General features: G+C 60.3%; 325 protein-coding genes, 9 pseudogenes and 1 riboswitch. Of the genes and pseudogenes, 139 read left to right on the top strand and 195 right to left on the bottom strand.

The window, feature by feature from the left end; all coding sequences use genetic code 11:
- A pseudogene (locus tag QTL94_RS22060) lies at positions 1-1,568 on the bottom strand (autotransporter outer membrane beta-barrel domain-containing protein); the annotation flags it as partial.
- Between the two features lie 569 nt (positions 1,569-2,137).
- On the opposite strand from QTL94_RS22060, the pseudogene QTL94_RS22055 reads away from it, so the two are divergent.
- A pseudogene (locus QTL94_RS22055) lies at positions 2,138-2,425 on the top strand (response regulator transcription factor); the annotation flags it as partial.
- Positions 2,426-2,516: 91 nt separating this feature from the next.
- Here the strand turns inward: QTL94_RS22055 and QTL94_RS22050 are convergent.
- Entirely contained in the window at positions 2,517-3,617 is a 1,101-nt protein-coding gene (locus QTL94_RS22050) for a helix-turn-helix transcriptional regulator (protein WP_065691900.1), read from the bottom strand.
- 528 nt (positions 3,618-4,145) lie between these two features.
- Here QTL94_RS22050 and QTL94_RS22045 point away from each other — a divergent pair.
- Together QTL94_RS22045 and QTL94_RS22040 are read left to right on the top strand one after the other, a co-directional pair.
- Positions 4,146-5,910 (top strand): annotated as a pseudogene (locus QTL94_RS22045) (tetratricopeptide repeat protein).
- Between the two features lie 517 nt (positions 5,911-6,427).
- Complete coding sequence (locus tag QTL94_RS22040) at positions 6,428-6,721, top strand: hypothetical protein (RefSeq protein ID WP_065691901.1); 294 nt, start codon at positions 6,428-6,430, stop codon at positions 6,719-6,721.
- Positions 6,722-6,841: 120 nt separating this feature from the next.
- Here the strand turns inward: QTL94_RS22040 and QTL94_RS22035 are convergent, their stop codons facing one another.
- The 3 genes from QTL94_RS22035 to QTL94_RS22025 form a co-directional block, all read right to left on the bottom strand.
- On the bottom strand, positions 6,842-6,997 hold the full coding sequence (locus QTL94_RS22035; RefSeq protein WP_065691902.1) for an entericidin domain-containing protein: 156 nt from the start codon (positions 6,995-6,997) through the stop codon (positions 6,842-6,844).
- Between the two features lie 17 nt (positions 6,998-7,014).
- Positions 7,015-7,260, bottom strand: coding sequence for a hypothetical protein (locus QTL94_RS22030; protein WP_065691903.1), 246 nt, complete (start codon positions 7,258-7,260; stop codon positions 7,015-7,017).
- A gap of 288 nt (positions 7,261-7,548) precedes the next feature.
- Positions 7,549-8,457, bottom strand: coding sequence for a LysR family transcriptional regulator (locus tag QTL94_RS22025; RefSeq protein ID WP_244499493.1), 909 nt, complete (start codon positions 8,455-8,457; stop codon positions 7,549-7,551).
- A 149-nt stretch (positions 8,458-8,606) separates the two neighbouring features.
- Here QTL94_RS22025 and QTL94_RS22020 point away from each other — a divergent pair, with 149 nt between their 5' ends.
- Complete coding sequence (locus QTL94_RS22020; protein WP_065691905.1) at positions 8,607-9,434, top strand: oxidoreductase; 828 nt, start codon at positions 8,607-8,609, stop codon at positions 9,432-9,434.
- A 157-nt stretch (positions 9,435-9,591) separates the two neighbouring features.
- Here the strand turns inward: QTL94_RS22020 and QTL94_RS22015 are convergent.
- A pseudogene (locus tag QTL94_RS22015) lies at positions 9,592-9,742 on the bottom strand (cold-shock protein).
- A 91-nt stretch (positions 9,743-9,833) separates the two neighbouring features.
- The gene (locus QTL94_RS22010) at positions 9,834-10,118 is read right to left on the bottom strand and encodes an acylphosphatase (RefSeq protein WP_065691906.1); all 285 of its coding nucleotides are present in this window, start codon (positions 10,116-10,118) and stop codon (positions 9,834-9,836) included.
- Between the two features lie 644 nt (positions 10,119-10,762).
- On the opposite strand from QTL94_RS22010, the gene QTL94_RS22005 reads away from it, so the two are divergent.
- On the top strand, positions 10,763-11,290 hold the full coding sequence (locus tag QTL94_RS22005) for a hypothetical protein (protein ID WP_198928705.1): 528 nt from the start codon (positions 10,763-10,765) through the stop codon (positions 11,288-11,290).
- 76 nt (positions 11,291-11,366) lie between these two features.
- The gene (locus QTL94_RS22000; protein ID WP_065691908.1) at positions 11,367-11,528 is read left to right on the top strand and encodes a DUF1328 domain-containing protein; all 162 of its coding nucleotides are present in this window, start codon (positions 11,367-11,369) and stop codon (positions 11,526-11,528) included.
- Between the two features lie 190 nt (positions 11,529-11,718).
- Here QTL94_RS22000 and aspT read toward each other — a convergent pair whose 3' ends face one another.
- The 7 genes from aspT to QTL94_RS21965 form a co-directional block, all read right to left on the bottom strand.
- Positions 11,719-13,401, bottom strand: a complete 1,683-nt coding sequence (gene aspT, locus QTL94_RS21995) for an aspartate-alanine antiporter (protein ID WP_065692223.1) — start codon at positions 13,399-13,401, stop codon at positions 11,719-11,721.
- Positions 13,402-13,469: 68 nt separating this feature from the next.
- Positions 13,470-13,859, bottom strand: a complete 390-nt coding sequence (locus QTL94_RS21990; RefSeq protein ID WP_289803098.1) for a hypothetical protein — start codon at positions 13,857-13,859, stop codon at positions 13,470-13,472.
- A complete protein-coding gene (locus QTL94_RS21985; protein WP_289803097.1) occupies positions 13,856-14,689 on the bottom strand; it encodes a hypothetical protein in 834 nt (277 codons plus the stop codon). Before QTL94_RS21985 ends, QTL94_RS21990 begins: the two co-directional genes overlap by 4 nt.
- Positions 14,690-14,691: 2 nt before the next feature.
- Positions 14,692-15,633 carry a DUF2950 family protein gene (locus QTL94_RS21980; RefSeq protein ID WP_065691910.1) on the bottom strand — a complete coding sequence of 314 codons (942 nt, stop codon included), beginning with the start codon at positions 15,631-15,633 and terminating at the stop codon, positions 14,692-14,694.
- Positions 15,634-15,656: 23 nt separating this feature from the next.
- A complete protein-coding gene (locus QTL94_RS21975; protein ID WP_065691911.1) occupies positions 15,657-17,066 on the bottom strand; it encodes a DUF3300 domain-containing protein in 1,410 nt (469 codons plus the stop codon).
- A gap of 180 nt (positions 17,067-17,246) precedes the next feature.
- Complete coding sequence (locus tag QTL94_RS21970) at positions 17,247-18,056, bottom strand: bestrophin-like domain (RefSeq protein ID WP_065691912.1); 810 nt, start codon at positions 18,054-18,056, stop codon at positions 17,247-17,249.
- Between the two features lie 298 nt (positions 18,057-18,354).
- Positions 18,355-19,521, bottom strand: coding sequence for a transporter substrate-binding domain-containing protein (locus tag QTL94_RS21965; RefSeq protein ID WP_502944166.1), 1,167 nt, complete (start codon positions 19,519-19,521; stop codon positions 18,355-18,357).
- Between the two features lie 633 nt (positions 19,522-20,154).
- Here QTL94_RS21965 and QTL94_RS21960 point away from each other — a divergent pair.
- Positions 20,155-20,448 carry a hypothetical protein gene (locus QTL94_RS21960; protein ID WP_065691913.1) on the top strand — a complete coding sequence of 98 codons (294 nt, stop codon included), beginning with the start codon at positions 20,155-20,157 and terminating at the stop codon, positions 20,446-20,448.
- Between the two features lie 131 nt (positions 20,449-20,579).
- Complete coding sequence (locus tag QTL94_RS21955) at positions 20,580-22,268, top strand: tetratricopeptide repeat protein (RefSeq protein ID WP_289803096.1); 1,689 nt, start codon at positions 20,580-20,582, stop codon at positions 22,266-22,268.
- A gap of 542 nt (positions 22,269-22,810) precedes the next feature.
- Here QTL94_RS21955 and QTL94_RS21950 read toward each other — a convergent pair.
- From QTL94_RS21950 to QTL94_RS21925, 6 genes are all read right to left on the bottom strand, one after another.
- Positions 22,811-23,419, bottom strand: a complete 609-nt coding sequence (locus QTL94_RS21950; protein WP_244499494.1) for a nucleoside 2-deoxyribosyltransferase — start codon at positions 23,417-23,419, stop codon at positions 22,811-22,813.
- The gene (locus tag QTL94_RS21945; RefSeq protein WP_289803095.1) at positions 23,416-23,997 is read right to left on the bottom strand and encodes an AAA family ATPase; all 582 of its coding nucleotides are present in this window, start codon (positions 23,995-23,997) and stop codon (positions 23,416-23,418) included. The genes QTL94_RS21950 and QTL94_RS21945 overlap by 4 nt, the downstream gene beginning before the upstream one ends.
- A gap of 32 nt (positions 23,998-24,029) precedes the next feature.
- The gene (locus QTL94_RS21940; protein WP_065691916.1) at positions 24,030-24,800 is read right to left on the bottom strand and encodes an ABC transporter permease; all 771 of its coding nucleotides are present in this window, start codon (positions 24,798-24,800) and stop codon (positions 24,030-24,032) included.
- Positions 24,797-25,558 (bottom strand): ABC transporter permease, encoded by a 762-nt coding sequence (locus QTL94_RS21935; protein WP_065691917.1) that lies wholly within the window; start codon positions 25,556-25,558, stop codon positions 24,797-24,799. Before QTL94_RS21935 ends, QTL94_RS21940 begins: the two co-directional genes overlap by 4 nt.
- Positions 25,555-26,334 (bottom strand): ABC transporter ATP-binding protein, encoded by a 780-nt coding sequence (locus QTL94_RS21930; RefSeq protein WP_065691918.1) that lies wholly within the window; start codon positions 26,332-26,334, stop codon positions 25,555-25,557. Before QTL94_RS21930 ends, QTL94_RS21935 begins: the two co-directional genes overlap by 4 nt.
- A 77-nt stretch (positions 26,335-26,411) precedes the next feature.
- Entirely contained in the window at positions 26,412-27,443 is a 1,032-nt protein-coding gene (locus tag QTL94_RS21925) for an ABC transporter substrate-binding protein (protein WP_065691919.1), read from the bottom strand.
- A 146-nt stretch (positions 27,444-27,589) separates the two neighbouring features.
- Here QTL94_RS21925 and QTL94_RS21920 point away from each other — a divergent pair, with 146 nt between their 5' ends.
- Positions 27,590-28,486 carry a MurR/RpiR family transcriptional regulator gene (locus tag QTL94_RS21920; protein WP_065691920.1) on the top strand — a complete coding sequence of 299 codons (897 nt, stop codon included), beginning with the start codon at positions 27,590-27,592 and terminating at the stop codon, positions 28,484-28,486.
- Positions 28,487-28,667: 181 nt separating this feature from the next.
- Here QTL94_RS21920 and QTL94_RS21915 read toward each other — a convergent pair whose 3' ends face one another.
- The 20 genes from QTL94_RS21915 to QTL94_RS21820 form a co-directional block, all read right to left on the bottom strand.
- Complete coding sequence (locus QTL94_RS21915; protein WP_065691921.1) at positions 28,668-28,964, bottom strand: type II toxin-antitoxin system RelE/ParE family toxin; 297 nt, start codon at positions 28,962-28,964, stop codon at positions 28,668-28,670.
- A 2-nt stretch (positions 28,965-28,966) separates the two neighbouring features.
- Positions 28,967-29,227 carry a type II toxin-antitoxin system ParD family antitoxin gene (locus tag QTL94_RS21910; RefSeq protein ID WP_289803094.1) on the bottom strand — a complete coding sequence of 87 codons (261 nt, stop codon included), beginning with the start codon at positions 29,225-29,227 and terminating at the stop codon, positions 28,967-28,969.
- 168 nt (positions 29,228-29,395) lie between these two features.
- Positions 29,396-30,229, bottom strand: coding sequence for an ABC transporter ATP-binding protein (locus QTL94_RS21905; protein ID WP_065691923.1), 834 nt, complete (start codon positions 30,227-30,229; stop codon positions 29,396-29,398).
- Positions 30,226-31,161 carry a FecCD family ABC transporter permease gene (locus tag QTL94_RS21900; RefSeq protein ID WP_289803099.1) on the bottom strand — a complete coding sequence of 312 codons (936 nt, stop codon included), beginning with the start codon at positions 31,159-31,161 and terminating at the stop codon, positions 30,226-30,228. The genes QTL94_RS21905 and QTL94_RS21900 overlap by 4 nt, the downstream gene beginning before the upstream one ends.
- 104 nt (positions 31,162-31,265) lie before the next feature.
- The gene (locus tag QTL94_RS21895; RefSeq protein ID WP_065691924.1) at positions 31,266-32,300 is read right to left on the bottom strand and encodes a FecCD family ABC transporter permease; all 1,035 of its coding nucleotides are present in this window, start codon (positions 32,298-32,300) and stop codon (positions 31,266-31,268) included.
- Positions 32,297-33,010 (bottom strand): siderophore-interacting protein, encoded by a 714-nt coding sequence (locus QTL94_RS21890; protein ID WP_158007274.1) that lies wholly within the window; start codon positions 33,008-33,010, stop codon positions 32,297-32,299. The genes QTL94_RS21895 and QTL94_RS21890 overlap by 4 nt, the downstream gene beginning before the upstream one ends.
- 1 nt (position 33,011) lies before the next feature.
- Positions 33,012-33,947, bottom strand: a complete 936-nt coding sequence (locus QTL94_RS21885; protein ID WP_289803093.1) for an iron-siderophore ABC transporter substrate-binding protein — start codon at positions 33,945-33,947, stop codon at positions 33,012-33,014.
- Between the two features lie 111 nt (positions 33,948-34,058).
- On the bottom strand, positions 34,059-36,497 hold the full coding sequence (locus tag QTL94_RS21880) for a TonB-dependent siderophore receptor (protein ID WP_289803092.1): 2,439 nt from the start codon (positions 36,495-36,497) through the stop codon (positions 34,059-34,061).
- A gap of 139 nt (positions 36,498-36,636) precedes the next feature.
- A complete protein-coding gene (locus tag QTL94_RS21875; protein ID WP_065692227.1) occupies positions 36,637-37,608 on the bottom strand; it encodes a FecR family protein in 972 nt (323 codons plus the stop codon).
- 75 nt (positions 37,609-37,683) lie between these two features.
- The gene (locus tag QTL94_RS21870) at positions 37,684-38,199 is read right to left on the bottom strand and encodes a sigma-70 family RNA polymerase sigma factor (protein ID WP_065691928.1); all 516 of its coding nucleotides are present in this window, start codon (positions 38,197-38,199) and stop codon (positions 37,684-37,686) included.
- 763 nt (positions 38,200-38,962) lie between these two features.
- Positions 38,963-40,027: an amino acid ABC transporter permease gene (locus QTL94_RS21865; protein WP_065691929.1), complete on the bottom strand. Its 1,065-nt coding sequence runs from the start codon at positions 40,025-40,027 to the stop codon at positions 38,963-38,965.
- Positions 40,024-41,181, bottom strand: coding sequence for an amino acid ABC transporter permease (locus QTL94_RS21860; protein WP_065691930.1), 1,158 nt, complete (start codon positions 41,179-41,181; stop codon positions 40,024-40,026). The genes QTL94_RS21865 and QTL94_RS21860 overlap by 4 nt, the downstream gene beginning before the upstream one ends.
- Positions 41,182-41,227: 46 nt before the next feature.
- Entirely contained in the window at positions 41,228-42,271 is a 1,044-nt protein-coding gene (locus QTL94_RS21855) for an amino acid ABC transporter substrate-binding protein (RefSeq protein ID WP_065691931.1), read from the bottom strand.
- A 201-nt stretch (positions 42,272-42,472) separates the two neighbouring features.
- A complete protein-coding gene (locus QTL94_RS21850; RefSeq protein ID WP_065691932.1) occupies positions 42,473-43,837 on the bottom strand; it encodes an O-acetylhomoserine aminocarboxypropyltransferase/cysteine synthase family protein in 1,365 nt (454 codons plus the stop codon).
- A gap of 101 nt (positions 43,838-43,938) precedes the next feature.
- Positions 43,939-44,979: an isopenicillin N synthase family dioxygenase gene (locus tag QTL94_RS21845; RefSeq protein WP_065691933.1), complete on the bottom strand. Its 1,041-nt coding sequence runs from the start codon at positions 44,977-44,979 to the stop codon at positions 43,939-43,941.
- A 21-nt stretch (positions 44,980-45,000) separates the two neighbouring features.
- Positions 45,001-45,297, bottom strand: coding sequence for a hypothetical protein (locus tag QTL94_RS21840; RefSeq protein ID WP_065691934.1), 297 nt, complete (start codon positions 45,295-45,297; stop codon positions 45,001-45,003).
- Positions 45,287-46,078 carry an ABC transporter ATP-binding protein gene (locus QTL94_RS21835; RefSeq protein WP_065691935.1) on the bottom strand — a complete coding sequence of 264 codons (792 nt, stop codon included), beginning with the start codon at positions 46,076-46,078 and terminating at the stop codon, positions 45,287-45,289. Before QTL94_RS21835 ends, QTL94_RS21840 begins: the two co-directional genes overlap by 11 nt.
- Entirely contained in the window at positions 46,078-47,076 is a 999-nt protein-coding gene (locus QTL94_RS21830; RefSeq protein ID WP_065691936.1) for an ABC transporter permease, read from the bottom strand. Before QTL94_RS21830 ends, QTL94_RS21835 begins: the two co-directional genes overlap by 1 nt.
- A 10-nt stretch (positions 47,077-47,086) precedes the next feature.
- Positions 47,087-48,112, bottom strand: coding sequence for an ABC transporter substrate-binding protein (locus QTL94_RS21825; RefSeq protein ID WP_065691937.1), 1,026 nt, complete (start codon positions 48,110-48,112; stop codon positions 47,087-47,089).
- A gap of 1,083 nt (positions 48,113-49,195) precedes the next feature.
- Entirely contained in the window at positions 49,196-50,392 is a 1,197-nt protein-coding gene (locus QTL94_RS21820; protein ID WP_289803091.1) for a succinylglutamate desuccinylase/aspartoacylase family protein, read from the bottom strand.
- A gap of 277 nt (positions 50,393-50,669) precedes the next feature.
- On the opposite strand from QTL94_RS21820, the pseudogene QTL94_RS21815 reads away from it, so the two are divergent.
- A pseudogene (locus tag QTL94_RS21815) lies at positions 50,670-51,148 on the top strand (acyl-CoA dehydrogenase); the annotation flags it as partial.
- A 178-nt stretch (positions 51,149-51,326) separates the two neighbouring features.
- On the opposite strand, the gene QTL94_RS21810 reads toward QTL94_RS21815, so the two are convergent.
- Positions 51,327-52,235, bottom strand: a complete 909-nt coding sequence (locus tag QTL94_RS21810) for a LysR family transcriptional regulator (RefSeq protein ID WP_289803090.1) — start codon at positions 52,233-52,235, stop codon at positions 51,327-51,329.
- Between the two features lie 93 nt (positions 52,236-52,328).
- Here QTL94_RS21810 and QTL94_RS21805 point away from each other — a divergent pair, with 93 nt between their 5' ends.
- The 5 genes from QTL94_RS21805 (at position 52,329) to QTL94_RS21785 (ending at position 57,745) form a co-directional block, all read left to right on the top strand.
- Positions 52,329-53,660, top strand: coding sequence for an aspartate aminotransferase family protein (locus tag QTL94_RS21805; protein WP_198928708.1), 1,332 nt, complete (start codon positions 52,329-52,331; stop codon positions 53,658-53,660).
- A gap of 131 nt (positions 53,661-53,791) precedes the next feature.
- Complete coding sequence (locus QTL94_RS21800) at positions 53,792-54,928, top strand: ABC transporter substrate-binding protein (RefSeq protein WP_289803089.1); 1,137 nt, start codon at positions 53,792-53,794, stop codon at positions 54,926-54,928.
- A 78-nt stretch (positions 54,929-55,006) separates the two neighbouring features.
- Positions 55,007-56,083: an ABC transporter ATP-binding protein gene (locus tag QTL94_RS21795; RefSeq protein ID WP_065691942.1), complete on the top strand. Its 1,077-nt coding sequence runs from the start codon at positions 55,007-55,009 to the stop codon at positions 56,081-56,083.
- Positions 56,083-56,946 (top strand): ABC transporter permease, encoded by an 864-nt coding sequence (locus QTL94_RS21790; RefSeq protein ID WP_289803088.1) that lies wholly within the window; start codon positions 56,083-56,085, stop codon positions 56,944-56,946. The genes QTL94_RS21795 and QTL94_RS21790 overlap by 1 nt, the downstream gene beginning before the upstream one ends.
- Position 56,947: 1 nt before the next feature.
- A complete protein-coding gene (locus QTL94_RS21785) occupies positions 56,948-57,745 on the top strand; it encodes an ABC transporter permease (protein ID WP_065691944.1) in 798 nt (265 codons plus the stop codon).
- 98 nt (positions 57,746-57,843) lie between these two features.
- Here QTL94_RS21785 and QTL94_RS21780 read toward each other — a convergent pair whose 3' ends face one another.
- Positions 57,844-58,089: a hypothetical protein gene (locus tag QTL94_RS21780; protein ID WP_065691945.1), complete on the bottom strand. Its 246-nt coding sequence runs from the start codon at positions 58,087-58,089 to the stop codon at positions 57,844-57,846.
- A 485-nt stretch (positions 58,090-58,574) separates the two neighbouring features.
- Between QTL94_RS21780 and QTL94_RS21775 the strand changes: the two genes are divergently transcribed.
- The 3 genes and pseudogenes from QTL94_RS21775 to QTL94_RS21765 form a co-directional block, all read left to right on the top strand.
- Positions 58,575-58,721, top strand: coding sequence for a hypothetical protein (locus tag QTL94_RS21775; protein WP_158007275.1), 147 nt, complete (start codon positions 58,575-58,577; stop codon positions 58,719-58,721).
- 133 nt (positions 58,722-58,854) lie between these two features.
- Positions 58,855-60,570 carry a beta/gamma crystallin family protein gene (locus QTL94_RS21770; RefSeq protein ID WP_065691946.1) on the top strand — a complete coding sequence of 572 codons (1,716 nt, stop codon included), beginning with the start codon at positions 58,855-58,857 and terminating at the stop codon, positions 60,568-60,570.
- A gap of 127 nt (positions 60,571-60,697) precedes the next feature.
- Positions 60,698-60,904 (top strand): annotated as a pseudogene (locus QTL94_RS21765) (IS110 family transposase); the annotation flags it as partial.
- Between the two features lie 132 nt (positions 60,905-61,036).
- On the opposite strand, the gene zwf reads toward QTL94_RS21765, so the two are convergent.
- Both zwf and QTL94_RS21755 read right to left on the bottom strand, forming a co-directional pair.
- Positions 61,037-62,506, bottom strand: coding sequence for a glucose-6-phosphate dehydrogenase (zwf, locus tag QTL94_RS21760; protein ID WP_289803087.1), 1,470 nt, complete (start codon positions 62,504-62,506; stop codon positions 61,037-61,039).
- Between the two features lie 357 nt (positions 62,507-62,863).
- Positions 62,864-64,969, bottom strand: a complete 2,106-nt coding sequence (locus tag QTL94_RS21755; RefSeq protein WP_244499497.1) for a bifunctional diguanylate cyclase/phosphodiesterase — start codon at positions 64,967-64,969, stop codon at positions 62,864-62,866.
- A gap of 352 nt (positions 64,970-65,321) precedes the next feature.
- Between QTL94_RS21755 and QTL94_RS21750 the strand changes: the two genes are divergently transcribed.
- Together QTL94_RS21750 and QTL94_RS21745 are read left to right on the top strand one after the other, a co-directional pair.
- Complete coding sequence (locus QTL94_RS21750) at positions 65,322-65,705, top strand: DUF1214 domain-containing protein (protein ID WP_065691950.1); 384 nt, start codon at positions 65,322-65,324, stop codon at positions 65,703-65,705.
- A 69-nt stretch (positions 65,706-65,774) separates the two neighbouring features.
- The gene (locus tag QTL94_RS21745) at positions 65,775-65,900 is read left to right on the top strand and encodes a hypothetical protein (RefSeq protein ID WP_275078407.1); all 126 of its coding nucleotides are present in this window, start codon (positions 65,775-65,777) and stop codon (positions 65,898-65,900) included.
- 60 nt (positions 65,901-65,960) lie between these two features.
- Here the strand turns inward: QTL94_RS21745 and fhuB are convergent, their stop codons facing one another.
- The 7 genes from fhuB to QTL94_RS21710 form a co-directional block, all read right to left on the bottom strand.
- The gene (fhuB, locus tag QTL94_RS21740) at positions 65,961-67,928 is read right to left on the bottom strand and encodes a Fe(3+)-hydroxamate ABC transporter permease FhuB (protein WP_065691951.1); all 1,968 of its coding nucleotides are present in this window, start codon (positions 67,926-67,928) and stop codon (positions 65,961-65,963) included.
- Positions 67,925-68,806, bottom strand: coding sequence for an ABC transporter substrate-binding protein (locus QTL94_RS21735; protein ID WP_065691952.1), 882 nt, complete (start codon positions 68,804-68,806; stop codon positions 67,925-67,927). The genes fhuB and QTL94_RS21735 overlap by 4 nt, the downstream gene beginning before the upstream one ends.
- A gap of 13 nt (positions 68,807-68,819) precedes the next feature.
- Positions 68,820-69,605 carry an ABC transporter ATP-binding protein gene (locus QTL94_RS21730; protein ID WP_065691953.1) on the bottom strand — a complete coding sequence of 262 codons (786 nt, stop codon included), beginning with the start codon at positions 69,603-69,605 and terminating at the stop codon, positions 68,820-68,822.
- Between the two features lie 73 nt (positions 69,606-69,678).
- Positions 69,679-70,557, bottom strand: a complete 879-nt coding sequence (locus QTL94_RS21725) for an alpha/beta hydrolase (RefSeq protein WP_065691954.1) — start codon at positions 70,555-70,557, stop codon at positions 69,679-69,681.
- A 41-nt stretch (positions 70,558-70,598) separates the two neighbouring features.
- A complete protein-coding gene (locus tag QTL94_RS21720; protein ID WP_065691955.1) occupies positions 70,599-72,719 on the bottom strand; it encodes a TonB-dependent siderophore receptor in 2,121 nt (706 codons plus the stop codon).
- 438 nt (positions 72,720-73,157) lie between these two features.
- Positions 73,158-74,156, bottom strand: coding sequence for an ABC transporter permease (locus QTL94_RS21715; protein WP_065691956.1), 999 nt, complete (start codon positions 74,154-74,156; stop codon positions 73,158-73,160).
- A 34-nt stretch (positions 74,157-74,190) separates the two neighbouring features.
- Complete coding sequence (locus QTL94_RS21710) at positions 74,191-75,015, bottom strand: ATP-binding cassette domain-containing protein (protein WP_244499498.1); 825 nt, start codon at positions 75,013-75,015, stop codon at positions 74,191-74,193.
- 131 nt (positions 75,016-75,146) lie between these two features.
- On the opposite strand from QTL94_RS21710, the gene QTL94_RS21705 reads away from it, so the two are divergent.
- Together QTL94_RS21705 and QTL94_RS21700 are read left to right on the top strand one after the other, a co-directional pair.
- Positions 75,147-76,127, top strand: a complete 981-nt coding sequence (locus QTL94_RS21705; protein ID WP_289803086.1) for an NAD-dependent epimerase/dehydratase family protein — start codon at positions 75,147-75,149, stop codon at positions 76,125-76,127.
- A 47-nt stretch (positions 76,128-76,174) separates the two neighbouring features.
- A complete protein-coding gene (locus QTL94_RS21700; RefSeq protein WP_065692230.1) occupies positions 76,175-77,164 on the top strand; it encodes a substrate-binding domain-containing protein in 990 nt (329 codons plus the stop codon).
- A 184-nt stretch (positions 77,165-77,348) separates the two neighbouring features.
- Here QTL94_RS21700 and QTL94_RS21695 read toward each other — a convergent pair whose 3' ends face one another.
- The 4 genes from QTL94_RS21695 to QTL94_RS21680 form a co-directional block, all read right to left on the bottom strand.
- Positions 77,349-77,807, bottom strand: a complete 459-nt coding sequence (locus QTL94_RS21695) for a DUF6634 family protein (RefSeq protein ID WP_141683953.1) — start codon at positions 77,805-77,807, stop codon at positions 77,349-77,351.
- A 490-nt stretch (positions 77,808-78,297) separates the two neighbouring features.
- Entirely contained in the window at positions 78,298-80,070 is a 1,773-nt protein-coding gene (locus QTL94_RS21690) for an adenylate/guanylate cyclase domain-containing protein (protein ID WP_065691959.1), read from the bottom strand.
- Positions 80,071-81,065: 995 nt separating this feature from the next.
- Positions 81,066-81,392, bottom strand: a complete 327-nt coding sequence (locus QTL94_RS21685) for a hypothetical protein (RefSeq protein ID WP_065691962.1) — start codon at positions 81,390-81,392, stop codon at positions 81,066-81,068.
- 641 nt (positions 81,393-82,033) lie between these two features.
- Positions 82,034-83,053: a LacI family DNA-binding transcriptional regulator gene (locus QTL94_RS21680; RefSeq protein WP_244499511.1), complete on the bottom strand. Its 1,020-nt coding sequence runs from the start codon at positions 83,051-83,053 to the stop codon at positions 82,034-82,036.
- Positions 83,054-83,487: 434 nt separating this feature from the next.
- Here QTL94_RS21680 and QTL94_RS21675 point away from each other — a divergent pair, with 434 nt between their 5' ends.
- The 3 genes from QTL94_RS21675 to QTL94_RS21665 all read left to right on the top strand — a co-directional run bounded on the left by QTL94_RS21675 (position 83,488) and on the right by QTL94_RS21665 (position 87,129).
- The gene (locus QTL94_RS21675) at positions 83,488-84,450 is read left to right on the top strand and encodes a sugar-binding protein (RefSeq protein ID WP_065691964.1); all 963 of its coding nucleotides are present in this window, start codon (positions 83,488-83,490) and stop codon (positions 84,448-84,450) included.
- 79 nt (positions 84,451-84,529) lie between these two features.
- Positions 84,530-86,074, top strand: coding sequence for a sugar ABC transporter ATP-binding protein (locus QTL94_RS21670; RefSeq protein WP_065691965.1), 1,545 nt, complete (start codon positions 84,530-84,532; stop codon positions 86,072-86,074).
- 41 nt (positions 86,075-86,115) lie between these two features.
- Positions 86,116-87,129, top strand: a complete 1,014-nt coding sequence (locus tag QTL94_RS21665) for an ABC transporter permease (protein ID WP_065691966.1) — start codon at positions 86,116-86,118, stop codon at positions 87,127-87,129.
- 282 nt (positions 87,130-87,411) lie between these two features.
- Here the strand turns inward: QTL94_RS21665 and QTL94_RS21660 are convergent, their stop codons facing one another.
- The 9 genes from QTL94_RS21660 to QTL94_RS21620 form a co-directional block, all read right to left on the bottom strand.
- Complete coding sequence (locus QTL94_RS21660) at positions 87,412-87,909, bottom strand: histidine kinase (protein WP_065691967.1); 498 nt, start codon at positions 87,907-87,909, stop codon at positions 87,412-87,414.
- Between the two features lie 462 nt (positions 87,910-88,371).
- Positions 88,372-89,922 (bottom strand): GMC family oxidoreductase, encoded by a 1,551-nt coding sequence (locus tag QTL94_RS21655; RefSeq protein WP_065691969.1) that lies wholly within the window; start codon positions 89,920-89,922, stop codon positions 88,372-88,374.
- 4 nt (positions 89,923-89,926) lie between these two features.
- Positions 89,927-90,970, bottom strand: a complete 1,044-nt coding sequence (locus tag QTL94_RS21650; RefSeq protein WP_065691970.1) for a 2,5-dihydroxypyridine 5,6-dioxygenase NicX family protein — start codon at positions 90,968-90,970, stop codon at positions 89,927-89,929.
- 144 nt (positions 90,971-91,114) lie between these two features.
- Positions 91,115-91,630, bottom strand: a complete 516-nt coding sequence (locus tag QTL94_RS21645) for a flavin reductase family protein (protein ID WP_065691971.1) — start codon at positions 91,628-91,630, stop codon at positions 91,115-91,117.
- Entirely contained in the window at positions 91,627-92,925 is a 1,299-nt protein-coding gene (locus tag QTL94_RS21640; RefSeq protein WP_065691972.1) for an amidase, read from the bottom strand. The genes QTL94_RS21645 and QTL94_RS21640 overlap by 4 nt, the downstream gene beginning before the upstream one ends.
- Before the next feature lie 10 nt (positions 92,926-92,935).
- On the bottom strand, positions 92,936-94,354 hold the full coding sequence (locus QTL94_RS21635; RefSeq protein WP_065691973.1) for an amidase: 1,419 nt from the start codon (positions 94,352-94,354) through the stop codon (positions 92,936-92,938).
- Between the two features lie 4 nt (positions 94,355-94,358).
- Complete coding sequence (locus QTL94_RS21630) at positions 94,359-94,748, bottom strand: nuclear transport factor 2 family protein (RefSeq protein ID WP_065691974.1); 390 nt, start codon at positions 94,746-94,748, stop codon at positions 94,359-94,361.
- A gap of 64 nt (positions 94,749-94,812) precedes the next feature.
- Positions 94,813-96,300 (bottom strand): 4-hydroxyphenylacetate 3-hydroxylase N-terminal domain-containing protein, encoded by a 1,488-nt coding sequence (locus QTL94_RS21625; RefSeq protein WP_244499499.1) that lies wholly within the window; start codon positions 96,298-96,300, stop codon positions 94,813-94,815.
- A 69-nt stretch (positions 96,301-96,369) separates the two neighbouring features.
- Entirely contained in the window at positions 96,370-96,780 is a 411-nt protein-coding gene (locus QTL94_RS21620) for a carboxymuconolactone decarboxylase family protein (RefSeq protein WP_065691975.1), read from the bottom strand.
- A 183-nt stretch (positions 96,781-96,963) separates the two neighbouring features.
- Between QTL94_RS21620 and QTL94_RS21615 the strand changes: the two genes are divergently transcribed.
- From QTL94_RS21615 to QTL94_RS21590, 6 genes are all read left to right on the top strand, one after another.
- The gene (locus tag QTL94_RS21615; RefSeq protein WP_065691976.1) at positions 96,964-97,812 is read left to right on the top strand and encodes an N-acyl homoserine lactonase family protein; all 849 of its coding nucleotides are present in this window, start codon (positions 96,964-96,966) and stop codon (positions 97,810-97,812) included.
- A complete protein-coding gene (locus QTL94_RS21610; RefSeq protein WP_083199393.1) occupies positions 97,809-98,591 on the top strand; it encodes an SDR family NAD(P)-dependent oxidoreductase in 783 nt (260 codons plus the stop codon). Before QTL94_RS21615 ends, QTL94_RS21610 begins: the two co-directional genes overlap by 4 nt.
- A gap of 32 nt (positions 98,592-98,623) precedes the next feature.
- On the top strand, positions 98,624-99,520 hold the full coding sequence (locus QTL94_RS21605) for an NAD(P)-dependent oxidoreductase (protein ID WP_065691977.1): 897 nt from the start codon (positions 98,624-98,626) through the stop codon (positions 99,518-99,520).
- 1 nt (position 99,521) lies between these two features.
- On the top strand, positions 99,522-100,874 hold the full coding sequence (locus QTL94_RS21600; RefSeq protein ID WP_065691978.1) for an MmgE/PrpD family protein: 1,353 nt from the start codon (positions 99,522-99,524) through the stop codon (positions 100,872-100,874).
- Positions 100,875-100,893: 19 nt separating this feature from the next.
- Positions 100,894-102,078 (top strand): pyridoxamine--pyruvate transaminase, encoded by a 1,185-nt coding sequence (ppaT, locus tag QTL94_RS21595; RefSeq protein WP_065691979.1) that lies wholly within the window; start codon positions 100,894-100,896, stop codon positions 102,076-102,078.
- A gap of 123 nt (positions 102,079-102,201) precedes the next feature.
- Positions 102,202-102,906 (top strand): GntR family transcriptional regulator, encoded by a 705-nt coding sequence (locus tag QTL94_RS21590; protein ID WP_065691980.1) that lies wholly within the window; start codon positions 102,202-102,204, stop codon positions 102,904-102,906.
- 15 nt (positions 102,907-102,921) lie between these two features.
- Here the strand turns inward: QTL94_RS21590 and QTL94_RS21585 are convergent, their stop codons facing one another.
- Entirely contained in the window at positions 102,922-103,689 is a 768-nt protein-coding gene (locus tag QTL94_RS21585; protein WP_198928710.1) for an SDR family oxidoreductase, read from the bottom strand.
- Positions 103,690-103,960: 271 nt separating this feature from the next.
- Positions 103,961-104,365: a hypothetical protein gene (locus QTL94_RS21580; protein WP_065691982.1), complete on the bottom strand. Its 405-nt coding sequence runs from the start codon at positions 104,363-104,365 to the stop codon at positions 103,961-103,963.
- A 169-nt stretch (positions 104,366-104,534) separates the two neighbouring features.
- On the opposite strand from QTL94_RS21580, the gene QTL94_RS21575 reads away from it, so the two are divergent.
- The 5 genes and pseudogenes from QTL94_RS21575 to QTL94_RS21555 all read left to right on the top strand — a co-directional run.
- Positions 104,535-105,500, top strand: coding sequence for a putative B6 ABC transporter substrate-binding protein (locus tag QTL94_RS21575; protein ID WP_244499500.1), 966 nt, complete (start codon positions 104,535-104,537; stop codon positions 105,498-105,500).
- 74 nt (positions 105,501-105,574) lie between these two features.
- A complete protein-coding gene (locus QTL94_RS21570) occupies positions 105,575-107,146 on the top strand; it encodes a putative B6 ABC transporter ATP-binding protein (protein WP_065691984.1) in 1,572 nt (523 codons plus the stop codon).
- A complete protein-coding gene (locus QTL94_RS21565) occupies positions 107,143-108,234 on the top strand; it encodes a putative B6 ABC transporter permease subunit 2 (protein WP_065691985.1) in 1,092 nt (363 codons plus the stop codon). Before QTL94_RS21570 ends, QTL94_RS21565 begins: the two co-directional genes overlap by 4 nt.
- A gap of 16 nt (positions 108,235-108,250) precedes the next feature.
- Positions 108,251-109,183: a putative B6 ABC transporter permease subunit 1 gene (locus QTL94_RS21560; protein ID WP_065691986.1), complete on the top strand. Its 933-nt coding sequence runs from the start codon at positions 108,251-108,253 to the stop codon at positions 109,181-109,183.
- A gap of 167 nt (positions 109,184-109,350) precedes the next feature.
- Positions 109,351-109,437 (top strand): annotated as a pseudogene (locus QTL94_RS21555) (short-chain dehydrogenase); the annotation flags it as partial.
- Positions 109,438-109,546: 109 nt separating this feature from the next.
- On the opposite strand, the gene QTL94_RS21550 reads toward QTL94_RS21555, so the two are convergent.
- The 6 genes from QTL94_RS21550 to QTL94_RS21525 all read right to left on the bottom strand — a co-directional run bounded on the left by QTL94_RS21550 (position 109,547) and on the right by QTL94_RS21525 (position 115,476).
- On the bottom strand, positions 109,547-110,437 hold the full coding sequence (locus QTL94_RS21550; protein WP_065691987.1) for a LysR family transcriptional regulator: 891 nt from the start codon (positions 110,435-110,437) through the stop codon (positions 109,547-109,549).
- 88 nt (positions 110,438-110,525) lie between these two features.
- The gene (locus QTL94_RS21545; protein ID WP_065691988.1) at positions 110,526-110,840 is read right to left on the bottom strand and encodes a hypothetical protein; all 315 of its coding nucleotides are present in this window, start codon (positions 110,838-110,840) and stop codon (positions 110,526-110,528) included.
- A gap of 17 nt (positions 110,841-110,857) precedes the next feature.
- Positions 110,858-111,322 carry a nuclear transport factor 2 family protein gene (locus QTL94_RS21540; RefSeq protein ID WP_289803085.1) on the bottom strand — a complete coding sequence of 155 codons (465 nt, stop codon included), beginning with the start codon at positions 111,320-111,322 and terminating at the stop codon, positions 110,858-110,860.
- 66 nt (positions 111,323-111,388) lie between these two features.
- Positions 111,389-113,452, bottom strand: coding sequence for a 2Fe-2S iron-sulfur cluster-binding protein (locus QTL94_RS21535; protein ID WP_083199397.1), 2,064 nt, complete (start codon positions 113,450-113,452; stop codon positions 111,389-111,391).
- A 53-nt stretch (positions 113,453-113,505) separates the two neighbouring features.
- A complete protein-coding gene (locus QTL94_RS21530) occupies positions 113,506-114,120 on the bottom strand; it encodes a glutathione S-transferase family protein (RefSeq protein ID WP_065691991.1) in 615 nt (204 codons plus the stop codon).
- A gap of 360 nt (positions 114,121-114,480) precedes the next feature.
- Positions 114,481-115,476, bottom strand: coding sequence for a LacI family DNA-binding transcriptional regulator (locus tag QTL94_RS21525; RefSeq protein ID WP_065691992.1), 996 nt, complete (start codon positions 115,474-115,476; stop codon positions 114,481-114,483).
- 178 nt (positions 115,477-115,654) lie between these two features.
- On the opposite strand from QTL94_RS21525, the gene QTL94_RS21520 reads away from it, so the two are divergent.
- From QTL94_RS21520 to QTL94_RS21500, 5 genes are all read left to right on the top strand, one after another.
- Positions 115,655-116,899 (top strand): ABC transporter substrate-binding protein, encoded by a 1,245-nt coding sequence (locus tag QTL94_RS21520; protein WP_065691993.1) that lies wholly within the window; start codon positions 115,655-115,657, stop codon positions 116,897-116,899.
- Between the two features lie 103 nt (positions 116,900-117,002).
- Positions 117,003-117,899, top strand: coding sequence for a carbohydrate ABC transporter permease (locus tag QTL94_RS21515; RefSeq protein WP_502944165.1), 897 nt, complete (start codon positions 117,003-117,005; stop codon positions 117,897-117,899).
- On the top strand, positions 117,899-118,768 hold the full coding sequence (locus tag QTL94_RS21510) for a carbohydrate ABC transporter permease (RefSeq protein WP_065691995.1): 870 nt from the start codon (positions 117,899-117,901) through the stop codon (positions 118,766-118,768). The genes QTL94_RS21515 and QTL94_RS21510 overlap by 1 nt, the downstream gene beginning before the upstream one ends.
- 29 nt (positions 118,769-118,797) lie before the next feature.
- A complete protein-coding gene (locus QTL94_RS21505) occupies positions 118,798-120,729 on the top strand; it encodes a glycoside hydrolase family 127 protein (RefSeq protein WP_065691996.1) in 1,932 nt (643 codons plus the stop codon).
- 9 nt (positions 120,730-120,738) lie between these two features.
- Entirely contained in the window at positions 120,739-121,836 is a 1,098-nt protein-coding gene (locus tag QTL94_RS21500) for an ABC transporter ATP-binding protein (RefSeq protein WP_065691997.1), read from the top strand.
- Between the two features lie 72 nt (positions 121,837-121,908).
- On the opposite strand, the gene QTL94_RS21495 is transcribed toward QTL94_RS21500, so the two are convergent.
- Positions 121,909-123,207: an alpha/beta fold hydrolase gene (locus QTL94_RS21495; protein WP_065691998.1), complete on the bottom strand. Its 1,299-nt coding sequence runs from the start codon at positions 123,205-123,207 to the stop codon at positions 121,909-121,911.
- A gap of 802 nt (positions 123,208-124,009) precedes the next feature.
- Between QTL94_RS21495 and QTL94_RS21490 the strand changes: the two genes are divergently transcribed.
- The 4 genes from QTL94_RS21490 to QTL94_RS21475 all read left to right on the top strand — a co-directional run bounded on the left by QTL94_RS21490 (position 124,010) and on the right by QTL94_RS21475 (position 129,667).
- The gene (locus tag QTL94_RS21490) at positions 124,010-125,758 is read left to right on the top strand and encodes a type I secretion system permease/ATPase (RefSeq protein WP_141683965.1); all 1,749 of its coding nucleotides are present in this window, start codon (positions 124,010-124,012) and stop codon (positions 125,756-125,758) included.
- Positions 125,755-127,065: an HlyD family type I secretion periplasmic adaptor subunit gene (locus QTL94_RS21485; protein ID WP_065692000.1), complete on the top strand. Its 1,311-nt coding sequence runs from the start codon at positions 125,755-125,757 to the stop codon at positions 127,063-127,065. The genes QTL94_RS21490 and QTL94_RS21485 overlap by 4 nt, the downstream gene beginning before the upstream one ends.
- 156 nt (positions 127,066-127,221) lie before the next feature.
- Positions 127,222-128,415, top strand: a complete 1,194-nt coding sequence (locus QTL94_RS21480) for a calcium-binding protein (RefSeq protein ID WP_289803084.1) — start codon at positions 127,222-127,224, stop codon at positions 128,413-128,415.
- 37 nt (positions 128,416-128,452) lie between these two features.
- On the top strand, positions 128,453-129,667 hold the full coding sequence (locus QTL94_RS21475) for a family 16 glycosylhydrolase (protein WP_244499512.1): 1,215 nt from the start codon (positions 128,453-128,455) through the stop codon (positions 129,665-129,667).
- A gap of 90 nt (positions 129,668-129,757) precedes the next feature.
- On the opposite strand, the gene QTL94_RS21470 is transcribed toward QTL94_RS21475, so the two are convergent.
- Positions 129,758-130,801: a helix-turn-helix transcriptional regulator gene (locus tag QTL94_RS21470; RefSeq protein WP_065692003.1), complete on the bottom strand. Its 1,044-nt coding sequence runs from the start codon at positions 130,799-130,801 to the stop codon at positions 129,758-129,760.
- 188 nt (positions 130,802-130,989) lie between these two features.
- Between QTL94_RS21470 and QTL94_RS21465 the strand changes: the two genes are divergently transcribed.
- The 5 genes from QTL94_RS21465 (at position 130,990) to QTL94_RS21445 (ending at position 137,567) form a co-directional block, all read left to right on the top strand.
- Positions 130,990-133,356 (top strand): beta-glucosidase family protein, encoded by a 2,367-nt coding sequence (locus QTL94_RS21465; RefSeq protein ID WP_065692004.1) that lies wholly within the window; start codon positions 130,990-130,992, stop codon positions 133,354-133,356.
- A gap of 60 nt (positions 133,357-133,416) precedes the next feature.
- Positions 133,417-134,649, top strand: coding sequence for an ABC transporter substrate-binding protein (locus QTL94_RS21460; RefSeq protein WP_065692005.1), 1,233 nt, complete (start codon positions 133,417-133,419; stop codon positions 134,647-134,649).
- Between the two features lie 94 nt (positions 134,650-134,743).
- Positions 134,744-135,619 carry a carbohydrate ABC transporter permease gene (locus QTL94_RS21455; protein WP_083199403.1) on the top strand — a complete coding sequence of 292 codons (876 nt, stop codon included), beginning with the start codon at positions 134,744-134,746 and terminating at the stop codon, positions 135,617-135,619.
- A complete protein-coding gene (locus QTL94_RS21450) occupies positions 135,616-136,494 on the top strand; it encodes a carbohydrate ABC transporter permease (RefSeq protein ID WP_065692006.1) in 879 nt (292 codons plus the stop codon). Before QTL94_RS21455 ends, QTL94_RS21450 begins: the two co-directional genes overlap by 4 nt.
- A gap of 2 nt (positions 136,495-136,496) precedes the next feature.
- A complete protein-coding gene (locus QTL94_RS21445) occupies positions 136,497-137,567 on the top strand; it encodes an ABC transporter ATP-binding protein (RefSeq protein ID WP_065692007.1) in 1,071 nt (356 codons plus the stop codon).
- A gap of 264 nt (positions 137,568-137,831) precedes the next feature.
- Here QTL94_RS21445 and QTL94_RS21440 read toward each other — a convergent pair whose 3' ends face one another.
- The 13 genes from QTL94_RS21440 to QTL94_RS21380 all read right to left on the bottom strand — a co-directional run bounded on the left by QTL94_RS21440 (position 137,832) and on the right by QTL94_RS21380 (position 154,406).
- The gene (locus QTL94_RS21440) at positions 137,832-139,487 is read right to left on the bottom strand and encodes a GMC family oxidoreductase (RefSeq protein ID WP_065692008.1); all 1,656 of its coding nucleotides are present in this window, start codon (positions 139,485-139,487) and stop codon (positions 137,832-137,834) included.
- The gene (locus QTL94_RS21435; protein WP_065692009.1) at positions 139,487-141,133 is read right to left on the bottom strand and encodes an amidohydrolase; all 1,647 of its coding nucleotides are present in this window, start codon (positions 141,131-141,133) and stop codon (positions 139,487-139,489) included. The genes QTL94_RS21440 and QTL94_RS21435 overlap by 1 nt, the downstream gene beginning before the upstream one ends.
- 53 nt (positions 141,134-141,186) lie before the next feature.
- The gene (locus tag QTL94_RS21430) at positions 141,187-142,203 is read right to left on the bottom strand and encodes an extracellular solute-binding protein (RefSeq protein WP_065692010.1); all 1,017 of its coding nucleotides are present in this window, start codon (positions 142,201-142,203) and stop codon (positions 141,187-141,189) included.
- Between the two features lie 24 nt (positions 142,204-142,227).
- Positions 142,228-143,031, bottom strand: a complete 804-nt coding sequence (locus QTL94_RS21425; RefSeq protein ID WP_065692011.1) for an ABC transporter permease — start codon at positions 143,029-143,031, stop codon at positions 142,228-142,230.
- Positions 143,028-143,960 carry an ABC transporter permease gene (locus QTL94_RS21420; RefSeq protein ID WP_083199405.1) on the bottom strand — a complete coding sequence of 311 codons (933 nt, stop codon included), beginning with the start codon at positions 143,958-143,960 and terminating at the stop codon, positions 143,028-143,030. The genes QTL94_RS21425 and QTL94_RS21420 overlap by 4 nt, the downstream gene beginning before the upstream one ends.
- Entirely contained in the window at positions 143,957-145,030 is a 1,074-nt protein-coding gene (locus QTL94_RS21415) for an ABC transporter ATP-binding protein (protein ID WP_065692012.1), read from the bottom strand. Before QTL94_RS21415 ends, QTL94_RS21420 begins: the two co-directional genes overlap by 4 nt.
- A 621-nt stretch (positions 145,031-145,651) precedes the next feature.
- Complete coding sequence (gene argE, locus QTL94_RS21410) at positions 145,652-146,815, bottom strand: acetylornithine deacetylase (RefSeq protein ID WP_065692013.1); 1,164 nt, start codon at positions 146,813-146,815, stop codon at positions 145,652-145,654.
- 54 nt (positions 146,816-146,869) lie between these two features.
- A complete protein-coding gene (locus tag QTL94_RS21405) occupies positions 146,870-147,547 on the bottom strand; it encodes a DUF1028 domain-containing protein (protein ID WP_065692014.1) in 678 nt (225 codons plus the stop codon).
- A 63-nt stretch (positions 147,548-147,610) separates the two neighbouring features.
- Complete coding sequence (locus QTL94_RS21400) at positions 147,611-148,027, bottom strand: RidA family protein (RefSeq protein ID WP_065692015.1); 417 nt, start codon at positions 148,025-148,027, stop codon at positions 147,611-147,613.
- Between the two features lie 225 nt (positions 148,028-148,252).
- Entirely contained in the window at positions 148,253-150,334 is a 2,082-nt protein-coding gene (locus QTL94_RS21395) for an oxidoreductase (RefSeq protein ID WP_065692016.1), read from the bottom strand.
- Between the two features lie 224 nt (positions 150,335-150,558).
- On the bottom strand, positions 150,559-152,043 hold the full coding sequence (locus QTL94_RS21390) for an aldehyde dehydrogenase (protein WP_065692017.1): 1,485 nt from the start codon (positions 152,041-152,043) through the stop codon (positions 150,559-150,561).
- Entirely contained in the window at positions 152,040-153,002 is a 963-nt protein-coding gene (locus tag QTL94_RS21385) for a LysR family transcriptional regulator (protein WP_065692018.1), read from the bottom strand. The genes QTL94_RS21390 and QTL94_RS21385 overlap by 4 nt, the downstream gene beginning before the upstream one ends.
- 150 nt (positions 153,003-153,152) lie before the next feature.
- Positions 153,153-154,406 carry a flavin-containing monooxygenase gene (locus QTL94_RS21380; RefSeq protein ID WP_065692019.1) on the bottom strand — a complete coding sequence of 418 codons (1,254 nt, stop codon included), beginning with the start codon at positions 154,404-154,406 and terminating at the stop codon, positions 153,153-153,155.
- A 383-nt stretch (positions 154,407-154,789) separates the two neighbouring features.
- On the opposite strand from QTL94_RS21380, the gene QTL94_RS21375 reads away from it, so the two are divergent.
- The 6 genes from QTL94_RS21375 to QTL94_RS21350 all read left to right on the top strand — a co-directional run bounded on the left by QTL94_RS21375 (position 154,790) and on the right by QTL94_RS21350 (position 161,668).
- Positions 154,790-155,173, top strand: a complete 384-nt coding sequence (locus tag QTL94_RS21375) for a cupin domain-containing protein (RefSeq protein ID WP_065692020.1) — start codon at positions 154,790-154,792, stop codon at positions 155,171-155,173.
- Positions 155,173-156,573: an aspartate ammonia-lyase gene (locus tag QTL94_RS21370; RefSeq protein ID WP_065692021.1), complete on the top strand. Its 1,401-nt coding sequence runs from the start codon at positions 155,173-155,175 to the stop codon at positions 156,571-156,573. Before QTL94_RS21375 ends, QTL94_RS21370 begins: the two co-directional genes overlap by 1 nt.
- Before the next feature lie 63 nt (positions 156,574-156,636).
- Positions 156,637-157,386 carry an electron transfer flavoprotein subunit beta/FixA family protein gene (locus QTL94_RS21365; RefSeq protein WP_065692022.1) on the top strand — a complete coding sequence of 250 codons (750 nt, stop codon included), beginning with the start codon at positions 156,637-156,639 and terminating at the stop codon, positions 157,384-157,386.
- Positions 157,387-157,407: 21 nt separating this feature from the next.
- Entirely contained in the window at positions 157,408-158,349 is a 942-nt protein-coding gene (locus QTL94_RS21360; RefSeq protein ID WP_065692023.1) for an electron transfer flavoprotein subunit alpha/FixB family protein, read from the top strand.
- 154 nt (positions 158,350-158,503) lie between these two features.
- Positions 158,504-160,132, top strand: a complete 1,629-nt coding sequence (locus tag QTL94_RS21355) for an electron transfer flavoprotein-ubiquinone oxidoreductase (protein ID WP_065692235.1) — start codon at positions 158,504-158,506, stop codon at positions 160,130-160,132.
- A 366-nt stretch (positions 160,133-160,498) separates the two neighbouring features.
- Positions 160,499-161,668, top strand: a complete 1,170-nt coding sequence (locus QTL94_RS21350) for a serine hydrolase domain-containing protein (RefSeq protein WP_289803083.1) — start codon at positions 160,499-160,501, stop codon at positions 161,666-161,668.
- A gap of 180 nt (positions 161,669-161,848) precedes the next feature.
- Here QTL94_RS21350 and atzF read toward each other — a convergent pair whose 3' ends face one another.
- The 7 genes from atzF to QTL94_RS21315 all read right to left on the bottom strand — a co-directional run bounded on the left by atzF (position 161,849) and on the right by QTL94_RS21315 (position 169,324).
- Positions 161,849-163,681 carry an allophanate hydrolase gene (gene atzF / locus QTL94_RS21345; RefSeq protein ID WP_065692024.1) on the bottom strand — a complete coding sequence of 611 codons (1,833 nt, stop codon included), beginning with the start codon at positions 163,679-163,681 and terminating at the stop codon, positions 161,849-161,851.
- Positions 163,682-163,690: 9 nt separating this feature from the next.
- Positions 163,691-164,326 carry an isochorismatase family protein gene (locus QTL94_RS21340; RefSeq protein WP_065692025.1) on the bottom strand — a complete coding sequence of 212 codons (636 nt, stop codon included), beginning with the start codon at positions 164,324-164,326 and terminating at the stop codon, positions 163,691-163,693.
- Positions 164,319-165,005 carry a cysteine hydrolase family protein gene (locus QTL94_RS21335; protein WP_065692026.1) on the bottom strand — a complete coding sequence of 229 codons (687 nt, stop codon included), beginning with the start codon at positions 165,003-165,005 and terminating at the stop codon, positions 164,319-164,321. Before QTL94_RS21335 ends, QTL94_RS21340 begins: the two co-directional genes overlap by 8 nt.
- Complete coding sequence (locus QTL94_RS21330) at positions 165,002-166,150, bottom strand: ABC transporter ATP-binding protein (protein WP_065692027.1); 1,149 nt, start codon at positions 166,148-166,150, stop codon at positions 165,002-165,004. The genes QTL94_RS21335 and QTL94_RS21330 overlap by 4 nt, the downstream gene beginning before the upstream one ends.
- A gap of 10 nt (positions 166,151-166,160) precedes the next feature.
- Complete coding sequence (locus QTL94_RS21325; protein WP_065692028.1) at positions 166,161-166,982, bottom strand: carbohydrate ABC transporter permease; 822 nt, start codon at positions 166,980-166,982, stop codon at positions 166,161-166,163.
- 4 nt (positions 166,983-166,986) lie between these two features.
- Positions 166,987-167,886: a carbohydrate ABC transporter permease gene (locus QTL94_RS21320; protein ID WP_065692237.1), complete on the bottom strand. Its 900-nt coding sequence runs from the start codon at positions 167,884-167,886 to the stop codon at positions 166,987-166,989.
- A gap of 139 nt (positions 167,887-168,025) precedes the next feature.
- Positions 168,026-169,324 (bottom strand): extracellular solute-binding protein, encoded by a 1,299-nt coding sequence (locus QTL94_RS21315; RefSeq protein WP_065692029.1) that lies wholly within the window; start codon positions 169,322-169,324, stop codon positions 168,026-168,028.
- A gap of 394 nt (positions 169,325-169,718) precedes the next feature.
- Between QTL94_RS21315 and QTL94_RS21310 the strand changes: the two genes are divergently transcribed.
- Positions 169,719-171,194 (top strand): FAD-dependent oxidoreductase, encoded by a 1,476-nt coding sequence (locus QTL94_RS21310; protein ID WP_244499501.1) that lies wholly within the window; start codon positions 169,719-169,721, stop codon positions 171,192-171,194.
- Between the two features lie 11 nt (positions 171,195-171,205).
- Here QTL94_RS21310 and QTL94_RS21305 read toward each other — a convergent pair whose 3' ends face one another.
- The 5 genes from QTL94_RS21305 to QTL94_RS21285 form a co-directional block, all read right to left on the bottom strand.
- Positions 171,206-172,279, bottom strand: coding sequence for a questin oxidase family protein (locus QTL94_RS21305; RefSeq protein WP_065692031.1), 1,074 nt, complete (start codon positions 172,277-172,279; stop codon positions 171,206-171,208).
- Between the two features lie 256 nt (positions 172,280-172,535).
- A complete protein-coding gene (locus tag QTL94_RS21300) occupies positions 172,536-173,369 on the bottom strand; it encodes a DeoR/GlpR family DNA-binding transcription regulator (protein WP_065692032.1) in 834 nt (277 codons plus the stop codon).
- Positions 173,370-173,509: 140 nt separating this feature from the next.
- Complete coding sequence (locus QTL94_RS21295) at positions 173,510-174,196, bottom strand: HAD family hydrolase (protein WP_065692033.1); 687 nt, start codon at positions 174,194-174,196, stop codon at positions 173,510-173,512.
- Complete coding sequence (locus QTL94_RS21290) at positions 174,196-175,701, bottom strand: FGGY-family carbohydrate kinase (protein ID WP_065692034.1); 1,506 nt, start codon at positions 175,699-175,701, stop codon at positions 174,196-174,198. Before QTL94_RS21290 ends, QTL94_RS21295 begins: the two co-directional genes overlap by 1 nt.
- A 14-nt stretch (positions 175,702-175,715) precedes the next feature.
- A complete protein-coding gene (locus QTL94_RS21285) occupies positions 175,716-176,516 on the bottom strand; it encodes a BtpA/SgcQ family protein (protein ID WP_065692238.1) in 801 nt (266 codons plus the stop codon).
- Between the two features lie 240 nt (positions 176,517-176,756).
- Here QTL94_RS21285 and QTL94_RS21280 point away from each other — a divergent pair, with 240 nt between their 5' ends.
- The 8 genes from QTL94_RS21280 (at position 176,757) to QTL94_RS21245 (ending at position 186,980) form a co-directional block, all read left to right on the top strand.
- Positions 176,757-177,542, top strand: coding sequence for an SDR family NAD(P)-dependent oxidoreductase (locus QTL94_RS21280; protein ID WP_065692035.1), 786 nt, complete (start codon positions 176,757-176,759; stop codon positions 177,540-177,542).
- Positions 177,543-177,606: 64 nt separating this feature from the next.
- Positions 177,607-178,746 carry an ABC transporter ATP-binding protein gene (locus tag QTL94_RS21275; protein ID WP_065692036.1) on the top strand — a complete coding sequence of 380 codons (1,140 nt, stop codon included), beginning with the start codon at positions 177,607-177,609 and terminating at the stop codon, positions 178,744-178,746.
- Entirely contained in the window at positions 178,743-179,567 is an 825-nt protein-coding gene (locus QTL94_RS21270) for a carbohydrate ABC transporter permease (RefSeq protein WP_141683956.1), read from the top strand. Before QTL94_RS21275 ends, QTL94_RS21270 begins: the two co-directional genes overlap by 4 nt.
- 66 nt (positions 179,568-179,633) lie before the next feature.
- Complete coding sequence (locus tag QTL94_RS21265) at positions 179,634-180,926, top strand: ABC transporter substrate-binding protein (RefSeq protein WP_289803082.1); 1,293 nt, start codon at positions 179,634-179,636, stop codon at positions 180,924-180,926.
- A 58-nt stretch (positions 180,927-180,984) separates the two neighbouring features.
- Positions 180,985-181,884, top strand: a complete 900-nt coding sequence (locus QTL94_RS21260; RefSeq protein WP_065692038.1) for a carbohydrate ABC transporter permease — start codon at positions 180,985-180,987, stop codon at positions 181,882-181,884.
- 166 nt (positions 181,885-182,050) lie between these two features.
- Positions 182,051-183,874, top strand: coding sequence for a sigma-54-dependent Fis family transcriptional regulator (locus QTL94_RS21255; protein WP_065692240.1), 1,824 nt, complete (start codon positions 182,051-182,053; stop codon positions 183,872-183,874).
- Positions 183,875-184,038: 164 nt separating this feature from the next.
- The gene (locus QTL94_RS21250) at positions 184,039-185,112 is read left to right on the top strand and encodes a 2,3-butanediol dehydrogenase (protein WP_065692039.1); all 1,074 of its coding nucleotides are present in this window, start codon (positions 184,039-184,041) and stop codon (positions 185,110-185,112) included.
- A gap of 68 nt (positions 185,113-185,180) precedes the next feature.
- The gene (locus QTL94_RS21245) at positions 185,181-186,980 is read left to right on the top strand and encodes an NAD(P)/FAD-dependent oxidoreductase (protein WP_065692040.1); all 1,800 of its coding nucleotides are present in this window, start codon (positions 185,181-185,183) and stop codon (positions 186,978-186,980) included.
- Between the two features lie 45 nt (positions 186,981-187,025).
- Here the strand turns inward: QTL94_RS21245 and QTL94_RS21240 are convergent, their stop codons facing one another.
- Entirely contained in the window at positions 187,026-187,961 is a 936-nt protein-coding gene (locus QTL94_RS21240) for a helix-turn-helix domain-containing protein (protein ID WP_289803081.1), read from the bottom strand.
- Between the two features lie 80 nt (positions 187,962-188,041).
- Between QTL94_RS21240 and QTL94_RS21235 the strand changes: the two genes are divergently transcribed.
- Both QTL94_RS21235 and aroE read left to right on the top strand, forming a co-directional pair.
- On the top strand, positions 188,042-189,568 hold the full coding sequence (locus tag QTL94_RS21235; RefSeq protein ID WP_065692041.1) for an FAD-dependent oxidoreductase: 1,527 nt from the start codon (positions 188,042-188,044) through the stop codon (positions 189,566-189,568).
- A 17-nt stretch (positions 189,569-189,585) separates the two neighbouring features.
- The gene (aroE, locus tag QTL94_RS21230) at positions 189,586-190,434 is read left to right on the top strand and encodes a shikimate dehydrogenase (protein WP_065692042.1); all 849 of its coding nucleotides are present in this window, start codon (positions 189,586-189,588) and stop codon (positions 190,432-190,434) included.
- A 42-nt stretch (positions 190,435-190,476) separates the two neighbouring features.
- Here the strand turns inward: aroE and QTL94_RS21225 are convergent, their stop codons facing one another.
- From QTL94_RS21225 to QTL94_RS21200, 6 genes are all read right to left on the bottom strand, one after another.
- A complete protein-coding gene (locus tag QTL94_RS21225; protein WP_289803080.1) occupies positions 190,477-192,135 on the bottom strand; it encodes a GMC oxidoreductase in 1,659 nt (552 codons plus the stop codon).
- A 66-nt stretch (positions 192,136-192,201) separates the two neighbouring features.
- The gene (locus QTL94_RS21220) at positions 192,202-193,281 is read right to left on the bottom strand and encodes an ABC transporter ATP-binding protein (protein WP_065692043.1); all 1,080 of its coding nucleotides are present in this window, start codon (positions 193,279-193,281) and stop codon (positions 192,202-192,204) included.
- A 6-nt stretch (positions 193,282-193,287) separates the two neighbouring features.
- Positions 193,288-194,169: a carbohydrate ABC transporter permease gene (locus QTL94_RS21215; RefSeq protein WP_065692044.1), complete on the bottom strand. Its 882-nt coding sequence runs from the start codon at positions 194,167-194,169 to the stop codon at positions 193,288-193,290.
- Positions 194,166-195,056 (bottom strand): carbohydrate ABC transporter permease, encoded by an 891-nt coding sequence (locus QTL94_RS21210; RefSeq protein ID WP_065692045.1) that lies wholly within the window; start codon positions 195,054-195,056, stop codon positions 194,166-194,168. The genes QTL94_RS21215 and QTL94_RS21210 overlap by 4 nt, the downstream gene beginning before the upstream one ends.
- A gap of 73 nt (positions 195,057-195,129) precedes the next feature.
- Complete coding sequence (locus QTL94_RS21205) at positions 195,130-196,359, bottom strand: ABC transporter substrate-binding protein (protein ID WP_065692046.1); 1,230 nt, start codon at positions 196,357-196,359, stop codon at positions 195,130-195,132.
- Between the two features lie 52 nt (positions 196,360-196,411).
- Complete coding sequence (locus QTL94_RS21200; RefSeq protein ID WP_065692047.1) at positions 196,412-197,365, bottom strand: sugar phosphate isomerase/epimerase family protein; 954 nt, start codon at positions 197,363-197,365, stop codon at positions 196,412-196,414.
- Positions 197,366-197,599: 234 nt separating this feature from the next.
- Between QTL94_RS21200 and QTL94_RS21195 the strand changes: the two genes are divergently transcribed.
- Complete coding sequence (locus QTL94_RS21195) at positions 197,600-198,724, top strand: LacI family DNA-binding transcriptional regulator (protein ID WP_065692048.1); 1,125 nt, start codon at positions 197,600-197,602, stop codon at positions 198,722-198,724.
- Between the two features lie 74 nt (positions 198,725-198,798).
- On the opposite strand, the gene QTL94_RS21190 is transcribed toward QTL94_RS21195, so the two are convergent.
- On the bottom strand, positions 198,799-200,484 hold the full coding sequence (locus QTL94_RS21190; RefSeq protein WP_065692049.1) for an adenylate/guanylate cyclase domain-containing protein: 1,686 nt from the start codon (positions 200,482-200,484) through the stop codon (positions 198,799-198,801).
- Positions 200,485-200,758: 274 nt separating this feature from the next.
- On the opposite strand from QTL94_RS21190, the gene QTL94_RS21185 reads away from it, so the two are divergent.
- The 7 genes from QTL94_RS21185 to QTL94_RS21155 all read left to right on the top strand — a co-directional run bounded on the left by QTL94_RS21185 (position 200,759) and on the right by QTL94_RS21155 (position 213,017).
- On the top strand, positions 200,759-202,906 hold the full coding sequence (locus tag QTL94_RS21185) for a type I secretion system permease/ATPase (RefSeq protein WP_065692050.1): 2,148 nt from the start codon (positions 200,759-200,761) through the stop codon (positions 202,904-202,906).
- On the top strand, positions 202,903-204,360 hold the full coding sequence (locus QTL94_RS21180) for an HlyD family type I secretion periplasmic adaptor subunit (RefSeq protein WP_065692051.1): 1,458 nt from the start codon (positions 202,903-202,905) through the stop codon (positions 204,358-204,360). Before QTL94_RS21185 ends, QTL94_RS21180 begins: the two co-directional genes overlap by 4 nt.
- Positions 204,361-204,424: 64 nt before the next feature.
- On the top strand, positions 204,425-209,110 hold the full coding sequence (locus QTL94_RS21175; protein ID WP_065692052.1) for a M10 family metallopeptidase C-terminal domain-containing protein: 4,686 nt from the start codon (positions 204,425-204,427) through the stop codon (positions 209,108-209,110).
- A 122-nt stretch (positions 209,111-209,232) separates the two neighbouring features.
- Complete coding sequence (locus QTL94_RS21170) at positions 209,233-210,219, top strand: aldo/keto reductase (protein ID WP_065692053.1); 987 nt, start codon at positions 209,233-209,235, stop codon at positions 210,217-210,219.
- Positions 210,220-210,278: 59 nt separating this feature from the next.
- Positions 210,279-211,526, top strand: coding sequence for a multidrug effflux MFS transporter (locus QTL94_RS21165; RefSeq protein ID WP_083199414.1), 1,248 nt, complete (start codon positions 210,279-210,281; stop codon positions 211,524-211,526).
- Between the two features lie 61 nt (positions 211,527-211,587).
- Complete coding sequence (locus QTL94_RS21160) at positions 211,588-212,481, top strand: LysR family transcriptional regulator (RefSeq protein ID WP_065692054.1); 894 nt, start codon at positions 211,588-211,590, stop codon at positions 212,479-212,481.
- 26 nt (positions 212,482-212,507) lie between these two features.
- Positions 212,508-213,017, top strand: coding sequence for a GNAT family N-acetyltransferase (locus QTL94_RS21155; protein ID WP_083199416.1), 510 nt, complete (start codon positions 212,508-212,510; stop codon positions 213,015-213,017).
- A gap of 67 nt (positions 213,018-213,084) precedes the next feature.
- On the opposite strand, the gene QTL94_RS21150 is transcribed toward QTL94_RS21155, so the two are convergent.
- From QTL94_RS21150 to QTL94_RS21140, 3 genes are all read right to left on the bottom strand, one after another.
- Entirely contained in the window at positions 213,085-214,281 is a 1,197-nt protein-coding gene (locus QTL94_RS21150) for a (R)-mandelonitrile lyase (protein WP_065692055.1), read from the bottom strand.
- A 66-nt stretch (positions 214,282-214,347) separates the two neighbouring features.
- Positions 214,348-215,364 (bottom strand): zinc-dependent alcohol dehydrogenase family protein, encoded by a 1,017-nt coding sequence (locus QTL94_RS21145; protein ID WP_065692056.1) that lies wholly within the window; start codon positions 215,362-215,364, stop codon positions 214,348-214,350.
- Positions 215,365-215,471: 107 nt separating this feature from the next.
- On the bottom strand, positions 215,472-216,263 hold the full coding sequence (locus tag QTL94_RS21140) for an SDR family oxidoreductase (protein ID WP_065692057.1): 792 nt from the start codon (positions 216,261-216,263) through the stop codon (positions 215,472-215,474).
- 213 nt (positions 216,264-216,476) lie between these two features.
- Between QTL94_RS21140 and QTL94_RS21135 the strand changes: the two genes are divergently transcribed.
- The gene (locus QTL94_RS21135; RefSeq protein WP_158007277.1) at positions 216,477-216,653 is read left to right on the top strand and encodes a hypothetical protein; all 177 of its coding nucleotides are present in this window, start codon (positions 216,477-216,479) and stop codon (positions 216,651-216,653) included.
- A gap of 73 nt (positions 216,654-216,726) precedes the next feature.
- On the opposite strand, the gene QTL94_RS21130 is transcribed toward QTL94_RS21135, so the two are convergent.
- The 8 genes from QTL94_RS21130 to QTL94_RS21095 form a co-directional block, all read right to left on the bottom strand.
- Positions 216,727-217,548 (bottom strand): carbohydrate ABC transporter permease, encoded by an 822-nt coding sequence (locus tag QTL94_RS21130; protein ID WP_065692058.1) that lies wholly within the window; start codon positions 217,546-217,548, stop codon positions 216,727-216,729.
- Positions 217,545-218,417: a carbohydrate ABC transporter permease gene (locus QTL94_RS21125; protein ID WP_065692059.1), complete on the bottom strand. Its 873-nt coding sequence runs from the start codon at positions 218,415-218,417 to the stop codon at positions 217,545-217,547. Before QTL94_RS21125 ends, QTL94_RS21130 begins: the two co-directional genes overlap by 4 nt.
- Positions 218,418-218,470: 53 nt before the next feature.
- Positions 218,471-219,796: an extracellular solute-binding protein gene (locus tag QTL94_RS21120; protein ID WP_065692060.1), complete on the bottom strand. Its 1,326-nt coding sequence runs from the start codon at positions 219,794-219,796 to the stop codon at positions 218,471-218,473.
- 42 nt (positions 219,797-219,838) lie between these two features.
- Positions 219,839-221,374 carry a putative N-acetylmannosamine-6-phosphate 2-epimerase gene (locus QTL94_RS21115; RefSeq protein ID WP_065692061.1) on the bottom strand — a complete coding sequence of 512 codons (1,536 nt, stop codon included), beginning with the start codon at positions 221,372-221,374 and terminating at the stop codon, positions 219,839-219,841.
- A 55-nt stretch (positions 221,375-221,429) separates the two neighbouring features.
- Complete coding sequence (locus QTL94_RS21110; protein WP_065692062.1) at positions 221,430-222,179, bottom strand: GntR family transcriptional regulator; 750 nt, start codon at positions 222,177-222,179, stop codon at positions 221,430-221,432.
- Positions 222,180-222,252: 73 nt separating this feature from the next.
- Complete coding sequence (locus tag QTL94_RS21105) at positions 222,253-223,572, bottom strand: glucoamylase family protein (RefSeq protein WP_065692245.1); 1,320 nt, start codon at positions 223,570-223,572, stop codon at positions 222,253-222,255.
- Positions 223,573-223,694: 122 nt separating this feature from the next.
- The gene (locus QTL94_RS21100; RefSeq protein WP_083199418.1) at positions 223,695-226,160 is read right to left on the bottom strand and encodes a phosphoketolase family protein; all 2,466 of its coding nucleotides are present in this window, start codon (positions 226,158-226,160) and stop codon (positions 223,695-223,697) included.
- Positions 226,161-226,403: 243 nt separating this feature from the next.
- Positions 226,404-228,092, bottom strand: a complete 1,689-nt coding sequence (locus tag QTL94_RS21095) for an ABC transporter ATP-binding protein/permease (RefSeq protein WP_065692063.1) — start codon at positions 228,090-228,092, stop codon at positions 226,404-226,406.
- A gap of 462 nt (positions 228,093-228,554) precedes the next feature.
- On the opposite strand from QTL94_RS21095, the gene QTL94_RS21090 reads away from it, so the two are divergent.
- A complete protein-coding gene (locus tag QTL94_RS21090) occupies positions 228,555-230,648 on the top strand; it encodes a carboxy terminal-processing peptidase (protein ID WP_065692064.1) in 2,094 nt (697 codons plus the stop codon).
- A 55-nt stretch (positions 230,649-230,703) separates the two neighbouring features.
- Here the strand turns inward: QTL94_RS21090 and QTL94_RS21085 are convergent, their stop codons facing one another.
- Together QTL94_RS21085 and QTL94_RS21080 are read right to left on the bottom strand one after the other, a co-directional pair.
- Positions 230,704-232,212: a L,D-transpeptidase family protein gene (locus tag QTL94_RS21085; RefSeq protein WP_065692065.1), complete on the bottom strand. Its 1,509-nt coding sequence runs from the start codon at positions 232,210-232,212 to the stop codon at positions 230,704-230,706.
- 143 nt (positions 232,213-232,355) lie between these two features.
- Positions 232,356-232,787 (bottom strand): Lrp/AsnC family transcriptional regulator, encoded by a 432-nt coding sequence (locus tag QTL94_RS21080; RefSeq protein ID WP_065692066.1) that lies wholly within the window; start codon positions 232,785-232,787, stop codon positions 232,356-232,358.
- A gap of 137 nt (positions 232,788-232,924) precedes the next feature.
- On the opposite strand from QTL94_RS21080, the gene QTL94_RS21075 reads away from it, so the two are divergent.
- Positions 232,925-234,028, top strand: a complete 1,104-nt coding sequence (locus QTL94_RS21075) for a saccharopine dehydrogenase family protein (RefSeq protein ID WP_065692067.1) — start codon at positions 232,925-232,927, stop codon at positions 234,026-234,028.
- A 62-nt stretch (positions 234,029-234,090) separates the two neighbouring features.
- Here the strand turns inward: QTL94_RS21075 and ydiJ are convergent, their stop codons facing one another.
- From ydiJ to hglS, 4 genes are read right to left on the bottom strand one after another with little or no spacing between them, the layout of a single operon-like run.
- Complete coding sequence (gene ydiJ / locus QTL94_RS21070) at positions 234,091-237,123, bottom strand: D-2-hydroxyglutarate dehydrogenase YdiJ (protein WP_065692068.1); 3,033 nt, start codon at positions 237,121-237,123, stop codon at positions 234,091-234,093.
- A gap of 25 nt (positions 237,124-237,148) precedes the next feature.
- The gene (locus QTL94_RS21065) at positions 237,149-238,384 is read right to left on the bottom strand and encodes a pyridoxal phosphate-dependent aminotransferase (RefSeq protein ID WP_065692069.1); all 1,236 of its coding nucleotides are present in this window, start codon (positions 238,382-238,384) and stop codon (positions 237,149-237,151) included.
- Between the two features lie 10 nt (positions 238,385-238,394).
- Entirely contained in the window at positions 238,395-239,927 is a 1,533-nt protein-coding gene (gene amaB, locus QTL94_RS21060) for an L-piperidine-6-carboxylate dehydrogenase (RefSeq protein WP_065692070.1), read from the bottom strand.
- 53 nt (positions 239,928-239,980) lie between these two features.
- On the bottom strand, positions 239,981-241,372 hold the full coding sequence (hglS, locus tag QTL94_RS21055; protein WP_065692071.1) for a 2-oxoadipate dioxygenase/decarboxylase HglS: 1,392 nt from the start codon (positions 241,370-241,372) through the stop codon (positions 239,981-239,983).
- A 106-nt stretch (positions 241,373-241,478) separates the two neighbouring features.
- On the opposite strand from hglS, the gene QTL94_RS21050 reads away from it, so the two are divergent.
- Positions 241,479-242,387: a LysR family transcriptional regulator gene (locus QTL94_RS21050; protein WP_198928716.1), complete on the top strand. Its 909-nt coding sequence runs from the start codon at positions 241,479-241,481 to the stop codon at positions 242,385-242,387.
- A 59-nt stretch (positions 242,388-242,446) separates the two neighbouring features.
- On the opposite strand, the gene aptA is transcribed toward QTL94_RS21050, so the two are convergent.
- Positions 242,447-243,781, bottom strand: a complete 1,335-nt coding sequence (aptA, locus tag QTL94_RS21045; protein ID WP_065692247.1) for an omega-aminotransferase AptA — start codon at positions 243,779-243,781, stop codon at positions 242,447-242,449.
- Positions 243,782-243,923: 142 nt separating this feature from the next.
- On the opposite strand from aptA, the gene QTL94_RS21040 reads away from it, so the two are divergent.
- On the top strand, positions 243,924-244,472 hold the full coding sequence (locus tag QTL94_RS21040; protein WP_065692073.1) for a cupin domain-containing protein: 549 nt from the start codon (positions 243,924-243,926) through the stop codon (positions 244,470-244,472).
- On the opposite strand, the gene QTL94_RS21035 is transcribed toward QTL94_RS21040, so the two are convergent.
- The 9 genes from QTL94_RS21035 to ocd form a co-directional block, all read right to left on the bottom strand.
- Entirely contained in the window at positions 244,469-245,254 is a 786-nt protein-coding gene (locus QTL94_RS21035; protein ID WP_065692074.1) for a pyrroline-5-carboxylate reductase, read from the bottom strand. The two genes, QTL94_RS21040 and QTL94_RS21035, sit on opposite strands and share 4 nt — an antisense overlap.
- Before the next feature lie 164 nt (positions 245,255-245,418).
- Entirely contained in the window at positions 245,419-246,567 is a 1,149-nt protein-coding gene (locus QTL94_RS21030) for a M20 aminoacylase family protein (RefSeq protein WP_083199420.1), read from the bottom strand.
- A gap of 8 nt (positions 246,568-246,575) precedes the next feature.
- Positions 246,576-247,340 (bottom strand): ABC transporter ATP-binding protein, encoded by a 765-nt coding sequence (locus tag QTL94_RS21025; RefSeq protein ID WP_065692076.1) that lies wholly within the window; start codon positions 247,338-247,340, stop codon positions 246,576-246,578.
- A gap of 24 nt (positions 247,341-247,364) precedes the next feature.
- Complete coding sequence (locus tag QTL94_RS21020; protein WP_065692077.1) at positions 247,365-248,066, bottom strand: ABC transporter permease; 702 nt, start codon at positions 248,064-248,066, stop codon at positions 247,365-247,367.
- A complete protein-coding gene (locus QTL94_RS21015) occupies positions 248,066-248,779 on the bottom strand; it encodes an ABC transporter permease (RefSeq protein ID WP_083199423.1) in 714 nt (237 codons plus the stop codon). The genes QTL94_RS21020 and QTL94_RS21015 overlap by 1 nt, the downstream gene beginning before the upstream one ends.
- Positions 248,780-248,948: 169 nt before the next feature.
- Positions 248,949-249,749 carry a transporter substrate-binding domain-containing protein gene (locus QTL94_RS21010; protein WP_065692079.1) on the bottom strand — a complete coding sequence of 267 codons (801 nt, stop codon included), beginning with the start codon at positions 249,747-249,749 and terminating at the stop codon, positions 248,949-248,951.
- A 27-nt stretch (positions 249,750-249,776) separates the two neighbouring features.
- Positions 249,777-250,580 (bottom strand): dimethylarginine dimethylaminohydrolase family protein, encoded by an 804-nt coding sequence (locus QTL94_RS21005; protein WP_065692080.1) that lies wholly within the window; start codon positions 250,578-250,580, stop codon positions 249,777-249,779.
- Positions 250,581-250,621: 41 nt separating this feature from the next.
- Complete coding sequence (gene ctlX / locus QTL94_RS21000) at positions 250,622-251,584, bottom strand: citrulline utilization hydrolase CtlX (protein ID WP_065692081.1); 963 nt, start codon at positions 251,582-251,584, stop codon at positions 250,622-250,624.
- 1 nt (position 251,585) lies between these two features.
- Entirely contained in the window at positions 251,586-252,647 is a 1,062-nt protein-coding gene (ocd, locus tag QTL94_RS20995) for an ornithine cyclodeaminase (protein WP_065692082.1), read from the bottom strand.
- A 110-nt stretch (positions 252,648-252,757) separates the two neighbouring features.
- On the opposite strand from ocd, the gene QTL94_RS20990 reads away from it, so the two are divergent.
- Positions 252,758-253,183, top strand: coding sequence for an Lrp/AsnC family transcriptional regulator (locus tag QTL94_RS20990; protein WP_065692083.1), 426 nt, complete (start codon positions 252,758-252,760; stop codon positions 253,181-253,183).
- Positions 253,184-253,192: 9 nt separating this feature from the next.
- On the opposite strand, the gene QTL94_RS20985 is transcribed toward QTL94_RS20990, so the two are convergent.
- A complete protein-coding gene (locus QTL94_RS20985; protein WP_065692084.1) occupies positions 253,193-253,918 on the bottom strand; it encodes a GntR family transcriptional regulator in 726 nt (241 codons plus the stop codon).
- Positions 253,919-253,978: 60 nt separating this feature from the next.
- On the bottom strand, positions 253,979-255,286 hold the full coding sequence (locus QTL94_RS20980) for an MFS transporter (RefSeq protein WP_065692085.1): 1,308 nt from the start codon (positions 255,284-255,286) through the stop codon (positions 253,979-253,981).
- A 177-nt stretch (positions 255,287-255,463) separates the two neighbouring features.
- Here QTL94_RS20980 and QTL94_RS20975 point away from each other — a divergent pair, with 177 nt between their 5' ends.
- From QTL94_RS20975 to QTL94_RS20965, 3 genes are read left to right on the top strand one after another with little or no spacing between them, the layout of a single operon-like run.
- Positions 255,464-256,231 carry an SDR family NAD(P)-dependent oxidoreductase gene (locus QTL94_RS20975; protein WP_065692086.1) on the top strand — a complete coding sequence of 256 codons (768 nt, stop codon included), beginning with the start codon at positions 255,464-255,466 and terminating at the stop codon, positions 256,229-256,231.
- Between the two features lie 14 nt (positions 256,232-256,245).
- Positions 256,246-257,124, top strand: coding sequence for an isocitrate lyase/PEP mutase family protein (locus QTL94_RS20970; protein ID WP_065692087.1), 879 nt, complete (start codon positions 256,246-256,248; stop codon positions 257,122-257,124).
- A 24-nt stretch (positions 257,125-257,148) separates the two neighbouring features.
- On the top strand, positions 257,149-259,044 hold the full coding sequence (locus QTL94_RS20965; protein WP_065692088.1) for a bifunctional sugar phosphate isomerase/epimerase/4-hydroxyphenylpyruvate dioxygenase family protein: 1,896 nt from the start codon (positions 257,149-257,151) through the stop codon (positions 259,042-259,044).
- A 56-nt stretch (positions 259,045-259,100) separates the two neighbouring features.
- Here the strand turns inward: QTL94_RS20965 and QTL94_RS20960 are convergent, their stop codons facing one another.
- Entirely contained in the window at positions 259,101-260,015 is a 915-nt protein-coding gene (locus QTL94_RS20960; RefSeq protein ID WP_065692089.1) for a hypothetical protein, read from the bottom strand.
- A 278-nt stretch (positions 260,016-260,293) separates the two neighbouring features.
- On the bottom strand, positions 260,294-261,208 hold the full coding sequence (locus QTL94_RS20955; protein WP_065692090.1) for a glycosyltransferase family 92 protein: 915 nt from the start codon (positions 261,206-261,208) through the stop codon (positions 260,294-260,296).
- A 243-nt stretch (positions 261,209-261,451) separates the two neighbouring features.
- Between QTL94_RS20955 and QTL94_RS20950 the strand changes: the two genes are divergently transcribed.
- A complete protein-coding gene (locus tag QTL94_RS20950) occupies positions 261,452-262,156 on the top strand; it encodes a class I SAM-dependent methyltransferase (RefSeq protein WP_065692091.1) in 705 nt (234 codons plus the stop codon).
- A gap of 72 nt (positions 262,157-262,228) precedes the next feature.
- Here QTL94_RS20950 and QTL94_RS20945 read toward each other — a convergent pair whose 3' ends face one another.
- Together QTL94_RS20945 and QTL94_RS20940 are read right to left on the bottom strand one after the other, a co-directional pair.
- Positions 262,229-263,143, bottom strand: a complete 915-nt coding sequence (locus QTL94_RS20945) for a hypothetical protein (RefSeq protein WP_141683959.1) — start codon at positions 263,141-263,143, stop codon at positions 262,229-262,231.
- 9 nt (positions 263,144-263,152) lie between these two features.
- The gene (locus tag QTL94_RS20940; protein WP_065692093.1) at positions 263,153-264,622 is read right to left on the bottom strand and encodes an MBOAT family O-acyltransferase; all 1,470 of its coding nucleotides are present in this window, start codon (positions 264,620-264,622) and stop codon (positions 263,153-263,155) included.
- 84 nt (positions 264,623-264,706) lie between these two features.
- On the opposite strand from QTL94_RS20940, the gene QTL94_RS20935 reads away from it, so the two are divergent.
- Together QTL94_RS20935 and QTL94_RS20930 are read left to right on the top strand one after the other, a co-directional pair.
- The gene (locus tag QTL94_RS20935; protein ID WP_065692094.1) at positions 264,707-265,414 is read left to right on the top strand and encodes a membrane-anchored protein; all 708 of its coding nucleotides are present in this window, start codon (positions 264,707-264,709) and stop codon (positions 265,412-265,414) included.
- A 13-nt stretch (positions 265,415-265,427) separates the two neighbouring features.
- Positions 265,428-266,129 (top strand): glycosyltransferase, encoded by a 702-nt coding sequence (locus QTL94_RS20930; RefSeq protein WP_065692248.1) that lies wholly within the window; start codon positions 265,428-265,430, stop codon positions 266,127-266,129.
- A gap of 121 nt (positions 266,130-266,250) precedes the next feature.
- Here QTL94_RS20930 and QTL94_RS20925 read toward each other — a convergent pair whose 3' ends face one another.
- Entirely contained in the window at positions 266,251-266,979 is a 729-nt protein-coding gene (locus QTL94_RS20925; RefSeq protein WP_065692095.1) for a membrane-anchored protein, read from the bottom strand.
- A gap of 197 nt (positions 266,980-267,176) precedes the next feature.
- Here QTL94_RS20925 and QTL94_RS20920 point away from each other — a divergent pair, with 197 nt between their 5' ends.
- The 3 genes from QTL94_RS20920 to QTL94_RS20910 all read left to right on the top strand — a co-directional run bounded on the left by QTL94_RS20920 (position 267,177) and on the right by QTL94_RS20910 (position 269,559).
- Positions 267,177-267,971 carry a DeoR/GlpR family DNA-binding transcription regulator gene (locus QTL94_RS20920; protein WP_065692096.1) on the top strand — a complete coding sequence of 265 codons (795 nt, stop codon included), beginning with the start codon at positions 267,177-267,179 and terminating at the stop codon, positions 267,969-267,971.
- Between the two features lie 45 nt (positions 267,972-268,016).
- On the top strand, positions 268,017-268,475 hold the full coding sequence (locus QTL94_RS20915; protein WP_065692097.1) for a YbaK/EbsC family protein: 459 nt from the start codon (positions 268,017-268,019) through the stop codon (positions 268,473-268,475).
- Between the two features lie 88 nt (positions 268,476-268,563).
- The gene (locus tag QTL94_RS20910) at positions 268,564-269,559 is read left to right on the top strand and encodes a Tim44 domain-containing protein (protein WP_065692098.1); all 996 of its coding nucleotides are present in this window, start codon (positions 268,564-268,566) and stop codon (positions 269,557-269,559) included.
- A 16-nt stretch (positions 269,560-269,575) separates the two neighbouring features.
- Here the strand turns inward: QTL94_RS20910 and QTL94_RS20905 are convergent, their stop codons facing one another.
- Entirely contained in the window at positions 269,576-270,244 is a 669-nt protein-coding gene (locus tag QTL94_RS20905; RefSeq protein ID WP_065692249.1) for a J domain-containing protein, read from the bottom strand.
- Positions 270,245-270,582: 338 nt separating this feature from the next.
- Between QTL94_RS20905 and panC the strand changes: the two genes are divergently transcribed.
- Both panC and panB read left to right on the top strand, forming a co-directional pair.
- Positions 270,583-271,458 (top strand): pantoate--beta-alanine ligase, encoded by an 876-nt coding sequence (panC, locus tag QTL94_RS20900; RefSeq protein WP_065692099.1) that lies wholly within the window; start codon positions 270,583-270,585, stop codon positions 271,456-271,458.
- Positions 271,458-272,279 carry a 3-methyl-2-oxobutanoate hydroxymethyltransferase gene (gene panB / locus QTL94_RS20895; RefSeq protein ID WP_065692100.1) on the top strand — a complete coding sequence of 274 codons (822 nt, stop codon included), beginning with the start codon at positions 271,458-271,460 and terminating at the stop codon, positions 272,277-272,279. Before panC ends, panB begins: the two co-directional genes overlap by 1 nt.
- A gap of 2 nt (positions 272,280-272,281) precedes the next feature.
- Here the strand turns inward: panB and QTL94_RS20890 are convergent, their stop codons facing one another.
- Together QTL94_RS20890 and QTL94_RS20885 are read right to left on the bottom strand one after the other, a co-directional pair.
- On the bottom strand, positions 272,282-273,508 hold the full coding sequence (locus tag QTL94_RS20890; protein WP_065692101.1) for a TIGR03862 family flavoprotein: 1,227 nt from the start codon (positions 273,506-273,508) through the stop codon (positions 272,282-272,284).
- 294 nt (positions 273,509-273,802) lie between these two features.
- On the bottom strand, positions 273,803-274,006 hold the full coding sequence (locus QTL94_RS20885; RefSeq protein WP_065692102.1) for a DUF2735 domain-containing protein: 204 nt from the start codon (positions 274,004-274,006) through the stop codon (positions 273,803-273,805).
- Positions 274,007-274,500: 494 nt separating this feature from the next.
- Between QTL94_RS20885 and QTL94_RS20880 the strand changes: the two genes are divergently transcribed.
- The 6 genes from QTL94_RS20880 to QTL94_RS20855 all read left to right on the top strand — a co-directional run bounded on the left by QTL94_RS20880 (position 274,501) and on the right by QTL94_RS20855 (position 280,322).
- Complete coding sequence (locus tag QTL94_RS20880; protein ID WP_065692103.1) at positions 274,501-275,541, top strand: glutamine synthetase beta-grasp domain-containing protein; 1,041 nt, start codon at positions 274,501-274,503, stop codon at positions 275,539-275,541.
- A gap of 260 nt (positions 275,542-275,801) precedes the next feature.
- Entirely contained in the window at positions 275,802-277,715 is a 1,914-nt protein-coding gene (locus QTL94_RS20875) for an AfsR/SARP family transcriptional regulator (RefSeq protein ID WP_083199430.1), read from the top strand.
- Positions 277,716-277,838: 123 nt separating this feature from the next.
- Positions 277,839-277,976: a hypothetical protein gene (locus QTL94_RS20870; RefSeq protein ID WP_198928712.1), complete on the top strand. Its 138-nt coding sequence runs from the start codon at positions 277,839-277,841 to the stop codon at positions 277,974-277,976.
- 11 nt (positions 277,977-277,987) lie between these two features.
- On the top strand, positions 277,988-279,247 hold the full coding sequence (locus QTL94_RS20865; RefSeq protein WP_065692105.1) for a YcaO-like family protein: 1,260 nt from the start codon (positions 277,988-277,990) through the stop codon (positions 279,245-279,247).
- Positions 279,244-279,990 (top strand): TfuA-like protein, encoded by a 747-nt coding sequence (locus QTL94_RS20860; RefSeq protein WP_065692106.1) that lies wholly within the window; start codon positions 279,244-279,246, stop codon positions 279,988-279,990. Before QTL94_RS20865 ends, QTL94_RS20860 begins: the two co-directional genes overlap by 4 nt.
- A gap of 62 nt (positions 279,991-280,052) precedes the next feature.
- Positions 280,053-280,322, top strand: a complete 270-nt coding sequence (locus QTL94_RS20855) for a hypothetical protein (RefSeq protein ID WP_065692250.1) — start codon at positions 280,053-280,055, stop codon at positions 280,320-280,322.
- Positions 280,323-280,355: 33 nt separating this feature from the next.
- Here QTL94_RS20855 and QTL94_RS20850 read toward each other — a convergent pair whose 3' ends face one another.
- Positions 280,356-280,763 carry a helix-turn-helix domain-containing protein gene (locus QTL94_RS20850; protein ID WP_065692107.1) on the bottom strand — a complete coding sequence of 136 codons (408 nt, stop codon included), beginning with the start codon at positions 280,761-280,763 and terminating at the stop codon, positions 280,356-280,358.
- 226 nt (positions 280,764-280,989) lie between these two features.
- Between QTL94_RS20850 and QTL94_RS20845 the strand changes: the two genes are divergently transcribed.
- From QTL94_RS20845 to QTL94_RS20810, 8 genes are all read left to right on the top strand, one after another.
- Complete coding sequence (locus QTL94_RS20845) at positions 280,990-282,054, top strand: HlyD family secretion protein (RefSeq protein WP_065692108.1); 1,065 nt, start codon at positions 280,990-280,992, stop codon at positions 282,052-282,054.
- Positions 282,051-284,816: a ribosome-associated ATPase/putative transporter RbbA gene (rbbA, locus tag QTL94_RS20840; RefSeq protein ID WP_065692109.1), complete on the top strand. Its 2,766-nt coding sequence runs from the start codon at positions 282,051-282,053 to the stop codon at positions 284,814-284,816. The genes QTL94_RS20845 and rbbA overlap by 4 nt, the downstream gene beginning before the upstream one ends.
- A gap of 2 nt (positions 284,817-284,818) precedes the next feature.
- Complete coding sequence (locus QTL94_RS20835) at positions 284,819-285,931, top strand: ABC transporter permease (RefSeq protein ID WP_065692110.1); 1,113 nt, start codon at positions 284,819-284,821, stop codon at positions 285,929-285,931.
- Positions 285,932-286,041: 110 nt separating this feature from the next.
- Complete coding sequence (locus tag QTL94_RS20830; protein ID WP_065692111.1) at positions 286,042-286,944, top strand: NUDIX hydrolase; 903 nt, start codon at positions 286,042-286,044, stop codon at positions 286,942-286,944.
- Positions 286,945-287,013: 69 nt separating this feature from the next.
- Positions 287,014-287,985, top strand: a complete 972-nt coding sequence (gene nadA, locus QTL94_RS20825) for a quinolinate synthase NadA (RefSeq protein ID WP_065692112.1) — start codon at positions 287,014-287,016, stop codon at positions 287,983-287,985.
- The gene (locus QTL94_RS20820) at positions 287,982-289,526 is read left to right on the top strand and encodes an L-aspartate oxidase (RefSeq protein ID WP_289803078.1); all 1,545 of its coding nucleotides are present in this window, start codon (positions 287,982-287,984) and stop codon (positions 289,524-289,526) included. Before nadA ends, QTL94_RS20820 begins: the two co-directional genes overlap by 4 nt.
- A gap of 1 nt (position 289,527) precedes the next feature.
- A complete protein-coding gene (gene nadC, locus QTL94_RS20815; RefSeq protein ID WP_198928713.1) occupies positions 289,528-290,382 on the top strand; it encodes a carboxylating nicotinate-nucleotide diphosphorylase in 855 nt (284 codons plus the stop codon).
- Positions 290,383-290,445: 63 nt separating this feature from the next.
- Entirely contained in the window at positions 290,446-291,255 is an 810-nt protein-coding gene (locus QTL94_RS20810) for a phosphate/phosphite/phosphonate ABC transporter substrate-binding protein (protein ID WP_289803077.1), read from the top strand.
- A gap of 43 nt (positions 291,256-291,298) precedes the next feature.
- On the opposite strand, the gene hutC is transcribed toward QTL94_RS20810, so the two are convergent.
- Positions 291,299-292,054, bottom strand: coding sequence for a histidine utilization transcriptional repressor HutC (gene hutC, locus QTL94_RS20805; RefSeq protein ID WP_065692115.1), 756 nt, complete (start codon positions 292,052-292,054; stop codon positions 291,299-291,301).
- A 198-nt stretch (positions 292,055-292,252) separates the two neighbouring features.
- Here hutC and QTL94_RS20800 point away from each other — a divergent pair, with 198 nt between their 5' ends.
- The 6 genes from QTL94_RS20800 to solA all read left to right on the top strand — a co-directional run bounded on the left by QTL94_RS20800 (position 292,253) and on the right by solA (position 298,103).
- Entirely contained in the window at positions 292,253-293,092 is an 840-nt protein-coding gene (locus QTL94_RS20800; RefSeq protein WP_065692116.1) for a transporter substrate-binding domain-containing protein, read from the top strand.
- 104 nt (positions 293,093-293,196) lie between these two features.
- Positions 293,197-293,922, top strand: coding sequence for an ABC transporter permease (locus QTL94_RS20795; protein ID WP_065692117.1), 726 nt, complete (start codon positions 293,197-293,199; stop codon positions 293,920-293,922).
- A gap of 10 nt (positions 293,923-293,932) precedes the next feature.
- Positions 293,933-294,637 (top strand): ABC transporter permease, encoded by a 705-nt coding sequence (locus tag QTL94_RS20790; protein WP_065692118.1) that lies wholly within the window; start codon positions 293,933-293,935, stop codon positions 294,635-294,637.
- A gap of 28 nt (positions 294,638-294,665) precedes the next feature.
- Positions 294,666-295,442, top strand: a complete 777-nt coding sequence (locus QTL94_RS20785; protein WP_065692119.1) for an ABC transporter ATP-binding protein — start codon at positions 294,666-294,668, stop codon at positions 295,440-295,442.
- Positions 295,439-296,932, top strand: a complete 1,494-nt coding sequence (locus QTL94_RS20780; protein WP_065692120.1) for an HAL/PAL/TAL family ammonia-lyase — start codon at positions 295,439-295,441, stop codon at positions 296,930-296,932. Before QTL94_RS20785 ends, QTL94_RS20780 begins: the two co-directional genes overlap by 4 nt.
- Positions 296,933-296,942: 10 nt before the next feature.
- On the top strand, positions 296,943-298,103 hold the full coding sequence (solA, locus tag QTL94_RS20775; protein WP_065692121.1) for an N-methyl-L-tryptophan oxidase: 1,161 nt from the start codon (positions 296,943-296,945) through the stop codon (positions 298,101-298,103).
- A 6-nt stretch (positions 298,104-298,109) separates the two neighbouring features.
- On the opposite strand, the gene QTL94_RS20770 is transcribed toward solA, so the two are convergent.
- From QTL94_RS20770 to QTL94_RS20745, 6 genes are all read right to left on the bottom strand, one after another.
- Positions 298,110-299,180: an ABC transporter ATP-binding protein gene (locus tag QTL94_RS20770; protein WP_065692122.1), complete on the bottom strand. Its 1,071-nt coding sequence runs from the start codon at positions 299,178-299,180 to the stop codon at positions 298,110-298,112.
- Positions 299,180-300,106, bottom strand: coding sequence for a PfkB family carbohydrate kinase (locus QTL94_RS20765; protein WP_065692123.1), 927 nt, complete (start codon positions 300,104-300,106; stop codon positions 299,180-299,182). Before QTL94_RS20765 ends, QTL94_RS20770 begins: the two co-directional genes overlap by 1 nt.
- Positions 300,107-301,129, bottom strand: a complete 1,023-nt coding sequence (locus tag QTL94_RS20760; protein ID WP_289803076.1) for an SIS domain-containing protein — start codon at positions 301,127-301,129, stop codon at positions 300,107-300,109.
- Entirely contained in the window at positions 301,126-301,971 is an 846-nt protein-coding gene (locus tag QTL94_RS20755) for a carbohydrate ABC transporter permease (protein ID WP_065692125.1), read from the bottom strand. Before QTL94_RS20755 ends, QTL94_RS20760 begins: the two co-directional genes overlap by 4 nt.
- Positions 301,971-302,855 carry a carbohydrate ABC transporter permease gene (locus QTL94_RS20750; RefSeq protein ID WP_065692126.1) on the bottom strand — a complete coding sequence of 295 codons (885 nt, stop codon included), beginning with the start codon at positions 302,853-302,855 and terminating at the stop codon, positions 301,971-301,973. The genes QTL94_RS20755 and QTL94_RS20750 overlap by 1 nt, the downstream gene beginning before the upstream one ends.
- 73 nt (positions 302,856-302,928) lie before the next feature.
- Positions 302,929-304,167, bottom strand: coding sequence for an extracellular solute-binding protein (locus QTL94_RS20745; RefSeq protein ID WP_065692127.1), 1,239 nt, complete (start codon positions 304,165-304,167; stop codon positions 302,929-302,931).
- A 218-nt stretch (positions 304,168-304,385) separates the two neighbouring features.
- On the opposite strand from QTL94_RS20745, the gene QTL94_RS20740 reads away from it, so the two are divergent.
- A complete protein-coding gene (locus QTL94_RS20740) occupies positions 304,386-305,591 on the top strand; it encodes an ROK family transcriptional regulator (protein ID WP_065692128.1) in 1,206 nt (401 codons plus the stop codon).
- A gap of 9 nt (positions 305,592-305,600) precedes the next feature.
- Here QTL94_RS20740 and QTL94_RS20735 read toward each other — a convergent pair.
- From QTL94_RS20735 to QTL94_RS20680, 12 genes and pseudogenes are all read right to left on the bottom strand, one after another.
- Positions 305,601-306,084, bottom strand: a pseudogene (locus QTL94_RS20735) (cupin domain-containing protein).
- A gap of 70 nt (positions 306,085-306,154) precedes the next feature.
- On the bottom strand, positions 306,155-306,487 hold the full coding sequence (locus QTL94_RS20730; RefSeq protein WP_065692129.1) for a chaperone modulator CbpM: 333 nt from the start codon (positions 306,485-306,487) through the stop codon (positions 306,155-306,157).
- Positions 306,484-307,407: a DnaJ C-terminal domain-containing protein gene (locus QTL94_RS20725; RefSeq protein WP_065692130.1), complete on the bottom strand. Its 924-nt coding sequence runs from the start codon at positions 307,405-307,407 to the stop codon at positions 306,484-306,486. The genes QTL94_RS20730 and QTL94_RS20725 overlap by 4 nt, the downstream gene beginning before the upstream one ends.
- Before the next feature lie 99 nt (positions 307,408-307,506).
- Positions 307,507-308,022, bottom strand: coding sequence for a hypothetical protein (locus QTL94_RS20720; RefSeq protein WP_244499503.1), 516 nt, complete (start codon positions 308,020-308,022; stop codon positions 307,507-307,509).
- 78 nt (positions 308,023-308,100) lie between these two features.
- Positions 308,101-308,868: a fumarylacetoacetate hydrolase family protein gene (locus tag QTL94_RS20715; RefSeq protein WP_065692131.1), complete on the bottom strand. Its 768-nt coding sequence runs from the start codon at positions 308,866-308,868 to the stop codon at positions 308,101-308,103.
- A gap of 81 nt (positions 308,869-308,949) precedes the next feature.
- On the bottom strand, positions 308,950-310,332 hold the full coding sequence (locus QTL94_RS20710) for an FGGY-family carbohydrate kinase (RefSeq protein ID WP_289803075.1): 1,383 nt from the start codon (positions 310,330-310,332) through the stop codon (positions 308,950-308,952).
- Positions 310,329-310,649: an L-rhamnose mutarotase gene (gene rhaM, locus QTL94_RS20705; RefSeq protein WP_065692133.1), complete on the bottom strand. Its 321-nt coding sequence runs from the start codon at positions 310,647-310,649 to the stop codon at positions 310,329-310,331. The genes QTL94_RS20710 and rhaM overlap by 4 nt, the downstream gene beginning before the upstream one ends.
- On the bottom strand, positions 310,646-311,659 hold the full coding sequence (locus tag QTL94_RS20700) for an ABC transporter permease (RefSeq protein ID WP_065692134.1): 1,014 nt from the start codon (positions 311,657-311,659) through the stop codon (positions 310,646-310,648). The genes rhaM and QTL94_RS20700 overlap by 4 nt, the downstream gene beginning before the upstream one ends.
- A complete protein-coding gene (locus tag QTL94_RS20695) occupies positions 311,656-312,657 on the bottom strand; it encodes an ABC transporter permease (protein WP_065692135.1) in 1,002 nt (333 codons plus the stop codon). Before QTL94_RS20695 ends, QTL94_RS20700 begins: the two co-directional genes overlap by 4 nt.
- A 10-nt stretch (positions 312,658-312,667) precedes the next feature.
- Positions 312,668-314,203, bottom strand: a complete 1,536-nt coding sequence (locus tag QTL94_RS20690) for a sugar ABC transporter ATP-binding protein (RefSeq protein WP_065692136.1) — start codon at positions 314,201-314,203, stop codon at positions 312,668-312,670.
- A gap of 72 nt (positions 314,204-314,275) precedes the next feature.
- Complete coding sequence (gene rhaS / locus QTL94_RS20685) at positions 314,276-315,271, bottom strand: rhamnose ABC transporter substrate-binding protein (protein ID WP_056813430.1); 996 nt, start codon at positions 315,269-315,271, stop codon at positions 314,276-314,278.
- 50 nt (positions 315,272-315,321) lie between these two features.
- On the bottom strand, positions 315,322-316,131 hold the full coding sequence (locus QTL94_RS20680) for a DeoR/GlpR family DNA-binding transcription regulator (RefSeq protein ID WP_065692137.1): 810 nt from the start codon (positions 316,129-316,131) through the stop codon (positions 315,322-315,324).
- 199 nt (positions 316,132-316,330) lie between these two features.
- Between QTL94_RS20680 and QTL94_RS20675 the strand changes: the two genes are divergently transcribed.
- Together QTL94_RS20675 and rhaI are read left to right on the top strand one after the other, a co-directional pair.
- Positions 316,331-318,427 carry a bifunctional rhamnulose-1-phosphate aldolase/short-chain dehydrogenase gene (locus QTL94_RS20675; RefSeq protein WP_065692138.1) on the top strand — a complete coding sequence of 699 codons (2,097 nt, stop codon included), beginning with the start codon at positions 316,331-316,333 and terminating at the stop codon, positions 318,425-318,427.
- Between the two features lie 63 nt (positions 318,428-318,490).
- Positions 318,491-319,783, top strand: coding sequence for an L-rhamnose catabolism isomerase (gene rhaI / locus QTL94_RS20670; protein WP_065692139.1), 1,293 nt, complete (start codon positions 318,491-318,493; stop codon positions 319,781-319,783).
- 122 nt (positions 319,784-319,905) lie between these two features.
- Here the strand turns inward: rhaI and QTL94_RS20665 are convergent, their stop codons facing one another.
- Positions 319,906-320,685, bottom strand: a complete 780-nt coding sequence (locus QTL94_RS20665; RefSeq protein WP_065692140.1) for an ABC transporter ATP-binding protein — start codon at positions 320,683-320,685, stop codon at positions 319,906-319,908.
- A 162-nt stretch (positions 320,686-320,847) separates the two neighbouring features.
- The gene (locus QTL94_RS20660; protein ID WP_289803074.1) at positions 320,848-322,353 is read right to left on the bottom strand and encodes an aminotransferase class V-fold PLP-dependent enzyme; all 1,506 of its coding nucleotides are present in this window, start codon (positions 322,351-322,353) and stop codon (positions 320,848-320,850) included.
- A 102-nt stretch (positions 322,354-322,455) separates the two neighbouring features.
- Between QTL94_RS20660 and QTL94_RS20655 the strand changes: the two genes are divergently transcribed.
- Entirely contained in the window at positions 322,456-322,938 is a 483-nt protein-coding gene (locus QTL94_RS20655; RefSeq protein WP_065692141.1) for an Lrp/AsnC family transcriptional regulator, read from the top strand.
- A 24-nt stretch (positions 322,939-322,962) separates the two neighbouring features.
- Here QTL94_RS20655 and QTL94_RS20650 read toward each other — a convergent pair whose 3' ends face one another.
- Positions 322,963-323,862 (bottom strand): LysR family transcriptional regulator, encoded by a 900-nt coding sequence (locus QTL94_RS20650; RefSeq protein ID WP_065692142.1) that lies wholly within the window; start codon positions 323,860-323,862, stop codon positions 322,963-322,965.
- Positions 323,863-323,975: 113 nt separating this feature from the next.
- Here QTL94_RS20650 and QTL94_RS20645 point away from each other — a divergent pair, with 113 nt between their 5' ends.
- The 6 genes from QTL94_RS20645 to QTL94_RS20620 all read left to right on the top strand — a co-directional run bounded on the left by QTL94_RS20645 (position 323,976) and on the right by QTL94_RS20620 (position 330,038).
- A complete protein-coding gene (locus tag QTL94_RS20645) occupies positions 323,976-324,908 on the top strand; it encodes a VOC family protein (protein WP_065692143.1) in 933 nt (310 codons plus the stop codon).
- Between the two features lie 140 nt (positions 324,909-325,048).
- Positions 325,049-325,738, top strand: coding sequence for a hydrolase (locus tag QTL94_RS20640; protein ID WP_065692144.1), 690 nt, complete (start codon positions 325,049-325,051; stop codon positions 325,736-325,738).
- A 70-nt stretch (positions 325,739-325,808) separates the two neighbouring features.
- Positions 325,809-326,096, top strand: coding sequence for a XapX domain-containing protein (locus QTL94_RS20635; protein WP_065692145.1), 288 nt, complete (start codon positions 325,809-325,811; stop codon positions 326,094-326,096).
- 90 nt (positions 326,097-326,186) lie between these two features.
- Positions 326,187-328,064, top strand: a complete 1,878-nt coding sequence (locus tag QTL94_RS20630; RefSeq protein ID WP_289803073.1) for an amidohydrolase — start codon at positions 326,187-326,189, stop codon at positions 328,062-328,064.
- Positions 328,065-328,445: 381 nt separating this feature from the next.
- Positions 328,446-329,282 (top strand): alpha/beta fold hydrolase, encoded by an 837-nt coding sequence (locus QTL94_RS20625; protein ID WP_502944168.1) that lies wholly within the window; start codon positions 328,446-328,448, stop codon positions 329,280-329,282.
- Positions 329,283-329,360: 78 nt separating this feature from the next.
- The gene (locus QTL94_RS20620; RefSeq protein WP_065692147.1) at positions 329,361-330,038 is read left to right on the top strand and encodes a YoaK family protein; all 678 of its coding nucleotides are present in this window, start codon (positions 329,361-329,363) and stop codon (positions 330,036-330,038) included.
- Positions 330,039-330,052: 14 nt separating this feature from the next.
- Here QTL94_RS20620 and QTL94_RS20615 read toward each other — a convergent pair whose 3' ends face one another.
- From QTL94_RS20615 to QTL94_RS20605, 3 genes are all read right to left on the bottom strand, one after another.
- A complete protein-coding gene (locus tag QTL94_RS20615; RefSeq protein WP_065692148.1) occupies positions 330,053-330,454 on the bottom strand; it encodes a DUF1398 domain-containing protein in 402 nt (133 codons plus the stop codon).
- A 44-nt stretch (positions 330,455-330,498) separates the two neighbouring features.
- Positions 330,499-330,948 (bottom strand): MarR family winged helix-turn-helix transcriptional regulator, encoded by a 450-nt coding sequence (locus tag QTL94_RS20610; RefSeq protein WP_342587896.1) that lies wholly within the window; start codon positions 330,946-330,948, stop codon positions 330,499-330,501.
- A gap of 191 nt (positions 330,949-331,139) precedes the next feature.
- Positions 331,140-331,349, bottom strand: coding sequence for a hypothetical protein (locus QTL94_RS20605; protein ID WP_065692150.1), 210 nt, complete (start codon positions 331,347-331,349; stop codon positions 331,140-331,142).
- A 130-nt stretch (positions 331,350-331,479) separates the two neighbouring features.
- Here QTL94_RS20605 and QTL94_RS20600 point away from each other — a divergent pair, with 130 nt between their 5' ends.
- Positions 331,480-332,103 (top strand): TetR/AcrR family transcriptional regulator, encoded by a 624-nt coding sequence (locus QTL94_RS20600; RefSeq protein WP_065692151.1) that lies wholly within the window; start codon positions 331,480-331,482, stop codon positions 332,101-332,103.
- A gap of 78 nt (positions 332,104-332,181) precedes the next feature.
- A complete protein-coding gene (locus tag QTL94_RS20595) occupies positions 332,182-332,370 on the top strand; it encodes a hypothetical protein (RefSeq protein ID WP_065692152.1) in 189 nt (62 codons plus the stop codon).
- On the opposite strand, the gene QTL94_RS20590 is transcribed toward QTL94_RS20595, so the two are convergent.
- Both QTL94_RS20590 and QTL94_RS20585 read right to left on the bottom strand, forming a co-directional pair.
- On the bottom strand, positions 332,367-332,804 hold the full coding sequence (locus QTL94_RS20590) for a DUF1810 domain-containing protein (protein WP_065692153.1): 438 nt from the start codon (positions 332,802-332,804) through the stop codon (positions 332,367-332,369). The genes QTL94_RS20595 and QTL94_RS20590 overlap by 4 nt on opposite strands.
- Before the next feature lie 64 nt (positions 332,805-332,868).
- Positions 332,869-333,186 (bottom strand): hypothetical protein, encoded by a 318-nt coding sequence (locus QTL94_RS20585; protein ID WP_065692154.1) that lies wholly within the window; start codon positions 333,184-333,186, stop codon positions 332,869-332,871.
- 223 nt (positions 333,187-333,409) lie between these two features.
- Between QTL94_RS20585 and QTL94_RS20580 the strand changes: the two genes are divergently transcribed.
- Genes QTL94_RS20580 through QTL94_RS20570 form a run of 3 tightly spaced genes read left to right on the top strand, consistent with a single transcriptional unit; the run spans position 333,410 to position 336,509 of the window.
- Positions 333,410-334,780, top strand: a complete 1,371-nt coding sequence (locus tag QTL94_RS20580; protein WP_289803071.1) for an amidase — start codon at positions 333,410-333,412, stop codon at positions 334,778-334,780.
- Positions 334,781-334,830: 50 nt separating this feature from the next.
- Positions 334,831-335,691, top strand: a complete 861-nt coding sequence (locus QTL94_RS20575) for a sugar phosphate isomerase/epimerase family protein (protein WP_289803070.1) — start codon at positions 334,831-334,833, stop codon at positions 335,689-335,691.
- A gap of 20 nt (positions 335,692-335,711) precedes the next feature.
- Positions 335,712-336,509 (top strand): HpcH/HpaI aldolase family protein, encoded by a 798-nt coding sequence (locus QTL94_RS20570; protein WP_289803069.1) that lies wholly within the window; start codon positions 335,712-335,714, stop codon positions 336,507-336,509.
- Between the two features lies 1 nt (position 336,510).
- Here the strand turns inward: QTL94_RS20570 and QTL94_RS20565 are convergent, their stop codons facing one another.
- The 5 genes from QTL94_RS20565 to QTL94_RS20545 all read right to left on the bottom strand — a co-directional run bounded on the left by QTL94_RS20565 (position 336,511) and on the right by QTL94_RS20545 (position 340,649).
- Positions 336,511-337,182, bottom strand: coding sequence for a spermidine synthase (locus QTL94_RS20565; protein ID WP_065692254.1), 672 nt, complete (start codon positions 337,180-337,182; stop codon positions 336,511-336,513).
- A gap of 96 nt (positions 337,183-337,278) precedes the next feature.
- Complete coding sequence (locus QTL94_RS20560) at positions 337,279-337,560, bottom strand: hypothetical protein (protein ID WP_065692158.1); 282 nt, start codon at positions 337,558-337,560, stop codon at positions 337,279-337,281.
- Positions 337,561-337,653: 93 nt separating this feature from the next.
- Positions 337,654-338,295: a ThuA domain-containing protein gene (locus QTL94_RS20555; protein ID WP_289803068.1), complete on the bottom strand. Its 642-nt coding sequence runs from the start codon at positions 338,293-338,295 to the stop codon at positions 337,654-337,656.
- Between the two features lie 18 nt (positions 338,296-338,313).
- Positions 338,314-339,414 (bottom strand): Gfo/Idh/MocA family protein, encoded by a 1,101-nt coding sequence (locus tag QTL94_RS20550; protein ID WP_065692160.1) that lies wholly within the window; start codon positions 339,412-339,414, stop codon positions 338,314-338,316.
- Between the two features lie 35 nt (positions 339,415-339,449).
- Positions 339,450-340,649 (bottom strand): ROK family transcriptional regulator, encoded by a 1,200-nt coding sequence (locus tag QTL94_RS20545; protein ID WP_065692161.1) that lies wholly within the window; start codon positions 340,647-340,649, stop codon positions 339,450-339,452.
- Between the two features lie 210 nt (positions 340,650-340,859).
- Between QTL94_RS20545 and QTL94_RS20540 the strand changes: the two genes are divergently transcribed.
- The 3 genes from QTL94_RS20540 to QTL94_RS20530 all read left to right on the top strand — a co-directional run bounded on the left by QTL94_RS20540 (position 340,860) and on the right by QTL94_RS20530 (position 344,019).
- Entirely contained in the window at positions 340,860-342,170 is a 1,311-nt protein-coding gene (locus tag QTL94_RS20540; protein WP_065692162.1) for an ABC transporter substrate-binding protein, read from the top strand.
- 66 nt (positions 342,171-342,236) lie between these two features.
- Entirely contained in the window at positions 342,237-343,178 is a 942-nt protein-coding gene (locus QTL94_RS20535; protein WP_065692163.1) for a carbohydrate ABC transporter permease, read from the top strand.
- A complete protein-coding gene (locus QTL94_RS20530) occupies positions 343,171-344,019 on the top strand; it encodes a carbohydrate ABC transporter permease (RefSeq protein WP_289803067.1) in 849 nt (282 codons plus the stop codon). The genes QTL94_RS20535 and QTL94_RS20530 overlap by 8 nt, the downstream gene beginning before the upstream one ends.
- A 21-nt stretch (positions 344,020-344,040) precedes the next feature.
- Here QTL94_RS20530 and QTL94_RS20525 read toward each other — a convergent pair whose 3' ends face one another.
- From QTL94_RS20525 to QTL94_RS20505, 5 genes are all read right to left on the bottom strand, one after another.
- Complete coding sequence (locus QTL94_RS20525; RefSeq protein WP_289803066.1) at positions 344,041-344,805, bottom strand: 3-oxoacyl-ACP reductase; 765 nt, start codon at positions 344,803-344,805, stop codon at positions 344,041-344,043.
- On the bottom strand, positions 344,802-345,623 hold the full coding sequence (thiD, locus tag QTL94_RS20520) for a bifunctional hydroxymethylpyrimidine kinase/phosphomethylpyrimidine kinase (protein WP_065692166.1): 822 nt from the start codon (positions 345,621-345,623) through the stop codon (positions 344,802-344,804). The genes QTL94_RS20525 and thiD overlap by 4 nt, the downstream gene beginning before the upstream one ends.
- Positions 345,620-346,255, bottom strand: coding sequence for a thiamine phosphate synthase (gene thiE / locus QTL94_RS20515; RefSeq protein ID WP_065692167.1), 636 nt, complete (start codon positions 346,253-346,255; stop codon positions 345,620-345,622). The genes thiD and thiE overlap by 4 nt, the downstream gene beginning before the upstream one ends.
- Positions 346,252-347,055, bottom strand: a complete 804-nt coding sequence (thiM, locus tag QTL94_RS20510; protein WP_065692168.1) for a hydroxyethylthiazole kinase — start codon at positions 347,053-347,055, stop codon at positions 346,252-346,254. The genes thiE and thiM overlap by 4 nt, the downstream gene beginning before the upstream one ends.
- A 51-nt stretch (positions 347,056-347,106) precedes the next feature.
- Positions 347,107-347,203, bottom strand: a riboswitch (TPP riboswitch).
- A 97-nt stretch (positions 347,204-347,300) separates the two neighbouring features.
- On the bottom strand, positions 347,301-348,701 hold the full coding sequence (locus tag QTL94_RS20505) for an MFS transporter (protein ID WP_065692169.1): 1,401 nt from the start codon (positions 348,699-348,701) through the stop codon (positions 347,301-347,303).
- Between the two features lie 117 nt (positions 348,702-348,818).
- Here QTL94_RS20505 and QTL94_RS20500 point away from each other — a divergent pair, with 117 nt between their 5' ends.
- Positions 348,819-349,778: a LysR family transcriptional regulator gene (locus QTL94_RS20500; RefSeq protein WP_065692170.1), complete on the top strand. Its 960-nt coding sequence runs from the start codon at positions 348,819-348,821 to the stop codon at positions 349,776-349,778.
- Positions 349,779-349,790: 12 nt separating this feature from the next.
- Here the strand turns inward: QTL94_RS20500 and QTL94_RS20495 are convergent, their stop codons facing one another.
- Entirely contained in the window at positions 349,791-350,261 is a 471-nt protein-coding gene (locus tag QTL94_RS20495) for an Lrp/AsnC family transcriptional regulator (RefSeq protein ID WP_065692171.1), read from the bottom strand.
- Between the two features lie 80 nt (positions 350,262-350,341).
- On the opposite strand from QTL94_RS20495, the gene putA reads away from it, so the two are divergent.
- The 4 genes from putA (at position 350,342) to QTL94_RS20475 (ending at position 358,891) form a co-directional block, all read left to right on the top strand.
- Positions 350,342-354,091 carry a trifunctional transcriptional regulator/proline dehydrogenase/L-glutamate gamma-semialdehyde dehydrogenase gene (gene putA, locus QTL94_RS20490; protein WP_502944167.1) on the top strand — a complete coding sequence of 1,250 codons (3,750 nt, stop codon included), beginning with the start codon at positions 350,342-350,344 and terminating at the stop codon, positions 354,089-354,091.
- Positions 354,092-354,445: 354 nt separating this feature from the next.
- Positions 354,446-355,366, top strand: coding sequence for a helix-turn-helix domain-containing protein (locus QTL94_RS20485; RefSeq protein ID WP_289803065.1), 921 nt, complete (start codon positions 354,446-354,448; stop codon positions 355,364-355,366).
- 114 nt (positions 355,367-355,480) lie between these two features.
- Positions 355,481-356,887, top strand: coding sequence for an aldehyde dehydrogenase family protein (locus tag QTL94_RS20480; RefSeq protein WP_065692255.1), 1,407 nt, complete (start codon positions 355,481-355,483; stop codon positions 356,885-356,887).
- A 36-nt stretch (positions 356,888-356,923) separates the two neighbouring features.
- Positions 356,924-358,891: a copper amine oxidase gene (locus QTL94_RS20475; RefSeq protein ID WP_065692256.1), complete on the top strand. Its 1,968-nt coding sequence runs from the start codon at positions 356,924-356,926 to the stop codon at positions 358,889-358,891.
- A gap of 66 nt (positions 358,892-358,957) precedes the next feature.
- Here QTL94_RS20475 and QTL94_RS20470 read toward each other — a convergent pair whose 3' ends face one another.
- Positions 358,958-360,031 carry a LacI family transcriptional regulator gene (locus QTL94_RS20470; protein WP_065692174.1) on the bottom strand — a complete coding sequence of 358 codons (1,074 nt, stop codon included), beginning with the start codon at positions 360,029-360,031 and terminating at the stop codon, positions 358,958-358,960.
- Positions 360,032-360,345: 314 nt separating this feature from the next.
- Between QTL94_RS20470 and QTL94_RS20465 the strand changes: the two genes are divergently transcribed.
- The 4 genes from QTL94_RS20465 to QTL94_RS20450 all read left to right on the top strand — a co-directional run bounded on the left by QTL94_RS20465 (position 360,346) and on the right by QTL94_RS20450 (position 364,702).
- Positions 360,346-361,605, top strand: a complete 1,260-nt coding sequence (locus QTL94_RS20465; RefSeq protein WP_065692175.1) for an ABC transporter substrate-binding protein — start codon at positions 360,346-360,348, stop codon at positions 361,603-361,605.
- A gap of 86 nt (positions 361,606-361,691) precedes the next feature.
- Complete coding sequence (locus tag QTL94_RS20460) at positions 361,692-362,645, top strand: carbohydrate ABC transporter permease (RefSeq protein WP_065692176.1); 954 nt, start codon at positions 361,692-361,694, stop codon at positions 362,643-362,645.
- A complete protein-coding gene (locus QTL94_RS20455; RefSeq protein WP_065692177.1) occupies positions 362,642-363,586 on the top strand; it encodes a carbohydrate ABC transporter permease in 945 nt (314 codons plus the stop codon). The genes QTL94_RS20460 and QTL94_RS20455 overlap by 4 nt, the downstream gene beginning before the upstream one ends.
- 3 nt (positions 363,587-363,589) lie before the next feature.
- Positions 363,590-364,702 (top strand): ABC transporter ATP-binding protein, encoded by a 1,113-nt coding sequence (locus QTL94_RS20450; RefSeq protein WP_065692178.1) that lies wholly within the window; start codon positions 363,590-363,592, stop codon positions 364,700-364,702.
- Positions 364,703-364,726: 24 nt separating this feature from the next.
- Here QTL94_RS20450 and QTL94_RS20445 read toward each other — a convergent pair whose 3' ends face one another.
- The 11 genes and pseudogenes from QTL94_RS20445 to QTL94_RS20395 all read right to left on the bottom strand — a co-directional run bounded on the left by QTL94_RS20445 (position 364,727) and on the right by QTL94_RS20395 (position 378,268).
- Positions 364,727-365,038: a TylF/MycF/NovP-related O-methyltransferase gene (locus QTL94_RS20445; protein ID WP_289803064.1), complete on the bottom strand. Its 312-nt coding sequence runs from the start codon at positions 365,036-365,038 to the stop codon at positions 364,727-364,729.
- Between the two features lie 133 nt (positions 365,039-365,171).
- A pseudogene (locus QTL94_RS20440) lies at positions 365,172-365,300 on the bottom strand (TylF/MycF/NovP-related O-methyltransferase); the annotation flags it as partial.
- A 521-nt stretch (positions 365,301-365,821) separates the two neighbouring features.
- Positions 365,822-367,255 (bottom strand): endo-1,3-1,4-beta-glycanase EglC, encoded by a 1,434-nt coding sequence (gene eglC, locus QTL94_RS20435; protein WP_289803063.1) that lies wholly within the window; start codon positions 367,253-367,255, stop codon positions 365,822-365,824.
- A 185-nt stretch (positions 367,256-367,440) separates the two neighbouring features.
- On the bottom strand, positions 367,441-368,745 hold the full coding sequence (locus QTL94_RS20430) for an HlyD family type I secretion periplasmic adaptor subunit (protein ID WP_065692181.1): 1,305 nt from the start codon (positions 368,743-368,745) through the stop codon (positions 367,441-367,443).
- The gene (locus tag QTL94_RS20425; RefSeq protein ID WP_289803062.1) at positions 368,742-370,502 is read right to left on the bottom strand and encodes a type I secretion system permease/ATPase; all 1,761 of its coding nucleotides are present in this window, start codon (positions 370,500-370,502) and stop codon (positions 368,742-368,744) included. The genes QTL94_RS20430 and QTL94_RS20425 overlap by 4 nt, the downstream gene beginning before the upstream one ends.
- Positions 370,503-370,764: 262 nt before the next feature.
- Complete coding sequence (locus QTL94_RS20420) at positions 370,765-371,679, bottom strand: homocysteine S-methyltransferase family protein (RefSeq protein ID WP_065692183.1); 915 nt, start codon at positions 371,677-371,679, stop codon at positions 370,765-370,767.
- A gap of 47 nt (positions 371,680-371,726) precedes the next feature.
- Positions 371,727-373,334, bottom strand: a complete 1,608-nt coding sequence (locus tag QTL94_RS20415; RefSeq protein WP_065692184.1) for an ABC transporter ATP-binding protein — start codon at positions 373,332-373,334, stop codon at positions 371,727-371,729.
- Positions 373,327-374,157, bottom strand: a complete 831-nt coding sequence (locus tag QTL94_RS20410; protein ID WP_065692185.1) for an ABC transporter permease — start codon at positions 374,155-374,157, stop codon at positions 373,327-373,329. Before QTL94_RS20410 ends, QTL94_RS20415 begins: the two co-directional genes overlap by 8 nt.
- Positions 374,154-375,185, bottom strand: a complete 1,032-nt coding sequence (locus QTL94_RS20405; RefSeq protein ID WP_083199435.1) for an ABC transporter permease — start codon at positions 375,183-375,185, stop codon at positions 374,154-374,156. The genes QTL94_RS20410 and QTL94_RS20405 overlap by 4 nt, the downstream gene beginning before the upstream one ends.
- 125 nt (positions 375,186-375,310) lie before the next feature.
- Positions 375,311-376,894 carry an ABC transporter substrate-binding protein gene (locus QTL94_RS20400; protein ID WP_065692186.1) on the bottom strand — a complete coding sequence of 528 codons (1,584 nt, stop codon included), beginning with the start codon at positions 376,892-376,894 and terminating at the stop codon, positions 375,311-375,313.
- 189 nt (positions 376,895-377,083) lie between these two features.
- Positions 377,084-378,268, bottom strand: a complete 1,185-nt coding sequence (locus tag QTL94_RS20395) for a M20 metallopeptidase family protein (RefSeq protein WP_065692187.1) — start codon at positions 378,266-378,268, stop codon at positions 377,084-377,086.
- Positions 378,269-378,538: the final 270 nt, after the last annotated feature.

Genomic DNA, 378,538 nt, shown 5'->3' with positions numbered 1-378,538 from the left:
GGCCGAATGTTCGGAATCGGCGGTGGTGGTGGAGATGGAGGTGGTGGCGGCGGAGGAGGGGGTGGTGGAGGTGGAGGAGGAGGCGGAGGGGGCGGAGGGGGCGGTGGTGGTGGAGGCGGTGAGATCGTATTCCGCAGGAACCAGTCATTGTCAGTGTCGGTCGATTGGCTGACGCCGCCTCGATAGAGAAAGTATTCGAACGGTCCGGCAGCAACTGGGCCTCCGAGCGTAAAGGCACCTGTCGTTGTCGTCCCACCGTTTATGGCATCAACGACGAGGATTCCGTCTCCATTTGTGAGGGCTCCCGGTCCGTCGACATTGGTGACGAGAATGCTGGTCGAGCCGCTCGCCTGTCCCGTATCAATTATCAGCTTGTCCGAAGGGGAGTTGTCGGTGTCGAGGTAGGTATGAAGCCAGAGCTGGCCGTTCTGGCCGACATAGTTGCCAAGGATCCTGAAGGTGTCGTGCAGTGACGTTCCTGCGCCCGGTACGTCGTTTGTCAGGTCGATTATACCGGCATTGTTCACTGTCACCAGAAGCGAGGTGTCATATGGCACGATGGCGTAGCCATAGGAATTTCCGGCCTCGATCCGGCTAGTGGCGTCGATCGAGATCGTCCCGGTCCCGGTCACCGCGTCCCCAAGCGTGAGAACGCTTGTCGTATAGATGAACGTCAGCTTGGACTGGTTTATGATGTTAATGGTTTCCCAATTAATCAGGCTGGATGGCGCGTCGCCGCCCTGGTTTCCGTCATCATTGGTGGTCCGTTCCCAGTTCAAGGTGTCGTTGCCAAGCCCCCCGTCGATTATCTTGCCGGCGGTCAGGTTCGCCTGCGATAAGAAGCCGAAGTTCGCAACATCATCGCCGTTGCCCATCTGGACTGTGGCTGCAACGTTTCCGACTAACCACGTGAATGTGTCGTTACCGTCGCCCATGTCGACGGATGTCTGCACCGTGCCGGCGATGAGCGCTAAGATGTCATCCCCCGCACCGAGATTGATCGCTCCCGCGAAGTAGCCATTGTTGATGACGGTATCATTCGATGTGCCTGTACTTGTCACGCCGTTCTGAACAGTCCCTGCGCCCAGGTTCAGGATGATGTTGGTACCGGTTCCCTGCAGCAAGATATTGCCGCTGATGACGCCCTGGTTATTGAGCGTGAAGCGATCGTTGTCCGTTGCGACGAGACCGTTCGTCAACGTCCCGTTGTTGTTAAGCGCACTGGTGCCTGGTCCCGTCACCACCACGTCGCTGGTAAAGCTTGCACTCGAGTCAGCATTGATTGTCACCGAACTGCCCGTTGATGTCGGGCCGGGACCAGACCCGGAGCAGTCGATGATACCGGGTGTGTTTTCGACACATGCTGCTTCGGCCCGTGTTCCCGCCATGGCCAGAAGTGCAATAGAGGCAACGGATGAGTGAAGGAGCAGGTTCACGAGCGGTCTCGCGACCGCTGCCTTGCAGCGGCAGTTCGGCGTTCCGACCCGGTCAATTCGGCAGTCGTCAATCGCCGAGCGTTCGCTTCGCAACAGGTCGCGGACGTGGTGTGCATTACCCGGATTAATCATCGATTACCCCCTGGCAGTCATCCCTAACGCAAGTGTCGGTTGAGTTTTCTGAACTGTCAATTGATTAGTGATAATTGATGATCAACTTGCGTCGAGGAGTGTGATCGGCATGCAACACATCCTAGCAAGGTGTAAATTCAGATAGTTGGATGTGTTGCGCAATGATACGGCGATCATTCTCCCTGATCGCACTGGCTATCCAGCGGGAAATCTGCCAGCGCTCGCGCCAGCAAATCACTACCATAGCGTGACCATATCGTCGGCCTTGGGCGCTGTTCGCACCATGTTCGTTGCAAGGAGGACTCAACCCATGGTCTGGGCCCATGCGTGGCCAAACTGGATGTAGAAAATCGTGCTGTCCGGCGGGCGGCATCAAGCCCGACATCGATTCCGAGCTTGCGCGCCAGGCGGTAGCGTACAGCACCGCCAAACTTCCAGATGCCGCTCTCGGCCCGATAGAGCTTCGACGAGTTGATGAAGTGCAACCTCGTCCAAGCGGTCAGCTTTTTGCTTGCGATGGTGGTGGAACCAATGCGCTTGACGCATCTGAACGGCTACTCAATGCATAGGGGTTCCCGGCGACGGAGTATTCGTCGGCAGAGGCATTTCTTGGTCGCGATCCGGAGATCCCGATCGGCTGTCTCGTGTTGGACATCGACCTCGATGGTATGTCCGGCATCGAATTGCAGCGTTGCCTGCAGGAGATCAGATCGAAACTCCCAGTGATCTTCATCACCGCGCTAGAAGACCCTCGCCTGAAACACCAGGCAGAAAAGGCGGGCTGTATCGCTTATCTGCGGAAGCCCTTCGCAGGGGCCGCACTAGTCGGCGCAGTCAAGAAGACCCTAGGATTATGAGTTCTAATCGACGTTCAGGCGTTCGATTAGGGCCGATCCCTGACGGTCGCTGCGCTCGTACAACTTGGCCAGCGGTGCTGCTCGTTTTAACTCAGTCATCCGAACCCGTCTGCGGCATAGGAGTGCCGGAAAGTAGCCGGACGAGTTGAGCCTTGTGGCTTGTACCCGTTTTGACGAAAATGGATTTCAAGTGGCTTTTTAGAGTGTTCTTAGAAATCCTGGCTAGGGCGCAGATCTCGTCGGTCGGGTTGCCTAGCGCCAGCAACCGCGCGACGTTTGCCTCTGCCGCGGTCAGGTCGAACAGCCCGCGTAACAGTGAGGCATCGGGGATCGTTGACGTAGCGAGGTTGCTGACTGCGAGGACGAATATGCCTTGCGGCATCAGATCGCGGCCATCTCCGCGGATTGGCAGCAAGTGAACGACACAGGCGTCATGGTCTTCGGTGGCGGCAACCGGAATTGACATCACCTCGCTCCATCCGTCCCGTCTGGGATCGCGCGAGAGGATCGGCTGGAGAAGGGTGTCAGCGCCGGGATTCCTCAGAGTTATACGCTCCCGGCTGTCCACCACGACAGCCGGGATCAGGGGGTGCATGAGTGCATTGGCCGACAGCATCTTGCCGGCGGCGTTGACGACACAGGCGGGTAGACCGAACGTACCCAACGCATCCGACACCTTTGCGGCCGTCGCTATGTGTATTCGAGCCATCATGCTCAGTGACCGGGCGAGGTGAGGCCGGATTCCATCGAGCCAGTCGACCTTCTGCCGAGAGATAGGCCCGTCCGCGTATTTGCCATCAAAGCTCGCGGCGAGCATGTCCCCGTTCGGAGCGGCTATATGGGTTCCAACCGACCAGCCAAGGCCGAGTGGGTAGAGGAAGTCTCGGTAGAGCGGGTCGATCGCGAGCTCATTTATATCGAACACATCGAGATCGCACAGGAAGCCGGCGTGCTCGCGCTTGTTGGCCCGCTCCATCCGGCTGTTGCGCTTATCCCAGCCGCCTTCAACAAATTTCTGGAATATTTCCTCGGCACCGGGCGTGGCAATGACCGCGCGCCCGATATCGGATTGCGTGAAGATCAGTCCGCCGAAGGTGCCAACTTGGCTGTTGATCGCCGTCAGCGTGGCATCCCATTTTTCCGGTATGAGGGCCGCCTCGTAAAGGCTGTCGACAATGTCATTCATGTACATTCACAAGACTTCGCTTTCTCGCACATTCATCACCGGCCCAAGATTCTGGACCAACGGAGCATTCTGCGAATTCAAAATCAAGCTGGACTGTAAATCATTCGAATGTTGGCGAGGGCCGCTGTGCCTGTATTAGTGATGTCAGGCTGTTAAGGCCGTCGGCGTTTTTCACTGCTCCACGCGCGGACCCACGTGCAACGCGAGATATGCGCTCGATTGTACCGAAGACTAGTCCCACCATTGGACCCTACATGCCAAGCACATAGCTACTGCGGCTTAGCAGTCTGCGGTTCGATTCCACTGACGGCGAAGCCCAGGGCCAAGGACCTTAGTCAGTGACCTAACGGGCTCTCGCGGCAACACCACCCAGTCACGTTCCGCAAAGGGCAAACAAGGTCCGACCGCATGCCGAGCTTGAAAAGGCCTCCTCGGTCGAAGATTCCGCCGCGGCGGGTGGCGCTTCTATCGAATTCGGTGAAAGTGTGAGAATATCCAGCTTCGCGATGACATCTTGCCGGAGCGACTACTCCATTGGATCGAAAGCTTGCAGCTATCCTCTCCACAGACGTTGCCGGGTTTAGCCGCCTTGCCGCGCTGGACGAGGAAGGCACGATTCGCGCTCTCCGTTTATGCCACGATCGGATCGCTGTGCTGGTCCGCGACCACGCCGGCCGAATTTTCGGTAGCGCTGGTGACGGCCTTGTCGCTGAATTCCCGAGTGCCGTTCAAGCCGTTCGTTGTGCGGTTGAAATCCAACGGCAACTTACCGGCTTCTCAGCAGAGTTGCCACCAGATCGCCGCCTTGAATTCCGGATTGGTGTCAATCTCGGCGATGTGGTGGTATCGGGTGATGACTTGCTGGGCGATGGCGTCAACGTTGCGGCGCGCTTGCAGCAGATGGCCGACCCTATGGGCATCTGTATTTCAGGATCGGTACGCGAGCATCTGGATGGGAAGGTGCCATTTGCCTTGACCTGCCTTGGGGAGCGAACGTTCAAGAACATCCCCCGGCCAATCTGGGTGTTCCAAGTCGACTGGTCGCACGATGCACCTGGCGATATCGGTGAACGGCTCACTCCCCTGGTTGGCACACGTTTGGACAAAGACCAGCCGTCGATCGTGGTAATGCCCTTTGACAACCTCAGCGGTGGTGAGGACGAATACTTCGTCGATGGTGTGGTGGAAGAGATTACCGCAGCCTTGTCTCGGGTTCGGGATTTCTTCGTCATCGCGCGGCAACAGCGTTTACCTACAAGGGTCATTTCGTCGATGTGCGCAGCGTGGGTAGGGAACTCGGTGTCGCCTATGTTGTCGAAGGGACAGTACGGCGGGGTGGGGATCGCTTGCGCATTTCCGTCCAATTGGTCGACGCTGAGCGGCGCACACAGCTTTGGTCTGAGCGCTACGAGGGCGCCACCAGCGATCTCTTCGAGGTTCAGGACAGGATCGCCGCGCAGGTTGCGGGGGCAATCAATCCAGCGGTCCGCAACGCGGAAATCGAGCTATCCAGACGCAAGCCGCCAAGCAGTCTTCGCGCCTACGATCTCGTCATGCGTGCCTATCCGTACCTTTGGGGCCACAACAAGGAAGCCATCAGGCTGGCAATTCCCTTGCTTCAAAACGCCACTGACATTGACCCAGCCTACGGCCGAGCCCATGCGCTCCTAGCGTGGTGCCACGCCCAGAACGTCGGCTACATCTGGACCGACGAGCCGGAACGTGACTTGGAATTGACATTGAGCGCCCTCATGCCGCAGCCCCTTCAATTGACGACGATCCAACGGCGCTGACCGCGGTCGGTGGGGCTTTGAGCCACTGCGGCGATCAGGAGCGGGCCGCGGCCTTCCTCGAGAGAGCGCTGTCACTCGATCCGAATAGCTCATGGGCATGGGCTAGGTTTGGATGGGTTGCGAGCTACAGAGGCGAACCTGATCGTGCCAAGCAACGGTTCGAGCGGGCGATGACCCTCAGTCCGGCGGACCCGCTCGCCTTCAATATGAGGATGGGATACGCGCTTTCGTTGGCGCTGGCAGGTTCCCTGGCTCAGGCAGTCTCCATTGCGCGAGAGGTGGTCAGCAGACATCCGGAGGTGACCTGGCCCTATCGGATGATGGCAGCCTGGTCTGCCATGGCCGGCGATCGCGAAACGGCTCGATGGGCTGCGGGGAGACTGTTGGCAGCTGAACCGGACTTTACGATCGAGCGTTATATGACCCGGCCCGTGTTTCGAGATATACCGCAATGGGCCGACGAGATGGCCGAAGGCCTGCGCCAAGCAGGATTGCCCGAGCGCTGATCACAAAACCATCGGCTATCGAAGTCATTTGGAAGCGGTCGCCCTAAGTGCTTGGCTTCCTTCTACGGTTCGTGAAGGCGAGGAACCAGGCGGTTACCGAATTTCATTCCACATCTGCCCAGCATGCCACCGGCTGGTACGTGAGCTATAGGGCCCGATACTAGCGAAGACATCCGCGACATCGGCGCAATAAAAAAGGCCGGGGCGAGAGCGCACCGACCTTTCCAACATCGCTCTTCACACCAGTGCCAGTACATCCGTGGTCAAAAGCGGAGAAACGACTTCGGCAATCGCGAACGCTCTCGTGGAGCACTCACCAGCAACGCCGATGAGATATAGATAGCGATTCATTGTGTTCGTTTCAAGTCGCCCGGGCCACACCATCGGGTCTAACGCATGCGCCGCGCGGGGCAGCCATGACTTGCATCGTTGTCAGACCATCGCCACCTACAAATCATCATCGAGAGCAATGTGAACTTCAAAAGACGCCGCGACCGAAGTCGCGTGAGGAGCCGTCATGCAAGCCATAGCCAAGACGTTGACAAAAATGACCTTGGTCAAAGGTTCGAGCCTGCTCGAGACCGTGGCCGACGTGTTGGACGCGACCGATGACGAGGCCCACGAAGAAGGCGACCCGAGATTCGCCACGAATTCGATGTGCGTCGCCAACACGATCCGCGGATTGTGTGGCAATCTAGGAGAGCGCGATCTCTTGGCCGCAGAACTTCTTCTGGAACAAGGCATCATGTCTGTGCACCAGTATTCTAACCGAAAGAGCGCATTAGCGTTCACTGAGATTGCGGGCTCTTAACCGGCATCGTTGAGCGGGTTGCACTTCACATGCGTTCGCAACTTGCTCTACTGGTCCCGGAGAGCCTTGAGACGAATAACCGCCGACAGCTAAGGTCGGTGCTCTGTTTTGATTGTTGCTTTAGTGGCCCATGGCGTTGCCAACGCGGTTTCCTGCATTCTGCGTGGCATTGACGGTATTGGCCGTATCGCGCCCGACGCCCTTGATTGTGTTTGCGCAAGAGGCGAGGCACATCACAGCGGCAAATGCGATTGCCGAAATGGACACGATTTTCATTTGTTTGCTCCTTTATTCTAGCGCCAATAGCGATATTCATTGGCACCCGCCGATCTTCCCATGATGTAACCCAGCCCGAACGCAACAGCCCCGATCGTCAAGGCAATTGTGGTTGCCGTGTGCGGGTGATCGGTAGCGCCAGCGGCGACCGCCCCCGATTCACGTATGACTGCGTCTGTGGCAGTTTTGGCGACCCTTCTCAAACCAGTCGGCTCTTCAGTTGGCGTGCCGGTAAAACCTGCGTTCAGATTGTCTTTGGCCATAACTGGTCTCCTCGTGATTCAAGGAGGAACCGCTTTAGACCGAACAAGTTCCACGCTGCTTAAATGCCCGGTGCGGAGGGCCCGGCTTCAGCCGACCAGCGCACGATGTTTGGGGGCACTTCCTGCGCTCTGGTTCCGAGAAGTCCGCAGAAACCATTTGCTGATGACTATTCATTGTCGTGCTGGAGGAGGGCAAGGTAGACGATGATCGGAGACGGTTTCAAACGCAAAAATCATGCAGCGCCATCGAGCTGATTGTTCATCGGCTGCGATTAGCTGTCGCTTTGCTCACCCGACAGCTTTTTGCTTTTCTTTTGAACAATCATCGGGACCACCGGACCTGATGGCATCAATGAATGCTCGCAGGGCAGGAGCCATCTGTCGCTGGTACGGGTAGCAAACAAACCAACCTGGGAACGGAGCAGACCAAGATCGGAGGCAACTCTCCAGGCGTCCTTGCGCGAGATATCCGGCGACTGTGTCCTCCACGGCAAATCCTATTCCCGTCCCCTGAAGAACGGCATCGACCGCCGTCTCCTTGTCGCTCAAGATCAGCGGACCGCTGACAGTGACGTTGAACCACGCGCCGTTTTCGAAGAATTCCCAGGCATAGGGCGCGTGATGTCCAGGCCAGCGCCACCGAACGCATCGGTGATGAACGAGATCGCGCGGATGCTTGGGACGACCATGCTGGTTGAAATACTCCGGTGTCGCGATGGCTACTTGGCGCAATTCGGGTCCCAAACGGACGGCGACCATATCTCGTTCAATGACCTCGCCGATCCTCAGAGCGACATCATAGCCTCCAGCCACGATATCCACCGCCTCATCATCGATCGTGATGTCTAGCACGATGTCGGGATATCGCTCGGCAAAGCTCTTGAAGATTGGCTGGATATGCTTCTGTGCCGCCGAACGGAACGCGTGCACGCGAACGGTGCCAGCCGGGCGCTCGCCGGCAATCCTTGTCTGAGTGAGGGCGTCCCCAAGTTCGAAGGCTGCGGGTCGTATCCGTCGGAAGAGATTGTCTCCAACTTCCGTCAACGACACGTTGCGGGTCGTTCGATGAAGAAGGCGCATTCCCACCCGCTCTTCGAAGCTGCGAATCGTCTGGCTCAGTGCCGACGGCGATACGCCCAAGACCTCAGCGGCACGGCTGAAGCTCAAGAATTCCGCGACGGCGATGAAGGCGCGCATTTGATTATAGTCGTTTCCCGCCGGGAGTTTGTCCGCTAACGCGTCCTGCATTGTTAAGTCCAGCTAACAAGGGTGTTAATTTCTCTGCGGATTATACAGCTTGATGCGAAGTGGCAAGTTCCTTCTTGTCGAAAACGAAGGAGCATTTCATGACCACTTGGTTCATTACCGGCATTTCACGCGGGCTTGGGAAAGCGCTGGCCGAGGCGGCGCTGGCAAGGGGCGATACCGTTATTGGCACGGTCCGAGCGACTGATCGACCGGTAGAGCAAGGTTCAGGCCGGTTGCACATTCTTTCAGTCGATCTTAGCGACAGCGAGGCTGCGGAGAAGGCAACCCATCAGGCGTTTGATATCGCGGGTGAGATCGACATCGTCGTCAATAACGCCGGTTACGGTCTGCTTGGCGCACTCGAGATGGCCACCAACGAGGATGTCGCAAGACTTTTTTCCGTCGACGTCTTCGCGCCGTTTCGCATCATCAAGTCCACCCTGCCCTATTTGAGAGCTCAGGGCCGCGGCCACATCATCAATATAACGTCCGTCGCGGGCCGTGCGCCCGGCGTCGGAACCGCGATGTACTCCGCCGCCAAAGCGGCCCTTGAGGGCATGTCCGCAGCTCTAGCATCTGAGGTCAAGCCTTTTGGCATCAAGGTGACGGCAGTCGCTCCAGGCGCCTTTCGGACAGATTTCCTCTCGGCCCATTCAATCCGCAAGAGCGATGCCGCGGGTGAAGCTTATGCCGAAACAATCGGGAAAAGTTCGGCTGCCTTTGACGCTGCCGATGGCCGGCAGGCTGGCGATCCGGTTTTGGCCGCGCAGGCAATCCTTGATCTGGTGAACTCAGACAATCCTCCTCTTCATCTCCTGCTGGGAAGCGATGCTCTGCGTCGCGCGCGTAGCAAAATCGACCAGGTCGTCGAGGAGATCGACGCGTGGGAGGCCATTACGCGAAGCACTGATTTCGCAGAGGCATAGGACAGGCTGGGTTGTTCCAGTCCCGGATTTCATCAAGCTCGCTTCTCACCACGGCTCTACCGATTGCGCGAATGCAAATAGCTGGAGGTGAGAAGCGGTAGTCGCACGAGCGAAGGGCCGCGGGATTTCGCGCCGGCCCCGCTATGATCGATCGCGATCAGGCCGGACGGACGTTCTCGGCCTTGGACTTCCCGGTCTTGCGATCTTGACCCAGGTCATAGCTGACATTCTGGCCGTCCCCCATTGTCCGGCGTGATGAAGCCGGAGCCCTTGTCCTGATTGAAAAACTTTACAGTGCCATTCGCCACGAACTTCTCCCGATGTCACCTCTTGGAGTGGAGTCATAGACCGACGGGCGGGCCGAGCAAGCAACTCCGGCCGCTGGCATCCGCATTCCCGTTAGCGGGTGATGACGAAATGGTCTGGAGCACGATCCAATGCGGTCGCCTGCGGATCAACAGCGCTGACGTTGGAACCGGTTGGCCCGTCCCAGAAGCGCTCCAGCATTGCCAACGTTGACTTCGATGTTCCAACAATAAGGGCGGACACAGACCCATCGCTTTCGTTCCTGACCCAGCCCGTCAATCCGAGCTGGGCCGCCTGATCGCGCGACCAGACACGATAACCCACGCCTTGTACCTTCCCGGTTATCCTGACGTGAAAAGCAAGCAGATCGGAACTCATGAGGGCTCCTATTGAACGCTCGATCTAGGGTGAAATGTAGCTCGGCATGGACATGGCAAGCGCATGTAACGACAGGAGGATGCTCGCTGGCGATCTATGGACGTTTCGATTTATTAGTGGTTCCAAATATAATCGCACGCACAAAAGAAGCGTACGCTCGCCGTCAACCAACCCCTTTGCGACGGATCAAATTGCAGCCCTCGTTCTCCTGCGAGGCTTTCTTTTGAGCGGCAGCCGCTTACTGGGAGATAGGTCGGGACACTCTTGCGGCCTACCACAAGGCCAGCATCCGCCAGCCGCTGTGTGATGCCCGCAATCGCAGGCAAAGCCGCCGCGACGTCTTCAACTAGGAAATTCCTTGAAACAGGTCTTCAGTCTGGCTCACCGACACAAGCCCTCCGAGCGGTTTTTTGCTGATGCAGGTATTGCGCAAATACGGCATGGCATCAAGCAAGACCACCGTCTTGTTGAATGCGAGGGCTGGCGTTCGATTGCCGCCTCTCGCACCGCTTCGGGCTGTCATCGACGCGAGACACCCATGGGGTTGATGTTAACCCCTCCGATTGTAGCAGAACCATCGACTACGCCACGTTCATGCCGGATTTCTGATATTGGTAGCCGCGGTGGCGAGCGAAGGGCACGGTATGGAATTCATCAATCGTTTTGTCGATCAACCGATGCTTCAGGGGGCTTCGTGGATCCTTCAAGTCTGGCATCGGCGTAGCGGCCGTTCTCCGGACGCGCTGAGCCCCGTATGGAACCTCGTGGTTATCTCATTCCTGCTAGGAGTGAATTGGCGCTTCATGATCGGAACACCCGGCCTGCTCACCTTTGGTGCTCTTGTCATGCTCTCGTTGCCTTCCGTATTGACGCTTTTGTCGAAGCGTGATTGCGGTCAATACGATGCCCGCAGCTACCGGGCGATGGCCACAGTTGCGATCAGGAAGCGGGAAACCGAATGGGTCGTGCGTGTGCTCGTACTCTTGATTTCTGCCTGCCTGCCGATGCTTGCGGGAGGCGGTGATGAAGTCGGCAAGGTGTTTGTGCTGGGCGCAGGTCTGTGGTTCGCCTTAACTGTTCCGGCGAGCGCTTATCTGGCTGCTGCCGAGCCCCCGAAACCAAACGACGGGGACAGTGTCTATTTAGGACGCCGTGTCGTGGAGGCGGCCTGATTACTGCTTCGCGCTGAGCTTTCGGAACCAATCAGCCGTCTCTCCGTTTTCCTGTCGTCAGATAACGGAGGTCGAAATGCTCTACTACGCTCTCGTATTCTTGGTAGTCGCACTTATCGCCGGCCTACTCGGCTTTGGCGGTATCGCTGGCGCATCGGCGTCAATAGCTCAAGTACTGTTCTTCATTTTCCTCGTTCTCTTCGTGGTGTCGTTGGCAATGCGCGTCATCAGGCGCTGACGCATGACACTGTATGGATCGGAGCCGGCTTCTTTGGGAAGTGGTGACCTTAAGAAGGTGGCCTCCCGGATGGGGTGTTAGTTGTGAGTTAGACTGCGGCTGGACAGGCGCCGTAAATAGACGCGAGCGAGACGCTCGATCCGCGCCAGGCCAATCGCACCGAGCAGATGAGGCCGGACAGTCAGTGACCTTAGCCGAGCGCAGTCACTAGAACCGCACCCCAGAGAGCAAGGAGCACGTTGCCAATTGCATACCCAAGCCCATAGCCCAAAGCTGGTACGCTGCTTTTCGCGACGTCCTGAACGGCGGCCAGGGCAGGGGCAGAGGTGCCCGCTCCACAACAGGTTCCGAGAAGTACGCCTTCGTTCATCTTGAAAATCCGAGTGCCGACCAGGACCGCAAGCCCATGCGAGGCAACTACAACCACGATCGTGATCAATACCAGCGCAGGACCCGATGCAAGAAGGCCACTCACAAAGCTTGGACCCGCTGAGATGCCGACACACGCGATGAAGGCGGAAAGCCCCACGGAATCAAAGAGCCATAGCGTGGCCGCTGGAACGAAGCCGAATGTGCGCCTGCGAGCGCGGAGCCAGCCGGCTACCAACCCGCCGAGGAGCGTCCCAACGGCCACGCCGAGCCCCAATTCCAAGGCGCCAATCCGCAGGGCTGGAATACCGATCACTCCACCGAAGAAGATGAACATGGCGACATAAACCATGTCTGTCGCCGTCGTGGGCCGGTCGGCGTAACCTACGGCAGCGGCGGCTTCTTCGACGTGCTTGCGGCTGCCGACGATGGTCATTACGTCGCCCCTTTCGATTCTCAACCCGCCGTACGCAGGAAGTTCCTCGCCCAGCCTAGTGATCTTGCGCAGGAAGATGGTTCGCGCTTCAGGTTCCCGCCTGAGTTCAAAGATTGTCTTGCCTATCACCGATTTTTTGGTGACGACAACATCGAGTGTTTCGGTTGGTATATCAAGCAATTCCGCGTCATCGATTTCCCTGCCGATTCCGGCGCCTTTGTCCACCAGCAGACCACGCAGTCCGGCCACCGCGACAACGTCGCCGGTTTCAAACCTGAAATCGGGATAGGCCGCGACAACGTCGCTGCCCCGTCGAATTTGCTCGACGTAAGCCTTGGCCCCGGCAGGCACCTGCGCTTCAGCTTCGGAGACACTCATTCCAACCCATCGTGGATCAATGACGAAAGCGCGAGCTTCGATAGCACGCCTGGCAGACTCTCCGGTCGTTCGCCCTTCCGATGGCGCGTTGAGTTTTGCTTCCATCTCGGCGCAGGCTTCCCGGAGTGGCCGCGCCAGCAGTCGCGGCAGGAGTTGCGACAGCACAAGGATCGTTGCGATTACGCCGACGAGATAGGAAACAGCGAATGCGGTCGCGACGTCGGCCTCGAAGGCCCGCTGCACTGCCTCCTGGGCCCCCGTTTTTCGGAAGGTGTCGATCGCCACGCCAACGGTTGCCGACTCGGTCATCGCGCCCGCAAGAAGGCCAGCGGCGCTCCCAACGTTCAGGCCCAGCAGTGCGGCCAGCGCCCAAACGACAGCAAGTCCTACGACACAGACCAGTACCGTGATGGCGATCTGAGGCAGCGCCTCGCGATTGAGGCTCCGGAAGAATTGCGGCCCGGTGCGGTAACCAATCGCAAAGAGAAATAGCAGGAAGAACGCCTGTTTGACATCGTTGGCGACCTCCACGCCGGTTTGACCGATCAGCACGCCTGCGATCAAGCAACCGGCCACCGATCCCAGCGTGAAACTGCCGACCCTGAATTTTCCGACGGCATAGCCAATGGCGAGCGTGAGGAAGAGCGCAAGCTCCGGATGGTCGTTCAGTATTCCGGATAGGGTTTGCATTTGCACCACCGAGATCGTTGTCAACATCAGGCACGACAGACCTAAGGAGCATCACCGAACCGGTGACCTCAAATAAGCAGCAGCTTTTTCAGGACCGAGAAGACCTCTTTATATGGCAGCTTGGTTGCCCCTGCGATTGCGAACGGTACCAGTGCGGCTGCAGCCACTGGAAGCAACGTGCTGCGATTGACGAGCATCGACGACAGCTTCCGCGTCTGTTCGTATGGTTTCGTGAGATCGACGGGATCGATTGCCTGCTCGGCTTCCTTTGCGTCAGGTGCGGCGACGTTTGTTCCGATCCACTTACGCTCAACCGCGCGCTGCTGGATTGTGGCGCGAGCCGAGAGCGTGAGCAACGTCCTGTCTTTCAGCTGAGTGAGCGGTTTCGAGAAGGCGGACAGCGGATAGGCGAAGAAGGCGAGGACGACCACCAGCCAGCCCGCCATGATGGTGGTCAAGGTCGCCGCAGAAATCCCCGCCTGCATCTGGTGCCTGGACACCGCCGCGCCATGCCGCAACTGATGCCAAAGACGAAGAGAAGATAGGCATTCGGGTACTCACCGAGGAACGCGAGGCCACCCTTGCCGTCGGGATGCGTCGACACCAGTCGTAATTTGATACGGGCGACGCTTCGCAGCAGTTCGGCCCAAACCAAATGCCGCCAGATGCCGCGGGTGAACAGAAAGATGAACAAGGGAATGCTGACGAGGGCGCACCACCATCCGGCAATGGTCAACCGTGGGCCTTCGGCAGTCACCGTGGCAGCCCAACTGGTAGCCGGAAGCTGGTTGAAGGTGGCAAAGGCAAGCGCTGCCGAGATGGCGGCGAGCACGAGGCAGCCGAGTTCCGCGAATGCCGAGTCCCGTCGGCGCAGCGCCTTGCGTAAGGCGACACCAGCCTGGTCTTGCGATTCTGGCGGGATCATGGGCGCGCGCAGGAACTGGCCGAGCTTTCGTCGCAGGCCGGTTTCGACAGCCTGCTCGGCTGCCACGAAAGCGGCGATGCCGACAAGGAAACGCGACCATGGTCCCGGGTCGGAAAGATAGGCCCAAAAAGTGGGTGAATCCGAGCCCAGGGTCGGTAGCGTCAGCAGCAGCGGAACAACCCAGGCAATGGTGACGAAGAGCAAGATGCGACGGCCCGTACATAGGCTCTTTTCATGAAGCAGATTGAGCCGTCGCTGAAGCTCGAAGAACGGACCGCCGTGCGCCGCAAGAAACTCCAGGCGATCGGAGCCGTCGGCATTTCCTTCTCCCAGGGTAGAAGGCGCGGGGTCCGTCTTCTCCATTCTCAGTCCTCGGTCACGGACCATCGGTCGCCTGGATTGAACTGCTTCATGGCGCGCGCGATCTTGTCTGTGTCCGCGCCGAGATCGGCCTGGTAGACGATGCCATTGCGGTTCACCACGAAGGTGTTTACCCCCGTTTCGCCATACTTGGCCGGCCATGCAACCAGGGCGAAACCGGCGATCATGTGACCGTTGATCACATAGTCATAGGCGCCGCCGGCGATATTGCCGCCCTGCCGGGTCAAGATCTTGTAGCGATAGCCGAAATATCCGTCGTTCTTCGCCTTGTCGAATTGGACGTAGTCGAGATAGGGCGCCGCCGGGCTTTCACCCAAACTGTCGCTCTTGGGCCAGTAGAGACCATCGGCACGACCGGGGCTGCTGACGAGCTTCTGCGCATATTCGAGTACACCATCTCCGTTGTGGTCGGCGCTCGCGTATTCCTCCTGGGCATCGACATATCCCCGGACGGTTTCGATCGTCTGGATCTCATTCTCACCGATGCGACGATTGATGATCTCCTCGATGCCCACCACCGGGTCGAAGGCGAACTTGCCGGTCGCGGCCTTGACGATCGGGAAGGGGAAGGGCCACATCACTTCGCCGACGTCGATGATGTTATGGCCGTTGGTCTCCTCGAGGGCGATGCGTTTTCCGATCCCGTCCTTGATGGCAGCCAGCGTTTCAGAGACGCCGTCGGTCATTTTGAGGTGAGCCGCGTCCACGCCCAGGATGGCGGCCAGCTTGTCGAGGTCGGAGGCGTTCACCGCATCCTTGAACGCGGACATGGCTGCGTCCGCGTTGTCATACTCGATCGGCGGCTGTTTTGCGACCAGATCGACAAGATCCTTCGTCGCGGCATGCGCGCCCGCAGTCGATAGCAGGACCGCCAAGGCGGCTGTGGCAAGCAAACGAAATCCAATGCGACTGTTATGAACACTCATGGCAGTAACTCCGTTTGATCGATTTAGCGATGACGTCCACCGTGGGGTCTGCGAGCGTGGCCACCGCCACCTCCGTGGCCACCACCACCGCTGAAATGAGGCCCTCCGCCGCCAGCGCCACCTCCGCCATGATGGGAGAACTCCGGACGGTTGGCATGGTGCCCGCCGCCCATCGCCTGCCCGCCGCGCTGCGAGTGAAGATTTGCGGCACCGCGGGGTCGGACTTCGCCAAGCCCCGAGGGCCGGTTCGGACGGACGTCGCGCTTGCCGGCCATGGCGTGATGGCCGATATCGCGATTGCCGATTTCGCCGCGCCGGTCGCCGGATGGGCCGTTGCCCACACGATCACGGAGTTCGCCGCCGCCGCCGGCACCGGGGCGATTGCCGCCAGCGATCTTGTTGGTCCTGACGTCCTTGATCGCCGCCGGCGTCACTCTGGCGTGGTCGGCTTTTGCTGCGTTCGCCTTGACGGACTTCGCCCTGGCGCGAATATCGTTGTTGCCGCCCGCTTCCAACCGGTTGCGGATATTGGTCTTGTCGATGTTCGCAAACTGACTGTGGTCGAACTTGATCTTGCTGCGATCAACGTTTTTCCAGTCGACATCGTTGAAATTGACCTTCCCGTTTCGATCGAAATTGTTGAAGCAGTGATCGCAGTCGATATCGATGTCGTTCCCATCAAAATGGCCGCCCCAGACACCCCACCTGTCCCAGTCGACAACGGCGCCGAAAACCGCCCCTGTGACGAAGCCGGCGAAGTAGGTGGCGGTGGGGTAATAATAGTTCGGGTAGGGATCCGGATAGTAGCCGATCGGCGCCGGGGCGTAGCCGTCGTCATAGAGCATCTGAGGTTCGTACTGCGGTACGTATATTTTCTCGGGATTGGCGGCCTGGATGACCACGTTGTCGTTCTGCTGGACGACCTTCACCTTGTCGTCCGACTTGATGATCCCATCAGCGACCGCCTTGTCACGCAGCGTCTGAATGGCGATTAAGAGATCCTTTTGCTGGTCGGCGACGGCATCGCCGAGGTCCTGTGTCCAATCGAGATCGCCGCTCATCATCTTGACGATATCGGGATAGTTGAGCAACGACACGACACTGCCGTCCCAATCGTCCTTTGGCTTCAGCGAGGAATTCCCTTTTGCCTGATCCAGAAACCGTGCGGCTTCGACGATCTGCAGCGGATAGAGCGAAGCCGCGGTTATCAGCGCGACCAGCTCATCGGGGTAGAGCGCAATGCGCGCGACGAGCACCTGCATGTCCTCATCGCTCAATTCGGTTGAGTCCGCGGTCCCTGTCGTTGCGGATGCTTGTGGAGTGGCTGTCTGTTCCTGGGCGTGGGCCAGGCCTGCGCCTAAGCCGATGAACGTCGCCGCCGCGAGAAGGATCGCTGAGCGTCTTGCGTAGGCGTTTAAGAAGCGAAATGCCATCGACACGTCTCCTACAAGAGTTGCCGGGCTGCTTCACCGGGTGGGCAAGCCGTCGGGCAAACCATCTAACTTCAGGGAGGCAGCCGAACAGAATTCGTGCAGCTGCAAAAGTACTTTACGGTAAATTTGAACGTAACAAGGAGGTCGAGCAACGTTCGATCACAGGTCAAGCAACGCGATTTACTGAACTGGCGCGGGAGGCGGGGCCGATCCGCCAAGTCCTTGCCTGGTCCACTCGTAGACCCGAACGTCAGTTCGGAAACTGCCGAGGCGAGCCGTGGCCAGATCGAGGATATCGATCACGACAGCCGTCCAGACCAGAGTCAGAAGGAGGACAAGGAAGCGCACGGGCCGCCCCCTGAGCCCGAACTGGTATCCGAGGGATGCCATGCTCAACAGCATGACGCCAACGAGCAGCCAGAAAATCTGCGCGGGCAGACGGGTATCGAGCGCAAACCTTTCGGAGGTGCTGGCATCAAAGGTTTCGTTGACTGCACTCATCAGAGCGGCCGCCACAGCGTCCGGGCGCTGGCGAATGATCGCAGTGACGCGGTTCCAGATCTGCTGCTGCAGTGCGGAGGTTTGCTGGTTCGCCGTCTCGAGCGCCTGCGGGTCGCGCCCAGCACGAACGAACCCTTCGCGCACGTCCAGATATTCGACGAGCAGCTTCGCGACATCCTGGGCCTCGGGTGAGCCGACGGCTTGTGCGCGTAGTGAAGCCGTGCCGATGGCGTTTGCCTCGGCAAGCGCGTCCTGACGCCGCTCGTTGAAGCGGGCACTGGAGTAGGACAGCGTCAATGCCAGCACGAAGGCCAGGAGCCCAAGCATGCCGCCGACGACCACACCGACGTTTTCCGGTTGGGCGGTGCCTTGCGACCTGGCGCGGCTGCCAACCCGGTAGCCAACTTCATGGCCCGCCATTTGAAGGCAAAGCAGGACGAAACCTATTCCCCAGATGCTGATCTCGGCGATCGCGATGATGAAGTTCATGCAAGCCTCGTCACATTTGGCCCAGGGGCGCTACGTCGAGAAAGAGAAGCGATCTAGCTGTCACGCGACTTCCGTGCAGACGAGATTGCTAAACGCGCCGACGGGGTTGAGGAGGTCATCACGTGCTCCAATGTTCAGGTTTCGGCTTAGGTCGGGGCGGAGCCTAGACGCGGAGTGAATATTGGGAAGTACGTTACGGTAAACGCTGGCGTTACGGAGCGTGAAGACACAATCCGCTTTTCCTCCCGGCAAGTCATTGAGCCCGAGGCACTCCGGAGTTCAATCGGGGCACATGGCCTCATCTCTCCTCGCCCAGATATCGGAACAGTGTCTGCTTCCATTTGTCGTCGTGGATCGTCTCCAGAATGGCGATGTCGACGGCTTCGCGATATCGGCTCCGCGTGGGTACTGCCATGCCGTAATTCTGCGGATCAAACACCGTGTCGAGTACCCGTACACTTGAAGAGAAATGCTGTTCCGCAGTCCAGGCGAGCAACGGTTTGTCATAAATAAAGGCGTCGATTTTCCCGGCCACCAAGGCCTGGAAGCCATCTTGTACGTTGTTGAAATCCTGGTGCCTGATCCGCTCGCCATCAAGGAACCCCACCGTCGCCGATCCAGCGACGGCGCCCGCGCGCACGGTCGGCAAGTCCTCGAGGCCGTTGACGATGCCGCGCATCTGACGGGTCGTCAGAGCGGATGTTACGCTGGCCGTAAAAACCGCAATGGTGATGATCGAAACCACCATCCAGATGATGGCAAGAATCCTTCCAGCGAGTGTCTTCGGACCACGATGACCGGTGCTGGCCTGCGTCATGGCTTCCGCCGACCACCAGATGCTGGCACCTAGTCCTTTTGCCGCTCCGCCGCCGAAATCCTCGTTGTGGCGGTGCTCGAACAGCCAGATCAACGCGCCTACCGCAAGTGAGATGCCAATAAGCGCGCCGGCAGCCTGCATAAAGCCAAACGATATCATCGTACGGAGAATCTCGTGCCAGACCGAAACGCTGTTCGTCGGTACCGCTATGCCAAGACCCGTGTCGTAGAAAGGTTGTGAGAAGTCGAGGCTGCGCTCTCGCTCAGCCGTGATGGTGATAGCCGCCACAGATAGATCGCAATCGCCACGTGCGGTCATGTCAATAAGCTGCTGTACCGACGGTTCTTCCACGAAGCGAAACTTGACTACGAGTTTGCCGGCGATTTCGCGCCAGAGATCGATCGAAATGCCAGTCCAATTCCCGTCGGCGTCCTTCATCGCGAAGGGTGGGGCTTCCTTGGTGCAGACCACAAGCTCCCGATCAGGGAAGCCTGCCATCGCCGGCGGTAGATGTTGCCCGACCGCATGGTCTAAGGACGCGGCCAGCGTAAAGCAGACGCCCAGAGAGTAGAACGCCATGCGGATAGAACGCATTCCGATCATAGCAGCCACGAAGCCGGACCGTCCAAACGCATTGACTTTTTCCATCATCCTCAACCAACACGGCAGGGTTGGCTTCCAGGACTCCTGAGATGGAGCGCTCGCCGGATTAGGGAAGACCGCACCGGCGTTTGAACAATGTCAGCCGGAAGACCGAGCATGTCTGGTTTGCGCAAGCACGTTCAGGACGACAAACGGAATATTTGATGCACGGGGATCATCTGCGAAACAGCAAGTCAGTCCTACGCGAAAGCTCAGTCTTCGGGCCGGTTTTCGGCGCGCCTGCCGAGCAACACGCACCTGCGACGATGTTAACTTGCTGTTCGTTCAGCGAGAATGCCCACGGGTCGGATGTGCGCAGGAAACGAACGGAAAGTCGAGCTGACATCGGCTCGATCGTTCGGACCGGCGAAGGAGCAGAGGTAGTTGGCGAGTAGGCCATAGGTCCAAGGGCCGTCGTGCTTCAGCACGACACCGGTGGGGCGACACCCCGTTTGTTGGGGTCATGCTGATCGTCCGTGCCTGTCGGGATGAGGAACGCCTGGCCAAAGCCCAGACGACCGCTGCCCGCCCCGGCTGCTTCGGCTCACGTATGCAACGAATGTTACAGTAACGTACTTCTCAAGTTTTCCGTTTCGCGCATCATACGGTCCACCTTATGGGGGAGGCGTGGTTGATCCGATGGGCGATACCCGAGGCTTCGCGAGAAACGGTTCGAAGGAGGCGCAGCGTGGCCTCTGGCGACTGCTGCTGAAGCTGCCTTCCATTCGCGGTCGCCTGCAGATCATTGCCGCCCGGTCGAGCCACCTCAACGAACTCTTCGAAGCCTATGAAGAGGCGAACGTAGCTTTGGGGCGCTTTCAGAAAGAGCGAGATCGGGAGAGCTGCCCGCTGATCGAAGAGTATGAGGCGCTGTGCGCCGAGATCGAAAGCGACGTGCTCAGGCTCGTCCTTGAAGACAAGGATTCCCTCTAGCCGTCCTCCTTTCACTGACTGTTGAGCACCTCCTTTGAATTACATTAGAGATTTCGGTTGCAACTTTATGTCATCGAGTCAATAAAACCCCTGCGCAGATTTCAGCTTGGACGATTGCTCTGGGGACGACCATGAGTGCTGGAGTTCATGACAGACGCGAACAGGATCTGGACTGCGAACAGGCGCGGAGCGCCCTTGATCGGCTTCTCGCCGACCCAAGACTACGAGTTCCAGAGCGCCAGAAATCCATCCTCCTCTATCTGGTCGAACGACATTTCGAGCATGAAAGTGTGAAGGCCTATGCGATTGCGATTGACGTCCTGGGGCGGCCGAGCAATTTCGACCCCGGCACCGATCCGATTGTCCGCATTGAAATGAGCCGCCTTCGCTCCTCGCTTGAGGCTTACTATCTGGCGTTTGGCGATGAGCACGACGTCTGGATCAGCATCAAGAAGGGGAAGTATGTCGTCTGCTTCACCGAGAGGGCAGTGGCTTCAACGGCGCATGTCGCAGATGTCGAGGCATATCACGAGCCGGATCATTTCGCCCAAAATCGTGCGTTTCCCGGACCGGTAGAGAAGCCATATCAGAAACGGGCGAGGCGACTTGCGCTGCCCTCGATTGTGGCCGTGGCGGCAATCGCGCTGGGCGCTTACGCCTACACCTCTAGGCCGACCATATCCGAAAAACCCACTGTTTACGTATCTGTCGAGGCTGCCAGCCCTGACCGTACCGCAGAGGCAAATCAGATGCGAGACAGCCTGCTGACGGCCCTGACGCAGTTCCAGACGCTGAATGTCGCGCAGCCGGCCTATGCCTCCGTGCGGTCCAACGGGTCTGATCGACGCTATGAGATCCAACTCAAATATTATGGCGACGGCGATGATCGAAGCGTGTGGTGGCAGGTCGTCGAAAACGTCACAGGCCGGCTGCTGACGTCCGGCCTTGAACGTGTCGACACGACAGGAAAGAATGACACCGCTGTACAGGATGAGATCGTCAAGACGCTGGCGCAGCGGATCGCGGCAAATCGAGGCATCATCAATAGTATCGAACTGCAAGCCGATGGTTCGTCCCTCGGCAACGGATGCGTGATAAGGGCCGAGTACGCGCTCGATATTAGGGGCGATCTTGGCGCAGCGACGGAGTGCCTGCAACAGACCCTTCGGCTGAGGCCCGACGATTCCGATGCCAGTGCATTGCTGGCGCGGGTCCTCGTCACCCCGCAGGGAAGGGCGACAGCGCCCGAAATCGCTGATCGCGCGCTCGGTCTCGCAACGAAAGCAGCAGGCACCGCGCCGATGTCCGACCGAGCGCAAATGGCAGTGATGGCGGCGCAGGCCGCAAAAGGCAGGCCGGAGGCCGCGATCGAAGCCGGCAACCGGGCGATTTCTCTCAACCCGAACAATCCGGATGCGGCGGCCGCGTTGGGCGGCGTGCTCTATTTCGCCGGATACAGGCAAGCGGGCGTATCAATGGCGCTGGACGCCAGCAAGGAAACACCCGTGGTGCCCCGATGCGCGATGGTTGTACTGGCGCTGGATGCATTTCGCAACGCCCGATACTCGGAAGCCCTGCTGTGGGCCGAGCAGATAAATGGCAGCAGCCCTCTCACGAACGTGATCCGTTCGGCATCGCTCGGAGAGCTCGGCTCGGACCAGGCGAAGGCGAGTGTCGACAACGCAGGCGTTAGCGGCTCTATGTTCCGAATGACAATGGACGCAACCGGTTTGCAATCCGACCTGGCTTCAATGCTCGAGCGGGGCCTGATAAAGGCCGGTGCTGATTTCGAACCCGTAGGGAGCATTCGCATTGACTGAAGGAAGTGGTCAGCAGCACTTCAATAGACGTCGCTGTCAGTACCCGCGTCGCTGACCTTGGACGAAGCGGGAATCTTAGCTGTTGCCTAGGGCTGCCAATCTCGGGTGTCATCGCCGCACTGCTTCTCTCTGTCGGTCATAGCGCGATATGCATGACAGCCGGAAGTGAACTTGGGGTGGCCGGTTTCCCGCGTCACAACGTAGCAACCGAAGAAAACGCCGTTGTGTTCGAAAACTGGACTACGAGCCAGAGTGAGCCCTTTATCAGATGCGTGCCAGCTTCGATGGTTGGCGACAGTTCGCATCCTTTCAAGGCTGCGTCCACCACCTTTCGCGCCAGACTGTCTGGCATCTGGGTGAGGTGGTGATTTCGATCGCCGGCTGAAACCACTGCTTTGGCATGCTGTAATCAAGGCGGCCATGATCTCTCGAGGCTGCCCGCGACAAAGACCGCTCAAGGTTCGACAACGTGACAACTCCATTTACGCTCCTGCCACACCGGAGTTGGCAGGAGCGTAGATCCCAAAGCAGACGTGCTCGAGCTATGCCAGCAGAGTCTTGTTTTGTGTTTGCTCGAAAAGTCGGCGCGCTGAAGCCAGGCAGTCTACGTAGGCGGACAAATCCTCGTAGACGGCATCAGCCGGCACGTCACGACGCAGCAGGAGCCCGCCACTGACATCGATGGCACCGTCAATCATCAGATTGTCGACCATCATGTGGTTTTCGACCATCATTCCATCGGGGCCCCTGACATAGCCATCTGACTGCCGCTCGCAGCGGCCGCCATAGTAGTCTTCCGTCAATCGCTCGAAATAGCCGCGCACGACGTTGGTGTAGCCAAACACCGGCTTGCCCAGCGCACGCATGAAACCGACCTCGAAGGCGGTGCCCACATCGGCTGCGATGCCGCGAAACGGCGTCAGATTGGCGATGGCGACATCGGAATCGCGCATCATCCGCTCGTTGGCGGCGCTGATGCGGCAGCCGAACTCGAACGGAGTAAGCCCCGTGGGATCGAGTTCCGTCTCCGCCATGACACTTGGTGCGAAACCGTAGTCGAGCGCCAGTTCGCCCTTGCGTCGCATCAGTTCCTCGCCGTTGCGGAAGAAGACTTCCGGCCCGGCGATGTAAAGCTTCGGTCTGATCGTCACGACAACCGCCCTTCTGCCAATGCCTTCATGATCCAGTCGCGATAGCGCTGATCCTTGTCTTCGATTTCCGGGATGACCTTCGAGGCTTCCGACATGAAGAAGTAGTAGTCGCGGCCCATCGCCTGTCCGCGCTGCGTGTGCATATCGAGCGCCACGTCAGGTATCTCAGGGAGAAGATCACCCAGGCCGACAGCATGCTTGGCCCAGTTCACCATGTCATCGCTCGTGCGGTCCTTCTTGCTGGAGCAGAGCAGACGCACGGCGTGCGCCGCAAACAGGAAGCGATCGCCGGCAGGCCGCGGGTAGCGCTGGTGCTGCTGGTAGAGCGTTTCCACCAGGATCGGCGCCTGCACATTACCGAAGCCGATGTCTTCGACCGCGATTACGCAAAGGCGCGACCACATCATTTCTTCCATTTCCGGACTTGTGAGAAACATTTCCCACGCGAGCAGGAGAACATTGTCCGTGAGACCGCGGCGGATGCACTTCTGAAAGGCCGAAATGACCTCGTCGGCAGCAAAGCCGTGTTCTGTTGTCGTGCGCTGCCAGGGATCCGGCGGTTGTTGTACTTTTACCAAGTCAGAACTCCTTCATTGAGATCATTGAATGGTTATTTCCAGCGACGCGCCACGGCGCGTTCGGCGGCGAGCGCCAAGCCGAAACAGGTCACGGAGATGATGGTCGCGATGATCGAGGTGCCGAAGGCGCGGTCCATGGCGAACCGGCTCGACGCCTCGCGGAACAGGAAGCCAAGTCCGGATGTTCCCATCAGGAGTTCGGCAAGGATCGCGGCCAGCACCGCTTCCGGGGCGATCAATCGGATGGCGATCATGATGTTGGGCACGGCCGATGGCAGCACCAGCCGCAGGAACGTCTGCCATCGGCTCGCGCCCATCACCCGAAACAGGTCGGAACTACCCGCCGGCAGTGACTGAAGACCGGACCCCGCGAAGATGAATGTGGGAAAGAAGGCCGATATTGCGACGATAGCGATGACGGTGCTGATGTCGTAACCCAAAAGCCGCGCAATGATGGGAATGAGAGCAACAACAGGAATGGACGAGAAGACGAGACCCAGCGGCGTAAGCAGCCCATTCAGGATGCGCGACGCCCAGGCCGCTATCGCGATAAGCACGCCGGCGACAAAGCCCGCAATGAGGCCAGCCACCGCGACAAGAAATGTCTCCGCGCCATTTCTGACATAGAGGCCGGGATTGAAGAAGATGTCGGCTGCCACAGCCACGGGGCCTGGGACCACGACAGCGTTCAACTCTCCGAGCGACACCCAAAGCTGCCACGCCAGGATGAGGGCTATTGCACCCCAGTATTTGGAGAGAAATATCGAAATTCGGGTGCCACCTGTCTGTTTCGGGTCGTTCATCTGAAACGCTCCTCCACGAACCGTTCGGCAACTCCCATCAATGCGAACAGGATGAGCGAGGTCGCGGTGGTGATGAGAACCGCGCTCCAGAGCAGCGGTATCTGGAAATTCTGCATTCCGCTGACCATCAGCAGGCCGAGACCCCGCGAGGCACCAAACCACTCGCCGACAATCTCGCCCATGAACGCAACAGGGATGGCAAGCTTCAATCCCGAGATCAGGGAGGGCAGCGCCGAAGGAAGATAGAGCCGCAACACCGTGGCGAAAGGACCAGCGCCGAGTGTCTGGAACAGGCTGCGATGAGCCTCCGAGGTGGCACCGAATCCCGACGTTGCCGCGATATAGATCAAGTAGAAGACGCCAAGCGCACACAGTGCCACAGGCGTCGCGTCTCTTGAGGACAGGGTCATGAACACGGGAGCGAGTGCAATTGGCGGTACCGCGTGGATCAGCGCAACCAGACGATCAAGACCTGGCTTTACCGAGGCCAGAATGAGGCTCACTGCCGCAAGGATCAAACCGATCAGCACACCGAGACTATAACCGATCGCGACCGACGAGAAGCTTGCCGTGGTCGCTCGCAGCAGGAGCGGCCTGCGGGCCGGATCGGCGATGAAGGACAACACCGACGTCAGCGTCGGCCAGGTCATACCCGCCAGCTTGTATGTCCCGATCAGTTGCCAAAGGCCGAAAAACAGGAGGATACCGATCAGGCCCAGCAGAAAGCGCGTGGGGGATTGATTGCGACTGGCTGTCATTGGCTGCCGGACCCCGACGGTTCCAGCGCGAGCGTCAGCTCATCAGTCAGCGCATGAAAGGCGGGATCACGCATCACGGATGGTAGACGTGGGCGGGCGAATGGAACCGTGATATCGCGAATGATGCGGCCTGGGCGCCCGCTCATCACAATGATGCGGTCGGCAAGAAAAAGGGCTTCGTCGACCGAATGTGTCACCAGCAAGGTGGTAATGCCTTCGGCCTGCCAGATGCTCTGCAGCTCGATATTCATCTGTCGGCGCGTCACTGCATCCAATGCGCCAAAAGGTTCGTCGAGCAGCAGGACATCGGGATGAAGCGCCAGAGCGCGAGCAATGGAGGCGCGCTGGCGCATGCCGCCCGAAAGCTCACGTGTGCGGGCTTTCTCGAAGCCACCAAGGCCGACCAGTGACAGCAGATTTGCAATTCGTGTCCGGTCGGCCGGCTTTCCCGCGACCTGGAAAGGCAAGGCGATATTCTCGAAAATGTTCAGCCACGGCAGCAGCGCATGATCCTGAAACGCAACACCCAATCTATGGGCACTGCTGAGCTCCTTTGGCGATGCGCCATTGATGGTCACGCGACCTTTCGACGGCGCATCAAGGGCAGCCACCAGCCTCAGGATCGTGCTTTTGCCGCAGCCGGAAGGGCCAAGCACCGCCACGAACTCGCCTTTGGCGATGCTGAGATCAATCGTATCAAGCGCGCGTAGCGGCTGTCCGCTATCAAGGCTGAATGTCTTGTCGACATGGTCCAGGCGGATTGCAGGGTTATGCATTCGTCAATTCTTCGTTTCATGATGGGGGCGTGAGCACGGCCTGCCGGCGGCACTCTCGCCTTCCAAGAGGAGATCAATCAGAGAGCGGCAATCGCGTCCTGAAGCGGTCCGAGATCCACGATTTTTTCGGTCGGAGGGATTGTTTGGTGGCCCGCTGCCTGAGCAATCTTGGCAATCGTTGTCTGCACCACGGCCGGGTCGAACCAGAATGGTCCAGGTGTGCCCGGTGCCTGGATCAATGGTGTGCCGAGTTCGTTCTGCCTGATCTGTTGGGCAAGTTCGAGCCCGTAGTCCGACCCGTACTTATTGACGATCGCCTCGGCTGCGACCTTCGGGTCCTTGGCGTTCTCTTTCCAGCCGCGAATCAAGGCCTTGAGGTAGCCGACGACGAGCGGCCGGTTCTCGGCGACGTAGGACTTCTTGGCAACGATGATGCCGGCCGGCGTCGAATAGCCGAGCTTGTCCATCAGTGTGACGTGGAAGTCGGTCCCCTCTTTCATGCCCATGTTTTCGAGCGTGATCGGCTGGTTGGTCGCGAATGCGAAGTAGGCGTCACCATCGCCTGCCAGCAGCGGTTCGGGCGAAAAGCCGGTGGGCACGAGCGTATACTCGAGCGGGAGACCTGCTTTCGTCAGGATGTAATCGACAGTGTTCTTATCCGCCGGCATCTGGCTGAGGATACGGGCGCCGACGAGATCCTTCGGTTCGAGGATCGGTCGCTTGGCGAGCGACAGGATCGCGGCCGGGCTCGTTGGGTAGGAGGCGCCAAGAATGACGAAGTCGTTGCCCTTTTCGACCGTCTCCAGAAACGGGATCCAATCCGAGCCTGCGTAATCCGCCTTGCCCGCGGCAAGCTGCACCAGGACGCCGGGAGCATTCGGGCCGCCAGGCGTATATTTGATGTCGATCCCTTCTTGGGCGAAGTAACCGTTCTCCATGGCAATCCACAGGCCGGCATATTCGGCATTGGGGATCCATCCCAAGGCGGTGGTGACAGGCTTTAGGTCAGCTGCAAGCGATGGACCGGCAAAAGCCAAGCTGAATGCTGCGCCTGCAGCACCCTTCAGAACCTGGCGCCGACTTGGAGACAAAGTGGCGGATAACGGCATATTTCGATAGCTCCGAAGCTGCGTTGAGGGCAAGCTTCCTCCCCGAGAGAGAGCGGATTATTATTTTTATTACATTCAACGTAAAACGATGTAATAAATATTTCAAGAGCCGCGGGAACGAAATTTTGGAGACGAATGGCGGACGCATGACAGGCGGACTTCCCTCGCAGACTTTGGTCGCGGAGCGCATTGAAAAACACTATCCGGAACTGTCCAGTGCGCTGCGGCAGTTCGCGGATTTCGTGCTGGCGGAACCGCTTCGCCTTGCGCGCATGAGTATTCACGATGCCGTCGCAACCGTCGGCGTATCGGTCGCGACGGCGAACCGCTTTGCAACAGCCATAGGCTTCTCCGGCTATGCTGAGTTTCGTGCCGAACTGATCCGGGGATTCGAGACCCTCTTTGCTCCGGTCGAGCGCCTGAAGCAGAAGGTTGCCGAAGGCAATCCGACCTATGAAGTGATGGTTGCCTCGATGCGCGAGGACATCGCCAATCTCGAGGCTACGATCCGCAATCTGACAAGCACGCGCGCCGAAGAAGCCGTGGACATGATCTGCAAGGCAAAGCGGATATTCGTGGCGGGATTCGAGAACGCCGCGCATCTGTCGGGCATCCTGGCATGTGGATTGGAACTGACCGGAGCGAATGTTCGTGTGATCGAAAACGGCGGAGGGGCGGTGGGTGCAGCCCGGCAATTGTTCAAGTTCGGGCCCGACGACCTGGTGATCGCGATCGCCTTTTCGCTCTACATGCGCGATACCGTCGTTGTCGCGCGTCATGCAAAGCGCCATGGCATTCCATTGCTTGCCATCACCGACACGCTGAAATCTCCGCTTGCGAAGGTTGCCGACGTTTCGCTTTTTGTCGAAGCCTACCACGAATACAATCCGCCATCCGACACTGCGATCCTGGGGCTTATCGAGGCGCTGATTGCCGGCGTGGCGAGCAAGACGCCCGATGCGGCTGAGATCGCAGAGCGTTTCGCGGCCTATTCATATCCATGGATGCTGAGTGCCGATGCAGACTGGTCCTCGTCGAAATAATCCGATTGACAACCAGTTGGCGGCGGGTTTCCAGCTCAGGCGCGAACTGGCGCCGCTTAGTTTCCCATCAAATGCAAGAACGGTTGCGGATGGCTGATCTGCACGATGACGTAGAGATGCACAGAGTAGCCGCTTCAGCTTTGCTTTAATGCACGAGATAACCCAGATCGATATGTTCGCTTCATTCGTCGAACAGGGCGGCCCCATAGTCGGTGGCGCCATGTAAGATATGGATGATGACCACCGTTCCGGTTTCGACGCGGTAGGAGATCAGATAGTTGCCATAAACGCGACGACGAATACCATGGTGCTCGTAGCGGGGGACGAGGGCGAAGCCGTTCGGACTATCGACCAGTTCCTCACGCTTGCTCTGCAACTCCCGAATTAACAATATCGCGCGCAGTGGATTATGCTCAGCGATATAATCGGCGATCTGCTCAAGGTCGTTTTCCGCCTCGCTGGAGAACTCAAGGATCATGCTTATTTTTCGGCCTTGTCAGCCATCGCACGATATTTGGCGTCGAGACGGTCGAAGACATCGCTCGCCGGTTTCGTTCGGCCGGCCTCCGCATCGGCAATGCCGCGCCTGATGGAAGCATTCAGCGCGGTGAGACGGGTCTCGCGATCCTGGACCAGTCGCACACCTTCACGCAGGACCTCGCTTTTCGAACCATAGCGACCGGTATCGACGAGTTGCTGGATATAGCTTTCGAGCTGTTTTCCCAAATCGGCACTGATCATGCGGTCCTCCATCTAATGTGATGGAGAAAAGATCGGCCCTTTATCAACTATTATCAAGAATGTTGATCCGGTCTCCCGAAACGTTTTACGCGATCGAGTGACCGCGCGCGCCTATCAACAACACCCATGCCTCGTTGAGTTTCAGATCAGGTGGGGAAATACGACCGATCAGCCTTCCGACGCAATTTCGCAGGGGCACGCCGAACTGTTAGGTCGACGGCTCGGCACGACAAGAGGCGATCCAGTGACCGGATCTGGGAAGACTACGCTATCCAGATCGAAGACGGATTTGATCATTTCCGGCGTCACGATTGCTGCGGGAGCGCCTTCCGCGACGATCGTCCCCTCCCTCATTGCGACGAGATGTGAGGCGTAGCGGGAGGCCTGGTTGAGATCGTGAAGCACGGCAACAATCGTCCGGCCTTTCCGGTTCAGCGCCTCGAAGAGATCGAGAAGCTCGATCTGGTGGGCGATATCCAGGAATGTCGTGGGTTCATCGAGAAGGAGCAGCGATGTTTCCTGTGCGAGTGCCATTGCGACCCAAGCCCGTTGGCGCTGACCTCCCGAAAGTGTATCGACCGGTTGATTGGCAAGGCCCGCAATGTCGGTATCCGTCATGGCGGCATGTACGGCCTCTTCGTCCGCCGCCGACCATTGCCGGAGAAAGGATTGATGCGGATAACGGCCTCGCCCGACGAGTTCGGAAACGGTGATGCCATCAGGGGCGGCAAAGGATTGCGGCAGCAGCCCGAGGCGACGGGCGACGCTCTTCGTCGGCAGGCGAGCGATGTCCTGTCCATCGAGAAGAACGCTGCCCTCGGCAGGCACAAGCAGACGTGCGAGCGCGCGCAGCAGGGTGGACTTTCCGCAGGCATTCGGGCCGATGATCACCGTGAACGAACCCGGCTGCACGGCAAGCGACAGATCACGACAGATCGTTTTTTCCTTGTAGCCGAGGGTTATGGATTGCGCGGCAAGATGCGGTGCTTGTTCTATCGTCATCGCCGTCCCTCGCGGATGAGAAGCCATAGGAAATAGAAGCCGCCGACACTCACCGTCATGACCCCGACGGGGAGTTGGAGTCCAAAGGCGTGCTGTGCCGCGGCATCCGCGGCGGTGAGGAGCACCGCGCCCATCAGTCCCGAGAGCAGCAGCGACGTGCCGGAAGATAGTGCAAGGCGGTGGGCGATCTGCGGGGCAGCCAGCGCAACAAACGAGATCGGCCCTGCGACCGCGGTCACGATGGCGGTGAGCGCGACGCCGCACAAGGTGAGCCCAAGGCGGCTTTTCGTGGTTGCAATGCCGGAGGCAAGCGCGACATCCTCACCCAGTTCCATTTGTCGCATAGGCCGGGCCAGCGCGATGATGGGTATTGCCAATAACGCCAGAAGAATGGCTGCGGGTACAAGCTGCTCGAAGCCCAGACCGTTCAGGGATCCTGCGGACCACAATGCGGCTCCCATGGCGACATCGAGATCGGCCCTGCGGATCATCCATGCGTTCAAAGCGGAGAGCATGGCGGACGTGCCTATCCCGATCACGATCAGGCGGAAACCGTGATTGCCGCCGGCTCCGGCAAAGACATAGACGAGCGTTGCAGTGGCTAACCCGCCAGCAATGGCTCCTGCCGCAGTCAGGTAATAGCCGCCTGCAAACAGCAGGATGACCAATAGCGCACCGGTATGAGCACCGGCTGCAAAGCCCATGATATCGGGCGAGCCGAGCGGGTTACGCGTCAAGGATTGAAAGATCGCACCGCTCAAACCGAGAGCCGCGCCGAGAAGACCAGCGAGCAGGAGGCGAGGCAAGCGCCACTCGACGACGATCATTCTGGTCCTCTCCGCACCGCGCCCGGACAGGGCGTCCACAACATCCATCATGCCGACGTTGAATCGGCCTGCGGTCAAAGTGAAAAGACCAACAGCGATGAGCACGAAAAGAAGGCCGAGCGAAGCCCAAACTGTTCGTGCCGGGGTACGGAAGGAAAGCCGGGAACCGGCATTTGAACCTCGTCTTGGCAGGCGGCAGGTCAGCGTTTTCAAAGCGCGGTCGTCCTTGCGCTGCGGGCAAGCGCGATGAGAACCGGTGCGCCAAGGAATGCCACCACGATCCCGGCTTCCAGCTCATCGGGAAAAATGACGAGCCTGCCGGCAATATCGGAGGCGAGCAGGAGCATGGCCGAACCGAGCATAGTGAGTGGAACGATCCGTCTCTGGTCTGGCCCCGCCAGCCAGCGCACCGCATGGGGAACCATGAGACCGATAAAGGTGATGGGGCCGACGGCCGCGGTTGCCGCACCGGCAAGCAAGGTCACGGCGACCACCACGGCAACGCGCAGTCTGATCAGATTTAGCCCCAGAGCTCGGGCGGCATCGTCGCCGAGGATGGCGGCGTTCAGCGCAGGTGTGACGGCGAGCGCAAGGCCAAGGCCGAGTACGATGAACGGCGCAACGGTGACGGCAACATTCATGTTGCGTCCGCCGACCGTTCCAACCTGCCAATGACGCATGCTGTCGAAGGCTTGCGGATCGAGCAGGATTATCGAGGAGCCGATACCACCCAGTACGGCCGACAGGGCGACACCTGTGAGGAGCAGGCGAACCGGGGTCGCGCCGCCGGCGGACGTGCCGATCACATAGACGACTAATCCGGCGATGGCCGCTCCGGTGAGCGCGAACCAGACAAAGGCTTCGATCGATGCTAGCGAAAATATACCGACGGCCAGAATGACCGCGAAAGCTGCGCCAGCATTGACGCCGAGAATGCCGGGATCGGCAAGTGGGTTGCGGGTTACCGCCTGGATCAGAGCGCCGGCGGTCCCGAAGGCCGCGCCACACAGGATACAAAGGACCGTTCGCGGCAAACGATAATCGCGCACGATGATCTGTTCGGTCACATCGGGATCATAGTGCAGGAGGGCGGCGTTGAGTACGGGAAGCGAGACAGGCCGCGCGCCCAGCATCAGGCTTGCGATCGAGAGCAGCAGGAGCAGCAGGGCAAGGACGGCCACCGCTGGAAGCAGTGTCCGCGCAGGACGAGCGGCCAACCGGCTGGACGGAGCGCTCATGATCATGATCGGGCCTGCCCGTGGATCCAGTAACCGATCGAGGTCAGCCGCTCCCGCGGGAGTCCCAGCGTGTCACGAAAATGCCGACGGCAGGCGGCAACTTCGCTGGCCTCGCCGGCAACCCAGACGTAGCCGGGCCCCTGTGGGAGTTCCAGTTCCACGGCGATCTCGGAGAGCCTGCTCGCTCGCCCGTCATGGTTGAAGCTTGGATGCCAATGGCAATGATATCCATCGGCTGAAAAATCCTGGCGATCTTCGATGCTGTTGATCTCGACATGTGCGATGACTGGGACCGCGGATGGGCGCTCTTCGATGATGCGCCCAACGGCCGGCAACCCCGTCGCGTCGGCGAGTAGAACGACCCAACAGGAATCGGCCGGCGGGACGTAGCGGAAGCGCGGCTTGAGTACACCCAGCCGATCTCCGGGTTCGGCAAGGCGTGCCCATGTGGAGGCGATACCGCCCTCGTGGGACACAAAGTCGACTGTCATCCTACCTGCTGCGCCGTCCCAATGGCGGACGGTGTAATAGCGGCCCGGCGCATCGGCGAGCGGCGCATCTCCTTGCGGAAAACTAAGCCATGCGAATTCATCCAGCCCGCCGCAACTCGCGAAGCTGCGCAGACCATCTCCACCGAGCACCACGCGGATCATGGATGGGCTAATGTGTCTCTTCGAATGAACGGTGGCGACGTGAAATTCCGGCTCTTCGACCATGTCATTGCCCTTTCGTGGCCGCAGCGGCAATACGCTCGACAAAGTTCGGGAAGGCATAAGGAATGGACAAAACACTGACGGCGGATGTTGCCCAGACGGAAACGGGATCATCGAGCGCGATGTAGGCGCCTCGCCGCACAGGCCCGAAAGCCTTGAACAGCGGCTGGCCTTCCGCGTCAGCGCGCGCACCGGGGCCATACCAGACGATCAACACATCGGCGTCGATGCGATCGAGTTCCTCCAGGCTCACGCCGGTACCGTTGGCATCGGGCTCTGTTGCCATCAAAGCCTCAATGCCCGGTGCCAGTCGAAGTCCCATGGCGACAAGTTCGCGGACACGCGGATCGCGGGCGAAATAGACGCCGAGCGTGCCTTCACCCGGGAAATAGCTGCCAAAGATGAAGGTCTTGCCTTTCAGGTCAGGGTGGGTTGCGGCAAGGTCACGAAGTTGTTTTTCCGTGCCTTCAATCAGATCGCGGGCTTTTTGCGGTTCGCCCAGCGCCAGTCCCGTCATGACCATCTGCTCGCGCCAGTCTGCTTTCCATGGAGCCGAAGCGTAGACAACGGTTGGCGCAATACTGGACAGCCGCTGCCATTCGATTTCGTTGATACCGGTCTTGATGGCCAGGATCACATCCGGTTCGAGCGCGGCGATCGCTTCGTAGTCAAGTATGCCCGATTGCAGAAGCTCGGGTGTCTGGCCCCTGAGATAGGCTTCGTTCCAGGGAAGGATACCACGCTCGAACAGGCCGTATCGGTGCATGCCGACAGGCACACGACCAAGCGCCAGCACGGCATCCTCGCCATTCCAGCCAAGGGTGACGATACGTTTTGGCTCCGCGTTAATTCGGGTCGTTCCAAGCGCGTGGTGGATGTCGATCGGAAACGGTTTCTCTCCCGTTGCGAAAACGAGAGAGGGGGTTCCTGTCGAAAGCAATCCCGAATAGCCTATCAGTGCCGTCAGAAATTGCCGCCTGCTTGGGTCGTGTCGTAGGGTCATGGCAACAAAAGGCCGGCTACCGAATTTTAGCGGTAGCCGGCATCTTCCTCAGAACTTGTAACTAAGTGACAGCGTCGCATTCAACGGATCGCCATATACGTTGCTGTAGATGTTGGTGCTGGCGTAGTACTTCTTGTCGAAGAGGTTGTGGATGTTGAGTTTTGCGGCCACGTTCTCGGTGAAGTCGTACTTGGCCATCAGGTCGACCACGAAGAAGGCATCCTGCTTCGTCGTCACGCCATCCGGAAACGTGCCGTTCTTCTGGGTGAAGCTGCTGGAGCTTTCCCAGCGGACACCACCGCCGACGGTGAGCTTTTCCCATTCGCCCGACAGGCGATAGGAGGTGAAGAGCTTCATCGAATTCTGGGGAACGCCAACGCTGATATTGAAGCCATCCGGCAGGTGAGTGCTGGCATGGGTGAAGCTCGCCTGTACCTGCCAGTCGGGCAGGATCTCGCCGGAGAGTTCGAGTTCGATGCCACGAATGACAGCGCCATTCGCTGCGACATAAGCGTCATCACCGGTGGGAGTGAGATTGCCGTCGGCGACAGCGTAGTTGTCCTGTTTGGTACGGAAAAGAGCGACGCTGGCGTTCAATCGTTCGTCGAACAGTGCGGCCTTCATGCCGATTTCATAGGTATCGCCAGTGACCGGCTGCAGCGTTTGCCCGCTTACGTCCATCACGGACTGCGGCTGGAAGATGCTGGTGTAGCTGGCGTAGGCCGGGAGGCTGTCTGTAAGATCGTAGACAACGCCGGCATAGGGAACCCAGACGCCGCTCTCCTTGATGGCATCCGGGTAGGGGCCCCAGGCGATATAGTCGTAGGTCGAGTCCTGATCGTACCAATTGATGCGTGAACCGAGGATAACGGAGAGATCGTCTGTCGGCTTGAGACGAGCGGCGCCGTAAGCAGAGTATTGCGTCAGCGTATAGTAGCGCGTGCCGGTCGTCGTCCATTCCGGCTCAGGGAAGTCGCCGTTCCAGTTAAAGATATTCGGGATCGAGGCGTCGAAACCGGGCACTGTCCAAAGCGGATACATGGCATAATCGGCGCGCGTGCGGGATGCATTCACACCGAAGACGAGATCGTGTTCGCGGCCAAACATTTCCACGGGACCTTCGACTCTGCCATCGAAACTCGCCTGCTTCGTTGGGATAGGCCATTTGGCAACCCAAAGGCTCGATCCCGCGCCGGTATCCTTGTCCGCGTAGCCGTTGCGGCTGAACCAGCCATAGGTACGGTCGTTGTTTTCATAGATGTAGGTGCCGGTTGCGGTGAGCTTCCAGTCGTTTTCAAACTCGTGCTCGAACTCGACGAACCCGCTGTAGCGCGTGCGGTCCTGGCGGCTCCAGTTCGCGGCCGAGTTGAAGGACCGGTCGAATACTGCGGGCGTGCCGTCAGAAAAATAGGCCGGTGCGCCGAAGTAGCCGCAAGCCCTGCATTCCTTGTTCTGGTATTCGCCGCCAAAGGTCAGCATCGAACGGTCATCAATATCGGCTTCCAGAACACCGTATAGTGCCTGCGATTTCTGCGTCAGCCGGTCGATGTAGCTATTGCCCTCTTGAAATGCGCCGACGCCGCGACCCCTAAGGCCGCCATCTTCCGAGATCGGGCCGCTAACATCGAAGGTTCCGCGGTGGGTGTTCCAGGACCCGATTGTGCCTTCGACGGACGCTTGAAAATCGGATGTCGGGCGTTTGCGTATCAGATCTACGGTCGCCGAAGGGCTGCCGGCACCGCTGAGCAAGCCGTTTGCGCCGCGGACGATCTCGATATGGTCATAGATCTCGGTGTCGAGACTGAGCGAATTGAGGTTTTTGTTGACGTTGACGCCATCGACCTGAAAGTTCTCGATCTCAAGGCCACGGGCAAACAGGCCCTTGTCATTGTCGTCGGCGATGCCCTTCTTCTTGAAGATGACACCAGGGCTGTTCACGACCACGTCTTCGACGCTGCGCAGGTCCTGGTCCTCAATCCTCTGACGGGTAATAACCGAAACGGATTGCGGGGTCTCGCGAATGGAAAGCGGCAGGCCGGTTGCGGTTGCCATTTGGCCTGTTGTGTAGGACCCGGTCCCTTCGGTTGTCCCGGGATCGCCGGCAATCACGAGCGTTTCGAGAGCGGTTGCGCCATCCGTATTGATGCGGCCTGCGTCCGTCTGGCGTGGATCGAAGACTGTTACCGCGTTGTCGCCGGTAAAACTGTAGGAAAGTCCGCTACCGGACAGGATCTGCTTCAAGGCATCGGTACGGGTGTAGGGCCCGACGGCGGCACTGGAGGTTTTGCCCTGCGTAATGGAGGCAGGATAGGCGATCTTCAATCCGCTGGTGCGCGCGAAACTGGCGAGCGCGCTGCTCAAGGGCTGTGCTGGAATATTATAGGATCCCGGCTGTGTCCTGCCCGTGGTGGATTGTTGTGCCAAGGCCGGCTGGCTCGACAATAGTGAAAGCGCGGCCACCGAGGCGACGAGCGCAGTTGCAAGCAATTTGTTTCGTCCCGAAAATCTCAACACAATACCCCTTCATGCGGATCGACGACGAAACCCCCGTTCGTCCCGTCATGTGTTGAGACCCGAAAGCTGAGTAAAATCCTCAATGATTAGGTGGAAAAATTTTCGCCTTTTGTTAGGTCGCTGAAATCACTGTAAAATAATTCGAGACATGGCGTACCCTGAGGGGCAATCCGCCCTGCAGCGCGTCGAGGGACCCGTTTGCGTCACGCAGATCGAGCACTGCATTGATTTTCAGTTGCTTGAGCTTCGCATCGGTGATCACGATGAAGCCCCGGTGCCATGCCGAAAGGGCGGCAACGACTTCCTCCAGCGAGCGCCTCTCGGCGATATATTGCCCATCACGCCAGGCAGCGAACGTCGAAACATCCGATTTGGTCGCCTGTCCGATATGGCCTTGCCTGTCGACGCGCAGGATCTCTCCCTCCTGCACATCCAAAGTCTCGCCAAGACTGCTACGAACCCTGACGCTGTGGTGTGTGACAGAAAGCTCGGCTCTTGCTTCGGGCAGATCCCTCGCAATGTCGAAGGCCGTGCCTAGCGCACGGAAGGACGTATCGTCGACCATGACCTCGAAGGGGCGGGCAGCATTCGACGTCACTTCGAAATAGGCCTGTCCGGCCAGCAGCCGCACGCGTCTCATTTGCTCGGTGAAATCGACATCAAGGGCGGAGCGGGCGTTCATATAGACACGCGAACCATCCGGAAGCGTAATCAGTTCCGGGCTGGCCGTTTCCGTGGTGTAGTCCGCGGTCAGGCGGCCAAGCACCCCCGAGCTCCAGAGAGCTCCCGAAGTGCCTATAGCCCCGAGACACAGCAGCAGGGAAAGTGCGCCGCGACGGCTAATCCCGGACGCCGGCGGCGGTGCGGCCAAAACCCGCCCGCTGTTGCGATCAACGAAGAGCTTGCCCATCACTGACCAGAGTTGCTCTGCCTCGCGGGCAGCATCGGCATGCGCAGTGCTTTCCTGCTGCCACGCCTCGTATTCTGTAACATCGCCATCACGAGCTGTGCCGGAATGCAGCCGAACGATCCAATGGAGGGCCTGTTCGGCAAGATCCGGTTTCTCGTTCTGCGACTCGGTCATCATTGTGTCCAGGTTTGGAGTGCCGTTCATCTGGTTAGACCGGAAAAGCGAGGAAAATCCACAATACGCGCCATCTCAAAATTCCTCGTCGCGGCGCAGGAACTCACGGCAGTGCAGCAGGGCGCGCACGATATGCTTTTCCACCATGCTGACGGAGACGCCGAGAGTAGCAGCGATTTCCGGATGGCTGTAGCCCTGCAGCTTGTTCATGACGAATGCCTGCCGGCAGGATGCGGGGAGCGCATTGAGATAGACGGCGAGCTTGGCGAGATCGCGCTGCATGTCCATGCGCTCGGCCGAATTGTCCGCAAGACTGGCCTCGTCGAGGCTCTCGAAATCCACTCGACGCTGCCATTCGCGCCGCTGGCGATCGGTAAAGTCGATCGCTGCATGACGTGTCGCCGTGAACAGATAGCTCCTTGGATGTTCGACGGGTGTCGTCGATTGGCGCCCTGCGAGCTTCAGATAGGCATCCTGAACCACTTCCTCGCCGCTGTCCCTATTGCCGACAAGTCGTGAGGCAAAGCGCACGGCATCACGATGATGGAGCTTAAATAGCTGATAGAGCCATGCGTTGAATGTTCGTGCCATCGGTTCGCGTATCTATGGGGACAAAACCTAACGGGAACCGCTGGCCAGCTTTCGTGCTGGCTCACATATAAAACAGGACAAAAACAGTCATAAGCTTGTGGCCGAAAAATTGGGAGGATCTACCATGTGGCTGACCCGACCGGCCAGGGTTTCGAATGGGCGGCCCGGACGATTTACCCCAACTACGCCACGTTAGTCGCGGTCCACTATTACTCACAAAATGAAAGGCTTAGCCACTGTTGGATCTGACGGCTCGATCTGGTTTAAGAGCAGCGGCTAACAAACAGCCGCGGTGGAAGCATCACATCACGCTAGACTTCTGGGCGTCGACCGCAGCATCCCGGTGACTTCCATCAGTCGCCTTCGCAGTCGCGTTGAGCTTAGCCTCAAGCATTGCGGTACCGTGGACGCTCTAGCTCATCGGGATCGCCGCTATCAATATCCTGGTCTTTCATTTCGGGATCTATCGCAGCGTCTCCCATTGGAATGTCGACGTCAGCAATTTGGCGCGGTGTATCCGCAACAAATCCGGCCGGAACGTGATTGATCCTCAAGTTATGCCACCCCCGGGAGTAGCGTTACGCGCTCATCCGAGCAGCGCAAAGCAAGAATAGATCACGTAAAGGTAGGACCCACGGGTGGGGCAAAGCCTGAGGGAGCATAGAATTTAGCATCTTGAAGATGCCGACATTCTCGCCGCCGTCGAGCGCGGCAAAAATTCCCGGGTTGATGGTGACCGTTATTGCCTATGTCTTGCTGCTCGTCAGCGTCTAGCCCGCAGACGGGTTTCCAGCCAGCCACTGTAGCGTGACGCGCTAAAGCTAATGGCGAAGTACACGCAAGCCGCAAAAATGAAGGTCTCGGTATAAAAGCCGAGCCAGTTCGGGTCGGCCGCCGCCGTCTTTGCTGCATTCAACAGGTCGGAGATGCCTATGACCGCAAGCAACGATGTATTCAGCAGGATGCCGATCGACAGATTGACAATGGCGGGAATGACGGCCCGCAGCGCCTGCGGGAGCACGACCAGCTGGGCGGTACGCCAATAGCCGAGCCCGAGCGAGTACGCAGCTTCTGTCTGACCTGCCGGAATGGATTGAAGACCGGCGCGAATGACTTCTGCGAGATAGGCCGAGACAAAGAGGGTGATGCCGACTTGCGCTCGCAGCAACTTGTCCAGCAGCGCATCCGCCGGCAGGGCCATCGGGACGATCAGCATGGCCACATAGAGGACCGCGATGAGGGGAACCCCACGCAGGCATTCGATGAAGCCGACTGCGAGGAGGCGCAGGATCGCCATGTTGGACCGGCGTGCGAGTGCCAGCAAAAGCGCGATGGGAAATGCCGCGGCAAGACCGACCAGCGATACGAGGATGGTGATCGGGAGCCCGCCCCATTGGTTGGTAGGAACCGCTGGCCCGACCAGCTGCCCGGCCATCACCAGCCAGGCGAGGGGAATTGCGAGAAACCATAGCAAGATGAGCCGGTTGCTCCAGAACCGCGGCTTGGCCGACACGAAAAGTAGCAGCACGATCCCGAGGATGACGAGAGCAGGGCGCCACTGCAGATCGGGCGGATAAAAGCCAAAGACTATGAAACGGAACTTGACGCCGACAAAGGCCCAGCAAGCGCCCGCTCCGTCTGCGGCGCAGTCCTGCGCCAGACCTCGCCAGACAGCATCTGTGATGGCCCAGCGCCAGAGCGGCACCAGAAGCCACATGACAACCGCAAGGCACAACAGGGTGATGACGCCGTTGGATTTGCTGTCGAAGAGGCCAGTTGGTATAGCGGGGCGGCGGACCTTCGGGAGGCTGATCTGGAGTTCGCTCATTTCCGCCGGGCGTCCTTCCGCGTGATGCGACGGTTGTAGATATTCATCAGCAAGGAGACGCCCAGATTGAGCGCCAGATAAGCGATCGCGATGATTGCAATCGCTTCCAGGACCTGCCCGGTGGTATTGGCGGTCGTATTGGCAACGCTGACGAGGTCAGGAAAGCCAATCGCAACCGCAAGGCTCGAGTTCTTCGTCAGGTCGAGATAACTCGATGTCATGAGTGGTGTGATGACCCGCAGCGCTTGCGGCAACACGATCAACCGCATGATATGGCCTGGCCGCAATCCCAGCGCTCGCGCCGCCTCCCATTGACCGCTTCCGACCGACTGGATGCCGCTTCGCACGATTTCGGCGATGGTGGCGGCTGCGTTGAACACCAGACCTGTCAGAAGCCCGGCAAATTCCGGCGTCAGCGACAGGCCGCCGCTGATGTTGAAGCCGCCCCGCGCAGGCAGTTCGCTGGAGACGGAAACACCTGCCGCCCAGCAGACGGCCACAAAGACCGCGACGGAGATCATAACGATGCGGGTTGCGTAAAAGCGGTGCCCAACGAGTAGACGTCGCATCGAAAAGATGGTGATGCCGGTGGCAGCCAAGGCGAGCGGCAACCAGACGAATGGAGATGGTCCTTCGATGATGAACCGCGGAATGAAGACACCGCGGTTGGTCAGGAAGATGCTCTGCGAAACCTCGATTGCCCGCCGCGGGGACGGCAGGCTGTGGAAGATCGCACTCCAAAGAAAAAGCTGCAACAGAAGCGGCGTGTTACGAAATACCTCAACGTAGGCGCGCACGAGGGATGACAGCACAAGATTGCCGGAGAGGCGGGCGATGCCGAGCACGACACCGAAGGCGGTTGCGATCAGGCAGCCGAAGAAAGCGACATTGATGGTATTGAGCAATCCCACCACCAGTGCGCGGCCGTAGGTGTCCGAGGAGGAATAGCTGATCAGGCTCTCGCCGATCTCGAAATTGGCGCGCTGGCCGAGGAAGGCAAAGCCGGGCTTGAGCCCCAGCCTTTGCATCGTTTCAACGACATTGCTGCCGAGATAGAAAATGCCCGCGATGATGAGGATCAGGATCATCGCTTGTGTGAGCGGCGAGGGGCCCACCCACGCCCGGATGGAGGCCAAGAAACCGGGCTTCGACAAGCCCGGTTCGGATCGATGACGTGATGTCAAGCGCAACAGCACTGGCTCACCGGAACGGAGGCGAATAGATCAGGCCGCCCTTGGTCCAGAGTTGGTTCAGGCCGCGATCGAAATTGAGCGGTGTGCCCTTGCCGACGTTGCGCTCGAAGATTTCGCCGTAATTGCCGACAGCCTTGATGATGTTGTAGGCAAACTTCGGATCCAGGCCGATCGCTTCACCAAGCGACGTGTCGACCCCGAGGAAGCGCTTGATTGCCGGATCCTCGCTGGTCAGGAAGGTATCGACATTGTCCTTGGTGATACCGAATTCCTCAGCCTGAATGGTGGCGAACACCGTCCAGTTGACAATCTCGAGCCACTGATCATCTCCAGCGCGGACGGCGGGGGCGAGAGGCTCCTTCGACAGACGCTCCGGCAGCAGGATATAGTCATCCGGCGCCTTGAGCTGCGTGCGCTTGGCGGCGAGATCGGTCGAATCCTGCGTCAGGGCATCGACGCGGCCGCTATCAAGTGCCTTGGTGAACTCGCTCGTTTCCTCGATGGTCACGGGCGTGAACTTCTTTCCGGTCTTGCGGAAGAAATCGGCAATATTCAGCTCGCCTGTCGTTCCGCTCTGCACGCCGATCGTTGCACCGTCGAGATCCTCGCCCTTGGTGACGCCAAGGTCCTTGCGAACGAGGAGGCCCTGGCCGTCATAGAAGACGACGGGACCAAAATGGAAGCCGAGCTTGAAGGCGCGAGTGATGGTTTCGGTTACGCCCGAAAGCAGGATATCGAACTCGCCCGCCTGCAATGCCGGCAGACGCTGCTGCGGCGAGGAATTCGTGAACTCGACCTTGTCAGGATTGTTAAAGACCGTGACCGCGAGCGCACGACCGAAATCGACGAAAAAGCCCTGCCAGCGGCCGTTGCTGTCCGGTGTGAAGAAGCCGGGCGTCGTTCCGACGCCGACCTTGATCACGCCACGTTCCTTGATCTTGTCTAGCGTCTGGCCTGCCTCGGCTGCGATAGGCAGCAAGGCTGCGGCGGTGACGATGGCGGCCCCGGCCACACCCTTCAAATGCCGCTGGATGGCGGAAATTGCTTGCATGAAATACTCCTAAAAATGATGTCCCCAACCGCAGGCGGATCGGACTTGGGAGGATCAGAACCCGCCTGCGCCATCCAGAATAAGGAGAAATAGTCTATAAAATAGATAGATTATTATAAAGCGCTGCCTGTTTGTGAAACGGTTTGCTCATTTTTCAGGCGTTCCGATAGGGGCGGGATGCCGGGCATCCCACCCCTGATCTCAGGCGAGTTCGAGTGCCTGCGCAATATCGGCAATGATATCGTCGGCATGTTCTATGCCGATCGACAGGCGAACGTAGCCGGGCGTAACCCCTGCGGCCAACTGATCCTCTGGTGTAAGCTGCGAATGCGTGGTGGTCGACGGATGGATCGCCAGTGAGCGAGCATCACCGATGTTGGCAACGTGATAGAGAAGCTGAAGCGAGTCGATGAAGCGGCGACCGGCATCCCGGCCAGCTTTCAATTCAAAGCCGACGAGTGCTCCGAACGAGCCATTCCGAAGGTATTTGCTGGCCCGTTCAGCGGCAACGCCTGTTTGAAACTTCGGGAAGATGACCTTCGAAACCTTCGGGTGCGTCTTCAGGAATTCGGCGATCTTGATGGCGTTCTCATTGTGCTGGCGCAACCGCAGCGGCAGGGTTTCCAACCCCTGGATAAACAGGAAGGCATTCTGCGGACTGACGGGTGCCCCGATATCGCGCAGCAGCACGGCGCGGATGCGCAGGATATATGGATGAAAATCGATCAGCGCTGCTTTTTCGATCCAGCTCTTGTTTTGGTAGCTCGGGTCGGGCTCATGCAGGGTCGGCAGCCGTTCCGCTTGCTCGCTCCAGGGGAAGTTACCGCCATCGACGATCGCGCCGCCGATCGCCGTCCCATGTCCGCCGATATACTTTGTCGTCGAATAGACGACGACTGCCGCACCATGGTCGAGTGGCCGGATAGTCTGCGGTGCGGCCGTATTGTCGACGATGAGGGGAATGCCGAAGCGACGGCCGATGTCTGCAACTTCGGCAATCGGGAAGACCTCGAGTTTGGGGTTCGGCAGCGATTCGGCGTAGTAGGCGCGGGTTCTGCCGTCGGTTGCCCGGGCAAAGGCCTCCGGATCGGCGGCATCGACGAAACGCGTTTCGATCCCGAAGCTCTTCAGCGTCGCCGCGAACAACGCCCATGTACCGCCATAAAGTCCTGCGGCGCTGACGATATTGTCGCCGGCGCGCGCAAGATTGAGCACCGCGAAGGCGGACGCCGCCTGCCCGGAGCCGAGCGCGAGCGCTGCCGCCCCGCCTTCGAGTTCCGCCAGTCGCTGCTCGAATGCGTCCTGCGTTGGATTCGACACACGCGTGTAGAGATGGCCGGCGGCCTCAAGCGCAAAAAGCTTGTCCGCACCTTCCGTGCCAGGCAGTTGAAACGATGTCGTCTGGTAGATCGGAACAGCGATCGCGCCGGTGGTCGGATCGAAGCGGAAACTGCCGCCATGAAGGGCGATTGTCTCCGGGTGCCGGCGCAGGCTGCGAGGGCCGGACGCTCCGGCAGGCGACGCCACAACTTCGGGAGCCGGGGTAGTCGGGGTGCGAATCGTCATGCTGGTTGCCTTTCTCTGTTTCGTTGCTGCCGATTGGACACAAAAACCCGTCGGCCGACTGAGTGCCGCGGGGTGGATCGATTTCACTGAGACGCTACCGCTCAGGCGGCCGTCGTTTCCCTTTCCTGTTCCTCGAGCAGGTCGGCGTGATGTTCGCGCGCGACATCCGGATGGGAGCGCAGCCGCGACTTCAGCACGTTGCGTCCAACCTCGCGAAACAACGGGTTGAGCGGATCCTGGGTGACGCCGCGCACTTCCGCCGCCAGGGCTGGGGGCAAATCGAGCACCGGAATGCTGGCTGCCAGATTGGCACCAAGGAAAAACGGGATCGAGAGACGATCGCCGCCAGCCGCCGGCGTGACGACGCGATGGATATTTGCCTTCAGATATCCATTGGAGGCGAGCTCGAGCAACTCCCCAACGTTGATGACGAAGGTGCCGCGGATCGGCGGTGCGTCGATCCATCCGCCCTCGCCGTCGTCCACCTGCAGGCCGCCGACGACATCCTGAAGCAGAATGGTGACAAAGCCACCGTCCTTGTGCGCACCGACGCCCTGATCGCTTTCGGTCTGGTCGCGGCCGGGATAGCGCACGATCTTCAGAAGCTGGTTCGGACCATTGCTATAGATCGGCGCAAAAACGTCGGGCTTCTGGCCGAGCGCTTCGGAAAAGGCCTGCAGCACCTTCAGACCGACAGCGGTGACGTCGTCGATCCATTTGAGCACCGAGGGGCGCAATTCCGGCAGTGCCGAGGGAAATTGGTTCGGGCCGATCAGGCGCTGCCAGGCCGGATCGCGTTTCCCGATTGCCAGCTTTTCGCGCTCCGGTCCGAAGTCGACCTGCTCGCGCCAATCCTGCGTGCCCCGGGTATATTCGAGACCGGCGCGATTATAGCCGCGAAAATGCGGCGACTTGCGCATTTCGATCTCCAGCTTTTTCTCTTCTGGAAGCGAGAAGAAGCGTCTGGCCAGCGCCGTCAGGTCGTCGATCTCCCCTTGAGGAATTCCATGCCCAGTCAGATAGAAGAAGCCGAGTGTTCGGGTGACATCGCGCAATTCAGCCAGTGCCTCATCCCGTTCCGGATGATCCGTTGCGAAGCGCTTGAGGTCCAGTATCGGAAGTGTCTTCGGCGTAGCCGTCATGTTTCTATCCTTCTTTTGTATTCAGGCCGGGCGGCGCGATGAGCGGAGGACAAGTCCAAGGCTCGAGGTTGCGATCCCTGCCCAGAAAACCACCGAGGAATATTTGCTTATGCCGAGCCAGTGGTTCGTCTTGCATAGCGCCTGCGCCAGGGTGCAAAGGTCGGTGGCGCTGCCGATGCAGGTCGCGGCTTGGCTGTAGCTGATGTAGTCGTTGGCGATGACCTCGCGGAACACCAGCCACCACCATGCAAGGCCTAGGATCAGGATGACGGCGCCGAGCGCGGTCACAAAGGCGGAGAGGCGGGGATCAGACGTCATGAGATACCCCAAGCTTTTCAAGGAGGGTCTGGCGCAGGGCGATCAGCGCTGGATCATCCCGGCGGCGGGGATGCGGCTTGTCCACCCTGACGTCGGCAATGATGCTCGCCGGTCGGTCGCCAAAGACGATGACGCGATCGGCCAACAGGAGGGCCTCCTCCACGTCGTGGGTCACGAGAAGTGCGGTAAAGCCCGATCTTTGCCACAGCTGAAGCAGTTCGTTCTGCATCTTCAGTCGGGTAAGAGAGTCCAGCTTGCCGAAAGGTTCGTCGAGCAGCAGCAATTTCGGGTCGTTGACCAGCGCACGCGCGATCGCGACGCGCTGCGCCATGCCGCCGGACAGCTGATGCGGATAGGCCTCAGAGAAGGCATCCAGCTTTACGAGCTTCAGTATGTCGTCGACGCGATATTCGTGATCCTTCAGGATGCCGCGCGCATCGAGACCCGTCGCCACATTTCGCCAGACCGTCAGCCAGGGAAAAAGGGTGGCGTCCTGGAACACCAGGATACGGGAGGGATCGGGATGGGTGATCTCGCTATCGTCCTCGAGCAAACGGCCTTTCGTCGGCGCTTCAAGTCCAGCCGCCAGCCGCAGCAAGGTCGACTTCCCGCAGCCAGACGGGCCAAGCAGCGCGACGAATTCGCCCGCTTCGATATTGATCGTGATGTTCGAGAGAACCGGCAGGCGTGTCTCTCCGAGGTCGAATTCGTGGCTGACATTGTCGATGTCGAGACGAACGCTCTGCGTGGCAGGCACCTCTTGTCGGAAGGCGACAGTCATCAGAGAATTCCTTTCTGCCAGCCGAGCAGTCGTTCGCGAACGATGAACAGCAGCCGCACCAGTCCGGCGCAGATAAGCGCCATGACAATGAGGGCGGCATAAACGTTGGCATAGGCCGAATAGGCAGTGTTGAACTGAAGATACCAACCGAGCCCATACTTGGCGCCCAGCATCTCGGCGACGACGAGCACGGCGAATGAATAATAGAGCCCCATGAACAGGCCGACGAAGACGTTCGGCAAGGACGCCGGGATCGCCACCTTGAACACCAGGTAGCGGTTGTTCGCACCAAGCGTGCGGGCAACGTCATAAAGCGACCGGTTGACCTGTCCGACGCCCGCAGCCGTCAGGATCGCGACGGGAATTCCCGAAGCGAGTGCCACGAGAAAGATGCTGGCCTGGAAGGTCGAGGGGAAGATGAAGAAGGTGCAGGGGATCCATGCGCTGGCAGGCACCGGCCCGATCAGCTTCAGCACTGGCATTCCCCAATAGGCGAATCGCTTGGACCAGCCGAGTGCAACCCCGGCCACGAAGCCGGTGGCAACGCCGGAGGCAAAACCCAGTATCCAGAGCCGTCCGGTGTAGGCAATGCAGATCAGTAGCCGGCTCCAGTCGGTCAGGTAGACATGCAGAAGCCCCTGAGGTGGTGAGAAAAACGGCTTGGGGAGCCAGCCCAGCTTGGCGGTGACCAGTTCCCAGGCCGCCAACCATATTCCGATAACGATGAACCACGGTCCGTAATAGGTAAGCGTTCGTGTCGAATCCGCCGCATGCGGCACGACGAGTGCAAGCAGCAGGAACAAGCCGCCGCCCGCTGCCGCGAGGATCGCGAACGCTTCCGTATCACCCCAGACGATGGCATCGGGCAGGAACCAAGTGATCGCTGCAGCCGAGAACCAGGTGACGGCGGCAAGCAGGCCGTCCCGCCAAAAGAAGCTGGACAGACCGGCATGCCGCTCACCCAGCGCCGCCGCATTGTTGTGGACGACATCCGTCATCGGTCAGGCCTCACGCAAAGATATCGAGCGTGACGCGGTTGGCGATTTCATCGGGGTCGGTGCTCTGATCGATGACGCCGGTGAGCTTCAGGTTCGCATAGCCCTCGCGAACCTCCGCAACCAGATCCTTGCCGAACCAGTTCTTGTGATAGGTGAGCGACGCCAGGACCTCAGTCAGATCCTCGAGCGGCAGTCCGGGCTTCAGCGTGTCGAAATACCACTTCGCGACTTCGTCAGGATGCTCGGCCGTGTACTGGTGAATTTCGAGGTTGGCGGCGGCCACGCGGCGGATGACGTCCTTGTTGCTCTCATAGTAATCGCCGTTGACGCCGAGCACGCAGCAGACGCGGTCCTCGAAGATGCCCGTCTGGGTATCGTAGATCTTCAGGAAATCGTGCTGCTTTTCGTAGGAATAGGCCCAGGGATCCATATGAGCGACCGCATCCGCTTCGCCACGCTCGACGCCTTCGGCGACGAGATCGAAGGGGAAGACCTTCCATGTCACATCGTGCTCGGGGTCGATGCCGGCTTTTGCCAGCGCCACGGAAAATGCGACGCGTGAGGGCGAACCGGCGTCGAAGGTGCCGATCGTCTTGCCCTTGAGATCGGCAAGCGACTTGATGCCGGAGTCCTTCTTGACCAGCAGGCGCTGGCAACCGCCATGCGAACCGTGGAAGAGCTTGACGTCGAAGCCCTGTTCGATCGGCTTCAGCCAATCATAAAGCAGGCCCGGGCCGGCTTCCGCCTTGTGGGTCGCGAGCGACTGGATCAGCGTTTGACCGCTGGCGCCCTGGTAGAACAGTTCGACGTCGAGGCCGTGCTTGGTGTAGATGCCCTTGGAGAGGCCGAAACCAACCGGCGAATGGCAGGCCGCCACTTCCGTCCATTCGAGCTTGATCTTGTCGAGGTTGCCGGCAATGGCGTATCCGCCTCGACCGGCGAAGGCGCCGATCGAGGCGACCGCACCGACCGTCCCCACGGCCTTCAGCACGGTGCGGCGAGATAAAAGATTTGTCTCAGGAATGATATCGCTCATTGTCAGGCCCCCTATGAAGATGACAGAGGCTATCAAATTCCGGTATTGTCTACAGAATTTATAGACTATTTAGGCGATGATCACTGAAATTTCTTTACGCAATTCGGCGGCAAGGCGCAGGGATCGCTCTAATCATCCGCCATACTAAGCACCCCAGTACTCTGAGATCTGCGGTTCCGGCCAGGCGGCCATTGTCCATCATTGCCGTCAGTTTTACGAGGAACGGATTCGCGTCGAGGACCGCCTTACCAAATCGGGAATAAGAGATTGGCCGTCCAGCCGCGTCCGAAAAAATCAAGTTGCCTCGGGAAACGGCGGCGCTGGCGATCTCGAGGAACCGTTCGGGATCTTCGAGCACCGCCGCGACGATCGCGCCCATCTCTTCGAGATCATCTATTAATGGGTCATGAAGAAATCGAAGTGACCCGTCTGATGGGCAGGAAGATTTTAGCTGCCGACAGGCAGAGGATGAGTTTGCGCTCAGGCGTAAAGCCGATCCGCGGGACAAGCCCAAACTGTTGGCCTGCGAGAAGTGGCTGCGTCATCTTCATGTCGATCAGGTGAAGGCTCGGAGTTTCTGTTGATTTTCCGTTCGTATGCTACTGGTCGAAGGTTCGAATTGGTTGGACACTACGACACTGATTTTCTTTCGGCGTGACGCTCAACCGCTGGTGCATGGAGACGGCGCGGCGCGGCCGACGCCCCACGATAATCGTCCCTGCACGATGGCCAGCGTCCACCTGCCGTTCGAATAAGTCGTTTCTTCTGTCCCCACGGCGGGCAGATCAAGCGCAGGCGCTCCGTTGACGGATACCGAAGCGCGGTCGCCGAACAGGCGCACAGCCAAATGCGTGCCGTCCTGACACGTGTAGTCGCTAACGGGGTGAGGGTTGCCCACGCCAATCGACGTGCTGGGCTCTGCATGCCCAGTGCATGCAAGCAGCAGGAGGCTAATTACCGCGATCGATAGTTTTCTCAACATTATCGCACTCCAAATTGGGGCATTGGCAAGAAGGCAAGGGCCGGCGTGTCGCACGCCGCCGAACTGACAGCGGCTTGCGGGTTGTCGCCTGTACGTGCTGACTATTCCTGATAGGTGTCCTCGCCGTTCGGAACCGGCTTATCGAACAGAATAAACGCCAAGTTGTCGCCGGGTTCGGACATCACGTCGGTGCGCAGGCCCGAAATCTCGCCGGTCACGCTGCTCGTATATTCCGCGACCACTTCACCGAAGCTGTTGCGTTGGATGGCGATCTTCTGGCCGGCCTCGACCTTGTCGTTGAGCTCGACCAGATGCTCAAGGAACCCGCCCTCGGTTGCGACAATCGGGACTGCGCCACGACCGATAAAGACGCGCACGTCCTTGCCTGTGCGTCCCATTGGACCGACAATGATCCCGTGCTGCTTGAGCACGTTCATTGTCCCCTCTACGAACTGCGCGATCATCGGAAGGTCCAAAGCGCGCGCGGCGCCGACCTCCGGGCAGATCGCCGGAACGCCCGCCGCAAGAAGCGCGTTATGCAGGGTTGTGGGAAAGGCATGTTGCGGCATATCGAGGATCTGGCTTACCGGATAGAGATCGGCCATCGCCTTAACCTCTGGCACATCCATGTCGGCAATATTAAATGCACTGACCTCGAAGCCTGTCGTCCCGGTATGGAAGTCGATCGCGGCGTCCGCGTTCGGCCGCAGGAGCCGGTTGAATACCAGTGCGGCGTGCCGGTCGGGCGCAGTGCCGCTCTCGTTCCCCGGCCACACCCTGTTCATATCGATCAGATCTATGCTCCTGCTCGAGTTCGGCCATTTGCGCTGGATGGCCAACATGGCCGGGCGCGAAATATCGGTGACTGCCATCACCGTCCCCGACATCTGTGCCGGATTGAGTTGGTTCATCACGGTCATGACCGTATGGACCGAACTCATTTCGTCGCCGTGCACGCCGCTGGTTAGGACGACGCGTTTTCCCGGATTTGCGCCTCTGGCGGCGATTACGGACACGTACCAGTGCTCTCCGGTACGCATTTGCACGCCCTGAAAGTACAGCTGGTGCCTCCGGCCGGGCTCCAAGTCGTTGACGTCGAGCGCGCTGACGACTTTCTTTCCCTGGATTGTTTCTCCGGTATATACCGTTCCCTTTCCGGACGCGGCCTCGGTGGAGGACGAGGTTTGCGCAGCCACTGGGATGGTGTTGGCCGAAAGCGCCGTTGCTGCCCCGACCGTAGTTATAGAGGCCTTGATCAGATCGCGACGCTTGATGCCTTTTTGGGGTTTATCTGCCATGCACGGAGCCCTTCTCGTTGTAAGGATGACTTTCGTCGGTACGCGGTGCCGACGGCAAGACCCTGCCCGACTTCAAAATTACGAAGAGGCGGCGGAACTGCTGACTTTCTCCGCGGATCAGCAATGGAAGAGGGTAGGGGAAAATTCGTCGTCCCTTCTTCCGGCGGATTGGCAGGTTGTATAACAGGAAACGCAGGCACTGCGTGGAATTCCTATTGAAGACGTCACGATACGGACAAAGCAGCGCGCCGATCGCTATAGAGCTACCGGTAGGGGCCTTCTCGCCCATCTCGTGCCGATCGTCGCGCTGGATGATGAAGGTCGCGCCCGGTACGCGATTGCCGAGCGGGACGCACCCGGATTGACCGTCATCGACGACTGGTCATCATTGGGCCAGCGTACAACGCTGTCGGGCACGGTAATCCTGAACAACGTCAAGGTGCCGAAGACGCACCTCGTTCCTGGCTATAAGGGGTTATGCGGAAACGACGGCCGACGGGGCGATCTTCCAGATCATCCAGGTCGCGGTCGATACGGGTTTTGCCCAGGCGGCGATCGACGAGACCGTTTCCTTCGTGCGCACCAAGAGCCGCGCCTGGGTGGACAGCGGCGTCGACAACGCCTGGGACGATCCCTACACGATCCAGGCCGTCGGTGACCTGACGCTCCCGTCTGCACGCCGCGCAAGCTTTGCTTGAAAAACCCGGCTACGCCATCGACAGCGCCATCCAGAACCCGAGTGCTGAAACGGTCGCGTAGGCGCGTGGCAGAATCGCGTGGAACTTCGGGCGTTTGAAAAGGCGTTCTTGGCAGACGTTTAACACCACATCCTGAAGCAGTTTTACATGTTCAGCGAGCCATCGCGCTGACCAAGCCCATGAGGTAGCGGAGGTGCAATTGGCTGAAGTTTTCGGTCCTCGCTTGTGCAGCAGGACTATAATCCAATACGCGGCTTGCCGTCGTGACGACTGGCCACTGCAGTTGCCACCTCGATGAAATCCCGCACCAGAGGCGTGATCTGTCCCATGTAGCCGATAGCGATTGTACAGTCGTCCATGTCCGAAATGGTCCGGAAGGTGACGCCCGGGCGCGCATAAAAGCGAGCGGTGCTCTCCGCCGTGATGCTTATGCCTTTTCGCAAGGCTACCGCCTGGAGTTCGGAATCAACCGTCGCCGCTTCGAACACAACGCGGGCCCGCTCGCCTTGGCGATACTGGTTGGCCAGCCAGTAGTCGCGCCAAACGCCCGAGCCCGGTGCAGCGATGAATGGCTCGTCCAACAGGTCTTCGACCTTCACGGTTTCGTTGGCACTCAGCGGATGTCCATTGTGCATGCACGCGACGCACTTTTCTCGCGCGATTTCCACGATTTGAATTCCGGGAGTATCGACCGGGGGCCGAAAAATGCTGCAGTCCACCGTCCCGCTAGCCAGTCCGCCGTCCGGGTTGTGAAAGTCATATTCGATGAATTCAAGCTGTGCGTGAGGGCGCCGCCTTTCGAACTCCTCGGTTATATCGGGGATGAAGTCGACAGCGGTGCCGATCAGATAGCCGACGCGAAGGGAATTTCGAGCAGACAGCTGGAGTGATTTCGCCTCCCTGTAGAAGAGATCCAGCGCCCGATCGAGCTTTTGCACGTAGGCGTAGAGTGCCTCGCCGTTCTCCGTCAGGGTCACACTTCGTGTCGTTCGCTGGAAGACATCGAATCCCAGAGTGGCCTCTAGCTGAATGATGGTTTGCGAGAGGGCAGGCTGAGAAACGGCCAGCTTTTCCGCCGCGCGCGCAAAGCTCTTCTCCCTTGCAACAGCAAGCAGACAGCGAATGTGGCGGAGCTGGATATTCATAAGTGACATGAATTAATCCTTTCGCCAATCGTCCTTGTTGTCAACGCCCCGCTGCTGCTTAATCGGCCTACTCGAACGACGAGAGGGAAATCGATGAGTGTCATGCAAAGCGCTGTAAAAACAGATGAATATCGGGTCGAGGAGGGGAAGCGCTCCCTCATTCACGATCCTGTCGAGGGTGACAATACGAAGATTACGCTTGTGCGCGCACGAGGATCCTACGTCTGGGATGACAAGGGCAATCGCTATCTGGATTGCACTTCCCAGGCATGGTCAAACAATCTCGGCGCCAACGACCCTCGTGTCGTCGAGGCTGCCATCGCGCAACTCCGGGAGATTACTCATGCCCGGCCGAACTTCAACACGAACGCGTTGCTGACACTGACCTCAAAACTACGCAACATCACCCCTGGTGACCTGAACCGTATCGGTTACGCGCTGCATGGCAGCCTAGCGGTCGAGATGGCGATCAAGCTCGCCTACAAGAACCGTCCTGGTGCTCAAAACATCATCGTGCTGCAAGATGCCTATCATGGCCGCTCGATCACGACCATGGCAGCCAGCTGGCCCCATCCGAACAATCCGTTTCTGGCGATCCAGCCGCGGTTCACCCGCGTGCCACATCCAGATCCCTATCGTCCACGTCTTGGCTTTGATATTGAGACTGACGTGCAGCTCTGCCTGCAACTGCTGGAAGATACGATAGACCGCGGCGTGGATGGTGGTGTTGCTGCGATCATGCTGGAGCCGATCATGGGCAATGGCGGTCACATCGTTCTGCCGCTCTCCTACCTCAAGGGTATCAGGGAGATCTGCGATCGGCGCGGTATCATTTTGATCTGGGACGAGATCCAGAGCTGCTTTGGTCGAACCGGGAAAATGTTTGCCGCTGACCTCTACGGTATCGTTCCAGACATCATGACCTTTGGCAAAGGTATCGGCGGGGGGTTCCCGCTGGCAGGCATCTTCGCGAGCGAAAAGCTGCAGAAGTTCGACTCCGGCGAGGATGCCTTGACGTTCGGTTCCTTCCCCGTTGCGATGGCTGCAGCCGTTGCCACCGTAGACGCGATTATCGAGGACAATCTCTGCGCGAAGGCCCGGCAGCTCGGCGAGTACGCCACGAAGCGCCTCAACGAGATCGCAACGCGTCGCAAACTGCTCGGGCATGTCCGCGGACCGGGGCTGTTTGTCTCAATTGAACTCGTCAAAGACCGTAAGAGCAAGGAGCCTGCCCGCCAGGCGGCAGCTGAGGTCTATCGACGCGGCGTCGACCGCGGTGTGCTATTTGGCGAAAGCCGCTATGCAGGTTTGGGCAATCTCATAAAGATCAAGCCTCCGCTAGACTGCTCCATGGAGGATATGGCGCACGCGTTGGATGTGCTCGATGAGGTGCTGGGTTCGATCGAGGCGGATGGCATCGCCTGAGGTTCAGGGCCACGTGCTTAGGCTTCCGGCGACCACCGCCGGAAGCATTTGAATTTAAAAGACGTGCTCAAGCACGCGAAAGACACAAAACAAGACCGACAAAGGGGACCATAACAATGTTTGACAGAAAAATGACTCGCAGATCCGTTCTGGCTGCCGGCACAACGGCAGCACTTGCGATACCATTCGTGCGCCCATCCTGGGCTGCTCCTGAAAAGATACGCGCGCTGATGTGGGAGGCCTATCTGCTTCCCGATCGGGTCACAGCGTTTGAAGATACCCACAAGGTGAAATTCGTCCCGAGCTTCTTCGACGGCAATTCGGAAGCATACAACAAGCTGCGTGTCGGTGGGTCGAAGGAGTTCGATCTTGTGCAGGCCGACGGGTTCTGGCCGCAACTCTATTACCGGGAGAAGCTGCTACGCGATGTGGATTATTCAAAGGTTCCGAACGCGGCCGGCTATTTGCCTGAGTTCGCAGCCGGGACCTTCAAGGTTCTGTCTGACCCGGGCACGGGCAAGAAGATCGGCTTTCCCTTTTGCTGGGGCGCCTATGGAATAACCTATGATGCAGCCAAGGTTGCGCCCGACGAGACCGAGACACTGACATGCATGTTCAATTCGCAGTTTTCCGGCATGCTTTCCACGAGCTCCCGCTTCGAGGAGAATATTGCGCTTGCCGCCCTGCTCGTGACCGACCGGATGGGCAGTCGAGCACAGCCGCGTCCCGATGGTAAGCCGTTCAACCCCTATGTCCTCACCGACGAGGAACTGACAGAGGTGGAAAAGCTCCTGATCCAGCAGAAGGGGCTGTTGCTAACACGTTATCAGGACAATCCGACACTGTTCCAGCTTCTGCAGAGCGGTGCGGTCGTCGCCGCGACGGAATTCGCGCAGGTCTTCCGTCAGTTGTTGACGGCTGAAGCGCAGGGTGCTGCTCCGGTTGATTTCCGTCATTCCCTGAAGATGAAGGAAGGTGGCCTCGGATGGGTCGATACCTGGCTGGTCACCTCAGGTGTTGAAGACGGCAAGAAGTTTGACCTCTGCAACAGCTTCATCGACATGATGATCTCTCCGGAGGTGATGAAGAAGATTGGCGAGGTGGCGGGTTGCTCGACCACGGTTGACCTTCGCGCGATCTCGAGCGAGTCGGAGCGAAAACTCTTCCTGATGGACCGCTCGAACGAAATAGCCGGCCTGTTCATGTTTGATCAGCCGTCGTCCCCTGAAAAGTGGGAACGCGTCTGGTCCAACGTACAGGCAGCTTGATCGATTGTTCGTCCTCTAAGGGTAGGGGCGGCGCGAGGCACTCACGTGCCTCAACCGCCCATTAAACGGGTTTGTCTCATGAGCCATAATGGTTCTTATATTCGTATCGATAACGTTTCGCGGCGTTACAATACATTCAAGGCGCTCGACAGTGTGAGCGTCGACATTGCCAAGGAGGAGTTCATTGCGATCCTTGGCCCGAGCGGTTCAGGCAAAAGCACGCTGCTGCGTCTGATCGCTGGACTAGACCGTCCAACCGAAGGCCGTATTCATTTCGAGGGAAAGGACGTAACGGAACTTGCCCCCCACAAGCGCGGTATCGGCATGGTGTTTCAGGAGTTCCTTCTCTTTCCGCACCGAACCGTGCGCGAGAACCTCGCCTTTCCCCTCAGAATGCGCAAGGAGCCCAAAGCGGTCATCGAGGAACGGGTCGAGTGGGTGGCGGGCGTTCTCTCGCTGACCACGATGCTCGACCGCTATCCGAGCCAGCTCTCAGGCGGACAGCAACAACGCGTCGCGCTGGGGCGTGGTCTGGTGGCGAAACCGACCTTGTTATTGCTTGATGAACCGCTGGCCAATCTCGACCGGGAGCTTCGCCAGGAAATGGAGATCGAGATCCGGCGCTACCAGAAGCAGCTCGGCATCCCTTTCATTTATGTCACGCATAATCAGGAAGAGGCACTCTCGATGAGCGACCGGATTGCCGTGATAAACAACGGTCGGCTCGAAGCGCTTGGTGAGCGACAGGCGATCTATGATCGTCCCCAAACGCCATTCGTGGCCCGCTTCGTCGGCAAGTCCAGCAAGTTCCAGGGGATCGTCGGGTCCAGCGGCGACACGGTGCGACTTGCCCGCTATGACCACGAATTCACGCTTCCCGCAGGCAATGGATTGAAGGCGAAAGACGCGGTCGACATCTTCGTCAAGAACGAGCGCTTTGATCTCACACGCAAGGCCGATGGTGGCGAAGGTATCGCCTGCAGGGTTATGGATGTCGTCTTGCGCGGGCCCTTCCTCGAATACGTGCTGGAGACGGACAGGGGCGACACCGTGATTGCGGTTAAGCCAAAGCGCAATGATCCGTTGCCAACTCAGGAGCGCGTGCTGCTATCCTGGAGCCCGGCTGATTGCCATGTCTTCAAGGCGGGGAATTGATGATGCGCTCAGATCTCCAACGCCGTCTCATTCTGGATGTGCCGACAGGCTTCCTACTGCTCTTTTTCGTCATGCCGTTGACGGCACTTGTTGTCCTGAGCTTCTGGCAGACCGAGAACTACAAGATCGTCCACGAATGGACACTGATGAACTATGGCACGCTTTCGACAGAAGGCGCTTACATCACTTTCTTCCTCAGGTCGCTTGCGATGGCGATTGGCGTCTCGGTAACGCTTGTCGCCATGTCCTGGCCGATCGCCTACTTCATCGTCCGCTATGGCGGGCGTTATCGCATCATCTTTTCACTGCTCCTCGTCATCCCGTTCCTCTCCGGCGAAGTCCTGCGTCTGATTGCGCTTCAAGGCATGTTGGGACCAACTGGGCTGGTCAATGGTGCCTTGCTGCGGATGGGAGCCGCGCCGCTCAGGATGATCATGTATTCCAACACAGCATCGTTCATCGCCTTCATCTATCTCTACCTGCCGCTGGTGGTCACGACGGTATATCTGTCGCTAATCAACTTCGACTTCCGGCTTGCCCATGCTGCAAGCGCCTGCGGCGCAAACCGGTTCCGCATCTTCGCCGAAGTGGTTTGGCCACTCAATCTTTCGGGTACGATCGTCGGCTTCATGCTTGCTTTCATCCCGACGCTTTCCGCTTCCCTTGTTCCCCGTTTCCTCGGAGGTCCGAATGGCACGCTTTACGGCATGTCCATGGCGCAGCAATTTGGCGAGTCGGGCACCTGGGCGCTGGGAGCTGCCATGGGTGTTGTGCTCTTCCTGTTTTCTGCAATCGCGCTCGCGATTTTGAGCTTTGGGGTAGATCTCCGCCGCACAGGCTTTACAGGATTGGGGAGGCAGTAGGATGCGACCGCATTTTTCCGACGCAATCATCAAATGGATGTTGGCGACATTCCTCATCGTCGTCTTCGCCTTCCTTTACATGCCGATCGTGCACATCCTCTTCGCCTCGCTTTCGACGCGGCCCAACTTCCCGTATCCACCGGAATTCAACGTGGCGAGCTACGTTCGCCTATCGACGAACACGGTCTATCAGAGCGCCTTCGCCAACAGCTTGATCCTCGCTTCCTGTACGGCTGTGCTTTCGACCGTGCTTGGATTTCTTGCAACCATTGGAGTGCTACGGTTCGGCGGCAGGCGAGCCCTGGTCTACGCGATCTTTTTCGCAGCGCCGCTTTTTGTCTCGGAGATCCTGCTCGGCATCTCGAGCATGGCCCTCTACTATCTCCTGTTCGAATTGCAGGGGAACATGCTGACTGCCATTGTCGCCAACACGGTACACTGCTTCAGCTTCTGCTTCCTGATCATGGCGGCGATGCTCTACAAATATGATTGGCGCATGAATGAGGCTGCCATTGTCTGTGGTGCCACGCCTTTGCGGTCGTTTGTAGAAGTCATGCTCCCGATAACTTGGCCGGGCATCATGGGCAGCTTGATCACGGCCTTCGTGCTCTCGCTCAATGGTCTCGACGTATCCTTTTATCTCCTGGGCGCGACGCCAACCATGCCATCGGTTGCCTGGGGCGCACTTCGATACGGGGTCAAACCGGAGCTTTACGCTCTCTCCACCCTCATAAACCTCATCGTATTCCTGTTGATCATCGGCTTGCTGATATCAATCAAGGTGAAAAGGAAGGCATGATAGCTGGAAGGAAAATGGCAAGTCGATAAGGTCTGTTCCCATCGCAGGCTCGTGAACCCGCTCCGGCTGTTCGAGAGAAAGCATGCTCAACTGCGGTCCTACGCCAGCGGGGCAAGGATCGCTCCAATCGCAACGAAACCGCCGCCGATCGACGAGTTCGGTGGCGCCCGCTGCGTAACCAGCAGACCATCGCCTGTCAGCAGCAGAGGCAGGTATCCTCGACGGCCTTCTCGCCTCGTGCCTTCCCCTTGGGTACTGATCCGGTGCCCATTTGCACTGATCGTGCAATTATCGCAGGATCCGCCGCCGCTGATCGACTCCACGGCGGCGGTGGCATTGTACATCGGACAGCTCCAATTGACTGACTAGCCTCGGTCCGCTCTCGCCGCCCAATGCGCCGAGGGCCACCACGGCAAAGACAAGAATTAGTGCCGTGCCACAAAGGGCCGACGGGCGGTCCCCCAGCTACCTCTAATTTCCCACCTACGCTGATCTCTGACGACGTCATCCAACTTCTCAGATGCTTAGAGAAGCGGATGTTGACCTAGAATATAGCTCTTAATTCAATAGTAACTAATAAAGTGAACTTCCGATCAATGCCTCGATACATTGAAATTATTCTCGCTCCCTGCGATGTTTTCCGGTAATATAGCTCCAAAGGCGACAGGCGTTCGAAAGAACTCATGAATTAGCGCCGTGGCGCTCGGTACGATTCAAATTTCCCCATGACATGTCTTCCGCCACCGCAAGGTGGTGTCGCTACCGCATGTGTGGCCGCTGTTTTGCACGTCAACGGTCCAGCAGGTCCTGAAGCAACGGGAGAAAGAAGATGGATTTCATTGAACAATGGTTCGGGATTTCCCCAGACGGTGGTGACGGCACGATTGAACTCCTCTTTTTCGCGATCGTCATGGTCCTCCTTACTGTCGTCGTTTGGCGTCGCTGGATAGCGCGTCGCTATTCCCGCAAGTTCTGAGGGTCACAATGGCCGTCGGGTCTGGCGGAGCGGGACATGGCATCACAACGATGCTTCGTTCTTGGGCAACCGTCGGCGAGGCAAGTTGCGACGGCGGTGTATGGACGCGCTATTCTTGCGTGGAGGCACACATATGACCACGGATGTTGTCACAATTTATGAGGACACGGTTTTTGGGGGACGAAGCAAAGCGCTCGCTCCGGGTGGCTACCGCTTTTTCACGCCCGACGATTTCAATGACGTCGTGTCTTCCATCAGGATTCCAGCAGGGCTCGGGGCCCAACTCTTCGAGCATGCGGATGATGGCGGCGGCTACGGCATTTCCATCGACTTGCTGGAGGATTGTCCGGATCTGTCGGTGTATGGCTTCGATGACAAGATCTCTTACGTGAACGTGTTTTCGATCGTTGACCGTCCGGGTTTTGTCTGGGCACGGAGCCGCATGGAAAACGGCCAGTTCATCCCGGGCCACTGGGAGCGCCAACGAGCCAATGGAGCCCTGCCAGACAACTCCACGGCGGTGGTGTCGCCACCCTATGCGCCACATCCCTCCACCGCGGCAACGGTGATGCATGTTGACGGCGCCCAAACAATCATCACGTTTCTGGGCGGCCAGAACAGCTCGGACGCAGCAATGTGGGAACATGCGGTTGCCGACCAGATGGGGATCATCGGCAGCGACTTCAGAGGTCCCGAAGAGATCGGCTCGGCCGCTTTCGAACGGGCATCAAACAATATAGCAATTCCGGACAACTTGAACTTCTGGTATCCGCAGAAGCAGCCGCGTGACCACCGATCCGTCGTCTATTTCAAGCGGACGCTGGTCGGCAAAGTGAACAGTGTCCATATCGCAGATATTAACGGTACCTACGAAGACCATGACGTCAACATAGATGTCATTCCCAATGAAAAGTACCAGTACCTTATCACCGATGGGCATCCGCGCGAGTACACCGACATCATGAGCGCTCAGTGGAATCTGAGTCTTCACCAGTTGGGCAAGCCCAATTGCGACGACAGCGAGAGTGTCGCCGAGGCCGCCCTCGTCGAAGCGGAAATACAGCCTGACGGCGATGTTCACTCCGGAACGGCGCAGACATTGAATGACTTGATTCTGGCACGGGGGCCTCAGGATATCTGCATCTACGGTGTCTGGATCTACGATAAAGGGCACTGCTGCCATTCGGAAATCCATCCCGCCGAGCAAATCTGGTGGCGGGATAATGTCGGGGTCAATCAACACAAGTATACGCTCAACGTGTTCTGCGATGCCTCCAAACGCTTCTGGTGGCGCGACCAGATGGACGACGGCACCAAACTCAAGCCTTGGGGTGCGCCTCCGATTACCGGCACGTTTGCGATCGCGTTCGAGGCTGAATTGGGAAAACCCGCCATCACATTCGAGGTATCCAACATTAATGACTACAACGTCGCGGCCATTCCCAATGGCAACCAAGTCTACAACCTCGTCTACCAGAACAACATTCTCGTCTCGTTCATTCCACACAACGACGCGTTCAAGGTAACTTATGAGAACGTTGGATTGACCCGCGACAATAAGGTCAGGGGATTCCTCGTCATCCAGACAACGGTCGGAACTGTAACCCAGACGACAAACCGGCTGCTCATTCCCAATTCCAATCCGCGATTAGCGCCGATCATTGCGGATATTCCGCCGGGCACCGACGTCAATACGATAGACCAGCGGTTCGAACGTGAAGCCTTCAAGAAAGTTGAAGGGCGCTATATGTTCAGCGTGATGCAGACTGATCCGCTGCCGAACCTTGTACATGGTGTGTGGAATTCCGATTTCCTGCGACACCGGCTGCACGTCGCATCGACTCCTTGAGCCATAGCCGCTTTAGCTTTAAGGCAAGAGCGTATGTCCGTCTTCGTGGCTGAGGTGGCTCGCCCTACCGGTCTTCCGAGGGTTGATCGGATGGGCCGAGCCGATCCTCGTCACAGGGGGACGAGCCATGGCAGATTATAGAGAAGTGTTCGTTGGAATCGATGTTGCCAAGCGGAAGAATGCGATCGCTGTCGCCGAATTCGGCCGGGAGGAAGAAATTCGCTTCTGGGGCGAGGTTGATGCATCGGGTGCAAGCATGCGCCGCATCATCCAGCGGATAGCTGCAAAGTTTGACTGCGTTCATTTCTGCTACGAGGCGGGCCCGACCGGATATCGTAAGAGCCTCGGCCTGAGCATTTAAAACAGTCCAAGTTTTTATCCGCACCCCCTTATGCGCCTAACCGGCTCAGTTCTGCGTGGAAACCAACATATCGCGCGACAAAGCGAAAAAGACTCCCATTGGTCGTCAATCACCCTTTGCGGCATCCCGCCATGCCCGCTCAAACGGTAGACGCCAAGCGTGGGGCGCAATAAGTTGGTGAATGGACTTCGGCCCCCAGCCGGCCTGATCGTAGAGGCGCACCGGTGGCGGGTTGTCGAGAAGAGGCTGGGACACCTCCCAGAGGCGCTCGATGCCCTCGGCTGTCGTGAACAGCGTATGGTCGCCGCGCATGGCATCGAGGATCAGACGCTCATAGGCCTCCAGAACTTCGCCGATAAGGCCGGTTTCACTCATGGCGAACTGCAGTGAAAGCTTGTCGAGCCGGAAGCCCGGGCCTGGTCGCTTTCCATAGAAGGAAAGCGAGACCTTGGACGCATCAGCGAGATCGAACGTCAGGTGATCAGGCCCCTGGGCCCCCACGCCGGAGCCTGGGGGAAACATCGATTTCGGCGGCTCACGGAATGCTATTGAGATAATGCGCTGCCCCTCGGCCATGCGCTTGCCAGTGCGCAGGAAGAAAGGCACGCCGGCCCAGCGCCAATTGTCGATGGCGCATTTGAGGGCGATAAAAGTATCTGTGTCGCTTTCGGGATCGACGCCAGGCTCATTGCGGTAGCCGATATATTGACCGCGCACGACGTCACGCGGCTCGATCGGTAACATCGAGCGGAACACTTTGTTCTTTTCTTCCGAGATTGGCGCAGGTTCGAGAGCCGTCGGCGGTTCCATCGCCATAAACGCGAGGATCTGAAAGAGGTGGGTCACCACCATATCACGATAGGCGCCGGTGGTTTCGTAAAAGGCGGCACGAGTAGAAAGGCCGAGCGTTTCCGGGACGTCGATCTGCACATGGTCGATGAAATTGCGGTTCCAGATCGGTTCGAACAGGCCGTTGGCAAATCGGAAGGCCAGGATGTTTTGCGCCGGCTCCTTGCCGAGAAAGTGATCAATGCGAAAAATCTGCTTTTCGTCGAATACCTCGTGCAGCTTCTTATTCAGCTCAACAGCGCTCGCAAGGTCCGTGCCGAAGGGCTTCTCCATGATGATCCGCGAGCGCTCCGTCAGGCCGGCCTGAGCAAGGAGTTGTACGGCTGGAAGGGCGGCGCTTGGTGGCACGGATAAGTAGTGCACGCGCCGTGTCTCCGGTCCCAGCGCCTCTTCAGCTCTGTCGACTGCTTCCTTCAGCGCTCCGGCACCGGCAGCGAGTGGGACGTAGTCAAGCGAGGCCGCGAACGCTTGCCATTCGGGCTCCGAGAACTTGCGCGTCAAGAACTTGTCGAGCGAGTCTCGGGCTATGGAGCGGAAGCCATCAGCATCGATATCGTCGAGTGAGACGCCTATGATGCGGCAGCCCGGGATAAACCCCGCTTTGGTAAGGTGGAACAATCCCGTCAGAAGCTTGCGTCGTGAAAGGTCGCCCGTTGCGCCGACGAGCACGACGACCTGTGGATAGCCGGGACCGACCCGAGTTGAATTCTTGCGCAATCCGCCCATCCTGAAATCTTGCGTTGTGTCTCGGGGATGGGCTAGCGCGTGCCATCGCGAAGCGGCTATGCTCGATCGCGAAGTCACGATCTGGAAGCTTATCCCTCTGGGGTTAATAGAGGCATGGATTGCTCGGCTGAGCAAGAGAAAGCGAGACCCTTCCGCTGTCGTGGGGCCGCGGAGCCCCCGATCCATAAAGGCCGTTCAGGATCGGCGGTAAAGTCCGGCGGTCTTTCTCGTGTGACCCGCTGCCATGTGGCGCTAGTTAAGCAAGAAATGATGCCGGGAGGCGGCGGCACGAACGTCCGGCCAACGATGGTTACCTCTCCAATCTCTGAACCGTAATCCGTGTTTGCAGCCAAAAAACTACGCTGCCTCGCCAAACACATGCTCCGAGTTCCAACCGGCAATAAACAACGACAGCTCGCCCGCAGCAACCGGCTTGCTGAAATAGAACCCCTGGACCTCGTGGCAACCCTGTTGCCGCAGGAAGGCTGCCTGCTCGATAGTTTCGACACCTTCGGCAGTGGTTACCATGTTCAGGCTCTGCCCAAGACCAATGACGGATTTGACAATCGCTGCCGATTTTTCCGTGTTGCTCAAGTCACCAATGAAGGATTTGTCGATTTTGATCTTATCAAAGGGGAACGAGTTCAGATATCCGAGCGACGAGTATCCGGTTCCGAAATCGTCCATGGCGACTTTCACTCCTAGCGATTTCAGACCGCTGAGAATCTCCAGGGCCGCAGTCGCGTCGTTGATCAGAACGCTTTCGGTGATCTCCAATTCAAGACGCGCTGGGTCGAGCCCTGTCCTCGCAAGGATTTGACGAACTGTCTCGACGAGTTCCCGATTTCGAAACTGAACGGGAGAAAGGTTGACGGCCACCCGGAGCCGCTCCCATTCTAGCGCCTGAGAGCACGCTGTTTCGAGGACCCACTCACCGATTGCGACAATCTGGCCAGTCTCCTCGGCCAATGGGATGAAATCCGCGGGAGAAACCAAGCCCCGCACTGGATGGCGCCACCTGACAAGAGCCTCGACAGCCGCGATATTTCGCGTATCCAGCTCGATGAGCGGCTGGTAGTGCAGTTCGAGCTCCCCTTTCAGAACCGCTTGACGCAGATCGTACTCCAGCACTCGGCGTTCCTGAAGCTCGGCGTCCATCTGAGCTTCAAAAATCCGGTAAGTTGCTCGCCCCCCTTGCTTCGCGCGATAAAGTGCGATGTCCGAGCTCTTCAGCAGCCGCTCCGGGTCACTTTCGGTGTTGGCCAAGGCGATGCCGATGCTGACGCCGATGTGGAGGTTTTGACCGTCAACTATGAACGGCGTGCGAACGCTTTCGATTATCTTTTGACTGAGTTCTTCGGCGTCACGCGGTTGGTTTGTGCCGATCTGAATAACAGCAAACTCATCCCCACCCAGGCGAGCAACCGTGTCGTTGTAGTTGACGCACTTCATCAGGCGTTCGCTGACTTGTTGTAGCAACTGGTCTCCAGCTGCGTGCCCCAGGCTGTCGTTGACCTCTTTGAAGTTGTCGAGATCAAGGCAGATCACCGAGACTGCCGACGATGGTATTGCACTTGCCAAAGCAAGATCTAGCCGCTCGCGGAACAATACCCGGTTTGGGAGACCGGTAAGCGCATCATGATGAGCAAGATGAGTCACACGCGTCGCGGATGCCTCAAGAGCGATAGTCGACCTGCGGGCGTTCCTAACAACAAGAACTGAAAACGCAGCCAGAATAATGAGTGCGAATGCAAGCGGGGGAACGATAAAGTTTAGAAGTTGATCGCCGGGCTTCGGAGGTGACCAGGATATCGCCCCCAGATACATCCGGTTCTGAGTCATCAACGGAATGGACGCTTCCTTTCCGGGCTGACTATCAAGGGTAATGTTGAGATCGGTCAGCAGATAGTCGTGCCCCATCTGATCCAGAAACTTCTGATCCAGCCGCTTGGCGAAAACAAGCATTGTCAGCTCACTCGCCTTTACCGTCGCGCGATCGACTGATGGTGGAACAATGCCATTTGCGGCGACCACGTAGATATCATCGCCAGACTTGATCAGACTGGTCGTCGGATTGGGTTGTATGGACGCCACATGCAGGAGGTCGCGCAGGCCACGTGGCATCAGGGCCAAGGCATCGACCTTGGTCGGAACACCGTCGATTAGACTGTAGATGGTTCTGTCGCTCGGACCGACCACGAAGACCATCTCATAACCAAGATCGTTGTAAATATTTGCCGCGATGTTTCCATCTGTAACTGCCCAGCCCAGATCGATGCCCCCGTTGAGGTGTTCATAAACGTCCGGCCGGATTGTATAATCTCTCAGATTGCGGCCAACCTCGCGTGCCTTCACTTGGAGTGCAGTTGTCGCGAGCCTCGTCGAGGCTTCGATCTCCAACTGGTTCTGTTGCCGAGCAGATAGAGAAAGGAACCCGATAACAACGGCGATCATGACCAGCATGAGACCAGCCATCGGATATACGATGCGCCTTGTGAACTGCTGACTGGAGAAACGAGCCGAACTGGACGTAAAACTGCGCATATCATCCTCGCTAAGGTTGCGGGAAAGCTACAGTTGCAACAACAAACGACAGGTTAAATCTAACTGCGCTGTTTAAATACAGTTAATAGAAATGTTAAAACTTGTAGCTATATTTCGGACTGGCCTCCCTCCTGAAACGGCACGGTCGACATCGAGCAGTCTGACCCCGTTCCCGACGAATTCGCATCTTGCTGCCGAGCCCTACAGTCAGCTTGACGCCCGTCAGAGCTTCTTTACCGCCTAGTCTACCAGTCCCGGCATGGCGTTAAGTATGGAGAACGTCGGCGCCAAGTATCGGGAGGCCTACAAGGACGCGGACGGCGAGTATCTTTCGGGCGACGTGTCATATCGCCTCCATCTGCAGAAGGACATTCCTGCTCATATCTTGTCGGTGACGGTCTACGATCCCATCACGAGCGCGGGCCTCGACAATGGCCAGCCGTTCCCGTCGTTGAACACCATGGACAAGCCCGTGCAGAATGCGGACGGCACCACGGATATCTACGTCGGGCCGAAATCACCCGGCGCGGACAAGAACTGGCTGGCGACGATCCGGGAAAGGGCTTCTTCGCCAGCCTGCGCCTTTACGGCCTGCTTCGGCATTCTTCGAGAAGACCTGGAAACCCGACGACATCGTCAAGATCAAGTGAGGTAACGTCGTGAGATCGATATTTCTTCTTGTAGCGGGGATGGTCGCCTTTGGCGCGGCGGAGGCGGTTTCGAGATGATGACGCCGATCCCTCCGGAGATCACCACGCCAGATCGCCTCGATACCCGTATTGGCAATCTCGATTTCAACGATGGCGTGGGCCACGGCAGAAACCGCGCAGAAGGTCTGGGACCAGCTTGATTTCAGCGGTGGAATCGAGGCGTTTCTCAATGGCATCCCCGGTGCCTCGATGGAACCTGTTTAGGCCTTCTTCCGCATCATTAACATCAAAAACGGCGCGCCGATCATTGCTGAAACGAGGCCAGCCGGGATCTGATAGGGAGACACGATCGTGCGCCCCAGGAAATCGGCTGCCACCATGAGCGCTCCGCCGATCAGCGCCGCACCAACCATCTGCGGCAATGCGCGTGTCAAGCCTGCTTCCCGTGCCAGATGCGGTCCCATCAGGCCAACGAATGAAAGCGGACCGACAGTGAGCGTCGCCGCGCCGGTCAGCAGACCCGCCAATCCAAAGAGAATCAGCCTTGATTTAGCCAATGATACGCCGACAGCGGATGTCGGTGACGGCCCGAGTGGGAGGATATCGAGCCAGCGTCGGGTGGCAAAGGCAATGGCCATCAAGACTGTACCGATAGCTACTTCCATCAAGGCAGTCGGCCCGTCGACGAGATAGGTTGAGCCGCTCATCCAGCGCATGAGCAGAGCTGCCCTCGGATCTCCCGTGGAACTCAGCACACCGACGACTGCGTCGACCATCGCGCTCAGCGCAATGCCGGCAAGCAAGACGCGCTCGGGAGAAAAGCCGGATCGCCGCGAGCTTAGGAAAATGACGACAAGCACACCGACTGCACCGGTAACGGCAAAGCTAAACTGACCGAAGAAACCCGGCGCAATCGCAAACAAACCGATAGCGACACCGAATGTCGATCCCGCACTGATGCCGAGGACTTCGGGGCTCGACATCTCGTTTCCGGTGAGCCGCTGGAGGATCGAACCCGCGACCGCAAGCATTGCACCTGAGGCCAAGGCGGCAAAAATCTTCGGCGCACGAATGGCGAGGATGTCTAATGACATATCACCGGAGAGAATCGAAAGGCTGCCATCGATGCCGCGTCCGACGAAAATGCTGATCCCTACGGACAGAAGAAGTCCGACTGCGACGAAGGCGATCGATCTCGCGGCGCCCGATCGTCGTGGCCCATGCCAGACTGATGATTGTTGTATCCGATGACGGATTTTCAGTCGGGGCAGCAGCGCCAGCAGGAGGGGTGATCCGAAGATCGCGGTCACTGCCCCGGTTGGCAGGAAATCCCCAAGTCCACCAGCGACCAGTTGGAGCACAGCATCGGCGCAGAATAGAAGGCTGCCTCCGATGAGGGGAGACCAAAAGATCAGTTGTCCGGGACGCCGCGCACCCGACAGTCGCGATAGCGTTGGCGCGACAAGGCCGATAAAGCTGATGACCCCGATGGCGCTCGTGACGAAGGCAGAAAGGGCCACGGCGCAGGCGATGGCAATGAAACGCAGCCGACCCACTCTGACGCCAAGTGACGCAGAACTGTTGTCACCGAGATCGAGGAGAGACAACGGCCTTACGATCAAGGCGCAAACGACCGTCACCGCTGCCATTTTCCAGAGCAACGACAGAGGTATGACCCAGCTCTGCTGCGACAGGGACCCGCTTCCCCAGATGAACAGGCTCGCGAGATAGCGCTGGTTGAGATAGGTCAGGATGGCGGAGAGGCCGCCGCACCATAGGCTGAGCACCAGTCCGGATAGCACCAGCGAATAGGGCGAAAACCCACGCCGCGCACCAAGGCTGAGAACAATCGCCGCGGCAGCCGCGCTCCCCGCCAGGGCAACGAGATCGCGACCGGTTCCAAGCAGTCCAGGAAGAAAGAGTGACGCCACCACCAAGGCGAGGTTTGCGCCCGCTGACACGCCGAGCGTCGTCGGATCGGCAAGCGGATTGCGCAAGACCTGTTGGAACAGAGCACCCGCCAAGGCAAGCGCTGCGCCTGCGAGGATCGCTGTCGCCAGCCGCGGCAGCGTCGAATAGTAGAGTACCAGCCGTGTTGCATCGTAGCCTGCCTCTGAAGGGAACCTCAACGAGGGAGTGACAAGCAACAGCGATGCGCCGCCTCCGACGATGAGAAACATGGCGACGACCAGCGCCGGCCCGAGGACGTCTCGGCGAGAGATGATCATGCGTCGCGCTCCAGGAGATCAGTCAGAAGACCCGCAAACCGGATGGCCTCGTTCACCATTCCGAACATCAGGGCTGCGGGCAGGATCGATAAGTGTCCAGGGCGTGAAAACGGGAGCCTGTTCCAGAGAGGGCTTTCAGCAAGCTTGGGAAGAACGTCTGGCGGAACGGGATCGAAAGCCACCAGGCGCGCATTCGGGTCCGTGATCTTGGACAGATCTTCGATACCAATGGTTTCGAAACCCCAATAATTCGATTCCCTCGTCCATGCGTTGTTGACGCCAAGCCGCTCGAACACACCATGAAACAGGCCGGGATTCGAATAGATGCGGACGTGGCGTGCATCCATGAAGTTCACCAAGGCGATCGGCGGTATGTCTTTTCCCGCCAGTCGCTGGCGGCAACCATCAAAGAAGGCTTCGGATTGCTGCAGGAATTCCTCGGCTTCCTTCTCCCGTCCTATTTCTACCGATAGCTTGCGTGTTGCAGCGATTGCCGACTGAAGAAGAGGTCCACTGTCGGGCGTGAATACCTCCAGACGGACAATCCTGCCATAGGGCTTCAGCCTGGGCAGCAGCTCGTCGAGATAGGGCGTCGTCAAAATGATGTCGGGTTTCAGCTGGAGCAGGACTTCGAAGTTCACCTCGAAGGAACTGCCGATATCGACGACGGTATCGGGCATTGCCGGCTCGACCACCCACCGACCCCAGTCCGCGAGATCGGAAATGCCGACGGGCGGCAATCCGAGGGAAAGAAGCGTGGATGACAGGCCATAGTCTAGGCTGACGATTCGTTGGCCAGGCGCCTGAGCGAATAGCGGCGTGGGGATAACCGCCATTGCCGTCGCATACTGCAGAAAGGCCCTTCGCGAGACGAACATTGGCTCTCTCGGCTTAGCAGGCATAGGCGAGGGGGTGGTTCAAATTGGGCGCGGAGATAACGTTCATGTCGATCCCATAAATGTCGTGCAAAGTGTCAGGCACGAGTATTGTGGCCGGCGTGCCGCTGGCAACGACCTGACCGCGGTTCAGTGCGTGGATCCGATCGCAGAAGCGTGCCGCCATGTTGATATCGTGAAGGACGATCACCACGCTCCTGCCGCCTTCATGTGCCAACCGACGAACGAGGGAAAGCACCTCAATCTGGTGGGCGACATCGAGTGCGGCGGTGGGTTCGTCGAGTAACAGACAGCGGGCATCCTGAGCGACCAGCATCGCAATCCAGGCGCGTTGCCGCTCGCCGCCGGACAGCGTACCAACCACGCGATCCGCGAGCATTTCTATGTGTGTTGCCGCAAGGGCTGCATCGACCTTGTGCCTGTCGGTCTCGGAAAAACGACCGAGCGCGCCATGCCATGGATAGCGCCCGCAACCGACAAGTTCGCGAACCGTCATCTCCAGGCCCGTGCCGAGATCTTGTGGCAAATAGGCGACCGCTCGCGCGAAGTCGCGGTCGCCATAATCTCTGAGTTCACGGTCGCCGCAGACGACGGCTCCTGATGTGGGCGAGAGTTGGCGCGCAAGGATCTTTAACAGACTCGACTTGCCCGATCCGTTGTGGCCAACCAGGGCCACCACTTCGCCTGCCGGGAATTCGAGACTGACATTGGACAGGATCGTGTTGCCCTGGATCGAAAGCCCAACGCTGCTGACTTCAAAGGCTTTTGTCGCTTCGGACATCTCTTGCTCGGGCTTTGGCGCGGTCAAAGTGTTTCCTTTAGATTTGGACGTCGGCTATCGGGTCCGGAGGTGGTCAGCGGCCCGCGCCAGCCGTTTCAAACGCAATACCCACGGCGCGATTGACGGCTGGTCCGAGCACGGACATGTGAGTCTGTCCTGCAAAGAGCTCGAATTGCGTGCGAATGCCGGTCGCAGGATCATGCAGCCGATCTGCCATTTCCTGCGCCAATGCAACGGTGCGTTCGATCTTCCTTTTCTCGCTACGGGATGCAGCATCCTCGTTGCGATATTGGAAGGGAGCAAGCTCGTCGCCTTCATACTCGCCGGCTGACAGATGAAGAAAGACCGCGGAGCCAGTAATCGGTTGCCGGCGCGCCTCATTGTTCAGGATTTCGCTTTCCTCCCAGTAGATTGTCGGACTGGCGGCAATCCAGTTGGTGAAAAGCGCCGGGCGTTCGAAGAGAGCATAAAGCGTAAAAAGCCCGCCGAAAGAATGCCCGAACAGCGATCGGCGCGTTGGATCGATCCGCGTCATTGCGTCAAGCCGTGGAAAGAGCCGGTACTCGATAAAGTCGACGAGTTGGCCGGTCCCGCCGATGCGAACTGGAGGCCCGCCCTCGAAATAGGGCGGATAGGATTTGATCGGCGGCGGTCCAAGGTCCCAAGCCCTGCGGAAGGCATCATAGGGTTCGTCGGTGGGATAACCGATCGCGGCAACGACACCCCAGTCGACGTTGGTTCCAGTCGGATAGGGTGCTTGTGTCACGGTGCTGGCAAAAGCAAAAGGGAATGTCGCATTGCCGTCGGTCGTGACCAAAAGAGGCCAGCCGCCGGCGGGCGGCTCTCCTTTTGGTATGAAGAGCAGGATGCGATAGGGCTCACCTCCATCCATCGGTTCCAGTTCAAATTGAACTGTTCCCGGCAAGGCGCAAGCTTCTTCAGTCGTGTTCATCGCTTTTCGCCCCATCGATCGGCAAGTGGCTGCAAGGCTCGTTACCACTTGTACTTCAGCGCGCCCATGACCGTGCGACCCTGGCCGGTATAGCAATAGCCATCGGTGCAGACCTGCTCGCGCCGGTCCGCGAGGTTGGTCGCGCTTACCGAAAGCGACAGCCCCTTAAGATCGGGGGACTGGACGCCAAAATCATAGGACACGACCGCATCGAAGTAGGCGGCGCCGGGGTTCCTTGCGGTGTTCGCATCGCTGGTGAAGGAGTTGCTCATCGCGCGAATGCCGCCACCGAAGCTGAGCCCAGGTATGGCAGAGGTCTCCGGCATCTCATAGTTCACCCACAACGAGGCGACATGGCGTGGTACCGTCGAGGGCGCATTTCCGATCAATGTCGGGTCGTTATTGCCGGTGATTTCGGCATGGGCATAGGTGTAGGCGGCAATCAGGCTGATGCCGTTGTCGAACTGGGTGCGTCCTTCAAGCTCGAATCCCGTGTAGGTGTTCTCCCCTGAATTCTCGGAAAACAGGAAGCTTGAGTCATATTGGGGCTTGCCCGTTTCGACCAACCGATAGACGGCACCGGTTAGAGAATAGTTCTCACCTTCGGGCTGGTACTTCACGCCAGCTTCGATCTGGCGTCCTTTGGTCGGATCCAGAACCGAACCGTTTTCTGCAAGCGCAGTCGATGGGACGAACGAAGTACCGTAGCTGACATAAGGTGCGATGCCGTTGTCGAACAGATAGAGCAGCCCCACTTGGCCGGAAAGGACGCCATCATCCTTCACGCTGGTCGAGCCGCCGGTACCCTTTGCGGTGGATTCCTGGTGTGCCCAGTCATAGCGAAGGCCGGCAACGGCGCGCCAATTGCCAAGTTCCATCTGATCCTGGGCATAGATGCCGGTCTGGTTAAGACTGCTGCCCGTGAAGTAGGTGAGCGCGGGAACCGGAACGCTGGCGCCGGGCGTATTGGCCGCGACGCTGCTGCTACCCATGGCGAAGTCGGACGAGACCCAGGTGTAGTCAAGGCCCGTGAGCACCGTGTGGGAGACGTCGCCGGTATCGAACTCACCCTCGAGCTGGTTGTCGATCTGATAGCTGCGCATGTCCTCCGTCACTGCCGTGGTCGGCCAGCTGCCGTCTGCGTTGACGTTGACGCGGTCGAGGTAATGCGCCTTCAGATCCGATTCGCCTGCGCGGGCATTCTGGCGGAAGGTCAGGCCGTTGTCGAACTTGTGCTCCAGCTGATAGCCGAGCTGATATTGCTCGACTTTCTGGCTGTTGAAGTCCGGGTCGGTGTAGAGGAAGACGTCATCGCCCTGCAGGTAGCTCCAGGCGCTTGCAGCTGTCTCGCTCTTCTGCGCCAATCCATAGACGGTGAAGGTTGTGTTCTCGTCCGGCTTCCAGGTGGCGGACGGCTGCAGGAGATAGCGGTCGTCGGCGATGTCGTAGCTTCCTTCGCCTTCACGGGCCAACCCGACCAGACGATAGTTGATCTCGTCGTTGATCGGCCCGCCAAAATCGAAAGCAGCCTGCTTGCGGCCAATGGTGCCGTATTGCAGTTCGACCTCGTGATGTTCTTCCTCGAGCGGCATCTTTGAGATGCGGTTCACAATACCGGCGGCGCTCGCCGCACCGTACATCACCGATACCGGACCCTTCAGGACTTCGATGCGATCCAGCGTGTAGACTTCCGTCATGAACGAGCCGTAGTTCATGATCGGCTGGCGCAGACCATCGCGGAAGTCGCCGGTGGTCGTTGTCTCGATACCTCGGATGTAGATCTGGTCGAATCTCGGGTCGTAACCGAAGGCGCCGGTGGTGACGCCCGAGGCGTAGCGGGCCGCCTGGATCATGTCGGTGACGGCGCGCTCGTCCATTTCCGCGCGGGTAACAACAGATATGGCGCGCGGAATCTCGACCAGAGGCGTATCAGTCTTTGTGGCCGATACCGTGAGTCGGGGAACGACCGTTGCGTTGTCCTCGCTGATCGACTGGGGATTCGAGTTTTCGCTGCTGACGGTGATTTTCTCCAGTTCCGTGCTGTTGCTGTCCTGAGCAACGGCTGTGCCCGCGTTCAGTACGGTTGCAGCGACGGATGCAACGAGCATCGTGGAGTTTAGAAGGCCGCAATGCTTGCGAGCGTGTTTGAAAGAAAATGACATTGCGTACCCTTCCCCGGCAAGCAGAGGCGCCGGCTGTTCGCTGACGCAAGACTAAAGATTTCAGGGCAGCACGTTGCGCTGCCGAAAGGCATGTCGCCTTCGGGCGCATCAATAAAAACATTACTAAATGAGTCAAGATATTGCGCTTGCCATTGCGACATTCCTCGCTTTTGTCGCTCAAATGTCACAACCTGGTTGCGACGGGCTGGTCGGTGCTCATGGCCTCCAGACGCCTCGACTACGCGGTCTCGCGGGATTTGGAAGGCTAGAGTTACCTAGCGATCTAAGGTTCATATCCCATCAAGACTGGCTGCTGTCGTTGGCCAGACACCGGCAAACCAATCGATCGACGAGCTTGCGAGGGCAGAAAAGGCGGATCAAAATCCTCTGGTGGGACCGATTTTCGGGGTAACCAACTGACCGCCCCATAGCCCGTTACTAATCGCTGCGTCCCAGGTTTCTCAATCGGTCGAATAGAACGGCCAGAACAATCGCCGCGCCGATGAAGGTGCCTTGCCAGAAGGCGTTAATGCCGAGCAGGCCAAGGCTGTTGCGGATGACCTCGATCAAGGCGGCACCAACGATGGCACCAAACGCGGTGCCGACGCCGCCGGCCAGATTGGCGCCACCGATGACAGCTGCGGCGATAACCTGGAGCTCCATGCCGGCCCCAATGTTCGTGGTCACGGCGCCGAGCCAGCCGGTCTGGATGATGCCGGCCACGCCCGCCGAAAGCGCCGAGACCATGTAGACCACGACCTTGATCTTCCTGACGGGGACGCCCGTCAGCGTCGCGGCGTGCTCGTTTCCACCGATGGCGAAGACGTAGCGTCCAAATCGCGTCCAGCGCAGCACAAAGCCGGTCAACAGTGCCAGCGCAGCCATATACAGCACCGGATTGGCGATGCCGAAAAGCCATGCTCCGCCGCCGAGCGCCAGCAGCTTGTCGTGATCCGGTCCAAACTGGAAGACAACGGTGTTGTTCGAGGCGACCATCGCGAGGCTGCGGGCAATGGAGAGCATGCCGAGTGTGACAACGAAGGGCGGGAACCCGAGGTAGGCAATCAAAATACCGTTGAAAGCGCCCACGACCAAGGCTGTGCCGATCGATGCGGCAATGCCCGTTCCGATGCCGTATCCGGCATGCATGGTCACCGCCAGCACCATGCTGCAGAGGCAAAGCACCGAACCGACCGACAGGTCGATGCCTCCGGTGATGATGACCAGCGTCATGCCGAGGGCGATGATTGCGATGAAGGTGACGTTGCGGGTGATATTGTAAAGGTTGGTTGGGGTGGCGAAGGAACTGGTGGCGAAGGACAGGAATATGCAGGCGAGGATGACCGCAATGAGGACCCAGAAGGTCTGGCTCGCAAATACGGACGAGAACCAGCTGCGTTGCTTCTGTGCTATCGTCTGATCGAGGGTTATTGCCATGGTCGACCTTCGCTCACGTTTGGTCCCGGGTTTCTCAGACCTGTTCGATTGCGCCTGTTATGAGGCCCGTGACTTCCTCCGGCGAACTCGCGGCGATCTGCTTGTCGGCAACCTTGCGCCCGCGCCGCATGACGACTACGCGGTCAGCAACCGAGAACACATCAGGCATGCGGTGACTGATCAGAATGACGGCGATGCCGCGATCACGCAGTTGACGGATAAGGGCGAGAACCTCAGCAACCTGACGAACGGAAATGGCGGCTGTCGGCTCGTCCATGAGGACCAGCTTTGCCTCGGCCAGCATGGTGCGGGCGATTGCGACAGCCTGCCGCTGGCCGCCCGACATCTGTTTCACCAGATCGCGTGGCCGCGTCTCGGATTTCAGCTCCTTGAAGATCTCGCCCGCGCGTTTGTACATCGTCTTGTAGTCGAGAATGCGTAACGGGCCGAAACCGCGGCGGATCTCGCGGCCAAGGAATACATTGGCGGCAGCCGTAAGATTGTTGCAGAGAGCCAGGTCCTGGTGGACGATCTCGATGCCCCGCTGCCGGGCGTCCACCGGCCGGTGCATAACGAGGTCCTCACCGTCTAGCCGCATCGTTCCGTGGCTTGGGCGGAAGTTCCCTGCGATCATTTTAACGAGCGTCGATTTGCCGGCGCCGTTGTCGCCCATCAATCCGACGACCTCTCCCGGTTCAAGCGAAAACGAAACGTCATTGACCGCCTGTATGGCGCCGAAATGTTTAGAGATGTTGGCGAGCTCGAGAACTGCCACCAGGCGTCTAGCCTCCCAAAGCGGGCGACCCGTGTGAGCCGCTATTTCGCTCGCCAGTTTCCTCCCCGCGAGCGCTTCCGACATTTACCCAGAACCGTGTGAAACCGTCAATCTGATGTCTCTAATTTAGTGCGTGCGCTACAATTATTGGTTTTGTAGTACAATTTCATTGACGTGCAAAAGTGTCTGTATATTAGCTGTTCATGGAGGAGAGCATGCTGATCCTTGTCACGGGTGCAACGGGCAAGGTCGGGCAGCACTTTATTGCTAGGCTGCTCGACGATCCGCGATTTTCGAAGGCGCGCATTCGCGCGCTTTGTCATAATCGCTTGTGCTTAGAAACCGAGCGCGTCGAAGCCGTACGCGGCTCGATCAGCGATCGCGAAGCGGTGACAAAGGCGCTTGCTGGCGTCACGCATGTCGTGCATCTCGCGACATGCAAGGAAATACCTGAAGATGTCATGGACGTTACCGTCAAGGGATTGTTCTGGCTTCTCGAAGGCTTCAGGACGAGCGCCACCGCGCGACAGTTCATTCTCATCGGCGGCGATGCCGGGATCGGGCATTTTTTCTATCGTCATGAAGCGCCGATCACTGAGGCGACGCCTCACCAGGCATATCCAGGCTGCTATGCGCTGTCGAAGGTGCTGGAAGAGGTAATGCTGGAGCAGTTCCAGATTCAGTATGGCATCAATGGCTGCTGCCTGCGTGCACCCTGGATTATGGAGAAGGACGATTTCAGGTTCACCTTGTCGTTCGGTAACGATGTTTTCGGCGGCCCTGACTGGAAGACGCTCGTTCCGCAGGCGGACGCGGCGCGCTATGCGCGGGATGGGACGATCCCGTTGTTGCGTGACGCCGACGAGAGACCGCTCAAACGCAATATTGTTCACGTCGACGACCTCGTGTCCGCGATCCTGGCCGCGCTCGACAATCCGCGTGCCGAGGGCCAGTTGTTCAACATCTGCATGGACCGCCCTGTCGACTACGGCGAGGTTGCCGCTTACCTGGCGCACACGCGCGGCCTGGCGTCGGTCGACATCCCGAGCCTGTTTCATTCGAATTGGATGGACAACAGCAAGGCGAAGTACCTGCTTGGGTGGCGGCCCGTCTACGATCTGGAAATGCTAATCGACTCGGCCTGGGGGTATATGCGTTCGGAGGAGGATCCTCGCATCGTCTGGTATCCGGGTTGATCATGTGGCGGGCGATGGCGTCCGTCAATTTTCAATGGGAGGAAGCTATGAGGAAAGCATTATTGCTTACCGTTGCGGTGCTGGCGCTGACGGCCGGACAAGCGCTGGCGGCCAAGAAACAGTTGGTCATCGTCGTGAAAGGTCTCGACAACCCGTTCTTCGAGGCGATCAACCAGGGTTGCCAGAAGTGGAACAAGGAGAATCCTGATTCCGAATTCGAGTGCTTCTACACGGGTCCGGCATCGACTTCCGATGAAGCCGGCGAAGCGCAAATCGTTCAGGACGTGCTGGGCAAGGCGGAAACGGCGGCGATCGCCATTTCTCCCTCGAATGCCAAGTTGATCGCTCAGACGCTCAAGACGGCAAGCCCGAAGGTACCTGTCATGACGCTCGACGCCGACCTTGCGGCAGAAGACTCTGCACTGCGCAAGACCTATCTCGGCACCGACAACTATCTGATGGGCGCGCGCATCGGTGAGTACATCAAGAAAGCGAAGCCGAAGGGTGGCAAGATATGCACGATCGAAGGCAACCCTGGCGCCGACAACATTTTGCGTCGTGCTCAGGGGATGCGTGACACCCTGACCGGTCAGAAAGGCCTGACCGAGCTCAAAGGCGAGGGCGGGTGGACGGAAGTTGCCGGTTGCCCGGTCTTCACTAATGACGACGGCGCCAAGGGTGTTCAGGCGATGACTGACATTCTCGCGGCCAACAAGGATCTCGATGCTTTCGGGATTATGGGCGGTTGGCCGCTGTTTGGTGCGCCGCAGCCCTATCGCGATCTGTTCAAGCCGATAGCCGACAAGATCGCCAAGAACGAGTTCGTGATCGGTGCTGCCGACACGATCGGCGATGAAGTCGCGATTGCCAGGGAAGGTCTCGTAACCGCACTTGTCGGGCAGCGGCCGTTCGAAATGGGCTACAAGGCGCCATCAGTGATGATGGATCTGATCGCCGACAAGCCAGTCGACGACCCTGTTTTCACAGGGCTCGACGAGTGCACTAAGGATACCGTCGACACCTGCATCCAGAAATAGTCGAGACGACGGGAACGGTGCACGAAACGTCCGCCGTTTCCAGTCCCACTAGGGCCAAATTCTGGGCACTGAATACCAGCGAACCAGTTGCCAATCACCTGCCCTTGAATGGCGGCAACAATGGCAATAGAGCAATTCGAAGCTTTTGCTGTCGCACTTCAAGCGTCCGAACAAGCGCACTCCTCTAGGGTTGGCGCTCCTGCTCTGCGCGATAGGCACTCACCATGCGGGCAAGCTTTTGCTCGTGAAACGGTTTTTCCGATTGGATGAACGCGATCATTTCTTCGACGTCATTGCCGCCACCTGGCGCATCTCCCAATGGCATGCGGTGCCTCCGGCGCAGCTTCTGCGACCAGTAGCGGATTTCGCGTTCGGCCGGGGGATACCATGTGCCTAGACGATAGAGGCGATTTTCGGTCCTCGCCCACGTAGGGGGATTGCTCGTATCCATCGCAACCAGCGCGGAGGTATGGCCGTGATCGCCGTCCTCGATTTCGGGGTGGCCAATGAACCAACCGTACAACCACGGCTTACTGTCGGAAGGTTGCTCTAGCAGCCATCCTTCCAAGATCGGGGCACCCACCAGTTCCACCTCGGATGGAGTTTCCGTCATTTCCGTAATCCGCCCGTATCGATTGTTCATTTTGTGGCCCCGGCACGGTCAGCCAGCCAGCGGACAAAGATAGCCCAAACTGGCTCGATGACGACGCCACGCAACCGACGCTCGGGGCAGCACCGGCAGCTATGGTTTCGGTCCTTCTAGCCCGAGACGTGAGGATGGTCGACAGCAATACGTTGGGCGTCAGCTCGCCTATGCTTACCGCCGGCAAGAAGGTCGCCTTCATGGCTTGGTGGCTAATCTGGCCACCGTCGGCTCAGTTCATCGTTCAAGGTTGGTTGTAGTCGTTGCTCAGACTTAATGCCGCTCACTGCCAATTGGATCGCACCAATCATGGCTCCCACCCCGCGACGGTTAGGGCTGACCGGCGGTTACGCGCCCTCATGTGGGAGAGGAACACCTCGCATCGCCCTGAAAGCAGCCACGCCGGAGGTCATCGTTACGTCGGCACGTGCTATTGCTCGTCCAATGTGCAAATGGTGGCAACAGATTCAAGATCGGACATCAATCACCGTCATTGCACAACACCGGCCTTTCGCAACCCCTCCATGACACGATCGAAATCGGCGGGGTCCTTGAAGGGGAGGACTTTGCGACGGTATTCCAAGGAGTAGTCGGGATTGACGCGCAGCACCTCCTGCCATGTCGCGCGGGCCGCTTCGAAAAGGCCGAGGTGTCCGTAACAGGCGGCCAGAAGCGCGCGCGAGACATCGGTGACGGGGTTGCGACTCACGCGCTGCAGCAACAGTTCGACGGCCTCTTCGTACCTTGCCAGTTGAAACAGAGCCCAGGCCTGAAAGTGAAGAACGACATCCGGAAAGTACGGGTTCAGAACCCTCGCCCGATCGAAATAGGCGAGTGCCTCCTCGGCCCTGCCTGAATAGATAAGTGCCTCGCCAAGGCTGACCTGCCCTTCGGCGAAGTTCGGATTGAGGACGATCGCACGCTCGGCCTCACTGATGGCGCCATCGTGATGTCGCAAGTACAGGTTGACTACACTCAGCGACCAGTGCGCCACGGGATCGTTGTCATCCCGCGCGACCGCCAGCGTCGCAGCCTCCTCGGCTTGCTCCATCGAGCGCTGCGGCAACGCGCTCCACCGATTCAAGTAGTCGAGCCCGTGGGTGAGGGCGAGGAAGGCGTGCGCCGAGGCGAAGTTCGGTTCCAGTTCGACGGCACGTTGCAAAAGGTCGCGGGCGTCGCTGTTCGTTTGCTTCGTCAGCCGATGCCACAGCTCCCGCCCACGCAAGAAGCAGTCGTACGCCTCGGGGTGCCGGGTCTGCCCCGGCGTGAGTTTTTGCCGGTCACCCTCTGTCAGGTTGACCGCGAGCGCTCCGACGATCTGCTGCGTGACATCGTCCTGAACCGCGAATATGTCGGTAAGGTCGCGATCGAATCGTTCCGCCCATAAGTGCCCGCCGGTGATCGCGTCGATGAGTTGCGCGGTGATGCGGACCTTGTTCCCCGATTTGCGTACGCTGCCCTCCAGTACATGTCGCACGCCGAGCTTCGTGGCCACCTCCTGCACCTGGACGTTTTTGCCCTTGAAAGTGAACGACGAATTGCGAGCGATGACAAAGAGCTGCGACAGCTTTGATAGCGCCGTGATGATGTCTTCCGAGATGCCGTCGGCGAAGTATTCCTGTTCAGCGTCACCGCTCATATTGGCGAAGGGCAACACGGCGATCGAGAGCTTGGGCGACGCTGGCGTGGCCGGTTGGCCCGTCGTGATTTCCGAGGCCGCAGCTGATTTGGTCCCTGCGCTGCCAACTTGCAGCGAATACACCCGGATCGGCTCGGCAATGTTCTTGAGCTGTTTGCTGCCGAGGTCGCTGACCGAGAGGTCGAGCCTCGCCTTGACCTGGCGATAGGCATCCTCGGACAGGCAGATCGCTCCCGCCGCGGCGACGCCCTCCAATCGCGAGGCGATGTTGACGCCGTCGCCCATCAGATCGCCGTCGCTTTCCTCGACGACGTCGCCCAAATGAATACCGATCCGGAACTCAATGCGACGGTCCTGCGCGACCCCCTGATTGCGCTCCACCATAGCGTTCTGCACTTCAATGGCACAGCGCACAGCGTCCACCACGCTGCGGAATTCTACCAGCGCACCATCGCCGGTGCGCTTCACTACCCGGCCATTGTGCACGGCAATCGTCGGATCGATGAGATCGCTGCGCAGCGTGCGCAACCTCGCCAGGGTGAGTTCTTCGTCGGCGCCGGCAAGCCGACTGTACCCAACCACGTCCGCGGCCAGGATTGCAGCCAGCTTTCGGTTCTCGCTCATGGCGCTGTCTCCTAACTTCAGGATAACAGGGAGACAGAGGGCAAGAAAGAAGTTTCAGCCGCTCCTCAGAGCAACCCTGGTTGAGCTCGAGTTGACCATGGCTCATGGGGACGCAGCAGATGTTGTAGCCCTACGCAATGACTGCTCTGAGATGTTCCGGCCGTCCAACGCGGCCGCCGATGTCCACGCCTAATCGAGTCTCCTTTTGAAAATCCGCGCCTGAAATTACCGGTCCGCCTCCGGCCTCAAATCGGTCATCCCAACCAGGCAAAGCCGACGTCCGTGATCAAGAGAAGTCATGGGATATCTTCGGTCTACGCCTTGGATGGCGAACGCTGGCGACCGGTGCGCGAAGCGTTCGCATCGCACCAGCCAGCGAACGGCCAAGAGGACCAAACGGTCGAACGTACGATCGCCAAGCCATTTGCGGGTATTGATCATCATGCTGGCAAACTTCCCAGCCACGTAGCGGCTCCTGGGACGACGTGCCCTCACGGCCTTGGAAACCACGTCCGCGATTACCTGCGGCGACGAGCCGCCGCCGGCCTTTTAACTGTCCGAAGTCGCTGGAGACGTTCTTCGCCATCCGGCTGTAGGCAGTGCTCCCTGAGAACGTTATCATCGGGCCTTCGAAAACGCTGCCGAACGCGGTCTGGATAAGGACCGGCTCCACCACCACGACATTGATGCCAAACTGGTGCAGCTCCAGGCGAAGGAAGGCAGTCCGACACTCCCAGCGCATGTTTGGATGCATGATACCAAGCATGGCGGGTAGATTTTGCCGCCCATCGACGTGATATTGATGATCGTTTTGTAAGGGACCAATTCCTGGATCAAAGCGGCGGCACCGAAGAGGTTCACCTCGAACTGAGATCGGCACTCCGCGAACAATATTCAACGCCTAAGGAGAGGAAAGCCGGGTAGCTGAAGGCGGTTTTTGGTTGGGAGGCGATTGCCGTGTCGGCCTCTTGGCGCTCGATCATGCACGGTGGCGATCAATGTAGAGTTAGAGGTTCCTCCTCTACGCACTCAAAATCCACGTTTACATGCGTGGGCGAATGCACTTGTTCGAGCCGCTCGGAGACGCTGGCGACGTAGCTAATCCCTTGTTCCAACAGAATTTCGACCGCTTTGATTGTCTCGGCCGCCACTCCCGTTCCACAGCCTCGGATCGAGAGTGCCAGATAGGTGGCGTTTTGTGCCGACTGATAATCGCCGTGCACATCGGCCTCCTCGGCGACGTTTTCCAAGGCTTGTGCGACTAGCAGCATCATGTCCGATCGCTGGGCCGGCGTCATCTCGTTCAATGTTCTTGCGGTCATCGTTGCCATCCATGGTCCCGCCACAACGATGCTGTCAGCGTCGCTGGCGAGTTCTTTGTTATTGTGGAGACATTCAGGGACAGTGACTTGTCCGTGGTCATCAGATGGCAATCGAAAGTGGCGGCGACAAGGCCACACCTATGCTGGTAATACAACACAGTCCTGCGTCGAATGGGCAGCGCCGCTATCTCTGGGGATCGTAGAAAAGGTCTCTAAATCTCGCCTTCGAGAGACCTCAGTGAACGACTGTAGCGATGTGTTCGTCCGTTGGTGCTGGGACTTTATGTATTTCCGTCACAGACCAGGCAGTAACCGAAGCGGTGACGGCAATGTACATGAAAACCCCCTTGAACGGACGGGCAGTCAAGACGGAGTCCCTTGTCGCTTCCAACGACTTCAACTTCTTGGTCATTGTGCTCCTTTGTGTCTGGACGCGGCGATATAGACGATTAGCGCAATCTAAAGAACGGCAGGAATCGATTACCTGCCCTGCGGCTGGCGAGTACAGGCCAATAGTCGTGCTTCGGATGACGCCGTACGCCGATAGCGTACCCACCGGGAATGCCAAGGCTGCTGCGATCCGCGGAACAGATTTCCCGAATTCCGGACAAAGCCGTCTTGCCGGGCTGGAGCTACGCGCGTCACCGCTTGCGAGCCCGCGGTGGCGCGACGGACTGCCGTTTGACAAGTGAACATTCGAGCTTGGTGATTGGATAGCGCCGTTTCTCAGGAAGGCGTTCGGGATGGAGATGTTCGATCGCCCATTGTCCCATGGCGAGGTGCGGGAGGACCGACGTTGTCAGCGGGGGGACCAGGTGTCGCGAGATTTCTTCGTCGTCATAGCCCATGACCGACATGTCCTCGGGGATATGAAGGCCCGCATCCTTCAGGGCTTCGTAGCACCCCACTGCCGTGCGGTCGTTCTGGCAGAAAATTGCCGTCGGAGGCTCGCTCAACGCAAGGAGTTTCTTGGTGGCGGCGTAGCCTGCACTTGCGGACCAGTCTCCTTCGACGACCAGTTCCGGATCGAATGGAATATCCGCCGTCGCGAGCGCGCGTCGGTATCCGGTAAGCCGATCCTGCGCAGCCTGCATCCAGATCTCGCCTGTTATGGTCGCGACCCGACGATGCTTGTGCGCGATCAGGTGCCGGGTAGCGTTCTGACCACCAGCAATCTCACTGGGCACGACTGCGGGAAATGCGTAGTCCGCCGTGTAGCAATTGAGGAGGACCGTAGGGATGTTGAGCTCATAGATATAGGAAGGGAGTTCCACTTCCCGGGTATAGATGGTCATGTAAATGAGCGCCGATATGCCGCCGTTCGTTAATGCCCTAATGGCTCTTGGCTCCATGAAGGGATCACTCAAGGTCTGCGTAACAAGCAACACATTGCCAGTCTTCCAGGATGCCTGTCGTGCGCCTTCGATGGCAACGACGGCTTCGGGGCTGGTGGCCAGTTGGTCGACGGCGAATCCAATGATGTTGTCCGATCCGGAATAGGTCGGCCCCATCGTATAGGTCGTTCCCACATAGCCGAGGGTACGTGCCGCATCGATTACCCGGTCGCGGGTCTGCTGAGAAATGCGGGTGCCGGGCGTATTGTTAAGAACGAAGGAGACCGCAGCCTGCGAGCAACCCGCCGCAGTGGCAATGTCCATCATCGTCACGCGCTCCCCAAGCCGAGGCTTTTTCTGCTTGCGCTCGTTCTTTTGCCCGGCAGGGTCGATCAGTTCTGACGTCTTGGTTTTTATCATCTGACGACTCTGTTTAGGCTGGCTGGCAGAGCGACCGCCGGGCTTGGTTGGTAATTAATATTATCAGTGCATTCCTGCCGGGACGAAGATCGTAACCTAACTTAGGTACTGAAATAAAGCAGAGTTTTAAATACTGTTGAATAGCTCCTCACACGACTGATGAAATTATTTTCACTAGAATTGATAATACTATTTACTAATTGGAATTCTTCTATACCGTTGCGGGGCGATCGGAGCTTATGCGACCTTGTCGCCTGGCGAAGGCCCTTGGAGGGGGCCCAAGCATCTGGCCGACCGCAAGGCGATCGGGCCCTCGCAATTGCGGCCCTGGGAGGAATATGATGAAGCAGCTGAAACGCAATGCCGCCTTGTTCTTCGCCGGCTTGATGCTGAGCGCCGCGCCGATCGCGGTATCTCATGCCGCCGACAAGCCAACCCTCGCGTTCGTCGTCAATGGAGCGTCGGACTTCTGGAAAGCCGCCGAGGCGGGCGTGAAGAAGGCACAGGCCGAACTGCCCGACTATAACATGGAACTGAAATATCCCGAGCAGGCATCCGTCGCCGTCCAGCAGCGACTGATGGAAGATTTGGTCAGTGCCGGTGTCAAGGGCGTCATGGTTTCGGCCGTCGACCCGAAAACTCAGACGGACGGATTGAACAAGATCGGCTCGCAGACCGCTCTTTTTACCACCGATAGCGATGCGCCGCAGACCAACCGCGTGGCGTATATCGGTTCATCGAATATCGATGCCGGCAAGCAAGCTGCCGAAATAGCCAAGAAAGCAATGCCCGACGGCGGCAAATGCATCGGCTTTGTCGGCCTTCCCGGTGCTGACAATGCCAAGGAGCGAATCCAGGGCATGAAGGATGGCCTGAAAGGCACAAAGATCGAACTGACGGATGTCCGCGGTGATGATATCGACCAGACGCGCGCCAAGAAGAACGTCGAAGATGCGCTTGTCGCAAGCCCCGACGTCACCTGCATGGTCGGCTTCTATTCATACAATACGCCGCGGATCTACGAGGCGCTGCGTGACGCCGGCAAGCTCGGCCAAATCACCGTCGTCGGCTTCGATGACGATCCGATCACACTTGGAGGCGTCAAGGAAGGTACCATTGCGGCAACCGTCGTACAGCAGCCGTTCGAATGGGCCTACCAAGGAATGAAGCTGATGGCGTCCTACCTGAAGGGCGACAAGTCCGGGGTTCCTGCCAATGGCTTGATCATCATTCCAACCGTGATCATCGGCAAGGATGATGTTGACAAGTACGCAGCCAACCTGAAGGCCATGGCCGGAAAGTAATCGCCATCGCGGCGGCGGTATTTGCCGTCGCCGCGATGAGTGCCTTCATTCCGATAGCATCTGTAGCCATGGATAGACGATGAACCAGAGTTCGGACATTGCGTCATCGAATGCGCACGCCAAGCCCTTCCTTTCGCTCTCGGATGTTGGCAAAACCTATCCGGGCGTCGTTGCGCTGGACGGTCTTTCGATCGACATTGTGCCCGGTGAGGTGATCGGCCTAGTCGGCGAGAATGGTGCTGGAAAGTCGACACTGATGAAGATCCTCGGCGGCGTGATCGCTCCAGACCGGGGAACGATTGTGCTCGATGGTTCAGAGCTGCGTTCTCTCACGGTTGAAACAAGCATCTCGTCCGGCATCGCGTTCGTCCACCAGGAACTCAATCTGTTTGAAAACCTCGACGTGGCTGCAAACATTTTCCTGGGTCGAGAACCGCTCAAAGCGGGCCCTCTGAAGCTTGTTGATCGCGAACGGCTAAGAGACATGGTGGAGCCACTTCTCAAGCGCGTGGGGGCTCACTTTTCGCCTGACACGGCTGTTGCAACACTTTCGCTTGCCGAGCAGCAGATGGTGGAAATTGCCAAGGCACTATCCATCAACGCGCGACTGGTCATCTTTGACGAGCCCACGTCAAGTCTTCCCTTGGCAGAGACCGAACGGCTTTTAAGCATTATCAGATCGCTCAGGGCAGATGGCATAAGCGTCATTTTCATCTCGCATCGACTGCACGAGGTCGAGCGCGTCGCGGATCGAGTGATCGTATTAAGGGATGGAGCCGTCGCGGGCGCGTTGGCCAGGCAGGACGTCGACCACGACCAGATGGTCAAACTCATGATCGGCCGGACGCTTGCTGCCGCCCGCGTCGCCAAACCAAACCGTTCGCCAGGCGCGGTAGCATTGAAAGCGAGCGCCGTTCGAACGGGGGCCTATCCGAGCCGGCCCGTTGATCTCGAAATCAGATACGGCGAAATCCTCGGCCTAGCTGGCCTTGTCGGATCAGGCCGCAGCGAGCTTGCAAGGGTGCTCTTCGGAGTGGATCGGAGCTACGGCGGAACTATCTTGCAGGACGGCCGGGAAATTTCGATTCGTTGCGCGCGCGATGCCGTCGCTCATGGAATATTTCTCGCGCCCGAGGATCGCAAGCGCAGCGGCATTCTTCTTGATTTTCCGATCGCCCAAAACATAACACTTGCCAATCTTCGCAAATACGCCAGCCGCTTCCTGCTCTCGTCCGATGAAGAAGCGGCGGTAGCGGAACAGCAGCGGGTTCGTTTGGTCATCAAGGCGCCTTCCGTATCGACCCGTACCGGCACATTGTCGGGCGGCAACCAGCAAAAGGTGGTGCTTGCCAAATGGTTGTCGATGCACCCGAAAGTGATGATTTTCGACGAGCCGACACGTGGTATCGATATCGGCGCGAAGAATGAAATCTACGGACTCATGCGCGCTCTCGCCGATGCCGGCGTCGCCGTCCTCATGATCTCCAGTGACATGGAAGAGGTGATGGGGGTTTCTGATCGAATAGCCGTCATGCACGAAGGCCAGATCGCAGGAATGCTTGAGGAACCCGAGTTCAGTCAGGAAAGCGTCCTGTTACTGGCTGTCGGCAAAAGTCTGAAATAGTCGCGATGGCAAATAAATGTCTTTAGGGGAGTGGGTCGCGAATGACGAAGAAAGATTTTGGACTGCTGCTGCTGATCGTCGTCGTTGGCATCGTGGTGGCAATCATCAATCCGCGCTTTCTCCTGCCGATCAATCTGGCGAACACCGCCAACTTGATTGGGCTGTTCGGCATCCTGTCGATTGGCCAGGCCTTCGTCATCATAACCGGCGGGATAGAACTCTCCGTTGGCTCGCTCGTCGCACTCCTCGGAGTGTTGTTCGTCGATTTCATCGCAGTTCAGGAAATGTCCTGGATGCTGGCCCTTCCTCTGATCCTGCTGTTGGGAGCAATCATCGGGACTGTTCATGGCTGGCTGATTACACGACTTAACCTCCAGCCTTTCGTCGTCACTCTCTGCGGCCTGCTGATATACCGCGGAGCAGCGCGGTTTTATACCGCCGACGGGACCGCAGGCTTTGCTTTTGGTCAGAATTTCCCCGATCTGGAGTTTCTCACTGCGGGACGGTTCTATGGCATCCCCAACACATTCATCGCGCTTGTCGTTATCGCAGCGATTATGTGGGTGGTCTTGCATCGCTCCGTCTTCGGACGATATCTCTACGCGATCGGCAAGAACGAGGAAGCGGCCCGCTATTCCGGGATTCGCACCGATCGCATGATCATCTCGGCCTATGTTATCTGCGGATTTCTTACAGCACTGTCAGCGATCTATTTCGCAATGTACACGCGCTCGATCTCGCCGGCGAGCCACGGGCAGTTCTACGAGCTCTACGCGATCGCGGCAGCTGTGCTTGGCGGCTTTTCACTGCGAGGTGGAGAGGGATCGATCGTTGGCGTCGTGCTTGGCACCGTCCTTCTCCAGGAGTTGCAGAACCTCGTCAATCTGCTGGGCATTCCATCGTCGCTGAATTTCGCCGTCATGGGAGGGGTCATCCTCATTGGCGTCCTGATCGACCAGCAATGGCATGCGATCCGTGGGAAGCGTCGCGTTATTGCCGCCGCCCGCCACACCGAAACGCACGCAGCGACGGAGGGGAACTTGCAGCGGCCGTAAAGTAGGATTGGAAGGGGGCCATGCTCACGATTTGCTCGGGCTTCGCTTTCCAGTTTGATACCGCGTGCGCGCTCCCTGAACGGTTGCGGTTTTTGTGCGGATTGCCAGGGCGGAATGGTGGTCACCGATAGCCGGCTGCAAAGTGTCGGTCAGTTCAAATGGCGCGTGTAGGGGCGGGTGGCGCCGGTGGGAGAGCAGAAGAGATCCCGCTCTCCCACCGGCCGAACTGCGCGCCTGCGAAGCACATACTGCCTTATGCGCAATATGGGCTCCGGGAATAGCTCAGCTCGCGGGCTTCAGCGAGTGAACGATCTTTGCAACTTCCTCGTCGTGCTTGTCTTCATCGCCTTTGGTGCCCCAGTATGTGATGACAAGCATCTTGCCGCGCTTGGGCGATAGAAAGCCGAGACCGACGGACACAGGGCCGTCTTCGTCCTTGCCGTCCCAATCCAGCGCGGTGAACTCCATGCCGTTTATCTCAGAGTTGCCCGCGTCCTTTTGCGTCTTCTGGTCGATGGTCACGCCGTTTTTTGTCAGAAAGTCGACTGCGTCACTTATGACCTTGTCCGTGGATTTTTCGTCTGCGATGTCGATGGAGAAGTAGATAGCGTTGTCGTCAGAGGTCGCCTGGATGCCGGTTTCGGTTTCCTCCGGACCCCAACTATCCGGAATTGTTACGGACGCAATTGGTGCATCGCTTGGAAAAGAAATGCTCTCGGCGTGAGCGAGCAGGGGAAGCGCAGCCGCAAACACGGCAGAAAGAATTACAGACTTCTTCACGGGTAGTCCTCGGTTGAATTGGGATCGCGGCTTGCTTGCTGACGGATGCAAGCCGGCGCGGCGATGATGGGGCGTGAAGAGTTCGCGTCGAGCACTGCGGTTTCGGAGTACTTCGACAGGACGTGGACCTGGCTCTTGTCCGGGGTAGCGGTCGCTGACCAGCGCGAGATTCGGCCGCAAGCTGAATGTCGAATATTTCGCAGAGACCTATCCGGTCGAAGTGGTCGCCGTCGGCTACAAGCCGATCTACGACCCCGAGAACCTGAAGCCGCGCACATGATTGCGAGCTGCCCTCGCGAACTTCCCGATCAGTGTCGTCCGACTGTAGCGGACGATGGTGGTCACCCGAGTTCCGGCGACCTCATCCTCGATAACGAGCGAACGAATGCTGTCGCGCTCGAGAAGGGAGCCGCTATTGCTAAACAAGGCGGACGGTAGCGCCGCCATTCCGCGGTCATGCCGTCATTGTTGCTTTATCGTTGGGCCTACGCGCTCAAGAATGCCGACGAAGGTTTCGGCGATTGCTAGAATAGCCGCATGAATCGGACCTGCCGTCAGACTTGGCAGTACCGAGCCGTCGACAACAGAAAGATTGTCGACCCCTCTGAGGCGAAGGTCAGGATCCACTACCGAGGTTTCATCCTTGCCCATGCGGCAGGTGCCGGATGGGTGGTGGTGCGTGATCGCCGCCTTAGCGATGAAGGCATCGATATCGGCTTCCGTCTTCAACGGGCCGGGGAGGATCTCGTGATCACGCCAGCCAGCGAGTTCCTTGTGATGGCCGATTTCCCGCGCGGCAGCGAGGGCTGCGCGGAACATCTGGCGATCGTTTTCCGTCTGCAGATAGCGTGGATCGATCTTGAGAGGATCGCCACACTCGGGGCCAGTGATGCGGATCTCGCCACGGCTCGTGGGATGGGTGACGCCGAACAGAAGTGAGTAGGCACTGCCAGCTGCCGATGCGGTAAAGCACTCGGAAACAATCGGGGCGACACCGCATCCGACGACGATCTGGGGCTGGCCTTCCGCCAAAAAATCGGCGGCGCGCATGTAGGCCATGCTTTCCGAATGCTGCAGACGGGACGGGGCAACTTCTCGTCGCGCGGCGTAGAGATTGCCGGCGCCAAGCAGGTGATCCATCAGGTTGAGGCCCAGCTCCGGCGCCTTGACGCGGCAGGTCACACCCGCCTCGCGTAGAACATCTTCGCGTCCTATGCCTGAGCGCATCAGCAGCGCCGGGCTTTCCAGCGATCCGGCGGACAGAACGATCTCACCGGCACCGATCCTTGTGCTGCCGTCGTGTCCGACAATCTCGATTGCCGTAACGCGCGATTTCTCGAGTTCCAGACGTTGCGTCAGCGTGCCCGTCATGATCGTCAGGTTCGGACGCGCGCGTACCTCCGGCGTCAGCCATGCTTCGGCGACAGTGACGCGCCGCCCGTTGCGGATCATCAGCGAATTCGGCGTAACGCCAATCATCCGCCCGGTATTGTGGCCGGGAATACGGGGAAGGCCAAGTGCTGCTCCCGCCTCGATGAAGGCGCGCGCCACGGGGCTCACATCTTCGGCCGGTATGCGAACCGGCATCGGTCCGCCCTTTCCGTGGATGCCATCCCCGCCCAGAGAATGGTCCTCGATCGCCAGAAACGCCGGCAGCAGGCCTTCCCAACTCCAGCGCTGGTCTCCTGTTGCCTCTGCCCAGGCCGCAAAATCGTCGGGGTGACCGCGCATGTATCCCATCGCATGCAGCAGGCTCGATCCGCCGAGACCCTTGCCACGCGCCCATGCAAAGCTGCGGCCAGCGGTCCCTTCTTGTGGAACAGTCTTGTAGTCCCAGTCATAGCTGCGGTGCTGGATCGCCGGCCACATGGCCGGCTTCCAGATGTCGGGGTCGGTCGGCTCGCCCCCCGCCTCTATCAGCACCACCTTACGTGCCAGGTTCTCGCTGAGCCGTGCGGCAAGGAGCGCGCCGGCAGAGCCGGCGCCGATGATCGCCACGTCGTAATGGTTCATGGCCTTACTTCTGGTCTGCGGGAACTACGACGCCTTCGAGCGTCATGACTTCGCCATCCAGCGAAACCGAGCAGTTGCGCAGCGGAATGTCGAGATGGCAAGGCGTGTCGCGATCGCCGCCTGCCTCGGTATTCGGGCCCGACGACCAGAGAAAGTTGCCGGCGAAGGAACGGGCGTCCATGCCGAGCTGGGCCTCCGGATTGTAAAGGCCGAGTACGGTCCAGTTGGCGCGGTTTTCAAGGCCCCAACCGACATGGGCCATGGCGTAGGCGCGCGGATCGTTGAAGCTTTCCATGAACTTGCGCATGAACTCGGCGTCGTATCCACCCTTGATGTCGACGATAAAGCCCTTCTCGATCGTAACGGTGATCGGCGCGCGTGCATATTTCTTGAACGGCAGCAGGATATCGCCTTCGTCGATGACGATGGTGCCTTCGGCGCTGCCTTCGTCGGGCCAACGGGCGGAGAAGCAGCTCGGCCAGTGATCCCAGCGACCGGGTTCGTCGGCGAGGCCGTATTGCGTGAGTACCGGGTACTGACCGAGACGGCAGCGGAAATCCGTGCCCGCCTTGGATGTGACGTGCATTTCCTTCGCGGCGCCGATCTTCTTCGCAGCGGCGAGAACGCGCAGCTTGTCCTCGGGGCGCGGGATCTGGCGCATCATGATCGCTGGCGGTTCGACGGCGAGCAGCATGCGCGTTCCCGTCTTCAGGACCTCTTCCTGCTCCTTCGAAAACAGCAGCTGCAGCGTATCGATCACCATGTCCGACGCCTTCAGGCAGGCAAGCGCAGCCGAATTGCCGTCCAGCGGGGTCTTGCCGATATAGCCTGACTTGTCGGGCGAGATCGCCTTTTCGCTGTTGACAGGAGCAAGGTTCAATTCAGTCACGACGGCGCCGAGATCGGAGGCGGCAAGTTTGGCAATGTAGGCGATCTGCTTGTTGCTGTCGTCGCTCGTCAGGATGGTTACCTGCTCGCCGGCTTTCAGGTTGCACATCTCGAGCACCTGTCTCCAGCCCTTCAAGAACTGTGCGTCACCAATAGACATAATCCAATACCTCCTGTTGGGCGTCGCCCGTTTGATCGTTATGGCTGCAACCGAGCGCGTGCGATGCAAGTAGATCGCTAGCGCAGTCTATCTGTTTGTTCTTGCTTGATTTTGGAGGCAGCCGGTTCCCACTGTCGTTGACGCTCAGAGCGCCGTCTGATTGGCCAACGTAAAGAAATTGCGGTTGTAATGGAGCAGCGGCGAGGTCTCCGGTCCAAAGCGGATGGCTCTGACGTTGCCGATGAAAACGGAATGGCTCTCGGTTTCGGAGACCGACGCGATCTCGCAGTCGAGGTTGACCATGGCGCCGTCAAGTGCCGGCGCACCGGTGACAAGACGCGTCCAGCGATAGGGTGCGAACTTGTTATCCCCCGGCTCGCCGATCTGGCCTGCAAAGCGCATGGCGATCTCGCGCTGGCCATCGGCAAGAATATTGACACAAAAACTGCCGGCGGCGGTGATCGCCTTGTGCGCCTCGCCAAAACGGTTGACGCAGACGAGCATCGATGGCGGCGTTACAGACATCGAGCAGACAGCGGTTGCCGTCAGCCCGCGTCGCGTATCGCCTTCCCCAGCCGTGATAATGTTGACCGTCGCTGCCAGCTGGCGCATCGCCGTGCGAAAGTCTTCGGGCAGGTGATCGGTTGGATCCTGTGTCATGCCACGCCTCCATTTGCGGCGATTGCTGTTTCGAGGAAGAGTGCGGCTGAGGCGAGGCGATAATCCGCGCCTCGCGCGCCGACCAACTGCACGCCGACCGGCAAGCCTTTCGGTCCCTTTGCCGCAGGCAGGCAGATCAGCGGCACCTGCAACACACTCCAGAGTCGGTTGAAGATCGGATCTCCAGTCGGCATGCCTTCCGGCGCTTCGCCGGGGGCGGCAAGTGTCAGGAACGCATCGAAGCGCGACAAGATGGAATCCATCAGATGGCGAATTCCCGGGATCTCGGTCATGGCAGCGCGATAGCGGCGTTCGTCGACACGCCCCTGGTCCTCCATCATGGCGCGGGTGACCGGCGTCAACTCGTTCCAGTGGCGGCTGACTTCGGAAGCGAGCGATTGGGTCACCTCCCAGCCCATCACCGCCTCGTGCAGTTCGAATATGCCGTCATACCAGGCCGGTGCAGGGATGATGGTGATATCAGCACCGGCAGTCCCCGCGAGCGATGCGAGGCGATTGACTGTCTCGATGGCATAGGGCTCAGCCTTTTCGAGGCGCGTGCCGAGAAGAACACCGATGCGCGGGCGCGCGGGCGCGGCGAGTTCGGCGAGTTCGGATTTTCCGGAAAGAACCGCGGCGCAATGAGCCGCATCGCCGATGTTGCGGGCGATAATCCCAAGCGTGTCGAGACCGTGGCACAGCACCTTGATACCGACCGTGTTGATCGATCCGAATGTGGGCTTGAAGGCCGTGACGCCGCAGAAACTCGCCGGACGGATGACCGAACCGGATGTCTGCGTGCCGAAGGCGAGCGGCACCATGCCCGCCGCGACCGCCGCGCAAGAGCCAGATGACGAGCCGCCGGGCGTATGGGCGGGATTGTGCGGATTGCGCGTTTTGTTGGGGCTCGCCATGGCCAGTTCAGTGCTGACGGTCTTGCCCAGGATCAGGCCGCCGGCGTTGCGCGTGATCTGCACGGCGGGCGCATCCCACGGTGGCTGAAACGCGTCATAGATCGTCGTTCCGTAGCCGGTCGGCATGTCTGCGGTGTCGATCACGTCCTTGACGCCGATCGGGACGCCCGCGAGCGGTCCCTTGACGCTGGCGGCGTCCATTGCGCCGGCGGTTGCGCGCACCTGTTTCTCGTCGAGATGCTGCCAGGCCATCACCGGACCGTCAGTTTCGGCGATGCGTTCAAGGTGCGCTTCGGTGACGGCACGAACAGTGAGTGCGCCGGATCCGACGGCAGCAGCCATTTCGCGAGCGTTCAGGGCAAGGATGTCTGTGTTCTTCATGGGAATTTCCTCAGCCGAAAAGCGTCGGGCGCCGGTCGATCCATGGGGCGGCGCGTTCGAGTTCTGCCGCCAGCGTGAAAAGCATGGCGTCCTTTCCGAACGCAGCGCCGATATGCGATCCGATGGGAAGGCCAGTCGGGGTCATGCCAAGCGGCACCGACATTGCAGGGCAACCCGACGCATTGAAGACGGCGGTGAACGGGGAATGGGACCAGAACAGGTCGTAGAATTCATCGATGTGTTTGCCCGTGCCGGCCAGCTTGCCGAGCGGCGGGGCGGGCTCGGCCGCGGCCGGCGTCAACATGAGATCATAGCTGGAGAAAAACCGCGCCAGCGCGCGGGCGGAGGCATGCAGCTGATTGATAGCCCAGACATAGCGCGTGCCGGGCACGTTAAGCGCCTCGCGAACCCACTCCTGATTGACCGGTTCAAGTTTTGAAATGTTCGCGGAAGAGGGATCGCCACCAGAGACGCCAAGGGCTGCGTTGACACCGACGACGACGCGCCAGGCAGTCTTCAGGGCCTCCCCGTCGTAGCCAGCGTCGGCGACCTCCTCGACGTGATGGCCGAGGCCCTCCAGCAGCCGCGCCGTTTCACGCACGCTGCGGATCATCTCTGGTTCGATGTGGCTGCCTGTCGGCGAGGCAACGATCATCGCTACCTTGAGGCGGGGAGGCGTCTTGTCGAGCGATGCGAGATAGCTTCCGGGTGTGGCTGGCGAGGCCCAGGGATCGCCGAGATCGCCGCCACTGGATATGTCGAGCATGGCGGCATTGTCGCGCACCGACCAGGTGACGGCATGCGGCGTCGACATGCCGCCGATTGCTTCAGCCGCAACCGGACCGACGGGATTTACCAGTCGCGACGGCTTGAAGCCGAAGAGGCCGCAATGGCTGGCGGGGAGCCGCGTCGAGCCAGCGCCGTCCGAGCTGTTGGCGAGCGGCACCATGCCGCTTGCGACTGCAGCCGTCGAACCGCCCGACGAGCCGCCGGCCGTGCGACTGACGTCCCAGGGATTTCGGGTCGAGCCGAAGGCGTCGGGTTCGGTGGTGAAGCTGAGGGCGAATTCCGGCGTGTTGGATTTACCGACGATCACCATGCCGGCCGCCTTGTAGCGTGCGGTGATGGTGGAGTCGCGCTTGCTGACGGCGTTGCGCAGCAGTTCGGAGCCGCTCGACAAGAGCATGCCCTCGGCCTCGAAGCCGGTATTCTTCAGGAGCATGGGTACGCCGGAAAGCGGGCTTTTCGGCAGTCCGTTTGCAATCTGCTGCCGAGCGAGATCGAAGTGCTCGTGGACGACGGCATTCAGCTTCGGGTTCAATCGCCCGATCCGCGTGATTGCCGCATCAAGCGCTTCAACGGCGCTGATCTCGCCTTTGGAGATCAATCCGGCTGTCGCCATGCCGTCCAGTTTTGCCAGATCGTCCATCGTCTTAACTCATCTGCCCTTTGAAAACATCGAGGTCCCACATGTCCTTGGTCCCGATCAAGAGCCCTGCGTGGAGTTCGAAAAGATGCAGGCCGTCAAGAGCAATCCCGCGTGGGGTCGCGCCTTCTCCACGCGGTGTGAACGTTCCGGTCATGTGATAGGGGACGGCAATGGTGTTGCCCGCCCTTATATAACCTCTTCGGTCCCAGGAGACATCAGGCAGCATGCGCCAAAACCCGACCAGGCCTTCCGCCAGGGCGGTGCGCCCTTCGCGGCGTTTGCCCATGGCGACTTCCTCATGCCAGCCCTCGGGATGGTAGAGGGCGACGGCCTGTTCCGCGTCGCGCGACGCGTAGGCAAGATAAAATCGGTCGATGAGCGCGGCATGATCCATCGCAGTCTCCAGCATGTCCGAAAAGTAAACCCCGCCCGACTTTGGGTCGGACGGGGCAGCCAGCTTATTCGATCCCGGCGATCTTCTTCACTTGCGCGACATAACCATCACGCTTGACTTCGTTGTAGAGTCTTGCGCGAAGGGCAGGCGCTGGGGTGGCGTTGACGTTTTCGAACAAGGCCACGCGACCCGCGAGCGAACCCGACGTCATGTCCCAGATGAAGTTCATCAACTGCTCCTTGACCATGGCCGAAACGCCATGTCCGGGAAGGAGTTCGTGCAGGAAGTGGCCGACGTCAGGGTTGTCGAAAGCCTTCTTGCCGAAACGCATGACCAGGCCCTGGCCGCACAATTCCTGCAGGATGTGGATGATCTTCGGGTAGTTCTCGATCGAGTAGAGGCGACCGGCCGTCAGCATCCCGACATCGGGGCGCATGACGTCGCCTTCCGTCGGAACGGCAAGCGCTTCGGCAGCGGTGACGAAGGCGCGCAGCGTCTGGGCGTATTCGACGAGCTGGCCGAGCATCATCTGCACGGCCGGGATTCGGCCGGTGCCCAGATAATCGAGCACCATCTGGCCGGCGCCGACGAAGAGTTCGGCCTTCACCGCGAGGCGGGTGAGAACGTGCCAGTGCGCGAAGACGCAGACCGGACCGTAGTAGCTCATCGCAGTCGGGTCGCCGAGGTTGAACAGCCGCTCCTTTGGAACGAAGACGTTGTCGAAGACGATGAACTGGTCGGCTTCCTCACCGAGGCTGGACACCGGATGGTCGAACTTGCTCGACTGAGGCTGCGAAACCATTTCGCGGGAGATCATCTTGATGCCGGGGGTGTCGATCGGAACCGAGCCCCAGATGCAGGCGTCCGCCGGCGTTTCCTGAATGCCGCCGAGATTGGTGAAGAAGATGTCGTTGGCCTGCGCAGCGATCGAGCCGACTGTCTTCGCGCCGTAGATATAGACACCGTCCTTGGTGACCTTGCGCGCCTTGAGCAGCGAGGCTTCGGATGCTTTCGGGGAGGACCGGTCGGCTTGCGGGCCGGCGAGGCTTTCCGAGGCAGTCAGGTTGTTGTTCTGACCGAACTCCATGTAGCGCTCGATATTCTCGGCAAAATCCGGATCAATGCCTTCGATCAGCGACTTCTTCTTCTTGAAGGTCGGCAGATAGGCATAGAGGCCGACAACGATCGAAGGTGCGAGATCCGGCGGACGACCGAAGGTGCCGGCAGTCTTGAGCGAGGTGTATTCGATCATCTTGCGCCGCGCGGCGAGGTCTTCCTTGGTGCGCGGGATCTGCCAGGAACGGCTGAGGACGGCGCCGACCTTTTCGTCGTAGTAGGTGGTCGCGTCGGCATGCTCCTCGGTGAACTGATCGTCGAACATCGACGCCAGCAGATCGATGCCGCTCGCGAGTGCCGGCTCATCGTAGACCGACTTTAGCTTCTCGCCGCCGACCCATATCTGGCGGTTGTCCTTGAGGGACTCCTTGTATTCTTCCCCGGTCTTCAGCTTGTGCGGCTTACCGTTGATGGTCTCGGGCTTTCCCTTTGTCACTCAGGCCTCCTATTGCAATTGGAATCGCCGGTGTTCCCCTTTTTGTGGAGCGCTTCCGGTTGATGAGAGTTAAGCGTTAGCGGCTTTTTCTTCGCGGACCTGCCGGATCACTTCGGAGGCAACACGCATGGAATCAAGCGCGGCGGGTACGCCGCAATAGATGGCTGCCTGGAGGATGACCTCGACGATCTCCTCTTCCGTCACGCCGTTGTTAAGCGCTCCGCGGACATGGAGCTTGACCTCGTGCGGACGGTTCAGCGCGGTCAGCATGGCGAGGTTGAGAAAGCTGCGGGTCTTGCGTTCAAGTCCCGGACGTGTCCAGATTTCACCCCAGCACCATTCGGTAACAAGCTTCTGCAGGGGCGCGGTAAGGTCATCGGCGTTCGCCAGCGACGGTGCGACATATGCATCGCCGAGCACTTCGCGCCTAACCTTCAACCCTTTCTGGAATTGTTCAGTATCGAATTCGGGACGAGTCATGCATCTCTCCGTTGAGGGGCAGTCCGGCCAGTTGTCTTTCGAGTTCCCCGTGTGGCCGTTCTGATTGTCTCAAGGTTAGACATGCCGGACTTGACCTGTCAATAGATTGTATGACAAGATTACGGTCATACTGAAATGGAGCCGCGGTGCCTGCCAGGGCGTCACGCGGTGGGAGTGGGAATAATGGCAGATTCAGCAGCAGCGCCCGAGACTGAAATTGCGCCTTTCGAGCTTTATGCGCTGCGCTATGCCACCCACGGAGGACGCAAGGCCAAGGACAATTTTCTCTATGCGGATCCGCATGAGTCGGGAGCCGATCTCGACTATTTCATCTGGCTTGCCCGCCGGGGAGAAGAGGTCTTTGTCATCGATACAGGCTTCGGGCAGGAGGCTGCCGATGCGCGAGGCCGTACGCTTTTGCGGCGCCCGGTCGATGCGCTGGCCCTTCTCGGCGTCGATGCCTCCGCTGTTGCGCAGGTGGTCCTGACGCATCTTCACTATGACCATGCGGGGACGCTGTCGGACTTCCCGAAGGCTCGGTTCCACCTGCAGGTCGACGAAGCTGGGCATGCCACCGGCCCCTGCATGTGCGATGCCAAGGCGCGCGCGCCTTTCGATGTCGAAAATATCGTTGCCTACATCAGGAGCCTCTACGACGGACGAATCGAATTCCATCGGGGAGATGTCGAGCTTGCTTCCGGCCTATGGCTGCATGCCGTGCCGGGTCACAGTGCCGGCCTGCAGGCGGTTCGCGTCTTTACGGAGCGTGGCTGGGTAGTGCTCGCCTCCGATGCAACCCATTTTTATGCCAATATGGAACGGCGCAACCCCTTTCCGGTCCTCTATGACGAAGCGGCCCTCATTCGTGGCTATTCCAGGCTACTGGAGCTTGCTCCGAGCCCGAACCATATCGTGCCGGGGCATGACCCTGCGGTGATGCGCGCTTATCCCGCATCCTCGACGGCGCTGGAGGGCATCGTTGTGCGGCTGGATGCGGAGCCGCTTCCTTCCTGGGAGGTATTGGCGCGATGAGCGATGTGTCTGGACGTGGCGTCTTGATCACCGGCTCCGCCCTTGGCCTGGGTTTGGAATTGGCGCGAGCCTTCGCGAAGTCCGGCGATCGCGTCTTCCTTACGGACATCCGCCCCGAGATTGCTGATGCGGCGGCGGCCCTATCTGCCGAGATCGGACGGCCGGCCGGAGCGATTGAACTGGACCTTTCGGAGGAAGGCGCAGCCGATCGTCTCGTTGGCGCGGCAAAGCAGGACCTCGGAAAAATAGACATCCTCATCAACAACGCCGTAGTCCGTAAGATGTCGCCGGTACAGTCGCTCGCAGACGCTGACTGGGACAGGGCAATGGAAGTCAATCTTTCGGCGCCGTTTCGGTTGATCCGCGCCTGCCTGCCCGCCATGCAGGAGCAGGGCTGGGGTCGGATCGTCAACATGGCCTCGGTCTACAGCCTGATCGCGCTTGCCGGACGGGCCGATTACGTCACGACCAAGCACGCGATTGTCGGACTGACGCGCACGGTCGCGCTCGAACTCGCTGCCACCGGCATCACCTGCAACGCGATCTGCCCGGGATTGATGGCAACGGATTCGGCGCTGGACCGCATCGGCGCGCTGGCGGCTGAAAAGGCGATCAGCGTCGGGGAGGCGACAGCGCTTTTCCTCTCCAGCCGGCAGCCCGGCGGCAAATTCATCCCGATGGAGACAGTGACGGCGCTCGCGCTCTTCCTTTGCGGTTCTGCCAGCGAAGGCATCAATGGTGCGGCCATCCCCGTAGACAATGGCTGGTCCTTTGCCTGACGGCAGGACCGGCACGATAACAGGAGAGTGGAATGACTGAAGTGGGTTTTGTCGGCCTCGGCAATATGGGACGTCCGATGGCGGAGCGCATGATCGGCGCGGGCTACAAGCTCGTTGTCAACGATCGCGCCGAGGCTGCCGTCGCTGCCCTAACATCGGCGGGCGCGGATGCCGGCGGCAGCGTTGAGGAGCTGGCAGGGCGCGTCGAAACGGTGTTCCTGTCGCTGCCGACACCCGAAGTGGTGCTGGCCGTTGGGCGAGCCATCGCGGCCAATCCCGGTGTGGTGAAGCGTGTGGTCGATCTCTCGACGACGGGCCCCAAGGCGGAAATGGACCTCGCAGAGATACTCTCGGCGGCGGGCATCGCCTTGATCGATAGCCCGGTCTCCGGCGGTGTGGCCGGTGCGAAAAAGGGAACGCTGGCATTGATGGCCGCCGGTCCGTCCGCGCATTTCGCGGTGGCCGAGCCGATGCTGCTTACGCTCGGCAAGGTTATCCGCGTTGCCGAGGAGCCCGGCAAGGCGCAGGTAATGAAGCTGATCAACAACATATGCTCGGCAGCGGCTCTCGCGATCACCTCCGAGGCAATGGTCATGGGCGCGAAGGCTGGCCTCGATGCGGATGTGATGATTGAAGTGCTGAATGCCGGCTCGGGACGCACCTCGGCAAGCGTCGACAAGATTCCGCGTTTCGTGCTGCCGCGCGGTTTCGATTTCGGTTTCGCCATCAGCTTGTCGCTGAAGGATATCCGCCTTTGCCTGGAGGAGGCCGAGCGGCTGGGCGTGCCGATGATGGTCGGGAACGCAGTACGGATGCTCTTTTCGATTACAAAGGCGGATCTCGGTCCTGACGCGGACATGACGGCCATCATCCGCCCGCTTGAAAAATGGGCGGAGACTGAGGTACGCGGCAAGGCCGCCGGTGTCTGATATGGCCGATCTCAGCGCTGCTGTCGCCAGTTTCGTTCACTCTCCGCCGGATCTGCCGGATCCGGTGCGAGCAGCCGGTCGACGCTCGCTGCTGAACATGGTCGGAACGGCGATCGGCGGATCGAACGAGGCGGCGATCCAGAAGCTTGTGGCACTGCTGCCGGCCTTTTCGGGGCCCGCGACCGCGAGCCTTATCGGACGGCGGGAACGGACCGATATGCTGTGGGCTGCCTACATCAATGCGGCCTCCGCCAACATATTCGACTACGACGACACGCATATTCCAACGGTTATCCATCCATCCGCTCCGGTCGGACCTGCCGTGCTGGCATTGGCTGAGACGTTGGCCGGCGAGGGGCGCGCGGTGTCGGGCGAGGCATTGGTGGAAGCTTTCGTGCTCGGCGCCGAGATCACCTGCCGGCTGGGCAATGCACTGCACCCTGTCCACTATGCGCGCGGCTGGCATATTACGTCGACCTGCGGCACGTTCGGCGCAGCGATGGCCGCTGGGCGGCTGATGCGGCTTTCGCCGCCGCAACTCGTGGACGCGCTGGGTCATGCACTGGCTCAGGCTGCAGGTTCCGTGGAAACGCTCGGGACGATGTCGAAGAGCCTCTCCGTGGGGCAGGCCGCGCGCGCCGGGCTGATGGCGGCCAAGCTTGCGGCCGAAGGCTATACCGGGCCGGACCTGCCGCTCGAAGGCGTTCGCGGTTTCCTTGCGCTGCATTCCGACGCACCCGACTACACCGCGCTGACTGGAGAACTCGGCAGTCGCTGGGAAATATTGAAAAACACCTTCAAGCCCTATCCTTGTGGCGTGGTCCTTAACCCGGTGATCGAAGCCTGCCTGGCGGTTCATGCTGAAGGCGGTTTCGACGCGGACGATATCGTATCCGTCGAATTGGTCGGCCATCCGTTGTTGCGGCAGCGTACCGATCGGCCCGATGTTAAGACCGGTCGGCTCGCACAGGTGAGTGCGCAGCATGCTGTCGCCGTTAGCTTGCTGTGGGGCAGGGCCGATCTTCAGGCCTTTTCCGATAGCGCCGTTCTCGATCCAGCCCTGAGGACAATGGGGGCGAAAGTGACGTTCGCCGATGATCCATCCTACGTGGTGGAATCCGTTGAGGTTCGGTTGCGGCTGCGCGATGGGCGCCACATCGCACGCGAGATAGCGGGCGCCAGAGGCGGGCTCGACCAGCCCATGACCGATACTGAACTCGCAGCAAAGTTCCGGGCGCAGATTGGTTGGCGCGGTCTCGCGCTCGACGCGGATGCGCTGATCTCATCGCTTGAAGCGATCGAGACCGCGAGGGATGGAACGTCGTTTCTCGCCCTGACGAGAGACGACAACTGAGAACAAAAAGGGGAGCGATATGAACCAGACGAAAATTGCCGATCCAATCTTTACCTTGACCACGGGGCCGGTCGATGCCTATCCAGCGGTGCTGCGCGCCCTGTCCCGCCCGGTGCTCTACGACTACGATCCGGCGTTCCTTGCGTTCTACGAAGCCGTCAATGCCAAGGTACAGCGCGCCTTCCACACGAAAACCCCACCCGTGATCCTCCAGGGCGAGCCCGTGCTGGGGCTCGAAGCGGCTGCGGCTTCGCTGATCGCCAAGAAAGACGTGGTGCTTAACCTCGTTTCCGGCGTCTACGGCAAGGGGTTCGGCTTTTGGGCAGCGCGCTATGCGCGGGAGCTGGTCGAATTGGAAGTTCCCTATAACGATGTCCTGACGGCCGATGCGGTGGCCGACATGTTGAAAAAGCGTCCGGATATCGCCGTGGTCGCGCTCTGCCACCATGATACCCCGTCAGGCACCGTCAATCCCGTGGCCGAAATCGGTGCAGTGGTGAGAGCGGCGGGAAAGCTCTTCATCGTCGATTCCGTATCGGCCTTTGGCGGCATGGACGTGCTTCCGGAGACGGCTTGCGCCGATATTTTCGTAACCGGCCCCAATAAATGTCTCGGCTGCCCGCCCGGTTTGTCGCTTCTGCACGTCAGCGAGGCTGCCTGGGAGAAGATCGCCGCCAATCCCGATGCCCCGACAGCTTCGATGCTTTCGATCAGTGATTGGAAACGAGCTCACGAGGCTGGCCAACCGTTCCCGTTTACCCCCTCGGTTTCCGAAATCAACGCCCTCGACGCCGCCATGGATCTCTATCTGGAGGAAGGCGAGCAGGCAGTATGGGCGCGCCATGCGCTGACAGCCAAGGCATGCCGGGCAGGCGTGCAAGCAGCCGGCCTGAAGCTCTGGGCGGCACGGGAAGACATCGCCTCGCCAACCTGCACTGCCGTGGCAATCCCCGATGGGATCGACGAAGCAAAGCTGCGGGCGTCGATCCGTGATCGCTACGGCGTTGTCTTTTCTTCTGGCCGTGCCGAGACGCTGGGCAAGCTTACGCGCATCGGGCATATGGGCCCGACTGCACGTCCGACCTATTCACTCGTCTCGGTTGCAGCCATCGTTGGCGGGCTCAAGGCCGCCGGCGTCAAGGACCTTGATGTGGAGGCTGGAGTTGCGGCGGCAATGAAGGTCATAGACAGTGCAGAAAAGTGAAACATTGCACGAGAAACGGGCATCGGGAAAATCTGGTGCTTCCAAAAGAAGCAATTGCCGTATAGTAATACGGTAATACCGATCCTTCTCGCGGGCCAGAAGGACCAACCCAAGGCTATGTCTATGAATGGAAAAACACCGCCTTTCGACTTCAAAGTGGTCAAGGCTGCTGCGCCGGTACGTCACAGCGTTACGGAGAGCATTCGCAATTCCATTGCGCTTGGATATTTCGAGGCCGGCCAGCGCATTACGGAGCGCGATCTCTGTGAGATGACCGGCGTCAGCCGTACGGCCGTGCGCGAAGCGCTGCGCCAACTTGAAAGCGAGGGCCTCGTCGAGGTGGTGCCTCATCGCGGGCCGATCGTCGCTCGCCTGAGGCCGGACCAAGCCGAAGGCATCTACCAGGTGCGTGTCGAACTGGAAGGGCTCGCGTGTGAGCTTTTCGCCAAGAATGCTACCGATAGCGATATCGAAGCGCTGAAGGCTGCGTTCGAGGTGCTGAAACAGGGGGAGAAGATCACTGACCCCCTGGAGAGGCTGACCGCGAAGAATGCCTTCTACGACTGCTTGATTTTCGGCGCACACAACGAGGCGCTTGGCCACACGCTGTCTTCGCTGAACGCGCGCGTCATGGTGTTGCGGGCAACCTCTCTTGGTGCGCCGGGGAGAACGCGCGAAAGCCTTGAGGAACTGGACGTGGTTGTCGGTCATCTGGCCGCCCGGCGGGGCAAGGAAGCCCGCAAGGCAGCTGCTCATCACGTGATGAATGCGGGCAAGGTCGCCATAGCCATTCTTCGTGAGCGGCTGGCCGAGGAGGCCTCCGCCTGATCGGGCGGTAACCGGTCAGATCCCCGGGGTTGCGCCACCGTCGACGTTGATCACCGCGCCATGGACGTAGGTGGCAGCGGGGCTGCAGAGGAACCGGACCACATTAGCCACTTCCTCCGGCGTCCCGTAGCGCTGGATACCCTGCGCGATGCGAAGTTCCTCGCGCGCGGCGTCGAGCGAAATATTGCGTTCCGCGGCGAGAACGTCGATGCGACGGCTCAGTCGGTCCGTGAGGATGTGCCCTGGGCAAAGCGTGTTGACGCGCATGCCGCTGCTCTGCGCACGCTTGGCGATCGCCTTGGTGAAGTTGATCAGGGCGGAATTGACCGAACCACCGATGGTGAAATCCGGTTCGGGCGTGTGTGCGCCGACGCCCGATATGTTGACGATCACACCCTTGCGGTCTGACAGCGAGCTCCAGGCGGCACGGCAGAGACGGACGGTCGCGTGAAACTTCAATGCAAAACCGTCCAGAAAATCCTCGTCCGTCAGAGCCAGAAAATCACCGCGTTTCGTCGCGCCTGCATTGTTGATCAGCGCATCGATCTGCCCGGTTGCAGCCAACGTTTCGCCCACGATTTTCTCCGCCGCGCTGGCGCGCGACAGATCAGCAACGACGGTCACCACCCTCGGCGCCCCCGCGGCGCGAGCGGCATTTGCGGTTTCTTCAAGTGCTGCAGCGTCTCGCGCACAGAGGCCGAGCGCGAACCCGTCCTTTGCCAATCCGATGGCGAAAGCCTGGCCTAGCCCGCGGCTGGCGCCGGTTACAATTGCTGTGCGCATTCCCATTTCCTCTTACCCGTGCGGTATGCACTTTCACATAATACTTCATGGAATCAATACATTGCCCGACGAATCCTAAATTTCGTTCCGATCCACAGTTTCAATATTGTATTACGGTATGATCATGCTATCGTATTCTCACACTGTCAATCGAGATCGTAATTATGGGTTGCGGGGTCGTGTCGAATTTGTTGCTCTGGCATCCAGCCCTTCTTGAGTGGAAGGGCCGGAGATCGCATCGCGAACTGCGTGCGGGTCGCGTTCAAAGCGCCTACTGCGCGGTGCAGCCCGTCCGTTCGCCATCCCCCGTGCAGCGCAGATGGATCGGCGCGGGAGCCACGCCTGCTCGTCGCTCCAGTGGGATTTCGGCCCGCGTCTGCCAGTCATCGCCTTTGCGGCCGCACCAGACGCGCTGCACCGCCATTTTGTTGCCGACCGTATTCATCTGGAACACCGTGCCAGTGGCAACGTCGACGCCGAAGCTGAAGGAGAGATTCTCACCGGGGGCAACGTCGCCCAGATTTGCCGAATACCAGTGCGCAATCGACGCACTGCAGGCAAGGGTCGTCTTGCCGGTATTTTCAACCGCGAAGTCGATGGATTGCGCGGTCGCTGAGGCTGATGCGGCGTTCGCGCCGGCGAGAACCAATGAAACAAAAGCGAGGTGGAGTCTCATATAAAACCTATCGGCTTGATTTTCGTACAACCAAAAAACTGCACGAAGTCGAGTAACAGTCAATCACAAACCAAACAGTGGGAACAATAAAATGAAAATAAAAATGAAATCAATTCTTTGTAATACTGCAATTGCTGTTGTATTGAGCGGCGGTGTCGCAAACCATACTATGGCGCAAGACATAGACTCCATTGCAATACTTGCGCCTGAGATGGGAACGGATATGGGCTGGAACCAGCAGGGCGTCGCCGCCGCCAAGGCTGCAGCCGCTGCTGCCGGTATCAAGGCTGTCGTGGCCGAGAACCTCGGCTACGGCGATGTACGCCCGACCCTGCGCGAATTGGCAGAGGATGGAGCGGACCTTTTGATCGCTCATGCTTCCGGCTACAACACCGCGGCTCCTGAGATCGGCGCCGAAATGGGAATACCGGTTGCCATCGTCGATAGCCCGGACAAGCTCTCTGCCGGCAAAGTTGCCGACTATACGGCTGCAGGCGGCGACGGCGCCTATCTTGCCGGTCGCCTTGCCGCCAAAATGAGCCGCACCAAGGTTGTCGGCATCGTCGTCTCCGGTGAGCCTCCGTCGTGGAACAACATGTCGGTCGCTTTCGCGCAGGGCGTGAAGGCGGAAAACCCGGCCGTGGATGTGCGCTACGCGGTCATCGGACCGGCTGCCTACGCCGATGCTGCGGGCGGGAAACGCGTCACCGAAACGGTCATCGCTTCCGGCGCCGATATTATCTTCGGACAGGGAAACGGCTCGAGCTTCGGCATGCTGCAGGCAGTGGAGACCACGAAGGCGACCGATGGCGGAAAGGCCTACTTTATCGACGTCATCGGCGACAAGACCTCGATCGACAAGGGATTCCTGCTGTCGTCGGTCGTCTGGGACCTCACGCCTGTCTACACGGCGATGATCAAGGACCTGAAGGACGGAAAATACGGTAGCCACAACTACAATATCAAGCTCGACGATGGCAGCCTTCGTCTTCTGAAGACTGCCAATATCCCTGATCAGGTCTGGACCGAAATGCAGGCCATCCAGGCCGACGTTGCCTCCGGCAAGATCAAGGTCGAGCAGAAGTTCGATGCCGACAGCGTTCATGCGCTGGTAAAGTCGGTCGCCGCAAAGTGAGCCATCTGCTTTGAAACCTGTGTCGCCGCATTCGCACGGATGCGGCGAAAAGGAATTGCATAAAGGATGATGAAATGCAGGCGGCAAACGAGGCGGCAGCCTCTCAGTCAGATGCCTCCGGCAGACCGTTTCTCGGTTTGCGCGGCGTAACGAAACGCTTCCCCGGTGTTATCGCCAACAACAATGTCAGCATAGATATCCACCCAGGTGAGGTGCATGTCTTGCTGGGCGAAAACGGTGCAGGCAAATCCACTCTGGTCGGTATGCTTTCCGGCTTGCAGCAACCGGATGAGGGCAGCATCGAGATCGACGGTTTTCCGGTCGTGATCACGTCGCCCCGTCAGTCGCTGTCGCTTGGGATCGGCACGGTGTTTCAGCATTCCATGCTGGTTCCGAGCCTGACCGTGGTCGACAATTTCACGCTTGACGGCGTGTGGTGGCAGAGGCCGGATAGATCCGGCGTTGCCCAGCGTATTCATGAGACCGCGAACCGCGTCGGCCTGAGAGTCGATCCCTTCGCTCTCGTCTCCAGCCTTTCGCTCGGCGAGCGGCAGCAGGTCGAGATCCTGCGCGCACTGACGCGCGGTAGCCGATGCCTGATCCTTGACGAGGCGACAGCGATGTTGACCCCGCATGAGGCCGTCGCGCTTGGCGAACTGATGCGCCGGCTCGCTGGCGAGGGCCTTGCAGTCATTTTCATCACCCACAAGCTGAACGAGGCGCTGGCCTACGGTGATAGAATCTCCGTCCTGAGGCTCGGTCGCAATGCTGGCGCGATCGGCCCCGAAGAACTGCGCGCGCGTTCCGATGAAGACAACACGGCGCAAATCATTGCCTTGATGTTCGGCCAGTCGGCCGTCGGCAACGGCGAGAACCAGCCGAGGATGACGCGCGATCTCGGATCTGTCGTTCTCGATGTCGCCAACCTGAATTGCACGTCCGGTAGGGTAGCGTTGCGCGACATTTCGCTGACGTTGCGCGCTGGCGAAATCCTCGGCATCGCGGGGATCGACGGCAACGGGCAGAAAGAGCTCGCCGAAGCGCTGGCGGGGCAGGCCGTGGCTTCGGGCAGCGTCCGATTGAACGGTGCCGAGATCGGAGCCCTCACCGTCGGTGCACGTCGTGCGGCAGGACTCCGCTACGTTACCGACGACCGGCTCGGCGAAGGAACCGTGGGAAGCTTCGCCGTTGCGACCAATTTCCTCCTCAAGGACATCGGCGCGGCTCCTTTCTGGCGCAAGGGCTTGGAGCAGCCGCAGGCCATTCGTTCGCAAGCTGCCGAACACATCCGCAATTTCGATATCCGGACCCCGGACAGCCTGACGCCGGTCGGGACACTGTCGGGCGGCAACATCCAGAAGGTCCTGCTTGCGCGTGAGCTTACAGGATCTGCCGAAGCCGTGATCTTCGCCAAGCCCACCTACGGACTTGATGTCAAAAATATTCGCGCCACGCGCCAACGCATTCGCGACGCGGCGGATGCGGGCAAGGCCGTGCTGTTGATTTCGACGGATCTCGACGAGCTTCTCGAACTCGCCGACCGTATCGTCGTGATCGACAGGGGCAGACTGCTCGGAGCGATCCAGAATAATGCAGGCGCGCGCGATGCGATCGGCCGCCTGATGAGTACCGGAGAAGAACAATGAGCGATCCGCAAGCCAACGCCGTCAGCGTGGCGAGTTCCAGCAGGCGAGCTGCTTTCCCGGCGTGGGGCAGGGTGCTCGCTACCAGCGTCGCACCGCTGGTCGCAGCTCTTGTTCTGGGTGGCGTTATCCTCCTGGTCATGGGCGTTAATCCGCTGAGCTACTACGTTTACGTTGTCGACCGGGCGATCCTGTCGCCCTCCGGGCTTTCTGCTACCTTAACCCGCATGGGGCCGTTTCTTCTGATTGCGGCGAGCCTGATTGTCGCATTCCGCGCAGGCATCTGGAATCTCGGAGGCGACGGGCAGTTTCTGCTGGCTGCGGTCATGGTCGCAGCAACAACGCCGCTCATGCATGCGGCAGGCATGCCCATCTGGCTGAACCTGCTGATCGGCATGATCATCGGACTTGTGATCGGTGGTCTATGGGGCATCCTGCCGGCCGCGCTCAAAGCCTGGCATGGTATCAACGAAATCATCACGACGCTGATGATGAGCTTTCTTGGCGTGTCGCTTGCCAATGTTCTGGTCAAGCTCGCGTTTCTCGATCCGGCGACGACAACGCCGCAGACGCGCACCCTCCCGGTGGATGCACGTCTGCCGAAGCTGTTCGACACGACGATTTCCTCGGGTTTGATCGTCGGACTGGTGGTGATCGTTGCCGTGCATCTGATGATGACCCGCACCTCGTTTGGCATGAAACTGCGGCTCGTCGGCGCAAACCCGCGTGCGGCCATCCATGCCGGGCTTTCGGTGCCCAGGTTGACGATCGCGGTGTTCGCGATCTCTGCCGGTCTGGCGGGGTTGTCGGGAGCCGTGGATATTCTGGGCACCCAGGGTAACGTACGCGCCGACTGGAATCCTGCCTATAGCCTCACCGTCGTTCCACTGGTCTTCCTTGCGCGCCTCAACGGCTTTGGCGCGATTGCCTACGTGTTCCTCTTTTCCGCGCTTACCATCGGCAGCGAGAGCGCGGCGCGCCGGCTCGGGGTGCCGAGCTTCTTTTCACTGGTCATCGTGGCTTTGCTGCTGATCACGCTCGCCCTCGCCGAATATCTGGACAAGCGCCGGCAATACCGGACCAAGCTCTGAAAAGAAGGATAGAACCGTGTCGCTTTTCACAGAAAGTTTCATCATTACCCTGTTCCTCGGAGCAATCTCGGCCGGAACGCCTCTCCTCCTTGCCGGTCTTGGGGAGCAGCTCTCCGAAAAGGCCGGGGTGCTTAATATCGGCCTTGAGGGCATGCTGCTCGCAGGCGCCTATGCCGGCTTTCTTGCCGCTTGGTCGAGCGGCAGCATGGCCCTTGGTTTTGTCGGGGGCGCCGCGGCGGGTGCCTTCGTCGCGGTGTTCATGGTGCTGTTTTGCGTGCGCCTGGGTCTCAATCAGATCGTTATCGGCATTGCGCTAACCCTTGCAGTGCAGGGGCTGACCGCCCTTTTCCATTTTGTACAGTTTTCCAGCAGCTATCCCCGCCTTGACGGGATTTCGAAATGGCCAATCTGGCCGCTGTCCGAAATCCCGATCGTCGGGTCAATTTTCTTCAACCACAATCCGGTTGTCTATCTCGCGGCCATTCTTGTCGCGGTGTTCGCCTGGCTCTATCGCATGACCCATTTCGGTTCGGTCCTGCAGGCGGCCGGCGACAAGCCGGCGGCGCTCGATGCCATGGGTGTGGATGTCATCCGGACCCGCAGCATTGCGGTCCTGATGACGGGCGTTCTGGCCGGCCTCGGCGGGGCTTTCATGTCTGTTGCCGTCGCAGGCGTCTTCATTCCGTTCATGAGCCACGGAAACGGCTTCATCGCCATCGTTCTCGCGATGTTGGCTCGGGGACGGCCGCTGTGGGTACTAGGAGGAGCGCTGCTCTTCGGCGCTAGCCTTTCGCTTGCCACTGCGTTGCAGGTCGCTGGTGTTAACGTCCCGACAGATATCATCGAGATGCTGCCTTTTGCGATGGTGATGCTTGTGCTGCTCGTCGCGGGCCGCAAGGCAAGTCTGCCGCAGGCCTTGGGCGAAAGCTTCGTTCGAGGTGCCCGCTGATGAGTATAGTGTGACGAGCAGGCATCACTATCTTGCGCGCCGTGGCCAAAGCGATTGCTTGGCCACGCGCGACGATCTCGATCCATGATCGGATATTTCACGGAAAGATTCATGCTTCGCTCTGGTCGACGCCGGCATCAACCGTCGCGGAAACCTGTTCTCGCTATCCCGGGGAAGTCGCCGCACTCGTGGCATTCTTTGCTTCTGAGGAGGCGGCGTTCGTATGTGGCTCACTGGTGGAAATCACTGGAGCAGGCGGTGGCGTAGCCGCCGGTGTCGGGTGCCATTTGCGGCCGTCGGCATGCGATACCGGCGCCCCCTCAACATATTGTTGATCGAGCCGCGTCCAATCTAGCTTCAAGGTCAATTGAGAAGGCGGTTCGCCCGCAGGCGGGATACCACCATATCGACGAATGCTCGCACCTTGGCCGGAGCGTGCCGCCCCTCGGGGTGAAGCACATGGATAGGCAGGGCATCGTCTTCGTATTCACCGAGCACGATCTGGAGGTCTCCTGCGATCAGTGCGGGACCGATCTGGTAGTTCAGCACTCTCGTCAGTCCCCAACCCTCTCTCGCGGCTGTGATGGCTGCCTCGTTCGTATTGCATTGGAGGACGGCGTCGATCGTGACGCGATGCTCGCCGGCGAACCGCCATTCCGGCGACGCCCACGCGCTCGTTGGCAGTGCCATGCGATGCGCCTTGAGATCGGCTGGAACGTTAGGAACACCATGGCGCTCGAAGTAGGCCGGCGATCCGCAGACGACGCGGCGCACTGTCCCGACCTTGATGGCCGCAAGCGTGGAGTCGGCAAGGTGGCCGATGCGGATGGCGACATCGATGCCTTCGTCGACGATGTTGACCGGCCTGTCGATGAACAGCGTTCGCGCTCGCATGGCTTGATAGGTATCAAGATATTCCGTCACGACGGGAAGCACATACATCTGGCCGAACATGACCGAGGCGGTCACGGACAGCATGCCCGTCGGTACTGCGTAGCAGCCACCCGCCGCAGCCTCCGACTCGGCAATATCGGCGAGGATGCGGCGACAATCCTCAAGGTATCTTAGGCCGGCTTCCGTCATCTTGACCGAGCGGGTCGTGCGCACGAAAAGCCTGGCTCCGATTACGTCCTCGAGCGCCGCGACGGCGCGTGTCACTGCCGGGGGGCTCATGTGCATCTGACGGGCTGTGTCTGCGAAACTCTCGGTCTCGGCAACCTTCACGAATATCCGCATCGCCTGCCAACGATCCATGCTTTTCCCCGTCAGTTATCTGGATGTCGCCATAGTAGAGGCCGGCACCCAGGAGCGGCAAGGGGCTCAATGACCGACACACCAAATGTCATTGCAAGGATCGCTGGATGCGGGCGGCGAGCTTTTCTATTTCCATGCAACTGCGCTCGCAAAGTCCGGTTCGCCGTGCACACCGCCGCCGTTCCTCGGAAGGCGCCAGCGCCAATGCGACGGCCGCCGATATCTTGACATCGAAACTCGACCCGCGCCGCGCCATATCGATCTCGGCGCCTGTCATGCCGATGGCATGCGCGTCCTTGTCCTGCCTTCGTGACAGCTGCAGATCGGCGCATGACGCAGAAAGAGCGAGTTCGATCGAAAGCAGCAGCCGCGCATCGAGCCTGGGCCCCACCGTCTTTGGCATGCCTTCAACTCCTCCGCCTAGAAACCGAAGTCGCTCAGGCCAGGATGATCATCCGGGCGGCGGCCGAGAGGCCACCTGAACTTGCGGTCGGCTTCGGCAATCGGATGTTCGTTGATGCTGGCATGACGCACGCGCATCAGGCCATCCTCGGCAAATTCCCAGTTCTCGTTGCCATAGGCGCGAAACCATTGGCCACTATCGTCATGATATTCGTAGGCGTAGCGAACGGCGATACGATTGTCCCGAAACGCCCAGAGTTCCTTGATCAGGCGATAGTCCAGTTCCTTGTTCCACTTCCGGGTCAGAAACGCCTCGGCCTCAGCACGGTTCGTGACGAACTCCGCACGGTTGCGCCACCGCGTGTCGGGCGTATAGGCGAGCGCTACCTTGGCAGGATCGCGACTGTTCCAGCCATCTTCCGCAAGGCGAACTTTTTCGATGGCGGTCTGTTCGGTGAAAGGGGGAAGCGGTGGGCGTGACATTTGGGAACTCCTTGATTGCTTGTGAAAGGGTTGATGGCAAAAGCTGAAGGACTCTCTGTGAGTTCTTCAGACCGCAAGCTGGATACCTTCGCCGTCCTGGTTAGCGGGAACTGAGCAGCATAGAAGGACCTCGCCGTCGCCGACCTTCGCGGTCGGTTCCTTGATATAGGTCACTTCACCCTTGATGAGTTTCGTGCTGCAGGTTCCGCAAGTGCCCTCGCGACAACTGAAGTCGGGTTGCAGCCCGCGCGCTTCCGCAAGCTCCAGCAGAGTGCCGGCGTCGGGCGTCCAGCGCGCTTCTTTCAGCGAGTTCGTGAACACGACAGGCACGGCCTTGGTGGAAGGCGGCATCCGTTGCGGCCGCACGGACGCCACCAGAGTGCTCTCTGTTCTCTTCAGGGATGAAGGGCCAAAAGCTTCTGCGTGGATACGATCATCGGCAACATTATAGCCGCGCAGCCCGTCGTAGAGCGCCTGGGTAAACTGCGGCGGGCCGCAGAGGTAGAAATCGTAGTCGTTGAACGGCAGAAGTCGCGTCAGCAGCGCCATGTCGATCCGACCGGCTGCGTCGTAGTCGGTTCCCTCTACTGCCCCATCCGTGTCGCTCAGCACGCGGACGAATTTGACTGCTCCCTTGGCAGTGCTCACGAGCTCGGTGATCTCGGCCTCGAACGGGCGGTCGGCTTTCGATCGGACAGCGTGGACGAGGGTGACCGGACGAAGCCGCTGCTTTCGAAGTCCTTCATAGACCGCATGGCGCAGCATCGCGAGCAGCGGGGTAATCCCGACGCCGCCCGCAAGCAGTACGGCAGGACGCGTGGAGCGGGCATCCAGGGTGAAGTCGCCGGCCGGCGCCCGAGCCTCGATGACGTCGCCGACCATGATGTTGTCGTGCAGGAACTGCGATACCAGCCCATCCCGTCTCACACTGATGCGATAGAGGCCATCTGAGGGAGCGACTGATAGGGTGTATGTGCGGATGAGCGGCCTGTCGCTCCCCGGAAGTATGACCCGGATCGGCAGGTGCTGGCCGGCGACATGCGGCAGCAATCCCGCCCCATCGCGCGGCTGCAGGTGAAACGATCGGATCGTTTCGCTCTCGTCGACGATCTTCGTGACCGTCAGGGGGCGCCATGTCGTGGCGAGTTCTGCCGCGCGCATCCGCTCCGCGGTCTGTGTCCAGTTGCCCGTCATCAGCGAGTTTGGCGACCAGCCGTCCGTCTGGAACTTCCAGCGGAGCGCCAGCGCTTCGGACCGAAGTACGATACGGCGAGGCCTGAATGTCCAGAGACGTTCGGCCCCTTGAAAGGCTGCAATTTCAGGCGAGTCGAGAACGACTTCGGCGTTGCCTGTCATCTGCAGCACGTCGCCGTTCGTGAAATCAACAAAGAGAAGACCGGCCTTGCCATTCAGCAGGATATTCCCGAGCGTGGAGAAGAACAGGTTGCCGTCGAAATCCGGGATCGTCAGCGTGCCATCTTCGCTCACACGGACGAAACCTGCATTGCCGCCGCGATGCGAAACATCGACCTGCCGCCTGTCTTCGCGATCGGCGTAGGACGCGACGAAAAAAGCGTCGCTACCCTCGATCATGGACCGCGCGCGAGCGTCGAGGACGGGAAGCTCTTCGATGACGCCCGGGAACGCCTGCCCAGGTTCGCGCGCAAACTCGAAATCCCGCAACTGGATGTAACGCGGGCAATTCCCAAAGCTCTGGTCGACATCGACGCGGATGCCGCGAGCGTCAGTGAATGCGACGCCATTCATCCGGTTGCGGCGGCGTGTGTGCATCTCGATACCGAGCAGACCGACCGGCCTGCCGTCCGTCATACCTTCGCTGGCAGGGTCGCTTGGATCTGTGCGCGCAGCAATGTCCAGCACCGTCGGCGAGGGCGAGGTCATGAACCCCGGATGCCCCTCGACGAAGGTTGCCCAGGCGTCGTTCCGCGAATCGACGCTGCCGAGGACGATGAAAGGAAGCTGGGCGAAGAAATCCCGGTGCTGGTCGGGCATGAAGTCGCGGATCACGCGCTGGCCGACAACGGCCATGCGCTCGGCAACGCCCAGCTTTTCCTGCAAGAAGGTTTCGCCCTCGTGCCATACCGGCAGTTTTTTCAGGTCTTCGCCCATTTCCATCTCCTTCAATTGCAGCAAGCGTGGGTGCAAAGGCGCCGGAGCGGAGGTCAGGCCGCCGCGAGGCCAACCGGCGTTTGAACGAAATCGACAAAGCCCGGCAGGGCTTCCACGCGACGCAGAAGGGCGTTCACAGCAGGATAGCCCGACAGGTCGACGTTCCCTTCGGGCGCACGCGCCACATAGCTGTAGATGGCGACATCCGCGATCGTCGGATGGTCGGCGACAAGCCAGTCACGACCGGCTAGCTGGCTTTCGATCCTGCCAAGCAACGTATGGGCGCGACCGATGACCTCTTCAGGATTAAACTTGGCGCCGAACACGGTAATCAGCCGCGCCGCGGCTGGGCCGTAAGCGAGTTCACCCGCCGCAACCGAGAGCCAGCGCTGAACGGCAGCGGCACCCGCTGGATCTTCCGGCAGCCAATCCGTCCGCCCGGCCTTCTTTGCCGCGTAGATCAGGATCGCGTTGGAATCCGAAACGAAGATGCCTTCGTCCTCAAGCACCGGCACCTGACCGAACGGGTTCATGGCAAGGAATTCCGGCGCCTTGTGCGCACCGGAAGCGAGGTCAATTTCGACCAGATCGTGCTCTACGCCGAGCAAGGAAAGGAAAAGCCGCGCCCGATGCGCGTGGCCCGACAGCGGATGGTGATAAAGCTTCATGGTGTGCTCCCTGCGAGTGCCGGTCGGGTCCATTCCCGATCCGCATGTGCAAGGTGCTTTAGTTATAGAGCGGTTTGAACGGCTGAATTTGGCAGTTCATCATTCCGCTGGGCGTAATAATCATTGAGCCTATTGGAGTGATCGGGTGGTTATTGGGGTCATCGAAGAGCAAGCTCTCGATATGGAGGGCGTTGATCCAGACTGAAAAATGCCGAAGGAATGCGAAGGCGCGGCAAAACGGTCAATGCCACGCAAATCGATGATCTCGAGCAGCCATCGCCGACGCAATTGCGCGACTTAGAGACTTGGATGCGTTGGGGCACTAAATATATCTGGCGAGGCCAAAAGCCTTCGCGTGCGTCAAGCCGACGCCCGCGCAACAAGGCTGCAAGGCAGCCGCACGATGCCCGGCGCAAGCTTCTCGCGGCGGGAAAGCCCAAGAATAGCTAGGCCCGCTCGGTGCCCGAGCTCTTTGAGCTCCATGTCGATCGTCGTCAGCGGCGGTCGCGTCTGCTTCGAGACGACTTCCCAGTTATCGAAGCCAACGACCGCGACGTCGTCGGGGATCGAGACCCCTCGATCGCGAAGCGCATCGATGACGCCGCGGGCGATTTCGTCGCTGCCACAGAAGATTGCATCGGGTTTTGGGCCCGATTGCGAATAGACCGTATCGATTGCGGAGTGCCCCCACTCTTCAGACCACTCACCGAACATCACTTGGCCGGAGGGCCCCGCAAGTTCCCTGTAGGCGTCCGCACGGATGCGCGCGGCCAAGTAATTCTGCTCGCCGGTGACATGTAGAATGCGCGACCTGCCTAAGGTCTGGAGGTGTTGCACGGCGATGCGTGCCCCTTGGGCATCATCGGGATGGAAGCTAACGCTATCGGCCGGCCCCTGCGCGAATGCGTAGATGACAGGAATCCCAAGTTTCAGGAGCTCAGGCGGCGGCTCAAGGTCGATCCGCGTGGCGGTGAAGATGATCCCATCGACCTGGCGGTCCAGCAATGCATCGAGATGGAGCTTGGCGAGCCGCGGATCGTTGTTGGTGGCGCAGAGGAACAGCGAGACGCCGTGATCCACGAGGATTTCCGAGACCCCGGCGGCCATAGGAAGCGTTAGTCGACCATAGGTATCGTTCGTCAGCATTCCGATGGCATGACTGCGCTTTGTCAGCAACCCTCGCGCGAGTGCATTCGGTCGAAAACCAAGCTCGTCGGCGACGCGCTTGACCTTTTCGCGCGTTTCAGCGTTCGTCCGGCCGATACCGTTCAGCGCGTTTGACGCAGTTGAAATGCTGACGCCTGCCGCTTTAGCCACATCGCGGATTGTTCGCCGTTTGTCGTCCGGACTGGTCAAAGTTCGGTACTCCTAGTCTAGTTGATAAAACCTTTTAACAGAAAAAATATAGGAGATAAAAGGTTTTATCAAAAACAACGCTTCGCGACCCGTCACGCTGTCGACATAAAGTATTTTCTCATCTAACGTTGCCCTTGTCTCGAGGTCCTGGAGCCTCGCATAAGAGAAGGGGAACCGCATGTACCGTCTAAAAACTACGATTGCAGCTGTTGCACTGTTGGCGAGCACTTCTCTCGCCAGCGCTGAAGAAATCACGCTATGGGTGCGTACGTCATCGGGGGCAGTGCTCCAGGGGCTTGCTGAAAAATACAACGCCGCCCATTCCGACAAGGTCAACGTAACCCAGATCACCGCTGAACAGATGGTGCCGAAGCTCGGTGCCGCGATTGCCGGTGGCGCAGCGCCAGACGGCGCGGTCCTCGACCTCATCTATCTCCCGACCTTTGCCGCGAACGACAGCCTCGAAGACATCAGCGATTTCGTAAAGGGCCTTCCATACGCCGCGGCCCTCAGCCCCTCGCATATTCGTCTGGCCACATATGACGGCAAGGTTTACGGCGTGCCCGCTTTGCCTGATGCCTCGATCATTGCCTACAACACGGACCTCTTCAAGAAGGCGGGCCTCGACCCGGACAAGGCACCGGCTTCCCTCGAGGAGATCGCCGCCGACGCCAAGAAGATCCATGCGCTCGACAAGGAAACCTATGGCTTCTATTTCGTCGCCAATTCCGGCAGTTGGCTGATCTACGACTTCCTGCCGCATCTCTGGGCTGCTAGCGCCGACGTGCTGAGCGATGACGGCCGCACCGCGACCGTCGATACGCCGGCGTTGCGTGATACGGTCGCCGCTTATCGCGATATGTGGAAGGACGGCGCCATTCACCCGACCTCGCGCTCGGGCAACGGCAACAACGCCGTCGAGGCCTTCGCATCGGGCAAGGTCGGCATCCTCATGACCGGCTCCTATATCGTCAACTTGCTCACCAGCAAGTATCCGGATGTGAAGTTCGCGGTTGCTCCGATCCCCGGCCCGAAGGGCGGCGCGTCGAGCTTTGCCGGCGGCGATACGCTGGCGCTCATCAAGGGCCTCAGCGAGGAAAAGAAGAAGGTCGCCCTCGACTTCGTTAAATTCTACATGGAGCCCGAGCAGCAGGTCTACATCACGCAGGAATCCGGCATGCCGTCGCGCACGGACCTCGCCAAGGAAGCCTACGCGAAATTCGATCAGCGCAACCTCATTGCCTATGACATCCTGGCAAAGGCCCGCACGCCTTACACGTTCTCGTCTGATGAATTGTTCGTCAGCCGCACGGGCCCGTTCCTCAACCTGATCCAGGGCACGATCTTCGGCGATGACGTCGATGGATCGATCAAGAAGGCGCAGGACGACTTCACCAAGATTCTCGACCGTACCAATCCGTAACGGCTCCGTGCGGGGCGGTCCTCCGCCCCGCACCTACCCAATCGCTGATGCGCATTTTCGAGTTCTTCGAGGAATGATAGTGGTCGATACCCCGACAAAGGATATGAAACAGCCGATCTCCGGGGAACCGGAGCCACAGGGCTGGCTCGGACTGGCGTTCATCCTGCCCGGCTTCCTGTTCATCCTGGTTCTGTTTCTTGTTCCGCTCGCCATGACGATATGGATGAGCTTCTACAACTGGCCGCTGCTCGGCCGGAAGAAGTTCATCGGTTTTGCCAACTACGGTGAACTCCTTGGCGATATGCAGCTCTGGCACTCGCTGGGCTTCACCATGCTCTACACGGTGCTGGTAACGGCCGCGATCTTTGCTGTGGCCTTTCCCTTGGCGCTGCTTGTCGATCGCCCGCTTCGATCGGCCGGTGTCTTCCGTACGATCTTCTTCATGCCTGTTGTCATTGGCTTCGGAGCGGCATCGACGCTTTGGATGTGGCTGCTCAACCCCGATAGCGGTGTGTTTGCCCAGGTCCTGCGCGGTATCGGCCTTATCAGTGCCGCACCCCGGCCGCTTGAAAGCTTCTGGCCGGCGCTCGCCGTGATCATCCTGATGGTTGTCTGGAAGACCGCCGGCTTCACTATGGTCATTCTGCTAACAGGTCTGCAGGGTATTTCTAACGACGTGATCGAGGCTGCCAAGATCGACGGCGCCAGCGTTTTCAGTCGCTTTCGCAGGATTACGCTGCCACTGATGCGCAATTCCCTTGTGCTGGCCCTGGTCCTCAACGTCACCTCGTCGATGCTTGCATTTGACCAGTTCTTTATCATCACGCAAGGCGGCCCGGAAAACAGCACGATATCAGCGGTTTTCTCGATCTACCTCGCGTCCTTCTCGTCCTATCGGCTCGGTTACGGCTCTGCGCTTTCCTTTGCGCTGCTGATCGTTCTCGTTGCCATCAGTGCCATTCAATTCGTGCTGTTGCGCGAACGCGCGGAGGAAGGCTGATGACCTCCACACAATCCAATCCGAGCAGCAACCCGCGCGGCGGCCAGGCCGGCTATCTGCTCTTTCTGCTCGCTTCGATCCTGTTTGCTATCTTCTTCATCATGCCGCTCGTCTGGTCGCTGGCGAATTCGTTCAAGCCAGCCGCCGAAGCGCTCGCCAATCCGGCGGCGCTGTTCTCGAAGACGTTCTCGGTGGAAAACTATCGCCGCCTCGAGAATGTCGGTGCCGGATGGTACGTCTATGCCGGTAACTCCGTGCTGATCGCGGTGGGCACGGTGCTGTTGACCGTCATCGTCTCAGTGCCCGCCGGCTATGGTTTCTCCAAGTTCAAGTTCCCCGGCCAGTCGATGCTGTTCGTCTTGATCATGGCGACGATGATGATCCCGTTTCAGTCGATCCTGACGCCGCTGTTCCTGATCCTGAAGATGCTCAGCCTGCAGAACAGCCTGTTCGGCCTCGTCCTGATCTACGTCACGTTCCAGCTACCGTTTTCCGTCTTCATGATGCGCAATGCCTTTGATGCCGTGCCCAAGGCGCTGATCGAGGCGGCGCGCATCGACGGCGCTTCGCAGGCGACAATCCTGCGGCGGATCATGTTGCCGATCGCCTTGCCTGGTGTAGCGACGGTGGCGATGTTCGCCTTCCTGAATTCGTGGAACGAGTTCCTGGCCGCACTCATCTTTCTGTCGGACCAGAACAAGTTCACCCTGCCGATCATGCTGGTGAACGTGTCGTCGGGCCTCTATGGCATCATCGATTGGGGCGCACTGCAGGCCGGCATCGCCGTCACGATGATCCCCTGCATCATCCTCTTCCTTCTTCTGCAACGCTACTATGTGCGCGGCCTGACGGCCGGCGCCGTGAAATGAGAAGCGGTCCGTCCGCTCAAGGAGCCTTCATGTCTAATGCCCAGAAAGCACAGCCGCGGTTGCCGATCGACCGCTACCTTCCGGCCGACCACGCCAGCGTCACCTTCGACGGCGGTTTCTGGAAGAGCTGGACGGAAACCGTCCGTGACGTCACCATTCCGACCCAGCACATGCGGCTGGACGAGGAAGGCTTCCTGGAAGTTCTAGACTTCGACAAGCCTGCCGGTCCTCTTGCTCGCCCGATCCAGCCGAGCGGCCTGTCGATGCAACACTTCTTCGATTCCGATTTCGGTAAGTGGATCGAGGCAGCGAGCTATACGCTGAAGAACAATCCCAATCCTGATGTCGAGGCGAAGATCGATGTGATCGTCGAGAAGCTCGAGCACGGCCAGATGGCGGATGGCTATTTGAACAGCTGGTTCATCCGTCGCGAGCCGGAGAACCGTTGGACCAACCTGCGTGATCTTCACGAGATGTATTCGATGGGTCATCTCCTCGAAGGAGCCGTCGCCTATTTCGAAGCGACAGGAAAGCGCCGCTTCCTCGACGTGATGATCCGTGCCGTCGATCATATCATCGATACCTTCGGCCGCGAGCCGGGCAAGCTTCGCGGCTACGACGCGCACGAGGAGATCGAGCTGGCGCTCGTCAAGCTCTACCGCGTGACCAAGGATCCGCGCCACCTGAAGCTGGCGACCTACTTTGTCGACGAGCGCGGCCAGATGCCTTCCTATTATGATGAGGAAGCGCGCAAGCGCGGCGAGGATCCAGCGACCTACGTTTTCCAGACCTACGCCTACAGCCAGGCCCACATGCCGGTGCGGGAACAGACCCAGGTGGTCGGTCATGCGGTGCGTGCAATGTACCTGTTCTCCGCCATGGCGGATCTCGCCTTTGAGAACGACGATGAAAGCCTGAAGAGCGCCTGCGACCGGCTGTTCGACAATCTGGTCGGGCGTCAGCTCTATGTCACTGGCGGTCTCGGCCCATCGGCTTCCAACGAAGGCTTCACGCGCGAATACGATCTGCCGAACGAAACCGCTTATGCCGAGACCTGTGCGGCGGTTGCGCTCGGCTTCTTCAGCCACCGCATGGCCCAGATCGAGCTCGACAGCAAATTCACCGACAAGCTCGAGACGGTGCTCTACAATGGCGCCCTTTCCGGCATCTCGCGCGATGGCGAGCATTACTTCTACGAGAACGTGCTGGAGAGCCACGGGCAGAACCGGCGCTGGAAGTGGCACTATTGCCCGTGCTGCCCAACCAACATCGCCCGTTTCATCACGTCGCTCGGCCAGTATTTCTATTCGACGAAGGCCGATGAGGTGGCTGTCCATCTCTACGGTGAGAACACAGCCGAGCTTTCCTTGGGCAATGCCTTCCTGCGCCTGCGGCAGACGAGCCAATATCCGTGGAACGGCGACGTCGCCATCTCGCTTGGCCTCGATCAGGCGAAGCGCTTCACCTTGCGGCTTCGTATTCCCGGCTGGTGCCGCGACGCGCGTATCCTCGTCAACGGTGAGGCCGTCAAGCTCGATGTCACCAAGGGCTACGCCGCGGTCGAACGGGAGTGGAAGGACGGCGATACGGTCAGGCTGGCCTTCGACATGCCGGTCGACCGCCTCTATGCCCATCCCGCGGCGACAGAAGACAATGGCCGCTTTGCTCTTCGGCGCGGCCCGGTGATCTTCTGCGTCGAAGAAGCCGATCTTGGCACCGAACCACAACGGCTGAGACTGCCGGCGCAGGGCGAGATCGCCGTAAGCTTCGATCAGACCCTTCTTGGCGGCGCCACCGTCCTTGAAGGTGATGCACTGGAGGCAGATGCCTCCGATTGGCAGGAAACCCTTTACCGCACACAGCCGCCGGCGTTGAAGCCGACGCGCTTCAAGGCGATCCCGTACCACCTCTGGGCAAACCGAGAGCCGGGCGCGATGGCCGTCTGGCTGCACGAGAAGTAGGGGTATACGATGGCTCGCCTTGAACTTCGCAACGTGGTCAAATCTTACGGCATCTACGAAGCCGTGCGCGGCATCAACCTTACGATCGAGGATAACGAGTTTGTCGTCTTCGTCGGTCCGTCCGGCTGCGGCAAGTCGACGACGCTGCGCATGATCGCCGGTCTGGAACATATCACCGGTGGCGACATCGTCATCGGCGATCAGGTCGTCAATCGGCTGGGGCCCGGTAAGCGCGATATTGCCATGGTCTTCCAGAACTATGCGCTCTATCCGCACATGAGCGTCAGGGAGAACATCTCCTTCTGCCTGGAGCAGCAGAAGCTGCCGAAGGCGCAGATCGACGAGCGGATCACCCGCGCCGCCGAGACGCTGCATATCACCGAACTCCTGTCGCGGCGCCCCGGTCAGCTTTCTGGCGGGCAGCGTCAACGTGTGGCCATGGGACGCGCCATCGTACGCAACCCGAAAGTCTTTCTGTTCGACGAGCCACTCTCCAATCTCGACGCCAAGCTACGCGTTCAGATGCGCACCGAGATCAAGCGCCTGCATCAATTGCTTCCGACGACGACCGTCTATGTCACCCATGACCAGGTCGAGGCGATGACGATGGCCGATCGTGTTGTCGTCATGAACGGCGGCATCATCGAGCAGGCGGGGCCGCCGCAGGAACTGTACCATCGTCCGGTCAGTCAGTTCGTAGCGGGCTTCATCGGCTCGCCGTCGATGAATTTCCTGAACGCGAAGCTTGAGAGCGCTGGCGACGGATTGATTGTCGTTCTCGACGATGGCAGCCGGCTTGCCGTTCCCGCGTCCCGGACCGCCGAATACAGGCCGCATGCAGGCAAGCCTGTTGTCTTCGGTATCCGGCCCGAATCGATATCAAGCCTGACGCCAAAAGCCGGTTTTGAAACGGTCGAGGCGAGTATCGATCTCGTTGAGCCGCTGGGTCCGGAAACGATGATCTATTTCAATATCGGGTCGGTCAGCCTTTGCGCCAATGTCGATCCGGAAAGCGAGCCGCGTCCGGGTTCGCGCATGCCGCTTTCCTTCAACATGAACCGCATGCACCTTTTCGACCCAGCTGGAGGCCGTTCGCTTTCGTCCTGATGGCGTCACGGATGAACAGCTGGAAGCGTTCTGGCCGGCATAGTTGCCGACCAGAACAGGTCATTCTTGGTTTTAGCCCAGTGGGCCTCCCCGCTCGCGCACCATCTGGCGGAGGCGCGAGAAGACGGCCGAGGACTGGCGGACGCCGTCATGCTCGAACTCGTTGGTCACCCAGACCTGGACATTGCTGACATCTCTCGCAGTTTGCAGCGACAGTTCGGCATCGACATACATGTCGTCGAAGTAGACGGCTGCGGCCACGGGGATCTCGCTCGATGCCAATCGAGAAGGATCGTAAAGCGGCTCGAACTCGTCGTAGCGCGCAAGTGCCTCGACCGAGTCATGGAACGGCCGCAGCGAGCGGATTTCCTCGAACATCCACGGATACATCATTTCGCCGGTCAGGAGCAGCGGCCGGCTTCCTTCGCCAAACTCTGAGAACTCGGGCCTTACCCGTTCGGCAGCCCAACCGGTTGCACCCGAGCCCTGGCCGTAGATGCTCTCCTGCAGAGCGGCGAACATCGGGTTGCCGTCATACGAAGTGAGCGACATGACGGACGCCAGGAAAGCGTCAGAGAAGCGCGTTTCCTCGTGGTCGGAGAAGGCCTCATCGATCAGCCAGTGGATATTCTCATATCCCGGCGCCATGCCGAAGTCGATGCCGACAGTCTGCAATCGGCGGACCGTCAGCCGGTCGCCATCCGGAAGACGGATATCCTCCGCGGCAATCTTGTCTGCGATCCGACCGATGCGGTCGCGATCGCCAGGGTATCGCGTGTAGTACTCGCGGTTCTTGGCAGCCACACGCGGATAGGTGCGTCTGTAAACGTCGTCCGCGGTCGCTGAAAGTCCCGCAAGGCCGCCGGTGACATAGCAGGCCGCCAGCCCCTCGGGTGCCCGCGACAGATAGGTCAGGGTCAGGAAGCCGCCATAGCTCTGGCCGAGCGTCTCCCAACGCGCGCCACCAAACATGGTCTTCCTGAGATGCTCGCAATCGGCAACGATGCTGTCGGCGCGGAAGTGGCTGAGATAAAGAGCTCCAGCATTTCCATCGGCAAACGCCGCCATTGTGGCACTCTCGATACGGGTGCTTCTGCCGGTGCCGCGCTGGTCCAGCAGCACGACACGGTAATTCTTGAGCGCTTCGCCGAGCCACGATGGACCGCCGCCCACCGGGCGCGGCGACTTGCCGCCCGGGCCGCCCTGCAGAAACAGCAGCACAGGCAGCGTTTCCTTCTTGCGCGAGGGATCGCAGACTTCGCGTGCGAACACCTTGATCGTCGCGCCATCCGGCTTCTTCCAATCGAGCGGCACATCGACAAGGTGGTCACGGACATGGACGCCGGGGATCGTATATTCGCTGACAAGCATAATGGAATCCTGGATAATATTGTGTCTCAACGCGGTACCGCTGGGGTACGCCGGTATCAAGTCTCAATCTCCACACATGCAGCGTTTGCGGCGAAATCTCTTGCATGACGCTCGTGGACCGGGCCAGTCGCGAAAGGCAATTATTCTAGGCGAGTTCTGCGGTTTTTCGAGCAGGCCAACCAAAACTTCCCCTGGCGTGCCGTCAGGTCAAACAGTCGCGCCAGACGACTTCGCTTTTATGTCCGCGCCAGAACAATTTTGCACAAGGAGAGGCAGACGAGTGGCGATGGCGTTTCGACGAATAATACGTGAGGTCTCAAAAGTCGTATTGGGCGCAGGCCTCTGCTTCGGCTGTTGATTTCCGAGAGCCGGCACAGTTCTAACGCAGGCGAACAAGCTTGGCGATCGAAGTGTGTTTGGCTGGGATAGGGGTCCGCCTCCAATCGGCGAAAGCTTGTCAATATGCTGGTCGTGACGCACCTTGTATGGTCGGGGTACCTACAGCCTCAATGAACCAACATCAGCCGACAGCCGCCGTGTCGTGGTGGATGCGACAAGACGGGGCAGGCACCCATGCAGTCCGGTTGACAAGGGTGGTACCGGCTGTCATCGTCTTGGCCAACAGCAGACAAGTGCTGTTGTTGCAGTTCTAGCTCTTGCAGTGGCTTTGGTCTCTTTAATGATGCCTGAGCCACTTGTCATTCTAGGGACGGCAGTTTGATCACTTTCCATCCGGCCGTCGACGACCTCCATCGCGAATATGTCCGCCTAGCGGCGGCGATGAATGAAGGAGTGCAGCTGCGTGGTCGAGCCATCGAAAGAACTGCCTCGGACATTTCTGCTGGCGATGCTTGCGTCGTTGCGAAGGGTATTTTTCAGCATCGCGCTTGCCAGCGCGGTGACCAGCGTACTGGCGCTGACGGGCTCTTTCTTCATGCTGCAGGTCTACGACCGGGTCATCCCCGGTCGTAGCGTCTCGACACTGGTCGGCATAGCAATCATCGCCGCGATCCTCTTCGTCTTTCAGGGTATTCTGGAGCTGTTGCGTTCGATGTTGCTGGCACGCGTCGGCGTGTCGCTTGATGAGCGGATGAACAGCAGGATCTTCGGTTCGCTGATGCTTCAGCAGCGGGTGGCATCGGTGCCCGGTGATGGGATGCAGTCGGTTCGCGATCTTGACAAGGTCCGTTCCTTTCTTGCCAGCGCCGGTCCAATCGCATTGTTCGATCTGCCCTGGATACCGCTTTACCTCGGATTGTGTTTCCTGTTTCACTTCTGGATCGGGTTTACCGCGACCTGTGGCGCCATCGTTCTCGTGGGCCTGGCGGTTCTGGCCGAAATCCTGTCACAACGACCGGCCGCCGACGCTGCCAGGCATTCAGCCACACGCCTTGCCTTCGCCGAGGGCGTGCGAAGGAACTGGGAAGCGGTGGTCGCCATGGGTTTCGTCGGCCGCATGACAGATCGATGGGCCGATATCAATGGCGCCTACATGGCAAACCAGCTTGCAGCCGGCAATGTGATCGGCACACTGACGACCACATCCCGCATCCTGCGTCTGATGCTGCAATCCGCCGTGCTGGCGGTCGGCGCAATTCTGGTTATCCGACAGGAGGCGACCGGTGGGATCATGATTGCAAGCTCGATCCTTGTCAGTCGCGCGCTCGCGCCCGTCGAACTTGCAATCGGCCAATGGAAGGGGTTCGTCGCTGCCCGGCAAAGCTGGTTGCGGCTTGTCAGGTTGCTGGAGGTTCTTCCCGAAGAGAGCCGAAGCGTGAGCTTGCCGGCGCCGCGGTCGAAATTGACGGTGGAGAATCTGAGCGTCGCGCCTCCGGGCAGCCGTGAGCTCATCCTCCGCAACTTCTCGTTCGAGGTCTCGGCCGGGACCGTTCTCGGCGTTATTGGACCCAGCGCCTCGGGAAAGTCGTCGCTTGCTCGCGCGATCACCGGCATTTGGCCCAGCGCGATCGGCTCCATCCGCCTCGACCATGCCGCGCTCTCGCAATGGGATCCGGCGAAGCTCGGGCGCAATCTCGGCTATCTCCCGCAGGACGTCAGCCTGTTTGACGGTTCTATTGCCGACAACATCGCCCGTTTCGAAAAGGAGCCCTCATCGAAATTGGTCGTCGGCGCTGCGAAGGCGGCGGGTGTCTACGACATGATCGTAAAGCTCCCGCAGGGCTTCGACACCATGATCGGGGAGGGTGGCTCTCGGCTTTCGGCGGGACAGCGGCAGCGTATCGCACTGGCCCGCGCGCTCTATGGCGAGCCCTTTCTGGTGGTGCTCGATGAGCCCAATTCCAACCTTGATAGCGAGGGTGATGCGGCCCTGACCCAGGCGCTGCTGAACGTGCGCGCGCGGGGCGGGATCGCCGTCGTCATCGCCCATCGGCCGAGCGCTTTGGCAGCGGCCGACACACTGATGGTCATCGTCGAGGGCCGGTTGCAGGCCTTCGGGCCAAAAGACACGATTATAGGAGCCCCCGTGAGACCGCCGATCAAGCAAGGCGCGATCAGGCTGAAACTCGCCGGCGAGGACACGGGCTCATGAGCGCGGACAAGCTGTCACCGACCGAACGTTCGATGCGACGGCTTTCGGCCGTAGCGCTGGGGACGATCGCCCTGCTTGTCGGTGTGATGGGAGGCCTCGCCGCGACCACGCAGATCTCTGGCGCCGTCATCGCCCCTGGATCGCTCGTTGTCGACAGCTATGTCAAGCCGGTCCAGCATCTCAAAGGGGGAATTGTCGGCGACATTCGCGTAAAGAACGGCGACCGTGTCGCGGCCGGCCAGCTTCTGATCCATCTGGACGACACCCAGACGCTCGCCAGTCTCGCCATCATCCGGAAGCGTCTGGACGAACTCTCGGCGCGGACGGCGCGGCTCTTTGCCGAACGCGACGACGCACCGGAGATTGCCTTTCCGACAGGTTTGATGTCGCGCGCCGGTGAAGATGAGGTCGAACGCACGATTGCGGGCGAGAAGCGCCTGTTCGACGACCGATTGGCCTCAAGGCAAAGCCGCAAATCGCAGCTCAGAGAGCGGATCCAGCAGTTGAACCAGGAGGCCGATGGTCTCGCCGCGCAGGAGGGCGGCAAACGCATCGAGATCGATCTGATCAACAAGGAGCTTTCCAGCCTGCAGGGGCTGTTCGACAGGGGGATTGTCCCGGCCGCGAAGGTCTACGCATTGCAGCGCGAGAGCGCCAGCCTCACGGGGGAGCTAGGCAATCTCGTCTCGAGCATCGCTCAGGCCAAGGGCAAGGTGACCGAGACGGAATTGCAGATCACCCAGATCGATGATGATCACAGCGCGGAAGTGTCCGACCAGCTGCGCCAGGCGCAAAGCGACACCGGCCAATTCATGGAACGGCTGGTCGCCGCACAGGACGACCTTAAACGGGTCGATATAACAGCGCCGCAGGCGGGCATCGTCGACCATTTGAGTGTGCATGCACCGGGCGCGGTCATATCGCCGGGTGATACCGTCATGCAGATCGTTCCGGATCAGGACGCGCTCGTTGCCGAACTCAAGCTTTCGCCGCAGGATATCGATCAGGTGAGCGTCGGGCAGCCGGTCATGCTGCGGTTTTCCGCGTTCAATCAACAGGACACGCCCCAGCTCAACGCGCAGCTCACCAAGATCTCGGCGGAGCTCACCACTGACCAGCATTCCGGAGCGAGCTATTATGTTCTGCGCGCCAGCATATCGAAAGAGGAGTGGAACCGCCTCGGCAAGCTGACTGCGGTTGCCGGCATGCCGGTCGAGGCTTTCCTGCAAACAGGGGAAAGAACCGTTCTCGCCTATCTGACAAAGCCGATGAAGGACCAGATGGCCAGAGCCTTTCGGGAAGAATGATGCCGCACCCTGCGGATTTGGGTGTGTGAGATCAAGGTACACGGAAAAAGTTAGCCTGCGGGATCAGCCGGATAGCGGGCGAGCCCATTTTGCCTATTGATTTTAGGGGCAGTCGATCGCAGGCTAACACGTCATTTCAGCTCGAAGGAGGCCGGGATGGTTAAGCGAATTCCGATAACGGCAGGGAATTTAATCAACCATCAGATCGGCACGGATGATATCCTGGCGCCGCCGGACACGACGACGATTGCCTACGGCGATGCCGGAAAAAGCCTGCTGGACCATTCCACAGGCGGAAACGATCATCTGACGATAAGCGGATCAGGCAGCTTCTTTGGCGACGCCGTCAAGAACATAGCGGACCACGCAACAGGCGGAAACGACGCGTTCAACACGGCCGCGAGTTCCAGCAACATCACGGTTGCCATGTATGGTGACGCAGGCCAGGACATAGTTGGCTGCGGCGCGGGTGGCGATGATACCTTTAGCCTCTCTGCTTTTCAGAACACCTTCACGATCTATGGAGACGTTGGCCGCGATATGCGAGATCGCGCCATCGGCGGCAACGATACAGTCACGGATGGCAGCTCAGAGGGCTTTGTCACCTTCTACGGTGATGCTGGCCGCAATATGTACGGGCACGTCCATGGCGGCAACGACGCCCTGAACACCGGCCTGGAAGACAGCGTTACATTCTTCGGCGATGCCGGAGGCAATCTAGGTGATCGGGCTGTTGGTGGAGACGACACCTTGAACGTCGCGTCGGTCGGCGCGGTTCTGGCTTATGGTGACGCGATGACCATGTCGGGTCATTCCCGCGGCGGCAATGACAGTCTTTTCGTCCGAGCACAGCAGAATGCCGGCGATCTGATCGTGGGCGACGCGCAAACGATGTCGGGCCATGCGCGTGGAGGCGACGACGTCCTCAACGTCGATGCCGTCCGCCACCTGCAGGGAACGATCACGCTGATCGGCGATGCCCAGACCATGTCCGGCCACGCCAGGGGCGGCGACGACACCCTGATCAGCGGCAACGGCAATGACGACATGTGGGGCGACGCACAGGTCATGATTGGCCACGCCAGGGGCGGAAACGACACGTTCGTCTTCAAGCCGAACAATGGCAACGACAGAATTGAAGATTTCGGACAAGGCGGTCACGGCGTGGGAAACAATTGGGGCATCGACCACATCGACGTGTCGGCGCTAGGGATCACGGACTTCAGCGCGCTTGATTTTATCTCGGCCTTCGACCCGACAACGCATGAAAGCACCATTTCATTCGGTACCGGCGGCGTGGTCGTTCACAGCCAGCATGCTTTGATGGCGGACGATTTTCTGTTCGCATAGCGCCCGGAGCATCCGGACCAGTTCACTTGTCATGGAGGTGAAATTGTCTGCGATCGATCTTAGCAAATACCAGCTGACGTTTGACGACGAGTTCAACAGTCGCAGCATTTCTCAGACGGGAGACGGCACGACCTGGGCGGATATCCGGCCGCAATGGCGTTTTGACGCCAACTCCGATATCGGCTTTGGCCATTCGTCATTTGTCGATCCGGCCTCAGGCTATGATCCGTTCAACGTGAGCAATGGGGTGCTGACGATCACGGCCGTGCCTGACCGCACGGCGTCGGGCTTTCCGGACAGCTGGGAATCCGGCCTCATCACGACGCAGGGGCATTTTTCACAAACCTACGGCTACTTCGAGATCCGTGCAGACTTCTCGAACCTTGCCGGCGCTTGGAATGCATTCTGGCTGCTGCCCGACCATGCGATAGCTGACCCGAACAATGCCGGGCACTGGCAGGAACTGGATGTCGTCGAGAACTACGGAAGCTTTGAAAAGGGCATCTATAGCGGCATTCACACCACCGATGCGGCACCGAACGAGAACTGGCAACAGAACCTGCAGGTCTATAGCGAGCTTCCCCAGCCATCCGGCTTCCATACCTACGGACTGGATTGGAACGAGGATACGATCGGCTTCTACGTGGACGGCCAGCTCGTCGGATCAAAACCCACGCCGAGCGACATGCATGGGCCGATGTACCTGTTGGCCGATCTGGCAACACAGGCCGATCCCAACAACAATGCGGATGTCGCCAACGTGCCTATCTCATCGCAGATCGACTATATCAGGGTCTATTCCCACCTTCCTGATACCGGCACTGTGACGAATACGCCCACCAATTCCGACACTGCCGCCACGCCGCCTCCTACGACCACGACGCCGCCGACCGGCGATGGATCAACGATCGGAGCCGGTACACACAAGCTTGTCTTGTCGATCAGCCAGGATGCTTATCTTGGTGACGCGCAATACAGGGTCGAGGTCGACGGAACACAGGTCGGCGGGATCCAGACGGCTCACTCCCTGCACGGGTCCGGCCAAACGGATCAGGTGCTCGTTCAGGGAGACTGGGGCAATGGCAGCCACGATGTCGCCGTCACTTTCCTGAACGACGCCTGGGACGGGACGCCTTCGACGGATCGCAACCTCTATCTCGACGGCGCCAACTATGACGGAACGGATGTCGCAGATGCGCAGCACGCCCTGATGGGCGTCGGTGCATTCCATTTTCACATCTTTGATGCCTGAGCCGTCAGCTCCACGGCGCTCGGGCCAAATGTCTGGTGTTTGCCATGAGGGAACTCTTCCTGCGGCAAGAATCAGGAGGGAACCGCTAGACTAGCTCAAACTGGCATTGTGCGGTGCGCTCAGCACGATCTGTCGCTTGCCGCCGGCGGTCAGACCGACTGCGAGTTCTGCAGCTTTCCCGACGCCGCCTGCATGCGCTGAGAGAATCTTCTGCACCTCGCTGGAGTCCTCCTCCGTCAGGTGGCTTTGGGGCTTCAGCGCACGACGGCCGCGACGGAATTCTGCGGGACTTGAGCCAAACCGCCCGCGGAACTTGTTGTAGAATACAGCAGGATTTCCGAACCCGTTTTTCTCCATGACAACGGCAATGGTGTGGTCGGTGGTGCGCAGTTCTTCGGCTGCATTGTCCAGCCGAAGATTCTGGGAGTAATCACGATATCCGATACCGACATGCCGCTTGAACAGCCGTGAGAGGTGGCTGAGTGTCAGCCCCTCCGCATCGGCAATCTCGCTCAGGTCCTGGTTTTCGTCCTTTTCGCTAAGCGTATCCATGATCCTGAGAATACGGTGGCGGCTGTCCGAGCGGAGTTGCGCGACCGTCGCATCTGCCGCCTCATACGGAATCCAGCGATAAATGTAGCAGGCGAGAAGATTGGCGATCGTCTGCCGCGCCATCGATTCTTCGGCGTGGTTCGTCTGGTCGAGGATCAAGCGAGCCATCAGCGCCTTCAGGGGTGCGACCCGGTTCATGTAGGATTTGCTGTGCAGAAACGTTCGGCAGAGATATTGACGGGCGGCAAAAGACGGCAGCCCCATGCGCTCGAAGTGACCGACGTCAAGGTGAACGCCGCACACCAGCCCATCGCGCGAAATCGATGTGGAATTATGGGGAACGTCGCCATTGATGATGATCATGTCGTCCTGGTTCATCTCGCAGGACTGACCATCGACGACCAGCCGAAAGCTGCCGCGCAGAACGAAAAGTATCTCCATCTCCCGATGCCAGTGATACGGCACGTCGGCGTATCCATGCACGAATGCGCGGCAGTGGGCCTCGGCCGACGGGGCGTGGTTTTCGTAGCCGCAGCTGCGATTATCGAGGTTCGGATCCGGCCGCAGATAGGCAATGTTCATTCTCATCCCCTCCGTTCGGGTGGCAATAAACATCAAAAAGTGTCGTAAATCTAGAGCAAGTTTCGCGGCTAGATCGCTTCTCTTTCCCGTGTCATCAATCGGTCATTCTTTGATGCGGTCGATGGAGCCGCACAGGCGAGGAGGCCTGCAAAGGCCGACGGCGCGTCTGTCACAATGGGATGAAATTTATGACGTGGAATATTTCGGATAAGGAACTCGGACAGCTCGTCGAGCAGATGACGCTGCAGGAGAAAGTCGCGATGGTGAGCGGCTATGGCCTGTGGCGGACAGCTGCCAATTATCGCCTCAACATCCCGGAAGTGCTGATGACTGACGGCACGTATGGCGTGCGTTACTCGGTGGAGCAGATCGATGGTCCACAAGACAGCGACACCCAGCTTGCCGCCTTCCTGAGTGTGGTGAATGCCGACGCGTCAGAGAGTGTCGAGACCGCGTTCGGAACGACGCGTCCGGCAACCTGCTTCCCCAATGGATCCTCTTTTGCCTGCTCGTGGGACGTTGATCTCGCGCGTGAACTGGGTGAGGCGCTCGCGGCCGAATGCCAGGCGTTCGGTGTCAACATCCTGCTCGGCCCCGGGATCAATATCCGTCGTACTCCGCTTGCCGGTCGCAGCTACGAATACTACTCCGAGGATCCTGTCGTGACCGGCGAAATCGCCGCTGCCGTCATCAGTGGCATGCAGGACAATGGCGTCGGCGCGTCGCTCAAGCATTTTGCCTGCAACAACTCCGAAGTTCAGCGCACGACGATGAGCTCGGTGGTCGAGGAGCGGGCCCTGCGCGAGGTCTATCTCGCAGGCTTCGAGCGCGCGATCCGCAAGTCCAATCCCTGGACGGTGATGAGCTCCTACAATCGCCTGAACGATGTGCAGGCGGCAGAAAACCATTGGCTCCTGACCGAAGTGCTGCGCGACGAATGGGGTTACGATGGTGTCGTCGTGTCCGACTGGCACGGCATCAAGGATCGTCCGGCTTCGCTGAACGCCGGCAACGACCTCGACATGCCGGAAAGCGGTGCCCGCAAGCAGGAACTCCTGGAGGCCGTTGAAGCCGGCCGCGTGCCGATGGCCGTCCTCGATCGCTCCTGCCTTCGCATGCTCAAGCTGGTGCGGCTGGCTCGAAACAACATTCATCCGAATGCAACGGCAGACTATAAGAAGCATCATGCGCTGTCGCAGCGCATGGCCGCGGAATCAATCGTTCTTCTGAAGAACGAAAACAAGTTGCTGCCGCTCGATGCCGGCAAGCTTCGCAAGATCGCCGTGATCGGCGCCGCCGCTCGCGAGCCGGTCATCCAGGGGTCGGGCTGCGCGACGACCCGTCCGACGGAAATCGACGTCCCGCTCGATGAAATCCGCCAGATGGCCCCGGGCGTCCACGTCACATTCCACGCGGTTTCCGACTTCGAGGACGGCAGCGCAACCGAACAGGCAGCACTTTCAGAGATCGATGCCGCCGACGTTGTCCTGTTCTTTGGCAACACCGAGGTTGGCTATGACGGTGAAGGCTCGGATCGCACACATCTCAATCTTGATGTAGGACAGGATGCGCTGATCGAACGGCTGTCAAAGCGGAACAGCAAGTTCGCAGTCATTCTTGCTACGCCGGACGCCGTCGTCATGCCGTGGATTGACGGGGCAGCTTCGGTGCTCGCCGCGTTCTTCGGTGGCCAGGGAGCCGGCAAGGCTGTCGCCGATGTGCTGTTCGGCAAGCAGAATCCCTGCGGCAAGCTCACCGTCAGCTTCCCGATGCAGCTCGAAGACACGCCAGGCTTCCTCACCTATCCCGGCGAGAACAACCGGCATATCTATAGCGAAGGCATTCACGTCGGCTATCGCTCTTATGACAAGAGAAAGCTCGCGCCGCTCTTCCCGTTCGGCTACGGCCTCAGCTTCACGACGTTCGAATACGCGAACCTCGCCGTCGATACCTCCACGATCGACGTATCGAGCACCGTCAAGCTGTCCTTCGACGTGACCAACACCGGCACCACGGCGGGCAAGGAAATCGCCCAGGTTTATGCCCGCCCGCACAATCCGCGCCTTAGCCGCCCGATCCGTGAACTAAAGGGTTTTGCCAAGGTTGCCCTCGAGCCCGGCCAGACCAAGCGGGTGGATGTAACGATCGAGGCGCGCGACCTGCGTTACTACGATCCGGATCACCGCCAGTGGCTGCTTGACGCCGGAAAGCTGACGATGGAAGTCGGTGCGTCCTCGCGCGATTTGCTGCTCGACGTCACTCTCGACGTTCAGGCGCCGGCCTTGCCATCGAGCATTCTGAATGTTGAAAGCCAGCCGTTCCTTGTTCTCGAGCAGGAATATGCCCGGAAGCGCTTCGGCCAGTTCCTCAAGGAGCAACTGGATCTGGGCGACGACGAGGCCGAGAAGATGATCTCCTACTGCGCAGGTTCTTTCCTCGGCATCTACAACACCGTCGCGTGGGTCGCGGGCGACACGATCTCCAAGGCGGATATGGCCGCCTTCCTTGACAGTCTCAACAAGGAAATGAGCGCTGCGGTCGCAACCGCAGCCTGACAACGCATGCGCCGGCCAGCCCGGCGCATCCGGCCCTATCAAAAAAGCAAGGGGAATAACATGAAATTCAAATACGTCTCGTCAACGGTCGCGCTCGTCGGTCTGCTCGCCGCCTCGACAGCAGCGTTCGGCCAGACCGTCGATGTGCAGCAATATTGGACGAGCGCCAGCGAATCCAAGGCAATGCATGCGATCGCCGATGAGTTCAAGGCGCGCGGGGGCAAGTGGATCGACAGTCCTTCGGCCGATTTCGATGCCGCTCTTGCTGCCGCAACCAGCCGGATCGCCGGCGGCGAGCCGCCCACGGCGCTGCTGATGACGCCGAACTCGGCAATGCGCGATCTTGCCGGTGCCGGTTCGCTCCGCAAACTCGATGACCTTGCCACGGAGGGTGGCTGGCAGAAGCAGATCCCGGGGATCGTCTGGAACAAGCTCAACGTTGACGGCAACCTCGTGGCGCTGCCTGTCGGCATCCACGCCGATAACTGGCTCTACTATTCGAAGGAAGTCTTCAGCAAGTACGGCATTGAAGAGCCGAAAAGCCTCGACGAGATGTTCGCGGTTGCCGACAAGCTGAAGGCAGCCGGTGTGACCGCCTTTGCCGTCGGTGGGGAGCCCTGGCAGGAGGCGATGATCCTCTGGGACCTCATTCTCGCCGTCGGTGGACCGGAATACTACAATCAGCTGGTGGTCAAGCGCGATCCCGAGGCGATGAAGTCCCCTGTGGTCGAGCAGGCCTTCGAGATGTACCGGCGCATTTCGACCTATGTTGACCCCTCAAGCCCGGGACGGTCGTGGAACGACACTACCAACATGATCATCAACGGCAAGGCCGGCATGCAGCTCATGGGTGACTGGGCGCGCGGTGAGTTCATCGCCGCAGGCAAGAAGCCTGGTGAAGACTTTGGCTGCATGATCGTCCCCGGCAAGCTCGGCTACCAGATCCTCGTCGATGTCTTCGTCTTCCCGCAAAACACCGATGAAGAACGTGTTTCGGGCCAGACGCTTCTCGCCAAGACGATCATGGACACGAAGGTCGAAGCAAAGATTGCCGAAGTGAAGGGCTCGATCCCCTCGCGCCTCGACGTCGAGACCTCTTCGCTTGATGCGTGCGCGGCAAAGGGCGTCAAAGCCCTCGCCACGCCTGGTGTTGCGGTCTCCGATTTCATCGATGCGCTGCCGGGCGACCTGGGCGGTCGTGCAAACGATATCGCAACGCAGTTCTGGACCGACCCGTCAATGACGCCGAAGGCGGGCGCCGAGGCCCTGATATCGCTCCTGCAGAGCGAGTAATCGTCACCCGGGCCAGCGCGCGACGCTGGCCCGCAACCATTGCATGGCCGGCCAGCCCACCGGTGGGACGCCATGGCTTGTGAGGTAACTGAACATGAATACATGGCTCCGGCGGCAACGCTTCCGGCCTGATGTCACCGTGGCGGTCTTCTTCTCGATCGTAGCTCTGTTCTTCTATGGCTCGATCGGCTGGACATTCTGGATGTCCCTGACCCGATCCACGTTGATGCCAACATACGAACTGATTGGCTTCCAGCAATATGTGAAGCTCTTTTCCGATCATCGCTGGCTGGTGTCTTGCCTGAACATGGTCATCTTCGGCGTACTCTACATCGTAGGCACGCTGGCGATCGGTATGCTACTTGCCGTGTTTGCGGACCGGCGGATCAAGGCGGAGTCGTTCTTCCGCACGATCTTCCTCTATCCGCTTGCGGTTTCGCTGATCGTCACCGGCCTTTCCTGGCGATGGCTGCTTGATCCCGTGAACGGCTTCCCGGCACTCGTCAGGAGCCTCGGCTGGGAGAGTTTTACCTTCGACTGGCTGACCAGCCCGGATCGCGCGATCTACACATTGGTCTTCGCCAGCATCTGGCATTCCGCCGGCCTGATCATGGTGATCATCCTCGCCGGCCTGCGCGGTGTCGACACCGAACTGTGGAAGGCAATTCGAATGGAGGCGATCCCGCTGTGGCGGGCCTATCTCCAGGTTATCTTCCCTTCGCTTCGTCCTGTGATCGCCTCCTGTGTCGTGCTGCTCATGTCCGACGTGATCCGTGGCTATGACCTCGTGATCGCCATGACCAAGGGTGGCCCTGGCATCTCCACTGAAATGCCGGCGAAATACGCTGTCGATTTCTATTTCGCGCGCGTCAATCTCGGGCTCGCTTCGGCTGCCTCGATCATGTTGCTGCTGCTGTCGCTGCTGTTGCTGACACCCTACTTCATCACCGAATTCAGGAGGCGCACATGACGGCCACTACCCATCGGTTGGCTTCTGCTCCAACGGCGGCGCGGATCGGCCTTTATACCTTCCTGGTCGTGTCGGCTGTTTTCTTCCTGCTGCCGCTCCTCCTGGTTCTCATGAACTCACTGAAGCCGCTGGACGAGATACGCCAAGGCAATCTCCTGGCTCTTCCGATCAATCCGAACTTCGAATCCTGGGTCGCAGCATGGAAGACCGCCTGCACGGGACTTGAGTGCGGCGGGGTACGTCCGGGTCTCTGGAACTCGATCAAGATCACCGTGCCTGCTGTTGTTATCTCAACGTTGGCCGGCGCCTTGAACGGCTACGCGCTCGCCCAATGGCGCTCGCGGCATGTCCATCTGATCATGCTTCTGGTGACGATCGGACTGTTCATCCCCTACCAGGCGATGCTCTATCCGACGGTCAAGATCCTCAGTACTGTCGGGTTGTTTCGCACCTATGCCGGCATCGTCTTCGTCCATGTGATCTACGGGCTTCCGTACACCACACTCTTGTTTCGCAATTTCTACGTCGCCATTCCCGACGACATCAGCCGGGCGGCACGTATGGAGGGCGCGAGCTTCCTGCGCACATTCTGGTCGGTGATCCTGCCGATATCGACGAACAGTCTGGTCGTCGTTGCGATCCTTCAGTTCACCGGCATCTGGAACGACTATCTTCTCGGCCTCATCTTCGCAGGCAACGACAACCTGCCGATGACCGTGCAACTGACCAACATCGTCAACAATGCGCGCGGGGCTGCCACGCCGAACATCAACATGGCCGCAGCGCTGATTACCGCCATCCCGACACTCATCGTCTATTTCCTCTCCGGCCGCTATTTCGTCCGCGGCATCGCCGCCGGCGCCGTCAAGGGTTGAACATGTCCAGCATCTCTCTAAACCAGATCAAGAAATCCTTCGCCGGTCTCACGATCCTTCAGTCCGTAGACATGGACATCGAGAAGGGTGAGTTCATTGTCATCCTCGGCCCTTCCGGCTGTGGCAAGTCCACGCTCCTCAATGTCATCGCCGGATTGGATGACTGCGATTCCGGGCAGATCATCATCGACGGCAAGGACGTTAGCGGACTTGAGCCAAGCCAGCGCGGGCTTGCCATGGTGTTCCAGTCCTATGCGCTGTTTCCGGCCATGACCGTGCGCCGCAATCTCTCCTTCGGCATGGAGATTGCCGGCAAGCCGAAGCAGGAGATCAAGAACAAGGTCGCCTGGGTCGCGAAGCTGCTGCAGATCGAAGCCTTGCTGGATCGCAAACCAGGCCAGCTCTCCGGTGGACAGCGTCAACGCGTGGCGATCGGGCGTGCCCTGGTCCGCTCATCGAGTATCTGCCTGTTCGACGAACCTCTTTCCAACCTCGATGCAAAGCTGCGTGCGGAAACCCGCGTCGAACTCAAGCAGCTTCATGAAACGCTGAAGTCCACAATGGTCTACGTCACGCACGACCAGATCGAGGCAATGACCATGGCAGACCGGGTTGCCGTCATGCACAAGGGTAAGGTCGAACAGTTTGCCCATCCCCAGTCCATCTACGAGAAGCCCGCGAGCCTCTTCGTCGCCGGGTTCGTCGGCTCTCCGGCGATGAATTTCTTCCATGGCGAACTCGATGCCGCGGGCGTTTTCAAGACTGCCGATGTTGCGATCGAAACCTCCGGCTACGTCTTCGAAAGCAAGATGACGCCCGGCGCCAGCGTGCTCGGCGTGCGCTGCGAGGACATCGCGGTCGTGGACGCCGGCGCACCGGACAGCATTCCAGCGTCGCTCGCCTTTGTCGAACTCCTCGGCGCCGATGCGCTTGGTTGGTTTCATTGCCTTGGCAAGCGCCTGAGCGTGAAATTGAGCGTGGACGCCGCACGCAGCCTCGACGAGACGGTGGGCCTGCGTTTCAACATGACCAAGGCCTCGATCTTCTCTGCCGCAACCGAGCAGCGCCTCTAGACGAAATGATCCCCGGGGCCGCGATGAGCGCCTTGGGGATCACTTATATCGAGGATAGTCCCAATAGGGCCAGGAATGGTGCGGGCGAATCATTGGCCGTGGCCGCCGCCCCAGATAAAGCCGCTCCATACCGAGCCAGACCTGGAATCCGGATAGCCTGATCGGCGATGACTGAACATATCGCTAAGACGCAAGAAGACCTGCCCGCTGGAAAGCGGACAGGTCTCTTTATTTGGCAATCTTTCACGGTGGACCCGCACGATCCTATTGGTCGGTCTTTTCGGATAGTCGTTCGCCTGCCAGAACGGTAACGGTCGCGCTGGCTTGCCGGGCACCGATGGCGCGCGCGCATTTTTCGCCGATCATCATCGACGGTGCGTTGGTATTGCCGCCGATAAGCGTCGGCATGACTGAAGCGTCCGCGACGCGCAGACCTTCGATACCGTGCACCTTCATGGAAACCGGATCGACGACCGCCATCGGGTCCCGGCCCATCTTCGCTGTGCCGACAGGGTGATAGACGGTCAACGCTTCCTCCCTGAGATAGCGAAGAATATCATCGTCCGTGCGAACCTCAGGGCCGGGCAGGATCTCGCGACCTTGAAGGTCCGCCATCGGCTTGGCGGCGAAAATTGCGCGAGCGAGCTTTATACCTTCCACCAGTACTCGGGCATCCTGGTTGTCGCTGAAGAAGCGATGGTCGATCTCAGGCATCAAGCGTCCGTCCTTGCGGACAAGACGAAGCTCGCCGATCGACTTGGGACGCAGAACGCAGGTGTGGATTGCAAATCCGTGCCCCCATTCCACCAAACGCCCCCGATGGCTGCGATAGCCGGGCACGAAGTGAAACTGGACGTCAGGCAATGCGCCGGCATAGCGCGTCTTGGCAAAGCCTCCGGCCACGACATAGTTGGTCGACAGCAATCCCTTGCGCCCGGCTGCAAACGAGAACGGGGCTGCAAGCAGCTTGCCTGCATTGCCGAACGAAATCCCGAGCGTGCGCGTGGAGGGGCTGCGAACGGTAATCATGCCGTCGACATGGTCGCGCAGGTTCTGTCCGACGCCTGGGAGCTCAACGGCAACCGAAATTCCTTCCTGGCGCAAGCGGGCGCCGGGGCCGATCCCTGAGGCCCTCAGAATGACGGGCGTCCCGATCGCACCTGCCGACAGGACGATCTCGCCGCGGCAACTGACGGTGACGATCTGCCCGCCGCGCAGGATTTCGACGCCCGTCACCCTCTTTCCTTCGATCATCAGACGCAGCACTTCCGTGTCGGTCCAGATCGTCAGGTTGGAGCGACCGCGTACCGGTTCCAGGAACGCGTTATAGGCGGAAAAGCGGATGCCGTTTTTCTGCGTTACGTCATAGACGCCGAGGCCCAACTGGCTGCGACCGTTAAAGTCGGTGTTGCGAGGCAGGCCGATTGTCTCTCCGGCCGCGATGAAGTCCTGGCAAACCGGGTTGGGATCCTTCGGACGGTCGACATAGAGTTCGCCCGCTGTTCCATGCAGGGCGGGATCCTGCCCGATGCGATTCTTTTCGAGTGCCTTGAACACCGGCAGGACATCCTGCCAACTCCAGCCTTCGCAGCCGAGATCGCGCCATTCGTCGTAATCCTCCGCCGCGCCGCGGATATACAGCATCGAATTCATGGACGAGGAGCCGCCCAGCATTCGGCCCCGGTTTACCGGGATGCGACGGTTGTTGAGTTCCGGTTGCGGCGTTCCGACAAAACCGTAGTCGAAGCGTGGCCGGCCGTACATGGCGAGGATGCCTGCCGGGACCTTGACGCGGGGATCGCGATCGCTGCCGCCGTTTTCGATGACCAGAACACGCTTTGATGGATCAGCCGACAGGCGGTTGGCCACGACGCAGCCGGCCGACCCTGCGCCAATCACGATAAAGTCGAAGGTTTCCATTATGACTCCGCGTTGAAGGTGATCTTGCCGCCGCAGACGGTCAGCACGATACGAGCCGCATCGGCGCTCTCGGCGAGAGCCTCGAGCCTACCGTCGACCAAAACGAGATCTGCATCGAAGCCCGGCTCTAGCCGGCCGCTGTGGTCTTCGGCAAAATCTGCGTAGGCACCGCCTGCCGTATAGGCGAGCAGGCATTCGTCGAGGGTGAGGCGCTGGTCGGGCATATCGGCCGCCCAGGGACTGCGTGTCAGGGCGCAGTGGATGGCGTAGAGAGGCGCGATCGGAGAGACTGGCCAGTCGGTGCCAAAGGCGAGCGCCACGCCGCGATCCTGGATCATGCGCCATGGGAAGGCAGTTGCCCAGCGATCGCGTCCCATGATTGTTGTCGTCGGCTCGAGGGGAAGACCGGCCGAACCAGGCGGATGAACCGGCTGCATCGATGCGATGATGCCGAGCGGCCGCAGTCGTTCGAGATCGTCCGGCGTGATCGTGTCGATGTGTTCGATGCGATGGCGCGCGTCCCTGGCGCCATTCGCCGTGCGTGCGGCCTCATAGCCATCGATCGTGGCGCGGACCGCACCATCGCCGACTGCATGGGTTGCGACCTGAAGCCCCCGGCGATCGGCTTCGATGCACATGGCATTGAAAATGTTGGGTTCGATCAACGGTTCGGACCGGAAGCCGGGCCGGTCGGGATAGTCGGTCACCGTCAGTGCAGTCCAGGTGTCATAGACGCCGTCCATGAAGAGCTTGACGCGGCCGAACCGAAGCCAGCCCGGGACCTCGGGACCGAAGCTGTCGATTCGTGCGATGCCCTGCGGCCCATGGTGCTGCTCCAGCCGCAAGGGCAGGCTGACGCGAACGGGCATGTCGCCGGCAAGTGCCAGATCACGCATCAGCCCGGCCTGGTATGCGTTGCCGTCCATGTTGACGGCGGTCGTAATGCCGTTTTCCGCACAGTAGGAACCGGCCTTGACGATCAACCCCTTGTCATAGGTCCGGTCCTCTTCGGAAACCTCGCCGCCCTTATAGTCAAGGCTGTCGCGACCTCTGAGACGAGACAGCATCTTGACCCGGCTTATCGCTGCAAACTCCCGCAGTTCGCCGTTTGCGAGACCGTCCTCGGCCATGACGATCTCGGCGCCCGGTCCGACGTCGGCTCCGTGAAGGATGCCGGCAAGTTCAAGCGCGCGCGTGTTCGCCCAGGCGCAATGCAGGTCGGTCGACAGCAGGCATAGCGGCCGGTCGGCGATGATTGCGTCAAGCAGGTTGCGATCGGGACGACGATCCTCTCCGAAAATCACGTAGTTGACCGCATAGCCGAAAAGGATGTCCTCACCCGGATGACCGGCGGCAAACGCCTGGATGGCTTCGCGTGTCGCCTCGAAGCCGAAGGTCGGCCCGAGGTTCAGCATGGACAGCGTCGCGCCGCCCATGAAGAGGTGGAGATGGCTTTCGATGAAGCCTGGCATAAGCTCGCGTCCGCCGGCATCAATGACCTGCGTTGCGGGGCCGCTATGCGCGCGGATGCTTTCGTCCGAGCCAATGGCAAGGATCTTGCCGGCGGTAACCGCGACAGCGGTCGTTTCCGAAGGGGCGAAGAGTGAGCGCACCTTGGCGTTCACGACGATCAGGTCAGCGGGCATGGTCGGCTCCAGGCAACAGAATGAGGGGTGGGGGCCGAAGCCCCCACGACGGATTACTGGAGCAGCTGCGTCCAAACCCGGGTCACGAGATCCTGCGCGGCGGGCGAGCACGTACGCGAGAACTGGACGGGAACCTCCGGATAAAGTTCCGGCGCGTTCTCCTTCGTGTATTTCATCTTGTCCTGGATGAGCTTCATCGGAGAAGAGTGCGCGTAGTGGTTCATCTCCTCGGTCGCGTTTTCCGGCCGGGACATGAATTCGATGAACTTGACGGCGTTCTCCTTGTTCGCCGCGCCCTTCGGGATCACCATGCTGTCGAGCCAGCCGACGAGGCCTTCCTTGGTCATGGCGAGCGCAATCGGCGAGCCGCCGGTCCGCGCCTTCAGTTCCTCGCCATCCCACCAGAAATGCGTGGAGACTTCGCCGGTGTCCAGACGGCTGGCGATGTTGTCGGACGAGTAGACGGCGACCGAGGGCTTTTGGCTCTGCAGCAGGTCCAGCACCTTTTTCATTTCCGCCGGATCCTCCGTGCAGAAGGGCACTCCAAGGTAGAGCTCGGCGGCGCCGATCACCTCGTCGGGCTGGCCGAGCATGGCGATCTTGCCCTTCAGGTCACCGTCCGGCTCGAAGAAGTATTTATAGCTGTCGGTCGGTCCCTTGTACTGATTGGTGTTCACGACGAAGCCAGCCGTGCCGTAGGCGATCGGGATCGAATATTCCTGCTTTTCATCCCACCACTGATTGCGCCAGCGTGGCTCGAGGTTCTGGTAGGCTTCCAGCTTGTTGGCCTGGTAGTTCTCCAGAAGCCCCTCATCGATCATCACGCGTACGAAGTGCTGTGAGGGCGTGGCAATGTCGTAGCCCGAGGAGCCTGCCTGGAGTTTCGTCAGAAGGTCTTCGTTGGACGTATAGGCGTCGACGCTAACCTTGACGTCATATTCCTTCGAGAACTTCTCGATCAAGGACGGCGCGATGGAGTCTGCCCAAACGAAGACGTTAAGCGATCCTTCGGCATGCGCGGCCGAGGCCAGGGAGAGCGTAAGTGCTGTGGCTGCAAGTATCTTTTTCATGTGTTCCTCTCTTTCTTTATTCGTTCAGTCATTGTCACGGGCGCCTCTTGCCGCGACCAGAAGGGCAACGGTTGCAAGGACGAGCGAGGCGAGAATCAGCAGTGCAGCGATCGCGTTGAGTTCTGGCGATGTGCCGACACGGATCAGCGAGAAGATGTAGACGGGCAGCGTCGTCGTGCCGCCGGTCGCGAGCATGTTCGAGGTGATGAAGTCGTCCATCGAAATCAGGAAGGCGAGCATGGCTCCCGAAAAGACGCCGGGAAAAATCAGCGGCAGCGTCACCCGGCGGAAGGTCGTCCAGCGATTGGCGTAGAGATCGGCACTGGCTTCTTCCAGGTCTAGCGACATGCCTTGCAGTCGCGCCCGGATCGGCAGGAACGCAAAGGGGGTGCAGAAGGCGGAGTGGGCGATAACCACGCGCACCAGGCCGTTCTGGACGCCGAGCAGCGAAAACAAGATCAGCGTGGCAACGGCCAGCACGATCTCAGGCAGGACCAACGGAAGGTTGACGATTGTCTCCGAGAGCTTGCGGAAGCGAACATTCTTGCCGCGAATGATCGCGAGCGCAGCGCATAGTGCAATCGTCGTCGAGGTGACCGTGGCGATCGCTGCGACCGTAAGCGAGGTCTTCAGCGCGCTCATCAGCGCGGTGTTCTCGAGCGCGTTGCCATACCACTGCAGCGAAAATTCCGTCCAGACACCCGCGACCCGATTGGCGTTGAAGGAGTAGGTCACGACCACGGCCAGCGGTGCGTAGAGATAGACGAAGAAGAGAGCGGTGAGAGGACCAAGCCCGGGGTAGCGCTTGACGTCGTGTTTCGTGCTCATGCGGCCACCTCCCGACGCGCGGCGCGCATTGCGGTGAAGACGAGGAAGATCATCACCAAGGCCATCAGCGTCATGGCGATCGCCGCGCCGAAAGGCCAGTTGCGGGACGGCCCGAACTGCAATTGGATCAGGGAGCCCATCATCATCTGCTTTCCGCCACCCATCAGGGTCGGCTCCAATACCGCGCCAAGGGCGGGGACAAAGACGAGGATGGCGCCCGCGATGATGCCCGGAGCGGTCAGCGGCAGGATTACCCGGCGCAGCGTCGTCCAGCGGTTGCCATAAAGGTCATGCGAGGCCTCGATCAGGGTGCCGTCGAGCTTCTCGATCGACGCGAAGACCGGCAAGATCATCAGTGGCATCGTGGTGTAGACCATCGCGGTCAACGTTGCGCCGTCGTTGAACATAAAGCTCATGCCCGGCGCAAAACCCAGATGTTCGAGCAGACGCGGCAAGGTGCCGTCCTTGCCGAGGATGATCATCCAGGCATAGACGCGCAGGATCATCGAGACCCAGAACGGCAAGGTCACGAGATAGACGAGCACCGCCTTCAAGCCCGGGCGCTGGCGCGAAATGAAATAGGCGACCGGCACCGCGAAGATGAGACAGATGAGCGTGGTGGCGCCGGCGAGCAGGAAGGTGCGGGCAATGATGAAGAGATACTGGGCGGTGAACTCCAGTTCGCCCGTCCAGCCCTCGTTGAAGAGGATCTGGCGATAGCCCGCGAGGTTGAAGTCCCAGGCAAAGCCGCCATGCGCGCCGCGGGTCGCGAAAGACACGGCAGCGATGATGACGATCGGCAAGATCAGGGCAAATCCCATCAACAGCCAGGATGGCAGCAGTCCCCAGAAGGAGAGATCATGCCAGAAGCGAGGGCGATTTGCGTGTTGCACCGGTTCGACGGGAGCGTGGAGCGCAGTGTCTGTCATGCCGAAAGCACCCGCGCAGAGACCGCAACGAACCCAAGCGGAACGGTTGCGCCGAGCGGGATCGTGTCGCCCTCGCGCGAAGCGTTGCGGCGCGAGGCCCGCAACTCCGTGCCCGCCACGTCGAGCGTGTAGTGGGTAAAGCCGCCCATGTAGTTTTTGTTGACGACGCGTCCCTCGAAGGTGATCCCCTGCGCCTGGTTGCCAAGGTTGATCTTCTCCGGGCGGACGGACAGCGTCGCCCGACCTTTACTGATCGATGCCGTCGACGGAACTGTGACGGCCACGCCGAAGGGCATGCGCACGGTTGCCTGGCCACCCGCCGCTTCCAGGATCTCGACATCCAGGAAGTTCGTCTCACCGACGAAGTCGGCGACAAAGCGGTTGACCGGCTCTTCGTAGATCTGCGTCGGCGTACCGATCTGCTGAACCTCGCCACCGCCGAGGACCGCAATGCGATCCGACATGTCAAGGGCTTCTTCCTGGTCGTGCGTCACGAAGACGAAGGTAATGCCGGTATCGCGCTGCAATGTCCGCAATTCGTCGCGCATCGCCTGACGCAGCTTGAGGTCGAGCGCTGACAGCGGCTCGTCGAGCAGCAGGACTTCCGGCTCCGGCGCAAGCGCGCGGGCAAGCGCGATGCGCTGACGCTGGCCGCCGGAGAGCTGGGCAGGCTTGCGCTTGGCCATCGGGCTCATGTGCACCCGCTCCAGCATTTGCCCGACGCGCCTTTTTATGCGGGTCTGGTCCCATCCGAGGTTTTCGAGGCCGTAGGCGACATTCTGTTCGAGCGTCATGTGCGGGAAGAGCGCGTAGCTCTGGAAGACCGTGTTGACGCGCCGCTTGTGGGGCGGAATTGCGTTGACCTCAGCGCCATGGAGAAGGATTGAACCGCTGTTTGGGCTTTCGAAGCCAGCCAGCATGCGCAGCAGCGTGGTCTTGCCACAGCCGGAGGGCCCCAGCATCGTGAAGAACTCGTTGCCGCCAATGTTGAAACTGACGGACTTCAGCGCCTGATAGATCCCGAAGTTTTTCGAGACTGATCTGACTTCGATGGCCATTGATTGGCTCATGCCGCGCTCCTCGTAAGAACCTGTTGTGGGTGCGTTGGCGGGACGACGAACAACGCAGACCCGTATTCAAGGGTGCCGTTTCCGCGCATGGCGGCATGGCCGTTCCGTGCGGTCCTGGCGACGCGAAAGCTCGTTGAAAAGGCCTCTCGATCGAAGCCCTTGCGGTTGCGCATTGGCATTCCCCTTATTTTGACCCCATTGGATTTCGAGAGAGGTTTTCTGTAAATAACGCGATCTGGAAGCATGGCTTAGGCTTAGGCTAATCGTGCGTTCTCGCGCGTTTTCCTCACCTCATGGGTGAAGGTGGTAAAATCTCGGCCGAGACCTGCGATGTTGAGTAAAGTAGTTTTTTAACAATCGCTTAGGCGTAGGACCGGCGCGTGATTTCCTCGGAAGGATCAGCGGCGACGGTCTGCGATTGCACAAGTTTTGATCGCACCGGGCCGCGTTCTCAGGCAGATGCACGCTTTCCGGATGGGCGGAGATTTTGGCCGTGGTAAGTCGCAACGGCAGTGGCGAAACGGAACACGGTCCTGCGCTGGCTTGGCCGACTGCCATGCCAGAGGAAATTGGAGTGCCCGAGCGCATCGGCACTGGAGATCGCAGGTGTCGAAGCCCGCCCTACGAGCCCTGCCGAAGCTCCGCGAGCAGGCGTCCGAGCATGGCATCGCAACGGGCGAGTTGGTCCATGCTGACGAACTCATCAGGCTTATGGCCCTGGTCCATGAAACCCGGACCGCAGACCGCCGTCGACATGCCAAGGCTTTGCTCGAAGAGGCCGCCCTCTGTGCCGAAGGCGACCTTCAGCGTGGGCGCATCGTCCCCCAGGATCCGCTGTAGGAGTTGCACCACGGGCGCGCCACGATCGGAATTGAGGCCGGGATAGCCGGAGACGCGCTCGATTTCTATACAGGCCTTGGGAAACCGGTTGTGATGCGCGACGGCAATCGACCTTGCATCCGCCTCGATCCCGGCAAGAATGTCGTTGGGGTCATCTTCCGCGACATTGCGGATTTCGAAGTCGATATCGCAGCGGTTCGGCACGATGTTCAGCGCCGTGCCGCCGTGCATCATCCCTGCGTGAATGGTGGAGTAGGGGATATCGTAGTCAGGATCTCGCGCGCCGTTGACCGACAGTTCGTCCTGCCGGGCCTGCAAGGCTGTAATGAAGGCGGCACCGAGATGCAGCGCGTTCAGTGCTTTAGGGGCGAGGGCGGAATGTCCCGCTTGTCCGTGGCAACAGGCCCGCAGTGCCAGCTTGCCCTTGTGGCCGGTGGCGATGCGCATTCCCGTCGGTTCGCCGACGATACAGAGCGCCGGACGGTCGGGCCTCTGCGCCAATGCGTCGATCATCCCGCGCACCCCAAGGCATCCGATCTCCTCGTCGTAGGAGAGGGCGAGATGCAGCGGGCGTCGCAGCGGGCCGGTTGCGGCAAGCATAAGGGCGCGCAGCGCCGCCGCCACGAAACCTTTCATGTCGGCCGTGCCGCGGCCGTAGAGCCGCCCGTCCCGTTCACAGAGTAGATAAGGGTCGGTGGACCAGGCCTGGCCATCGACCGGAACCACGTCCGTGTGCCCGGACAGCACCACGCCACCCGGACCTTCCGGCCCGATACTCGCCCAAAGATTGGCGCGACTGCCGTCCGGATGCGCGAAGCGCTCGATGCGCGCGCCGGCGCCTCGCAACAGGCTCTCGGCATAATCGAGCAGCGCGAGGTTGGAGGTCCGCGAAACCGTCGGCTTGGCCACCAGACGCGTGAGGATTTCCAGGGTCGAGGGGATCATGCACTCATCCGGTCCATAGACAGAGTCGACGCCATGGACGTCGCCTCTTCGTGATCAAAGGTCGCCCGGCACGCCGTAACTCGGCGCCTCGGTCGGGTTGAGCGCCCGGGTGACATAGGCGTTCATCTCGTGGCGCCACCGCTCCCAAAGGTTGGCGCATTCCTCGATCGGGTCTCCGTCGGTCCAGTCGACGCGAAGGTCGGCGACATTCCAGGAGACCTTGTCGACCATGACCAGACCCATCGAGTGCACCGGACCTTCCTCGCCACCGGCAGCAACAGCAGCCCGCATGGACGCAATCAGGCGGTCGCCGAGCGACTGCCCCCTGGTTGCCTCGAAGGCCGCGACCATCTTTTCAGGGATCGCAGTGCTGGTCAGCATGTTACCGGCCGCGACGACGCCCTCGCCGCGTGCCGTCGCGTGAGTGCCCAGGGTCTTCGGCCCGGAATAGGCAGCCGTTCCGCCTACGGCGTCAACGAGCGCGAGCTGGCGATACTCGATATGCGGTGCCTCCGCGACGAGGCGGGCCAGTGCCGCCTCGGCGGAGAGGCCGCTCGCCATCAGATCGAGCCCTTTGGGGCCGAGACGCGGATCGGTGACATTCTGCGTCGAAACGACACCGACGCCGGCGCGGACGTGAGCGCATCGCGCGGCCACGCTCGGCGATGACGATGAGACGGCAATGCCGAACATGCCTGTGTCGGCGCAACGTCCAGAGACGGAAAATGTCATGCTTCTATCATCCCCAAAGTGGTTTCTTCGTTGCAGCTGCCGCTTGCCGGGCTGCGCGGTTGCTCAATCCGGAATCATCGCCGTGGCATCGATTTCGACCAGCCATTCAGGACGGGCGAGTGCCGTGACGACCACACCTGTCGAGACGGGGAAGACACCCTTGATGTACTCGCCCATGGTGCGGTACACGGCCTCGCGGTGGCGAACATCGGTCAGATAGACGACGACCTTGCAGACGTGTTCCATCTTGCCGCCGCTCTCCTCGACAAGCTGTCTGATGTTCTGCATGACCTTGTGGGTCTGTTCGACAGGATCATGGCTGTCGATGTTCTTGCCGCCGTCGAGTTCCTGAGGGCACTGGCCACGCAGGAAAATCATCGTGCCGCGTGCCACCACCGCCTGGCAAAGATCGTTGTCGAGCTTCTGTTCCGGATAGGTGTCCTTCGTGTTGAAGGGACGGATACGGGTGTGCACGGGCATGCTGGTCTCCTTGATGGGTGGTGCAGGAAAAGTATCGTTGCGCGGCGCGAGGGGTAAGTCGTTTTTGCCAACGCCCCGCTTCGGAAAAAACTTCGTAGGTTCTTGCGCTTGGGCGCTTGCCTCGCGGCTCGCGAAGTGGCGCCTCGAGTTCTTCGTAGACTGCTTCTCATCGAGTGGCCGACACCCAGCGTGCGGGTGTCGGCATGATCGATCAATCCTGGCGCCTCACGCCGGCTCCAGCTGCGTGACTTCGCGGCGGAACGGGAGGTCATCGCCGATATCTGGTGTGTCGAGTTCACGGGCATAGCGGTGACCGGCATAGGTGGCCCATGCGATCGGGGCGGGTGCCGCGGCATCGCCGATGATCTTCACGCTCTTGATGCCGGCATCGGCCCAATCACCCTGCCGGGCAATCAGGTCGTTGAAGAGCTGATCCTCGGACGTCCGTGACGCAACCATGAGAACCGCGTTGCAGCCGATCGCGCTTCGCTTGCCGGTATAGACGCAGTTGGTCTCGACTTCTCCAGCTCGAATCGCCGTCACGCCGCGGTTGAGGCGTATATCGACGCCGAGATCGTCAAGGCGCACATGGATTGCACCCTGCTCAAGCGTGTTTCGCGTCCAGTCGGACACATAGGCCGACGACGTCACGAGGATGACCTTGGCGCCGGCCTTGGTCATGACCTCGGCCATGACGCCACCCATGTAATAGTGGTCGTCGTCATAGACGACGATCGTCTTTCCGGACAGGTTTTCGGGATGCACCTTGGCCATGATGTCGTCGGGTGTCCACACGGTCATGGAAGGATCGATCGGCATCGGCACGACGTGCTGGCGCGCAACGCCGTCACGGCGCCAGTGACAACCGGTTGCGATCGCGACATGTTCGAACCCGAAGCCGAGCACGTCCTCTGCCGTCAACCGGCTGTCGAAGTAGGTCTCGACATTGGTGCGCTGGCTGATCTGATACTGGCGATAGTCGACGACGCGCCCCCAGGCGGAAAGACCAGGCAACAAGCGCTCACGCGCAACGCGTCCGCCAAGCGTGGTCGTGGCTTCCGCCAGCGTCACGTCGTAGCCCCGGACGGACAGGGCGCGTGTCGCTTCGAGGCCGGCCGGACCGGCGCCCACAACGAGCACGGTGCTGCTGTCACCCTTGGCGTTCATGCGCTCCGGGTGCCAGCCCTTACGCCATTCTTCCATGAAGGTCGGGTTCTGCGTGCAGCGGCTGATCGACATGGTCATGTCGCCGGTGATGCAGATGTTGCATCCGATGCATTCGCGAATGTCTTCGATGCGCCCTTCCTCGATCTTCTTCGGCAGGAACGGATCAGCGATCGATGGGCGAGCGCAGCCGATGAAGTCGAGAACACCCTGGCGCACCATGCGCGCCATCACATCGGGAGACGTGAAGCGACCGACGCCGACAACCGGTTTCGAGGACAGCTCGCGGATCCCCTTGACCAGAATCTCCTGCGCGCCTTCTTCCTTGAAGCGGGAAGGCCCGGAACAGTCTTCCCAGGTTCCCTGCGCAAGATCCCACAGATCCGGCAGGTTCGCATTCATCTCGACGAACTCCCGGACCTCGGCATTGGAGAACCCGAGCTCGCCGATCGTCTCGTCCAGGCTCACGCGCATGGTGATAGCGGTGGTGTCGCCAACCGCTTCCTTAATGTCCTCGACGACTTCGCGGGCAAAGCGCGAACGGTTCTCGAGGCTTCCGCCATACTCATCGGTGCGCTGGTTGGTCGCGCGCGACAGGAAGTGCTGGAAGATCCCGAAGCCGTGCGCGCCGTAGAGACAGATCAGATCGAAACCGGCGATCTTCGACCGCTTGGCGGCGTTGACGAACCAGCGTCTTAGATTCTTGATATCCTGCTTGTCCAATGCGCGCGCCTGCACCGGATCGTTGGTGAAGGTGCGGATCGGCAGGGCGGAAGGTGCCAGCGGAACCTCCTTGGTGTAGAAATTGGGGCCGTTGATGCCGGAGTAGGCGAGCTGGATGCCGGCAAGCGCCCCGTGGACCTTCATGGCGTCGGACATGCGCCGAAGGCCAGGGATGTCCTTGTCTTCCCACAGGCGAAGTTCGATGAAGGGCGTGATCTCCGAGGTGTGGTGCATCTCGGTCTGCTCGGTGAAGATGACACCCCACCCGCCTTCCGACTTGATCCCGCGCATGGCCGCGACCGCCGACGGGTCGCGATAGCCGCCGCCGTTGCAATGGGGCACCTGGTAGAAACGGTTCTTCGCAGTGTGTGGACCTATCCGGACGGGTTCGAAGAGAATGTCGTACTTGTTATCGCGCATGGTGTTCCTCACTGCTTGTCGCCGTGCATTGGATTTGTTGAGAGCCGGGCTGTAAATGACGCGTTCTGGAAGCGTGGATTAGGCTGAGCCTAATCAAAATGGCGTTTAGACGAAGCGGCCCCTGCATGCCGCCGATGGCGCCACTCAGAGATGCTTTCGCGCTGGTCGATCTTCGCCCGCGGCAGTCCAACCGGGCGCCGGGGCGCCCGGTTCAACGTGAATACCTAGTACTTGACCCAGACGGTCTTCAGCGCCGAATACTTGTCGAAGCTATGGATCGACAGATCTCGGCCAAAGCCGGACTGCTTCATGCCGCCGAAGGGCGTCATTGCCGACAGGGCATCGACGGTGTTGACGGAAACCGTTCCGGCATGGAGCCGATCGGAAACCGACAAGGCCCGCGACAGATCTTTCGTCCAGACCGAAGCTGCGAGGCCGTACTCGCTGTCGTTGGCGATCCGAACCGCGTCCGCTTCATCATCGAACGGCGTGATGGCGAGCAGCGGACCAAACACCTCTTCCCGCGCGATGCGGGCATCCGGCGGCACGTTGTTGAAGATCGTCGGCTGGATATAGCAATCCGATCCATTGCGCGTTTCCCGCTCGCCGCCGTGGGCGAGCCGTGCCTCGGAGCGGCCGATGTCGATGTAGCCAGCGACGCGATCGGCATGGGCCTTTTCGACAAGCGGTCCCATGCGGGTTGCAAGATCAAGCGGGTCGCCGAGCGGCCATGCGGCGGTGGCCGCGATCAGCCTCTCTGTGAATTCCTCCTGCACCGACCGATGGACGAGGAGACGGGAATTGGCCGAGCAGACCTCGCCCGAATTGAACAGGATGCCGAAAGCGGCCATTTCCGCCGCCCTCTCGATGTCGGCATCGGCAAACACCAGGTTTGGCGACTTGCCGCCGGTTTCCGGCCACACCTGTTTCATGTTGCTCTGACCGGAATAGGTCATGAAAAGCTTGCCGACCTTGGTGGAGCCGGTAAAGACAAGCGCATCGACGTCGGGATGAAGACCGAGTGCACGACCGGCATCCTCGCCAAAGCCCGGAACGACGTTGAGAACCCCATCCGGAAGGCCCGCCTCCGATGCCAGCTCGGCAAGCATCAGCGCGGAAAGCGGGGATTGTTCGGCGGGCTTCAGGACCACCGAGTTGCCGGTGGCAAGAGCGGGCGCAAGCTTCCAGGTCGCCATGTCGAGCGGAAAGTTCCACGGGACGACGGCGCCGATGACGCCGAGCGGCACGCGGCGGATCATGGCAAGGTCGCCGCGACCCGTGGGAGCGATCTCGTCATAGAGCTTGTCGATCGCTTCGGCGTGCCACTGGAAGAAGTGGGCGGATCCCGGCGCGTCGATGGTCGAGCTGTCGCCGATCGGCTTGCCCATGTCCAGCGTGTCGAGAAGGGCAAGTTCCGGTATGTTTTCACGAATGAGCGCCGCCAGGCGCAGCAGCACTTCCTTGCGCTCGGCGGGCGATTTTCCGGACCACCGACCATCGTTGAACGCCCGGCGCGCCGAGGCCACGGCGGCATCGATATCATCAGCGGTGCCGCGAGCAACCGCTGTGAGCACTTGCGCATTGGCGGGGTTCACCGTATCGAACCGGCCACCCTTGGCGGCATCGCGAAAGGCGCCATCGATGAAAAGGCCGTTGCGGAATTTCAGGCCAGCGGCGCGAGCGCGCCAGTCAGCTGTCGAAGTGGTCATGGACTGCCTTTCTCTTCGTCTAGTCGAGCGTTCGGAATTGGGAGCTGCATGCCGCTCATGGTTCGGAGCTGTTCACTGCAGAAATCGATGAAACGCCGCACCACGAGCGGCGAGCTCAGGCCACGCATGGCCAATATCCCCATGCGCATGGGGCGCAGCCCGCCGGCCAGCGGGACGAAAGCCAGCTTGTCTCCGCTCAGAGCGTGTGACGAAACGGGCCGGATATTGGCAATGGAATAGCCAAAGTGGTTGGCTACCATCGCTCGCATCACCGACATGTCGCGTGTGCGTTCGATAATGCGCGGCGCCAGGTCGGCGTCGCGAAACAGCGACAGGAAATAGGCGGAGCTATGGGGCAGGTCCAGGAGGATCATCGGCTGTGGCGCGAGTTCGCGCACATCGAGTTCAGTCCGCGACGCGAGCGGGTGGTCTTCCGGCAGGACGGCGTAGGGTGGGAGCACCGCGAGCTCGTGAAACTCCATGTCTGCTGGAACGTCCAGGTCGTAGCTCAGCGCAATGTCAAAGCGCGCCATGCGCAGCCCTTCGATGATCAGGGCGTGATCGCGCTCATACTGGAAGAACTCGACATCGGGATAAGTGTCGGCGAAGGCGCGACGCAGCGGCGGAATGACGGTCTGTGCGAATGTCACGAGGCATGCGACGTGAAGCGGACCTCTAACCTGTCCGGTCAGCTCGTTCGACAAGGCGTTGAGCTTGTTGGCTTCGGATAGAATCTGGCGTGCCTGCGCGACGAAGCTGTGGCCAGCCTGCGTCAGCGAAAGGCCATGCGCGTGGCGGCGAACGAAGAGCGTGATGCCGAACTCTCTCTCGAGCTGGGAGATAGCGGCGGAGATCGACGGCGCCGAAACGTTTACCCGTTCTGCAGCTTCCGTAACCGAGCCAAACTCGCCAACCGCGACGAGATATTCCAGCTGCCTAATCGTGAATCGCAAGATCATGTCATTATTCCTGTTACCCTCTCCATCAGGATACAGAGAGGGTCCTTGGAACGAAACGCCCGTGGCCCTGATCCCCAAGATAAAGCCGCGCCCGGGTTCTGCCCGGGCCAGGCCAAGACGATTGGCGATAAGCCAGGCAGGCGACGCCTCCTAGCGCAACCGGACGCGCTGTTCCGGCTCCTCGCGATCGGCGATCTGCTCAGCCAGATAGGCTGCGTCGTGCCAGACGCCCCAGATAAAGGACGATGCGCGGCGGGAAAGCCATGGGAGGCCGAGGAAGAACAGGCCGGGCACTCTGGAAACGCCGCGTTCGTGCACGGGGCGCCCCTTGGCGTCGAATGCGTCGAGGTGGAGCCACTTGAAATCGAACGAATAGCCGGTCGCCCAGACGATCGAAGTGATGCCGTTCTTTTTCAGATCAAGCGAAAGGATCGGATCGCTCACACAGGCGGGGTCCTTGGAAAGGGCGCGCGCGTTCGGCTCTTCCGGAAGATCGAGCCCGTGTTTCCGCGCATATTCGTCGGCTTGATCGAGCAGGTCGAGATAGTTCCTGTCGCCCAGCGTGATGTTGTCCTTGAGGTCGCCAGCGAACTGCAGCGTGCCGTTGATATAGGACTTGGCCATGCCGAGCAGTGTCATGCCGCGCTCGGCAAGCTGGCGGAAATCGACCGTTTTGCCACCGTCGGCGCCGCTGACCGCGATCGTGACGTGCTCCGTATTCGGGGCGGGGACCTTGAGATCCCAGATGCCGAGGACGCCGAGCCACCACACGAAGTCCTTGCCGCGGTAGCGCCGGGGCGGGCGATGATGAGGACCAACCGAAAGATAGACGCGCCGTCCCGAGCGCATCAGTTCCTCGGCGATCTGCGTTCCGGAAGATCCGGCGCCAACGACAAGCACCGCGCCCTCGGGAAGCTGGTCGGGGTTGCGATAGGCATGGGAATGGATCTGCTCGATCCCCTCCGTCTGCGGAACGATGGCAGGAAATACCGGCACCTGGAACGGCCCGGTTGCCGCAACGATATTGTTTGCCTCGTAAATGCCATCGGAGGTTTCGACCCGGAAACGCGGACCTTCTGAATTCCGCTTCACGGCCTTGACCTCCACACCACAGCGGATCGGCGCCGAGATCTGTTTGGCGTAGTCGACAAAGTAATCGGCGACGCGCTCTTTCGGTGCGAACGCATCGTCTCCGACATCCGAAAACGTCATCCCGGGAAACCGATCGTGCCATGCGGGACCGTTGGCAACCAGCGAGTCCCAGCGTGCGGTACGCCAGTTCTCGGCAATGCGATTGCGCTCCAGGACGACATGAGAGACGCCTTGCTTGCCGAGATGTTCGCTCATCGCAACTCCCGCTTGGCCGGCGCCAACCACAAGCGTATCCACTGTTTCAATCGACATACGGGTCCCTCTCAGGTTGTGCTCGAATTCAGGCCTTGGGGCCAACGTGTATGAATCGATAACGGAAAGGTGGGGCTGCCGACATAAGTGTTTGGTTCAGCGTTGATTAGGAAAATCCCCACATCGACCCCAGCGGGTAATTGGCGAGGAATGGAGCCCCTGATGTCGAAAGGCGGGTTTTATCCGTCGTCACGATGATTAGGCCCGGCCTAATTGCCGACGAAGAAAACTATTGTTTCTTTGGCATCTCGATCCCGACAGATTGCCCTGCGGTCCGGCAAGGCATTGCCAGGGTGGTCGTCAAGCGCGTGCCGCAAGAGATGACGTCCCCACACGCTGATGCCACGGATCACGCTGGATACACGCGGAGGGAGAGACCTGCGATGCACTCATATATAACCCAAGCTCAGCAGACGGAGTTGGCTGATTGGGGAGCACCTGAAGATATCGGCGCCGAGACCGTGTCAGGCCCTATCCAGTGCTCCGGCAGCATCGACCTTGGCTCGACCGAAGGTCCTGTGTTCGGCGGGCTATATGCCGCAACGCGCGGGGTTTATCGCGTCGTCTACCCATTCCACGAGCATGCGACGGTGATGCAGGGTGAGGTCGAACTGACTGATGAACGGACCGGCGTCAGCAATCTCTACAGGCAGGGAGACAGCTGGCTTATCAAGAAGGGAACGCCCGTTCGCTGGACCATCAAGAGCGACAGGGTTCTGAAGAGCTATCTGGCCACCACCGCCGGGCTGGAGGGTGATCGCAATTGATGACCGTTGCCCAACGCAGTGAGCATGATTTCCTCGGCGACATGACGCTTCCTGTCGACGCCCTCTATGGCATCCAGACAGCCCGTGCGGTCGAGAACTTTCCGATTACCGATGTCCGGCTTCGGGATTTCCCCGAACTCGTCGTCGCGCTGGCAATGGTCAAGAAGGCCTGCGCGCTCGCCAACATGGACTCAGGCGTACTTTCAACCCGCGCCCACGATGCGATCGTGGCGGCCTGTGACAGCATCATTGCCGGCCAGCATCACGAGCACTTCGTTGTCGACATGATCCAGGGCGGCGCCGGGACCTCCACCAACATGAACGCGAACGAGGTCATCGCAAACCTCGCGCTGATCAAACTCGGTCACAAGCCCGGCGAATACACCCACCTTCATCCTAACGATCAGGTGAACCTCTCGCAGTCCACCAATGATGTTTATCCCACAGCGATGCGGCTCGCGGTCGTCAGCCAATGCGGAAATCTCGTCGGCGCGCTGGATCGGCTTCGCCAGAGTTTCGCCTGCAAGGCGGTGGAGTTCGCCCCTATCGGCAAAGTCGGCCGTACCCAGCTGCAGGACGCCGTGCCGATGACGCTCGGCATGGAGTTCGGAGGGTTTGCCGCGACAGTCGAGGAGGATATCGACCGCATCAACCAGCTGAGCGAACTGCTCAAGGAGGTCAATCTCGGCGCCACTGCCATCGGTACGGGCATCAATTCGCCGGCCGGCTACGGTCAAAGGGCGATCGCCCATCTGTGCCAAGTGTCCGGTTACAGCTTGGTCAAGGCCAAGGACCTGATTGAGGCAACCTCGGATGTCGGCGCCTTCGTGACCTTCTCCGGCGTCCTCAAGCGGATCGCCGTGAAGCTCTCCAAGATATGCAACGATCTGCGGCTTCTCAGCAGCGGACCGCGGGCCGGCATCGGGGAGATACGTCTCCCGGCAGTTCAGCCGGGATCCTCGATCATGCCTGGAAAGGTCAATCCTGTTATCCCCGAGATGGTCAACCAGGTCGCCTATCAGGTCATAGGAAATGACCTCACTGTGACATTTGCCGCCGAAGCCGGCCAGCTTCAGTTGAATGCTATGGAACCGGTGATCATTCTCAATGTCCTCCAGTCCATTCGCATTCTGAGCCGGGCTATCAATGTTCTGGCAGAGCGCTGCGTTGATGGCATTGAAGCCGATGCTGAGCGATGCGCCGACCACGTCAACAACAGCCTTGTCGTGGTCACCGCGCTTGCCCCGCTGATCGGCTATGAAGGGGCGTCTCGCATCGCGGCTACCGCCATGAAAAGCGGCGGTACGGTTGCAGACGCCATTGTCGCGCTTGGCCTGATGCCACCTGCCGATTTCCAGCGGCTGGTCAAGAATGCATGGACCTTCGAGGCCGCGGAATGACTGGCCATGCGGACGAATTTCAGCCGACCTGTTTGAACCAGATCTCGCCGAGAGGAAGATGAATTGAAAGTACTCGTACCCGTAAAACGCGTCGTTGATTACAACGTGAAGATCCGCGTGAAGGCCGATGGCACAGGCGTTGAGCTCGCGAACGTCAAGATGTCGATGAACCCGTTCGACGAGATCTCTGTGGAAGAGGCGCTGCGGCTGAAGGAAGCCGGCAAGGCCGAGGAAGTGGTGGTTGTGTCGATCGGTCCCGCGAAGGCAGAAGAGACGCTGCGCACCGCACTCGCCATGGGCGCCGACCGCGCCATCCTGGTCGAGACCGACGATGCCGTCGAACCGCTCGCTGTCGCCAAGATCCTCAAGGGTGTCGCCGACGCCGAGCAGCCGGGTCTTGTGATCGTCGGCAAGCAGGCGATCGATGACGACTCGAACCAGACCGGCCAGATGCTGGCAGCCCTCCTCGGCTCGGCCCAGGCCACCTTCGCCTCGAAGATCGAGATTGGGGACGGCAAGGCGCAGGTGACCCGCGAAGTCGATGGCGGCTTGCAGACGATCGAGATCAAGCTTCCAGCCGTCGTCACCACCGATCTGCGTCTCAACGAGCCGCGCTACGCTTCGCTGCCGAACATCATGAAGGCGAAGAAGAAGCCGCTCGACAAGAAGAGCCCGGCTGATTTCGGCGTCTCCACCGCTCCGCGGCTGAAGGTGCTGAAGACCGAGGAGCCGTCCGGCCGCAAGGCAGGCGTCAAGGTCAAGTCGGTCGCCGAGCTCGTCGAGAAGCTCAAGTCCGAAGCCGGCGTCCTCTAAGGTTCGAAAGGAAACATCACCATGGCCATTCTTCTCCTGGCTGACCACGACAATGCCAGCCTTTCCGACCAGACCGCCAAGGCACTGACGGCCGCTTCCAAGATCGCCAAGGAAAAGGGAAGCGATGTCACCGTTCTCGTCGCCGGCAAGGGCGTCAAAGCGGCCGCCGATGCCGCCGCCAAACTGTCAGGCGTCTCCAAGGTGCTGCTCGCCGAAAGCGACGAGCTTGCCAACAATCTGGCCGAGCCGCTGGCCGATCTGATCGTCTCGCTGGCTGCCGGCTACGATACGATCATCGCCGCCGCCACCTCGACCGGCAAGAATGTGCTGCCGCGCGTCGCAGCCCTTCTCGACGTCGCGCAGATCTCGGAGATCATCGAGGTCGTCTCCGCCGACACCTTCAAGCGTCCGATCTATGCCGGCAATGCCATCCAGACGGTGCAGTCGACCGATGCCAAAAAGGTGATCACCGTGCGTACGGCGTCCTTCGCCGCAGCAGCCGACGGCGGCTCCGCTTCCGTCGAGGCGATCCCGGCCGTTTCCGATCCGGGTCTCTCCACCTTCGTCAAGGACGCGCTATCTGCCTCCGACCGTCCGGAACTGACCTCTGCCAAGATCATCATCTCCGGCGGCCGTGCGCTCGGCTCGGCCGAGAAGTTCCAGGAGGTCATCCTGCCGGTGGCCGACAAGCTCGGTGCTGCCGTCGGCGCAAGCCGTGCCGCCGTCGATGCCGGCTATGCCCCGAACGACTGGCAGGTTGGCCAGACCGGCAAGGTGGTTGCTCCCGATCTCTACATCGCCTGCGGCATCTCCGGTGCGATCCAGCATCTTGCCGGCATGAAGGATTCGAAGGTCATCGTCGCCATCAACAAGGACGAAGAGGCGCCGATCTTCCAGGTTGCCGACTACGGCCTCGTCGCCGATCTCTTCGACGTCTTGCCGGAATTGCAGAAGGCGCTGTGATCGAAAGAGCGAGAAGTTCGTTTTTTTTCAAAGCGGCGATCCGTCGCCGCCTGGACGTTTTGTCGCTCGGGCCGTCGGATCCCGGGCTGGTACGCAACCTAACGAGAGGAAAGCATAGAAATTGAGCGCGCAGGAATTGCCCGAACGCGAAAGCATGGAATTCGACGTGGTGATCGTCGGCGGCGGTCCTGCGGGTCTGTCGGCTGCGATCCGGCTGAAGCAGCTCAATCCCGAGCTGTCCGTCGTCGTGCTGGAAAAGGGTGCCGAGGTCGGTGCCCATATCCTGTCGGGTGCCGTCGTCGATCCCATCGGCATCGACCGGCTGCTGCCGGATTGGCGGCAGGAGACGGATCATCCGTTCAAGACCGAGGTCAAGGACGACCACTTCCTGCTGCTCGGCCCGGCCGGCTCTGTGCGTCTGCCGAACATGCTGATGCCGCCGCTGATGAATAATCACGGCAATTACATCGTATCGCTTGGGCTTGTCTGTCGCTGGCTGGCGGGCCATGCGGAGGCGCTCGGCGTCGAGATCTATCCGGGCTTTGCCGCAACCGAAGTGCTCTACAACGACGAAGGCGCTGTCATCGGTGTCGCCACCGGCGACATGGGTATCGAGAAGAACGGCGAGCCCGGCCCGAACTACACCCGCGGCATGGCGCTGCTCGGCAAGTACGTTTTGATCGGCGAAGGCGTGCGTGGTTCGCTCACCAAGCAGCTCATCTCGAAATTCGAACTGTCCCGGGATCGTGAGCCCCAAAAATTCGGCATCGGCATCAAGGAACTCTGGCAGGTGAAGCCGGAGAACCACAAGCAGGGTCTCGTGCAGCATTCCTTCGGCTGGCCGCTCGGTATGAAGACCGGCGGCGGTTCCTTCCTCTATCACCTGGAAGACAACCTCGTGGCCGTCGGTTTCGTGGTGCACCTGAACTACAAGAACCCCTATCTCTATCCCTTCGAGGAATTCCAGCGCTTCAAGACGCATCCGTCGATCCGGGGCACCTTCGAGGGGGCCAAGCGCCTGTCCTACGGTGCGCGTGCGATCACCGAGGGCGGCTACCAGTCGGTGCCGAAGCTCTCCTTCCCTGGTGGCGCCCTGATCGGCTGCTCGGCCGGCTTCGTCAACGTCCCACGCATCAAGGGCAGCCACAATGCGGTGCTGTCGGGGATGATGGCGGCGGACCGGATCGCCGGCGCGATTGCCGCCGGCCGCGCCAATGACGAAGTGGTCGAGATCGAGAACGACTGGCGTTCGAGCGACATCGGCAAGGACCTCAAGAAGGTCCGCAACGTCAAGCCGCTGTGGTCGAAGTTCGGCACCGCAATCGGCGTGGCGCTCGGCGGCCTCGACATGTGGACCAACCAGCTGCTCGGCTTCTCCTTCTTCGGCACGCTGAAGCACGGCAAGACCGATGCCGCCTCGCTGGAGCCGGCTTCGAAGCACAAGCCGATCGCCTATCCGAAGCCTGACGGTGTCCTCACCTTCGACCGGCTCTCGTCGGTGTTCCTGTCGAACACCAACCACGAGGAAGACCAGCCGGTGCACCTGCAGGTAAAGGACATGGCGCTGCAGGTCTCGTCCGAGCACGACATCTATGCCGGTCCCTCGACCCGCTACTGTCCGGCCGGTGTCTACGAATGGGTGGAGAAGGACGGTGAGGAAACCTACGTCATCAACGCCCAGAACTGCGTCCACTGCAAGACCTGTGACATCAAGGACCCCAACCAGAACATCAACTGGGTGCCGCCGCAGGGCGGCGAGGGGCCGGTCTATCCGAACATGTGAGGCTGCGCGAATGAGCGAGACACAGGCTGATGGTTTGAGTATTCGGCCTGCTCGCCCCGACGAACTGTCGCGACTGGCCGACATCGAGATCGACGCGTTTGCGGCCCTTGCCGACGCGCTGGGCGTTGCAAGGGATGCCAACGCCCTGCCGCAGGGCGTGCTTTGTCGATCGAGAGACAGGTTTTCGGGTCACGGGCCTTTGAATCGGGATGGGCTAGCCGCAACATACTGCGCCGCATCTTCATGCCCGACCAACCATTTGGCCTAGCTGCAGTCAAGACAACTCCGTTGTAAGCTTCGCACGCTCAAATCGAATACGCGAATTCCAGAGGGCTCGCACGCTGTGGAAACGTGGAGGTCGGCGTCGTGATAGGGATAAGGCGAAGCTTTGTACGCGTGCTGGCGCTGACTGTCTGTGTCGCTCTGCTTACGAGTGCACCCGCCATCCAGGCGTTTCGCACTGACGATATGCACAGATCGCTCGAATTTCTAGCGATCAAGGCTCCGAACGGCGTTGGACAGACGCTCGATCTATACGAAGCCATGCAGGCATTACGGATACAAACCGCGAGCATAGCCTTGATTGACGGAGGCGAAATCGCCTGGACTGAGGCCATCGGATCGGAATGCGCCGAGCCTATCTACCAGGCCGCCAGTCTGTCGAAACTCGTCACCGCTGTCGTCGCTCTCAGGCTGGTAGACAAAGGCGTACTGTCGCTGGACGCACCTGTCGATGGCATCCAGAAACGATGGACGTCAGCTCGCCCGCCGATAACGGATGGGCTCCCGGTTACATTGAGGTTGCTGTTGAGCATGCGCGCGGGGATCAATGTCCCCAGCTTCCGTGGCTATGCCATCGGTTCTTCGCTCCCGACGCTGCCGCAGATTCTGGACGGCACCCCGCCCGCCAACTCACCACCGGTGGCTGTCGTCGCTCAGCCGGGCAATCAATACGCCTATTCGGGCGGTGGCTACGAGGTCGTCGAGGCTCTCATCGAGGATGCGACGAGACGTAGGTTCGCCGACGTCGCAGCGGAACAAGTCCTTAATCCTTTGGGCATGGCGAGCAGTACCTTCAGTTACCCCTTGCCTCCGGCACTCCTGCAATGCGTGGCGCGTGGCCATACGGCCAACGGACAGGAAATTTCAGGTGGCTGGCGTGTGACGCCAGAGCTTGCAGCGGCGGGTCTTTGGTCCACACCCTCCGATCTCGCAAAGCTGCTTATCGCGATCACTGATGTCTATCAGGCGCGCTCGCGCTTTCTCAACCCCGATACGGTCGAGGCGATGCTGGAGCGAGTGGGCGATGGACCCTATGGGCTCGGCGCCGCCGTCCACGGAGCTGGCGATGATGTCGTCCTCATGAAGCGTGGGCACAACGTCGGCTATCAGTCGTACCTCCTAATGTTTCCAGCACGCGGGCAAGGCATCGTTGTCATGACGGATTCCGATCGCGGATTCGTGCTGGCAAATGCCCTGGTTCGGCGTGCCGCCGAGGTCTACTCTTGGCCGGCCGTGGGAGCCTTGGCCAATTGATTCCAAGCTAGGTCCGATGTCGCAACGGCAACGCCTTCGCGAGGACTGAGATGCTGCTCCGTAATGAAGTAGGGGCGGCGGGCTGCAATGTGCCATTTCGTCGCCGGCCACCCATCGATCTGGCCTTAACTCCAGTACCTTGGCGAGGCGTGCAAGGCGTCTCGCTTCCGATATTCACGATCAGGCGCTGAGGCTTGAGACGTAGCTGCGCCAACCGCCATAGGCGGTGATATCAGGCTGGCTTTGCGTCGCCGCTGTCTCGCACAGGAAGCCAGTCACCGTTGAACCATCGGCGAGCGACAGCTTGCCGACGCCGAGTGGCGCCGGAATACGACCGATGAAATCGCCGAAGCCGGCAACCGGCAGCGCCCATACCTCGACGGCGATTGGCCCGCCGTCATAGGCGACACGGACTAGGCCGGGTTTGGGCGGCTCGGTCCCGTCGAGCGCAAACAGGCGATAGTCGCTCGTGGTCTCTGCGGCTCGGCGGAAGAAGCCACCGCGCTCCTTGAGTTCACGGTTGAGCGGCATTCCTGAAAGATGTGCCCCGACGACGGCGATTTCGCGATAGTCCTCAGCGAGTGCCGTTTCGATAGCCTCGGGATAGGGGTTGTCGAACTTGGCGAGGTTGAGGCCGGTCGCCTTGTGGAAGGCGGCCGCGATGCCTGCGGCGCGCGCCTCTTCAAAGGCTGGCGCAAGGAAGGTCACGCCGAGCGGCAGGCCGTCGTTGCGGAAGCCATTGGGCACGGCAATGCCGCAGAGCCCCATCAGATTGACGAAGTTGGTGTAGATTCCAAGGTTGCTGTTGAGCTGGATCGGGTTCGCCGCAATTTCATCCTTCGTGTAGATCGTCGGTGTCGTCGGCACCATGAGGACGGAAATGTCATCCCAGGCCGCGCGAGTGTCACGCTTCAGTTCAGCGATGCGGTGGATCGCCGCAAAGGTATCGAGCGCCGAGAAATTTCCGGACCGCGACAGGATTTCCCGGGTGACCGGGTGAATGGCTTCGCCGTACTTGGCAAGCACGCTGTCAAGGCTGAGTGCGCGCTCGGAAATCCATGGACCTTCATAGAGAATACGCTGGGTCTCGTCGAAGGGCGTGAAGTCGACCTCGACCTTCTCGCCACCCATGGCCGTCAGACGGGCGATCGCCTCGTTGAAGAGACGTTCGGCTTCAGTATCGCCAAAGAACCGCAACGCCGCTCCCGCCGGTACGCCGAAGCGAAACTGCGGGGGCACGGCGACAGGGATGAGCGGGACCGCATCTGCATCAGGCTTGGAGAAGGGGTAGGAAGGATCGTAGCCGGCGATGAGGTCAAGGACCTTCATCCCGTCTTCGACCGTCAGCGAAAAGATCGAGAGCGTCTCGATGGTCTTGACGCAACCGCCGCCGGAAACGCAAGCGTTGCTGATAAGGCCCGGCGTTGGCTTGATGCCGACAATATTGTTGAAGCCCGCCGGAACCCGGCCGGAACCAGCCGCATCGTTGGCGATAGAGAAACTGCTCAGACCGGCTGCGACCGACACACCGGAACCGGAGCTCGAGCCGCCGGAGATAAAGCGGTCGTCGAATACGGACGAGCACGCACCATAGGGCGAGCGCATGCCGACGAGGCCAATGCCGAATTGGTCCATGTTCGTCTTGCCTATCAACAACGCGCCGGCGTCGAAGATTCGGTCGAGCGCCTGGCCACTGGAGGTCGCGATATAGGCGCCTTCCTTCAGTGCGTTTGTCGTCGGAAGACCGACAATGTCGTTGCAGTCCTTCACCGAGAAAGGAATGCCCCAGAGCGCGCGACCATCATAGCCCTGCGCTTCAAGCTCTTTTGCCGCGGCGAGCGCGGTTTCGCGGGAGACGAGATAGATCCAGACATGGTCGTCGCCACGGGCTGCGATGCGGTCGTAGATCGCGTTGATCACACGGGTTGGCGTCAGGGCGCCGCTGGCATATGCCTTCGTCAGCGTCGCGAGATCGAGACTGCCGGTGGCGTCGGTCCAAGGCATTTCGGACATGGTATGCTCCTAGAGATTCTTGAGGGCCGAATGGATGTCGGCGGAATTGGCTACGGTGCCGAACAGGCCGTTGCCGAACGTGGTGATACGAAGCTGGGCGCTGTGGCGTTGCGAAGACGTGCCTTTGCAGGCATCGGCAACCGCCATGCATTCAAAACCCATGTCGTTGGCCGCGCGCTGGGTGGCGTGCACCAAACCTTCGGTCGGAAACCCGGTGAGCAGAAGATTGCGTACCCCGCGCCTGCGCAGTTCCTCTTCAAGACCGGTGCTGAAGAACGCATTGTCGCCGGAAATATCGACGATGATGGCGTCGGTTGGGAGCGGCAAGCGCTCATCGAAGCGCCATTCGGCGCTGCCGCGCTTGGGAATGGTATCCCCAAGTGCACGCCGCCTGGCAGCAAGCGGGCTCTCCTGCGGACCGTAACCGCGTCGAACGGCAACAATGGTGATGCCAAGTGTGGAGGCGGTATTCAGCAATTCAGATGCCGCGGCCAGTTCTGTCTCGGCGGCAAGCTCTGCGACCGGCGCCCGCTGGAAACCCAGCAAAAGTAAAGCCGTATCGCCCGCCGACCAGCGTCCGTCGAAGGGCCAGGCATAAGGTTGTGACGTGATCGGTGTGAAAAGGCTGATCGTGGCTTCAGTCATCGGCCAACTCCATCATGTCATGGAACGCCACGCGGTTGGAAACGCCGCCCCAGCGACCGCCATAGGCCTTCAGGATTTCCAGCGTGGCGTCGTGGTTCGGCGTCTCGACGGCGGCCGTGCAGTCTTCCAGCAAGACGCATTCGATGCCGTGTTCGTAGCCGTCACGGATGGTCGACTGCACGCAGCAATCTGACGTGACGCCGGTGACGACCAGCCGTGTAATTCCGCGCCTTTCCAGCTCTTCGGCAAGTTCAGTGCGATGGAATGACGACTTTCCCGGTTTGTCGAGTACCAATTCGCCAGGCAGCGGTGCAAGCTCTGGAATGATCTGCCAACCGGGCTCGCCGTGGACGAGAATGCGGCCGTTCTTGCCGCGGTCTCCAATACCGAGGCCATGAACCCGGGTGCGCCACTGCTTGTTGGCATGAAGGTCGGAGAGATCCGCGACATGTCCTTCCCGCGTGTGGACGATGGTGATCCCGGCGGATCGAGCGGTTTCCAGCGCCTCGCGGATAGGCTCGATCACCGAGCGCGTGTTCGAGACATCTTCGCCAAGCTGGTCGACCCAGCCGCCAGGTTCGCAGAAATCCACCTGCATGTCGATGATGACAAGCGCAATCTGCGCCTTCAGGACCGGACCGCCGAGCGGCCAGAAATCCACGACCTCCGAAGGTTTCATAGCGCGCCTCCGGTGTGTGCATCGAAGAAGAGAATGAGGGCAGGATCCAGGGTAAAGCTGACCGCATCGTCGCGGGAAATGCGGTGGCTGCTGTCGACGACGGCCTTCAGCTTGGGTGCCGTCTTCATCAGATCGCGCTCGTCTTCCACCATATTGGCGTGGCCAATCGCGATACCGTGCCCGTCCATGTGGAGGAGGAGCGTCGCGCCGAGATCTTCGACGAAGCTGGCTCGCGCCGAGATCGTCCCCGTCGCACCTGCTTCTGCCGCGATTTTCAGATGTTCGGGCCGGATGCCGAGGATGACGGTCTTGCCGATCCTTGACGACAGGCACTCACCGGAGGCACCGAGCGGCAGCAGAAAATCACCACAGGACACCGCCGCCGCGTTCTCGTGCGAAACCACTGCCGCCTGAATGAAGTTGATCGGCGGCGAGCCGATAAAGCTCGCCACGAACATGTTGGCGGGGTTGTCGTAGAGTCGCCGGGGCGTGTCGAGTTGCTGCAACGTACCCTTGTTCATGACGGCGACGCGGTGGCCCATCGTCATGGCCTCGACCTGGTCATGCGTGACATAGACGGTGGTAACAGCTGTCATGCGCTGGAGGCGAGCGATTTCCGCGCGCATCTGGCCGCGAAGGCGGGCGTCGAGGTTCGAAAGCGGCTCGTCCATAAGGAAGGCATTTGGTGAGCGCACGAGCGCGCGGCCCATGGCCACACGCTGGCGCTGTCCTCCGGAAAGCCGGGCGGGCTTGCGGTCCATGAACTCGGTCAGTTCGAGAAGTTGCGCTGTCTCGCCCACTTTCTGGGAAATGACATCGGATTTGACGCCCCGCACCTTGAGACCGAAAGCGATGTTTTCCGCAACCGTCAGATGCGGATAGAGCGCGTAGGACTGGAAGACCATCGCGATGTCCCGGTCGCGCGGGGCGAGATCGTTGGCGACTGCATTGTTGATCTTAAGCGTGCCGCCGGAAATATCCTCGAGTCCCGCGATCATGCGCAGGGCCGTGGTCTTGCCGCAGCCCGATGGCCCGACGAGCACCAGGAACTCACCGTCATTGATATCAAGGTTGAAGTCGACCAAGGCGGCGGCCTTGCCGCCCGGATAGGTCTTCGAAACGTTCTCGAACGAAATTTGGGCCATGCTGTCAGTCCTACTGTACGCCGTTAGTCGCGCCCTGAACGAAATAGCGGTTCATGAACAGCGCCATCAGGACAATCGGGATTGTTGAAAAGTGAGCGAGAGCGCCGAGCGTGCCCCAGGTGATGTCCTTGGTGCCATAGGCGGTCAGGAGGGCGACCGAGATCGGCTTTGAATCGAGCGTGGTCAGGAACATGGCGTGCAGGAAGTCATTCCACGAGAACATCATGCAGAATAGGGCGCAGGCAATGATGCCGGAGCGCACAGCGGGCACGGCGACCTTGAGGAAAGACCCCATCTGCGTGCAGCCGTCGGTCAGTGCCGCTTCTTCCATGTCGGGCGGCAACGCCTTGAAATAGGAGAACATCATCCAGGTCACGAATGCGCAGTTGAGCATCGTGTTGAACACGATGACCGCCCACCACGTGCCGAGGAGCCCGATATCGCGCATCAAGAGATAGAAGGGGATCAGCGCGGCGACCGCGGGGATCATGCGGATCGCCAGAAAGAAATAGGCAAAACCGGCGGAGAAGCGTGACTTCGAGCGCGCGAGAGCATAGCCGGCGGGCACACCGAGAACGAGTGACAGAAGCGTGGTGCCGATACTGATGATCAGTGACGAGCGGACCAATGAGACGACATCGAAAAGTGCGAAGGCCTGGCGGAACTGATCGAGGGTTGGCTCGAACGTCAAGCGCGGCGGAACCGAGAATATCTGGTTGGACGGTTTGTAGGCGGTCGAGATCAGCCAGCAGACCGGCAGGAGAAACAGGATCGTGGCGATGAGAACGGTCGTTCTTTCGGCAACGATGCGGCGTGTGGAGACCTTTGCCATCGGCTTACTTCCCGTTGATCCGGACATCGGCGCGACGCACCACCAGCAGCAGCACGGTGGCGATCAACGCGATGAACAGGAGGGTGACATTTCCGACCGCGGAAGCGAAACCGACATTGAAGAACTGCAAGCCTTCCTTCACGCCAAGCATCATGAGCGTATTGGTGGCATCGTTGGGCCCGCCGCCGGTCGTGACGAAAACAGAATCGAATACCCGGAATGCGTCCATCGTTCTCAGTGTCAGCGCCAGGAATACTGATGGCAGCATCAAAGGTAGGATCAACATGCGGAAGCGTTGCCAGGCGGTGGCGCCATCGACACGTCCGGCCTCCAGCACGTCACCCGGAAGCGCCTTGAGGCCGGCAAGCAGGATCAGCGTCATGAGCGGCGTCCATTCCCAGCAATCGATCAGAATGAGCATCCACAATGCCGTGCTGGCGTCCGTCAGCAGGCCGGTGCGGGGACCGATGCCGGCCTCCGAAAGAAAGAAGCCGATAATGCCGTAGTCCGCGCCGAGCATTGCCTTGAAAATCAGACCGACGACCAGCGGCGTGATCGTCGAGGGAATGAGAAGGAAAGCGAGCACCATTCGGTTGAAGCGGCTGTCGCGCCACAGAAGCAGGGCAAGTGCAAAACCCAGAACAAGCTGCAACGCGACGCTGAAGAAAGTGAATTGGAAGGTGTTGAGGATCGCCCTGCGCGTCGAGGCATCGGAGAAGATGTCGATGTAGTTCTGAAAACCCACGAATTGCGTGCGGGCAGGGCGCAGAAGATTGTACTTGTAGAAGCTGTAGCCGATACCCTGTGCCAGCGGCCAGAGCCCGACGGCGGCCACATAGAGCACGGCGGGCGTTGCCATCAAAAACAGGAAGAACCTGCGGCGGTCGGAGAAGCTGTAGCGCATATCGGAATAAAGCTCATTAAAGGAAGGCCGCTCGGCCTGGCGCATCACAGGACCAGATTAAGAAGGCCTGCGGACGGACAGATCAAGGCCAATCGGCCGGATTTCGCGCGCCGCCGGGCAGGCGGCGCGCGAGATGGCATCAGAACAGCTTCTTGGCGGCTTCCTGCGCCTTGCCGAGCGCCTCTTCCGGCGTCGCAGCGCCCGCAAGCACGGAATTGACGGCGGTGCCAAGCAGGTCCTGGATCTCAGGGTATTCCGGAATGCGCGGGCGGAACTCGCCATTGCCGTGCTCATAGGTTTCGGCGATGACAGGCAGGAAATCATATTTTGCGAGCAGGTCGGGGTCGGTCATCTGGCTCTTGCGCATAAAGCCGCCAGCGCCCATCATATTGAATTCCTTGTGGATTTTCTTGCTTGTTACCCACTTGATGAAGGTCCAGGCAGCTTCCTGCTTGGCCTTGTCCACGTCCGCATTGATGGCAAGACCCCAACCGCCCACGCCGTATTGCGGCGTCATTCCGTTGGCAACCGGTGCGACCGCTATACCGACCTTGCCGACAATGTTCGACACCTTCGGATCGGAATAGGCCGCGGCACCAACCGACCAGGTCTGCATGAAGGTCGCCATGCCTTGGCGGAAGCTTTCCTCGCGGCCGCCCCAATCATATTCGATCGCGCCGGGAGGTGCAGCTTCAGTGAACAGCTCCTTGTAGACTGTCAGGCTCTTGATGTTGGCTTCGGAGTTCAACACCGGCTGGCCGTCCTTGTCGACGATCGAGCCACCGAGCTGGTTGTTGTACTGCATCCAATCCTGAGCGACTGCCGGGCCCTTCTGCCCGTTGGCGACGAAACCGTAGATCTTCTTCGACGGGTCGTTGAGCTTCTTGGCATCCGCCACCAGCTCTTCCATGCTCGCCGGCGGCTTGAGGCCGGCAGCCGCGAGCACGTCCTTGCGGTAGGCGAGGACGTTGGCGTAGGCCGCAAGCGGGAAGGCAACGTACTTGCCCTTGTACTGGCCAAGCGATTCCAGCGCGACCGGGTAGATGTCGTCGAGATCAAGTTCGGCGGCGTCGCGCTTGACCCAGTCCGTCAGATCGACCGAATACTTGTTTTCCGCAAAGGCGCCGGCCCAGACGATGTCCATGGTGACGAGGTCATAGCCCTTGGTATCGCCGATAAAATCGGCGGTCGTCTTGGTCAGAAGAGTGCCGTAGTCCATGATCTCGATCTTGAGGTCGGCGCCAGTCTCTTCCTTGAATTCCGGCGCGAGCTTGGTCAGCACGTTCGAGAAGCCGTCGTTCATCGAGGCGATGGTCAAAGTAACGCCCTCGAGCGACTTGGCCTGCGTATAGGCCGTCGTCGCCAAAAGTGCCGCGAATGCCGTGGCTACTACATGTCCTGAAGATTTCAGTGCGGATGATGAAGAAGCGTTCCCCATGGCTGCCAACCTTTCCCGTTCTGGAGTTGATGGAGAAAGGTTATCGCGACGCCTCATCAAGTCAAACAAAAAAACACAAAAATAACATTTAGATGACGCTCAAAGCATCTTTGCTCAAAGCTGCCGCAGAATGCTTAAACGGTAGTCACGTGACTGTCGATTTTTTCAGCAAAACGGTCAGTCGTTTACATCATTGATTTATTTAACTATTTTTTTTGACAATCGAGCCAGGATGGAAGACGATGAGTCGTGCTCGTTGCTGTGGTCGGTATCGCTAAGTGCCCATCGAAATCAGCACGAGTACCACCGCCCGAAGGGGTAAAACAACATATTCAAACACTTTACAACTTTTTGATGTTCGTTACGCTGCCTGAAAACGCTGGAGTGCTGCCACATGCCTCAGACACCCCCAATGGAAAGCCCACGCTCGGCTTTGTACGAGGAGCCAGCAGGCACTAGCGGGCTCGTACAGCTTGAGGCTCAGGTCCGGCGCGACCTCGAAAGCATCGAGGCGGTGCCGCGCGAATGGGTGCCGGAGCGGCGCGATCCTGCCGGCGCAGTCATCGCCGATGTCGTCATCGTTGGCGCAGGGCTTTCCGGTCTTTCGCTTGCGTTCGGATTGAAGCGGCAGGGCATAGAGCGGGTCCGAGTGATTGATGCTGCCCCGCCCGGTCTCGAAGGACCTTGGCTGACAACCGCCCGCATGCGGACACTCAGGTCTCCGAAGACACTCAGTGGCCCGGATCTCGGCGTGCCAAGCCTGACCTACCGCGCCTGGCACGAGGCCCACCAGGGCAGGGCCGACTGGGACGCACTCGACAAGATCGATCGCACCGACTGGATGGCCTATCTTGGCTGGTTCCGCTGCATTCTCGGGCTATCGATCGAGAACGGTACGCGGCTGTTATCGATCTCTCCTGAGGGCGACTATCTGCGGCTGCATGTCGACACGGACGGCAAGCGTGCCGATATCGCCTGTCGCAAAGTGGTGTTGGCGACAGGGCTGGAGGGCGCCGGGGGACTGAATGTGCCACGCCTGGTAAGCGACGCCCTGCCGCGTTCGCGGTGGACACACAGTGGCGAAGCGCTGGATGCCACTTCGCTCGCTGGAAAGTGCATCGGCGTCATAGGTGCGGCTGCGTCGAGCTTCGATTGGGCTGTGGCAGCGCTGGAAGCCGGAGCCGCCAGCGTGACCGTGCTGGCCCGTTCCCCGACACTGCCTCATACCGAAATTCTGGACTGGTCGAATTTTCCGGGCTTTCTGAACCACTTTGCCGATCTTGATGACGGTAGCCGCTATCGTTTCACCCGACGGATGTTTGCATTCAAGACACCGCCCACCAACGAGATGTTCAGTCGCGCGATGGCCTTCGCAAACTGCCGGCTGGTAACGGGCGCTGAAACGCGCTCGATCACCATGGTCGGGAACGATGTTAGGATCGAAACTGCGGTGGGCGATTTCCTTTTCGATCACCTGCTGCTTGGAACAGGTTATTGTGTTGACCTGTCGCATCGGCCCGAACTCGCTAGCCATATCGAGAAGATCGCCACCTGGGCGGACCGCTTTACCCCGCCAGATGGCGAGGAAGATGCCGATCTTCTGGCCTATCCCTATCTAGGCCCTGCCTTCGAGCTTCAGGAGAAGACGCCGGGTGCCTTGCCGATGCTCGCCAACATACACGTGTTCAATAGCGCGGCGGTGCCGAGCCTCGGTCCCATCTGCAATGGCATAACGGGGCTGAAGTCAGGCGTTCCGAAGCTGGTTTCGGGGATTTCTCGTGGCCTTTTCGCGCGTGAAGTCGAACATTTCTACCAACTGCTCGACAGCTACGACAAGGTGCACTTCCAGCCGGACGGCGCGCGGATCTGAGGCCGGCGAGCTTAATCGATCAGCCCGACCCGCCTTGCAGCAACCACCTTGTAGAGCAGATCGCCAGTGTAGCGATATTCCTCGAAGGCCGAGAAGACGAGCGAGTGATCGTGTTCGTCATCAGAAGCAACAGCAGCAGCTGCGATCTCCCGATCATCCGGCAGCGGCAGGTGGCGCCACGCGTCCATCACATCGTCGGCGGGCGGGAGCGGCATGTCGATCTTGGTGTAAAGGGCAAGAACGACCTCCCAGAAATGCATCGCAAGATGCTGCGGCTCAGCGACATGAGAACTGACCAGTCGTAGCCAGTGGCAGCCGGTCACCGCATGCAAGGCTTCGAAGCTCATCGTGCCAGCGTAGAGAGAAAGTGCTGCGGGGCGGATGCGGTCCAGAAAATCCGGACCTGCGATCATGCGCCCGAGACGATCCTGAAACGCCGGCAACCTGCCCATCGCCTCTATCCATTTCCATAGCAGATGTGTTGGGGCTTCCACCCCATGAAGACTTGGCTCATCGCGCATGGCAACCAGATGCGCCAATGGATCTGTGACGGTCCGGCCGCGATCGGCGGGAATGCCGTCATAGGCCAGATAGGTGGCGGCCCAATACCCAAGCGAGGCGGCCACTTCGGTGTCGTCTTCCCGCAGAAGCGCATAGGCAAGCCGCATCAAACCATGAGTGGCCGACGCCGCGACACCGGGTGCGAGCACCGGGAGATACTGGCGCACGGCGGCCGGGCCGCCGATCTGTCCGACGACGGCTTCGAAGAACAGCCGCAGATCGGCCTCGCGCCGACGATCACCGAGCACACCGATCCAGCCGGTTTCATCGAGCGGTGAGACCCCCGGTGGCGGGAAGGGCACGGCATGAACGCGAATATAGTGATCGGCATATTCCTCGAGCCGGGCAGTCGAGGCGCCAAGTCGCGCTATCGCCTCAAGCACCATCGGTAGATGATTTGCAAGGCTGACCGGAAATTCGCCGCTGCGCCGACCTATCTCCGCGATGAGCGTCTTCACGGGTGCGGCTACCGTTGCATCGGGATAAGGACTGTCTGGCGCCGCAGCGCTTGTCGTCTGGAGCATGGCAGGCGTCCTGTCGCGTTGATTTCCCGTTATCGGGCAATTTCTGTTTGATTGAATGGGATGCGAACAATATCAAACAGAATGAAACATCTTTCAACCTTTATTTCGGTGCGAAGGCGATTGGCCCGGTCGGCGCGGAACGTGGGCGGCCGGTGGCAATGTGACTCTTGGAAAGGTGGGAGAGACAGCCACGCTTACAGTGCTGCTGGCTGGTCCAGGCAGCCACTTGTGCTCGCAATGGAACGTCCGCCCGAGCTCAACGAGCGACGATAACCTCGACGCCGGCCTTCTTAAGCGCACTCTCAAGGTCGCCCGTCGGCGCCTCGTCGCAGATCAGAGTGGTGAATTCGGTGAGACCTGCGACAAGAACCAGCGACATGCGGTTGAATTTCGTCGAATCGCACAGCACCACGCGGCGGGAGGCGCGCGTGAGATAGACGCGCTTCATGTCGGTTTCCTCGAAGGAATAATCGAAGACCCCTTCAGGGGTCAGACCCGAGACGCCCACGAAGGCGATATCGAACCACAGCATCTCGAACTGGCCAACGGCCGACGGTCCGCTCGTCGACATCTCCTCACTGCGAATCTTGCCGCCAGCGAGATAGGTTTCCAGTCCTCTGCCCGTCAGGTGTCCGGCGGTCCGAATGCTGTTGGTGAAAATCTTGGCTTGCGGGCGCGGCGCGAGCGCTTCCGCCACGAAATAAGTCGTGGTTCCCACATCCAGTGCAATACTGCGCGCGCCGTTGGCAAGTTCGGCGGCGGTCGCCGCGATGCGCCGCTTAAGGGAGACGTTGCGTGCGAGACGGGCATCAAACGCCGGCTCTTCTCCGTCGAAGTTATCGGTGACCGGGATAGGCGGTGCGCGATCGGGCTTGACGGCTCCGCCATGGGTACGAATGAGCCTGCCATCCTTTTCGAGCTCGACCAGGTCCCGCCGGACCGTCATCTCAGAGACCGCCAACTGCTGGGCGAGTTCGCTCACGGTAACGGAGCCAACCCTGCTAATCTCGCCAACGATTGCCGCCTGGCGAACCTGTGCAAGGAACTTCGGCCGTTCACCCGTTTTCGATGCGGATTGCTCGCTCGTCATCTATCCACTGCTCGTTTCATCCTCAACGGCTTCGTGAGTATCTCGACGAAGACCGTTTCAAACATAGCATGTTCGAATCAAACATACTGTATCGATCCAGAATACGCCGCAGCAGGCGCTAATGTACAGGCGCACATTTCTCACGCCTGTGGGCAAAGCGCGCCTTTGGTCTCGAAAAGCCCCCTCACGAGCAAAAGATTGTCGATCGTGACATCCGGCAGGCTTGCTTCCTGTTGCGCCTGGCCGCCATTGTCGCCAGTGCGCAGAAAGACGGCATGAAGACCCGCAGCCTTTGCCGAGCAGATTCCGGTGCTGCTGTCCTCGACGGCGATGATCTGTGCCGGCGCACGACCGAGCCGTTGGGCGGCCATGCAGTAAGGCACAGGCGAGGGCTTGCCCTCGGTTACGTCATCCAAGCTGATCGAGAATTGGATCCAGCGACCGATTCCGAGCGCGTCGAGATTGGCATCGACGACCGCTCGGCAGGAATTGGAAACGCAGACCTGGCGTATGCCAAGTTCATGCAGCGCGCGGACGGTTTCCACCGCACCGGGGATGGCTACAAGGGTATGGCGCGCGCGGACGTAGTGGCGGTTGATGGCGCTGATCCACACCTCTTCTTCCAGCAACGGCGGCAAGCAGTGGGCGAGCCGCTTCCAGACATCGCCCATGTGAACGCCGCGAAACGCCATATCGGGCAAGTCGCGAAGATCCACTCCGAATTCCAGCGACGCCGCCACCAGCGCACGATGATGCAGCGGTTCGCTATCGACCAGCGTCCCGTCGATATCCCAGGCAACAGCGCAAAGGTGCGGCATGCCCCCCATCAGCTAGTTTTCCACTTCGGAGCAAGGCGTTGATAGAGATCGCGATAGCGGTCGTAGCCGGCGTCGTAGATACGCACATTCTGCGCTTGTGGCTCGAGCATGTCGGAGAAAGTGGTGAACCGTGTCACGCTACGCCAATCGCTTTCGAGACCGACGCCGATCGCCGCTGCCCAAGCCGCGCCGATGCATGAGCCGGGATGACCCGAAAGCCGCTGCAGGGGTGCATTCAGCACGTCGGCCACGATCTGCATCCAGACCGTGCTGTGCGAGCCGCCGTCCGAAACCAGGAAGCGTTTCGGCTCATGGCCCATGTCGACTAGCACCTCGATATGATGGCGGATCGCATAAGCGTAGGATTCGAGCAGGGCCCGCCAGAGGTGGCCGATGTCGTGGGAAAGCGTCAGCCCTTCGATGACGCCCCGCGCCGCTGGATCGTGGATCGGCGTCTTTTCCCCGAGCATATAGGGCAGGATCGTCAAGCCGTCCGCACCAGCCGGCTTTTTAGCGGCCAGCGCATCGAGATGCTGATGAATGGTGCGGCCAGCTGCGAGCGCCGCCGCCTGCTCACCGCGCGCAAAGGTGTCAACGAACCAGTTCAGCGCCGAGCCGCCTGTCGACATACACCCGTTCGGCATGTAGAGGCCGGGCACGAGGTGGTAGTCGAGGAACAGACGAGGGTCGGGCTTGACGACGTCCGTTGCCGTCAGGATATCCACCGCGCCTCCGAACTTTAGCAAGACGTCGCCGGCATCGATCACACCAGCGCCAAGGGCGGACGCGATCATGTCGGCCGCGCCTCCGACAACGGGCGTGCCAATTGCCAGGCCCGTCTCGGAGGAGCCGCGCTCGTCGACATGCCCCATGATGTCGGACGAAGCCCGCTTCGGGGGGATGGTGGCAGACTCGATATGGGCGAGACGCACCAGCTCTTCGTCAATAGCATCGGTTGCAACATTGACGAAGCCGGCTTCCAGCGCCCAATTCTGTTCCACCGCCTGCGTCCCCGTCAGACGGTAGTTGATATAGTCGTAGGAGCCGAACACGGTAGCAATCCGCGAGAACACCTCCGGCTCGTGCTTTTCAATCCAGCGCAGCTTTGCGGTCACGAGTTGCTGGTTGATGCCGTTGCCGGCTCGGGCCAGAAAATCGTCCTCGTTCCATTCGGCGCGCAACGCTTCGACCTCGGCTCCGCAACGCCCGTCGCTCTGCTGAATGCTGGGACGCAGAACTGCACCCTCCTTGTCGAGAAGGACGACGGCGGGAAGCATGCCGGTGACCCCGATTGCCGATACGGCGGATGCGGAAATGCCGGACACTTCGAGGAGTTCGGAGATGATGGCGCGCGCATTCGCCCACCAGTCGGCAGGGTTTTCTTCCGCCCAGCCGGCATGCGGCGAGGACAGGGTGACTGGCCGGGATGCCGTCGCAAGGATCGTGTTGGGCAGGCCGACGAGAATTCCAATAGTCGACGTCGTCCCGATATCCAGGCCAATGACCGCAGTCATGAGAGCTTCCCGTACTAGCGCAGCGTTTCAACGACATCCATGAACCGCTTGACGCGGCTCGCGTCAACGGCATTCCAGGTATTGCCGTCAACCTTGAAGTGGGTTCCGATCACGCAGCCTTGCGCCATGGAGAAGACGTCGCGGATGTTGTCGATATTGACGCCTGTGTTGGCAAAAACCGGAACGTCCTTGACCGCGTCGCATACGTCACGCAGGTCCGATTGGTTCGCCGGCTGCCCGGTGATCGGACCGGAGACGAGGATCGCATCGGCGAGCGAGGAGAACACGGCGCTCTTGGCGCGAAGCGCGATGGGGCGCTGGTCGAGCGAGTGTGCAAACTCGGCATTAATATTGAAGAGCATCTTCATGTCTTTGCGGCCGAGATTGGCGCGAAGGCGGGCGGCCCCCGCGCAATCGGGCTCCCACATGCCCATGTCGGATGCGAAAAGGCCGGTGAAGATTTCGCGCACGAAGCTTGCGCCGGTCACCGCGCCGATCGCAACGCTGGACAGTGGATCCCACAGATAGTTGACGCCGAAGGGTACTTTGAGTGATGGCTTGATTGCCTGCACGACGGCTGTCATCGCCGCGATGCTTTCCGGTGATCCTTTGAAAACATAAGGGCGGTCGTTTTCGTTTCCGAACATGATGGCGTCGACGCCGCCAGCCTGGAGTTTTTCGACATCGGAAGCGACGTCGTCGATCAGCTTCTGCAGGCCGCCATCCATGTTATATAGCGGCGAGCCGGGCAGGGCGCCGATATGGGCCATCGCGATTACTGCCTTCTTGCGATCTCCAAAACACTCAAAAACCATCGTCAAATCCTTCAGCGGCGCCACGTTGTGCCACCCGATGCTACGGGCGGCCTTTGTTATGCTTGTCACGTCCCTGTGGGAGCAGGGGTCGCGCACGGTACGGTCGGCGTTTTGCGTCGGGCCGAAACCATGACCTGCCTGAAACATAAACAGCGAAACGAACTTAATCAAACAAAAAAAACATTTGCGAAGTTAGATTTTGTTGGATACGGTTTTGAAAAATCACAATGAGGAGCAGCTATGTCACAGCCCATCTTTCCCGAGCTTGGCGGTCGCCGCGCATTCCTGACAGGCGGCGCGACCGGCATTGGCTTTGCCATAGCGCGGGCGCTTGCAGCGCAGGGTGTGACGGTTGCGATCGCCGATATCGACGTCGAGGCGGCAGAGCGCGCGGCCACGTCCATTGGCGGTGGTGCAGTCGCCGTTGCGATTGATGTTCGCCAGCGCGCATCCGTCGACGCGGCGTTCGCCAAGGCCGTTGAAGTGATTGGCGGCTGCGAGATCGTCATTGCCAACGCCGGAGTCTCCACAATGCAGAAGGCGCTGGAGCTGACCGACGAGGAATGGGACTTCAACTTCGACGTCAACACCCGCGGCATCTTCCTGACCAATCAGATTGCCGGACGCCACCTGGTGGCGCAAGGACATGGCTGCATCGTCAACACGGCATCGCTGGCCGCCAAGGTCGGTGCGCCGTTGCTGGCTCACTATTCCGCAAGCAAGTTCGCCGTTCTCGGCTGGACTCAGGCCTTTGCTCGTGAGCTTGCGCCCACTGGAATTCGTGTCAACGCCGTGTGCCCCGGCTTCGTCAAGACCGGCATGCAAAGCCGCGAGATCGAGTGGGAAGCCCGTCTGCGCGGCATCAGCGCCGAACAGGTTTTCAACGAATATGTCGGTCAGACCCCGCTCGGGCGCATCGAGACGCCGGAGGACGTCGCCGACGTCGTGGTCTTCCTCTGCTCCGACAGTGCCCGCTTCATGACCGGCCAGGGCATCAACGTTACCGGCGGCGTCTACATGACCTGACCGGTCGTCGGGTCCGTGGCGACCCGGCCTCGCATTCGTTACGGCATCATACGGAAATCGACGCATGGCCTCGATCGACCTTCGAAGCGTATCCAAAATTTACCCGAATGGCGCACACGGCGTCCGCGACGTCAGTCTCAAGATCGAGAATGGCGAGTTCGTCATCTTTCTTGGACCGTCGGGCTGTGGAAAGTCGACGACGCTGAGGATGATCGCCGGGCTGGAATCGATCAGCTCCGGTGACCTTGTGATCGGCGACCGGAACATGAACCGGGTAGCGCCGCGCGACCGCAACGTCGCGGTCGTATTTCAGAGTTACGCGCTCTATCCGCATATGAGTGTTCGGGCGAACATGGGATTCGGTCTCAAGATGCGTGGCGCATCGGCGCAGGAAATTGCCGCCAAGACCGAAACCGCGGCGAGCATGCTCGGCCTGTCCCATCTTCTCGATCGCAAACCTTCGGCGCTTTCGGGCGGCCAACGCCAGCGCGTCGCGCTCGGTCGCGCCATTGTTCGAGAGCCGGATGTCTTCCTGCTCGACGAGCCTTTGTCCAACCTGGATGCGCAGCTGCGCGCCGAGATGCGGCTCGAACTGGTGAAATTACACCGCAGGCTTGGCCGTACCACAATCCATGTCACCCACGACCAGGTGGAGGCAATGACGATGGGGGATCGCATCTGCATCATGCGGGACGGTCGGCTGATCCAGGCCGGCAAGCCGCTCGACGTGTACGCCGACCCCGTCAATATGTTCGTGGCGCGCTTCTTGGCAAGCCCGGCAATGAACCTGCTGCCGGTCACCCTCCGCGACCTCGACGGGACGCTCACCATCGAAGGCCATGAAGGCTTCCGCTTTCGCGTGCCCGAACGTCATCGCGCCGCCTATGCGTCGAAGACGGGTGAGAACCTCATTTTGGGTTTGCGGCCGGAAGATATCTACGAGCAGCCCAGAGGCGACGGAACGCAGCCTTTTGGACTTCGGGTCACCGCCGTGGAAGCGCTTGGGGCCGAAATCATAGTCGTCGGTACGGTTGGCGGTAGCACAACCGCAAAACCGATAGAGGTCACGGCCCGTCTTGGCCGTCACGCGCAGGTCACGGTCGGGGAGGCGGTCGTCCTCCACGCGGATCTGCTGCCCGCCCATCTGTTCGATCCGACGAGCGAAACGGTGATTGCGAGGCCAAGTGTCAGGAGGCCCGCATGACGCCGGAGGATCAAGAAACACCCTTTCTGCGGCGCTTCGGTCTTCATCTGGGACTTGTATTCGTTTGTCTTGCGGTGCTGCTGCCGCTTCTTTGGGTCTTGAGGGTAAGCCTCATTGCGCCGGAACAATCCTACAGCACGGACCTGTTTCCCGGCTTGTCGACGGAAAACTACCGCGCGCTTCTTTCCGGTCGGTTCGGCCAGTCCTATTTCAACAGCATCATTGTTTCCCTGGGCTCCGTCATCATCGCCCTGCCATTCGCGGCCATGACGGGATATGCCTTCGCCCGCTTTTCGACCGGCGGCCGCTTCGCCCGCTTTCTCATGCTCGCCACACAGATGCTGCCACCCGTTGCGCTTGTGCTGCCGAGCTTCAGCCTGCTGAGGGGACTGGCGCTGACCAACAGCCTGACGGGTCTCATCATCGTCTACGCCGCGATCAACCTGCCGTTCCTCAGCTGGATCCTGATGGGCTTCTTCAAGGCGATCCCCGTCGATCTCGAATGGGCTGCGATGACGGACGGCGCAACGGCATGGGGTGCGTTCTGGCGCATCGTCCTGCCGGTATCGCTGCCGGGGATGGCAGCGGCCGGGGTGCTCGGTTTCATCCTGTCCTGGAACGAGTTCCTCTTCGCCCTGGTGCTGAGCGGACCCGCCACGCAAACCATTCCGGTTGCCCTGGCATCGCTTCAAACCTCGAACGGCGTCCAGATCGGCAATGTCGCGGCCGGCGTCATTCTCGCCATCCTGCCGCTCGTCGTCGCCTCGCGCTTTATCCAGCGCTTCATCGTGGAAGGCCTGACCTACGGGAGCGTGAAGTAGCGCTCGGACACTCATGCATGCCCGCGCCAGCCGGCGCGTCGAAACAAAAAGAAGGAAAAGCGAATTATGAAATCTTCAGCATGGAATAGATCATCATATGCCGTCGGCCTGCTTGCTGCGACCGCCCTGAGCATGTCGACGATGGCGGCGCAAGCCGCTGACGTTACGCTGCGTGCGCTTATGGAGGACGTCCCCGAAACCCGTATCATCGAGGCGTTGCTGCCGGAGTTCACCCAACAGACGGGCATTAAGGTCGAGTTCGAGAAAATCGGTTACCCCGATATGCATGACAAGCTGGTCACCCAACTCGTCAGCGCCGAAAGCTATTACAATCTGCTCGAGGTCGATTTCCTGTGGGCAGGCGAGTTCCCGGCTGCGAACTGGCTGGTTGATCTTAAGCCGCTTGCCGAGGCGTCCAAGTTCGACCTCGAACCGTTCGTCCCCTCCATGCTCGACCTTCTCGGCCGGACGGCGGAAAAAATGCCGATCTTGCCCATGTACAATTATTCGATGGGTCTGATCTACCGGACCGACCTGCTCAAGGATGAAAAGCTGAAAGCTGCCTACAAGCAGCAGACCGGCAAGGATCTCGCCGTTCCTGAGACGATTGAGGACTACGTTGCGATATCCACGTTCATGAAGGCCAATGCCGGTGTGGAAGGCGCTGCCATGCAGGGGCAGCGCGGTGACCCCAATGCGATGGAGTTCTCGAACTACCTCTTCTCATCGGGCGGCAAGTACCTCAATGACGACCGTTCGATTGCGCTCAACAGCCCCGAGGCGGCCAAGGCGCTTGGCCTCTACATCAACAACATCAAGAGCGGAGCGCAGCAAGGCGCGCTTTCCGCAACGCTTGACGACACGTTGCGTCTGATGTGCAGCGGCAAGGCCTTCAGCATGGTCACCTACTGGTGGATGCTGCCGCAGATCGACGATGCCAAGGCGTGCCCCGAAGCGGCCGGCAAGGTGGCGCTCTCGGTGATGCCGGGCGGCCATGGCGAAAGCGGTGGCTGGGGCTGGGGTATTCCACAGAATACGCCGGCCGATCAGCAGGGAGCGGCATGGAAATTCATCCAATGGGTACAGAGCAAGGACGTATCGGTGAAGCGTGCGCTGCAAGGGCATGCACCTGTGCGCACCGACGTGTTTTCCGATCGGGCGGTATTGGCCAAATACCCTTACTACAAGACGGCGCAAGCCGTGGTTGCCAGTGGCAAGTCCTTCCCGATCTTCACCTACTCGGCTGAATACGAAAACGTAATCGGCACGCAGGTCTCCACGGCCGCCAGCGGCGGAACAACGGTGGAGGAAGCCATCAAGGCGTCGTCCGACGGGCTCAAGGAACTCATGAGCCGCTGATAGAGCGAGAAGAACGGCAGCGGCCTCGCGTCGCTGCCGAATTTCTGGAAGACAGGGAATGACGATGGCAGGATTCGACAGATTCGATCGCGAATGGCGCACTGGCTGGGCATTTGCAGCGCCCGGCCTTGCCCTGCTTGCCGTTGTCATGGGCTTCCCGCTTGCCTATTCGGTTCTGATGGCGATCTCGTCATTGACCTTGCTGAAGCCCGGCCTTTTCCCTCTGACGGGCCTGGACAATTTCGCGACCGTCCTCGGTGACAAGCTGTTCTGGAATGCGCTTTTCCTGACTGTCCGTTACTCGGCCATAACGGTCATCGGCGAGTTCGTCGTCGGCCTTGCGATCGCACTCATGCTGAAACGCACGGTGCGGATGAAGCCGATCTACTTCGGCATCCTGACCATCCCCATGGCCATGTCGCCGATCAGCGTCGCGCTAATATGGAAAATGCTCCTGCAACCCAATCTCGGTATCGTCAACCATCTCCTGGAAACGGTCGGCCTGCCGCGCATCGACTGGCTCGGCAATGCAAACCTGGCGCTGTCGACAATGGCTTTCGTCGACATCTGGCAGCAGACGTCCTTCGTTGTCCTTCTTCTTGCCGCGGGTTTGGCAGCCCTGCCGAGCGAACCCTACGAGGCGGCCGAGGTGGACGGTGCGAGCGCCTTTCAGCAATTCTTCTACATCACGCTTCCCATGCTCCGATCCGTGGCGGGCATCGCAATCATCATCCAGCTTATCAACGAGTTCAGGACTTACGATCTCCCCTATATCCTGACACGCGGTGGACCGGGCACCTCCACCGAGGTGCTCAGCTACTTCGCCTATCGCAAGGCCTTCCTCGGCCTGTCGCTGAACCAGGGGGCTGCAGCGGCTTTCTTCCTTTTGCTGATCGTCCTTGTGCTGACGGTATTCTTTTTCCTCCGGCTCGAAAAAGCCGACGCGACAGGCCGCTGAATTCGGCGCGTGCATGCGGAGTTCTCGGACGATTACAGGCCGAAGAGCCTCCTGAACTATCATGACAATTGAATTGTCGGCACGCCGCTCCTGTGCCAACATCCCGTTGGGAGGAGTGCTTGTGGACTTGACCTTATCGCACATTCGCGAGATCGAACGCGTCGGCATGGGCGCGGTCAGCCCTCGCGACACGCCCGTTGTTCAATCCTGGCTGCGCTGTCTCAACGACTACAAGCTCGACCCGACCGTTGCTCAGGAAGCCTACATCGTTCCGGAACTGAAGCTGCGCGAACACCGCGAGCAGGCCGAGGAGCTGATCAGGATCGGCCGCTCCGGGCTGGAGGCACTGTTCAACCAGATCGCCGAGCAGAATTACGTGCTGCTGTTGTCAGATGCGCGCGGCGTCACGGTCGACTTCATGGGCGATCCAACCTTCGACAATCAGCTGCGCCGGGCCGGGCTCTATCTCGGTTCCGAATGGTCGGAAAACCGGGCGGGCACCTGCGCGGTCGGAGCCTGCATCGTCTCAGGCGAGCCGGTCATCATCCATCAGGACGATCATTTCGATACCAGCCATATTGGGCTGACATGCACCGCTGCACCGGTCTTCGACACGCTTGGTGATCTGACCGCGGTGCTCGATATCTCGCAGCTCCGCTCTCCGACAGCCAAGACGAGCCAACAGCTGGCGTTGCATCTGGTGGCGTCGACCGCGCGGCGTATCGAGTTTGCAAACCTCATGACGCGCACACGCAACGACTGGGTGTTGCGTCTTGCCCGCTCGCCGGAATTCCTCGATGTCGATCCGGATGCCGCCGTCGCACTCGACGGCAGCGGTCGCATCACGGGCATGACGCATGGCGGGTTCAGCGCGCTCGCGCGCTCGATGAACCTGCGTGGTCTTTCCACTCGTGATTTTCTGGGCCAGCCCATTTCTCAGGTTTTCGATATCGACGTCGATGATCTGCCACGCTTCATGCGCGGCCGGCCGAATGGCGAGCGCTTGATCAAGGCCCGCAATGGATTGGTGTTGTTTGCCAGTGCCATCGCGCCGGCCGTCAACCTGCGTGCACCTGCTTCGCCGGAGCCGCGCCTGCCGCGGGCACTGAGAGACCTGAGCCAGGGAGATGCAGCGATGGAGCGCGTGCAGATGCGCGCGGCAAAGCTCGCCGCCCGCGACATCCCGATCCTCATCAAGGGTGAAACGGGCAGCGGCAAGGAGTTTCTGGCCCGTGCCATCCACGAGAGCTGTGAGAACCCCGGCAATTTCGTTGCCGTCAACTGCGCCGCGATCCCGGAACACCTCATCGAATCCGAGCTCTTCGGTTACGCGCCCGGCGCCTTTACCGGTGCCAGCCAGAAGGGCAAACGCGGTCTGATCGAAGAGGCGAACGGCGGTACGCTGTTTCTCGATGAAGTGGGTGACATGCCGCTGGTGCTGCAGAGCCGGCTGCTCCGCGTGCTCTCGGAAAACGAAGTGCAGCCCGTCGGCGCGCTGAAGGCACGACCGGTGCGCCTGCGTGTCCTCTCCGCCTCGCACCGCGACCTGGGCGAACTCGTATCGGAAGGCCGTTTCCGGCAGGATCTCTATTATCGCCTCAATGCCGCGACGCTCAGCCTCCCGGCGCTGCGCCAGCGGGAGGACCTCGGCTGGTTGATCGGCCAGCTTCTCGGTCGCATCGCAAAGGACAACGGTGAGGCATACCGTCTCGACAAGGCCGCACGCGCCGCTCTGCTCGCACATGACTGGCCGGGCAATCTCCGCGAACTATCAAATGCGCTCCGGTTCGCGGCCGCCCTGTGTGATGATGGCCTTATAACGCTCGACTGCCTTCCGGATCACCTTTTCGCCGGCCCTGTTCCCGTGGCAGAAGGCGGCGGCGAGCTGCGTCGCGCCCTGAGCGAATGCGGTGACAATATCTCCGCACTCGCGCGCAAGCTCGGCGTCAACCGCTCGACCATTCACCGACGGCTGAAGCGGCTCAACTGATGCAACGGCTGCAACACCTGTGGCAGCTCGCCTGTTGCGTCCTCGAATCTTCGAAAATCTCAGGCGCCCTAATGCACTGATAAAATTCAACAAACTGGCGACATAACGGTCTGGCACGACGCTTGCTGACCTTCCTGTGCAAGCACAACACAGGAGGGAATGCAATGAAAGCTCTGCGCTTTCACGCTGCCAAGGATCTGCGCATCGAACATGTCGACGCTCCACCACAGCCCGGGCCGGGACAGGTGCTGGTGGAAAACCGGTTCTGCGGCATCTGCGGGACGGACCTGCATGAATATGCCTATGGGCCGATCTTCATACCGAAGGAGCCGCACCCCTTTACCGGTGCCCATGGTCCGCAGATCCTCGGTCACGAATTCGGCGGCGTCGTCCAAGCCGTTGGCGCGGGCGTCAGCCATGTGAAGCCCGGCGACCGGGTGTCGATTCAGCCGCTCATCATGCCCCGCCACGGGGATTATTATGCCGATCGCGGGCTGTTTCACCTGAGCGCGAACCTCGCGCTTGCCGGCCTTTCCTGGCATTCGGGAGGAATGGCGGAGGTAGCCCTTCTCAATGACTACAACGTCCAGCCCATTCCCAATGCGCTGAGCGACCAGGAAGCGGCGCTGATCGAGCCGACGGCGGTTGCGGTCTATGCCTGCGATCGCGGCGGCGTTACCGCCGGCAACAGCGTGCTCGTCACCGGTGCCGGGCCGATCGGCATTCTCGTTGCCATGGCCGCGCGGGCAGCCGGAGCGTCACGGATCTTCCTATCCGATCTCAACGACACGCGCCTGTCGCTGGCGCGCGACGCGCTGGGCGATATACGCACCATCAATCCGAAGACGGAAAGGGTCGGCGACGTCATTCGCGCCGAGACGGAGGGTGGCGTCGGTTGCGACGTTGCCATCGAATGTGTCGGTAACGAACACGCTCTGAAGAACTGCGCGGATGCGGTTCGCAAGCAGGGCGTCGTCGTTCAGACGGGGCTACACCCCGGCGAAAACCCGCTGAACTGGTTCGACGTCACCTTCAAGGACATCGACATCAGGGGCTCCTGGGCCTATCCGACGCACTACTGGCCCCGCGTCGCCCGGCTGATCGCCAGCGGCCAGATCCCGGCAAGCCGGATTGTCACGAAATATGTCTCGCTCAGCGAGGCTGTTGAGGAGGGGTTCGACCAGCTGCTCGATCCCGCCGGAAAACACCTGAAGATCCTGATCGACCTTTCCCGATAGGCCGATCCGTGCATGCGGGCGCGGTTGAGGAGCCGCCCCGCTTCCCAACAGAGCTGGAGGAGAAAACAATGCTCGACAAGACACCCACCACCCGCGTCCAGGCGCTGCTCGATACGTTTGGTGCCGCCCTTCAATCCGGCCGCATCGAGGATGCAGTCAATCTCTTTGCCGAGGAGTGCTATTGGCGCGACCTCGTCGCCTTCACCTGGAACATCAAGACGGTCGAAGGGCGCGACCAGGTCCGCGATATGCTGCAGTCGCAGCTTGCCGGCACGAAGCCTTCCAACTGGCGCGTTGCCACCGGCGAAGAGGCGACAGAGGCCGATGGTGTGCTGGAAAGCTGGATCTCGTTCGAAACGGCGACCGGCCGCGGCTACGGTCTCGTGCGCTTCAAGAACGGCCTTGTCTGGACGCTGCTGACAGCGCTGGCGGAGCTCAAGGGCCACGAGGAAAAATCCGGCTTCACTCGACCGCTCGGCGCCAAACACGGCCAGAATCTCGGAGCGAGAACCTGGAAGGAAGAGCGCGAATACGAGGAGCGCACGCTCGGCTATGAGACGCAGCCCTATGTGGTGATCATCGGCGGCGGGCAGGGCGGTATCGCGCTTGGCGCGCGGCTGCGCCAGCTCGGCGTGCCCGCCATCATTCTCGAAAAGAACGACCGGCCCGGCGATAGCTGGCGCAAGCGCTACAAGTCGCTCTGCCTGCACGACCCGGTCTGGTACGATCATCTGCCCTATATCGATTTCCCGAAAAACTGGCCGGTGTTTGCTCCGAAGGACAAGATCGGCGACTGGCTGGAATTCTATACGAAGGTGATGGAGCTGAACTACTGGACCCGCTCTGCCGCCAAGTCCGCGAAATGGGATGAGGCAACCAAGGAGTGGACCATCGTCGTCGACCGGGACGGCGAAGAGGTGGTGTTGAAGCCGAAGCAGCTCGTCTTTGCGACTGGCATGTCAGGCAAGGCGAATATTCCGGACTTCAAGGGACGTGAGCGTTTCAAGGGCGAACAACACCACTCCTCGCAACATCCGGGCCCGGATGGCTACAAGGGCAGGAAGGTTGTCGTTATTGGCTCGAACAACTCGGCCCATGATATCTGCGCCGCACTCTATGAGGCGGGTGTCGACGTGACCATGATCCAGCGTTCGACCACCCATATCGTCAAATCCGATACGCTCATGGATATCGGCCTTGGCGCGCTTTACTCCGAGCAGGCGCTCGCCAATGGCGTGACAACAGGCAAGGCCGACCTAATCTTCGCCTCGCTTCCCTACAGGATCATGCACGAGTTCCAGATCCCGCTTTACGACAAGATGCGCGAACGCGACGCCGACTTCTACGCGGCGCTGGAAAAGGCCGGCTTTCAGCTGGACTGGGGCGCGGACGGCTCGGGCCTCTTCATGAAATACCTTCGCCGCGGCTCGGGCTACTACATCGATATCGGCGCCTCGCAACTCATCATCGATGGCAAGGTGAAGCTTGCGGCGGGGCAGGTCGACGAGATCACCGAGAATTCCATAAAGCTCTCCAACGGCACGGAAATCCCGGCTGACGTCATTGTCTACGCCACAGGCTATGGCTCCATGAACGGTTGGGTCGCCGACTTGATCGACCAAGCAACGGCAGACAAGGTCGGCAAGGTCTGGGGGCTTGGATCGGATACGCCAAAGGATCCCGGCCCCTGGGAAGGCGAGCAGCGTAACATGTGGAAGCCGACGCAGCAGGAGGCACTCTGGTTCCACGGCGGCAACTTGCATCAGTCACGCCACTATTCGCAGTACCTTTCGCTGCAACTGAAAGCGCGGCTCGAAGGCATCTCCACGCCGGTCTACGGCCTCCAACCGGTTCATCACCGGAAATAGACCGGCATTGCGGCGGGCACCGGCCGCTGGTGCCCGCCGCAGCGCTTAGGCCGCGGTTCGTCGCGGCCGTTCCCGATCCAAATCGGCATGTTTGAATCGTTGCCGGTAGTGGCTTGGCGGCAGCCCCTTGGCGACACGGAACTGGCGGGCAAGATGGGCTGCGTCTGAAAAGCCGCATTCCGCTGCGATGTGGCTCATGGGCAGGTCGGTTTCGACAAGCAGCCGGCAGGCTTTGCCGATGCGCAATTGCGCAACGTACTCACTGATAGACATGCGCGTGCTGCGCTTGAACACACGCTGAAGCTGGCTGTCCGTGAGGTGGGTGAGCGCGCAGAGCGGCGCAAGCCGGAGCGGCTTGTCGTAATGGGCATGCAGCCATGCCAGCACCCGACGCATCCTTTCGCGGTCGCGCGGGTTTTCGCCTGGCTGGACCTCCCCCGCTGCAAGATGTCGGCGCTCGGCATTGGCGAGCTCGAGAAGGATTGCCTGAAGCTCCAACGCTTGCCGCGCCGGAGACAGGGTGCCGATGGCCAGCATTCGCGGGCGCAGCAACCGAACGGTCTCGGCTGAGAATTGCAGACCGCGCCCAGCCTCCGCTGCAAGTGCAGCAAGCGAGCCATATTCCGGCATCAGGCTCGTCAGCCCTTCGACCCATTCGCGGGTGAACCAGCAAATGATCGCCCTGTGCAGTCCGCCTTCACCCGCAAGCGCCTCAGATTGCCACGCGTGAGGGAGATTCGGTCCGAGCAGCACGAGATCTCCGTCGTCATAACGCTCGATCTGATCGCCGACGAAACGCATGCCCCGGCTGCCGACCGTCAGCGTCAGCTCGAACTCGGGATGATAGTGCCAGTTGAAGGGGAAATCGGGCAATTGCCGATCAAACAGCAGCCATGAACGGTCGGGCGGAATTGTAACGGTTTCGAACCACGGCTGCATGGCCGGGAGCTCCTTCGGCTCGACTGTGAATGCGGTAATCATACAAAACATTGCGGCCGGAAGGAATGGCGCACGCCCTCCCTGGTTCGTAATTTGCCGCTCACAGTTGGGAGAGGGCAGCTATGGACGGTACAATAAAACCGGATGTTGTGATCGTCGGTTCAGGCGTTGGCGGTGGCGCAGTGGCCCGGCAGCTGGCGGGATCGGGTGCGAAGGTGCTGATCCTCGAGCGCGGCGATTTTCTGCCGAACGAGCCGGAGAATTCGGACGCGGAGGCGGTTTTCGTTCAAGCCCGGTACCGAACACGCGAAGAGTATCAGGACGAGTCAGGACGCCGGTATCGTCCCGGCCAATACTATTATGTCGGCGGACACACGAAGTTCTACGGCACGGCGATGTTCCGCTTTCGCGAGAGCGATTTTCGTGCTGTTGCCCATGAAGACGGAACCTCGCCTGCCTGGCCGCTCTCCTATGCCGAGCTCGAACCCTGGTATGACGCTGCCGAGCGGCTTTTCGGCGTACATGGACAGGTCGGGGAGGACCCGGCGGAGCCGCCACGTTCGGCCGAATATGCCCACGCCGCGGTTCCACACGAACCCATCATCGCCGATATGATCGACCGGCTGAAGGGCCAGGGGCTTCGGCCGTTCTCCATGCCGTCGGCTGTCGATTTCGGACCGGGCGGGAGCTGTCGCCGCTGCGGCACCTGCGATGCCTTTGCCTGTCGATATGGCGCGAAAGGCGACGGCGAGACGCGGCTGATCCGCCCGATACTTGCCCATCCCGACGTCACCTTGTGGACCAACGCGCAGGTCACGCGGCTCATTCCGGCATCGGATGGACGCATCGCCGCAGTGGAGATGGTTAGGGACGGGCAGACGCTACGCGTCGAGGCGCCGCTCTTCGTGCTGAGCGCCGGCGCCATCAATTCTGCGCTGGTGTTGCTGCGCTCGGCAAGCGGGAACCACCCCGAAGGCCTTGCCAATCGGTCGGGCGTCGTTGGCCGCTACCTGATGAACCATCATCTCACGGGTCTGATGGGGCTGATGCCGTTTCGGGTGAATGATACGAAATTCCCCAAGACGCTGACAGTGAACGATTTCTACCACGGCCTGCCTGGAGACGCTGCCGCACGGGGCAACATCCAGATGCTCGGCAACATCCAGGGGCCGATGATCCGTTCGACCTACTCGTGGATGCCGCGCACCCTGGCAAACCTTCTGGGGCGCCACAGCGTCGATTGGCTCTGCATGTCCGAAGATCTGCCACGGGCCGAAAGCCGGGTGCGGCTGCTCCAGGGCGACCGGGTCGAGATTGCCTATCATCCCGGCGATGTCGCAGCCCATGACCGGTTCGTGCGCCACGTCCGCGCACGACTTCGAAACATATTTCCGGTAGTCCTGCGCCATTCCTTCGGCATCGAGGCGCCGTCGCATCAATGCGGCACGGTGCGCATGGGCGACGACCCGGCGCGCTCCGCGCTTGATGCGCTCTGTCGGTCGCACGACCACCGCAACCTCTACGTCGTCGATGCGAGTTTCTTCCCATCGTCTGCTGCTCTCAACCCGGCGCTGACCGTTTGCGCGCAGGCGCTTCGCGTCGGCGCCCACCTGCGCGACGCCTGGCGCAACGGCACGTTCGCCGCCTGATCCTGAAGGAGAAGCTTATGGCCCATGATTTCCTGTCACCGCTCACCGGTTCCTTCGCCATGCCCGCAGCGGAAAATCCGACCGTTGCCATGATCGAGGCGGCCTATCGGCATCACGGTCTCAATTGGCGCTACCTCAATTGCGAAGTGGCCCCCGAAGGCCTGGGCGATGCCGTGCGCGGCGCGCGCGCCATGGGCTGGAGAGGCTTCAATTGCTCGATCCCGCACAAGGTTGCGGTGATCGACCATCTCGATGGCCTCGGTGAATCCGCTCGCATCATCGGTGCGGTCAACACGGTTGTTCGGCATGGCGAACGGCTGATCGGCGAAAACACCGACGGGAAGGGCTTCGTGACCGCGCTCCGTCACGTTGCCGACCCGACCGGCAAGCGCGTCGTGCTGCTTGGAGCAGGCGGTGCCGCTCGGGCGGTCGGGGTCGAGATGGCGCTTGCCGGTGCCTCCGAGATCACCGTGGTCAATCGTGACGCTGCCCGCGGCGAAGCGGTTGCCGGCATTGTCGATAGCCAGACCCCTGCCAAGGGGCGGTACCAGCGATGGGAAAGCCGGTATCGCCTGCCGGAGGGAACCGACATTGTCATCAACGCCACTTCGGTCGGGCTCTTCCCCGACGTGACGGGCATTCCCGACATTGATCTCGACAGCCTTCGACCAGACATGATCGTCGCTGACGGCATTCCCAATCCACCGCTGACACCCTTCTTGAAAGCCGCCCAGGCGAGGGGATGCCGGACAGCCGATGGTCTCGGCATGCTGGTCAACCAGGGCATCATCGCCATCCGCTATTGGACGGGCATCGACGCCGACGGCGATGTGATGCGCCGGACGCTGCTCGACCTCGGGCTTTAGGGAGACGCGTGATGCTTCAAGCATCTCCCTGATCGCCCGGTCCTACTCGGCTTCGTTGCGATAGCCGGCAGCCAGCTTGCGGCAGGCGCGTAGCGTCAGCGCCATGACGGTCAGCGTCGTGCCCGCCGTTCCGCCGCCCGGAAAAGCGCTGGCGTCGGTGACGAGAAGGTTCGGAACGTCCCAGCTCTGGTTCCAGCTGTTGAGCACGGAATTCTCGCGCGTTGTACCCATGCGCGCGCCGCCGCTCTCGTGGATGGCCGCGCCCATGACCATGGTCTTGCGAAACCATTTGCGAAACAGGAAGCGGCTCAGCGCATCGGCTTCTGGGAAGGCACCACGGCCCATTTCCTTGAGGCCGAGGGGCGAACCGATGAAGTCGAGCTTGCCGCCGGCGCCCTCGATCATGTCGATCAGCGTTTTTTCCTGCTTGCGGATCAGTTCGTTTTCCGTCTCGTGCATGACGCAGCGGATATGCGGGACCGGTATGCCCCAGGCGTCTTTGCGGCGCGCATCAAGCGTGACGCGATTGTCGGCGTGCGGCAGCATCATGCCGAAGCCGAAGAAGGCGAGGCTCGCGGCGTCATTGTTTCCCACCGGCGCGCGTCCAACGCTGCCCTGATAGGCGAAATCACCGCGCTGTGGCTTGCCGTCCACGTTTTCGAAGCGCGGCACGAAGATGCCGCCCGATGGATTGTAGAAGGGGTCCTGCGGCGCGGAATCGTCGTGCGACCAACCCTTGGCGGGCGGGTAGGTGCCGAAGGCGAGGCAAGGCAGCTGATCCATGAAATAACGGCCGAGCGTGCCGGAGCTGTTGCCGAGCCCGTTCGGGTGTTTCTCCGAAGCCGAGTTCAGGAGCAGGCGAATGCTTTCGATCGGGGAGGCGCAGAGAACGACGTTTTCGGCCCGAACCGTGTGAACGGCGCCAGAGTTGCGATCGATGATCTCGGCACCGGTCGCGCGACCGGTCTGCGGATCGGTGGTGACGCGGCGGACGATCGAGTCGTAGCGTATGGTGAGCTTGCCTGATGCCATCGCCTCGCGCAACGGGCGCGGCACGCGCTCGGCATCCGGCGCGATATAGCGCCACGAGACGACATGCCGCTCCGGCGCATCGCCCTCGACGGTCTTCTTGAAGAGTTCTTCCGCCGGTGTCAGCTTGGCGGGGCGGGAATACACGCCGTCGGGCAGTGTCGCGACGTGGTCCTCGTTGCCGTAAAGCCCCAGATGGCTTTCCGCCTCGGCGTAGAAGGGCGCGAGCTCGTCATAGGAGACGGGCCAATCGACGCCACGGCCGCTGCGGCTGTTGATCTTGAAGTCGTCGTCCGTCCAGCGCAGCAACACGCGACCGAAGCTGTGAAGACGGCCGCCGGCCTGGCGGCCGCGGATCCAGAGGAAGGGCTCGCCGCGCGGCGTCGTATAAGGGTTCTTGCGGTCGTTGACGAAGAAACGGCTGAAGCGCTCGGTGAAGAAGGCAGCGCGCGCCTGGATCGGCTGGCCCTTGATGGTGGCGCGGGCGCGCTCCCAGATGTTAATGGCGCTTGCCGGCGGCTTCTTCTTCGACGGATTGAAATCCTTCTTGCCGATCTCGGGGCCGGCCTCGAGCAGAAGAACGGAGAGGCCGTTCGCCGTCAGCTCCTTGGCGGCAAAGGACCCGGCAGCGCCGGAGCCGATCACCAGCGCGTCATACACTTTCTCAGACATGTCGTTCAAAACCTGACTTCATCAATGAAATAAAGGCGCAGCCCGTGAATGGGCCGCGAAGATGGCTCACAGACGGTTTGCGTCCTCGCCGAATAGCGATGCCTTCGAGAGATCAAGCCCAAGACCGATCTCATCGCCCGGCTGTAGATCGAGATCGCCCATCACCCGCAACGACAGCGTCGTGTCGTTCCAGCTGAGCCAGACAACCGTGTCCGAGCCCATGGGCTCGATGACCGAGACGCTGGCCGTGATCACGGCGCTTTCGCCCTTCGCCCGGATGGCGAGATGTTCGGGACGCAGGCCAAGGGTCGCCGGGCCTGGCTTGGGCTCGGAGGCAAAGGCATAGCTGGAGATATCGACCACAAGATCCGCAGCCTTGAAGAGCAGCTTGTCACCCTCGCGTTCGATGTTGCCATTTATGAAATTCATCGCAGGCGCGCCGATGAAGCCGGCGACGAAGAGGTTGGCCGGGCGGTGATAGATTTCCGCCGGCGTGCCCAATTGCTGGATCACACCCTCCTTCATGATGGCGATGCGATCGGCAAGCGTCAGCGCTTCCACCTGGTCGTGGGTGACGTAGATCATCGTGTTGCCGAGCTGCTGGTGCAGCTTCTTGATCTCGACGCGCAACTCGTTGCGCAGCTTGGCGTCGAGGTTCGACAGCGGCTCGTCGAAGAGGAAGACATCGACCTCGCGAACCAGCGCGCGGCCGATCGCGACGCGCTGGCGCTGGCCGCCGGAGAGCTCGGCCGGGCGGCGGTCGAGCAGCTTTTCCAGATGCAGCAGTGAAGCGGCGCGCTCGACGCGGCTGTCGATCTCGGCCTTCGGCAGGCCGGCGACGCGCAGGCCGAAGGAGAGGTTCTTGCGCACCGACATGCGGGGGTAAAGCGCATAGGACTGGAACACCATGCCGATGCCGCGATCCTTGGGCTCGTCCCAGGTGACGTTGTTGCCCGAAATCCAGATTTCGCCGTCGGTGATGTCGGCAAGGCCGGCGATGGCGTTGAGCAGCGTGGACTTGCCGCAGCCGGAGGGCCCGAGCAGAACCAGAAACTCCTTGGCGGCGATATCCAGCGACATCTTCTCGATCACCGTATGGTCGCCATAGGTGATCTTCAGGTCCTTGATTGATACAGCGGATTGCATTCAGCTTTACCCCTTGACGGCGCCGGCCGCGATCCCGCGGACGAACCAGCGTCCGGACAGGAAATAGATGGCAAGCGGAATGATGGCGGTGAGGATGGTGGCCGCCATGTTGACGTTGTAATTGCGCTCACCCATCGTCGTGTTGACGATGTTGTTGAGCTGTACGGTCATCGGAAGGTTGTCGCGTCCGGCGAAGACCACGCCGAGCAGGAAGTCGTTCCAGATGCCGGTGAACTGGAACATCGAGGCGACAACGATCATCGGAAGCGCCATCGGCAGCATGATCTCTACGAAGATGCGCCAGAAGCCGGCACCATCGACGCGCGCCGCCTTGAAGAGTTCTTCCGGGATCGTCACGAAGTAGTTGCGGAAGAGCAGCGTCACCAGCGGCAGGCCGAACAGCACATGCACGAGGATGATGCCACCCAGGCTGTTATAGAAGCCCATGACGGCCATGCCGCGCACCAGCGGATAGAGGAAGATCTGGTAGGGAACGAGCGCGCCGGCCATCAGCATGCCGAACATCATGCGGCCGCCCTTGGGCCGCCAGAAGGACAAGGCATAGCCGTTGATCGCGCCGAAGAAGACGGAAATGGCAACGGCCGGGACGGTGATTTTGATGGAGTTCCAGAAGCCCATGCGCACGCCGCCGCATTCGCTGCCGGCGCAGGCGCCGGACCAGGCGGTCTTCCAGGCGGTGAAATCGAGATGGAGCGGAAGCGCGAAGATCTGGCCGAGCCGGATCTCGTCCATTGTCTTCAGCGAGGTGACGATCATCACATAGAGCGGCACGGCGAAGAACAGGGCTGCGGAAATCAGGAAGGCATAGAGGCCGACGCGCGCCACGTTGAACTGTGTGGGCTTCGGGCCGCGGGGATGGGTCGTCATAGCGTACCTGCCTGGCGCCGGGCGCGGATGTGTTGGGCATAGCGGAACGGCGCGATGATGATCAGGACGGTGAGCAGCAGAACGGTGGCCGCAGCCGTCGCGAGGCCAAGGTTCTGGCGCTGGAACAGGTTGTCCATGATGAACTTCGCCGGCACCTCGGTGGCCGATCCCGGCCCGCCATTGGTGAGTGCCACGACGATATCGTAGGTCTTGATGACGCCCATCGAGAGTAGCGTGCCGGCGGCCGCAAAGGCCGGCGTCATCTGCGGCAGGATGATGGACACGTAGGTCCGCCACACCGGAATGCCGTCGATGCGCGCCGCGCGCCATTGCTCGCCGTCGATGCCGCGCATGCCGGCAAGAACGAGGATCATGACCAGGCCGGCGCCCTGCCACAGGGCCGCGATGACCACGGCATAGATCGCGAGGTCGCGGTTGATGATCCAGTCGAAGGTGAAGCTTTCCCAGCCGAGCGCACGCACGCTTGCCTGGACGCCAAGCGTCGGGTTCATCATCCACTGCCAGATCAGGCCGGTGACGACGAAGGACATGGCGTAGGGGTAGAGAAAGATCGTGCGGAAGGCGCTTTCGAAGCGCACCTTGCGATCAAGGGCTGCGGCGAGCAGGAAGCCGAGAAACAGACAGCCGAAGACGTAAAGAATGCCGAAGATGATCAGGTTCTGGAACGAGATCAGCCATTTCGCCGTCGCGAACAGCTTGGAATATTGCTCCAGGCCGACGAAGTTCCAGGACGGGAACAGCTTCGAATTGGTGAAGGATAGGGTCACCGACCAGACCATGGTGCCGAGATAGACGACGACCACCGCCGCCCAGGTTGGGATCAGGGCGATGAGCGCCGCCTTAGAGCGGTTTTGCTTCCGTTTCATCAGAGCGTCTTTGCGAAATGGCTTCGAAGACCGCCCGCGCCGGTGGTGCGACGCAGGCAGCAGCTGTCCGGTCTTATTCGAAAATCGCCGCGAACTGCGCGGCCGATGCGTCGATGTCAGCGGACGGATTTGCCCAGAACTCGCCGATGAAATCGGTCAGAGTGCCAACCTGTTCCGGTGTCGTGGTGATGGCATGCTCGGGGACGATCTTGCCGTCCGCCAGGAATGCCATGCCCTTCTGGGCGCAAACGTCGAACTTGGATTTATCGACATCTGTGCGCACGGGGATCGATCCCTTGTTGAGGGAGAAGTCGACTTGCACGGCAGGATCCATGACCACTTCGGCCAGCAGTTTTTGCGCTGCATCCTGGTTCGGATCCTTGGTCTTCATGTAGCCGAGGGCGTCGGAGATGTAGATCAGGCCAGGAGAGGCCGGCGAAATGGCGCAGCCGAAGTCCTTGTCGGCGACCTTGCCGGCGGCGGTGAATTCGCCCTTGGCCCAGTCACCCATGAACTGTACGCCGGCCTTGCCGGTGATGACCATTGCGGTCGCGTCGTTCCAGTTGCGGCCGGGGGAACCTTCGTCAACGTAGCTGCGCAGTTTGCCGAAGATCTCGAGCGACTTCTTGACGCCGTCCGACGTCAGTGCTGCCTGATCCTTGTCGGCATAGATCTTCATGAAGCCGTCCATGCCGACCTGCGACAGGAGCACCATGTTGAAGACCTTCACTTCCTGCCATGCCTGGCCGCCCCAGGCGATCGGTGTCAGGCCGGCGGCCTTCAGCTTGTCCATGTCAGCGAAGAAGGCGTCCCAATCCTTGGGCTCTTCGGTGATGCCGGCCTTGGCGAAGGCGTCCTTGGAGTAGAACATCCAGCTTTCGCCGTGAATGCCTGTCGGCGTCAGGTAAACCTTGCCGTCGTAGGAGATGTAGTCGTAGAGCGCCTTCGGAAGGACGTCCTTCCACTTGCCGGCGGCAGCCACCTCATCGATCGGGTTCATCAGGCCCTGTTCGATAAACTCTGCCGGGTCCTTACCGACGACGACCTGCTTTGCCGTCGGCGGGTCGCCGGCAACGAGGCGGTTCTGGAAGGCGGCATTGGCGTTTTCGAAGCCGGCCACGGTGGAGCTTTCCCACACGCCGCCGCGCTTTTCGAATTCCTTCTTGATCGCGTCGACGGCGCGGCCCTCGCCGCCCGAGGTCCAGGAGGTGAAGACCTCGGCCTTCAGTTTGTCATCGGCCTGCGCGAGGCCGACGGCGCCGAGCAGGATGGTGCCGGCGAGCAGGATTGTCATTCTCTTCATGGTTCCACCTCTTCATGGGCCCTCTTTGCGGGGCCGTTGGTTACAGGTTCGGTTAGCGATAGATCGGCAGTAGCGACTGCCGCACGAGGGTCAGGCCATTGGCGATATCGCCAACGGGATCAGGAGCGGCGTCGAGCTCGAGGATCGCCCAGCCGTTGAACTGGCGGTCACGCAGCAGCCGGATCCAGGCCGGCCAATCGACACGACCAAGCCCGAAGCCGCAGAAATAGGGGCGATGACGCTCGTGGATGTCTTTGCCGATCGGTGTGTCTGAAGGCATCTTGCCGATCGCGTCCTTCCAGTGCGCAATGACCATGCGCTCGTGATGGCGGTCGACGAGCTGGATCGGATCCGAGCCTTCGAGAATGATATGGGCCGTATCCGGGCACATGTGGACGTAGGTCGGGTCGGTCAACAGCATCAGCAGGTCGACGTCGCGAGCTGCAGCGAAGATCGAGTGTGCTTCCGTATGAACCGCGAGCTTGACGCCCTTTTTGTAGAGGATCGCGCCCAAGCGGTTGAGGAAATCGGCGATGATCTTGGCTTGGTCGAAATCGCGGAGGCGAACCGGTTCTGCACCCGGTGTCTGGCGCATCGGCGCGCCGATCACCATCACATCGCCGCCGCAGGCCTTGATAAAGTCGGCGTAGAGTTCAGCCTTGGCGATGATGGCGTCCTGTGCCGCCGCCTCGGTGAAGTCGCCCGATGCTTCCAGTTCCGCGAAGAAGCCGGATGCGAGCTGCAGGCCGCGCTTGGAGAGTTCGGCGGCGAAGCCTTCGACCGAGCCGTAGGTCTTGATGGCGTCCTGCCAGTTAAACGGCGAAAACGTCAGCTCGACGCCGGTGACGCCCGAAGCCTGGATACTGTCGAGGATCTTGTCCCAGAACTTGCGGGGTTCGGCCTTCGCATAGTCGACAATCGCATCATAGCTGTCGACGCCCCAGAATCCCGGGTGAAAGAAGGTCACAAGGTCTACCCCGAAACGTAAATTCTCTGTCGCAGCCACTGTCCGATCTCCTCCGGTCAAGCATGAGTCATCCGTCACGAATGTGTTTTCGCGCTGGAGTTTTATTTAACGAATTCAATATATTGGCACTTGGCAATCGATTGCCATGGCGCGATATTAGTCAGGCCGATAAAATATGCAACGGTTTTTTGCGAGTTTTTGGCAATCGTTTGCTATAACGGGATTCGGGAGAAGCGGCAGGTTTTGCCTGCGCTGGGCTAAGTGGATGGATCCATGAAGAAAATCGACGACAATCCACCTGTGGAGGGATCGTCCGCCTTGATGGCCGACGTGGCGCGTCTTGCTGGCGTCGCGACCTCGACGGTCAGTCGCGCATTGGCAAACCCCGGGCGGGTCAACGAGAAGACACGGGCAAGAATAGCCGCCGCCGCCGAGCAGCTTGGCTACACGCCCAATGCCGCGGCTCGCAATCTTCGCGTCGGCAAGTCCAACGTGATCATGATCATCTTGCCCGGCTCGCTGCACTATGGCGCCTCGCAGATCATTCCGCAGGTTCTCGATGCGGTGAACCGCACGCTCATCCGCAACGGCTATAACCTGATGATCGCCAACCTCGATCGAGACGAGAGTTCGGAGCGGCACATTCTCGATCTCGCCTTCGGCGGAACGGTGAGGGGCGCGCTCATCCTGTCATCGCAGTTACCGGTGGTTGCCAACAGATCGCTTGCGGAGGCCGGTCTGCCAATCGTGTCTTTGCTGCTCGACATGAGCGATACCGCGGTGCCGAGCATCGTCACCAATGATCGGCAGGCTGTGAGAGAGGTTGCGCGGGAGTTGCTGGCGCTCGGACACCGCCGGTTCTTCTACATTGCCGGTCCGACGGGAAATTACCATGACATCGAACGCTACGCCGGTCTGGTTGAAGCCTTGCAGGAAGCGGGCTTGTCGGAAGAGTATGTAACCCGCTCCGGCGGCGAACTATCGTTCCAGTTCGGCTTCGAAACGGGCCTGCGGGCCGCCGAGGAGTTTTCAACCCTTACGGAAAAGCCCACTGCCGTGGTCGCGACGAGCGACGACATGGCGATCTCCTTCATGAGCAGGGTCCAGAAGATGGGCTGGCGCGTGCCCAACGATCTGTCGATCGTCTCCTTCGACGGGTCGCCGGTCTGCGAATATTGCGCGCCGCCACTCTCCACGATCGAGCAGCCGATGGAAGCGCTGGGCGAGACCGCGGCAGAGCTCTTAATCCGGTGGATGGCGGACATCGAACGCCCTGAGGAAAGCCGCATCGTGATCCCCAGCCGGATCATTCGTCGCGAAAGCATCTCGCAAGCACCAAGCGCAACCGCTTTGGGGGAGGAGGCGCGCGGCCGAGCCGAGGATAAGCTCGCTCGGTAGATCTCGAGCCCAGTCGCGATGAACGGTGCGGAATACTGTGGCGGGTTCGGTCTTCAATGAACCGCCTCAAGCATCTAGGTCGCGGTTCCGAACGCGCCAAGGAGCTTTGCAAGCGCGCCTTCGTGGCGATAGGGAAATGTTCTCTGCACCAACTCCGGGCTCAGCCGAGGCTGAAGGCTGCGAGCCTCAACCTCGCATCGCCTTCGCTGTGCGTCGTCACCACGCAGTGCATGAGCGGCGGCGAGCAGAACAAGCGTCCGCCACGACTTGTCCGGAACATTCTCGAAATCGTCGATGGCAGCATCCGGACGGCCCTGCTGAAGCCGGATAATGCCCCGGACACCCCAGAACCATACAGGCGGATACTTCGACTTCCTGAAGCATTCCTCGATTTCGGCTGCGGCCTCTTCCAGATCACCGACGTAGTGAAGCAATTCGGCATGATCGGCGCGAATCTCTACATCGGTCGGAGCCAAGTCACGCGCCTTGACGTAGTGGGATTCTGCGCTGTCGTGGTTTCGCATCGACAATTGAACCAACGCCGCCGCGTAGTGGGAGAAGGCATGGTTGTTGTCGAGGCGCAAGGCAACGCGCGCGACTTCTTCGGCGCGATGAAGCCGCTCGATCACCCCTTCCGTGACGAAGCCGTAAGACAGTGCAATGGCGTACATCGCATGCGCGTCGATAAGCCCCGTATCAAGTTCCGTCGCTCTCTGGAAAAAACGTTCCGCTTCGGGCAGCCGATGCTTCGCGTCCAGCATCCTGCCATAAAGAAAATTCTCGTAGGCTGACCAGGAGGCTTGGGGCTTCGTGGCAATGGCCCCTGATGCAGTAGAGAGCACCTTGTCCACCACGAGCGACACGATTTCCGCGGCCGCCCATTCGATGGCTTCGATATCGCAATCCGCAGGAAGATCGAAAGGCCTCGACCAGAGGATGGATGTGGCCGCGGTGCGCAGGAACCGGACGTTCAAGCGAAAAGGACCCGCCCCGTGGAGGCTGATGCTGACCGTGTAGTCGAGTGGACGACTGCCTGTCTCACCCACCGGGACGGATGCGACGTCGATCCAATGCCGATCGGAAAGGAATTGTTCGAGGCTTGAGGTAATAAGCCCCATGACCTCCTGCTGATGGGGAAGGGCTGCGGACATGACCTCCACTCTGACCAGCACTTTTCCCCGATCAGACGATGTCGCCGGTTCAGCAGCGCGCGAGGGCTCCGCCTTCGCGGTTTCGGCGCAGTGCGGTTGCCAGTGCCAGACACGGACGGGTCGCTCGATATTCTTCAGACGTTTTTCTCCGCCCTCTACGAACTCGGCGCCGATCCGCGCGGCGATCTGGTGGTAGACACCCTCGGTGATGCAAAGCCCGCCAGGTGCAGCACCGGCTTCGACGCGAGAGGCGACGTTTACGCCGTCACCGAACATGTCGGAGCCATCAACCAGCACGTCGGCAAGGTTGATCCCAATTCTAAGAACCATGCGGGCGCTTTCCGGCTCGCATCGCGCCAGTTCGCCTTGGATCGCCATAGCGCATTCGACTGCCCCCGTGGCGGAATCGAAGACAGACAGGGTTCCGTCGCCTATCAGCTTGAATATCCTGCCGCCGTTGTCTTCGATGTTCGGTGCGATGATGTCGGTGTGCAATGCCTTGATCCGGGCAAGGGTCGTCTCTTCGTCACGCTCCATGAGGCGAGCATAACCAACCACATCCGTGGCCATGATTGCTGCCAGCCGTCGCTTGACAGGAACGCTCGCCATTCGCCCTCCGCGTAGTTCCCACAGATCGCATCCACGAGGCGTGGCGAGACTAGCACAGAACCGTTACCCCGTCGCGGAAGCGCCGGGGATAAATACGATGCGGGAGCGCGGCGTTGTTGCGAAACAGCCACGACCGATATGAAATACGGCGTCGGCTAATATACCCATGGCGCTCTACCTTTGAGTGCGTTAAAGCTCAGGCGAGAGTCGCGGCGACCAGTCGGTGGACGACGTAAGCGCAGCAGTCTGCAGCTTAGGAGAATAGTTTCCGCGCATGGATGGCATCGGCTCGCAGCATCACGATTCCGGTCTTCGTGCGCTCTGCGGGATCGCCGCGTTCTATCGGATCGCTGCCGATCCGGTCCGGCTACAGCACGATCTCGCGTTGAAGGGGAGGGCGGCTGAGGCGAAGGACTTACAGCGCGCAGCCGGGATCATCGGGCTCAAGGCGCGCGTCGTCGAAAAACTCAGCGAACAACGTCTGCGAACAATTCCCGTCCCTGCAATCGTCCAGGTGCGAAGCGGTTCCTTCCAGGTCCTCGGTGGGCTGAACCCATCGGGCAAATACAGGCTTGTCGATCCGATAACGCGCGTCGACCGCGAAATTGCTCCGTCAGACATTCTCGCTGAAATCAACTCAAGCGTTATCCTCGTCGGACGGCGCCTGGGCGGCGAGGGATCCGACCCGAGGGAATTCGGTTTCAAATGGTTCTGGCCGTCGATCTGGCGATATCGAAAGCCGCTTGCTCACGTGCTGCTCGCCTCCCTGTTCGTTCAGATCTTCGCACTCGTCACGCCCCTGTTCTTCCAGGTTGTGGTCGACAAGGTTCTGACGCACAAGGGTTATTCCACGCTCTTTGTGCTCGTCGCGGGCATCGCCATCATCGGGCTTTTCGATGTCGTTCTCCAATATCTGAGAACCTATGCCCTGGCGCACACGACGAACCGGATCGACGTCGAACTCGGCCAGCGACTGTTTCACCACCTCTTGCGACTGCCGCTCGGCTACTTCGAGACCAGGTCGGCGGGGCAGACCGTCGCGCGCGTTCGAGAACTGGAGACGATCCGCGCATTCCTGACCGGTCAGGGGCTGTTTTCGGCGCTCGACGTCGTCTTCGCGTTCATTTTCATCGCCGTGCTTCTTGCCTATTCCTGGAGCCTGACGCTCATCGTTATCGCCACGATCCCGATCTACATCCTGATCGGCATCATTGTCCGACCGCCGCTCCGCGAGTTGGTGAAGGAGAAATTCAATCGAGGCGCTGCAAGCCAGCAGTTTCTCGTCGAAGCGGTCGTTGGTGTTCACACCGTCAAGGCCGCCGCGGTTGAGCCGGTCATGCAGGCGCAATGGGAAGAGAAGTTGGCGGCCTACGTTCGCACGGCGTTCCAGGCCACGCTTCTCGGCGCCGGCGGCCAGAATGCAATTCAATATGTCAGCAAGCTTTCCACCGCGGCACTTCTGCTGTTCGGCGCCAAGGCTGTCATCGATGGCGAGTTGACCGTTGGTTCATTGGTGGCCTTCAACATGATAGCCGGTCAGGTCACCCAGCCGGTTCTGAGGTTGTCTCAGCTCTGGCAGGATTTCCAGCAGGTGCAGATCTCGGTAGACCGCCTGGGCGACATCTTGAACACGCCGATAGAGCAGCGGCCCGGCGCGCGCATGACGCTGCCGGCGCCACGGGGCAATATTGCATTTCGGAACACGAGCTTCCGCTATCGACCGGGTTCGCCGGTGGTCCTGAAGAACGTATCGCTCGACATCAAGGCGGGCGAGGTGATCGGCATTGTCGGCCCGTCCGGTTGCGGAAAGTCGACGCTCACCAAACTGATCCAGCGTCTTTATGTCCCCGAAGAGGGTCAGGTCCTTCTCGACGGCGCGGATCTGTCGCAACTTGATCCCGCATGGCTTCGAAGCCATATCGGCGTCGTTCTCCAGGAAAACCTGCTGTTCAACCGGACGATCCACGACAACATCGCCTTGTCGAATCCCGCGATGCAGCGGGCACAGGTTATCGCCGTTGCCAAGCTTGCCGGCGCGGACGAGTTCATAAGCCGCTTGCCGCACGGCTATGACACGATGGTTGAGGAGCGAGGCGCAAACCTGTCCGGAGGCGAACGCCAGAGGATTGCCATCGCCCGTGCGCTCGCAACCAATCCGCCGATCCTGATCTTCGACGAAGCGACCAGCGCGCTTGATTATGAGAGCGAACGCATCGTCCATGCGAACATGCACCAGATCGCCGAGGGCAGGACGGTGATCATTATCGCACACCGCCTCGCGGCTGTGCGAGGTTGCGACCGGATCGTCGGCATGATGGACGGGCGCGTCGTGGAAGTTGGCAGCCATGACGACCTGCTCGGGCGTCCAGATGGGCTCTATGCGCGGTTGTGGGCGCTGCAGAACGACAGGGGCGCCGCATGAAAGCAGCGACAGCCCAAAAGGATCGCTATGCAGGCCTTCCGCAGCGCCCGGAGAGGCGGTCTGACCACGAGTTCCTGGGGCCTGCACTCGAGATCCTGGAGACCCCGCCGTCACCCGTGCGCATGGCATTGATCCTGGTCATTTGTGCTTTTGTCACGACTGCGTTGATTTGGTCTTACATCGGCCGCATCGACATCATCGCGGCGGCACAAGGCAAGATCCAGCCGACCGGACGGGTGAAAGTCGTACAACCATTGCTGACGGGCAAGGTGAAGACGCTTCCCCCGACAAACGGCACGTCTGTCAGCGCGGGTGACATTCTCCTTGAACTCGATCCTACGGATGCCATTGCCGATGAGACGGACGCGGTAAAGAGCCTGGCCTCGGTGCGGGCCGAAGTTGCGCGTAGAAAGGCTGTCGCGGACTATGTGGGGTCAACCAAGACCGACCAGCCACCGCCAACAATCAAATGGGATGCAGAGGTGCCCGACGACCTGCGGCGGCGGGAAGACAGCATCCTCATGGGCGATATCGAACAACAGGCGGCAACGATGGCTTCCCTCGATGCCCAGAAGCATCAGAAGGAAGTCGAGCGCGATCGCCTGAGGCTGACGGTTGCAGCCCAGGCGTCTCTGGTCGAAACGCTGAAAGAGCGTGTGACGATGCGCAACACGCTCGCCTCGAAGGATGCCGGCACGATGGCGAGCGTGATCGATGCCACGGAAACGCTGAAAGAGCAGGCGACGCAGCTTGCCGTTCAGGAGGGGCAGCTTGCGGATGCCGCCGCGGGCATCGAGGTCTATGCGCGGGAGAAGGAGAAGGTGACGCGGGCCTTCCTGAGCGACCAATTCGAGCGGCTGGGCGATGCGGAACGTCGCGTCGAGGAACTGGAGCAACGGCTGGCTAAAGCGAGGAACTCTCGCGAGCAGATGTCCTTGCGCAGTCCGATAGACGGTACGGTGCAGGCATCGTCCATCACCAGCGTGGGTCAGGTGGTCACGGTTGGCCAGGACGCCATGCGTATCGTACCGAAGGGTAGCACCTTGGAACTCGAGGTTTACGCCTTGAACAAGGACATCGGCTTCATCAAGGTCGGCCAGGAGGCGGTCGTCAAGCTCGAAGCCTTTCCCTTCACCCGCTATGGAACGATCCCGGCCCGTGTCACAAAAATCGCCGCGGATGCGATTCCCGAGCCTGACGCCGCGCGCCGCGAAGGCGATGCTGCAGCGAGACAGGCGGGGACAACGTTCGGCGGTGCGGAGAGGATGCAGAATCTGGTCTTTCCGGTAACGCTGAGTCTGGAAGCCGACCAGATCTCGGCGGATGGCCGCAACATCAAGCTGAGCGCCGGCATGGCGGCGATCGCGGAAGTTAGAACGGGTGACCGCAGAATATTGGAATATGTTTTTTCGCCGCTGGTTGAAGTCGCGGAAGAGGCCATGCGGGAGAGGTAGGCTCTTCATGGCGACACTTCTCAGTCAATCGTGCGGCAGAGTGGATTAGGCGGGCAGGAACAGGATGACGGGCACCAATACCTCCACAACGTACGTGTATTTGACGGGAGACGAGAAGGTCGATGGGCTTCTCAGCGGTTACGCCTGGGATGGAACGATAACCTATGCGTTTCCGACCGCTTCTACGTCGTACACTTATAGCGGCGAGAAAAACTATGGCTTCTCCTCGATTTCCCGGCAGCAGCAATCCATGGCCCTGTTCTTTCTGGAACAGTCGTATGGAAACGCAGCAAATGACGGGTTCTCCGTAGAGGGTTTCACCAACGCCGATTTCGAGGCCGGATCTGCGAGTACCGCAACGGTCCGGTTCGCTCAGTCGTCATATCCCGATCTTTCGACGGCATGGACCTATTATCCGGGCCCGTACGACAGTTCTGGTGATGTCTGGTTCGGAACCGCATTCGCCCGCACGACGGCTGACTATCGCTATCCCGAGTTCGGAAACTATGCAGGGCAAACGATCGTGCATGAGCTCGGTCACGCCCTTGGCCTGAAGCATGGCCATGTCGCGGAGGACAACACCGTCGTGGTGCCCGACGCATACGATTCTCTTGAATATACCACCATGACCTATCGCACCTATGTCGGCGATAGCGGGACGGGCTACAAATACGAGCAGAATGGCGCGCCCCAGACCTTCATGATGCTCGACATCGCGGCCCTGCAGCAGATGTATGGTGCCGACTACACGACCAACAGCGACGATACCGTCTATCGCTGGAATCCGAACCAGGGCATTACCTATGTCAACGGCGCCGCTGCCATTACGCCAGCAGCGAACCGGATCTTCGCAACCATCTGGGATGGCGGCGGTATCGATACCTATGATCTGACTGCCTATAAGACCAGCATCAGAATAGACCTGCGAGCCGGCGGCTATTCGGTCTTTTCTCAAGGCCAGCTTGCGTATCTGGGTGGCGGTCCAAACAAGGGCTATGCCCGTGGCAATATTTTCAATGCCCTGCTGTATGAGGGAAACGTCGCTTCGCTTATCGAAAATGTGAAGGCCGGTTCGGGCAACGACACGATTATCGGCAACGAGGCGGACAACACCCTGTGGGGCAACGCCGGCAACGATACGCTTGATGGCCGCGCCGGCGCCGATACCCTGATCGGCGGTACCGGAGACGACACTTACATCGTCGATGATCTGGACGTCGTTGTCGAAGGTGCCAACGCGGGCAACGATCTGATCAAGACGGCGCTTTCCGTCTATTCGTTGACCACAATTGCCAATGTCGAGAGATTGGCCTTCATCGGCACCGGCGCATTCACCGGGACCGGAAATAGCCTCGCGAATGTCATCAGCGGCGGCGCGGGCAGCGACACGTTGGATGGTGGTGCGGGTGCCGACACGCTGATCGGCGGCGCCGGCAACGACCTCTATTTGGTCGATAGCACTGCTGACGTTATCTCCGAGGCCATCAATGGGGGTATTGACGAAATCCAGACCGCGCTTGCGACCTATTCGATCGCGGCGTTCACCAATGTTGAGAACCTGACCTACACCGGCACCGGAAAATTCTCGGGCACAGGCAACGCCGCAGCGAATAGGATCACTGGCGCGGCGGGGGATGACACATTGAATGGTGGCGCCGGTGTCGACACGCTGATCGGCGGCGCCGGAAACGACGCCTACCTCGTCGACCTTGCGACCGACGTCGTAGTCGAGAACGCCGACGAGGGCATCGACACGATCAAGACGGCGCTTTCCAGCTATTCGCTCGCTGCAATAAGCGACGTCGAGAACCTGACATATATCGGCAAGGCTGCGTTTGTCGGTATCGGGAATGATCTCGATAACGTCCTCACGGGTGGTGCTGCTGCGGATAAGCTGACGGGCGGTCTTGGCAACGACACGCTGATTGGAGGCGCAGGCTCGGACAGGATGTCTGGGGGCTTGGGCGACGACATCTATGTGGTCGACGTCGCGACCGACGTTGCGCTCGAGAACCCTGATGAGGGCGCGGATACGATCAAGACAACGCTGGGGACCTATACCCTCGGCGCGAATGTTGAGAACCTGACCTACATTGGCACGGCGACCTTCGCGGGTATTGGCAATGCCGCGACGAACTGGATTACCGGTGGAGCGGGCGCCGACACGCTCGACGGTAAGGCGGGTGACGATCGGCTGGTCGGCGGCGCTGGCAACGACACATATATCGTCGATACCTTGGATGATGCCGTGGTCGAAGAGGTTGGCGGTGGTGTCGATCTCATCAAAACTGCTCTTGCAACCTATTCGCTGGCGTCGATCGCCAATGTTGAAAACTTGACTTATGTGGGCACCGCTGACTTCGCCGGCGCCGGCAATACTCTCGACAACGTCATCACCGGTGGGGCTGGGAGTGACGCCCTCTCGGGCGATGCGGGCAACGACACGCTGAACGGCGGAGCGGGAGCAGATGCTCTAGCGGGTGGCGCTGGTGACGACACTTACATCATCGACAATGCCGGGGACACGGTCAGCGAACATGCCGACGAAGGCATCGATACCGTGCGGACGAGCCTAGCAAGCTATGCGCTCGGTGCTGACGTCGAAAACCTTACCAATATCGGCACCGCGGCCTTTAACGGTATCGGTAATGCGCTGAACAACATCATGACCGGCGGGGCGGGAGCCGACAGGTTGGCTGGTGGGGCAGGCGACGATATCTATATCGTCAGCACCCGTGACATCGTCATCGAGGATACCGACGCCGGTATCGACACGGTACGGACAAATCTGGCTTCGTATTCACTCGGCGCGAACGTCGAAAATCTGATCTTCACCGGCAGCACCACCTTCACCGGCGTCGGCAACGGGCTCGACAATGTCATCAAGGGTGGCAAGGCAGCCGACACACTGACAGGCGGCGCCGGTAATGACACATTGGATGGTGGTGCCGGCGCCGATAGATTGATTGGCGGCGCCGGCGACGACATCTTCATCGTCGACAACGCCAAAGACGTGGTGACGGAAGCCGTTGGCCAGGGCAATGACACGGTGAAAACCGGACTCGCGGCGCTGACGCTTGCGGCCAACGTCGAAGCCCTTGTCTATACCGGCGCTGGCAACTTTTCGGGCACTGGCAATGCGCTTGCAAACACGATCAGTGGCGGCTCCGGCAATGACATCCTGAACGGAGGCGCCGGTGCCGACACCCTGATCGGTGGTTTGGGCAATGACATTTACGTCGCCGATAACGCCTCCGATGTGATCGTCGAGAACGACGGAGAGGGCATAGATACGGTCCAGACGGCGTTGGCGAGCTATGCGCTCGCTGCCAATGTCGAGAACTTGACCTACATCGGCACGACTGCATTTGCGGGAACTGGCAACGCGCTAGGAAATACGATCACGGGCGGTGTGGCGGCAGATACATTGTCGGGCGGCGACGGCAACGACACGCTGAACGGTGGTAAAGGTGTCGATACGCTGATCGGCGGTTTGGGCGACGATATTTATATCGTCGACAGCGCCGCGGACGTCGTCACCGAAAATGTCGACGAGGGTATCGATACCGTCAAGACGGCACTCGCCGCCTATTCGCTCGCATCCCGAGCAAACGTCGAAAACCTGACCTATGCCGGCGCGGTTGCGTTTGTCGGCACCGGCAATGGGCTTGCCAATACGATCAGGGGCGGAGTTGGCGCCGACATCCTGGACGGCGGTGTCGGGATCGACACATTGATCGGCGGCCTTGGCAACGACACCTACATCGTCGACGATCTCGCCGATATCGTTACAGAAGCCGTCAACGCTGGCACCGATCTGATCAAGACGGCGCTTTCGGCTTACGCCCTGATCGACATCGCCAATGTCGAGAAGCTGGCCTTCACCGGCAGCGGTGATTTCGTGGGGACCGGAAACGCGTTGGCGAACGTCATCGCAGGCGGCGCCGGCAACGACACGCTGGATGGCGGCGCCGGTGCCGATACCTTGATCGGCGGTGCTGGCAACGACGTCTATATCGTCGATAGCATCTCCGATGTCGTCACTGAGGCGGCGAATGCCGGCACGGATGAAATCCGTACCTCGCTTGGATCGTATTCGATTGCCGCGCTCGTCAACGTCGAGAACCTCTCCTACACCGGTGCGGGCAATTTCTCGGGCACCGGCAACGCCTCTGCCAACTCGATCAGCGGCGGCGCGGGCAATGACACGCTGAACGGCGGTGCCGGCGCGGACAGGCTGATCGGCGGTCTCGGCAACGACACCTATGTCGTTGACAGCGCCGCAGACGTCATAACCGAAAATGCCGACGAGGGCATCGATACGGTCAAGACGGCTCTCGCCAGTTACTCACTTGCAGCCAGGGAGAATGTGGAGAACCTTACCTACACCGGCAAGACGGCGTTTGCCGGCACGGGCAATGACCTTGATAACGTCATTGTCGGCGGCAGTGGTCCGAATACGCTGACTGGCGGTGCGGGCAACGATACCCTCACGGGTGGGGCTGCGGCAGACACCTTCGTTTATCTGCCGAACTGGGGGCACGATACGATCACAAACTTTGTGGCGACAGGTACCGCGCATGACACGATCAGGATCGACCAAACCATCTTTGCCGATTGGGCCACCCTGCTTGCCGCATCCAGCCAGTCTGGTGCCGATGCACTGATCACGGCCGACTCGAATAACAGCATCACGTTGCAGAACGTGCTCGTATCCAGCCTTCAGTCGAGCGATTTCCGGTTTGCGTAATCCGGCTGATTGGATAGGACATTCATGAACTGAAATCATGACCGCATGCCGATTTAACCGTCTAATGCTTGCGGCGGCATGGGGCTATGTTGCGGCCATCCCAAACATCGGAGATGGCGATCATGAAGAAGCGACTGCTTGGACAAGGCCTGGAAGTGTCCGCCTTGGGTTTCGGCTGCATGGGGCTGAACTTCAGCTATGGGCATGCGCTGAGTAACGACGAAAGCATCAAGCTCGTGCGCGATGCCGTGGATCGGGGCGTAACGTTCTTCGACACCGCGGAAGTCTACGGTCCCTTCACGAACGAGGAGATCGTCGGCGAGGCCCTGCGGCCCGTGCGCGATCGGGTCGTCATCGCGACAAAGTTTGGCTTCAACATTCAGGACGGCAAGATGGCCGGCGTCAACAGCCGTCCGGAGCATATCAAGACGGTTGCCGAGGCTTCTTTGAAACGTCTCGGCGTCGAGGTCATCGACCTTTTCTATCAGCATCGCGTCGATCCCAATGTCCCGATCGAGGACGTGGCCGGAGCGGTCAAGGACCTTATCGCCGAGGGCAAGGTGAAGCATTTCGGGCTTTCCGAGCCGGGTGCTACGACGGTGCGCCGGGCCCACGCCGTGCAGCCGATCACCGCCCTCCAGAACGAATATTCGCTGTGGACCCGCGGGCCGGAAACCAATGGCATCCTCCAGGCATGCGAGGAACTCGGCATCGGTCTTGTGGCCTACAGTCCGCTTGGCAAGGGCTTTCTGACGGGTGCCATGGGCAAGGACAGCAAGATTGCCGAAAACGACTTCCGCAAGATCCTGCCACGCTTCACGCCGGAAGCGATGGAGAAGAACCAGGCGCTGATCGACCTGATCCGTCGCGTCGGGGATGAGAAAAAGGCAACGCCGGCACAGATCGCGCTCGCCTGGCTGCTTGCCCGGAAATCCTGGATCGTGCCGATACCAGGCACAACGAAGCTTCACCGCCTGGAAGAAAACCTGGGCGCTGCCGACATCCAGCTGGCTGCCTCGGAACTTGCGGAACTGGAAGACGCTGCCGCCAAGATACAGGTCGAAGGCGAGCGATATCCGGAACAACTGATGAAGACCACCGGTCTTTGATCTCTCTCAGGAGGCGTCCTTCGGGACGCCTTTCCTGCTTCTTCGGAAAGACAATCCTCATGTCTCAAGACATCACCGATTCCTCGGCAATCGACGTCGTATGCCCGCCTGTCGCCTCCGAGCGCAGCGAAGCGCCTCGCTGGCGGGTCCTCGGCGTGCTCAGTGCTCTCATGGGTTTCGCGTCGATCTCGACGGATCTCTATCTGCCGGCGATGCCGACCATGGGCAGGGACTTGCAGGCGGACGCCGGTTCGATGGAGCTGACGGTGTCGGGTTTCCTCGTCGGGTTCAGCGTCGGACAGCTCCTCTGGGGACCGATCGCCGACAGGTTCGGCAGGCGGATTCCGGTTGCAATCGGTTTGCTGCTCTTCGTCATTGGCTCTGCCGGTTGCGGGCTGTCGAACTCCGCCACGGAGATGATCGCATGGCGCATGGTGCAGGCCGTCGGCGCCTGCTCGGGTGTCGTCCTCGCCCGCGCGATGGTGCGTGATCTCTACGAAGGCGCGCGCGCTGCACAGATGCTGTCGACGCTTATCACCATCATGGCTGTCGCACCGCTGCTCGGGCCGATCGTTGGGGGCCAGATCCTGGCAATCGCAGGCTGGCGATCGATCTTCTGGGTGCTGGTCGGCGTCGGATTGGTGACGCTGGCGGCGCTGATGAGCATCCCGGAGACGCTTCCCCGCGAGCGGCGGCGCCACGATTCCGTGCTTGGCGCGATTTCGGGCTACGGAAAGCTGCTTACCAACCGGCGCCTCCTCGGCTTCGCGGCGTCCGGTGGATTCTTTTATGGGGGCATCTACGCCTATATCGCTGGTACGCCATTCGCCTATATCGATTACTACCACGTTCCCGCAGAATTCTACGGCATCCTGTTTGCTGTCGGAATTGTCGGGATCATGGCCGCCAACATGATCAATTCGCGCTTGGTTGTGCGCTTCGGCAGCCGCGTGTTGCTGAGGCTGGGCACGGCAGGCGCTGCGCTTTCGGGCCTCTTCCTGCTCTTTTCGGGTTGGACCGGATGGGGCGGACTGTGGGGGCTGGCGGTTCCTCTGTTCGTCTTTGTGTCGTGGTCCGGATTGATCGTCGCCAATTCCATCGGCGGCGCGCTCGAAGACCATCCGGATCGGGCCGGATCGGTGTCGGCATTGGTTGGTGCGATGCACTACGGCAGCGGCATCGTCGGTTCGGCAGCCGTCAGCGCCCTTGCGGACGGCACGCCCTGGCCGCTCGCGCTGGTCATCGCCATTGCCGGAGTTGGCAGCTTCCTGAGCCTCTCGCTCGTTTCTGCGCGGACCTCCGCTTGACGTCCGGGATTGTCGGGGCCAACTTCGACAATCATGTAGCACTCATGCCAAGGGTTCATGAATGAGGCGAGAAGACCTTGTCGATCTCAATGCGTTCATCACAGTCGCGGAAGAGCAGAATTTCACGCGTGCGGCTGCCATTCTTGGTACCTCGCAGTCTGCCCTCAGTCATACGATACGGCGCCTCGAGACAAGGCTCGGCGTCCGCCTTCTGACCCGAACGACACGCAATGTCGCTCCCACCGAAGCAGGCGAAAGATTGCTGGCGTCGCTGCGGCCCGCGATGGACAGCATAGGAACTGGCCTAGCCTCCCTGAGCGAGCTGCGCGACAGGCCGTCCGGCACCATTCGCATTACGACGTCGGAGCATGCCGCGACGTCGCTGTTGTGGCCAGTTCTACGCAGGCTCCTGCCGGATTACCCGGACATCAACGTCGAGCTCAGTATCGATTCCAGCTTCACCGACATCGTGTCCGATCGGTTCGACGCCGGTGTCCGCCTCGGGGAGGCACTTGCCAAGGACATGGTGGCTGTGCGAATCGGACCGGACCTCAGAATGGCCGTCATCGGCTCTCCTGCCTATTTTGATCGGAATCCAAAGCCAAAACTGCCGCAGGATCTGGCGTCTCACCGCTGCATCAATCTTCGGATGCTGAGCGGCGGCGGCCTTTATGCGTGGGAGCTCGAACAGGGATCCAGGGAGCTGCGCGTGCGTGTCGACGGTCAGCTCGCTTTCAACAATGTGAACATGATCGCTCGCGCGGCCGAAGATGGATTCGGGCTCGGCTTCGTCATGGAAGATCAGGTCGCCGATCGGCTTGCAGACGGACGCCTAGTCCGCGTGCTGGAAGACTGGTGTCCGCGCTTTGCCGGATATCATCTATACTATCCGAGCCGACGGCAGCCGTCGGCGGCCTTTTCAGTTCTGGTCGAGGCACTTCGATATAGAGGCTAGTGCTGCCACAAACACCCGGGGAACAGATGACAATCTTTCAGGCATCAGACACGCGCATCAGGGTGGCGACCAGCGAGGACGCCGCGGTCCTCGGGGCATATGGGGCGCAGCTGATGGCGCTGCACCATCAATGGGACCCCAAGCGGTTCATTTCATCGAACGACAAGACGCCACAGAGCTACGCGCGATACCTTTCGAGCCAGTTGGGCAAGGATGATGTTCTGGTTATCGTTGCCGAGGAGGACAATGCGATCGTGGGCTACTGCTACGGCGCCATCGAAGGCTACGACTACATGGCGCTGCGTGGCCCCGCCGGCGTGCTGCACGATCTTTTCGTTGATCCACGGAAGCGTCGATGTGGCCTCGGGCGGGCGCTGATCGAGGCAGCCGTAGATGCGTTGGCGCAACGTGGTGCAACGCAGATCGTGCTGTCCACGGCCTATCAGAACGAGGTGGGAAAGCGGCTATTTGCTGCGGCAGGATTTCAGCCGACGATGGTCGAAATGACCCGTCAGCTGGATCCTCGGACGCCTTAAGCGCATCGCCAACTGGATCTGGCGGTGGAATGACCCACCGCCATGCCACATGCGGCAATGCGAGCTTTCACTCGCCCTCACTGCCTTGGGCGTAATCTTCGTCGCTAACCTTCTCCATCCAGGATACGGAGACACCGTCCAGCGCCTCGGCTACGGCGAAATGGGTCATGGCGCTTTCAGCGGAAGCGCCGTGCCAGTGCCTGACATGGGGTGGAATCCAGACCACGTCTCCCGGCGCCACGCATACGACCGCGTCCCCTTCCTTCTGAACCCAGCCGGTTCCAGAAACGATGAACAGTGTTTGCCCAAGCGGATGGGTATGCCATGCCGTCCTTGCTCCGGCCGAGAACGAGACCGTCGCGCCGCCGATGCGGGCGGGTGCATCACCGCGATAGAAGCCTGATGTCTCGACCTTGCCGGTAAAGTACTGCTCAGGCGCGGCAGCCCGGCCGTCGCCCGCGCGTGCGATCTTTACCTCGGCGGGTGCCGCAGCAATCTTGGACGCGACATCACGGCTTTCGAAGACACGCTGCAGGACCGGGACGGCCGACATCGCCCTCGGCCAGCCGGCATAGAATGCCACATGGGTAACGACCTCCGACGCCTCGGCGCGCGTCAAGCCGTTGTCCATGGCGCGGTTTGCGTGGAAGGGAAGCTGTTCCGGCTGACCGATCGCGATCAGGGCTGCCATCGTCACGAGGCTGCGGTCCCGTGCGGACAGATCCGGACGTTGCCAGAGATCCCCAAAGAGGACGCGATTGGTAAGGTCGGCAAGTGCCGAAGCCGTTGGCGCCACATTCGCGTCAACCGTCGCGGCACGTGTCGCCTCCGCCTTGGCGTCTAGTTCGATGCGGGCGGCAGCACTGTTGGCCAAGGCTCCAATCCCGCGCTCTTCAAACACCTTCTTCGTCTCGGTGACCGCTGACATCGCATTCGGCCAACCGGAATAGAATGCAAGGTGCGTGATCAACTCACCGATCTCTTCCGGTTGCACGCCGTTGTCGAGCGCTCGACGCACATGGCTGCCGGTTTGCGCGGCCTTTCCCGTCGAGACGAGCGTGGCAACGGTGACGAGGCTGCGGTCGCGGGCGGACAGCTCCCCTCGCTCCCAAACCTCGCCGAACAAGACATCGTCCGTAAAATCGGCAAGGCCCGGTGCCGTCTCGTAGACGGCTTGCGGCGCGACGCGCTGGCGCTTTTCCTGGGCTTCGACACCCGTCGCGGCCAGGGCGGACACCGCGATCGTGGCTGCAATTTTTTTCATGAACTCGACTCCGTCGATATTGTCTTGGGGAAGGAACGAACGGGGCCACCGAAGCGGCCCCTTCGGCTAGACGCGAAGAAGCGTCTTGATGGCACGGCGCTCATCCATGGCGCGGTAGCCTTCCGCAACGTCGGCAAGCGGCACCTCGAGATCGAACACCTTTCCGGGGTTGATCTTTCGGTCGAGCACAAGATCCATCAGATAAGGCAGGTAGCGCCGGACCGGCGCAGGTCCGCCAAGCAGGCTCTTTTGCTGGAAGAACAGGTTCTGACCGTCGAACGTGACACCATGGGGAACGCCGACGAAGCCGATCTTGCCGCCCGGACGGGCGCAGTTGATTGCCTGGCCCATGGATTCCGGCGTTCCGACGCATTCGAGAACGGAATCCGCGCCGACGCCACTCGTGAGTTCCTTGATCCGCACTACGCCGTCATCGCCGCGCTCGGAGATGATATCGGTCGCTCCGAACTCGAGCGCGAGATCCTGGCGGCTCTTATGGCGGCTCATCGCGATGATCCGCGATGCGCCCATCTGCTTGGCGGCAAGAACGCCCATCAAGCCGACCGCACCGTCGCCGACCACTACTGCCGTGCCGCCTTCCTGGACACCTGCGGCATCGGCCGCATACCACCCGGTCCCCAGGACGTCGGAAACCGCGAGCAGGCTCGGAATGAGATCGTCTGCCGGAAGCTCCGCTGTGGCGACAAGCGTGCCATCGGCAAGGGGAACGCGCGCATAGGGCGCCTGTGCGCCCGTCATGAACTCGCGCTGCTCGCAAGAGGACTGGAAGCCGAACTTGCAATGGGGGCAGGTGTTGTCCGACAGGCAGAAGGAGCCGACCACGAACTGGCCGGGCTTGACCGTCTTCACCGCGCTGCCGACCTCCACGACCACGCCGCAGTATTCGTGGCCCATGGCCAGCGGCGCGGTGACTTCGTTGGCGCCGCGGAACGGCCAAAGGTCGGAACCACAGATGCAGCTTGCCGACAGCTTTATGATGGCGTCGGTAGGCTTCAGGATCTTCGGCTCGGCGACTTCTTCGCAACGGACGTCGCCCGGCCCGTAAAGCTTCGTTCCCAACATTGGTGTTGTCCTTTCATTGTGATGGTCGAGCTAGGCCCCGTCTTATTCGGGTGCCAGCTCGTCTTAGGAATATGAGGCGGTATCGCCGATGAGGAAGTCGCCGCCCGTCAAGCCGTTGCGCGATATCTATTGATCAGATCCAAGTCGCGCCGAACGCGATCGGGCTCCTGGTCCAAGGGCATGTTGTCGAGGTCGAGGACGGCATCAAGCGCGTCCTCCGGATCAGGGCGCAATGCTGCGAACAATGGGTCGAGATCGCTGGGCGCGGGCCCTGTCTCTGCTACGAGTTCGAAGGTCTTCCTGGTTGCTGCGTCGGAGGTGAGGCTTTCGACGAGCACTTCGGCAATTTGCTGTCGGGAAATGACGCCGTCGCTTGGGGTGCCGCTATGCCGCCGGTCGCCCTGCAGGAATTCCAGACGGTGCTGGTCGGCGGCGTTGTAGTCGAACCAACCGGGGCGCACGATCGTGTAAGGAAGGCCGCTCCTGCGAACGAGGCGCTCGGCCCTGCGCTTCCAGTCGTGGCCCTCATTGGTCCTGTTGTAATGGCCGTGACGTTCCGTGACGCCGATCGTCGTCATGAGCGCAATCCGCAGGCTCCGGCCACCGAGGGCGGCCAGTATGTCGAGAAACGCCCGGTAATAGACTGCTTCAGCGGCTGCCTTTCCTTGGCCGTCGGCGTTCAAGGTCAGCACGACCGCGTCCATTCCCTCAAGAGCCGGCTCCAAGGTGTCGGGCTTTGTCACGTCGCCCACGACCATTTCCGCGCCTTCCGGAAGGCGGGCGGAGGAGGCGTTGCGGACAAGCGCACGTACTTTATGGTTTCTCAGAAGCGCCTGGCTCACGACAAGGCGGCCGACACTTCCCGTAGCGCCGACGACGAGCACGTTCAGTTGGGGCATATCCGACGGTCCTTCTATCCAGAGAAGGAAGATAGCGCAGCAAGATTGATCTGATTAGACGGGATCGGCGGCATGCACCTATATCCGGCGTTCATGAATAGAGCGCATCCCCCAACGCCGCTCATCCTTGAAGCACAGGCGCTTTGACAAAGCGCAATGATCGGAGCTTTGCTTAGGTGAACAATGCACGGTGCAACGGGAAAGGAGCCAGCAATGCTAAAGATCCTTGTGACCAGCATGACCGTCGCGGTGGCTACACTTGTTGGCTACACCGTCCTAGCCAGCACCCACAAGCACAGCCAGACTGTCGATGCAAAATCACAAAAGAAGCAGCCCAAGCTGGGATATGCGGATTTGTTCATTCCGCCCACCAAGGGGAACGGCTTCTGACGTCGTCTCTTGCCGCTGGGCGAGCCGCGCGACCATGCTGGGGACGTGAGGCACCATTCCCTGCGCCTGATCGCTAGCCTTTCACCGCGCCAGCCGTCATCGAGCCGGAGATCTGGCGATACATCAGAAGCCCAAGCAGGGCGGGAGGAAGCGCGCCGAGCGCCATCACTGCGGATGCCACACCCCACTGAACGCCACCGCCGCTGGCGGCGAAGAAGAAGGAGGCGCCGACTGTCATCGGCACCGCCTTGTTGGTGGTCAGCATCAGGCCGAACAGGAACTCGTTCCATGCGGTGATAAAGCCGAAGATGAATGCCGTGATGAGCGCCGGGCGGATAACGGGCGTGATGACGCGAACCATCGCCTGGAAGGATGATGCACCGTCAATCCGCGCCGCCTCGTCGAGTTCGAGCGGTACGTCATTGATGGCGTTGACCAGCATGACGAGGGCGAGCGGGATATTGACGATCGTCAGGATCAGCCCAAGCCCGACCTGCGTGTCGAGCAGCCCGAGCCATTGGTACATCATGTAAAGCGGGATCGCGAAGATGATGAGTGGCACGGCGCGCAGGTTGATGACCAGCGGCAGCATCACCCGTCGGCCGACATCGCTTCTGGCGATGGCGTAGGCCGCAGGCAGGCAGAGCAGGATTGCAAGCCCGGTGCCGAGCACAGCAGCAATCGTGCTGTTCAGCAGGTAGGAATAGATATTGAAACGGTCCGTCTGGGTCAGCACCCGCGCATAGTTGGCAAGCGTCGGCTGGTTGATCCACAGGCCGGCATTGCTGGACAGTTCCCGTGCGCTTTTGAACGAGGTGACGAGCGTGACGATTATCGGAAAGTTCATCGCAAGCGCGGCGATCGCAAAGACGATCCAACGAAGTGCGTTGATCATGCTGCTTTCCTCCTGCGACCTGCCAACCAGTTCAACCCGTAGAGCACCGCAAGGGAGGCGACGAACAGCACGACCGAGGCCGCAACCGCCTTGCCGATCAACCCGTCCTTGAAGAAGGCCTGGTAGATATAGATGGACAGCGAGGTCGTCGAGCCGCCTGCGCCGCTGCCGGTCAGCGCATAGACGTTGTCGAACACACGGAAGCCGTCAATGAAGCGGATGAAGAAGGCGATGACCAGTGTCGGCGTCATCAGCGGCAAGTCTATCAGCCACAGGATGCGCCAGGCCGAGGCGCCGTCGAGTGAGGCCGCCTCGCGAACATCAAGGGGAATTGCCGAATAGGCGACATAGAAGAGCAGGAAGGCGAACGGCGTCCACTGCAGCGTTTCAACGACAAGGAGCGTCTTGAAGGCGTTGTTCACGTCGAGGAAGGCCGGGCTGTCGCCGAACCAGAGGAAGAGATAGTAGGGAACGGGTCCAGCGAACTCGTGCAGCACGAGCCTGTACATCAGGCCGATCATCGCCGGTGCGACCATCAGCGGCAGCATCAGCGGCGCCATCAGGACCGAGCGCTTCGCAAGCAGCGGCGCCAGGAAGATCGCCAGGAATAAGCCGATCCCGCATTCAGCGATCGCCGTAATCAGGCCGAACGTGAACGAGAAGGACGTTGCCTTCCAGAAGGAGCGATCCTGCAATACGGCGAGATAGTTGCCGAGGCCGGTGATCGTCGGGCTGCGCAGGTTCTGGAAACCGACGGTCGAGACCGAATAGATCAGGTTGACGAGGGCCGGAAAGCCCAGGAAGAGCAGCAGGAAGCCGATGAGCGGCACCAGATAAGCCCTGCCTTCTGCACGTGATACGATAGCCATTTCGGTCCGCCGGATGGAGGGATGCCGGGCTTGGCCCGGCATCCGGATCGAGGTTACTTCTTGAGGAGATCCTGCATACCGGTCTTGGTATGGGCAAGGGCGTCCTCGAGGCTCTGCTGACCCGACCAGTAGCCCGTGAACTCCTTGGCCTGCAACTCGTAGACCGAGAGCGCATTGGCGGACGTCGCGCCGTTCATGACATAGCCGTACTTGCTCGCGAATTCGCCAAGCTTGACGAGATCGGGGCGTTCCGAGGCGACCTTTGCTACGACATCGGGCATCAGGGCCGGCGAGCCGCCGCCGCGCGCGTAGGTCAGTGCCGCATCCTCGGTTGCCAGCCATTTCAGGAACTTGATGGCCCCTTCCTTGTTCTTGGCATTCTTGTTGAGGCCGAGACCGAGGCCGTGGATGTGGTCGGCGCGACCGTTCGGACCGGCCGGCGGTGCGACGATGCCCGTTACATCGGCCACGGCCGGCGACTTTTCGGCGCTGGTGAGATCGGCGGCTGCCGCATTCCACTGCAGAGCCGTAGCAGCCTGGCCGGCGGCGAAGGCGGCATTGGTTTCAGGGTATTCGTAGCTCAACGAATCCTTCGGCGAGGCGCCGGCATCGTAGAGGGTCTTGTAGAGCTGCAAGCCGGTCTTGTAGGCGTCGGAATCGACGGTGACGTTGCCGCTGTCATCCATCCAGTTTGCGCCATAGGAGCGCGGCAGTGACTGGAACACCATCATGTTGAACAGCAGGTTCTTCATCTGCAGCACGGTGCCGTAGCGAACGGGACTATCCGGATTGGCCTGCTTGGAGAAATAGAGCGCGGTCGCCGCCCAGTCATCCCAGGTCCAGCTGTCAGGATCCTTTGGCTGCAGATCCTTGCCGAGTACCTTCTTGGCAAGCTCAGAATAGGTCTTCTTCGCCGCATCGTCCTTCAGCAGGGCATCGATGAGGTCCTTGCGGTAATACATGAAATGCAGCGACAGATCCGTCGGCACGCCATACTGCTTGCCGTCGAACTGCATGGTCTTCAGAACGGAATCGCCGAAAACCTTCGCGGCGTCCGGCCCAAGATCCACCGGCTCCATGTACGGTGCGTAGCGGCCGATGGTGTAGGTGGCGACGAGATTGATGTCGAACGCGTCCGATCCGGCCGCCATGTCGGCCTGCAGCTTGTCGTAGAAGCCGTCGCGGTTGAAGAACAGAAGCTCGACCTTGTCGGCGTCGGACGCGGACTTGTTATAGGCTTCCACCGTCGCGCGAAGGGCGGTCTCTTCCGATCCGCCCGGCCAGCCGAGCACGGTGACGGTTGCATTGGCGAGGCCCGGCAGAGCCGCGCTCGAAAGAAGCGCGGCGAGAGCCGGAGCGATTATCTTTTGCAGTTTCATCAATGTTCCCTTTCTTTCTTTGGTTGCTTTTCTGATGGATTTTTAACGATGCTGCCGCGCCAGATCCGCAGCGCCGATGATGCCCGCGCGGCTGCCGAGTTCTGCCGCGACGAGGTGAGGAGTGATCCGGGTGCTGAGGCCGCCGATCTTCCCACGCACGAGGTCGAGATAGCCCGGCGCGAGGCCGATGCCGCCGCCGATGACGATGCGTTGGGGATCGAGCATCAGCTTGATGTCGCGGCAGAGGAGCGCAACTTGCGCGGCTGATTGTTCGACGATGGAGCTGGCCCATGCCGACCCGGCCGCCGCTTCGGCAAAGACCGTCACCGCATCGACGTCGTGGCCAGCGTCTCTTGCCTGCTGCGCTATCCAGAGGCCCGAAGTCATGTCCTCAAGGGGCGCGGCGCCATGCGAGGCGCTTCGGGTCAGGCCGAAATGGCCGGCGAGACCGGATCCAAGCTTGCCGTGGATGACGATACCGCCACCAATGCCCGTCGAGATCGTCAGGAAGACGATGTCCTCCCTGCGGCCAGCGCCGAACCGGTATTCGCCCCAGGCGGCCGCCTGGGCGTCGTTGACGGCGAAGGCTGGCGCGCCAAGGCGCGCGGTTGCGCGCTCGATCAGCGGATAGTTGTCGGGAATACCAAGCGTCGCCGGATTGAGAGCGGACCAGCAGCCATTTTCCACGAAACCGGTAACGGCAATCCCGGCGCGAGCGAACTGGCCGCGCCACGCGGCGGTCTCCGCTGCGATGGCATCCAGCCAGGCGTCGGGTCCTTCCTCGCGCTGCGTTCGTACAATGCGCTCGTCGATGACCTTGTCACCCTGGACCAGCGCCACCATCGTCTTCGTGCCGCCGATGTCGATGGCGAGTACGGGCTTGCCGGCGTCCTCACGCTGCGAGAACGCGGCACTGACGGCCTCGTGAAACCACGTCGTCGCGTGTTCGGTGCGTGTAATCGCCGAGCCGACGACAACGGCGAAGGCGCCGGCGGACGCCGCTTCGGCTGCCTGCTCCGGCGTGCGGATGCGGCCCTCGGCGATCACGCGGGGCGTCAGCGTCCGCATTGCCGCAATCAGGGCGATATCCGGGTCGACGGGCTCCGGCCCACCGACATAGCCGGACAGCGTGGTTCCGACGAAATCAACACCCTCCGCCAACGCTCGCTTGGCGTCCTCGAACGAGGAGCAGTCGGCCATCGTCAGCTTGCCCTTGGCCTTTGCCGCAGCGACAAGCGCGCTGAAGGCTACCGGGCGGACGCGATCGGTGGCGTCGAAGGCGATGATATCGGCACCGGCATCGGCAAGATCCTCGACATCGGCGATGAAGGGCGTGATGCGAACCGGGCTGTCATCGAGATCGCGCTTGACGATCCCGATGATCGGAACAGCCACATGCGGGCGGGCCGCCTTCACGTAAGCAACGGATTCGATACGCACCGCCGCAGCACCTGCCGCGGCGGCGGCGTTGGCGAAGCCGATGACGAACGCGGCATCATCCATCGGACCATCGGGAACCGGCTGGCAGGAAACGATGAGGGCGTTCTTCAGGTCTTCGTGCGTCACGGGATGCTCCATTTCGGGCATCACGATAATTGGAAAATACCAGATGGCAACCAGTTTATGACTGGTATTATCTTCGGAGTTCGAAGACGAAGTCGAAGACGTCGCCCTTGTATCGGGTCTCGCACAATTCGACGATCTGCCCATCTCCCAGGAAGCAGCGGCGTTCCGTCACGAGAAGCGGCGCTCCGGCTTCGCAGTGAAGATGGGTCGCATCGTCTGCCGTTGCCGGCCGCGAGCGCATGCGCTGAACCGCCCGCTCGGGCAAGAAGCCACGAGCTTGCAGCGCCTCGTAAAGCGATTGGTCGATCAGGTGCGGCGACGGCAGGAAGCGGACCGGAACCACGGAGGTCTCCACCGCAATCGGGAGCGAATTGGCAGTCCGGATGCGCTTGATCCTAACGACATTTGCGTCTCCGGCGATCCCAAGCGCCATCATTTCAGTGGAGGAGGCGCGGGTAATCTGCCTCGATATCCAAATGCACCCAGGCACTTGGCCTCGGGCGCGGATATCTTCGGAGAAGCTGGTCAGGGTCGCCAGGGACTTTTCGACGCGCGATCCGATCTCGGTCTTGAAGCCGTGGCGACGGCTGAGCAACCCTTCTTCCTCCAGCAACGACAGCGCCTTGCGGACGGTGACGCGCGATAGGGAAAGAGAAGACGCAATCACCCGCTCACCCGGCAGCACACTGCCCGACTGGAACGTCTGCGTCTGGATCGCCTTCTCGATGGCGAGCTTCAACCGCTTGTAGAGGGGGATATTCCCCGGGATCTGATCAAGTGATTTCTCGATCGCATCGATCACCTGGTTCTGAGCCATAAAGTTCGCCAATGTCCGCTAAAAAAATCGGTTGGACATATACTGGTATTATCGGTGGGTGGCAATCGGGCGTCTATAGCCAGCCGCCGGTGAAACCGGCACGGCGTAATCCGGTAACGACAGGCTGGCATCGCTTCATGATGTTCCAGAGCAAACCCGTCCGATAATTCTCGATCATCAGCACCACCGGCCCCTGGTCGATACCGAAGTGGTAGGGGCTGACCCATCCGCCGGTTGGAATATCCTGCGCAGGATATGTTTCGTTGAACGACGGCTTGAAACCGTAGAGCCTCGTCATGCCGAGGTTCTTGCGCGCAAAGTTCCTGACCGTGGGGATGACGATCTCGGGCGCGAACGGCAGGGAGGCCACGACAGCCCAGGGCGCGACCGTTCCATCGTCCGGTCCAAAGGGCGCACCGCGGGCGATATAGTCGAAGAACTCACGCTCGCGCCCGTCGACGGTCTGCTTGAACCAGCCGGGGCCGTCACTTGCGGTAAAACCCCAGCAGTGTTCGCCGTAGCCGACGAAGCCCATCGGATTGCGAATGGCGTATTCCTGCTGCACATAGGTCGCGTGGCGGGTGTTGATGAAATAGTCGCTGTCATGCCGGCGCATGAAATCGTCCCGGATGCCACGAAAGTCGATCCACATGTGCGACAGCTGGTGGGTAAACAAGGGGCCGGAATAGAGCAGTTCTCGGCCGTAAATGTTCCGCCAATCGTAGCTTTCCGTGTAGGCGGCAAAACTCTCCGGCGGCAAAGGATGGGTCGGTGATCCAAGGCCGATGATGTAGAGCAGCAGACCTTCGTCATAGCCTCGCCATCGATGCGGGATGAAGCCCGTCTCCGGGCGCCACCCGTGCGTCAGCGTCGCGCCGCCGTCGCGGGCCCAGTTCCAGTCGGCCCGTTCATACAATGCCGTTGCGAGCCGCCTGATCTCCGCCTCATCGGCGGTGTCGCCGTCAAAATAGGTGGCGACGGTCAGCGCCCCGGCGAAGAGGAAGGCGGAATCGATCGTCGACAGCTCGCAATCCCAAACGCGGCGTCCTGTTTCGATATCCAGAAAATGATAGAAGAAGCCCTTGTAGCCGGAGGCATCCGGTTCGGGTCCTTGCGGGCAGTTGATCAGATATCGCAGGCGGCTGCGCGTAATCTTGGCAGCAAACTCGCGGATCAGCACGCCATGCTCAACCACGACGGGGATTGTCGCGAGCGCCATGCCGATTGCTGCAATGCTGGCCGGCGTATTCGGCGCCGTCTTGTCGCGCACGAGGCCGTTATCGGGATTCGTGCATTGCAGATAATAGAGCACCGTCGTGAACTGCAGCCGAGCAAGGTCCTGCTCGGTTGGCATTCGGTCAAGATCGGCATCGGTCGAAAGCGTTTCAGGCATGGGCACCAACCAGTGCACGCAAGGATCGATAGGCTTCTTCTTCCTGCTATTTCATTCCTCGGGGTCTGCCGGCATGATCGTCGGCAGACCTCCTATTGCATCGGCCGCTCTCGTCGGCCGGATCAGGCGTTGTCTCCCTCGGTCGAGGTTCGTGCGGAAGTCACCGCTTTTCCCTTTGCGCCCCATCTCCAACCACTGATCTCGGGCATGTCGTCGCCATGCTTCTCGATATACTGCCTGTGTTCGATCAGCTTCTCGTGAATGGCTTGCTTGAAATAGGCAGCGCGAGCACCGAGCTGCGGCAGCCGGTCGATCACGTCCTCCACCAGATGGAAGCGGTCCATCTCGTTCAGCACAACCATGTCGAACGGCGTCGTCGTCGTTCCTTCTTCCTTGTAGCCGCGGACGTGCATGTTGTCATGGTTCGTACGGCGGTAGGTGAGCCGATGGATCAGCCAGGGATAGCCGTGGAAGGCGAAGATGATCGGCTTGTCCTTGGTGAACAACGCATCGAAATCAGCATCCGACAGGCCATGCGGATGTTCCTTTGTCGGTTGCAGTTTCATCAGGTTGACCACGTTGATGACGCGAACCTTTAGTTCCGGCAGATGCTCCCGGATTAGTTCGACGGCGGCCAATGTCTCCAGCGTTGGAACGTCGCCGCAGCATGCCATCACGACGTCGGGCTCGCTTCCCCTGTCGTTGCTCGCCCACTCCCAGATGCCGATGCCTTCGCTGCAATGCTTGATGGCTTGGTCCATCGTCAGCCATTGCGGTGCAGGCTGCTTGCCGGCGACGACCACGTTGACGTAATTGCGGCTGCGCAGGCAGTGATCGGTGACCGACAGAAGCGTATTGGCATCCGGCGGCAGATAGATGCGGACGACATCCGCCTTCTTGTTGGCCACGTGGTCGAGGAAGCCCGGATCCTGGTGGCTGAAACCATTGTGGTCCTGGCGCCAGACGTGGGAACTCAGGAAGTAGTTCAGCGATGGGATCGGCCGGCGCCACGGGATTTCATTGCAGACCTTCAGCCATTTGGCATGCTGGTTGAACATCGAGTCGATGATGTGGATGAAGGCCTCGTAGCACGAAAAGAAGCCATGCCGACCGGTGAGCAGGTACCCTTCCAGCCATCCCTGGCATTGATGCTCGCTCAGCACCTCCATGACCCGACCGTCGGGTGAAAGATGATCGTCCTCGGGGTAGATCTCCGCCATGTAGCAGCGGTTGGTGACTTCCAGCACATCCTGCCAACGGTTGGAGTTGTTTTCGTCGGGGCTGAACAGGCGGAAGTTCTTGCTCCCCATATTCAGCTTCATGACATCCCGAAGGAATTTGCCCATCACCCGCGCCGACTCTGTCATCGTCGCGCCGGGGCTTGCGACCGGGACCGCATAATCTTCAAAGTCAGGCATCTTGAGATCGCGCAGCAGCAGCCCGCCGTTGGTGTGCGGGTTGTCGCTCATCCGGCGGTGCCCCGCAGGCGCCAGCGCTGCCAGTTCCGGCATCAGCTTGCCATCGCCATCGAAGAGTTCTTCGGGACGATAGCTCTTCATCCATTCCTGAAGGATCTGGATGTGCTCCGGCTTGTCCATGTCGCCCATCGGAACCTGATGCGCGCGCCAGTAGTCCTCGCACTTCTTGCCATCGATCTCCGGCGGGCATGTCCAGCCCTTCGGTGTGCGGAAAATGATCATAGGCCAGTTGGGGCGCTTCAGGTTCCCGTTGGTGCGGGCGTCCGCCCAGATGCTCTTGATTTCCTTGACGGCGGTATCCATCACACCGGCGAGCTGCTGGTGAACGCTGTCAGGGTCGGAGCCTTCGACGAAGTAGGGCTTGTAGCCCATGCCCTCGAAGAATTTCCTGAGCTCGTCCTCGGGAATGCGAGCGAGGAAGCATGGATTGGCGATCTTGTAGCCGTTCAGGTGCAGGATCGGCAGCACGCACCCGTCACGGGCCGGGTTCAGGAACTTGTTGCCGTGCCAACCGGTCGCGAGCGGTCCTGTCTCGGCTTCGCCGTCGCCAACGACGCAGGCGACGATGAGATCGGGGTTGTCGAACGCTGCTCCGTAGGCATGGCTAAGAGCATAGCCCAGTTCGCCGCCCTCATGGATGCTGCCAGGTGTTTCGGGAGCGACATGGCTTGGGATGCCACCGGGGAAGCTGAACTGCTTGAACAGCTTCTGCAAGCCCTCGGTATCCTGGGAAACATTCGGGTAGACCTCGCTATAGGTTCCCTCGAGATAGGCGTGTGCGACCAGAGAGGGTCCACCATGGCCCGGCCCGATCACATAGATCATGTTGAGGTCGTCGCGTTTGATCACGCGATTGAGGTGAACATAGAGCATGTTCAGGCCAGGAGACGTGCCCCAATGGCCAAGCAGCCGCGGCTTGATGTGCTCCCGCTTCAGCGGTTCTTTCAGCAGCGGATTGTCGAGAAGGTAGATCTGACCCACGGAGAGGTAGTTCGATGCCCGCCAGTAAGCGTGCATCGCATGCAACTCCTTGGCCGAAAGCGGGCCTTTTGCTTTTGAATCTCCGTCCATGGAGGGCCGAGCGTCCGTTGCCTTGGTAAGCGAAACCATTTGGTGTCTCCCTGTCGAGAATCCAGATTGTTTTAGGCAGTCGTAGGCGCGTTCCTAAGCCGCGCATTGATATGCATCAACCGCGAGTACTCCCAAGAGAAGCGCGCGCTGAAACCTGCTGCCGGCAGCCGTCCACAAATGCGTCACCATCCAGCATACAACTCCTCATATGTTTGGCAGAGTAAGATACGCGATCATACGCAAGCTGAAATAGGTCGTGCCGACCGATTGGCCATGGTGGAATCAACCGCGATTATCCGTCCACGTCCAGCTACCGTCCTCTCTGCATTCGAGAACCGCAGCATAGGGATCGCGTGTGACATCCGTTTCGCTGGCGTGGACGCAGGTGATGGTCTGCTCGGAAAGCGAGTGGAGGATCTTACGGAGTTGGTCGGCTCCCAAGGTCGCGTCGATCCGATCGAGCCAAGCGAACCGCGGCGCCGCGAGAAGGATGCCGACGAAGGCCAGCAGTTGTTGCTCGCGGAGCGAAAGCAGCGCGCTCCAGTCGTGCTCTACATCGAGGCCACCCGCTTGCCCGATCACGCGATCGAGGCCGAAGTCCTGCAACAGTTCGGCAATCCGATGCTCGCTGATATCCCCCGCTTTGTCGGGAGGGACGAGAACCTGTCGCAAGGTGCCGGGTATCAGGTACGGCTGCTGGGGGAGGAAGAGGATATTGCCGGGGCCCGGGCGGACGATCTGCCCGCTGCCGTTGAGTGGGATACCGGCCGTCGCCTTGAGTAGCGCCACCGCCGTTGCCGGGTTGTCCACCGCAATGAGGATGCGTGCCCCGTCCGGCACCGATACCGACAGATCCTTCAGCAATGGCACGTTGTCAGGAGAGGACAACAAAGTCAGGTGCTCGAAGGCAAGGTGTTTTTCTTCGACCGCAATTTCGATCGCTGGCACGCCGGGGGCTTGCGATCGCTCGATTGCCTCGAGCAACGAACTCAGTCGCGCGACGACCGCGGCAAAGTTCGAAATCGACTGGAACTGCGTGACAATCAGCGAAAAGGCGCCGACGAGCAATGCGAAGGCCGAGGCCGACTGGGTGATGACGCCGAATGCAATATCGCCCCTCATGAACGCGGGAGCGACGATCAGCGCTGGAATGATCTGGATCAGCCAATTGTAGCCGGTGGTGAAAAAGCCGACATTGCGATTGATCGCTGTGATCTGGCGAAAGTTGGAGATGGCGTCGTCCAGCCGCTGGAGAAGCCGCGCGCTCTGTTTCTTTTCGCTCCCCGATACCAGGATTGCCTCAGCCTTTTCCCGAACATGGATCAAGCCGGAGCGAAAGCCTGCTTCCTTGTCGAGCTGGTCGTAGTTCAGTCTGATGAGGGGGCGGCCAAAGGCAATCGTGAGGAACGAGCCGCAAGCGGCGTAAAGGACGGCGACGACAAACAGCAACGGACTGATGGACCAAAGCACACCCGAAAAGGCCAGGATCGTAAGGCCGCTGTTGAAGACCAGAAGGACGAAGGAAAGCGTCGTGACGGTGAAAACGCGGATGTCGTCGGCAATCCGCTGATCGGGATGCGTGAGCTGACCTGAATGATCAAGGCGATAATAGGCGGCGTCGGCGAGATAATGGTTGACCGCTCGTCGCGTCAGGAACTCCCGCCAGAGCAGGGCAAGGCGCTCCTCGGTGAACCGTGCAAAGACCGAAACGACGGTCGCGGCGGCAAAGACGGCGATGTAAAATATTGCTTGCCGGACGAATTCTGCCGACTGACGGTCGGCAATCGCGGTCATGAAATTCCTGCCGACGTAGCTGTTGGCCACGTTCAGAGCGTTGATGCCGCAAAAGAGAATGACCAGGCCGGCAAGCATCAATCTTGCTCTGCCCTTGACCTCCGAGTTCATGAAGATGCCGACCGCGCGGACAAACCGAACTGCCGTTATCTTGAGGGGCGGCTTCTGCTTATCCATGACATCCCTGCGACATACTCAGCGGGCTGGTGCGGCCCATCTTAAGCAGACAGCGAGACAAGCGCCAAGTCCCTCAGGAGTAGGTCCACTCCGGACACTGGTTGACGCTATGAGAAAGATGAGATTGGGGCGTTGTCTATCCCGGTAGCCAACATTGAGGCGGCGATAGCGGTATTGCGGTGCTCTCCGACGACCACCTGAAGCAGACAGTTTCTTCGGTCACTCTAGGTGCCGCCGATGGCACATCCTTCACGTTCATCAATCCGAATGACAACTCGTTGGTGATAGCGAATGAGCCTGGTGGCTCGCCTCGCTGTGCGGGGTTTTCTGTCTAATGTTTAATGGTTTTCGGCCGCAAATTTGGTACTTATGATCCGCCCGGTTGCCAAAAAACCATAATTGCTCCACCTAGATCAAATATAAACAGATCGCCCCCAGCATTAAGAATTGGATCAAAGCTGAATGCGCATATCTTACGTTTTTATTGGTGCATTTCTTGCCGTCGTACAGTCCGCATATGCTGAAGTCGCCGCGCCTCCCGTCTTGGCGCCGTTGAAGCCGCAAGCACAAGCCGCTCAATTGAGTGCGCAATTTCTGTCGCGTTACAGCTACAAGCCGGTTCCGATCGACGACGCCTTGTCGGCCAAGGTCATGGACAGCTACATAAAGTCCCTCGATCCGGACCGCGCGATCTTCCTGCAAGCCGACATCGACAAGTTCATGGCTGATCGCACCAAGATTGACGACGCCATCGAACGCGAAGACCTGAAGATCCCGTTTACGATCTTCAACACCTATGAAAAGCGCGTCGTTGACCGCATGACCTATGCGCGTAGCCTGCTCAAGGATGGCTTCGACTTCACTGCGCAGGAAGACTTTTCCGTTTTGCGCGACAAGGCACCGTGGCCGCAGTCCGAAGCGGAGAGCAACGAGCTTTGGCGCAAGCGCGTCAAGAACGACTGGTTGCGCTTGAAGCTCGGCGGCAAGGCCGACGCGGCCATTCGTGATACGCTTGACAAGCGTTATGCCAACACCCTCGAGCGCGCTTACAAGTACAAGAGCGACGACGTTTTCCAGTCGTTCATGGATGCCTTTACGACGTCGACCGATCCGCACACGGATTATTTCGGCGCTGCTGCGTCGGCCGATTTCAACATCTCGATGAAGCTGTCGCTGGTCGGCATTGGTGCTGTCCTGCAGGAGCGCGACGACTATACGACGATCCGCGAGTTGGTTCCCGGCGGGCCGGCACAGGCGTCCGGCAAGCTTGCGGTCGGCGACCGTATTACCGGCGTCGGCCAGGGCAAGGATGGCCCGATCAAGGAAGTGGTCGGTACACGTCTCGATGAAGTCGTCCAAATGATCCGCGGGAAGAAAGGCACCGTCGTGCGCCTCGACATCCTGCCGGCGGACGCCGGCGCGGATGCCGCCCATCGGGTCGTCAGCCTCGTGCGCGACAAGATCAGCCTCGAAAAGCAGGCTGCCAGTAAAGTCGTGCTTTCCGTCAAGGTCGGCGACGCCACGCGCAAGATCGGCGTCATTACACTGCCGGCGTTCTATGAGGACTTCGACGCCCGCCGCAAGGGAGACAAGGACTACAGAAGCGCAAGCCGCGATGTGGCCAAGCTGCTCGCGGAACTGAAGCAGGAGAATGTCGACGGCGTTCTCATCGACGTGCGCAACAATGGCGGCGGCTCGTTGGATGAGGCAATCGATCTGACCGGCCTGTTCATCGGCCATGGCCCCGTCGTTCAGCAGCGCGGCAGCGACGGCAAGGTCGCAATCAGAAGCTCTGACCTGCCGGAACCCGTCTGGACCGGCCCGATGGGTGTCCTGATCAATCGCGGCTCGGCATCGGCCTCGGAGATCTTTGCAGCGGCGATACAGGACTACGGTCGAGGCGTTATTATCGGCGAGCCCAGCTTCGGCAAGGGGACCGTTCAAACGGTCGTCGACCTTGACCAGATGGTTCGCAACAGCAAGCCGGAATTCGGCGAGTTGAAGGTGACGATTGCTCAGTTCTTCCGCGTCAACGGCGGGACGACGCAGCTGCGCGGCGTGACGCCGGATATCAGCTTGCCGGGGCTTTCGGATCCGACCACTTTCGGGGAGACCAGCTACGACAACGCCTTGCCGTGGGCGGAGATCAAGCCGGCGAACTATAAGCCGGCAGACACCGTCACGAAGGAGCTGCCCACCTTGCAGAGCCAGCACGATGCCCGGGTGAAGAGCGATCCTGACTTCCAGCGTCTCCTGGAAGACGTTGCCGACCTGAAGGCTCAGCGTGAGAAGGGTGTCGTTTCCCTTAATGAAGCGGAGCGCCGCAAGGAAACGGCAGCCCGGGAAAAGCGCCTCAAATCTCGCGCTCAGGCAAACGATGGCGAGGATCTCGGGACGGATGATGGCCTGCAATCAAACGAGCGCAGCCTGAGTGCCGATATCGCCATGGAAAATGCCCGCAAGAACGTCAAGGACGTTCTGCTGAACGAGGCTGCCGCTATTCTTGCAGATCAGGCGAACCTGCAGCAAGGCGCGACGAAGCCGGCGACGAAATAGCCCGGAAACCTAGGCGAAGGGCGATCACACCCGGTCGGCGCAAACTATGCGCCGATCATGGGGTCTGAGAGCGGCTCGCCGTGGTCGTGGCCATGGCACTCAATGTCTGGGCATCGCGGCCATAGATGTCGTCATAGTAGTGGATGACACCGTCTGCGGTCGGCCATGCCGTGAAGTAGGAAACATAGACTGGAACCTCTTCGGGAACCGGAACGTCCTTCTTCTCACCCGCGGCAATCTCCTGGTTCACGGAATCCGTCGACGTCTTGAGGACGGCGGCAGCCATGGCGCGCGGGTTTTCCAGGCGCACGCATCCATGACTGAACATCCGGTCCTGAGAGGCGAACTTCCCTCGCGCCGGCGTGTCATGCATGTAGATCGCGTGAGGATTGGGAAACAGGATTTTCAGCTGGCCTAAGGCATTGTCAGGCCCCGGCGGCTGAACGACAGCGATGTTCTCCAGCGGCTGGGTCCAATCTACCTTGGCCGAAGGCATGGACTTCCCGTTCACGGAGACCTTGTAGCCTTCCTTGTCCAGATAGGATGGGTCCCGCTTCAGATGCGGAAGCATCTCATTCTTGATGATCGATTGCGGAACGCCCCAATCGGGGTTGAACTCAACCGTCTTGATCGAAGCGTCGAAGAAGTTCGTCTGATGATCCTGTTGGCCGATCACCGCTTTCATCGATAGCGCCAGGGCGCCGTTTTCGGTGTAGTAGGCCATGTAGGCAGGCTGGTTGATGAAGACATATCGGTCGGGGAACTCCTGTGGCATCCAGCGAAGTTCCTCCATGGCCACGATCACCTTGTTGATGTTGACCGAGGCATCACCGCCTTGTCCGGACGTTCGAAGCCAATGCAGTTCAGCGGCCAGTTGCGCAAACTTCGGGCTGCTGGGCATGAAATGGTCAACGGCCGAGTTCAAGTCCGGGGAGGCAGACAGCTGAGCCAGTGTGCCTCTCAGATCGACCGGCTTGCGCTTGAAATCGTAGTAGTTGGACAGCTTGTTAGGATCGACGCGTCCGCGAAAATTGTCCTGGAGGAACATCAGGAGTTCGCTTGAGAGCGACACCTCGAATTGCGCCAGAGCCTTTGCCCGCTCGGACGAATTTTGCGGGAGAGCCGCAAAGGTCTCCGTTGCGGCGTAGTCCACTGTGCTAAGTCCCCAGTCCTCCGCCTGCTTCAGAAGCGCTAACGCCTCACGCGCTTTTGCATTGGGACCTTTCCCGTCGACCCAGATCAGCTTGGCTTTCGGCTGGCTGTAGTAGGCCTCCAATGCGGCGGCGATATCGCTGTCCATCGATAGAGACAGGCCCCCCATTTCGCGCAGTACTTTGGCCGGACTGGTGGCGCCGCCGTCGAAGAGCGTGGAGAGCATCGAACCGTCACCCTGACGAGCTATGTGGACCAGACGGCGTTCCGGCGCCGGATAGCCTTGCGTCCCACCGAGTTCCGCGGTCGGCGATTGAGGCTGCGGTTCAGCCCGGAGCGCGGTTTCGCTACCCGAGAAGGCCAGCATGGCGACCATGGAAGCCTTCAGGACTGAAACGGATGCATGTCTCATTCGATACCCCAACGTCTGACGAGGAAACTGTACTGTGCCGCGCGGCGGCGTCCTTGATGCCGGTGCGCTTCTCTTTGATCTCGTTGACTACAAATGCTTTACGACATCGTAAAGGCAGATGGTCGGAAACACGGGCATATGCATCAGCGGTTGATCCGCGTCGAAAGGACGATCGAAGACAGCGTGCGTTCCACGCCATCGATCGTTCCGATCTGGTCGATCAAATCGTCCAATTGGGCGATCGAGGGGGCGGCGATGATGGCGATCAGGTCGAATGACCCGCTGACGGAATGCAGCGCCGTCACGGCCTTCACCCTTTCCAACGACGCGACCACCTGCGACAGGGCCTTTGGCGCGATCGTGATCAGGATATGGGCTCTGATCAGGCTGGATGCATATTCGTCCGATAGCCGAACGGCATAGCCTGCGATGATGCCATCCCTTTCGAGACGTTCCAGTCTGGCCTGAACGGTCGTTCGCGATAGCGCCAGCCTCTTTGCCAGGGTCGCTACCGGCATTCTGGCGTTTTCGCTCAACAACGAGAGCAATTGCCGATCCTTTTCCGAGACGCTCATGTCATCCTTTCGAAGTGTCCAATCAACTGGTCATTTAGACCAAAAATATAGGCCATAATGCTCATTCTGTCGCTATGTTTCGACCAGACCATGGCTACGTTTATAATAATCTTATATGCCTAACCAAGGGGAACTATATGAAGGAAGTCGTGGTAATCGGAGCCGGCAAGATCGGAGGCGCGATCGCACTCATGCTGGCGGAGACCGGCAGCTACACGGTCACCGTCACCGACAGGGATGCAGCGCAGATCGCAAAGCTCGATCGCCATCCCGCGATAAAGGGCGTCGTCGTAGACATCGCCGATGCCAAGGCACTCGTCGATGTTCTGCGTGGCAAGTTTGCGGTGCTGTCGGCGGCTCCGTTCCATTTGACCGGAAAGGTTGCGGAAGCAGCACTCGAAGCGTCGGTCCATTACCTGGACCTGACCGAGGATGTCGCCACCACGAAGAAGGTCGAGGAACTGGCTGAAGGCGCAGAGATTGCGTTTATCCCGCAATGTGGTCTCGCACCCGGCTTCATCTCCATCGTTGCCAATGATCTCGCCAAGCGTTTCGACAGCCTCGACAGCGTGCGCATGCGTGTTGGCGCCCTGCCGCAGTATCCTTCGAACGCGTTGAACTACAATCTCACCTGGAGCACCGACGGGCTGATCAACGAGTACATCGAGCCTTGCGAAGCGATCGTTGAGGGCAAGCTGGTCACCGTGCCCGCGATGGAAGAGCGTGAGGAATTCTCGCTCGACGGCGTGACCTATGAAGCCTTCAACACCTCCGGTGGCCTTGGCACTCTGGCCAAGACGCTCGAGGGGCGGGTTCGCACCATGAACTACCGCACCATTCGCTATCCGGGCCACCAGGCGATCATCAAGGCGCTGTTGAACGATCTGAACCTGAAGAACCGTCGTGACGTGTTGAAGGACCTTTTCGAACACGCGCTGCCGGCAACCATGCAGGACGTCGTCGTTGTTTTCGTCACGGTTTGTGGCTGGAAAGACGGACGCTACATGCAGGAAACCTATGCCAACAAGGTTTATGCAACTGTCGTTGCAGGCAAGAAGATGAGCGCCATCCAGGTGACGACTGCAGCCGGCATCACGACCGTGCTCGACCTGCTTGCCTCGGGCAAGCTTCCGCAGAAGGGGTTCGTGCGACAGGAAGAGATTGGCCTTGCCGACTTCCTGGAGAACCGGTTTGGCCGGGTCTACGATCCGGAGGCTATTCGCTTCAAGGAAGCCGTCTGAGGATTGAACGCAAAGGCCCCGATGCAGATGATGCATCGGGGCCTTTCGATTCTTTCGGACGGTCAGCCGGTCAATTCTTCAATGATCTCGAGAGGATGCTGAACGGTTCTGTTGTCGATCGCCTTGACCTGGGATCTGCAGGAATATCCCGTCGCGCAGACGACGGTCTCGGCGGATTGCCGGTGGACCTGATCGGCCCAGCTCATCGCATAAAGCTGTTGCGACATTGCGCGGTTGCGAACCTCGTGACCGAAGGTTCCGGCCATACCGCAGCAGCCGGCTCCGGGAACATCGAGCTTGACCCCAATCGCTTTGAACACTGCCGTCCAGTGGCCGATCGAGGTCGGTACGTTACTTCGCTCCGTGCAGTGAACGAGAAGACTATATGTCTTTCCCATGCCGGCATCCCTGACCGAGGAAAGTCTGTCGAGGTTGGCAGAGAGCCACTCTTGCGGGAGCAGAACCAGCGGTTTCGATCCGCTGTTTAAGATGTGCTTGTACTCGCTTCGATAGGAGAGCGTCATGGACGGATCGATGCCCACGAGTGAGGCTCCCGCAGAGGCGAGGTCTTGCAGGTATTGGCTGCTCTTTCGCGCGGCGTTCTCGAACCGGCCGAGATATCCGTGAACGTGCATGGCCTTGCCGTTTACCTGGGGCTTGGCGAGAAACACCGCGAAGCCCATCCTGCGTGCGAGCTTGATCGCGGCAAGGGGAACGCGCGGATCGAAGAAAGCAGTGAACGCGTCGGGGACGAAGACGACCGGCTGGTGTCCCTGGCTCAGTGCCTGGCGAATACCGTCGGCCGTTGCAGTCGGGACGCCGAGACGCCGGGCTTCTTTTGCAAGGGACAATGGCGGCAGGCGTGGAAGCGCCGTCAGACCGACCGTCCTCATCATCGCCTTGCCGAGCACGGTTCCAACCATGACGTTGTAGAGCGGCCTAGCGCGCGCCATCCAGGGCAGCGATGATTCGATCGCGCTCACCAGCGTATCCTTCACGGGCCGCAAATACCTGCCGTAATAGAGCTCCAGGAATTTCGCCCGGAAGGCGGGAACGTTGACCTTGACCGGACACTGACCTGCGCAGGCCCTGCAGGACAGACAGGTGTCCATTGCTTCACGGACGTCGTGGGAAAAGTCGCCCCGGTTGCGCGGATTGAACGAGTTCACGATACGGCGGGGCAGGGCTGTCAGCGGGCGGCCGCGCCGCAGCTGCTTGGCTTCATAGCGGGGATCGACACCCTGGTCAGCCAGAAGCCTCAGCCACTCCCGCATCAAGGCTGCCCGACCCTTGGGCGAAAACCGGCGATCGCGCGTCGCCTTGTAGGAGGGGCACATCGGACTTACCTCGTCGAAGTCGAAGCAGGCGCCGTTACCGTTGCAGTAAGCAGCGTTGTCGAAGGCCGCGCGGATCTCGCTGCCGATGGCGCGATCGACATCGCCGCGCATCGGAACCTCATCGATTTTCAACAGCTTCTCGGAGCCCGGGGAAGCAATCTTGCCGGGATTGAGGCGGTTCTGCGGATCGAAGGCTCGCTTGATCTCCTGAAGGCAGGGATAGAGGTCACCGAAGAATTCGGGGACATATTCGGATCGAACGCCCTTGCCGTGCTCACCCCAAAGGACGCCGCCGTACTTCCTGGTCAAGGCCACAACGGCATCGCTGATCGTCCGGACCAGCGGCACATGATCGGCCCGCGTAAGATCGAGTGCGGGTCGAACATGCAGTACGCCGGCGTCGACATGGCCGAACATGCCATAGGAAAGGCCGGCGTCGTCGAGCAGCGCCCGGAACTCGCAGATGTAGGCGGCCAGGTTTTCGGGTGGGACGGCCGTGTCCTCGACGAAAGCGACAGGTCGGGTCGGCCCCTCGACATTTCCCAGAAGGCCGACGGCCCGCTTGCGCATCGTCCAGATCGCCTCGACGTCCCGGTGGCCTCGAGCGATTGAATGGCCGAGGCGGCTGTGGTTTTTCCCCGTTTCGAGGGCGGCGGTCACATCGGCGATCTTTCGCTCCAGTTCATCCTCGCTGTCAGCGAGGATTTCGGCGATGTTTATCCCGTTCGCCGGACCTGACGTGTCCTCCGGAAAGAACTGCCCAATGCCATTCCAGACGATGTCGTTCTTGGCGAGCCCGAGCACCTTTTCGTCCACCGTTTCAACGGAAGCGACCTTGAGCGCGGTCAGGGTTCGGGCATCCTCGAGGGCTGCGTTGAAGTTGCTGTAGCGAATGTTGATGAGTGCGGCATGCGCGGGCAGCGGAAGCAGGTTGAGTTCCGCCTCGGCGATCATCGCCAGCGTGCCCTCCGAGCCGCACAGAATGGCATTGAGGTCGAAGCGACCATCCGCTCGCCTGACATGCGCGAGGTCGTAACCCGTCATGTAACGGTTGAGCTTTGGAAAAACGGCTTCGATCCGTTCGCGCTTTTCGCGGGCAATTCTTTCAACGGTCCGATGAATGTCACCAATCCTGTCCTGGCGCTCCAGGATTTCGGCGAGGGCGGGTTCGTCCAGCGGCCGCGACCACCAATCCGACGCGTCGCCGAGCACGATGCGCAGACCAAGGACATGATTGGACGTCTTGCCGTAGAGGCAGGAGCCCTGGCCGCAAGCATCGGTGGAGATCATGCCGCCAATGGTCGCCCTGTTCGACGTCGAAAGCTCCGGCGCGAAAAAGAGACCATATGGCTTCAGCGCGCGGTTCAACTGATCCTTGACAACGCCGGCCTCGACGCGAGCTGTGCGGCGGATGGGATCGATCTCCAGGATCCTGTTCATGTGCCGTGAACAATCGATGACGATGCCTGAGGTCAGCGACTGGCCATTGGTTCCGGTTCCGCCTCCGCGTGGAGTGACGGTCATGCCGCTGAACGCGGGCAGGTTCAGGACCTTCGCAATTATCTCCAGGTCAGCCGAATGCCTGGGAAACAGGATCGCTGCCGGCTCGACCTGATAGATGGAATTGTCGGTCGCAAAAGCCGTGCGCGACGCCGCGCCTGCCTCGGCATCACCCGCAAATCCGGCCTCGACGAGATGTTCGAAAAAGCCGGCGGGTGTCGCGGAGGCCGCGTAAGGCGACTGGAGACGCGGTATCATCGGTTCAGCTCGCCGCCATCGTTTGCTACTTCAGCGCCTTGCATGCCCGTTCGATACGGTCAAGGGCTTCGACGAGCTCGGCCTGCGACGTCGCATAGGAGATCCGGAAGAAAGGTGAAAGCCCGAAAGCCGACCCGGGAACGACCGCGACATGGGCGTCCTCGAGGAGGTAGTCGGTGAAATCGTGGTCCGCCTCGATCGTCTTGCCGTTGGGCGTGGTCTTTCCGAGAACCCCCTCACAGCCTGAGAAGGTGTAAAAGGCTCCCTCCGGTGTGCGGCATTCAAGGCCATCGATGTCGTTCAGTCTGCGGACAACGAGATCGCGGCGGCGCTGAAAGCTCTCCTGCCGTTCCTTCAGGAAGGTCTGCGGACCATTCAAGGCCTCGACGGCGGCTGCCTGGCTAACCGAGCTCGGGCAGGATGTCGCCTGGCTCTGGATCACGGCCATGGCCTTGATCAATGGCTTCGGTCCGCCGGCGTAGCCGATACGCCAGCCGGTCATCGCATAGGCCTTCGACACGCCGTTGATGGTCAACGTCCGTTCTTTCAGACGAGGCTCGAGCGCAATGGGCGTTACGAAGTCGAACCCTTCGTAGACGATGTGCTCATACATGTCGTCGACCATCAGCCAGACATGCGGATGGCGGAGCAGCACATCGATCAGCGGTTGGTAGTCTTTTGCCGAATAGGCGGCGCCCGATGGATTTGATGGCGAATTCAGGAGCACCCAGCGTGTCCTCGGCGTGATCGCCGCTTCAAGCTGTTGAGCCTGGAGGCGAAAGCCGGCTGCCGCGTCGCACGGGATGAGCACCGGCGTGCCACCGCAAATTTCGACGATATCCGAATAGGAGGTCCAGTAAGGCGTTGGAATGATGACTTCGTCACCGGGATCAAGCGTCGCCATGAATGCGTTGAAGAGGATCTGCTTGGCGCCGGTCGCCACCGTCACCTCGTCGAGGGCATAGTCGACGCCATTTTCCCTGCGAAACTTCTCGGCGACGGCCTTCTTCAGAGCCGGGGTGCCATCGAGCGCCGTGTACTTGGTTTCGCCGGCATCGATCGCGGCCTTGGCTGCTTCTTTGACGTTGTCAGGGGTGTCGAAGTCGGGCTCGCCGGCTCCGAGAATGATAACGGGGAAACCGTCGCGCTTCATTGCGGCTGCCTTGGCGCCGATCTGCAGGATCTTGGAAACGCCGACCGAGGCAATGCGCGAGGCTGGACGAAAGCCAGCCTGCTCGATCTTGGTGGGGATGACAGTCATGCTCGTCGCCCTATTCGATGTCGAAGGAGACGCCCTGTGCCAGCGGCAGCGCCTTCGAATAGTTGACCGTGTTGGTGGCCCGGCGCATGTATGCCCGCCATGCGTCGGAGCCGGATTCGCGGCCACCGCCGGTTTCCTTTTCACCACCGAACGCACCGCCGATCTCAGCACCCGAAGTGCCGATGTTGACGTTGGCGATGCCGCAGTCGGAACCGTCCGCGGACAGGAAGCGCTCGGCCTCGCGCATGTCGAGAGTGAAGATCGACGACGACAATCCAGCTCCGACGGCATTGTGGTCTGCGATAACGGCGTCGAAGTCGCTGTATTTCATGACATAGAGGATCGGCGCGAATGTCTCTTCGAGGACCGGGCCCTCGTGCTTCGGCATTTCGACCAGAGCAGGTTTGACGTAATAGGCCTGCGGGGTGCCGGTATCGACACGCTGACCGCCATGCACCTGGCCGCCGTGCTTGCCGGCTTCAGCAAGCGCCTTCTGCATGCCTTCATAGGCGGCCTTGTCGACCAGTGGACCGACGAGCGCGGAGCCGTCCAGCGGGTTGCCGACCGAAACGCTTGCATAGGCATTCTTCAGCCGCGGGACGAGCTGATCGTAGACGCTTTCATGAACGAACAGACGACGCAGCGTCGTGCAGCGCTGGCCGGCCGTGCCCATGGCGCCGAATGCGATGGCACGAAGCGCCATGTCAAGGTCGGCCGATGGGCAGACGATGCCGCCATTGTTTCCGCCAAGTTCCAGGATGGAGCGCGCAAATCGCTTGGCCAGGCGCGGTCCGACTTCGCGGCCCATCCGCGTCGATCCGGTTGCCGAAACCAATGCCACCTTCGGATGGTCGACAAGCGTTTCGCCGATCGCGCGGTCGCCGACGAGAACCTGCGAGAGGTCGGCAGGAGCGTCGCCGAAGCGCTTCAGGGCGCGCTCCAGGATCGCCTGCGATGCCAGTGCCGTAAGCGGCGTCTTTTCTGAAGGCTTCCAGACGATGCTGTTGCCACAGACCAGCGCCAGGGCCGCATTCCACGCCCATACGGCAACAGGGAAGTTGAAGGCCGAGATGATGCCGATGACGCCAAGCGGGTGCCAGGTCTCCATCATGCGGTGACCGGGGCGCTCGGTGGCGATGGTCAGGCCATAGAGCTGGCGGGAAAGGCCGACCGCGAAATCGCAGATGTCGATCATTTCCTGTACTTCGCCGAGACCTTCAGACGGGATCTTTCCTGCTTCGATCGAGACCAGACGTCCAAGATCGGCCTTGGCAGCCCGCAGTTCTTCGCCAAGAAGCCGCACGAGCTCCCCACGCTTCGGTGCCGGAACAAGGCGCCACGCCTGGAAAGCGGCATGAGCGCGGTCGATTGCCACTGTTGCCTGCTCGGGCGTTACGGCCTGCAATTTACCGGTCCGTTCTCCGGTAACCGGCGAAAACGCATCCATGTCGCCCTTGGTGTAAAGCGACTGGGCGACGCCCAAACGATCAAGAATGGCGGCAGCTTCTTCCGCGACGGACACGGATTTAACGGAAATGTTCATTGGGTAGGCTCCAGTTCAAAACGTCTCTATCGGTGATTGGTCAGTTCGGCGGATCATTCGGCCGCAGAACGTCTCGTCAGCACGTTGATGCAGGCATCCAGCGACGCCTTTTCGATTCCGGCATAGTGGTCGAACTCGTTGAGAACCTTCGCGCCGAGGTCGGCCTCGAAACGCTGCTGGTTCGGGCTCGCCACGAATTCCTGCTGCGCGCCGTCGCCGAGGTTCGATTGAAAGATGCCGGCTGCACTGACAGGCAGGAAGTCTTCGTAGACGATCGGATCGAAGACGATCAACCCGTCGGCAATGAGCTGGTCCACGTCGGCCGTCGATGAGGATACAGCCCTTCTGCCTTTGTCGGTGAGCGAGTAGCTGAAATAGCCGAGCCCTTCTGCGCGTATGCTTTCCCAGCTGTCCGGGAATGCCTCGAACGTCTCCGCCAGAGCAGCCTCATAGGCTTTCGCGTTGGATCCGTCCGCAGTCGGCCGGACGACCTTCCGGGACGCATCGAGGAGGCTGTCATAAAGGGCGCGGCCCTTGGGCGTGAGCGCGATGCCGCGCTGTTCGATCTCGCCAAACCGTGCGGTGTGGGACCCGGTCTTCCACCCGCCGTTGCCGTCGTTGAATGACACGGCTTCCTCGAGCGCCTTGAAGGATGTCTGCCGCAGCAGAATAGCGCAACGGCGCGTCGGCGGGCCTTCGACGACCGCCTTTGGAGCGATCTCGTATTCCGGCATCAGTGCCTGCACCTTGTCGATATCGAGCGTGCGCGGTGTGAGATGGTTGATGTGCGGTCCCTTGAACGAGACGACATCTGCGATCAAGCGATGCGCATCATGCAGACGGTGATACATGTCGACATCGACGATCGCCTTGTCATGCCAGCGGAATGTTTCGAGCACTTCGGCGACGAAACGCTCGGCATCAGCCTGGGAAAGCCCGCCGTCGGTTTCCGCCTTCTTGGTAAGTTCAATGGCTCCGGCAGTGAAAATCTGCCGCGTCGCCAGGATTTGCTGCGCTTGCGCCCTCAAGCTTTCGTCCGCAATCAGATCGAGACGCAGGAGAGAGGTGAAGACACGGAACGGATTACGCTTCAGTGCGGCGTCGCCAACGGGCCGAAATGCCGTCGAATGAACCGGAACGCCGGCCGTCGAAAGATCATAATAGCCGACGGGATAAATTCCCATCACGGCGAAGACCCGCCGCATCATTGACAGCTCTTCGGCGGTTCCGAGTCGAATGGCCCCGTGCCGCTCCTCGGAGATACGATCGAGATTGTCGGTGGTCTCCAGCCGAGCCTTCAGTTCGGGCTCTCCGGCAAGCGTTTCGTCGTTCACGCGCGCCACCAGATCCATCAAGGTTCCATAGGCAGGGACTTCGTTGCGATACATGGCCGACATGGCCGCGGAAAAGGCAGTTCTGATATCGCTCGATGGAACGTGGGTCATGGTGTCTCAACCTTCAAACATTGCGACTTGATGCTTGGAGTGCAATATAATCTCGAAAACATGACCCGTGTTGTGACGGTTACTCGTGACTTGATGCAGAATCGGAATAACTATGCGCCGCAGTTTGACACCTGACATGGTGACGCTCCAAGCCTTCGAAGCGGCCGCGCGACATGAGAATTTCTCGCGCGCGGCTGAAGAACTGAACCTGACGCAGAGCGCCGTCAGCCGGCAGATCGCCGATCTGGAGCAACAGACCGGGCTCAAGCTGTTCGAACGGATTCGTCAGCGCGTGGTTCTCTCGGAAGCAGGACAACGGTTCCTTCCCGAGGTGCAGGACCTCCTGGAGAGATCCGAACGATTGATGATCGAAGCGGCGTCGGCCGGGCGAACGCGATTGTCGCTGCGGGTTGCCACGCTCCCGACCTTCGGTACCAAATGGCTTGTTCCACGCCTCGGCCGGTTTCTGGCGCAACATGGCGACGTTGCACTGACGATAGAATCAAGATCGAAGCCCTTCAGTTTTGCGGAAGACAACTTTGACCTCGCGATCCATTTCGGACAGCCGATCTGGGCAGGCGGCGTTCCCACCTTCCTGTGCCATGAACAGGTCCTGCCGATGGCCAGCAAGGAGCTTGCGGAAAGGCTCGACGTCGAGGGCCCCGGCGACTTCGCACGAGCGCCACTGCTGCATCTGACGACGAGGCCGAAGCTTTGGGCCGACTGGTTCCAGCTGCAGCAGATCAATGTCGACAACGCCTATGTCGGGCTGAGGTTCGATCAGTTTTCAATGATGGTGGCTGCGGTCGCCGCAGGGCTGGGCGCTGCGCTTCTTCCCACCTACCTGATAGAAGACGAGCTTGCGTCAGGGTCGCTTGTGCCGCTGCTTCCAAGGCCGATGCAGACGGCCAATGCCTATTATTCGGTTCGACCGGAAGCCAAGCAAAGCCATCCGGTCGCCGACAGCTTTCAAGAGTGGCTTCTGAAGGAAGTCTCTCCAAGAAAGAGCGAGTAGCCCATCGAATACTGATGTCGGCCCGCGAACCGGCTGGCAGTCCGCGGGCTCCGACAGTTTTATGCCGTCCGTTTCAGGGCGTCGCCGATCTTGGAAACGATCGTATCGATCTCGCTATTTTCGACGATGAGCGGCGGCGATAGCGCAATGATGTCGCCGGTCACGCGGATCAGCAGACCCTTGTTGAAGCAGTCGACGAAGACATCGTAGGCACGTGCCCCCGGCGCACCGTCGCGAGGCGAAAGTTCAATCGCTCCCACGAGGCCCAGGTTGCGAATGTCGACGACGTGGGGAAGGCCCTTCAGCGAGTGCAATGCCTCCTGCCAATAGTCCGCGATGTCGGCTGCACGTGTGAGAAGACCTTCCTCCTCGTAGATCTCGAGTGTCGCAATACCCGCTGCGCAGGCAACCGGATGGCCCGAATAGGTATAGCCGTGGAACAGCTCGATCGCGTTTTCTGGACCGACCATCAGGCCGTCATAGACCTTGCGGCTCGCGAAGACGGCTCCCATCGGGATCGCGCCGTTGGTCAAACCCTTTGCCGTGGTGACGAGATCCGGGATGACACCGAAATAGTCGGTCGCGAACGGGGTTCCAAGGCGGCCAAAACCGGTGATGACCTCGTCGAAAATCAAGAGAATGCCGTACTTGTCGGCCGTCGCGCGCAGCTTCTGCAGGTAACCTTTCGGCGGCAGGATAACGCCGGCCGAGCCGGACATCGGCTCGACGATGACAGCTGCGATCGTCTCGGCGCCATGCAGCTGAACAAGACGCTCGAGATCGTCGGCGAGTTCGACACCGTTCTCCGGCAGCCCCTTCGAGAACGCGTTGCGCTCGACATCGAGGGTGTGTCGCATGTGATCGGCCGGGATCTGCGGAAACATGCGGCGATTGTTGACCAGGCCGCCGACCGAGATGCCGCCGAAGCCGACACCGTGGTAGCCCTTTTCTCGACCGATGATGCGGGTGCGGGTTCCTTGGCCGATCGCGCGTTGGTAGGCGATGGCGATCTTCAGGGCAGTATCCACCGATTCCGAGCCGGAGCCGGTGAAGAAGACGCGATCGAGTTTTGCGTCCGGACCGCCAGGGGCGATCTTCGCCAGCTTGGCGGCGAAGTCGAATGCGATCGGATGTCCCATCTGGAAGGTCGGCGCGAAATCCATCGTCGAGATCTGGCGTTCCACAGCCTGGGAGATCTTCTTGCGGCCATGGCCGGCGTTGCAGCACCACAGCCCTGCCGTACCGTCGAGAACACGATTGCCGTCGACATCGGTGTAGTACATGCCCTCGGCGGACGCGAGGAGACGCGGCGCCGCCTTGAACTGCCGGTTCGCCGTAAACGGCATCCAGAAATTATCGAGTATCGGGGCGTTCGTCCTGCTGATCTGATCCATTGTGCTCTCCTTGGGCTCGACGAACAATTCGAGCATTTCCAATCGACGAACAAGCCCTTTTCTTCTCTGCGGTAACCGATTGAAAAGATGATATCGGATCGGTATCGTTTGAGCTAGTCTGAACAACCTAAACGGTGCCGTGATGACGTTCGATATCGGGAATCGCCTGCGCTATGTCAGGACTGCACACAATCTGTCGCAGCGCGAGCTGGCGAAGAAGACCGGCGTCCCCAACTCGACGATTTCGCTGATCGAATCGAATGCATCGAATCCATCGGTGGGCGCGCTCAAGCGGATACTTGACGGGATCCCGATCGGCCTTGCGGAGTTCTTCTCCCTCGAGCCGGAAACGCCGAAGAAAGCCTTCTATGCCGTCGAAGAGCTCGTGGAGATCGGCAAGGGGGGCATTTCCTACCGGCAGGTTGGCGACAGCATGTTCGGCCGAAGCCTGCAGTTGCTCAAGGAATGCTACCAGCCGGGAACCGATACGGGCAAGGTTCCGCTCGTGCACGAAGGCGAAGAGGGCGGGATCGTCCTGTCGGGGCGGCTGGAGGTAACGGTCGACAACGAGCGACGCATCCTGGGTCCGGGCGACGCCTATTATTTCGAAAGCCGTCGCCCGCACCGGTTCCGCTGCGTCGGCCCGGTCCCCTGCGAGGTAATCAGCGCCTGCACGCCGCCAACATTCTAGCTGTCACGGCCCTCGATACGGGCAAAGACTCGATCCAATGCCCGATGCAGAGCGCTCCGGACGCCCGCGCTCTCGAAATCGACCAGGACTTGCTCGTTGAGGCCACCTTTGGTCGCAAATTCGCTGCTGAGTTCAGTGAAGGCATGCACGCCGGGTGCGTTCGCGCGTCGCGACAGGCTTTCGAACAATGGCGCGAGAAAAGCCCCTGCCTTTTTCGCATCGAGACCATTCGCCTCGAGCCACGTTGAGGCCATGTCCATCATGCCGAAGTAGGTCGACATCAGCGCACTGGCTGCCGCCAGCAAGTCGTATTCTTTCCGGCTCTCGCATTCGACCGCGCTTCCCAGCATATTGAACAGCGCCGCGACGGCCGGATCGGGCGGGAAGATCGCCGTGACGCCGTGCCGGTCGGCCACGAAAGGCAAGGGCACGGCCTGAACGAGATGTACTTTTGCGTCGATCCACCCAAGCAGGTTATCGCGTTGCGTTGCCGCGACGACGCTGATGACGGGCTGCCCGGCTCTGAAACGAAGTTGCCGGATGACATCCTCGGCGATCTGAGGCCGGATCGCGAGGACCGCGACCTCGCTACGATCGACGACGGCCTGGTTGTCAGGAGCAATCTGGACAGCGTTGAATTCGGAGGCAAGCCGCGCGGCAATCTCGGCGTTGCGGGGCGATACATGAACTTCTTGCACGGCCGATGGCTCGCGCAAGAGGCCTCTTACCATAGCCTCGCTGATGGCGCCTGTTCCGACGAAACCGATGCTTTGCCAAACCATTGGCCTACTCCGCTCCAAAGCTGACCCAAGCCATGGATACTACGATATCGCAAGCAAAGATCGGGCAGAATACAATGCGGTCAAACTGGAATGTCGCGACTAAGGGCACGGTTCCCGTTCTCCAGCGCTTTGATCCTCCGGTGCCCTGGAGTCTGCCTGCATCCTTACAGGTGGTCCTTTGCGAGACGATAGAAATACAGGCTGCCGCGTTCCAGGATGGCGTCGTTGAAGTCATACTTGGTCGTGTGCAGGCCCGCGCTATCGCCATTGCCGATCAGGACATAAGCGCCCGGGACCTTTTCGAGGAGAAACGAAAAGTCTTCGCTGCCCATCAGCGGCATGTCCATTTCGGCGAAAGCCTCCTCGCCGAAATGCGTGGTGATGGTGGAAACCGCAGCTGAGACGGCATCGGCATCGTTGATTGTTGCGGGATAGCCGACGTCCCACTTGAAGGCGATATCCGCATCGTAGCTCTTTGCCTGGAAGGTGGCGATCTGCTCTACGCGAGTGCGGATCTCTTCGCGCACCTGCGGCGCCATCGCCCGCATGCTGACCTCAAGGACGGCGCTGTCCGGGATGATGTTCGAGGCCGAACCCGACTGGAACGAGCCGACCGTGACGACCGACGGCTGGTGCGGGGAGATATTGCGGGAAACCAGCGTTTGCAGCGCCATGACGATACTGGATCCAACCACGACAGGATCGACGGTCAGTTCCGGCTGCGCGCCATGACCACCTTTGCCCTTGACGGTAATCGTCACGACATCGATCGAGGCGGCCACCGGTCCGGCGCGCGTCGAGAATGAGCCGGTTGGCAGTCCGGGCCAGTTATGCAGCGCAAAGATCTGGTCGCAGGGGAAGCGTTCGAAAAGGCCATCCTCAATCATCAGCTTGCCGCCGCCGTAGTTTTCCTCGGCCGGCTGAAAGATGAAGTGCACGGTGCCTGAGAAAGACTTGTCTTGCGACAGCGCCCAGGCCGCGCCGAGAAGCATGCTGGTATGACCGTCATGACCGCAGGCGTGCATGGCACCCGGATGTTGGCTGGCATAGGGTAGATTTGTCTCCTCGTGCATCGGCAGTGCGTCGAAATCGGCCCTGAACCCGATGGCACGATTGCTGCTGCCTGCCCGAAGCGTGGCGACGATACCGGTGGCGGCAAGCCCTCGCGTGACCTCGAAACCCCATTTCTCCAGGTGCTCGGCAATGAAAGCCGATGTCTTGACCTCGGAAAGGCCGATCTCGGGCATCTGATGCAGGCGATGGCGAATGCCGACAAGTTCGGGCAGGAAGTCCTTGAAGTTGATGTCGCTCATCTCAATGCTCATGCCATCTGGAGGAATTGACGCAGCCGCTGGGATTGCGGGTTCTTCATGATGTTCTCAGGTGCTCCGCGCTCTTCGATCAGGCCCTTGTGCAGAAAGATGACTTCGCTCGATATGTCGCGCGCTAGGGCCATCTCGTGTGTGACCATCACCATGGTGCGGCCTTCCTCCGCGAGCTTCTTGATTACCTGCAGCACCTCGTTGACGAGTTCGGGATCAAGCGCCGATGTCGGCTCATCGAACAACATCACCTCGGGCTTCATAGCCAGTGCGCGTGCGATCGCGGCGCGCTGCTGCTGGCCACCGGACAGTTGAGCCGGATACTGGTCCCGCTTAGGCGAGATGCCGACCTTCTCCATCAGAACTTCCGCTTCCGCTATCGCATCCTTCCTGGATTGGCCGAGCACGTGCATCGGGCCTTCTATGATGTTTTCCAGGATCGTCCGGTGGGTCCAGAGATTGAAATTCTGGAAAACCATGCCCAGGCGCGTGCGCACGTGTTCCAGCTGGCGGGCATCGGCAGCATGGAGCTTGCCGTTTTTGCCCGCCGCCGTGCGGATCGTTTCGCCGGCCACCGAAATCTCGCCTTTGTCAGGCGTCTCGAGGTAGTTGATGCAGCGCAGAAGCGTGCTTTTTCCCGAGCCGCTGCTCCCTATCAGCGAGATCACGTCGCCCTTGCGGGCTTCGAAGGAGATGCCCTTCAGCACCTCGATGCCGCCGAAGCTCTTGTGGATGTCTCTTACCGACAGTGCCGTTTCGACCATAGTGTTCCTCCCGAGGTTTCGAGCTCACGCCCGGACGGCGCGATAGCGCGTCATGCGGAGCTCGACGGTGTTCATGATCCGGGTCAGGATGAAGACCACGGCGAAATAGATGATGCCCGCCGCAATCAGCGGCTCGAAGATCAGCAGCGACTGGCGCTGCAGCATACGGGCGGTTCCCATGACTTCCAGGATCGTGATCGTGGATGCCAGCGAGGTCGTCTTCAAAAGAATGATCAGATCGCTCGTGAGGACCGGCATGCAGTGGCGGAAGGCCTGCGGCAGCGTCACCCGGCGAAGGATCGTCCACCGCGTCATTCCGATCGAGAGCGCGGCCTCGATCTGACCGCGAGGAATCGACTGGATGGCACCGCGAATGACTTCGGCGTTGTAGGAGGCCTGATTGAGGCTGAGTGCCGCGATGGCGTACCATAACCCGTCCCGGAGGTAGGGCCACAGGAAACTATGCCGAACCCAGGTGCCCGGGAGTATCTGCCCGAGGCCATAGTATATGAGGTAAATCTGAACCAGAAGCGGTGTGCCGCGGAACGCAAACGTGAAGGCGAAGGCCGGCCAAGCAAGCAGCCTGTGCTTCGACAGCCGGGCGAGCGCCGTCAGCGTGCCGATCACCAGTCCGAAGATACCTGCCGTTGCCGTGAGCAGCAAAGTCAACGGCGTGGCCTTGATCAGCGCGGGCAGAAAGGAAATGACGTTGGCGACCGTTTCCATCAGCGGTGCCCCCGGTTCAGCTGCTTCTCGATGCGGCTGATGATGAGGACGGAGACCAGCGTGATCAACAGGAAGAGCAGGGCGGTCAGGCCGTAGAAGAAAATGTATTGCTTCGTGCCTGCCGCCGCGCGGTAACCGGTGTAGAGAAGCTCGCTGAACGATCCGAGCACAGATATGATAGCGCTTTCCTTGGTGATCGACAGCCACAGATTGCCCATGCCAGGCACCGCATGGCGCATCATCTGCGGCAGGACCACGCGCGTCAGGATCTTTCGCGGCCGCATACCGATCGAGACCGCCGCCTCTATCTGGCCGGGCGGAACGGCGAGGTAGGCGGAGCGCAGCACCTCGGTCATGAAGGCGCCGGAAACGAAGGCAAGCGCGACGATCGCTGCCCAGAACGGGCTAAACTGGAAACCGCTGTCGACCAGCCCCAATGATTTCAGCAGGCGTTCGGCGCCACTGGCGACCGAAAAGTAGAGCAGCAGGATGACCAGCAGCTCCGGCAGGGAGCGAACGACCGTCGTGTAGAGTTCGGCGAGCAGTCGGAAATGCCGATGCCGCGAAAGCTTGCCTGCCGCGCCTAGGAATCCAAAGATGATGGCGACGATGTAGGCCACCACGGATACCTGCAGGGTCATCAACAGGCCCCAGGCAAATTCATCGCCCCAGCCTTCGGCGCCCCAGGCAAGCAAATGCCGATATGAGTCCATTGCTTTCCAACCTGCTCGATGCGGCAGCATCTTTGCTCGCCGTCGACTATCCGAATGCGCCAGCAGCCTCGGTTCTTGTCACCGGGTTCATCAAAGACCGGGATCTAGATGGTGAGGGTGCTGCTCTACGGCATTGGGCGCGGCCGGAGCCACGCCCAATGTGACGCGATTACTTCTTGTCGAAGATCCACTTGTCGACGAGCTGCTTGATCGTGCCGTCCTTGTCGAGTTCGGCAAGTGCCGTATTGACCTTGTCGAGCGTCGCAGCATCGCCCTTGCGGGTGGCATATGCGACACCTTCGCCAAGGGTCGTGTTCTTCGGCACTTCGAGCTTCACCTCGTAGTCGGCGCCTGCATCGGACTTCAGGAACGTCTTGATGTAGAGGTCGGGGATCAGGACGTAGTCAACGCGGCCGGCAATCAGATCGGCGACGGAGTTGTCTGCCGTATCGTAGCTCTTGGCTTCTGCGCCCGTCAGATACTTGGCGACGTAAGCCGCCTGGACACTCGACGTCTGGACGCCGACGATCTTGCCGGAGACGGCAGCCGGGTCGACGATCTTGCCCGAGCCATCAGGCGCATCGACCGTGTTGATCTTGGCGTCGTCCGACTTTGCGCCAACAAAGGACGTGCCCTCGGTGTAGTAGGGCGTGCTGAAATCAACCACCTTGCGGCGGTCATCGGTGATTGAGAAGGCGCCGATGATAAAGTCGACCTTGTTTTCCTTCAGCGACGGGATGAGACCATCCCAGGCCATCTGCTTAATTTCGCACTTTACCGGCAGCTTTGCGCAGACGGCGCGGGACAGGTCGGCCTCGAGGCCTTCCCATTCACCGCCCGAATTGATCTGCGTAAAAGGCATGTAGGGCTCAGGCGTCATGCCGAGGCGAATGGTATCCTCGGCATGGGCAAAGCCCGCGGACAAGATCAGTGCGACGCCTGCGGCGATCTTCGATTTGAAGCTGTTCATTCTGTTCTCCCAGTTTCTTGAGGCTGCTTATCGGGCGTTGCGGTACCAGCGCAGCGACATGCAGGAAAGGCCCGCATCGATCTTGCCGATCTCGGTCGTCTTCATCGGCACGACCTTGTAGCCGAGCTTGTCGAGCATTTCGATCGTGCGCGGGAAGTCGGAGCCGACCATGACGACGTCGTTGACACGCAGCGCGTTGGCGGCCGGCTCTTCGCCTTCCGGAATGATGATCTGCTTGAAATCCTTGAAGACGCCGGAGCGCGCGAGGCGGGCGGTCGAGAGGATGCTTTCATCGTCGAGCAGCGAGCAATCGGTCTTGAAGTGCAGCACGCCTTCCGGCGTCGCAACGATTTCAGCCTTGCGCCCAAGCTTGGCAATGCAGGCGGCAAGTCCCTCGGCACCCACCTTGTCGGTGCGGGCGGACAGGCCGATCATCACGCTCTTCGGCGTCGTCAGCACGTCGCCACCATCGGCAAAGCCCGGGTTCGGCAGATCAAGCACGGTTTCGAACATGTCGCGCAGCGTCGGAGTAATCTCGGCGGTTTCGTCGACGCGGCTGGCGGCACCCGGACGAAGCAGGACCGCACCTTCGGTGAATACAACTGCCGGATCCTCGACGAAGATGGAATCGGGGAAGGCTTCAAGCGCCGGAAGAATCGTCACTTCGACACCCGCGTCGCGCATCGCGGCGATATAGGCATCGTGCTCGGCCTTCACGCCGTCATAGGTCGGATTGCCCCGATCGTCGGCGCGCAGCCCGTTGACGACCGAACGCGAGGGCTCGCGCACGATCACGGAGTTGAAGTGGTAGACTGATCTTGCTTGCGACATTTCCAAGTACCTTTACTTTCGATGGGGCTTCTCTATCCGGCTCACCCGGCGGCGTAAAGCAATTGTGTGGCTGCTGGCTCACGACGAGACAGATGGATGCCGGCAAGCATGCAGCGGACCGATCCACCGGCCAGCTCGATCGTCGAGACGTCGAACGGCAACAATCTCGCGGACTGCTCGATTGCCTTCACCTGATCGGCGTCGAGTGCTTCGAGCGCCCGGGCAGACAAGACGACAAGGCGGCCGTCCGTGCCGTCGAGCTCGATGGCATTGCCGGCGAAATTCTCGATCTGCGCGATCGACAGTTCGATCACCCGCCGTCCGGTTTCCTCGAGCCTCGCGACGATCTCCCGGCGACGCTTGATATCAGGGATCATCTGCGATCCGAGCAGCGCGAAGTCGGTGCCGATGCACATCAGGACGTTCGTGTGATAGATCGACTTGCCGTGGCGATCGACAGCGTCGAAGACCATTGGCTCGAAGTTGAAGTGGGTGCAGAACCGTTCGAGCGCAACTTCGTTGGTGCGGTTGGAGCGGACGGCATAGGCGACCCGGCCGATATGATCGAGCACCATGGCGCCTGTACCCTCGAGATAGACATGATCCTTCTCGAGACCGGAGTAGTCGATGACGTCCTGTACCCTGTAGTCGCTCTTGAGCATCTCGATGACGTCCGAGCGGCGCTCGCTCTGGCGGCTTGCCGAGTACATCGGATAGATCGCAACGTGTCCGCCCGAATGTGTCGAAAACCAGTTGTTCGGGAACACGGAATCGGGTGTGGCCACCGTCAGGTCCTCGAACACGTGGACGGTAACACCGGCTTCGGCAAGGCCTTGCGCCATGCGGGTGACTTCATGGAAGGCCGTGCCGGCGATCGCTGCAGCCGCACGCTTCTCGTCGCTGGACTGAAACGAATTGTCAGCAGCGGTCATCGGGTTTGGCGTGAAGTGATGCGGCCGGATCATCACCACGGATTTCGGCGCCTGTACGGATAGCCTGCTCATATTACGCAACGCTCCGCTGCATGACCGGGGCCGGCTGGCGAAACAAGCCGTAGAGATTGCGTGGGTCTTCAGGCTGCGTGGTGAGATCAAGCTCGGTGTAGAAGCTCGTTCCCTGCACGGCGTCGCGCAGGTACCGCAGGGCGGAAAAGTCTTCGGTCGCAAAGCCGACGGAATCGAAGATCGTGATCTGCGTATCGGAGCGGCGGCCAGTCGCCTGGCCGGCAATGACCTGCCACAGTTCGGTGACCGGGAAATCCGGCGCCATCTGCTGGATCTCGCCTTCGATCCGGGTCTGCTCGGGAAACTCAACGAATACATCAGCGCGCCGCAGGATGTCGCCCTGCAGTTCCGTCTTGCCGGGGCAATCGCCACCAACCGCGTTGATGTGGACACCGCCGCCGACCATGTTGTCGGACAGGATCGTCGCGTTGCGCTTGTCGGCGGTTACCGTCGTGATGATATCGGCGCCGGAGACTGCCTCCTCGGCGGTCTTGGTCACGATGATCTCGATATCCGTTTCAGCGAGGTTGCCGCGGAACTTGCTCGCTGCGTCAGGGTCGATGTCAAAGACGCGCAGGCTCCTGATGCCAAGGAGGGCGCGAAATGCCAGGGCCTGGAATTCCGACTGGGCGCCAAGACCGACGATCGCCATCGTGCGGGCGTCCTTGCGGGCGAGATATTTCGCCGCGAGTGCCGAGGTCGCTGCCGTGCGCAGGCCGGTCATCAGCGTCATTTCCGAAACCAGGCACGGATAGCCGGTGGCAACATCCGACAACACGCCGAATGCAGTGACCGTCTGCAACCCGACGCTTGGGTTCTTCGGATGTCCGTTCACATATTTGAAGCCGTAGTGCTGGCCATCGGAGGTCGGCATGAGTTCGATGACACCGGCCTTGGAATGGCTGGCAACGCGAGGAGACTTTTCGAACTCCTCCCAACGCCGGAAATCCTCTTCGATGTAGTCGACGAGACCAAGCAGGAATGTTTCGATTCCGACGGATCGGACCAATTCGACAACATTGCTGACACCCACATATTGAACCACGTTTGCAGCTCCATCCAGAAATTCGATGGTGGTAGCCTAGGTAAGCAGTGCGCGAGTTAAAATTCGAGAATTGCGGGAGTTCCTGTAAAAAAACTCGCAAAGTGCTGGGTCGTGCTGTACAAATTGCTATGCATATTTTTGACGAACTTGATCACAAGCTAATTTCCATCCTGCGCGAGGACGGGCGTGCGCCGCTTTCCAAGCTGGCGACGATCCTGGGCGTTTCCCGAGGGACGGTTCAGGTGCGGCTCGACCGCCTGCTGCAGTCAGGCGCTGCGCTCGGTTTTACGATCCGCGTACGACAAGACTATGATGAAGGGGCCATCCGGGCGATCATGATGATCGAAGTGCAGGGGCGCTCGACGACGAAGGTCATCAAGTTCCTTCGCGGCCTGCCGGAACTGCATGCTCTGCACACCACCAATGGATCATGGGATCTGGTTGCCGAAATCCGTGCGGCCGGCCTGCGCGAATTCGACCGCGTCTTGCGAGACGTTCGTACCGTCGAGGGTGTCCTCAACAGCGAAACCAGCATCTTGCTCAGCAGCGTCTGACGACAGCCGCTAGGCTTGAAGCGCCAGGCGGCGGCGCAGGCGCGCAGTTCTGCCATTGCCGGCATTCGTCGCGAGCTTCTGGAAGGCATCCAGATAGTTGTCTTTCGTGCGCAGGATATGCGCCGTGAGCATATCGGCGAGTTCGGCGCGCCTGTCGTCGGCAAGCAGCGCAATCATGTCCGTGTGATCGCGGTATGACCGATCCGGCTCGCCCTCCGCGCGGATGGCGAGATGGGTCCTCAGCGATGCGACGCGGCCAAGAATGAGGTCGTATGCACTCTGCAGGTAGCGATTGCCGCAATAGCGGAAGAAGGCCAGGTGAAAGGCCGTGTCGGCGCGCCCGTAAGCCTGCATGTCGCCGGTCTCGACGGCCCTGTCCATGACGACGAGCTGTTGCTTCAACTCCCCAACCGCGGCCTTGAGCGCCTTTGTGGGTGTGAGTGCCACGGCCTGTTGCTCCAGGCCGATCCGGTAGTCGCATAGCTCGGCGATATCTTCGAGCGTCGGCGTGAAGACATAGGTGCCGGATTTCGGGATAATGGTGACGAGGCCTTCGATCTGCAGAAGGTTGAGGGCTTCACGCACAGGCGTACGGCTCACCTCGAAAGCGGATGCAAGCGTGTCCTCGGAGAGGTTTTCACCGAACTCGAATTCCGCGTCGACAATCGCCGCGCGGATCTTGTCGGCGATTGTCGCCACCAGGCTCTTGTTGGCTTTCACCGTGGGATTGGGCATGCCCGCTTATGTCCTTGAAACGAATCCGGCAGCGTTTTTCAACGCTGCCGGAAGTCTGGTCTAGTCGCGCTTGGCTTTCAAGCTCATGCAGAGGAAGAAGGCGATGATCGGGAAGATCGCAAGCGTCAGAAGCGACAGCGAGAAACTGTCCGTGGCGCTTTTTACCCAGCCGACGATGTAGGGGCCGGTAAAGCCGCCGATCTGGGCAAAGCCGTTGATCGCCGCAAGGCCGCCGGCTGCTGCTGCGCCCGTCAGGAACTGTGTCGGCAGCGTCCAGAATACGCCGAGATACGACCACAGGAAGAAGGCGCAGAGGCACAGGAGCGCAAGACCGACATAGGGATTCGGGACTAGTGCGCTGGCCGCCAGGAACAGGCCGCCGAAGAGCCCGGAAATCGCCGTGTGGATCTTGCGTTCGCCGGTGCGGTCGGAGCTGCGTGAAATCACGATGAGACCAGCGGCCGCGAAGATAAACGGGATCGCAGAGACAAAACCGGTCTGGACCGTGCTCAGGCCGAAGGTCTTGACGATCTGCGGCAGCCACATGATCACGCCGTAAACCGCGATACCGTTGAACATGTAGACAAGGGTGAGCAGCCAGACGCGGAAATCGCTGAAGATTTCGCGCAGGCTATGGCGCGTATCGGTCTTCAGGTTCTTCTGGTCTTCGGCAAGCTGTTCCAGCAGCCACGCGCGCTCGTCGGCCGCAAGCCACTTCGTATCCTTGGCAGGCGAATCGACCAGATAGAAGAAGGTGATGACGCCGAGCAAGATAGCGGGAATGCCCTCGAGGACGAACATTGCCTGCCAGCCGTGCATTCCGAGGAAACCTTCGCCCGCATCGATGAGCCAGCCGGAAATCGGCGCGCCGATGACGATCGACAAAACGGTCGCCGTCATGAACAGGGCCGTGGCGCGACCGCGTTCCTTGGCGGGGAACCAGTAGGTCAGATAGAGAAGCACACCCGGTGCGAAGCCGGCTTCGGCAACGCCGAGCAGGAAGCGCAGGATGTAGAACGACGTCGGGCCCTGCACAAAGGCCATGGCACAGGAGACCAGACCCCAGGTGACCATGATACGCGCGATCCAGATGCGCGGGCCGACCTTGTGAAGGATCATGTTGCTCGGAATTTCAAAGGCGAGATAGCCGATGAAGAAAATGCCTGCACCCAGACCGAACATGTAGGGCGTAAGCCCGATGTCGTCGTTCATGTGAAGTGCGGCGAAACCGATATTCACGCGGTCGAGATAGTTCACGATGAAGCAAACGAAACAGAACAGCACGATCCGGAGATTGAGCTTGTGGATCGTTCGGTCACGGAGACTGGTGTTCAAATAAGCGCCGTGCGCGCTGCTCGCGTCCGCCATGGCATCCTCCCTGCAAATAGATGCCGCCCTCCGCGGCACCTTCGCAAGCCCCTATAGAGGAGCAAACTGGAATGCACAAGTGGGGCACATAAACTAGAACCCTAGTTGACATTCTTTCGCCGAGGGTCTTTCTTCGCGGCGAACTCAACATGGCGCCGTTAGCGGCGGGAGGATTACGTGCAGCAGTCTCATTCAGCCGCAACAAGCGTCGGTTACTTTCAAGATCGCGTGGCCTTGGTAACCGGAGGAGCATCCGGAATCGGCCGGGCCGTGACCGACAAGCTCGTCGGTCTGGGCGCAAGGGTCGGCGTGTGGGATATCAACGCAGAACGATTGGCAGAGTGCCGGACTGCGCACGGCGATCGCGTCATGACGGCAGTCGTCAATGTTGCCGAACGAAAGGCCGTTGACGCTGCCATGGAGGCGCTCGTTGCGAACTTCGGCGGCGTCGATCATCTGCTGAACAATGCGGGCATTATTGGTACACGGATGACCGCGGAAGACATGAACGAACTCGAACTTGATCGTGTCCTCTCGGTCAACCTCAAGAGCGCGTTTTACGTTTCAAGTGCCTTCATCCGCGCGCCATCTGCCCGAGAGGACCGCTCCGTCGTCAACCTGTCGTCGATTGCCGCTCGCACGGGCGGCATGGTCGGCAACATCGCTTATGCGACAACCAAGGGCGCTATCGCATCCTTCACCGTGGCGCTTGCCAAGGAGTTGGCACCCAAGGCCCGCGTCAATGCTCTGGCGCCCGGCGTCATCAACACGGAAATCCAGCAGGATGTCTTTGCCGATCCAGCAAATATCGAGGCCATGGCGAGCGTGATTCCTTTGAAGCGCCTGGGGACGGCGGCCGAGGTGGCCGATGCGGCGGTCTGGCTGCTATCCGGCGCGGCATCCTACATCACCGGCGTCGTTGTCGACGTATCGGGCGGTCGTTGATTGAGGAGGATGCGATGAAGAATGCAGCTGAAAAACTCCGCGCGGATGTGCTTTCAGGACGCCTTCTCCAGGCGCCGGGCGCACCGGATGCGTTGACCGCTCGCCTCATCGAGATGGCTGGCTTTCCGGCGATCTATATGACCGGGTTTGGCGCAACCGCCTCTCGGCTTGGCCTTCCGGACATCGGTCTCCTGACCCAGACGGAAATGACGACCCATGCGCGTGATATGGTCAGGGCCGTTACCGTTCCTGTGATTGCCGATGCCGATACCGGTTACGGCGGACCGGCCAATATCCGCCGTACGATCGAGGAATATATCCAGGCCGGCGTTGCCGCAATCCATTTCGAAGATCAACAATTGCCCAAACGCTGCGGCCAGCGCGCCGGCGTGCGCGTCATCCCCGCCGATGAGAACGTCCGCCGCCTGCGTTGCGCCGTTGAGGCGCGCGGCAGGGATCCGATGTTGCTGATCGCCCGAACCGATGCGATCCAGAGCGAGGGGATCGATGAGGCAATGCGCCGCGCCAAGCTCTATCAGGATGCCGGGGCGGATCTGGTTTTCGTGGACGGGATCAAAAAGATCGCCGATGTCGAGGCCGTGTCGAAGGGCGTGCCCGGTGCAAAGGTGGTCAGCATCGTGGACGGCAACGAAACCACCGCACTTACCGCGAACGATCTCGAGGAGATGGGCTTCAACATCGCCTTCTATGCGCTTTCGGCACTGTTTTCCGCAGTGAAAGCCGTTCGCCAGACGCTTGATGTGCTGAAGTCGGAGGGCACCCCGAAGAGTCGGGCCGATGCCATGATAACCTATGCAGAGTTCAGTGCCGTGACGGGGCTTGCCGAATACGACGCGCTCGACGACCGCTTCGGCTGGCCGGAACACAAGTAGGGCCCGGTCAGGGAGGGTATTGTCATGAAAACCTCAATCGCTACCGTATCGATCAGCGGAGAGTTGCCTGAAAAGCTTGAGGCGATTGCGCGCGCCGGCTTTGACGGCGTCGAGATCTTTGAAAACGACTTCCTGGCTTTCGACGGCAGTCCAGCGGATGTCGGCCGGATGGCGCGCGACGTCGGGCTTGAGATCACTCTGTTCCAGCCGTTCCGCGATTTCGAGGGCATGCCGGCCTCGCACCGGAGCCGCACATTCGACAGGGCCGAGCGCAAGTTCGACGTCATCCAGGAGCTTGGTACCGATCTGGTGCTCGTCTGCTCGAACGTGTCTCCGCTCTCGCTTGGGGGAATCGACCGGGCCGCCGACGATTTCCGCGAACTCGGCGAACGGGCAGCGAAGCGTGGCCTCAGGGTTGGCTACGAGGCACTCGCCTGGGGGCGACACATCAGTGATCATCGCGACGCCTGGGAGATCGTTCGGCGCGCGGACCATCCTAACATCGGTCTGATCCTCGACAGTTTTCATACCCTGTCGCGCAAGATCGATGTCAATTCGATCCGCTCCATCCCCAAGGAGAAGATCTTCATCGTGCAACTGGCCGATGCACCGCTGATCGACATGGACCTCCTCTATTGGTCGCGCCATTTCCGCAACATGCCCGGTGAGGGCGATCTTCCGGTTGGTGCGTTTACATCAGCCATCGCCGAAACCGGATACGACGGTTATTTCTCGCTGGAGATCTTCAACGACCAGTTTCGCGGTGGCTCGCCGCGCTCGATCGCCGCCGATGGCCATCGCTCGCTGATCTATCTCGGCGATCAGGTCCGCCGCTCTCCTGGCGTCACGGCGCTGACGGTACCCCCCATGCCGGAACGTGCGAAGGTCCACGGCGTCGGCTTCGTCGAATTTTCCGCCGACGAAAAGGATGCACGCGACCTCGTCGCGATGCTGAGAACGCTTGGTTTCCGCAAGGTGGCGGGGCACCGGACGAAGAAGGTCGGACTGTTCAGCCAGGGCGAAATCCGACTGATCGTCAACACTGAGGATAAGGGCTTCGCCAACGCTTCGTTCGTCGTGCATGGCACGACGGCCTATGCCATGGCACTCGCGGTGGACGATGCCAAGGCCGCGTTTGCCCGCGCGATCGCGCTTGGCGCCGAGCCGTTCGAGCAGCCAGTGGCGGACGGCGAGATGCAGATTCCGGCAATCCGAGGAGTGGGCGGTGGCCTGATCTATCTGATTGATCACAAGAGCGATCTTGGCCGCTTCCCCGAGGTCGATTTTGTCGCTGTAGAGGACCAGGCCGATGAAGCGGTGTGCTCCGCGCATCTCAACCGCGTGGATCACGTCGCGCAGACGGTTGCCTACGACGAGATGCTGACCTGGCTCCTGTTCTACACATCGATCTTCGAAACCAGCAAGACACCGGTGGTCGACATCATCGATCCGGCCGGCATCGTTCGCAGCCAGGTGATTGAAAACAACAGCGGCGAACTGAGGATTACGCTGAATGGTGCGGAAAACCGCCGCACGCTTGCCGGTCATTTCATCGCCGAGACGTTCGGCTCCGGTGTGCAGCACCTGGCATTCTCTACTAATAACATTTTCGCCACCGCCGCGGCGTTGACGAAGAACGGCTTCAAGCCACTTCCGATCTCACAGAACTATTATGGCGACGTGGAAGCCCGCTTCGGGCTGGAACCCGAGCTGACTGAACGGCTGAAGGCACACAACATTCTTTATGACCGCGACGAGCACGGCGAATATTTCCACCTCTACAGCGGAACCTATGGCGAGGGCTTTTTCTTCGAAATCGTCGAGCGCCGCGCCTATCGCGGCTACGGTGCTCCCAACGCCATCTTCCGCATTGCCGCGCTGAAGAAGGCACTTCGGCCGGAAGGGATGCCAAAGGAATAAGCGTGTCGATTACGTGCGAACCGGCAAAAGATTGCGGGACGCGTGCGGCACGTCGTTCAAAGCTTGGCGTCAGCCTCATAAGCTGGATCGTAGGGGTAGCCAATTTTCAGAAGCGAAGATACCGGCGAACAGCACGATAACTGAATCCCGTGGCCGTCCGCGTAGATCTTCACGGCTTCAAACGCGCCGAGAAGCCGCACTTCGGCGCGTGCGAGACCGCTGAACGAGACAGCCCCCTCTTTCTCGTAGAAGCGAGGTTGCTGCGAATTGTTCAAATCAATGCCGAAAAAGAGGATGTGTTTCGGTTGGGATGCAACAGCGAACTGCGTAACTGTGGTCGCCACTGAGCCGGCAGGAATAGTGCCGCAGTCTGGATCGAGAGAGATGGCTCCGTTTTGCGCACCGAATACAGAACATTCCCTTGCAAAATCGGACACGCTTCGCCTTTTGTGCTGGTACGGGGCAAGTCCATTGCGGATCAGCACGATTTTTCTGCCGGATATCCAGGTTCTATCGAGCTCGCAAATGGCTCGAATGACCTCAAGCGACAACAGGCAGGTCGTATCGCGTCCGACATAATTTTGGACAAAATCAAAATGATGCCAGATAAACCGCTCGTCTTCGATTGCAATGGCGAGCGGATCCCGGATTTCGGTCCCGATCAGCTTGATGGCGCCGTTCAACAGAATCGCCTGATGGGGTGGAATGTGATCGATTCGACACTGATTGATCGACGGTCCACTGCCCACGATCGCAATCGTGTCCGGCCATTGCAAATCCCGAAAGTTCACGGCGTTTGCGAGCGATTGTCCCTTATAGATTATGGTGGTCGCGTTGTTGTCTGATCGGGTCTGGAATTCCAATCCTGGAAGCCAGTCCTGAAAGTGACTTTTCGAACGCCCAAGAAGAAGTCTGGTACCGATCTTGATAAGCGATCTATGAAAGGGCCGTCCGCTTTTTCTGACTTGCATCGTCTACTCTGTGTTTCAGGCGTCAGCACGACATGGCAACGGCGATCTAAAAACCAGCGCCATCAATATTTAACCGCCGGCCGCATTGCAGAAGCACAATCAAACACTGCTTTGATTATAGCAACTCCACCTTTTTCCTGCCTCAATACTCAGGAGGGCAACGATGTCGGTCAATCTCATGTTGTAAATCCTTCGAGGGGAACTGGCTATAAGCCTGCCTTGTCTCGTTTCTTTCCCAATTCGAAACAGGACCTGAGGCTTTGTATATAAGAAATTGATTAAAGATGTTCACCTACGCCCAATTTCTCAACAAGGTCGATGATCGCCAGATCACGCACGGTTTCGAGCTCTATATTTGTCACGGCTATCCGCACGCGTTCTTCATATCGCTGCCGCGATGCCGGAGACGCCGGGCCACGAGCGAGCTTCTGTTCCAACTCTTCCTTCGATTTCCCATAATAATGGTTCAACTGCAGAAAATCCGACGAATAGAATTCAGGCCGCTTTCTTCCTCTGCGACTAAACACCTCTCCGCGATCATTGGACGTCAATTCTCCGTGATCTCTGGTGCTGAAATGATGAATGCTGACTTCCGTCACTTCGCAAGGATCGACGATGCACTTGAAGTTGCTGGCATTCTTAAGCCTGCTCATCGGATCTTTTGCTCTGTAGGTATAGTTCCGGCTCACCGGACCCGCTGGTCTTTGAATGTGACCCGATGAGCCAAACATATGCCAGGGCAATGAGATGTTCGGAAACCCCTTCGATCCGCTGAGACTATCGGCGATGGAAAGGCCTTTCTTCGGTACGATGAATTCATCGACATCGATGAATGCAAACCGCTCAAATTCGCTTCCGAAGTTAAGGATGGCGTGGGCGAAAGCTATGGTCTGGCTGTTGAGAATATTGCCGGAATACCCGTCACTCATCCTCCCACGCCATGGGATAACCGTTAGTGCCTCGGCGGGCAGCCGTTCTCTGGCGACGTCGAGGGTGCGGTCGTCGCTTCCATCGTCATAGAGAAAGAAATGCGCGGCACCCACGGCACGATGAAATGTCAGCCACTCGGCTATATAAGGCTCTTCATTTTTGACGCACGCAACGATGGCTATCCCGTTGCGCGTCGTCGACGGTTTCGGAGGAACAATCGATATCGTCTTGCTGTACGGCTGCTTTTTCCGAAAGAACTTCATTAGCACGTCCTTCGTCTCCGACGTTTGCCCGCATTGTTAAACCAAAGCTTGCTTTGAAATCAACGGCCAAGGGTTGCCAGCTAATATGGGCCGCCAGCGTCGTCGGAAGGTTCAGTTCGCCGGGCTAGGTCGCCTCCCAGGGGAGGCGTCCCCGTCGTTTCGGCAATTTGCATCGTCAGAACTAAATTGCTACAGCTCTGGAGCGATCATTTTCTCTAACTTTACGTCCGGATCCGGCATCCAATGAAGCAAGAGTACGATCAAGGTTTTTATGAAAAGCGTCGATCAAGAACGCTTCCGGCGGCCCGCCACATCCTCCAAATCGTTCGCCAAAAGGTTCCCTTCCAATCGGTCGTGGACTTCGGATGCGGTACCGGTACTTGGTTGAGCGCTGCGCTTGAACTCGGCGCTGAGAACGTCACTGGGTTCGAAGGAAAATGGTTGCGCCGGGAGATGGTTGATGATCCTCGCATCGCGCTCAATCTCCTGGATCTTGAACAAAGGATATCGCTCGAGCGGCCCGTCGACCTGGCGATCTCGCTGGAAGTTGCTGAGCATCTTTCAGAAGGTCGCGCATCAACCTTCGTCGAGGATCTCTGCGCGGCTTCCGATGTCGTGCTGTTCAGCGCTGCCGTGCCCAATCAGGGTGGTCGCGGTCACGTGAACGAGCAGTGGCAGAGTTATTGGGCCGACCTGTTTTTGAGGAAGGGCTATCGAGGTTATGATGTCGTTCGGCCTCAGATCTGGGGAAATGAAGCCATCCGATACTGGTATCAGCAAAACACGATGCTGTTTATCAAGACCGGCAGCGAGCCGGGAGACATGCGAGACACACATCGCGAGCCTTACCAGATGGATATGATCCATCGAGAGCTCTATCAGCGGATGGAAGGCAGGCTGCCATTGGAAAGACTGAAGAAAGTATGGCAGCGCGTAGCGGGTCGCTAAGGTTTCATCCTACCCGCATCGATCGCTGCGATAAAGCGATCCCATCCTTCTAAGGTCATCAGCCGGGCGTTTTCAAAACTTCCCCGAACTCATCTGCATGAGATCGAAGAGCGCAGAGGTGAACTTGTCTTTTTCGGAGGGTGCGACGTGATCGACCGCATCACCCAGCTGCTCGATCGAGATGCACATCGGTTGCGGAGATAGGAGCGGAAGGCCTGAATCCCGGATGATTTCATCGGCTGCTTGGAAATACTGCGCCGAATTCTTGCATGTCGGTTCCGCGAGCGGGCCGTGTATGTAGATACACTTGATCCCCTCCGATGAGCAAAGCGATGCGATCTTTTCGAGATACGCGGGTTTCGTCGCGTTGATTTCGCCCTCTGACAGGGCGGATGGGATCTTTGCCAGGTCCACTCTCGCATGCTGCTCCATATAGTCATTGACGATGTCGAAGTTCTCCTGGTTTGGGCGGCTTTCGTCAAAATACTGCTGGATGAAATCGAAGGCGGAACTCAATTCCTGCAGGTTCATCCGGCTTCGCCACCATGCGGCTAGTCGCGCGAGGCCCTTCGCATCCGAGATCTCGGCCAGCAACTCCTGGTCTACAGGGCGGCGCGTAAGCATGTCGGATGTCTGCATGAGATAGACGATCTTCGGCCTCATGCCTGCCGACAAGGCTCGCCGAAGCATCCAGTAGCTGCCCTCGTAACCAAAGGCTCCGGTCAACGCGAGATTGAGAGTCTGCTCGCCGGACAGCTTGGTCCAGAGCTGTGCGTTCACGGAGTTTCCCAACGAAGAATCGCCGATAAAGAGCTGTTCAGCACGGGCGTGTTCGAGCTTGGCAATCTGGAAGTTGTAGATCTTCTCATAAGGCAAGGAAGGCCGACCCAAGGCGCTCGTTCCTTCGATCACGGCCGCCGACAGGAGCAGGATCGATGCAGCCGTGATCATGAAGGTGCGGATGAAGGGTAGGGTGGATCGTCTCATTTCGATGCCCTAGAACTGGAAGTATATGAATTCGCTCACGTCAGACAGCTTCAATGCGACGAGTGCGAAAACAACGCCGAAAGCCACGCCATGCGCTTTGCTGAATAGCCAGGTCGGAGCGGGAGACTTGGAGATCTCGGTCGCCGGATAACCTTTACTGGGAAGGCCGGTACGGGTCGAAGCGAGAATTTCGTAGATGTTTGGAAGAAGTACGGCGCCGGCTCCGAAAAGGATGATGTAGATAAGCGGCTGCCAATGAGCCACGACGGATTTGGCGTCCGGGCCGAAGCCACCCATGGCTTGCCACATCTGGATCGCGACCCCCATGCTCTCCGCCCGAAAGGGAACCCAAGCAAACATGACGGCGAGCATCGTACAGAGCCAGGCGACATATCGCCAGATCGGGTAGTCGGCGAGCACGCCCGCGAGCGCGGTTTTGCGCCATGCATCGTTGATGAGAAGATAGACCCCATGCAGCGTACCCCACACCAGGAACGTCCATCCCGCGCCATGCCACACCCCGCCAATCACCATGGTGGCGAAGAGATTGAACTGTCTTCGGCGAGGGCTAACCCTGTTGCCGCCCAGCGGAATATAGAGGTAGTCGCGCAGAAAACGGGAAAGCGAAATGTGCCATCGCCGCCAGAAGTCTGAAATTGATGTGCTCTTGTAGGGCGATGCGAAATTGATCGGAAAATCGATGCCGAACATTTTTGCCAGGCCAATGGCCATGTCCGAATAGGCGGAAAAGTCGAAATAGATCTGGAGGCTGTAGCAAAGGATGGCCGTCCAGGCGTCTGCAGACGAGATCATATTCCCGCTCGCGGCGTGTGCGAACACAGCCGTCGAATATGGGGCAACGGTGTCGGTGATCAGGACCTTTTTTGCCAATCCCACGGTGAAGAAGGTCAAGCCGATTGCTAGGTCATCAATCGGGTTTGGTCGAGACCGCCCGAACTGCGACATCATCTCCTTATGGTGGGTGATGGGGCCGGCGATCAGGTGCGGGAAGAAAGAGTTGAATAGCAGATAGCGAACAAAGCTACGCTCTTTCGCCTGTGAGCGCGACACATCCACCAGATAGGCAATTTGCTGAAAGGTGAAAAAGGAAATTCCGATCGGCAGGACGACCGCCACCCAGTCGATGTGTGTGCCGGAAAACCGGGAAACCTGAGAGACGACAAAGTTGGCATATTTGAAGTATGCCAGGAGACCGAGATTGAAGATGATGCCAAGGGCGAGCACGGCCCTTCTGGCCGGCTCCGGGCAGCGCTCGATACCCAATGAGAAGCAAAAATTGGAAACCACGCTCAACAGGAAGATCGGCAGAAAGCTGATATCCCAAGCGGAATAAAAGAACAGAGATGCCGCGACAAGCCACCAGATCGATAACTGCTCAGATCTGGTGTGCAACAGATAGTAAACTGTGATTACAATTGGTAGAAAAGCAAAAATAAATTGCACCGAGTTGAAAAGCATGTGTGCTCTTTTCGGAATGCGTCGCCTAACTTAAGCCGTAGAGCCTTTTCACCTTCGATTTCCACTCGCACATATAGGCCTTAGATGAAGATCGGACAAGGACTAGCCAGGCGCCTGAAATTTCACTGGCGAAAACCAACTCCCCCAGTGCATCCGCAGAACTTTTCGACCCCTGTTGTCGTGGTGGGTTCTGCACCGGTATCAACAAAGCCGGAGGGCTTTGACGACAGCTATGTCGTTATCACTGTCAACGGTTCGCAGGCTGTGTCCGCCAAATGGGGCAGGGCCAAGCCGGATGTGACTTTCATGGCGACAAAGCAAATCGGAGGGGTAAACACCAACGCGGTTTCCGTGCGACGCGTGATCAAAGGTTCGTCTACCGGTCGTTTGTTTGTTGCGCTTTGGAACAGGTCGTTCGACGAACTCAAGGATGCTCTTGTTCCGCTCGAATATGGATACGATGAGCTCTATGTGTTGTCGCGAATGGAGCGCATGGCGCTTCATCGCTCTGTGACCGGTGAGCTAAATCTCGAGCTCCGTGCAGACGATCGATTTTCGAACGGCATCACGGGTGTGCTGTATGCCCTGGCCAACAACGCGCCTGCGGTCATCATCACCGGTATTGACCCGTCATCATCCGGCCACACCTACAACGATGCAAACCTGCGTCGCCAACACGCCGAAACGGATGCTGATGTCCTCCAGTTATTGATAAAGAACGGATGGCCCCTTTACACCGCAGATGTTAGCGTGGCTGAGGCAGTCGGAATACCACTTTGGAGTGCACCTTAAGAAAGAGGATAAAATGCCGGATAAGCTGGATATTTATATTGGCTGGGATTCTCGAGAACCTATAGCGTACGACGTGGCGAAAGCCTCCATTGACAAACACACCTCGATCCCCACTCGCGTTATTCCCATCAAGCTTCAAGACTTGGTCGACCGTGGCGCCTATACGCGGGATATCGATCCGCTAGCCTCCACCGAGTTTACCTATTCCCGTTTTTTCACTCCCTGGCTGGCCGGTTTTAAAGGCTGGGCACTTTTTTGTGATTGCGACTTCCTCTTTTTCGGCGACGTAGCCGGCCTCCTCAAATACCGGGACGACACAAAGGCGGTCGTGTGCGTGCACCACGATTATACGCCGAAGGAGGGTCTGAAGATGGACGGGAAAGTCCAGACCACCTATCCGCGCAAGAACTGGTCTTCTTTCATGCTTTTCAATTGCGAGCATCCGTCTACGCGGAAACTTACGCCTGAACTTATCAATCGCGAGAGTGGGGCATATCTACACCGCATGCAGTGGGCGGAAGATTCCGAAATCGGCGAGGTTCCACTGGAGTGGAACTGGCTGGAAGGGTGGAACGAGAAACCGGAATCCGGATACCCGAAGGCGGTTCACTTCACCAATGGTGGTCCGTGGTTCAAGGATTGGCAAAACGTGGAGTATGCGGCCGAGTGGAAGGCCTTTGCCGACAAGATAGATCCCGAATTCCAGCCGATCTGATCGCCAGCCACCGGGGGTGAAGCCTTGGGCGACCGAACGACCCTCCGTGTGGGGCCGTTCGGCAAGCAGCTGAGTTCAGTTCGCCGTCGCAGTCGAGGTTCCGATGACGAGTTCAGCGATGTCAGGCGGTCTGCCCCTGCCATATCGGTATGCCAGTCGACGCAGAGACCTCGGGATCGGCGGTATAAATCGGGAATCCCTTTTGACGAAGCAGAACGAGTATTTCCCTGTCCTTCTTCATATGCAGGCGCGGCAAATCCTTCGTGTTGTAGATGTGCCCGGAGGAATCAGGATTGATGCCGGTTATGATCACCGCCGTTGCACCTTGGTGAAGGGCAAACATGACGCCAATGATCCCGTTGGAGTATTTGTCTTCCGTGTCGATCTCGAAAGACTTAACGCCCGTGACGCGATCGATCAGCGCAATGCGATCATATCGGTCGACGATCTCCAAATGGCCGAAGGTGTAGTTGAATTTGGCGATAGCCTCTTTGAGTTGCGGCAGGCCTTTTCTCCAGAGGAAGACATAGAGGCGCTTGGTTCTAAGGCCGTTTAGAACGCGGCGAACCTCGATCGCGTTTGTATTCTCACTCTCGATCTGGCGAGGCTGCATGAGGGTAATGTGGGGTTCATCAATCCCCCATCGGTCAATCACGGTTTGGGAACCGTTGATCGAGATTATGCCATAGCTGGCATCAAGTCCGACGGGCTTGTGGGAGACTGGCGCCGATCCGACGACGACAACGGGACCGGTAAAATGTGGACTGCTCTTAAGCGGGACTGGCCGCGTCAATGCATATTTCAGGCGGCGGTAAACCTGCCTGTGAAAGATCTTTCCGAAACTGGGCATAAAAGCTTCCTGCTTGCGATGAAGAAGGTCCTATGACTTGGGGTGGTGTCGCCTCGTAAGGTGGATATTCAAGCATGCCTGAAGTCAATGACAAAGTGCAGGTTCGCTGCTTGAGGCTTCGCTTTGCGTGCGATCTCCGGCTCTGTTAAGGATGCGTCTGTCTGCAAAACGAAACCGAAGTGAAAGAGCCGACACCGATGTTCCTGAGCGATCGCCAAACCGAAATAGTCGACAGGGCAAAGGCGAATGGGCGCGTGTTCGTCGAGGAATTGGCGGCCCATTTTTCGGTCACTCCGCAAACCATCCGCAAGGACCTGAACGATCTTTGCGATGCGCAGATCCTGACGCGCGTGCATGGCGGCGCCACGTTCCCGAGCGGGACCGAAAATGTGAAATACGAGGCACGACGGCAGATTGCCGCGGCTGAGAAGCAAGAGATTGGTGTCGCTGCCGCCAGTCTCATTCCCAACAATGCCTCCCTCTTCATCAATATCGGCACGACGACGGAGGCGGTAGGAGAGGCCTTGATCAATCACCACGAATTGATGGTGATCACCAACAACATCAATGTCGCCAACAGGCTGAGAATTCTGCCGGCCATCGAAGTCGTCATCGCCGGCGGGGTCGTGCGCGGCTCCGATGGCGGGATCGTGGGTGAGGCGGCTGTCGATTTCATCCGGCAGTTCAAGGTGGACTACGCCGTCATCGGCGCTTCGGCAATCGATGCTGATGGCGCGCTGCTCGATTATGATTTTCGTGAGGTCAAGGTCGCCCAAGCGATCATCGCCAATGCGCGGCATGTTGTGCTGGTCGCCGACTCCACCAAGTTCGAGCGCACCGCTCCGGTCCGGATCGCGCAGCTTTCGCAGGTAAACACCTTCATCACCGACCAATGCGTTACTCCCTCCATTCGCCAACTCTGTCTGGAGAATGATGTCAGGCTGATCGAAACCAGCGCACAAGGGCAGGCCGCGCGGAGCGATCACCGATGACAATTGGGCTTCATTTCTATCTGCTGTTGCGCTAGCGTTTGCTCCATGAGCATAGAAACAGTCCGCGCATTCTTCATGGCGTCCGCTCCCGACGTCGAAATCATCGAAACATCCGAGAGTTCGTCGACAGTGGCACTGGCGGCGGAGGCCCATGGTGTCGATCCCGCGCAGATTGCGAAGACGATCTGCCTGCGGGTCGGTGATGAGCCGATCCTCGTCGTCGCCGGCGGTCTGGCAAGGCTCGACAACCGAAAATTCAAGGATACCTTCGGCGCAAAGGGCCGCATGCTGGGTGCCGAGGAAGTGGTCGAGGTCACCAGCCATCCTGTCGGCGGCGTCTGCCCATTCGGGCTTCCAACGCCCCTGCCTGTCTATTGCGATGTCTCGCTGCGACGTTTCGAGGTGGTCGTGCCGGCGGCAGGATCCACCAATTCGGCCGTACGCATATCGACCGAACGACTGGCGGAATTGACCAATGCAACCTGGGTCGATGTCTGTCAGTGAGCCAATTGCCGCCGAAAAGCTTCAAACGCGGAAAAAGCCACCTATATATCTCCCGACATCCGATAGTGGGTTGCAGAGGAGAGATTGAATGCCCCGTGCCGTTTCGCGTTTTGCCAAGGTTGCGGCGATTGCCGTCCTGACGGGCGCTACCGTGTTTGCCTCGATCGGGGAGGCTGATGCGCGGCGCGCTGGAAGCTTCGGTTTCGGTAGCCGTGGGACGCGCACCTTCCAGGCGCCACCTGTTACCAGAACAGCCCCGGCTCCGGCGGCACCGATCGATCGTTCGATGACGACTCGTCCGCAAACGACTGCGCCTTATGCTAACCAGCAACCCGCAGGGGTCCAGCGCCCGGGCATGTTTGGTGGCTTTGGCCGCTCGATGATCGGCGGCCTCGTTGCCGGTGGATTGCTCGGCATGCTCCTTGGCCACGGCTTCGGCGGCGGCTTCGGCTTCCTCGGGATGCTCTTGCAGGTAGCCCTGATCGGCATGGCGATCTCGTTTGCGATGCGTTACTTCGCCAATCGCCGACAGCCCTCCTATGGCGCCGCGTCGCAAGGCGCTGCACACAACATGGCATCGAGCGCGAACTCATCCTTCCACATCCCGTCGATCGGCTCTGCGGCCGGCCTCGGTCAGTCGCGGCAAAGTGCCAAGGCGGATGACGAAATTGGTTTGAAACAGACCGATCTCGACAATTTCGAGCAGCTTCTGACCGAAGTGCAGACCGCCTACGGCAGCGAGGACTATGCTACGCTGAGGCGCCTCACGACCCCGGAAGCGATGTCCTATCTCGCCGAGGAACTAGGCGAAAACGCCACCAATGGTGTGCGCAACGAAGTGTCTGATGTGAAGCTCTTGCAGGGTGACATTGCGGAAGCGTGGCGCGAAGACGGCTCTGAATATGCGACGCTTGCGATGCGATACTCGTCGATCGACGCACTGGTCGAGCGGGCAGGCGGGCGAGTGGTGAGCGGTGACAACAGCCACCCGACCGAGACGGCCGAGGTCTGGACCTTCGTCCGCAAGCCGGGCGCCGATTGGAAACTCGCCGCCATTCAGGGTACGGAACAGCGCGCCGCGTAATCGCGGCGCCTGCGTTTCAGCCTTCCTGCGCGGCTGACGGCACAACCCAGAGCGGTCGCTCTTCACGCTTTGCGGAAATTGATGGCGTCGCGTCGGCCTCTGTTAGGAGCGCCGCGTCGCTTTCCTGCACGTCGACTTCGTAGCTATAGTCATAAAGCATCTCGCAGGCGCGCTCGTTTGCCTTGATCTTCGCCTCGGTCTCGCTGATGGCCGTGGCGATAGCCTTGACGCGTGCGCGCAACATCGAGCCGAGAATATCGGTCGCCGGCCTTTTTTCCAGGCGCTCCAGATGGTGCTCTATGCGTGACGAATGACGCTCAAGCTCGCGTTTGCTGAACCGGGCCTTACGCATTTCTTCCGACAGATCGGAACGCATGCGGGCCAGGGGGTCGAAGGAACCGGGCTCGCGCTCATCCAGCGTGAGTTCATTGACCAGCTTTTCAATGACGATGAGGGCCTGCAGGTCGACAGGGTCGGCAAGCTCGACATCGTAGCCGGTATCGTCGAAGACCTTCCGGCGAACGGGATCCAGCAAGAGCTCATAGGCTTTCTGGACACGGCCGAAGGCCGTCGTGTCGCCGCCGGAATCGGGATGCGTTGATTTGGCCCGACGCCGGTAGGCGGCCTTGATCTGTTCGTCGCTCGCGTCTCGCCGGACACCGAGAATCTCATAAGGATTGGTCACCATCCCTCCGCTGTTGTCGGACATCGCCGGGGCACCCGTGAAGGGCATTCGTCTATTGCCGTCTTTCTTCTAACATCACTAGGGCAGAGTTTGGACAAAAATGCACAAGGTTGTGTGAAACGAACTGTCTTTGGCGAATGCCGCAGAGTCCGGGCGCTTGGGGAGGATCCCGATGTGCATTCGGGGCGGATTATCTATATGCGCGAAATAATACATACCGCGTGGATCGCTTAATCGATATTATCGCCTTGCTCGCGTTGACGCATTTCGTCAAATCGAGTTCTATCCGCCACCTTCCTGCGCCGGCCGTGCCGGCGACGGGCCGAGGAGGAGGTGCGATGCGTATTATCAAGACCACGGCGGAGCTGCGCGATTGCCTTGCGGCCTTCCGGCGTGATGGGCGAACGGTCGGTTTCGTGCCGACGATGGGCTTCCTGCATGTCGGTCACATGGCGCTGGTTTCACGCGCCTCTGCCGAGAACGACGTGACCGTGGTTTCCATCTTCGTCAATCCACTTCAGTTCGGCGCGAACGAGGACCTAGCAAAATATCCGCGCGACCTCGCGCGCGATGCCGCCATGCTGGAAGAGGCAGGGGTCGACGTTCTCTTCGCACCCGGTGTGACGGAGATGTATCCGCAACCGATGCAAACCGTCGTCGATGTTCCGGAGATTGGTAGCGAGCTGGAAGGTGCCGTGCGCCCCGGGCATTTCGCCGGCGTGGCGACCGTCGTCACCAAGCTTTTCAATCTGGTTCAGCCCCAGGCAGCCTATTTCGGGGAAAAGGATTATCAGCAGGTCGCGCTCATCAAACGGATGGTCGAGGATCTGGCGCAGCCGGTCAGGGTAGTCGCCGTTGCCACCGTGCGCGAAGCCGATGGGCTCGCGTGTTCGTCGCGCAACGTCTATCTCAGCGAGCGCGAGCGCGCCGCCGCGGTCGTCGTGCCCAAGACGCTTGATGAAGCCGAGCGCCTGTACGCGGAAGGCTGCGATAATCCAGCCGAGCTGGAAGCCGCGCTGATGCGGTTCGTCGCGTCAGAGCCACTGGCTGTGGCCGAAGTCGTTGCCGTGCGCGATCCGGTAACGTTGAAGCCAATAGCATTTCTACAATCAGGGCCGGTGCTGGTGGCGCTCTTCATAAGGGTCGGGACCACGCGACTCCTCGACAACCGTGTGATCGGGCTCAAGACATCCAGCCAGACGAGGGCAGCATAATGAGCGCGCAAGGCAAAGAGAAGCGTCTGACAACGGCAACGATCCGAGCGATGAAAGGCGGCGAAAAGGTCGTTTGCCTCACCGCCTATACGACGCCGATTGCCCGCCTCCTCGATTCGCATTGCGATCTGTTGCTGGTCGGCGATTCCGTTGGCATGGTTCTTTACGGGATGGAGACGACGGTCGCCGTCACGCTCGAGATGATGATCGCACACGGAAAGGCCGTCATGCGTGGGGCAGCCCATGCCTGCGTGATGGTCGACTTGCCGTTTGGAACCTATCAGGAATCGAAGGAGCAGGCGTTTCGCAGCGCAGTCCGCATCATGCAGGAGAGCGGGTGCGACGGTGTTAAGCTCGAGGGTGGGGAAGAAATGGCCGAGACCATAGCCTTCCTGACGGCCCGGGGCATTCCCGTTTGCGGTCATGTCGGCTTGATGCCGCAGCTGGTCAACACGGCGGGTGGGTTCCGATCGCTCGGCCACTCGGAGCAGGAAGCCGACAAGATCCGCCGCGACGCGGTTGCCGTCGCCGAAGCGGGTGCCTTCGCCGTCGTCGTGGAAGGTACCGTCGAACCGCTTGCGCGCGAGATCACTGCCGCGCTCGCTGTGCCGACCATTGGTATTGGTGCGTCGCCTGCCTGCGACGGTCAGGTGCTCGTCTCCGATGACATGCTCGGGCTTTTCAACGATTTCAAGCCGCGCTTCGTCAAGCGTTTCGCCGATCTCAGCCCGCTCGTTTCACAGGCTGTCGCCAGCTATGCCGACGATGTCCGTGCTGGCCGCTTCCCGGCGCAGGAGCATACCTTCCAGGTTCGGCGGTGACCCTAGCTTGCCGAACCCCTATCGGCAGCTAGCCAGTCTGCCATGCCATGCGCGGCCGCTCGACCGGTCGCCATGCATGCCGTGAGGAGGTAGCCGCCAGTCGGCGCTTCCCAATCGATCATTTCGCCGGCAACGAATGTTCCGGGCAGGGCTGTCAGCATGTAGCGCGCGTCGATCTCTTCCCAGGCCACGCCACCGGCCGACGATATCGCCTCGGCGATCGGGCGCGGTCTGGCAACAGGGATCCGCAACGCCTTGATCAGCTGAGCCAGCCGCTGCGGGCTTTGCAGGTCCTCAGCGCTGCCGAGTTCGCGGAGCAGGTTTGCCTTGACGCCATCGAGGCCTGAGCCCTTACGAAGGCGGTTGGCAAAGCTCATCTTCGGATCGAGGCGAGCAAGATCGCGTTCGATCCGATCGATCGCTCGACCGGGCATCAGATCGATTTCCAAGCACATAGCTTGGCCGGCGGCCAGCCCATCGCGCAGCGCTGCGGAATGTGCGTAGATCAGGCTGCCTTCGATACCGTGCCGGCTGATCACAAACTCGCCGGGATACGTACCAGCGGCTGATCGCGCCGTCACCGATTTGACCGGCTGGCCGGCAAATCGGTCGCGGAAAAACGCGCTCCATTCGACATCAAAGCCACAATTGGCCGGCCGAAAATCGTGGATGGCTATTGCCCTGTCCTTGAGCCAGGGAATCCATTGACCATCGGAGCCGAGCCTTGGCCAGCTTTCTCCGCCAAGCGCCAGCAAGGCGGCGTCGCACTGGATTGTCTTAAGACCGTCAACGGATTCGATCGCGAAGGCATCTTGCGAAAATCCGATCCAGCGGTGCCTTGTCAGGATCTTCACGCCTTGGCCTTCAAGTCTCCTGAGCCAAGCACGTAGCAACGGTGAGGCTTTCATAGCCATCGGAAACACGCGGCCTGACGATCCGACAAACGTTTGTGTTCCCAATCCGTCGGCCCACTGCCGGATGTCTTCGGGCGTGAAGCCATCCAACGCAGCGCGAAGCCGCCGGTTGGCGGCACCGAAGCGCGTGACGAAGCGATCGTAGTCCTCGGAATGAGTGATGTTGAGCCCGGATTTTCCGGCCAGCAGGAACTTGCGGGCAACAGTCGGCATCGCTTCGTAGACTGTGACCGCATGACCAACGGCCGACAACACTTCGGCGGCCATGAGCCCCGCTGGCCCGCCGCCGATGATCGCGATCTCTTTCTGTGTCATGCCTTTACCCGTGCCGCTCTTGAGACTCTCTCATGGCCTGCACAGACTTCGTATGCAAGGCGCGTCGGATTAGGAGCAGGGGTCGAAGGGAATTTCACTGACGGCTGTAGCGCCGCTCCATGCTTGCAGCCCCGCACTTGGAGCGGGGAAGGACGTCATGGGCAAATCGGAGATCTAACGGAGGGATTGTGAGGACGAATGCCGATCCGGCCACGATTTCGTCCTCACTGATCGAGATCGCGACATGCGACCGCGCCTCGAGAGTGCTTTGGCCAAGCCAAGGCCGAAACAGAATCAATCCACCACGCGAGGCACGAATTTCGGCTTCGTAGGCGTTTCGGCCTCTTTCATTGCATCTTCGTGATACCAGCAGCTGTCATAAACGCAGGGGCCAATATCTTCTGCGATATCAGTCATTTGCCGCGTGCTGGCAGCAGCGAAGCGCTTGCCGGGGAACGCGTATATCGTCGCAGACTCGTGATGCACACCAGTAATCATGTCATGCCTCCTTGTGAGACCCGCATTTGAACGTTGAGGGCACAATAGCACAGCTGCACAGAGATTGCGCGATTTGATTGAAAAAAGTGCAATATTTGTTGGAATAATAGGCAGGGCACGGATGATTACGTTTATATCAGATTTTACTCACGTCCAAAGATTGATCAGGTGCCTAATATTTGATCTTTTTGCCAAAGGTGAGAAAAAATTCGCCGGCCCTTATCCGCTTCTCGACCGTCCGATCCGCGCTGCGGCATTCTCCCGAATGATGGTGTGTAACTGCTTGAGTCCGCTATGACTTCAGTGCCCCGCACTGCGGGCGCCCTTCACCCGGATTGTGACAGAAACCTCCTATGCGGGACAAGCCGCAACGATGGCATTTTCGAACTGGCACGCGATATGCATATCAATACGCATCCCCCGGCGGATGAGGAAGTTTCGGCCTCCACATCCGCCGGGATTTGCTGACACCTTTTGTTTTGAGAGACTCGCAAATGACCAAGTATAAGCTCGAGTACATCTGGCTCGATGGATACACCCCGGTACCGAACCTTCGTGGCAAGACGCAGGTCAAGGAATTTGCTGAATTCCCGACGCTCGAGCAGCTCCCGCTCTGGGGCTTCGATGGTTCGTCCACGATGCAGGCCGAAGGCCGCAGCTCTGATTGCGTACTGAAGCCCGTCGCGGTTTATCCGGACCCGGCTCGTACCAACGGCGTACTCGTCATGTGCGAAGTCATGATGCCCGATGGCGTCACCCCGCATCCGTCCAACGCGCGCGCCACCATCCTGGATGACGAAGGCACCTGGTTCGGCTTCGAGCAGGAATACTTCTTCTACCAGAACGGCCGTCCGCTCGGCTTCCCTGAGCAGGGCTACCCGGCTCCGCAGGGCCCGTACTACACCGGCGTTGGCTACTCCAACGTTGGCGACGTCGCTCGCGAAATCGTCGAAGAACACCTCGACCTGTGCCTCGCTGCCGGCATCAACCACGAAGGCATCAACGCCGAAGTGGCCAAGGGCCAGTGGGAATTCCAGATCTTCGGCAAGGGCTCCAAGAAGGCAGCCGACGAAATCTGGATGGCTCGCTACCTGCTGCAGCGCCTGACCGAAAAGTACGGCATCGACATCGAGTATCACTGCAAGCCGCTCGGCGACACCGACTGGAACGGTTCGGGCATGCACTGCAACTTCTCGACCAAGTACATGCGCGAAGTCGGCGGCAAGGAATATTTCGAAGCCCTGATGGCGCAGTTCGACAAGAACCTGCTCGACCACATCGCTGTTTACGGCCCTGACAACGACAAGCGCCTGACCGGCAAGCACGAGACGGCTCCGTGGAACAAGTTCTCCTACGGCGTTGCCGATCGTGGTGCATCGATCCGCGTCCCGCACTCGTTCATCAAGAACGACTACAAGGGCTATCTGGAAGATCGCCGCCCGAACTCGCAGGGCTGCCCTTACCAGATCGCTTCGCGCGTTCTGAAGACGATCGCGGAAGTGCCGCTGGCCGGCTCCGCTTCGGCTGCTGCCTAAGAATCGCTTCGCAATGTCTGATAACGCCGGTCGAAAGGCCGGCGTTACCTTTTTTCACCGTCCGGCCGGCGGTGGAAGAATGTCCTATCCTGGTACGTGATGGCTTGCGTGCACGACCAAAGGGCACTCAGCGGTTGAAAATTTCAACCGATTCTCCATAATCGTTTTGCGTTGATCTGGTTTGTCTCTATAGTCGCTTTGGATTAGCCAATAGCGAGTTGTCAGTGACACCGGCAGATCAGCAGAGCCGTCTTCTTCGGTTGCTTGGAAGGCCCGCGCTTTTCGCGCACGGCCAGGAAATTCCCTTGCCCGAGAAAGCCTATCCGCTGCTGGCATTGCTTGTTGCTTCTCCCGATCACAGCATGGATCGAGAAACACTTCGCGGCATTTTGTGGCAATCGGACGTGTCGAAGCAACGCGCCGGCAGTCTCCGGCAACTGTTGACCCGCCTGGATCGCAGCGTACCTGAAGAGCTGCCGCGTCTTGTCAGGGCGACCAATACTCACCTTGCCTTTGAGGTGGAGAGTTGGCCCGTCGACGTACAGCTGCTGTGCGACGCCCCGGCGCCACTTGAGCGGGGCGACTGGAGCCTGCTTCAGGGAGATTTCCTAGAGAGCTTCCGCGCGCCCACGATGGAAGCGGACGAATGGATCACCATGGAGCGTCGACGCGTGGCCGAGCGCCGCGACGCCCACATCGTCACGCTGCTTGAGATGCCGCAGAAGCGGACCCTGGCAGATGTCGTGATGCTTGCGGAGCTGCTTGTAAAGAGCGACCCTTCCCACGAGGTCGCCTGCCGCGCCCTGATGCGCGCCCACGCAGCGGCGGGTGATGGCGTGTCGGCACGACAGGCCTATTTCCGCTGCCGCAATGAGCTGAAGACCGAGTATGACACGGAACCCGATGCAGCGACGCAGGCCGTCGCGCGGGAACTCGGCATCATCGCCCCGGCCGCCTTTGCAGCCCAGGCGCCGGTTGTCGGGCACCAGCCCGGTGATCCGGTTGGGCAGCCGCGCGTTCTCATTCTCCCGCCAGAGACAATTTTGTCCGATCCGTTGCTCAACCGCGTCGGCCGCGCGCTGCTTGAAGATGTCACGATCAGCTTGAGCCAACAGCGCGGATTCAAGGTGATCGCCGCCCACACAAGCGTCGAGATCCTGCACCGCAGCCTTGCCGACGGCGCCATGCAACCGACGCCGCAGGAACTTCGCTTCGATTATACGGTCTACGTGACGATCCACGGCCGCGACGACGATATCTTCGCGAGCTGCCGGTTGACGAAAACCTCGACGGCTGAGGTCCTTTGGGCGATCGAGCTGCCGCTGGCCATGAACAAGGTGACTCAATCGTTCAGCCAGCTCGCGCGACGTATCGCCATGACACTCGCCGATACGATCGAGCGGCGCGAGCTCAGCGATATGATGAGCGACACCAATCCGTCAGCCTATCGTCTCTATCTGGAGGGCAAACGGCTCGTTTCGAAGACCGACCTGCAGCATCTGAGGCAAGCCCGGAAGTGGTTCAAATCCTCGCTTGCCCGCCATGACAGGTTCTCCTCGGCACATGCGGGAATGGCTCGCGTGCTGGGCATGGAGTGGCTGGTTCGCGGCATGAAGGACACGGACCTGCTGGAAGAGGCCGATCGATCCGCGTGGCTCGCTCGGGAGAGTGATCCGAACAGTGGCCGAGCGATGCGCGAACTGGGCTTCGTCGCCCTTTATCGCCGCCGCTTCGCCGATAGCCTCGACTTCTTCGCCGAAGCGCAGATGCTCAATCCGAACGATGCCGATATTCTGGCCGATCATGCCGATGCCCTGCTTCACGACGGCCAGAGCGATCGGGCGCTGGACCTCAGCCTGGCGGCACTCAAGCTCAATCCGCTGCCACCGGACTATTACTACTGGAACCTCGGCGGCATTCATTTCGTGCAGGAAAACTACCCGAAGGCAATCGAGGTGCTCGACCGCGTCAAGCATCGGCCGGCAACCTCCCGGCTGTTGGCCGCCGCCCATGCCAAGAACGGCGACCTGAAATCGGCGGCGCATTACGCCTCGATCGTGCTCGAAAATTTCCCCGATTTTCGCACGGACGATGTCTGGCGGTTCGTGCCAGATCGCAATCCCGAGGACACCCGCCAATTGATCGACGGGCTTCGAATGGCCGGACTGTCCTGAACTGTTACACCTAGGCCGCCAACACTCTCTCCAGGCGCTGATCTCAGTCACGCCGGAATAACGCCGCCTATGCATCTTGTCCCTGCCCGCAGCAAAAATGCTGCTTTCCGTAGGAGACAAGAGATGACCACCACCGAAATCAAGCCGGCTTCGTCTGCAGTTCGTCTTTCCGCCGCCGCACAGGCTGTTCTGAAGCAGGATTCCGTTCAGTTCGACACGAACGCAACGGCCAGCATCGTTCACGCCCTGAAGTTCCGTTGAGGTTCAAGCGAATGTCTGTCCAGATCGCACTTGAGCGCTTGGCGGGGGACCTCAGCCAATCAGCGACCGGAATCAATGCCTATAACGATCGCTCTTTGACGCCTGGACAGACATTCGCGGCGATCAAGCCGCATTTTGCCGAGTTGGGAATAACGCGGGTCGGCCTTTTGACGGCCCTCGACCTGCTCGACATTCCGGTCGCCTTTGCAACGCGGCCGAATAGCTACACGCTCTCAGTGTTCCAGGGAAAGGGCATCGACGAGGAAGCCGCGATGACCTCCGCCGCCATGGAGGCGGTCGAGACCCGCGTTGCCGAAATCCGTCCGGACGAGCTGATCGTGGCCACCTTGGCCAGCATGAAGGCCGAACGCGCGCCGATGATCGATCTCGATTCAGTCGCGCGGTGTGTTCCATCCGATATTGGCGATGCGCCGCTTGAGTGGTGCGAAGGGCTCGACATCGTTTCCAACCGCCCCGTCTTCGTGCCTTGGTCGCTGGTTGGTCTCGATCACCGCGGCACGCGCCCTTCCGGGTTCGAGCAATCCAGCGACGGTCTTGCCTCGGGGAACCGGCCGGCCGAAGCCGTGCTTCATGGCCTGTGTGAGCTCGTCGAGCGAGACGCCTGGGCTTTGACTCAGCTTCGACCCCACGAACACCTGCGTGGATCGCGGATCGATCCCGCGGCGTTCGGCGATCCGGTGCTCGACATCGTCGTCGATCGCATCACACGAGCCGGTATGCGGATCCTCCTGATCGACATGACGACCGATATCGGTGTTCCCAGCTACCTCGCGGTCATCATTCCTGACAATCTTGGCGATCGCGTCGACGCGCGCTGGACACAGGTTTGCGGCGGTTGCGGCTGCCATCCCGACCCCATCCGGGCGGCGCTCCGGGCCATCACCGAAGCGGCGCAGAGCCGATTGACGGCGATTGCCGGCAGCCGCGATGACTTTTCGCCTCGCCTTTACCAGAGGCTCGACGCCGACGGTCCGATGCAGCAGCTGATCAGCCTGTGCGATGAGAAGCCGGTTGCGCCCCGGTTCGATTTCGAGCCGACGTCACGCAGCATTCAGGAAAACATCCATCACATTCTCGAGCGCCTGCAGGCACGCGGGATCGAGCAGGTCGTGGCAGTACCCCTGGAGCACCCACGGCTGCCCGTAACTGTCGTGCGGATGATCGTTCCGGGCCTTGAGGTGGACGTGAGCGGCGAGTTCATCCAGCTCGGCCTGCGCGCCGTTGGAGCCATGCAGGGAGTCCAGCAATGAAAGTGATCTTCGCAGGCCCGAGCTTCGGAGCCGATATGTCCAAACTGCGCGCAGCCCACCCGTCGATCGAATTCCGAGGGCCCGCGGCGCGTGGCGACATCCTGCAGGCCGTACAGGACGGCGCCCGTGCGATCGGCATTGTTGACGGCTATTTCGGTGAAGTGCCCTCCGTTTGGCACAAGGAAATCCTCTACGCCCTGCAGAATAATGTCATCGTGGCCGGGGGCGCCAGCATGGGCGCCTTGCGCGCCGCCGAGTGTTCCGCCTTCGGCATGGTCGGGCTGGGCACGATCTATGAGGACTATGCGGACGGGCGATTGATCGACGACGAGGCAGTGGCGCTGGTCCACGCGCCCGAAGAGCTCGGCTGGCTGCCGCTGTCCATTCCGTGGGTCGATTATCTGCCCACCATCGAACGGCTGCATCGTGACGGCGCCCTGTCCGCAGGCGAGGCCAAGATGCTAGTGCTTGCCGGTCGTGCCTTGCACTTCTCCGAGCGGACCTATCCAAAGGCTATCGACGCCTGCAGCTTTACGGGCGAGGGGCGCGGCCGCGAGATACTGCGTCTCATTCGTTCGAATAAGGTCGAGCGCAAGCGCGCGGATGCCGAGTACGTTCTGCGTTACCTGCAGGATGCGGAACTGGGCGAGAAGGAACGCAGCTGGGGCTTTGCCGCAACCTCCCATTGGGAGACGTTGAGGGCGGAAGTCACGGGCGCGGTCACGCCTGTAACGCTCGAATAACGCTCTCGATGAATGATGACATCAGGACTGGAGCCCTCATGGCATCGGGGAAGGCGGCTATCATGAATGTTCACACGAATGACGAAGGCACAGGCAGCGAGTATGCGCGGATATTCCGCTTGCTATCGGCTGCCAAGGACGAAGCCGAAAAGCTCAAGCTGCGCAATCTGGCGCACCTTGCCAACATGGCTCTGCTACAGGTCGTCATCGATTGGGATGGCATCGATCCCGAACGAGAACTCGACGTCAATCTCGAGAAGCTGATCGGAACGAAGACAAAGATTGCCCTCAAGGATGCCAGCAAAAACCTGGTCCTTCTCGACTGCCACTAGAACGGAAGATTTCGCCGGTGAGGAGAAGCCGCGTTATTCGGCGGCTTCGCTTTCCTCGGTCTGCTCCATGCCGGCGATGGCCTGAACGAGCTTGACGATCTTTTTACGGATCTGTTCGTTCTTGATCGACAGGAAGGCAGCGTTCAAGAGAACGCCATCGCGAGAAACAACGAACTCTTCGCTCGGCGTAGGATTGTCGTTTGCCGTGCCGGGAGCCGACAGATCCTCGAAGAACGAGCGGACGTCAACATCCAGGGCGCCTGCGATCTCGACGAGCATGCTCGCCGAAACGCGGTTCGAGCCTTTTTCGTACTTCTGGATCTGCTGGAAGGTAACGCCGACGCGATCGCCAAGCTCGGTTTGAGAGACCTTGCGCATCAAGCGCTTGATGCGAATCGTCTTGCCGACGTGCACGTCCACCAGGTGAGGCCCATCTTTCATTGTCTTAATCCTTTCAACGCCGGTTGTGGCGCGACTATTATGCCATCAGACAACCTATCGAAGATATTTGAACGGATCAATTGTTCTCCTCCAATTTTGTTCGCCCCGAGGATGTGCCTGATCCAGCTGACATTCAGCTGAAGCAGAATTGTGCGAACCGTTTATTCTGCTAGTTTCGAAATCAACCGCAGATCGTCTTTTGTGTCTTTGTCGAATAGGGGCGCTCATGATTGCTCGGAAATGGCTTTGGATCGTCGTACTCGCTGTCGTGGCAGTTGCCGGGTATTACACGTGGCAGAAATTCGCCAATAGCGGCCTCCCGGATGGCATTGCCGCCGGGAACGGACGCATCGAGGCGACCGAGATCGACATCTCCACCAAGACGGCGGGTCGAATTCGTGAAATCGTGGTCAATGAGGGCGACTTTGTCACGGCTGGGCAGGTCCTCGCGCGGATGGATACCGAACAACTCGAGGCCCAGCGCCGCCAGGCCGAGGCGCAGCTTCGCCGTGCATCCATCGGCGTCGATACCGCGAACAGTCTGGTGAAGCAGCGCCAGGCGGAACAGGAAGCAGCGGCAGCATTGGTCGAGCAGCGGCAGGCAGAGGCTCATGCCGCAGAGATCAAGCTGGCCCGATCCGAGCAGCTTCAAAAAAACAATACGATCGCACAGCAGACGCTGGATGACGATCGTGCCGCCGAGCGCGGTGCACAGGCAGCCGTGGCGGCCGCACAGGCACAACTTGCCGCTGCTGACGCAGCCATTACTGCTTCCAAGGCCCAGGTGGTCGATGCCGAGGCTGCCGTCGACGCCGCAAAGGCTGCCATTGAAAGCATTGCCGCCGACATTACCGATAGCGTGCTCACATCGCCCCGCGACGGGCGGGTGCAGTACCGTGTGGCGCAGCCGGGCGAAGTCCTGGCGGCCGGCGGGCGCGTCCTGAACCTTGTCGATCTCAGCGATGTCTATATGACGTTCTTCCTGCCGACGGACCAGGCCGGCAGGGTTCCGCTGGGGGCGGACGTCCGGCTCGTTCTCGACGCCGCACCCAAATACATCATCCCTGCCAAGGCCACCTTCGTTGCCGATGTCGCTCAGTTCACGCCGAAGACCGTGGAAACAGCTGAAGAGCGCCAGAAGCTGATGTTTCGCGTGAAGGCGAGGATCCCCGCGGAACTGCTGCGGAAATACATCCAGCTGGTGAAGACGGGGCTGCCGGGCATGGCCTACGTGCAGCTTGATCCCAAGGCCGAATGGCCGGCCCATATCGCCGGACCGGTGGTCCAATGAGTGCCACGCCGCCTGTAGCGATCAAGCAGGCGGGTTTCGTGGCCCGCCTGGACGGGGTCGGCCTGGCCTATGGCAAGGTTCAGGCGCTCGACGCGATCAATCTCGAAATACCAGCCGATCGCATGGTGGGCTTCATCGGCCCGGATGGCGTTGGCAAGTCGAGCCTCCTGTCGATGATTGCAGGTGCCCGCGTAGTCCAGAAGGGACACGTCGAGGTGCTGGGTGGCGACATCGCCGATGCCACGCACCGGCGCACTACCTCGCCGCGCATCGCCTATATGCCGCAAGGTCTTGGCAAGAACCTCTATCCCACCCTCTCTGTCTTCGAAAACGTCGACTTTTTCGGCCGGCTGTTCGGGCAGGGCAGGGAGGAGCGCGAGCGGCGCATTGCCGGATTGCTCAAGGGAACCGGCCTCAGTGATTTTGCGGACAGACCAGCGGGAAAACTCTCCGGCGGCATGAAGCAGAAGCTCAGCCTGTGCTGCGCACTGATCCACGATCCGGATCTGCTGATCCTCGACGAGCCGACGACAGGTGTCGATCCGCTCTCTCGCCGACAGTTCTGGGAGCTGATCGACAATATCCGGCTCAGCCGGCCCGGCATGAGCGTCATCGTCGCGACGGCCTACATGGAGGAAGCCGCCCGCTTCGACTGGCTGGTGGCGATGGATGCGGGGAAAATCCTGGCGACGGGTACGCCTGCGGAACTGCTGACAAAGACGGCGACAACCAATCTCGACGCGGCCTTTGTCGCCTTGCTTCCGCAGGAGAAACGCCAGGGGCATACCGAGGTGATCATGCCGCCGCGATCGGTCGGCGACCGGGCGGAAATTGCCATCGAGGCCGAGCATCTGACCATGCGTTTCGGCAGCTACACGGCCGTCGACGATGTCAGCTTCCGCATCGAGCGCGGCGAAATCTTCGGCTTCCTGGGGTCGAACGGCTGCGGCAAGACGACGACAATGAAGATGCTGACCGGCCTTCTGCCCGCGAGCGAGGGCAAGGCGCGCATATTTGGCCACGAGGTCGATCCGAACGATCTCGAGGTGCGCCGTCGCGTCGGGTATATGTCGCAGGCTTTCTCGCTTTATACCGAGCTGACGGTGCGGCAGAACCTCGATCTCCATGCCCGGCTTTTCAGCATGGATCCGGCCGTCATCCCGGCGCGCATTGATGAGACCATGCGGCGTTTCGATCTCGCGGACGTGATGGAGGCCTTGCCCGACGCGCTGCCGCTCGGCATTCGCCAGCGCCTGTCGCTCGCGGTAGCGATGATCCACTCGCCAGATATCCTGATCCTCGACGAGCCGACATCGGGTGTCGACCCGGTGGCGCGCGACAATTTCTGGCAGATCCTCTCGGACCTGTCGCGCAAGGACAATGTAACGATCTTCGTCTCCACACACTTCATGAACGAGGCAGCGCTCTGCGATCGCATATCGCTGATGCATGCCGGCAAGGTGCTGATCAGCGACACGCCCGCGGCGATCGTCGAAAAGCGGTCGGCGGCAACGCTAGAGGAGGCGTTCGTCGCCTATCTCGAGGATGCCATCGGAACGAAGGATGCCGCGCCACCTGATCTCACCGTCGCTGACAGCACCGAAATTGCTTCGCCCGGCAGCCGTCGCAGGCAGTTCTTCGATTTCCGCAGAATGTTCGCCTATACGAGGCGTGAAGCGCTGGAACTGCAGCGCGACCCCATCCGCGCCACCCTGGCCATCGTCGGCAGCGTCATCCTGATGTTCGTCATCGGTTACGGCATCAACATGGATGTGGAGAATCTCTCCTTTGCCGTCCTGGATCGCGACGACACCTCGATCAGCCAGGACTATGTGACGCAGATCTCGGGATCGCGATACTTCGAGGAGAAATCGCCGATCCTCGACTACACCGATATGGATCGGCGCATGCGCGCAGGAGAACTGGCGCTTGCCATCGAGATTCCGCCGGGCTTCGGTCGGGACGTCTCACGCGGTCGCAGCGTCGAGGTTGGTGCGTGGATCGATGGCGCAATGCCGAGCCGGGCGGAGACCGTGCGCGGCTACGTGCAGGGGATGCATTCGGAATGGCTGGCGAAGAAGGCCCAGCAAATTCAGGGCTCCGCAGCCGCTAGCGGCAATTTCCAACTCGATATCCGCTACAGGTATAATCCCGATGTCCAGAGCCTGGTGGCGATGGTGCCCGGTGTCATTCCGCTGCTTCTGCTGATCATTCCCGCCATGCTCGCGGCACTGAGCGTGGTGCGGGAAAAAGAGCTCGGTTCGATCATCAATTTCTACGTGACGCCGGTGACCCGCGTCGAATTCTTGTTCGGCAAGCAGCTTCCCTACATTGCATTGGCCATGCTGAATTTCGTCATGCTGACGGCCTTTGCGGTATTCATCTTCCGCGTCCCGTTTACCGGCAGCCTATTGACCTACACGCTGGCGGCCCTGCTTTACGTGACGGTGACGACAAGTATCGGCCTTGTCATCTCCGCCTTCATGGCGAGCCAGATCGCCGCCATCTTCGGAACGGCGCTGATCACTATGATCCCGGCGGTGCAATATTCCGGATTGATCGATCCCGTCTCGGCGCTTGAAGGTGCTGGCGCGATCATTGGCAAGATCTACCCGGCTTCCTACTTCGTGACGATCTCGCGCGGCACCTTCTCAAAGGCGCTCGATTTCAGCGATCTCGCCGGATCATTCATTCCCTTGATTATCGCCATACCGGTGCTGCTCACGCTGGGCGCGCTTCTCTTGAAGAAACAGGCGGATTGACGATGAGGTTATCCAGCGTTTACCGGCTTGGAGTGAAGGAGCTTTGGGGGCTGGTGCGCGATCCCATGCTCCTCATCCTCATCGTCTACGCCTTCACGCTTTCGATCTACACATCCTCGAAATCGGCACCGGAAACGCTCAACCGCGCCGCGATCTCGATCGTCGACGAGGACCAGTCGCCGATTTCCTCGCGCATCATCACCGCATTCTATCCGCCCTATTTCGTCGTCCCCCGCCTGATCACGCTATCCGAGGTGGACAAGCGGATGGATGCAGGCCTCGATACGTTCGCGCTCGACATTCCACCGAATTTCCAGCGTGACGTGCTCGCCGGTCGATCCCCTTCGATCCAGTTGAATGTCGATGCGACGCGCATCTCCCAGGCGTTCACCGGCAGCGGCTATGTGCAGTCGATCGTCGCTGGCGAGGTCAACGAGTTCGTCAACCGCTATCGCGGGGAGACCCCCGTACCAGTCGATCTCGCCCTGCGGGCACGGTTCAATCCGCAGCTCGACAAGGGCTGGTTCAGTTCGATCAACAACCTGATCTCGTCGATCACGATGCTGTCGATCATCCTGACCGGGGCAGCACTCATCCGCGAACGGGAACATGGAACGATCGAGCATTTGCTCGTCATGCCGGTAACGCCGCTTGAGATCATGCTGAGCAAGATCTGGTCGATGGGCCTGGTGGTGGTCGGCGCCTCGCTCTTTTCGCTGATTGTCGTCATTCAGGGGCTGCTGGAGGTGCCGATCGAAGGGTCGTTCACGCTCTTTGCGATCGGCACGATCCTTGATGTGTTTGCCATGACCTGCATGGGGATCTTCCTGGCAACAGTGGCGGGCTCAATGCCGCAATTCGGCCTGTTGCTGATGCTCGTGCTGATCCCGCTGCAGATGCTTTCCGGCGGGACGACGCCGCGCGAGAGCATGCCTGCGATTATCCAGCATATCATGCTCGCGGCGCCGAACACGCATTTCGTCATCCTGTCGCAGGCGGTCCTGTTTCGGGCAGCAGGCTTCAGTGTCGTGTGGCCGCAGCTGGCGGCGCTACTCGGCATCGGCGCCATTTTCTTCCATTTTTCTTTGCGCCGTTTCCGCCAGTTCCTGCGGTAGATCGTCGGGAATCGCCTGAAGTCAGTTGGTTGGTGCACGGCCACACTTTTGCGTGGCCGCCGCCTGTGTCAGAGATTGTCTGTTCGACACAAACAGGATTCGCAGCTTCCTTGACGATTGGATTTGCACACGCCGAATTGATTGCAGTACTGGCCGCCGTCACTGGCGGCGAGCCACGGGTCATGACCATCCGTTCGGGTGACGCCCTGCCGTCGGGTCCGTTCGAGATGGGGCACCGCACGCTCCAGAGCGGGCTCAGAGAATGGGTGCAGGAGCAGACGGCCCATCCTGTCGGCTACCTCGAGCAGCTCTATACATTCGCCGACCGTGATCGGAACAACGAGATCCTCGGCGGGCGGACGATTTCGATCAGCTACCTCGGCCTCGTGCGCGAACAGGCTGCCCCAGGCGCCGGCCGGCCGGGCTGGCATGGCTGGTACGAATATTTTCCATGGGAAGACCGGCGCGCCGGCGCACCGGCGATCCTGGAGGAGCTTTCAGCGCGCCTAGAGGCGTGGGCGCAAAATGATCCGACACGGCGCGACGGACGCCTGCGCCGCGCCGCCTTTGCATTCGGGTTCGGCGAGGCCGGCTGGAACGAGGATCTCGTGCTGCAACGCTACGAGCTGCTTTATGAGGCGGGAATTGTGGCCGAGGCCGGAGCGACGCCCGCGCTCAACCCCGGCCGGGCAATGTTTGCCGATCACCGGCGCATTCTCGCCACCGGCATTGCGAGATTGCGCGCCAAGATCAAGTACCGCCCCGTCGTCTTCGAGTTGATGCCGGATAGCTTCACGCTGCTGCAGCTGCAACGGACCGTCGAAGCCCTTGCCGGCCTGACGCTGCACAAGCAGAACTTTCGCCGCCTGGTCGAGTTGCAGGAGCTGGTCGAGGAAACCGGCGAAACCGAAAGCGAGACCGGCGGGCGACCCGCCAAGCTGTTTCGCTATCGTCGCGCGGTTCTCGAGGAACGCGCTCTGGCCGGATCGAAATTGCCGCTCTCCCGCAATTGACATATGCTCATAACGAGAATATCTATTTGCCGATAATATACTCAAATCGAGTATAAATAGGAGTCGGCCATGAACCATCCCGTTTCCGCATCCTCGCTCTACGAGCGGGTCAGCCGCGTCATTCCGAAGGCGGAGTGGATGTCCTTCGAGGAAGATGTGAATGCGATCCTCCGGCTGAAGCGCGAGCGCAACGCCGTCATCCTCGCTCACAACTACCAGACACCGGAAATCTTCCATGGGGTGGCCGATATCGTCGGCGACAGTCTGGCTCTGGCGCGTAAGGCAATCGAGGTCGATGCGGATGTGATCGTCCTTGCCGGCGTGCATTTCATGGCCGAGACGGCAAAGCTTCTCAATCCCGGCAAGACGGTTCTCATACCCGACATGGGGGCAGGCTGTTCGCTGGCGGATTCGATCACGCCGGATGATGTCGCGCTTTTGCGCCAGACCCATCCCGGTGTGCCTATCATTACCTACGTCAACACCTCGGCAGCCGTGAAGGCTGCATCCGACATCTGCTGCACGTCAGGCAACGCCAAGCAGGTTGTCGAGTCGCTCGGCGTGCCACGGGTGCTGATGATCCCGGACGAATATCTCGCGCGCAACGTCGCCCGGGAAACCAACGTCGAGATTCTCGCATGGCACGGCCACTGCGAAGTGCATGAACTCTTCACCGCCGCCGACGTTCGCCAGCTGCGTGAGAACCATCCCGGCGTGCTGGTGCTTGCGCATCCCGAGTGTCCGCCGGATGTCGTAGCGGAAGCCGATTTCGCCGGCTCGACCGCTGTGATGTCCGACTACGTCGCCAACAGGAAGCCGGCACGCGTGGTGCTCCTGACCGAATGCTCGATGAGCGACAACGTCGCCGTTCACCATCCAGATGTCGAATTCATCCGTCCCTGCAATCTCTGCCCTCACATGAAGCGTATTACGCTTTCGAACATCCGCACGGCGCTGGAAGAGAACCGGCACGAAGTCACGGTTGATCCCGCTGTCGCGGTCGCCGCGCGTCGGGCCGTCGAGCGGATGCTGGCGATATGACCGTCACCCTTGGCGAGTTTGCCGACCATGTAGTGATTGTCGGCAGCGGCCTGGCGGGGCTGATGACCGCGTTGACGCTGGCGCCGCAGCCCGTCGTTATCGTGACCCGCGCAGCACTCGGCGCCGAAAGCTCGAGCGCGTGGGCGCAGGGTGGCATCGCCGCGGCGCTTGGTTCCGATGACAGCACCGGTCTGCATCTGGCAGATACGCTCGCGGCGGGCGACGGCCTCTGCGATGCGCAGGCGGCAGCCGCCATTGTTGCCGAGGGGCCGGCTGTGATTGCGGCGCTGGAGCGGGAAGGCGTGGACTTCGATCGCGCCGCGAACGGGCAGCGGGCGCTGGGGCTCGAAGCCGCCCACTCACGCCGCCGGATCGTTCATTCCGCGGGCGACGGATCGGGCGCCGCGATCGTAAACGCCCTCGTGCGCGCCGTTTCCACTACCCCCTCGATCAAGATACTGGAAGGGGCGGAAGCGCGGGCAATCCTGATGGGCGACGAGGCCGTGGCTGGCCTACTCCTGTCTGTCGGCGGAAACAGCGCAGTGATCCGGACCTCCAAGGTTGTTCTCGCGACCGGTGGCCTCGGCGGCCTTTACGACGCAACGACAAACCCCGTTTTGAACGTCGGCCAGGGAATAGCGCTGGCGGCACGGGCAGGAGCGATGCTGGCCGACATGGAGTTCGTGCAATTCCATCCGACGGGTCTCGATTCCGCGCGCCGGCCGCTGGCGCTGATCAGCGAGGCGGTGCGGGGCGAGGGGGCATTGCTCGTCAATGATCGCGGCGATCGCTTCATGGCGGATGTAGCGGGCGCCGAACTTGCCCCGCGCGATGTCGTTGCGCGGGCAATCAGCGCCGAACTGTCGCAAGGCCGGCGTGTCTATCTCGATGCCCGACAGGCGCTGGGGAGCCGTTTTGCCTCACGCTTCCCGACCATTCATCAAATCTGCCGGGTCGCGGCGATCGATCCGGGCCGCGACCTCATTCCCGTGCGCCCGGCCGCCCATTATCATATGGGTGGCGTGGCAACGGATCTCAGAGCGCGGAGTTCCGTGGCCGGCCTCTGGGTCGTTGGCGAAGCCGCATCTACCGGCCTCCACGGTGCTAATCGGCTTGCCAGCAACTCCCTGCTGGAAGCTGCCGTCATGGGCCTGCGCGCTGGCGAGGATATCGCCGGCGTGATCTCGCGACCCACGGCCGTCAGTGTTTCATGCGATCATCACCTGAAGCCCGCCGCGGACATTGCTGCGGTTCGTTCTATCGTCTCGCGCCAACTCGGCGTGTTGCGCAGTGCCGGCGGTCTCCAAGCGGCCGTTACCGCCCTGCTGCCGTTGGCCGAGAGTGCTGGGATGCGTTCGGATCCCGCCATCGTGGCGCTTCTGATCGCGGTATCGGCGATGCTGCGGACAGAATCGCGCGGAGCCCACGCCCGCACCGATTTCCCGCTGAAGCACGAGAGCGCCGAAAGGCGGCGTCTGACGCTTTCGGATGCGCTCGACATTGCGCGTGCGACAACCCATTCATTTGCCCGGAGTGCCTGAGATGACCATCGTTTCCCTTCCGCGCCTCATCATCGAGCCGCTCGTGCGTGCGGCCCTCCTCGAGGATCTGGGTCTTGCGGGCGACATCACCTCCGCTGCGGTCATTCCGGCGGATCACCACTCCTCACTCGTCATGGCGGCGCGCGAAAACGGCGTGATTGCCGGGCTCGATGCGGCTGAGCTGGCATTTTCACTCGTCGATCCTGCGATCACCATGAGCCGACATCTGGAAGACGGTTCGGTCGTCAAGCCCGGCGACATCATCGCCACCATCAGCGGCCCTTCGCGCGGCCTGTTGACCGGCGAGCGAACAGCCTTGAATTTTCTGGGGCACCTTTCCGGCATCGCCACGGTCACCGCAACACTGGTCGATGCGGTGAAAGGCACCAGGGCATCCATCGCCTGTACGCGCAAGACCACGCCTGGCCTGCGCGCCCTGGAGAAATACGCCGTTCGCGCCGGCGGCGGCATGAACCACCGCTTCGCGCTGCATGACGCGGTTCTCATCAAGGATAATCACGTGGCGATTGCCGGCGGGGTCGGCGAAGCGATCCGCCGCGCCAAGGCGGGCGTCGGCCATATGGTCAAGATCGAGGTCGAGGTCGATACGCTCGATCAGCTGCGCGACGCCATGGCGGAAGGCGTTGATGCCGTCCTTCTCGACAACATGACGCCGCCTCAGCTGCGAGAGGCCGTTGCAATTGTCGATGGTCGCGCGATCACCGAAGCCTCGGGGCGTGTCACGCCGGCGACGGTGGCTGAGGTCGCATCGTCAGGCGTGGACCTGATATCGGTCGGCTGGTGCACGCACAGCGCGCCGACGCTGGACATTGGGTTGGATATGCTGCCCAATTGAAATTGTTGGCAATTCCGGCGCTACGCGATTATCGTTCCGGCTCTCTGCAAAGAAGGTCCGCCGATGCGTCTCGCCAGTATTGCCATGTATGTCGCTCCGCCACCCGTACTGGAGGCGACCAGAAGCCTCTGGACCTTTGTGCAGGCCTATCTGCAAAGGGCAGGCCTGCCTGATGCGCCGTTGCAACTGGACCAGTCTGTCGCTCATGACGCGGCATGGCTGCGGCCGGATCTGCTTCTGGCCCAGACCTGCGGCTATCCCTATGTGACGCGGCTGCGCGGTAGGGTCAGGCTGGTGGCAACGCCCATCTACGACCTGCCGGGCTGCGACGGCCCCTTGATGCGCAGCTTCATCATTGTCCATCAAGCTAGTGCATGGGGTTCGCTCAAGGACCTGCGCGGGTCGCGAGCCGCGATCAATAGCCCCGACAGCAATTCCGGCAGCAACCTCTTTCGTGCCGAAATTGCACCCTTTGCGGAAAACGGCCGCTTCTTCTCCGAGGTGATAGAGACCGGTGGCCACGGCGCCAGCATGGATGCGGTCTCCAACGGACAGGCGGATGTGGCAGCAATCGACTGCGTGACCTATGGCCTGATCAAGCGCTTCGACCCGCAAAGGGTATCCAACTTGCGGATCCTCGCCCAAACGAAGCCCGGGCCCGGACTGCCTTTCGTAACGGCGGCCGCGACCACGGACCGGGAACTTGGCCTCTTGCGCGAGGCGCTGCTGGCGGCAATCGCCGAACCGTCCTTGGCCAGCGCACGCGACACTCTTTCGCTGTCTGATTTCGTGCAGCTCGCTGATGCCGACTATGAGCCTCTTCTGGATTTCGAGCGTCAGGCCGCCACGCGTGGCTATCCCAGGATCGCCTGAACCACATCGCAAACACACCTATGTTCCATATACAACATAGGTGTCATTCCTCGAACATCTTGCCGCTTCGCGTTTCCAGCCGGTAGCGGTGGCCGGGATAGACCAACCGCGCGGTGGAGACGATGTGCAGGCCTGACCAGGTGCGGCGGCGGATTGTCAGGCATGGCTCGCTTCGCAGGATCGTCAGGAGTTTGCACTCCCAAGCCTGAGGCATGGCCGCCTCGACGATGTGTTCGGAGCCGCTGAGCGGAGCTGCCGCGGTGAGGTAGGCGTTCGGCGTCAGCGAGGAGAAATCTTGCTCGAGATAGTCGGGCGCGGCAGCCGGATTGACGAAGCGATCCTCGATCTGCACCGGGACGCCGTTTTCGGCATGGACAATCAGCGAGTGAAACACCGGTGCGCCGATGTCGAGTTCAAGCGCATCGGCAATCTCAGGAGAGGCCGGCTCCTGGGCAAGGACGATGATCGAAGCGTCGTGTGTGTGGCCGCGTTCGGCGATTTCGTCAGCGATATTGCGCACTTCGAAGAGCGCCGAATAGCCCTTGCGCTCGGCCACGAAGGAGCCGACGCCCTGGATGCGGACCAGCTCGCCCTCGTTGGCGAGTTCGCGCAGCGCCCGGTTGGCGGTCATCTTGCTGACGCCGAGTTCCGAGACGAGCTCGTTTTCGGAGGGTACGCGATGCTTCGGCGGCCACTCGCCGCTGTGGATGCGGTCGAGAATCATCTGCTTGACACCAGCATAGAGCGGTGCGGTATCGTTTTCCGCAAGCTCGCGCTTCATCTCGCCGGGACGCTTCATTGCCTATTCCTTTTGCAGCAGCCGAGTCCGCTCGATAATCTGACTTTCCACTTGCATATCATAAAATATCTCATATGGTACCATATACAACCTCCCGATTGGAGCTGCTCAACAAAAAAGCGGAACATCGGGCAAGCCGGCGCAGACCGGTATCATTTGGTCGCAAGGTCATCGCCAATTCAGAGGAGATTTTCATCGATGAAATTCAATACGCTTCTTCTTTCCAGCGCCATCGCGCTTTCGGTCTTCGCCGCGCCGGTGGCGGCAAAGGATTGGAAGACCGCCACCATCACGCTCGAAGGCGCCTATGCGCCTTGGAACATGACCAACGCCGACGGCACGCTCGGTGGCTTTGAGCCGGAACTGGCCAAGGTTCTCTGCGAGCGCGCCAAGATCGACTGCAAGCTCGTGGCGTCCGATTGGGACGGCATGATCCCGGCGCTGAATGCCGGCAAGTTCGACGTCATCATGGACGCGCTGTCGATCACCGAAGACCGCAAGAAGGTCATCGGCTTCACGGTGCCTTACGCGGCAACCCCGGCTGCCTTCGCAACCGCCAAGGATAGCCCACTGGCAAACGCCGCAGGCACAGGCGCAACCATCAAGATGACGCCCGGCCAGACCGGCGTGAAGGAAATCGACGCACTGAAGGAAGCCTTCAAGGGCAAGACGATCGGTATCCAGGCCGCAACCGTTTACGCCAAGTTCGTCTACGACAATTTCGGCGACATCGCCGAGATCCGCGAATACAAGACCGGCGCCGACCGCGATCTCGACCTGCAGAACGGCCGTATCGACCTTGGCTTCGATGACGCGGTCTATTTCGCCAATGCGTTCCAGTCCGCAAACGACTCGCTCGCCTTCACTGGCCCTGAAATCGTCGGCTCCATCTGGGGCGAGGGCGAAGGCCTCGGTGTTCGCCAGGCCGATACCGACCTGCGCGACAAGCTCAACGAAGCGATCAAGTCAGCTCTTGCCGATGGCACCGTCAAGAACCTCTCGATGAAGTGGTTCAAGGTCGACGTCAGCCCGCAATAATGCGCTTCCGGCGCAAGCCGGCAGTCCCGGTCTCCGGCTTCCTCGCCGGGGACCGCATGCTATTCTGACACCGTCACGAGAAGGACGGGCGCGGGGAACACGGTATGGCAATCTTGCAATTGATTGGATTCGGCTCCGGTGGCTGGGGCGCGCTGCTTCTGCTCGCTGCGCTGATGACGCTCTGCGTCACGGCAACGGCGCTCGCGATCGGTGCCGTGCTCGGCGCGATCATCGCCGCGGCAAAGCTCTCCGGGCAGCCGATCCTGATCGCGCTCGGCAACGTCTACACCACGGTGTTTCGCGGTGTTCCGGAACTGCTGATCATTTACCTGATCTATTTCGGCGGTTCGTCGGCCGTGACCTCGATCGGCAAGGCGATGGGCTATGAGGGCTTTCTCGGGATGCCCTCGTTCATCGCCGGTGCGCTGGCCGTGGGCATCATCTCGGGTGCCTATCAGGCGGAAGTCTTTCGCGGTTCCTTTCTCGCGATTTCCAGGGGTGAACTCGAGGCGGCATCGGCGATCGGAATGCCCCGGCGGCTTCGCTTTCGCCGGATCATCATCCCGCAAGTTCTCCGACTGGCCATCCCCGGTCTCGGCAATGTCTGGCAGCTCAGCCTTAAGGACTCGGCACTGATTTCAGTGACGGGGCTCGCGGAACTGATGCGCACCAGCCAGGTCGCTGCCGGCTCCACGCGCCAGTATTTCCTCTTCTTCATCGTCGGTGGCATTCTCTATCTCGTCCTGACCAGCCTGTCCGACCGGGTCTTCAACGGTGCCGAGCGGCGAGCCAATCGCAGCATGCCGACGGCCGCCATGGGCAAGGCGTGAGGATCGCACAATGGATTTCGCTTTTCTCTCCCAGACCATGATGACCCTGCTCAAGGCCGTTCCGATGACCTTGGCGCTGTTCTCACTTTCCGTCTCCTTCGGCGGCATTCTTGCCCTTCTGATCGTGTGGATGCGCGTCGGCGGAAATCCGATCCTGTCGGCGATCGCCAAGGGCTACATTTTCGTCTTTCGCGGCTCGCCGCTGCTCATCCAGATGTTTCTGGTGTTCTACGGCCTCGGCCAGTTCGGCTTCATCCGCTATTCGTTCCTGTGGCCGTTTCTGCGTGAGCCTTTCGTCTGTGCCGTCCTCTCTTTGGCGCTCTGCACCGGAGGCTATTCAGCCGAAATCTTCCGTGGCGGCATTCGCGCGGTCTCCCCGCGCGAGATCGAGGCAGCCCGCTCGATCGGCATGTCGGGGGCTCTCCTCGTGCGGCGTATCCTTGCGCCGATCGCTTTCCGCCATGCACTTCCGGCCTATTCGACCGAAATCGTGCTGATGATGAAATCGACCGCGCTGGCAAGCCTTGTCACGGTCTGGGAGGTTACGGGCGTCGCCCAGCGGCTGATTTCGCAGACCTATCGGACGATGGAAGTCTTTCTGTGCGCCGCCATCATCTACCTCGTTCTCAACTTCATCATTCTGCAGGCGATGTCCCTGCTCGAATACTCGCTCTCGCGCCACCGCCGCGCCATTCCGCCGGCGCTGAAGGCGTAGGATCAAAACGAACACGATTGGAGCTTTCATGCCTGGCGTAACCCGACTTTCGGTCCGCAACATCCGCAAGAGCTTCGGTACACACGAAGTTCTGCGCGGGATATCCCTCGACGCACAGGACGGCGACGTCATTTCCCTGCTCGGCGCTTCCGGCTCCGGCAAGTCGACCTTCCTGCGCTGTATCAACCTGTTGGAAATAGCATCCGACGGTGACATCTTCGTCGACGGTGAAGAGATCCGCATGATTCACAAGGGCGGCGTCAGCCGACCGGCGAGCCAGAAGCAGGTGGATCACATTCGCTCCGAACTCGGCATGGTCTTCCAGTCGTTCAATCTCTGGTCCCACATGACGATCCTGCAGAATGTGATCGAGGGGCCGGTCCATGTTCTCAAGCGGTCGCGCGCAGAAGCCATCGCCGAAGCCGAGGCCCTTCTCGAAAAGGTGGGTATTGCCGACAAGCGGCATGCCTATCCCGCGCATCTGTCCGGCGGCCAGCAACAGCGTGCCGCCATTGCGCGCGCGCTTGCCATGAAGCCGAAGGTGATGCTCTTCGACGAGCCCACCTCGGCGCTCGACCCGGAGCTCGTCGGCGAAGTGCTTCGCGTCATGCGCGCCCTTGCCGAGGAAGGCATGACCATGCTGGTGGTGACGCATGAGATGAGCTTTGCCCGCAATGTCTCCAACCGCGTCGTCTTCATGAAGGAAGGGCTGGTCGAGAGCAGCGGCGCGCCTGACGAGATGTTCGGCGGCGGCGCGTCGCCGGCCTTCCGCCAGTTCATCGGCCATTTCGGAAACGGACAATGACCATCAGCATCGAGGGGACGCTCGGCTGGCGCGAGATCGCGCGGGTCGGCATGGGAGAAGAGCTTGCCCTTTCGCACGGTGCCTGGGATCGCGTAGACAATGCCAGTCGCATCGTTGAACGCATTGTTGAAACCGGCGTGCGCGCCTACGGCGTCAACACCGGCGTCGGCGCACTGTCGGACACCGTCGTCGACCGCGCTTCACAGAGCCGGCTGTCGCGCAATATCATCCTCAGCCATGCCTGCGGCGTTGGTCCCCTGCTCGAGGCCCGCGAGGTCCGCGCGATTATTGCAGCGCAGGTCGCCAATTTCGCGCACGGCCATTCCGGCGTACGCCAGGAAATCCTTCGGCATCTCCTGGCGTTTCTCACCAAGGACTGCATTCCCGAGGTGCCATCGAAGGGATCCGCGGGCTACCTCACCCACAACGCCCATACCGCGCTGGTTCTGATCGGCGAGGGACGCGCTCGCGTTGCGGGCCGGTCCCTGAATGGCCGTGAGGCGCTGGACGCCATCGGTCTGCAGCCCTTGGTTCTTGGCGCTAAGGAAGGCCTGAGCCTTGTCAACGGCACAGCCTGCGCAACGGGGCTCTCCAGCGTCGCAATGGCGCGGGCCGAACGGCTGCTTGACTGGGCCGACGCGATTGCCGCGCTGACGCTTGAGGCGGTCGGCTGCCAGATGGCCGCATTCGACGAGGCCGTGCTTGCCCTTCGTCCGTCGCCCGGTATCGCAAAGGTCGGCGCGTCGCTGCGCCATCGCCTGGAGGGCAGCGGCCTGATTGCCGCTGCAATCGGCCGGCGCACCCAGGATGCGCTGAGCCTGCGCTCGGTGCCGCATGCCCACGGCGCGGCCCGCGATGTGTTCGAGCGGTCTGGCGAGGTGGTCGATCAGGAGCTGGCCTCCGTTACCGATAACCCGGCCGTTTCCGGGACAGCCGACAACCCGGTTGTCTCTTCCGAGGCGCATGCCGTCGCGCCGGCCCTGGCGCAGGCTGCCGACAGCCTGGCCATTGCGCTAGCGCAGATCGCCGCGATGAGCGAGCGACGGATGGACCGCTTGGTCAACCCGCTGGTCAGCGGTTTGCCGCCGTTTTTGGCGAGTGATGCCGGAAGCAATTCGGGCTTCATGATTGCGCAATACACGGCAGCAGCCCTCAGCAATGAGAACCGCCGCCTTGCAGCGCCCGCAGCGCTCGATGGCGGGCTGACCTCAGGCTTGCAGGAGGACTTTCTCGCCCATCCGACGGCGGCAGCCAACAAGCTGCTCTCGGTGATCGACAATGCCGAATACATCCTTGCGATCGAACTGATGGCAGCCGCGCAGGCGCACGACTTTCTGGCGCCGGCTGCATCACGCGCCCGTGGGACGGATGCCGTTCACGCGGTTGCGCGCGCTGCCGTTTCGCATTACGCGGATGATCGCCCCCTGTCCGGCGATATGGAAAGGCTGCGAACGCTCATTGCAGACACCGTGCCACCAGCAGCAGCCTGAAGGAACCCGCATGACCGCAGAATATGATGTCGCCGTGATCGGCCTTGGCGCGATGGGAAGCGCCGCCCTTGCCTTTCTTTCGGCGCGTGGCGTCAAGACGATTGGTATCGATGCCTATTTCCCGGCCCATGCCTTGAGCTCATCGCACGGAGACAGCCGCCTTATCCGCCTCGGCTACTTCGAAGATCCTTCCTATGTGCCGCTGCTGCGACGCGCCTATCAGAACTGGCGTGCGCTGGAGGCGCGGCTTCGCAGCGATATCCTGACGATCACTGGCGTCCTGCAGATCGGTGCTCCCGACAGCAAGATCGTCACCGGTACCCGCGCGTCATGCGCGATGCACGGTCTCGCCCATGAGGTGTTGGACAAGGCCGAGATGGCTCGCCGCTTTCCGGCCTTCCAGCTTGACAGCGACGATATCGCTGTTCTCGATCCGCAAGGCGGCTATCTCCGGCCGGAAGCAGCCGTGATGGGTTATCTCAAACTCGCTGCCCAAGACGGTGCCGTTCTGCATTTTGGCGAGCGCGTCAGCGCGATCGAGCCCGACGATGGCGGTGTGACCATCCTTTCGGCGGCTGGGCGCTACCGGGCTCGCAAGGTCATCGTGGCAACGGGATCCTGGATCGCCGAACTGGCGCCAACGTTGAAGGCGCATGCCGTTCCCATCCGTCAGGTTGTCGCCTGGTACCAGCCGCGCGACGGCTTCGCCACGGAGCCGCACCGAATGCCCTGCTTCCTCCGGGACGAGGGATCCGATGGTTCGTATTTCGGCTTTCCGGCGATCGGTGCCGATGGTGTGAAAGTCGGTCGACATGCCCATTTCCGTGAGCCGATCGATCCGAACCAGCCGAACCCTGCCGTCAACGACGCCGACACGGCACTGCTCGACGGCTTCATCGCCAAGCGCGTACCGGCTGCCGCCGGTTTACGGGTCAATGCCGTGACCTGCCGCTACACGATGTTGCCGAGCGAGGATTTTCTGCTCGACTTCCTTCCCGGCAATTCGAATGTCGTCGTCGCGTCTCCGTGCTCCGGCCATGGCTTCAAGTTCACCAGCGTCGTCGGGGAAATCCTTGCGGACCTCGCCCTGGACGGGGGCACCGCGCTGCCGACGGATGCCTTCACCTTCGCCGCGATGGACCGCTTTATCGAAAACCAAAAAGCGGCCTGATCCGCGTCAGTCGCAGCGCAGTCCGGTCGAAGGATCGAACAAGTGCACGGCCTCCGGGTCGAACGCTAGCGTCAGCTGTTCGCCGCTCGCTACCTGGGTGCGTGGCGGAAGCGCCGCCATCAGGCGCTGTGAGCCTGCAAAGGCTGTCACCACCAGCTCGGGGCCTGTCAACTCGGCGACCTCGCATTTGGCCATAATGGACGAGCCGTCCCCGCCAAGGCGAAGCGCTTCCGGCCGAATGCCAAGAACGAGCTTGTGGCCGCTGGTGAAGTTCGCTTTCACCGTTGCCGGTACCGGCAGGACGCTGTCGCCGCCGTCGATCTGCAACTGGCCGTCGCGGACCGTGACGTTCAGCAGGTTCATCGGGGGCGCGCCGACGAAGGTGGCGACATAGAGGGTCGCAGGACGATTGTAGATTTCCTCGGGCGTCGCGAGCTGTTCGATGCGGCCGTCCCGCATCACGGCAATACGGGTGGCAAGCGTCATCGCCTCGATCTGGTCGTGCGTGACGTAAACCACGGTCGTCTTCAGCATCTGGTGCAGGCGCTTCAGCTCGGTACGCATCTCCATGCGCAGCTTCGCGTCGAGGTTGGATAGCGGTTCGTCAAAAAGAAAAACCTGCGGCTTGCGCACAAGCGCGCGGCCGATCGCGACGCGCTGGCGCTGGCCGCCCGAAAGCTGGCTTGGCTTGCGGTCCAGCAGGTTTTCGATCTGCAGCAGCCTGGCGGCCTCACGCACAGCCTTATCACGCACGTCCGCGGCGACCTTGCGCATCTCGAGACCGAAGCCAATGTTCCGGTGCACGGTCAGGTTCGGGTAAAGCGCGTAGGACTGAAACACCATGGCGATGTCGCGATCCTTCGGGTGCACCCCGAGGATCGAACGTCCGCCGATCCTGATGTCGCCGCTCGTCGCCTCGGCAAGTCCGGCGATGATGTTGAGCAGCGTGGACTTACCACAGCCGGACGATCCAAGCAGGACAAGGAATTCGCCGCTCTCGAGCGCGATATCGATGCCTTTCAGCGTTTCGACCTCGCCGTAGGTCTTGCGAATATTCTGGATTTCAAGCGCGCTCATCAAACGGCCTCTTCGGAAACGGCAGATCCGCCATATGAACGGGGAAGGGTGGATATGGCGCGCGAGGCAACCCGTGTGCCCACCTGCAGGCAGGCGGCAAGCGGCTTGTCGGCGGCAAGTGCGGCGAGGAACCCGGCGTTAAAAACATCACCGGCGCCAATCGTATCGACGACCTTCACCACGGGTGCGTCGACGGAAAACAACTGGCCGTCTGGGCCGATCGCAAGCGCTCCATCCGGGCCGCGCTTGACCACGACGATTGCGCCTTCGGGCATGTGCGACCTGATTTCATGCGCGGCTTCGATCGGATCATCAAGGCCGGCGAGCGTCGTCGACTCGACCTCGTTGAGGAGCGCGATACCGCAGCGCGAAAGCCAGCGTCGGGTAGCGGCGCAATTTTCGTCGGTCCAGCCATCCAGCGGCCAACCGGTATCGAGCGCCATCGTGATCTGGTGCTGTGTCGCCCAGTCGAACAGTTCATCGTAGGCATTGGTCAGGTCGTCCGTCAGGAACGAGCCGCAGAGAAGCGCGTAGCCACCGGAGAGCGTGGTGCCATCGACAACTGCGAAGACGTCCGCGAGGCTGAAACGCGGCAGGTGGCCGCGGGTCGTGAAGAAGGTGCGCTCCCCGTCCGGATGCGTGATGCCGACAGACAGCGTCGTGCCTTCCGGCCTGACCGGCCACCTGGCGGCTCTATTGCCGAAGGCTTCGCTCAGCCAGCGCCCGAACTGGTCACTTCCGACATTGGCGGCAATCTCGAAATCGATGCCAAGCGCCTCCCAGGCGAGCGCGCTGTTTCCGGCAGCCCCGCCCACTCGCAACTCGTCGTGATCGACAATGATTTCTGTGCCGGCCTTCGGCCAGGGTGCCGCGGGGCCGAGGATGAGGTCGACATTGACGTTGCCGATGACAGCTAGCGGCCGCATTCATTCGCTCCGCGTGATTTTGGTCGAACGCACCGGCGTGCCGGCGTCGTCGACCCGAGCGTCGGCAAAGGCGATCATCAGCCGTTGTGCCGTCGGCAGCATCGCGAAGACCGCCGCAAGACCGGTCGCCGGCTTGAAAGGCAAGGTGACGGTGCCGGGGACTGGCTCTTCGCCTGATGCGTCGAAGACGATGACGGGAGCCCCGGTCTCGACGGCTGACACGGCCATGGCAGTCACCAGGCCGGCCGTATTGTCCTTGCCGCGGAAGAGAACCACGCCGATCGCCGGCCCAAGCATTTCCATTGGCCCGTGGCGAAGCTGGCCGCCTTCGAGCGAGAAGCAGGGGCGTCGCGAAAGCTCCGTGAGGCCAAGCGCAAGCGCCTCGGCCACACCCTGCAAGCGCCGGCCCGATGTCACGACAGTGGCAACGTTTTCCAGCGCAGCAAGCGCATCAGCTATGCCGGGTTCTTCCGGAGCGGTCAGCGCTGCGATCGCAGCACTCGGCTCCTCGCCCAACGCTGCGAGGATAGCAAGGTGCAGCGCGAAGGTGACGGTGAGACTGCGCGTTGCGGCAAAGGCGAGTTCGGTACCGCCGACGCCGACGAGAGAGGGCGCCGTGCGGGCCAGGAACGAACCACCCTCGAGCGTCAGGCCGAAGGTATCCGCCGTGCCGCCGGTTTCGTCGAACCAGCGCACGACCTCAGCGCTTTCGCCCGATTGCGACGTGACGAGCACCGTGCGTCCTTCGAGCGACAGCGGTTCCCCCAGTTGTTCAGACAGCGGCAAGGCAATGGCGTCGATGCCGAGCGTGCGATAGAGCGGCTCTACGGCGCGGCCAACGGCATGGGAGCCACCCATGCCAAGCAGCAACAGTCGCCCGGTCTTCCTGAGCGAGGCCGCAACAGCTTGAGCCGCGGCATTCGCGCCTTCGTAGGAGGCAAGCGCATCGGCGTGCTGGCGGGCCATCTCGCGATCGATTGCAACAAGCCCGCTGGGTCGTGTCTTCTGATTGGTCATGGTCATCCCTTGACGCCGCCGCTGGTCAGCCCCGAAATCAGGGCACGTTGCATGACGAGACCGACCAGAACCGGTGGCAGGGCGGCAAGCACACCGGCGGTCGCGATCAGTCCGTAGTCGGAGACACGACCGCCGGCCAGATCGGCAATGGCAACCGTGAGTGTCTTGGCGCGCTGGTCGGAGGTGAACAACAGCGCATAGAAGAATTCGTCCCAGGCGAGCAGGAAGGCGAACAGCGCTGACGTTGCCATCACAGGCATGGCAAGCGGCAGCGTGATGATCCGGAGCGTCTGGAACAGGCCGGCGCCATCAATCATCGCCGCGGCTTCAATCTCCTTGGGAATGGAATCGAAACCGGATTTCATCAGCCAGGTCGTGAAGGGCGCCAGGATCGTCAGATAGACGAGCGCGAGGCCGAAGACGTTGTTCAGCATGCCGAGATACGACAAGCCCATGTAGAGCGGCACGGCCAGGGCAACCGGCGGCAGCATGTAGGTTGCGATCACCATCGACAGCGACCAGCCGACGGAGGGCGTGCGCGAGACAGCCCAGCCAGCAGGAATGGCAAGCGCAATCCCCGCGATCGTTGCCATGCCCGCGACTTCGATGCTGTTGCGCAGCGACGAGGTGAAGGCTGCGCCGGCGCTGTTTTCCAATGTCGAGAGCAGGACGGCGTAACGCGAAAAGTCAGCGGTCTGTGGCCACCAGCGCAACGGCTTGGCGGCAAGGTCGGCAGCTGGCGAAATGCTCATGATGAAGAGCCAGAGTATCGGCGCCAGAATGACGGCCGCCAGAATCAGCGCACATACATAGATGAAGATCGAAAAGAGCGGGCTTCTGCGTTCCATCAGGCGGCACTCCCAGCGGTCTTGCGGACAAGGAAGCCGTAGGCGGCAGCAAGCACCGTCACCAGCAGCGTGACCATCAGCGCGAGCGATGCGCCGGAGCCCGCCCGCTGGAAGGAGAATGCCTCCTGGTAAACCAGGATCGAAAGCGTGCGCGTGCTGTTTGCAGGGCCGCCGCGCGTCATCACCCAGATGATGTCGAAAACCTTGAACGCTTCGATCGTGCGCAGAACCAGCGCCACCATCAAGGGGCCGGCGAGGTAGGGCAGGATGACGAAGCGGAACCGGGAAAAGGGGCCGGCGCCATCGACCAGAGAGGCTGCGGTGATGTCGCGTGGAACCGCCTGCAGGGCGGCAAGCGCAATCAGCGCCACCAGGGGAAAGTTCTTCCAGCAATCCGCCAGAATAAGCGCGGCCATCGCCGTGCCCGGTTCGCCAAGCCAGGAGCGGTAGGCGTCGATCAGGCCGAGTTGGGTGAGCGCTGCGTTGAGCGCGCCATATTCGGGATTGTAGATCAGTCGCCACAGGGTCGCGTTGACCACCGTCGGCAGAGCCCAGGGAAGAATCATGAGGGCTCGCAGGACCGCGCGTCCGTGGAAGTTCTGGTTGAGAAGCAGAGCCGCGAGAACGCCGAGCACCATTTCGGCGGCAACCGAGACGATCGCGAACCAGGCCGTCGTTGCGAGCGTACGCTGGAAGTTCGATCCGGAAATCATCTTCACGTAATTGTCGAAGCCGACGAAATTGCCCGCGGTGCCGACAAGCTTGGCGTCGGTAAAGGAGAGGGTCACGGTGTCGATCAACGGCCATCCGATGACGGCAATCATCACCACAAGCAGCGGCAACATCAAAAGCCACGCACGGGTTGTCATCCAGGTGCCGGACATGGGCGCCCTCTCTCACTTCATCGGAATGGAACGGAAGCCAGGCGGCGGTCGCGCCGCCTGGTGTTTGCAAGCCTTAGAGGCCGCTGTTGTCGGCAGCCGACTTCAGCGCATCTTCGGGCGACGACTGGCCAAGCAGAGATTCCTGGATCGCCTGCTGGAGGGCGGTCGAAAGCTCCTGGTACTTCGGTGTCGTCGGGCGCGGATACATGGCGGCGAGGCCGACCTTGGCCGCGGAAATCAGCTCTTCCTGCCCCTTGGTCACAGCCGGATCTTCATAGGACGATGCCCAGATCGGCAGGCTGAGCTTGGCATACTGGTTCTGGGTCGCCTGCGAGGTCATGAACGTGATGTACTTCCAGGCTTCGTCAGGATGCTTGCTGGCGGCCGTGATGCCGAGACCCATCGAACCGTTGACGGCGGATGCCTCGCTCTTGCCGGCAACACCCGGCGCCGGCACGACACCGACCTTGCCCGCGACCTTGCTGTCCTTCGGGTCATTGGCCATGTTGTACATGTAGGTCCAGTTCAGCGCGAAGGCGGCGTCGCCGTTTTCAAAGACCTTGCGGACATCCTCTTCGAGGAATTCCTTGGAATTCGGGTTGGTCAGGCCGGACTTGTAGCTCGAGACCATGTAGTTCAGCGCGTCGAGACCGCCGCCGCTCTGGAAGGCAGGCTTGCCGTCCTTCAGGAAGTCGCCCTTATAGGCGCTGACGAGGGTGGTATAGTCGCAGATCGCGGCTTCCGCCTGCGACCAGCTCCAGGCGATCGGCGTTGCCAGCAGGCCCTTGTCCTTGATGGTCTTCGCCTGCTCGGTCAACTCGTCCCAGGTCTTCGGCGGGGTCTTGATGCCGGCCTTTTCGAGGATTTCCTTGTTGTAGAAGAGGTACTTGGTGTCGAGGATCCAAGGCATGCCGTAGTATTTGCCGTCATACTGGACGGTCGTCCAGGCACCGGGCAGGACGCCCTTCTTCATGTCGTCGCCAATACGCGAGGATACATCGACGAGAACGTTGTTGCTCGCATACTCGGCCGGCCAGATGACGTCGAACAGGACGACGTCGTAACCGCCACCCGAACCCTGCGCGAGCACGGTCTTGTCGTGCAGGCCTTCATAGGGAACGAATTCGAGATTGACCTTGACGTCGGGATTGGCCTTGGTGAAAGCGTCCGTCATGGCGCGGACGTCAGCTTCGCTATAGGCCGCCTGTGCCATGAACAGCGCATTGATCGTCGTATCGGCAAAGGCATGCGGGGCAAAGGACGCGCCGATCAGGGCTGCGCCGAGCAGTGTCTTGTTTAAGGATTTCAACATTCCAGCCTCCAGTTTTTTTGACATTCACGCATTTCCGAGGGCGGCTGTACGTCGCCATCGGCTATCGAAGAGGCACCGGTGGACGGTGCCGAATTTCGGAGCGTCGTCCGAGCATTCTCGCTCTCTGCGTTCCCTGGAACTCTCCGGTTCCTTATTAAGTCAATTGTCTTGACTTATTTCTTCTTCAATATTCTACTGGTGTCAAGAGGGAATTGCGTATGAACGACGTCCGCCCGATCAGGGCCAAGAGCGGTACCAACCACGAAGGCACCAGCGCCCATAACCGGCGCGTGATCATCGACGCGTTGAGGGTCAACGGCGCCCTGTCGCGGGCCGATCTGGCGCGGGCGACGAGACTGACGAAGCAGACCGTTTCGAACATCATCGACGAACTGGAGCGCGACGGTCTCGTGAGCTCTCAGGAGACGGTGAGAAAGGGCAGGGGGCAACCATCGACGCCCTACGTCCTCGTGCCGGAAGGCGCATTTGCCATCGGCCTCCAGATCGACCGCTACACCACGCGGGCGCTCGCCGTCGACCTGGTCGGCAACGTGCTGACCCGTGCAGAGGCGAACCTTCCTGCCGGCGGCCCAGCCAAGGGCGTCAAGGTCATTCTTGACCTCGTGGAAACGGTGCGCCGCGATCTCTCGGGCCTGGCGAAACAGTCGGAGCGTCGCCTTGTGGGTCTTGGCGCAGCAATGCCGGGGCCATTCGGCCTCGAGACGGCGGGTGACGACCCGTGGATGATGGGCGCATGGCAGAGCTTTCCACTTCTGGAGACTTTGGCAACCGGAACGGGGCTGAATGTCGGACTGCAGAACGACGCTGCCGCCTGTGCCACGGCCGAGCGGATGATCGGTGCCGCGCACGGGCTCGATCACGCGGTATGTCTCTATCTCGGCTACGGTATCGGCGCCGGCCTCATCCTGGGCGGCGAGCTCTATAGCGGAGGAAACGGCAATGCCGGCGAGATCGGCATGGCGCTGTTGTCGCCGAGCGGCAACGCCACGCCGCTCGAACACCGGGCCGCGCTTTCGTCGCTGTACGAGCATCTGGAAATCGATCCTGCCGATCCAACGGTCTACGACACGGTCAACAATCTCGCGGCCAAGGATGATCCGAGGGTCCGGTCCTGGATCGAGGCGGCGGCAACGGATCTGCGCTGGAGCGTGCATCTGATCGAGACTATCTTCGATCCTCAGACGGTGATCCTGTGCGGCGGAGCACCGGAGGCGCTGGCAAGCCGCCTGCTTGCCGCCATGCAGCCGCTTCTGCCGTCGATCGCCGATCGTCGCGGCCGATCGATCCCGCGTCTGCAGCTCGGCATGACGGATCCGTGGGTCGTGGCGCTCGGTGCAGCCGCCGAGCCGATCAGCCGGGCGTTTGATCCGAGGTTCTCGGCGATCCTCAAGGATTCGCTCTAAGACCGGCGTTCATCGGTGAATGGGATCGATCCAGCGTACGTCCTCAGGCTTCTCGATCGGTTCTATGTCCAGATTGACCACGACAGGATCCTGGCCTGAACGAACTACCACGCATTCCAGCGTTTCGGTCTTGCTCGCGTTTATCTCCTGATGTGGCACGTAGGGTGGCAAAGATGAAATCGCCCGGGCCTGCTTCCGCGGTATATTCCAGGTGGTCACCCCAACGCATTCGTGCTTTCCCCTTCACGACATAGATGATGCTTTCGAGGTCGCCATGATGATGAGCGCCTGTCTTGGCATTGGCACGGATGGTCACGGTGCCCGCCCAGATCTTCTCGGCGCCGGCGCGCGCATTGTCGATGGCTGTCGCGCGGCTCATGCCCGGCGTCTGCGCCGTGTTTGGGTCGAGCGCATTGCCGGGAATAACCTGGACGCCATGCTCGCGCCAATCGATGGGGGCGTGGTGATCGTGGTCGCCATGATCGCTGGTCAATCGTCGTCTCCTTGGCGAGGTATCATCAGCGCATCATAGGCCCGCACCCTATCCGGGCAAGCACGATCGGTCAGATGCCGCGAATGCCGGAAAGATCGTCGAGCTTCTCGCGCAGCCTGCGCTTGACGTCGTCGTCCTGCTGATCCATCGCCGTGACCAGATCCCGAAGGGTCCCGCGCAGACCATGAATCTGGTCCACCAAGTCGATGATGAGATCGACGCCCGCTTCGTTGACGCCCATGCTCCGCGTCAGATCGAGGATGAGCCGTCCACGGGCGACATCGGCATCCCGGAACTCGCGGGTGCCGGTGTGCGCATCGGGGACAAGCCATCCCTGTTCGACCCAGATATCCAGCACGGTGACGTCGATTTTCAGGTAACGGCGGAATTCAAGGTCGTTCATGACTGATCTCCCATGCTCTTTCGCGGATCCTGCGGGTTGGCGGGTGTCCAGCTGTTCATGAAGTCCGTCAGCTGCTGGTCGGGTACGTCGGGCAGGACGATCTTTAGCGACACATAGATGTCGCCGGCGCCTCCGCCGCGCTTCGGCACTCCCTTGCCCTTCAACCGCAAGACCTTGCCGCTGTTGGAATTGGCGGGCAGAGTCAGGTTCACGGCGCCCGATGGCGTCGGCACACGCACCTTGCCGCCCAGCACCGCCTCCGAAAGCGAGATCGGCAGCTCGAAGCGGATGTCATCGCCATCGCGCACATAAAAACGATGCGGCCGGACGTGGATTTCAACCAGCGCATCGCCGGAGGCTGCACCGCCGATGCCCGGATCTCCCTTGCCCTTCAATCTCAAGGTCTGGCCGTCGCGGGTACCTGCCGGTATCTGCAGGTCGATCGCGGGGCCATCAGGCAGTCTGATCTGGGTTTTCGTGCCGTTCACCGCATCGAGGAAGTCCACTTCCATCGAGAAGTGCCTGTCACCGCCTTGCGCGCGGAATTCCCGACCGCCGTGAGCACGCCGGGAAAAGAAGCTCGAGAAGACATCGTCGTTCTCGCCAAAATCGGCAAAGCCGCCGCTGTTGTGATACGGGCCGCTGGCGCCATCCGCGGACGCGTACTCGCGGTAGTAGTTGCGCGGTGCCTGTTCCGCGCCATTGATGTCGATCTCACCCCGGTCGAAACGGCCGCGCTTTTCCTCGTCGCTCAGAATTTCATAGGCAGCGGAGATCTGCTTGAACCGCTCTTCGGCACTCTTGTCTCCGGGATTGAGATCGGGATGTAGTTTCTTGGCAAGCTTGCGAAATGCGCTCTGAATCTCTTTTTGCGTGGCGTCCTTCTTAACGCCGAGAAGCTCGTATGGATCGCGGCTCATAAATGTCTCCGGTTCATCCGGCGGAAATCGCCGGCTTTTGCCGATATATAGGTTGGAGACTTTGCTCCGACGAGAGGCGCCGCGGCGCCCGGCAGTACATCAGTTGCGTTTGAGATTAAGCTCGCTGGTCACGACCTGCTGGCCCGAGTCAGGGTCCTTGTCGATGGTCCGGATACGGATCGCGTCATTGCCGAGCCGCTGGATCGTCATGCTGGCGGTGCGATCGCCATTGATGAGTTTGGACCATGTGACGGCGAGATTGATCGCGTCGCCGCTGCGGCCGCCATTCAGGCTCGATACGCCGCCGGAAGGACCGATGTATTTGCCGGCATAGCGTGTGCCGGTAACGGCTATATTGGCCGACACCGCCCTGGAAACAACGAGAAGCCCCTTGCAGGTCCCATTCATGGAGAGGGCCTGGCCGTCGGCTTTGGATTGGAAATTGCAGCGCAGGTTGATCGGAGAGGAAGCCGTCGTCCGCTTCATCATGCCTCCGCCGGTCCAATCACCGGCAAGCGACTGCAGAAATGGCGCCTCGTTGGCGGCAAAGACGATTTCTGGGAAAGCGATCGCAAGGAAAAGCAAAGCGAGAACCGGCCTGCCAAAGCGTATCATGGCATTCCCCCTTGTGCGATTATGGCTCATAAATGCACAAGGGGGCGCAAAGTTCCCGACTTTCGTCCGGTGGTATGATTAGGCGACGGTCAGGTGCAGGCGCGTCTCGCCATCAAGGACGATTTCGATCGTTCCTGGGGCTTCAAGTTCGATCGCACCGCACAGCGTTCCCGTCGTGACAAGCGCACCCGCCTTGAGCGAACTGTCGGGCCTCAGGCCGTCATTGGCGTAGGCCAAGAGCCAGGTGAGGACGTCGCCCTTGGGATGCTGCGCCGGGGCCTCGTAGATCGACTGTCCGTTCAGCGTAACCTTCAGCGGCGTTCCGCTGGCTGTGTCGATCGCCGATTTGGCGACTGTCGGGCCGAGGACGTAGCCGCTGTTGCCGAGGCGGTCGGCCAGGAAAAGCAGGAACGAATCCTTGCCGCTCTCCTCGATCGCGCTCACCAACAGTTCCGCGCCCAGATGAACCGTGGCAATGGCATCGACCAGTTCAGCCCTGGTGTAGCTGCCATTGTGGCGCACCGGCAGATCCTTTCCGAGGCGCACGGCAATCTCGGCTTCGAACTTGATCCCCTTGTGCCAGGGAATCTGGGCGCCGGAATCCGCCTGGACATAAGGATGCAGGGGAGCGGTAACGGCCTGACCGTCAGGAGAAACCGTCACCTTCCAGGCATTGCTCGCGATCCCCTCATCGGCGGCGAGAAAGTTCTGAGCGTCCATCGCGTGATGCAGATCGCCAGGCAGCGAGAAACTTGCCGTCGGCGCCTGTTTGCCCGCGCGATGCAGGCTGTGGAGCCGGGCTGCCAAGGCGCGGGGATCGAAAGGTGCGGCGGCTGAGCCTGCCATGGTGTGTCTCCTCCATCGTTTTATGAGTCGCCACTCTATCGGCAACGGTCGGATGGGGCGAGGGGATGATTGGAAAGACTGTTATGCCATCGCCGCATACCAGGCGCGGCGATAGGCCGCGAGCCCCGGTATTTCCAAGGGTACGAACTGTCTTTCCGCTCCCGTCGGCGGCTTTACTCCTGTCAGCAAGGCTGCACCCTGGCTGGTGCCGGTGGATCCCGGCACTGCGATGACGGGTCGTCCGGTCAGGGCGGCCAGGATCGTCAGGTAGGTATCGTTGAGCGAGAACGGGCCTTCCACGATGGTCGGGCCGCCGGCGCCGATCAGCTCAAGGCAGGCCTCGTTCATCAGCGCGAGATAGCAGCACATGCCGGCGTAGCGTTCAGCAGCGCTTGCATCCTCGGCGTTGATCCAGCGCGCGGCCTTGCCCGGGAAGGGGCCGGAGCCGGGGGCGATGTTCGGCAGCAGCATCAGACCCTTGCTGATCACCGCGGCAAGCGCTGCAGACGCGTCGTCAGAGGATGCCGGGCCGATCTCTGCCGACAAAATCTCGAATTCCCTACCGCCCATGAAGCGCGAGGAGGGCACGGCGCGACCATAGGCATCGACATTGGCCAGCGCATCGCGCCTGGGGTCGAGATGCTCGAGGTCACCACCGACGCCGAAGTTGATCACCCAGGTGCCGGTCGAGACCACGCAAAAGGGCGCTGGCCGGCTGACGAGATGGGGCAGCAACGACGCGTTTGAATCGTGGATGCCGCAATAGACGGGTACGTTGCCCTTCAGTCCGATGCTGTCGGCAATCTCAGGCAGGACGGGTCCGAGCGCATCGAAGGCGGAACGGATCGGCGCCATCAGGTCGCGAATTCCGAGCGTATCGACGAGCGAGGAATAGCGACCGTCCCTGGGGTTCCAGAGGTCGGTGTGGCAACCAAGCGACGTCACTTCATTCGACAGGACGCCCGTCAGGCGTGCAGCCCAGTACTGCGGATAGGTCACGATGGCGGCGACCCGCGCGAAGTCATCGGCGAAGGCCGTCTTCTGATAATGCAGTTGCGCGCCGACATTCAGCCCCATCGCCTGGTGCGGCGAGAAGGTTTCCTCGAAGGGCGGCCGGAGTTGGGCATAGGCGTCGACGATCTCTTGCGGGTAAGCGTGCTCATAGTCCAGCACCGGCATGGCCAGATCGCCCTTGGCGTCCAGCAACGCCGCCGAGGCGCCGTGGGTCGTGATCGAGATTGCATCGAAGCCGGGCTGCTGCGCAAAGTTCTTGAGAGCGCCAAGCGTGAACGCCCAGAGAGCCTCGATATCGTAATGCGGATAAATGCCGTCCCTGATGACTGTGTTCGGCGTCTTTACCGCAGCAATCTCGGCACCGGTGCTGCCATCGAGAACGACGACCTTCGCATTGGTCTTGCCGATGTCGAGGACGGCGATGCGGCTGTATGTCGGTTTATCGGTCATGGCATGTGGAAGACGGTGACGAGATCGCTCTGGACGGGAGAATTGTCCGGGTTGGTCGCCATGATGTCCCCCATATGCGCCCACCACTTCTTCATGACGGGGTGCTCGGGGAGACTTGCCATGGTGTTGTCGCTCGTGCGCGTCAGAACGCCGAAGAGCGTGTTGGTCTCACGGTCCAGGTGGATCGAGTAGTCGCTGGCGCCGGACTGGTGCAGCAGATCGACCAGTTCCGGCCAGATCTCGTCATGACGCTTCTTGTACTCGGCTTCCATGCCGGGGTTGAGTGTCATCTTGAAGGCGTGCTTTTCCAAGGTCATTTGGAGCTCATGGCTTTGATACGGCGCGCGATGATCGGGATCGCGATGGTGATGATCAGCAGCAGGCCGATGAAGATCGACATGACAATGCCGGGAACGTTGAGGAGGCCGAGACCGAAGGTGACGAGACCCATGACGAAGGCCGCGATGACAACGCCGCCGATCTTGCCGGAACCGCCGAGGATCGAGACGCCACCGAGAACAACCATGGTCACGACTTCAAGCTCCCAGCCCTGCGCGATCGACGGACGGGTCGAGCCGAGACGGGAGGTCAGGCAGACGGATGCGATGCCGCTCATGACGCCGGTCAACACGAAGAGAATGAACTTCACGCGCTCGACCGGGATGCCGGAGAAGCGAGCAGCGAAATCATTGTTGCCGATCGTATAGACCTGACGGCCGAAGTTCGTGGCGTGCAGCAGGATCGCGAATGCGATCGCCAGCACGATGAAGAGCACGAATTCGAAGGAAAAGACCCAGACGACATAGCCCTGGCCGAAGAAGGCGAAATCTTCCGGGTAACCACCATACGCCTGATCGCCGAGGACGATGTAGGAAATGCCGCGAAACAGGCTCATCGTGCCGATGGTCACGACGATAGACGGCAGTTTCAGCACCGAGACCAGGAAGCCATTGAACATGCCACAAAGCAGGCCGACACCGACGCCGATGGCAACGAGGCCGGGCGCTCCGACGCCAGCCTGGGCGGCAGCACCCATGGCGGTCGAGGCGAGCGCGATGATGGCCGCGACCGACAGATCGATCTCACCTGAAATGACGAGCAGCGCCATGGCAAAGGCGATCATCGCCTTTTCAGTGAAGTTGAAGGTCGCGTCGGACAGGTTCCAGGCATCCAGGAAGTAGGGCGATGCCAGCGAATTGAAGATGAAGATCAGGACGGCGACACCGAAGAGGAGGACTTCCCAGCTCGACATGATGCGCTTGAACGGAGTTCCCAAGCGGTCCGGAATGACGCGCTTTTCGCTCGGGGTGGAAACGACGGTGCTCATGCTGCCACCTCTGCTGGGGTCTCGGCTGCGGCCTTGTCACGCAGGATGATGCGGCCGCGATTGCGCTCGCGTCTTGCGTTGAAGACGACGGCGAGGATGATGACGGTGCCGGAGATTGCCATTTGCGTGAACGGCGAGATGCCGATGACGGGCAGTGCGTTCTTGATGACACCGAGGAAGAGGGCGCCGAGCACAGTGCCGATCACGGAGCCAACGCCGCCGGCAATCGAGATGCCGCCGATGACACACGCGGCGACGCTATCGAGCTCGAAGCCGTTGGCGATATCGACATAGGCGACGGCGTAGCGCGACACCCAGAGATAGCTTGCAAGGCCAGCCAGCGCACCTGATAGCACGAAGGCGAGGAATTTCGTCCAGCCGACATCGATACCGGCATAGACGGCCGCGGTCGGATTGCCGCCGGCAGCATAGGTCGAGCGGCCGAACTGGGTGTATTTCAACAGCATGTAGATCAGGGCGACAATGATGATCGCAGCCCAGCTCAGGATCGGCATGCCGAGTACCACCGTGCGCGGCACATTGAGGAATGTCGGCGTCATCTGATGCGCATTCACCCATTCACCGCCGGACAGCACGAAGGCCATGCCGCGATAGATGGTCAGCGTGCCGAGTGTCACGACGATCGGCGGAATTTCAAGCGCCCACACCAGGAAGCCGTTGATCGCGCCGAGAAAGGCGCCAATCAGGACGGCGGCGAGGATCAGCACGATCAGCGGCAGATCCGGATGGGCGGCGTTCAGCATCGCGATCGCCATGCCGGTGAAGGCGAGATTGGCGGCGACGGACAGGTCGATCGACTTGGTCAGGATGACCGTCATCTGCGCAAGCGCCAGGATGATCAGGATCGACGTGTCGTTGAAGATGCCGGCGAGGTTGCCAGGCGTCGCGAAGCCCTGGGCTCGCGTCGAGAAGACCGCGATCATCACCGCAATGATGATGAATAGCAGCGTTTCGCGTTTTTTCAGGAGTCTGGACATGCTGGTATCCTCAAGCGTTACCGGTGGCAGCGCGCACCAGCGTTTCCGGCGTCAGGTCCTTGCGCTCGAAGAGACCGGCAGACAGGCCTTCCTTCATGACAAGAACCCGGTCGGACATTCCGATGATCTCAGGCAGCTCGGACGAGATCATGATGATGGACAGGCCTTCGGCGGCGAGCTCGCTGATGAAACCATGCACCGCAGCCTTAGAGCCGATGTCGATACCCTTGGTCGGCTCGTCGAGAATGATGACCTTTGGCAGCGTTGCCAGCCACTTCCCGATGACAACCTTCTGCTGGTTGCCGCCCGATAGCGTGCCGACGGGAACCGACAGGGCCGCGGCGCGCAGATCGAGACGCTCGGCGTATTTACGGGCAAGCGCGAACTCGTTGGCGGCCTTCAGGAAGCCCTTGCGCGAGGTGCGCCCGAGCGAAGGCAGCGTCATGTTCTGGTAGATCGGCATCGGCAGCGCCAGGCCATGGCGACCACGCTCTTCCGGCACATAGACGATACCGGCCTTGATCGCATCGAGCGGCGAGTTGATGCTGATCTCGCGGCCGTCGAGCGTCAGCTTGCCTGACAGAGGCTTGGTGATGCCGAACAGCGACTGGCAAAGCTCGGAACGACCGGCGCCGATCAGGCCATAGATGCCCAGGATCTCGCCCTTGCGCAGCGTCAGCGAAATATCGCGGAACTCCGTCTGGTGACAGTACTTCTCGACCTGCAGGACCGGCGCGCCGATGGCGACGTCGATCTTCGGGAAAGCATTCTCGACATCGCGGCCGACCATCAGCCGAACGATGTCGTCCTGTGGCGTGGTCTTCAGCTTGCCGTGGCCGACGGCCTTGCCGTCGCGGAACACGACGAAGTTGTCGGCAATCTCGTAGAGTTCGTCGAACTTGTGGCTGATGAAGAGGATCGCCTTGCCCTGTGCCTTCAGGCCTTCGACGATGCGGAAGAGATCGTCGATTTCCTTGCGCGACAGGGCCGCGGTCGGCTCGTCCATGATGACGATGCGGGCCTCGATCGAGAGCGCGCGGGAGATCGCCACGAGATGGCGCTGCGCAATCGAGAGGTCCTTCAGGCGGATCGTCGGATCGATGTTGCTTTCGAGCGAGGTGAGCAGCGCCTTGGCGCGGCTGTTCATCAGCTTCCAGTCGATCGTGCGGAATTTCGTTCTCGGCGCGTGGCCGAGGAAAATGTTTTCGGCAACCGTCAGCTCGTCGAACAGCACGGTTTCCTGATGGATCGCGGTCACGCCTGCGTCGATCGCAGCCTGTGCGTTGGCAAAACTGGTCGGCTTGCCGTCGACGATGATCTCGCCTTCGTTCGGCCGGTAGATGCCGGTCAGGATCTTGACGAGTGTCGACTTGCCGGCGCCGTTTTCGCCGATCAGAGCAGTGACCTTGCCGGGATAGAGCGCGATGCTGACGTTGTCGAGCGCCTTCACGCCGGGGAAGATCTGCGAGATGCCGCGCATCTCCAGGATGGCGGGTGCATCAGCGGCGTTGACGTCCGCGACAGGTTGTTGAAGGGCAGTGTTCATCAGCGTTTACCAGTGTTCAATGGGAAAGTCCCGGCGGCCTGAACCGCCGGGTTTGGTTCGTCCAAGCGAGGCTTAGAAAACCTTCGAGAACTGGTCGATGTTCGAAGCGTTGTAGATGAACGGATCGGCCATTGCGGCTTCGCCCTTTTCATCAACCTTGATCTTGCCCATGCGGCCGGCTTCGATTTCGGTGCCCGGCTTGCCGGTCGCGTCACCCTTTACGAGGTGATAGGCGATCTGCGTTGCGGAGTAGCCGAGGTCGATCGGGTTCCAGATCGCGAATTCCTTCGTCGCACCAGACTTGATCGCACCGGCCATTTCGGACGGCAGGCCAAGACCTGTTACGTAGACCTTGCCGACGAGACCCTTGTCTTCGACAACCTTGGAAGCGGCCAGAACGCCGACCGTCGTCGGAGCGACGATGACCTTGACGTTCGGGTTGGACTTCAGCAGGCCTTCGGCTTCACGATAGGACTTGTCCGAAAGGTCGTCGCCGTAAACGGTGGTGACGAGGTTCATGCCGGCGAAGTCCTTGAGCTGCTTCTTCATCTCACCGATCCAGATGTTCTGGTTCGTCGAGGTGGTGGTTGCAGACAGGATGGCGAAATCGCCCTTGCCGCCTTCCAGGTGGTCCTTGACGAGCGTCAGGCACATCTTGCCGATCAGTTCGTTCGACGACGGGTTCAGCTGCAGGATACGGCCGTCCTTGTTGACACCGGAATCCCAGGAGATGACCTTGATGCCGCGCTGCTTGGCCTTCTTGAGGGCCGGGATGACAGCGTCCGGATCGTTGGCGGAGATCGCGATAGCGTCAACGCCCTGAGCGATCAGCGAGTTGATGACTTCGATCTGGCCTTCGGCCGTCGTCGAGGTCGGGCCGGTGTAGATGACTTCTACGCCGCCGAGTTCCTTGGCTGCTTCCTGTGCGCCCTTGTTGGCGGCTTCGAAGAAGCCGTTACCGAGAGACTTCACCACCAGGCCGATCTTGATGTCCTTGGCGCTTGCAGCGCCTGCCATCAAGGCGACGGCAAAGGCAACGCCTACTGCCAGTGTTTTTGCGAGTTTCATGCTTTATCCTCCCACGTTGTTAAGACTTGAATACATCCTGCCGGTGCCACTCATGCGACCGACGAGGAATCCTCCTTCGCTTGCGAGATCGTGCTCGCAACGACGAGCTTGATACCCGCATCTTCGATCATCCGTCCGGCTTCCTCGGGAATGCCGTCGTCGGTAATGATCGTCGAAACACGGTCGAGCGGGCACAGAATGAGGCTCGACCGGCGGTTAAACTTGCTGGAATCGACCATGACGACGAGTTCGTCGGCCTGGTGCATCAGCTTCTGTTCGCTCTGAATGATCTGCGCGTCGGCTTCCATGATCCCGAGCGGACCGACGCCCTGCGCGCCGATGAAGAAACGGCGCGCATAGAAATTGCGGATCGCGTCATTGTCGAACGGCGACAGGATCAGGCTCTGCTCGCGATAGATCACGCCACCGGGCACGGTAACCGTGTTCTTCGAGTGCTTGACCAGATGCTCGGCGATCGCAAACGAGTTGGTCATGACCTGCATGCGATGGGCGGCCATGAAATGCACCATCTGGAAGGTGGTCGTGCCACCATTGATGATGATCGCATCGCCCGGATCGCACAGATCGACGGCTGCGCGCGCGATTGAGCGTTTTTTATCGATGTTGACTGATTCTGAAACCCGGAAAGGGCGCCCGGCGAGATTCCCGAGCTGTGGCGGATGCACAGCCTCGGCGCCACCCCGCACGCGACGGATCTTCCCCTGCACATGAAGGGCCGCTATGTCACGCCGGATCGTCGCCTCGGAAGCCTCTGTCAATTCGGAAATATCCTGAATCGTGATGACAGACTTTTCCTGAACGGCGCTCAGTATGATGCGATGGCGTTCGCGTTCGTGCATGGGGTTCCTCCTAGCTTGCTTATTTCGCAGTTGTGACAATGTGTCAATCAAAAACGATCAAGAAATTTCATATTGCGCTGCACAATAATCGAATTTGATCGTTTTCGATTGACAATGTCCATTTCGATGAGCGATACCGTCACCGCAAAGGGCGCGGAGTTCGTTCGTGCGTCCAAGAAATTTTACATGGGAGGATGACATGGCGGCAACCGTCCGGCTTCTTGATAATCGTTGGGACGATTCATATGCAGCAGGCCTCGATGAGCCTGGAAAGCTGCTTTATCGCTCGAATCTGCTGGGTGCTGACAAGCGCATCACCAACTATGGCGGCGGCAACACCTCTGCCAAGGTCATGGAAACCGACCCGCTCACCGGCGAGAAGGTCAAGGTTCTCTGGGTCAAGGGTTCGGGCGGCGACGTCGGCACCATCAAGCTCGACGGCTTCGCCACCCTCTACCAAGAAAAGCTCGACTCGCTGAAGGGCATCTACAAGGGCGTTGAAGACGAAGACCGCATGGTCGGCTTCCTCCCGCATTGCACCTACAACCTCAACAGCCGCGCCGCTTCCATCGACACTCCGCTGCATGGTTTCGTGCCCTTCACGCATGTCGACCACATGCATCCCGATGCGATCATCGCAATCGCTGCCTCGAAGAACTCCAAGGAATTGACGCAGCAGATTTTCGGCGCTGATATCGGCTGGCTGCCCTGGCGCCGCCCGGGCTTCCAGCTCGGCCTCGACCTCGAAGCCTTCGTCAAGGCGAACCCGAATTCCAAGGGCGTCGTGCTCGAAAGCCATGGTCTCTTCACCTGGGCGAATGACGCAAAGGCCTGCTACGAGCTGACGCTCGACATCATCAACAAGGCGATCGTCTGGTTTGCCGAGAAGACCGAAGGCAAGACCATTTTCGGCGGCGCCGTCGCCAAGAGCCTTCCGGTTGAAGAGCGCCGTGCCATCGCAGCCCGCCTGATGCCCGAGATTCGCGGCCGCATCGGCAAGGCGGAGCGCAAGCTCGGTCACTTCGACGATCAGGACGCCGTTCTCGAGTTCGTCAACTCGAAGAACTTGGCACCGCTCGGCGCGCTCGGCACCAGCTGCCCGGACCACTTCCTGCGCACCAAGATCCGCCCGCTGATCGTCGACTTCGACCCGGCAAAGCCGGATGTGGATGCGATCGTTGCCGGTCTCGACAAGGCTCTCGAAGACTACCGCGCCGACTACGCGCGCTACTACAACGACTGCAAGCATGACAATTCGCCCGCCATGCGCGATGCGAACCCGGTCATCTTCCTAGTTCCCGGCGTCGGCATGCTGTCCTTTGCTCGCGACAAGGCCACGGCGCGCATCGCCAGCGAGTTTTACGTCAACGCCATCAACGTCATGCGCGGCGCCTCGACCGTTTCGGAGTATCAGGGCCTTCCCGAGCAGGAAGCCTTCGACATTGAATACTGGCTGCTCGAGGAAGCCAAGCTTCAGCGTATGCCGAAGCCGAAGAGCCTGGCCGGCAAGGTTGCCTTCGTCACTGGCGGCGCCGGTGGCATCGGTCGCGCGACGGCTGCCCGCCTGATCGGCGAGGGTGCCTGCGTGGTTCTGGCCGATATCGACCAGGAAGCGCTCGACAACACGAAGGCCGATTTCGCCAAGCAGTTCGGCGCGGATGCCGTTCGTGGCGTCAAGCTCGACGTGACCAAGGAAGACGGCGTGATCTCGTCCTTCGCGGAAGCCTGCGTCGAGTTCGGCGGCGTTGATATCCTCGTGTCCAACGCTGGTATCGCTTCGTCTGCGCCGATCGAAAGCACCGAGCTTTCGATGTGGAACAAGAACATCGACATTCTGGCAACTGGCTATTTCCTCGTGTCGCGCGAAGCCTTCCGCCTTTTCCGCAAGCAGAACCTCGGCGGCAACGTCGTGTTCGTCGCCTCCAAGAACGGCCTGGCATCGTCGCCGAACGCCGCTGCGTATTGCACGGCCAAGGCTGCCGAGATCCATCTCGCCCGTTGCCTGGCGCTTGAAGGCGCGGAAGCTGGCATTCGCGTCAACACTGTCAACCCGGATGCGGTCCTGCGCGGATCGAAGATCTGGAACGGCGAGTGGCGCGAACAGCGTGCGGCATCGTCGAAGATCGAAATCAACGAGCTGGAGGAGCACTACCGCAAGCGCTCCATGCTGAAGCTCAACGTCTTCCCTGAAGACATCGCCGAAGCAATCTACTTCCTGGCGTCGGATCTCTCGGCAAAGTCCACCGGCAACATCATCAACGTCGATGCCGGCAACGCGCAGAGCTTCCCGCGCTAAATCAAGTTGCTGCGGCGGGCGTCATGCCCGCCGCGTCTCATCCAAATATCTCGGGAGGAACTCATGGCCGAGTCCAAAATCGCGCAGGATGTGATTGCGCAGGAAAACGACAAGCGCGCATCCGCGCTCAAATCCGATTATGAAGCGCTGGGCGCCAATCTTTCGCGCCGTGGCGTAGACATTGAAAACATCACGCGCCGCGTCTCCGAATTCTTCGTGGCCGTTCCCTCTTGGGGCGTCGGCACCGGTGGCACGCGCTTTGCCCGCTTCCCGGGCACTGGCGAGCCGCGCGGCATCTTTGACAAGCTCGACGATTGCTCCGTCATCAACGAGCTGACGCGCGCCACGCCGAACGTCTCGCTCCACATTCCGTGGGACAAGACCGACGTCAAGGAATTGAAGGCAAAGGGCGATCAGCTCGGCCTCGGCTTCGACGCGATGAATTCCAACACCTTCTCCGACGCGCCCGGCCAGGCCCATTCCTACAAGTATGGATCGCTCAGCCACACCGACGCGGCAACCCGCGCGCAGGCCATCGAGCACAACATCGAATGCATCGAGATCGGCAAGGCGATCGGCTCCAAGGCGCTGACCGTCTGGGTCGGCGATGGCTCGAACTTCCCGGGCCAGAGCAACTTCACGAAGGCCTTCGAACGCTACCTCGCCTCGATGGCCGACATCTACAAGGCGCTGCCTGACGATTGGAAGCTGTTCTCCGAACACAAGATGTACGAGCCGGCCTTCTACTCGACGGTCGTACAGGACTGGGGCACCAACTACCTGATCGCCCAGACGCTCGGGCCGAAGGCGCACTGCCTTGTCGACCTCGGCCACCATGCGCCGAACACCAACATTGAGATGATCGTTGCCCGCCTGATCCAGTTCGGCAAGCTCGGCGGCTTCCACTTCAACGACTCGAAGTATGGCGACGACGACCTCGATGCCGGTTCGATCGAGCCTTACCGCCTGTTCCTCGTCTTCAACGAACTGGTCGAGGCCGAGCAGCGCGGCGTCAACGACTTCAACCCGGCACACATGATCGACCAGTCGCATAACGTGACCGATCCCATCGAAAGCCTGATCAACAGCGCCAACGAAATCCGCCGCGCCTACGCGCAGGCGCTGATTGTTGACCGCAAGGCTCTCACAGGCTTCCAGGACGAAAATGACGCCCTGATGGCGACAGAGACGCTGAAGCGCGGTTATCGCACCGATGTCGAGCCGATCCTGGCAGAAGCCCGCCGTCGCGCCGGCGGCGCGATCGATCCGGTCGCCACCTACCGCGTCAGCGGCTATCGCAAGAAGGTCGCCGCGGAGCGTCCTGCATCCGTCGGCGGCAGCGGCGGTATCATCTGAGCCTCCCAAGGCCTATCTCGCCGGGCCGCTGCTGAAAAAGCAGTGGCCCGGTTTCGTTTTGGGGAGTGCCCGGTGGCGAGATGTCGAGCCGCCTAGCGGGCTGGGACGGCCGGAGTACTCAGCTAAAGGATGTAGCTGATGGGATCGTTGCTGACGGGATGCGGAAAGACGCCCATCTCCACTCCGAAAACCGACTTCAGCACATCGAACCGCACGATTTCCGCCGGCGTCCCGTGTGCGGAGATTTGGCCGCTCTTCAGGGCGACGATTTCGTCACAATAGCGCGCCGCCAAATTGATATCGTGAAGGACGACGACGATCGTCAGTCCGCGCTCGTGGCTGATCTCTCGCAGGAGAGCCAGAACGCCGTCCTGATGCAGGAGATCGAGGGCTGACGTCGGCTCATCGAGAAGCAGGCATTGCGCATTCTGTGCGAGCATCATCGCAATCCATGCGCGCTGCCTCTCACCGCCCGACATGCTTGCGACGGAACTATCCGCGAAGCGCGCGAGATCGGTCCTATCGATTGCGTCTTCGACCAGCTTGCGGTCGCTGCTCGTGAACCGACCGAGCGTTCCATGCCAGGGGAAACGACCGAGGGCCACCAGTTCGCTGACGGTCATGCCATCGGTGTGCGGGGTAAACTGCGGCATGTAGGCGACCAAGCGCGCGAACGCGCGGCTGCCCCAATTTGTCAAGGCTTCGCCCTGCAGGCTGGCGGTGCCGGACGTCGGTGTGACCTGCCGCGCCATGATCTTCAGAAGCGTGCTCTTGCCGCTGCCGTTCTGGCCCACCAAGCCATAGACGCGTCCGCGCTCAAGTGTCAGGTCTATTCCCGAAAGGATGGTCTTTCCTTCCGCGCGATAGGTAATCTGCGACATGGTGAGGAATGGCGTGGACATGTGCGGTATCTCTAGCTGGCTCTCGGGTGCCGAACACGGCGACTAGCGCTCTGCTAAACTTTACCAACTTTGTCAACTTACCAGTGCTATTCAGCACGCTTTATTGAGTTGGACTCAGCCGATGGCCACGTCCATTGCGCCGAGCCAGCGGCCCTCGAGCCATCAGGCTGTCGCGTAGACGAGGCCCCTGGTTTCGAGGGCGACCGGATAGAAGATCGCGCGGGCTGGGTCAAAGCCATAGTCCCCTTCGAACGTGGCCGCGTCCGCCGCGAGTTTGGCCACCGAGCCGATGATGAAGTCGACCTTTTCGTCCGATAGCAGCACGCTGAAGTTCAGCCGCGTGAAACCGGGCTTCTGCATCTCGTCGCCAGCCAGAATGGCCGACCGGATGCGCTCGGATTGTTGCGCATCGATATCGAGGAGCCGGTGCACGTAAGGTCCAGCGCAGGCGCAGCCTCCGCGTGCCTGTATGCCGAAACGATCGCTGAGCATGCGGGTAATCAGTTGCTGATGCACGTATCCGCCGCTGCCGTTTCTGACACGGAAGGAAAAGATCGGCAGCCGCTCGGGGCCGGGAAGCCCCAGGAGTTCCAGCTGTGGAACGTCGCGCCAGGCCGAAAACGCGCGCTGCGTCAGTTCACGATTGCGCTTCTGCATTCGATCCATGCCGATGGCGTCTTTGACGATGAATGCAAGTGCTGCCCTGATATCGCCGACGACATTCGGCGTGCCTGCTTCTTCGCGTGTCTCCAAGCTGTCGCTGTAGTCATGGCGCTCCGGGCTGACGAACTTGACGGTCCCGCCGCCGGGCCATGATGGTTTTGTCGCGACAATGCTATCACGGCGTACGATCAAGATCCCTGATGCCCCGGGCCCGCCAATGAACTTATGCGGTGACACCGCGATGGCATCGATGTCTGCCGCGTCGCCCGGCGTCATCGATATTGGCAGATACGGGCCGGCGCCCGCGAAGTCCCAGATCATTTTGGCGCCTGCCGCCTTCACCACGCGTGTGATACCGGCGACGTCGCTGGCTATGCCAGAAATGTTCGAGGCTGCGGAGAGCGTGCAGATGGTTGGGCGCGTCGAGGCGCCCCGAAGGGCGTCTTCCAGCTGGGAAAGATCCGGACCGCCGGTCGGAGCCTCGGCCAGTTCGATGATCTCCGCGCCGCTCTCGCGCCAGGGAAGAATGTTGGAATGGTGCTCGTAGGGTCCGATGATGATCCGTACAGCTTTGCCTGCCACGGCGGCCTCGCGCACGCCAAAAAGCGCAACAAGTCGGTTGAGACCGGCGGTCGCACCGGATCCGGTGAAAATCACCGCGTGCTCCTGCGTCGCGCCACAGAACTCGCCGATCATCGCCCGCGCTTCGCGCCGCATCCGGGTCATGAACCCGCCGCAGAACGATGCTTCGGTGTGACTGTTGGCGTAGTAGGGCAGAACCTCCTCAAGCACGAAGGTTTCGATCTGGCGCAGTGCCCGACCGGAAGCAACGTAGTCGGCGTAGACGAGGTTCTTCATCCCATAGGGGCCCTCCACCTGAGCCGTGGCGCCGATCAGGCCGTCGCGCAGGTCGGTCATGACCGAGCCGGCCGCCAAGGCATGGCGAAAACGGGCCAGCGGAGTAGAGTTTTCACCCGGATGACAAGGGACAGCTTGGGCCTGCATTTCGAACGTCCTCCCGCGTGTAGGTATTGACGTCGAATCTAATCTGCTTCAGGCTCAAAAAACTCACCTATTTTTTGGCATTTTTATTACGGATTGGGTCGTATGATCGAGCAGGCGGCAAAAATAGATGTTTTTGATCTGAAGATTTTGACCACGTTGCAGAAGGATTCGGGGCTTTCGCAGCGGGATCTGGCCGCAGCGGTCGGCCTGTCCCAAAATGCATGCTGGCGGCGGCTTCAACGATTGCATTCCATAGGCATGATCCGGGGCTCGCACGCCAACATCGATCTGAGCGCGCTTGGGCTTGATCTGACGGTGTTCGTGATGATCCGCACCCGTCACCATTCCAGGGAATGGATCGAAAGCTTCAGAAAGCACGTCGAACAGCTGCCCGAGGTGATCGATTTCTACAGGATCGGCGGCGACTGGGATTACCTCATCAAGGTCGTGACGAGGGGCATGGCGGGCTACGACACCTTCTACCAGAAGCTCGTCGCAAGCTTCGACCTGGCGACCGTCACGGGCATCTTCTCGATGGAAGCAATCATCAACAACCGGCCGCTCGACCTTAGCCGCATTCGATAGACGCGGCTAACACCTCAACCGGGCCTAATCCAGCATCACCATGAAGGCCGGTATCTGCTCCTCGAAAAACCGCGAGAAGGATGCGATCCGCGGTGGCAAGGCCTGGTAGGGAGGATAATAGAGCGTCAGCCAGAGTTCCGGCGGCGACCAGCCGCGCAGGACATGCACGAGGCGGCCGCTCCTGATGTGCTCGGCGATATTAAATCCCGGCAGCATCGCGACACCCGCACCGTCGGCGGCCATATCGGCAAGAACCTCGCCGTTGTTGGCGCTGAATGCCCGGCCGGCCGCGATGGTGATACTTGAGCCCCCATCTGACAGGACCCAGTTTTCCCGACGGCTCTCGCCGCTATAGGCCAGACAATCATCCGGCGTCAGTTCGCTCGGATGTTCCATTTCCGTGAACCGGCTTCCCGGCGCCGCCACGAGGATCCTGGGCACGACGCGTATCTTTCGCCAGATGGTAAACTTGTCGGAAGGCGCCGACGAGATGCGGATCGCGAGGTCATAGTCGTCGTCGACGATATTGACCAAGCCGTCCGAGAGCGAAATCTCGAAGCACATTTTTGGGTAAAGTTCGCGAAACCCCGATAGAATGGGAGGCAGCACCGTCTTGCCGAACCAGGTCGGCGCGCTGATCCGCAGTCGCCCCTGGTCGGCCTTGTGGGCGTTCTTGACGTCACGTCGAGCGCTCTCGAGCGCTTCGACCGCCGGCTGGATCTGTGCGGCAAACACCGCACCATCCGTTGTCAACGACACTTGGCGGGTCGTACGCACGAACAGCTGGACGCCAAGGTCGTCTTCCAGTGCCGCGATCGCTCGCGTGACGGCCGCCGGGGTCATGTCAAGTTCGCGGGCGACCTGCGCGAAGTTGCGCTTCTCGGCGGCCAGCAGGAAGGTTTTCAGGGCTTTATAGTCATTCATCTCGATTATTTCAAAAAACGCAATTCAATCGAGAGAAATATTGCAATTCCGGCGATCAATCAACCCGCCTATATCTCTGTACATCGAAACGGCAACGCAGAAAGGCACGGGCCATGATCAAGGATATCAAGGGACTGCATCACGTCACCTCCATGGCGTCGGATGCGCAGCAGAACAACAAGTTCTTCACCAACACGCTCGGCCTTCGCCGGGTAAAGAAGACCGTCAACTTCGACGAACCCAGCGTCTACCACCTCTACTACGGCGACGAAAATGGTACGCCCGGCACGGTCATGACGTACTTTCCGTTCCCGCACATGATGACGGGCCGACCGGGTGTTGGCGAGGTTGGCGAAACCCAGTTCTCCATCCCCAAGGGTTCGCTGGCCTTCTGGAAGGAGCGCCTCATCGCTCAGAACGTCGGCGGCCTCCAGACAGACACGGTCTTCGGCGATAACCGGCTGCGGTTCATCGGTCCTGACGGCGACGGCTTCGCTCTGGTCGAGAAGAACGACGATAGCAGGGCGCCATGGCTGGCAGAGGGCATTTCCGCAGACAACGCGATCCGCGGCTTTTCAGGCGCTCGCTTCAACCTTCGCGATACGGCCGCAACCGAAGAGCTCCTGAGCTTCATGGGCTATGAGCGCGCCGATGCCGAGGCCGACGTCAAGCGGTTCATCATCCCGGGCGGCAACGGTGCCGATACGATCGACCTTGCGACCCTTCCCAACACGCCGTTTGCGCGCCAGGGTGCCGGCTCGGTTCATCACATCGCCTTTGCGGTCGATAACCGAGAAAAGCAGCTCGAAGTGCGCAAGGCTCTGATGGACACGGGCTACCAGGTAACACCGGTCATCGATCGCGATTACTTCTGGGCCATCTACTTCCGGACGCCCGGCGGGATCCTGTTCGAGATCGCCACCAACGAACCCGGTTTCGACCGCGACGAGGATACCGCTCACCTCGGCGAAGCACTGAAGCTGCCGAACCGGTATGAGCCATTCCGCGACAAGATCGAGGCCAGCCTGGCTCCGCTTGCCGCATAACGTCCGGCGCATCTGATTAGCGCCAGCAAACAAGATATAGTCTGCCTTTGACAGGCTGCCTGAGGGCAGGCAGCCGACCACCGAAGGCTTGTCATTTTCAAATGCCAAACATGGCACCAAAATCTAAATGGAGTAGTCAAATGTCCAAGCTCGAAGTCCTGACCCCCGCAAACAGCCAGCTCATCTTCATCGACCAGCAGCCGCAGATGGCCTTCGGCGTACAATCGATCGACCGCCAGACGCTCAAGAACAACGTCGTCGGTCTCGCCAAGGCGGCCAGGATCTTCGATATTCCAACCACCATCACCACCGTGGAAACGGGGTCCTTCTCGGGCCACACCTATCCGGAACTGCTCGCCGTATACCCGGAGAATGACATTCTCGAGCGCACGTCGATGAACTCCTGGGATGACCAGAACGTCCGCGATGCGCTGGCGCATAATGCCGCGAGCGGCCGCAAGAAGATTATCGTTTCGGGCCTCTGGACCGAAGTCTGCAACACGACGTTCGCCCTGTCTGCCCTGCACGACGTACCCGATTATGAGATCTACATGGTTGCCGACGCCTCCGGCGGAACCTCTGCCGACGCACACAAATATGCGATGGACCGCATGGTCCAGGCCGGTGTCATTCCGGTCACCTGGCAGCAGGTCCTGCTCGAATGGCAGCGCGACTGGGCTCGGCGGGAAACCTACGATGCGGTTACGGCCCTGGTGAAAGAACATTCCGGCGCCTACGGCATGGGTATCGATTACGCCTACACCATGGTTCACAAGGCCGCCGAGCGGGTCACGCACGGCAAGCGCATCGGGCCGAACCCCGCAAAGTAAGCATTTTAGGAAAGCCGCTCTGACGAGAATACCGTCAGAGCGGCAGCCGTTTCACATCAGGAAAAATGTCATGAAACTCTACCTCATGTCGCTTGGCGCCGGGTTGCTGGTCGGTATTGTCTACAGCCTTCTCAACGTTCGTTCGCCAGCGCCGCCGGTCATAGCCCTGATCGGTCTTCTGGGTATCCTCGTCGGCGAGCAGATCATTCCCCTCGCAAAAAGCCTGTGGGGCAGGGAGCCGGCCGTCGTCTCCTGGATTGGCCAGGTCAAGCCTCACATGTTCGGCCATCTGCCGAAGGCAGAAAACCGTGATGACGTTGTCGTGTCTCGCCAAGCGCGGCCCAACTCTGATAGCTGACGCGGCAGGAGGAGATTCGTCTTGCGGCAGGTGTGTGCCCGGCGCAAGGCTTTGATTTCAATCTTAATAATGAAGCCTGGAGCATATCTCATGTTCGCCGACCTCATACTCCACCACGGTCTTTTCACAACGCTCGATCGCAGCAATCCAACCGCAAGTGCCGTCGCCATCAAGGACGGGACATTCCTGGCCGTCGGTGGCGACAAGGAGATCATGGCTCATGCCGGTCCCGATACGAAGGTCATCGACCTGAAGGGCAAGCGCGTGCTTCCCGGGCTGATCGACAACCACACCCACGTCGTTCGCGGCGGGCTGAACTTCAACATGGAGCTGCGCTGGGACGGCGTGCGGTCGCTTGCCGACGCGATGGACATGCTGAAGCGTCAGGTCGAGATCACGCCGGCGCCGCAATGGGTGCGCGTGGTTGGCGGCTTCACCGAGCACCAGTTCGTCGAGAAGCGTCTTCCCACGATCGACGAGATCAACGCCATCGCGCCCGACACCCCGGTGTTCCTTCTGCATCTCTACGACCGGGCGCTGCTGAACGGCGCAGCCCTCCGCGCGGTTGGCTACACCAGGGATACACCAAACCCGCCGGGCGGCGAGATCACTCGCGACGCCAACGGCAATCCGACCGGGATGCTGCTCGCCAAGCCGAATGCCGGCATTCTCTACTCGACGCTTGCCAAGGGGCCGAAGCTGCCTTTCGAGTATCAGGTCAATTCGACGCGCCACTTCATGCGCGAACTCAACCGTCTCGGTGTCACCGGCGTCATCGATGCGGGGGGCGGCTTCCAGAATTATCCCGACGACTACGAAGTCATCCAGACGCTGTCTGACGAAGGCCAGATGACCGTTCGGCTCGCCTACAATCTCTTCACCCAGAAGCCGAAGGCCGAGAAGGAGGACTTTCTCAACTGGACGTCTTCGGTCAAATACAAGCAGGGAACCGATTACTTCCGGCACAACGGCGCCGGCGAAATGCTCGTCTTCTCCGCCGCCGACTTCGAAGACTTCCGCCAGCCACGCCCTGACATGCCGCCGGAGATGGAAGGTGAACTCGAGGAGGTTGTGCGCGTTCTCGCCGAGAACCGCTGGCCATGGCGCCTTCACGCCACCTACGACGAGACGATTTCGCGAGCGCTTGATGTGTTCGAGAAGGTGAACCAGGACATTCCGCTCGAAGGCCTCAATTGGTTCTTCGATCATGCCGAAACGATCTCCGACCACTCGATCGACCGCATCGCGGCGCTTGGCGGCGGCATCGCCACCCAGCACCGCATGGCGTACCAGGGCGAATATTTCGTCGAGCGCTACGGCCACGGCGTGGCAGAGGCCACACCGCCGATCGCGCGCATGCTTGAGAAGGGCGTCAATGTCTCTGCCGGCACGGACGCGACCCGCGTCGCCTCCTATAATCCCTGGGTCTCGCTTTCCTGGATGATTACCGGCAAGACGGTGGGCGGCATGCAGCTTTACCCGCGCGCCAACTGCCTCGACCGCGAAACGGCGCTGCGCATGTGGACAGAGAAGGTCACCTGGTTCTCGAACGAAGAGGGAAAGAAGGGCAGGATCGAAAAGGGCCAGTTCGCCGACCTCGTCGTGCCGAGCAAGGACTTCTTCGCCTGTGCGGAAGATGAGATCTCCTTCCTGACAGCGGATCTGACCATGGTTGGCGGCAAGATCGTCTACGGCGCCGGTGACTTCAAGGCACTCGACGAAAGCAATATTCCCCCAGCCATGCCCGATTGGTCACCTGTTCGCCGGTTCGGCGGCTACGCTGCCTGGGGCGAGCCGGAAGGCGCGGGACGACACTCGCTGCGCCGCACGGCGATCGCCTCTTGCGGCTGCGCCAATGATTGTGGTGTCCATGGCCACGATCACGCAGGCGCCTGGACGTCAAAGTTGCCGATCTCGGACCTCAAGGGCTTCTTCGGGGCGCTCGGCTGCTCCTGCTGGGCGGTGTAAACCGAGCGAACTCGTTATGAGGCTTACCGAACGGGCAGCAGATCGCTGCCCGTTTTTTGCTTTCCGTGCCCGCGCCGACAAGCGATCCGTTGAGTTCAAACGACTATTGCGTAATTCGCAATTAAATCGAAACTATTGATGCAATTGTTGTCGGCAATCTTTCAGGCCAATATCACTCCATCAGACGAACACAGCGCCGCTTCAAACAAGCAGCGAAGATCGCAGGAGCAGAAAATGACCAACCATTCTTTATCTCTTACTCGCCGCCACGCACTGCTTTCTGGAGCTGCCGTTGCCGCTTCCATTGCATTTCCTCAGTTCAACTCCGCCGCCAACGCGGCTTCCTCCTCTACCTCCACCTCAATCGAAGGAAACAAGACCATGGGCTTTATCACCACCAAAGACGGCACCGAAATCTTCTACAAGGACTGGGGTTCCAAGGACGCTCAGCCGATCATGTTCCATCATGGCTGGCCACTGTCGTCGGACGACTGGGATGCGCAGATGCTGTTCTTCCTCTCCAAGGGCTACCGCGTTATTGCTCACGATCGCCGCGGCCACGGCCGCTCGGCTCAGGTCTCCGACGGCCATGACATGGATCACTATGCCTCGGACGCCTTCGCGGTCGTCGAGGCCCTCGACCTCAAGAACGTCATCCATATCGGACACTCGACAGGTGGTGGCGAAGTCGCCCGCTATGTCGCCAAACACGGCGAGCCGGCCGGTCGCGTCGCCAAGGCTGTTCTGGTTTCCGCCGTTCCGCCGCTGATGCTGAAGACGGACGCCAATCCTGAAGGCCTGCCGATCGAGGTCTTCGATGGTTTCCGTGCAGCCCTTGCCGCAAACCGCGCGCAGTTCTTCCGCGATGTTCCGGCAGGACCGTTCTACGGCTTCAACCGCGACGGCGCCAAGGTTCAGGAGGGCGTTATCCAGAATTGGTGGCGGCAGGGCATGATGGGCGGCGCCAAGGCGCATTATGACGGCATCAAGGCCTTTTCCGAAACGGACCAGACCGACGACCTGAAGTCGATCTCCGTCCCGACGCTCGTCCTGCACGGCGAGGATGACCAGATCGTACCGATTGCCGACTCTGCTCTGAAATCTGCGAAGCTTCTGAAGAACAGCACGCTGAAGACCTATCCCGGCTTCTCGCATGGCATGCTGACTGTCAATGCCGACGTGCTGAACGCAGATCTTCTGGCTTTCATCAAGGCATAACAACCCAAGCATTGGTCCGCCGCCGCTCGCAGGCGGTGGACCTCCCCCGGCAAAGAACAGAAACGATCGGATAGCCTCATGAAATCCCCCTCCCTCCCGCTTCTGCTGAGTTTCAACGGCGGCTACGTCGACACGCTTGGCTTCCTCGCCCTTTCCGGGCTGTTTACCGCCCATGTAACCGGCAACTTCGTGACCTTCGGCGCGACGGTTGCGCTCGGCACGGCCGGCGCCCTTCCCAAGCTTCTAGCCCTTCCGGTCTTCTGTGTAGTCGTCTTTCTATCTCGCCTAGCAGGCATCTGCCTGCAGCGGCGGAACCTGCCGGTGGTCAGGCCGCTTCTCTTCGTCAAATTCCTGCTGCTGGCCGCTGTTGGCGCCTATGCCCTCTATCATGGCACGTTTGTTGCCAGCGAAAGCCTTGTCATGCTGGTCGTCGGCATGACGCTTGTCTCAGCCATGGCAATCCAGAATGCCGTCCACCGGGCGCATTTCCCCAAGGCGCCGCCGTCGACGCTGATGACGGGAACGACAACCCAGATCATGCTGGATCTGGCGGATCTCCTGGTCGGCGTCAAAGGCGAACAGACCACCGCGGCGGCGGCCCGTATCAAGCGGATGATTGTCGCCGTGATCGCCTTTGCCGTTGGCTGCGGGCTCGGAGCGCTCGGCTTCATTGTAGCTCCCGCCGCTGCCTTCGTTGTGCCTGCCGTTACCGCCGCCCTGGGATTGTTCCTCAACCCGGCGGGCTCGGAAGGCTAAGCCCTCACCGGCGATCAATTCGGAAAATGTTCGACATGCGTTTCGGCCGTCCGGCCGAAATAGAGGACACGGCGGCCGCTGAATGAGACCATGTAGCCCGCGCACCCAGCCGCCTTCACCTGCTCGCAAAAGGCGTTGTAACTGTAATCTGGCGGATTCGCCTGCGCCCAGCGGACCAATCGCGCGACAGCAATCGGATCAAAGGCGGCGGCGACCGGAGCGTTGGGCGCTTTCATGTCGAACATCACGCTATCCCCGTCGGGCATGTAATAGACTTGGCTATTGCGCCGATAATCCACGCTGTAGCCTTCGAAGCCCGCCTTGATCAGTCGGCCCACGATTTCCGGGAAACTGAGAGTGCCGTCGTGGGCGGCATCGAGGCAGGTTTTGGCAATCGACATGCGTTCCGCGTCCATCGCGGTGATCCTTACTTTTTGAGGTCCCGTAAATCTGGAAATGCTTATTCCACGGGAATATCAGTCAATCCCCGTCGCTCGATAAGGGCTTTCAATATCCGTTCGAGCGATGCATGTTCGTCGGCACTCAGAACGCCGAAGTATTCGGTGTCATTCTGATCGGCGAGGGAGGCCAGGCGTGGCACCTTGTTGCGCCCGTCCTCTGTGAGGAAGAGGCTGTGTGCCCGCTTATCCCTCTCATTGTCGGTGCGCCCGACAAGGCCTTTTGCTAGGAGCCGATCGGCCAGCTTGCTGATCGCCCCCTTGGTCATTCCCATTTTTTCGGCCAATGCCGATGGCGCCAGCGCTTCTGCGTCGTACAGCGAACGCATGAAGACCCATTCGGCGACGGTGACGTCTTCCGCGGCAATCTTTCTGGCAAAGTCATATGAGACGGCGTTCGAAACCATCCTCATCCAGTAGCCAGTGTGTTTCTTCAGATCGGAGACAGGCAACGCGACAACCTCATTTGTTGACAAGGAAACTAAACCGATATGGTTTCCTAGTCAACCAATATCGTCGACCGTATACCGAGAGGCGGTGGCGCTGCCCGTAGACGGTCATTTGTTTCCGCCGATGGGTCAAACAGAAAGGGCCGCCGCTTCATCAGCGACGGCCCTTGCAGGGGCAGGGAAAAGCCCGAAACTCAGCAATAGCTGCAGGTCGCAGCCGGATTGTTCGAAATCACGTTCAGGAACTTGCTCACGGGGGAGACGCGTTGCTCGCGTTTGCGGGCCGCGGTCTCGAGGAGTTGCTTGAAATCGTCAAGCTTCACGCCATCGGCGCGCATCACCATGGCGATCAGTGGGTCGCGAAGGGCTTCGGATATTGTCAGGTCGTTTCTGGTCTTTGTCATGGCGCATTCCTCCTTTCGTGGGCAGTCGCCCGTGTTCCACTCCTGTTGCAATGCCCTCTCGGCATTGACTTCCGCAAGAAGTGGTGTTACCGGTAAGTAACAATGCATTTGTTACCGATCGGTCACATGGATGTCAAGGACCTTGTCCTCAAAAAAATCAGAAACTTCGAGCGTTCTATCTTTGGCTAACACAAACGAAAAGATCCCCCCGCGGGAGCGAATTGTGTCCACCGCAGCCGAGCTTTTTCGCGAGCACGGTATTCGCGGGATTGGCGTTGATGCCATCGCTGACGCAGCGCTGACCAACAAGATGACACTCTACCGTCACTTCGGCTCCAAGGACGAACTCGTGTGCGAAACATTGCGCCGCGCTTCGGAAAAGGCAGAGGCGATCTGGCGTGATCTCGAGGCGGCCCATCCGGGTGAGCCGCGCGCGCAGTTGGTCGCTTGGGTGGAAGCCCGGACCCAGAGCCTTTGCGGTCAGCATGTCGGCTGTGACCTGGCCAACGCGGCCATCGAGCTGAAAGGCGAGGGGCATCCGGCCTATGGCGTCATCGAGCGCCACAAGGCCGAACAGCGCGACAGGCTTGAGGCACTCTGTCTTGCAGCCGGTGCGCGCGAACCCAAACTCCTTGCTGATACGCTGACCCTTCTCCTGGAGGGGGCGCGCGTGACGCATCAGGCAATGGGAAGCGACAGCTGTTGCAGCCATTTTTCCAACGCCTGCAATGCGGCGATCACGGCTTTCGCCTGATTTGCCGGCCCGTTCGTTGGAACCTTACCGCTTTGCGGCCGTTTTCCAGTATCTGGAAAGCACAAGTGAAGCGCCGAGATGAACTACACTTATCTCCATCACCTGTATCGCAAGCGGGCCGAGTTGGAAGCAAAGCTCGAGTTGTATGATGCGCGCGATTGCTTCGGAGATGAAGAGATCAACGACGGCACGGGAGACGATCTTCGTCTACGGCTCGAAGAGATCGCCGAGGAAATCGAACAGCTGGAACACTCGCCATCCGCCTAGGAAGCCGCGTCCAGCAGCTGTATGGTGCGCTCGTCGAAGACGCCGTTGAAGAAGCGATCGATCACCGAATGAAACGGCGATCCATGATCGCTGATCGCGGCAAACAGGGTCATGCACGAGCAGAGCTTCAGATCATCAGGAGAGCCGAAGATATCATGCGCGGAGACGCCGGTGTTGCCCAACACGGCCTCGACACAGCGGACCAGTCGGCTGCCGAGGATTGGATCGGCCAGATAGGCCGTCGCCTCCTCCGCGGAGCGGATCGCATATTTTTCCGCCATGAAGGACGTACCGAGCCCCGCAATCTGAGGGAAGATGAACCACATCCAGTGTGACCGCTTGCGTCCCGACCTGAGCTCTTCCAGAGCCCTGGCGTAGACGCCATTCTGTGCGTCGATAAAGCGGTCGAGATCGTAGTCGATGACAGCGGACATGTCCGGCCCTCCCTTGCACCTAACTATATCGGCAATCGGGGATTTCCATGCCCTTGGAGTCTGATCAGCAGGACTTGTCGGGGTAGGGGCTATGCTCGCGGCAAAAATCGACCGCTGGAAGGGATTCGGAAATCGCGCCGACGGTCTGGGTGTCGATTGGAGATGCCAGAGGCCCACCCAGATGAACTGTCAGGGCTGCAATGCCGAGTAGTATCAATGCTCCAAAAACAAGAAGTGTTTCGCCGAGGGAAAGGCGATTTGCGCCGATTTGCCGGGCGTGTTCGACATATTCATATTCAGCCTCACTGCCTGTCTGTCCATCCGCTGTGTGACGATGCACCAAATTGCCCGTCGCCGGATCCCAAATCTCGCTGCTAGCCATTTCTAAAACTCCTATATAGCACCAGCCGCCTGGGCCGACGCAGTCGGACCGGCGGTTTGCGCACGCGACCCCCATGTGTGTTGGCAGCCGACAAAGTGAAAGACCGAATACACAAACTCAGTGTTCATAAAATCGAACCAATCGGTTTGATCTGGTTTCTGGGCTTGGCTCGAAGCAGAAATTCGGCTTAGGTCGGGCACCATCCAATTTCTCGGATAACCCTATGACGAAAACATTTGGCTCGATGTCGGTAGCGCAGCTTTCCGTTCTCATCCAGAGTGCCGCGGTCGATCCGGTCGAGGTGACTGAAGCGGTTATCGATGGGATCGAGCGTCATCCAGACCAGTCGATCTTCACCACCTTGCTCAAGGATCGGGCGCTGACGGAGGCAAAAGCATCGTCTGCGCGCCTGAAGGCTGGGCGCTCGCTCGGGGTGCTCGATGGAATTCCGATCGCCTGGAAGGATCTCTTCGATATCGAGGGGCGCGCGACGACGGCCGGCTCGACGATACTTGCCAAAGCGCCGGCGGCGAAAACGGATGCAGCAGTCGTCGCCGCCTTGAAGCAGGCCGGCATGATTTCACTCGGCTGCACCAATATGAGCGAGTTCGCCTTCTCGGGCCTCGGCGTCAATCCGCACTACGGAACACCGCACAATCCGCATGGCCGAGATGTGCCCCGCATTCCCGGCGGTTCGTCGTCAGGCGCCGGCGTCGTGGTCGCGGCCGGGCTTGCGCCCGTGGCCATGGGAACAGATACGGGCGGATCCGTACGCATCCCGGCAGCTTTCAACGGCATCGTTGGCTACAAGGCAACGCGCGGCCGCTATTCCATGGATGGAGTGTTTCCACTGGCGAAAAGCCTCGATTCGCTCGGCCCGCTTTGCCGGACCGTCCAGGATGCGGTGTGGATCGACGCGGCAATGAGAGGTCTGACAGCCCCGAATGTCGACCATGGCGCAATCAACGGGATTGATATCGTCGTGCCGACGAACGTTGTTTTCGAGGGAGCGGAGGCCGGTGTCGTTGCCGCCTTCGAGGCCGCGCTCGAGCGATTGGCCAAAGCGGGAGCCAGGATCAGCAGGGTCACCATCCCGGCCTTCGACGAGATACTCGATGTGATGGCCAAGCATGGGGCGCTGGCAACTGCCGAAGCCTTCGCCCTGCATCGCGAGCGCCTGGCGGGGCCGGAGGTCGCCGGCATGGATCCTCGCGTGGTCATGCGTACCCGGCTCGGCGAGACGATCAGCTTGCCCGACTATCTCGCACTGCTCGAAGCGCGCGAACGTCTGATAGATAACGTTGAACGGTTGCTCGCCAACAGCTTTGTCGCATTCCCCAGTGTCGCCCATGTTGCGCCACCGATTGCGCCGCTCGAGGTCGACGACGCGCTTTTTGTCTCGACCAACGGCAAGACGCTCCGCAATACCATGCTCGGAAACTTCCTGGACTGGTGCGGTGTGTCGATCCCCTGCGGCACCGGCGACGCCGAAATGCCCGTCGGTCTCCTGCTTTCTGCAGTCGGGAACCGTGACGAGGCGCTGCTCGGAATGGCACTTTCGGCAGAAGCGGTGGTTCGGGGAGATTTCGTTTGAAATTCCAAGGCGTTGCTGCCTAGATAGGCGAGGAGCGAGGAGGAGAATGCATGGCTCAGAATCTGGAAAATGGACGGTTCGCCGTTTCGACGTGGTCGCTGCACCGACTTTTGGGGGCGACCTATCCCTACAGCCCGGACCCGGATAAGAGCGCCGCGCGCAAGGAACCCTATGGGCCGGGTGCTGCCGAACTGATCGAGATCCCCAAGCAGCTGGCTGATCGGGGGATTGGTCGGCTCGAGATGTGCTCTTTCCATCTGCCGAGCCTTGACCGCGCCTATATCGCGGAACTGCGCGACGCGCTGGCGCGCTCCGGCGTGCGGTTGCAGACGCTGCTCGTCGAGGATGGCGATCCGAGCAACCTACAGACAGCTGAGCGCGACATCCGTTGGATTGCGGGCTGGGTCGAGATTGCTGCAGCGCTCGGCGCGGACAACATGCGCGTCATTGCAGGAAAACAGGCGCCGACCGACGAGAACTTGACCCGGGCGGCCGGGCATCTTTCCTGGCTGGCGGCTCAGGCGCAGGGAAGCGGCGTGCGTGTCGTCACCGAAAACTGGTTCGATCTGCTGCCGTCGCCCCGTGAGATGAATTGGCTGCTCGATCGCACTGGCGGCGAGATCGGGCTCAACGGCGATCTCGGCAATTGGTCGGCGCCGGCGAAATATGCCGGCCTCGCCGATATCATGCGCCGCGCCGAAATCTGCCACGCCAAGGCAGACTACAACGCGTCCGGCCTCGATGCCGATGATTATCGCAGGTCACTCGAAGCGTGCCGGCAGGCTGGATACGAAGGCCCCTATACGCTGATCTACGATTCTCCGTTCTTCGCCGACGAGTGGGACGGGATTTTGCTGCAGAAGGCGTTTATCGAAGAGTTTTATGAGGAAAAGCGGCGAGCCGTGGGCTGAGCTGCAAAAAGGAGACTGGCATGAGCGGTTCAACCACGATCGAGGGCTTCGCGAAGCGGATCAGAAGCGGCGAGGGCGGTGGAATGATTTCCGCCTGGGTCGGAATTCCGGATCCCCTGTTCGTCAACCATCTGGCGCAGGAAGCCTTCGATGCGGTTGTGCTGGATCTGCAACACGGCGTCTGGGACATGGCGGCGGCCGCTAACGGCATCGGCCAGGGGCGTTTGGCTGGTAAGCCGGTGGTAGCGCGTATTCCGGTCGGCGATTTTGCCCTGGCATCACGACTGCTCGACGCGGGCGCTTCCGGCATTATCGCGCCGATGATCAACTCGGTCGCCGACGCTGAGGCATTTGCCAAGGCAACGAAGTATCCGCCGCTCGGCGAGCGCAGCTGGGGGCCGACGCTGGCCGTCAACCACACGGGTCTTTCGCCAAGCACCTATCTCGCGACCGCGAATGAAGAGACCGTGGCTATCGCGATGATCGAGACGCGAGCGGCGCTCGATGCCGCAGATGAAATTCTGCGCGTGAAAGGCATCGACGGCATCTTCGTTGGGCCGTCCGATCTGTCGATCGCGCTGTCGAACGGGGCCAAGCTCGCGCCCGACACGCCGGAGATGGATGCCGTTCTCAAGCATCTCATCGCGCGATGCCGTGCGCATGGAAAATTCGCCTGCGTCTTCGGAAGCAACGGTGAACGGGCTGGCGAACTGCTGAAAATGGGCTTTGATTTCGTCATTGCCGGCGCGGACACGCAACAGCTGCGTTCTGGCGCCGCCAGTGCGATCGCGGCGGCGCGCAAGGTCCAGGCGGGCTGAGTTACCGCACGCCCAACCAGATGACGTGGCGGGCTCCGCCACGTTTTCCGTTTGCGCGCGTATTGATCGCTTCGACCTGAAAGCCGCAATCGCGCATCCGGCGGGTGAAGCTGGCATCGGGACCGGACGACCAGACGGCAAGGACACCGCCTTTTCGCAAGGCATCGCGGGATGCGCGCAGTCCGTTGAAATCATAAAGGCCGTCGTTGGATCGTCGCGTCAGGCCATCAGGCCCGTTGTCGACGTCGAGAAGGATGGCGTCGAATTTCGCCTTGCTGGAGCGGATGAGGGCACTGACATCGCCTTGATGGATCGTGACGCGCGGGTCGTCGAGACAACCCTTGAACACTTCGGCCATCGGACCACGCGCCCAGGCGATGACGGCTGGCACGAGCTCGGCAACGACGACACTGGCATCCGGCTGCAGAATGGCGAGCGCCGCGCGCAGCGTGAAGCCCATGCCGAGGCCACCGATCAGGATCTGCGGCCGAGCCCGATCCTTGATCCTGTCGTGGGATAGCGTCGCAAGCGCTTCTTCCGATCCGCTCAAGCGGCTGTTCATCAGCTCGTTGGAGCCGAGCATGATTGAAAACTCGCTGCCGCGCTGCTTCAGGCGCAATTCGCCGGCCTCTCCGGGAATGGGAGCGGAATCGAGCTGGATCCAGGGGAGCATGTCGGTCGGGCCTCGCGTTGAAGCCGCCCCGTAGCACAAAACAACACCGCCGCGAACCTTAAACAAGGATCGCGGCATCATGGCGTGTTCTGCAGACTACCGGTTATCCACGCATGCCGGGTTGGTCGTCCTGGTGTGGCGCTGGTTTGGCGGGCAGGTCCACTGGATGGATTTTGGCGTATTGGTGGTGCTACCCGTTTCGAAGGCATCGAACGGGATGGCGAAGCCTCCACTGGGCGCTTCGTCTCCACGTGACGTCCCGAGCGGAGCGGAACCATCGAAGCGGCCGCTGCTGTCCATGCCCATGTTGGCCTGGGCGAAGATGCTGCCGGCAAAGCCAAGTGTGATGATTGAGGTCATTGCGATAAGCTTGTACATGATCGAAACCTCTTCGCGTTCTTTGAACAGGTAAAAAGATAGCGCGCGAACCGGTCTTGGACCAGAGACGCGCGTTACCTATTTCGTACTGCTCTAGCGCGCCGCCCAGTTCGCGCCGCGGCGGAAAATGGTCCGCATTTGAGGCACCGAAAACTCCTTGGCTTGGTGCCCGAGCGAAGAGTAGAAGACGCGTCCCTTGCCATACTTGCGCTTCCAGGCAACGGGCATCACGACACCGTCGATCCAGTAGGCGTGATCACCCGTAAATGTGGTTGTTGCCAGCACTTCGTTCGAGGGATCGACGTGCATGTAGTACTGCTCGGAGGTGTAGGGGAAATCGGCGATCCCTTCCATGACCGGATCGTCAGGACGGGTGATGTTGACGGTGTAGTCGATGATGTTGCCGGGATGGGCAACCCACTGGCCACCGACAATGAACTGGTATTCCACGCAATCGCGGAAGCTGTCGCCTGCGCCGCCATGGCAGCCGGCCAGGCCGACCCCACCCTCGATGGCGGCTGCAAGGTTCTTGATCTCTTCCTTTTCGATCTTCGACATGGTGACGATCGGGACGACCAGCGAAAGGTCATGCACGGAGGGGTCGGCAAAGGCTTCGGTCGTGTGCTCGACATAGACCTTGAAACCATCCTCCTCGAGAATGTCCTTGATGATGGCAGCGCATTCCTGCGGCTCGTGACCGCTCCATCCGCCCCATACGATCAGTGCTTCGCGCATGCTATTTCCTCCTGATGATTACTTGCCCAGCCGTCCGTCGACGAGGGATTCCGAAAGCGGCGCGGGCCGTTCGGTCTGCGTTGTAATGGCGATCGTGCGTCCCGTTTCCGAGGCGGTATGAAAGGCTTCCATGACCTCGAGCACATGCAGCGCGAGGTTGCCGTTTGCCCGGTGGGGCCGATTGGAGCGAATGGCATGGGCGAGGTCGGCAACGCCGATCGAGCGGTAATTGCCGTCGGCATAAGGTGCGCTCAGCGGCTGCTGTTCGAAGGCGCCGCCCTTCTTCAGGAGTTCGACCTCGCCGCCAAAATGATTGGGATCGGGAACGATCAGCGTCCCCTCCGTGCCATAGACTTCCAGCGGCACATGCTTGTGTCCAGCGACATCGAAACTCATGCCGATCTGCACGACCGCGCCGTTGGCAAAAGCCATGAGGCCAGAGACGTGCGTGGGAACGTGCACCGGGATATGCTCGCCGTTGCGGGGTTCGCTGGTGATGATGCGCTCCTTGCGTGGAGTCACCGCGAAACCGGCGACCTGGGCGACCGGGCCAAACAGGTTGACGAGATCGGTGATATAGTAGGGTCCCATATCCAGCATCGGGCCGCCGCCGACCTCGTAGTAGAAGGCCGGGTTCGGATGCCACCGTTCGTGGCCAGGGCACATGAAGGTCGCCGTTCCGCCCACCGGCTGGCCGATAACGCCCTGATCGATCAACGTACGTGCCGTCTGGTGGCCGCCGCCGAGGAAGGTGTCGGGGGCCGCACCGATCCGCAAACCCTTCGCCTTTGCAGCGTCAGCCAGCGTCTTGCCCTCGGCGAAGTTGATGCCGAGCGGCTTTTCCGAATAGGTGTGCTTGCCGGCGGCCAGCGCCTGCAGGCCAACCGCGACATGCGCCTTCGGGACCGTCAGATTGACGATGATCTCGATTTTTGGATCGGCAAAGAGCTGGTCGATGCTTCGCGCCGGTACGTTGAACTCGGCGGCCTTAGCTTCGGCCAATGCATGATTGAGGTCGGCCACGCCCCGGATGTCGAGGATGGGGAAAGAGGCCATCGCCTTCAGATAGGCGCCGGAAATATTGCCGCACCCCATGATGCCGATACCGACTTTTTCCATTGTTTTCCTCCCGATGGATTGTTCGATGCTGTGCGCTAGAGCGCAGGTCCTGTGGTGTTCCAGGGTGACTCGTAGAGTTCGTAGAGCGCGACCGCTGCCGCCCCTTGCGCCCAGAAGTCATCCGTCGAATCGTCAAAGACGAGTTCCGCGACCCCTTGCAGGGACGGGGGGATGGCGAGGGCGTAGGCATTGCGCAGGCTGTTGAGGAAGGGCTCGCCAAGCGCAAGGCTGGAGCCGACGAGAATGACGCGCGGCGGCGCGAAGATCGTGACGATATTGGCGACAGCAACACCGACGGCCTCGCCAGCCCGGATGGCGGCGCTGATCAGCGTATTGTCTTCGGCCTTGATGAGCGCCTGGGCGTGCGTCATGCCGCGCCCGAGCCGGATGGCTTCAGCGAAGCGGCCGCCCACCGGCTGCTCTCCCAGTATTTCGCTTTCCCCCGCCTGGCTCGACAGGCGCACGATGCCGCGCGGTCCCATGCCGAGCACGAGGTCGCCGAGATTGTGGCTGAGGCCACCGGCACCGCGAAACAGCTGGTTGCCATGGAGCACACCAAGACCCAGCGTCTGTTCCAGTGAAATCAGCACCATGTCCTCGAGGTCGCGGGCCTTGCCGAACCAGTGGTGCGCCAGCGTAATGGCATGGGCATCGCTTTCCACGATCGTCGGCGTATTCAGCCGGGCCGTCATCTCGGCGGCGAAATCGACGTTGGTGTCGCGGAAGATCGGGCTGCTGCGAACATGCCCGGTGCGGTGCTCGATCACACCCGGCAGGCCGAGACAGACGGTGTCGACGTCCTCCAGCGACAGGCCGGCATCGACGACGCAGCGCCGCACGCCGTCTTCGACGAGATCGGCAATCACGCCGATCGGCTGGCGGTCGATGCGGATCGGCAGGGTCAGCTTTGACAGCACGTCGCCGCGAAAATCCGTGACGACGAAAACCAGCCTGTTGGCCGCGATCTTTGCGCCGACGACGCGGGCGGCGTCAGGGTTGAGCTCCAGCATGACCCGGGGCCGACCGCGCGCTGCCTCGTTGCGGATATCGCCTTCATGGCGCGGCAGGATGAGACCGTCGTCGAGCAGCGAGGCGGTGATGGCCGAAACCGTTGTCGTCGACAGCTGCGTGCGCTCGCTGATCTCGACGCGGGAGATCGGCCCATGCCGGCGGACCGTATCCAGCACGTTCAAGCGATTGATCGCGCGCATCAATTCCGGATCTGCGGTCTTCATTTGGTCTGGCCAGGCTCTTCTTGCTTCTGTCGAAACAGGCGATATTTTCGTCGGTATGCGAATTAAATAGCTTCAGGATTCATGGCCTTGTCAAGGCAAATCTACCAATTTCAAGGAGGGGAGTTGACATTCTGGCAAACCTCCCGATCATTTAATCCGCATAAGGGAAAAAATTGTAGAGGACGATTTTCCCCTTCAGGAGGAGAACCCATGTTTGACAATCTGAGGGCGAAAGCCCTGCTTCGCAGCCGTTTCATTGCCCGCTCCGCTGCCACCGGACTGGCGCTTCTGATTGCCGCCGGCAGTGCCGCGGCTGATACCACGATCAAGTGGATGCATCTCGAAATCGATCCGAACTACCTCGCCGTCTGGCAGAAGATCGTCGGCAAATACGAGGCCGAGCATCCCGGCGTGAAGGTCGAGATGCAGTTCCTGGAAAATGAGGCGTTCAAGGCCAAGCTTCCGACATTGCTGCAGTCCAGCGACGCGCCTGACCTGTTCTACAGCTGGGGCGGCGGCGTGTTGAAACAGCAGCTTGCGACCGGCGCCTTGATGGACCTGACGGAGGCCATGAACGCCAAGGATGGCGCCTGGCTGAAGAGCTACAATCCCGCTTCCGTCAAGGGCTTGAGCTACGACGGAAAGATCGGCGCGGTACCATATAGCGTCGGCACGGTATCATTCTTCTACAACAAGGCGTTGTTCGCGAAGGCTGGCGTCGATGCCACGACGATCAAGACCTGGGATGACTTCCTGGCGGCCGTGAAGAAGATCAAGGATGCCGGCATCGTGCCGATCGCTGGCGGTGGCGGCGAGAAATGGCCGATCCATTTCTACTGGAGCTACCTCGTGATGCGCGACGGCGGCCAGAAGGTCTTCGATGCGGCCAAGAATGGTCAGGGCGAGGGCTTCAAAGATCCGGCAGTCATCAAGGCCGGCGAGCAACTCGCCGAGTTGGGCAAGCTAGAGCCCTTCCAGCCAGGCTATCTCGGCGCCACATGGCCGCAGACGCTTGGTGTCTTCGGTGACGGCAAGGCAGCGATGATCCTTGGCTTCCAGAACACCGAGGCAAACCAGCGCACCAATTCCGGCGACAAGAAGGGTCTGGCTGGTGACAATATCGGCCGGTTCGCCTTCCCGGCGGTCACTGGTGGAGCAGGGGCTGTGACCGATACGCTCGGTGGCCTGAACGGCTGGGCGGTCACCAAGAAGGCGCCGCCGGAAACGCTCGACTTCCTGGCCTATCTCACCAATGCCGAGAACGAGCGGACCATGGCCAAGGCCGGCATGATCATTCCGGTCGCGGTAGGAGCCGAAGACGGCGTGACCGATCCGTTGCTGCATGAATCCGCCGAACAGCTGGCGCATTCGACCTGGCACCAGAACTTCTTCGACCAGGATCTCGGACCTTCCGTCGGACGCGTCGTCAACGACGTGTCGGTTGCGATCGTCTCCGGACAAATGAGTTCGGAGGACGGTGCCCAGCAGATCCAGGACGCTTTCGAGCAGGATCAGTTCTGATCAGGACCATCGCGGCGCGGGAGATTTCTCGCGCCGCTATTTTCTATTCGGAAGATGAGGTCACCCATGGCCAATGTCAGCGCCGCCACCGCCATTCGGCCCCTGCGCGTTCCAGCCACGGCATCCGCCCGGCGCAAGCACCCCGCCGTGTCCGGCCGCCTGCCGGTGCTGCTGTTGTTTCTGCCGCCGGCGTTGCTCCTGTTTTCGATCTTCGTCATCCTGCCAATGGGCGAGGCGGCCTGGTACAGCCTTTATAAATGGGACGGCTACGGGCTCCCGACGCAGTATGTCGGCCTGCGCAACTTCGAACTTCTGTTCAAAAACGGTGCCTTCGTCACCGCGCTGAAGAACAACGCGATGATCATGGTCATCTCGATCGCGATCCAGATCCCGCTGGCAATATGGCTGGCGATGATGCTGGCACATCGCATCGCCGGTGTCGTGCTTTTCCGCCTGATCTTCTTCTTGCCCTATGTGCTTGCGGATGTCGCAGCCGGCCTCATTTGGCGTTTCGTCTATGACGGCGATTACGGCCTCTTCGCGTCAATCGCGCATCTGCTCGGCGTCGAGACGCCCTATGTGCTGGCCGACAAGGACCTGGCGATGTACGCCGTGCTCGGCGTGATCGTCTGGAAGTATTTCGGCTTCCACATGATGCTCTTCATCGCCGGCCTGCAATCGCTGGACAAGAGCGTTCTCGAGGCCGCGGAGATCGACGGCGCCAGCGGATGGCAGCGTTTCCGCTATATCACCCTGCCGCTGCTTGGTTCGACGGTGCGCCTGTCGGTGTTCTTTGCCGTCGTAGGTTCGCTGCAACTGTTCGACCTCATCATGCCGCTGACGGGCGGTGGGCCGTTCAATGCGACGCAGACGATGGTGACGTTCCTGTTCAATTTCGGTGTCGCCCGCATGCAGGTCGGGCTTGGAAGCGCCGTCGGCGTGGTTCTCTTCCTGATCTGCGTCACCCTTGCCTTCGGCTACAAACGGATATTCATGCGCCATGACTGACGTCGTCACATCCGAGCGGCTTAGCGCCGGTACCAAAGTCTACCTCTACACCTCGCTGGTCATCATCTCCGCGATCGTGCTGATCCCGCTGATGACCACGGCACTTGGCGGTTTCAAGGATCTGGGTGACCTACGCACCAATCCCTTCGGCCTGCCGGTCGAGTGGCATGCGGAGAACTATACCGACATTCTGTTTGGCGACCGATACTGGCGGCAGATGGTCAACTCGCTGATCATCGCCGCGTTGACGGTGTTTCTCACCGTCTCGGTGTCGGCGATGGCAGCCTTCAGCTTCGCGCATGTGCGTTTCTTCGGCGCGGATTTCCTGCTGAACTATTTTCTGATCGGGCTGATGTTTCCGGCTGCGACCGCGATCCTGCCGTTGTTCATTCGTATCCGTGATCTCGGATTGCTCAACACCTATTGGGGCGTAGTGCTGCCGCAGGTCGCCTTCGGGCTCGGCATGAGCATCCTTCTCTTCAGAAACTATTTTCGCAACGTTCCGGAAGAATTGTTCCAGGCCGCCATTGTCGATGGCTGCGGCTACATGCGGTTCTTCTGGCACATCTGCCTGCCGCTCTCGCGCCCGATCATCGCAACCGTTAGCATCATTTCCTTCGTCGGCAGCTGGAATAGCTACATCCTGCCGCTGATCATGCTGAATTCGGAGAAGATGTATCCCTGGCCGCTCGGCATCATGGTCTATCGCGGTGAGTTCGGAACAGCCTGGCAGCTGGTGCTTGCCTTCATCACCTTGACCATCGTGCCGACCATCGTCGTCTTCTTTCTGGCGCAGAAGCATATCATCGCCGGCTTGACCGCGGGAGCGGTCAAGTCCTGACGCGAACGGGCGTGACGGTGGCTAGCCGAAGACGAGGCCACCGTCGACGATGAGGTTTTGCCCGGTGACCGCACGTGCCCAGGGGCTTGCGAAGAAGAGAACCGCGTCGGCCGCTTCCTCCGGCGTCGTCACCCGGCGAAGCGGTGTGCTGGCGGCGATCAGGTCAAACACTGCGTCAGGGGTCGCACTGCTTGCCTGGGTCGTCCGCAACAGGCCGCCAGACACCATGTTGACGGTGATGCCGAGTGGCCCGAGTTCGGCCGCCGCAGTGCGCGTCAGCGACAGGAGGGCGCCCTTGGCCGCCGTGTAGTCGTGATAGGGAACGACCGGGTTCTGGAAGAGGTTGGTGCCGATCGTCACGATGCGCCCGAAGCCGGCCGCGGCCATGGCCGGTCGTGCCGACTGGATCAGGTTCAATGCTCCCTTCACGGCCGTGTCGAGTTGCGCCGTCATCGCCTCCCATGCGAGCTGATCAAGCTTCGGCCGTTGATCGCCGTTGAAGCTGAAATCGGTGAGGGCGTTGTGCACAAGTGTGGTCGGCGCGCCCAGGCTGTTCGTGACGTCAGACACCATGCGTCTGACCGCTTCGGCATCGCGAATATCGGCCTGAAACGCCTTGGCCCTGTCACCGAGGCTTTCAGCCAGCGCTTCGGCTTCGTTGCGGCTATTGCGATAGTTGATAGCGACCTTCGCTCCTTCACGGGCAAAGGCTGTGGCGATGGCCGCACCGAGACCGCGGGCGCCACCGGTGACGATGACCGTCTGTTCGCTGAGCGCTAGTGTCATTTCGAGTGTCCTTCTGTGAGCTTCCAAAGTTCATGAAAATGCTGGACGGGCCCATGTCCCGTTCCGACGTCGAGCGTATCGGCCTCAGCGACGGCTGCGGCCAGATAGGCCTTGGCTGTGCCGATCGCTTCGGGCAGGGCCTTGCCCTTCGCGAGTTCCGCGGCCAGCGCACTCGAGAGCGTGCAGCCGGTGCCATGGGTGTTCGCCGTTGGTACACGGGCGGCTTCGAACCAGCTCACCCCATCGGCGGTCGCCAGGACATCCGGACTATCGGGGCCGGCAAGGTGGCCGCCCTTGACGAGCACGGCGTGAGGCCCGAATGCGCGCAGCCTTTGTGCGTGGTCGGCCATCTCCGCGCGACTTTCCGCTGGGTGCAGATGAAGCAATGCTGCAGCCTCTGGAAGGTTGGGCGTCAGCAGCGTGGCGAGCGGCAGCAGCCGCCGCGTCAGCACATCCACAGCCTCGGGATCGAGAAGATTGGCGCCGCCCTTTGCGACCATCACCGGGTCGAGAACGATTGGGATGTCGCGGTGGGATTGCAGCACCTCGGCGACGGCATCGGCAATCTCGGCATTGGCGATCATGCCGATCTTGACGGCATCGACCCTCACATCTGCGAAAACCGCCTGGATCTGGTCGCCAACAAAGCCGGCGGGCACGAGGTGCACACCGGAAACGCCCTGCGTGTTTTGCGCGGTGAGCGCGGTGAGTGCCGCCATGCCATAGACGCCGCGGGCCGCGAAGGCCTTGAGATCGGCTTGTATGCCTGCGCCGCCGGAAGGGTCGGAGCCGGCGATGGATAAGACGTTGCGGATCATCTCCGTGCCTTTCGAATGATATCGGCAATATCGCGGGCGGCGGCTTCCGGATCGCCCGTACCGCAAATCGCGGAGACGACGGCCAGCCCGCCGGCGCCGGCAGCGAAGACATCGCGGACATGCGTGGCCTTCAGGCCGCCGATCGCTACTGAAGGGACCGCGCAGACATCGACGAGCCGCGCGAGGCCGTCAAAGCCGATCGGCTGCTTGTGGTCGGGTTTGGTGGCGGTCGCAAACACCGGTCCGATCCCGGCGTAATCGACGATGTCAGGATCCACAGCAGCCGCCAGCGCTTCGGTCTCGACCGAAAGGCCAAGGATCATATCAGGGCCGATGCGCTCGCGCGCAGCCAGCGCGCCGAGGTCGTCCTGGCCAATGTGGAGCCCATCGGCTCCAATGGCGATCGCCGCGTCCACATCGTCGTTGACGATGAGTGCTGCGCCCGTGCCTGACAGCACGGCTTTCAATGCCAGCCCGGTCTCGATCATCCGCGCCGTGTCGGCATGCTTGTCGCGCAACTGCACGATCGTCGCACCGCCTGCAACCGCCGCACGGGCCGTCTCGACCATGCCGATACCGGCACAGAGATCGGGATCGAGGACAAGGTATAGCGAGAGGTCGAACTGTTTCATGCTTGGCGGATCCTTGCGTGTCTGTCGAGGAACGCACCGTCGATGCGCGCGAGGCTGTCGAGGAAGCGCACTGAGAACGAGCCCGGACCTTGTGCCTCGGTTGCTGCCGCCTCGCCGGCGACAGCAAACACCGCAAGCGCCGCGATCGTTGCTTCGAAGGGCGCATCGGGGCTGATGGCAGCAAACGCGCCGACCAGGCAGGTCAGGGAGCAACCCAATGCCGTCACTTGAGGCATCCATGGCGAGCCACCATCGATGCGAACCGCCCTGGTGCCGTCAGTGACGAAATCCGTGGCGCCAGTAACGGCAACGACAGTTCCATCCGTCTCTGCCAGAAGCCGCGCGGACGCTTCGGCCTGCTCGACGGGATCGCGGCTGTCGACACCCTGGCCCCGGCTCGCACCGCCGGCGAGCGCGATGATCTCGGAAGCATTGCCGCGGATGATTGTGGGGTGAAGTTCAAGCAGCGACGCCACCGCCTGCCGCCGGAAAGCCGTGGCATAGTGGGCGACCGGATCGAGCACCCAAGGTTTGCGATTGTCGCTTGCGGCAGCGGCGGCAGCACACATGCCTCGCATCCATCCGGCAGACAGCGTTCCGATATTGATCGTCAGCGCACCGGCGATGCCGGCGAACTCGCCGGCTTCCTCCTCGGCGTGAACCATGGCCGGCGAAGCGCCCGTTGCCAGCAGCACGTTGGCGGCTATGTTCATGGCGACGAAATTGGTGATGCAGTGCACGAGCGGCGGCTGTGCGCGCAAGGCTTCAAGCTGCCTGCCCGGTGATGTCTGGTCTTGCATATTGCCCCTTTCAAGCGGGGGCGAGACGCGAGGGACGACACGCAAAGGGCGGGAAAGTCCCGAGCGACTCCCTCCGCCAGCATTATCTGGTTCAGGTTCAAAGGGTACTTCTCAGCCCGCCTTCCGGCGTGCGCCCCTGTCTCTCATCGCGGATGTTTTCGCAGAGAAGGCGGTGCCTGTCACCACAAAAATGGATGCCGCAGGCTTCCGCGGCATCTTGTACCGATCTCTTGGCTGCCCAAGGACTATTCGGCCGCCTGGTAGACGTCGTCACGCAACGAGGACGTCCGAGGGCCCAATGCGGCTGCCAAGGTCACCACCGCCGCCAGGGTGGCGATGAAGGTGATCCCTGCAAAATACGGGTCCCAGCCCCAGTTGGAAGCCGCGCCGAAAATTGCGGACGCTGCCGCGAGCACGATGCCGCCGCCGATCTGGAAGGAGGCGAAGAGTAGCCCGGACGCTAGGCCCGACTTGTCTTCGTCAACATCCGACAGGGCTGCGACCTGAACGGACGGGTATGTCATCGCATAACCGACGCCAAGCGGGATCTGGGACAATGCGACCAGCCAGATGGGGTTGATCTGGCCGACGCTCAGGATCCAGAAGATGTAACTGAAGGCCTGCAAGGCGACACCAAGCGTCATCAGTCCGGTGGTGCCACGGTTCTGTGCGATCGTCGCAAAGCGCGGCGCGAGGAACATCACGCAGACGCCGCCGAAGGCGAAGCAGAACCCAGTCGCAAAGGCTGACCAGCCAATGACGTTCTGGTAGTAGAGCGTCGCAATGAACTGGAAGCCGACATAGACGCCCTGGAAGAGGGCGGCAATTGCGTTGGCATGGCTAAGCTTGGCGCGGCGGAAGATGCCAAGCGGTACCATTGGCTCGGCATGGCGCGACTCGACCAGAAGAAAGAGGCCGATCAGGATCAATGCGGCGAGCAATGACCCCCAGGTGGGAAACGCGGCCCAACCGGAAGCGGCCGCATTGGTGATGCCGAATACGAAGAGCAGCAGGCCGGGGGTGATCGTCAGCGCGCCGGCCCAGTCGAACGACGGGCGCGGGCCTGTCCGACGCTGATCGGCAGGCAGCACGAACGGTGCAAGGGCAAGCGCGATAAGCGCAACCGGAGCACCCATTATGAGCGTCGCCCGCCAGCTGAAGATTGTGGCGGCACCACCCAGAACCATGCCGAGAACGAAACCGGTGGCGCCGGTCGAGGCAAAGACGCCGAGCGCTTTCGCGCGGGCGCTTCCTTCGCCGAACACGGAGAGCAGGAGTGCCAGAGCCGCCGGGGCGGTGAAGGCCGCGGCAATACCCTTGATCAGGCGCGCGGCAATCAAGGTCGGACCGCTATCGACGAAGGCGCCGGCGATGCTGGCCGCAGCGAAGACGCCGAGCGACCAGAGAAAGACACGACGGTGGCCGAAAACATCGGCAACACGGCCGCCAAGCAGCAGGAAGCCGCCATAACCGAGCACATAGGCGCTAACCGCCCACTGTAGCGAGGTCGCCTTCATGCCGAGCTCGGCCTGAATGGCCGGGAGTGCCACGCCGATCGTTGAGACATCCATCGCATCAAGAAAATTGGCGGCGCAGAGCAGCAGCAACGCTAGCCCGGCTCCGCCTTTGGATTGGGAAATAGTCATCGGTGATCGTTCCTTCTGTGCTGGCGCGCGGGAGGTGCTGACGCCAGAGGAACGAGAAAATGTACATCTCCCAAACCTATTGCAAATTGATAGTAACCATGTCAGGTATTGCTAGAAATGATGAATGATGCGACCCTTCGAAAAATAGACCTGAATCTGCTGCTGGCTTTCTCCGTGTTGATGCAGGAGCGCAACGTCAGCCGTGCGGCCGAGCGGCTGCTTCTTGGCCAACCAGGTCTGTCCGCGGCGCTGAAGCGGCTGCGCGAGACATTGGATGACGAGCTGTTCGTGCGGGTTGGACGCGGGTTGCAGCCGACCCCACGGGCGCTTGCAATCGCTCCAGCGATCGAGGATGCCCTTTCCGGGATCGAACGCGCTATCAGGCCGCCGGCAGCCTTCGACCCGGCAAGTTGGCAGGGTGAGTTCAAGATCGGCATGTGTGACAATTTGGAGTCGGCGTTCTTCGGCCCGCTGATCGCGCGCATGCGCGAGGTAGCACCTGGCGCCCGGCTGATCGGAGTGGCGTCCGACAAGCGGGACGCGGCACGCATGCTGGACGAAGGCGAATATGACTTCAGCGTCGCGGTGCATGACGAGCCGGCATCGTGGCACATCCGCGCGCCGTTGTTCAGTCAATCATCCGTCTGCGTCTACGATCCCGGTCAGTTGAACCTCAAGGCGCCGTTGAAGATCGAGGATTTCATCGGGGCCGCGCACGTCACGGTCTCGTTCGAAGGCAATAGCGTCAACAATATCGACGTGGCGCTCGGCCGGGCCGGGCTGCGTCGCCAGGTGGTGGCGACAGTGCCGCGCTTCTCCGCGCTGCCGACAGCGCTTCGTGCCATGCCGGCGATCGCGACCATTCCTGAATCGATTGCTCGCTGTATGGCGCAACTGCATGGATTGGCGATCTCGGCACCGCCACTGGAGTTGCCGGCCGATCCGGTGACGATGCTCTATCGACGGGTCGATCGCGCCGACGGGCGGTCCGTCTGGTTCCGCAGCCTGTTCATCGAGGTCGTTTCGGCAGCCCTCAAGGCATCGGGCTGCAGCATGGGCGTGTCGATGGCAGCCTGAACCCCGGCTGCCTCAGGTTCCGTTTTCCTTGATTGCCTCCATGGCAACGAAGGTCGAGGTGTTGGCAACGAAGGGCAGGCTGGAGATTTTCTCGCCGAGAACTTGCCGGTAGTTTGCAATATCGGAAGTGCGGATCTTGAGGAGGTAGTCGAAGGCGCCGGCGATCATATGGCACTCCTCCACTTCTTGAAGCTTCCGGACGGCGACATTGAACGCATTCAGGGCATTTTCCCTGGTGTCGGAGAGTTTCACCTCTGTAAACGCGACGTGATTCCTGCCAAGCTTATTGACGTCGATGATGGCGCGAAAGCCGAGAATATAGCCGTCTTCGATCAGCCTTTTCAGTCTGACCTGGCAAGGCGTGTTCGACAGGCCGACGTGTTTTGCAAGGTCGGTAACCGACATTCTGCCGTCGCTCATCAGTGCCTCGATTATCTTGTAATCGAATTGGTCGATTTCTCTGCCTTGAACCGAGCTGGCCACAGTTATTACCTTTAGAGCGACGATTTAATGGCGAATTACAGAAATCGTGGCGCCAAATCAAGTAAAATTGACTTTTTCACATCTGCTATCTTGAGGCACGTCCGGATCAGGAGCAAACGATGACGATCAATGAAGGCGCTGTAGTCGCTGAATCCACTCTAGAACAGGCGCCAGGCGCAGCAAATCCTTTTGATGGTTTTGCCCCGGCGATCCGACCGCAGAGCGAACTACGCAAGGCAATCACGGATGCTTACCGGACGCCCGAGACGGTCTGCGTCCCGCGGCTCGTTGCTGCTGCGGCTCTTCCCGAGAAGGTCAGGCAAGCTGCGGCCGAGACGGCGCGCAAGCTGGTCGAAGCGCTCCGCGCCAAGCACAAGGGCACTGGCGTGGAAGGTCTCGTGCATGAGTACTCGCTGTCCAGCCAGGAAGGCGTGGCGCTGATGTGTCTTGCCGAGGCGCTGCTGCGTATCCCGGATACAGCGACCCGTGACGCTCTCATTCGCGACAAGATTTCCGAGGGTGACTGGAAGGCCCATCTCGGCGGCGGGCGCTCGCTGTTCGTCAACGCGGCGACCTGGGGTCTCGTGGTCACCGGCAAGCTGACCTCCACGGTCAACGATCGCAGCCTTTCGGCAGCACTGACACGCTTGATCGCGCGTTGCGGCGAGCCGGTCATCCGGCGCGGTGTCGACATGGCGATGCGCATGATGGGTGAGCAGTTCGTCACCGGCGAGACGATCGACGAAGCCTTGCAGCGCGCCAAGGCGCTTGAGCAGCGCGGCTTCCGCTATTCCTACGACATGCTCGGCGAGGCGGCAACGACGGGCGCCGACGCGGAGCGCTACTACAAGGACTACGAAACGGCGATCCATGCGATCGGCAAGGCGTCCGATCGCCGTGGCATCTATGAAGGCCCCGGCATCTCGATCAAGCTGTCGGCGCTGCATCCGCGCTATTCGCGCGCCCAGGGCTCGCGTGTCATGGCCGAACTGCTGCCCAGGGTGAAGGCTCTGGCGCTGATCGCGAAATCCTATGATATCGGCCTCAACATCGACGCGGAGGAAGCCGACCGGCTGGAGCTGTCGCTCGATCTTCTTGAAGCCCTTTGCCTCGACGACGATCTTGCCGGCTGGAACGGCATGGGCTTCGTCGTTCAGGCCTATGGCAAGCGCTGCCCGTTCGTCCTCGATTATATCATCGATCTCGCCCGCCGCGCCGGCCGCCGCATCATGGTGCGCCTGGTCAAGGGCGCCTATTGGGACGCCGAAATCAAGCGCGCCCAGGTCGACGGTCTTGAAGACTTCCCTGTTTTCACGCGCAAGGTCTACACCGACGTTTCCTACATCGCCTGCGCCAAGAAGCTGCTGGCGGCAACCGATGCGGTGTTCCCGCAGTTCGCCACCCATAACGCCCAGACGCTGGCGACCATCTATCAGATGGCGGGGTCGGACTATCACACCGGCAAATACGAGTTCCAGTGCCTGCACGGCATGGGCGAACCGCTTTACGACGAGGTCGTCGGCCGCCAGAAGCTGAACCGTCCGTGCCGGATCTACGCGCCGGTCGGTACCCATGAGACGCTGCTTGCCTATCTGGTGCGCCGCCTCCTGGAAAACGGCGCGAACTCCTCCTTCGTCAACCGGATCGCCGATCCGAACGTGTCGATCGAGGAAATGGTCGCCGACCCGGTCGAAGCCGTTTCAAAGATGGCGATCGTCGGCCAGAAGCACGACAAGATTGCGCTGCCTGCGGACCTCTACGGCCTGCGCAAGAATTCGGAAGGCCTCGATCTCTCCAATGAAGCCGTGCTGCAGCAACTGACCGACGCGTTGAAGGCAAGCGCCACCGGCGGCTGGACGGCCACCCCTCGCCAGACGATCAATCCCGGTGCCCCGCGTAATGTTCTCAATCCTGCCGACAAGCGCGATCTCGTCGGCAGCGTTCGCGAAGCAAGTCTCGAGGAAACGTCTGCCGCGGCGGCGGCGGCGCTGGGCGCGGCACCGTCATGGGCAACGGTATCGCCCGGCGACAGAGCGGCGCTGCTCGACCGCGCTGCCGATCTGATGCAGGCCCGTATCGAAACGCTGCTCGGCCTGATCATCCGCGAGGCCGGGAAGTCCGTGCAGAATGCGATTGCGGAAGTCCGCGAAGCCATCGACTTCCTGCGCTACTACGCCGAACAGGCCCGCCGTACGCTGGGGCCGTCTCATGCGCCGCTCGGCCCGGTCGTTTGCATCAGCCCATGGAACTTCCCGCTGGCCATCTTCAGCGGGCAGGTTGCAGCCGCGCTCGTCGCCGGCAACCCGGTGCTGGCGAAGCCTGCCGAAGAGACGCCGCTGATTGCTGCAGAAGCCGTCAGGATCCTGCACGAAGCAGGCGTGCCCATCGACGTCCTGCAGTTGGTGCCAGGCGATGGCCGGGTAGGGGCCGCGCTGGTGGCCGCGCCTGAAACCGCTGCGGTAATGTTCACCGGATCGACCGAGGTTGCCCGCCTGATCCAGGCTGAGCTTGCAAAGCGGCTCTCGAAGGACGGTCGTCCGATTCCCCTGATCGCCGAGACCGGCGGCCAGAATGCGATGATCGTCGATTCCTCCGCGCTTGCCGAACAGGTTGTAGGCGACGTCATCGCCTCGGCCTTCGATAGCGCTGGGCAGCGTTGCTCGGCTCTGCGCATCCTTTGCCTTCAGGAAGACGTTGCAGACCGTACGCTGGCTATGCTCAAGGGTGCTTTGCGCGAGCTGTCGATCGCCAATACCAATCGCCTTGCCGCCGATATCGGGCCGGTAATCACCGCCGACGCCAAGGATATCATCGAAACGCATGTTGCCTCGATGCAGGCTCTCGGTCGCAGCGTCGAGCGCGTGCAGCTGCCGCAGGCGGCACAGCACGGCACCTTCGTCGCACCGACCATCATCGAACTTCAGGAAATCTCCGACCTGAAGCGCGAGGTCTTCGGGCCGGTCCTCCACGTCATCCGCTGGCGCCGCCAGGACCTTGATCGGCTGATCGACAACATCAACGGCACCGGCTACGGCCTGACGTTTGGCCTGCATACCCGTCTCGACGAAACCATTGCCAATGTCACGTCGCGCGTCAAAGCCGGAAATCTCTACGTGAACCGGAACGTCATCGGTGCCGTTGTCGGCGTGCAGCCGTTCGGTGGTCGCGGACTGTCGGGTACCGGCCCCAAGGCCGGCGGGCCGCTTTATCTCGGTCGTCTCGTCACTACGCCGCCGATCCCGCCGCAGCACAGCTCGGTCTACAGCGATCCGGTTCTCTCCGATTTCGCCAAGTGGCTCGACCAGCAGGGCCTCGAGGACGAGGCGGAAATGGCGCGCACGCTGGGCAGCCAGTCGGCACTTGGCCTGCACAGCGAGCTCGCTGGCCCGGTCGGCGAACGCAATCTCTATGCGCTGCACGCGCGCGGGGCGATCTACTGCGCGCCCGTTACCGCAGTCGGGCTGCGTCGCCAGGTGGCTTCCGTCCTCGCCACCGGGAACACGGCTGTGATCGATTGCGATCCGAGCCTGCAATCCAGCTTGCAGGGAATTCCAGCAAGCGTGGCGCAAAGGATCTCATGGGCCAACGCGCTCGCTCAGCCGGAGCCAATGTCCGGCGCACTGATCGAGGGCGACGCAGGACAGGTCTCGGCCATGCTACAGAAGATTGCCGCGATGCCGGGGCCGTTGTTGTTGACACAGTCGGCGTCCACGCAGGAGCTCGCCACCGATCCCGAGGCCTACTGCCTCAACTGGTTGCTTGAAGAGGTGTCGACGTCGATCAACACCGCAGCAGCGGGCGGCAACGCGAGCCTGATGTCGATCGGCTGACGCCAGGCATCGAGAACAACACGCTGCCATACCAGGCAGCCGGATCACACCCTGCCCGGGGTGTGATTTCCAACTTGATATGCTTCATTTCAGGAGCGATATTTCACGGCGCGTCCGGCAACGACCTGTCGGTCGATGACGCGTGGTTCATGCATCGATAAAAAAGGGTTGCATAAACCGACCGGTCAGTCAAATATAAGAAAATGAGAAGGTGCGGATCCCGTGGACTTCAGGCTGCTGCCGAGGCGGCCTGGGGATTTGTTGCATCCGAACCTTCGACTGACAACAGGATAAGCCGATCAGCATCGCCAGCGGTGCTGCTGCAAGCAATCTGCAAAGCCCAGGGAGGGGACGATGCAATCGCTTATGATGCCGCTGCACAAGCCGATGCCGGTGGAAATGCTGCGGGCCGCGATCCGCAAGGTTTGCGGTGATTTCGATGTCGAGCCGATGACCCGAAGCGGTCTTGTCACCGGCGATGTCGCCACGCGAAGGATCGGATCTTTCGACACGGCAATTGTCTCTCTCGACGTCAAGGATGTGCAACGCGACCCGAAATCGATCCGCCGGGATCCGGGCGAACATCTTTTCCTGCTGATTCAAGACGCAGGTCACTGCCGCGTGGAGCAAGGCGGGCGCTCGTTCGGCCTGACACAGGGCGATATGTTTCTGGTCGATTCCGGGCATCCTTCATCCTTCGTCTATGAGGGGCAGCGCTCCAGCCAGGTCTCGATCCATATGCCGCGAGCCGAGATGGTGCATCGCTTCGGCCATGGATGCACCGGCGGCGTGGCGATCTCTAGGGATGATCCGCTTTGGCTGGCGATGCGCGCGGTGGTGTCGAAAATGCTCGCGGAGGAGGGTGCTCAGCCGCAACTCGGCGAGGCATTCTTCTGCCTGATGGGAGCCTATTTCCATGGCCTTCGCAAAGGCGGCGCTCCGTCCGAGACTGTCGTGTCGCGGGCGTTGGCAATGATCGATCGCTACAGTGCCGATCCCTCCTTCGGCCCCGGCGAGCTCGCGCTAAGGCTCAACGTTTCGGAACGCGTTCTGCAGCGGCACTTCCAGGCGCTCGGCGAGACCCCCGGCCATCGCCTGCTGAAGCGGCGCTTGGAGACCGCCCATGCGCGCCTGTCCGCGGCTGGTCAGGGCGAGATGCAGGACGGTGTCGCGCCGATCGCCTACGATGCAGGATTTAATGACCTGTCCTATTTTTATCGCGAGTTCCGGAAAAAATACGGTGTGACACCCGGCGCGGTCATGCGCTGTCATTGACGGATTTGTCCAAGGCGACGGACGGTCCAGTCCAAGCCGCACGGTTGCTTCTGATCTATTCTTTTCTGCCAGTGGCCCTCTCACGAGGGCATTTGAGTAAGGAGGAGGTGGATGATGACCGACTACGTGGCAATGACCGACGGCAAGCCCGTCCGCAATGCGGCAACCTTTGCCGTCATTAACCCGGCAACCGGTGAAGAGGCAGGACGCGCGCCCAACATGACCAGCGCGGATCTCGATGCGGCTGTCGCCGCGGCCAAGGCCGCCTTTCCGGCCTGGTCAGCGCAAAGCGACGAAAAGCTGCAGGCCGCCTGTGCGGCCGTGACCGCCAAGATCGAGGAACATGCAGCGGAACTTGCCGAGATCATTACGCTCGAGCAGGGCAAGCCGCTGAATGGCCTGGGCTCGCGTTGGGAGATGGGGGGTGCTGTCGCATGGGCCGGCTACACCACCGGGCTTTCGCTGCCGGTCAAGGTACTGCAGGACAATAGCGACGGTCGCGTCGAGCTGCATCGCAAGCCACTTGGCGTCGTCGGATCTATCACGCCGTGGAATTTCCCTGTCATGATTGCCGTCTGGCATATCCTGCCGGCCTTGCGGTCGGGCAACACCGTGGTCGTCAAGCCGTCGCCGTTCACGCCGCTTTCGACATTGCGCCTCGTTGCCATCATGAACGAGGTCCTTCCTTCGGGTGTCGTCAACGTTGTCACCGGCGATGACCAGGGCCTCAATCTTGGCGCAGCCATGTCTGCCCACCCGGATATCCGCAAGATCGTCTTCACCGGTTCCTGCGCCACCGGCCAGAAAATCATGCAGACGGCCGCACCGACGATGAAGCGCCTGACGCTGGAGATGGGCGGCAATGATGCCGGCATCGTTCTGCCGGATGCCGATCCGAAGGCGATTGCCGAGGGCCTGTTCTGGGGCGCGTTCATCAACAATGGCCAGACCTGCGCCGCCATGAAGCGCCTCTACGTGCATGAATCGATCCACGACGCGGTTTGCGAGGCACTGGTGGATTACGCGCGCAACATCCCCGTTGGTAACGGCATGGACGAGGCGAGCGTGCTCGGCCCTGTCCAGAACCGCATGCAGTTCGACAAGCTCTCACGCCTTGTCGCCGATGCCAAGGGCCGTGGCCAGGTGCTGCTGGGCGGTGCGCCCGGCGAGGGGCTGTTCTTCCCGCCGACGATCATCGCCGGCCTGACGAACGGCGATGCGCTGGTCGATGAGGAGCAGTTCGGCCCCGCCTTGCCTGTCATTCGCTACAGCGATGTCGACGATGCGATCGCCATGGCGAACGACAGCTCGAATGGCCTCGGCGGTTCCGTCTGGTCGTCCGACATTGCAGCGGCCAAGCGCGTTGCGAGCCGCATGGAATGCGGTTCGGTCTGGATCAACAAGCACGGTGCAATCCAGCCGAACGCTCCGTTCGGCGGTGTCAAATCGTCCGGCTTCGGCGTCGAGTTCGCTGAGGAAGGGCTGCAGGAATACACGGACATCCAGGTGGTGTTCGCTTGAACATAGAGAACCGACGATAGGGAGGACGCAATGAACATGAAGCGATATCTCGCCTCGGCAGGCCTGCTGGCTGCCTTGGTCGCTCCGGCCGCGATGGCTCACCCGCTTGATGGGCTGACAGCCGAGGAATACCAGAAGATCAACAAGATCCTGCGCGACCAGAAGGTTGTCGACGACAACACGCTCTATCCGCTGATCGAGCTGAAGGAGCCGACCAAGGAGGCCGTGCTCTCCTGGAAGGAAGGCGACGCGCTCGACCGTGAGGCGAAGGTGCAGCTGACCAGCCCGCAAGGCTTCAAGGAAGCCGTGGTCAATATCACCAAGGGCACCGTCGAAAGCACGACGGCAATCAAGGGCCAGCCGATGGTGCTGTTCACCGAGTTCATGGACGCCCTCCAGGGCGCCTTGGCGAACCCCGACATGATCGCCGGGCTGAAGAAGCGCGGGCTGAACCCGGATCAGGCCTTCTGCCTGCCGCTGACGGCCGGCAACTTCTTCACCGACGAATATGAAAACTCCCGACTGATGAAGGTCCCGTGCTATCGGGTGCCTGAAGGTTCGAACTATTACGCAAAGCCGATCGAAGGCCTGTTTGCCATCTACGACATCGGCAAGAAGAAGGTGCTTCGCGTGATCGATACCGGTGCGATCGACGCGCCGAAGGACAACTGGGGCTACACCGAGAAGGAAGTGGCCGAACGCGAACCGCTTCGCCCGCAGATGAACCGGGCTACGCTGTCACAGCAGGGCGGCCCGAACTACAAGATCACAGGCAGCCATCTCGAATGGGACATGTGGCGCTTCAACTTCCGCGTCGACAAGCGGCCGGGCCTCGTGCTCTCCAACCTCGACGCCAAGGATGGCGACAAATGGCGCTCGGTGATCTACCAGTCACACCTGTCGGAAGTGTTTGTTCCCTATATGGATCCGACCGAGGGCTGGTACTGGCGCACCTACATGGACAGCGGGGAGTATGGCTTCGGTCTCTTCTTGAGCCCGCTGCGCGCAGGCGTTGATTGCCCTAGCTATGCGACCTTCCTGCCAGCAACGATTGCCGACGACAAGGGTAACCCGCTGACCATCCCCGATGCGATCTGCGTTTTCGAGCGCAGCATCGGTGACCCGGCATGGCGTCACTTCGAGGTCTTTGCACAGACCCCCGAGAAGCCGATCCCGGCGGAAGGCCGGCCTGCAAGCGAGCTCGTCGTCCGTACGGCGTCCGAAGTGGGCAACTACGACTACCTCATGGATTACCGCCTGCAGCAGGATGGCCAGATCAGGATCATGATCGGCGCCACTGGTCTTGATGCGGTCAAGGGCGTCGCATCGACCTCGATGAACGATCCGACAGCAGCGGCCGACACCGCTCATGGCACGCTGATCGCACCGAACCTGGTGGCCGCCAACCACGACCACTACTTCAACTTCCGTATCGACTTCGACGTCGACCAGCCGGCCAACCACTTCGGGACCATGGATATCGTTCCCTCCAAGGTCGATGCGAAGAACCCGCGCCGGTCGATGTGGGAAGTGCAGCACACGATGCCGAAGACGGAAATGGAGGCTCGCTACCAGCTCTCGGCAGCCAAGCCACGCTACTTCATGATCTCGGACCCGTCTCGCGAGGGATATCTCGGGCAGGAGCCGGGCTGGATGATCCATCATGGCGACGTCGCCTACGGTCCCTTCGATTTCGCGAAGGATCCGCCGATGAAGCGCAACGCCTATATCGAGTATTCGGTCTGGAACACCGTCTACAACATCGATCAGCAATATGCGGGCGGCAAGTTTGCGATGCAGAGCGACGGCTCGGACACGCTGCCGCAGTGGGTGAAGGCGAACAAGCCGCTGATGGGCAAGGATATCGTGACGTGGTTCACGGCAGGCTTCCACCACATCCCCCGCATGGAGGACTGGCCGGTCATGTCGACGGAGTGGAAGACGATCCACATCGAGCCGCATAACTTCTTCGCTCACAATCCGGCGCTGACCATCCGCAATTGACAGGAAGGCTTGCCGCCGACCCGAGCGTCGGCGGCAAGCTCGCATATCCTCCGATCCGCAACGTTTCTAGTCGTTGCGTTGCCCGGTCGAAAAATTGAACTGCGGCTTCAGGAGCACTTGCAGTTCGGCCGTGTCATCGCCGTTGATACGGGCAAGAAGCGCGCGGCCCATCTTCTCGCCGGTATCGGTCAGGTCTTCGTAGATGGTTTCCACCTTGGGCTGGATCTGGCTCAGCAGCTGCGATGTACGCTTGGCGACGATGTCGTATTCACGCCCAAGCGTAAGGCCGTGGTCACTCATGCCGGTGATTGTCGCCAGGGCAGACACCTCCCCACCGCAGGCAAAACCATCCGGCGCATTCGGTTGCCCGGCACGCCAGCTCATGTAGCTACGGATACGCTCGACGGGACAGTCGAGATCGATTTCATCGGGTATTTCGTAGGCGACGCCGGCTTCCCGAACTGCTGTCATGAAGCCGTGCAGCAGGTGCTGGGAAAAGGTCAGGCGTTTCGGCGGCAGGATGATCATCGGCTTCTGGCGACCACGGGCAATAAGCCATTTGGTGGCCTCGTAGGCAAAGCTGAAATTGTCGTAGTCGACGTAGGAGTGTTCGGTCGAAAACTCCGTTCGGCCGTGCGAGACGAAGGGAAAGCCGCTCTCGAGCAACAGCCGGACCCTGGGATCGAAAGGCTCCGTTCGCGAAAAGATCAGCCCGTCGGCCATGCCGTTGCGGACGATATGGCGCACCGCGTCAACATTGCTGCCGTTGACGAAATTGGGGGTGACAATCAGATGATACGGCGTGTCTTTCAGCGCCTTGGCGAGCCCGTGCATGATCGAAATGCCGTAGCCCAGTATTTCCTCGTGCGGATCGAGCAACACGCTGATGACGTTGGTACGACCGGTCTTCAGGCGCTGTGCCGCCCGGTCCGGCAGATATCCGACGCTGGCGGCAACCTCGTGGACGCGCTTGCGCGTCTCCACCGAAATCTGCGGCGCATTGCTCAGCGCGCGCGAAACGGTCGTCACGGCAAAGCCGGTCAACTCGGATATCGTGCGCAGCGTTGGCTTGCCGCTCTTCAGAATCGTGGGCGAGGCTAGTTCTTTGGGAGTGTCTGTCACGTGAATCCTCCCACTCATAATGACATGACGTTTCTAACGTTAGACAGATTGATAGGCAATGCGCTTATGAAAACGTTTAATTTGGCCTGATCGTAAGGTTATCGTTACATTTGACTGCCGTCAAAGTATCAATATCCCATTTATATTCAGTGTGTTATTCACGTTCGGCGAGCTGTTTTTGCCAATGCTTGACTCGACGCAATTTATAACGTTTTAAATAGCTATGCGGTGAGGAGACCGCGTAGGAATTGCTTTGCCGTGACAAGCGGCAAGGCGTTCAACGGCGGAGGGAGGAGCTTCCGTCTCGACGACTTGCAACCGGGAGGAATACGATGCGCAAGTTTATGATGACGACCGCGATTGCGGCATTGATGGTAGCGGGCTGCGGCGCCGCGCGTGCTGCCGACGTCAAGGAAGTGCAGATGCTGCACTGGTGGACGTCGGGCGGTGAAGCTGCTGCACTCAACGTGCTGAAGGGTGATCTGGCCAAGGAAGGCTACGCCTGGAAGGACGTGCCGGTCGCCGGTGGCGGCGGTGACGCGGCAATGACCGCGCTGAAGGCGATGGTTGCGGCTGGCACCTATCCGACCGCTTCACAGATGCTCGGCTATACCGTGCTTGACTACGCCCAGGCCGGCGTCATGGGCGACCTCACCGAGACCGCCAAGAAGGAAGGCTGGGACAAGTCCGTTCCGGCGGCCCTGCAGAAGTTTTCCGTCTATGACGGCAAGTGGGTCGCAGCCCCCGTCAATGTCCATTCCGTCAACTGGCTGTGGATCAACAAGGCGGTGATGGACAAGATCGGCGGCACCGAGCCGAAGACCTTCGACGACCTGATCGCGTTGCTCGATAAGGCCAAGGCGGCTGGCGTCATTCCGCTCGCGCTCGGCGGTCAGAACTGGCAGGAAGCGACGATGTTCGATTCCATCGTTCTGTCGACCGGTGGACCCGAGTTCTACAAGAAGGCAATGAACGACCTCGACGAAGAGTCGCTGAAGTCGGACACCATGAAGAAGTCGTTCGATAACCTTGCCAAGATCAAGGAATACGTCGATCCGAACTTCTCCGGTCGCGACTGGAACCTTGCGACCGCCATGGTCATCAAGGGTGACGCGCTGGTGCAGGTCATGGGCGACTGGGCCAAGGGCGAATTCGTAGCGGCGAAGAAGACGCCGAACACGGATTTCCTGTGCTACCGCTTCCCTGGTACGGATGGCAGCGTGATCTACAACTCCGACATGTTCGGCATGTTCAACGTTCCTGACGACCGCAAGGCGGCCCAGGTGGCGCTGGCAACCGCGACGCTGTCGAAGAGCTTCCAGTCGGCCTTCAACGTCGTCAAGGGCTCGGTTCCGGCCCGCACCGACGTTCCGGATACCGACTTCGACGCCTGTGGCAAGAAGGGTATCGCCGACCTGAAGGCTGCCAACGAAGGCGGCACGCTGTTCGGTTCGCTCGCCCAGGGCTATGGCGCCCCTCCGGCCGTTGCCAACGCCTACAAGGATGTCGTCTCCAAGTTCGTGCATGGCCAGATCAAGACATCCGATCAGGCTGTCGAAGAACTCGTCAAGGCAATCGACGACGCCAAGTAAGCTGACGTTGACCGTACAAGATCCTTCCCCGCTTCGGTGGGGAAGGTTTTCTGCCTAATGATGACGGCCCCTGGGAGGGGACGAATATGAGCACCGTTGCGACCCCCGAAATCAATGTGACCTCGGAGCGTACGACACGTCATTCCATCCGCAACCGTTTGCAGGATGCGCTGCCCCGGATCGTGTTGGCGCCGAGCTTTCTCATCACGCTGATCTTCGTGTATGGCTTCATCGTCTGGACGGCCTATCTGTCCTTTACCAACTCCAAGACCTTTCCCTCCTATGCCTTGACCGGTCCGCGTGCCTACCAGCGCCTGTGGCGATGGACCTTCGAGACCGATCCGCCATCGAGCTGGTACACCTCGATCACCAACATGGGGATATTCGGCTTCCTCTATGTCGGCATCTGCCTGGCGCTCGGCCTGTTCCTGGCCATTCTGCTCGACCAGAAGATCCGCGGCGAGGGGCTTCTGCGGCCGATCTACCTCTATCCGATGGCGCTTTCCTTCATCGTCACGGGCGTCGCCTGGAAATGGTTCCTCGACCCGGGCCTCGGGCTCGAACAGACCTTGCACCAGTGGGGATGGACGAGCTTCCACTTCGACTGGATCAAGAACAAGGATTTCGTGATCTACACGGTGGTCATCGCCGGTGTCTGGCAGGCCTCCGGCTTCGTCATGGCGATGTTTCTCGCAGGGCTGCGGGGTATCGACGGCGAGATCATGAAGGCTGCGCAGATCGACGGCGCGACCACCTTCCAGCTCTACAAGCGCATCGTCATCCCGATGCTGCGACCAATCTTCCTGTCCGCCTTCATCGTGCTCGCGCACATGGCGATCAAGTCCTACGACCTTGTCGTCGCCTTGACCTCCGGCGGCCCCGGCGGCTCGGCCTGGCTGCCGTCGAACTTCATGTATGAGTACACCTTCAAGCGTAACGAGATGGCCGTCGGATCGGCCAGCGCGATCATCATGCTGATGACGATCTCCGCCATCATCGTTCCCTATCTCTATTCCGAACTACGGGAGAAAACGCGATGAGCTCCGTTGTCTCGCCCGCCGGCATTGCACGACGCACCACAAGCACACGGACGCTCAATCGCGTGGTGATCTACGGTCTGCTTGCCCTGTTTGCCATAATTTACCTGATGCCGCTCTTCGTCATGCTGGTCACCTCGTTCAAGACCATGGACGAAATCCAGAACGGCAACATGCTGTCGCTGCCGCAGTCACCGACGATCGAGCCCTGGTTCAAGGCATGGGGTGAGGCCTGCGTCGGCCTGACCTGTGCCGGGATCAAGGGCTACTTCTGGAACTCGATCAAGATGGTGGTTCCGGCCGTTGTGATCTCGACCATTCTCGGCGCGCTCAACGGCTACGTGCTGACAAAATGGCGCTTCCCCGGCCACACGCTGGTCTTCGGCTTGATGCTCTTTGCCTGCTTCATTCCCTTCCAGTCGGTGCTGCTGCCGATGGCGACGATCCTTGGAAGCCTCGGGCGTTTTGGCGTGACACTGCAGAACGCCACGGGCTTTTCCTTCGGCTTTGGCAATCCGACGGTGAACCTGGTTTTCGTTCACGTCGTCTACGGCCTTGGCTTCACGACCTTGTTCTTCCGCAATTTCTACGAGGCCTTTCCGACCGAACTGGTGAAGGCGGCGCAGGTCGATGGCGCGGGCTTCTTCCAGATCTTCCGCCGCATCATGCTGCCGAACTCGCTGCCGATCATCGTCGTCACGGTCATCTACCAGTTCACCAACATCTGGAACGACTTCCTCTTCGCCTCGGCCTATGCCGGCACCGGGGAGTCGATGCCGATGACGGTGGCGCTGAACAACGTCGTCAACACCTCGACCGGTGTCGTCGAGTACAACGTCAACATGGCGGCTGCGATGATCGCCGCCTTGCCCACACTCCTCGTCTATATTCTCGCCGGCCGCTACTTCGTGCGTGGCCTGATGGCGGGTGCCGTCAAAGGATAATCAATGGCTTTTCTCGAAATATCCGGCCTCAGAAAACGCTTCGGTGCGGTCGAGATCCTCAAGGGTATCGATCTCGAGCTGGAAAAGGGCGGCTTTCTGGTACTCGTTGGTCCGTCCGGCTGCGGCAAGTCCACCCTGCTCAACACCATCGCCGGGCTGGAGTCGATCACAGAAGGGCAGATCCGCGTCGATGGGCGGACGATCGACGATCTGCATCCCTCGAAGCGCGACATTGCCATGGTGTTCCAGAGCTACGCGCTCTATCCGAACATGACGGTGGCAGGCAACATAGCTTTCGGCATGGAAATGCGCGGCGTGCCGGCCGATGAGCGCAAGAAGGCGATCGACAAGGTCGCGAAGGTGCTGCAGATCGGCCACCTCCTTGATCGCAAGCCCAGCCAGCTGTCCGGCGGCCAGCGCCAGCGTGTCGCCATGGGTCGGGCGCTGGTGCGCGATCCGAAACTCTTCCTGTTCGACGAGCCGCTGTCCAACCTCGACGCCAAGCTGCGCGTCGACATGCGCATCGAGATCAAGCGTCTGCATGCGGCTACCGGAACATCCATCGTCTATGTCACGCACGACCAGATCGAGGCGATGACGCTGGCCACCAAGATCGCTGTCATGCGTGACGGCGAGGTGCAGCAATTCGGAACGCCGGCCGAGATCTACAACAATCCAGCCAATCTCTTTGTCGCCGATTTCATGGGGTCGCCTGCCATGAACCTGCTGACGGCGACGGTCGGCAGCACCGGCACCGGCCTGCACGTGTCGCTGGCCAGACCCAATGCGGAACCGCTGAATTTGCCGCTGCCGCAAGCGAATGCCCTGTCGACCTACGTCGGAAAACAGGTGGTCTTCGGGATACGGCCGGAAGCCCTGACGGATCCCGACGGTGCGGATCGCAACGCGCGGTCGCTGGCCGAAGGAGATTGCCTGATCGAGGTGGTCGAGCCCGCCGGTTCCGACACCTTCGCGGTGACGAAGCTTGGCGGAAAGGAAGCGGTTGCGCGCCTCAGGGCCGACATCCACATCGCTGCAGGCCAGACCGCGCGCCTTGCCTTCAATCTGGACAAGGCGGTCTATTTCGATCCCGAAACGCATCGTCGGATCGTGTGAGAGACAGATCGCTTGCCGCGTGGCCTAATCCGCACTCTTTCTGAAGAAGGCGTGGGTGAAGGCTCCGGCATACATGTAGCAGATCTTCTCGGGCTTATCCGCCATGAAGTCGTCGCACGCCTTCTTGACCCCCGGCAGATAGTCCCATCCGTCGGGATTTATGGCCGGGTCGCAATAGTCGTCGATAAGGCAGACCGCGCCTTTCGACAGGCGCGGGTAGACATATTTCAGGCTGACTGAAATCGAATCGTACAGGTCCCCGTCGAGATGCGCGAAGCATATCTTCTCCGGCAGGCCGTCCGGAAGCGTGTCGTCGAACCAGCCCTTGTGTATCACTGGCAGCTCCAGGCCGTGGAGCTTGAAGTTGTCGATAAGAATCCTCGGTGGTGGCGAGATCGCCTTCCTTGTAGGCATCGCCGTCCACGCGCCGTGTCGAGGGAAGGCCTTCGAAACTGTCGTAGACGTGCAGCTTCTTGCTGGAATTGAAGCCCTTGATCAGCTTCGCGATCAGGACGGAGGATTGCCCCTCATTGCACCCGACCTCGACGAGATCACCATCGACGTTATAGGCGATCGTCTGCGAAACGAGGTGATACATGTTCATGCGCTGCTCTACGTTCGTCGAAATTCCCGACCGTGTCGCGGAGAATTTCTGACCTGTAAGCCGCTGGAGCATGGCGTCGACCAAAGCTGCTGTATTGGAGTTTACTCCGAGACGGCGGGTGAGAAGGTTGAGCGCCCTGTCAACGTGAGACGATCTTTGTACATTCCAGTCGAAGTCCCTCGTAATGAAGAAATTGTCCATTCCATCCCCCAGTTGGCAACGTCCAGCTTCGTTGAAATGCTCTCACAGTACCCGTTAAGATATTAATTTGAGCGCCTTGTAACGTTCCAAGCAATTTTTCGCGATCAGGGGTGGTGGCGGATGAGCCACTCGCCTTCCGATGCGGCTGCCTGGAGCGCCCGGGTACAATGCGAGCCGCACCTTCCTGTTCCATTTCACAGGCGCAAGAAGGCGGCAGTCGCCCCTGGTCCTTCCACCCATTGGCCAACTGCCGCACATCTGTCTCTGCTACCCACGGCCGCAGTCATGCCGTGGGTGATGGTGTCTCGACGAGGTCAGGCCTGCCAATCGTCGGTTGCCGCGTGGGTTGCTTGAGTAACCGGACTATCGGTCAGCGAGTAGGCATGGATGTAGTCGATGTGGAACTCGGAGCCATTCGGCAGGCCATCGGTTGGTGTCCCCGCCGTGCCGCCTATGGCAAGATTGACCAGCATGTACATCGGGTCGTGCATGTCGGCCGGTGTGTCGGCGTGCGCGACGGCGACATCGTCAAAATACCAGACGATCTGATCCTCGTCCCAAAGGACGCCATAGGTGTGGAAACCTTCGGTGCTCGCGACCTTCACCGGCGTCGATTCCATCACGTGGGTGCCGCCATCCGCGCTGTGAACCGTGACATTCACCGTCTTCGGGTCCTGGCCGCGCATTTCCACGACATCGAGCTCCGGTGGCCAGGATCCATCTTCGGGCAAAAGCCAGAAGGCGGGCCAAGCGCCCTGTTCGGTCGGCATGTCGGCACGGATTTCAAAATAGCCATAGGTCTGCGCGAAGGAGGAATGGGTTGTGAGGATCCCCGACGTGTAGTCGTAGCCGTCGATCTGAGACTCAAGCGCCGCTGGCGTCTTGTTTGCTGTGATGGTCAGTACCCCGTTGTCCACCGAGAACGGATTGACGGCCGAGGTCCCCGCGTAGGAGGGGTTGATGTACCATTGCTGCTCGCCGTTTCCGGGAAGGGTGCTGCCTTTGTCCGGCGCCCACCAGAACTTGGCATCCCATGTTCCCTGATCGCCGTTGCGAAGGGACAGGCTGTCGAATTCGTCCGCGAATGTCAGCGTCAGGTTGGAGCGGTCGAGCGTCAGCTGAAACTGGTCCGAGTGAAGATCGGCGACCGTGTGGTTGGCAAGAACCAGGCTCTCTCCGCCGCCAAGATCCAGTCGCAGATTGTTACCTTCCTGCGTGGAATGGCTGAGGACCTGGTCGAAGCTGGTCAACCCGTAGCCGTCCAGTCGAATCGTGTCGTCGCTGCTGAAATCGACGATCAGGTCGCTGCCATTGCCACGGGTGAAGATGAAGGTGTCGGCGCCGCCACCGCCGATGAGAACATCATTGCCGGCTCCGCCGTCGATCGTCTGGCTGCCGGAGGCGCCCGAGATGATGTTGTCGGCAGCATTACCGAATGCATAGCGGCCGTTGCCTGTTACCGTCAGGTTCTCGAAATTCTCCGGCAGCGTGTAGCTCATCCAGGTGTTGATGGTGTCAACACCGGCACCCGGCGCTTCCACCGCGCGGTTGATGCTGGAATAGAGGTAGTAGATGTCGTCCCCGGTCCCGCCCTGCATCGTCACGTTGACGGAACTGTCACCCCAGATGGAATCGTTACCGGCTGTGCCATTCAATATCGGCCCCGAGCCGGTCGCCGAGAACCAGGCGCTGGATCCGCCACTGTAATAAAGGCTTTCACCAACGGCGTTTAGAATCGACTGCGGCATGGTCAGCTCCTTTGTTTGCCTCCCACTGGAAGGCTACCATCGTGGGTTTAAGGACGGCACCCCAAGGGCGCGAATACCCGGCTGGGATGTGTGATTTCCGGTCAAAATGCTGATCGTGTTTAACAAGCATTCTCAGTTCGGCGCAGGCTTGTGCCGGCGTAGGGCACTCGCCTCCACGATCGTGGCTACTCCTCCCTGAAGGCCCTTGCCGCCTGATCGGTGAAGGGCTTTGCGAGATAGGCGAGGGCGGTTCGCTCGCCTGTTTCGATGAAGGCCTCCACGGGCATCCCGGCTACCGGAACCAGTGTCCCGAGCCGCTGCCATTCGGACGCGGGAACCTGAATTCTCACTCCGTAGTAGCCTTGGCCTGTCCGCGGATCAGTCGTCAGATCCGCCGTCACGCTGGCGACGCGTCCATTCAGTTCCGGTGTCGTGCGCTGATTGAAGGCGGACAATCGAAGCGTCACGCTCTGGCCGACGACCACCTGGTCGATATCCTGAGGGGACAACTTCACCTCAGGCGTCAAGGCATCTGCGTCAGGCACGATCTGCATGATTGCTTCGCCGGGCGTGACCACGGCGCCTTGTGCATGGACCGCCAGCTGGTGGACGACGCCCGCCTGGGGCGAGCGAATCTCGATATGTTTCAGGTCGTCTTGCGCGGCCACAAGGCGCTCGGAATATTCGCCAATGTCGCTTTGCGCCTGCCGCAGCTGTTCCGATACCTCGCTGCGACGATCATCGCCGAGTTGGATGATCTGTAGCTCGGTTTCGGCGATCTTGCCCCGGACCTCGGCGGCTGACGCGACCAGACTGCCAAGCTCTCCCCGGAGATCCGCCTGGTCGCGCTGCAGCGCGTAGACCCGGGTCGCTGGAATGATCCCCTGCTTCAGGAGCGGCTGAAGGCTCGAGAGCTCCTGACCGATGATGTCGATCGCCTGTCGTTTGCCATCCTGCTGAGACAGTAGGCCGTCAGCCTCCTGGCCGAGCTGCCGTACGCGCTCCCGGAACTGGGCCTCCCGACCCTTGAGCGATGACCGGCGATCCGCGAAAAGCCGGCGTTCTCCATCGGTCAGCGTGGTACGCTCGTCGGCGTCAGCGTCATTCAGCTGAGCCGGGAATTCGATTGCCTCGCGGCCATCCCGTTCTGCCGACAATCGTGCGGCGCGGGCGGCGAGCTGGCGGAGTCTGCGAGAGACGATTGCAAGCGTTGCCTGGGTCTGAGTACCATCGAGACGGACCAGAACCTCTCCCGCGCCGACCCGGTCGCCGTTGCGAACCAGGACACGGTCGACGGTGCCGCCCTTTTGATGTTGAACCGGCTTCACGTAGCTGTCGACGACGAGCGTTCCGTTGGCGATGACGGCGCCGTTCAGGTGGATTGTGGCCGCAAGGCTGCCGAGCACGCCGACAAGAAGGAGGATAATGGTGACGGCAAGCAGCGTCAGACGCTTGATCGCGTGTTCAACGGGCAGGATGGTCTCCTTCATTGCGCGGCGGCCCCCTCTCCGGGTTGGCGAAAGCGGGGCGGAAACGACACGGGCGACGACGCCAGCGGCGCGGGCTGCTTAAAGACCTCGTCCTTGGGGGCGAACCCCTGCAATTGCCCATTGGCGAACACCAATATCTTGTCGACGCTGGCTAGCGCACTGGGCCTGTGCGTGATGATGATCGCTATGCCACCGCGTTTGCTGACACCCAGGATTGCCCGTGCCAGTGCGGCGTCTCCTTCGGCGTCGAGGTTGGCGTTCGGCTCGTCGAGGACGACCAGAAAGGGGTCGCCATAAAGGGCTCGGGCCAGGGCGACGCGCTGCCGCTCACCGGCGGACAACCCCATTCCCTGCTCGCCAATCCGCGTGTCGAACCCATCGGGAAACTGGACGATCATGTCGTAGATGCCTGCCGCCCTTGCTGCGGCGATCACCTTGTCAGACGATGCGGAGCGGTCAAAGCGGGCGATGTTCTCTGCAATCGAGCCGTCGAACAATCCGATTTCCTGCGGCAGATAACCAATGTGCCGACCGAGCTCTTCCGGGTCCCATTGAGAAAGGGAGGCTCCGTCGAGACGGATCGATCCGGCGATCGGTGACCAGACCCCGACAAGTGCCCGTGCCAGGGATGATTTTCCCGATGCGCTTGGTCCAATGATGCCGATCGCTTCACCGGCCCTGATTTCGAAGGACACGCCGCGCACGATCGGCGCTGTCGATCCCGGGGCGGCAAGATGCAGCCTCTCGACTCTAAGCCCTGCCGTGGGGGGCGGAAGACGCGTGGCCGGCTCCATATCGGTTGTCAGCTCGCCCAGCTTGACGAGGCGCGACCAGCTTTGCCGAGCCGCCACAAAGCCACGCCATTGACCGATTGCGAGCTCAACCGGTGCAAGCGCGCGGCTTACGAGGATGGAGCTGGCAATCATGATGCCGCCGGTCGCCTCCTGCCGGATGACAAGCATTGCGCCAACGGCCAATACGGCCGACTGCAACATGAGGCGAACGATGCGAGACAGCGTCGTCAGTGCTGCGGTTACGTTCGACGCGCGGAGTTGGTTTTGTCGATAACGTTGATTGATCTCAGCCCATCCGTCGCCCAGACGGCTGGCGAACCCCATGGCGGCCACGGCCTCTGCATTGCGCCGCGTCGCCTCGGCCAAGGCCATTCGCTCGACGCCGATCTCGGCCGCTTCCCTGGCGGGCCTTCTCGACTTCAGATCGGCGATGACCGTCAGTCCGACAAGGATCAAAGCCCCAGCCAGGGCAGTGACCCCGATCCACATATGAAAGAGGAAGCAAAGGCCGAGATAGAAAGGCATCCAGGGCAGATCGAAAAGCGCCGTTGGGCCTGGACCAGACAGGAAGCTGCGTGTCGTATCGATGTCGCGAAGCGGCTGGAGACCATCTTGCGGGGACTGCTGACGTGCCGGTGCTGCCGCAAACGAGCGGAAAACGGTCTGGCCGAAGCGCTCGTCGACGGATTGCCCGACGCGGGCAAGCAGCAGCGCGCGAATGAGCTCGAGAATTCCCTGAAATGCAAACAGCGTCGCCGTGATGATGATCAGCCCGACGAGCGTGGGCAAGCTGCGGGCCGGTATCACCCGATCGTAGACCTGCAGCATGAAAAACGACCCGGTAAGGGCCAGGACATTGACAACGCAACTCGTCAGTCCGACGCCATAAAGGGCGCCGCGTAGCGAGGAGATGGCCGACAAAAGGAAAGACTGGGAGCGAGGGGAGATCTGCAACTGGGACAACGTGCCTCTCTGGTAGGTCGTGTCAGGGCTGCAGGAACAATGAACCAGATTGGCAAAGGGGACCAACCGAGATGGTTCGTTTTTGGAAACTATGCCCGCCTAACGGCGGTCAGGCTTAACAGGTCTTTATGGCACGCCGGAGCGTTGCTCCATTTCGGAGCAGCCCGGCAAGGCCCTTGTCACAGGGGATGTCGCGAAGGGGAGGCTGCGCCCCTCGACAACAGGCGTAGCCTCGCTCATTCCAATCGTTCAGGCCAAAGCCCTAGTTGCAGAGATATTTGCCGGAAAGCGCGTGGATGTGATCGGTACCAATTCCGCAGCAGCCGCCGATGATATCGGCTCCCGATGCGGACCAGCGCCGAGCCCATTGACCGTAAGCGTCGGGATCGAGGTCGCTGCGCACTTCCGTCAATGTCGCGTTTGCTTCCTCGTCATCCTGCTGTGATGGGAAGGCGTTGGCATAGACGCCGACCTTGATATCGGCCCCGAGTGCCTTGAACGTCGCCTTGGCCACTTCCACCGCGGGTTCCATGACTTCAGGCATGGAGCAGTTGAAAAGCATCGCCTCTGCGCCGAGCGAAGCAACGAGTTCCGCAGCGGCCCTGACGGTTTCGTTCGAGCGCAAGACCGGTTCCGGCATATCCGCCGGTGCGGCGTCGTCGCGAAGCGTGAAGGAAACCCACAGCGGCTTGCCGGTGCTCTTGATCGCTTCGTGTGCTGCGCGCGCCTCGGCAAGGCTGCTTTGCGTCTCGGCAAGCCAGATGTCCACGTACGGCGCCATGCCCTTGACGAGGACACTCAAGTAGCGCTGCACGAGCTCCGGATTGAACAGATGCGGCTGGTACGAGCCAAAGATCGGGGGGAGGGAGCCGGCGACAAGGACCTTGCGACCCGTCGCCGCGTCAGCCGCTTCGCGGGCAATCCGTCCGGCGCGCGCCGCGAGCATTTCCCCGTCAGCCTCGAAGCGCTCGTCCCCGATGTGAAAGGGCACGACCGCATAGCTGTTGGTGGTGATGACGTCGGCGCCGGCGCCGATATAGTTATCGTGGACCTTGCGCACGAATTCCGGTGCTTCCATCAGCGCCAGCGCCGACCATTCCGGTTGCCGGAAGGGAGCGCCAATTCGCTCAAGCTCGCGGCCGGTGCCGCCGTCCAGAATAAGTCCACGCCGTGTCATCTCTTCATTCCTTTTTTGAAATTCTGTTCGCTGCCGCCTGCTTGCCGTCAGCCAGCGACCTTGGCCGCGTCGCGCCTCGATATGGCATCATCGAGCCAACCGGGGCGCATTTCGGGAACCGACGCGATCAGTTTGCCGGTGTAGGGGTCGTAAGGCGGCGCCAGGACATCGGCCTTGCGGCCGTAACGCACCACCTTGCCGTCAAGCATGACCGCTACCGTATCGGCGATCGCCCGTACGATGGCCAGGTCATGCGTGATGAAAAGATAGGAAGTGCCTGATTGGTCCTGAAGTCGCGTCAACAGATCGAGAATGCCTTCGGCCACCAGCGGATCTAGCGCGGAGGTCGGCTCGTCGCAGATGATAAGCTTCGGATCGGCCGCAAGCGCGCGGGCAATACAGACACGCTGCTTTTGTCCGCCGGACAGTTCGGCCGGGTAACGGTCGAGCATGGCTTGCGGCAGTTCGATCTGGTCGAGCAGGGACAGCACGCGCCGCTTCAGTTCCGCACCTCGCAGGCCGAAATAGAAGGCCAGAGGCCGAGACACGATGGCTTCGACGGTGCGTCGCGGGTTGAGCGCAAGGTCGGGGATCTGGTTGATGATCTGGATGTTGCGCAATGTTTCGGCGGGGCGCGCGCCAAGACCGTTGGCAAGCGTCTGCCCGTCGAAGCTCAAGCTTCCCGACGAGGTCGGCAAAAGCCCGGTGACGACACGCGCGAGCGTGGATTTTCCCGAGCCGGATTCACCGACGACGGCCAGCGTTTCACCGCGACCGAGCTCGAGGCTAATGCCCTTGAGGACCGGAACACCCGGCGTGTAGCCGGCATGAATAGCCTCGATAGCGAGCAACGGTTCGGATGCCGCCGGCTTTTCCGCCTTGACGGATTGGCGCATCGAAACGAGCTGGCGCGTATAGGTCTCCCGCGGCGCATTGAAGATGCGCTCGACCGAGCCGTTCTCGACCATCTTGCCGTTGCGCAGAACCAGGATGTCATCAGCAACCTGCGCGACGACAGCCAGATCGTGCGAGATGTAAAGGGCTGCGGTCTGGGTCTTGGCGATCGCCTGCTTGATCGCGGCCAGGACCTCGATCTGCGTTGTGACGTCGAGTGCCGTCGTCGGCTCGTCGAAGACGATGAGCTCCGGGTGAGGGCAGAGCGCCATGGCCGTCATCGCCCGTTGCAGCTGGCCACCGGAAGCCTGATGCGGGTAGCGGTCGCCGAACGTGTCGGGCTCTGGCAGGCCAAGCAAGGCAAACAGCTCGACGGCGCGCGCAATCGCGTCGCGACGGCTCATCAGGCCGTGCCAGACGGTCGCTTCGATCACCTGATCGATCAGTCTGTGCGCCGGATTGAAGGCCGCCGCCGCCGACTGTGCGACATAGGTGACGGCCGATCCCCGCAAGCGCCGCGTCTCCCGGCCGGACAATTGCAGGATGTCGCGTCCGTTGAGTGCGGCCTGTCCACCGGCGATGCGCAGACCATCACGGCTGTAGCCAAGCGAGGCGAGGCCGATCGTTGACTTTCCGGCGCCGGATTCGCCGATCAGGCCAAGAACACGCCCCTTTTCGAGCTCGAACGAAACCTTGTCGACGATCACCGCGTCGCCGGCTTTGATAACGAGGTCGGTGACCTTGAGCAGCATGTCAGCCATTGCGACGGCCGCCTTTCAGGCTGCTGGTCTTCTGCAGCATCCAATCGACCACAAGATTGATCGAGATCACGAGAATGGCGATCGCGGCTCCTGGAATGAGTGCGGCGAAAACGCCGAAGACCAGACCGTCCTTGTTTTCCTTTACGAGGCTGCCCCAGTCGGCCACCGGCGGCTGGACGCCAAGCCCCAGAAAGGAGAGGGTCGAGAGGAACAGAATGGCGAAGGCGAACCGCAGGCCAAGTTCGGCCAGCAGCGGCGAAAGCGCATTGGGCAGGATTTCGTTCACGATGATCCAGGCCCAGCTTTCACCACGAAGTCGCGCAACCTCGACATAGTCGAGGACCACGAGGTCGGCAGCCAGCGCGCGGCTGACACGAAAGACGCGCGTTGCGTCAAGCGCCGCCATCACCAGCACCAGAACCACCATGTTCTTGGGCAGGACGGCGAGCACCACAAGGGCGAAGATCAACGTCGGGATCGACATCATCAGGTCGTTGAGCCTCGACAAGGCTTGATCGACCCATCCGCGCCGGACGGCCGCGTAAAAGCCGAGCGATACCCCGATCAGGAAGGCGAGGGCCGTGGCGATTGCGGCAATCACGAAGGTCAGCCGCGCACCCCATACGAGGCGCGAAAACAGGTCGCGGCCGATATTGTCGGTTCCAAGAAGCGCATTGCCGGACGGAACGTCCCAAACGCCACCGACGACCTCGGATACTGGGTGCGGAGCAAGCCAGGGCGCGAATACCGCGAGCACCAGAAACGCAATTGTGCCGGCGAAGCCAATCAGTGCCATGGGTGTGAGACGGGGCAGGTTTCTCATCTTGGGTGCCTCAGCCGCGGATTGGCGAGGATCGACACCATGTCGGCGATGATGTTCAGCACGATATAGACCGCCGCAAATACGAGGCCCGCCGCCTGCACGACCGGCACGTCGCGCTTTGCCACGTGATCGACGAGGTACTGACCCATGCCGGGATAGACGAAGATGACTTCGACGACGACAACCCCGACGACGAGATATGCCAGGTTGAGCGCCACGACATTGACAATGGGTGACAGCGCATTTGGCAGGGCGTGCTTCCAGACAACGCGCCACGCAGGCAGTCCCTTGAGAAGGGCGGTCTCGATGTAGGGCGAGGCCATGACATTCAGCAAGGCCGCACGCGTCATGCGCATCATGTGTCCGACAACGGCGAGAACCAGCGTCAGGCAGGGGAGCAGCATGAATGTCAGCCGCTGGCCCAGCGGCATGGAATCGGACACGGTGGCGCTGCTTGGAAGCCAGAAGTGGCTGACGGAGAAATAGGCGATCAACAGATAGCCGGCAAAGAACTCCGGCAAGGATATGGCGCTGAGGGTGACCAGGCCGATGGTCCGATCGATCCATGTTCCGGCGTAAAGCACCGACACGATGCCAAGCAGAATGGAGAGCGGCACTGCTATGAGCGCGGCCATGGCCGCCAGATAGAGCGTGTTGCGCAAACGGGGCGCAATGCTCTTGGCAATGTCCTGGCGGTTGCTGTAGCTGCGACCGAAGTCTCCGCGCACGGCGCCGCCGAGCCATTCGGCGTATCGCACCGGCGCGGGCTTCTCGAGGCCGAGTTCCTTGCGAATATTGGCCACCGCTGCAGGTGTAGCCTGCTGACCAAGCATTGCCGTCGCCACGTCACCTGGCAGGATCTGCGTTCCGGCGAAGATAACGACGGAGACGGCCCAGAGCAGCACGAGCCCGAGCAGGAGACGCCTGAGCAGCAGCGAGAAGAGATTGCCGCTTTTCGTCTTGCGCGTGGGCAGCGGCGTCACTGCTTCGATTTGGTCGATTCCATCAGCCAAAGGCCGGTTACTCATCTGTCGGTTACGAATAAAAGCTTCGGATGGCGCTATCGCGAACCTTGCCGTAGTGCAACGGCTTAGCGACGATATGCTCAAAAATCAGCCCCCAAGGCGCGAGCCTGGGGGCCGAAGAGTGAGGCTTAGGCATTCAGCCAGACGCGCTCGGCGATGCGATAACCGCTGAGATCGCCGCCGCCCGGCACTGGGACATAGCCGCCGACCTTGTCGGTCGCCGCCGCGAGGTTGTCGACGAAGAGCGGGATGAGCTCGCCACCTTCATCCACCAGCTTCACCTGCAGGTCGTGATAGATCTGCTTGCGCTTGGTCTCATCCAGCTCGACGCGTGCCGCGGCCAGCAGCTTGTCGAAGGATTCGTCGCGCCATGCCGTTTCGTTCCACGGCGCGTCGGACTGCAGGATCAGCGAAAGCATGGCATCGGCAGTGGGACGCACCGACCAGTTGGAGGCGACGAACGGCTTCTTCAGCCAGACTTCGTCCCAATATCCGTCGGATGGAACCCGCTCGACATCGATGGTGATGCCAGCCTTCGCAGCAGATGCCTGGAAGAGCTGGGCCGCATCGACAGAGCCTGGGAAGCCATTGTCAGATACACTAACCTGGAGACCACCCGGCGAACCCGCCTTCTTGAAGTGGAAGCCTGCCTTTTCGGGATCGTAGGCGCGCTGCGGAATGTCCTTGGCGAAATAGGGGTTCCAGGAGGCAATGGGATTGTCGTTGCCGATCGCGCCGGTGCCGACCAGCAGGCTCTTTTGAAGCTCTTCGCGGTCGATCGCATATTTCAGCGCCAGGCGGAGATCGACGTTGTCGTACGGTGCGGTATCGACCCGCATCGGGAAGCAGAACATGGTGTTTTCCTGCGAACGCAGGATCTGCACGCCGGGACGCGCGGTGAGGCGGCTCAGCGCGCGCGGCTCGACGCGGTTGATGATGTGAACCTGACCGCTGAGAAGGGCGGCCATGCGCGCCGTTGCATCGCTCATCGCGATGGTTTCGACGGAATCCACATGGGCTCGGTCCGAGGCCCAATAGTTGGGATTGCGCTTGGTGAGGGCGCGCACACCCGGCTGGAAGTCTTCCAGAATGAAGGCGCCGGTACCGACACCCTTGTCGAAGTCGCCGCCATCAGGGCCGATGCCCATGTGATAGTCGACCAAGGCTGCGGGGAAGTCGGCGTTGCCGGCACTCAACGTGACCGTGACTTCGTGCGTATCGGACGCGGTGATGTCGGTGACGGAAAGCAGCTGGCCCTTGCCGCCGGAGTTGCTGTTTTCGCCGCGGTGATGGTTCAGCGAATAGACGACATCCTGTGCGGTCAGTTCCTTGCCATTGTGGAACTGGATGCCCTTCTTGAGCTTGAAGACCCACTTGCTGGCGTCGGGCGTGGCGGCTTCCCAGCTCTCGGCGAGGGCGCCGACGAGCTTGCCGTCAGGTCCGAGCTCGAGCACGGTGTTGAAGAGCTGGAATCCGACAGTGTACATGTACGCTTCGGTGTAGAACGCCGGGTCGAGGCGGTCCGAGCTGGAAGCGGTATCGAGGCCGAGGATCAGATGGCCGCCCTTGACGGGTGCTGCGGCTTGCGCGGCGGCACTGCCCGGCAGCAGCAATCCACCGGCCGAAAGCGTTGCCGACAGCGCACCGGCCGTTTGTAGAAACTGGCGTCGCGTAGGCTGCAGAATGTTGGAGATTGTCTTATGACCCGGCATGAATGATCTGTCCTTGGCATGTTATTATGTCTGGTGCCCCGGACCTTTCTACGGTCCGGTTGCTTTTGGCGAATTGTCTATGGCCTTCCCGGCAAGCAGGCGCGCAAATTCCTGCTAAAATTGCTTTCTTCAGGGGAAGAATATGTGGCCGCCGTCCCACATCGCGAAGTCGGTGGCCGCAATCGTCCGTCAGGAAAGCAGTCTGGCGGCAGCGAGCGACAGGGCAACGACCCCGTTTGCAATGCAGCGCTCGTCCGGCTGATAGTCTGAATTGTGCAGGTGGTCGTTTCGGCCTTCCTGCGAAGCGCCCACTCCGAGCTGGAAGGCAGGAACCTTGGCGCCAACCAGCGCGAAATCTTCCGCCCCGAGGCTTGAATCGCGTTTCAGCACGACATCGCCGAAGTGGTCGCGGATTGCCGCCATGGTCGTCGTCAGCAGGCGGTCGTCAGAGACGAGCGATGGAACGCCGCGCACATAGTTGATCTCGCATCTGACGCGCATCGACGCCTCGACGCCTGCGCAGACACGACGGATGGCGGCCTCGATGACGTCCCGCGAGGCTTTGTCCTGGCAGCGCACGGTGCCCATGATACTGACGGAATCGGGAATGATATTGTGCGTGTGGCCGCCGTGGATCGAGCCGATCGTCAGGACGGCCGGCCGCATGGGATCGACTTCGCGCGACACCACGGTTTGCAGCTGGACAATCAGCTGGGCGCAGGCAACCACCGGGTCGACCGCCATGTGCGGGCGGGCGGCGTGGCCGGATGCTGCATGAATGGTGATATCAAATTCGTCGGAGGAACCGTTGGCGATACCTTCGACAAAACTGAACGTACCGACGGGTTCGTCCGGGTGGTTGTGGAACCCAAGCGCATAGTCGACGCCGTCGAGCACGCCATCGGCGATCATGGCCGCCGCGCCGCTCTCCTGGGTTTCCTCGGCAGGCTGGAACATCAGCTTGATGTTGCCACTGAGCCGCGGAGCGATCTCCTTCAGCACGGCGCCAACGCCGATCAAGGTCGCGGTGTGCAGGTCGTGGCCGCAGGCGTGCATCTTGCCCTCGATGCGGCTGGCGAAGGGAAGGCCGGTCTGTTCCTGGATCGGAAGCGCGTCCATGTCGGCGCGAATGATCAGCGTTGGTCCCGGTGCTCCTCCCTTGATGAAGCCAACCACGCCGGTACGCCCGACACCGGTCTGGTGTTCGATGCCGAAACTCTCCAACTCCCGCGCAACAACGCCACTCGTTCTTTCGACATCGAATCCGGTTTCCGGGTGAGCATGAATATCGCGGCGTATTTCAATCAGGCGAGCCTCGTGGTTCGAGGAAAGATCCTGAACCAATCTACCGAGGTCATTGATGCGAGTGTTCATAAGTGTCCTTAATGCAGTTCTCTGAAAAGCTCCGGCCGGATGGCGTATACGGGAAGCTGTCCATTCGGGAAAGTGTTTCCGGCTGTGAGGACTTGCGGAGGTAGGTGAGTCGTTGCTAGCCTGAGCGGCAGTGGCCGACCGAGTGGAGCGCTAAGCCTCACGAGATTGGAGAAGCTAACCCAAGTGCGTCATGCCCGTCTTCAAGGGTAGGGGATCAGCCTCCCTCTTGCAAATGCGCCATGAACACTTCGGTCGGTGTCCTGTATCCGA

The organism is Rhizobium sp. S96 (assembly GCF_030382195.1).
Lineage (GTDB): Bacteria > Pseudomonadota > Alphaproteobacteria > Rhizobiales > Rhizobiaceae > Rhizobium.
The sequence above is the reverse complement of the archived record's forward strand: the minus strand, read 5'-3'. Positions and strand labels throughout refer to the sequence as shown.

Coding starts and splice junctions, on each gene's coding strand:
- QTL94_RS22050 (WP_065691900.1), bottom strand. CDS start 3,617: ATGTACATGAATGACATTGTCGACAGCCTTTACGAGGCGGCCCTCATA.
- QTL94_RS22040 (WP_065691901.1), top strand. CDS start 6,428: ATGCAAGCCATAGCCAAGACGTTGACAAAAATGACCTTGGTCAAAGGT.
- QTL94_RS22035 (WP_065691902.1), bottom strand. CDS start 6,997: ATGAAAATCGTGTCCATTTCGGCAATCGCATTTGCCGCTGTGATGTGC.
- QTL94_RS22030 (WP_065691903.1), bottom strand. CDS start 7,260: ATGGCCAAAGACAATCTGAACGCAGGTTTTACCGGCACGCCAACTGAA.
- QTL94_RS22025 (WP_244499493.1), bottom strand. CDS start 8,457: ATGCGCGCCTTCATCGCCGTCGCGGAATTCTTGAGCTTCAGCCGTGCC.
- QTL94_RS22020 (WP_065691905.1), top strand. CDS start 8,607: ATGACCACTTGGTTCATTACCGGCATTTCACGCGGGCTTGGGAAAGCG.
- QTL94_RS22010 (WP_065691906.1), bottom strand. CDS start 10,118: ATGAGTTCCGATCTGCTTGCTTTTCACGTCAGGATAACCGGGAAGGTA.
- QTL94_RS22005 (WP_198928705.1), top strand. CDS start 10,763: ATGGAATTCATCAATCGTTTTGTCGATCAACCGATGCTTCAGGGGGCT.
- QTL94_RS22000 (WP_065691908.1), top strand. CDS start 11,367: ATGCTCTACTACGCTCTCGTATTCTTGGTAGTCGCACTTATCGCCGGC.
- aspT (WP_065692223.1), bottom strand. CDS start 13,401: ATGCAAACCCTATCCGGAATACTGAACGACCATCCGGAGCTTGCGCTC.
- QTL94_RS21985 (WP_289803097.1), bottom strand. CDS start 14,689: ATGGAGAAGACGGACCCCGCGCCTTCTACCCTGGGAGAAGGAAATGCC.
- QTL94_RS21980 (WP_065691910.1), bottom strand. CDS start 15,633: ATGAGTGTTCATAACAGTCGCATTGGATTTCGTTTGCTTGCCACAGCC.
- QTL94_RS21975 (WP_065691911.1), bottom strand. CDS start 17,066: ATGGCATTTCGCTTCTTAAACGCCTACGCAAGACGCTCAGCGATCCTT.
- QTL94_RS21970 (WP_065691912.1), bottom strand. CDS start 18,056: ATGAACTTCATCATCGCGATCGCCGAGATCAGCATCTGGGGAATAGGT.
- QTL94_RS21965 (WP_502944166.1), bottom strand. CDS start 19,521: ATGGAAAAAGTCAATGCGTTTGGACGGTCCGGCTTCGTGGCTGCTATG.
- QTL94_RS21960 (WP_065691913.1), top strand. CDS start 20,155: ATGGGCGATACCCGAGGCTTCGCGAGAAACGGTTCGAAGGAGGCGCAG.
- QTL94_RS21955 (WP_289803096.1), top strand. CDS start 20,580: ATGAGTGCTGGAGTTCATGACAGACGCGAACAGGATCTGGACTGCGAA.
- QTL94_RS21940 (WP_065691916.1), bottom strand. CDS start 24,800: ATGAACGACCCGAAACAGACAGGTGGCACCCGAATTTCGATATTTCTC.
- QTL94_RS21935 (WP_065691917.1), bottom strand. CDS start 25,558: ATGACAGCCAGTCGCAATCAATCCCCCACGCGCTTTCTGCTGGGCCTG.
- QTL94_RS21930 (WP_065691918.1), bottom strand. CDS start 26,334: ATGCATAACCCTGCAATCCGCCTGGACCATGTCGACAAGACATTCAGC.
- QTL94_RS21925 (WP_065691919.1), bottom strand. CDS start 27,443: ATGCCGTTATCCGCCACTTTGTCTCCAAGTCGGCGCCAGGTTCTGAAG.
- QTL94_RS21920 (WP_065691920.1), top strand. CDS start 27,590: ATGACAGGCGGACTTCCCTCGCAGACTTTGGTCGCGGAGCGCATTGAA.
- QTL94_RS21915 (WP_065691921.1), bottom strand. CDS start 28,964: ATGATCCTTGAGTTCTCCAGCGAGGCGGAAAACGACCTTGAGCAGATC.
- QTL94_RS21910 (WP_289803094.1), bottom strand. CDS start 29,227: ATGATCAGTGCCGATTTGGGAAAACAGCTCGAAAGCTATATCCAGCAA.
- QTL94_RS21905 (WP_065691923.1), bottom strand. CDS start 30,229: ATGACGATAGAACAAGCACCGCATCTTGCCGCGCAATCCATAACCCTC.
- QTL94_RS21895 (WP_065691924.1), bottom strand. CDS start 32,300: ATGATCATGAGCGCTCCGTCCAGCCGGTTGGCCGCTCGTCCTGCGCGG.
- QTL94_RS21890 (WP_158007274.1), bottom strand. CDS start 33,010: ATGGTCGAAGAGCCGGAATTTCACGTCGCCACCGTTCATTCGAAGAGA.
- QTL94_RS21875 (WP_065692227.1), bottom strand. CDS start 37,608: ATGACCGAGTCGCAGAACGAGAAACCGGATCTTGCCGAACAGGCCCTC.
- QTL94_RS21870 (WP_065691928.1), bottom strand. CDS start 38,199: ATGGCACGAACATTCAACGCATGGCTCTATCAGCTATTTAAGCTCCAT.
- QTL94_RS21865 (WP_065691929.1), bottom strand. CDS start 40,027: ATGAGCGAACTCCAGATCAGCCTCCCGAAGGTCCGCCGCCCCGCTATA.
- QTL94_RS21855 (WP_065691931.1), bottom strand. CDS start 42,271: ATGCAAGCAATTTCCGCCATCCAGCGGCATTTGAAGGGTGTGGCCGGG.
- QTL94_RS21850 (WP_065691932.1), bottom strand. CDS start 43,837: ATGACGATTCGCACCCCGACTACCCCGGCTCCCGAAGTTGTGGCGTCG.
- QTL94_RS21845 (WP_065691933.1), bottom strand. CDS start 44,979: ATGACGGCTACGCCGAAGACACTTCCGATACTGGACCTCAAGCGCTTC.
- QTL94_RS21840 (WP_065691934.1), bottom strand. CDS start 45,297: ATGACGTCTGATCCCCGCCTCTCCGCCTTTGTGACCGCGCTCGGCGCC.
- QTL94_RS21835 (WP_065691935.1), bottom strand. CDS start 46,078: ATGACTGTCGCCTTCCGACAAGAGGTGCCTGCCACGCAGAGCGTTCGT.
- QTL94_RS21830 (WP_065691936.1), bottom strand. CDS start 47,076: ATGACGGATGTCGTCCACAACAATGCGGCGGCGCTGGGTGAGCGGCAT.
- QTL94_RS21825 (WP_065691937.1), bottom strand. CDS start 48,112: ATGAGCGATATCATTCCTGAGACAAATCTTTTATCTCGCCGCACCGTG.
- QTL94_RS21820 (WP_289803091.1), bottom strand. CDS start 50,392: ATGGCAGATAAACCCCAAAAAGGCATCAAGCGTCGCGATCTGATCAAG.
- QTL94_RS21810 (WP_289803090.1), bottom strand. CDS start 52,235: ATGAATATCCAGCTCCGCCACATTCGCTGTCTGCTTGCTGTTGCAAGG.
- QTL94_RS21805 (WP_198928708.1), top strand. CDS start 52,329: ATGAGTGTCATGCAAAGCGCTGTAAAAACAGATGAATATCGGGTCGAG.
- QTL94_RS21800 (WP_289803089.1), top strand. CDS start 53,792: ATGACTCGCAGATCCGTTCTGGCTGCCGGCACAACGGCAGCACTTGCG.
- QTL94_RS21795 (WP_065691942.1), top strand. CDS start 55,007: ATGAGCCATAATGGTTCTTATATTCGTATCGATAACGTTTCGCGGCGT.
- QTL94_RS21790 (WP_289803088.1), top strand. CDS start 56,083: ATGATGCGCTCAGATCTCCAACGCCGTCTCATTCTGGATGTGCCGACA.
- QTL94_RS21785 (WP_065691944.1), top strand. CDS start 56,948: ATGCGACCGCATTTTTCCGACGCAATCATCAAATGGATGTTGGCGACA.
- QTL94_RS21780 (WP_065691945.1), bottom strand. CDS start 58,089: ATGTACAATGCCACCGCCGCCGTGGAGTCGATCAGCGGCGGCGGATCC.
- QTL94_RS21775 (WP_158007275.1), top strand. CDS start 58,575: ATGGATTTCATTGAACAATGGTTCGGGATTTCCCCAGACGGTGGTGAC.
- QTL94_RS21770 (WP_065691946.1), top strand. CDS start 58,855: ATGACCACGGATGTTGTCACAATTTATGAGGACACGGTTTTTGGGGGA.
- zwf (WP_289803087.1), bottom strand. CDS start 62,506: ATGGGCGGATTGCGCAAGAATTCAACTCGGGTCGGTCCCGGCTATCCA.
- QTL94_RS21755 (WP_244499497.1), bottom strand. CDS start 64,969: ATGCTGGTCATGATCGCCGTTGTTATCGGGTTCCTTTCTCTATCTGCT.
- QTL94_RS21750 (WP_065691950.1), top strand. CDS start 65,322: ATGGAGAACGTCGGCGCCAAGTATCGGGAGGCCTACAAGGACGCGGAC.
- QTL94_RS21745 (WP_275078407.1), top strand. CDS start 65,775: ATGATGACGCCGATCCCTCCGGAGATCACCACGCCAGATCGCCTCGAT.
- fhuB (WP_065691951.1), bottom strand. CDS start 67,928: ATGATCATCTCTCGCCGAGACGTCCTCGGGCCGGCGCTGGTCGTCGCC.
- QTL94_RS21735 (WP_065691952.1), bottom strand. CDS start 68,806: ATGTTCGTCTCGCGAAGGGCCTTTCTGCAGTATGCGACGGCAATGGCG.
- QTL94_RS21730 (WP_065691953.1), bottom strand. CDS start 69,605: ATGTCCGAAGCGACAAAAGCCTTTGAAGTCAGCAGCGTTGGGCTTTCG.
- QTL94_RS21725 (WP_065691954.1), bottom strand. CDS start 70,557: ATGAACACGACTGAAGAAGCTTGCGCCTTGCCGGGAACAGTTCAATTT.
- QTL94_RS21720 (WP_065691955.1), bottom strand. CDS start 72,719: ATGTCATTTTCTTTCAAACACGCTCGCAAGCATTGCGGCCTTCTAAAC.
- QTL94_RS21715 (WP_065691956.1), bottom strand. CDS start 74,156: ATGGCAATAACCCTCGATCAGACGATAGCACAGAAGCAACGCAGCTGG.
- QTL94_RS21710 (WP_244499498.1), bottom strand. CDS start 75,015: ATGTCGGAAGCGCTCGCGGGGAGGAAACTGGCGAGCGAAATAGCGGCT.
- QTL94_RS21705 (WP_289803086.1), top strand. CDS start 75,147: ATGCTGATCCTTGTCACGGGTGCAACGGGCAAGGTCGGGCAGCACTTT.
- QTL94_RS21700 (WP_065692230.1), top strand. CDS start 76,175: ATGAGGAAAGCATTATTGCTTACCGTTGCGGTGCTGGCGCTGACGGCC.
- QTL94_RS21695 (WP_141683953.1), bottom strand. CDS start 77,807: ATGAACAATCGATACGGGCGGATTACGGAAATGACGGAAACTCCATCC.
- QTL94_RS21690 (WP_065691959.1), bottom strand. CDS start 80,070: ATGAGCGAGAACCGAAAGCTGGCTGCAATCCTGGCCGCGGACGTGGTT.
- QTL94_RS21685 (WP_065691962.1), bottom strand. CDS start 81,392: ATGACCGCAAGAACATTGAACGAGATGACGCCGGCCCAGCGATCGGAC.
- QTL94_RS21680 (WP_244499511.1), bottom strand. CDS start 83,053: ATGATGGACATTGCCACTGCGGCGGGTTGCTCGCAGGCTGCGGTCTCC.
- QTL94_RS21675 (WP_065691964.1), top strand. CDS start 83,488: ATGAAGCAGCTGAAACGCAATGCCGCCTTGTTCTTCGCCGGCTTGATG.
- QTL94_RS21670 (WP_065691965.1), top strand. CDS start 84,530: ATGAACCAGAGTTCGGACATTGCGTCATCGAATGCGCACGCCAAGCCC.
- QTL94_RS21665 (WP_065691966.1), top strand. CDS start 86,116: ATGACGAAGAAAGATTTTGGACTGCTGCTGCTGATCGTCGTCGTTGGC.
- QTL94_RS21655 (WP_065691969.1), bottom strand. CDS start 89,922: ATGAACCATTACGACGTGGCGATCATCGGCGCCGGCTCTGCCGGCGCG.
- QTL94_RS21650 (WP_065691970.1), bottom strand. CDS start 90,970: ATGTCTATTGGTGACGCACAGTTCTTGAAGGGCTGGAGACAGGTGCTC.
- QTL94_RS21645 (WP_065691971.1), bottom strand. CDS start 91,630: ATGACACAGGATCCAACCGATCACCTGCCCGAAGACTTTCGCACGGCG.
- QTL94_RS21640 (WP_065691972.1), bottom strand. CDS start 92,925: ATGAAGAACACAGACATCCTTGCCCTGAACGCTCGCGAAATGGCTGCT.
- QTL94_RS21635 (WP_065691973.1), bottom strand. CDS start 94,354: ATGGACGATCTGGCAAAACTGGACGGCATGGCGACAGCCGGATTGATC.
- QTL94_RS21630 (WP_065691974.1), bottom strand. CDS start 94,748: ATGGATCATGCCGCGCTCATCGACCGATTTTATCTTGCCTACGCGTCG.
- QTL94_RS21620 (WP_065691975.1), bottom strand. CDS start 96,780: ATGACTCGTCCCGAATTCGATACTGAACAATTCCAGAAAGGGTTGAAG.
- QTL94_RS21615 (WP_065691976.1), top strand. CDS start 96,964: ATGGCAGATTCAGCAGCAGCGCCCGAGACTGAAATTGCGCCTTTCGAG.
- QTL94_RS21610 (WP_083199393.1), top strand. CDS start 97,809: ATGAGCGATGTGTCTGGACGTGGCGTCTTGATCACCGGCTCCGCCCTT.
- QTL94_RS21605 (WP_065691977.1), top strand. CDS start 98,624: ATGACTGAAGTGGGTTTTGTCGGCCTCGGCAATATGGGACGTCCGATG.
- QTL94_RS21600 (WP_065691978.1), top strand. CDS start 99,522: ATGGCCGATCTCAGCGCTGCTGTCGCCAGTTTCGTTCACTCTCCGCCG.
- ppaT (WP_065691979.1), top strand. CDS start 100,894: ATGAACCAGACGAAAATTGCCGATCCAATCTTTACCTTGACCACGGGG.
- QTL94_RS21590 (WP_065691980.1), top strand. CDS start 102,202: ATGAATGGAAAAACACCGCCTTTCGACTTCAAAGTGGTCAAGGCTGCT.
- QTL94_RS21585 (WP_198928710.1), bottom strand. CDS start 103,689: ATGCGCACAGCAATTGTAACCGGCGCCAGCCGCGGGCTAGGCCAGGCT.
- QTL94_RS21580 (WP_065691982.1), bottom strand. CDS start 104,365: ATGAGACTCCACCTCGCTTTTGTTTCATTGGTTCTCGCCGGCGCGAAC.
- QTL94_RS21575 (WP_244499500.1), top strand. CDS start 104,535: ATGGCGCAAGACATAGACTCCATTGCAATACTTGCGCCTGAGATGGGA.
- QTL94_RS21570 (WP_065691984.1), top strand. CDS start 105,575: ATGCAGGCGGCAAACGAGGCGGCAGCCTCTCAGTCAGATGCCTCCGGC.
- QTL94_RS21565 (WP_065691985.1), top strand. CDS start 107,143: ATGAGCGATCCGCAAGCCAACGCCGTCAGCGTGGCGAGTTCCAGCAGG.
- QTL94_RS21550 (WP_065691987.1), bottom strand. CDS start 110,437: ATGGATCGTTGGCAGGCGATGCGGATATTCGTGAAGGTTGCCGAGACC.
- QTL94_RS21545 (WP_065691988.1), bottom strand. CDS start 110,840: ATGCCAAAGACGGTGGGGCCCAGGCTCGATGCGCGGCTGCTGCTTTCG.
- QTL94_RS21540 (WP_289803085.1), bottom strand. CDS start 111,322: ATGTCACGCCCACCGCTTCCCCCTTTCACCGAACAGACCGCCATCGAA.
- QTL94_RS21535 (WP_083199397.1), bottom strand. CDS start 113,452: ATGGGCGAAGACCTGAAAAAACTGCCGGTATGGCACGAGGGCGAAACC.
- QTL94_RS21530 (WP_065691991.1), bottom strand. CDS start 114,120: ATGAAGCTTTATCACCATCCGCTGTCGGGCCACGCGCATCGGGCGCGG.
- QTL94_RS21520 (WP_065691993.1), top strand. CDS start 115,655: ATGTACCGTCTAAAAACTACGATTGCAGCTGTTGCACTGTTGGCGAGC.
- QTL94_RS21515 (WP_502944165.1), top strand. CDS start 117,003: ATGAAACAGCCGATCTCCGGGGAACCGGAGCCACAGGGCTGGCTCGGA.
- QTL94_RS21510 (WP_065691995.1), top strand. CDS start 117,899: ATGACCTCCACACAATCCAATCCGAGCAGCAACCCGCGCGGCGGCCAG.
- QTL94_RS21505 (WP_065691996.1), top strand. CDS start 118,798: ATGTCTAATGCCCAGAAAGCACAGCCGCGGTTGCCGATCGACCGCTAC.
- QTL94_RS21500 (WP_065691997.1), top strand. CDS start 120,739: ATGGCTCGCCTTGAACTTCGCAACGTGGTCAAATCTTACGGCATCTAC.
- QTL94_RS21495 (WP_065691998.1), bottom strand. CDS start 123,207: ATGCTTGTCAGCGAATATACGATCCCCGGCGTCCATGTCCGTGACCAC.
- QTL94_RS21485 (WP_065692000.1), top strand. CDS start 125,755: ATGAGCGCGGACAAGCTGTCACCGACCGAACGTTCGATGCGACGGCTT.
- QTL94_RS21480 (WP_289803084.1), top strand. CDS start 127,222: ATGGTTAAGCGAATTCCGATAACGGCAGGGAATTTAATCAACCATCAG.
- QTL94_RS21470 (WP_065692003.1), bottom strand. CDS start 130,801: ATGAACATTGCCTATCTGCGGCCGGATCCGAACCTCGATAATCGCAGC.
- QTL94_RS21465 (WP_065692004.1), top strand. CDS start 130,990: ATGACGTGGAATATTTCGGATAAGGAACTCGGACAGCTCGTCGAGCAG.
- QTL94_RS21460 (WP_065692005.1), top strand. CDS start 133,417: ATGAAATTCAAATACGTCTCGTCAACGGTCGCGCTCGTCGGTCTGCTC.
- QTL94_RS21455 (WP_083199403.1), top strand. CDS start 134,744: ATGAATACATGGCTCCGGCGGCAACGCTTCCGGCCTGATGTCACCGTG.
- QTL94_RS21450 (WP_065692006.1), top strand. CDS start 135,616: ATGACGGCCACTACCCATCGGTTGGCTTCTGCTCCAACGGCGGCGCGG.
- QTL94_RS21445 (WP_065692007.1), top strand. CDS start 136,497: ATGTCCAGCATCTCTCTAAACCAGATCAAGAAATCCTTCGCCGGTCTC.
- QTL94_RS21440 (WP_065692008.1), bottom strand. CDS start 139,487: ATGGAAACCTTCGACTTTATCGTGATTGGCGCAGGGTCGGCCGGCTGC.
- QTL94_RS21435 (WP_065692009.1), bottom strand. CDS start 141,133: ATGCCCGCTGACCTGATCGTCGTGAACGCCAAGGTGCGCTCACTCTTC.
- QTL94_RS21430 (WP_065692010.1), bottom strand. CDS start 142,203: ATGAAAAAGATACTTGCAGCCACAGCACTTACGCTCTCCCTGGCCTCG.
- QTL94_RS21425 (WP_065692011.1), bottom strand. CDS start 143,031: ATGAGCACGAAACACGACGTCAAGCGCTACCCCGGGCTTGGTCCTCTC.
- QTL94_RS21420 (WP_083199405.1), bottom strand. CDS start 143,960: ATGACAGACACTGCGCTCCACGCTCCCGTCGAACCGGTGCAACACGCA.
- QTL94_RS21415 (WP_065692012.1), bottom strand. CDS start 145,030: ATGAGCCAATCAATGGCCATCGAAGTCAGATCAGTCTCGAAAAACTTC.
- argE (WP_065692013.1), bottom strand. CDS start 146,815: ATGATCCCCTCGACCCTGGAAATCCTCACGCGTCTGGTGGCCAAGCCG.
- QTL94_RS21405 (WP_065692014.1), bottom strand. CDS start 147,547: ATGACATTTTCCGTCTCTGGACGTTGCGCCGACACAGGCATGTTCGGC.
- QTL94_RS21400 (WP_065692015.1), bottom strand. CDS start 148,027: ATGCCCGTGCACACCCGTATCCGTCCCTTCAACACGAAGGACACCTAT.
- QTL94_RS21395 (WP_065692016.1), bottom strand. CDS start 150,334: ATGCGCGATAACAAGTACGACATTCTCTTCGAACCCGTCCGGATAGGT.
- QTL94_RS21390 (WP_065692017.1), bottom strand. CDS start 152,043: ATGACCACTTCGACAGCTGACTGGCGCGCTCGCGCCGCTGGCCTGAAA.
- QTL94_RS21385 (WP_065692018.1), bottom strand. CDS start 153,002: ATGATCTTGCGATTCACGATTAGGCAGCTGGAATATCTCGTCGCGGTT.
- QTL94_RS21380 (WP_065692019.1), bottom strand. CDS start 154,406: ATGTCGATTGAAACAGTGGATACGCTTGTGGTTGGCGCCGGCCAAGCG.
- QTL94_RS21375 (WP_065692020.1), top strand. CDS start 154,790: ATGCACTCATATATAACCCAAGCTCAGCAGACGGAGTTGGCTGATTGG.
- QTL94_RS21370 (WP_065692021.1), top strand. CDS start 155,173: ATGACCGTTGCCCAACGCAGTGAGCATGATTTCCTCGGCGACATGACG.
- QTL94_RS21360 (WP_065692023.1), top strand. CDS start 157,408: ATGGCCATTCTTCTCCTGGCTGACCACGACAATGCCAGCCTTTCCGAC.
- QTL94_RS21355 (WP_065692235.1), top strand. CDS start 158,504: ATGGAATTCGACGTGGTGATCGTCGGCGGCGGTCCTGCGGGTCTGTCG.
- atzF (WP_065692024.1), bottom strand. CDS start 163,681: ATGTCCGAAATGCCTTGGACCGACGCCACCGGCAGTCTCGATCTCGCG.
- QTL94_RS21340 (WP_065692025.1), bottom strand. CDS start 164,326: ATGACTGAAGCCACGATCAGCCTTTTCACACCGATCACGTCACAACCT.
- QTL94_RS21335 (WP_065692026.1), bottom strand. CDS start 165,005: ATGAAACCTTCGGAGGTCGTGGATTTCTGGCCGCTCGGCGGTCCGGTC.
- QTL94_RS21330 (WP_065692027.1), bottom strand. CDS start 166,150: ATGGCCCAAATTTCGTTCGAGAACGTTTCGAAGACCTATCCGGGCGGC.
- QTL94_RS21325 (WP_065692028.1), bottom strand. CDS start 166,982: ATGGCAAAGGTCTCCACACGCCGCATCGTTGCCGAAAGAACGACCGTT.
- QTL94_RS21320 (WP_065692237.1), bottom strand. CDS start 167,886: ATGCGCTACAGCTTCTCCGACCGCCGCAGGTTCTTCCTGTTTTTGATG.
- QTL94_RS21315 (WP_065692029.1), bottom strand. CDS start 169,324: ATGGGGAACGCTTCTTCATCATCCGCACTGAAATCTTCAGGACATGTA.
- QTL94_RS21310 (WP_244499501.1), top strand. CDS start 169,719: ATGCCTCAGACACCCCCAATGGAAAGCCCACGCTCGGCTTTGTACGAG.
- QTL94_RS21305 (WP_065692031.1), bottom strand. CDS start 172,279: ATGCTCCAGACGACAAGCGCTGCGGCGCCAGACAGTCCTTATCCCGAT.
- QTL94_RS21300 (WP_065692032.1), bottom strand. CDS start 173,369: ATGACGAGCGAGCAATCCGCATCGAAAACGGGTGAACGGCCGAAGTTC.
- QTL94_RS21295 (WP_065692033.1), bottom strand. CDS start 174,196: ATGGGGGGCATGCCGCACCTTTGCGCTGTTGCCTGGGATATCGACGGG.
- QTL94_RS21290 (WP_065692034.1), bottom strand. CDS start 175,701: ATGACTGCGGTCATTGGCCTGGATATCGGGACGACGTCGACTATTGGA.
- QTL94_RS21285 (WP_065692238.1), bottom strand. CDS start 176,516: ATGGTTTTTGAGTGTTTTGGAGATCGCAAGAAGGCAGTAATCGCGATG.
- QTL94_RS21280 (WP_065692035.1), top strand. CDS start 176,757: ATGTCACAGCCCATCTTTCCCGAGCTTGGCGGTCGCCGCGCATTCCTG.
- QTL94_RS21275 (WP_065692036.1), top strand. CDS start 177,607: ATGGCCTCGATCGACCTTCGAAGCGTATCCAAAATTTACCCGAATGGC.
- QTL94_RS21270 (WP_141683956.1), top strand. CDS start 178,743: ATGACGCCGGAGGATCAAGAAACACCCTTTCTGCGGCGCTTCGGTCTT.
- QTL94_RS21265 (WP_289803082.1), top strand. CDS start 179,634: ATGAAATCTTCAGCATGGAATAGATCATCATATGCCGTCGGCCTGCTT.
- QTL94_RS21260 (WP_065692038.1), top strand. CDS start 180,985: ATGACGATGGCAGGATTCGACAGATTCGATCGCGAATGGCGCACTGGC.
- QTL94_RS21255 (WP_065692240.1), top strand. CDS start 182,051: ATGGGCGCGGTCAGCCCTCGCGACACGCCCGTTGTTCAATCCTGGCTG.
- QTL94_RS21250 (WP_065692039.1), top strand. CDS start 184,039: ATGAAAGCTCTGCGCTTTCACGCTGCCAAGGATCTGCGCATCGAACAT.
- QTL94_RS21245 (WP_065692040.1), top strand. CDS start 185,181: ATGCTCGACAAGACACCCACCACCCGCGTCCAGGCGCTGCTCGATACG.
- QTL94_RS21240 (WP_289803081.1), bottom strand. CDS start 187,961: ATGATTACCGCATTCACAGTCGAGCCGAAGGAGCTCCCGGCCATGCAG.
- QTL94_RS21235 (WP_065692041.1), top strand. CDS start 188,042: ATGGACGGTACAATAAAACCGGATGTTGTGATCGTCGGTTCAGGCGTT.
- aroE (WP_065692042.1), top strand. CDS start 189,586: ATGGCCCATGATTTCCTGTCACCGCTCACCGGTTCCTTCGCCATGCCC.
- QTL94_RS21225 (WP_289803080.1), bottom strand. CDS start 192,135: ATGTCTGAGAAAGTGTATGACGCGCTGGTGATCGGCTCCGGCGCTGCC.
- QTL94_RS21220 (WP_065692043.1), bottom strand. CDS start 193,281: ATGCAATCCGCTGTATCAATCAAGGACCTGAAGATCACCTATGGCGAC.
- QTL94_RS21215 (WP_065692044.1), bottom strand. CDS start 194,169: ATGACGACCCATCCCCGCGGCCCGAAGCCCACACAGTTCAACGTGGCG.
- QTL94_RS21210 (WP_065692045.1), bottom strand. CDS start 195,056: ATGAAACGGAAGCAAAACCGCTCTAAGGCGGCGCTCATCGCCCTGATC.
- QTL94_RS21205 (WP_065692046.1), bottom strand. CDS start 196,359: ATGAAGAGAATGACAATCCTGCTCGCCGGCACCATCCTGCTCGGCGCC.
- QTL94_RS21195 (WP_065692048.1), top strand. CDS start 197,600: ATGAAGAAAATCGACGACAATCCACCTGTGGAGGGATCGTCCGCCTTG.
- QTL94_RS21190 (WP_065692049.1), bottom strand. CDS start 200,484: ATGGCGAGCGTTCCTGTCAAGCGACGGCTGGCAGCAATCATGGCCACG.
- QTL94_RS21185 (WP_065692050.1), top strand. CDS start 200,759: ATGGATGGCATCGGCTCGCAGCATCACGATTCCGGTCTTCGTGCGCTC.
- QTL94_RS21180 (WP_065692051.1), top strand. CDS start 202,903: ATGAAAGCAGCGACAGCCCAAAAGGATCGCTATGCAGGCCTTCCGCAG.
- QTL94_RS21175 (WP_065692052.1), top strand. CDS start 204,425: ATGACGGGCACCAATACCTCCACAACGTACGTGTATTTGACGGGAGAC.
- QTL94_RS21170 (WP_065692053.1), top strand. CDS start 209,233: ATGAAGAAGCGACTGCTTGGACAAGGCCTGGAAGTGTCCGCCTTGGGT.
- QTL94_RS21165 (WP_083199414.1), top strand. CDS start 210,279: ATGTCTCAAGACATCACCGATTCCTCGGCAATCGACGTCGTATGCCCG.
- QTL94_RS21160 (WP_065692054.1), top strand. CDS start 211,588: ATGAGGCGAGAAGACCTTGTCGATCTCAATGCGTTCATCACAGTCGCG.
- QTL94_RS21155 (WP_083199416.1), top strand. CDS start 212,508: ATGACAATCTTTCAGGCATCAGACACGCGCATCAGGGTGGCGACCAGC.
- QTL94_RS21150 (WP_065692055.1), bottom strand. CDS start 214,281: ATGAAAAAAATTGCAGCCACGATCGCGGTGTCCGCCCTGGCCGCGACG.
- QTL94_RS21145 (WP_065692056.1), bottom strand. CDS start 215,364: ATGTTGGGAACGAAGCTTTACGGGCCGGGCGACGTCCGTTGCGAAGAA.
- QTL94_RS21140 (WP_065692057.1), bottom strand. CDS start 216,263: ATGCCCCAACTGAACGTGCTCGTCGTCGGCGCTACGGGAAGTGTCGGC.
- QTL94_RS21135 (WP_158007277.1), top strand. CDS start 216,477: ATGCTAAAGATCCTTGTGACCAGCATGACCGTCGCGGTGGCTACACTT.
- QTL94_RS21130 (WP_065692058.1), bottom strand. CDS start 217,548: ATGATCAACGCACTTCGTTGGATCGTCTTTGCGATCGCCGCGCTTGCG.
- QTL94_RS21125 (WP_065692059.1), bottom strand. CDS start 218,417: ATGGCTATCGTATCACGTGCAGAAGGCAGGGCTTATCTGGTGCCGCTC.
- QTL94_RS21120 (WP_065692060.1), bottom strand. CDS start 219,796: ATGAAACTGCAAAAGATAATCGCTCCGGCTCTCGCCGCGCTTCTTTCG.
- QTL94_RS21115 (WP_065692061.1), bottom strand. CDS start 221,374: ATGGAGCATCCCGTGACGCACGAAGACCTGAAGAACGCCCTCATCGTT.
- QTL94_RS21110 (WP_065692062.1), bottom strand. CDS start 222,179: ATGGCTCAGAACCAGGTGATCGATGCGATCGAGAAATCACTTGATCAG.
- QTL94_RS21105 (WP_065692245.1), bottom strand. CDS start 223,572: ATGCCTGAAACGCTTTCGACCGATGCCGATCTTGACCGAATGCCAACC.
- QTL94_RS21100 (WP_083199418.1), bottom strand. CDS start 226,160: ATGGTTTCGCTTACCAAGGCAACGGACGCTCGGCCCTCCATGGACGGA.
- QTL94_RS21095 (WP_065692063.1), bottom strand. CDS start 228,092: ATGGATAAGCAGAAGCCGCCCCTCAAGATAACGGCAGTTCGGTTTGTC.
- QTL94_RS21090 (WP_065692064.1), top strand. CDS start 228,555: ATGCGCATATCTTACGTTTTTATTGGTGCATTTCTTGCCGTCGTACAG.
- QTL94_RS21085 (WP_065692065.1), bottom strand. CDS start 232,212: ATGAGACATGCATCCGTTTCAGTCCTGAAGGCTTCCATGGTCGCCATG.
- QTL94_RS21080 (WP_065692066.1), bottom strand. CDS start 232,787: ATGAGCGTCTCGGAAAAGGATCGGCAATTGCTCTCGTTGTTGAGCGAA.
- QTL94_RS21075 (WP_065692067.1), top strand. CDS start 232,925: ATGAAGGAAGTCGTGGTAATCGGAGCCGGCAAGATCGGAGGCGCGATC.
- ydiJ (WP_065692068.1), bottom strand. CDS start 237,123: ATGATACCGCGTCTCCAGTCGCCTTACGCGGCCTCCGCGACACCCGCC.
- QTL94_RS21065 (WP_065692069.1), bottom strand. CDS start 238,384: ATGACTGTCATCCCCACCAAGATCGAGCAGGCTGGCTTTCGTCCAGCC.
- amaB (WP_065692070.1), bottom strand. CDS start 239,927: ATGAACATTTCCGTTAAATCCGTGTCCGTCGCGGAAGAAGCTGCCGCC.
- hglS (WP_065692071.1), bottom strand. CDS start 241,372: ATGACCCACGTTCCATCGAGCGATATCAGAACTGCCTTTTCCGCGGCC.
- aptA (WP_065692247.1), bottom strand. CDS start 243,781: ATGGATCAGATCAGCAGGACGAACGCCCCGATACTCGATAATTTCTGG.
- QTL94_RS21040 (WP_065692073.1), top strand. CDS start 243,924: ATGACGTTCGATATCGGGAATCGCCTGCGCTATGTCAGGACTGCACAC.
- QTL94_RS21035 (WP_065692074.1), bottom strand. CDS start 245,254: ATGGTTTGGCAAAGCATCGGTTTCGTCGGAACAGGCGCCATCAGCGAG.
- QTL94_RS21030 (WP_083199420.1), bottom strand. CDS start 246,567: ATGAGCGACATCAACTTCAAGGACTTCCTGCCCGAACTTGTCGGCATT.
- QTL94_RS21025 (WP_065692076.1), bottom strand. CDS start 247,340: ATGGTCGAAACGGCACTGTCGGTAAGAGACATCCACAAGAGCTTCGGC.
- QTL94_RS21020 (WP_065692077.1), bottom strand. CDS start 248,066: ATGGAAACGGTCGCCAACGTCATTTCCTTTCTGCCCGCGCTGATCAAG.
- QTL94_RS21015 (WP_083199423.1), bottom strand. CDS start 248,779: ATGGACTCATATCGGCATTTGCTTGCCTGGGGCGCCGAAGGCTGGGGC.
- QTL94_RS21010 (WP_065692079.1), bottom strand. CDS start 249,749: ATGAACAGCTTCAAATCGAAGATCGCCGCAGGCGTCGCACTGATCTTG.
- QTL94_RS21005 (WP_065692080.1), bottom strand. CDS start 250,580: ATGTCGCAAGCAAGATCAGTCTACCACTTCAACTCCGTGATCGTGCGC.
- ctlX (WP_065692081.1), bottom strand. CDS start 251,584: ATGAGCAGGCTATCCGTACAGGCGCCGAAATCCGTGGTGATGATCCGG.
- QTL94_RS20990 (WP_065692083.1), top strand. CDS start 252,758: ATGCATATTTTTGACGAACTTGATCACAAGCTAATTTCCATCCTGCGC.
- QTL94_RS20985 (WP_065692084.1), bottom strand. CDS start 253,918: ATGCCCAATCCCACGGTGAAAGCCAACAAGAGCCTGGTGGCGACAATC.
- QTL94_RS20980 (WP_065692085.1), bottom strand. CDS start 255,286: ATGGCGGACGCGAGCAGCGCGCACGGCGCTTATTTGAACACCAGTCTC.
- QTL94_RS20970 (WP_065692087.1), top strand. CDS start 256,246: ATGAAGAATGCAGCTGAAAAACTCCGCGCGGATGTGCTTTCAGGACGC.
- QTL94_RS20965 (WP_065692088.1), top strand. CDS start 257,149: ATGAAAACCTCAATCGCTACCGTATCGATCAGCGGAGAGTTGCCTGAA.
- QTL94_RS20960 (WP_065692089.1), bottom strand. CDS start 260,015: ATGCAAGTCAGAAAAAGCGGACGGCCCTTTCATAGATCGCTTATCAAG.
- QTL94_RS20955 (WP_065692090.1), bottom strand. CDS start 261,208: ATGAAGTTCTTTCGGAAAAAGCAGCCGTACAGCAAGACGATATCGATT.
- QTL94_RS20950 (WP_065692091.1), top strand. CDS start 261,452: ATGAAGCAAGAGTACGATCAAGGTTTTTATGAAAAGCGTCGATCAAGA.
- QTL94_RS20945 (WP_141683959.1), bottom strand. CDS start 263,143: ATGAGACGATCCACCCTACCCTTCATCCGCACCTTCATGATCACGGCT.
- QTL94_RS20940 (WP_065692093.1), bottom strand. CDS start 264,622: ATGCTTTTCAACTCGGTGCAATTTATTTTTGCTTTTCTACCAATTGTA.
- QTL94_RS20935 (WP_065692094.1), top strand. CDS start 264,707: ATGAAGATCGGACAAGGACTAGCCAGGCGCCTGAAATTTCACTGGCGA.
- QTL94_RS20930 (WP_065692248.1), top strand. CDS start 265,428: ATGCCGGATAAGCTGGATATTTATATTGGCTGGGATTCTCGAGAACCT.
- QTL94_RS20925 (WP_065692095.1), bottom strand. CDS start 266,979: ATGCCCAGTTTCGGAAAGATCTTTCACAGGCAGGTTTACCGCCGCCTG.
- QTL94_RS20920 (WP_065692096.1), top strand. CDS start 267,177: ATGTTCCTGAGCGATCGCCAAACCGAAATAGTCGACAGGGCAAAGGCG.
- QTL94_RS20915 (WP_065692097.1), top strand. CDS start 268,017: ATGAGCATAGAAACAGTCCGCGCATTCTTCATGGCGTCCGCTCCCGAC.
- QTL94_RS20910 (WP_065692098.1), top strand. CDS start 268,564: ATGCCCCGTGCCGTTTCGCGTTTTGCCAAGGTTGCGGCGATTGCCGTC.
- panC (WP_065692099.1), top strand. CDS start 270,583: ATGCGTATTATCAAGACCACGGCGGAGCTGCGCGATTGCCTTGCGGCC.
- panB (WP_065692100.1), top strand. CDS start 271,458: ATGAGCGCGCAAGGCAAAGAGAAGCGTCTGACAACGGCAACGATCCGA.
- QTL94_RS20890 (WP_065692101.1), bottom strand. CDS start 273,508: ATGACACAGAAAGAGATCGCGATCATCGGCGGCGGGCCAGCGGGGCTC.
- QTL94_RS20885 (WP_065692102.1), bottom strand. CDS start 274,006: ATGATTACTGGTGTGCATCACGAGTCTGCGACGATATACGCGTTCCCC.
- QTL94_RS20880 (WP_065692103.1), top strand. CDS start 274,501: ATGACCAAGTATAAGCTCGAGTACATCTGGCTCGATGGATACACCCCG.
- QTL94_RS20870 (WP_198928712.1), top strand. CDS start 277,839: ATGACCACCACCGAAATCAAGCCGGCTTCGTCTGCAGTTCGTCTTTCC.
- QTL94_RS20865 (WP_065692105.1), top strand. CDS start 277,988: ATGTCTGTCCAGATCGCACTTGAGCGCTTGGCGGGGGACCTCAGCCAA.
- QTL94_RS20860 (WP_065692106.1), top strand. CDS start 279,244: ATGAAAGTGATCTTCGCAGGCCCGAGCTTCGGAGCCGATATGTCCAAA.
- QTL94_RS20855 (WP_065692250.1), top strand. CDS start 280,053: ATGAATGTTCACACGAATGACGAAGGCACAGGCAGCGAGTATGCGCGG.
- QTL94_RS20850 (WP_065692107.1), bottom strand. CDS start 280,763: ATGAAAGATGGGCCTCACCTGGTGGACGTGCACGTCGGCAAGACGATT.
- QTL94_RS20845 (WP_065692108.1), top strand. CDS start 280,990: ATGATTGCTCGGAAATGGCTTTGGATCGTCGTACTCGCTGTCGTGGCA.
- rbbA (WP_065692109.1), top strand. CDS start 282,051: ATGAGTGCCACGCCGCCTGTAGCGATCAAGCAGGCGGGTTTCGTGGCC.
- QTL94_RS20835 (WP_065692110.1), top strand. CDS start 284,819: ATGAGGTTATCCAGCGTTTACCGGCTTGGAGTGAAGGAGCTTTGGGGG.
- nadA (WP_065692112.1), top strand. CDS start 287,014: ATGAACCATCCCGTTTCCGCATCCTCGCTCTACGAGCGGGTCAGCCGC.
- QTL94_RS20820 (WP_289803078.1), top strand. CDS start 287,982: ATGACCGTCACCCTTGGCGAGTTTGCCGACCATGTAGTGATTGTCGGC.
- nadC (WP_198928713.1), top strand. CDS start 289,528: ATGACCATCGTTTCCCTTCCGCGCCTCATCATCGAGCCGCTCGTGCGT.
- QTL94_RS20810 (WP_289803077.1), top strand. CDS start 290,446: ATGCGTCTCGCCAGTATTGCCATGTATGTCGCTCCGCCACCCGTACTG.
- hutC (WP_065692115.1), bottom strand. CDS start 292,054: ATGAAGCGTCCCGGCGAGATGAAGCGCGAGCTTGCGGAAAACGATACC.
- QTL94_RS20800 (WP_065692116.1), top strand. CDS start 292,253: ATGAAATTCAATACGCTTCTTCTTTCCAGCGCCATCGCGCTTTCGGTC.
- QTL94_RS20795 (WP_065692117.1), top strand. CDS start 293,197: ATGGCAATCTTGCAATTGATTGGATTCGGCTCCGGTGGCTGGGGCGCG.
- QTL94_RS20790 (WP_065692118.1), top strand. CDS start 293,933: ATGGATTTCGCTTTTCTCTCCCAGACCATGATGACCCTGCTCAAGGCC.
- QTL94_RS20785 (WP_065692119.1), top strand. CDS start 294,666: ATGCCTGGCGTAACCCGACTTTCGGTCCGCAACATCCGCAAGAGCTTC.
- QTL94_RS20780 (WP_065692120.1), top strand. CDS start 295,439: ATGACCATCAGCATCGAGGGGACGCTCGGCTGGCGCGAGATCGCGCGG.
- solA (WP_065692121.1), top strand. CDS start 296,943: ATGACCGCAGAATATGATGTCGCCGTGATCGGCCTTGGCGCGATGGGA.
- QTL94_RS20770 (WP_065692122.1), bottom strand. CDS start 299,180: ATGAGCGCGCTTGAAATCCAGAATATTCGCAAGACCTACGGCGAGGTC.
- QTL94_RS20765 (WP_065692123.1), bottom strand. CDS start 300,106: ATGCGGCCGCTAGCTGTCATCGGCAACGTCAATGTCGACCTCATCCTC.
- QTL94_RS20760 (WP_289803076.1), bottom strand. CDS start 301,129: ATGACCATGACCAATCAGAAGACACGACCCAGCGGGCTTGTTGCAATC.
- QTL94_RS20755 (WP_065692125.1), bottom strand. CDS start 301,971: ATGGAACGCAGAAGCCCGCTCTTTTCGATCTTCATCTATGTATGTGCG.
- QTL94_RS20750 (WP_065692126.1), bottom strand. CDS start 302,855: ATGTCCGGCACCTGGATGACAACCCGTGCGTGGCTTTTGATGTTGCCG.
- QTL94_RS20745 (WP_065692127.1), bottom strand. CDS start 304,167: ATGTTGAAATCCTTAAACAAGACACTGCTCGGCGCAGCCCTGATCGGC.
- QTL94_RS20740 (WP_065692128.1), top strand. CDS start 304,386: ATGAACGACGTCCGCCCGATCAGGGCCAAGAGCGGTACCAACCACGAA.
- QTL94_RS20730 (WP_065692129.1), bottom strand. CDS start 306,487: ATGAACGACCTTGAATTCCGCCGTTACCTGAAAATCGACGTCACCGTG.
- QTL94_RS20725 (WP_065692130.1), bottom strand. CDS start 307,407: ATGAGCCGCGATCCATACGAGCTTCTCGGCGTTAAGAAGGACGCCACG.
- QTL94_RS20720 (WP_244499503.1), bottom strand. CDS start 308,022: ATGATACGCTTTGGCAGGCCGGTTCTCGCTTTGCTTTTCCTTGCGATC.
- QTL94_RS20715 (WP_065692131.1), bottom strand. CDS start 308,868: ATGGCAGGCTCAGCCGCCGCACCTTTCGATCCCCGCGCCTTGGCAGCC.
- QTL94_RS20710 (WP_289803075.1), bottom strand. CDS start 310,332: ATGACCGATAAACCGACATACAGCCGCATCGCCGTCCTCGACATCGGC.
- rhaM (WP_065692133.1), bottom strand. CDS start 310,649: ATGACCTTGGAAAAGCACGCCTTCAAGATGACACTCAACCCCGGCATG.
- QTL94_RS20700 (WP_065692134.1), bottom strand. CDS start 311,659: ATGAGCACCGTCGTTTCCACCCCGAGCGAAAAGCGCGTCATTCCGGAC.
- QTL94_RS20695 (WP_065692135.1), bottom strand. CDS start 312,657: ATGTCCAGACTCCTGAAAAAACGCGAAACGCTGCTATTCATCATCATT.
- QTL94_RS20690 (WP_065692136.1), bottom strand. CDS start 314,203: ATGAACACTGCCCTTCAACAACCTGTCGCGGACGTCAACGCCGCTGAT.
- rhaS (WP_056813430.1), bottom strand. CDS start 315,271: ATGAAACTCGCAAAAACACTGGCAGTAGGCGTTGCCTTTGCCGTCGCC.
- QTL94_RS20680 (WP_065692137.1), bottom strand. CDS start 316,131: ATGCACGAACGCGAACGCCATCGCATCATACTGAGCGCCGTTCAGGAA.
- QTL94_RS20675 (WP_065692138.1), top strand. CDS start 316,331: ATGGCGGCAACCGTCCGGCTTCTTGATAATCGTTGGGACGATTCATAT.
- rhaI (WP_065692139.1), top strand. CDS start 318,491: ATGGCCGAGTCCAAAATCGCGCAGGATGTGATTGCGCAGGAAAACGAC.
- QTL94_RS20665 (WP_065692140.1), bottom strand. CDS start 320,685: ATGTCCACGCCATTCCTCACCATGTCGCAGATTACCTATCGCGCGGAA.
- QTL94_RS20660 (WP_289803074.1), bottom strand. CDS start 322,353: ATGCAGGCCCAAGCTGTCCCTTGTCATCCGGGTGAAAACTCTACTCCG.
- QTL94_RS20655 (WP_065692141.1), top strand. CDS start 322,456: ATGATCGAGCAGGCGGCAAAAATAGATGTTTTTGATCTGAAGATTTTG.
- QTL94_RS20650 (WP_065692142.1), bottom strand. CDS start 323,862: ATGAATGACTATAAAGCCCTGAAAACCTTCCTGCTGGCCGCCGAGAAG.
- QTL94_RS20645 (WP_065692143.1), top strand. CDS start 323,976: ATGATCAAGGATATCAAGGGACTGCATCACGTCACCTCCATGGCGTCG.
- QTL94_RS20640 (WP_065692144.1), top strand. CDS start 325,049: ATGTCCAAGCTCGAAGTCCTGACCCCCGCAAACAGCCAGCTCATCTTC.
- QTL94_RS20635 (WP_065692145.1), top strand. CDS start 325,809: ATGAAACTCTACCTCATGTCGCTTGGCGCCGGGTTGCTGGTCGGTATT.
- QTL94_RS20630 (WP_289803073.1), top strand. CDS start 326,187: ATGTTCGCCGACCTCATACTCCACCACGGTCTTTTCACAACGCTCGAT.
- QTL94_RS20625 (WP_502944168.1), top strand. CDS start 328,446: ATGGGCTTTATCACCACCAAAGACGGCACCGAAATCTTCTACAAGGAC.
- QTL94_RS20620 (WP_065692147.1), top strand. CDS start 329,361: ATGAAATCCCCCTCCCTCCCGCTTCTGCTGAGTTTCAACGGCGGCTAC.
- QTL94_RS20615 (WP_065692148.1), bottom strand. CDS start 330,454: ATGGACGCGGAACGCATGTCGATTGCCAAAACCTGCCTCGATGCCGCC.
- QTL94_RS20605 (WP_065692150.1), bottom strand. CDS start 331,349: ATGACAAAGACCAGAAACGACCTGACAATATCCGAAGCCCTTCGCGAC.
- QTL94_RS20600 (WP_065692151.1), top strand. CDS start 331,480: ATGTCAAGGACCTTGTCCTCAAAAAAATCAGAAACTTCGAGCGTTCTA.
- QTL94_RS20595 (WP_065692152.1), top strand. CDS start 332,182: ATGAACTACACTTATCTCCATCACCTGTATCGCAAGCGGGCCGAGTTG.
- QTL94_RS20590 (WP_065692153.1), bottom strand. CDS start 332,804: ATGTCCGCTGTCATCGACTACGATCTCGACCGCTTTATCGACGCACAG.
- QTL94_RS20585 (WP_065692154.1), bottom strand. CDS start 333,186: ATGGCTAGCAGCGAGATTTGGGATCCGGCGACGGGCAATTTGGTGCAT.
- QTL94_RS20580 (WP_289803071.1), top strand. CDS start 333,410: ATGACGAAAACATTTGGCTCGATGTCGGTAGCGCAGCTTTCCGTTCTC.
- QTL94_RS20575 (WP_289803070.1), top strand. CDS start 334,831: ATGGCTCAGAATCTGGAAAATGGACGGTTCGCCGTTTCGACGTGGTCG.
- QTL94_RS20570 (WP_289803069.1), top strand. CDS start 335,712: ATGAGCGGTTCAACCACGATCGAGGGCTTCGCGAAGCGGATCAGAAGC.
- QTL94_RS20565 (WP_065692254.1), bottom strand. CDS start 337,182: ATGCTCCCCTGGATCCAGCTCGATTCCGCTCCCATTCCCGGAGAGGCC.
- QTL94_RS20560 (WP_065692158.1), bottom strand. CDS start 337,560: ATGTACAAGCTTATCGCAATGACCTCAATCATCACACTTGGCTTTGCC.
- QTL94_RS20555 (WP_289803068.1), bottom strand. CDS start 338,295: ATGCGCGAAGCACTGATCGTATGGGGCGGATGGAGCGGTCACGAGCCG.
- QTL94_RS20550 (WP_065692160.1), bottom strand. CDS start 339,414: ATGGAAAAAGTCGGTATCGGCATCATGGGGTGCGGCAATATTTCCGGC.
- QTL94_RS20545 (WP_065692161.1), bottom strand. CDS start 340,649: ATGAAGACCGCAGATCCGGAATTGATGCGCGCGATCAATCGCTTGAAC.
- QTL94_RS20540 (WP_065692162.1), top strand. CDS start 340,860: ATGTTTGACAATCTGAGGGCGAAAGCCCTGCTTCGCAGCCGTTTCATT.
- QTL94_RS20535 (WP_065692163.1), top strand. CDS start 342,237: ATGGCCAATGTCAGCGCCGCCACCGCCATTCGGCCCCTGCGCGTTCCA.
- QTL94_RS20530 (WP_289803067.1), top strand. CDS start 343,171: ATGACTGACGTCGTCACATCCGAGCGGCTTAGCGCCGGTACCAAAGTC.
- QTL94_RS20525 (WP_289803066.1), bottom strand. CDS start 344,805: ATGACACTAGCGCTCAGCGAACAGACGGTCATCGTCACCGGTGGCGCC.
- thiD (WP_065692166.1), bottom strand. CDS start 345,623: ATGATCCGCAACGTCTTATCCATCGCCGGCTCCGACCCTTCCGGCGGC.
- thiE (WP_065692167.1), bottom strand. CDS start 346,255: ATGAAACAGTTCGACCTCTCGCTATACCTTGTCCTCGATCCCGATCTC.
- thiM (WP_065692168.1), bottom strand. CDS start 347,055: ATGCAAGACCAGACATCACCGGGCAGGCAGCTTGAAGCCTTGCGCGCA.
- QTL94_RS20505 (WP_065692169.1), bottom strand. CDS start 348,701: ATGACTATTTCCCAATCCAAAGGCGGAGCCGGGCTAGCGTTGCTGCTG.
- QTL94_RS20500 (WP_065692170.1), top strand. CDS start 348,819: ATGATGAATGATGCGACCCTTCGAAAAATAGACCTGAATCTGCTGCTG.
- QTL94_RS20485 (WP_289803065.1), top strand. CDS start 354,446: ATGCAATCGCTTATGATGCCGCTGCACAAGCCGATGCCGGTGGAAATG.
- QTL94_RS20480 (WP_065692255.1), top strand. CDS start 355,481: ATGACCGACTACGTGGCAATGACCGACGGCAAGCCCGTCCGCAATGCG.
- QTL94_RS20475 (WP_065692256.1), top strand. CDS start 356,924: ATGAAGCGATATCTCGCCTCGGCAGGCCTGCTGGCTGCCTTGGTCGCT.
- QTL94_RS20470 (WP_065692174.1), bottom strand. CDS start 360,031: ATGAGTGGGAGGATTCACGTGACAGACACTCCCAAAGAACTAGCCTCG.
- QTL94_RS20465 (WP_065692175.1), top strand. CDS start 360,346: ATGCGCAAGTTTATGATGACGACCGCGATTGCGGCATTGATGGTAGCG.
- QTL94_RS20460 (WP_065692176.1), top strand. CDS start 361,692: ATGAGCACCGTTGCGACCCCCGAAATCAATGTGACCTCGGAGCGTACG.
- QTL94_RS20455 (WP_065692177.1), top strand. CDS start 362,642: ATGAGCTCCGTTGTCTCGCCCGCCGGCATTGCACGACGCACCACAAGC.
- QTL94_RS20450 (WP_065692178.1), top strand. CDS start 363,590: ATGGCTTTTCTCGAAATATCCGGCCTCAGAAAACGCTTCGGTGCGGTC.
- eglC (WP_289803063.1), bottom strand. CDS start 367,255: ATGCCGCAGTCGATTCTAAACGCCGTTGGTGAAAGCCTTTATTACAGT.
- QTL94_RS20430 (WP_065692181.1), bottom strand. CDS start 368,745: ATGAAGGAGACCATCCTGCCCGTTGAACACGCGATCAAGCGTCTGACG.
- QTL94_RS20420 (WP_065692183.1), bottom strand. CDS start 371,679: ATGACACGGCGTGGACTTATTCTGGACGGCGGCACCGGCCGCGAGCTT.
- QTL94_RS20415 (WP_065692184.1), bottom strand. CDS start 373,334: ATGGCTGACATGCTGCTCAAGGTCACCGACCTCGTTATCAAAGCCGGC.
- QTL94_RS20410 (WP_065692185.1), bottom strand. CDS start 374,157: ATGAGAAACCTGCCCCGTCTCACACCCATGGCACTGATTGGCTTCGCC.
- QTL94_RS20405 (WP_083199435.1), bottom strand. CDS start 375,185: ATGAGTAACCGGCCTTTGGCTGATGGAATCGACCAAATCGAAGCAGTG.
- QTL94_RS20400 (WP_065692186.1), bottom strand. CDS start 376,894: ATGCCGGGTCATAAGACAATCTCCAACATTCTGCAGCCTACGCGACGC.
- QTL94_RS20395 (WP_065692187.1), bottom strand. CDS start 378,268: ATGAACACTCGCATCAATGACCTCGGTAGATTGGTTCAGGATCTTTCC.